Below are 461373 nucleotides of genomic sequence, written 5' to 3' on the forward strand. Positions count from 1 at the left end.
TCGCCACCGATTGGCCGCGCATGCTGTGGCGAGCCCTGTTTCCGCGAAGCAGATCATGAAGCCGACCCGCCAACAGGCCCGCGCCGCCGGCCGTGTTCTCAGCGCCACCACCTGGCCCAGCCGGATTGCCGCCTTGCTGGTGCTGCTTTCCACCTTGTTCGCTGCTTACCATATCGGTCGTGAGGCGCCGAAAGAGTGGCCGGAGCGTTCGGCCGAGTCCGGTCAGGTCAAACGGGGTCAGGTGGTCGAAGGGGAGGTGGTGGGAGTGGCCGATGGCGACACCATCACGGTGGTTGACGCTGACAAGCACCAGTACAAGATCCGTCTGGCCTTTGTCGATGCTCCCGAGAAGACCCAGCCGCATGGGGCGCGCGCCAAGCAGAATCTGTCTGATCTGGTGTATGGCCAGGCGGTCAAGGTCGAGATCGAGGATGTGGATCGCTACCAGCGTGCGGTCGGCCATATCTGGCGCAATGGCCGCGATGTGAACCTGGCCCAGCTCGAGGCGGGTTATGCCTGGCACTACACCCAGTACGCCAAGAAGAAACAGCCCGAGGCCGAATTCGAGCGCTATCGGACGGCCGAATCGCAAGCGCGCCGCAGGCAACAGGGGCTATGGAGCGATGAAAAGCCGACACCACCGTGGGAATACCGCCGCGCCAAACGCGAGAAATAGCCTCCAGATGGCAGCAGGGGGTTTTCAAAGACAAGATTCGTGCCTATAATGCCCGCCTGTATCTGATTCGTCAGTACTAGTGCCGATGTAGCTCAGCTGGTAGAGCAGCGCATTCGTAATGCGAAGGTCGTCAGTTCAAATCCGATCATCGGCACCATTTCTCTCGATTCAGATTTTTGCAAAAGCCGCGTCAAGCGGCTTTTTGCTTTTCCGGCGCCCGGGTGTCCACCAACAGGACACAAAGCCAGGACGTGCGCCACATCGTTCGGCTTACCCCGCCACCGCACATGTTTCAAGCACTTCCACCCGGCCATCGTGATGGACCGTGACCCGGTCACCATCGGCAAGCTGCGCCAGGGCACCGCGTACGCCGAAGACTGCCAGCAGGTCGAATTCCCGCGCCATGATGGCGCCATGGCAGAGCCAGCCGCCGTTCTCGCACAATATGGCCGCGGAGCGCGGCAAGAGCGGAATCCAGGCCGGATCGGCCGTTGCCACCACCAGTATCTCCCCTTGCTGGAAACGGCCCAGCTCCCCGCTGTCGCGTAACACCCGCACACTGCCACTGACGGGGCCAGCGCCCGCAACCCGGGTACCGTGCAAGGAGGTAGGCGCCCTATCACTGCGCTGCGTCGGCAGCAGCGTCAAGCGCTCCAATTGCGCCAGACTGAGTTCAGGCGGCAACTCGACGGCCAGTTGTGCACGGTGTGCCGCTGCCCGTGCTGCCGCTTGCTGACGAAGGGTGGCGTCAGCGGGCAGATATGCCAGTTCCTCTGCTTGAAGGAAAAATATCTGCCCATCTAATGCAAATCTAAGATCAATCTCTAAAAGTAATTTCCTTAAAGATGCCAAGGTACGAACACATTCGTGCTTGGCTTCCTCCTTGAGGGCCAGAAAACGCTGCGCTTGCGCTACCGCCGTGCCGAGCAAACGGCCAGTTGGCCGGGGTGGCAGCGCCGGCTCGGCCAGGGCATCTGGTGAGTCGGCGCGCCAGCGCTGCCATGCTTCGCGCTGTTCGAGATGGCGCGGCTCGGCCAGCTCGAAATCGTGGCCGGCCCGATGACCGAAGTCGGCCAGGAAGGCATCGAGCGCGGCTGGTGACGCAGGACTGGCGCTCAATTGGCGCAACGCCCGGGTCGCCGGCGCCGGGCGGTCGGCAAGCAGATAGCGGGCCGGGTCAAGGCCACGCCTGAGCAGCAGACGGGTCGCCAGCTGGCCATAGAGGTCGGCCGCCAGATTGATGACTTCGGCCTCGACATAGATCGTCTCCACCCATTCCTGCGTCCAGTCACGCCATAAATCAAGCAGCTCCGCCGAACTCAAGCGGCTTAAATCGAGTGCTTCGCGCAGCCGCATGCTGTGGCGGAATGAAGGCAGGAATTCCTCCTGGTAGGCACGCACCAACCGGTCGGCGTGACGCGAGAAGCTCAGTTGGGCCAGCAGGCCCGGCTGGAAGGCGCGTCGTTGCGCTTCAAAGCGGTCGAGCCGGGTGTGGCCGAATACGCTCAGCCATAAGGGCGGCGAGTCGGCCATGACGGGATAGTCGAAGCCAAGCCGTTGCCAGGCGCGATCAGTGGCACCGCCCGGTCCGCGCAGCCGGCTCAGCAATGACAGACTGAGCGCGGTGGCGGTCGGCAGCTCGGCGCAGAGATCGTCAGTGATCAGCCACGGCTGCTGCGGCGCGCGGGCGGCCGGTCCGGCCTGTTGCAGCAGCCGTGCCCGTTCCTGCTCCAGTGGATCGTCGGCACGCCGGCTCAGTGGCCGGGCCTGCAATAGATGGAAACGTCCGGCATGCCAGGCCCACTCGATGTCCTGCGGCTGGCCGGCCAAGGTCTCGATCTGTTGGGCCAACTGAAGAAGCGGCGCGAGGTCGAAAGGCGGCGTGGCGCTATCAAAAGCCAGTCCCGAGCGACGACCGAAACAAAATGCCTGCGGCACCGACTCGCCGCCGACCACGGCGCTGCCAAGGCCCACTTCCAGTTCGACCAGCAGACAGCCGCCATGGGCAGGGTGTTCGGTAAACAGTACCCCGGCGTAGTCGGCGGCAAGCAGGGACTGGACGATAACGCCGCCGGCACGGGGAGAAAGATAAGAGGCAACTACCTGCTCGATGGCCGATTCAAGTTCAGCGGCTTCGATGCCAAGCCGGGTCAGATAGCGTCCGGCCTGGCTTTGCTGCTCGCCGTCCTCGTTGGCGGCCGAGCTGCGTACGGCCACCTGCGCCGAGCCAAGTCGCTCGAAAGCCTCGCGTGCGGCGTTGCGGCCGGCGGGGGTGAGTCTGCCGTCCGAATCAAAGGCTGCGGCAGTCAGCACAAAACCGTCCGGCACCGGTAAACCGGCCTGCACCAGCCGCGCCAACCCACGTGCCTTGCCGCCGACCAGGCGGGTGGAGGCCCAGGCATCGGCCAGTGGCAGGACGAGTCGGGTGGGGCGAGGGGCAGGAGGAGCCAGCCGTGCTGGCTGGCTCCAGCGCCGAATTGCCCATGCCTGCTGTAGCGACAGCAGGCATAGCGAGACCAGCAGGTAGAGGTTGACGGCAGCGGACAGGCTGTCCGTCAGCCCTATAAGCAGCAACCCTGCGACAGCACACACGGGCAGCCGCCAGCGGCCGAGCCTGAGGGTCGGATCGAGCAGATGGTGGGCAAGTGCCAGGCCAAGCAGGGCGGGCAGCAGATGCCATGGATCGGGCTGGGCCCAGTGCGGCAGCCATGAAAAGCCCTGACCGGCCAGTGTGGCCGCCTGGCCAACCGCTGCCAGGCAACCTGCCAAGATCGACCATTGCAGCAGTCCAAGCAGCAGATTGCGGCCAGGGTGGATGCCGGCCTGTCTGAGCTGACGGCGTCGCTCGCTCGCCGAGGCGTTGGCAAGTGGCAGGCTGCGCAGGCGTAGCCGGTCGCGTTCAGCCAGCAGACCAAGCGGCAGCAGCAAAAGCCGCAGCAGCAGCGCAAGCAGCACGATGGGCAGGGCCAGATCGCCGGGGTGGAGGGTCAGTGTTTCGAGCAGACGGGCTGGCGGCCCGGCCAGCATCGCGACCAGCCGGTCCGTTTGCCGCTCCAGATAGCTGGCTACGGGCGAGTCGAGCAGTCGGGCGGGAATGGGGTATTCGTGCGGGACGGTATAGCGCCCGCGGTAATCGAAGCCCTGCCGGCTCAGGCGCAGACCGAGCAGCTTGGCGTAGAAGCAACTGCGGTTGTCGTAACAGGCGGCGATCAGTGGAGCCGGCGGCAGCTTGGCGATCTGGCCTGCCAGTGCGGCGGACGACTGTTCACGCACCGGGATATTGATCGCGCCGGGCAAGGCACCTGTCGCGAAGTCGCGGGGCGGGCGAACATCGAGAAAGCGGGCCTGTTGTTGCTGGACCAGCCGATCCACTTCGCTCGTGTCGAGTAAGGTCGAGGCATGGCGATAAGGCGGCAGGGTCGGCGGCCGGCCCCGGTAGGCGGGTGGCTGGTCCTGCATCGGCCGGCCTTCGGCAATCCAGCGCGCATAGCCGCCCGCAATGAAGTGGCAAGGCAGACCCTGTGCAGCCAGTTGGGTACACAGCTCGCCGCTGCGCAGCCCCGAATCGCATACCAGCACATTGGGTCGATCATGGCGCAGCCAATGCCGGTTGCTGGTCAGCAGATCGGCATAGCGGCTGTGCCGGGCGCCGGGCAGGCGGCCCAGCTCCAGCTCTTCAGGCTCGCGTACATCGATCAGAGTGTAGGGACGCTTGTCCGCCTGCCAGCGGGCAAAGGTGTCGCGGTCGAGCGCAAGGGAGCGGTTGACCGGCTGGGTCGAGGCAGCGGCTGGTGGCCGCAGCAGATTGGTTTGCAGACGCCTTGCGCGTTCGTCTTGCCGCTCGATGTACTGGAACAGATTGCCCGCCAGCGCCAATAGCAGGGCGGCCAGGGTCAGCAAGCCCAGACGGCGCCGGCGCCGTACCGGACCCTTGCGGGCGCCGAACCAGGCGGCACCGAGGCCGGCGGTCAGCATGCCCAGCAATTGGGCACCGCTGCCAAATAGATTGATCACCAGATCGGGCGCAGGAAATGCCCAGGCCGGTTGCGCTAACAAAAGCAGGCATAAACCAGCCCAGCGAAGGCGACCAGACAGGGCTGAAGAGAGCGAAGACGGACGCACAGGTAGCTCGGCGGAGCGGGGTTCGACTATCGGGTGCGGTGGCGGAGCCGGTGGGGCACCGGTGCCGCCGGCTGCACGGCCGGGCTGAGGGCGGTGGCAAAACCACCATTGCCCTGGGTCGTGCAGTCTGTGCCTTGGCAGTACGTCCGTCTAGCGGATTTTTACCCCTGGACTGCCGGGGTTTCGACCCCGATATACCAGGAAATGCCGAAACGGTCAGTCAGGGAGCCAAACAGCGGCGACCAGAAGGTTGGGGCCAGCGGCATGTCGATCCGTCCGCCATTGGACAGCTTGTCGAACAGGCGCCGGACCTGCTCGGCGTCGGAAAATTCCATGGACAGCGAGAAGCCGCTGGGCGGCTGGGCGTTGTCGACGCAATGGCCGTCGGTGGCCATCAGGATGCTTTCGCCAATCTGGAATTCGGCATGCATGACCTTGTCGTTGTATTGCGGCGGCATCATGTCCGGGACCGGGGAATCCTTGTAGTGCTTGAGCAGCAGGATCTTGGCCGACAGGACCTCACGGTAGAAATTGAGGGCTTCTTCACAGCGGCCGTTGAAATCGAGATAAGGCTGGACTTGCATGATGGTTCTCCTCATGGATGAGTTGGTTTTTACAAGTTCGGCTGCGTCGCAGGTCGGTGGGAAGGGACCGGAGGCGACACGGGTTTCAGCATAATCCGGAGATCGATCGTTTACCAGACCGTTCGACAGATATATTTCGCTCGTCGAAGAAAGCCCGCCATCGGGGCGGCTGACGCTAAAATGCCGGGCTGTTATCCCCAGGTTTTTCCGATGCCCACTCTCTCCACCGATCTCGATCAGGCGCTGGCGCTGCTGCGCGCGGGCGAGCTGGTCGGCATTCCGACCGAAACCGTTTACGGTCTGGCTGCCGATGCGGCCAATCCGGCGGCGGTCGCCCGTATCTTCGCTCTCAAGGGCCGGCCGGCCGACCACCCGGTCATCGTCCATATCGCCGGCGCCGAGCAACTGAGCGACTGGGCGCGTGAAGTGCCTGATGCCGCCTGGAAGCTGGCCGAGGCATTCTGGCCGGGCTCGCTGACCCTGATCCTGCCGCGCCAGCCCTGGGTGACCGATGCCGTGACCGGCGGCCAGGACAGCGTCGGCCTGCGTGCGCCGGCCCATCCGCTGACCCATGAGTTGCTGTGCCGTTTCGGCGGCGGACTGGCCGCGCCCTCGGCCAATCAGTTCGGCCATGTCAGTCCGACCACGGCGGCGCATGTGGTGCAGGAATTCGGTGATCGGCTGCCCCTGGTGCTCGATGGCGGCCCGTGCCGGGTCGGGGTGGAGTCGACCATCGTCGGTCTGCTTGGCCCCGTGCCTACCTTGCTGCGGCCAGGCGGTGTCCCGGCCGAGGCCATCGAGGCGGTGCTGGGTTGCCGTCTCCAGCACCACAAAAAGCCCGAGACCGCCAAGCTGCGCGTGTCCGGCCTGCTCGACTCCCACTACGCCCCCCGCACCCCCTTATTGGTTGGCCCGATCGACGCCGTGATCAACGAAGCCTATCGCCGCTTCGAAGCCGGTCAGAAAGTGTGCCTACTACATCGCTCCGCCGCGCCGATTCCGCTGTGCGGCGTCGATCTGCGCCCCATGCCCGATACGGCCGAAGCGTTCGCCCAGCAGCTTTACGCCACGCTGCGCGACTGCGACGGCGGCCGTTACGACGTACTGTTGATGGAACAGGCTCCCGATGACCCCGACTGGCTGGCCGTCAATGACCGGCTCGGACGGGCAGCCAGCGGGCGGGTTTAAGGCCGCAGGGCCCAGGACGGTCCGATCTCCCGCGTCTGACTTGCCGCCACCGTCCCGCCCGATCCGTGGTCACAACGCCGATTCTCCTGAAGGCCGTGAAAATGCCGCGTTCTACCCTGTCTAATGGTCCGGACGGAAGCGGTAGATGACTGCCAAGCCGCTCCACCCGCTGGTTCTGACCACCGGTCGCGCCGGCCTGCTGGTGCTGACGGACGGGGTGATTCTGGGTGTGCCGCTGCTAAGTATGCTGTGGCTGCTGGCGCTGCTGTGCTGGATGCCGTGCCGGGCAGCCTGGCTGCTTTACCGGCGCAAGTCGCTGCCGATGGTTGGGGCGGGATGGTTGATCTGGCTGTGCGCGATCGCGCTGGCAATGGGGCTGTGCTATGGCCAGGCGCGCTATGCCGAGCGGCAGGCCACCCGCGTGGTGCAGGCGCTGGCGCAGTACCGCGCCGCCCGGGGCGTCTATCCCCCTGATCTGCAAGCGCTGGTGCCGACTTATCTGGCCGAGGTGCCGGCCTTAGGCATTGGTCTATTGAGTGGCGGTTTTCATTACCGGCCCGATCGGCAGCCTGATCAGCCGCCACGACTGTTCTATGGGGTGTTGCCGCGCTATGCCTATCATTTCGGGACGCGGCGTTGGCGGGATAGGGATTAGGAAGTCTATATGGCGTGAATAATTCAAATATTGAGTTTATCCGCCACTGGTCTTGCAGAAGTTTTTCCTGAAATTTTACTTTTTGTGTGGTCCGACAACCACGCCGGCCCGGCCGACAGCCAGGCCGGCGTGATCCGATCGCAGCAGCCCTTATGGCTCCTGCAAGCGATAGCCGCGCTGGCTGAGCCCTTCCCGCAGCAGCGCCATGGCCGCAGCAGTCGGTTCCGCCGCCCCGGTCAGGCAGAACTCGATATGCGGTCCGGTCAGTCTGGCGTTGCCATAGCTTGGCAGGCAGGAGAAGTGTACCGCGGGGTACTGTCGGGTCAGTGTTTCCATCAAATCGATCAGATCACCTTCGCGGGCTTCCGGGACCAGGACGCCCAGCCGGGTCGGCCGCGGTCCGGCCGCGGGCAAGCGGTCGAGCACCCAGCGCGCCATCGGCCAGGCCATGTCGGGAAAGCCGGGCAGGAAGTGATGGTTGCCGACGGAAAAGCCGGCGATCTGGTTGATCGGATTGGGTATCAGCGTACAGCCTTCCGGCAGTTGCGCCATGCGGATGCGCTGTGGTCGGGCTGCCTCGCCGAAACGGGCTTCGATCAGTGCAGTGGCCTCGGGATGTTGAATCAGCGGCGCATCGGCGGCCGCCGCCGCGGCTGCGCGGGTATGGTCGTCGGGCGTGGCGCCGATGCCGCCGAAACTGAACACGATGGCTTCGCCTGCCAGCGTTTCACGATAGAGCGCTGTCTGGGCAGCCGGGTCGTCGCCGATATAGCGGGCCCAACAGAGGCTAAAGCCGCGTTCGGCCAGTTCGCCGGCCAGCCAGGCCAGATGCTTGTCCTGACGCCGGCCGCTCAGGATTTCGTCGCCGACGATTACCGCAGCGAAGGTGGGCATGATGGACTCCTTGGTTTGGTGGCTGACGCCCGCTTCGTGTCCGACCCAGGGTTGTAGCGGTGACCACGGCCCCGGATACGCTCAAAGCCTGCTTTCAGTCGGTCGGCCGAAGTGAGCGTCATGACGCCTCCGTTAACGCATTTCCATGTAAATCGGCGTCGCTGCCAAGCCTCGAGGCGCGCTGCACGCCTGCGCCTTGAGGTCCGGACAGGCTGACGCCGAATTGGCTGGAGATGTTCCAGCGGCTCAGGCGAAGCCTGCCTCGACCAGCATTTCGTAAGTCAGCAGGAAGACAAAGCCATCGCCGCCGCTGGTATCGAGCCAGACAAACGACAGCTCGGGATAGGCCGCTTCGAGCGTATGGCGGTTATGACCGATCTCCACCACCAGGACGCCGTGCGGATTGAGATGGCGGCCGGCCTGCTCGATGATCTGGCGGGTGGCATCGAGGCCATCGTCGCCGCTGCCCAGCGCCAGGGCCGGTTCGTGCAGGTATTCGTCGGGCAGGGCCGAGACCGATTCGGCGTCGACATAGGGCGGATTGCTGACGATCAGGTCGTAGCGTTCGCCTGCGACGGCGTTGAACAGATCGGATTCGACCAGTTGTATCCGATCGTTCAGACCATAGTCGTTGATATTGCGCTGGGCGACGGCCAGGGCCTCGGGGCTCAGGTCGATGGCGTCGACTTCGGCATCGGGGTAGTGGTCGGCCAGCAGCACGGCCAGACAGCCCGAACCGGTACACAGATCGAGGGCGCGATGGACCAGCTCGGGGTATTCGATCCAGGGTGCGAGCGCCTCGGGCAGCAGTTCGGCGATAAACGAGCGTGGTACGATCACGCGCTCGTCGATATAGAAGCGATAGTCGCCAAGCCAGGCTTCCTGGAGCAGATAGGCGAGCGGCTTGCGGGTTTCGACCCGCTGTTTGATCAGGGCCAGCACTTCGCTGATCTCGTCGGGCAGCAGATGGGCGTCAAGAAAGGGTTCGAGCCGGTCAAGCGGCAGATCGAGCCGGCGCAGCACCAGATAAACCGCTTCGTCATAGGCCGTGGCGGAGCCGTGGCCGAAGTGGAGCCGGGCGGTGTTGAAGCGCGAGACGGCAAAGCGGATCAGGTCGCGCACAGTGCGCAGATGGGCGAGGGCGTCGTGGTACATGGCGGCTCGGGGAGAAAAGCGGCTATTTTAAGAGCGTCCTGCCCATCGCTGCCGCACAATTTCGCGCCGGCATTGTGACCTCAGGGCCGCAAAAGCGGGAATTGCGTTTTGAATGTGAGGGTTAACGCGGTATAGTTGCGCCTTTTCAATCGTTCTTCCTACCTGCTGGAGTCCAAGCACAGATGTCGTTCGACAGCCTCGGGTTGCATCCCGAGATCATGCGCGCCGTGATCGATGTAGGGTATACCGAACCCACGCCGGTTCAGGCTCGCGCCATTCCAGTGGTGATGTCCGGCCGCGATGTGATGGCTGGTGCCCAGACCGGGACCGGCAAGACCGCCGCCTTCACCCTGCCCGTACTGCATAAGTTGCAGCCCTATGCCAATACCAGCGCTTCGCCGGCCCGTCACCCGGTCCGCGCGCTGATCCTCACCCCCACCCGCGAGCTGTGCGACCAGGTATTCGCCAGCGTCAATGCCTACGGCAAATATCTGCCGCTGCGCGCGACGGCGGTCTTCGGCGGCGTCGATATGGACCCGCAGATCGCTGAATTGCGGCGCGGCGTCGAAATCTTGGTGGCGACGCCAGGCCGCTTGCTCGACCATGTGCAGAGCAAGACGGTCAATCTGAGCCAGGTCGAAATGCTGGTGCTCGATGAAGCTGATCGCATGCTCGATATGGGCTTTATCTACGATATCCGCCGCATCATCGGACTGCTGCCGACTGCACGCCAGACGCTGCTGTTCTCGGCCACCTTCGCGCCCGAGATCAAGCGCCTGTCCGAAGATTTCATGCGCAGCCCCGAACTGATCGAGGTGGCGCGACGCAATGCCACCAACGAATCCGTCACCCAGGTGCTGCATCCGGTCGAAGTGGGTCGCAAGCGGGCGCTGCTGGCGCATCTGATCCGCAGCCACGAGATGAGCCAGGTGATCGTGTTCTGCCGCACCAAGCTCGGTGCCGAGCGGCTGTCGCGTGAACTCAAGCGCGATGGGCTGGAAGTCGAGTCGATCCACGGCGATAAGGCCCAGGCCGCACGGCTGGCCACGCTGGCCGCCTTCAAGGAAGGCAAGGTGCGGGTGCTGGTGGCCACCGATGTGGCGGCCCGCGGCCTCGATATCGAAGAACTGCCCTTCGTGGTCAATTACGAGTTGCCGACCAGTCCCGAAGACTATGTCCACCGTATCGGTCGCACGGGCCGGGCCGGGGCTTTGGGGGTGGCGATCAGTCTGGTGGCCCCGGAAGAGGACAAGCCGCTGGCGCTGATCCGCAAAATGACCGGCAAACCGCTCGAACTGGTACCGGTGCCCGGTTATTCGCCCGGTACGGCACCGCTGCCGCGTGAAGAGTCGCGCAACGGCCGCAGCGAGCGCGAAGGCCGTAGCCGGGAAGTGCAGCGTAGCGACAGCCAGCGCAACGAAGGCCGCCGTCAGGAAGGCCGCGAGCGGGCCGATCGCAGCGACCGCTCCCGCCAGCCGGCGCTCGGTGGTGCGGTGTCCTATGACGATATTCCCGCCATGCCCCTGATTCGTGGCCGCGAGAACAGCAGCCGCGAAGTACCGGCCCTGCTGCTGCCACCGCGCTACCGCGTGGCCCCGCCGCCTTCTTCGGGACGCGGATGAACCGGGACTGGCAGACGCTGTTGACGTCGGCCATCCCGCTGACCCGGGCGCTGGCGCTACGGGTCGACACGGCGGCCGACGGCGCCCTGTGTTTCCAGGCGCCGCTGGCCCCCAATGTCAACGACAAGGGCACGGCCTTCGGCGGCAGCCTTTCTGCTGCCGCCACCGTCGCCGGTTGGTGCGAGGTGCGCCGATTGCTCGATCTGGCCGGTTACGACGACCGGGTCGAGGTGGTGATCCAGACTGGCACCACCGAATATTTGGTCCCCATCCTCAGCGACTTCCGCCTCACGCCGCATTCTCCTGACCCCACTGCCACGGCCGCTTTCCTCAAGCTGCTGCAACGCCGTGGCCTCGGTCGTATCGCGGTGGAAGTCAGCATCGAAACCGCCAGCGGACTCGCTGCCCGCTTTCAGGGCGACTATGTGGCCCGGCAGAGTGATTAGGCCTGCTGCATTTCACTCCAAAAACCGCCGGGCCAAGTCAGAAAGGCGTCCTCGATCCTGAGTCACGGCACGCTGGCCGTGTCCGGACCATACCTGACCCTCCCCAAGGACAGCCTGTCGGCTGTCCGCTGATTCCCCGAGCTAGCGCATTTCCAGTCAATTCGGCGTCAGTGTGTGCGGCCCGCAAAGCGCCGGCTCCTAGCGCTCCACCGACTTGCCGCGACGCTGATTTCAGGGGAAATGCGCTAGCAAGCCGGTTTCCGCGGCTCAAAGCAAACCGACGGACCAGGTCGGCCCGTCGGTCTGGCCGATTCCAGCAAGATCAGGCTGCCAAAGCGCGCCAATCCTCACGCAATAGTCCAAAGATCATGCTGTCGGCGATTTCGCCATTGAAGAAGCTGCACTGCCGCAACAGTCCTTCCTGCTGAAAGCCCAACCGTTTCAGAACGCCGGCCGAGGCCGCGTTGTCGGGGCTGATGCGGGCTTCGATGCGGTTGAGCACGGTGGTATCGAAGGCATGATTGATCAGTACACGCAATGCCTCGTTCATATAGCCATAGCCCCGGGCGCTCTGCTCCAGGGTGTAACCCAATTCGCACGAGCGAGCGGTCGGGTCGATGCGGAACAGCACGCAGGTGCCGATCAAGCGCTGGTCTTCGCGGCGGATCAGCACGCATTGGCGCGCCGTGCCGGCGGCCGTCCGTTCCCGGTTGCGTTCGAGCCAGAGCAGTGCGCTGGCGCGGTCCTGCCACGGGTCGGCGGGGGTGAAGCGTTGGATATCGGGGTCCTGGTAAATATCGAAGACCGTGTCGAGGTCGGTGTCTTCCAGGCTGCGGATCAACAGGCGTGGGGTTTCGAGGTAAACGGGATGGGCAGGTGACATAGAAGTGAACTCGCTGGCCGGATGCGGAGGCATCCGGCGATGGATGGGAAACGTCGGCGCCTAGTGGCTGATCAGCCGCACGCCATAGCCGCCACCCATGGTTTCCAGGGCGAACAGGCGGTCGATATTGGGATGCTTGCCTGGATGCAGATGGGCGTCATCGGCATGCTCGCCATAGAGCCGCTGTCCCAGCCGTGCGGCCTTCGGGGTGATGGCGCCGAAGCGGCGGTGGAGGGCATGGTAAATGGCCAGCGAGCCCTGCTGACCTGGCTTGTTCTCGATTACGCTGTCGAGCCGGCCGTCACGCCACAATTGCAGCGCGGCCAGATGGTCGATGCGCGGCAAGGTGGTCAGGATTTCGGCAAAGCTCAGCCGCGGCTCGGCTTGCAGCAACTGACGGCTGGCTTCGCGGAACGCCGGTGCCTTGGCATCACGCAGCCATTCGAACAGGGCCATTTCGCGGCTGATCACGGTAACGCCAGCCGCTTCGAGCCGAGCGAGCGCCAGCGACTTGTCCTCGCAGCTGCGCGAGTCGATTGCATCGGCGACCACAAACACCTCGCGGCCGGCCGCCAGCAGATCGAGTGCCGTTTGGAGTACGCAGACATGGGCCTCGATCCCGCACAGCACCACCTGGCGCGGCAGATTGGTGCCTTCGAGGCAGCCGGCGGCCACGCAGGAGAAAGCGGTTTTACTGAGCAGCGGACTCTCAGGCGCCATCTGCCGCAGACAGGGCAAGGTACTGCCGAGACCCTGCGGATATTGTTCGGAGAAGAGCACCGGAATGGCGGCCAAGCGTGCCGCCTCCAGCAACCATTTGATATGGGCCACGGTCTGGCTGGCGTCGTTGAGCGCCGGGACCAGTTTTTCCTGAACATCGACCACCAGCAGGAGGGAATCCTGGGCTTGCAGCAACATCGCGAAGTCTCCTTGTTCTCTGTGCGCGAAAGGGCAACCTGGGCAGCGGCCCGCCGCTATCTTAGCCAATCCGCCGCCCGGTCGTGACCGGCTTGTCGGGGTGTTGCGGCGAGGAAAATCGCAGAGAAATAGAGAGGAATTTACTTCTGTCTCCAATGAGCTTCTCACCTAGCATTCCTTGTTCCCAAAATTTTAATTTGTCTAGTGGCTGCGCGAGCCGAGTGCTTGGGAATCGAGTTCCTGCACGGTCAGTCAGTGCGGCGCTGATGGCGGACTGCTGCGGTGTCCATCCTCCTCTGCTGTGCCGACGAGAACAGCAAGGCATTACGCCGCCTTGTCCCTGGCACAATTTCGCACTGGCCGGAGTCAGCGCGTCCGGACGCAGTGCGTCAGGTTCGGGTCGATCAAGCAGTTTTCGTGGCGACGCGGACTGGAGTGGACAGGCTTTAACCCGTCCCGGTGGCGTGGTGAGGGGAGGTTGTCGCGGACTTGCCGAAGAGGGAGACGCTGTGGGTCAATATTGTTTATTTTTTATTAGGAATGGTTACTGTTCTAGCGAACATATTTCCTAATATATTTACTTTGACCCGATTGCTTCTAGAGGCGGTTCCACTGCCACGGCCAGCTCGGCTTCGGCAAGTGGGGTGAGCACGCCCTGGAGCCGGCAGGCAAAACGCTCCCGACCCTCGGCATCACGGCCAAGATGGCGGATGACCACTTCAAGCGGCCCGGGCGGCAGGGCGGCGCTGAGGCTCTGGTAGTGCTCGATCCGCCGCAGTGCCACCTGAGGCGGCTCAGCCTTGGCCTGGCAGGCGAGCCAGGCGGCGATGGCCTGGGTCATATATTCCACCCCGATCCAGCCGCCGACCCGGCCATCGCGCCAGAAAGGCTGGCGTGGATCGACCCGGCCGCTGGCGCGTAGACCATGGCTGTCGAGGTCGAGCAGGCGATCGAGCAGCCGCAGCGGGGCTGCGTGCGGCAGAACGGCGGTCGGGGTGGGCAGGTCGGGAGTCAGCGGGGAATCCATCTAGCGGCCACTTCCGAAGTAGAGCCGGCCGCTGGCATGGCGACCTTGCTCGGAATCGATGGTAAAGCCCAGACAGCCGTCGGCTTCGACAAAGTCGAGCTGTAGCGTGACGGTGGCGCCGGGGCTGATCGGCTGGGGGAACTCCACGGCTTCCATACGCTGAAAATCCGGCGGCAGGGCAAAGAATTCACGGCCGAACAGCTCGGCCCATTCAAGCGGTGCCACGGCAGGCACCACAGGTGGTGCTTCGGGATGGCTGCGCAGATAGGGATGGCGGGCCGAGATGGTCAGCGCCAGCGTGACCGTCTCGCTGGTCCGGGCCACCGGGCGGGCATGTGGGCGGCGCGGGTCGAACAGCGCGCTCAGCATCGCCTGGGTGGTCTTGCCCTGGCTATTGACCGGCATGCTCCAGACGTAGCGCCAGCGACGCGGCAATACCCGCGCTTCGATGCTGTCGATCAGCAGGGCACGCAGCGCCTGGTTAAGGGCACGCTTGCCTTCGCCATGGAATAGCTCCCAGCCCGCTTCACTGGGCACCGCGACGACGGCCAGCGCCGGCCGGCCGCCTTCGAGCATGATCAAGCGGGCATCCTGCAACAGCGGTGAGGCGCTGAGGGTTTTTTCCAGGGCAGTAAGCGAGATGCGCTTGTCGTCGATCTTGACGATACGGTCGGCCCGGCCTTCGAGCACCAGACCGGCACCGTCGATGCGGGCACGGTCGGCGGTGTCGATCCAGACGTTGTCAGGCAGATGGGGCGAGCGCACATAGAGGAGCCGGGTGGCCGGATCGACCCGCAGCGCCACGCCGGGCAGCGGCTGCCACGGCGCGTCGCGGCCCTGCTGGCGGCGTCGGCTGGCGATGCCGCCGGTTTCGGAGCTGCCGTAGACCTCGGTCGGGGCGAGGCCGAGCAGCTTTTCCACATGGGCCGAGGCTTCGGCCGACAGCGGACCGCCCGAGCTGAAGATCGCCCTGAGCTGCGCAGCGGCCTCGGCCCAGCCGGGGTTGTCGGGTAGACGCTTCAGATGGGCCGGACTGGCGATCAGTACCGCCGGACCACGTGCCAGCGCCGTGGCAATCTCTTCGGGAAAGGTCAGGACGCGGGCATTGAAGGCTCGGCCGGCGCACAGTGGCCACAGCACCCGGAACAGAAGGCCGTAGATATGCTGGTGCGACACGGTGCCATGGACCACGGCGTCGCCAAGTGGTGCGCCGAACTGGGCTTCGAGCGATTCGACCTCGCGGGCGAGTTGGGACAGCCGTTTGGGGATCGAGGCAGGCTCGCCGTTGGAGCCCGAGGTAAAGACGATCAGTGCGGCGCGGCGCTCGTCGAGTGCGCCCCAGCTCGGCGCCGGAGCCGGATCGGGCGTTTGCAGCGGCTCGAATTCAGCCGGCAGGTCACCGGCGAAGCCATCGACTTCGAGCGCCAGCCGGCGCAGCGTGGCCGGCTTGGCGTCGCCTGGCAGATAGACGGTTTTGCCGGCATGCCAGGCACCGAACAGAGCGGCTGCGAACTGGGCGCTATCGTCGAGGTAGAGGGCAAAACGCAGCGCCGGTTCGGCGGCGAACAAGGCATACCAGGCAGCAGCCTGGGCGGCGAATTCGGGAAAAGGCAATGGGCGGCCATTGCGCCAGGCGACGGTGTGGGCGTCCAGGCGCGGCTGGGCGAGAAGGCGGGCTAAGGCAATGAAATCAGACATGGATCAACGGAACTCGCTACGACGGCGCCGGGACCGGCAGCCGTGGCCCGCTGCGACAGCCACCAGGCGGGTGGCGCGTGAGCCGGGCAAAACCTGCCAAGGTTAACATCGCGATCGCAGCCTGCAAAGCACCGGGTGCGCAGTAGGTGCCGTTTCCGTTGTGTTGTGGAGTCGTCAGCCACCTTCGGCGTCTTTGCCCCAGAACTCGGTCAGCCGTAACGGCTTATCGAAGATCAGATTGGCCGGATCGACCGGTTCACGCACTTCATGATTAGTGTCGTTGGTCTCGCGCCGCACTGCATGATGGAGCGGACCACGCGGACTTTTGACCGAGTAGACGATGGGCGCGTGCGGGTCGGTGGTATGGCAGGCAACCACGGCCACGTCGCCATTGGCGAGCTTGACCATCGAGCCTGCCGGGTAGAGTCCCAACACCTTGGGCAGCAGCGGCAGCAGCACCGGTGAGAAGGCATGGCGTGCTTCGGCCTGTGACAGCTTGACCACGGTGGGCGGCTGCTGGGCGCTACGGTCGGCACGAGGATTCAAGCGGGCGCAGTACCAGTCGGCCATGGCCAGCAATTGGGCATGTTCGCCGATCGCTTCGCCGGCGAGCTTGGCCGGATAGCCGTCGCCGTCATAGCGTTCATGATGGCGTAGTACGGTATCGAGCCAGAGCCGGTCGGTAACGCCGGCCGCTTCCAGCATGGCGGCCGAGGTTTCGGGATGGGCCTGGACTTCGGCTTTCTGGGCTGCCGACAGCAGACCGCCCACCTTGGCCAGGGCATCCTGGGTTTCAAACTGGCCGAAATTCATGGTCAGCGCTGCGGAGATCAGCGAGCGGCGTTCGGTATTGGGCATATCGCGGCCGCGGGCGAGCAGGGAGACGATCACGGCGCTATCGACCGGATGGCGATGCGAATAGGGGCCTTCGGGTTTCATCGAGATCACGGCGACTGCGACCAGTGGGTTGATCTCGATGGCTTTTTCGACATCCTCGATCAGGCTGTCGATGCGCTGGCCGAAGTCTTCGGTCTTGGCGCGACAGGCAGCGAAGGCGCCTTCAATGGCGCGCCGGGCATCGGCCAGGCAACGGTAGGCGGAGGTGCGTTCGGTTTCGGTGCTGCCGATGCGCAACTGCCGGGTTTCTTCGAGGGCAGCGGCGGCGGCATAGATGCCGCTTTGCAACATGCGATCGAGCTGTTCCTTGCGGACAGTGTTGCCCTGCTTGAGCAACAAAAAGCCCTTTTCATTGAAGACATCCCAAGGTAGCGGTTCACTCGGGTTGAGATCTTCCTGCTCGATGCGGGCGTATTGGCGGGCCACGGTGTCCTCCAGCGCTATGGAGCGGTTCTGATGTCCTCAGCTTAGACTATCAACCCCGGTTGACCATGGTTTCCCGCCAGTCCTTATTCGGCTTCGTCGATCCAGCAGGCCTGAATCGCTTCCAGAATCTTCTCGCCGCAGTGGCCCGGCTCGTCGTCAAAGCCGTCGAGCGCCAGCACCCACTTCATCAGATCGGTGAAACGCACATTCTTGGGGTCGATATCGGGATGGGTTTCGCTCAGGGCGATGGCGATTTCGCGGGAATCGGTCCATTTCATCGGTATTACTCCTGTTTGATGTCAGCGACCCGGCCGCCGGTCAGGCGAACCAGTTGGTCGGGGGTGAGGCGGAAAACGGAATTGGGCGTGCCGGCGGCCGCCCAGACGTGTGGATATTGCAACAGGTCTTGATCGATCAGCAGCAGAGGCGGCTCGATATGGCCGACCGGCGCGACGCCGCCAATGGCAAAACCAGTGCGGCTCCGCACAAACTCGGCGTCGGCCTTGCTCAGATGTTCACCTAGCGTGGCGGCGACCTTCTTTTCGTCCACCCGATTGCTGCCGGAGGTGACGACGACCACCAGCCGGTCGGATTCGACTGCGCGTAAAACAATCGATTTGGCGATCTCGGCCACCTGACAACCGATCGCGGCGGCCGCATCGGCGGCAGTACGGGTGCCGCTTGGGAATTCACGAATATCGGCATCAAGCCCGGCAGCGGCCAGGGCGGCTGCAACACGTTGTTGGCTGGTCAGGTTGTCGGTCATGGCAGGAACGGTAGGGTGCGATAGGGAGGTGGAATTATCGGTGCAGAGGCAGGGGGATGCTACTGCAATTTAATCATTGGAGGCTTTTGAGTTGCGAAAGTTATTGATTAGGTCCGCACATTCAATCCCTTCCTCCGGAATCCGGATATAAGGTTGATGTTCCGGAATAATATATTGGGATCAATTAAGAATTTTTGACTGTTTCTCGGGGTGATGCCAGGCATATATTTGCCAGACATTCTGCCGCCTCCCAAGTTGCTTATTTTTTCTGCTGGGGGACTTGACAAAAATCGCTTCCACTACGCCACTCGGCAACACGTCTTCTTCCTGCCTTGATTGCCATCTCATCTGTCTTATGCCTGTTTCCTTTGCTGTCAGTAATGAGGCAGAAGCGGGGAGAAAGAAGAGTGAAAAATGTAGGATGGGCAATCCCAATCTTCTTTCTTTAGATTTTTTGCTTTTTCGTGTGGAAATCCTCTCATGCCGTATGGAAAATTGAAAACCAAAGGCATCTTCAGCAAAGAAGATGTGTCGGTCCACCAGTTCTTTATAGTATTTTTGCCATAAATCTGATGAATTCCAGGTGGCCAGATCCATTACCCCATCTTTAAGACATGCGGGAAATACATGCAATGCTGATGAAAAGGCCTAAAAAGCCATTCTTGGCTTTTAACAGATCGAGCAGGTCTTTTCCGTGAGAGCCTAGGCGAATTCAAATTTGAAGTGCAATCGGGAAGCAAAGAAAAAAGCAGAGGGAGGCGAAGTGCTATAGGATGAGCTTCCGTTTTCCGCCAAGAAAATAAAAACCCATGAATTCCTACAGGCACTTCAGCCAAGCCGAACGATACCAGATAGAAAAAGGGTTGGGGGAAGGAATTTCACAAAAAGCGATTGCGGAGTTGCTGGGTAGAAGCGCGTCCTCAGTGAGCCGAGAAATCAAGCGAAACGGTGGCCAGCCAGGGTATCGAGCCGTGACAGCTCAAGAACGCAGCAGTCAAGTGAAAAGAACTGGCTCGTACATAAAAGAATCTCTGTGGCAAGACGTTGTGCTCAAGCTAAAAGAAGATTGGAGTCCTGAGCAAATCTCGGCTTCATTAGGCCGGGCCATCAGTCATGAGGCCATTTATCAGTGGATTTATGCCAATCCGGAGAATCAGCTGTGGCGCCATCTACGCCGCCGCCAACCGCGTCGGCGTCCATGGCGACGAGGGGTGAAGCGTTGCATCCTGATGAATCGTCGAGATATTTCGAACCGCCCAGCGGTGGTGGAAAGCCGAGAACGGGTGGGTGACTGGGAAGCCGATACGGTGATTGGGGCGGGTCAAGCAGGGGCGATCTTAACGCTGACCGAGCGTAAAACAGGTTTAATGTTGACCTATCCGCTAGCGAAGAAAACGGCCGAGGCGGTCAAGATAGGCATGATCCATTTATTGACACCGATTCGGGAGTGGGTCAAAACGATTACGAGTGACAATGGGACAGAGTTTGCGCGTCATGAACAAATTGCTGAAGCATTAGAAGCGGATTTCTTTTTTGCCAAGCCGCATTCCCCTTGGCAGAGGGGGAGCAATGAAAACGCGAATGGTCTATTGCGCCAATATTTCCCCAAAGGATCACCCTTGGATAAAGTGCGAGAGGCCGAAGTTCACTTTGCTATGCAGCGCTTAAATACTCGCCCGCGAAAGCGGTTTGGCTATGTGGCGCCCCTGCAACAATTCGAAAAACTGACGGGAATGACGCAAGTCCATCATTTAATTGGAATTGCACTTCGAAATTGAATTCACCCTATCGTTTCTGCAATCCATCCTGGGATGGCTGGCGCTGTTTCCGAGATGGAAGGGCTGGCTATATCGATTATTTGTTTGAAGGACCGGCATTTTTCTTAGCCTTGCTTTCAGATTGAGATGGTCCGCTTATCCATTGGACCATCCTCATCTCTTCCATATGTCAAAAAATCGGTTCTGTAGATGAGACAATAGTTTTGTACTGGATGCTACTGCGTCGGTGCTGTTGTTGGCGTTTTCTTGGTGGGCTATCTGTTATGAAAAATTCCCTATAAAAAGAGCGAGCCAGTCAGTAACTGGCTCGCTCTTTTTGGCTGAATTGCGCTGGGCTAGCCGGCCCAGGGAATTTAGTGGTTTTCCGAGGCGTGGTTGATGGTGTACTTGGGCAGTTCGACCACCAGATTCTCTTCATCGACGATGGCCTGACAGGACAGGCGCGAAACGGAAGTCAGGCCCCAGGCTTTATCGAGCAGGTCGTCTTCGAGTTCATCGGGTTCGTTGAGGCTGCGGTAGCCTTCGCGCACGATCACATGGCAGGTGGTGCAGGCACAGGACTTTTCGCAGGCGTGTTCGATTTCGATGTCGTTGTCGAGCAGGGCGTCGCAGATGCTGACGCCGGCTTCGGCTTCGATCACCGCGCCTTCGGGGCACAGCTCGGGATGGGGAAGCACGATGATTTGCGGCATGGCGGTTTTCCTCGCTCGGTGCCGTCACCCGCGATCGGGAGGGGCGGCGGCGCCGGATTGACAATGGGGCAGGGGCTATTCGAGTTCGCTGAGCTTGTGCCCGGTCAGACCACGGCGGACCGCCGCGTCCATGCGGCGGGCGGCGAATTCGCTGGAAGCCTGATTGAGTGCATCGGTGCGCTGGCGCAGCCGGGGGGCGTCGTCGCCGACCAGGGAGAGGCGCAGTGCCGCCACAGCTGCGTTGAGCCGGTCGCGTTCGTCCGGGCCGAGCAGATCGCCATCGCTGGCAAGGGCGCTCTCGACGGCCTGTAGCAGGCCTTGCGCCTCAACCCGGGCTTCGGCCAGATTGCGGGCACGCATATCGGCTTCGGCATTGCGCAGCGAGTCCTGCAACATCTGGGCGATTTCATCGTCACCCAGACCATAGCTCGGTTTGACTGTGATGCGCGCCTCGATGCCGGTCGATTGCTCAGCGGCGCTCACCGACAGCAAGCCATCGGCATCGACCTGGAAAGTCACCCGAATCCGGGCGGCACCGGCCACCATCGGCGGGATGCCACGCAGCTCGAAGCGGGCAAGACTGCGGCAATCGGCCACCAACTCGCGTTCGCCCTGGACCACATGCAGCGCCATGGCGGTCTGGCCGTCCTGGTAGGTGGTGAATTCCTGGGCGCGGGCGGTCGGAATGGTGGAATTGCGTGGAATGATCTTCTCGACCAGCCCACCCATGGTTTCCAGCCCGAGCGACAGCGGAATCACATCAAGCAGCAGCCATTCGCCGTCGCCTTTATTGCCGGCCAGGGCATTGGCCTGGATGGCGGCGCCAAGCGCCACCACCCGGTCAGGATCGAGATTGGTCAGCGGATCACGGCCGAAGAATTCGGCGACGGTGGCACGCACATGGGGCATCCGGGTCGCGCCGCCGACCAGCACGACGCCGGACACTTCCTCCCGCTCGATCTTGGCGTCGCGCAGGGCGCGTCGTACCGGGTTGAGGGTTTTCTGCACCAGTGGCGAGGTCAGAGTCTGGAAGGTAGCGGCCGACAGTTCGAGATCGAGCGTATTGCCATCATTGAGCACGGCGGTGATCCGGATCTCGGCGTGGTCGGTCAGGGCCTCCTTGGCCTCGCGCGCCCGAGTCAGCAGCAGGCGGGTGTCGTGGTCGTTGAGTTGCGACAGGCCGGCCTGCTCCAGCATCCAGCAGAAGATGCGCTGGTCGAAATCGTCGCCGCCCAGCGCCGAATCGCCCGAGGTGGCCAGGACTTCAAACACCCCACGAGTCAGTTTCAATACCGAGACATCAAAGGTCCCGCCACCCAGGTCGTACACCACATAGGTGCCTTCGGCGCCCTGATCGAGTCCGTAGGCGATGGCGGCGGCGGTGGGTTCGTTGAGTAGACGCAGCACATTGAGTCCGGCCAGTTGAGCGGCATCTTTGGTGGCCTGACGCTGGGCATCGTCGAAATAGGCCGGGACAGTCACGACAGCGCCAACCAGTTCGCCACCGAGGCTTTGTTCGGCCCGATGTCTGAGTTCGCGCAGAATATCGGCCGAGACCTCGACCGGGCTCTTATCGCCAGCCACGGTGCGCAGCTTGAGCATGCCTGGGGTGTCGACAAAGCGGTAAGGGGCGGCTGCGGCGTCGGGCAGATCCTTGACGCCCCGGCCCATGAAGCGTTTGACCGAAACGATGGTATTGCGCGGATCGAGCAACTGCTGCGCCTGCGCTGGGTAGCCGACTTCGACCTGGCCGTCGCCGCCGTAGTGGACCACCGAAGGCAGCAGGGCGTGGCCATGCTGATCGGTCAGAACGGTGGCTACCCCGCTTCTTACCGTGGCCACCAGGGAATTGGTGGTGCCAAGGTCGATACCGACAGCAAGGCGATGCTGGTGCGGTTCGGTACTGAGGCCGGGTTCGGCGATTTGGAAAAGTGCCATGACGGTCGATTTTGTTAATCGTTATAGGAATGGGGTGGACGGTGAATGGGCGCCGTCCAGGTGCAGTCAGTCGAGCGCGGCCTCGATGGCGTCGCCGATTTCCTGGTCGAGACGTTCCATAAAGCGCAGTTTGCGCACAGCGAGCGCGGCACGCACCACATCCTGCTTATCGTCGATCAGACCGGCCAACAGGCTTTCCAGCGCCTGGATCTCGGCGCGCAGCTCGCGGCCCAGTTTCTCCAGCGCGCCGACATGGCGGCTGGCGCGGGCCTCGGCGATCTGCTCGCGCCATTCCATCTGTGCCATCAGAAAGTCGGCCGGCATGGCGGTATTGGTTTCCTCGCCGGTGTCAACACCGCCCAACTGGAGCAGATAACGGGCGCGGGCCAAGGGACGCTTGAGTGCCTGGTAGGCTTCGTTGATCCGGGTGGCAGCTTGAAGATGGTGGCGCTTCTCGGCATCGCCAAGTGCTGCGACCCGGTCGGGATGAAAGCGCGACTGCAACTCGCGGTAGCGGCGCTCCAGTTCGGCCGGGTCGAGCCGGAACTGGCGCGGCAGGCCAAACAGGGCGAAATGGTCGAGGGTGAAATCGAAACTCATGGCGCCGGGCTCAGGTATTGAAGCTCTCGCCGCAGCCACACTCGTTCTTGACATTGGGGTTGTTGAACTTGAAGCCTTCGTTCAGCCCTTCGCGCACGAAATCGAGTTCGGTGCCGTCGATATAGGGCAGGCTCCTGGCGTCGGTAAAGATCTTGACGCCATGGCTTTCGAATACCAGGTCGTCGGCCGCTGCATCATCGACGAATTCGAGCTTGTAGGCCATGCCAGAGCAGCCCGAGGTCCGCACGGCCAGCCGTACACCCACGCCTTTGCCGCGTTTGTTCAGGTAGTTGCTGACATGGCGGGCGGCTTTTTCGGTCAGGGTCAGTGCCATCGATCAAATCTCCTGTTGCAAGGCAGAAGACCGCCGCGCGCGGCGGCGGTCCGGACTCAGGCGGTACCGTGCTTGGCCTTGTAGTCGGCCACGGCAGCCTTGATCGCATCCTCGGCCAGGATCGAACAGTGGATCTTGACCGGCGGCAGCGCCAGTTCCTCGGCTATCTGGTTGTTACGGATCGCCAGCGCCTGATCGAGCGTCTTGCCCTTGACCCATTCCGTTACCAGCGAGCTCGACGCAATGGCCGAACCACAGCCATAGGTCTTGAAACGGGCATCCTCGATCACGCCGTCCTGATTGACCTTGATCTGCAATTTCATCACATCGCCACAGGCCGGGGCACCAACCATACCCGTCCCGACCGACTCGTCACCCTTGTCGAAAGAACCCACATTGCGCGGGTTCTCGTAATGATCGATCACTTTTTCGCTATAAGCCATGATAGGTACTCCTTGCTGCACGGCGGCTCGGGTGCCGCCGTTCCAATCCGACGAATCGGCCGTTTAGTGCGCGGCCCACTGGACGCTGTCGAGGTCGACGCCGTCCTTGTACATTTCCCACAGCGGCGACAGCTCGCGCAGCTTGCCGATCTTGTCGTGGATCAGCCGGATCGCATAGTCGATCTCTTCGACCGTGGTAAAGCGGCCGATGGTGAAGCGGATCGACGAATGCGCCAGCTCGTCGCTGCGGCCGAGCGCGCGCAGCACATAGGAGGGCTCAAGACTGGCCGAGGTGCAGGCCGAGCCTGACGATACCGCCAGATCCTTGAGCGCCATGATCAGCGATTCGCCTTCGACGAAGTTGAAGCTGACATTGAGGTTGTGCGGAACCCGCTGCTCCAGATCGCCGTTGAGGTGGACCTCCTCGATATCGAGCAGACCCTGCCACAGCCGGTCGCGTAGCATGCGGATACGTTCGAGTTCGCTGGCCATTTCCTCGCGGGCGATCCGGTAGGCTTCGCCCATGCCGACGATCTGGTGCGGTGCCAGCGTGCCCGAGCGCATGCCGCGCTCATGGCCGCCGCCGTGCATCTGTGCTTCAAGCCGCACACGCGGCTTGCGGCGGACGTAGAGCGCGCCGATGCCCTTGGGGCCATAGGTCTTGTGGGCCGACAGGCTCATCAGATCGACCTTGAGATTGGCCAGATCGATGGCGACCTTGCCAGTGGCCTGGGCCGCATCGACATGGAACAGGATGCCCCGGGCACGGCACAGCTCGCCAATGGCGGCGATCGGTTGGATCACGCCGATTTCGTTATTGACATACATCACCGAGACCAGAACGGTATCGGGGCGGATGGCCGCTTCGAGCTGGGCCATATCGACCAGGCCATCGGCTCGCGGGTTGAGGTAGGTCACCTCGAAACCTTCGCGTTCGAGTTCCCGCATGGTATCGAGCACGGCCTTGTGCTCGGTCTTCATGGTGATCAGATGCTTGCCACGGTCTTGATAGAAATGGGCCGCGCCCTTGATGGCCAGGTTGTTGGACTCGGTGGCACCCGATGTCCAGACGATCTCTTTGGGATCGCAATTGAGCAGCGCCGCGACCTGTTCGCGCGCTTTCTCGATGGCCGCTTCGGCTTCCCAACCAAAGCTATGGGAGCGGCTGGCCGGATTGCCGAAATGTTCGGTCAGCCAGGGAATCATTTTTTCCGCGACGCGCGGGTCGACCGGCGTGGTCGCCGAGTAGTCGAGGTAGATCGGCAGTTTCATTTCGTCTGCTCCAAGCGGTGCGTATCGTTACCCATTAAAACCGCGCCTCGGGCTCCTGCGCGGATTTTCGTCGGTCGTGCAGAACAGCGGCTTCGCTGTTGCACTTGGCCTGTTGCTTCTCGATCAGCTGCGCCAGCGTGACGCCGGCGAGGTAGTCATAGATCGTGCGATTGAGATCTGCCCATAAATCGTGCGTCATGCAGCGCTTGTCTTCGAGACAGTTTTCTTTGCCCCCGCACTGGGTGGCGTCGAGCGGCTCGTCGACCGCCATGATGATGTGTGCCACCGAGATTTGATCTACCGGTCGGGCTAGGCAGTAACCACCACCGGGTCCGCGCACGCTGTCGACCAGTTGGTTGCGCCGCAGCTTGCCGAATAATTGTTCAAGGTAGGACAGCGAAATACGCTGGCGCTCCGAGATGCCGGCCAGCGTGACCGGACCGGCCGCCTCACGCAATGCCAGGTCCAGCATTGCCGTTACTGCAAAACGGCCTTTGGTGGTCAGGCGCATGGCTTACTTCCTATAACGGCGTATGGCCGCGACAGCGTTGGTACAGAACGGGCCGAAGCATAAAATACCCGATAAAAATAGTCAACCTTTTACCCTACTAATTTAGTCAACAATTTTGTTCAGATAGTTCGGGTCGAATTTATCGGCGGTGGCGCGCTCTTCCGTGCAGTCGACGCCGAGTCGTTCGAGCTGCTTGATGATGATATCGATGCGCTGATCGATATTGGCGCTATGGTCGATCAGGCCGTGGATGGCCTGCACCATCGGGTCGTTCATATCGCTGGAGATGGCATAGGCCGAAAAGCCCATCCGCGAGGCCGACTCCTCGCGCAGGCGGGCGCGGTCGTCGGTGACGATCCGGGCCGGAATGCCAACGGCGGTGGCACCGGGCGGCACATCCTTGACCACCACGGCATTGGAGCCGACCTTGGCGCCGTCGTGGACGGTGATCGGGCCGAGGATCTTGGCGCCGGCGCCGACGATCACGCCACGGCCGAGGGTCGGATGGCGCTTGCCTTTATTCCACGAGGTACCGCCCAGGGTGACGCCATGGTAGAGCGTGCAGTCGTCGCCGATCACGGCGGTTTCGCCGACCACGATGCCCATGCCGTGGTCGATGAAAACCCGGCGGCCGATGGTGGCGCCGGGGTGAATCTCGATGCCGGTCAGCCAACGCGCCAGATGCGAGACAAAGCGCGCCGCCCAGCGCAGATGGTGCCGGTGCAGCCAGAAGGCGAGCTGGTGGAAGGTCAGGGCATGCAGTCCCGGGTAACAGGTCAGGACCTCCCAAGTCGAGCGGGCGGCGGGGTCGCGGTCGAAGACGACGGCGATATTTTCACGTAGGCGCGCGAACATGGAGGACTTTCTGCTGCGGGGAAGCGGAAATAAAGTCGAGCATTTTACTTGGTTATTGCGGCGCGCAAAAGCCGGCGCGCGCGCCGAGGTGGCGCAAAAAAAGCGGGGACGGTCAATGTCCCCGCGCAGGCAACCTACCTCTGGGTGGTTCGGGTTTCGCCCGAACGGGCGAGACGCGAACCGCCATGGTAGACAGGCGTTATTGCCGCTGTCACCTGATTTTTTTATATGAATCGTCCTGCTGCACAGCGCTGCCATGCAAAAACGCCGCCTTCAGCAAAGAATCACTATTTCTAAAGATACGTGCGACCCTGTCTGGCACCAGCTTTGCCGGAATTTTTCCAGGTTTAAGCGGCCGCGCTGCGGGCGTCGGGCTTGCGCCGGATGTACAGAGTCTTGCTGACCCGGGCCACCACCTGATTCTGCTGATCGAGGATATCGATGCCAAAGCGCGGCAGGTATTTCTCGCCGCTGGCGGTCTGCTGGCGGATATCGGCCAGCTGCTCGTCGCTGATCTGAAACCGGGCACGTACCCGGCCACGGCCCGGTGCCAGGAATTCAATCGAGGCTTCTCGATCCCAGACGTAGTAGTCGCGGCCCAGTCGCTGCATCAGCATCAGCATGTACCACGGGTCGGTCATGGCAAACAGGCTGCCGCCGAAGTGGGTACCGACATAATTGCGGTTGTACCAACGCAGATTGAGCACCACCTCGACTTCGCGATAATCGGAGGAAATGCGTTCAGCGCGGATACCCGTAAACAGAAAGGGCGGCCATAGATTGATCAGCCGCCGTAGCGTCGAGGCTTTCATCGTCGAGCCCATTGGGAAGAGATGGCGGCGAATCTGCCAAGCAAGCGCTTGTTTGTCAAATCAGGCGTTCAGGATTCGAAGCGGTACAGATCCATCGCCAAGGCCGATTGCGTCACCCCATCCCATAATCTGCGCGCCCGCAGCGGTTCGGCGGCGGCGCCCAGGGCCACGAACAGCGGCAGCAGATGCTCTTCGGTCGGGTGGGCGCGGGCGGCATCAGGGGCCTGGACGCGATAGTCGAGCAGGGCGTCTAGGTCGCCGTCGCCGAGCTTTTCCGCCATCCAGGCCTGGAATTCGAGCACATAGTCCGGCACCGGGTCGCCTTCCTGTGCCGCCATCGCTTCGTGCAGATTGTGGGTCAGGCTGCCCGAAGCCAGCACCAGGACATTGCGGGCGCCCAGGCCGCGCAGTGCCTGGCCGAGTTGATAGTGGTGGCGGGGGCCGAGCCGCGCTTGCAGGGCGATCTGGATCACCGGTACATCGGCCGCCGGATACATCTCGCGCAAAGGTACCCAGGCGCCATGGTCAAGGCCGCGCGCCGGGTCGATGCCGACCTGGCGCAGGCCGGCGGCCTCGAAACGTTCGGCGACCTCGCGCGCCAGATCGACGGCACCGGGGGGACGGTATTGGATACGGTAAAGCTCGGCCGGAAAGCCGAAGAAATCATGAATGGTGCTGGGACTGGGACTGGCGCTGACTGCCGGGATGCTGATGCTCCAATGCGCCGAGGCGACGACGATGGCGTCCGGTTTGGGCAAGGCATTGGCGGCGGTGCGCCATGCTTCGCCAGTGACGCCGGCATCGAGCGCCAACATGGGAGAACCATGGGAGAGAAAAAGAGTCGGGAGCGGGCGCATCATCAAAATCCTTGCACGAATGTAATTATTCTGAAGCCAGCCCCACGACGGGGATAGCGGAAGATGGTCAACGACTGTTTCAGTTTTTCTGTATATATATTTTTTGCATGAGACGGCCCCGACTTGCCAAGCCCTTGTCATGACCGGTGTGGCGAAAACCGCAAAGTACCAAGAAAGCCGAGGGTAAGGGAAAAGCCAGGGGACAGCAGAAGGCAAGCGAGGGGCGACAACCGGGCAGGAAGCCTTGATGGAAAAAATCAGGAAAAATGGTTGCTAGATCTGGTGCGGAACAAATCAAATAATAAATAAAATATTATTCTCTCTTCGTTAAGGAAGGTAACGCTCCAGCAAGCCGTCCATTTCCTTGTTCTTCAGTCCCGTCTGAATCCCTTCGCTGAGCTCGCGCCAGAACCGTTCGCTGTCGGGCCATTGACGCGACACGATCATATGCAGGCTATTGCCGTTGGAATCGGGCAGTGCCTGGAACAGCAGATCGGGTTCCTTGAGCAGCTTGTTGACGGTCGGTTCGATCAGATAAAGACCGGCGATCACTTCGCGCTTCTCGATAAACAGATCGCAACGGTTCAGATGGAGCTTGGCAATCAGTTGCGAATAGCTGCGCGCGCCGGTATCGACTTCTTCGCTGCGCAGTCCATAGCCTTCATACAGATAGCCTTGCAAGCCGCAGAGCCGGTAGTGCTTGAGGTCGCGCAGCGTGGTGATCCGTGGCGCTTCCTGGCGGCGCCGCTGCGAGTAGAAGTAGAGCGGGTGGGTCTGGTAATAGGCGGGGGTGGACAGATACTCGTTGCGGCTGGCCTGCACACCACCGACATCGAGCGCCACCTGGAAACGGCCGCTATGGATATAAGCGAGGCAGCGCGGCCAGGGCAGCAGTTCGACTTGATAGCGCCAGCCTTGCTTGTGGGCGATCCGCTCGAACAGGTCGACCGTGGCACCGGTGATCTTGCCCGTGGGCGTGCCGTGATGGCGCTCGATAAAGGTAAAGGGTGGCAGTTCGGCTTCGTTGGCGCAGACCTTGATCAGGGGAAAGCTGGCTGCCCAGCCTGCACCGGCGCCGAACAGCAGGGCAAGGTGAAGCAGATGACGCATAGACAACGGTCTCTCCGGAAGGGATGCTCGGCAGTCGGGAGGCGGCGTCTGGGACGCCGGTTCAGTCTCAAGACTAGCCGAGCCTTGCCGGTTTGACCGGGAATGTTCAGACCGCCTGGGCCATTCGGGCGCGGCGGCGGCGCAGGGCACGCACCACATGGAGTCGCCAGCCGTAGTGCACGGCGGCGTAGCCCAGCGCGGCAAGGACCGTGGCGAGCACCGGCAGGCCAATGGCGAGCGGCAGGCCGAGTTGGCTGATCCAGTCGATCCAGCCGCGTGCGGTCTCGCCCAGCGCTCCCCAATGGAATTCGGGCGTGGGCGGCACCACGGTCGGGCCGTGCGCACCGACCAGCAGTCGGCCGATGCCAAAGGCCAGCAAATACAGCGGAACGATAGTCAGGGGATTGGTATAGAAGGTGGTGCAGACCGCCACAGGCAGATTGACCCGTAGCAGCAAGGCCACCAGGGTGGCGGCGACCATTTGCAGCGGTCCGGGTACCAGACCGCAGAACAGCCCTACCGCAAAACCGCCGGCAACCGAGCGGCGGTTCAGATGCCACAGATTGTGATGCCCCAGCCAGGGGGCACAGCGGCGCAAAAACGGATGCCGGGTGAAAGTGTCGCGGTCAGGCAGGCGGCGGCGCAAATACTGGCGTGGCATGGCGAAGTGGGGAAGGCTCAAAACGTTTCAGACTGACGCCGTGGCGGAAAGTGCAGCAGGCGACCGGGTTTCCCGCCGATGATACCAAGCCGCAGCCGGCTCGTGCGCCATCGCGCTGTGCCGTTAATCGCTTCGTGCTCGGCCCCCTGCCTTGGAAGCCGCCGCGTCCGACTCGGTTAGGCAGCGAACACCATGACTCCTGAGTCTTTGCGGCCTTTTCCTGTCCCTCGCTAGCGCATCTCCGTCTAGATCGGCGTCGCTGCCAAGCCTGCTTGAGTGAGACGGCCTGTGCTCTGAGGTCCGGACACACTGACTCCGTGTTGTCTGGAAATGCGCTGGCCAGACAAAACAGACCAGCCCAGCCAAGCTGCGCCGCCCAACCATCCGGGTCTGCTGCCGACTGCTGGAGACGGTATTGCGGAGTCGTGGATCGGGCGACCTGGCCAGAAGAGGCGACGGGGAGGGTGGGTGCTGGAGAGCCGGATTTTCGGCTGGCGCATTGCCGCTTAAATCGGCGTTGCTGGCAGGGCTGGTCGGTCAGTCTGAGGCTGACACGCGGTATCCGGACCCTCTGACGCCGAGCTGCCCCGAGTGCGCTGCGGCTTCTGCCTGCCGACGCTCAACCTGCCCGCAAGGCATCGACGATATTCATCCTGGCTGCGCGCGCAGCAGGCAGGAAACCGCCGATCAAGCCCATAAACAGGGCAAAGCCGAGCGACTTGAGCACGATGGCCGGGGTGAGGCTGAACGTGAAGGCGAGTTCGGAGAAGGTCTGCCAGTTCATGGTCGAGATGCCGAACCACTGCATGGTCGACGCGAGCATCACGCCGGCGATGCCCCCCAACAGGCTCAACAGCAGCGACTCGGCCAGAAAGGCGCCGAGGATGCTGCTGCGGCGAAAACCCAGCGCCCGCAGCGCGCCGATTTCGCCGACCCGGTTGGCCACGGCGGCATACATGGTGATCATCGCGCCGATAATGGCGCCGATCGAGAAAATCCCGCTCAGCACCATGCCAAGGATGGTGATGAATTTGGCCATCACTTCGGATTGGTCGGCATAGAACTGGGTTTCGCGCTTGTATTCGAGCGTCAGGCGCGGGTCGGCCAGGAGCCGCCGGCTGACCGTCTCGAAGCTGCCCGGGTCGGCCAGCTCGAACAGCACCGCCGAGTAGCCGAGCCGGCGGAACGCTTGCAGCATCTGTTCGGCATCGCCCCATATCTCCGAATTGAAACCGGTCTTGCCGCCGTCGAAGATCCCGACCACCTGCCATTCGCGTCGGCCAAAGCGCAGTGTGGCGCCGAGCTGCACCCCGGCAAAGCCCTCGGCAATCGCGCGTCCGACCACAATCTCGGCCCGTCCGGGCCGAAACGGCCGCCCGGCGATCAGGCGGGCTTGCGGCCGCAGCGCCATGCCCATCGCCGAGGTGCCGCGCACCACCACATTGGCTGGTTGGTTGATGGCTTTCTTGGTCAGCGAGATCAGCACCACCGTCTCCTTGCTGAGCCGACGCTGCCCCTGGGCATCGTAGGCCACACCCGGATCGGTCTCGATAATGGCCGCTTCCGGGCGGGAAATGCCGCTCTGCACCTCGGTCTGCGAACCCTTGCGGATCGCCAGCACATTGTGGGGCGAACCGGTGGCCTCGAGCGTCTGGCGCAGGCCGGCGTCGAGCATCAGTACCGTGGCGAACACGAACACCACCAGCGCCATCCCGCCGGCCGTCAGCAGCGTGGTCAGCTTGCGGGTCAGCAGATTGCGCCAGACGTACTGGAACGGAATGCGACTCATCGGTCGCTCCGGGGGGAGGAGGGAGGAAAGAGTAGGTGAGGGTGGTGGGAGAGAAAATTTTTACTTTTCTTATATACATTAGACCCTATCTTGCATTGGTTTTGCTGAAAATTTTCTATTTGTCCCATGACGGCTTCCCCACGCTCAGGCGACCGCCCGCAGGCCATCGACCACCCTGATCCGCATCGCCCGCCAGGCCGGCACGGCGGCGGCCACGAGTCCAATCAGCGCCGCCGCTGCCGTCTGCTGCCATAGGGTGGCGGTGGCGACATCGAACACTGGAAAGATATTGCCAAGCTGCTCGCCGATGGCCCGACAGGCCGGGAAGGTCAGCAAGATGCCCAGGCCGCCGCCCATCGCGCACAGCGCCAGCGATTCGGCCAGCACCAGCCAGCCCACCAGCGCCGGCGCAAAGCCCAGCGCCTTGAGGGTGGCATACTCGGCCGTCCGCTCGCGCGCGGCCATCGCCATGGTGTTGGCCATCACGGCCATGATGATCAGGATCACCACGAAGGACACCAGTTGGATCGCCAGCACAATGGTTTCGGTCTGGGCGACGAAACCCAGCTGGAAGGCTTTTTCCGTCTCGCTCAGCGTTTCTGCCAGCGAATTGCGGAACTGGGCGTCGATCCGCTCGGACACCAGGGCGGCATCGCCGCCGTCGCGCAGACCGACGATAAACACGCCGACGTTGTCGGCCCGGCGCGGCACCACGGCGCGCACCCGTTCGTTGAGGTAGTGCCAGTGGAAGAAGAACTGGTTTTCGTCGGTATTGCGGTCGCGGCCTTGGTAGATGCCGCGGATCACGAAATTCCAGTTACCCGGGAAGATGGTGCCGCGCAGCGTTACGGTATCGCCGATCTTCCAGCCATGGCGCGCGGCAAGTTTGCGCCCGACCAGGGCGCCCTGGCGGTCGCGCAGAAAGGCGCTGCGCTGCTCGTCGGCGATCAGGAATTCAGGGTAGAGCGCCAGATAGCTCGGCGGGTCGACGGCGAAATTGGCAAAGAAATTCTTTTCCTCGATATAGATGCCGCCAAACCAGTTGGCCCACGACACCCGGCTGACCCCCTCGATCGCCCGCAGCCGCTCGCCGTAGGCAATCGGCAGCGAGAACACCAGTGAGGTGGCATTGCGGGTGATCAGCCGCTTGTCCGAGGCGGCGTCCGCGCCCGAATACCAGGCCGCCACCACGGTGCGCAACAGACCGAAAGCCAGGATGGCCACCATCAGGCCCGCCAGCGTCAGCAAGGCACGCAGCCGGTGGCGCAGACAGTTCTTGAAGGCCATCCGCAACACCAGCTCCAGCATGATGGCCGCCCTAGCCCGGTGTCGCGACCGGAGTCGCGCGCGGATTGATCTGCAAGGCCGACAGCTCGCCTTTTTCCAGATGGCGGATCGCATGAGCCCGTTCAGCGGCGCGGGCATCGTGCGTCACCATCACAATGGTCTTGCCCAGCTCGCCGTTGAGCCGGTCGAGCAGATCGAGAATCTCGCCGGCCGACTTGCGGTCAAGGTCGCCGGTCGGTTCATCCGCCACCACCAGTTCCGGATCGGTAACGAGCGCCCGGGCAATCGCCACCCGCTGCTGCTGACCACCCGACAGTTCATTGGGGTAGTGCTCGACCCGGTCGGCCAGGCCGACCATCTCCAGCGCGAGCTGCGCATGTTCGCGTCGCTCGCGGCGGCCGAGCCGGGTCAGCATCAGCGGCAGCTCGACGTTTTCCAGCGCAGTCAGCACCGGCATCAGGTTGTAGAACTGGAAGATGAAACCGATGTGGCTGGCGCGCCAGTCGGCCAATTCGGCCTCGCTGAGTCGGGCAATATCGACACCGTTGACCAGGATGCTGCCCGAGCTGGGCCGGTCGATACCGGCAATCAGATTGAGCAGCGTCGACTTGCCCGAGCCCGACGGCCCCATCAGCGCCAGAAAGTCACCGGCGGCAATGTCGAAATCGATATCGACCAGCACCGGAATATCCTGGTGGCCGCGCCGGTAGTGCTTGCTGACGTGGCGGATGGCGATGGCGGCTTCTGCGCTCATGCCTTCTTCTCCGTCACGGCGGCGCCGTCCTTGAGTTCACCCGGCGACAGCACGATCGCCTGATCGAGCCGCAGACCGCGCCGCACTTCGACCAGATCGCCCAGCTTCGCGCCCAGCTCGACAGGCTGGCGGCGGGCGATGCCGTTTTCGACCACGAAGACGGCGCTGTCCTGCACGGTCTTTGGGTTGATGGCAATACGCGGCCGGCGCTCGTCGGCCTTGAGCGGACGTTCTAGAAAATTGACCTTGGCGCTCATCTGCGGCAGCACGCGTGGATCGCGTTCGCTAAAGCCGATCTTGAAGGTGATGGTGGCCTTGGCCCGGTCCACCGAGGGGACGATGCTGCGGACCTGGCCCAGCAGACGCAGCTCAGGCAGGGCATCGAGCTGGATTTCGCAGGGCTGCTCGAGCCGGGCTTTGAACAGGCTGGTTTCCGAGACATCGGCTTCGACTTCGAGCGTGGCCATATCGGCCAAGGTGATGACGGCACCCTTGGAGTCGGCGCTGGCATTGAAGGGAGAGATCACATCGCCGACGTCGGCATTCTTGGTCAGCACCACACCGGCAAACGGGGCGCGGATGACGGTGTTGTCGAGTGCGACCCGGGCGGCCGTCACCAGGGCCTCGGCCTGGCGTACCGCTGCCTGTTGCGCGGCGATCAGGGCGCGGGCCTGGGCGTCGCGCGAGATGGCATTGTCGTGAGCCGCTGCCGAGAGAAAGCCCTGCGCCAATAATTCACGGCTGCGCCGCAGTGCCCGGCCCGCTTCGATCGCTTCGGCCTCGGCCTGTTTCAGCCGGGCGCGCGCCGCTTCCACATTGGCGACCGCCTGCGCCACCTGGGCCGCCAGATCGGCACTCTCGAGCCGGGCCAGCGTTTCGCCGGCCTTGACGGCCGAGCCTTCCCGCACGCCCAGCCATTCGAGCCGGCCAGTGGCCTTGGAGGCGACGGCGGCTTTTTTCTGCGCCACCACATAGCCGGTGGCGGTCAATTGGCTCAAGCCGGCTGATGGCCAGGCTTGCACCACCCGTACCGTTTCGACCGGGATCGGCCGACCGGTGCGGCCAATCGCGACAACGGCTGCAACGGCAAGCAGGGCCAGCACGATGAATAAAGGTTTCTTGGAACGGCGACGGGGCAGGGCTTGGCGATCGATGGCGAGGCGGTCGAGAGCGGGGCTCATGGGCAGGGTCGTCGGGTATCGCGCCTGGCTGGCGCATCGCTACTTACACTAGTCGGCCCACTGCTCGGGCGCCAAGCGGCCGTGATCTTTCTGCACAAAGCAAGCGCTTGGATGACTGTTTTGCGACAGTGGCAAATCTGCCGGTTAAACGATTGTTTGAAATTGCCGTCTGAGCTGCTAGGATTAGTCGTAGTCCGACGCCCATCCGCTACAAGCCGCGTCGGTGATGGTTCCGAACAAGACGCCGCCAGGCGCCAGACCTCGCCGCTCCAGGGCGGTACCCTCTACCGGAGACGCATCATGGCCAATTACCGCGCCCCCCTGCGCGACATGCAATTCGTGCTGCACGAACTTCTGGATGTCGAAACCACGTTGACCGGTCTGCCCGGTTATCAGGATGCCAATCGTGAACTGATCGATTCCGTGCTGGAGAGCGCCGCCCGCTTCGCCGAAGAAGTGCTGCAACCGCTCAACCGCAGTGGCGACGAGGAAGGCTGCCGGCTCGAAAATGGCCAGGTGATCACGCCGCAGGGCTTCAAGGACGCCTACCAGCGCTTCTGCGCCGACGGTTGGACCGGCCTCGATTGTGATCCCGACTACGGTGGTCAGGGGTTGCCCAAGACCCTGGGTTTTCCGATCTCGGAAATGAATACCTCGGCCAATATGGCCTGGGCCATGTATCCGGGCCTGTCGCATGGCGCGTACGCCGCCATCCACGCCCACGGTTCCGATGAGCAGAAGAACACCTATCTGCCGCACCTGATCAACGGCAACTGGTCGGGCACCATGTGTCTGACCGAACCGCACTGCGGCACCGACCTCGGCCTGCTCAAGACCCGCGCGGAGCCGCAGGCCGACGGCAGCTACCAGATCAGCGGCACCAAGATCTTCATTTCCAGCGGCGACCACGACATGAGCGATAACGTGGTCCATCTGGTGCTGGCCCGCCTGCCTGACGCGCCCAAGGACGTCAAGGGCATCTCGCTGTTCATCGTGCCTAAATTCCTGCCCAACGGCGGCGGGGTGGGCGAGCGTAACGCCGTCAGTGTGGGTTCGCTCGAACACAAGATGGGCATCAAGGGCAATGCCACCTGCGTGATGAACTTCGATGGGGCGACCGGCTTTCTGATCGGCGAAGCCAATCGCGGCATGCAATATATGTTCACCATGATGAACGCTGCCCGGCTGGGCGTCGGCATGCAGGGTCTGGGCATCAATGAAGTGGCCTTCCAAGCTGCACTCGCCTATGCCCGCGACCGTCTGCAGATGCGCGCCATGAATATGCCGGCTGCGCCCGACAAGCCCGCCGACCCGATCATCGTCCACCCCGATGTGCGCCGGATGCTGCTGACCATGAAGGCCTATGCCGAGGGCGGCCGGGCGTTTTCGAGCTGGCTTGCGCTATTGCTCGATGTCGAGGACCGGGCCGAAGACCCGGCCCAGCGCCAGGATGCGGCAGACCTGATGGCGCTGCTGATCCCGGTGGCCAAGGCCTTTATGACCGACAACGGCTTTGAAGCGGCCAACCTGGGTCTGCAAGTGTTCGGTGGCCATGGCTATATCCGCGAATGGGGCATGGAGCAGTTTGTGCGCGATGCCCGTATCGCCCAGATCTACGAAGGCACCAACGGCATCCAGGCGCTCGATCTGATCGGCCGCAAGGTGCTGCTCGACCAGGGCCAGAAACTGCGTAAATTCACCAAGCTGGTGCACAAGTTCTGCGAAGCCCACGAGGGTGACGCCGCCATGGCCGAGTTCATCACGCCGCTGGCTCAGCTCAACAAGGCCATGGGCGAAGTGACGCTCAAGATCGGCATGGCCTCGATGCAGAACCGCGACGAGGCTGGCGCTGCGGCGACCGATTATCTGCGTCTGCTCGGCCATCTGGTATTTGGCTGGTTCTGGGCTCGGATGGCGGCGCTCAGCCTGCCCAAGAGCCACGAGCCGTTCTACGGCGCCAAGCTCGCCACGGCCCGTTTCTACTATGCCAAGCTGCTGCCGGAAACCCAGATGCTGCTGGCGCGACTGGCCAGCGGTGCCAAGCCGTTAATGGCCTTGGAGGACGAGCACTTCCAGTTCTGATGAGCTTTTCCGCCGGCGGTGGCGTAGGCCGTCGCCCTGGCAGTTGCCAGGGTCCAGACGCCGCCGGTTCGACTGGGCGCCCGGATGCGGGTGTGACGATGGCTGGTTTTGCCTACGCTTGGGTACTTGGGCGCCCCGGAGCAATCTGGGGCGCGTTTTTTTGTAGACGACCCCGCGACAGCGGCGGGTTTTTTTGTCGTTGCACTGCGACAAGCCGGCGCAAGCGGGTAAAATCGGCCGGTTTTCCGTAGCGCGGAGAGAACCGCCAATGGCCAAAGCTGCCAAACCCCAGTCGTTCGAAGCGGCCCAGGCTGAACTGGAGGCACTGATCGCCGAGATCGAGCGCGGCGAGCTGTCGCTCGAAGCCTCGCTGGCTGCCTATAAACGTGGCGGTGAGCTGCTCAAGTTCTGCCAGGCACAGCTCGACGCGGCCGAACAACAAATCAAGATGCTCGACGGCGACACCCTGACACCGTTCGAGCGCGACGAGGGCTGACCGATGCAAAGCGCCGATTTCCCGTCCTGGACCCATGCCGTCCAGCAGCGTCTCGAACATACCCTGGCCGAGGTACTGCCGACTGCGGGCCAGCTGCCGCAGAAACTGCACGATGCGATGCGCTATGCGGTGCTCGGTGGCGGTAAGCGGGTGCGGCCGCTGCTGGTATTTGCCGCCGGCGAACTGGTGTCCGCCCCACCTGAGCGCTTGCAGTACGCGGCAGCGGCGGTCGAGCTGATCCATGCCTATTCGCTGGTGCACGACGACCTGCCGTGCATGGACGACGATACCCTGCGCCGTGGCAAGCCGACCGTCCATATCGAATTCGACGAGGCCACTGCCTTGCTGGCCGGTGACGCGCTGCAAACCGCCGCCTTCTCGGTGCTGGCCGCGCAGCCGCTGTGCGTGGAGCCGGCCGACCAGCTGACCATGATCAAGCTGCTGGCCGACGCCTCGGGCAGCTTCGGCATGGCGGGCGGCCAGGCGATCGATCTCGATTCGGTCGGGCGCAGCCTGACCCTGCCCGAACTCGAAACCATGCACATCCTCAAGACCGGTGCGCTGATCCGGGCTTCCACCCTGCTTGGCAGCTACTGCGGCGAGCCGATGGCCGAAGCCGCACGGCAGCGTCTTGATCGTTTCGCCAAGCTGGTCGGGCTCGCTTTCCAGGTGGTCGACGATATTCTCGATGTCGAAGCCGACAGCGCCACCTTGGGCAAGACCGCCGGCAAGGATGCCGCCCACGACAAACCCACCTATGTCTCGCTGCTCGGCCTCAAGGAGGCCAAGCGCCGCGCCGCCGAACTCGAAGCCGAGGCACTCGACTGCCTGAGCGACTTCGGCCAGCGCGCCACCCGTCTGCGTGAGCTGGCGGCGTTTATCGTGCAGCGGACCTTCTGATGCTCCGGGCCGCCGCCCGCCCTGGCGGACGCGGCCTGGCCGCGCCGCCGGCTGCCTACCGTTTTCCGCTTTCCTGAACCGCTTCCCGATGACTACACCGCTTCTTGACCAAGTCAGCCTGCCGGCCGACCTCAAACAGCTCGAACCCGCCCAGCTCAAGCCGCTCGCCGAGTCGCTGCGCGTATTCCTGCTCGACTCGATCAGCCAGACCGGCGGCCATTTCGCCTCCAATCTGGGCACCATCGAGCTGACCATTGCGCTGCATTATGTGTTCGATACCCCGCACGACCGGCTGGTGTGGGATGTGGGTCATCAGACCTATCCGCACAAGGTGCTGACCGGCCGGCGCGACCGTATGCACACCATGCGCAAGGGCGGTGGCCTGGCCGGCTTTCCCAAGCGCGAGGAAAGCGAATACGACACCTTCGGCGTCGGTCACAGCTCGACCAGTATCGGCGCTGCGGCCGGGATGGCCGAAGCCAGCAAGCTCAAAGGCGAGCGGCGCAAATGCGTGGCGATCATCGGCGACGGCGCCATGACCGCCGGGATGGCTTTCGAGGCGCTCAACAACGCCGGCGACAAGGAAACCGATCTGCTGGTGATCCTCAACGACAACGAGATGTCGATCTCGCCCAATGTCGGCGCCTTCAATTCCTATCTGGCCAAGCTGCTGTCGGGTCGCTTCTACCAGGGTTTCCGTTCGACCGGCTCCAAAGTGCTGGGCACGGTGCCACCGATCCATGAGCTGGTGCGCCGTGGCGAAGAGCATTTCAAGGGACTGTTTACCCCGTCCACGCTGTTCGAGGAATTCGGTTTCCACTATGTCGGTCCGATCGACGGCCACGACCTCGACACCCTGGTGCCGACGCTGCAGAACCTCAAGAGCCTGTCGGGTCCGCAATTCCTCCATGTGGTGACCAAGAAGGGCGCCGGCTACAAGCTGGCCGAAGGCGATCCGGTCAAATACCACGCGGTGACGCCGTTTACCCCGGCCGACGGCATGGCAGCCAAGTCGAGCAGCCGGCCCAGCTATACCCAGATCTTCGGCGACTGGCTGTGCGATATGGCGCGGCAGGATTCGCGACTGATCGGCATCACCCCGGCGATGCGCGAAGGCTCGGGCCTGGTGCGTTTCGAGAAGGAGTTCCCCGAGCGCTACTACGATGTCGGGATCGCCGAGCAGCACGCCGTGACCTTCGCCGCCGGGATGGCCTGTGAAGGGCTGAAGCCCGTGGTGGCGATCTATTCGACCTTCTTGCAGCGCGCCTATGACCAGCTGATCCACGATGTGGCGCTACAGAATCTGCCGGTGCTGTTTGCCATCGACCGCGCCGGTCAGGTCGGGGCCGACGGCCCGACCCATGCCGGCAGCTTCGATCTGAGCTTTATGCGCTGCATTCCCAATATGACCATCGCTGCGCCCGCCGACGAGAACGAATGCCGTCAGATGCTCTACACCTGCTTTATGCACGATGGTCCGACAGCGGTGCGCTATCCGCGCGGCAGTGGTCCGGGCGTGAAGGTGGAGCGCGAATTCACCGCCTTGCCGATCGGCTGCGCCGAGGTGCGCCGCGAAGGCCACGGCATCGCCATCCTGGCCTTTGGCACCATGGTGGCGCCCAGTCTGGAGGCTGCCGAGGCATTCGATGCCACGGTGGTCAATATGCGCTGGGTCAAGCCGCTCGATCTTGCGTTGCTGCGTCGCATTGCCGAGACGCACGAGCGACTAGTGACGGTCGAGGAAAACGTGGTGATGGGCGGCGCCGGTTCAGCCGTGACCGAGGCGCTCAACGCCATGGGCGTGCTGCGTCCGGTGCTGCAATTGGGCCTGCCCGACCACTATGTCGATCATGCCGAGCCGGTACGCCAACTGGCCGACTGCGGACTCGACGCGGCTGGCATCACGGCTTCGATCCGACGTGCCTTCGCTGACTGATCCCAGCTTCATGGAAAATTTCCTGTAAAACCTTTGCAAGGGTTATCGCGGGAATTATCGATATATAAATATAACCTGCTGAATATCTCTGGCGAGACAGCCTGGCTGTCCAGGTCCAGGGAGGGACTAGGCTATCGCAATCATGAGAATTACTCATCGCTAGCCGCGCTTGAGATTTTCAGCAACCGCCACCAATTCCCGATTAGTTTACTCGGGTATTTTTGCCCGGTTATAATCGCTGCCAACGTTTCCAGGAATCGCTATTCATGAACGCACCGCAAACCCCGATCGCCGACGTGCAGAACTCGCCCGACAACCGTAATATCGCGATCAATAAAGTCGGCATCAAATCGATCCGCCATCCGATCCGGGTAGCCGACAAGGCCGACGGCAGCCAGCACACCATTGCCACCTTTGACATGTATGTCTACCTGCCCCAGCACTTCAAGGGCACCCACATGTCGCGCTTCGTCGAGATTCTCAATAGTCACGACAAGGAAATCTCGGTCGAATCGTTCGAAACCATCCTGCGCGAAATGGTGCAGCGCCTCGACGCCGAGTCGGGCTATATCGAGATGCGTTTCCCCTATTTCGTCAACAAGACCGCCCCGATCTCGGGCGTGCAGAGCCTGCTCGATTACGACGTCACCCTGATCGGCGCGATCGACCACGGCCGCTTTACCCAGACCCTCAAGGTGCTGGTGCCGGTTACCAGCCTGTGCCCGTGCTCGAAGAAGATTTCCCAATACGGCGCCCACAACCAGCGCTCCCACGTCACCATCACGGCCAGGATCAATAGCCATGTCTGGATCGAAGAGCTGATCCGGGTGGTGGAGGAGCAGGCTTCCTGCGAACTCTATGGCCTGCTGAAGCGCCCCGACGAGAAGTACGTCACCGAGCGCGCCTACGAGAATCCCAAGTTTGTCGAGGATATGGTGCGCGATGTGGCTGCCCGTCTGACGGCCGATACGCGTATCGATGCCTATGTGGTGGAGTCGGAGAATTTCGAGTCGATCCATAACCACTCGGCTTATGCGCTGATCGAATACGAGCGTCCGCAGGCCTGAGTCTGCTGCGCCGATCTAAGCCGCCTGAGGGCGGCTTTTTTATTGGGGGAAGGGGAGGGAAAACAGAGGAAAAGAAATAATATTTTTTATTTTTTCTTAAAAGGCTTGCCCAGTCTGGCGACGTATTGTCGCTATATTTTAAATAGCGCTTATCGACCGATTAGACCCGAGTAAAGCCAAAGCCCCGCGCTGGCGGGGCTTTGCGGGGAAACCGGACGGCGTGGAGTCAGCGGGTAAAGCCGCAGAACACGTCGCGCATCATGCTGACCACTTCAAGGGTCCGGGCATCGCCGACCCGGTAGTAGACGCGGTTGGCGTCTTTGCGGGTCCGCAGCACGCCTTTCTCGCGCATGATGGCCAGATGCTGGGAGATATTGCTCTGCGAAGTGCCGACGGCCTCTACGATATCCTGCACGCTGACTTCGTTCTCGCCGAGCACGCAGAGTATCTTGAGTCGCAGCGGGTGCGACATCGCCTTCATGGCGCGGGAGGCTTGTTCGATTTGTTCGTCGTCCTGGATCAACTGGTAAGACATTGAATGGCGTCCGGTGTGGGCGTGGGGAAACGTCGGGCAGGGGTGGCGAGCCACTTATCCTGTACGGCGACTGCGGTCGTCGATCCGGCCTGAGCTGGGCTTCCGCAGGTATGCCTCTTGTTGCGAGCCATGGGCGGCTCAAATGGTAGAATGGTAAACGTTCGCTGTGCCCCCCGCAACAAGGCGGGACGGCCCGATGGAATCCTGCAACCGTCCAATTTTGAGCGCCGACATGACTGCTGTAACGCCCGTACTGCTGCTGATCCTCGACGGCTTCGGCCATCGCACCGATGGTGAGGACAACGCCATCCTCCATGCCGACAAGCCCAATTGGGACCGTTTGACCGCCCGTTACCCCTACAGCACGATCAATGCATCGGAACAATATGTGGGGCTACCGGCCGGCCAGTTCGGCAATTCCGAGGTCGGCCATCTCAATATCGGGGCCGGTCGGGTGCTGCAACAGGATATCAGCCGGATCGACTGCGATGTCGCCGACGGCACCATCGGCCGCAACCCGGTTTTGGCTCGCGCGATCGAACAGGCGCGTGCCACTGACCGCACGCTCCATCTGCTGGGCCTGATTTCCGACGGTGGCGTGCATAGCCACGAAAACCATATCCATGCGCTGATCCGCGCCGCCCATGCAGCCGGTGTGGCGCGCATTGCCATCCATGCCTTCCTCGACGGCCGCGACACCCCGCCGCGCAGTGCCGCCACCTATCTCGAACGACTCGAAGCGGTATGCCGCGACTGCCCTGGCGCCCAAATCGCCGGCGTCGTCGGCCGTTACTATGCCATGGACCGCGACCAGCGCTGGGAACGGGTCGAGCCGGCCTACCGTCTGCTGGTCGAAGGCGAGGCGCCGTTCGTGGCCGACAATGCACAGGACGCGCTGCAAGCGGCCTACGAGCGTGGCGAAAATGACGAATTCGTCCAGGCCACCTCGATCCGCCCGGCCGGTGCCGCGCCGCTGCGGCTCGAAGACGGCGATGTGGCGGTGTTCATGAATTTCCGCGCCGACCGGGCGCGCGAATTGAGCACGGCGCTCAACGATCCCGAGTTTGCCGGCTTTGCCCGCCAGCGCTGCCCCAAGCTCGGCCTCTACGCCACGCTGACCCGCTATGCCGATGCCTACCCTTATCCGGTGGCCTACGAAAAGGAAAAGGTCAGCCAGAGCTTTGGCGAATATATCGCCGGGCTTGGCCTGCGCCAGCTTCGTATCGCCGAGACCGAGAAATATCCACATGTGACCTATTTCTTCTCGGGCGGCGAAGAACAGCCCTTCCCGGGCGAAGACCGCGTGCTGGTGCCGTCGCCCAAGGTCGCCACCTATGACCTCAAGCCCGAGATGAGCGCGTTCGAAGTCAGCGACCGGATCGTGGAGGCCATCGCCGCCGGCAGCTATCACGCCATCATCTGCAATCTGGCCAATGGCGATATGGTTGGCCACACGGGCAATTTTTCCGCTGCGGTCAAGGCGGTCGAGGCGCTCGATGTCTGCGTCGGCCGTTGCGTCGCAGCCATGCTGGCGGCCGGCGGCGAGGTGCTGATCACCGCCGACCACGGCAATTGCGAAAAGATGTGGGACCAGGGCTCCGCCCAGCCGCATACCCAGCACACCACCGATCTGGTGCCGTTTCTCTATATCGGCCGCCCGGCCCGGCTTGCCCCGCCCGGCAGCGGCTCACTCAAGGATGTGGCGCCGACGCTGCTGGCCATGATGGGATTAGCCCAGCCGCCCGAGATGAGCGGCCACTCATTGATCGAATTCCTCTGATTACGCCCGTGAAGCTGTTGCGAGCAGTGGCCGCTTGGCTGTGGCTCGGTGCCGTGCTGGCGGCCGAGCCGGAGCAGCCTGCCCAGGATTTGCAGGACCTGCGCCATAAGATCGAGGCACTCAAGCAGGAGCTCCAGGCCAATGAAGCGACCCGCCACGAAGCGGCCGACGCCTTGAAGGACTCCGAACGGGCGATCAGCGACGCCAATCGTCTGCTGGAGCAACTCGACCGCGATCAAGCCCAGGCGCGCACCGACCGTGCCCAGACCGAGAAGCGGATCGCCACGCTGCGCGACCGGCTGGCCGGCAGCCGCGCCCAATTGCGCACTTTGCTGCGCGCCCGTTACCGCCATGGCGATCAGCAGATGCTGCAAATCCTGCTCAACCGCCAGGAGCCGGGGCAGCTGGCGCGTGATCTGCATTATTTCCGTTATATCGCCGCCGCCCAGAACGATGTTCGCCAGCAACTGGTCAAGCAGGTGGGAGAACTCGATAGTCTGGCTGCCAGGCTGAAAGCCAAGGAACAGGAACTCGACCAGCTGACCGCCGAGAAAAAGCGCCAGCGTGACCTGCTGCAAGCCGAGCAGAACCAGCGCCAGCGCGTTCTGAGCCAGCTGGCGGCCGAGATCGGCCAGCAGCGGCGCGAGATCGGCCGGCTCGAGCAGGATGAGAAACGGCTGACCCGACTGGTGGAGAGCTTGGACCGGCTGATGCGCCGGCGCGAGGCCAAAGCGGCGCAGGAGCGCGAGCGGCTGGCCAGGCTGGAGCGGCAGAAGGCACGCGAAGCGGCACGGGCCAAGCCGGAGAAATCGACCAATAAACCGGCAGTCGGTCCGGACCGACCGGCTACGCCCGCCACTGAACCGGCCAAGGCCGAGCCAGTCCAACCGGCCGTTACGCCCGAATCGACGCCGACCCCCGAGCGCCCAACGGCCGAGCCGAACTTTGCTGCGCTCAAAGGCAAACTTAAATTGCCGCTGCGCGGTGAGGTGATCGGACGCTTTGGCGCCCAGCGTCAGGAAGGCGCTTCCTGGAAAGGCATTTTTATCCGCGCCAGTGGCGGCCAGCCGGTCAAGGCGGTGGCCAGCGGTCAGGTGGTGTTTGCTGACTGGCTGCGCGGATTCGGTAATATGCTGATCGTGGACCATGGTGGCGGCTATATGAGCCTCTATGGTGCGGCCGAATCGCTCTTGCGTCAGGTCGGCGACAAGGTGCGCGCCGGTGACGAAGTTGCCACAAGTGGCAACAGCGGTGGCGGTGGCGAAACGGGCGTATACTTCGAAATCAGACATCAAAGCCGTCCGGTCGACCCTATGGTGTGGGCCAGATAGGACGGCGTAGCGGCAAAGAGGTAGCTCATGCAGGCAAAATTGCAAAAATTCAGCTGGTTGGTCGCCGGTGCCGGCGTCGGGGCGCTGCTGACCGCCGGGGTCTCGGCGCTGGCCAGCAAGGACACCCTATCGCCGCTGCCACTCAACGAGCTGCGTGCCTTTACCGAAGTCTATGACCGGGTCAAACAGAACTACGTCGAGCCGGTCGAAGACAAGAAACTGATCAATGAGGCGATCAACGGCATGTTGAGCGGACTCGATCCGCATTCCGCCTATCTCGATCCTGAATCCTACAAAGACCTGCGGGTCAGCACTGCCGGTGAATTCGGTGGTCTGGGCCTGGAGGTCAATCTCGAAGACGGCCTGGTCCGGGTAGTCTCGCCGATCGAAGACACTCCCGCCGCCCGTGCCGGCATCAAGCCGGGCGATCTGATCATGAAGATCGACGAAACCCCGGTGCGCGGCCTGTCGCTCAATGAGGCCGTGTCCAAGATGCGCGGCAAGCCCAATACCCAGGTGGTACTCACCGTACTGCGCAAGGGTGAAACCAAGCCGCTGCAATTCACCCTGATGCGCTCGATCATCAAGGTGCAAAGCGTCAAATTCAAAATGCTCGAGCCGGGCTTTGGCTATATCCGCCTGGCCCAGTTCCAGGAACGCTCGACCGAAGACGTCGCCCGTGCGGTAGAGAAGCTCTACAAAGAAAACAAGACCGCCCTCAAGGGCCTGGTCCTCGACCTGCGCAACGACCCGGGCGGCGTGCTCAACGCGGCCGTTGGCGTATCGTCGATCTTCCTGCCCGACGATGCGCTGGTGGTCTATACCGATGGCCGCACGCCCGATTCCAAGGTTCGCCTGACCGCCTCGCGTGAGTTCGTCGGTCGTGACGGCAAGGACAGCTTCAAATCGCTGCCACGCGAAATCAAGAACGTGCCGCTGGTGGTGCTGGTCAATGCAGGCTCGGCCTCGGCCTCCGAGATCGTGGCCGGAGCGCTGCAAGACCATAAGCGTGCGGTGGTGGTCGGTACCCAGACCTTCGGCAAAGGTTCGGTCCAGACCATCCTGCCGGTCGGCAAAGACTCGGCCATCAAGCTCACCACGGCCCGCTATTTCACGCCGGGTGGCCGTTCGATCCAGGCCAAGGGCATCGTCCCCGATATCGAGGTCGAAGAGGCCCCGATCAACGGCGTCAGCCTCGAAGCCTTCCGGATTCGCGAAGCCGACCTCGAGCACCATCTGAACAACCCACAGGGCGAGAACCGGCCGGAGAGCAAACCCGAGACGAGACAGCCCGAACCCAAGTCCGACACCAAGCCGGCGCCGGCCCCCAAAAAGCCGCGCAGCGACAAGGACGAGCGTGACGAGGAACTCAAGCCCGGCGAGATCTCGGTCAAAAAAGATCCGCAGCTGCAACAGGCGCTCAATGTGCTCAAGGTGCAGCAGGTGGTGGGCCGGACCGCAACCGCCAAGTAGCTTTGCCTGTAGGGCTGATGCAGCTATAAAAAGGAAGGGGATTTACCCCTTCCTTTTCCATGATGGGAATGGTTATGGCGCCCGATCGGCTCGACAGTTGCTGCCACGCTATCGTGTTTCACCCCGAACCGCCGCAGCAGGCGTTGCGGGCGGCCGAGTTGCTGGCGGATCTGGCAGATATCGAGGTCCAGCTCGACGCCGAGCACCGTCGGGTCGAGGTCTGCTATCGGCTCGACCGCCATTGTCTGGCCGAGCTTGAGTCCTATCTGGATCAACGCGGTTTCAGGCTGGACGCGAGCCTGCCCGGTCGGTTGCGCCGCGTCTTGGCTCATTACGCCGAATCGCTACAGCAAGACAATCTACGCCTGCCCTCGACTGCCAGCAGATCGCGGGAAGTATTCGTCCGCGTTTATCAGCACCACGCCCATGGCGACGCCGATGAGACGCCGCAGGAGTGGCGACATTATCGCTGACGGTGCCCGCCGGTCTCGACCTTGGAGGTGAGGATGTACGATACCAACCTGCTGATGGGATTGTTCAAGATGCTGTCCGAGCAGAAGCTCGATCGGCCGAAGTTCTATCAGATGCTGGTGCGGGCCGTGGTGCAGGAGATGGCAGTCAGCCGGGCAGCTGTCTGGTTCTACCAGGGTGACCTGCAAGACAGGCTGGTCTGCGAAAGCCTCTATGACCTGAGCGACAACCAGTGGAGCAGCGGGATGGTGCTGGGCGAAGATGACTTCGGCCCCTATTTCGCTGCCATGCGGGACGTCCGCCAAGTCGTCGCCGTCGACGCGCGTAGCGACCCGATCACGGCCTGCTTCAACGATAGCCTGCTCGAACCGCTCAATATCTACTCGGTGCTGAGCCTGCCTATCGAACTCGATGGCCGGCAACTGGGTCTGGTCAGTTGCGAACAGACCAGCCAGCCACGCGATTGGAGTACCCAGGATATCCAGTACCTGAAGCAAGTCGCCGCCATGATCGGCCTGCTTCTGAAGAAACTTGGCTAGCGCCTTGCCATGTGAATCGGAGTCGCCGCTACGCCTGGTTGAGTCTTGAGCGCCTGGACTTTTGCGAGCCGGACCCGCTGACTCCGAATTGGCTGGAAATGCGCCAGACGCGGTCGGCCAGACGCGGTCGGCCTAGACGCGGTCGGCCTAGACGCGGTTGGCCTAGACGCGGTTGGCCCAAATACGGCGCCTGCCGCTTTTCCAATCGGCCATCGTCCGACGATGGCCTTTTCCTTTGCGGTTTTTCATGCAAGACGATCTCGATGATGCAGCGCTGCTGCGCTATAGCCGCCATATCCTGCTCGATGGGGTTGGCATCGAAGGCCAGCGTCGCCTGCGCAGCGCCAGTGCGCTGGTGGTGGGCGTAGGAGGGCTGGGTGCCCCCGCCGCGCTCTATCTGGCCGCTGCCGGCGTCGGTCGCTTGATACTGGTCGATGACGATACGGTCGAGCTGACCAATCTACAGCGCCAGATCATCCATTCAACCGCCATGCTGGGTCAGCCCAAGGTCGAGTCGGCCCGAACCGCCTTGGCGGCGCTCAACCCCGAGGTCGAGGTCGAGACACTGTGCCTGCGTGCCGACGAAGCACAACTGGCTGCGCTGGCGGCTCGGGCCGATGTGATACTCGACTGCTCCGACAATTTCGCGACCCGTCATGCGGTCAACCGGGTGGCGGTGCAGCAGCGGCGGCCCCTGGTGTCCGGAGCGGCGGTGCGCTTCGACGGCCAATTCGCCGTCTTCGATCCACGCCAAGTCTCAAGCCCCTGCTACCGCTGTCTGTTTCCCGAGGAAGGGGAGGCCAGTGACGGCCCATGCGCCACTTTCGGAGTCTTTGCCCCGCTGGTCGGGGTGGTCGGCAGCCTACAGGCGGCCGAAGCGCTGAAATTGCTGCTGGAGATGCCTGGCGTGCCCTTGGGGCGGCTGTTGCTGCTCGATATGCGCGACGGTAGCTGGCGTAATCTGCGGTTTCGGCGCGATCCGGCCTGTCCGGTCTGCGGTGAGCCACGGCAGGATAAATAGAAAATATCCTGCAAAATATCTGCTAGATGTGTGGCTGATTAGAGCGAGAAATAAATATTTATTTTGTCTAGAACGATTGATGGGTCTTGGCCAGTATCTCGACCAGTCGGCGACTGGTCTGACGCAGGCGCAGGCTGATCAGCGCCAGAAGGCGCAGCAGCAGTTGCATGCCAAGCTGCGGATGTTGAGCCAGCACCTCGTTGAGGCTGGCTCGGGTCAGGACGGCGACGATCACATCGGTGCGGGCAATACAGGTGGCAAAACGTGGTTCCCCATCAACCAGCGACATTTCGCCGATCAGCCGTCCCGGGGCAATGGCGGAAATCTGGATCGGCGTGCCATCCTCGTGCGAGGTCAGCACATCGACTTCGCCTTCGAGCAGAAGCAGCAGAAAGTCGCTCTTCTCGCCTTCGCGCAGCAGGAAACCGCCGGCCGGTTGCTGATAGATCTGCATATAACCGGCCAGTACCGCCACCGATTCGGCATCGAGTACCTCGTTCGACCGTTCCTGGCCGAATACCTGAAGCAGTTGCGGCAGAAATTGCGCGGCGTCGCCCAGATATTGGTAATCGATCATCGGGTCGGTGGTACGGAACGGCGGATGGGTCATGGGAATCCTTGAGAGGCGGTGGGGACGAACTAAAAATCCACTATATTCCAACTGCCGTGATTATCCAGCATTCCAGCTCGCCATGACCATCAAACGGACCGACAGCAAACAGCAGAATGGCCGCTTTGCCGCGCGTCGCCTCGGGATGGTCGGATTGGCGCTGCTGCTGGCCGGGCCGTTGCAGGCAGGCGAGGCGCCAACGCTGAATTGGTGCCACGAAGATAATGAAACCTATCCCTGGATACTGCCCGATAAAGGTGGACTATACCAAGTACTGGCCAAGCTAACGGCCAGTCGGCTAGGCATCCGGGTGGTGCTGCACCCATTGCCTTGGCGGCGCTGTCTGCTCGATGTCCGCGCCGGTCGGATGGACGGGGTACTGGGCGCAGGCTTTACCGCCGAGCGCTGCGAAGTCGGCGTCTACCCGCCCGGCCCCGACTGCAAGCCCGATCAAAGCCGCTATCTCTATATCGATCGTTACCCGCTCTACCGCTACCGTGGTTCCCTGCTGCAATGGGATGGCAAACGGCTCTCGGGCTATCGATCGGCCATTGCAGCCCAACCGGGGTTTCTGGCGGCACGGACCCTGAGCCAGCACCGGGTGCCGATCGATGAAAGCGATAAGGAGCCATACCAGATCATGCGCAAGGTGGCAGCCGGCATGGTGGACGCGGCGGTCCTCCAGGCGCCCACCGGTGACAAGCTGCTGCGCGAGGTCAGCGACTTCAGTGCCACAGTCGAACGGATGCCGATTCCCTTCCTCGAATACCCGACCTATCTGCTGGTCTCCCATGCCCGCTATCAGGCCGATCCGCAGCAGGCACGCCAGGTGTGGGACGCCTTGGTCGCTGTCCGTCAGTCAGCCGAATTCAAGGCAGCCAGGATTGCGCTTGGCTATATGGAAGCCGATTGAGACTAAGGCGTCCGCGACCATTTCCCCCTGGCACGATGGTGCCTGAGACGGACGCTCGGTCAACCTCCTCAAAAAAAGGGGTGGATCGATGATCCACCCCGGGTCAGGCGATTGAATCCACCCGACGCTCCACCACGCTTAGTAACCTTCAGCCCGGACAGGGCGTTCCCACACTATTGAGCCCACGTCGGAAGAATTGCAGCGAGAAACGATTGCGCGCTGCATCCTGACACCAGACACTGCTGGGTTGACGGTATTCAGCGATAAACACCGCTTTGCCCTGGGCAATAAAGTTCTGATAGACCCCACATTCGCGGTAGCGATAACAGCTTTCATTGATGGCGAAATCAAACTGGGCAACCAGGTCCGGCGCCAGCGCCACGGCATTCTTCAGACCGATCAACAAGCCTCGCGCATGGGCAGCGTCAGCAAGGAAGCGGTTGTAATCAAGCTGATCGGCAGCACCAAGCGGTAAACCAGTGTCGTTGCTGTAACCATCCACATTGTCCGGATCGACCCCATCGCAACCCTTTTGCTGCGCCAGTCCCAACCGGTCCAGCATGATCTGTCTGACCGTCGGATGACGAATATCGAGCCAACGTTCACCGGGCCAGTCTGCTAGCGGTTTTCCCAGCGCCGCCTCGGGAAAACCCGCGCCGTCAGGACGCCAGTCTTCAAAAGTTCCCGCGCTGAAATAACAGATCACGATGCGACCAGCCGCCCGTAGCGAGGCAATGGTCGCCGCCGGCGTGTCATACAGATCGATGTCGTAGAGCTGACGGTCGGGCATCTTTAAACGCCCATCAAGCTGCAAATGCCAACTCGACCCAATAGCGGGTCCGGCTGCCTCGACCGGATGGCTGTGGAAGCTCAATACGAGGGCGAACAACAAGCTGATCCCTGTAGTGATAAGGCTGGGCATACCGATCAGCTCCTTGACCTGGGCAGTCGAACCTTTTGAATCAATATATTAACGATAGCTAAATTTTTGCCGGAAAAGTGATTGAATCGATAAACGGTTTTGTTAGGAATTTCTTTTTAATCAATCACATAGATGAGCTTGGCCAGCGGTCTGAGTGCTGCGGCCATATGCTGCCGAGTCCCGCTTCGGCGCAGGAGAAGGGCTGGGAGAGGCTGGGAGAGGCTGGGAGAGGAAATATAGAAAATATCCTGCAAATCATCTGCAAGATAAGTGGCGGAACTAAATAAAAATAAACAGTTTCGGGCGATTCTGCTTAATCTTCGATCACTCGGAAGGGGTCTGGATCACGTGCATTGATCCGGTCCAGATAGATCAGCTCGCGACGCTTGATCTGCTCAAGAAACGGTGCGGCATGGCCCATGGCAAGAAAAGCGGCGAAGCCCCGTTCGAGAAAATCCTGCAATTCGCCCAGACCCGCCAGATGGGCTGGCCCGCGCGCCATCCGCAAAGCCAGTTGCACCAGCGGCTTTCTGACTACCCGGTCGAGCTCGCGCCCCAGGACATCGACTTCTTCGATCTGCTCGATCCGCGCCGCCAGATTGTCACAGCGACGATAGGCTTCGCAGTAGCTGGTCAGATCGATCTGCTCGACCCCCATTTCGACAAACAGCATCTGCTCAAGCGCATCGTCGAGCGAGCGGGTCAGACGGTTGAGTTGCAACGCCCGCTCAAGCGGCCGAACCGCACTGGCAGGCAGCATCTTGTGCATGGTGGCGACGATGCGCTCACCCTCGCGATCACGCTTGGAAAAATCGTAGGGACCGTACAGATCTTCAAGGAAGAAACGGGTGGCAGCGGCGTAACGCGGGTCGGCCCGCAGATCGGCATAGCTGGCAGCCAGGCGTTCGGCCTGCCAGTGGGTGAGCTGGTAGCGCCTTGGGCTGAGGCCTGCGCTGGAAGAGTCGGTCATGGCTGTCGCGAAAATGTACTTGGTAAAAATCTTACAGCGTTGCAGCGGCGCTACCGGCGCGAGCCGCACCGGAACACGGCTTGACGCTCAAAACGCGGCAACGGGGCCACGTTGCGTTTCAGACACAGTGTCGTGTACGCGCCGGGCAGCCAAAAAAAGCGCCAGGAAAAAGATGCGTTTGGCAAAACCGCTCCCGATAATGACCAGGCGTCGGACTAAAGCGAACCGATTGTAAACACAGTCGCCGGCAGGGACGAGAGCGACGAGCGGGAGACTGATTTGTACTGACGCCCGCGATTGCAGACGCGGCGTCCGAATGCCTGAATTGAGTTAGTGATCCGTATTTGAACCAAGGAGCCCACCATGGCCAAGACCCTGAAGAAAGCCTCTGAAGAGAAGCAGTACGCACACGTTATCCTCGAATCCGCCAACCAGATCTGGCTGGCCGGTCTTGGTGCCTTCGCCAAGGCCCAAGGCGAGGGCGCCAAGATTTTCGACAACCTGGTCGAAACCGGCAAGCAAGTGGAAGAGAAGAGCCGTAAATCTGCCGAGGAGAAAGTGATGGCGGTGTCGAGCAAGGCAACTGAAACCTGGGATAAGCTGGAACAAGTCTTCCAAGACCGCGTGGCACGCGCTCTCAACGCCCTGGGTGTGCCGAGCAACAAGGATCTGGCTGATCTCAACAAGCGCATCGATGAACTGAACAAGAGCGTCAATGAGCTGCTGAAGAAGCAAAGCAAGCCCGTCGCCGCAGCCGCCAAGGAAGACGCCCGAGCTGAAGCCAAGGTCGAAGCCAAGCCGGCCAAAGCCGAGTAGTATTCGCCCCCTTTGATCTTCAGGAGTCGGTAGTCGATGTCTTTGCCCCAACGCACCCATAGCAAAACCCGCCCTACTATCGGCATCAACCTTGCCGCAGGCGGACCATTGGGTGCCATCTACGAAGTCGGTGCGCTGTGCGCCCTGGCTGAAGCGCTGGAAGGCATCGACTTTACCGAGCTTGACGTCTATGTCGGGGTGAGCGCCGGCGGCTTTATCGCCGCCGGGCTCGCCAATCGCATCTCCCCGCAGGAGATGTACGACATCTTTATCGCCAACAATTCCAGTCAGTACCAGTTCGAACCGGAGATCTTCCTGCGCCCGGCTTACCGCGAATATTTCCGCCGTGCTCTGTCGATTCCCGAACTGATGCTCGACGCCTTGTGGGAATTCATCACCCACCCGCGTGAAGTCGGTTTGCTCGGGGCCTTTATGCAGTTGTCGCATGCCATTCCGACCGGCCTGTTCGACAACGAGGAAATCGACCGCTTCCTTACCCGTATCTTTACCAGCCAGGGCCGTACCAACGACTTCCGGGCGCTGGATAAAAAACTGTATATCGTCGCCACTGACCTCGATACCGGTCGCTCGGTGAAATTCGGCGACCGTCAACACGGTCATGTGCCGATCTCCAAGGCGGTGCAGGCGTCAGCAGCATTGCCGGGACTGTTTCCTCCGGTCGAAATCGACGGCGACCATTATGTTGACGGTGCACTGAAAAAGACCCTGCATGCCTCGATCAGCCTCGACGAGGACGCCGACCTGGTGCTGTGCATCAATCCTATCGTGCCGTTCGATGCCCGACTGTCTCCACATGGCCATCCCAATACCCGTGACCGCTTGATGCGTGGCGGCTTGCCGGTGGTGCTGTCGCAGACCTTCCGCTCGATCATCCATTCGCGTATGCGGGTCGGAATGCAGCACTATGCCCATGCCTATGCGGGCGCCGATGTGGTGCTGTTCGAGCCCGACCACGGCGACGAGGAGCTGTTCTTCTCCAATGTGTTCAGCTATAGCGATCGCGAAAATATGTGCGAGCACGCCTATCAGCACACCCGCGCCGATCTGCGCCGTCGTGCCGACGAGCTTGAACCACTGTTCGCCCGTCATGGCATTCGCCTGTCGCGTAGCGTACTGGAGGAAGACCGTTATCTATCGGCCAAGGCCCGTGACACCTACCAGGTCAAGCAAGAGACCCGCCCACAGCCTGAGACCCCGATTGATCGCCTCTACTACACACTTGATCTGCTCGACCACTGGCTGCACTCCTCGCGCGAGTCATAAGCCTGAGCCAGATAGAAAAAAGCCGGCAATCGCCGGCTTTTTTCGTTGTTGGGTCTCCTCACTCAACGTCGATATTGCGCTCAAAGAAATTCATAAAGCCATCGATGCGGGCGTTGGCCAGTTTGATGACCAGCTCTATATCCCGTCTCTCCATCGCGGCGACCACGTCGAGGCGAGAAGGCACAATGATCTCGCTACGGCGCGGGTGTTTGATGATGGCCGCGTAATATAGCGTGGCCCGTTTGAGGTTGGTCTTGATCGAATCCAGCAGTAGCGGCCGGTTGGCTTGTGCCAATAAGACCTCGAAGAAGGTCAGGATGCGCTGCATGAAGAAGACCGGCTGCGAGGCTTCGGCCGATTCCAGTTCCTGTGCCAGCTTTTTTAGCCGGTCTAATTGATCCTGGGTCAGATCAGGGACGGTCAGTCGATAGGCCAGGGTTTCCAGCGCGGCGCGGATGGTGGCGATATCGGTCGCTTCGCTCTTATTAGCGCTGGCGACTACCGCTCCACGGTAGGGGTAGTAGACCACCAGCCCTTCGACCTGCAAACGTTGCAGGGCTTCTCTTAGCGGAATTGGGCTTACGCCATAGTGGTTGGCGAGTTCTACTTGTTTCAGTTGTTGGGCAGGGGCGAGAACGCCGGCGAATATATCGTCCCGAATCGCGTTCACGATCTTGTCGACGAGGGTAGTCATCTGAGCGGTGCCATGGCGGAATTATTGAAAGAAACTATCGAAACGCCGGTCGCATTCTATCAGGCGCGAGCATTGTTCGCGCGGGAAGCTGCAAGCCTGGTGAAAATGATGTTATGGCGCAAGACACTGACTTCAGCCTCGAAGCGCACAGCGCGTGATGGGAGGGGGACCCTGGCAAAAACATATAAAGTCTGTTGTTTTCTACCCCTTCAGTCAGAAAGGGGTGAGCTAGGAGTGGAAATTTTTTGGAAAAAGGAAAAATTGCCTGCGGTAATCCCTGATTGTTACAAACAGGACCTACATTTATAGGTCTTATGTGCAGTATTTGAGGGGTGTTGCGGCTTATGCCACAGCGGCGCCACTAATGCAATGCACAATGACTAGCGCATAGTCACGCGAACCGGTAAAATTACCCCCTGCTAAAACAGCGGCTTAGGGTTCGGTGTTTTAGTGAGAAACTGCCATGATGTTCGTGAGTCTTAACAAAACCCACCTCTGACGAGAAGGCTTGGCATAAAATCTCAACGTGCCGGCCATGACGTAAAAGTGGGCGTGGGCGGTTTAGTAGGTAAGTAAAGGATCGGCGATGAAATTATTTGAGAAGGTCATCAATCCGCGCGAGGTTCGGCGTAAGTTAGGTCTGAACCAGCAGGAATTCTGGACCAAAATCGGTGTAACGCAGAGCGGTGGCTCGCGTTATGAAAGCGGCCGCAATATGCCCAAGCCGGTACGCGAACTGCTGCGTCTTGTACACGTTGAGCAGATCGACCTGAGCCGGGTGCGCCGCGAGGACTTCGAAATCATCGAATACCTCAAGGAAAACCACCCTGACCTCTATAAGAGCCTGCAAAAAGCAGTCAAGGCTCGCCAAGAGGCCGCCGCTCAGCGCGGCGAAGAAGTCGCGACCGATATGTCGCGCTAAGACTGAAGATACTGCGACGGCGATCGATTATCGCCGTCGTTGTTTATCGTCGTCTTACAGGCTCAGTTTGACCGGCAGGCCCATCGTTTCGATACGTTGGGCCAGGTTCTCCATCCAGTCGCGCGGGGCTGCGCTCAGGCGTGGTGCCTCGGCCTGGGTAGATGGCCGGGCCAGCCCATATAGCAGCACGCCTTGTAGAGGCGCGCCGGCTTGCAGGCATTCCCGTAACAGATCGAGATAAGCCGCAATGGCTGTCTCGTCGGGTAATTGGCCATCGAGTGCGAACATGCAGGTCTGGATCCAGGTCGGACAACGTGTCGCTGCCGCCACGGCATGCCGCACTACCTGGCTATCTCGCAGCGCCACCTGATTGACGAAGGAATAATCGTCAACGGGCGCTCGATCGAGTTTGAACCAGACCTCGCCGTTGAACTCACGCATCTGTTCCAGCGCCTGCTGGACTTCCGGCCTATACATCTGGCTGCCGTTGCTGATCAGCACCAGCTTGACCTCGGCGCCAAGGCCGAATTTCTGTTTGATCCGGCCAATCAGGCCGATCACCTCTGCGAATTGCCGGCTTGACGTCGGTTCGCCATTGCCCGACAGGGCAATATCATTCAGCCGGCGTGCTTCTGCCGGTACCTTCTCCTCCATGAAACTGCCGTTCACGATCGCATCGAGCATCGTGTCCAGCTCACGCTCCAGTTGTTGAAGATCTAGCGGCGGAGCGTTGCCGCGCTGTAGATCGGGTACCTGGCAATAGATGCAGCGCCAGTTGCAGGCATTGTTCGGGTTGAGATTGATGCCGACCGATACCCCACCGGCGCGGCGCGATACGACCGGATAGACATAGGTCATCCCGACAATATCGCGGCTATGGTCGTTGACAGCCAGGGGAATGGCGGCAGACAGCTTGGTTTCGGACATGATGGAACACTCGCGGCGATCAGGGCCGATGGCTGTGCGAAAAGCACGGGGAAGCGAAAGCGCGAGGATACACCGGGCCTACCCGGCGGCGCGACTAGCTGCGCTGGATCGGGAACAGCAATACCGGTACCGGGGTATGGCGCAGCACACCTTCGGCCACACTGCCCAATAACAGATGTTCGAGTCCGGTCCAGCCGTGCGAGCCCATCACGATGATATCGGCCGGCCAGTTGCGGGCATCTTCGTTGATGGCGCTGGCGATCTGGCCGCCCCAGATCTCGATCAGGGCCGACTCGACATCGACGCCATGGCTGCGCATCAATTCGCTGGCGCTATCGAGCACCTTGCGGCCGTTGTCGCGCAGACTGCCCTGCAACTCCCCGACATCGACGAACTCGGCACCGCCCCAGGTGAACTGGGCCAGATCGATCACATGGATCAACCGCGTCTTGCCGCGCTGTTCGCAGCAAAAGCGCATGGTTTCCAGCAGGGCCTGGCGCGAGGTATCGCTGTCGTCGACCGGAACCAGAATGCGCTGATACATGGGTTTCTCCTTGTAGGCATGGGCGGGCTGAACTTCCCCTCCATGCTAGTAAAGCACCGAACATTGCGCAGCCATGGCAGCGCGCTTAAACTCAGCCGGGTCCGACCTAGACAATTGCCCAGATGGCCCGCGTCAAACTTGATCTGCCCCAATCGTTCGCCTTTTCCACGCCGATAGAAATCGGCATCGGCCTGATCAACTACGGCGGCCATCTTGGCAACGATTCGGCGCTGACCCTGGTGCATGAGGCCCGGTTGCGCTTTCTGGCCTCGTTTGGTTTCAATGAGTTGGACATCGAAGGCCGTGGTCTGATCCAGGCCGATGCCGTCCTGGTCTACAAGGCCCAGGTGCATTGGGGCGATGTGCTGATCGCCGAAGTGACGGTCGACGATTTCAATAAATACGGCTGCGATTTCTATTACCGTTTCCGCCAGCGCGACACCGGGCGCGACGTGTTGCACGCCAAGACCGGGCTGGTGTTTTTCGACTATGCGGCACGCCGGACCGTCAGTGTGCCGCCTTCATTTATCGTCGCAATGGGGGCCGTGGCCCCGCAGGGAGAAAACGCATGATGAAAAAATATGCCAACAACAGCCCCGAGGCGATGGCTCGACTGTTGATCATGCTGATGATGGGCGACGGCAATATGGACCCGCGCGAAATCGACAGCCTGGAAAAGCTCCATATCTACGAAACGCTCGATATCAGCCGTCAGCGTTTTATCGAAGTGCTGCATGCCTACTGCAACGACCTGAGCGACGAGGCCGAAGAAGACGGCAGCATCCATCTGATCGACCGGCAGCGGATCGACGATCTGCTCGACACGGTCGATGACCCCAAGAAACGCCTGCTGGTCGCCACCCTGGCACTTGACCTGACCAAGGCCGACAAGACCATCTCCGAGGCTGAACTGGCTATCTATACCCATATGCTCGATCGCTGGCATCTGACGCTCGACGATATCGAAGACGCCTTTGCTAGCTGAGGCCAGGTCGGCTTCCAGTACAATGCGCGGGTTTGATTCGGAGACCCGAGGATGTCCGTCAGCCCCCGCTTTACCGGCACCGACCACTATATTGCCACCCCCGATCTGATGCTGGCGGTCAATGCCGCCATCACCCTGGAGCGTCCGCTCCTGATCAAGGGCGAACCCGGCACAGGCAAAACCCTGCTCGCCGAGGAAATCGCCCGTGCCCTCGATATGCCGCTGATCCAGTGGCATATCAAATCCACCACCAAGGCCCAGCAGGGTCTGTACGAATACGATGCCGTATCGCGTCTGCGCGATTCGCAACTGGGCGACCCGCGTGTCAGCGATATCGCCAACTACATCGTGCGCGGCAAGCTGTGGGAAGCGTTTGAATCGGAACAGCGCGCCGTGCTGCTGATCGACGAGATCGACAAGGCCGATATTGAATTCCCCAACGATCTGCTGCGCGAACTCGACCGAATGGAATTCCACGTCTACGAGACCCGCGAAACCATCCGTGCCCGCCAGCGCCCGGTGATCGTGATCACCAGCAATAACGAGAAGGAGTTGCCCGACGCTTTCCTGCGCCGCTGCTTCTTCCACTACATCCGCTTCCCGGACAAGGAAACGATGGCTCGCATCGTCGATGTCCACTTCCCCCATCTGCAACGTGAACTGCTCAAGGAGGCGCTCGAAGCCTTCTATGCGGTGCGCGACCTGCCCGGCATCAAGAAGAAACCCTCGACTTCGGAACTGGTGGACTGGCTCAAGCTGCTGCTTGCCGAAGGCGTGACGCCCGAGCAGTTGGCCCGTACCGACAGCCTGCCGCCGATGGCCGGTGCCCTGCTGAAGAACGAACAGGACCTCGGTCTGTTCGAGCGGGTGCTGCGCATGGTGCGGTCCCGTCAGGGCTAAGCCGATGGACAGCCTTGTCTCGCTGCGCCGTCAGGCGGTCGCCCGTAGCCTGTTTGCGCCCTTGCCGCTTGCCCAGGCCATCGATCGGCTCGGTTTTGTCCAGGCCGACCCGATCCGGGCGCCGGCCCGTGCCCAGGATCTGATCCTGCGCCAGCGGGTGCGCGGCTACCGCGAGGGCGATCTGGAGCGCCGTTATCCTGCGCTCGAACTCGAAGAGGATGTGCTGCACAACTACGGCTTTCTGCCGCGCCGATTGCAGGCGCTGCTGCATCCGCGCCGCTTCGACGGCCAGACCCGGGCCGAGCGGCACGCCGAGGGATTGGCCGAGGCCGTGCTCGACTTCGTGCGCCGCCACGGCCCGACCCACCCCAAGGCGCTCGAGGCCGAATTGGGTGCCCAGCGCTACGCCAACTACTGGGGCGGCCAGTCCAAGGCCACCACCGGCCTGCTCGACAGCCTGCACTATCGCGGCCAGTTGCGGGTATTGCGGCGTGATAAGGGCATCCGCGTCTATACCCTGGCCGAGCCGGCAGCGGACCGGCTCGATGCCGACGAGCGCTTTGCCAGGCTGGCCCGGCTGATTCTCGATCTCTACGCTCCTTTGCCGACCGCGAGCTTTCGCCAACTGCTGGGGATGCTCGATTACGGCGTGCCGCAACTGAGCGAGCAGATCGGCCGCCGCGCCGAAACCATCGCCCGCTGGGGCGAACAGGGTTGGCTGATCGCGGGGCGGATCGACGGGGAAGAATGGCTCTGGCCCCACGACGAAACCCCGGCCGATGCGGCACCGCGTGGTGTGCGCTTGCTGGCGCCGTTCGATCCGGTGGTATGGGACCGGCGTCGCTTCGAGAAACTGTGGGGCTGGCGCTACCGCTTTGAAGCCTATACCCCGGCGCCTAAGCGCCAGCTCGGCTACTACGCCCTACCGCTGCTGTATGGCGATCAGGTGATAGGCTGGGCCAATCTGAGTGCGACCGAGCGGTTGGAAGCCGAGATCGGGCTGGTGGCGACGCCTCCGGGTGGACGAGGCCGCTTCGAGGCGGCATTGGGGCACGAGCTGGAGAAGATGGCCCAATTCCTCGCTCTTTCCGGAGTCGATTCGATCCGTTGGCGCGAATAGATCAGTCGATGCCAATTTGTTGTCCACTTGCCAGCCAGACGGTGGTGGGAGCGGACGTCAAGGCCGAGAAAGCCGAGCGAGCTTTACCGTGGGCGGGAGTCTCTGAGGAGACGGAGTGTAATTGGAAATATTTCGGCCATATGTCATCAAGACGTATAGCCGGATATATTTGTTTTGGAAGATTATGTGTTGTCACAGCGGGAGGCGACGAAGCACATCGCCTCCCGCCGCTTATCCGACTCAGGAAGTGGCCAGCGCCAAAGCCGGATAGTCGGTATAGCCCCGGGCGCCTTCGCTGTAGAAGGTGCTCGGATCGGCAGGGTTGAGGTCGGCCCCGCTCCGCAGCCGTTCGGGCAGATCGGGGTTGGCGATAAAGTTGACGCCAAAGGCCACCGCATCGGCCCGGCCTTCGCGCAGCGCCAGATTGGCCTGAAGCCCGGTAAAACGTTCATTGGCCACATAGACACCGCCGAAAGCCTGTTTCAGCGTCGGTCCGATCGAATCGTCCCTGATGGCTTCGCGGGCGCACAGAAAGGCCAGCCGGCGCCGGGCCGCTTCATGGGCGACATAGGTGAAGGTGGCGATCCGGTGCGAGTCGCCCATCGAGTGAATATCGCTGCGTGGCGCCAGATGCAGACCGACCCGGTCGGCACCCCAGACCGAAATGGCGGCATCGACCACTTCGAGCATCAGCCGCGCCCGGTTTTCGATGGAGCCACCATAGGCGTCGGTGCGCTGATTGCTGCCGTCTTGCAGAAACTGGTCGAGCAGATAGCCGTTGGCGCCATGGATTTCCACCCCGTCAAAACCGGCCTCCTGGGCGTTTTCCGCCGCCTGGCGGTAGGCTTCAATGATGGCGGGAATCTCATCGAGTTCGAGCGCGCGCGGCGTGGCATACGGCCGCAGCGGCCGCAGCAGGCTGACGTTGCCCTCGGCGGCGATGGCGCTGGGGGCGACCGGTAGCTGGCCGTTCAGCAGCGAAGGGTCGGAAATCCGCCCGACATGCCACAGTTGCAGAAACATTCGGCCGCCAGCCTGATGGACGGCCCGGGTAATCGCTTTCCAGCCTTGAATCTGCTCGGCCGACCAGATGCCCGGGGTGCGTTCATAGCCCACCCCTTGCGGCATCACCGAGGTGGCCTCGCTCAGGATCAGGCCGGCTGAGGCGCGCTGGACGTAATACTCGCGCATCAGATCGGTCGGCACGCGACCATCGGCAGTGGCCCGGGCACGGGTCAGGGGAGCCATAAACACCCGGTTGGGCAGATCAAGATCACCGATACGGATCGGGTCGAATAGCGTGGGCATGGGTTCTTCCTTTCGGGAGCTCTGAGCGCGGGATTTAATTCATAACGACCGTTAGAGGTTTCAGATTGAAGACCTTGTTAGGGTTTGTCAAGAAACTTATACTGACCGTTATTAATTGGGAGCATAGATGGGCAAGAGAGGGCCACGGCCTTGTTTCGACCGCGATGAAGCCTTGCAGCGGGCGCTCGAGGTATTCCAGAACTTTGGCTATGAAGGCGCGACCATGGCACGGCTCAAGGAAGCGATGGGCGGGTTGTGTGCGCCCAGCGTCTACGCGGCCTTCGGTTCGAAGGAAGCGATGTTCCGCGAGGCTGTGGAACGCTACCGCCGCGAAAAGCAGCCGCTATGGGGTGAAGGCCAGCCGACCGCGCGCGAGGCCATTGCGACCTTGCTACGCAATGCGGCCATGCTGTTTTCCAGCCCCGACGGGCCGCGTGGCTGTCTGGTCCATCTGAGCAATGCCTACAGCTCACCCGGCAGCGAAGCAGTGCAGGAATATCTGCGAAGCTGCCGCCAGGAAGACAAGGAGCGGATACTGCAACGCATCCAACGCGGTGTGATCGAGGGCGATCTCGACCCGCAGACCGATATCTGCGCGCTGGCTTCGTTCGTGCTGACCGTATTGCAGGGCCTGTCGCTCCAGGCGGTCGACGGAGCCTCGCAGCGCTGCATGCTCAGCACCGTCGACTGTGCGATGGCCGCTTGGGATGCCTTGGTGGGAAAAGGGGAGCGCTAGCTAATCCGGCTCTCGGGCAAAACAGCGTCCCACTCCACCCACTCACCCAATCGCACGCTGGAGACGCTGCGTAATCTCAGGGGCCGCTCTACCACTGGCACTCAAGGCAAGGAAGGCTGACGGTCTGAGGTCGGATCATTGGGACGCTGGGTTGGATGCGAATCGATCCCTCGGGCCGGACAGGTCACCGCCCTGGAGGCAAACGGGGCGGTGGTGCTGGAGAGGCTGACTGGTCCGGTAGCGCCGACCTTGGGACGGCGTGAGAAACTGCCATGGTTATATTTTTGATATTCTGATTATCTGCAAATCAATGTCTTGCAAAGATTTTGCAGATTAATTTATTTTTCATCTTCTTCCTTGCTCTGGGCAATTCGCGCCGCTCAGAACAGCTCGATGGCCGGCGTCTGGGCAGCCTGGGTCGTCTCGCCATTGGCGCGGGCATGCGTCTCGAACTGGCGCTGCATCACATAGCGCGATTTGACCGACTCGACCTCCTCGGGAACGCTGTCGCAGTTGCAGGCGGTACCACGGCCAAGTGCAGTCAGACGGCTGCTGACCTCATCGATTTCTGCCAGGACGCAATGGAGCTGTTGCCGCACGATGTCCTGGAATTGCAGGGCATCGAGGGTATCCATCATCCGGCCCTGGATCAGTCCGTGCTGCTCGGCCACTTCGTTGGCGGCCAGCTCGGCCAGATGGGTCGCCTGGGCCAGTCCTTCATGGAGGCTGTCCATCTGCTGGCGTGCCTGCTGGAAGTGGCTCATCTCCTCCCCATCGTCAAGCGCCCGAAAGCGTGGAATCAGCTCACCGGTCAGCGCCGTGCCGACCCGGCCGATCTGTTCGCTGACGGTGCGGGCCAGGCCGGCGGTCTGGTTGGCGAGCTTACGCACTTCATCGGCCACCACCGAGAAACCGCGCCCGGCGTCACCGGCGCGGGCGGCTTCGATGGCGGCGTTGAGGGCGATCAGATTGATCTGCTTGGCGACTTCGCTGATTTCCGTCACCACCTGATTCAACCGGTTCACTTCGCCTGCCACATCGGCCGCGATGGCCTGATCGGCCACGATCTGTTTCTTGCGCCGGTCGGCATAGTCCTGGATCAGGCTGATGGTGCTGTGGGTGGCCTGCCGGACCTGCTGATCGTCGCGCCGCATCGCCGACACATCATCCTGCCCCTTGTTGACCACCTGACGCAGGGCCGACGTGGCCTGGCTCAGCCGGCTCATCTGCTCGCCGATCGACAGCGCGGCGGTTTCGGTCTGCTGGCAGACTTCTTCGACATGGGCGCCGGCCAGCCGGCAGCGGTCGCCGAGCCGTTGCAGGTCGGCGCGCAGACAGGCGGCCTGTTGCAGCGCCTCGTCGCGCTCGCGTTCCAGCCCAGCGATGCGGGACAGCGAGCAGCGGCGCCGGTCGGCCAGCCACAGACAGGCCAGCAGCAACAGGCTGGCGCCAGACAGGGTCGCCACCATTGGCAGCGGCGAGCTGTGTTGACTGACGCCACCCAGCATTACCGAGGCAAAGCCACCGATAGGCGCGAGCCAGAGCGAGAGTTGCGGTGCGAAGCTCATGGTCATTTCCTTTGGAGTGCAAGGCGAGCCGGCGGCTCAGGCAGGCAGAACCTGCCGGATCACCTTGAGTAGATCGGGACCGGCAATCGGCTTGACCAGCCAACCCGAGGCGCCTTCACGCTTGGCCTCGTCGCGTTTGCTGGTCTGCGACTCGGTGGTGAGCGCCAGGATCGGCAGAAAGCGGAAACCCGGCAGCGCCCTGGCCGAACGGATAAAGCTGATGCCGTCCATATTGGGCATATTGATGTCGGTGATGATCAGATCGGGCTTGTAGCCACTTTTGAGCTTGCCCATGGCCAGTTGGCCGTCAAGGGCGGTATCGACCTGATAGCCCGACATTTCCAGCGTCTGCCTGACCGACAGCAGCATGGTGGACGAGTCATCGATCAGCAGGATGGATTGCATGGGGGAGTCTCCTCAATCAGGGGGGAATGACCGGCCAACAGCGCGGCCAACCAGGGTTCCTGCGGTGGCACGATCCGCCTCGGCCGGATGGCCAGCAGCGTCTGCAATACCGCGCTGTGTAAATGGCGACATTGGCTCAGGTCCGCCTCGCCCTCTGGATGGCGCAGCGCCCAGTCGAGCAGGGTTTCGGCTTCCTCGATCCGGCAGTGGCCATGCAGGACGGCGCGCGGGCCGTCGGCGTCGATAGGCATCAGAACAACTCCTTGGGGTTGAGGACCATCAGTACCGAGCCGTCACCCATCAAGGCCGTGCCGGCATAGACGGTCAGCCCCGCCAGCACTCCTTCGAACGGCTTCAGGATCAGATCGGCGGCGGCATCGAAGCTGTCCACGATCAGGCCGACCGTCTCGCCGCCCAAGCGCACCAGCAGTACGGCCAGTTCACCGTCTTCATTGGCTTGTGGCGGCTCGGGCAGTTCAAGCAGATCGCTCAGTGCATGCAAGGGCACCAGCCGGTCGCGCAGCACCGCCGCCCGTTCGCCCTTAAAGCCGCGAATCTGCGCCTGCGGCAGGCGGACCGTTTCGACCACGCAATCCATCGGAATACCGAACGGCTGGCCGCTGCTGCGGATCAACATCACATGGCTGACCGCCACCGACAGCGGCACGGCGAGCCGCAGCCGGGTGCCCTCGCCCTGGGCACTATGGATTTCGACCCGGCCGCGCAGCCGCTCGACCGCGCTTTTGACCACATCCATGCCGACGCCGCGACCGGATAGGTCCGATACCGTTTCGGTGGTGGAAAAGCCTGGCAGGAACACCAGCTCGGTCGCCTGCTGCACGGTGAGCGCCGCCGCCTGTTCGGGATCGAGCAGGCCCTGGCGGATCGCCTTGGCCTTGATCCGCTCGGGGTCCATGCCGCGGCCGTCGTCGGCCACTTCGATCACCACGCCTTCGGCCTGCTGAGAGGCCGAGATACGCAGTCGGCCCTCGCTGGGCTTGCCGGCGGCACGGCGCTCGTCGGGCGTCTCGAAACCATGGTCGAGGCTGTTGCGCACCAGGTGGATCAGCGGATCGGCCAGCGCTTCGACAATGGTCTTGTCGGCTTCGGTATCCTCGCCGACCAGTTCGAGCCGGACTTCCTTGTCGAGCTTGCCTGCGAGATCGCGCACCAGGCGCGGAAAGCGTTGCAGCACCGTGCCGATCGGCAGCATGCGGATCTGCATCACGGCGTCTTGCAGGTCTTCGGTGATCCGGTTGAGGGTGGCGTGCTGCAATTTGATCTCGCGCGCCAGCTCCTTGCCGCTGACTCCGCTCTCGGCCTTTTGCAGAAGATAGGGCAGGGCGTTGCGGGCCACGGCCAGCTCGCCGACCAGCTCCATCAGCTTGTCCACCTTGGTCTGCTCGACCCGCAGCAGGCCGCCGCGCACGCCGGTCTCGCCGTTTGATTCAGTACGGCTGCGCATCACCGGCGCGGCTGCCTCGCTGTGCTCGGTCCGCTCAAGCTGTGCCAGCAAGGTATCGGCCAACTGCTGAAGCGGCGCGGGGCCGCTGCCATCGAACTCGGCGACCTCGACCCCGAGCTGACGTGCCACGGCCTGCAAGGCGCCGGCGACTGCCTGCAGATGACCTGGACCGCTCGAATGGGCCAGCGCATCACGTTGGGCGCTGACGATGCCAAGCAGGGTGCGCAGCGAGTCTGATGGCAGGGTCGCCAGGCTGGGGCTGGGGACGGGGGCGATCTGTACCTGTTCCGCCACGCAGCGAAAATGCGTCTGGACCTGATCGAGTGGCGCATCCGACACGGCCAGGCAGTCGAGATTGCAGCGGTAGACATCGAGTTCGGCCAGGGCGGGCCATGGCTCATGCTGGTCGATGCGCTGCCATAGGCGGCCCGGCAGCTCGCGCAGCAGCAACAGCGGGTCTTCGCCCTTATAGAAACAGTCGGGTTCGGGCCGGTAGCGCACCAGCACCCGGGCGGGATCGGCCGGGCCGAGCTGGGCGCTGACGGCGGCCTGGACCGGCGGGGCCAGCTCGCCCAGCAGGGCGGTCAGTGCGGCAGCGTGGTCGGACGACTCATCCGGGCGGGCCGCGACGGCCGCCACGCTGTCGCCACGCAGCTGGGCGGCCAGGGCACGGGCGGCGCGGTCCTGTTCTTCGGCCGGCTGGTCGTGCTGCTCGATGGTGTCGAGCATGCTGTCGAGCAGATCGACCATCTCAAGCAGCCCTTCCACCAGCTCGCAGTCGAGCTGGCGCTGGCCGGCGCGCACGGCGTCGAGCAGGTCCTCGCCGGCATGGACCAGCCGGGTCAGCGCGGCAAAGTCGAACAGCCCGCTGTTGCCTTTGAAGGTATGGATCACCCGGAACAGCTCATCGAGCCCGGCCGGGTCGGCCGGATCACGCTCGAGCGCCAGCAGCAGCGCCGTCATGCGTTCCAGCCCTTCGGCCGATTCGGTCAGAAACTGGCGCAGTACCGGATTCACAGCGGCGCTCCCAACAGCAGCCGGGTATTGAGGGTCAGCTCTTCGGGCCGGACCGGCTTGACCAGATAGAGATTGGCGCCGGCCCGATAGGCGGCCTGGGCATCATGGGTAGCCGACTCGGTGCTGATCATGATGGCCGGCGCCTGCTTCATCTCGGTATGGCCGCGCAGTTCGGCCAGGAAGCGGTAGCCGTCCATGGTCGGCATGTTGACGTCCACCAGATAGAGGTCGTAGGGCATCGACAGCGCCTTTTCCAGCGCTTCGAGTCCGTTGACGGCCTCGTCTAGCAGCAGGTCGGGACTGGTGAGCACTTCGCGGTAATAGAGCCTTACGGTCGAGGCATCGTCGACGATCAGTACACGGTGCATGGCAGTCATCCTTCGATCGGTTTCTGGTAGACGATGGCCTCGGGAAATTTCCTGACCTGGAACAGCGAGGAAATCCGGCTCATCGACTCGGAGTGGCCGAGGCAGATATAGCCGCCCGGGTTGAGCGCATCGAAAAAGGTCTCGGCTGCCTGGCGGCGTGACAGATCGTCGAAATAGATCAACAGATTGCGGCAGAAGATCAGGTCGAAATCGCGGTAGTCGCGGGTATCGGCCGGTTCGTGCAGATTGACCCGGGTGAACTGGACCGATTCGCGCAGCTCGGCGTTGAGCCGGTAGTCGTTGCCGCATGGGGTGAAATAGCGGGCCAGCAGATCGATGGGCAGATATTGCAGCGAGCGGCGCGAGAACACGCCCTGACGCGCCTGGCGCAGCACGGCGGTATCGATGTCGGAGGCGACGAGCTCGACTTCGTAATGTTCGATATCGGGCCAGTATTCGAGCAGATAGATGGCGATCGAATAGGGCTCTTCGCCGGTGGAGCTGGGCATCGACCAGATACGGATACGCTCGCCCGGCTGTCGCCGGCTGATGATATCGGGCAGGATCGAGCGCACCATGCAGCGGAACTGGTATTCCTCGCGCAGGAAGTAGGTCTCGTTGACCGTCATCAGATTGACGAGCTGCTGCATTTCCTCGCCGCTCAGATCGATCCGCAACTGCATGAAGTAGTCGCGGAAACAGTCGGCGCCGCTGCGCTGCATCCGTTCGAGCAGCCGCTTGTCGACAAAGTAGCGCTTGCTGTCTTCAAAGAAGATGCCGGTGCGGCGGTAGAAATACTCGCGGAACTTGAGAAAGTCTTCGAGGCTGATCTGGGGTTGCACGGTCTTGCGCAGATCGGTCGCGGCCATCATGACTGACTCCGGTCGAGGGTGGCGCCGATGCGCCGCAGGGCGGTATCGACGGCGAACTTCATAAACGGGTCGCCGCTGAAACGGCGGGCCACCCGGCGCAGCGGCACGACCGCCGCCTCGCCGCCCAGCTCGCCCAGCAGATCGACTGCCGTGGCGCAGACATTGACGTGCTGGTCGTGTTCGATCACCACCAGCAGCCAGGATTCGACTTCGCGCAGGCGCAGCGACTCGCAGATATTGACCGCGAAGATGCGCCGGTCCGGGTCGGGGTCGGACAGCAGCCGCTGCATATGCGGGGCGATGGCCAGCGGCAGTTGCTTGAGCGCGTCGATGGCACCGTTGCGCAGATTGGCGTCGTCTTCCTCGCCCAGCAGCGGAATCAGCTCTTCGACCGCCGCCGCGTTGCCGATGGCGACCAGACTGTTGAACAGCGCTTCACGCACTGCCGCCTCTTCCTCGCAGCGCAGCCGCAGACCGATCGCGTGGGTGCTGTCGGGGTGGCGGCGCAGGTCGCGGGCGGCGTGGCGCCGGGTGGCGGCGTCATGGTCGTTGAGCGCCCGCAGCAGTTCGCTGCGGCTCTGTTCGATGGGAGCGCCGCTGCTGACGGCGGCGAATCGGGCAAGTCCCATGTCTTCCTCCAGGTTTTAATGCATCAGCCAGTGCAGCAACTGCTCGGCCACCTGCTCGGCCGGATGGACCGCGCTGGCCCCGCCACGGCGGATCAGATCGGCCGGCATGCCGAATACCACCGAGCTGGCTTCGGATTCGGCGATCGTGCGACCGCCGTTGCGATGGAGCACGGTCATTTCCTCGGCCCCGTCGTTGCCCATGCCGGTCAGCATCACGCCGATCAGCTGCTCGGGCGGCAGCAACTGATTGGCTGAGGCCATCAGTCGGCTGACCGAGGGGTGCCAGCAGAACTGTCTGTCTTCGGGGACCGGGCTCACCAGCAGGCGGCCGGCGCGGCGGCTCAGCGTCAGGTCGGCGCCGCCACGGCCGAACCAGACTTCGCCGGGGCGCAGCGGGGTCGGACCACTGACTTCGCGGACCGGCAGCTGGCAGCTCTGATCGAGCCGCTGCGCCAGTGCCGCGGTGAAATTGGCCGGCATGTGCTGGGCAATCAGTACTGCCGCCGGAAAATTGGCCGGCAGCGCCGGCAGGATGGTTTCGAGGGTACGCGGGCCGCCGGTGGACACCCCGATGACCACCAGCGGCATCTCGGCGCTGACGGGCGGCGCGGCAACCGGGACCGCCTCAGCGGGGGGCCGGCGCCGCTCGACGGTGCCGGGGCGGCCGGCCGCGACCGCCAGCCGGGCCTTGGCGGCCTGCCTGACCTTGCTGAGGATCTGCTCGCGCACGCCATCGATACTGAGCGAGATGGTGCCTTCGGGCTTGGCGATGAAATCGACCGCCCCCAGGGCCAGGGCTTCGAGGGTGGCGGTGGCGCCCCGGCTGGTCAGCGAGGACACCATCACCACCGGAGTCGGCCGCTGCACCATGATCAGCGACAGCGCCGACAGCCCGTCCATCTCCGGCATATTGATATCGAGTGTCACCACGTCGGGCTGGTATTCCTCCACCAGCCTGACCGCTTCGCTGCCATTACGGGCCACTTCGACCTCGATATCGGCTTCGCTGCGCAGGATGCCGGCCAGATGCTTGCGCATCAGGGCCGAATCGTCGACGACCAATACCCGCATATCGCCTCCCACTTACGCCGCCTCGGCCAAGGCCTGGGTCTCGCCGTCGTCGAGCAGGCAATCGGGGTCGACCAGCTGGATCAGCCGATTCCGCTTTTCCAGATTGACCACGCGCGGAATCAGCCGCGACTGCGCGCTCGACAACTGCGGCGCCTGCTCGATCAGTCCACGCGGCACCTTGAGCACCTCGGCCACCGAATCGACGATGAAACCGGTACGCACGCCAGCGAGCTGGAACACCATGATGCGCTGGCGGTCGCTGCGCTCGGTGGCGGCGAGGCCGAAGCGGCGGCGCTGGTCAACCACCGGCAGCACTGCGCCGCGCAGATTGATCACGCCTTCGACAAAGGCGGGCGACTTGGGCACATGGGTTAGGGTCTCGGGCACCCGGACGATCTCCTGGACCGAGGCGATCGGCACGGCGTATTCCTCCTGCGCCAGCTTGAACACCACCAGCTGCTCGTCGTCATCGGCCTCGTGGTTGTCGTCCTGCTCGAGGTTTTCCATCTGCTGGGTCTCCTGATTGGCGGCATCGAGTGCCTCGTGGATGCCGCTGTCGCTGAACAGCCGGTCGGGCGCCAGCACCGACACCAGCCGGCGGCCACCGTCGAGTCGGCAGATCGCGTCGATCTCGGCCAGCCGCTGTTGGCGCGACAGCAGCCGTGGCATCGCTTCGGCGGCCGAGCGCGGCACGCGCAGCACTTCATTGACCGCGTCCATCACCACCCCGACTGCCATGGCGCGGCCGTCTTCGCTCAGGCTGAGCACAACGATGCGGTGATGTTCGTCGAGCGTGACGGCCGGCAGGCCGAACAGGCTGCGCAGGCTCACCAGCGGCAGCAGCCGCTCGCGCAGTGCCATCACGCCGATCACATGGCGGGCGCTATTGGGCACGCCGGTGATATGGGCCGGTACCTGGACGATCTCGATCACCTGGTCGATCGGTACGCCGTATTCCTGCTCGGCCACGCTGAAGCTGACCAGTTGCAGCTCGTCGGTCTCAGCCTCCTGCTCAAGCTCCCCGGCCGTATTGCCGTGCTCGATGCTGTTGACGCTGCTTTGGCGCAGGCTGGTCAGTTCACGTGCGATCAGGCGCTCGAAGTCCAGCACCAGGATCATCGGGCGGTCCTGGCCGCGCTTGATCACGCCCGTGACCAGCTCGTTGGCGATGGCGCTATGCAGATCGCGCACCGGCTCGATCGATTCGGGTTCGACGTTCATCACGCTGCTGACCCGGTCGACCACAAAGCCCAGCGGCGTGCCGAGATTGATGACCACTGCCCGGGTGGCGTCGTCGCCGGCGCGTGGTGGCAGGCCGAAGGCGCTGCGCAGGCTCATGATCGGCAGCACCCGGCCGCGCAGATTGGCCAGCCCTTCGAGATGGGCCGGGCCAAGCGGCACGCGCACCACCTCGGGCACCCGGATGATTTCCTGGACCGGCGCCATCGGTACGGCGAAGTACTCGTCGCCGACCATGAAGGTGACGAACTGGCGGTCGTCGCTATGCGGTTCGGACTCGGGCGGCAGGGCCGCCGGGGTCTGGATATCGATGCTCATGCTGGCTCCTTGCTCAGGCGCTTTGCAGTTCGTCGGCCAGCGAGGCGATCTCTTCGATCGCTGCTGCCAGCTCTTCGGCACCCTGGGCCTGCTGGCGCGAAGCGGCGGCGCCCTGGGTGGCCGATTGCTGGGCCTGTTCGGCGGCGGCCGAAATCTGCTCGACCCCGGTCTTGACCTGATCGACGGCGGCGACGATTTCCTGGGCAGCGGCACCGATTTCACGGCTGCCTTGCTCGACATCGCCGATATCCCGTTCCATCAGCACCAGGTTGGCGGTGATGGCCTTGGCCTTTTCGACCTCGGCGTTGGCTGCGGCCATGATTTCCGCCAGATCGCGCCCGACCAGGCTGATCTGGTCCTGCACCGCCTTGACCATATCCTTGATGCGGTCAGCGTTTTCGGCCGAGTCGTGTGCCAGATTGCGGATATCGGTCGCCACCACCACAAAGCCCTTGCCGAACTCGCCGGCCCTGGCCGCTTCGATGGCGCCGTTGACGGCCAACATATTGGTCTGGATCGATACCGAGGTGATCGCATCGACGATCTTGTCGATTCGGCGCGAGACCTGTTCCAGTTCCTTGATCTGGCGCAGGCTGTCGGCCGTGGCGGCGACCGAGCTGCTGATGCCGCTGATCATGGCGTCCACGCCCTGCTTGTTCTCGGCCATGCTGCTGCGCATGGCGTTGGTCTTGCCGAGCGAGGCATTGGCGCGGACTTCGGCCAGCTGCACGCCTTTTTCGATCTGGGTGATGGCGCTGGCCGACTGCTGGGCGGCGGCCGCCTGGGTCTGGGCGCCCCGGCGGATCTGCTCGATGGCGGTCATGATCTGGCTGGCGGCGCGATTGATCTCTTGCACGGCCGACGACAGTTCCTCGGCCGCTGAAGCCACTTCCTCGGCGCTTTTGCTGATGTCGGTGCTGTTCTTGAGGTCTTCGGACAGGTCGGCGAGGCTGTTGGCAGCCTGTTCGCTCAGTTGCAGCGCCTGGGTCTGCTCGTCGACGGTCTTGGTGGCTTCTTCGCAGGCCGAGCTTTGTTCTTCGGCGGCGGCGGCGATGCTTTCCGAGCCTTTGAGGGCGTCGAGTGCGGCGCGGTCGGATTCCTGGGCGGCCAGATAGATTTCCTGGGCGCCCTTGACGATTTCACCGCAGCTGGCGCGGATCACATCGATCTGGGCATTGATGCGGCGGCCTTTTTCGATTTCTTCCTTGACGGTGCTCGCTGACAGATTGATGCCGTCGGAAATCACCTTGACCTCGCGCTGGATCTGGCCGACCAGGTCCTGGATCTCACGGGCGCTCTTTTCCGAGGTCTCGGCCAGCGTGCGGACTTCGTCGGCCACCACGGCAAAGCCCTTGCCGTGCTTGCCGGCACGCGCGGCTTCGATGGCGGCGTTGAGGGCCAGCAGATTGGTCTGGTCGGCGATCCGGGCCACGGCCTTGACGATATCGCCGATATTGGCGGCCTGCTTTTCCAGTTCGCCCACCATGGCGACCGAGTTTTCCTGACGCTGGGCGGCGATGCTGACATTGCTGACCGTACTGCCGACTTCGCTGCCCAGCCGTTCGAGCTGGACCTGCATCGCTTCGACGCGGTTCTGCGCCGTTTCCGAAGCGCTCATCTGGCGGCGGATCGAATTGCCCATCTGCTTGACCGCAGCCAGGCTCTGCTGGGCTGCGCCCGAGGCTTCCTCGGCGCCGGCGGCGATCTGATCGGACGAGCGCTTGAGTTCCTCGGCCGCAGCGCCGGCTTCGCGGATGCCGCTCGAGAGCTGAGCAGTCGCCGCAGCGATCCGTTCGGAAGCTTGTTGTTGCTTGGCTAGGGTGCGCGCCCGCCGACGTTGGGCGTCGGCTTCGCGCTGTACATTGGCGTTGACGACTTTGCTGGAATTGCCGGTGTCAGCTAACTGAAGTTTGCGAACCAGGGCCATTTGCTACTCCTTCTCCGGTGGAGGCGCCTGAGCACGGCGCCGGTCATGAACACCGGCGAATCTTAGAAGTCGCTAATAGCCAGTCACTATCAGGGCATTCCTGAAAAACTATCAGGCAATTCCTTAGGTGTGTTGGCAAGGGAGGGGCTCGGGCCTATAACAAGGAAGCGAATTTTCCCTTATGTCCTGATGAAACCTATCCCACACTTTCCCTTGAGCGTGGTGATTGCCGACGATCATGCCCTGATCAGGGTAGGTATGCGTGTGCTGCTGGAGAATATGGCGGATTTCCGCCTGGTCGCTGAGGCCGAGGATGGCGAAGCCTTGTGTCGGCTGGCTCGGACACACGAACCCGATATCGTGATCACCGACCTCGAGATGCCGCATATGGACGGTCTGGCAGCGCTGATCGAGCTACAGACGCTGCCCAGGCCGCCCCGGGTGATCGTTCTCAGCATGCACGTGACGGCCGAGGCGATCCGGGCGGCCACCGCGCATGGGGCGGTGGCCTTTCTGTCCAAGGATGCGCTGTTGCTCGAGCTGGAGCTGGCCCTGCGCGAAGTGGCACGCGGCGGCCGTTATGTCAGCGCTTCGGTGTCGGACATCCTGCTCAAGGAGCTGTCCCACAGCACTTCGCCGCCCTTGCCACAGGATGCCCCCGATGCGCTGCTGAGTCCGCGCCAGATCGAGGTGCTCAAGCTGCTGGCCGATGGCCGTTCGGTCAAGGAAACCGCTTATGCGCTCGGTCTGAGCCCCAAAACCGTGGAAACCCACCGTGCCCAGATTCTGCATCGGCTTGGTCTGCGTGATACGGCCGGGTTGGTGGCCTATGCCATTCGGCATGGCTTGCGCAGTGTCGAATAGCCGCTACCTGCTCCGCTATTGGCAAGGGATAGCGCCCGCAGTCTAAATGGAAATAAATAGGAAAAACATATGCAAGATTAATGGCGGGTTCTAGAATTTTATGAAAAATATCCTCCAAGCCAATCGTGCCTCCAGCACCCATCGTCTCCCCACTTTCCTACCGTTCAGCCGCTCATGCTGAGCTGTAGTGAGGGCTGGCTATAGTGAGGAAGTCCTGCTGCTGTAGCGCTCTCTGGAGGATTCGACGATGGGCCGCCTGCTGACCTTGTTCTCACTGTTTCTTCCCTTGTCGCTGACGGTGTCGGCCGCCGAGAAGGTGGTGCTCTACGGCGACGATGACTACGCCCCTTATTCCTTTGTCGAAAATGGCCAGTTCCGTGGCATCTATGTCGATCTGCTCAAGCGCATCGCCCCCAAACTTGCGCCCGAGTACGAACTGGAGCTGCGCGCCGTGCCGTGGAAGCGAGGGCTGGCCGAGTTGGAGCGCGGCACCAGCCTGGGGCTGTTTCCGCCTTACCAGCGCAGCGAACGCACCTATATCCAGCCGTATTCGGCGCCACTCTACAAAGAGTCGGTGGTGCTGTTTTGCAATGACGAAGTGATGAAAACGCCCAGAAAGCAGTTCCCGCAGGATTTCAACGGCCTGGTCGTCGGTGTCAACGCCGGTTTCACCTTGACCGACAAACTTCAGGAAGCCGCCAAAGCCGGCAAGATCAAGCTAGAAGAAGCCAAGGGCAACGACGCGAACCTGCTCAAGCTCGCCGCCAAACGGATCGGCTGCTACGCCAACGACGCCGTCTCGGTGCGCTATTCGCTGCGCCGCCTGCGCGAGGCACCGGGCGCCTTGGCAGATATCAAGACGCTGACCCTGCGTGACGCGGTCGAGCTAGCGGGCGAAAACGCCTATGTCGGCTACAGCCGCACCTTCAAAGCCCCTTATAAAGACGACTTTATCCGCCGACTCGACGCGGCCCTGGCCGGATTGGCCCCGGAAGAAGTCAATAAGCTGGTGGCGCGCTATATCAATTAGTTGATTGCTTCACGGCCTTGCTGACTACCCGTTGGAGCGAGACATCAGACGGGTCTGGAGGCGCTGACCGGGGCAGGTTGACCGAAGCGGTATGGCTGGCATCTCAGGGTCCCTTAGGGGAAATCCTGAGGGTAGGTGAGGAGGTGGCTATCGGGATGGATAGGGCGGAGAGAGTGAGTGTAGGAACTATTTAATAAAATATGCATATCTTCTGCTAGAAATAGATGGGGATATGAGGATAAATAAAAATATTATCTCTTCGTGGGCCACAAACTGTCCGTAATGCGATTGAAACGAACTATCGCGCAACTGGTAAACATTCGTTTTCCAGTAGATGATGCGCAGGCACCGTTCCTGTTGCCGGCCCGACCATGCGCAAGATCATCCATATCGATTGCGATTGTTTCTACGCTTCCGTTGAAACCCGGGAGAACCCGAGCTTGCGCGGTCGGCCGATGGCGGTCGGCGGCGATCCGCAGCGGCGTGGGGTGATCGCCACCTGCAACTACGAAGCCCGCCGCTTTGGCGTGCGCTCGGCCATGGCCAGTGGCTATGCCCTCAAACTCTGTCCCGACCTGATCCTGCTGCCACCCCGCTTCGAGCTGTACCGTGCGGTCAGCCACGCCATCCATGCGATCTACCACGACTACAGCGACCTGATCGAACCGCTGTCGCTCGATGAAGCCTTTCTCGACGTTAGCGGCCTCGACCATTGTCGTGGCAGCGCCACCTTGATGGCGGCGGAAATCCGCAGCCGGATCGAACGGGAAATCGGCATTACCGCCTCCGCCGGCATCGCCCCCAATAAATTCGTCGCCAAGATCGCCAGCGACTGGAATAAGCCCAATGGCCAATTCGTCGTCCGCCCCGAAGAACTGGACGCCTTTGTCGCGGCCTTGCCCGTCGAAAAAATCTTTGGCGTGGGCAAGGTGACGGCCGCCAAGCTGCGCCAGTTGGGCGCCGTAACCTGTGCCGATCTGCGCGAGTGGCCATTGACCCGGCTGGTGCGCGAATTCGGCCGCTTCGGTGAACGGCTGTACGAGCTGTGCCGGGGCATCGACGAGCGTCCGGTGGCGCCCGACCGGCCACGCAAATCGCTCAGCGTCGAGAACACCTATGCCTACGATCTGCGTGGACACGCGGTATGCCACGACGAGCTGCTGCGCCTGATCGACGACCTGCGCCGCCGCCTGGAGCGCACGGCCGAAGAAGCGCCTATCCATAAGGCGTTCGTCAAAATCCGCTTTACTGATTTCAGCCAGACCACAGTCGAATGCGTCGATACCCGCCCCGACCGGGCGACCTGGCAACGCCTGCTCGACCAGGGCCTGGCCCGCTCCGATCAGGCTGTACGGCTATTGGGTGTCGGGGTGCGGTTTGAAGAACGCAAGGCGGTGCCAGAGCAGTTGTCGCTGTGGTAACACGGCTGTGGTTGAGGCACCGCTGAACTGTCCGCGCTGGGGTTGTAAGGGAGAGGCAGGGGAGAGGCTGGCGTTTACAATCGCAGCTTAGTTAGCATGATCTATGTGTCGATATGTCAAACCAATGTAAACACTAGCTTTGCATTCGGATAAGAAATCCCCAGGAAATTATTCTTTCTTTCCTACAAATGATCTTTGGCGCTACTGCCCTGTTGCCGACTGCTTTCTGTTGGCAGCGTGAAGTGGAAGACCGTATGGCCAGCTGCGGTGGTCTCATGCCATAGCTGGCCGCCGTGGTCTTCGATAATCGAGCGGCAGATGGCGAGCCCGAGGCCAAGTCCGGTTGGTTTGGTGGTGAAGAAGGGGCGATAGAGCTGATCGTCTGCACCGGCCTCCATGCCCGTCCCGTTGTCCTCGACCGACACGGTCAGCAAGCCATTGCTGTCAGGCAGACCAATGTGCAGGTCGATGCGCCGCTCCTGACCGGCATCGGCCGCGCGGACGGCCTCGAAGGCGTTGCTGATCAGATTGACCATCACCTGTTCGATCTGTAGGCGGTCGCCGTGGACGAGGCAGCTATCGGTGGCCGGCAGATGGGCACGGAGCGCCACCTTCTGCTGACGGGCTTTGTGCTCGAACCAATCGAGCACCTCGCGCACCAGCTCGTTGAGGGCAACGGCGCGATGGGTGCTGATATGGGCGCGCGAGAAGTCACGCATCCGCCAGACAATTTCGCCGGCGCGTCGGACCTGTTTATTGAGTTTGTCCAGATAACCAAGCGCGGCGGTCGGATCATCACGCAGATCCTGCGCACAGGCAGCGCTATAGCCGGAGATGGCGGTAAGCGGCTGATTGATCTCATGCGCCAGCATCGAGGCCATTTCGCCCAGCAGAATCAGGCGGGCACTATGGGCCAGCTGCTCCTGGCGCTGCTGGTCGAGTTCATCGCGGGCGCGCTGGGCGCTGATATCGTCTTTCAGGGTGATGAAGTGGCTGATGGCGCCATGCTGATCGTGCAGCGGAATGATTCGCACACTGGCCCAGTAGGTCGATCCATCGCAGCGGCGGCAGAGTTGCTCACCCTGCCATTCGCGGCCGGCCAGGATGGCTTCCCATTGTTCGCGTTCGAGTTCGGGCGAGGTGGCGGCGTTGACCAGGCGGGCGGGCTGGCTGTGGACCGAGTGTGGCGAGCAGTCGTTGAGTTCACAGAAGCGACGGTTGACGTAGCAGACCTTGCCTTGCAGATCGGTGATCCGCACCGACACCGAAATCTGTTCGATGGCCCGGGAAAGATGGTGCAAGCGGGCCTCGGCGGTAAAACGCTCGGTCAGATCGTGCAGCACCAGCGTCAGCGCCGCCTCCGAGGGGTTGCCGGCCAGCGCCAGCAATTCGAGCGGGAACGGGTCGCGTCCGCTGCGCAGCCCGACCAGGGTGGCCACCTGGCTGAGCCCGGCTGCCGGCGGCGTCGCCAGTTGATGGCGCAGAAAAGGTTGGCTGGGCGGCGTCAGCAGCTCGGCGAAATGACGACCGATGGTTTTTCCGGCCGGCAGATCGAACATCCGCAGCGCTGCCGCATCGCAGCGCACGATACGGCCGGCCGCGTCGAGACAGACCAGCGCGGCCATCTGATCGGGCAAGGTATCGGCTGGCAGCGGCGGCTCGTAGCGTGGGGTGTGGATTTCCTGGAGCAGGCTGACCACCTGCCGTGGCTGGCCCGGGGGCGTCGGCAGCGGACGGCTTTGCTGGCGCAGCCACAGATGGCTGCCGTCGGGGCGGCGGATGCGGTACTCGCTGAGATGGCCTGCCGGCTGGTCCAGCCCGTCGAATGCCAGTGGCGTCGGCGTGATGATCAACTCGCGCCATAAGCCGGGCTGGGCCAGCAGCTCGGTGGCCGTCAGCCCGTACAAGGCCGCGACGGCGCCATGGATCGAGCGGAGCTGACCGCTGTCGTGCTCGGCCACCAGCACCACCATGCCAAGTCCCTGGAGCAGCGCTTCGGGCAGGCTCGCCATCGATTCAACGGTGAGGCTGTCGTGCAGGGCGCTGGACGGGTCACGCCGCATCGGCGGCGGATTGCGCCCGATCGGGGCGGCCGGTACCGGCTGCGGCGTGGCGGCGCGTCCGCTTTTCATTGGGTGATCCGGGTCGAGGCGATTTCGCGGATCAACTCGGGGGTCGAGGTGACATGCATCTTGTGCAGCACCTTGCTGCGGTATTCCTCCACTGTCTTGAGGCTCAAGCCCATCAGGTCGGCGATCTGCTTGCTGCGCCGGCCTTCGAGGATCAGTTCGAACACTTCGCGCTCACGTGGCGTCAGGCAGGCTACCCGGGCTGCGATGGTTTCCCTGCTCATCCGCTCGGCCCGCTGGGCACGGAAACTGGCGATGCAATGCTGTACCCGCTCAAGCAGCTCATGCTCCTGCAAAGGCTTTTGCAGAAAATCGACCGCCCCTTGCCGCATCGCCTCGACCGCCAAAGGCACATCGCCATGGCCCGTGATAAACACAATCGGAATATTGGCGCGCCGCTGATTGAGCCGGCGTTGCAGTTCCAGACCGCTGATATCGGGCAGGCGAATATCGAGCACCAGGCAGGCGCACGGCTGGCTGCAATAGCCGAGCAGGAAATCGACGGCGCTGCCATAGCTCTCGACCGGAATTTTCAGACTGCGCAACATCAGGCACAGGGCCTCGCGCACCGCCGGGTCGTCATCGACCACCACGACATATTCCTCGACTCTTGCCATGACAGCCTCGCGCCAATCACAGGTATCGATGGGGAAGGGGACGGCTTGCCGACGCTGCCGCCAGGCAGCCAGGCGCCAGCAAGCGGATTGCCTTTTCCGGTTTATCGATCAGCGGGCGCCGCTTGACAAGCCTAGATGAGGTTTGGGCCGCCATACGGTCCCTCGGGGCTGAGCCGCCTTTCCCGGGGAAACCCGGGGGTGCCCTAGGAGTTTTCCGGGTAGAGAAAGCGTTGCTCCCGATCCAACAATGGCTACAAGCATTTTCTTATCTTGTTTGAATGGCTTCAAAGCCACAGGAGCTTGCTATGAACCCGTCAGGGCCGCCGCCCCTACAGACTGCCGCCAGTGGTGTGGCGCTGTTTCAGGTTCACTAGGAATCGCCTGTGTCCTTTCCTCTGCATTTCCACTACCCGGGCGCTCCTGATCTGGCGTGGCCCGTTTCCTGTTCGAACGATCAATTGCGTCATATGTTGCTGGTCGATGCGGTCTCTCTGGCGCTGACCGGCAACGGAGTGGTGCTGCTTGACACGGCTGGCCTGGTACTCGACGTCAATCCGGCCGCCGAAGCCATGGTCGGCTGGGAGGCCGACCAACTGCGGGGGCAGCACTGCGAGCTGTTTGTCTGGAATATCGATGGCACATCGCTGCTGCCGGACCTGCTGCCGCATTTGCACGATGAAGGCCGCTGGAGTGGCGAAGCCTATGTCCGTCACCACCACGGCCATACGTTACCGGTGCGACTGCACCTACAGCTTATCGCGCCCGGATATGGTCACGACGGCTGTTGCGTGGCCGTGTTCTGCGATCTGAGCCGCAGCCGGATGGACCAGTCGCTGATTACCCAACTGACCCGCTTTGACACGTTGACCGGCCTGCCCAACTGGGAAGCGGTACAGGAGCGTCTGCAGCAACTGCTGACCACCACGCCGGTGCCATCGGCGGTCGCGGTATTGCTGCTCGACCTTGACCGCTTCAAGGCGATCAACGATGCCATGGGCCAGGTGGTGGGCGACTGCATTATCGAAAGCCTGGCCAGCCGGCTGGTATGGTGCGCCGGCAGCGAGGCGATGGTGGCGCGCCGCAGCGGCGACGAGTTCTGTCTGGTGTTGCCAAGTGCCGATGCCGAGGCAGCCGGCCAACTGGCCGAGAGGGTGCTGGCCCTGGTGGCGCAGCCGATGGAGCTGGCCCACCAGCAATATATTCTGAGCGCCTGTATCGGTATCAGCCTCTATCCCGAACACGGTGAAAGTGCCGCGCAATTGCTCAGCAATGCCGGCAGTGCCCTGCATCTGGCCAAACAGGCCGGCCAGGGCAATATCCGCTTCTTCTCGCACGATCTGACCGAACAGGCACGCCGGCGCCGCACCCTTGAAGAAGGGCTGCATCGGGCACTGGAGCGTGAGGAATTCTTTCTGTGCTATCAGCCGCAGCTCGACCTGCACGGCGGCGCCACGGTCGGGATGGAGGCGCTGATCCGCTGGCGTGGTCCCGACGGGCAGCTGGTCGCCCCGATGGAATTCATTCCGCTGGCCGAGCAGACCGGCCAGATTCTCGCCATCGGCCAGTGGGTACTGCGTCAAGCCTGCCGGCAAGGCCGGGCCTGGCACGATGCTGGGTTCTCGACGCTACAGATGGCCGTCAATCTGTCCCCGTGCCAGTTCTTGCAGGACAACCTGCCGCAGCTGCTCGATCAGGTACTGCTGGAGACGGGCTTTCCGGCCCACTGCCTTGAACTCGAAATCACCGAAGGGGTGCTGATGCACGACCCGGTCCGCGCCGCCCGCATGCTGGCGGTGCTGCGCGAGATGGGGGTGGGCTTTTCGGTCGACGATTTCGGTACTGGTTACTCCTCGCTGGCGTATCTCAAGCGTTTCCAGCTCGACCGACTCAAGATCGACCGCTCGTTTGTGCGCGACTGCTGCCATGACCGTCAGGACGGCGCCATCGTCGATGCGATCATCAGCCTGGCGCGCAATCTGGGGCTCGATGTGATCGCCGAAGGGGTGGAAACCGCCAGTCAGCTCGATTTTCTGCGTGCCCAGGGCTGTGGCCTGGTGCAGGGTTATCTGTTCAGCCCGCCGCTGCCCGCCAGCGAAGTGACGGGCTGGCTGACCAGCTCGATTGCCGCGCGAGGCCCCGTATGAATGCCCTGCTACAGCGACCGACCCTGTCGGAGCACGAATTCGGCCGGCTGCGCGAGTTGATCCGGCGCGAGGCGGCCATCCATTTGCCGGCGCATATGAAACAGTCGGTGTCGTGCCGGCTGGAGCAGCGGCTGCGTCGTCTGGCGCTGCGCGGCTTTGCCGAGTATTTCGACTATATCAGCCACAACCAGAACGTCGCCGAGCTGCAACGGGCGGTGGATCTGCTGACCACCCACGAGACCTATTTCTTCCGTGAACCGGAGCAGTTCGACTATCTGACGCGCTCGCTGCTGCCGCAACTGGGCAGCGGGTCGCTGCGTTTCTGGAGTGCAGCCGCCTCGAGCGGCGAAGAGGCTTACAGCATCGCCATGGTGTTGATGGCGAACTTGGGAGCGGGGAACCGGTGGGAGGTGCTGGGCAGCGATATCAGCGCCGAAGTGCTGGAAAAGGCCAGGGAAGGCGTCTATCGCCACGAGAGGCTGGAATTGATTCCAATCCCCTATCTGCATCGGTTCTGTCTGCGCGGCGTCGGCCGCGCGGCGGGCTCGGTGCAGATCGATCAGACGCTGCGACAACGGGTACGGTTCTGTCGCATGAATCTGGCGTCCCTTCCAGCTGGGCTGGAGCCGTTCGATGTAATTTTTCTGCGCAACGTGCTGTTCTATTTCGATGCCTCCACCCGCCAGCGTGTGCTGGCCGGCGTGGTCAGCCGGCTCAAACCGGGCGGCTGGCTGCTGCTGGGTCATGCCGAATGCCTCAATGCCGCCAGCTTTGGCCTGCGTCGGCAATGTCCTGGCGTATACCGGCAGGTTGGAGAGGCATCGTGAATCGGTGGCTTCCGCTTTCCTTCCACTTGTTTGCCCTGTCCAAGGAGTTCTCATGCTTACCAACCTGAGACTGGCCGCGCGCCTGACCCTGGGTTTCCTGCTGATCGTGCTGTTGACGGTGATCGTGGGGACCATAGGCATCCGCAATATGAACATCCTGAACGATATGAACGATGCCATCTATCAGGAGGACCTGCTCGGGCTGTCCTATATCAAGGAAGCCAATATCAACCTGATCTACATCGGCCGTGGCTGGCGCAGCATGCTGCTGGCCACCACGCCACAGGAGCGTGAGGCGACCAAGAAGTCCCTCCGCGAAGACATTGCCAAGCTCAAAGACAACCTGGCCAAGGGCGGTGCGCTGTTCACCACCGAAAAAGGCCGCGCCACCTTCGCCAAGACCGAGCGTGAGGTCAATGCCTATCTGACCCATGCCAATCAGGTGATCGAGCTGATCGACAAGGAAAAGCTCCAAGAGAGAAGCAGCCGGATGAGCGAGGCACTGGGGCCACTGAGGAGCCAGGGCAATATCGCCGACGATATGTTGACCGAGCTGACCAAGCTCAAGGAAGAACGCGCCCGCGCCTCGTCGGAGGAAAGCACGGCCATTTACCAGTCGAGTTTCAGCCTGATGATCGGTCTGATCCTCGGCGCGGCCGCGCTGGGCGGCGTACTCGGTTACCTGCTGACCCGCAGCATCACCCGGCCGATCAATGAGGCGGTCAAGGTGGCCGACACGCTGGCGCGTGGCGACCTGAGCGTCAAAGCCGAATCGACCGCCCGCGATGAAGCGGGCGACTTATTGCGTGCCATGGGCCGGATGGCCGAGATGCTGCGCGGCCTGGTCACCGAAACCCAGACCGTGGTGGCCGCCGCCGCTCAGGGCGACCTGAGCCGCCGGATCGGGCTGGAAGGCAAGCAAGGCTTTGCCCGCGACCTGGGCCAGAGCGTCAACCAGTTTGCCGAGAGCTGCGCCGCGATCATGGAAGACGTGGGCCAGGTGATGGGAGCAATGGCCGAAGGCGACCTGACCCGCAAGATCGAGCGCAACTACCAGGGCGATTTCGACCAGATCAAGTGTTCGGTCAACGGCAGCATCGAGCAGTTGGCCCAGACCATCCACCAGGTCAACGACGCGGTCCAGGAAATCTCACTCGCGCTCGATCAGGTCAATGCCGCTGCCCAGACCCTGTCGCAAGGTGCAACCGAGCAGGCGGCCAGCCTCGAAGAGACCACGGCCTCGATCGAGGAGATGTCGGCGTCGATCACCCAGAACACCGAGAACGCCGTGGTGACCGACGGCATCGCCAGCAAATCGTCGCAGGACGCCGCCAAGGGCGGTGAGGCGGTCAGCGCCACGGTACGCGCCATGACTTCGATCGCCGACAAGATCCGCATCATCGACGACATCGCCTACCGCACCGATCTGCTGGCGCTCAACGCCGCAATAGAAGCTGCCCGCGCCGGCGAACACGGCAAGGGTTTTGCCGTGGTGGCGGCCGAAGTCAGAAAGCTGGCCGAACGCAGCCAGATTGCCGCGCAGGAGATCGGCGAGCTGGCCAGCAGCAGCGTGCAGACGGCCGAGCAGGCGGGTGAGCTGCTGGTCGAGATGTTGCCGTCGATCCGCAAGACCGCCGATCTGGTGCGCGAGATCACCGCCGCGTCGAACGAGCAGAGCACCGGGGTCAGCCAGATCAATACCGCCATGAACCAGTTGAACCAGACCACCCAACAGACCGCCGCCGCTTCGGAAGAGCTGGCCGCGACTGCCACGACGGTGAGCGATCAGGCAATCCTGCTGCGCCAATTGATGGGCCAGTTCCGCCTTGCCGGCGGTTCGGCCTTGCCGACCGCGGTCAGTCGTACCGGCCATAAGGCCGAGCCGCCGCTCAGCCATCACACGCCGCGCCCGCTCAGCCGCGATGGCTATATCCGTTTTGCTGAAGGCAGTTGAGCCGCATTGGCGGTGCAGATTGGCCTTCTTCTTACCTGGGAGTGTTTATGTTCAGCAATCTGCGACTCGCGGTTCGATTAACCCTTGGATTTCTATCCATCGTGCTGTTGACGGTGGCGATCGGGGTGGTGGGCATCCGTAATATGTACACGATCAATGAGATGAACGGGTCGATGTATCAGCAGGATTTGCTCGGTATTTCCTATATCAAGGAAGCCAACATCAATCTGATCTACGCTGGCCGTGGCTGGCGCAGCATGCTGCTGGCTTCGACACAGGAAGAGCGTGATGCAGCCAAGAAGCGAGTTAGCCAGGACATCATCAACCTCAAGGAAAACCTGGTCAAATCGAAGCCATTGTTCGTAACCGAGAAAGGCAAGGAGATCTTTGCCCAGACCGAGCGTGAAATGGATGCCTATCTGATCCGGGTCAATGAACTGATCCAGGCGATAGACCGAGAGAAGCTGTACGAAAAAGGTCAGCTCAGCCAGGCAATACCACCGGTGACAGCCCAGGCCAATGTGGTGGACGGGCTGATGAGCGATCTGAGCAGATTCAAGGAAGAACGGGCACAGGTGGCAGTCAATGCCACCACTGCCATCTACGAGTCGAGCGTCTATTTGATGGTCAGCCTGATCATCGGGGCAGCCTTGCTCGGTACCTTGCTGGGCTATCTGGTGACGCGCAGCATCACCCGGCCGATCGGCGAGGCGGTCAAGGTAGCCGATGCGCTGGCTGAGGGCGACCTGAATGTCTCGGCCGACTCGACTGCCCGCGACGAGGCGGGCGATCTGCTGCGCGCCATGGGGCGGATGGCTCAGATACTCAAGCGGGTGGTGACGGAGACCCAGAGCGTGGTCGCGGCGGCGGCGCAGGGCGATCTGTCGAAGCGGATCGTGCTCGAGGACAAACAAGGCTTTGCCCGCGACCTGGGGCAGAGCGTCAATCAGTATTCCGAAACCTGCCAGACGCTGATCGGCGATGTGGGTGGCGTGCTCGACGCGATTGCCCAGGGCGATCTGAGCCGGCGGGTGCAGCGCGACTATCAAGGTTCCTTCCATGAAATGAAGGTCGCCACCAATACCACGGCCGATACCTGTGCCGCCGTGATGCAGGAGGTCAGCCAGGTGATGGGGGCAGTGGCCGAAGGCGATCTGACCTTGAGCATCGAGCGGCAATTCCCCGGCGAATTCGACCAGATCAAGCGTGCGGTCAATAGCAGCATCGAGCAGTTGGCCCAGACCATCCACCAGGTCAACGACGCCGTTCAGGAAATCTCGCTGGCACTCGATCAGGTCAATTCGGCGGCGCAGACCCTGTCGCAAGGCGCGACCGAGCAGGCGGCCAGCCTCGAAGAGACCACCGCCTCGATCGAGGAGATGTCCGGTTCGATCACCCAGAACACCGAGAACGCCGTGGTGACCGACGGCATCGCCAGCAAATCGTCGCAGGACGCCGCCAAGGGGGGCGAGGCGGTGCGGGCCACGGTCAAGGCGATGACTTCGATCGCCGACAAGATCCGCATCATTGACGACATCGCCTACCGCACCGATCTGCTGGCGCTCAACGCTGCAATAGAAGCCGCCCGCGCCGGCGAACACGGCAAGGGTTTTGCCGTGGTGGCGGCCGAAGTCAGAAAGCTGGCCGAACGCAGCCAGATTGCCGCGCAGGAAATTGGCGAGCTGGCCGGCAGCAGTGTGCAGACGGCCGAGCAGGCGGGTGAGCTGCTGGTCGAGATGCTGCCGTCGATTCGCAAGACCGCCGATCTGGTGCGCGAGATCACCGCCGCGTCGAACGAGCAGAGCACCGGGGTCAGCCAGATCAATGCGGCCATGAACCAGTTGAACCAGACCACCCAGCAGACCGCCGCCGCTTCGGAAGAGCTGGCCGCGACTGCCACGACGGTAAGCGACCAGGCTACCTTGCTGCGTCGGCTGATGGACCAGTTCCGGCTGGCCGGCAGCTCGGGGCGCCTGCCGGCTTCAGCGAGCCGGACCAGCCATCGTGCCGAGATGGTGCTGGGCCACAGTCACGCCCGGGCGGTAAGCCGCGATATGCGCGACGGCTTTATTCGTTTTGCGGAAGGAGGTTGAAAATGGAAGAGCAAGAACAAAACGTAGCGCCCGCTGACGGCAGCGCAGCGGCGACAGGCGGACTCTATCTGGCTTTTATGCTCGGTACCGAGGCGTTTGCCATCGAGATTCTGCGGGTGCGCGAAATCGTCGAATACGGCGAACCGACCCCGGTGCCGCTGATGCCACCGGCCGTGTGCGGTGTGGTCAATCTGCGCGGTGCGGTGGTGCCGGTACTCGATCTGGCGGTGCGCTTTGGCCGTGAGCCGGCGGTGGTGGGGCGGCGTAGCTGCTTTGTGATCGTCGAGGTCGAATATCGCGGTGCCACCCATGTGCTGGGGCTACTGGTTGACCGGGTGACGGCGGTGATGGAGATCGCCAGCGCCGATATCGGCCCACCGCCGACCTTCGGCACCCGGGTCAATGTCGAGTTTATTTCGGGGATCGCCCGCAGCAATGACCGCTTCCTGATCATCCTGAATCTGGCCCGCGCCTTGTCGATCGAAGAAATGTCGGCAATCGCCCGGGTCAATGAAGAACGTCATCCTAGTCTGGCCGCGGCTTAGCGCCGCTTATGCATTTTATCTGGCAGCCGCGTCGGGTCTGGCGTATGTCTAGGAAAGCGGGAGCCAGGATGGCTGCGCAGGATCGTCGTCCGGGCTGGCTTTGTAGCCGATTCCGTACAAGAGGAGAAATAAGTAACTTTTGTGTATTTTTTGTTGTTTGCCGCAAATGGTCTGGCAGACGAATTGCACAAATATTTATTTCTTCCCTTGTTACAGAATTGACGCGGCGTAGAGAGGAAACCATGCCGAAACTGATCATGATCGTTGACGATTCGCCATCGCTGCGCCAGGTGTTGGCCATCACCCTGCGTTCGGCCGGCTACGAGGTGCTCGAAGCCTGCGATGGGCTCGATGCGCTCAATAAGCTGTCCGGCCAGCCGATCAGCCTGGTGATTTCGGATGTGAACATGCCAAATATGGATGGACTGGCCTTTATCGGTGAACTCAAGAAAAACCCGGCCTATAAATGCGCACCGGTGATCATGTTGACCACCGAGATGGGCGAGGACAAGCGGCGTGCCGGTCAGAGCGCAGGGGCCAAAGCCTGGATGATCAAACCCTTCCAACCGCGGCAGATACTGTCTGCCGTCGAACGATTGGCGATGTAGCTATGTACTGTGAAACCACGATTGATCCGACGACGGGTGTGTTGGCGCTACATGGTGAGCTGGGCATCTATACGGTGCCGACGCTGCGGCATCAATTGCTGGAGCGGTTGGCGGCTGCTGACAGCCTGGAAGTCGATCTGACCGGGGTATCCGATATCGATACCGCCGGTCTACAACTGATGTTGTTGGCCAAGCGCCTGCCGGGCAAGACCGTGCGCTTTAGCCACCACTCGCCGCCGGTGTTGCGGCTGATTGCCCTGGCCAATGTGGCGCAAGTACTGGGCGATCCTTTACCCGATATGGCTGGTCTTGAGGAGGAATAGCGCATGGAACGCAAACATCCGGCTGTCGTCATGGCCTTATCCGAGCACAACTGGGCACTACTGCTGCTGCCACCGGTACCGCGTGATCCACCCGATAACGACGAGACATCCGACCCGGTTTTTCACGGTATCCACACCTACCGCGCCAGCAGCCGGCGACGGCATGACCATCCGGCAATGCTGGTCTGGCCCGAGGAATAACCGCTCCGCCAGCGGGGCCTTCATCGCCTGACAGGCGGTGTGCGCTCGCGTCCGCCTGGGGCGCGAATCGATTATCCAAGGTGCCGCTCAGGTGCCGACTGCAAGAGGCTCAATATGGAATCGAACGACCTGATGAGCGCTGCCCTGGCGGTGTTCCGGGACGAAGCGGCCGACCTGATTGCCCAGATGGAAGCCTTGTTATTGCGCCAGGAAGCTGGACTGTGCAGCGAGGAGGACCTGCACGCGCTGTTCCGCTGCGCCCATACCATCAAAGGCTCGGCCGGCTTGTTCGGGCTCGATGAAGTGGTACGTTTTACCCATGTGGTCGAGAACGTATTGGCCCGGGTGCGCGATGCCACCATCCAGTTTTCCTCTGAACTCGTCAGTGTATTGCTTCAGTGCCAGGACCATATCGCCGGCCTGATCGCCGCCGGACTCGGCGGTGAGATTGCCGATAGCGAGCGCAGCGACCAGTTGATCATCCAACTGATTCCCTGGGCCAGCGCCAGCGAGACGGTGGCACCGGCGGCGGCACCCGGGCTGGCTCAGCCGGCCGGCGGAAGCGATTTCGGGATGTTCGGTTCCGACTGCTGGCACCTGTCGCTGCGCTTTTCACCCGAAGTGTTATGCAACGGTATGGATCCGCTGCGCTTTATCAAATATCTGGCGCATTACGGCCGCATCAGCCATCTCGAAACCATTACCGATCATCTGCCCACGCTCGATCAGGCCGATCCCGAACAGTGCTATCTCGGCTTTGAACTGGCGCTGCAAAGCCAGGCCAGCCTGGAAGAGATCGAGGCGGTGTTCGAGTTCTACGGTGAGACGCTGAAACTGACCTGTATTCCGCCACACAGCCAGGTCGGCACCTATCTCGCGTTGATGAATAGCCTGCCCGAGGATAAGAAACGGCTGGGCGAAATATTGGTGGCCTGCGGTTCACTGACGAGCTGGGAGCTGGAGGAAGCGCTGCGGGAGCCAGCTGGTGAGGAGCCAGTGTCGCGGTTGAGCGAGACGCCGGTCGATCCGGCTGTGGCCCCTGTCAGCGGTGGGACGAGTGCGGCAGCGCCGCAGCGCCGCAGCGATGATGTCAGAGGCAATGAGGCCAAGAGCGTCAAGGTGCCGGCCGACCGGCTCGATGCGCTGATCGACCGGGTGGGTGAGCTGGTGATCGCGGGCGCCAGCACCCATGCCCAGGCCACCCGCAGCCGTCAGCCGGAATTGCAGGAATCGGCCTCGCTGCTGCTGTCGCTGGTCGAGGATATCCGCGATATGGCGCTGCGTCTGCGGATGGTGGCGATTGGCGAGGTGTTTTCGCGCTTTCCACGCGTGGTGCGCGATGTATCGAAGGAGCTGGACAAGCAGATCGATCTGAAGATTTCCGGGGCCGAGACCGAACTCGATAAGTCGATGGTCGACAAGGTGGGCGAGCCGCTGATGCATCTGCTGCGTAATGCGATGGACCACGGCATCGAGCCCGCCGAGGTGCGCCGCGCCCGCGGCAAGCCTGAACATGGCACGGTGTCGCTCAATGCCTATCACGAGTCGGGCGCCATCATGATCGAGGTGGTCGATGACGGTGGCGGGCTCGATCCCGACAAGATCCTGAAAAAGGCCATCGACAAGGGCATCGTGGCCGAAGGGGCCAATCTGTCGCAGCAGGATATTTATCAACTGATCCTGGCGCCCGGTTTTTCCACGGCCGAGCAGGTGACGAATCTGTCGGGCCGCGGGGTCGGGATGGATGTGGTGAAAAGCAATGTCGAGGCATTGCGCGGTACGCTGGACATCCAGTCCGAACTCGGACGCGGCACCACGATGCGGCTGTGTCTGCCGCTGACCCTGGCGATTATCGATGGCTTCCATGTCGGGGTGGGCGATTCGCAGTTTATTGTGCCGCTCGATATGGTGGTCGAATGCGTCGAGCTGCCGCCCGGACTCGATCAGGTCGACTATATGGAACAGCGCGGCGTGGCCCTGCCTTTCGTGCGGCTGCGTGAGCTGTTCGGCGAACGGGGTCGGGCCCATCCTCGGCCACGGGTGGTGATTGTGCGCTTTGCCGGTAAGCGGATCGGCCTGGTGGTCGACCGTATCTACGGCAAGTGTCAGACGGTGATCAAGCCGCTTGGGCCGCTGTTCCAGCATGTACCGTGCGTCTCCGGTTCGACGATTCTGGGCGACGGCGATGTGGCGCTGATTCTCGATATTCTGCAATTGCTCCAGGAAGTGGTGGCCAATGAAGGCCAGGGCGGCCATAAACCGGCCCTGGCATTGTCGGCGTGACCCAGTTCAAACGGCGGATTCGAGTCATCGTGATCGATGACTCGGCCGTAGTAAGGCAGGTGCTCAAGCAGGTGCTGTCGCGCCAGCCCGATATTGAAGTGATCGCCACGGCTTCCGATCCGCTGTTCGCCATTAAGAAGATGGAACAGGAATGGCCCGATGTGGTGCTGCTCGATATCGAGATGCCCCGAATGGACGGCCTGACCTTTCTGCGCAAGCTGATGACCGAGCGGCCGACACCGGTGGTGATCTGCTCGTCATTGGCCGGGCAGGGCACAGAGGTCGGGATGCAGGCGATGCAGGCTGGTGCCGTAGCCATCCTGACCAAGCCCACCAGCGCCGTGGGCGATTTCCTCGAAGAAAACAGTGCTGAAATCGTGGCGGCCGTGCGGGCTGGGGCGGCGGCCAACCTGCGCAATGTGCGGGCGGTACAGCCGGCGTCCGGTGCCAATAAGGGCGTGTCCGCAACGCTGCGCTCGACCGAATGCATCGTGGCGATCGGTACCTCCACCGGCGGCACCGTGGCGCTCGAGGAAGTGCTGACGGCGCTGCCCAGCGACAGCCCTGGTCTGGTGATCGTCCAGCATATGCCGGCCGGTTTTACGGCGGCCTTTGCCAGCCGGCTCAATCAGGTGGCGCGGATCAATGTCGAAGAGGCTCGCGACGGCCAGCGTGTCTTGCCGGGTTCTGCGCTGATTGCGCCCGGTGGTCGTCATCTGACCGTGCTGCGCAACGGCGCCCAATATATGGTCAAAGTCCACGATGGACCGCCTGTGAATTGCCACCGGCCTTCGGTCGATGTGCTGTTCCGTTCGGTGGCCCGGGTCGCGGGCCGTAACGCCATCGGCATCATCATGACCGGCATGGGCGCTGACGGGGCGCGCGGGCTCAAGGAAATGCACGAGGCCGGTGCCTACACCCTGGCTCAGGATGAGGCAAGCTGCGTGGTCTACGGTATGCCCAAGGAGGCCGTCGCGCTGGGCGCAGTCAGCCGCGTGCTGCCACTGCAAGGAATCGCGGCAGCGATCATCCGGGGGCCGTCGGAAGCCGGCGCGCGTTGAAGAGGCCGTCTTCAAGTCAACTCCCCTCAACAAGACAGCAGCCCGCTTTTCAGAGTTGGAAAGCGGGCTGTTCTTTGTGAAGAAAAGATCTATGCGTTTGCGCATAGCGGCTGGGATTGGGAAACAGTCGTGATCAGTTACGTTTGGCCTTCATGGGGAGGCTTGTTCGGTTACTCCATGTATATTTATTTCTTTATTAAATATGGCTATAAGGCTTGCAAACGTTTTTCCTGAAATTTTCTTTTTGGCCTTTAAGAGGTGGGCAGTGGCTTATCGTCTCCGTGCTGATGTTGGAACAGTCTTTTATGCGTCAATGCAAAAATAAGTGCGCCTGGGCATGCTGGCTTAAAGGTTTGGATTCGTTTGAGGATGGAGTGGGAAGGAGTGGATGCTGAGTAGAACTAGCTATGGAGCCAACTTGAAGGCTTATGGCTTGAATGAGGCGAAGAGTGGAGGGTTTGCCTGATTATGCATAAATGCATAAAATGGCGATGCCTAAGCGATAAAAATCAGGCATTCCCACCTATTCCACTCATAGAGGAACCCCATGCACGCTCTTCGCCCCACCTTGCTCGCGCTCAGCCTATGCATGCTGAACATGCCGGCCGCCCTGGCCTATTGTCAGCCACGCGGCAACAGCCTCGATGCCTGGATCGACCGACTCGACGTCAACGACCGCCCGCTGACCAGCGGCAACAACTGGGGCTACTACCAGCACACCAAGTCAGCGCCCTTGTTCGCGCAGGGCAACGCGCTATTGCTGACGCCAGGTTTCAAGGCCAGCGCGACCGATCTGTACTGGCGGGCATGGGTTGACTTCAACCGTGATGGCGGTTTCTCCGACAGCGAAATCATCTTTTCCGGCCGTTCTGCCGGTCCGATCACTGCTCGTTTCGACCTGCCCGCCAATCTCCCGAGCGGTGGCCCGACCAGATTGCGGGTAGGCATGGGACGAACGGCCTATCCCGAACCCTGCGCCGTTACCAGCCAGGGCCGCACCTTGCTCGGCGATTTTGAAGATTTCACCGTCTCATTGCCGGGCGAGCCAGACACCCAGGCACCACAGCCAGTCGCCTACCAGCCCGGCGCGACGCAGCGCTTTGTGCCGGTGGAATCCGAACTGAGCATCCGCTTCGACGAGCCGCTGGCGGAGACTTCGATTGGCAGCGATGCCTTGGTACTGCGCGAGGAGGGGAGTCAGGAAGCTGTCCCCGGCAACCTGCGTTTCGATGCCGCCGAGCGAACGCTGCGTTTCAAGCCACAGCAGCCGCTGCGGCATGGCGGTCGCTATAGCGCAGTAATCAGCAGCGACTTGGCCGATTTATCCGGGATTCCGCTTGGAAAAGAATTGAGCTGGCCTTTTGCTGCGGCGCCCGATCCGCAGCAGAATCCGCTGGCCATGACCTGGACTTTTCCAGGTAACGAGGCGCTGGAAGTCGATCTTCGCAGCGATGTAGCGATAAATTTCTCCCGCGATATCGATCCTGCGACGCTCAGCAACGACAATATCCAGTTACTCGACGGCGATCGTCCCATTCCGCTTAAATTCCAATACGACAATTGGACCCGCCAAGCCCGTTTCGCGCCCTTGAGCGGCAATCCGCTCGATTTTGCCAAACGCTACCGCGTGGTAATCGGCCGCGGCGTACAGGACCGCAATGGCTACTCACTGCCGCAAGAAACGGTCTGGTCATTCAATACCATCCGCTACTGCACCTCCACCGGCCTCGGCAGTCCTTACAGTGCCTGGATCAAAAGGGTGGAAATCGGCATGGATACTTTCTCCAATGCCAATACCTATTCCACTGGTTATTACTACGATGCTGCTTACCGGAGCACTGATCTAGGATGGAGCGGCACGCTAGTCCGCCTGCGCCCAGGGACTCCTCAGGACAATCGACCAGAACGGCAACGACCTAATGTGGTTTGGAAAGCCTGGATCGATTGGAATCAGGACAATATTTTCAGCGAGTCGGAGGCGGTGTTGAGTGCAGTCAGCAATGTGCTGGTTCAATTCAACGTTCCGACACCACCCGATGCGAAACCAGGTGAGACCCGGATGCGGGTTGCGGTGAAAGGTGGGTTTGGTAATCCTCCCTACCCAACTGTCTATCCAGGACCGTGTGACCGTCATTCTGAGGGGGAGGTGAGGGATTTTAAGGTGAGATTGAGTAGGTAAGGTTATTAGCCCTGTGCTGCTTGGGGATCTTGGTAGCGCAGGGCTTGGTGGGCTGCGTCTGCGTGCTGATTTGTTTTTAATTCTCAATGGGTTATTTGGGGAAATTAAATTGTCATTTGTATTTTTTGGTGAGGTGATTGGGTTCTCTTGTTGACATTTCCCTTTTTTTCGGCGACTATCGGGAAATTTTCTTTCTCGCTAATTTCTCTTGCTTTTTGGTTTTATTAAAAGATAGAAATCTTCAAATCTAATTTGCTGTTTGGCTAAAAATCTCCATTATTCTTCTTTGCTTCTTTGTTGTGCTTCAAATTTAAGATCACCTTCGCCGACTTTAGGGAGAAAGGGGGGTGAATTCAATTTTGAAGTGCAATTCCAATTAAATGATGGACTTGCGTCATTCCCGTTAGCTTTTCGAATTGTTGCAGCGGCGCCACATAGCCAAACCGCTTTCGAGGACGAGTATTTAAGCGCTGCATAGCAAAGTGAAGGTCGGCCTCTCGCACTTTATCCAAAGGGGATCCTTTGGGAAAATATTGGCGCAATAGACCATTCGCGTTTTCATTGCTCCCCCTCTGCCAAGGGGAATGCGGCTTGGCAAAAAAGAAATCCGCTTCTAATGCTTCAGCAATTTGTTCATGACGCGCAAACTCTGTCCCATTGTCACTCGTAATCGTTTTGACCCACTCCCGAATCGGTGTCAATAAATGGATCATGCCTATCTTGACCGCCTCGGCCGTTTTCTTCGCTAGCGGATAGGTCAACATTAAACCTGTTTTACGCTCGGTCAGCGTTAAGATCGCCCCTGCTTGACCCGCCCCAATCACCGTATCGGCTTCCCAGTCACCCACCCGTTCTCGGCTTTCCACCACCGCTGGGCGGTTCGAAATATCTCGACGATTCATCAGGATGCAACGCTTCACCCCTCGTCGCCATGGACGCCGACGCGGTTGGCGGCGGCGTAGATGGCGCCACAGCTGATTCTCCGGATTGGCATAAATCCACTGATAAATGGCCTCATGACTGATGGCCCGGCCTAATGAAGCCGAGATTTGCTCAGGACTCCAATCTTCTTTTAGCTTGAGCACAACGTCTTGCCACAGAGATTCTTTTATGTACGAGCCAGTTCTTTTCACTTGACTGCTGCGTTCTTGAGCTGTCACGGCTCGATACCCTGGCTGGCCACCGTTTCGCTTGATTTCTCGGCTCACTGAGGACGCGCTTCTACCCAGCAACTCCGCAATCGCTTTTTGTGAAATTCCTTCCCACAACCCTTTTTCTATCTGGTATCGTTCGGCTTGGCTGAAGTGCCTGTAGGAATTCATGGGTTTTTATTTTCTTGGCGGAAAACGGAAGCTCATCCTATAGCACTTCGCCTCCCTCTGCTTTTTTCTTTGCTTCCCGATTGCACTTCAAATTTGAATTCGCCGGGGTGGTGAATTCAAATTTGAATGGCCATCAATGCCGATACCCAGGAAATTCAAGCGGTTGAGATGACCGACCAGCGTCAGGCCGATGGCCTACAGGTCGAGGAACTATTGTCGCAACTGCCACCCGGGACAGTGCTCGGCAGCGTGGGGGGCGACGGAGCTTATGACAGCCGGCGGGTCTCTCGCGCCGTTCAGGCGTGAGGGGCCGAATTGCTGGTTCCTCCTCGCCGGGATGCCCAGCCTTGGCAGGAGCAGACCGACTGGGCAGCCCACCGCAACGACAAGCTGGCCGTGATCAAGCGCGTGGGGCGAGCGACTGCTGGCCCGACATCCCGAACGGCAGGTCGCCGAAATCCACGTACGCTGTGCGATCTTGAATCGCTTCGTGCTGCTGGGCATGCCCACCACGGTGGTTCACCCCTGAATTCCGTCCGGCAAAGGGGGCACTCGACCTGAGATTGGGTTATGCAACAAAGCCCCTTGAAACCAAAACTGAGCCGCCCGGCTTCGAGTTCGACGCTGTGGTAGGTCTGCTCATCGAGCGAGCGACCACGCGGCAGCTGGGTAAGGCAGAGCCTGGGATAGTGCTCGTTCAGCATGGCCAAGGTCACACAAGGCCCCAGCACATCGAAGGCCAGCAGCTTGACCAACTGCTCGGCCTTGGCGAGCCGTATATCGAGGTTAGCCACGCCTTCGCCGCTGGCGAGCACAAACGGTTCGGCGGTCTGGAAGCTGAAATACGGATTGGCCGATTTTTCGCGCAGCGGCAAGGGAATCGCCTGCTGGACTTCCGCCAGCGGTTGGCCGATGTGCTCGCCGAGTTGTTCGACCAGCTTCCAGAAATCGATCGGGACGGGCATTAGAAGCGTCTCCGGAAATCGTGAGCGGGGCGGCTAGCCGTAGCAGCCGCCGAGGTGGGCACCGATGCCGTCGCCCAGCACCATCTTGTGCTGGCCGTTCTGGTGCTCGAACCCGTAGCTGATGCCTTCTTGTTCGAGAAGGCGGGAGACAAAGGCGAAGTCGGATTCGTTGTACTGCACGCAGTAATTGTGCTTGGGATAGCTGGTCGCCAGCCGCTCGATGAATTGGGCAATCGGGTGTTCGGCAAAGATCTGGCGAACGATTTCGGGCCCCGACAGGTTCTGGCAGTCGGTGGTCCGTTGCAGAAACCAGAACCACGGCTGCAGTTCGGCTTGATAAACGTAGTAGCGGCCGTCACGGCCGATCTGGGCAAAGCGAGCAACGCGGGCGTTGACAAAAAAGCGCGGCCGCGGGGCATGGGTATCGAGCCTGACCGTGACGGTCTGGCCGAGCAGGGCATTGGCCTGAAGATTGGCCTCCCGGCTCAACAGCGCGATCTCGTCCATAAACGGCTGGGAGAGCTGCTCGTTCAGGCGGAGCCGGCGAAACCATAGCGCATCCTCGCCCAAGGGCGAGTGGAAGGTTTCGATTCGCTCCATGGCTTCACCCCAGCAGGCAATCGGGTCATCACAAACGATCAGACTTTTCTTCGGTGTAACAAAGGTTTGCCTGCACAAGGCAGTGATCTGACCATGCAGCCATTGCCACTCCAACTAGTAGAAGCCCTGAGGCAGGGTGTTCACGCCACAAACCGCAATAAGTCCGGACGCGCCGGAAAGGCACGCGGACCGGCCCGTCCGGGACCGTGATAGGAGCGCTACTCAGAAAGCGAGGACGGACAGGCAGGAAAGCTCAGCAGTGTGAGGGGAGGAAGTACGCGGAGTCGTCAGCTCGGGTGTTATCCCGTGGCGCCATCGGGTGGGACTACTCCGTCAGCTGCGCCACAGACCTGGGCCCGGCCGCTTTGTTTGGCACGGTAGAGCTGGGCGTCGGCCTGCTGGATCAGCAGGGCCGCTTCGGCTGAGGAGGGCTGGGGTACCATGGCGCTGACCCCCAGGCTGATGGTGACCACCTTGGCTACATCGGAGCATTGATGGGGCAGGGCCAGCGCGCGTACCGCCTTTTCCATGGTCCAGGCCAGCGCCAGGGCGCCGGGCTGGTCGGTGTCGGGCAGGATGCAGGCGAATTCTTCGCCACCATAGCGGGCGACCAGATCGGCACTCCGGTTGAGGCTGTCTTTCAGGACAGCAGCGACTTTCTGGAGACACTCGTCGCCGGCCTGATGACCGTAGCAGTCGTTGTAGCGTTTGAAGAAATCCACATCGGCCATGATCAAGGCCAGCGGTGACTGGCTGCGGGCACAGCGGCGCCATTCGCTGTCGAGCCGCTCGTCGAAATGGCGCCGGTTGGCCACGCCGGTGAGGCCGTCGATGAATACCATGCGGCGCAGTAGATCCGACTGGAACTTCAGGGTGAGCTGGGTACGTACCCGGGCCCGTACCACGGCCGGGTTGACCGGCTTGCTGATAAAGTCGACTGCCCCCAGATCAAGGCCGCGCGTCTCCTCGGCCGGGTCGTCGTGGGCGGTGACAAAGATCACCGGAATATCGCTGGTGCTGCGATCCTCCTTCAGACGGCGGCATACCTCAAAGCCGTCCATGCCGGGCATCACCAGATCAAGCAGAATCAGATCGGGCGGCGTCGTCTGGCAGAAGGCCAGCGCCTGCTCGCCGCTGGTGGCCATGAATACCTCGTGGTCGGCGGCGAATACCTGATAGAGCAACTGGATATTGGTTGACTGGTCGTCAACCACCAGCAGGCGTGGCCGCAAAGTGCGGATATCGCTGAAGCTGGGTAGGATGTTTTGCAGTATCGACATGATCTTCCTCAGATAGCGAAGAAACGGGCGAGCAGATCCTGACAGGCGGCGTGGGCTGCCCCGAAGTCGAGCCGGACCATCGCCTGATCGAGCGGATATGCCGCTTCACCGAGCAGTGCGCCATAGCGCTGCTGCAACTGACGGTGCAGCTCCAGTGCCCGCATATTGGCGCCGGCCAGCAGGCTGGCCAGGGTGTCGAGCAGGCTGCGCAGTTCGTCGTCGACAGCCACTCCCTCGAGCACCGGCGACAGGTTGACACCGGCGGGTGCCAGTTCGATCAGGCCGGCCGAGGCTTCATCGATGGCTTGGCGGATCGTGGCAACCAGTTGTCGCCGCTCGGCCGGATCGAGCGTGATACCCGACTTGAAACGCGCTTCCTCCATGGCAGCCAGACTGGCCAGCCGGTTGGCCCCGACTGTGGCGGCCAGTCCCTTGAGGGTATGGAGCAGATCAATCGCCGGCCGCCGCTCGGTCTGTTCAAGGGCCTGGGCCAGCTTATCGGGCAGCGAAGCGGTATCGTGGCGGAATGACTCGACCAGCCGGTCATAGAGCGCTGCATCGCCGCCCAGGCGGTTGAGCGCCGCAGCGGTATCGATCACTGCCGGCTGAGTGTCGCCAGACGGCGGCAGCACAGGACCCGGACCCCGACCGATATGGTGCTCGATGGTAGCCAATAGATGGGCCAGATCGATCGGTTTGCCCACATGGTCGTTCATGCCGGCAGCAAGGCAGGCGTCGCGGTCGGACGACATCGCATTGGCAGTCATCGCGATGATCGGCAAAGCCGTGGCATCGAAGCGGCGGCGGATTTCGCGGGTGGCGCTGTAGCCGTCCATATCGGGCATCTGGATATCCATCAATATCAGATCGAACGGCGGCTGTGCCTGTTCCACCGCAGTAATGCCACTGCGGCCGTCACCAGCCACCATCACTTCGGCGCCTTGCTGACTGAGCAACTCCTGGGCGACTTGCTGATTGGTCGGATTGTCCTCGACCACCAGAATACGCAGCCCGGCCAGCCGCTGTAGCCGACCGCCATGGCGCACCGGGGCAGGCGCGGCGCCGCCGGCCATGGCGCTGACCATCATCGAGGCCGTGACCGGCTTGAACAGGAAACCATCGAACAGCGCCGGTGCCTGCTGCTGGTAACGGGCCAGCATATCGCGGCCGTGCGCCGTCACCATGATGATCAGCGGTGCTTCGCCTGACTGGCGGCGCAGGCTGCGGGCGGTTTCCCAGCCATCCGGGCTTGGCATGTCCCAGTCGATGAATACCGCCCGGTAAGGCTGGCCGGCCTCACGGGCTGCGGCCACTTCGGCCAGTCCCTGCTCGCCGTCGGCCACGGCGGTCACTTCCCAGCCCAGCGAAGTGGCCATGGCCGCCAATAGTTCGCGCGCCGTGTCGTTATCGTCGACGATCAGCACCCGGGGCGAGGTCAGTGCGGCCTGCGGCAATGGCTGCGGTGGTGGGGCCTGATGGTCGATCAACAGCGGCAAGGTAAACGAGAACTCGCTGCCTTGCCCCGGCGCGCTGACCAGGGTCAGCTCGCCCCCCATCAGCCGCACCAGCCGCTGACTGATCGCCAGACCGAGGCCGGTGCCGCCGAAGCGGCGGGTGGTGGAGGACTCGGCCTGGGTGAAGCTGTCGAAGATATGGCGTTGCTGCTCCTGATCGATCCCGATGCCCGTATCGCGCACGCTAAAGCGCAGTTGTACCGTCTTGGCATCGTTGCCGACCTGGCGCAGGGACAGCACCACTTCGCCGCGCTCGGTGAACTTGATGGCATTGCCGGCCAGATTGAGCAGCACCTGTTGCAGGCGCAAGGCATCGCCGATCAGCCGACGCGGCAGGTCGGGCGCGACGTCGTAGAGCAGCTCGACCGGCTTATGGCCGATGCCCGGGGTCAGGATCACACCGAGGTCGCACAGCAAGTTGTCGAGATCGAAGGCATAGGTCTCCAGCGTGATCTTGCCGGCCTCGACCTTGGAGAAATCGAGGATATCGTTAAGGATGCCCAACAGGGTCCGGGCTGCCACCTCGGCCTTGTCGGCGTAGTCGCGCTGGCGGACGTCGAGTCCGGTCTGCTGGATCAGTTGCAGCATGCCCAGGATTGCATTCATCGGCGTGCGGATTTCATGGCTCATATTGGCCAGAAACTGGCTCTTGGCCTGGCTGACCTGTTCGGCCTGATGTTTTTCGGCCTGGAGCCAGGCTTCGTATTCCTTGCGGCCGGTCACATCGTGGCCGATGCCCAGGTAGCCGATCAGCTCGTCGTCGGTCGAATGCATGGCGGTGACGATCAGCGAGACGGTGAAGCAGGAGCCGTCGCGGCGGCGATAGGTCCATTCCCGCTGCTCGGCACCCTGGCGCAGCGACTGGGCGATCAGCACCTCGAAACCTTCGACCGGACGGCCGAGTTCGCTCGACAGCTCGCGGCCACGGGCAGCGATTTCTTCGGGCAGATGGAGGACCAGCGGGGTGCAGCAGGCAATCATCTCCTCGGCCTGGTAGCCCAGCAGATGTTCGGCGCCCTGGTTGAACAGGGTGATGGTGCCTTCGAGGTCGGTGGCGATGATCGAGACTTCCGATGCCGAATCGAGCACCGAGCGCAGCAGCGCCGTGGTGCGGCGCAGGCTCTCCTGGGCCAGGCGGCGCGCGGTGACATCCATATGGGTGCCCGACACCCATTCCGGCTCACCGTCAGCGGTCCATGACCAGACCCGGCCACGCCCGAGTGCCCAGACCCAGTGACCATCGCGATGACGCCAGCGGCTTTCGCACTCGCACAGATCACTGTCGCCTGGCCGGTGCTGGGTCAGCATCGCCTGCATATGGTCGAGGTCTTCGGGGTGGGCCAGTTGTTCCCAGGTGGCGATGCTGACCGGTTCGAGCTCTTCGAGCTCATAGCCGACGAGATTGGCCCAGCGGGTATCTAGCCGCAGCTCGCCGGTCTGGATATTCCATTCCCAGGTGCCGACATGGGTGCCTTCGAGGATATTGGCCAGCCGCTGCCGCTCGCGCTGCAACAGGGCCAGCGTCTGCTTCTCCTCCGAGATATCCTGGCTCTGGGCAATGTAGTAAAGCGGCCGGCCCAGCATATCGCGCACGGCCGACACCGACAGCCGGACCCATACCGAATGGCCGGACTTGTGCAGATAGCGCTTCTCCATGTGATAGCTGTCGCGCAGCCCGGCATCGAGTTCGGTCAGCAGCTTCAGATCATCGTCGAGGTCATCGGCATGGGTGATGTCCTGTACGGTCAGCCGGTACAACTCCTCGGCCGAATAGCCGACGATGCCGACCAGGGCGGCATTGACCTGCATGAAGCGGCCATCGATGCCGACCAGGGCCATGCCGATGGCCGCCGATTCGAGTGCCGACCGAAAGCGTTCCTCGGCTTCGCGCAGCGCTGCCTGGGCTTCCTCTTCCTCGGTCACATCCTCGGCCGTACCGATAAAGCGCACCGCCCGGCCTTCCTGGTCACGGATTGCCTGCCCTTTGGTGTGGATGGCGCGGATCCTGCCGTCGCTGCGCCCGATCCGGAAACGCAGATTGAGCAGGCCGTCACTGGCGGCGGCGCTCTGGACCGCCCGGTGGGTCTGCAGCGCTTCCTCGGGCAGGATGGTGTCTAGCCATTCCTGGTAGGTGGAGCGGAAATCGGCCCGTGACTTGCCATAGATGGCCAACATATTGTCGTCCCAGTCGAGCCGGCCGCTGGTGACCTCGTACTCCCATACCCCGACCCCCGCCGCCTCGGTGGCCAGGCGCAGTCGGGTGGCGCTCTGGCGCAGCGCCTGTTCGGCCTGGAGCCGGTCGTGGATATCGCGAAACACCAGCACTACCCCCGAAATATGCCCTTCCTCCCGGGTCGGGGTCAGGGTGAGCGATACCATGGCCTGGCCGCCACCGGCGGTGGGCAGCGGGATTTCCTCGCGGGTCTGTGCCTTGCCGTCTTCGAGTGCCTGGGAGATCAGCTGGGCCAGCGGTGCGGCACGTTGCGCCAGCCAGTCGAGCAGTTCGGGCAACTGCTCCCAGCCGACCAGCCGGCGTGCGGCATGGTTGGTATAGGACAGGCGGCCCTGGCTATCGAGCCCGACCACGCCTTCCCCGGCGCTGTCGAGGATCAGCCGGTGGTCGGCGTTAAGCTGCTCAAGCCGGCGCTGGCGCCGTTGCAGCAGCAATAGGCCGCCCATGGTCAAGGCGGCGACGACGGCATAGATCAGCAACTGATTACGCAAATCCTCGCGCCACGGTTGCAGCGCCTGGTCGAGATCGCGCCCGACCAGCACGATCAACGATTTGTCCATCCGCAACTGGGCAGGCTGCACAGTGCTTTGCGCCACCAGCCGTACCGAACCATCGAGCGGTACGCGCAGCATCTGCACATCGGGCCCGGCCTCAGGCAGGCGCGGCAGGCTTTGCGAGCGCTGCGGCATCAGCAGGAACAGCCGGCCGTCGCTGTGGACCAGCGCACTCCACATATCGCTCGTATAGAGCACCGAAGACAGCAGGGTCTGGAAATAGTTGGTATCGAGACTTGCGATCACCACCCCGGCGAAATGGCCCGATCGATCCTGGATGGTACGCGACAGACTGATGGTATAGGCCCCATCGCGGCGGCTGCGGAACGGCGGCGAGACATAGAGCATGGCCGGGTCACGCTCTCGGGCTGCTTTGCTGAAGGACACCCGCGTCTGGACCTGTAGGCCGATCAGGTCGCGATGGCTGGCTGCCACCACCGTGCCGTCGCGGTTGACGATCACCAGATTGCGCAGCCCCTGCATGGTGTTGAGATGTTCTTCGAGATTGGTGTTGAGATGCGGCAGCAACTGTTGCGCATGGAGCGAGGAGGCACCCTGGCGCAGATGGCGCAGTATCTTGTCGGTCAAGTAGAGCTGGTAGTTGAGGTTGCGCTCGATCACCCGGGCCTGGGTCATCAATTGGGCATGAGCGTCACGCTCGGTATTGCGGTAGGACAGATAGAGATTGCCGCCCTGGCTGAGCGCCAACAGCACCAGAAACAGCACAGCGACCACCCACTGGCTTAAATATTGGTGGTCGCGTAGCAGCCGGGCCGGGGTGGCACGGCGAGCCAATGGCGGATTCATGGCTGATCCGCCACCGGTTCGAACAGGGCACTGGCCGTGGCGAAATCGAGCTGGTCGATGGCCGTGTCGAGCCGGGCGGTACGTTCTGCTCCCCATTGATCAACCAGACCGGGCCTTAATTCCTGGTACAGCCCCACGGCAGCCAGATTCTGTTGATGGAGCAGGATGCGCAGTTGCCTGAGCTGGTCCGGATCGAGCGGCGTCATCGGGTGCTCGGCTTGTGGTGCGGTGCTGGCATGCCACTGCGTCAGCGCTGCCAGGGTCTCGACCAGATCGGCGTAGGCGCGGTCGATCAGCCGATTGACCGCCTCATCGCGCCCTTCGCGCAATGCCTGTTCGACCGCTGCACTCGAGGCCACCAGCCGCTCGGCGCCGATCGAGCCCAGGCTGCCACGCAGGGTATGGAACAGCATCGCCACATCCTCGCGCCGGCCTTCGAGCCAGGCGGCGCGGGCATTGTCGATCGGGGCGGTGCCACGGGCGACGATATTGGCGACCAGCTCACGCAGCCCATTGCCCAGCGGGCTGGTCGGGTCGAACTGGCCCAGCAGCCGCTCCAGACGCAGCACCACGGCTTCATCGGACCTGGGCGGCTCGGGCTCGGGTGGCGCAGCGGTTTTGAGCCGGCTGCCCGGCAGATAGCGCGACAGGGTCAGGAACAACTGCCCGGTATCGATCGGCTTGGCGATAAAGTCATCCATGCCGGCCGCGCTGCAGGCGGCCCGTTCGGTCATCAATACCCCGGCCGACATCGCCACGATGGGCAGCAGCAGACCCAGATCGCGCCGGATCAGCCGGGTAGCCGTAAAGCCATCCATGACCGGCATCTGCACATCCATCAGCACCAGATCGAAACGGGCCGGTTCATGGCGCAGCCGCTCGAGCGCGGCGGCGCCGTCGCCGACCACTTCGACGCTGAGGCCGATCCGGTTGAGCAAGGTGATGGCCACGGTCTGGTTGAGGGCATTGTCTTCCACCAGCAGCACATGGCCGTGGAGTTCGGCTTCGGGCATCGACTGGGCCGGCTCGACCACGCTGCTGCCAAGTCGCAGCTCGTGCAATCGCTCATAGAGTGCGCCGCGCGTCACCGGCTTGACCAGAATGGCGTCGGCGCACGAGCTGTCGGGGCGGTCGCGCTGCGGGTCGGGCGTGGCAAAGCCGTCGATCAGCCACAATACCTGGCAGCCCGCCAGACGCCGGTTGGTGCGCAGGGCACGGGTACGGGCGAACAGATTGAGTCCTTCGACTGCCCCGTCGAGCACGACCACATCGGGCGGCTGCGGCAGCGCTGCCAGGGTGGTGTCGATCCGGTTCGGGTCGGACAGCGCGATGACCGTCCAACCCCAGCTATGCAGGTTGTCGCACAGGCAGGGCAGGCCGCTTTGGGTCGAGATGGCGAGCACGCTGAGGTCTCTGAGTGCCTCGACTGGTTCCGGATAGGTCTGCGCGGCCACTTCCAGCGGCAGATCGAGCCGGAATTCGCTGCCCTGGCCCGGTGTGCTGTCGACCTCGATGCGGCCTTCGAGCATGGCGGCCAGACGCTGGGCGATGGCCAACCCCAGCCCGCTGCCGCCGAAGCGGCGGGTGATCGAGCTGTCGCCTTGCGAAAATGGGGAGAACAGCCGGGCCTGCTGCGCCGGCTCGATGCCGATGCCGCTGTCGCGCACCCTGCAACGCAGCCAGCGACGGCCATCGTGTTCAACGGCCGACAGGCGCAGGACCACGCTGCCCTGTTCGGTGAACTTGATGGCGTTGCTGCATAGATTGGTCAGGATCTGCTGGATACGCAGCGGGTCGCCGAGCAGCCGGCACGGCAGCTCCGGCGCCACTCCCACCGCCAGATCGAGCCGTTTCTCGCCGAGGTTGAGCGCCATCACGGCCGCCAGTGCCTCGACCACTTCATCGATTTCGAACGGTTCGCGCACGACATCGAGCCGACCGGCCTCGATCTTGGAGAAGTCGAGAATATCGTTGAGGATGCCCAGCAGTGACTGTCCCGCCGAGCGCATCATCGCCAGATAGCGCCGCTGCTCGCCGTCGAGCCGGGTGTCGGCAAGCAGCTCGGCCATGCCGAGCACGGCATTCATCGGCGTGCGGATTTCATGGCTCATATTGGCCACGAACTCGCTCTTGGCGCGGCTGGCCGCTTCGGCGGCCTCCTTGGCCTGGGCCAGCGAGGCATTGAGCTGCTGCAGCGCCAGTTCGTCGGTCTTGCGGGTCGAGATATCGTCGAGCTGGATAATCAGCTCAGGCGGGCGGTCGCCGCTATGGTCGAGCAGCGATACCCGCACCTGGCCCCACAGGATCGAGCCGTCACGGCGCACATAACGTCTTTCCTGCTCCAGATAGCGGAGTTCTCGGCCCAGCAGGGCCTGAAGCTGATTGGTCGAGCACGGCGGATCGTCGGGATGGACCAGTTCGGCCGGCGTCTTGCCCAGCAGCTCGGCGGGCGAATAGCCGAGCATCCGGCACAAAGCGTCATTGACTTCGGTCAGCCGGCCGCGCAGATCGGCCAGGGCGAAGCCGGTGGCGGCACAGCGCAGTGCACCCTGAAAGCGCCGTTCGCTGTCACGTCGGGCGCTGTCGCGGTGGCGGCTTTCCTCGCAACTGGCTGCCAGCACCAGCGGCAGCACAACGGTCAGCAGCAGCGGGATATAAAGCTCCAGGATCTGCCAATCGCTGGTAAAGGGCGGCGGGACAAAGCTGCCCAACGCAATCAGGCCGGCGCAGGTCAGCGTGCCGGTGAGTACCACCAGGGCCGTCTCTTCCATCGGCCGCCATGCCGCGACGATGGCCAGCGGCACGATGGTGTAGACCAGCGGGAACGGCAGGTATTGCAGCACCAGAATATCGAGCGCCACGGTAAAGCACAGCAGTGCCACCAGTTCGAGGCTGAAGCGCTGTGATGCATTGGGACGCAGCAGCAATAAGGCCACCGGCAGAAAGGCAACCTGACCGAGCGCCGAGCCGGCGAACCAGGCCGGCCATACCTGAGCGATCGGCGTGCCCTGGAAATTGAGTACCAACGTCCCCAGGGTGGCCGCGAGCGCAGCCGGGACGATGCCGCCCAGCAACAGCAGTTTGATCAGCGCCAGCGGTTGGTGGTCGAACTGCTGCCAGTCGCGGTGGCGCCGGATCAACAGTGCCGAAGCGGTCGATTCGAGCAGCGCTGCCGGCAGACAGGGCAGGGCCTGGAGCAGCGGCGACTGGTTGAACAGATGGGCCAGCAGATTGGCGGTAAGCCCAGCCCCCAGCAAGACCGGCCAGCGTTTCGGAGCGGTATAGACCAGACAGGCGCCAAGCCAGGCATTGGCCAGCCAGAGCGTGGCCAGATTGCCCGGCTGATGCGACAGAAACAGCGCCGCCAGCGCCAGGCCCAGATAGCCGAGGCCGCATAGCAGCGGCGGGACGGCTCTGGCGGGAGTGGCGGTGTAGAGAAGATCAGACGTCATGATTGACCGACAGATAGCGACGCCATTGCGGCAACAGCAAGACCAGGCCGGTGGCGATCAGGCCAAGAGCGAGCAGGGTCGGTCCCCAGGTTTCGCGCCAGGTGCGGTTCTCCGGTGGTGTCGGCAGCCAGCGCAGCAGCAGCGACTGCTTGCGTTCGGGCGGAATGGCCCGCAGCGCCCGCTCCAGCAGACGGCCGAGTTCGGGCCAGTCCTTGCGGTAGGCAAAACTCAGTCGATAGTCGAAACCGACTCGCCGCCCCAGTTGCAGGTCGCTCCAGCCATGGCGCCGTTGCAAAAAGGCAAAGCTGCCTTCGTCGGCCACCATCGCAGCCACTTCGCCACTGCGCACCGCGCGCAGCCCTTCCTCGTCGTTGCTGACCGGCTGCCAGCGGATAGCAGGATAACGCTCGCGCACGAAATGCTCGACGGCATAGCCCCGACCCACGGCAACTCTCTGTCCGCTCAATTGGGCCAGGGCGCCGGGGCCGTCCGAGTTGGCGCGGATGATAACGCTGGCCGGCACCGCGACATAGGCCGAGGTGAAGTCGAGATAGGCGGCCCGCTCCGGGGTCGGGCGCAGGGAAGTCAACAGATCGACCCGACCCTGCCGGGCCAGCTTGAGATTATCGTCAAGCGGCTGGGCCGGCAGGGCTTCAAAGCGCAATGGCACCTGTTCGGCCAGCAGATGGAGCAATTCGATCGACAGCCCAGCCGGCTGACCCTGCGGATCGAGATAGACAAACGGCCCATAATCGCGCTCCGGTGCATAACGAATGATGGGGTGACGAGTGACCCAGCCTGCCTCATCGCCCGTCAGCACCAGTCGTGTCTGTGCCAACGCGCCCAGAAAAATGGACCCGCATGCGAGAACCACCAGGCCGGCAGCCAGCTGGCGCGGGAAAGCAGAAATACGGGGCATCGGGAGCAGGGACGATTGAAAGAGTTTCTACCGTTATAGCTGCTTGGCTTCCAGGCAAGGGACTCGTCCACCAAGCAGTCCGCCAATCGGCGCCAAGGCAGGCTTGGTAATATTTCATAAAGAAATGTGAAAGTCATCTTCAAGTAATAGTGATCTATTAATAAGAATATTAAACATTCATGCTTGACGCGCTGTTGGGTTTTCCAACAGCGTGCAATCGGCACTGTCGTCCATCAACCTCAGTGCAGTTTCTCGGTCTGTCTCCCATCCCCACTCTGAAAGGACCACCCATGGCCTCGCTTCATACCGCCGAAATCCTGTGGCAGCGCGGCGAACAGGATTTTCTCGACAACCGCTATAGCCGACGCCATCTGTGGCGCTTTGACGGTGGCAGCGAAGTGATTGCTTCCTCCTCGCCCTCGGTGGTGCCGTTGCCGATGTCGGAGGCGGCCGCCGTCGATCCCGAGGAGGCTTTCGTGGCCTCGCTGGCGAGCTGCCATATGCTGTGGTTTCTGTCGATTGCCGCCCGGCAGGGCTTTCGGGTCGAGTCTTACCGCGATGCCGCAAGCGGCAAGATGGGCAAGAACGCGGCCGGCCGGCTCTTCGTGGCGACCGTCACGCTCGCCCCCGAGGTCCGATTCTCCGGCCCCCGCCTGCCCAGCTGGGCGCTGGTCGAGCAGATGCATCACCAGGCCCACGAATCCTGCTTTATCGCCAACTCGGTCCATACCGAAGTGCGTTGCGAACCGGTCCGCCACGGACAGTAGGGAAAAGAGGAAAGAGGACGGTAGAACCTCTCCAGCCAATTCGGCCTCAGCGTGTCCGGACCTCAAAGCGCAGGCATACAGCGCTCCATCAGGCTTGGCGGCGACCCCGATTCAAATGGAAATGCGCTAGCTGCCATCCTCTCCCTGTTTGCCTCCCGTACGGCGTCTCATCAACCTGGGCTGCAAAGCGGTCGCTGTGCTGTCTTGGTGACGCGAAGGCGGACTATCGCCTGTGGCTTGAGGGAGGGGTGAAGGTAGACGCCAGTTTCAAGGAGAAGCGCCACGGCCTCTCCCTTGGTTCCGAGTGATGGTGCGGGACAGTTCGCCTGTCTGTCCCTGTTCCTTCGCTGGTGGTTGAGGCGGCTGCATCGGACAGGGCATTTCCACCATCGACCGGTGCTTCTGTGTGTGGCCAACCCACCAATAGAAACAAAAACTTGTAGTGAAGATGGGCCGAAATTTTATTGTCACCCTAAACTGCTGATGGCCTGCTGACGACCTATTGGGTAGAGGGCGACTTGCTCGTCACGCTGCCATCGGGGCGCAATGCCCCTTCGATAGCCGCTTTCATGCCGACCTGATCGGCGACTTATCCCAAGGTGAAACAGCAGTTCTATGCAGTCTGGTGTGTCTCTTTCCTCGTATTGCGTCCGGTATGGGTCTTTGCACGCGGCCGCCGATTCGGCGGCCGGGCGTCCCCTGTTTTCCGCAGCCCCTTTCTGTGTGCCGACTGGCGGCCTACTTGCTGAGGTCTGCCAGTAGTACAGGGAAATTAATTCCTTTTCTCTTGATCAAAGCACCAATCCTTGCAGTCTGATTGCACATTATTTTAGGAATAAAAATATGGTAGCCATTGCTATTGGCCAGGGTACTGGCTTGTTTGAAGGTCATATCGTGGGCGGTCCTGGGGCTGCCCAGCATGGACGCGGACGCGAGCACGTCTACGTCAACGCCGCCAGCGGCAAGCTGGTGGTGCAGCGTCAGGACGAGATCGTCCAGGGCCGCGCCGGCAGCCAGAGCGTGCTGCGCACCTACGACAGCCAGGGAACGCTGGCGGGCGGCTGGTCGCTGGCCGATGAGCGCTTTCTGCGTTTCGGGCCCGACAGGTCGGTCTGGCGTCGCACCGGTGATGGCAGCCGGCAGCGCTTCGAGATCCAGGACGATGGCAGGTATCTGAGCCGCGAGGGGAGCGATGCCGACGACACGCTGCATCATGATGCGGCGCGCGGACAGTGGATCTGGCGCGAAGGCAGCAGCGGGCTGGAAGAGGTGTATGCCGTCGACCCCGATGATGGCTCGGGCCAGCAGTTCCGGTTGATCGAGAGCCGTACCCCGACCGGACAGCGCGTCCACTACCACTACGATGGCCGCCATCTCAGCAAGGTCGAGGCGTACGAGCAGATCGAGGGCGTGGAGCGGCTCGAGTACGGGCTGGACTATCTGTACGACGGCGAGCGGCTCAGCAGCGAGTCGGTGCGCTACTACGATGAGCAAAGCGGCGAGCAGAAGCTGACCCGTACCCATTACCGCTACCAGGATGGCCGGCTCCATCAGGTGCTGGTCGATCTGGACCCGTCCGACCAGATCGTGCCCGAGCCAGGCCAGGCCGGCGTCTATGTGACGACCTACCGGTACGACAGCCTCGATCGGCTTACCCATATCAGCCAGAGCGACGGCAGCGCGCTCACCATCGCCTATCAGGGCCAGACGCGCGAACAGTCGCAGGTCGAGCGGATCACCGATGCGCTGGGTCGGGTGACCCAGTTCATCTATGAGTCGGGCAAGACCGTGATGATCGACCCGCTCGATGCCCGTACCACCTACTGCTACGACGCCGAGCAACGGTTGACCGAGGTGACGGGACCGGCCGTCGATGGCTCGGCGCAGAAGATCGTCTATCAGTACGACGAGCAGGGCCGGCTTAAGTCGATCGATCAGAACGGACTGGTGACGCGCTACCTCTACGACGCCCACGGCAATATCACCGAGCAGTCGGACAGCGCGGGCAACCGGATCGAGCGCAGCTACAGCCAAGACAATCTGCTGCTGCGCGAAACGGTCAGCGGCGGCAAGGTGCTGACCAGCGAAACCACCCGCTATGTCTACGACAGCCAGCGCAATCTGCGCTTTGTGCTCAGCGATGCCGGCCGGGTGACGGAATATCAATACGACCAGGACGGGCTGCGGGTACGGCAGCAGCGTTATGATCAGCAACCGCCTGTCCATCTGCTGGCACCCGACGCGGCACTGACGCTGACGATGCTGGAGCAGTGGGTGGCCGGTGTCCTCGTGGGTCTTCCTCGGCCCAGCCCGCTGACGGTCGAGCAGTACCAGTACGATGTACGCGGCCAATTGAAGCGCAGCGTACGCAGCGGCACCGATCCCGAGGGCAATCCGCTCAGCACCGCCACGCTCTACCACTACGATGCGGCAGGGCAACTGCTCAACAGGACCGACGCCAACGGTGCCCTTACCAGCTATAGCTACGACGGCCTGTGGCGGCTCACTTCGAGCACCGATGCCGAGCAGACCACGACCCAGATCGCGTACGACCTGGCCGGAAACCGGATCGAGCGGCGGATTGCCGGGGTAACGGTCGAGGTCGAAACCTATGACCGGGAAGGTCAGCTGACCGGGCGGGTGCGCGGCGGCAAGCTCGCGGAGATGGTGTTGCCCGATGGCGCCTCGCGTCTTCAGACAGACGGGGCAGATCGGCAGCTCAAGGCGGTCGAGCAAGCCGAACAGGTGCAATACGATGCGGCCGGCCGGGTGGTCTATCGCGAGACCGGCACGGCTGACCAGCGCAGCCGCGTCTTTAGCTTCTACGATGCGGCCGGTCGGCGGATCGGCGAACTCGACGGCAGCGGCGCGCTGACCGAATACCGCTATAACCGGCGCGGCCAGTTGGCGCAGACTATCCGCTACGCCACGCGGGCACCGCTGGCCAGTGTGGAGGCAGCACTCAAGGCAAGTCCGCTCCGTCTGCCGGCGCTCTCGACGATTCGTCCCGCAGCCCATCAGGACGACACCACTACCCACTTGCTCTACGACCGTGCCGGCCGGGTCGGCCATCGTATCGATGCCCTGGGCTATCTGACTTCGCTCTATTACGACGGCGCAGGACGGCTGGTCAGGGAAACCACTTACGAGACCCGGCTGGCGGCAATCCCCGAGCTCGATCTCGACGCGGAAATGCTGAGGCTGCCGAGCACGGGCAGCCAGCGCTTCAGCCGCCGTTTCTATGATGGCGATGGCCTGCTGGTCGGCGAACTCGACCGCGACGGCTATCTGACCCGCTATGAATACGACGGCGCCGGCCGGCTGTGGCATCAGGTCCGCCATGCCAGGCGCTCGGCGCTGGCACTGAGCGACAGCGCCCACTACGCCACGCTGGCGCAACTGACACCGGCCGATGATGCGCAGGACCAGCACACCCATACGGTCTACGACACGCTGGGACGGGTGGTGGCCAAGGTCGATGCGGCACAGTTCGTGACCGAATTCAGCTATGACCTGGCCGGCAACCGGATCCGCGAGATGCGCTACAGCCGTCCGGCAGAACAGCGTCCTGCCTCCTCGGTCGTCCCGCTCGATTCGCTGCGCCGGCTGGGCGATCAGAACCTTGAGACGCGCTATTTCTATAACCGCATCGGTCAGGTGGTGGAGCAGCGTGAGCGCCAGCCGGGCGTCCATGCCTCGCTGGTGACCCGGTACGGTTACGACCGGCTGGGACAGGTGGCACTCAAAGCGACGCTGGTGCAAGACGGCGACAGCGAGTCGGCCGGTGCGCTGGGCGACTGGTCGGATGACACGACCCGGCTGGTGCTGCAACGGCGCGACAGCCTGGGCCGGGTGCTGGCCGAGCTGTCGGGTGAGGCGGTAAAGGCGCTGGCGAAGACGAGCGATGAAGCGGCGCGCGAGGCCATCTGGCGCCGTTCGGGCCGTTTCTTCGAGTACGACTCGGCCGGACGGCAGATCGCCAGCTGGAATATCGATCCGGCCCATCCGGACACTGTCCAGCGCAGCCGCATCTTCTACGACGAAGCCGGCCGGGTGCTGGCTACCGTGGGGCCGGATGGCGCCTTGGCGACCAACCGTTACAACGCCCTGGGCCAGTTGAAGGAAACCCGCAGCTACGCCAAGCCCTTGCCGGCCGCGCTGCTGGACTCGCTGACGGGCAGTGTGCTCGACCCGGCCCTTCTGGCGCCGAACGGGCCGCTTGCTGCCTATCAGCGTCCCGACGACGTGGTGATGCGCTACGACTACAACGCCCGGGGCGAGCGTATCCGACAGGAAGACGGGCGTGGCTTCGTGACCACCTTCGTCTACGACAACGCGTTTGCCGAGCTGACCGAGCAGACGCAGGAAGTGCGTAAGGCCGGTACCGACCCCAGGACCGGCGCGGCAATCACGGCGCTGACCCAGCATATCGAGTTCAAGCGCACGCTGACCGCCGATGGGGTGCGTCAGACCAGCAGCGAAGTGCTGCCGGCGCCCAGGGATTCGGGCGCCGTGCCGGCAAAGCGGCTGGTGGTCAAGGACTACGATGCCTTCGGCCGACTGATCCGTGAAACCCACGGCGAAGGGGAAAGGCCCGACAAGACGCCGATCGCGACCTCGCTGGTCGAGCATCAGTACGATGCGCTGGGCCGCGAAATCCTGACCCGGGTCGGTACCCGGGTGCTCAAGGTCACGGCCGCCGGGCCGGACAATAGGCCGACCGGCCAGGTCGAGCTGAAATTCGAGGATACGGCGTTCCAATACGACGCTTTCTCGCGGCTTGAACAGAAAACCGACCGGCTGGGCAATGTCACCCACTATCAGTACGAAAGCTGGGGCGTGCAGACTGGCCCGGGTTGGGCGCTCAGCATCATATCGCCCGCTGGCGTGAGGTCGCGCAGCGAATTCAATCTGTATGGCGAACAGGTCTTCCACAGCGAAAAAGGCGGCGAGACCTACTATCACTACGATCTCAATGGACGGATGGTGCTGGAGGAAAAGGCCGTTCGCCAGCTTCCCCAGAGCGGCCCGGTCGCGACGGGGGAATTCCTCGACAACTGGGCGGGCGACGAGGCGAATTACCGCTGGCTCGATCAGCAAGACCCCGGTGCCGTGCAAGAAGGGCTTGATCGGCGCAATACCCGCTTCTATTCGGCCCGGCTGCGCCAATACGACGCCCAGGGTCGGCTGACGGCGGAGACCGATACGGTCAGCGCCCGCACCTATAGCCAGCATTTCCTGCTCGATAGCGCCACCCATCCTGAGCTGGCACGCACCACCAGCTACCAGTACGACAGCGGCAATCGTCGCCGCCACAGCACGCTTGCGTTGACTGCGGACAAATCGCGTCAAACCTTCCGCCTCCATGACGGCCTGGGCCGGGTGGTGCGGGAAGTCGGCGCCGACCAGACCGTGACCGAGACCGAATACGACGCCAGCGGCCGGGTGGCTGCGGTGGTGGTCGATCCCGATGGCCTCAAGCTGCGTACCGAATACCGCTATGACGGCATGGGCAACAAGATCCAGGTGATCGAAGGCGCCAACAGCGCAACGCCCCGGGTGAGCAGCTACGAGTTCGACGCCGCTGGCCGGCGTGTGCGCGAACAGGTCGGCGACGGCAAGCAGGAAGTCGTGATCGATATCGAATACCGCTACGACGCCGAACAGCGTGTCGTGGCCAAACTCGTTCATCTGCTGCGCGACAACGCCACCGAGCGCACCCAGTACGTCTATGACGCGCTGGGCCGCAAAACCCATGAGATCAACGGCAATGGCGAAGTCAGCGAGACGGTCTACGACGCCGAAGGCCGGGTGCTGATGACGCGGCGCTATGGGCAGCGGATCGGTGAGCAGCCGATTCTCGATACCGAGCAGGAACGGATCGATTTTCTGGTCAAGCTCTCCCAGCTCAAAGACGACCGCCATGACGCCATCGACCGTTTCGTCTACGACGCCGACGGCAAGCTGATTCTGAGCGTCGATGCCGAAGGCGGCGTGATCGAGCGGGAATACCTGACCATGATGGGCGGTGAAGGCGGCTTGCAGAACCATGGCCTGCTCAACCGCGAAATCCACCGCGTCTGGCGCTATACCGAGTCTTTCAGCGATATCGGCGACGAGTTGCGGCGCAATATCGAGCAGAAACGTGAGTTCGACGACAAGGACAAGGCCATCGGCTATCTGCGCGACCCGCAGGGCCGGGTGATCATGACCGATGTCTACTACGCCAATCAGCCCAATCGCCGTCATTCGACTACCAGCACGCGCTACAACTACTTCGGCGAAGTCGAGGTACGGGCCGATGGCGAAGGCGGGCTGACGCACTATCGCTATGACAAGGCCGGCCGGGAGATCGAGCGGGCCGAGCCAAGCGGCGTCGTTACCGAGACGGTTTACGACGATCTGAGCCGGATCAGCGAGACACGCCAGCGTCCCGCCAGCAAACGCCAGTGGGGCGGCTTTACGGTATTGCTCGGTCCCGACAACACCGTGACGCTCTATGGCCGCCGTGGCGAACGGGTCAGCGTGCAGCGAGCGCGCGATGAATTCGATGGCACCATGACCTATCGGATTCTGGACCCGGGCATGACCGAGCTGGGCGGTCTGCGCCGCTATGCCGATGCGAACGAGCTGTTCCAGACCCTGGTGCGCCGGGTCGGGCCGGCCATGGCCGAGGCCGTCCAGGAAGCCCTTGGTCTGGCCGAGCCCTACCAATACCGGGTGCTGCCGCTGCGTAACGGCACGATCGACGAGGCACAGCAGGTATTGCAGGGCTTGCAGCGCACCTATGCCTCACTGTTCACCAATCTGACCGGCCTGGTCGGCAGCCAGATCAAATGGGTCAGCCCCGATAAGCAGGGCGTGCTGCACGAGCTGTTCACCTTCCGCGTCGACAGCCGCGACACGCTGAGTTTTATCGACCAGACCGGCCGCACCCGGGTGCTCGACCGACATCAGCCGGTGGCAGCGCTGTTGCTGCGGCATACCGAACTGATGATTCCGGTGGCCGAGCAACTCGGTCTGCTGTGCGAGGGAAACCTCGATACCAACTCCGCCGCCTGGCCCGAAGCCCAGAAGGCCTGGCAGGCGCTGCGTCAGCAGTTCGAGGCAGCCAAGGAGGCCGTGGACCTGCCACCGGTGAAACGCGAGTGGCGCCTGGGGAAGGGGGTATTGCGCTTCGAGCGGGCAGGGCGTGGCGACAAGAGCACGCATCGCTATGTCTACCAGCCCGATGGCGACGCCAACAGCTATTCGCTGGGCGACAGCCTGAGGCTTGCCGAGACCTTGGGTGCCCATCGCTTCTGGCGGGAATTCGTCAGCCAGGAATGGGGCGTGGCGCTGGAAGCCTATCTCACGGACGACGACAGCCGGCAGCAGCTGATGGCGTTGGGCGAATCGTGGGAGCAGCAGCTGGTGAGCCTGGACAAGGCAGGCGAGCAGCGTGACATCCGCTTCGAGCTGGACGGCCGCAGCGTGCTGTTCACCACCGTGCGTCGCATCGACGAGCAGACCTGGGTCTGGATCGATGGCGCGGGCAAGGCGCATGAATTCGACCGCTTTGCCTCGCTGGAGCGGATAGCTGGCAATAATATTTCCTTTGCCGATAATTTGTCCGACAGAATTGGCACTCGATTTTCCTATTATTTTCCTAATGGCCGTACCGCCCAACAGCGCTGGCAGGCGCTGCGCGATGAGTTCCATGCCGAGGTGGTCAAGCAGCCGGTCAGCAATGTACGGACCCCGCTGACGTTCTCCTACGGCACCCTGACACTGGAAGCGACCCAGGGCCGAGCCAGCGGTGGCGGTTTCTGGTATGTGCCCGAGTGGGAACAGAGCGAGCTGGTCTATCGCGCCAACAGCGGCGAGGTGGTGCGGCTGCCGATCGATGCCGGACTGGAGGAATTTGCCGCCGCCCATTTCGATCTGCGACGGCTGGTCTACGAAGTCTTCCACCTGAAGTTGCAACCTCGGCTCGACCCGGCGGGAATCGACCCGGAGACCCTGCGCAGCAAGCTCGATGGCGAGCTTGGGAAGTGGTTCACCGCTGACCCGGCCACCGCTGGGCTTGGTTTGACCACGCGCAGTATCTTCGACCGGGCCGGCCGGCTGGTGGCCCAGTTGAGCGGGCAGCGGGAGGCGGTGGAGGCTTTCTATCTGGCCGAGCAATTCCGGCTCGAGGACGAGAACGCCACGGTACTCAGCACCGAGCAGGTCAAGGTCGAGCGATTCGGCTATGGCTCGCTCGGCCAGAAGCTGTGGAGCCGCAACAGCCGCAATGGCCGCAGCGATTTCGAGTACGACAGCGCTGGCCGCCTGACCGTCGAGTTCGCGCCCGAAGAAAAGGCCGTGACCCAGCGGCCGCTGCTCAACCCGCGCGAAGGCGAGGGCGGCTACGGCAGGATGAAAGAGGAGTCGATCCGGGTCCACAAGCGCTACCGCTACGACGGCGCCGGCCATGTGCGCTCGCTGCTCGAAGGTCTGGAGTTGCAGCCGGGCGTGTCGGCGGCGCTCGACCCGTATGCGCGGCTGACCCGCTTCAACTATGACGGTGCAGGCCGCCAGATCGAGGTCCGTCGGGAAGGCAACCGCTATAGCGCCAGCAACGACTATACGGACCGCTTTGCCCAGATCGCCCAAAGCGGCAACCGACTCGAATGGCTGTTCGGTCGCGGCGAGGACGCCGACCCGGTGCGCAGCACGCTGTCGACCATCACCCATTTCGATACTCTGGGCCGCGCGGTGGGGTTCCGCGATCAAGCCGCCAATCTGTCGCAGAAGCTGTATGACCGCCTGGGCCGGGTCCGCTTTGAAATCGACGCAGCCGGCTTTGTGACCGAATACCGCTACGATGCATTCGGCAATCGGACCGAGCAGCATCGCTATGCGGAGCCCCTGGTGGCCGATCCTAAGCCCGTCAACGGTGAAACCCCGCCTTCGGCCACCACGCCCACGCTCGATGCGCTGGTCAACTGGTTCGGCAGTGGCAAACGGGCGGCACGCAGCCTGATCTATACCTATGACCTGTTCGGTCGGGTCGCCACCGTCGCCGAGCCGCGGGTGGTGCAATTCCATCTGCGCGATGGCGAGCCGCGTGGCGTGCTGGAGACGGCCGTCGGCCGGCTGACCACCAATACCTACGACCGTCGTGGCCTGTTGCTGCGGCAGTCGATTTCACTCGATTCGGTGTCGGATGACCGGGGCGAGACGATCCGGACGGCCGATACCCACTATTACTACGACCAGGCCGGTCGCAAGATCGGTCAGGTGGATGCGGAAGGCTATCTCACTGCCTGGTATTACGACGAAAGCGGCCGCTTGCAGAGCGAGGTGCAGTTCGCCGCGCCGCTCGATGGCGGGGTGGCGTCGTGGGACGATCCGCAGAACGGCCTGCAACGACCGGATTTCACCAGCCTGCTGGCCCAGGTGGCCGGCCGGCATGGCGACGGTGGCTCGCCCAGCCGGCGGGTCGACTATGACTTCGACGGCTTCAACCGCCAGATTGCCGAACGCAGTCAGGGCGATGAGCAGATCGGGACTTCCACCGTTCGCCGGCTGTTCGATGCGGCCGATAACGAAATCCTGAGCGTCGACGGCCGGGGCAACCGGACCTTCAAGTATTACGATGCGCTGGGCCGGGTGCGTTACACCCTTCAGGCCAGTGGCGAGTTCGGTGGAGGACGCACCTATACCCTGGCCAGCCACCGCTATGACCCGCATGGCAATCAGGTGGAGACGATCCGCCATAACACGGCCTGGTCTGAGTCGTGGTTGGTCGGCCTGACCGGCAAAGCGACGATCCTCGAGGCCGAGCGGGTGTTGGCGCGGGTGGATATTGCCACGCTCGAACAGCAGCTCGACATCAGCAGACTGGCCTTGAGCACCGACCGCCGGGTCGAGCAGCGCGAATACGACCGCTGGGGCCAGTTGTTCTATAGCGCGGTCACCAATTGGAGCGTGCTCGACGATTCCGGACCTGGCGGTGGACTGGCGGGTGTGCTGGTCGGCACCGATGGCCTGCCCAAGAACCTGAAGTCGGGCCAGGTCGTGCCGACCCAGGTGACGGGCTACACCTACGACGCCATGGGCCGGGTATCGGGCGAGGTGTCGCTGGTCTGGTCGGTCGGTGAAGGCAGCGCCAAGGCCAATCACGCCGTTCGGCTGTTCGAATACGACAAGGTCGGCCGCCGCCTGGCGACCAAGGAACTGGTGATGTCGCCGGTAAGCAAGGCCGTGGAGCCTCAGTCGCCGACGCCTACCCCCATTCCGACACCGACGCCTACGCCAACTCCGACCCCAACACCGACTCCCACGCCGGAGCCGACACCTACTCCGACTCCATCACCGACGCCGACACCGACGCCGATTCAGCCGCCGAAACCGGACGATCCAAACACCGGCATACGTAGCGAGCCGACGGCCGAGTCGACGACAAAGCCTGCGACCTGGCGCGAGGTGGAAAATCGGGTCAGGTACAACGCCTTCGGGGAAATCGTCCTCAAGCAAGTCGGTGAGCGCAAAGAAGGCGAGGCTGCGCTGCAATACACCGAAGTCGGCCGCTACGACTACGACGATGCCGGCCGCTTGTGGCGCCAGTCGGAGAATGGGACCACTCAACTGATGTTCTACAACCGGGCAGGTTGGGAAACTGCCCGGTTGACCGGCACCCGACCTGCTACCGGTCAGATGCCCGATGGCAGTCGTCTGGCTGGCAGCGATCTGGACCGCCTGAGCCAGGGCGATCTGCTGGCGCGCGACCAGGACCGGTTGCGCAATCTGCTGCGCACGCCCGGTGAGGCAAGCCAGGACTATCGCCGCGCCTACGCCCGCTACGACAAGCTGGGCCGCCGCATTGTCGAGACTGGTCCGGCCTTTACCGACCGGGTCGATCCGTTGCTGGTCAAGTCGAGCCATGGCGAGATCGAGTCGGTCAATCTGACGGCATCGTCTACAGCCCCGACCGTGGTGGTGGCGGCAGTATCGACCAATTACCGCAACGAGCCGGGCACAGGCACGCCGCCGACCGGTGGTCGCTCGATCTATGTGAAGCTGGATTTTGGTCTGCCCATCGATGATGTCTCCGGCCGCTATCGGCTGACGGGCAAGTTGATTCTCAAATACGGGCCTAATCACCAGTTGCGCTACGAATTGCCTCTGTCCGAACCCATCGATCGGCCGACGGGCGAGTGGTCACGCACGTTTATCGAGAACTCGACGCGCAAGTTCGACGATGTGCTGCTTGAGGCGATCTTCCTGGGCACCGCTCAGTGGGAAACCGAAGGTCTGCAAATCGTCGAGGCCAATGGCGCCCCTGCCGTGCAGGAGGTCCGTCTCAACTATCCGACGGAACTGGCGGATGGTCGGCAAATCTGGCTGCGCGTGGGGACTCCCGGTAATTGGAAGGTGATCGCTCCACGCGGCGGGCCGCTGGTCAATGGGCAGCGCCATACCTCGCTGAGTCTGGATCAGCTCCAGATCGGCACCACCCCTGTCGAGGTGCAGTTGATCGGCCTGCCGGCCGGCTTTGCGCTGGAGGCTGGGCTGAGCGATGCGCAGATTCAGGCCATCGCAAGTGGCTGGAGCAGTTGGCAGGTGGCGCGCGATGCGGCCGTGCCGGGTGGGGTTCGTGTCACGAGCGTGGACAACGCGATGGTGCGCAACCAGCTCGTGCTGCCGGAGCAGCGGACGCAATACGACCGCTGGGGCAACCGGGTGGCGACCGTGAATGCGCTCAATCAGCGCAGCGAATGGCGCTACAACCGGCTGAGCAAAGTGATGCTGGAGCGCGGGCCGGAAGCGGGCTTTGTCGATGCACAAGGTATCTACCGTCAGCAGGCGGCATTGACCCGCTTTGACTACAACGCCCACGGCGATCTGGTCGCGCAGCGGCGGGACGATCAACCGGTCGTGATCACCCAGTACGACTTCTACGGCCACAAGGAGCGGGAATATGTGGAAGGTCGGGAGAACGAAGTGCGCGAGTGGGACTACGACCTGTTCGGCCGGCTGGTGCGCGAGAAGACCGACAGTGGCATGGCGGAGACGGAGTATGTCTACAACCAGAACGACCAGTTGATCGAGATTCTGCGCGAAGGGCTGGTCAATCAAGCCAGCCTGCCGCCGGGCACCAGTGCGCCACGCACCCGCAGCTTCACCCGTTACACCTACGACACCCAGGGCCGTCGCGTGGTGGAGATGCGTGGCGAGGAGTCGCTGATTTCCAATGCCGCGTCACCTCAAGGGGTGTGGACACTGACCGGCGACACCCAGGCGAGCTACACCTGGTATGACACGCGGGGTCAGGTGGTGCAGAGCCAGCGTCGTCGTGGTCCTTCACTCAAGCCAGATGGATTCTGGGGCAATGAAGTCCCGCTGTTTGGCACCATGCACCAGTACGACTACGACGCGCTGGGCAATAAGGTCGAAGAGCGAACCTTCGAGGTGAAGCGCGACGGTGCGGCGCTCAAGCCCGTCCAGAAGCTCGACAAGGTCAGCGGTATCAACAACCTGCCGGCTGTGGTGACGCAGACCTGGTCCTACTATGCCGGGACGCAGAAGCTCAGGGGGGCCGTGGACCTGGGTGGTCGTCAACATCGTTACGAGTACAACGGTGCGGGCGAGCTGACGCAGCACAGCATTGACCAGCACGGCAAGCCCACGGCGGTGCAGGTCTACCGCTACCACGAAGCGGGCTGGCGGGTCGAAGTGCAGGAGCAGGACGGCAAGCTGCAAAAGACCAGCCGCACCCGCTATGACGCGCTGGGTCGGGCCATCCGTGAACGGCTCGAACAGCGGGACCAGTCGGGCCTGGACGGCAAGCTGGTGCAGGTCCAGTCGGAACAGGCCACGCGCTACGACGCGCTGGGTCGGGTGGAACTGGTCAGCGGTCCGACGATGGCGGTGCAGTATCTGTACGATGCGCGCGCCAACCGCCGGGCCATCTTTGCGATGGAGCGGGAGAACCATGGCTGGACCGGTCAGGCGTCGTGGTACGACTACGACGGTTGGGGCCGTGAGACGGTGGAGGCCGGCACGCTTCGGTCGGTCACGCAGAACGGTGTGAGCCGAACGGTGATCCGGGCGACCGACAAGCGCGACCGCTGGGATGAGCTGGGGCCCGAGATGGCGCTGCGCCGCGTGGCAGGCCAGCAGGTGAGGTTTGACGCCGGTCGGCAGGTGATCGATGGACGAGTGGGCAGCCATGGCATCGGTGTGGCACCCGCCGAGATCACCTACGACGGCAGCGGGATGCGTCGCAAGACGGTCACGGACAGCAGCGGCCAGAAGACGGTCTACCAGTACGATGGTCTGGGCCGGCTGATCGAATCGGGGCTGGAGCGCGGCGAGCGCTCGGTTAACCGACGGCTGTACGACAGCCTGGGCCGGTCCATGCAGGAAGAGACGGTGCAGTACCGTGCCGACGGCAGCGTGGCGCGACGGATGATCGGCTTTAGCTGGTACGACGCCGAGGACCGGGTGGTGTTCCAACTGAACCGTCAGGGCGGGGCGGAGATTCGGTCGGATCGGCCCACGCTCAGCCGTCATGAGGACGGGACCGTCAACCCGGGCTCGATCTATGTAAAGGCTGGGGAGGAGTCTGCGACCCGCTATACCTATGTGCTCGATCGGCTGACGAGCTATCAGGTCGATGGCGGCACCGATGCCTCACGGCAAACCCATACCTTTACCTACCAGGGTTTTGATAGCTGGCGCGAAGCGACCCACGTGGGCAGTACCCTCGGCGGTCCGGCGCAGACCACCACCGAGTACGATGCCTTTGGCAATGTGGTCAGGATCCAGGGTGCCTTGCCCGGGGCCGGGGCGCCGCGCTACTTCATCAACGATGCCGATGGCCGGGTGCTGAGTAAGGAAGAAGGGCTGGCGAAGAGCCAGTATCTCTACGCCGGTGGTGCCCGGGTGGCGGTCTCGGGCAATGCGTTCACGGGCAGCAGTGTCGATCTGCACTACAGCGCCATCCAGGACCCCAGCAGAAACGCGACCACGCAGAGCAGCTATATCGCCCAGCAGGGCGACACGCTGCGGCGCATTGCCCAGATGGTGTGGGGCGATGGCCGCCTGTGGTATCTGATCGGCGAAGAGAACGGCCTGCATGAGGCCGAGGACGCAATCACCGCCGGCACGATGCTGAAGCTGCCTCGGGTATTGAACGCCGCCAACGACGCCTCAGTGTTTACGCCGCACTCGGCCAGCGAAGTGCTGGGCGAGACCAGCCCAGCGCTCCCGGCGCCCCCGCCTCCACCTAAGCCGGCCAAGCCCTGTGGGGGCTATGGTCAGGCGATCATTATGGTGGTGTCGGCGGTGATTGCGGCGTACACCGGGCAATGGGTGGGTGGTCTCTTGCAGAACACCTTCCTCGGGACGACGGGTGCAGCGATCGTCGGGGCGGCAGCAGGTGGGGCGATGGGTTCCATCGTCAACCAGGCCGGCAATATGGCGATCGGTACGCAGGAGCGCTTCTCCTGGCAGGCCGTGGGTCAGGCGGCACTGCGTAAAGCGGTGACGGCTGGGATTGGTCAAGCCGTGGGCGAGAGTGGCTCCATCGGTGCCAAGCTGCTGCCCAATGCGCCGGAGTTCTTCCAGGATGTAGCTACCGGCGCAATTACCGGGGCGGTAACCGATGGCCTGCTGTCGCTGACGGGGCTGGGCCACTTCAGTTGGCGCAATGTCGCAGCCGCGGCCATTGCCGAGCCGATCAACAAGTGGGTCGGGAATAACCTCTTCGGTACCCAGACGACGCCCGGCTCGCTCCTGGCACGAGACCATCATCTCACCGCCAACTTCACCCATCAGCTCGCCAATGGCCTGGTCAACCGCGTGGCCCAGATCGCGACGCATGGGGAAGGGCGGTTGGATTGGGTGTCGTTGGTGGGCAATGCCTTTGGCGAAACGCTGGGCAATGAGGTGGTCGGGAAGAGCCGGGCGTATCAAGTCCCGGCCATGCCTCGCTACGCCTATCGCAGCGAAGCGGAGCTGGACGCTGAAGAAGCCTTGCGAGACAGCTTTATGGCCCAGGCGCTGGGAGCGACGAACCGGACCGTTGGTTTTGTCGAGCTTGACGCCAACACGCGGATTGCGACCAACCCAGGTGCCAGCCGTGCTGACGAGATGCTTCAGGCGATGGTCGGGATGTTGGAAAATCCCGTGGAGCCGGAGCCTGGAGAAAGAATCCTGCTCGCTAACAAAGGTGCGATAGCGCCGGGGTTACTGCGACAGCTCACCACGCGCCGGCCGGGCTTTGAGGTGTCCCGCAATGAGGTGGCGGCACAGCGGTTCAATACGATCGCGGATCTGTGGGATGTTGCGGGGGCTGACGGGTTGGTGGGGATGGCCTTCGTCCCGGGTCTGCATCAGGTAGCGAATGCCGAATATGAGCTGAAGGAAATTGAGCGCCGGCTGGGATATGGAGCGAGAGCGGCGCCAGCAAGAATCAAGACGTGGACTGCTGAGGGGAAGTCGGTAACGGATTATTCGGCTACCCTGGGAGCTTATCAGCAGGCGCTGCGTAAGATGACGCTGGAGCAGGCGCTTATTGCTGAGAGAGGGCTGATTAAGTCTACTTCCCATCAGGTTCCAAACGGAGAAGTTCCAATCCGTGTCTCTGCATCACAAGCAGCTATGCGATCGCGAATCTTGGATAACATTGCTGCGACACGAGTAGGGAACGCATCTAGTAATTTTGCCATTCACTCAACAGTGGAGGAACTACTGATCGAAAGAATTTCCCTTGGGTTTACATCCAACCGAAGAATGCAACAGAATTTTGCGTTTTCTGATTTTCAGATCAATGGCGATACAGGGAAAATATACGCTCTTAGTGGTATGCAATCACCCGAGGGTACAGTTGGAATTCCAGGTGAGCGAATTTTTACCACAAAGGTTATTGACTGGGATAGGGCATTTGACACTGAAGTTAAGTTGTTGGAGACGCTGGCGAATAAGTACAACCCAGAGAGATTGCCGATCGTGACCAATGTTGATGGCAAAATTCGCTTGGGCTCGGAATTGAATGTGTGTTATTCGTGCGCTGGCGTAATTAGCCAGTTTGATCGAATGTTTCCGAATGTAAAAATTATAGTCGAGTCGGGGCCATATCAAAGTAAGCCCAGATTCTAAATGGAGTTGAGTTATGGTTTTTGCTGAGAAAATAATTGCTGCTGGGTTAAATGAAGAGCGTGCCATAGTTGGGCTCTCGAATGAGGAGATATTAGAAGTTGAGAGGGCGCAAGGCGTTAGGCTACCTGCTGCTTATCGCAGTTTTTTAAAAGAATGCGGAAAGAGTGCAGGCTTGTTTGAGCGAGATGCTGATTTTTTCTATCCCGCCATAAAAACATTGAAAGATGAGCTTAATGAAATGCTTGCCGAGGAGAATATGGATTTTCGCATTCCCGAGAATGCGTTTGTCTTCTCAGCATATCAAGGCTACCAGTATTGCTACTTTTTATGTGGTGAAGAAGAAAATCCGCCCGTATATAGGGTGGATGATGGTGAGGGAAATTTCATAATGATTTCTGAATCGTTTACTCAGCATATTGATAAAGCAATAGCCCATTACAAAGGGGCGTTCTTCCAAGAATAAAATGGAGTCAACGCAAATGTTTTCTTAACTGCCAACCACAAGGTTATTAGCCGAGGCTGGGCAGCGGCGAGCGGCTGACCTACGTGGGCGCGACGGTGCGGCGCTCAAGCCCGTCCAGAAGCTCGACAAGGTCAGCGGTATCAACAACCTGCCGACGGTGGTGACGCAGACCTGGTCCTACTACGCCGGGACGCAGAAGCTCAGGGGGGCCGTGGACCTGGGTGGTCGTCAACATCGTTATGAGTACAACGGTGCGGGCGAGCTGACGCAGCACAGCATTGACCAGCACGGCAAGCCCACGGCGGTGCAGGTCTACCGCTACCACGAAGCGGGCTGGCGGGTCGAGGTGCAGGAGCAGGACGGCAAGCTGCAAAAGACCAGCCGCACCCGCTATGACGCGCTGGGTCGGGCCATCCGTGAACGGCTCGAACAGCGGGACCAGTCGGGCCTGGACGGCAAGCTGGTGCAGGTCCAGTCGGAACAGGCCACGCGCTACGACGCGCTGGGTCGGGTGGAACTGGTCAGCGGTCCGACGATGGCGGTGCAGTATCTGTACGATGCGCGCGCCAACCGCCGGGCCATCTTTGCGATGGAGCGGGAGAACCATGGCTGGACCGGTCAGGCGTCGTGGTACGACTACGACGGTTGGGGTCGGGAGACGGTGGAGGCCGGCACGCTTCGGTCGGTCACGCAGAACGGTGTGAGCCGAACGGTGATCCGGGCGACCGACAAGCGCGACCGCTGGGATGAACTGGGACCCGAGATGGCGCTGCGCCGAGCAGCGGGCCAACAGGTGAGGTTTGACACCGGTCGGCAGGTGATCGATGGACGGGTGGGCAGCCATGGCATCGGTGTGACCCCTGCCGAGATCACCTACGACGGCAGCGGGATGCGTCGCAAGACCGTGACGGACAGCAGCGGCCAGAAAACGGTCTACCAGTACGATGGCCTGGGGCGGCTGATCGAATCGGGGCTGGAGCGCGGCGAGCGCTCGGTTAACCGACGGCTGTACGACAGCCTGGGCCGGTCCATGCAGGAAGAGACGGTGCAGTACCGTGCCGACGGCAGCGTGGCGCGACGGATGATCGGCTTTAGCTGGTACGACGCCGAGGACCGGGTGGTGTTCCAACTGAACCGTCAGGGCGGGGCGGAGATTCGGTCGGATCGGCCCACGCTCAGCCGTCATGAGGACGGGACCGTCAACCCGGGCTCGATCTATGTAAAGGCTGGGGAGGAGTCTGCGACCCGCTATACCTATGTGCTCGATCGGCTGACGAGCTATCAGGTCGATGGCGGCACCGATGCCTCACGGCAAACCCATACCTTTACCTACCAAGGTTTTGATAGCTGGCGCGAAGCGACCCACGTGGGCAGTACCCTCGGCGGTCCGGCGCAGACCACCACCGAGTACGATGCCTTTGGCAATGTGGTCAGGATCCAGGGTGCCTTGCCCGGGGCCGGGGCGCCGCGCTACTTCATCAACGATGCCGATGGCCGGGTGCTGAGTAAGGAAGAAGGGCTGGCGAAGAGCCAGTATCTCTACGCCGGTGGTGCCGGGTGGCAGTCTCGGGCAATGCGTTCACGGGCAGCAGTGTCGATCTGCACTACAGCGCCATCCAGGACCCCAGCCGACACGCGACCACGCAGAGCAGCTATATCGCCCAGCAGGGCGACACGCTGCGGCGCATTGCCCAGATGGTGTGGGGCGATGGCCGCCTGTGGTATCTGATCGGCGAAGAGAACGGCCTGCATGAGGCCGAGGACGCAATCACCGCCGGCACGATGCTGAAGCTGCCACGGGTATTGAACGCCGCCAACGACGCCTCAGTGTTTACGCCGCACTCGGCCAGCGAAGTGCTGGGCGAGACCAGCCCAGCGCTCCCGGCGCCCCCGCCTCCACCTAAGCCGGCCAAGCCCTGTGGGGGCTATGGTCAGGCGATCATTATGGTGGTGTCGGCGGTGATTGCGGCGTACACCGGGCAATGGGTGGGTGGTCTCTTGCAGAACACCTTCCTGGGAACGACGGGTGCAGCGATCGTCGGGGCGGCAGCAGGTGGGGCGATGGGTTCCATCGTCAACCAGGCCGGCAATATGGCGATCGGTACGCAGGAGCGCTTCTCCTGGCAGGCCGTGGGTCAGGCGGCCCTGCGTAAAGCGGTGACGGCTGGGATTGGTCAAGCCGTGGGCGAGAGTGGCTCCATCGGTGCCAAGCTGCTGCCCAATGCGCCGGAGTTCTTCCAGGATGTAGCTACCGGCGCAATTACCGGGGCGGTAACCGATGGCCTGCTGTCGCTGACGGGGCTGGGCCACTTCAGTTGGCGCAATGTCGCAGCCGCGGCCATTGCCGAGCCGATCAACAAGTGGGTCGGGAATAACCTCTTCGGTACCCAGACGACGCCCGGCTCGCTCCTGGCACGAGACCATCATCTCACCGCCAACTTCACCCATCAGCTCGCCAATGGCCTGGTCAACCGCGTGGCCCAGATCGCAACGCATGGGGAAGGGCGGTTGGATTGGGTGTCGTTGGTGGGCAATGCCTTTGGCGAGACGCTGGGCAATGAGGTGGCCGGGAAGAGCCGGGCTTATCAAGTGGGAACCCAGGCGCCGGGCGCCGTCAATCCTGAGCTGGCAGCGATTGCTCGGCAACTGAAAGAGATTGAGCAGTCGGGCATTAATCGCGACGCCAGGGTTCACGCGTTAGTCGATGGACTCAATGCCTCACGTATCAATGCCGCTAGCCAGCAAGGCCGTGATCTGGCCCCGACGCAGGCCAATGCATTAATGCTGGGCTTGTATGGGGTAACCGACTACAACGGCAAACCGACCGCCTATAGGCGGGCCGCAGGATGGGGAGCAGGTAACCAATACGAGGACTTTACGTTAGACGGCGTCTCGATCAGCAGTGGAGAGCACGACTATCTTTCCAGGCAGTGGAGTAATGGAACGGTAGGCTATTTTAATGCCCGGGTGGAGATGCCTTATCATTTTGAGGGCAGTATCCGTGCAATGACGCCTTATGAGTCGTTGTTGATGAATCCCAGAGTGAAGGGGGCAGTGGATTTTGGAAGAGGTGCGCTTGAAGCTATCCGGCTACTTGGAACCTGGCGCTCCATGCAGTGGATGGGTATAAATATCTAGCGAAATCTAGCTTGTATTTATATTCGTCGACCGTAAGTGATGCGATTGGGCTTCCCTATCAGGCGCCGGAGCCTAGCCAGCCTTTGTCGAGATATACTCAGGGGATATTGAACGGTGAGGTTTCAGCGACTGAGTTCTATATGGGGCTGTTGCCGCCTGTTCAAGGGCTGGCTCTGGTGTCAGATGTTGGGGCAGGAAACTACAGAGGCATTGGATATGCGGTAGGTGGCGCTGTAACGGGGGGGACAGCCTATAGCGCCATACGTTATTCCTCTGTCGGTAGGGTAGTACCAGACAGTGCAGTAACAAGTGAAATAGCCGCCCTTAATTCGATGGCCACCAAGAATGCGAGCCCGGCGGCACAGCTGTTGCATCAAAGGATAAATCTGCGTGGCGCGGTCGCAGATGAGTATGTTCGACTTACACAAGGGATGAGTAACAATCGAATCAGGAATGAGGTGGGACCTGTTCTGGCTGGCGTAATGGATAGCAAAACCGGCCAAATATACTATGGCCTGAATAAGGGCGTTGGTGAGTTACCGGACAATATGGTTCCTGTATTGGCGGATCGCATGTCAATTGCACAGGAAATTCCCTACATCAAAACGCACGGGGCAGGTACGCATGCAGAAATTCATGCTCTGAATGATGCCTTCTTGGCGCGCCCCAGTGCTGATATTTCGGACTTCCTTCTGTATACAATCAACGCTGGGCAGAGAGGGTCCCCAGCGAAGTGGGGAACACCCGTTCCTCGATGTCCTCATTGTGAGTTTTTAACAGATGGGGTTCAGTACTTCCCTGCATCGCTGAGGTATGGGCAATGATTGAAAAGAGTTGCGAACGAATTCAGGAGGATTTCCTGGAAGCAGATGGTGAATTGGTTATTCACAATGGGAAACCGTTCACTGGTTTTGGATTTGATCCATTCCCCAATGGGCACGGTGTCGAATATGAAACTGAATATAGAAATGGGCTTCCGCATGGCCTGAAAAGGAAGTGGTACGAGAGCGGGCAGTTGGAGTACGAAATTTCCTGCATCAATGGTGTAAAGCATGGTGAGGAGCGGCACTGGTTTGCTTCGGGAGCTATTAAGCTAATAGCCAACTATGAATATGGTGTAAAAATTGAGTCAAAGGCTTGGAGTGATGATGGAGAATTGGTTGGGGAATTTATAATTTCGCCAAGTTCAGCCAATTTCTCCTTGCTTCAGAAAAGAAGGGAGAAGGGTTGGAATGTTTCATCGCTTGAGTAGCGACTTTACCAGTTGATCAGCGTGCCTCGTGGTTTCTGGTAAGCGATATTTGGTGCATAACGCCAGTATCCATGTACAGGCCGTTGGCAAGGAAACTCGGTGGCCTGTTGAAACATAAACCGGTTTGATGCCATCTTGAGTTCGCAGGGCTCGACCGATAATTTCTCTATCATCAATAAGGGGCGCATAGTCGCCCCTTATTGTTCCTACCGTCTCATGGGCTCCCCGCAGCAGAGTCTTGCCGCAGCCAATGGTAGGGACGTCGAACAATATGCCGACATGGCACGCCAAGCCGAAGCGTCTCGGATGAGCGATGCCCTGCCCATCGCAGATGATTAGGTCCGGCTTGCATTTCAATTGACTCAACGCCTTGGCGATTGGCGGCAATTCCCTGAATGAAAATAGCCCCGGAATGTAGGGGAACTGAGCGACGTCCTCCGCAATAGCCTGCTCGATGATGGTAAGCGATGTGGCATTCAGCACGACGGCAGCAGCAACCAGCCGGTTACTTTGCTCGTCGTAGGCTACGTCCACGCCAGCTACCGTATTCACGTAATCGATCCGATCAGTGCGTTCTACACGACCAGCGAATTGACACTGAAGCTCAAGGGCTTCTGCTTCGCTCAGTTTCCAATCGTGGAAAACAACTTGCTCCATATCCTACCACCTCCTGCATTGAAGAATACCACCCGCGCCGGTCTACCCTGTTCTATCTCCGTTTGCGGTCTGTTCTAGGTGCGTTCTACCTCTGTCCTAGTGGTGTGATTTAAAAATACGCATAAACTTTCAGAGTTTTTCCTGATTGCTGATCTTGGGCCTTGTTGCATAACCCCCCGACTCCAGGGTTGAAGCCGGTTGTAAGCTAGCAGCATGAAGCCATCCAAGCCCCGCTACCGCACGACGAATTGGTCCGCCTACAACCGAAGCCTGCAAGCGAGGGGCGATGTCACGATCTGGTTTTCGCCGGACCTTGCCTGGCATAGCAATGAGCGTCCAGGTCAGGCGGGCGCCCCGACGCGCTACCGCGATCAAGCCATTCAAATCATGCTGACGTTGAAGGTGCTGTTCCAGCAGGGACTGCGCCAAGTCCGCGGGCTCACGTGCAGCCTGGTGCGCATGATGAATCTGGCGTGGTCGGTGCCGTGTTACAGCACGGTCAGCCGGCGGCAGGGCAAGCTGGCGGTACAGATTCCGGTGCGACGTCGTGCCGAGCCGCTGCATCTGCTGGTGGACAGCACCGGCATCAAGATTCACGGTGAGGGCGAATGGAAGGTCAAGCAACACGGGCCGGAGTACCGACGCGGCTGGCGCAAAGTGCATCTGGCCGTCAATGCCGATACGCAGGAAATTCAAGCGGTTGAGGTGACCGACCAGCGTCAGGCGGATGGCCCACAGGTTGAGGAGCTCTTGTCGCAACTGTGCCCCGAGACCGTGCTCGCCAGCGTGGGGGGCGACGGGGCTTATGACACCCGTCGGGTCTATCGCGTCGTCCAGGCGTGGGGCGCCGAACTGCTGGTTCCGCCTCGCCGAGATGCTCAGCCTTGGCGGGATCAGACCGACTGGGCAGCTCATCGCAACGACAAGCTGGCCGCGATCAACCGCTTGGGGCGCGCGATCTGGAAGCGCTGGAGCGGCTACCATCGGCGCAGTCTCGTGGAAACCACGATGCATCGCTTCAAGCGGCTTGGCGAGCGACTGCTGGCCAGACTCCCCGAACGGCAGGTCGCCGAAATCCACGTTCGCTGTGCGATCTTGAATCGTTTCGTGCTGCTCGGCATGCCCACCACGGTGGCTCACACCTGAATTCCGTCTGGGAAAGGGGGCTCTCGACCTCAGATTGGGTTATGCAACAAAGCCACAATGCACGTTCCCCGATTGTGTTTGATGCAGAAATAACCAATGAAGCTTTTTCTGGGTATCGAGCATTATCGGCTCAAACTGTTGCATCATATAAGATGCTTGGTCGAAATGCTCCAGATGATGCATTTCCCCTTGCGCCATTACTTGCGAGTCTTAATGATCCCCTATTAAAGGCCGGCGCTTTGATTAAGCCAATCCCTGGTTATACAGATGTAATTGTGCATGGGCAAAAGGATGGCTTTGCATGGCTGCTTGATGCCTCTGCTCCGCAACTTCAAAAAAGTTGGCTTTTTTTGAATCAAAGGACACTCGCGAACTATGTAAAGAGTTCAGGTTATAATGGAGGGTCCATTCGCTTGATTTCTTGCAATACAGGTGCATGTGATGCGGTGGCGGCACAAAATTTCGCTAACAAAATGAATGTCGAGGTTTTGGCGCCTACAGATACTGTATGGATCCACCCAAGTGGAAGATTAAGTGTTGGTGAAACCCAATACTTTAATACTGGCGAATGGGTTTCTTTCTTTCCAAAAAGACCATGGGAGTAAATGCATGGATAAGGTTAAGCTGGTAGGGTATTTTCGTGAATTAAAGCATGGGCTAAGAGATGGTCCCTCGCTGAAGGAGGCCGTTGAGAAAGGAAACTACGCAGCAGAAAAAACAGAGCTGTTGGCCTATCTTAAAGAGGGGGTACTTTATGCGGCTGCGCCTGGTGTCGGAGTTGATGTTTTGGATTCAACAGGAAAGCTTAGTGGGGTGGCGCATGCACTGACAGATGGCAAGTGGATGTGGCCTGCTGATCTTGCATATTATGTTGAATTTTACAATGTTTCTTTGCCTGAGGATTTTTTGGGAGATCTTCGGAAGCGCAAATGGAAAATGCCTAGTGCTGATTCAATAGACTTGTTGGAAATTGAAAGGAGTATTTTCGGGGAAGGTTGACCTTAATCTCGTGTGGCGTTGATGAGGCCGACGTCCTCGTTGCTGAGCCCGTTTTGGCGACCGCGTGGTGGGGATGCGGGGCGAAGAGTCGCTGCTTCCCACTGCGGCGGCTCCTCAAGGGGTCTGGACACTGACTGGTGACACCCAGGCGAGCTACACCTGGTACGACACGCGGGGTCAGGTGGTGCAGAGCCAGCGCCGGCGCGGTCCGTCGCTCAAGCCCGATGGGTTCTGGGGCAATGAAGTCCCGCTGTTTGGCACGATGCACCAGTACGACTACGACGCGCTGGGCAATAAGGTCGAGGAAAGGACCTTCGAGGTAAAGCGTGACGGCGCGGCGCTCAAGCCTGTCCAGAAGCTCGACAAGGTCAGCGGTATCAACAATCTGCCGACGGTGGTGACGCAGACCTGGTCCTACTACGCCGGGACGCAGAAGCTCAAGGGGGCCGTGGACCTGGGCGGCCGCCAACATCGCTACGAGTACAACGGTGCGGGCGAGCTGACGCAGCACAGCATTGACCAGCACGGCAAGCCCACGGCAGTGCAGGTCTACCGCTACCACGAAGCAGGCTGGCGGGTCGAGGTGCAGGAACAGGACGGCAAGCTGCAAAAGACCAGCCGCACCCGCTATGACGCGCTGGGTCGGGCCATCCGTGAACGGCTCGAACAGCGGGACCAGTCGGGCCTGGACGGCAAGCTGGTGCAGGTCCAGTCGGAACAGGCCACGCGCTACGACGCGCTGGGTCGGGTGGAACTGGTCAGCGGTCCGACGATGGCGGTGCAGTATCTGTACGATGCGCGCGCCAACCGCCGGGCCATCTTTGCGATGGAGCGGGAGAACCATGGCTGGACCGGCCAGGCGGCGTGGTACGACTACGACGGCTGGGGTCGGGAGACGGTGGAGGCCGGCACGCTTCGGTCGGTCACGCAGAACGGTGTGAGCCGAACGGTGATCCGGGCGACCGACAAGCGCGACCGCTGGGATGAACTGGGACCCGAGATGGCGCTGCGCCGAGCAGCGGGCCAACAGGTGAGGTTTGACACCGGTCGGCAGGTGATCGATGGACGGGTGGGCAGCCATGGCATCGGTGTGACCCCTGCCGAGATCACCTACGACGGCAGCGGGATGCGTCGCAAGACCGTGACGGACAGCAGCGGCCAGAAAACGGTCTACCAGTACGATGGCCTGGGGCGGCTGATCGAATCGGGGCTGGAGCGCGGCGAGCGCTCGGTTAACCGACGGCTGTACGACAGCCTGGGCCGGTCCATGCAGGAAGAGACGGTGCAGTACCGTGCCGACGGCAGCGTGGCGCGACGGATGATCGGCTTTAGCTGGTACGACGCCGAGGACCGGGTGGTGTTCCAACTGAACCGTCAGGGCGGGGCGGAGATCCGGCCGGATCGGCCCACGCTCAGCCGTCACGAGGACGGGACCGTCAACCCGGGTTCGATCTATGTGAAGGCTGGGGAGGAGTCTGCGACCCGCTATACCTATGTGCTCGATCGGCTGACGAGCTATCAGGTCGATGGCGGCACCGATGCCTCACGGCAAACCCATACCTTTACCTACCAGGGTTTTGATAGCTGGCGTGAAGCGACCCATGTCGGCAGTGCTCTCGGCGGTCCGGCGCAGACCACCACCGAGTACGATGCCTTTGGCAATGTGGTCAGGATCCAGGGTGCCTTGCCCGGGGCCGGGGCGCCGCGCTACTTCATCAACGATGCCGATGGCCGGGTGCTGAGTAAGGAAGAAGGGCTGGCGAAGAGCCAGTATCTCTACGCCGGTGGTGCCCGGGTGGCGGTCTCGGGCAATGCGTTCACGGGCAGCAGTGTCGATCTGCACTACAGCGCCATCCAGGACCCCAGCAGAAACGCGACCACGCAGAGCAGCTATATCGCCCAGCAGGGCGACACACTGCGGCGCATTGCCCAGATGGTGTGGGGCGATGGCCGCCTGTGGTATCTGATCGGCGAAGAGAACGGCTTGCAGGAAGCCGATGACCCGATCACCGCCGGCACGATGCTGAAGCTGCCACGGGTATTGAACGCCGCCAACGACGCCTCGGTGTTTACGCCGCATTCGGCCAGCGAAGTGCTGGGCGAGACCAGCCCAGCGCTCCCGGCGCCCCCGCCTCCACCTAAGCCAGCCAAGCCCTGTGGGGGCTATGGTCAGGCGATCATTATGGTGGTGGCGGCGGTGATTGCGGCGTACACCGGGCAATGGGTGGGTGGTCTCTTACAGAACACCTTCCTGGGAACGACGGGTGCGGCGATCGTCGGGGCGGCAGCAGGTGGGGCGATGGGTTTCATCGTCAACCAGGCCGGCAATATGGCGATCGGTACGCAGGAGCGCTTCTCCTGGCAGGCCGTGGGTCAGGCGGCCTTGCGTAAAGCGGTGACGGCTGGGATTGGTCAAGCCGTGGGCGAGAGTGGCTCCATCGGTGCCAAGCTGCTGCCCAATGCGCCGGAGTTCTTCCAGGATGTGGCTACCGGCGCAATTACCGGGGCGGTAACCGATGGCCTGCTGTCGCTGACGGGGCTGGGTCACTTCAGTTGGCGCAATGTCGCGGCCGCGGCCATTGCCGAGCCGATCAACAAGTGGGTCGGGAATAACCTCTTCGGTACCCAGACGACGCCCGGCTCGATCCTGGCACGAGACCATCACCTTACCGCCAACTTCACCCATCAGCTCGCCAATGGCCTGGTCAACCGCGTGGCCCAGATTGCCACCCATGGGGAAGGGCGGTTGGATTGGGTGTCGTTGGTGGGCAATGCCTTTGGCGAAACCTTGGGCAATGAGGTGGCCGGGAAGAGCCGGGCTTATCAAGTCCCGGCCATGCCTCGCTACGCCTATCGCAGCGAAGCGGAGCTGGACGCTGAAGAAGCCTTGCGCGACAGCTTTATGGCCCAGGCGCTGGGAGCGACGAACCGGACCGCTGGCTTTGTCGAGATCGACGCCCACACGCGGATCGCGACCAACCCAGGCGCCAGCCGCGCTGACGACATGCTTCAGGCGATGGTCGGGATGTTGGAAAATCCCGTGGAGCCGGAGCCTGGAGAAAGAATCCTGCTCGCTAACAAAGGTGCGATAGCGCCGGGGTTATTGCGACAGCTCACCACGCGCCGGCCGGGCTTTGAGGTGTCCCGCAATGAGGGGGCGGCACAGCGGTTCAATACGATCGCGGATCTGTGGGATGTTGCTGGGGCTGACGGGTTGGTGGGGATGGCCTTCGTCCCGGGTCTGCATCAGGTAGCGAATGCCGAATATGAGCTGAAGGAGATTGAGCGCCGGCTGGGATATGGAGCGAGAGCGGCACCAGCAAGAATCAAGACGTGGACTGCTGAGGGGAAGTCGGTAACGGATTATTCGGCTACCCTGGGAGCTTATCAGCAGGCGCTGCGTAAGATGACGCTGGAGCAGGCGCTTATTGCTGAGAGAGGGCTGATTAAGTCTGCATCTGGCCAAGTAAGAGAAGCACACAACGCTGCTTCATTTGAGAAACTGAAGAGGCAGCTTCGAGAAATTGCCAAACCTGACTATTCCCTGGTAAAGAAGCCAGATGGGTCGCTTCGCTATGTTTTTGGGTCAACAAACAAAGGCTATGGCATAGATGCGCAGTTGTCATCGGAGGGAGTCTTGAGCTTTGAAATAAGAGCTACCAATCAAACGATGCGAGCTAAATATGGGACTGGCACGGAGATGTTTGATGACATGATGTCGGCTATTGGGCCAGAGAGAGTTAGTCAGATACGTGGGAATTGGTCTAGGGATTCTGGATTGACAACTAATCTTGATCAATTCAATGATGTGTATCAATACACCAGAGATGAATTTACGGCTGCCTCTGAAACCTGGACAGGAAAAAGAGCAGCAAAGTATGGTTTCGAGCCAGAAGAGGTTATTGTTCGGCGGAACAATGTGTCTGTAATATTTGGAAGTTCCGGGAAGAGATAGGAGGGGGTATGAGCAAGAAAAAATATCGCTGCCACTTTTTAGTGAGTGGGGTTTCTGAGAATGCAGGAAGATTCGATTTTGATGGGACGGCTGCTGTCAGGGTTGATGAAGGTGAGCTTTTAGAAGAAAATTATTTGTATAATAGATTTCGCGGTATGGCCTTAAAGGCTTTTTATGAAATGGCGGTTCCGAAGGAAAATTATGGAGTTCTAAGTGAAATCGTGGTGAGTATTTCCAAGGTGGAGGAGATAAAATAAATTATCGCTGCCGCCGTATAATGAATGGGATCTCTTCGAGTGGGTAATATTTACTCAGGAAGCGATTAATACTTGCGGTCGGCCTTGTTGCATAACCCCCCGACTCCAGGGTTGAAGCCGGTTGTAAGCTGGCAGCATGAAGCCATCCAAGCCCCGCTACCGCACGACGAATTGGTCCGCCTACAACCGAAGCCTGCAAGCGAGGGGCGATGTCACGATCTGGTTTTCGCCGGACCTTGCCTGGCATAGCAATGAGCGTCCAGGTCAGGCGGGCGCCCCGACGCGCTACCGCGATCAAGCCATTCAAATCATGCTGACGTTGAAGGTGCTGTTCCAGCAGGGACTGCGCCAAGTCCGCGGGCTCACGTGCAGCCTGGTGCGCATGATGAATCTGGCGTGGTCGGTGCCGTGTTACAGCACGGTCAGCCGGCGGCAGGGCAAGCTGGCGGTACAGATTCCGGTGCGACGTCGTGCCGAGCCGCTGCATCTGCTGGTGGACAGCACCGGCATCAAGATTCACGGTGAGGGCGAATGGAAGGTCAAGCAACACGGGCCGGAGTACCGACGCGGCTGGCGCAAAGTGCATCTGGCCGTCAATGCCGATACGCAGGAGGGCCGGGTGGAACTGGTCAGCGGCCCGACGATGGCGGTGCAGTATCTGTACGATGCGCGTGCCAACCGCCGGGCCATCTTTGCGATGGAGCGGGAGAACCATGGCTGGACCGGTCAGGCGTCGTGGTACGACTACGACGGTTGGGGCCGTGAGACGGTGGAGGCCGGCACGCTTCGGTCGGTCACGCAGCACGGTGTGAGCCGAACGGTGATCCGGGCCACCGACAAGCGCGACCGCTGGGATGAGCTGGGGCCCGAGATGGCGCTGCGCCGCGTGGCAGGCCAGCAGGTGATGTTTGGCGCCGGTCGGCAGGTGATCGATGGACGAGAGGGCAGCCATGGCATCGGTGTGACCCCTGCCGAGATCACCTACGACGGCAGCGGGATGCGTCGCAAGACGGTCACGGACAGCAGCGGCCAGAAGACGGTCTACCAGTACGATGGTCTGGGCCGGCTGATCGAATCGGGGCTCGAGCGCGGCGAGCGCTCGGTTAACCGACGGCTGTACGACAGCCTGGGCCGGTCCATGCAGGAAGAGACGGTGCAGTACCGTGCCGACGGCAGCGTGGCGCGACGGATGATCGGCTTTAGCTGGTACGACGCCGAGGACCGGGTGGTGTTCCAACTGAACCGTCAGGGCGGGGCGTAGATCCGCTCGGATCGGCCCACGCTCAGCCGTCACGAGGACGGGACCGTCAACCCGGGCTCGATCTATGTAAAGGCTGGGGAGGAGTCTGCGACCCGCTATACTGTTTAGTCCCGGCATTTGATGGTGCAATCTTTTCTCATCACTGGAAGGAAGCACTATGGGCCAGGTTCTACACGGAAGCGCCACAACGACAGAGGCAATCCGTCGAGCAATACAAAATAGTCAAGAGAGTCTGAGAGCACTGTCCAAGCGGTACGGCATCAATCAGAAGACTGTTGCCAAGTGGAAGAAGCGAACCTCAGTCGCTGATCTGCCCACCGGCCCCAAAAAGTCTTGCTCAAGCGTTCTGTCAGCCGAGGAGGAGGCAACCATCATTGCCTTTCGCCAGCACACATTGCTGCCCCTGGATGATTGCCTCTACACCCTACAACCGATGATGCCGCATCTGACGCGCTCATCTCTGCACCGATGTCTTCAGCGCCACGGCATCTCGAGACTGCCTCAAGTCGAGGGTAGCAAGCCGGTCAAGAAGCGGTTCAAAAGCTACCCGATCGGCTACTTCCATATCGACATCGCCGAGATGCAGACGGCCGAGGGTAAGCTCTATCTCTTTGTTGCGATTGATCGCACCTCCAAGTTCACTTTCACCGAACTCCATACCAAAGCCGGAAAAATGATTGCTGCACAGTTCCTGCGCAACTTGATCGAGGCGGTGCCCTACACCATCCATACAGTGCTCACCGATAACGGCATCCAATTCACGAACCGCCATTGTGATCAATACGCTTTCCAGCACATTTTTGATCGCGTCTGCGACGAGCATGCCGTTGATCATCGACTGACCAAGGTCAAACATCCTTGGACCAATGGGCAGGTCGAGCGAATGAACCGGACTATCAAGGACGCCACTGTTAAGCGCTTTCATTACGACGATCATGCGCAACTGCGACGACACCTAATCGATTTCATCAATGCCTATAACTTCGGACGAAGGCTCAAGACTCTCAAAGGGCTGACGCCCTACGAATTCATCTGCAAACAGTGGACTTCTGAGCCACATCGCTTCAGGGTTGATCCGATCCATCAAATGCCGGGACTAAACACCTAGGCTCCGCGTGCCTTTCAGCCAAAGTGCATAACACGCTTTAGGGGGGATTTTTTAGATATCTTTAAATAATGCCGGAAAATTGCGCATGCTCTATGCCTAGAGAATTTAAACAGTAAGTGATGCTTAATTACCTTGGCCTCTCTTTCCCACTCCCCATCTCCCCATACCGTGCCTGCACCTGCTGATAAGCACGGCTTTTCAGTACCTCCTCCGCTTTCTGCTGCAATTGACGAATGGTTTCGTCGCCGACAGCCAAGTTGCAGGCGATATAGCTATCGATCTCATGCAGGCGCAGTGCCACTTTGAGTTGTTTCTGGTTAAGCCGTGCCTCGTGGTGGCCGACGATGTCGTGGGTGGCCCAGAGGTCGATGCTGCCTTGATTGAGCAGTTTGAATAGTGCAGTCGGAGTGGCCTCGACTATCGGGGAGATGCCGCGTCGTTCCAATTCGCTTTGCAGGGCCGAGCCGCGCATGACGCCGATGCGGTAACGCTGTGCCTCGTCCAGATTGGCCAGCAACGGCACCCGATTGGGAACCGCCAGCAGTGTATAAGCACCACGATAAAGGGGGCCTATCCATTTAAACGACTGCTCCCGCTCCGGTGTGCGGCTGGTGGGAACCAGGCAGCTGTTCGGTTCCGCCTTGGTCAGCTCAAGTGCCCGTTTGAACGGGTAAAAGCGCGGGACCATCGGCCAGCCGAGTTGGTGCCAGACCAATTCGGTCAGGTCGAGCATCAGACCACGACGGGTCGGATTGCCGTCGCTGTAGGACAGCGGCGGATACGCCACGCTATTGATCTGCAAAGGCGGCTCGGCACCTGGCAGCAGGGTGCTGGTCAGCAGAAGGCTGGCTGCCAGCAGCCGACGAGACAAACGAAGAGGAGACATCAGGGTGGGCGATGCTCAGCGCAGCACCGGAGCTGGCGTCGGGCTGCTGGTGGCCAGTGCCGGAGTAGCCAGCGCCCGCAGCCGTGGTGCGAACAATTCCTCGATCCAACTGGCGAAGGCCTGAATCCGCCGCGACAGATGGCGCCGGTAGGAATAGCACAGCGACAAAGGCAAGGGCGCCGCTCGCCAGCGCGGCAGGATTTCCACCAACTCGCCGCTGTCGAGATAGTCAGCCACGTCGTGCACCGGTACCTGGATCAGACCCAGTCCCGCCCGGGCACAGTCGATATAGGCATCGATATGGTTGACCGTGACCGGTCCTTGCAGCACCAGCGTGCGACATTCGCCGTTTTCCAGGTATTCCCACTCGCGCACTTTACCGGTCGCCGGCTGGAGATAGCGGACCGCCAGATGCCGACTCAGATCGGCCGGTTCGCGTGGCGTTCCGTAGCGCGACAGATAGCGGGGACTGGCGTAGTTGCCCTGGGCCAGCAGCCCGATCGGCCGGTCCATCAGGCGGTCGTCGCAGGGCGCGCCGATGCGCAGGGCGCAGTCGATGCCGGCGTGGATCAGGTCGAGCGGCCGGTCGAGCATGTCGAGTTCGAGATCGATCTCGGGGTAACGGGTCAGAAATTCGGGGAGTGCCGGCAACAGCACCCGCCGCCCCAAGCGCCCGGGTACCTTGACCCGCAACTGGCCATGCGGTGGCGCATCGGCCTGGCGGAACAGGGTGTCGGCTTCTTCAAGGTCGGAAAGCAGACGCTGGCAGCGTTCGTAATAGGCCAGGCCGTCCGGGGTCAGTTCGACATGGCGGGTGGTGCGGCTGAGCAGCCGGGTACCCAGGCGGTCTTCAAGCTGCTGGATGGTGATCGAGGCCGCCGGCCGCGAAATCCGCATGGCGTCAGCGGCGCGGGTGAAACTGCCGTATTCGCTGACGCGGACAAATAGCTGCATGGCTTGGATGCGATCCATGACGCCCTCCTTCCTCAATTCGGCCAACTACTTAGTAATTAGATTTAATGGATTTTCTCACCACGCCAACACAGTGACGTGCCGGGCGCTGCTTTTATCTAAGCCTCTATAAACCGGTTCAACAAGCCAAAGCGTACGCCAAGCTCAGGATAGGCTGAGGCCGTCTTGCTAACACATTTACTATCCTGGTAAACAAAATAGCAGAAAGGAAGTACATCCTTGCCACCTAAGCAATTTCAAACGAAGGATAAAAAAGAGCCGTCATCACAACGGCTCTTTTCACTTTTCAGTGGCTGACAGTTCAGTGGCTGACAGCTTCAGCAACTCCGAATCGCCGCCGCGCCCACTTCAGGCCGCCGCCGAGGCGGCAGGCCGGACAGCGGCGGCAGTTGCGCATTCTGGTGCAGGGTCTGGGCGATCGGGCAGCGCAGGGTCAGCGGTCGCGCGTCAAAGCCGCGCTCAAGCAGGGCGTACCAGCCGGCACCGGGTGCCGGGGCCAGGCCGGCGAAGACATAGCCGGCCGGTGCCAGTCGTGCCAGGGCTTCGTCAAAGCCTTGATCGAGCCGCAGACGCACATGGATCAGCCAGTTGCCCGGCAACAGCGCAATCTGGGCCAGGCTGGCCGCTTCGACCCGCTCCAGCGTCACTTCGACCCGCTCACCGTGGCGGCGTACCTGCATCGGCGTGTCGAGCGGTGCCGGGGCGGCGCTACCGCTGCCGAAATGGCGGGTCAGCGACTCGGCCCATTGGGCATATTCGGCCGGCCAGTCGAGTGCCGGCAGCGGCCGATGGCCCGGCCGCAGCGTCTGACAGCCCAGCACCACGCTCTCGCGCCAGGCATTGCCATAGGGCGAGCTGACATAGTCAAGCAGCAGGCCGGTGGTCTGGAAACCCAGCGTCCGCGCCAACTGCTGGCTATGGGTATAGGACGAGACCTGCTTGATGGTCAGGGTATCGAGCCCAAGTTCGCGCGCATGGCCGCACAGCAACTGACCGAGCGTGGTGGCGATACCGCGTCCGCGTGCATCGGGATGGACCGCATTGAGCGCCAGCTCGGCGCTGCCCGGGTCTTGCGGATCGCGGCACAGTGCCGAATGGCCGACCACCCGCTCGCCGTCGAGCGCCAGGGCCGAGTACCAGTCGCCCTGGGCATTGTGCTGGCTGATCATCGCCGGCAGGTAAAGGTCGGGGTAGACATAGTGTTCGCCGTAGACGGCCCGGAACAGCTCGCTGACCGAGGCCGCATCGGCGGCGGTGAAATGGCGCCATTGCAGATTCATGCCACCACCTCCTGTGCTGCCATCTGATAGTCGCGCCGGTCCACCACCCGCAACAACTTACCCGAGCGTGGATGCAGCGCGAGTTTTGCGGCCGAGCAGGCTTCGACCGACCAGATCAGCTCACCGCTGGTGCGCAGGGCCTGGAGTTCGGGATAGTGGGTCAGCAGCGCTGCCGACAGCGACTGGGTCAGCGCTTCAGCCGTGGTGCAGCCGTCCGCTTCCCAACGCAGCGTCAGCCGGTCGGCGCTGCCGCTGCGCTCGATCCATAACTGCCAGGGCCGCTCGCCGGCCAGTTCGCGCACCCGCTGGCCGATTTCATCGGGGAACAGCGACAGCGTGCCGACGCGAATCCGGTGGCTCTGACTGGCCCGGCCGCACAGGACAAACTTGCGCCGAGGCGTGCCGGCGACTTCGGTCCAGGCAGCCAGATCGCCGACCGGGTAGCGCAGCAGCGGCATCAGGGTCCGGGTCAGGTTCGTCACCACCAATACGCCGGTTCGGCCACATTCCTCAATCGGCTCACCGCTATGTTCATCGACGATCTCAACCAACGTATCGCCGTCGAACACCCGATGTTCACCGAGCGTGCAGTCAGGCGCACTGGCACCGAGCAGCCCGGCATCGACGCTGGCGTAGCCGATCGAGGCAAAGCGGGCCTTGGGCAGCACGCGCTTCAGTTGCGGCAGTTGCGCGGCAAACAGGCTCTCGCCGCCGTACAGCACCGTGTTGACTTCAGGCAGGGTCAGGCCGTGGCGGTCGAGGTGGTCGGCAAAACGCAGCAATTGGGCCGGGACGCAGGCCAGCACGTTGATCCGGTAGCGGTGTATGGCTTCAGCCAGCGTGGCCGACTCCACTGCACCGGTAAACGGGAATTCGAGTACCGGCAGCGGGGCGTGCGCCAGGGCGCCGTGGATGAACAGAAAGCTGGTGTAGAGGTCCCCGGCAAAAAACAGATTGGCGACGCGGTCACCCGCTTGCAATTGGGCAGCCATGGCTTCACCGAAAGCCGTAACGAAATGGCGCCATTCCGAGCGGCGATACACCGCCAGTTTGCCCTGACCGGTCGAGCCACCGGTCTTGAACACATGGGCGTCGTCAACGGCGCCGCTCAGCACCGGCCAGCCATCGAGCGATTCACTGTCTTGCCAATAGTCGGCCGGGTCGGTCAACGGCAGATCGTGCAGTTGCCAGCCCTGCTCGGGCAGCGCGGCCAGACGGCGGGCGTAATACGGGGAGTGGTGGCGGGCATGGGCCACCAGTTGAGAGAGGGTAAGCATACGGCTAAGTCCGGATTTCACAGGGTGCGCAAGGCCCGGCCCGCTGGATTGTGTCCGAGGGCCGGGGCGCTGCGCGGTCAAGGAGGGGTTTCCTTAAATCGGGGAGCTGTTTTTATTATCCTGCTAAAGATACACAGTCCAATTTACAGCAGCATTCTTGCAGAATGATGATGGATGCAAGATCTGGTGCTGTATATATATATCGATTGACGCATTGGACCATGCAATGTTTAGCAATGTTTCCTTCGATTGAAAAAAAGGTTATTTACGGCACTATTGTGCGGTCCGGCGTCGGTCGATCACCAGCGGCGTCTTGCCGCTGTGGCTGTTGCGCTCGAATCCGCCGCTTGGACAGGGTTCGACGTGCAGATTGATCAGACTGCCACGCAGACCTTCGGCCAGATCGGCATCGTTGGCGAGCCGATCGCGAACCTCGGCCGGGTCGCCCTCGGCCAGGACGCTGATCCGTTCGCAGCCGCTGTCGTCGTGATCGATCACGAATTGCACCGGCACCCCAGCCAGCTCGGCCAGCCGAGCCGGCGCGATAAACAGGCTGCCGACGCGCAGCAGCTGGCCCTGGCGGCCTTGCAGCTCGAAACGCGGGCTCGGCAGTCCGCACGGGCAGGGGCCGTCGAGCCAGCGGCCGGTGTCGCCGACCTCATAGCGCCGCACGGTCTGGCCTTCGCGCGCCAACGAAGTGAACAGCAGCCGACCGCTTTCCCCGGCCGCGACCGGTTCGTCACGCTCGGGATGGACGATCTCCAGCCATTGGGTATCGCTCAGCAGGTGGAACACCGCATCGGGCGAAGCCTTGCAGGCATGGCCGAGCGGGCCGGCATCGACCGAGCCGTAGATGGCCGAGCGGATCGTGCTGATACCGAAACTTTCCAGAAAGCGCCGTTGCGGCGCGCCCAGATGTTCGCCGCCCAGCATCAGCTTGCGCACGCCACCGTAGGCACGCAGCGTGGCTTCTTCGCGGCGGAACAACTGGTGCAGCGTGCTGGGCATGCCGATCAGGGTGTCGATGCGCTGGCTGACGATCAGTTGGGCGATTTCGCTGAAGTCGTCGTCGCTCGGTCCACCCATCGGGTAATGGACCGCGCCCATCTGCTCCAGAATGGTGAAAAAGCTCAGCAACCCGCCGTACAGCTTGCCGGCGTAGAGCAGGTTCATCACCCGATCGCGCGCCGGATCGAGCCCGGCAGCGAACAGTCCATCGGCCGCTGCCCGCATCTGGCGCCGATAGTCGCGGTAGCTGAAGCCGGCGAGCTTCGGTGTGCCGCTGCTGCCGCCGCTGCGGAAGAACAGTTGTGCGCCGGGCTGGAGCGAGCCGTCCTGGAAGGCGGCTTTGTCCATCGGCGGACAGTCGAGTCCGGCCGGGGCTGCGGGCGGCTGATCGAGCGTGATATGGACGCTCAGCGTGCCGGCCGGCACGGTCAGCGAAACACGGCGGGCCAGGCGGGTCAGGGCATAGACGCCGTCATGGGGCGCGCCCGCATAGCCTTGGTGGATTTCCGCGGCCGGGGTCACGCGGGTGACGCCGGCGGCCAGCAGCAACCGGCCCAGTTCGGCCATCTGGCCGGGCGGACAGGCCAGCGCACAGCTTTGCAGATGAGTGCGCCAGGGCAGCAGCGCCTCGACCAGCCTGGCGCGCGGCAGCGGACGCAGCAGTACGGTACGGAACAAGGGGGAAGGTTCGACCGAGCTGCGGTGTTGCCAGACCACACGCCAGCCCTGGCCTTGCCAGATATGGCCAGGTTCGGCGGCGAAGGTCTGGTCGAGGCGGGCAAAGCCGAGGCGGGTGGTGATTTCCGCCGCTTCCTGGGTCGATGGCACGAGCGCGGGCCACGCCGGGGCGCGGCGGGCCATCGCTTCGGCAAGCTGGGCGCCCAGTGCCTGGAGCACCGCCGGGTCGTCGCTGTCGACCAGCAGCAATTGCGGGCTGGAACAGGCTTGCTGGTCGAAGCGGCAGACCTCGTCGGCGAGGGCGTCAAGCGTCTCGGCGCTGGCGGCTTCGGGGCTCAGATAGGCAAAGCTGATCCGATGCCCCCAGTCGATCCAGCGGCAGCCGGCCGGCAACTGACGGCGGATCGATTCGAGCGCGGCATCGCCGCCCCAGGCCGAGACGCCGTCGACATGGCCGAACAGGCGGTCGAGCTGGTGGCTGGCGACCGGCAGCACGGCGATGAAATCGGCCAGCGTGCCACTACGGTCGCAGTCGAGCAGGGCCGAGAGCAGGCGGGCGCTCAGGCCGTTGTCGCTGCTGCTGGGGCGCAGCCAGTTGATATTGCCGACCAGCAGGCTTTCCAGCACCGCAAAGAACGGCAGCAGCGCGGCATTGGCCGGGGTGACGTGCAGCACCACGCCCAGCGGACGCCAGGCTTCAAAATGGGCTTCGCTATAGTCGATCCGCCGCAGCGATTGCGGCGTCTCGCCCAGTTCCCGTTCGAGCTTGGCTGCCAGCGTGTCGCGGCGGCAGAAGCTGGCGAGTTCGGCCTGGCTGTCCGGGTCGAGTCCCAGATCGAGCCGGCCGGCAATCAGGGCGTCGGCAAAGCGTTCCGCACAGTCGAGCACCGCGTCGGCGCTGCAGGGACGGGCCAGTGCCGCCGGCAGTGCCGGCAGCAGGCGGGCCAATGCCCGGTCGAGGTCTAGGGTGGCGTCGAGTTGGCCTTGGAGCAGGTACATATCAGGATCCCCGGATCAGTTCAGAAGCGGCCAGCGCACAACTGCGGCTCTTGGCGGTGCCGGCCCGGCCCAGCAATTCGAACCAGTCGCTGTCGATGCCGCAGCCACAATCGCTCCCTGGCCGCAGCACGGCCAGATCGCTCAGCGCCACGCTATGGGCCGGGCTGGAGGTGATATAGGGCGAGATCAGATGCAGAAAGCCGGGCTCGCCATAGGACTGGAGCGAGAAATCGGCGGTATTGCGCACATAGGCGCGGGCATAGACCGGCACATGGAAGCGGTGCTTCGGGCATTCGATATAGGGCACCGGATGCTCGACCGAGCCGTAGCCGTCGCGGCAACGGATATCCGGAATGCCGAGCTGTTCGCCGAGTCGCTGATACAGCGTGTGCTTGGGGATCTCCTGCGCCGCATGGGTCTTCCAGCCGCCGCCCAGAAAGACCAGTGAGTCGCGATGAAGCTGGAGCGCCGGGTAGCCCATTTCACGCATCCGTTCCAGCGTGAACCACAGAAAGGCCGGGAAACCGAAAATCCGTACCGGCAGTCCTTCGGCTGCGAATTCCTGCAAGGCGCGGATCACGCCGAACGGGTCGAATTCATTGCCCTGGCCGTTATGGCGCAGCGCATAGACCACCCGGTTGACCGGGGCGTATTTGCACAGGAACTGGTCGGTATAGGCGGTGCCCAGCGTGATTGCCCCGGCCGGCTCGTAGCTCAGCAGCAGGTAGTTGCACGCGGTGTCCGGGGTGTGCCAGCCGTAGTGCTCGAAAATCCGGTCAACCATGGCCTGGGCGGCGCTGATGCTGCGATCGTCGTAGCGCATCCGGCTCTTCTGGCCGGTGGTGCCCGACGAAGTCAGCTCCAGGGCATCCTCGCCCGCCGCGCTCAGCAGCAGCCGCTGCTTGAAATAGTTGGCAAAGATCGGCGGCAGCGTGGACCAGTCTTCGATCCGGTCAAGCGCCTGCGGATCGATCTGGTTGGCCAGCAGCCAGTCGCGATAGCCCGGGCTGTGTGCGCTGTGATAGGCGGTCAGCTCGGCCATCGCCTGACTGAACAGCCGTTCGGTGTCGGCGTCGCGCCGATACGGATGGGGCAGCGCGCAAAGCGCTTCGGTATAAGGTAGGGGGACCATGGCGGGTTCCGATAGGGGAGGTTAAGCGTATTGGGCCTGGGCAGACTGCGGGCGCAGGATATGCCGCAGCGGCCATAGCGCGAGCAGCCCGGTGGCGCAGGCGGCGATGGCAAAGTCGGTCAGGCCGTTGCCGGCGCCGCAGGCAGCGAGCACCGAGCCGCCGAGGCCAAGAATGGCCACCGAGATCATGCCGAGCATGGCCGATACCACGCCTTTGCTGGCGTCGCTGGAGAACAGCGTCAGTCGGTACAGGGTGGCGTTGCAGATGCCAAGACCGACGGTATAGAGCGTCAGCCCTGCGACCAGCGCGGGCACGCTCGGCCACAGCCAGGTGGCGGCCGCACCGAGAAGCAGACCCCCGAGCAGCGCCCAGAGCGAGCGGCCGGCAAGGCTTTCCAGGCTGTAGCGTTCGGCCAGATGGTTGAGCAGCAGATTGCCGGTAATCAGGCCGCCGAACACCGGCAGTTGCCACAGGCCGTAGGTCATGGTGCTGAGGCCGGCACCCTTGACCAGCAGCAGCGGAGCCAGGCCAATCCAGGCAATCAGCGGCAGACCGATCAGACCGAGCGCTGCACTGCCGGCCAGAAAGCGCCGGTTGCGCAGAAGCGAGCGGTAGCTTGCCGCGACGCTTGCCAGCGCCAGCGGCTGCTTGTCGAGCCGGCTGCCGTCGCGGCGGGTGACGCCCAGCGTCTCGGGCATATAGCAGTACAGGCTGACCCAGGTTAAGGCGCCGCAGATACCGATCAGCAGAAACAGGGTGCGCCAGGAAATCCACTCAAGCAGCACGCTGCCCAGCAGCGGCCCGAGCAGCGGCGACAGCAGGGCGATATTGGCCAGCATCGCCATCAGCCGCACGGCATCGGTTTCGGCAAAGGCTTCTTGCAGGGCCGGGTAGCTCACCACCACCACAAAGCCCAGGCCGATGCCCTGCAGAAGCCGCAAGCCATTGAACAGATGGATATTGTCGACCCAGTAGCTGGCGATGCAGGTGACGGTGAAGCCGGCACAGCCGATCAGCAGCATGGGACGGCGGCCAAAGCGGTCGGACAGCGGACCGATCAGCCATTGCAGTGCCACACCGCCCAGCAGATAGGCGTTCAGTGCATAGGGGATATGTTGCGGGCCTGCGGCCAGATCGCGGGTGACGTTCAGCATGGCCGGCATCACCACATCGCTGGCGATATAGGTCAGTAGCTCGAACAATGCGAGCAATAGGCAAAAGTACAGCGCCCGCCGAGGCGGAATAGGTAGGAGCGGGGTCAACATGACGATCCAATAGAAGGAAAAAGACAGCGTGCGCCGAAGCTCGGCACGGGCTGGCGATACCGCCGGTCTGGCGGTTCAGGTCGGAAAACAGCAGGGTTCCGCGCCGGCAGGTGCTGGCCGGCACGGGCGCTAAAGCGGAATAACGCCTGTCCGATTGGACGGGCGGCGCAAGCGAAACGGTAACTCAGGGACCGTACTGGTCGCGACGACGCCGGGCGTCATCGGGCGGAAAACCTGGGGATTCACGACAAAGGCCGCTATTTTATCAAGCAAGTCGAACGTAAGCGATAAGACAGAATTTTATATTTTCAGCGAGATCACAATGGGACTTCAGTGTCAATAAAAAATGTTTCTGGCATATGACGTGAATGAAGAGGGGATAAACTGGGCGAGAGAGTAAAAATCAACTTAGCTGCAAAATCAATGCAAGAGAAATTGCTGAATTTATAAACAAATAAAAATATTCACCCGTGCTTTGTCTTCTTTGCTGTGAGGGATTGTTGGACGCTGGAATTACTATGCAGAATAATTAAAACACTGTTGCCATGGTGAAATATCCGGCCTATCCCAAGCCAGCGTTCTTTTTAGTGTTTTTAATCTAGTTGGGGGGTGAATTCGTTCTGGCCTCTCGGCGGAATTCCCGCCGAATCGGACCCGCCGGCAGGCTGAGTCGCCAAATTGAAAAGGCGGATACGGTCAACCGTATCCGCCTTTTCCAATTTGGCGACTGCCGTCCGGACGAGCTGACGCCCGGTTGGGCAGCAATGCGCTCGCTACCGCCCGGCCGCGACGCGCTGGTACAGGCCGATCCGTTTGAGACTGAAGCCCTGGCATGCCTCCGGGGTGTTGAGATCGATCCGCAGGCCGGTCAGCTGACGCAGTGTCAGCCAGCGCGGCGAGGCATCGAGCGGGACGATCAAGGTGCCGTCCTGGGCGGTGAAGCTGACGCTGGCCGCTTCGCTGGCGCCGCCTTGGTCATCGCCCCACCAGAAGATCTGGAAGCGCGGTTCAGCGCGTGCCTCGCGGCACTGGAACTCGAAGCGCAGCAGACCTGCCTCGCGCCCGGCCAATTGCAGCCCGGACAGATCGAACAGCAGTTGCGGGTCGTTGCCCAGCGACTGGTAATCACTGCCTGCTTGCCTGAGCTGGCTCAGCGTCAAGGGCAGCGAGTCGAGCGAATGGACCAGTGTCATCCGCTTGGCGAGCGAGCGTTCGGACCGGCCCCAGGCGACGGGAATCTTGCCCAGCTCAGGCTGGGCAAAGGCCCGGTCGAGCAAGGCCAGCCGGTGGGCGGCAATCTGCTCGGGCGGCAGATCGAGGCTCAGCCCATGCGGAAAGCCGACCTGGGCCGGATCGAGTGGCGGGCCTTCGAGCCATAGCGTGCCGTCGCTCAGATTGACCCGGTTGATCCGGCGCAGCTCGCCATTGTCCAGCCGCACCTCAAGCCCGACCGGCACCGAGGCCAGCCAGTTCGGATGGGCCACCACCAGCGCGGCTTCGCTGCGATGAACGCCGCGATCCCAGGTCGGATCGCTCAGATTGCTCACCTTGGTGGACAGCGTGAGCGGCCGGGTCGGCACGGGCAGGGGGTTCGCATGGCCGATCACGAAGCCGTTTTCGAGTGCCGGGGTGTAGTGCTCAAGGACAAAGCGGTACAGATAGTGGCTACGCAGTGCCGGCCCGCCGCCGTCGTGCACGATATTGTCGGCTTCGAGCAGCGCGATGGACGGCAGATCGCGCGACAGCCTCTCCAGCGCCCGATGCTGCTGCCCCAGCGGCACCAGATTGTAGGGCGCCGTCACCGGCATCTGGCGGGGCAGGCGGTCGAGATAGAAATACTGGGCATTGCGCGAGCTGAGATCGAGATAGCTCTCGCCCGGGCGCAACTTGGCCGCCAGCACTTGCTGTAGTCGGGTGAGCCGCTCCCAGTGCTTATCCTCCACCATGGCCCGGCCAATATTGGGCATGCCGGCGGCGGCGCTGTCACGCAGCGGGCTGACCGGAATCTTGGGAGCAAAGGCCGCGCTGAACATCTCCGACGAAGGCAGGCCGTAGTTCTGGCTCGCGCCCAGTCCGGCCACCACCAGCACGGCCAGCATGACCCGCTGTAGCGGCTGGATCAGCCACCAGACCGCGATCGGCAGCAGCATGGTCCAGATGAACACTCCGACGATCATCGGCCGCGAGCCGCTGCCCGGGTCGATCCGGCCCATCGAATACGGAATCATCAACAGGGAAAACACGAACACCGCCAAGGCCGGCGCAAGCATGGCGCGGCTGATCTCGGGCCGTTGGTAGCTCTGATAGACCATCACGGCACAGAACACCGGGACGATGGTCCATGACATCCGCAGCAACTCGAACACAAAGCCCGAACGCTCGCCAAAGCCCCAGCTCAACTGCCACGGAATGCCATAGGCGACCTGATTGATCGGGCCGTTTTCCAGCACATAGCGGATGGCATTGAACAGCATCGGCAGCAGCGGCGTCAGCAGGGCCACGATCAGCAGCAGCCCCAGCGCCAGGCCGATGGGCCAAGCGCGCTGGAGTGGCCGGTCCTGCTGCAACAGCCGCCACAACATATAGGGCAGCACCAGGCCCGAGGCGGCAGCAGCCAGCAGGCCCTGTGGCGGGACACCGAGAATCAGCAGGGGAGTGCCGATGATCCAGCTTGTCAGCCATAAGGCCGGCCGCTCAAGCAGCCAGGGCGACAGCCACAGACACATAAACAGCGTCAGATAGAGCCAGTTGGGCTGCTCGCCGATAAACAGCACGGCACAGAAGGCCAGCCCCAGGCTGCCGCTGTAGCGGCGCAGCGCCAGAAAGGCGCCCAGGCCCAGCAGCAGCTGGCTCATCCGGCTGGTCTCGGCGGTGGCGGCGGCCGTGCCGTCGTAGAACAGGGAACTGAGCAGGCCCGGCAGATCATCGGCGATCAGGCCATGCGGCGGAATATAGCCAAGATAGGGCACGGTGCCGTGCAGATAGGACCACCAGCCCAGCACCCGCTCGCCGAAGTGATAGTCGTCGGGCAGCACCAGCGGTGCCAGCGTCCAGCCGGCCTTGATCGCCAGCAACAGGCCAAACAGGGCGGGTGGCGACAGCAGGGCATACCAGTCGGCCTCACGAGTGCGCAGATGGACCAGATAGCGGCGCAGACTGTCCAGCATGGTCCAGGCGACCAGCGCGGCGACGAACAGCTTGAGCGCCGGCGTGGTGCTGTACTGGGTCAGCTCGCCCGGTGCCTGCAATCTGGCCGGGTAGAGACAGAGATAGCACAGCGCCAGACCGAATTGCCCCAGTAGCAGCAGATGCGGCAGCAGGCGGGCCAGCAGGTCGGGACGCCAGAGCAGTAGAACCAGATTGAGCATCAGCGCGGCAAATCCGCTCAGCCCCGCAGCGAGCAGCGGCAAGGGGGCGTCGGTCGGACCGTTCAGCCGGCCATGGAGCAGAAACCATTCAAACGGCAACAGCGCCAGCATGACGCTGCCGAGCAAGGCCAGTCCGGCCAGCCGTGGCTCGATCGGCCGCTGCTGCCGCAGCGCAAAACCGGCCAGCCCCAGAAACACCAGCCCGACATTGCTGAGGATCAGCGCAGGCTTATCGGCCGGCAGCTTCGACAGCACCCCGCCCAGAATGGCCAGCACCGGGGCCAGACACCACAGCAATTGCTCGACATAGTGCTGCGCATTTTCCGATTGCGGCCCAAGCCGACGGATCGGGGCACTGAACAGCCATAAACCGGCCAGCAGGGTCAGGATAAAGACCGGACCGGCCAGCAGATCCTGGCTCTTGGTACCGGCATTCCAGGCCAGATGGCCGACGATAAATTCGGCATAGCCGGGCGCCAGGTTCAGCTTCAGACAAGTAAATAAAGCTGCAATAGCGACGGAAGATGCAGCGGCAATTACAGAAAATTTTTCAATGAAAGAGAATTTTTTTTGCATCGCCTCGACCATGGATTAACGTTCAGCCGGGTTGTAGTGGCCGGCACAGGCACGCAATAACACTTCGAGAACGGACAGATTGCCGCGCACGCTGCTGATCTTGGTCGGCACCTCGCCCTTGGGATAGCGACGCACCGTCGGCAACTCGATACAGCGATAGCCAAGTCTGGGAACCCGGTAGGACAGATAAGCCAGCAACTCGTAGGTATTGAACACCTCACGGAACGGCGCAACGCGCGGGTCGAGCAGCATGGTGCGGCTATAGGCACGAAAGCCCTGGGTGGTGTCGGTCCACTTGCAGCCCGAAGCCAGGCTCAGCAGCGGGGCGTGGATAAAGCGGATCGCCAGATCGCGCGAAGCCGGCGTGTTCTCGGCAATGCCACCTTCGATAAAGCGCGACGCTTGCACGAAGTCAACGCCGTCCTCGAGCGCTTTGATAAAACGCGGGATCGCTTCGGGATCGTCCTTGTCGTTGCCATCAATGGTGACGATGCCCTCATAGCCCTCTTCAAGCGCAAAGGCATAGGCACAGCGCAACTGGGCGCTGAGCTTGCCCGGGCCCGTCTTGCGCAACAGCCCACGCACACCATGGCTGCGCAGCCAGTCGTGTTCGAGCGAGCCGTCGGTGCTGCCGCCATCGACGATCAGCACATCCGCCTGCTCGGCAATACGGAGCGCTGCCATTCGACTCAACAGACTGCGGATGCGCGCTCCTTCATTGATCACCGGAATCACGATGCCATAACGCTGCTGGCGTCCGGGCCAGAATTCCACGGTAAAGGCCGGTACCTGCCAACTGGCGCGTAAATCGGGGGCAATGGTCATGGTTGGATGCTTTCGATAAAGACGTGGTTGGCTGGTCGCGGATGGCTACAGCATTTCCATTGAAACCGGCGTCGCCACGATGCCTGGTTGAGTGCTGGGCGTCTCCACGTTGATGTTCGGACACACTGATTCCGAATTGGCTGGAAACGCTCTGGTCACGGACAGTCAGTCACGGACAGTCAGTCGCGGACGGCCGGTAGCGGACGGCCGTCGGCGTCGCAACGCAATCAGCCGACTCGGGCGGTAATCAGCGTCACGCCGGCAATCACCAGCGTGATGCCGGCAGCGGTGGTCCAATGAAAGGGTTCACGGAAGATCAGGGCCGAGAACAGGGCTACCGTCGCCACGGCACCCGAAGTCAGCACCGGATGGGCAACATTGAGCGGCAATTTGGCCAGCGCAGCGGCGTAGAGCAAAAAGGCGGCACCATAAAGGCCAAGCCCGAGCCAGAACGGCCAATTGCTCAGCGCGGCCAGCGGGTCGGCCAACGAGGGAAAACGGCGCGGCGGCGTCATCGCCAGCTTGACCAGCACGCTGGCCGAGGCGTTGGACAGAATGCCCAGGAGCAGAATCAGCCACTTCATGCCGCCAGCTCCTGCCGATAGGCCCGGTCGGCTACCCTCAGCGCACGGCGGATCGAGGCCAGATGCGATTCCTGTCGGGTCGCCAGCATTTCGATGGCAACCGGGTGGTTCGGCAGATGGCGCCTTAACAGGGCCGCCACCGCCATATGCTCGGCATTGCCGTCACCAAGCGGCAGCAGATCGGGCTCGCTGGCGTGGATATGGCCGATCAGCCCGGCATAGGCCGGCAGCACCTCGGCAGCCGTCTCGCCGTTGAGCGCCAGCGCACCGGTATCGAGCTGCATCTGGATCGCCGGATGAGCCACCGCCTGCACCACCTTGGCCGTCTCGGCGCTATCGACCATGAAGTTGGCGCCGTAATGGCGTGGATTGGGTTCAAGACAGACCAGCACACCGTGCTGCCCGGCAATATCGCCAAGCCGGCGCAGGAAAGGCAGGGCGATGTCGAGGACTGTGCCATCGTCGAGTCCACTGCGATCCCGGTTCTTCGGCGAACCGAACACCAGTCGGTTCGCACCCAGGCCGGCGCCGATCCGGCACACGGCGCTCAGATGGTCGAGCATCGCCTGTTGCACCTCGGTCGGGCCGAACAGATTGAGGCCACTCGTGCCAAACAGCAGCGCCTGCATGCCGACAATCTCGACCCCGCGCGCTTCCCACCATTGCCGCACCCGGGCAATCTCGTCGGCGCTGGCCCGGGTCGGGGCGGGAAAATACTTGCCCGGCGCCACATCGATCGCATCGACCGAGAATTCGGCCAGCAGCTCGGCGATCTGCGGGTCTTCTTCGCGCTCCCAGGCGATATTGGAAATCGACAGCCTCATGCGCCGTCTCCTGCCGCACGCCGCGGTTCGGATTGGGCATAGGCCCGCACCGCCTGGAAGGTTTCGCGGGCGCTGTACTGGTAGTCGCCCTGGCCGCCGAACAGCGCGGCATGGCGGCTGCGCATATCGTAGCGGGCCGGGAGGGTGGGTTGGGACTGGTCGAATTCGAGACCAAAGCCCTGGCGGGCAATCTCGGCCACGCTGACCGGTTCGGCGGTCAGATGGACCCGCCGCAGACCGGCATTGAGTGCCGTCACCATGTCGTACCAGAGATTGACCATCGGGTAGAACTGGAACACCCCCCGGCTATCGATGGCAGGCAACTGGTTGGCGTTGAGAAAGTCGTAGATCACGTTCTTACGGAGCCCGGGGCCGACCAGGCCGGGCAGGCGGACGATCAGATGCTCGGGAAAGCGCTGTTCGACAAAGCGCTCAAGCAGCCGGCGATGCAGGCCATAAGGATGCAGACCGGCCTCTTCGACCGGACTGTCCTCATCGACCTCGATCGGGCGCTGGAACACATCCACTGTACTGACCAGCACAAAGCGGCGGCAATCGATGCGGCGCAGGTGTTCGATCAGGCCGTCGATCTTGCGGCGATCGTCTTCGGGTTCGCGGTTGGCGAGCCATTTCTGCGCCGGGGCGCCGGCGCAGACCACGGTGTCGAACGAGCGACCGGCGATCTCGCCGATATTGGTCGAGCGGTAATGCTCGTCAAAGCCGGTCTGCCGCAGCAAGGTGCTGCCGACAAAACCGGAGAAGCCGATCAATGCATTAGCCATAGCGGATTCCTGAGCTGGCGTCGGCCGTAACGTCGAGCAGCGGCTCGTCGTCGAGTTTGGCCAGAACGTCGTAGATATTGTCGATTTTGCCGCCCAGCACAGAGAAACAGCCCGGCAGCGCCGGATGCTTCTCGAACAGGATAGGGCGACCGTCATCGCTTTCGTTTTTGAGCAGTACGGTCTTGACCTCGAACAGCGAGTCGATATGGCGGGCAGCGAGCACCGAGGGCAGATAGCGGCCCACATCGCGCACCATCCGCTCGACCCGGCTGGCGCGGCCGTGCTGCTGTAGCCGCAGATAGGGGTCCAGTCCTGGCTGGTCATGCCAGTGCAGATGCGGGGTATAGCGCACATGGGACAGGGTATGCAGCCCACGCGCCGGAAATGGCATCAGCGAAAAGAACGGCCCGTCCATCACGGTGATGCCGAGTTCATGCAAAGGGGCGGGCACCTCCATCAGTGCCATCTCGGTGATCTCGTGCTTGAGGCCCGTGCCGATGCCGGGAAAATCGCCGCCGAACTGGTTGAGGCCGCTGTAGGTGCAGTTGAAGGCCAGCCGGCTTGCAAGATGGCTGTGGCCGTCCCGGTCGCTCAAGGTGAGCGTCAGGGATCCCTGCGCATTGCGGACGATCTGGCTGACCCGGGTACTCAGCCGGCGCTCCACCCGGGCAGCGTCGAGTGCCTGTTCGGCCCAGGCGGCAAGCCGGGTGGCGTCGAAGGCGTATTCCTCGACCAGGAATACCGCCTCGATCAAGCGAGGCTCGAACAGCGCGCGCAGCGTCGGAGCGGCCGGCTCGATCCGTGCGCCGATCTCGCGGCAGAAGCGCTCGAACTGCCGCGCCGTGACCTTGGAGTTGCGCCGGGCAATTGCGTAGAGCTTGGTGAAGTCGCGCTTGACCGCGTCGGGCCAGTCGGTGACAAAGCGCGGCAGATTGATCCGGCTGCGGTAGGCCGTGGTGAAGCTGCGCGGGTAGTGGTAGCCGTTATGGACCCGGGCCTGGTTATGGTAGGAGGCATGGCGCAGCAGCGCTGCCTCCTGTTCCACCAGCAGAACACGGCGCAGACCACGTTGCCGGGCCAGATAGATGGCAATCGCAGCGCCATAGAAACCGCCGCCGATCACCACGGCATCGAAGACTTGCCCCATCAGGCCATCCGTTCGATCTGCTGACCGGTGGTGGCTGCTTCGATGGCGGCGATTTCCTCGATATTGAGCTTTTCACGCCGGGTCAGCCGGGCGCTGGTGAATTCCTGGCCGACATGGTAGAGCGGCCCTTCATTGGACAGCGTGGCCATATGGAGTATGTATTCCCCGAGCACCAGCAACACCAGGGAAATCAGAAAGAACATGCCCGATTGCTGTAGCGACAGGCTGATCCAGCCCGGCGCCACATTGGTCTTGAACAGGCCGATTGCCACCACATAGCAGGAATACAGCAGATTGGCGACTGCACCGAACAGTGACAGCGAGGTGACCAGACGCATCGGTGTCCGGGTGGTGGAAGCCAGCAGCCGCATCCCACGGTCGATGCTGTCGCCCAGGTGCTTTTTGGACGGCGCGAGGCGAGGCGCGGCGCGGTAGCGCAGATTGACCCGGGCAAATCCGGCGGTGGCCGGCAGATGGCGATAGCTGATCGCCGGCTGGGCGTGTTGCAGGATGAAATTGACCACCTTCTTATTGAGGATGCGGTATTGCGGTGCTTCCTCGGCGAGGTGGATGCCGTTGAACCATTTGTAGATGCCATTGAACGCTGCATAGGCGCCCCGATAGGCCAGGCTTTGCGGTGGTTTGCGCTCATTGGTGGCAAACACCACGTCGGCGCCCAGAGCGGCCTTCTCCAGCATGGTGGGCAGAAAGTGAATATCGTCGCTCAAGGGGTCGATCACGGCGACAAAGTCGCCCAGCGCATTCTCCAGGCCGACCCAGCAGGCAGTATCGGTATCGACTTCCTTGGTGAGCGCATAGACCTGTAGATTGGGCTGACCGTCCTCGCCGGTGAGGCGCTTGAGTACCGCCACGCTGTCGTCTTCGGACGCATTGTCGATGATGATCAGCTCATAGTCCCTGACCAGATTGGCAATCCCTTCGATGGCGTCGGACAGTATGTTTTCGATATGGTCTGCCCGATTGCGCAGTACGAAGACCACGGACAGAAAAACAGGAAAAAATCCCATTCGAGACCCTCTTGAGCGCTAGCCGGGACGCTTGCGCTTTTTATTTTGAAAACTTCCGCAGGACAAATGGTGGTCGATCTGCCTTCACCGCTTGTCACCACAGCGATCCCTTCCCACACCTGCCATACCGGCGACCCGGTTTGGCGTCCTGCCTCTCTCCCATCGGTGGCACAGCCGACAGCATAAGCGGTCAATTGACGCATTCGATAATCTGCATATTTTGAAACCACAGAAGTCGCTTGGCTGTTGCCGGCCGAGCCCCGGGTTTTTATCGCAGACGATCTGGTTGAGGGAACGGTATTTTTTCTGTTTATTAAATAAATGTGAAAAATAACTGCAAGGTAATATGCCATAAATTAAAATTTATAAAAATAATGTGAAATTTAACCTAGCAATTCCGCCAGGATAGGCCTAGGCCGATGACCAAGGGGGCGGGCCTTTGTCCTGCCGACGACGGCACAGATGCAAAAAAGGGAATCGCGGGGGAGTAGAAAACTGACGTGGCCGGGGCAGAGAGGGCAGTGTCCGGTAAGGCGGTGGTTGCAGGGCAAGTGATTGCTATCGTTGCGGCGATCAGGACAGACGGTCCTCGGGCAGAAACAGCCCTTCGGCCGAGGGAGCGACAAACACACAGTCGCGGCCGCTTTGCTTGGCGTGGTAGAGCGCTTCGTCGGCATCGCCCAGCACGCTGTCTAGCGGCTGGCTCGGGTCGGACCAGACGGCCAGGCCGATCGATACAGTGACATGCAGGCTGAGGCTACCAAGGACAATCGTGGTGGCGGCTACCCGGCGCCGCAGCTTTTCCGCCACGGCCCGGGCATTGGCCAGCCGGCCGTTGGGCAGCAGCACCACGAATTCCTCGCCGCCGTAGCGTGCCACCACATCGTCCTGCCGCAGCCCGGCCACCAGGGCGGCGGCGACGGTCTTGAGCGCCATATCGCCGGCAGAATGGCCGTAGCGGTCATTGATCGATTTGAAATGGTCAACATCGACCATCAGTAGCGACAGGGGCACATCGTCGCTGGCCCGCCGCTGCCGTGCCAGGGTGGCCAGTTGATAGAACTTGCGCCGGTTGAAGATGCCCAGCAGCGGATCGAGATCGGCCAGCCGGCTCAGCTCCAGATTGGCGGCGCTGAGCGATTCGGTACGGTTGGCGACCTGCTGTTCCAGATGCTGTTGCGCCAGTCTTCTTTCGGTCACATCGGTGAAAGTGAACACATAGCCGCCACTGGGCAGGGGGCTGCCCGCTATCTCGATATAGGTACCGCAAGCCCGCTTGCGATCGAGCCGATAGGAAGAGCGCTCATGCAGCGGCCTTTGCCGGAACGCCACATGGGCCTCCGGATCACCCGGCCCGTATTCGCCGCGCAGCGCCAGATAGCGATGCAGATCCTCCACCGGACGACCGCGCTCGACCAATTCGGGCGGCAGCGAGAACAGCGCGATAAACCCCGAATTGGCATACAGAATATTGAGCGCATCATCGATCACCAGCAGAGACTGAGTGATCCCTTCGAGCGCTTCCTTGATCAGGGCGAGATCATTTGCAGAGCTTGCGTCAGCCATGCCTTGCCTTCATCCGTGATAGGGCCGCTCCTCTGTCAAGGATGCGAGGTCCGGAAGGGAACCGCGATCTGAACCGCGACATGGTTTTTACAAGGGGAGCTATTTGGGTTTTTAGCAGGCAAGGGACAGGCCCGATAGCTGCACGGACAGCGTGTGCAACCGGAATGCCGCGGTCGAGACGAGGCGCGGCAATTGCTCCGCAACAGTGTGGGGCGACTGGAGAAGCCATCGATTCCGTTGTGCTGGCGTCGCCCCCATGCCGGCGAATGCCAATCCGCTTAGATCAAGCAGCAGTGGGGGATGCTATGTCGACTTACGAAAAAATAAGAGATGGCCTGTTCTCGAAAATGCGAACCAAGCCGCAAAACGACAGCGAAATCCATCTTCGCTGGGTGCGCGAGGCCATCAAGCTGGTCACCGACCGTCTGAGCGATTTGTTGGGCAGCCGCGATATCCTGCTTGGCAGAACCCCCGACCCGTTCCGGGCGCTGGACCTCGATTGGCCACTCGACAACCAGTGGCGACCGGATAGGGACGGCAGGCTGGACTTCTATATCGGAGTCCGCTTTGCCGACACGTCCGGGATTCCGGATGATCCAACTATTCCAAGAAATTTTATGGTATGGCTCCATGGCGTCGTGATCGTCGACCATACACTGCTGAGTTCCGGCGTGGGACCGTATTTCCACCTGGCCGATTCGTCCCAGCGCGAATTCCGCGCTGAAGCCTTCGCTGAAGTGATGCAATCCCGCTTGATCAGGTGGGTCAACAATCTGCCTATCAGCTGGCGACCTGGCAACGACATCATCATTCTTCGCTGAGTTTTTTGAGGGTAAATCAAGTTGGATAAAATTGATGGAAATCAGCGAGACGAAGGCGATCAAGAAAAATTGCTGCGAGTGGCACTCGATAATTGCGAGAGCGACAATATGGATGTTGCGACTCCACAGCTCTTGGCGCTTGCGCAGCAGATGCCATTTTTTTGTAAAACTGAAGATCGGCCGAAAAGCTAGGCTGGGTGCGGCTTCCAGAAAGATTGCATAACACGCTCTAGGTCGGCTGAGCTTGGCTGTTGGCAGGCGAAATAACACTTGACTTTCATGGGGTGATTCTTGTCTGCAAAGCGGTACTTCAACCGCGATCAATGTGATCAATTTTTGAGTTTGCGATGAAAGTAAAAACTAAATCTTCGATCTATCATCAACTGTGTATGGGGTCTAACATCAACGCCATAGGAGAGCCAATTTTGTATGAGAAAAATATATTTGTTATTGTTGATGCTCAAGTCCCGGATGTTTGGGTTTGGCAAGAAAGCAATGGCTCTTATTATATGGACTCACCTGAATCTTCAAGGTCAGGTTTTTATGAGAAATATTTCAATAAAGTGCCAAGCGCTGTGCAGGAATTTGAAGAATATAGATGTAAGCATGGATTGCCTCCTCGGCTGACGATAAGCCAGGCTACTCATTAGAGTCATCAAGCTATGGGTCAAAGACGTAGTTCGATCAATTGATATGGCCTGACAACTCTCTTAAGATTCGCAAAGCTTGAAACTGTGCAAAATATTCTTCTCTGGGAAGTAAATGAAGATGAATCAAGAACAACTGAAAAATATGACGCTTCGTCTCAGCGAAGATGATACAGCGGTAGGGTGCCTTGCTTTCCCTGTTTCGTTTGATAAATCGAGCGGCGTAAAGGCTTGCCATTGTCGCGGGATTTGACCGAACGACAGGGTAAATTGGATAGGGCAGTGTCCTTAACGCGTGGGAGCATAGATTTATGCTTCATAGGGAGATATCCCTCAAGTGCTCCGGGCTGGAGGGGGATGTCAAGCGATGAAGTGGAGATTCTGAGACAACAAAAAACCCCAGAGCACTGATTCCTCTGGGGTTTGCGGCTTCTTGAGATTACCTGAAGCGTTGAATTGGTGGCGGAATACGGAACCGAACCCGCGCCCGCATATGAGGTTCTTTAGAAAAGCACTGATCTTGAGGGTGCTCGCCTCTATCAAATGGCCGTTTTGCATCGTGGGAACCCCCTGTTGGGCCAGCCTGCCGTTGCAATAGTCCCAAAATGGGACTAAACTCCGACCAATGCGAGTGATTGCTGTGTCCACCCTTCGAGCCTTCTGGGAGCGCCATCCCGACGCCGAGCAGCCGCTGAAGGCTTGGTATGAGGAAGCAACGAATGCGACCTGGACTCAGCCCGCAGACATCAAGGCGCTGTACCGCAGCGCCAGCGTGCTGAAGAACCGTCGCGTGGTCTTCAACATCAAAGGCAATGATTACCGGCTGATCGTGGCCGTTGCGTACAAGTTGCAGATCGTCTACGTGAAGTTCGTCGGCACCCACAAGGAGTACGACGCAGTGGACGCAGAAACCGTTGAAATGGCCTGACCGGCCACGGAGGAAAACATGGACATCCGCCCTATCCACACCGAAACAGACTACAAGGCCACGCTTAAAGAGATTTCGGCCTTGATGGAGTCCGACCCTGATCTGGGCACGCCGGAGGGGGATCGCCTGGATATCCTCGCCACGCTGGTGCAAGCCTACGAGGCCAAGCACGTGCCCATCACTGCGCCTGATCCAGTAGAAGCCATCAAATTCCGGATGGATCAAAGCGGTCTGTCCGTTAAAGATCTCGAGCCGATGATTGGCAAAAGCAACCGCGTCTACGAAGTCCTGAGCCGCAAGCGCCCGTTGACGCTGGCCATGATCCGCAGGCTGCACAAGAGCCTGGGCATCCCGGCCGACGTGCTGATTGCGGAGACGGCCGCAGGGTAATCATCGAACACTGAGCTTGGCTTCTACAAGGAACAGCGTTGTCATGGGGGCATCAGTCTTGGAGAAGAAGATGCATTACCCCGTGATGACCGAAAGGCAGCTTGCCGCCCGCTGGAAGATCAGCCTGAAAACCTTGCGACGCTGGCGTTCTGACAACGAAGGGCCCACCTGGCACAAATTGTTCCAGTATGTCCGTTACCACGAAGCCGACATCCTCGGCTTCGAGCGACAGAGCGCGCAGCACTGGTCAGCGATTCTTGGTGACGGTGAACGCGTGCCCAAAGTCGTGACTCGGCCGCAGGAACAGCCTGAAACGGAAGAAGATGCCGGGGCGTTCTACGTCACGGCCCAGGATGTGATTGAGGCGACCGGACTGCCCAAACACTGGTTCACAACCCCGGAATACCGTGCCAGGAAGCAGGTTCCACATCTGGCCTTGGTTGGCAGCATCCGCTTCTCGCTGCAAGCCCTCTGGGAATGGGAGCAAAACCACAGCACTGTCGGTCGGTCGCCGGAGCCCAAAGCACCCCGACAACCAGATACGGAGCCAGAGCCTGCACCGCCATCGCGCGTGCCACTATGGCATGAACTCGCCCGGGAACTGGACAGAGAACAGTTCGATTCCACTTCGTAGTCCGAACAAATGTCCCCGGTTTTGGCCCAAAGTCCACCGTTTCGGCCATTTGTCCCTTGAAGGTGGAACACGGAACCGAACCCGCGTCCGCAATCCGAGGTAGATGGTAACGCCTTGGCCTTGAGGGCGTGGATTGGATGGTTCGGCCTTTTTCATCTTGCCGGAGCGCCTTCCAAGAGTTCATGGCACGCCTGTCAGGCGGCTAGTTGCGGGCACTCCGGTACAGCCTGACCTTCACGCCTGCAGGCAGACCGATTACCAAGTCCAGCCCTTGGCAGCAGGAGCCCTCTGCAAGATTAGCTACCCACCTTGACTATCTCTAAAACTTCCGCCGTCATGCGTAGAAGTGCGTACCAATGCGCACTTCTATAGACAACTGACTAACAGTGCGATATGATGCATCTTGGTCAAAATTCGAGCTGCGAGAACCTCCTTGGACTCCAAACTGAAAAAAGTCACTGTGCTCTTAGATGAGCAGGAGTTCCGGCGTTTCGAGAGTTACTGCGAAGAGCGCGGATTTAAGAAGAGCACACTCGCTGCTCGATTGATCCGGGAGCATCTCGACCGAGAAGCATTCAACACTCAACAGCAGTTGCCTTTGCTTTCGTCATCAAGACAGGAGTAAGCAGATGGAACAACTGGCCGAACAAACGCGGAAGAAAAAATTGAAGGAGCGGACTTGGACCCACGAGGTCTCAGGCCTCTTGGCTGACATTCACCCCCCCCTAATAGAGGGAGGGAGGGTAGGCGACGCTCGCACCCAAGCCCGTCTGGCAGGAAAGGCCGTGGCTACCAAGATAAGTGAATACTGGCGTAAGGCGCGATCAGAAGCTCCAGGCCCGATCATGCTGCTGGATATGTTCAGTGGCTGTGGCGGCATGTCAACAGGATTTCGCGCGGCCAACGCCTTAGGGCCTATTTTCGACATTAGAGGCGCTGTTGATATCGACCCGGTAGCGAATCAGAGCTATGCGACTAACCACGGAGTGGAACCTCTGTGCGAGGATCTAGCTGCCTTGGCTCGCTCACCCAAGAAGTTAAACGACTTCCTGGCCAGAACAGGATTTGGTTCGGCTCAGGCCAACGTCCTTATCGGATGCGCCCCGTGCCAAGGTTTTTCTTCTCATAGAAACGATGAAGGTGAGAGCGACACCAGGAACTCACTCTTCGTCGATTTCGCACGCATCGCTTCAAAGATCGGCCCCGATGCTATCGTGGTTGAGAATGTTCCGGAGTTGTTGACTGAACGCTATTGGCCTTACGTCGCAAAAGCGCGGCAAATATTGGAGAAGGCCGGCTACTACGTTCATGTGAATGTCCATAATATGGCCGAATTTGGGGTGCCGCAGGAGAGATTCAGAGCGCTTATGCTGGCCATGAAACGCCCCTTTGAAGCGCCCCGAGGCTTCCTGTCTCGAACTGAATTCCTGACTGTTCGAAATGCCATCAGTGATTTGCCACCGGTCGGCGCGGGCCAGAAAATTCCAAGCGATGCAATGCATTTCAGTGCGGGGCACAAACAGTCCACCATCGAGACAATACGGGCAGTACCGAAGGACGGCGGGAACCGCCCAGACCATGTCGGCCCGGCGTGCCTCCAGCGTGCCAAGCAAAAAAGCGGGAAGGCCGCTTACGAGGACGTCTATGGCCGCCTAGCTTGGGATAAGCCGGCCATCACAATTACTGCGTATGCCAGGAACCCTGCGAGTGGTCGCTTTGTGCATCCAGAGCAGGACCGTGGCTTGACTGTGCGGGAGGCTGCATTGCTACAGAGCTTCCCACGCGACTATGTAATCGGTGGAGGTCTTGATGAGCGATTCCGGCAAATCGGAAACGCTGTGCCTCCCGCATTCTCTGCGTTTTTGGCGATGCACATTGTGGGTGAGCTCATTGGGCAGCCCTTGTCACCGGAAAAGTTCGATAAAGGAATCGTCGCGCCAGTAGGGGCGTCTTTTTCGCGCATGATCCCATCTCTCAAGAACAAGAAGAAAAAGGAAAGCGAGAGTGATGCAATTTGTGCCTGAATTGATACAGCGCGACAGTGTTGACGCGGATGGCCCCTCTACGGCCGGGGCACTCGCTCATGAACACATTGCAAATGGAAAACCTACGGCGATAGATTTGTTTTCAGGGGCTGGGGGATTCTCGCTAGGCCTTGTATCCGCTGGCTTTGAAGTTCTCGGTGCATTCGATAGCTGGGATGTCGCCGTCAATACATACGCGACAAATTTTGATCACCCCGTGGTCCAATGCGACCTGTCGAAAGTCACGGGGCAGGAGCTGCTTGATCGGGTTGGTTCGACCGTAGACTCTATTGATGTCTTGGTTGGCGGACCTCCATGCCAGGGCTTCTCGGTACAACGAATTGGTTCCGACCACGACGTTCGCAACCACTTAGTCCTTGAGTTCGGCCGGCTCGTTGCCGAACTCAAGCCGCGGTTGTTCCTTATGGAGAATGTCCCGGGTTTGCTCGGTAAACGAGGTAAGGAGCTGGTGGCTGAGTTCACGTCACGTCTTGAAATTTCCGGCTACCGGGTAACGAGCACAATCATTAATGCTGCGGACTACGGGGTCCCCCAACTTAGAAAACGGGTTGTTTTCGCCGGCTGGAAGATAGGGCAGCCGCCTTTCGTGTTTCCCACACCATTCATAGATCCAAAGGCGTACCGGACAGTTGCTGATGCGCTCAAAGGGTTGCCTTCGCCCCCCAAGGACTTGACTCCGCTTCCCGGGGATGCACTTCACCGCCGGACCCGCCTGTCCCCGTTGAATCAGAAACGCATCGAATTGATTCCGCCGGGGGGCGGCATGCAAGACCTCCCGGACGATCTCAAGGTTGACTGCCACAAGATTGGAGCGGACAAAATTGGCCACCGCTACGTCTATGGAAGACTCGCGCCTGATCGCCCGTCTGCAACAATTACGGCGCGTTTCGACAGCTTTACTAGGGGCAAATTTGGCCATCCGATTGAGGCGCGAAATATCACGCTCCGTGAAGGTGCGCGTCTCCAAAGCTTCCCTGATACCTTCAAGCTCATCGGTACGCAGGAGGAGATCGCAGCACAGATCGGAAATGCCGTGCCGCCCCTTGTGGCTGAAACGCTGGCCCAGGCAGCAGTGCGCTACCTTACCGGCAATTCGCGAGCCGACGCTTCCGCACTCGATCAACTACATCTCTTCGCTTGAAGGTGGTCAATGCCCGAGACGACATGGACCGGTTCTCTTCATCAAACGTTTCGCTTGGTCGGCGCGCAGTCGCGGACACTCGTGCCATTTCTTGAATCAGACGGCCTGACGCAAGAGCAAGTTTTGGATCGGCTTCCATACGACGAAGCCAGAGCTCAAGCGCGCGGCGGCGGCAATGGACGACCCGATCCAAAGCGATACAGAGATGCAAAGCAGGTGTACCAGACTGTCGGGCTTCTGTTCGAGCGCGAGGACGGTCGACTGAAGGTTACAGATCTTGGGCGAGCAACCTTGAGATGGACTCGCTTCATCAATGACAAGAACTCAGTCATTCTTGCAAAGCATGCAGCATATGCTCTCTCGGCATGCCAATTGCGAAATCCGTCTGGGGCTGGCCGTAAGTATGGCGATGACATGCTTGTGTTCCCTTTTCAGTTTATCTGGAAGGCGATGCTGGCCCTTGACGGGAAAATCAGCTCCGATGAGCTCAATCGCGCTTTATTTAGAGTCCAAAACGAAGACGATCTACAAGATGCGATATCGAGAATTTCGGAAACACGGCGATCCGGCCAGCTAGCAGACCTCGGTGATGAGGTCATAACTGGCGAGAAGAAGAACGACAGAATCATTCCTTGGATTTCCCTTGCTTCCTTCGGGTGGACCCTCTTCCCAGACAAGCGTGGGGGCGAAGACGGGACCTATTACAGGCTGCCGCGCCCGACGATGGGCATTGTGCGTGAAGCCGCTCAGATTCGGCACAAACACCGAAATTTTGCTTCTGTAGAGAGCTACATCGAATACGTGTCGCGCTCTGCCTGCTTACCAGAGGATCTTCGATGACGACATACGGCACTGCTACAGAAAACAAGATTTCAGAGGTTGTAGCCGCGTGCTCACGTCACGGGTCATCATCGATTGTGGCATTGGCCGGCGTTCCTGGAACTGGCAAATCGTTCGTGGCATCGATTGCGGCTCAGCGCTTTTCAGACGAGCCGTTGCTCGTGCGTGAGATTCAGTTTCATCAGTCATTCTCATATGAAGAATTTATTGAGGGGTTGAGGATCGACGAATCTTCCGGAGTCGCTGTTGTGCCGGGAATATTTCTTGAATGGAATCAGAGAGCTCTGGAGGACCCAGATAATCGGTATGTGCTCTTGATTGAGGAGCTGACACGTGCGAATTTGCCCGCTGTACTCGGCGAATTGATGACCTATCTCGAACACAGGGAACGGCCTTTCTTGACGGTCTACTCCCGGAAGCCTGTTCGAGTAGCTACCAACCTGACGCTGTTGGCTACGTACAATCCGACTGATAGGTCTGCCATCGAACTTGATGCGGCGCTAATTCGGCGGCTTCGCATTATCCGTTGCCCACCGGATGTTGGGCAGCTTGGCGAGATGCTGAGCGGGACCGGCCTCCCGGTGCCTGTGGTGGGCAAATTGAGGGGACTGTTTGAAGCGTGCAAAATCAAATTTCCGGACCAATATGAACACCTGATGCCTTTCGGGCACGGGATCTTCGCTGGAGTTACTCAGGAGCAACCTGATTTGCATCGCCTTTGGGTCGAACGGATCGAGCACCTGCTTCGCCGCCCTCTCGTTGAACCCCATCCGTTCACTGACGTTATCGAAGAGAACTACCCGTGGCGCGATCCGGCATATCAGGTACAGCCCACGGTCTGACGCGCGTCCGCGTCCCGGAACGGGGGTATACAGACATTGACCAGGGTATCTGGTCCGTCCTACAAGCCTCGCAAGACTTCCGGCGCCTTCATGCCCAAGGAGTGGTAGAGGTCGTCTACCGACCACTTGGGAAAGTGCGCCTCAAGGGCACATGTTATGTAGGGCACGCGATCTGCGATGACGTGCTTCTCGAGTTTTGCGAGAAGGTCGACGGTGCCCTTAGTGCGCTGTTGGCGTTTGCGTCGCACAACGCTTTCAGGTTGGCTAGAGCGCAAGCAGCAACATCCGATTTGGGTGACCTGATAGTGCTGCTTGTCGGCCAGTTTCTCAACACTGTCACAACCTACACATCTTCCGGAAGAAAATTCCAGTACGCCACAAGGAAGTCTGTTGGATCGTTGGTGGGTGGCAAGTTGGATATCACAAAGTCAATTCAGCTTAGAGCGAGAGGGCTTGGGCACTTATTGGCATTTGAAAAAAACGTCGCCACCTTTAGCACACCAATCAATAAAATTGTTCTGGTTGCTCTTTCAGAAGTAGAACGTCTCGCTCGTCTGATTAGACTGCCCGAAGATGCTGTCGCCAAGTCCCGAAGCTTATCCATGATTTTCGCGGACTGCCGGGATCACGAAATTTTGTATCGGGAACGGTCGTATTTCGCCACCAAGGCGTTGCGGTTAGCAGAATCGGAACATGACGATTTGGTCAGGGACATGATGTCGCTGGCGAGCGTAATGCTGTCGCATGAGAGCTTCGATTCGGCAACGGGACGGCCCGCAGGATTACCTAGGACGTGGTTCCTCAACCTGGAGGCCTTGTTCGAAACCGCAGTTCGCAATGTCTTGGATGAAATATGCACGCAGGCAACTGTATTCCGCGGTGGAGCCTCGCCCCAGGCAATCTTTGACAAAGAACAGAGCGAGTACCGTGCAAACCCGGATATCGTAGTTTCACCTAATTCTGGCGAGACTGCTGTCGGAGATGTCAAGTACAAGATATTCGATGGTTCTGCCGCCGCTGGCGACGTCTATCAGCTGCTAGCTCATGCAGAGGCATTTGGGGCATCCCGGGCCTTTCTGATTTTCCCCGGTGAATCATATTTTATGAGAAGTCTTGGCTCATCAAGAGGGGGAATTGACACCGCATTCTTCTCTATTCGGCTGCAATACATCAGAGAGGATTTAGCGACGATGGCAGCGCACCTTGGGTTTCACGTACCTGCATTGATCGAGTTCCCAGCAGCCCCTCAAACCGAAAGCGCTGCAAGTGCGACCGCGTAAGACGAAAGCAAGGAAGCTGACGAAATCTGAGCAAATGGCCAGAGTCAGGAGCCAAGGCACGGCTCCGGAGCTAACGCTTCGGCGAGCGCTTTGGCATCAAGGGCTTCGCTATCGGCTGACACCGAAGCTTCCAGGGACACCAGATTTATGCTTTTTTTCCGAACGAATAGCCATTTTCGTTGACGGCTGCTTCTGGCACGGTTGTCCGCAACATTATTCAGCACCGGCCCATAACGCCGAGTTCTGGGCTAACAAGGTCGCAAGAAACATCGCGAGGGATAAGCAAGCAGATGCAGTGCTGGAGGCCGAAGGATGGACAGTTGTCAGGATCTGGGAACACCAGCTGGAATCTGATCTGGCTGGCATTGTGACTCGGATCGAGGCATTGCTAAAGGCCAAGACGCCAAATGTGGATCGCTACCACCTTCCCAGCGGCACCGTGAAGAGCAAATAAAGGACATAACGTATGGCCCGCATCGAAAACCACAAATACAGCATCGAGGAAGCTTTCAGGGAATGCTTCTACATCGTCCCCGACTACCAGCGCGAGTACGTCTGGACGGACAAGGAAGTGCATCAGCTGCTGGAGGACATCGGCGAGCAGATCGATGCGGGCACCACGCGGGAATACTTCATCGGCACCGTGCTGGTGTCGCCGACCGATCAGAAGAACCACTACGAGGTGATCGACGGCCAACAGCGCCTGACCACCTTCTTCCTGCTGCTGTGCGCCCTCAAACATCTGTTCCAAGGTGAACCGCAGCGGCAGATGATTGCCGGGCTGATCTCGACCAGCTACGTGGACAGCGACGGCGAGGTGTGCACCACCCTGAAGTTGGAGCCGCGTTACGAGAGCGCTGGCGAAGTGATGGCCAAGCTGGTGGAGTTAGACGCCGAACCGCTGGCCGTGCGCGCAGGCATTCAGGCTGCAGGGATCGCCAGCTTCGGCTCACTGGAGAATCTGGTCAACGCCTACAGCACGCTGTACCGCTACCTGAAGGACAACTACGACGATGCGTCCAAGCTGAAGAAGTATTGGGGCTACCTGGCCAACAACGTGGTGTTTATCCAGATCTCCACCGACGTGAGCAGTGCGCTGAAGATCTTCGAAACCATCAACGAGCGCGGCGTGGGCCTGAACCCGATGGACTTGCTCAAGAACCTGCTGTTCACGCAGGTCAAGCAAGCGCAGTTCACCCAGCTCAAAGACGAGTGGAAGAAGATCACCAAGCCGCTGGAGAAGGAGAAGGAAAAGCCGCTGCGCTTCCTGCGCTACTTCCTGATGGCCAACTACGTGATCAAGAACGAACGTGGCGACGCAGTGGTGCGCGAGGACGAGATCTACGACTGGTTCATCGCCAAGGGCAACGCGGCGCTGTGCGATTACGAAGGCAAGCCCTTCGAGTTCGTGCGCAAGGTGATCCGCAACGTCGAGCACTACTTGGCTTTTGCCAACGGACTGGGCAATGACGGCAAGCCCAGCCTGGCGATGGACAGCCTCAAGCGGCTGGCGGGTGGTGCATTCAGCTTGCACTACGTCTTGCTGCTGGCAGCGGCCAACTTTCCGAAACCGCTTTTCGATCACTTCGTGGCGCAGCTGGAGAGCTTCCTCTTCTACTACATCTTCACCAAGACGCCGACCAAGGATCTGGAACGCAGCTTCTCGCAATGGGCCGACGAGCTGCGTGCAATAGCCGAGGCCAGCGATCCTGTGAAGCAGAAGGTGCAGCTCAACGCCTTCGTCGCCGACCGCTTCGAAAAGAACATGGCGGGCAAGTCGCAGGAACTGTCCGACGCCCTCAAGCGCTTCACTCTGCATTCGATGCAGCAGTACCGCACACGCTACTTGCTCGCGCGACTGACCCAGCACGTCGAGATGGCGTTCAGTGGGCTGAAAACCCCGGGTAGTCTGGAGCCCTTTACCAAGCTGGAAATCGAGCACATCTTGCCCGACAACCCGAAGGCGGAACTGCGTGCGACGTGGGCGGCAGAGAACCCGAACGCGGCCTACGACGACTACAAGAATCGCCTCGGCAATCTGACTTTGCTGGAGAAGCCGATCAACATCGTCGCGGGGAACGACTTCTACACGGCCAAGCAGGTCGAGTACGGCAAGAGCGGCAACTACCTGACCCGCAGTCTGGTGGCGCTGACCGACGTCGGGCAGAACACATCGATTTCCCGGATCAACGCCAAGCTGGCGGCTTTTCCTGCTTGGAATGCCGCATCCATCGAGAAGCGCCACGGGCTGCTCATCACTCTGGCGCAGGAAGTCTGGAAAACGACGACCATCGACGTCTGATCACGGCGTGGGCGAAGGGGTTTGCTTTGCCGCCCCCATCTCCCTGACCCACCCCTGCAACGCCCTCAGTTGCTCGGCTGTTTCGTGGCAGGTCTGGTAGTTGGCGGCAACGGTTCCGGCGACGGTAGAGAGCGCAATGCCTGCGGCGGCCGCATCAACATCTCGGGCGGGTTCGGGCAGTTCACCGGCGGCGGCAGCGTCGTGCAGGCGCACAAAGCCACGGTTGATAGCGCAAGAAGCATCGGCTTGAACGGGCACATAGACGGGAACCTCCTTGATGATGGTGTCGCCCTTCTCGCGGACGACGCGGATGCGGTCGACGTACTCGGTGACGACCTTGACGGTTGCTTGCGCCTGCCGCTCGCGGACGGCGGCGACCTGCAGGGTTTGTTGCTGTATGGCGGCATCCCATTGCGCTTGAACGTGGCTCGCACCCTTGATCCAGCCGAAGCCGACCAGGGCGACGCCGAGCGCCGCGAGGGCCAGCAGCCGGTACGGCCACGGAATCACGCTCACGATGCCTCCCCGATGCACTGCCGGTATTCGGCTTCTCGCCGTGTAGCCAGCCCACCGCACAGCCGCGCGTTGGTGGGCAGCGCGCAGTCATTTCCCCGGAAGAAGCGCCAGCGCAGCAGTTCGGCGCAAGCTCCCGCGTAGTCCTCGGCGTTGAGTTTCCTGACCAGCGTGGACCGGCAGAACGCGTGGCTGCCGACGTTGTAGGAGAAGCTCACCAGCGCGTCGTACTCGTGCTGGGCCAGAGGCACGGTCACACATTGCTTGAGCGCTCCCTCGAATTGCTGTACGTCGGTGAGCGCCCGAGCCAGCGCCTTTGGCGGCGTGGTGGTGTCGCCCAGCTTCACCCCGGTAGTGGTGCCAAAACCAATGGTCGGCACATCACCCTTGACCGGGATCACCGCGCGGTCGGTGTAGCCCTCGTGCAGCACGATGCCGACCAAGGCGGCGGCGGACAGCGTCAGTCCGGCCACCGTCCTGCGCATCACGGGTGATGGTGGTCGGGTCATCGGTGCATCTCCGGCTGCGCCACGATGCGAGCCACGGTTGCGCCGATGCTGGCGGCAAAGGCCAGCAGCACAAACGCGCCGCGCGGCAGTACGTCCCCGAACAGCGGCACCACCACTTCCGCTGCCGTGAAGGCAGCGGCCAGCAGCGAGAAGCGGATGCTCCAGGCACGTCGCAACACGCGCCGCCAGTCGTCCAGAAGGCAGATCTTCGGCTTGGCAGTCATTGCACGCCTCCCATCAGCTTCAACTTGATGGCGGCCCCCACAAGCAGCGCGGCCAGGATGCCGGTGGTCACGACCTTGATGGTGGTCTGCCACGCCGTTCGGCGGGCATCGCGCCACGCTTCCAGCAGATCGCGCAGTTCGCGGATGTCCTTAGCGGCACTGCCGTTCTCCAGCCCGAGATGGGCAAGGCAACGCTCGGCTCCGCGTTCGGCGGCACGGTCGAGCAGTTCGTCGAAGTCCTCGCGGCGCAGCAGGAGCATGTTTTCCACGAGGGTCGCCGGTGGCTGCTCTTGGTCGCCTGCGATCTCGGTTGCCGGATCCATCTCTTCACCTCCTTATGACCTAGCCTGCCCCGCCGATCAGGGGGTGGCCAGACTGGTTTTGCACATCAACTGCAATTCATGCCGCCTGGACTGCGGCTCGATCACCGACTCGATGTCGTAGAACCGACCGCCCCACACCACCCGCATCTGCGAAGTGACGCCAGTCCGGTAGCGCATCCGGATACGCACGGTGGTTTGCGACTGCAGCGCCTGTGCCGCAAAGAATTCCCGCCCCTGTAAGGGTTCGACCGATGCCCAGACATCGGCCCAATGCGTCCAGGTGTAGATCGGCTGGCCCCAGTCGTCCTGGGTCATTTCGTAGTTCTGGATCTCGATGCGGTGGCGCAGGCGCCCGGCTGGCAGACTCAGCATCGCGGCACGCACCAGGGATCAAGCAAGGCGTCGGCAAATCCGCGCGGCAGCTCCGAAGCGGTGCCTGACACCAGTGCCTCGCGCTGCTCGTACCAAGTGCCAATGCGCAGCAGCATCCACTGCCGGATGGATGACGGAACTGCCTGCGCATTGCCAAACCCGCAGATCACGGTCACCGTGGCCGCTTGCGGCGTGGTCAAGGTCGGCGGCCAGCGCCCATCCAGGGTGTAGGCCGACGCACTGGTGAGGCTCTGGATCGGCAGCAATCCCTCCAGTCCGCCTCGCTCGCCCGCCGCCAATTCCAACTCCCAGGTCTGGGTGATCAGCCTTTGGCCCGTGAGGAACTCGACCTGCTCGCGGGCCGCACTGATGAGCGCCGTGATCAAGGCATCGTCGTCATTCAGATCGACCCGCAGGTGAAGCTTGGCCTCAGCCAGCGTCAGCGGCTCGCCCGCAGGTGGCACCGTCAGAGTCGCTTTCATCACGTCGCCTGCTGCAAGGCCTTGACGGCCCCGCCCACGTCGATCAGATTGCCGTCGTGGCGCGAGAACGCCAGGAAGCCCACCTGTCCTTTCTCGGTGTACTTGGAGTCGGTGAGCCGGAACAGGGACGCGGCCAGCACATCGCGGATCAGGTATTTGGAGAAATCCCCGAATAGCACCGCCTTGGCCTCGGAGGCCAGCACCGGAACGTGCTGGTTGATGGTGTAGGCGTAGCCCAGCACGGTGTCGGGTTCACGCACCGCCACGCCCGGCAGCCACAGCGGACGCTTTTGGTCGTCCTTGAGCTTCTTGATCGCCTTGAGCGTGCTGTCGTGGAACATGAAGCGGCAACGCCCCGCCTGCCGGTAGGCCGGATCGACGCTGTGCTCCAGGTCGATCAGTTCATCGAAGGTGATGGCCGCAGCGTTCGCAGCGGTCGCCCCGACTCCAGCCGCCGTCACGATACCGGTCGGTTGGCCCACGCCGGTGCCCACGGTGAAGTGCCGGTTGGTGATGCGCGCAATGCGCTGGGCCAGGCGCTGGTTGATGTGCGCCTCCAGATCGATCACCGCGTCCTGCAGCAATTCGAAGGGCACCGCCACCGACTTGGAGCTGTACTTGTAGGCCCCGATGGACTTAACACCGAAGGTGAAGTCCTGCGTCGTGACCGACTGGTTCTCGCCCACGATCTCGCCCTCCTCGGCGGTGGCATTGGTGGTCGGGTAGTTGATCGGGTTGCCGCTGGCCGTGGGCAAGGTGGTGGCCACCTCGCGCATGCCGCCAAACGCCGCCATTGCCTCGATCAGCTGCCGCGCCACGTCCGTGGGCACCAGATAGCCACCCTCGGCGGGCACCGTGGTACCCATGCTCGCCTGGATGCTGGCTGCCTTGCGGGCCACCGCTTGCTGCTGCTCGTAGCTCAAGGCGTTGATGCCGCCGCGCAGCCAGGCCACAAAGATGGCCTTCTCCTGCTGCAGCTGGTGGGCGGCTTCGTCGGTCGACACCCTGCGCTCGTCGCTGCGGCGTTCGGTGGCGGCGTGGTTTTGCGCGTCCAGGTCATAGGCCTTTTGCTGGCGCGCAATCTGGGCATCGAGCCGGTCGATGTCGGCGACCAGGCGGTCGTACTGTTGTTGCTGGACGTCCTGCCACTGATCGCCAGGGTGCTGGTCGACGAGGTTGCGCAGGGTCTTGGCATGGTGGGCGCGCTCTTCGCGCAGGGATTGGATGCTCATGGTTTTTCTCCGGAGATGCAGACGTAAAAAAAGCCGCCGGAGAGATCTCGGGCGGCGGGAAGGAACAGGACGGGAAATCGGTAGGTACAGGTCGCTGGCTCAGGCGCAGCGCTCGATCACGGCCAGGCGCCGCCATCGCTCACGCGCGTCACCCACAGGGGAGGCACGCGGCTGCAGGAACGGCGCGTCCGCGTAGGCCGAGAGGTTCCAGCGCTGCTGGGCTGCGGCCTCGGTACTCGCAGTGCTGGAATCGGTCACGCGATCCACCAGGCCCACCGCCAGCGCTTCCTGCGCGGTGAACCAGGTCTCCGCATCCATCCAGCGCTGGACGGTGGCGGGGTCTTGGCCGCTCTTGCGCTGGTAATCGGCGGCGATGCTGGCGTCGATCTTCTCCAACGTGAGGGCCATCTCCAGCAGGTCGTGGCGGTTGCCCAGCACCACGCCCCAGGCGTTGTGGATCATGAGGAAGGCGCCGTCGCTGATTTCGACCTCGTCGGCGGCCAGCGCCACGTAGGACGCGGCCGAGGCGGCCAGACCATCGATGTGGGCGACGATGCGCGCCGGGTGCGCGCGCAAAGCGGTGGCCATCGCGCGGGCGTCGAACACGTCGCCTCCCGGAGAGTTGACGCGCAGATGGATCACCGGCGCTTCAATTGCTGCCACATCCTGGGCGAAGCGCGCCGCATCGACCCCGCCCCAGGCGTCGGCACCGATCACGTCGTACAGCCAAAGGGTGGCATCGCCCTCTTTCTCGTTGGCCTGACAGGCGTAGCGCCGGGGCGTGTGGGCGTTGTCACGCAGCAGTTGCTGTAGTCGGTTCATCGGTTTGCGTCGTGGGTGGGGCATCATGGAAGTCCTTGGGTTGGGCCAGGTGGTCACCACCGGCCAGCGGCGGGAGGTTTTCCAGCTGGCGGATTTCGTTGGGGGTCATCCAGGCGGGGTTTTGCGTGCCGCCCAGCGCCCGGGTGTAGTACTCGGCGCGGGCCTTGGAGTCCCCGCGCAGCAGGCCCTCGACGTTGAACTCGACGAACAGCCGCTCGGTGCGGAAACACTTGCGGTTGATCTCCTGCTCGATGCGGTTGAGGTGCGGCGCCAGCGTGTACTGCACGAAGCCGATGCCTTGCTGCTCGATGCCCGAACCCCAGGAGGTGGACTTATCCGTCTCGCCTACCATGTGCGGCGGCACGCCGAAGGCGCGGGCGATGTCAGCCACCTGGAAGCGCCGCGCTTCGATCAGCTGCGAGTCCTGCGCCGAGAGCGTGACCTCCTTCAAGTCCGTGCCCTCGGTCAGCACGATGGGTAAGCTGGCGTTGTGCGCGCCGCCGTACTTGCTGGCCCAGATGCGCCGCAGGTTGTCGATCTGCTCCTGGGTCATCTTGCCGGGCACCTTGAGCGCCACGTCCGGATGCGCGCCACTGGCGAAGAAGCGTGAGCTGAAGGCTTCGGCCGCCAGCGCCAAGCCAATCGCCTCCCGGGCGGCGTGGCGAATCACGCTCATGCCCCGGGTGCCGTCAAAGCCAAAGCCCGGGATGTGCAGGATGTCGTCTTGGTCGCGCCCCAGCCACTGGCCATCGCGGAAGAACTCGTAACGCAACCGGCCGCTCACGTTGCGGATGCCGACGGCGCGGCTGTCCAGGGGAATGAGCCCTCGGATCGCCCCGCCCCGACCGCGTTCGATCTCGGCCAGGGCGTCGCCCGAGAGCAGCATCTGGGCCAGTAGGTATTCCCAGAACACCGCCGCCGATACCGTGGGGCACGGCTGCTCGTTCAGCAACCACCACAGATCATTGCGCACACGCTCTCGACCGTCATCGGTGCGCCGGTAGACGGCCAGCGGCAGGCTGGCGATGGCCCCGGCGATCAGGCGCACGCAGGCATAGACGGCCGTGACGCGCATCGCCGAGGCTTCGTTGACCGCCACGCCCGAGGCGGCGGGGCTACCGGCGAGCAGCTCGTAGAGCTCGGCGCTGCCCAGGGAAAGAGAATTGTTGACGGCAGGTGTCACGTCGTGGCCGCCCCGCAGGCGTTTGAAGAGGCTGCGAAGATTCATAGCGCCACAAATCCCTGTTCGATGAAGCCGCTGTCGCCGTTGTCCAGCAGCAGCCGGTTGAGCGCCATCAGCACCGCGATCACGCCGTCGATCTTGTTCTCTGGGCGCTCCTTGCGCGGGTAGATGTTGTCCTTGGCGTCGCGGTGGCAGACCACGTTGCTGACCATCCAGGTGAGCACCGGGTCGCCGTCGAACGCCCACTTGCCCTGCAAGACCAGGGCCTCGAGCTGCTTCATCGGCTCGGAGAAGTTCAGCACCGTGGGGCGCACCTCGATCATGGGCAGGCCCTCGGCCAGCATCCGGGTGGAGAACTGCGTGGCCTGGAAGGGATCGAAGGCCACGGCCTTGATCTCGAAACGGGCGGCGGCGTCCAGCAGTTCCGCCTCGATCAGTCCGAAGTCGGTGACGTTGCCCGGCGTGGCCAGCAGACGGCCCGCGTGCATCCAGCCCTGGTACTGGCTGTTGGCGGCGGCGAATACCGTGTCTTCCGGCAGGAAGTGGCGTACGAAGCCCACCACTTGGCCTTCACGCTCGAAGAGCAGCGCCATTGAGGCGATGTCCACCTTGCTGGCCAGATCGATACCGATCCAGCAGGGCCCCCCCTCGAAGTCCTCTGGGCGCACGTGGCTATCAGCGCAGCGCTCCCAGGCGCGGATGTCCATCCAAGCTGTGTCCACGCTCACCCAGTCGTTGCAGTGCTTGGTACGGAAGTTGTTGGTGGCCGAGGGCAGTTGCAGTGCCTTGGCTTGCAACGGCAGGATCACCTCGGGGCGTACCGAGATGCCCCAGTTGGGATTGGCTTTTACCAGCGCATCTTCCGTGCCCCAATCGTCGCCGTCGTCCAAACCATAGATGATGCCGAACTGGCTGTCGTCCTCGACCTGGCCGCCCAGCACGCGCGTCACAAAGGTGCGCGCTTCATAGCAGATGCCCGCCCGGTCCGATCCGGCCGTGGTGATCACCCACAACAGCGAGTTGTCGCGCTTGCCGGTGCCAGTCTCCACCACGTCGTAGACGGTGCGGGTCTTGTGCGCGTGCAATTCGTCGATACAGCCGAAGTGGATGTTCAGACCATCCAGCGTCGAGCCTTCGGCAGATAGGGCTTCGAACTTGGAGGCAGTGTTCAGTACGTGGATGTTGTGCGCTCCCACGGTCACGCCGTAGCGAGCTCTGAACCCCGACGACTTGCGTGCCATCTGCTGGGCGTCGCCGAACACGATGCGGGCTTGGTCGCGCGTGGTGGCCAACGAGTAGCACTCGGCGCCGCCCTCGCCATCGGCGGTGAGCATGTACAGGCCCACGGCGGACGACAGGGTGGATTTCGCATTGCCGCGCGGCACTTCGATGTACGCGCGCCGAAACCGCCGCCTCCCATCGCGCTTGACCCAGCCGAAGATGGTGGTGAGGATGAACATCTGCCAGGGCTCGAGCGTGATGGGCGTGCCGGCCAGCGGCCCCTTGATGTGCGGCAAGAGCTCGACAAAGGCGCACAGGTTGTCGACGGGCCGGTACTGGCGGCCCATGGCATCGGTGAGCACCGGGTTGAACCGGTAAGGCGAGGCGCGCCCCTTGAAGCGCGCCAGGTCATGAAGTTGTCGCTGGCAGGCCAGGCGCACCCACTGGCAGGCGGGGATGTCTCCCGCGACCACGGCTTGGGCGTAGCGCTGGGCCACGGCGGTGTAACTGCGCTGCGCCATCAGCCGCCCCCTGCAATCGCGCCCCAGGGATCATCGGCGGCGCTCGCGTCGCGCTTGACCACCACACGCGAGCGCGAGGCGGGGGTGAAGCCCATTTCGGCGGCAGCCTTGAGCATGATCTGCGCTTGGCGATTGACGATGGCCAGGTACGGGGACTGCATCGGAACGCCCGTGTTTGGTGCTTTGATCAGCATCCCGGTGCGGGCGAGTTTTTCGCTGGCCTCCTGATACAGATCGAAGGCCACTACCCAGACGGCGAATACTGAGGCATCAACGTCCTTGAGCAGGCCCGGCGGTGAGAGTTCGACTACCTCGCGCCAGGTGCCCTGCTGGCGCTCGGTGAGCCACGCAGGCGGCGCAGCCAGGTCGGCACGCGGCTGCGGCTCGTGGGCGTTGAGCGCACGTTTGCCGGGGTTGCCGGCGATCAGTTTCAAAGCAGTGGGTTTGGGCTTTCGGCCTCGCATGGGATATCTCGGTGCTGGGGGGAATCCCCCCTGTCACAAATTCGCGGCGACAAAAATTCGAGGGACCGCGCGGACACGGGCGCGGTGGTTCCAGACTTCGCCTCCCCCCGACCCCGAGGGGTTTCGGAGGTCAGCGGCGCGGATTACCGAAGCCGCCGTCCTCGCGGGCCGTCTTGGACGCGTGGCAGGAGGCGCACAGCGGCTGCAGGTTGCTGCGCTCGTTGTTCATGGCATTGCCGTCGGCGTGGTCAACAACGGTGGCCAGCTGCACCCGGCCTGAGCGTGCGCAATGCACACACAGGGGTTGCTCGCGCAAGACCTCGGCTCGCAGTGCCCGCCAGCGCGCATCTCCGGTGTGCCAGGCCCGTCGGGACTGACGGGCCTTGGCCCGGTCGGTGTTGTCCCACTGGCGCAGATCGTTCCGGTGACGCGGGCAGTAGCCACTGCCGTCCTCCACCAGCGCGGAGCAGCCAGGGTGGCGACAGGGCAAGGGAGCAGATCGGGGCATGGAATCTTTGTTGCGTGAAGGTCGGCAGAACGCTTGGCTTGGAGCGGGAACAGCGCGTTCATCACGTCACCCGATCAACCACTCCCAAGGAGCAGCAAATGACCACCACCCAACTCACCCCGGCCCAGCACGCCATCCTCGCCAAGGCCATCAACACCAGCAACGGCAAGATCGAATGGTTCCCCGACCACATCAAAGGCGGCGCGCGCAAGAAGGTGCTCGACGGCCTGTTCAACCGCGCCCTGATCACGCCCGATGGCGAGGGCTGGTGCGTTGCTGCCGAGGGCTACGACGCCTTGGGCATGCCGCGCCCAAAGCCCACGTCCTTGCCACAGCGTGCGTGTGATGCCGCCGTCTTAACCTCGACCGCATATCCCGAGTTGGAGGCCGACGTGGCCGCGTGTGAGGCCGAATGGGCCAAAAACAAAGCCCAGGGGCAAGTCAAACCACGCACCTGGGACAACAGCAAACAGGCCGAAGTCGTGCGGATGCTGCGACGCCCCGAGGGCGCGACCATCGGCCAGATCTGCACCGCCACCGGCTGGCAGGCACACACCGTGCGCGGTACCTTCGCCGGGGCCTTCAAGAAAAAGCTGGGCCTATCCATCGTCTCGGACAAGCCGCAGGGCGGCGAGCGGGTGTACCGCCTCGCCTGATCAGAAAGATCGAAAAAGAGGCCAAGCGGCGCTTGGCTTCTCAATCGAACAGCGCGTTACTACGGGTGTCGCAACGATCAACCCAAAGGAGCCAGAGATGAACACCACCACGCAAATTACCGCCACCCAGAACGAAGCCTGGGGCTTTTGGGGCACGATGAACGAACACGCCAGCGGCGCGTGGCCCCTGGCGATGAGCGCCATCTCGGACGCCACCGGCCAGCCGCTCGAATCGGTCAGGGTCTTCCTCGACAGCCGCCACGGACGCCACTTTGCAGACGACGTCCAGAACGGGCTTTACGAAGGCAAGGCCCTGGCGGACGCGATCAACGCAGCCACCCAACGCTGGATGGGCTGGACGATTGGCCGCCAGACCAGCAAGCAATACGGCATCCCGCGCGGCCTGCCTTACCTGACGGGCTTTGTGATTCACTGCGAAATCGTCGAGGAATCGCTGGCCGCCTGATCGAACACCGCGCCATCCGCCTCGCGGGTGGCCTGCTTGCCGGTGAAGTCCTCCCACCGGCGCACGATCACATCCACGTACTTCGGGTCGAGTTCGATCAGCCGCGCAGTACGGCCTGACTTTTCGGCGGCGATCAGTGTCGTCCCCGAGCCCCCGAACGGGTCGAGCACCACGTTGCCGGGTCGGCTCGAATTGCGGATCGCGCGTTCGACCAACTCCACCGGCTTCATCGTCGGGTGCAAGTCGTTCTTCTGCGGCTTCTTGATGTTCCAGACGTCGCCCTGGTCCCGGTCGCCACACCAGTGCCGCTGTGCGCCCTCGGGCCATCCGTACAGGATCGGCTCGTACTGGCGCTGGTAGTCGGCACGGCCCAGCGTGAAGGTATTCTTGGCCCAGATGATGAAGGTCGACCACTTGCCACCGGCGGCGCGAAAAGCGGCCTGCAGCACATCCAGTTCGCTGGACGACATCGCCACGTAGATCCCGCCCCGGCAATGCGACACGATGGACGTCAATGCCGCCAGCAAGAAGTCGTAAAACCCGTCGCCCAGGTTGTCGTTCAGGATCGCGCGATCCTTGCCGCGCATCTTGTCTTTGGCGCTGTTGGCGTAGTTGACGTTGTACGGCGGGTCTGTGAAAACCATGTCCGCCTGCTCACCTTGCAGCAAAGCGTCGTAGCTGGCGGCCACGGTGGCGTCGCCGCACAGCAGTCGGTGCGGGCCCATTATCCAGATGTCGCCCGGACGCGAGATGGGTGTCTCGCTGACCTCGGGCACCGTATCCTCATCGGTCTGGCCCTCGTTATCCGGTTCATCGCCCGCGATCAGTTCTGCCAGCGCGTCGGCGTCGAACCCAGTGATATCGAGATCGAAGTCTTCCAGCTGTAAGGCTTCCAGTTCGATGCGCAACATTGCGTCGTCCCAACCCGCGTTCTCGGCGATGCGGTTGTCAGCGATGACCAGGGCGCGGCGCTGCGTTGGCGTCAGGTGATCCAGCACGACCACCGGTACGATCTCCAGTCCGGGTTTCTGGGCGGCGACCAAGCGTCCGTGACCAGCAACGATGACGCCGTCGCTGCCCGCCAGGATCGGATTGATGAATCCGAACTCCGCGATGCTGGCGGCGATCTGCGCCACCTGCTCCTCGGAATGGGTGCGCGCGTTGCGAGCGTAGGGCAGCAGCTTGGCGGTCGGCCACTGTTCGATCTTGTCGGCCAGCCAGTTCATGCCCTCACCTCGGCATCAGAGGTGGCGCCGCGTTCGGCGGCGACCTGTTCGAACGACTGGTCTGTTGCCAGCAGCGTGACCGGCACACCGGGATGGTTCTGCTGGAAGCGCTTGATGGCCACGTCCACGTACTCCGGAGCTATTTCCACACTGCGGCAGATGCGGCCCGTGCGCTCGGCAGCCAGCATCGTTGTGCCGCTACCGCCAAAGGGCTCGAACACGATATCCCCCACGTCCGTGTAGGCCTCGATCACGAACTCCGGCAGCGCCACCGGAAACACGGCGGGGTGGTCAATGTCCTGACCGATCTTGCCCTTGTGGCGCATCACGCGGATCACGCTGTCGGGGATGCGCGTGTCCTGCGTCGGCTGGCCCTTGTGCGTCCACCCGCCGACTTCGCCGTCCTTGCCCCGCATCGCCGTGGACGAGCCATCGGCGCGCAGGTGTGATTCCCGTCCGGCATGCTTGCATGGCACGATTTTGTGGGGTTTGCGGCTCTCCCGATTGAAGTGGAAGATGAATTCGAAGCTCGGCGCGAAGCGGCCTGCCCAGTCGCCGGGCATCCCCGGCCCCTGATCCCAGACGTACCACGCAAAGCGCCGCCAGCCCTGCTGACGCATCCAGCCGAGCCATGTATCCCAGTACGGGATCACCTCATTGTCTCGGTGAATCAGCCCAAGATTGACCAGCACCTGCCCGGTGCTCGCCATTGGCAGGTGCGCGAACACGCCCCGCATCAGGCCGTCCCAATCTGTGATGCCGCCAGAGGTGTAGTCGCGCTGGTTGCCGTAGGGCGGCGATGTGAAGCACAGCCTCGCCGTGCCGCCATCCATCAGCGCAGCGACCACAGCCCGGTCGGTGGCATCGCCACAGATCAGCCGGTGCGACCCGATGGCCCAGATATCGCCGGGACGGGACGCCGCCACGACAGGGACATCCGGTATGTCGTCCGCCGCATCCGGTTCGTCGGCATCAGGCTCCGGGTCGGTACCGGCGTCGGTCACCTCACCCGTGAGCAGCGCCTCAATCTCAGCATCCTCGTATCCGGTCAGAGCGAGGTCGTATCCCGCCTCGGACAGATCAGCCAGTTCCAGGGCGAGCATTTCTTCGTCCCAGCCCGCATCCAGTGCCAACCGGTTGTCGGCGATCACGAGTGCCCGCTTCTGCTCGACGGTTAGATGGGCCAGTTCGATCACCGGCACCTGATCCAGCCCCAGCTTGCGAGCGGCGGCAAGACGCCCGTGCCCTGCGATGATGCCGTTGTCGCCGTCGACCAGGATCGGGTTCGTCCAGCCGTACTCGACGATGCTGGCCGCGATCTTGGCGATCTGGCTTTCGGCGTGCGTGCGCGGATTGCGGGCGTAGGGAATCAGCGCCTCGACCTTGCGGTACTCGACGTTGAGCGTGTTCAAAGTGGGAATCCCAAAAGCAAAACCCGCCGAGCGTTGCCGCCGGGCGGGTTGGTTGAATGAAAATTCTGGTGGGGTGGTAACTGTGCCTGGGGGTGGTAACTGGAGTCGGTAACCTGGCCGACTGGTAACCTTGTCCGCGACCTGACGCTAAAAAAGCGTCGCGCTCGCGCCCCCCGCATGGCATCTTCGGAAGGAAGGACCCCTTTTGCCTCAGGCTGTCTGGGATGCCTGCACCGCTGTCCAGAACGTAGCTGAAATATTAGCGGCGACAGCCTGTTTTGTTGCGGCGTAATCTCGCTCGAAAAGGGACAAGCGCCGCAACCGAAGGACAAACCCGGCAGCCACTACCCGACGTTGCTCACGTTCTTGGAGGGCGGCTACGCATCCTCGCCGTTGAGACGGTCGGTGACGGTCTGAAGAGCCTTCTGCCAGCGCCGCCATGCCGTCGTCCGGTCGCAAGCGAATCGAATCGTAATGTCGCGCCAGCCGTAGCGCTTGGCCCGCATCCACACCAGGTGGCGTTGCTCGACCTCCAGCCACTGGACCCAGCGCATCGTCTCCAGCATCCGGTCCACGGCCTCTGGGCTTGGCGGGAAGGGTCGGTAGACCTTCTCGTCAGCCGCGAACGCCTCCCACTCCTTGCGCACAAAGGCTGGCCAGGTGTTGAAGTAGCCCTGCACGCGCACGGGTGGCAGGCGTCGTCCGGCGGTGGCCGCCTCCTCAAAGCGTGCCGCCACGTCCTCGACGGTCCAGTCAGCCACGGTGCGGCCCTCCCGTTCCGTAGAGCCGTTCGCCGATGCGGCGGACGAACTCCCGTTCGACGAAGTCCAGCCGCTCGTCGGACGCGTTGACCACCAGGATGTGCTGATCACGCCAGCCACGTTCCTTGATGGCGTCCAGATCGGTGGCCTGGGGTTGCAGCCGCCCGAGGGGGCAGCGGTACTGCGGTGTGGGAACTTTCACGTCACACCTCCTGGCCGTCGTCGTGATGCTGGATCGCCCAGTGCAGCAGCGCCAGGGCATCGGCCTCGTTGTCATCGACCGGCGCGTACCCGCGCGCGGTGACAGAAGCGAACACATCGTCCTTGCCGGCGTTGCCCTTGCCGGTCGCGTGCTTCTTGATCGTGCCGACGGGAACGCCCTGGTATGGGATTTGGTGGTGCTCGCACCAAGCGGTGAGCGTGGCAAGAAAGCCGCCATAGGCGTGCGCCGCGTCGGTCGAGACGTGACGACGAACTTCCTCGAAGTACAGCGCGCTGATGACGTCGGCGTGAGACTTGATCTCGGTGAGCCAGCGCTTGAATCGGAGGAAGCGCATGCCGCCGCCTTCGAATCGTTGCGGGCGGAAGCTCTCGCTACCACTTGTGATGTGGCCGTCACTGCTGCGCAGCGCCCAGCCGGTTCGGGTGCCCAGGTCGAGGGCCAGAAGAGTCGGGTTCATGGATGCAGTCCTTGTTTGGGGACTGACACATCGGACAGACCGCATCGAAACCCGCTTGAGGCGCGTGCACGCGCGCCCGCGCGGGAAAACTTACGACGTGGACCGTCAAATCCGTCAGTCCGATCGGTGGTCATGGGGGTCAGTGATCGGCGTAGGGGGTGTAGGCGGGCGCGGGCGGGTGCTTGAGGCCCACGCCTCGGAAGCCGCGCAGCCCCACGGTGTTGCGCCACTTCTCCACGCCACGCGTGAGCAGCAGGTCAGCAAAGCGCTTCTGGGAGCCGGCGAACTCACCGGCGGACTCGGCCCACTGCTTCCAGTCGGCAAAGAGTTCGCTGGTCAGTGACTTGGCATTGGCGTCGAGCACGCAGCGCTCGTCGAGCCAACGGCCCAGCGCGTCCTCGGCTTCGAAGTACTCTTCGGTCGCTTCCACCACCTGTTGCGGCGGATCGAGCCGACCCAGGCGCTGCCAGTCCAGGCAGCCCTGCACCGCCCAGGCCAGGATGCCGTCTCGCTCAGCCAGCAACTTCTGCTGCAAGTGCTTATCCCGGCGCTCGGGCGGCACGGTGATCGTGAACGGGATCAAGTGCAGCCGCCGTTTCATCGCCTCGTCGATGTTGCGGATGGCCGGCTTGTGGTTGCCAGCGACGAAGAGCTTGAACTGCGGAAAGAACTCGAAGAAGTCCTGGCGCATGAAGCGCGCGGAGATCTTGTCGCCGCCCGTGAGGCTCTTGACCTTGGATTCGGCCCACCGCCGCCCTTGCTCCGTCTCGATCGCTGCCACGAAACGCGCGCCGCGTAGGCCAGCCATGTCAGTCGGATGCCGGTCGGTACGGGTCTCCATGAAGGTGTCCATCGGCGCGTTCGACGCGTAGTCGCCCAGGATCGTGGCCAACGTGTTGACGAACACAGATTTGCCATTCGCACCGGTCCCGTAGAGAAAGAACAGCGCGTGCTCCTGCGTTGATCCGGTGAGCGCGTAGCCCGCCATGCGCTGCATGTACGCCTGCAACGCGTCATCGCCGCCAGTCACTTCGGCGATGAACTGCCGCCAGGTCGGGCAGTCGCCGGCCGGCGTGGCAGTGGTGATCTTGGTCATCCGGTCTGCCCGGTCGTGCGGGCGCTGCCGACCCGTCTTGAGATCGACAACACCGCCCGGCGTGTTGAGCAGCCAGGAATCGGCGTCCCATTCGGCCGTGGTTGCGGCATGTCGCCGATCCGCGCGAGCCAGCCGTTCCACGCCGCCAACGGTGCCAGAGGTGGCCAGTTTGGCCGCCACCTTGGGGTTATCGGCCTGGACGGCTGCATGCCGGCAGACGCCGCGGATGAGATCAGTCGCGGCCAGCGTGTCCTCGGTGCGCCAGCGCTGACCATCCCACACCAACCACCGTCCCCACGCGGCAACGTAGCGCCAGTCACGGTGGTAGCGACGAGTGAAGGCCAGCGCCAGTGCGTCTTCGGTACCCCATACCGATTCGTCAGTACCGACCACCGGCTCGCCGGGGTCCGCGATGTCGTGCATCTGCACACGCGGGCCGTGGGCCAGGAAGGCCGCCACGTCGAAGCCTTCGGACATGGCGTCGGCCGCGTCCCAGCCCTCGGCGGCATCCTCGGGTGGGTAGAGGATGTGGCAGGACTTGGCGCCGGCGGACAGGATGGCCTGAGCCGCTTGCACCGCGTACTCCCAGCCCGGCTTGTCGCGGTCGGGCCAGACAAGTACCGCCTTGCCGGCCAGCGGCGACCAGTCAGTCTTGTCCACCGGCGCGTTGGCGCCGTGCATGGCAGTGGTGGCCACGATGCCAGCGTCGATCAGCGCCTGCGCGCACTTCTCGCCTTCGACGAGCACGACCTGCGCTGCCGTCGTCAGACCCAGCTGGTTGTAGAGGGGGCGCGGCTCGGGAGGGGCCATCTTGCGGCGGCGCGCATCCCAGGGACGGAATTCCTTCCTCTGGCCGGGCGGGTCGTAGCGGTAGACGACCGCGATCAGTCGGCCAGCGGCGTCGAGGTAGTCCCACTTGGCGGTGGCCGGACCAAGGTCATCGACCGGAGCCTCCTTCTTCGGCCGACGCGGCGCGACCGGCCGAGCGCGACCGATCAGGTCAGCGGCAACACCGAGCACGCGCGGGAAGTCGGCGTGGACGTCCGTGCCGATATGGCGGGCGATCACGTCGAAGATGTCACCGCCGTCGCCCGTAGCACGGTCGGTCCACAAGCCGGCCTTTTCGCCTTCGAGCACCACTTCAAGGCTGTCGCCGGGGCTGCCCATCACGTCACCGATAAGGAACTTGCCTCGCCGCTTCTTGCCGGCAGGAAACAGGGTGAACAGCACCGATTCGAGCCGGGCCAACAAGGCAGCGCGGATCTGATAGCGCTCGGCATCGAGGCTGCGCTCCGGGGCGGGAGCAACGTCGTTGAAGTCGATCATTCGCCCCCCTCGGCTTTGCTTGGCCGCAAAGCATCACGCCCCTGCGCAGCGGTGCTGTGAGCCGCCCATGCAGACAGTTCTGACAGCCGGTACCGAACGAGCCCGCCCAGGAGGTAGTGCGGAATGCGGTACTTGCTGCGCATCGCCGGGTCGGCGAACCAGTAGTACGGAAGCCGCAGCGACGCGGCCGCTTGCTTGGCGTCGATCATCGGTTCGACGGCCATGACGGCATCGGGCTTGGTGCTCATGCCTGACTCCTCCAGCACCGGTCCTGCCACGGGCACATCCGGCATTCAAAGTGGGTAGATTCGGAGAACGAGCGCGGCAGCAGATCACCGGCCTCAGTCGCGGCGATCACCTTGACCGCGCGGTCCGACATGCGCTGCGCGAGCGCCGCATCGAAGGGCACCAGCTCGGCGTAAATCTCCATCGTGTCTGCGTTGACTGCGGTGAACAGCGCCGGGTGTTCGTGCAGATCAAGGTAGGCCTGGTACAGCGCCACCTGGGCCGCATACACGGGCTTGGCGACAGCGAGCCGGTACTTCTCCAACTCGCGCCATGACTTCGAGCCCAGGCACTTGTTCTCCCACAGCGCCGGATACCCGAAGCCATGACCCAAGTCGGGACCGGCCACGATCACGCCATCGACGTGCCCCTGCAGGCGGCCGTCCAAGGCGGTGAAGCCGAACTGGTCGCCGTTGGCCTTGCGTGTGCGCAGATCGAAGCCCGCCGCACGCAGCCACGTCACCGCGCAGTCCTCCATGACGTGACCGCGCTCGAAGATGCGCAGGATGCGCCCGTCAGTGTCGCGGCCGGCATCGACCGGAGCCGCGGCGTACTCGTACTGCAATGCACGCTCGCACTCGGCCCCGAGGCGCGATGCGCCCAGATAGGTGCGTCGCGGCTGCGCTGCCCGGGCGCGCTGCATCCCGGTATCGATCAACGCGGTCAGAAGGCCAGAGAGACTGGCCGAGGAGTTGAAGTCCATCATGGCTTCTTCCCCTTGGTCTGCTGCCCGGGATGTTCCCAAGGCAGGTCGTCGGCCATGTCGGCGAATGGGCTCGCATCCGCCCTCATGGGGTCGGGCGTTGGCGTCATTCCGCGCACTGGGGGGTACTTGGTCGCCTCATGGTGCTCGACCATCGCCTCCGTGTAGCAGGTGACGATGGCGTCGATAACCTGCAACGCCTCTGCCTCCGCGTACTCACCGAGTGGCTTGGCAAAGCCGATCTCGCCTGCCGCTTCGCCGAAAGCCTTGAGGCACTTGCGCATGGCGGCAAGCTCGACGTCAGACGGATCGATCATGGTGACCTCCGTCTCGTTTCGCGCCCCTTCCTTCACGCGCAGCCAGTTGCCGTAAAGCGCGTGAAACGCCTCCTGGCAGCGACGCGAGCAGAACACCCAGTCGATGGGGTAGCGCCGGGGATCGCCGACACCGTGCCGGTTGTCGGTGTGGCCGAAGCCCCGGGCCTGTCGTTTGCAGACCCAGCATTTCATCCGCCCCCCTCACTGCGCCCAGGCGGGCTTGCCAGGGACGGCAGGGCGGACTGCCTGCATGGGAGCCGCCGGTGCAGATGCAGAACGCGTCACCGCAGCGGGTACAGGCGCCGCGCCCAACGCTTGGGCGTAGTCCGCCTGGTCGGGCTCGACCGCCATCTTCACGACGTTGCGCAGTTCGCCGCGCCCGTCCTTCTCGATGTCAATGCGCGCAACGAACTCCAGGCCATCGAGCTCGTGGAAGCCCTGGATGCGGCGGGCAGCGGCGGCCTGCGGCGAACTGTCCTGAGGTCGGATGTTGCGCGCAGAGTTCAGCGCGGCACGGACGAAGCTCCGCCCCATGTTCCCCCACGCCGGTCCCTTTGGGCTGTGCAGGCCGACATTGCTCCACATCTTGCGGCGGGCGTACTCGCCCTCCAGCACGACGAACTCGCAGGCCAGGTAGACCGAGCCGGTCTCGAAACTCTGCGTGGCGTATCCACCGGTCCAGCCCTGCACCGGGTCGTCGTATCCGCCGGGCTTGATAGTCATCCGGACTCGGGCGACCGTGCCCTTGGGGATCAGGTCGAAGGTCTGCTGCTGTTCGGCGTCGTTGAAGTCGCTCCAAGCGGTCATGGCTTATTCCTTGGTGGTGTTCGGGATGTGGGTGGCGGCGGCGCACTTCTCGATCAGCGCGCGCAGGTCGGGCGGCTCCAGCTGGTCGAGCTGGCCTGAGCGGTCCTTGGCCGGGTAGCCGTAGGGATTCAGGGTGTGGGTGACGAAGGAGCGGTAGGGGCTGCCGTCCTCGGCCTTGATCTCGGCCAGCGTCACGACCTCGTCGACGATCCCCGGCAGCTCGGCCGCCGTCTTGGCGCCCTCGATCTGCGGGACGAACACCTTGCGGTTGAAGTCGTCGACACGCTCGTCGAGGATGGCGACGAAGACGACGTGCTTGCCACGCGCGTGCTGAAGATGCGTAAGCGCGGTCAGCATCTCGGTGCCGAGCAAGCCGTAGGCGCCGCGCGTGTCGGGCTTGCCAGTGCGCTCGGACACAGCCTGCGGCTGGGCCTTGGCCCAGATCAGCGCCAGCCGCGCCAGCACGGTGATGCTGTCGACGAAGTAGGTGTCGTACTTGGCCAGTTGCGCCGGGTCGCCGTAGCGTTCGCAGACGTGGCGGTAATGCGCCTCCGAGAACGGTGCCTCGGGCGGCAGCGCCGGATTCGGACCGGCGAGGAACACCACGAGATCACGGAACTCCGGCCAGGTGGTCGGACGCACACAGTCGCCGCGCCAGTCCTTGACGGCCAAGTCGCCGGCCTCCAGATCGACGAACAGAGTCGAGGCCTCGGGCAGTGTCTTGAGCTGGGTGGTCTTGCCGATGCCGCTCTTGCCCAGCAGCACGAGTTTCACGCCCTGCTTCTCGCGCAGCCGTTGGTCGGCGGTGATGATGGGAAGTGCCATCACGCCACCTCCTTCAGCTGCTCGGCGACGGCGGGGTTCCAGAGAATCTGGTAGCCGCTGTGCCCGTTGCGCGAGTACGGCATCGCTTCGGCCCAAGCCTCGCCGGACTCGGTCAGCTCCCACTCGTCGCGTTCGTTGCGGAACTGCAGGCCGTGCTGGGCCAGACGCTGGTTGGTGGCCTTGGCAGACAGGCCGAGCAGCTTGCCGAGCTGAGTGGCGTTGAGCGAGCAGATCGCCTCGTTCGCGGCCGGCAGAGCGCGCCGCAGGGTCTCGACCGCCAAGCCCGTGTTCTCGTGGATGCAGGTGAGCGTGGCCGCCATCGCGATGCCGGGCTTCACCCCGGGAACCTTGGCGACGGCCTCGCCGATCAGCAGAATCGAGCACACACGGTCTTGGGTCGGGGCAGGCAGTGCCGGTGTTCCAGACAGCGCGTAGCGACCCGTCTTGCGGATGGCCGGCAGCACTTCGTGGGTCACCCAGCGCTTGAAACGCTTGGCCTCGGGCTTGCGGCTCTTGAGGATGGCCGAGTACAGGCCGGATTCGTTGATGACCAGCATCTCCTGATCGCCCGAGGGGGTACGCACAATCTGCGTACCCTTCTCGTCGTCATCGAGCGAGCGGGTCATGTCGCTGGCCATGCGGTAGTCGAGCGACTGGGCGACATCCGCCGCGACGAACCAAGGCTCGCCTTGTGCGTCGGTGACAACACGGACCGGCCGGCCCTCGAAATCGAACGGAATCAGTTCGTTGTTCATGGATCAGTCCTCCGAGGTCAAGGTCAGCCGAAACGTGGGTTTGCCAGGCTTGACCGTGCGCGCGGCCTCGAATTGCGAGCGCAGAGCCGCGGGCCAGTTGTTGAAGCGCGACTCGGAGACGCTGAACTCGACGTCCAGGTAGTCCTCGACCTTCTCGCCGGCCTCGGCGATGCGCCGAGCGGTGGCAGCGAGCTGCGCCTGGTCCCAGGACACGCGCTTCGGGGTGTCGACCGTGACGCGCAGCGGGCCGTCCTGGAGATGGATGACGCCGAAGTCCTTGCCGGCCTCGAAGCGCGCGGCGCGGACCTGTTCGCCATAGGCCGCATCCAGCGCCACGTCGAACTTGGCGCGCGCCTTCTTGAGCCAATCAAGGGCTTCGTCGAGGTTGCGGGAGATCTCGGCCTTCTGGTCAGGCGGAAGCGCTGCCAATTGGCCGACCGACATCGCGGCAATGTCGGCGGGGAATACGGTCAGGTCACTCATGGCCGTCTCCCTCACTGGTACGCCCGAGCAAAGGTCGAGTAGCGCGAGACGCGCCGTTCGAAAGCTTCGACTTCGGAGATCAGGTAGGTGACGCGGGCGCCCAGCTTGCAGAAGACTGGGCCGAGCTGCTCTTGACGCCAGCGGCGTAGGGTCTTAACCGACAGGCCCCAGCGGGCCGCCAGCTCATGCTCGTTGAGGGCGAGGCGGACTTCGCCTGCAGATTGCGTCCAGCGTGCAGATTGGCTGCGCGTCTGAACAGAAGGGACTCGGGTATTCACGAGATGTGCTCCTGTGTAGTGAAAGGGCACGTCTCATTCTTCGAATCGGTCTGTAGGTCGTCCGCTGATGTTTTGTAGGTCGAATGTAGGTGGACGCCAGAAGCAGAACGGGCTGCCCAAGGGCAGCCCGCACGGCGTTGACTCCTCCAGATGTAGAGATCAGAGCAGCAGCATCCAACCCCGGGACTTGTCGGGTGGATGCCCGATGTACTGCTTCCAGGTATCGCCAGTAAAGAGCTGGGCAGGAGACTTGCTGCTCATGCCTTCGAACAGCGCGCCACCGGTCACAACCGGATTACCTGCGCGATGCGCTTGCATCAAGCGCTCGACCACCAGAACTTGTTTGCCCCCGACGAGAGAGAACGGCAGCTTGCCAGGGATGATGAGCGTGGCCGTTTCCTTGCCCGCGATATCGCAGGTGATGCGCAGATCAGGAACGGCCGCTGCGAAGGCTCGCTGGCGACCATCGCGCAGGATCTGCATCAGCCGTGTCTGGTCGACGGTGATTCCAGCTTCGTCCGCTGTCAGGACATCAGCCAGCTGCGCGATGACGTTCGCCCCGAGGAACTCAGGACAAACCCCCGTGGCTGTCAGAACCACACCCCAGCCCGACTGACCGTCGCCGCGCAGACTGCTGTCTACAGAGGCAATGACATCCATTCGGTCAAGGCAGCGAGCCAGGTGCACCGGAACATCGTCGTTTCCGTCGACCAGCGTACCGAGCTTCACGACGGGACCGGTTGACCGCGGCGTGCGCCCCATGCGCATCGCACTGCGCAACCCCTTGATGACACGCTCGGTGAGCCAGTCCCGCTTGACCTCGAATCGCTCCAGCTCGCTGGGATCAACCGCAACCAGGAGTCCGGTCTGCGGGTCGTCAAAGACCAGCCGCCCTTCAATCGAACGCACTGGCGCCTGGAGTACCGTCCCATCGTCGCGAACTCGGGTCACAAATGATGCCCGCGCCTTCGGAACCAGGAAGCCCGCCGACCGCAGCACGGAAACGTCCGCGCCCCAGTTGTGCAGTTCAGCGCGGGACACTTCCGCACAATCCGACTCATACAACCGCAGCATCGCGCTGAACTGCCCGGCCTCGCTCGCGGCATCGAGTGGCGCGACCGATCTGACGATGCCGTAGGCCTCAAGAACCGCATAGCCCAACTCGCGGTCGCGCGGGTCCTGACGGCTTGCTAGGTTGCAACGATTAGGCGCGCTCAGCGTGATCGGCAGGTTCACCTCCTTACCGTTACGTTCGAACCGCAGGTTGATCACGACCCGGCTGATCAGCGTTGCCCGGCTGAAGATGTTGTTGTCGCCGAGCATGGCGCGCGCTGCGGTATCGATGTCGTCGTCCTTGTCGACCTTTACCACCACACGGCGCTTGAGGTTCTGCGGCCGCGCTTCGGCCTCGACCACTCGAACGTCCAACACACCAAGATGTTCCACCTCTGCTTGCGACAGATGAAGCGACCGATAGAAGCGCTCCAGGTTGTACTGGCGAAGCGACATCGGCCTACCTGACAGATCTGATCCCGTCGCGACTTCCGCGAACGCAGCGGCGATCAGCGGACGCTCGGCTGCCTGCTCGGCGAATACCTCGATCCGTTTCTGGGCAGGTTCGAATAGCAGTGTTGCTTCGACCGGAGGCTTGTAGTGGATGGGCTGTAGAGAGAGATCGGGCAAGGTGTCCTGGACGCTGCTGGTCATTCCGGCATGCCGGATCAAGAACATGTGTAGTGAAGGCGAACCCGCACCGTCATCAGACTGGGAGACCTCGAAGTGCTGAATGAGGCAAGGACCGGAGATCTGCAGCTGCTCCTTGATCTTGGTCTCGAACGCGGCCTTGGCGGCTTCGTTCCACTCGAATTGCGCCAGTTGGTCGCAGTCGACCTCGAAGGCTTCATAGAGGCGACCGAAGTTCCGATAGTGCTCGGCGAAGTGGAATCGCTCGGCCTCCTCGAACAGCTGGGGCACCCGAATCAGCAGGAACACCGATCTCCCAAGGTCGTCGGTCTGTGCATCAAAGCCGGCACGTAGTCCGCCTTCCGGATCATCGAATTTGTAGATGTCGCGCTCGACGACTTTGATTGCCGCGGGGCCTTTGCCTTCGGCCAATGCGATAACCCGTCGCGCATCGCCTTCAAGCCTCGACAGGGATTCCGTGGTCAGATGTCGGCAGCCGTCGGCCAGCGCCCGTCGAGCCTGGGCACACGTCTGGGCATCGGCCTCAGGCGTCAGTTGCGCGAGCGCGGACGTAACCCACGGCTGACCTGCCAGGTCGCTGACGCTGTCGCAAAGCGTCCGAATGGCACCAAGGGATGCGGTTTCAACAAACCGATGGAACGAGGCAGTGTTCTTTTTCGCCTGGGTCATTGTTCGTTCTTGTTGTTCAACCTTCCTGTCAGGGGATGATCCCGAGACGGACCTTCACCTTGATCTCATCGAGCCACCGCTGGCGGTAGTGGCGAGCCATTTGGTCGATCTGAACTCGGCCGACGCCGGCTTGCTGGGCCAATTGCTCCAGAGACGTCACCAGATCGAGCCAGTCGAGACGACCGGCGGCGACGATCGCCGCCTTGTCCGCCGTCGATAGCAGCAGCTTGACTGTCCCCATCAATCCTTGGTCATGGAGCCAGGCCAGCAAGTGAAGCTCCCCGGCGTCGAGTCCAGCGCTGGCCGGATGGGCAAGCCCGAACCGGGCGATGGTGCGTTTGTCGACCGGGTGGCGCGCCGACAAACCTGCGACCAGAACGTCGCGATCGACAGCTACGTGGCGCGGATCAGTCGGGTCCCCTGTCAGGGCCTCCTCGACGCACTTCTCGACGGTTTCAATCGAAAAGGTCGTTGCCAGTGATGACCAGCACCCAACGCGGAAGGCTTCGAGGATGACATTGGTGTCGACGAAAACGCGGACCCGGGCGTGAGGAGCGACGACCTGCTGCATTCCGGGCGCACCTCAAAGCTCATAGGGCGCAGCCAAGGAGTGCTCAGCAAACAGGTCGACCAGCTGCGTGAGGCTCATGCCCATCGCCTTAGCTGCCTTACGCGCCGACAGCCTCCCATGGTCGATCGCCCGATGCAGCATCGCAACGAACACAGGCGAGAAACGCTTCGGAGTTGCAGATCGCGAGAGCCGCTGCCGCTCAGACAGGAGCGCCTGGCGCGTCGGCTCCGTGATCCATCGCAGGTTGAACAGCCGCCACGCCAGCGCTGCTGGCGCCACGCGAAGTTGGGCTGCAATCTCCGCTAGGTGGGCTGCGTCGTCGATGCGGCGCCGGTCAATCAGACGGTCCAGCGATGCCGTCGGCATGAGCAGCGCAGCCGCGAAGTTGTTGGCCAGTTGCTCGATGCGCTTGCCCCGGGAGCGGTCCTCAACCGAGTTCGATTCCCGGTGGTCGGGCTGCATCGCGTCCCAAGTCAGCGCATGGAACAGCTCATGCGCGAGGTCGTAGAAGCGCCGCGATTCAGGCTCGTTACGGTTGATAAGGATGACGCCCAGATCCTGCAAGTGGCAGGTCGCGCCTGAAATCGACTCGCCTTCCTCGGTTTGGACGGTATCCACGAACAGCACCGGAATGTCGAGACCGCGCTCCACGCGCTCGATCAGGCGCTCGGCGGGCACATCACCCAACTCCAGCGCCTGTACGAGGCTTTCGGCCCGCGCCTGGGCATCCTCGAACGAGGACTGCGCGGTGAGCCGCAGGCTGTGCTTGAGCGGGCCTTGCTGGTTCTCTGACGCCCTCAGCCATCGCAGGAGCCCGATCCACTGGCCCGCCTTTAGCTCGAACGCGTCCAGGCTCGCCTCGTCGATCTCGGGAGCTGCGCGCCAGTTGAACTGAGCCTCGCCGGTGACAGCGAACGGGTCCAGAAAGAACTCGACGTCGCGGTCGAGCACGTCGGACAGCAGGACCAACTCATCTGGCTTCACCAGCCGCTTGCCCTTCTCGATGTCCGACAGCGTCTGCCGATCGTTGATGCCCATCGCGGCAGTCAACTGTTCTTGCGTCCAGCCCTTGCCCTCGCGTGCAGCTTTCACGCGATAGCCCACCAAGCGAGGGGAAAGACGGTCGAGCATGGCAGTCCTCTGAGGAAAGAACCGCATTTTATTCTTGCGAAACAAGATTCGCAAGATAAAGACGCGTTGCTATGCGTTGCCATCCGTTTCGGACGGCCTCGCGGACCATCACTGACGGTTTCGACTCCCTAGATCCGTCATGAAGAACCTCGAACTTACATCTCCCGCGGAGATGCAGCCCGCCGCCCGTGCTGCTGAGATCACTTGCATCCTTGCGGCAGCCATCGTCCGCGGCACCCCCGCCGAGCCTCCAACAGAGAGTCCGGTTGACCTTGGCTTCTTGCCCGACCAGCGCGTTCATGCAACCCCCTATCCAACGGAGAAGTTGTCATGAACGAGAAGTCAGCGTCCATTGCGGCGCGGATCGCCGACCTGGGTCATCTCCCGATGGCCGAGCTGTGGGTCCTGTGGGACCGGTACTTCGAGCGCCGGCCCGAACATCCGAATCGCACGCACGTCGAGTCCCGCATCGCCTACAAGCTGCAGGAAGAAGCCTTCGGCGGACTCGCACCCGAAACGCGCCAGCGCCTTGAGGCCATCGGCGTCAAGCACTCCAAGATCAAACTGCGCGCGCGCCCGCGCAAGTTCGACTTCGCGCCAGGCACTGTGCTGCTGCGCGAATGGGGCGAGCGCGAGCATCGGGTGACGGTCGACGCCGACGGTCACTTCGAATACGAAGGCCGCCGCTTCAAGAGCCTGACCGCCGTGGCGCGGCACATCACCGGCCAGCATTGGAGCGGCCCGCTGTTCTTCGGCCTGAAGGGAGGTGTCTGATGGCGGAGATCGCATCCTCGAAGCCGCGCAAACGCTGCGCGGTCTACTGCCGGGTGTCGTCGGATGAACGACTCGACCAGGAGTTCAACTCCATCGACGCGCAGAAGGAGGCGGGCCATGCCTTCATCGCCAGCCAACGCGCCGAGGGGTGGATTCCGGTCGTCGACGACTACGACGACCCCGGCTACTCCGGCGGCAACACCGAGCGGCCGGCCCTCAAGCGTCTGCTGGCCGACATCGAGCGCGGGTTGGTCGACATTGTGGTGGTCTACAAGATCGACCGCCTCACGCGCAGCCTGGCCGACTTCTCCAAGATGGTCGAGGTGTTCGAGCGCCAGGGCGTGTCCTTCGTGTCGGTCACGCAGCAGTTCAACACCACCACCTCGATGGGGCGGCTGACGCTGAATATCCTGCTGTCCTTCGCCCAGTTCGAGCGCGAGGTCACCGGCGAGCGTATCCGCGACAAGATCGCCGCCGCCAAGAAGAAGGGAATGTGGATGGGCGGCGTGCCCACCATCGGCTACGACGTGGTCAACCGCCAACTGGTGGTCAACCCAGCCGAGGCGGCGGTGGTGCGGCGGATGTTCGAAGAGATGCTGACCATCGGATCACCCACGCAGATCGCCGCCCGGTTGACTGCCGAGGGCGTCACGACCAAGGCATGGACGACCCAGGACGGCCGCGTGCGTACCGGCACGCGCATCGACAAGAAGTACATCCACAAGGTGCTGCGCAACCGCATCTATCTCGGAGAACTGTCAAATCGCGGCCAGTGGTACCCGGCGCAGCACGAACCGATCATCGAACGCCAGCTGTGGGATCAGGTGCATGCGGTGCTGGCCCGCGACAGCCACGCGCGGTCGGTGGACACCAAGATCCGCTCGCGCAACGACGCGCTGCTGCGGGGGCTGCTGTACGCGCCGACGGGCGAACGCATGTACCCCACGTACTCGCGCAAGAACGGCCGCAAGTACCAGTACTACGTCTCCAAGTCTGAGAGCCGGTTCGGCGCACCCGGCAAGAGCTACGAGCGCCTGCCCGCCGGCGAGATCGAAGCGGCGGTCGTGGCCCAGATCCGGACCGTGCTCACCAGCCCCGAATCCGTCGCCGCCGTCGTGCGCCAGGTCCAGCGCCAGGGCGCGCCCATGGACGAAGCCGCCGTCGTGATGGCGATGGGGCGGCTGAACGACGTGTGGGATCAGCTCTTCCCGGTCGAGCGGCACCGCATTGCCAACCTCATGATCGAGCGCATCGACCTCGTCCACACCGACGAGATGCAGGGGATCAAGGTGAAGTGGCGCGAACTGGGCTGGGACGCTTTGATTGGCGAGTTCGCGCCCAGGAGCATCGGCGCCGAGTTGCTGGAGGTCGAAGCATGATAGACGGAGTTCGCGAAACCTTTGTGCCGCTGACCCTGCGGCGGCGCGGCGTGCGCCGGCTGGTTCAGCACAAGGCCGAGGACCGGGACACGCACGACAGCACGCTCATCGAAGGGATGGCAAGGGCCTTCCACTGGCAGCGGTTGTTGGACAGCGGCGCCATGCCGAGCGGCTCGGCCATTGCGCGTGCCGAAGGGCTGCACCACTCGGTGGTCAACGAACTGCTGCGCCTGACGCTGCTCGCGCCCGACATCGTTGAGCTGCTGATGGCCGGGCGACAGCCGCGCCGGATGAGCCTGATCTGGTTCCAGCGCAATCCGCTGCCGGTGGACTGGGCGGCGCAGCGCGAGATCGTGCGACGCTTCGAGGAGGCCGCGTGAGCACCAAGCACCGCGGACGCTTCGAGGGGGCGCTAATCACCCAGAAACTCCCGGCGCCGGCCGGCGGCGTGAAGCTGGAAACCTTTCTGCCCTGGCGGCTCGTCCAGAGTGGCACCCGGCGCGCGGTGATCCCACCCCCTGGGGTCCGGACGGCCGTCGAGGCGCACTCGACCTGGGCCGCTCCCGTGCGCACCGAGATCCCGGACACCGCACTCCTGCGAGCGCTTGGGCTGGCGCACCACTGGCAGCGGCTGCTCACCGAGGGACGGGTTGCCTCGGCGGCCGAGATCGCCATAGCCGAGGGGATGGACGTCTCGCAGGTCCATCGCCTTATGCGGCTGACCCTGCTGGCCCCCGAGTTAGTGGAGCGCCTCGCCGCCACCCCCGAGCTCCCCGTCGAGCGACTGCTGGGTCGCCCGTGGCCCTATGGCTGGGCCGAGCAGATCCGGGTGCTGGCCTCGATGCCCTGACGGGCCCTGTCATCACATCGCCGCCGCCTTCGGGCGGCCTTTTTGCGGCCTGACGATCTCTCTCGGTCACCGCCGCCGGGCAGTTGCCGACTGCAACCGGCGCCGCTAAGTCCTTGATGGAGCACGTACAGGTCCCCGGAGTCCTCCACGGACACTGAGCGAAAAACAGAGAACAGAGAGGCCGTGAGGGGCGAAGGCGGTCCGAGCTCAAAGGCTGCGTCCGCAAGATCACGCCGTGAACACGCGCCAACACGCGGGGAACGCGCAAGAAAAAAGGCCAACCGATAAGGGTTGGCCTTGGGTAAATGGTGGAGACGGCGGGAATTGAACCCGCGTCCGGAAGCCCTCTACGGTAAGTTCTACATGCGTAGCCAGGTCTATTTAGTTTTAACCGTTGCACCGCCGACTGGCAGGCTGAACAACGGCGAGTCACCTAAGTTTAACACTCAACCAAGTAACCCGATTGAGCGCGATCTCATGTAAAGAGACGCTGCTGCGGTTTGACCCGCCTAACCCATGAGCAGATTAGCGCAGCGTCCGGCTGGATTAAGCAGCCAGAGCGTAAGTTTCGTCGTTGGCGACTATTTAAATTCAGCGTTTTACGGGAGTCTGAGATCCCGGCATGCCCTTAGCCGCTTTGCAACCCCCGTCGAAGCCATGTCGTCCCCGCTGGGTAAAGCGATAAGTTAACGACGATTATACCCTGGCTTTGGGCAGCAGGTCGAGCAGTTCGAGCGGCTTCTCGATGCGCAGATCGGCGCCCCAGGTGTCGGGTTGTTCGCTGGCGTCGATATAGCCGTAGGCCGCCAGCACCGTGGTCATCCCGACGGCTCGGCCGGCGGCGATGTCGCGTTCGGCGTCGCCGACATACCAGCAAGTGGCCGGGTCAACCCCCAGGGCTTCGCAGGCATAGCGCATCGGTCGAGGGTCAGGCTTGGCGAAGCCAACGGTATCGCCTGATACCACCACGCCCGGATCGACCGCCAGCCCCAAGGTCGGAACCAGCCGATCGGTAAAGCGCATCGGCTTGTTGGTGATGATGCCCCAGGCGATACCGCGTGCCGTCAACTGGGCCAACAGATCGTTGACCCCATCGAACAGGCAGGTACTGGCACAGAAATGGTCTTCGTAGTGATCGAGAAAACGCTGGCGCAGTGTTTCGAAATCAGGCGCTTCGCGCTCGATGCCAAAACCCAGCCGAATCAAGCCCCGGGCGCCATGGCTGGCGATCGGGCGGATCAGCGAGTGCTCGACCGGCTGTCGTCCTTCTTCTGCCAGCAGATGGTTAAGCGCGGCGCCCAGATCGAGGGCCGTATCGGCCAGGGTGCCGTCGAGATCGAACAAAATAGCGTGCGGCGACATGGTCAGTCCGGTTTGCGATAGGCCGCCAGATAATTGACGCTGGCGTCGTCGTTAAGGAAATAGCGCTGGCCCAATACCGAATAGCCCATGCCTTTGAGCTCCACCAGTTCCAGCCCGGCAGTGCGCGCCATCCGCGCCAGCTCAGACGGTTTGATAAAGCGAGCATAGTCATGGGTGCCGCGCGGCAGCAGGCCAAGCAGGTACTCGGCTCCCAATACCGCCTGTACATAGGCTTTGGGATTACGGTTGATCGTGGAAAAGAACACCCAGCCCCCAGGCTTGACCAATGTTGCGCAGGCAGCCACCACACTCGCGGGTTCGGGCACATGCTCCAGCATTTCCATGCAGGTCACGACTTCGAAACCGCCCGGATGCTCGGCGGCCAGCGCTTCGACCGCGATGCAGCGGTAATCGACCTTATGGCCCGATTCGTACAGATGGAGCTTGGCCACCTTGAGCGATTTCTCGGCCAGGTCGATCCCGGTCACCTGGGCACCGATCGCGGCCATCGACTCGCTGAGAATGCCACCACCGCAGCCGACATCGACCACCCGCCGGCCGGTCAGGTCGGCATGGCCGTCGATAAAGCCGAGTCGCAGCGGATTGATATCGTGCAGCGGCTTGAATTCGCTTTCGCGGTCCCACCATTTGTGGGCCAGTTCGCCAAACTTGGCCAGTTCGGCGGGATCGACATTGAGTTCGGGTTGCTGGGTCATGCTGATCAGGCTCCGGTGTGGCGGTCGGCCAGCACGCGGTCGCGCCACCAGCCGGCCTTGGCCTTGAGTTGTTGCGGATCGAGCGTGGTATGGCGGCCCTGTTCGAGCACCTGGCGGCCATCCACCCATACATCGCTGACCTGTTCGCGCCCGGCTGCGTAGACCAGATGGGAGATCGGGTCGTAGCAAGGCTGGGTGGCCAGGTCGGATAGATCAACCGCCAACAAATCGGCGCGTTTGCCGACTTCCAGACTGCCGATCTCGGCCGCCATCCCCAGCGCCTCGGCGCCGCCCAGCGTTGCCATGCGCAATGCTTCCGTGGCGGGAATCGCACGCGGGTCGGCCGCCTGCACCTTGGGCAGCAAGGCCGCCAGCCGGGTTTCGGCCAGCATATCGAGTTTGTTGTTACTGGCGGCACCGTCGGTACCGATACCCACGGCCACGCCTGCCTGGCGCAGATCGTGGATACGGGCGAGACCGGAAGCGAGCTTGAGGTTGGAGGACGGATTATGGGCAACGCCGACACGATGGCGCGCCAGCAGCGCGATTTCGGCGTCGTCGAGATGGACGCAATGCGCGGCGATCAAGGGCATGTCGAGCAGGCCCAGACTGGCCAGGCGAGCCAGCGGCCGCACACCGTGTTCCCTGAGGCTGCCTTCGACTTCCTCGCGGGTTTCATGGATATGGCAGTGGATGGCGCAATCAAGCTGTCCTGCCAACTGCACCACCCGCCTGAAGGTGGCATCGGACACGGTATAGGGCGCATGCGGCGCCAGGGTGAAGCGCACCAGTTGCTCGCCTTGGAAACGCGCATGAGCCGCCAGGGCCCGTTCGATATAGGCGTCGGCGTCGGCCGCGTAAGGCGTGGGGAATTCGAGAATCGAGCAGCCCACCACGGTGCGCATCTGCGCCGTCAGGCCGGCACGGGCCACGGCTTCGTGGTGGAAGTACATATCGTTGATGGTGGTGGTGCCGCAGCGCAGCATTTCTGCCATGGCCAGCAGGCTGCCGTCGTAGACGAACTCATCGCTGACATGGCGTTTCTCGGCCGGCCAGATATGGTGGTTCAGCCAGTCCATCAAGGCCAGATCGTCAGCCAGACCACGCAAGAGGGTCATGGCCGAGTGGCCGTGCAGATTGACCAGGCCCGGCAGCAGCACATGCTCGGGCAGGTCACGGTGAGACAGGTGGGCATAGCGGAGACGCGCGTCAGCGCTGGGTAAAACGGCGGCGATACGGCCGTTTTCCACCACCAGGGCATGCTGTTCGAGCACGCCGGCCGGGGCGACTGGGACCAGCCAGCGCGGATGCAGGCAAAAACTCACGGACATAGGCGTCTCTTGTCAGGCAAAGGAGCGATTTTACCCCGGCGCTGCCGCCTGGCGGTGCTTTAGGCTGGGCTTTTTTCTGGCGAACAAGTGATGGAGAACGCAGTGAAGGCGAGCGAATGCTGCGGAGCAACAATCATCGTGCCGAGAGGGTTTGTAAAAAATTCAAAGATTTTATAAAAAATAATGAAAATAAGATGCAAGGTAAAATGGGATGTTAATTATGAAAACGATGTTTTATGACAAAATCGGACAAATGTTTTTCTGGCTGGTCGGCTAGTGGACAGCTTTCGGTATTATTGCCATCTTAAGGGGAATCCCGTATCGTGCCGCCCCGTAAGCACATTGCAATCCCAAAAATAGTTTGTCGATGTCCGCCGCTGTTCGCAGCAGGAAAACAGGACACGTTCAGGACGAGGAATCATGCTGTCTCTCCCCCCGGTCGCTCCGCGCGGCCTTCGTTGCATGCCTGCTGGCGATGATCCGCCGGCTCCCATCCCGTCCTTGCTGACGCAGCGCCGCATTTTGTAATCCGGCCAGTTCCACCTTCACTACCCCGCCATGCCGGCCTGATTGGCCCTGTTTGACCCCGCTGAAGCAGCCGGGGCGCATTGTTGCTGGGGTATATAGGCACATTATTTTCTTAATTCGCTTTATTGGCTATATGCCTTGAGTGGATTAGGCTTTATTTTTGATTTTATCTTCTCCCGACGATTCGCTCCGGCGAGTTGGGCATCGAATTTATACCAATCAAGCTGCCGATCAATTGCTCGTTCTCCGGTCCGCGATGCGCGGGAGAAGACGCCGGAGTCCGCAAGCAAGGCAGCACTCAGGAGGTTCTAGAACCGATGAAAACTTATCGTCCCACGCTGATCGCCCTTTGCGTCGCCTCGCTCGGCGCTGCCTACGCTGCCCCGGCTTCCGATCTGGACCAGGCCAAGGTGCGCGAATTCCTGGAGCAGTTCCACCGCTCCCCCGCTGCTGTGATGGATCAGCAGCCCGCCAAGACCAACCAGGCAGCAGTTGCCCTGTTCTCGGCTGAAGCGATCAAGAGCAAGCAATACATCGAACAAAAGAACGCCCTGCGCAACTGGATGCTCGGCAACGGCCAGGGCCGTGTCGGCGCCCGTTCGGCAATCCAGACCGGTAACGACAACCCGGCCCGTCTGGTCGACAACGGCAACCAGTTGATCTCCAACATCCACACCATGGACGAGCAGAAGCTCACCAGCGCCAAGCTGAGCGAGCAACCCTGGTCCGACACCTACTGGCCGCTGTACAACGGTTCGCTTGGCAACCGTTACGCCGATTCGCGCCAGTGGAATTACCCGACTGCCAACTGGAAGGACTACTGGACCTTTGCCAACCAGACCCTGCCGGTGAAGAACTACATCGACGCCAACCAGATCAACCTGCTGTCGCCGTCGGAAAAGTACGACCTGCTGGTCGGTGACGACAGCTACGGCCTGACCCTGCAAATGTGGAATTCGGGCAAGGGCTACTTCGACCGCAACGGCAGCGTCGAAGCCTGGATGGGTCTGTGCCACGGCTGGGCGCCGGCTGCCTATGTGCTGCCGCGTCCGAAGAAGTCGATCGAAGTGACCGGCGTCAACGGCCACAAGATCACCTTCTACCCGTCCGACATCAAGGCACTGGGCACCCTGCTGTGGGCCAACGCTTCGCCGTCCGTCCGCTTCGTCGGCGGCCGCTGCAATGTGAAGGATCCGGCCAAGGACACCAACGGCCGCATCACCGACCAGAACTGCTTCGACAACAACCCGGGCAGCTGGCACCAGACCGTGATCAACCAGATCGGCGTGAGCAAGCGTAGCTTCGTGTTCGATGCCACCTACGACTACGAAGTGTGGAACCAGCCGGTGCTGGGCTACAGCTACGTCTACTTCAACCCGGAAACCGGTCAGACCTTCAATACCGCCAAGGAAGCCCTGATCGCCAAGGCTGCCTACACCAAGGACAAGTTCAGCAAGTACCGCAACGCCGCTACCCAGAACATCGTCGGCGTGCGCATGCAACTGAGCTACCTGCTGGAGACCTCGCCCAGCCACGCGACCGAAGACAGCCCGAACCGCGACTACGTGACCCAGACCACCTACACCTACGATCTGGAACTGGACGCCAGCGGCAAGATCATCGGTGGCGAGTGGTACGGCAACCGTCATCCGGACTTCGTCTGGACGCCGGCACCGAATGCCCGCGCGCTGTCCTACTACAACCCGTCGCTGACCTGGACTGCCGGTCAGGCGCTGCCGGCTGGTTATAAGCAGGCCGCCCAGTCGAGCTCGCGTTACTCGCAGCCGGTGACCAATGTGGTGGAACAACTGTTCCGCTGGTCCAGCCAGTAAGCAGGATCCCCCCGGGAGTGTGGCACTCCCAGGGCAGGCGAACGGCGGGTGCCCTCGGCACCCGCCGTTTTCTTTTGCGATTTGGACTGTGGGTGGAGGTTAAAATAAAAAATATTGCAAAATAAATGCAAGTTAAGTGAGGGGTAATAAAAAGAAATAAATATTTTACGCTTCCATTGTATAAGCAAGGAAGGCATGTCCCTATGCGCCGTCACAGCGTCCAGCTTCACCCGATGGACCAAGCGAAATCCTGCTTTGCCAGCACAGCCGGTCCGGCGCTGACCCGGACAGCAAGCGAGCGCCCTCAGTCCCCGGTCGGGCAATAAAAAGCCCAGCCTGATCGGCTGGGCTTGAGAGCGAATAGCCTGGTGTGAGGGCTTGCTGTGGTGTGTCCTTAATGCACGAGTCCGAGCCTGGCTGCCAGCATCGCCGCCTGGCGCGCGTTACCGACGCCCAGGGCATGGGCGGCTGCACTGGTGATCCGGTCGACGGCCACATCGGACAGCCCCAGCAGATCGGCGACTTCGCCCGAGTGGTGGCCGTCGAGGGTATAGCCCAGGGCGGCACGCTGCTGGGAGGTCAGTTGGCGTTCGACATCGAGCCGCTCGTCGAGCAGGGCAGTCAGGGTGGCGCTGATCAGGTCGGAGGCAAGGCCAAGCCGGGCGACCTGATTGGGCAGTTCGGTCGGGTTCAGGGCACGGTCGCTGCAAAACGACAGCGCGATACGGCGGCCGTCCGGATACCAGTGCGCCATATCGATGCCCGAATGGAAACCATGAAAGCGGGCGGCTTCGTAAAAGCCGCTCATATTGGCCTGTTCATAGATCCGGTGGTCCCAGGCAAAGGGCAGGGGGCAGGCATGGATGCGGGCCAGCACCGGATCGTTGGCGGCGTCCTCGGGCAGATTGGCCAGCCAGTCGGATGGATAGTTATGAATATGGGTCTCGGCGCGGCCGCCCTGGCTTGGTCGGCTATAGAACACCCCAGCCCGTTCGAAACCGAGGGCGGCGCCGATTCGCAGCAGTGCTTGTTTCAGCTCCGGAATGTCTTTCACTTCGCATAACGAAGTCAAAAGCGTGTACATAGTTCCCCCCACACGCGATGCTTATGTGCCCGGCACCGGCCCGGGTGCCAAATCCTCGATACCGCAATGGGCCTTTTTCGGGACTGGCGGAGGAACGACCGGCTGACCCGTCACCACCTTGTTCGCTGAACAAAGGCCACCTGCCACGTTATCGAGTTGTTCAGCAGTCAGTTCGCGCGGACTGTTTGTTGTCAAGTCGGCTTGCGTCATGGGATTACCTCCAAATGTGAATCGCCCGGGGTGGTCTGCCCGGGCGCAGCGTTCGCGATCGAAACGATCTGGGCCAGCGTCAGCAGCGCGGCCGCTACCGTGCGCGGGCAGCCATAATAGCCCATCGAATAAGCCACCCTTTCCAGCACATGCTGTGGCCGCACCGGCATCAGCGCACTCATCGACACCACCCGTACCGGCCGCCCGATCGCATGGCGGATCGGGGCATCGATCGACAGCGAACTGGCGCTGGCCGGGCCATCGTCGATCAGCAGCACATCGGGCGGATTGCGCCGGCCGGTATCGATGGCGGCACCGATATCGCCGAGGATCTCGGCCGAATAGCCATGCTGCTGGAGCGCCTGGCGCAGCTCGGCTGCCATGGTGGGATCGGGGCTATAGCCCAGGATCTTGATATGCGAGCGTGGCAGGGGCGTCGGCTCGACCAGCTCGATATGGAGCAGACGCAATGGGCGGCCATCCACCTTGTCGAGCAGCCGGGCAGCGATCCAGGTTTCGTCGAGATTGCGCAGCACGAAGCTGTCGCCCAGCATCGGCGGCATGGCGTGGCGATCGGCCACCACCCAGCACGGATAGGCCACGTTCTCCAGGATGATCGCAGCCTTGGTGCAGAACGCGGTGAACGGGATACGCTCGGCACCGATCAGCATGCCCAGCGGCACGCCCAGACCATCGGCGATCCGCTGTAGGGTATTGACGCTGTCAGCGCCATCGCTCAGCAGACCCTGGGCCGTTCCCGGGCTACAGTCGAGCAGCTTGACCAGCATATCGGGCCACTGATCCGAATCGGGTTCGACGCTGGCCAGGGCGACTTCGAGGCGGGATAGTGTTCTAGGGGTATCCATCGCGAGAGAGAAGGTGGAATCGAGCCCGAATCGTGGCAAATATCGTTTTTTCACGTCTAGCTGATAGGCCTATCAGGCCCGGCTGCGCTTGAGGCTGGCGACGTCGATTTATCCTCGCAATGGAGGATTGCGTTTCCTGCTAATAAATAGAAATATTAGGGATAAGTGATTGTATTGTAAGATGCTTCGCACACGTCCCATGCCCAGCCGCCCCAGGCGGTTGGACAGTGGGACGACTGTGCTGCCGTATCAACAATATTCAAATAAAAAGAAAATCTGCCCCAGATAAATCGTCGCCCGGCGCGGAGACGGTAATTTTTACGCTTTATGCTGGTTCGATCCGTCCCATCGCTTGCGCTGGGGTCATGGAGGGTGGCTGGATGGCTTGGTTGCAGGCGTTGATGATGCTGGCGGTGGCGACGCTGGGGCTGGCCCATGCAGCAGGTGGGGCACGCGAGCTGAGTTACCGTTTCCGTTTCCATCCCCAGCAGTCGCGGATCGATGTCGAATTGCGCTTTCAGGGCGACAGCGACGGCCGTACCGTGATCAGTGTGCCGCAGCGCTGGGCCGGCGCAGACGACCTCGACCGGGGCATCGAGCGTTTGCAGGTGGTGGGCACCGAGGCGGCGCTGCTGCCGAGCAGCCATAGCGACGAGCGCGTACTGCGCCACCCTCCTAATGCTCCTATCACCCTGCGCTATAGCCTGCGTCAGATCAATAGCGGGCCCTTGCATGCCCAGCATTTCTATTCGCCACTGCTGCTGGCCGACTATTTCCATTTCGTCGGCCATGCCGGTCTCGTGCTGCCCGACTGGAGCGGCAGCCATCCGATCGATGTCAGCCTCGACTGGCAAGGGATAGGCGGCGAGACGGTGGCCAACAGCTTTGGCGTCGGCAGTGCCAGCCAGCGGGTGCGGGTCCGGCTGGCTGAACTGGCTCATGCAGTCTATCTGGGCGGGGCGGTGCGGCTGCTGCGGCGCGAGGTCGGCGGGCGGCCGGTCTTCGTGGCGCTGCGTGACCGCTGGGACTTCAGCGACGAGACCTTTGCCGACGAAGTCAGCGATATCATCGCCGTCGAACGCGATTTCTGGCGCGATCACGATTTTCCCCACTATCTGGTGTCGGCGCTGCCGCTCGACAGCCCCGGCACCACCATCGGCTTTGGCCTGACCAATGCCTTTACCGTGGCGCTGTCGCGCCAATTCAGCCCAGCACAGGCCGAGGGCTGGCGCCAGGTGCAGCAACTGCTGGCCCATGAACACCAACATAACTGGACGCCTGGCCGGCTCGGCGTCAAACCGGCGCGCGAGCTGCGTTTCTACTGGTTCACCGAAGGGTTTACCGACTACTACACCTGGCTGTTGCTGCTGCGGGCGGGCAAGGTCGATCTCGAAGCCTATGTGGCTGAGGTCAACCGCAATCTGCGCACCTATTACGGCTCGGCCGCGCTTTACGCCGACAACGACCAGGTGGAGCGCGAATTCTTCACCGACTATTCAGTCCAGCGCTTGCCCTACCGCCGTGGCGAGCTGCTGGCGCAGCGCTGGAATGCCGAGATTCGGGCTGCCAGCAAGGGCCAGCAGTCGCTCGACGATGTGATGCATGCCCTGCTGGCGACCCGTGGCGATGGCCGACGCGAGCTTAGTCCGATTCTGGTGGCCAATTTCCTGCGCCGGGCCGGGGTGGCCAACCCCAGTGCCGATATCAACCGCCATATCGAGCTGGGCGAGCCGGTCCTGCCGCGCGGCGACGAGCTGGGGCCATGCGTGCGGGTCGAGTGGGTGCCCCGGGTGCGCTATAGCCTGGGTTTCGACCTGGAAGCAACCAAGGCCAATCAGCGGATGACCGGCGTGGTCGCCGACGGGCCCGCTGGCCGGGCCGGGGTGCGCGAAGGCGAACCCTTGCTCGATGGCAGCTTTGGTGTGTCCGACCCCGAGTGGGAAGTCCATCTGCAACTACTGCGCAACGGCGGCAGCGAAGAAGTGAGCTATCTGCCGCAGATCGAGGAGGCCGAGCAGATGGCGCAATACCGGGTCGATGGCGAAGCACTGGCCCGCTCGCCCGACTCCTGTTACGCCTGGTTCGGCGCCCGTCCGCCACAGCCGGGTGGCACTGAGCGATAATGCCGCTTCCGCACTTTTCCTTTCAGCGACCATGAACAAGGCGTTTACCCGCGAATCCGACCAGGACGAGGACGACGTCCTGCCCGAGCATCTGCAATTACCGAAAAGCACCCGCAACTACCTGACGCCCAAAGGCTGGGAGCGGATGCGTACCGAGCTGCACCAACTGGTGACCAAGGAGCGGCCGGCGCTGACCCAGGTGATCAACTGGGCCGCCAGCAACGGCGACCGGTCCGAGAACGGTGACTATATCTACGGCAAGCGTCGGCTGCGCGAGATCGACCGGCGCATCCGCTTTCTGACCAAACGGCTCGAAATCGCCGAAGTGGTCGATCCGGAAACCCGCGAGCCGACCGATCAGGTGTTTTTCAGCGCGACCGTCACCATCGCCCGCGAGGACGGCAGCGAACAGACCGTCAGTATCGTCGGCGTCGATGAGCTAGACCCCGACAAGGGCTATATCTCGTGGATTTCCCCGCTGGCCCGCACGCTGCTCAAGGCACGCGAAGGCGATACCGTGGTGCTGCGCGGGCCGCGCGGCGACGAGGAGATCGAGATTCTGGCCGTGCGTTATCAGGCGCTGGATTAAGGTGGTGCCGCAACTATAGTGGTGTCGTGGACGGGACCAACCGGTCCGGGGACCAGATATGCGTAAGGGATGGTGGGGACTGCTGCTGGCGCTGGCCTTGCCGGTCGGGGCGGCGCTGACCGAGGTACCGGTGGCCACCGGTGAATGGGCGCCGTTTGTGGTGCAAGGTTCCCCACCAGGCGGTGCGTTCGTCGAAATCGTGCGCGCAACCTTTCGCGAAGCGGGGCTTGAGCCGCGGTTCCAGTTCCTCAGTTGGCCGCTGTGCGAAGCGCTGGTCGAAAAAGGCCAGATTTTCGCGGCATTTCCCTATATCAAGACTCCCGAGCGCTTGCAGCGTTTCGATTACAGCGCGAGTCTGGCCGAGACGCAGAGCGTATTGTTCTACCGCAAATCCACTTTTCCGCAGGGTCTGGAAATTCGCCGGCTGATCGATCTACAGCCCTATCGGGTTGGCGCCGTTCCGGGTGAGTGGTATGTCGAGCCACTGTTAAGGGCCGAGGTGGCGGTTGACTATTCGAGTACCTATGAGCAGGCCGTGGCCAAACTGCTGGCCGGCCGGCTCGATTTTCTGCCGATGAACGAGTTGCGCGGCTGGTACTACATCCATCAGCGCCATGCCGAGCAGGCTGATCTGATCGCCACCTTGCCCAATCCCCTGGGCGATCAGTTGCGCGGCAATCATCTGATCGTATCGCGCCGCTACCCCGAGTCCGACTCCTTGCGCCGCCGTCTCGATGCCGCGCTTGAGCGGCTCAAGCGCTCGGGCGCCATCGAACGGATCTTGACCGATTACGGCCTGCTGCCCAAAGGTGGCCGCCGGAAGCCGGTCCAGCCCGCCATCGTGCCGGGGCCGCTACGGGCCGATTGACAGCCGTCATGGCATGGCCAGTATCGATCACCTAAAATCGCGCCTCTCAACTCGATAGAGAACGTCAATGCGCCTATCTCGTCGTAGTCTGCTGCTGTGCTGTCTGCTGTGGTCGGGTATCGCCACCGCCGCAGAAACCGTCCGGGTGGCTGTCGCGGCCAACTTCCATCCCACTGCCCAGCAACTGGCCCAGCGTTTCGAAGCGGAACAGGGCATCAAGGTCGAACTCAGCAGTGGCTCGACCGGCAAACTCTACGCCCAGATCAAGCAGGGCGCGCCGTTCGAGTTATTGCTGTCGGCCGATGACGAGACGCCGGAGCGGCTGCTGCGCGAGGGCAATGCCGTCAGTGGTTCGGCCCGTGTCTACGCGGTGGGGCGCCTGGTGCTGTGGAGTGCCAAGCCCGGTCTGGTCGATCCGGCCGGCGAGGTCCTCAAGCGTGGCGCCTTCAACAAGCTGGCGATGGCCAATCCCAAGACGGCGCCGTATGGCGCGGCGGCCGAGGCGGTGCTGGCCGGCATGGGACTGCTCGATGGCTTGCGGCCACGGCTGGTGGTCGGCGAGAACGTGGCGCAGACCCAGCAGTTCATCGCCAGTGGGAATGCCGAACTAGGCTTTATCGCCCGCTCCCAGGTGAGCGCGGGAAGCGGCTCGCTCTGGCTGGTGCCGGCCGAGCGGCATACACCGCTGCGCCAGGCTGCGGTGCTGTTGCGGCCGGGACGCGATAAGGCGGCAGCGCGGCGTTTTCTCGATTATCTGGTGCAGGAGCCGGCTCGGCGGCTGATCGCCGCTGCCGGTTATGATCTGCCGTGACGCCAGCCACTGTCGCGGCGCTCTGGCTGACTTTCAAGTTGGCAGCCACCACCACGCTGCTGCTGTTGCTGCTTGGCACGCCCTTGGCGTGGTGGCTGGCCCGCACCCGTTCCCGCTGGCGGGCGCCGCTGGCGGCCATCGTGGCGCTGCCCCTGGTATTGCCGCCGACGGTGCTTGGTTTCTATCTGTTGCTGGCGCTCGGTCCGCACGGTCCGCTCGGGCGGCTGACCGAGACCTTGGGATTGGGTTTGCTGCCTTTCAGCTTTGCCGGTCTGCTGTTCGCTTCGCTGCTCTATTCGGCGCCTTTTGTGGTGCAACCACTTCAGGCAGGTTTCGAAGCGCTCGACGAGGCAGCGCTCGAAGCCGCCGCGACCCTGCGTGCCGGTCCCTGGGATCGTTTCTTCCATGTGGTATTGCCGCTGTCCAGGCCGGCCCTGGCCGCTGCCAGTGTGATGGGCTTTGCCCATACGGTGGGTGAGTTCGGCGTGGTGCTGATGATAGGCGGCAATATCGCTGGTGAGACCCGGGTATTGTCGGTGCTGCTCTACGACCATGTCGAGGCACTGGAATATGGTGAGGCCCACCGGATTGCCGCCGGCCTGCTCGGTTTTTCCTTCGTGAGCCTGTGGGCTTTGCATGCCGCCCGTCGTCGTGGCAAGGGAGGCTGGCTTGGCCAATGAACTGCGTCTGCGCCTGGCGCTGCGGCGTGGCGACTTCAGTCTGTCGGTCGATCTGACCCTGCCCGGCAGCGGCGTCAGTGCGATCTTCGGGCCTTCGGGCTGCGGCAAGACCAGCCTGTTGCGCGCCATCGCCGGCTTGGAACGCGCCGAGGGCATGATCGAGGTGGATGGCGAATGCTGGCAGAACGGCCGCTATCGGTTGCCCACCCACCAGCGTGCGCTGGGAATGGTGTTCCAGCACAGCGCCTTGCTGCCGCATCTCGATGTCGAAGGCAATCTGCGCTTTGGCTGGCGCCGTGCCGGGGGCGATCCTGAGCTGCTGCAACGCTGGATCGACCGGCTCGACCTGGGGCCGCTGCTGCTGCGCCGGGTGCAGAGCCTGTCGGGCGGCGAGCGCCAGCGTGTCGGGCTGGCCCGCGCCCTGGTGACGGCGCCCCGGCTGCTGTTGCTCGATGAGCCACTATCGGCACTCGATGGCCAGCGCCGGGCGGAAATCCTGCCCTATCTGGCCCGTTTGCGTCATGAGGCCGGGATGCCGATTCTGCTGGTCAGCCACGCGGCCGATGAGGTGGCGCGTCTGGCCGACTATCTGGTGCTGCTGCGCGAAGGCCGGGTGGTCGCTGACGGCCCGGCCCTGCAACTGCTGCAACGCGACGATCTGCCGCTGGCGCTCGAAGACGATGCGGCGGCCGTGCTCGAAGGCACCATCCAGGGCCGAGGCCCCGATGGGCTCTACAGCGTGCAGGTCGGCCCGGCCCAATTCCATACCTATGGCGCCTCTGGCCATACGGCAGGGGAGACGGTACGGTTACGCATTCCAGCACGCGAGGTCAGTCTGACCCTGTCCTGCCACCAGGACAGCAGTATTCTCAATATCGTGCCGGTGCGCCTCCAGACCCTGCGTGGTTTGGCTGATCCGGGTCAGGTCCAGGCCACGTTGGCATTGGGTGAACAGACCTTGTTCGCCCGCGTCTCCACCCGCTCGGCCGCCCGGCTCGGCCTGCACGAGGGGATGATGCTGTGGGCGCAGATCAAGGCTGTCGCCGTGCTGGTATAGCGCTTTGCTTAAGGAGAAAACCATGCGTCTGTTGATCGCCCTGCTGTTGCCCTGGCTGCTGTTCTTCACCATCGGCCGGCCGCTGATCGGCGTTATCTGCCTGATCTTGCAGCTCACCTTGCTGGGCTGGCTGCCCGCTGCCATCTGGGCGGTGTACGCGCTGAGCCAATACAACACCGACAAGAAGATCGAACAGGCGCTGGGGCCGCAGCACAAGTCCTGATGGCGTGGTCTGGACGGCCCCTTCCCATCGCCATCCGTCAGGTCCCGCCCAAACCGATCCCGGGTATCCGTTCGCTAGAGCAATTCCAGCCAATTCGGAGTCAGCGTGTCGAGTCCACAAAGCGCAGGCGTGCAGCGCTCAACCAGACTTGCTGCGACTCCGATCTCAGTGGAAATGTTCTGGTTCCCGAGCTGGACCGATTGAGCAGGGACGCGAAAGCCTGTAGGCGGATATTTTTATTATCATTTTCTTATCCGCGACTACTCTGGCAGCCAACTTGCAGAAAAATTTTCATTAAAAGAAAACGGCCGCCGCACCTGTCGAGGGTGCGGCGGCCGTTGTCTTGATGGTGCTTCAGGCCGTGGTTGGTGCGGCCAATCCCTTGGGCAGCGAGAAGACGATGCCTTCGGGCGTGCCTTCCATTTCGCGCACCGACTTGGCGCCATAGGACTGGATGCGCTGGATCACCTCGATCACCAGCACTTCGGGCGCCGAGGCGCCGGCGGTGACACCGATCTGCGATTTGCCGTCGAACCAGGCCGCTTCGAGCTCGTCGGCGTTATCGACCAGATAGGCCGGAATGCCCAGATTCTGGGCCACTTCGCGCAGACGGTTGGAGTTGGAGCTGTTGCGCGAGCCCACCACCACCATCACTTCGGTTTCGCGCGACAACTTTTTGACGGCGTCCTGGCGGTTCTGGGTAGCGTAGCAGATATCGTCCTTCTTCGGCCCGACGATGGTGGGAAAGCGTGCCTTGAGGGCTGCCACGATCACGCCGGCGTCATCGACGCTCAAGGTGGTCTGGGTCACATAGGCGAGCCGCTCGGGGTCGTGGACCTGGAGCTGGGCGACATCGTCAGTGGTCTCGACCAGATACATTCCGCCCTGGCTCTGGCCCATGGTGCCTTCGACCTCGGGATGGCCCTTGTGGCCGATCATCACGATTTCAAAGCCCTGCTCGTGGAGCTTGCGCACCTCGACATGGACCTTGGTCACCAGCGGGCAGGTGGCATCGAACACCTTGAGGCCACGCGCTTCGGCTTCCTGGCGCACCGCCTGCGGCACGCCATGGGCCGAGAAGATCAGCGTGGCGCCGGCCGGCACCTCGTCGAGCTGCTCGATGAAGATGGCGCCTTTCTGCTTGAGGTTTTCCACCACGAACTTGTTGTGCACCACCTCGTGGCGCACATAGATCGGCGCGCCGAACTGTGCCAGCGCCCGCTCGACGATCGAAATGGCCCGATCGACGCCAGCACAGAAACCACGCGGATTGGCCAGGATGATTTGCTTATTCATGGTCGGGTCTCCGCGCCGGCCTTGACCGGCGGTTTGATAAAGCTGTCGAGCACCATCAGCGCCGCACCCAGCACGATGGCCGTATCGGCCAGATTGAAGGCTGGCCAATGATGGGCGCCCAGATAGAAATCGAGGAAATCGATCACATAGCCATACAGGCTGCGGTCGATCACATTGCCCAGTGCCCCGCCGAGAATCAGCGCCAGCGACCAGCAAAGGCGCTTCTCCTGCCAATGGCGCAGCAGCATGCGGGAAATCACGATCGATACCACGATCCCCAGTCCACTGAAGAAATAACGCTGCCAGCCGCCGGCATCGGCCAGAAAGCTGAAGGCCGCCCCGGTGTTGTGGACCAGCACCAGATTGAAGAACGGCAGCAGCGGAATCACCTGGCCGTAGTGGAGTGAATTCACCACCGCGATCTTGCTGGCCTGGTCAAGCAGCAATACCAGTGCCGCGATCACGAACCATTGACGTGCCCCGCTCAACATGGCCGGACTCCTTCAGCCGGACGCAGATCAGGCATGACGACGCTCCTCGCCCTGACCGAACAGATTGGCCACGCAGCGGCCGCACAGCGTCGGATGCTCGCTGTGGCGGCCGACTTCGGCGCGGTAGTGCCAGCAGCGCTCGCACTTGCTGTAGCGCGACGGCTTGACCTCGATCTTGGTGGCGGCGGCTGCGCTGACCTGGACGTCCGACACGATCAGCACGAATTTCAGATCGTCACCGAGCGCTTCGAGCAGCGGCTTGAGCGCGGGTTCGGCCTCGATGCGCAATTCGGCCTGCAGGCTCGAACCGATGGCGCCGCTTTCGCGTACCCGTTCGAGTTCCTTCTTGGCCTGGGCCACCAGTTCACGCAGCACCTGCCAGTCGGCTTCGAGCTGCTCGGCGTCGGCGGCCTGCGGCAGCTCGTGCCAGGTATGGAGCAGCGGATGGTCGTCGTCGCAGCCAAGCAGGGTGCTCCACACCTCATCGGCGGTGAAGCTCAGCACCGGCGCCATCAAGAGGGCCAGGGCGCGGGTGATGTGCCATAGTGCGGTCTGGGCCGAACGGCGGGCCAGGCTGTCGGGCGCGGTGGTATAGAGCCGGTCCTTCAGGATATCGAGGTAGAAGCCGCCCAGATCGTCGGCGCAGAAATGGTGCAGCTGCTGCACGGCGGTATGGAAGCTGTAGACCTGGTATTCGGCCGTCACCGCTTCCTGGAAGCGCCGGGTCATGGCCAGCGCATAGCGGTCCAGCGTCAGCATCTGCCCGACCGGTACGGCATCGCGCTCGATCGAGAAATCGGTCAGATTGGCCAGCAGAAAGCGCAAGGTATTGCGGATGCGCCGGTAGGCATCGCTCACCCGCTTCAGGATGGTTTCCGACAGCGACATCTCGCCCGAATAGTCGGTCGAGGCGATCCACAGGCGCAGGATGTCGGCGCCCAGTTTATCCATGATTTCCTGCGGCTCGATGCCGTTGCCCAGCGACTTCGACATCTTGCGGCCCTGCTCGTCGACGGTGAAGCCATGGGTCAGCAGTTGGCCGTAGGGCGCGTAGCCCAGGGTGGCGCAGCCGGTCAGCAGGCTCGACTGGAACCAGCCGCGATGCTGGTCCGAGCCTTCGAGATAGAGGTCGGCCGGATGGGCCAGCTCGGGCCGGCGCTTCAGCACGGCAAAATGGGTCGAGCCCGAGTCGAACCAGACATCGAGCGTATCGTTGAGCTTGACGTAGTCAGCGGCCTCGTCACCCAGCAGTTCGGCGGCGTCGAGACGGAACCAGGCGTTGATGCCTTCCTGTTCGATCCGCTGCGCCACCTGTTCCAGCAGTTCGAGCGAGCGCGGATGGAGTTCACCGCTGACGCGGTGGACAAAGAAGGTCATCGGCGTGCCCCAGTTGCGCTGGCGCGAGACGCACCAGTCGGGCCGGTTGCCGATCATCGCTTCGAGCCGCTGCCGGCCCCAGTCGGGGAAGAACTGGGTGGCGTCGATCGCCTTCATGGCACGTTGCCGCAGCGTGTCACCGGCATGGCCCGGACGGTCCATGGCGATGAACCACTGTGCCGTGGCGCGGAAGATGATCGGGGTCTTGTGACGCCAGCAATGCGGGTAGCTGTGGTCGAGCCGGGCATTGGCCAGCAGCAGGTCGCGGCCGGTCAGGGTCTCGATCACCACCGGGTTGCCTTCCCACACGGTCATGCCTTCGACGAGATCGACGCCCGGTTTGAAGCGGCCGGCGTTGTCGACCGGGTTTTCGTCGGACAGATGGTAGTGCTGACCGACCAGCCAGTCATCCAGACCGTGGGCCGGGGCGGTATGTACCAGGCCCGTGCCGGCGTCGGTGGTGACATGGGTGCCGAGGATCACCGGCGAGATACGGTCGTAGAGCGGGTGGTCGAGTTGCAGATGTTCCAGCTTGGCCCCGCTGGTCTGGCCGATCACTTCGACCGATTCAAAGCCATAGCGGCGGATGGCGGCTTCGGCCAGATCGCGCGCCAGGATCAGCAGACCGCGCGGGGTCTGGATCAGATCGTAGGTGAGTTCGGGGTGGACGCAGACGGCGCGGTTGGCGGGCAGGGTCCACGGGGTGGTGGTCCAGATCACCGCATAGGCCGGCTCGTCGTCGATGCGCACGCCGCCAAAGGCCGCGGCCAGCGCGGCGTTGTCGCGGACGCGGAAGGCCACGTCGATGGCCGGGCTGGTCTTGTCGTAGTACTCGACCTCGGCTTCGGCGAGCGCCGAGCCGCAGTCCACGCACCAATGCACCGGTTTCTGGCCCTGCACCAGAAAGCCCTGTTGATGGATACGGCCCAGGGTGCGGACGATCTCGGCCTCGGTTTCGAAGGCCATGGTCTTGTACGGGGTTTCCCAGTCGCCCAGCACGCCCAGCCGGATAAAGCCCTTCTTCTGCCGCTCGATCTGCAATTCGGCGAACTCACGGCACAGATCGCGCATGAATTCGGCCGGCAGATGGGTGGCCTTGGGGTCGAGCCCATTGGCCTTGCGGTATTCGACCACCTTGGCGTGCAGCGCCGGCACGGCGGCCACGGCGTTCTTGTCGCCCTTGATCAGTTTCTCGATCTGGTGCTCGATCGGCAGGCCGTGGCAGTCCCAGCCGGGCACATAGGGCGCGTCGAAACCGGCCAGGGTCTTCGATTTGACCACGATGTCCTTGAGGATCTTGTTGACGGCGTGGCCAAGGTGGATATCGCCGTTGGCATAGGGCGGGCCGTCGTGCAGCACGAACTTGGGCCGGCCGGCGCTGGCGGCACGCACGCGCTGATACAGCTTCTGCGCCTGCCAGCGGGCCAGGAAGGCCGGCTCGCGTCGGGCCAGATCACCACGCATCGGGAACGGCGTATCGAGCAGGTTGACGGGGTACTTGGACTGGTCTTTGTTCTGGTCGGACATGATCGTGAGTTTTCCGAAATTTTTCTGCCGGGCTGGTGCTAATACCAGTGCGGTAAGTAATCGATAAGTATGTAAATCGGCCTAAACGGCCCCCCCGCCCGGCTCACGGACGGGGGATGCTAATTCGGGCGTCGAAATAAGCGCGCGCTTGGGCGACATCACGGCCTATCTGGGCGGTGAGGCTGGCGAGATCGGGGTATTTCTCCTCGTCGCGCAGCCGGGCCAGGAAATCGACGCGCAGATGGGCGCCGTAGATCGACTGGTCGAAGTCGAGCAGATGGACTTCGAGCTTCATGGTTCCCGAATCATCGACCGTCGGGCGGGCGCCGAGGCTGGCGGCGCCCGCCAGAGGGCGGCCGAGGCCGTGCACTTCGACCACGAAGATGCCGGTCAGCGGCGGACGGTTGTGTTTGACCTGGATATTGGCAGTGGGAAAGCCGATGGTGCGGCCGAGCTTGGCGCCATGGACCACCCGGCCGGAAATGCTGTAGGGCCGGCCCAGCAGGGCAGCGGCACGGTCGAGCTGGCCGGCGGCCAGCGCCTGGCGCACGGCGGTGCTGGAAATCCGCTCGCCGTCGCAACTGATTTCATGGAGCACTTCGGCGCTGAAGCCGTACTGCTCGCCCAGTTGGGCCAACAGGGCAAAGTCGCCGCTGCGGCCGCGGCCGAAACGGAAATCATCGCCGACCAGCACATGGCGCGCATTGATCTGGCGCGCCAGCACGTCGGCGGCAAAGGCTTCGCTGTCGAGGGCGGCGAAGCGGCGGGTGAAATGGCACAGATAGACCCGGTCTATGCCGGCATCGCGCAGCAGTTCGAGCTTTTCGCGCAGGCTGGTGAGGCGGGTGGGCGCGGCGGCCGGGTTGAACAGCTCGCGCGGGTGCGGTTCGAAAGTGAGGACGGCGGCGGGCAGCCCGCGTTGCGCGGCCTGGTCGCACAGCCTTTGCAGCATGGCGCGGTGGCCACGGTGCAGACCGTCGAAATTGCCGATGGTGAGAGCGCACGGCCCGCTCGGGCGGAACGGGACGCCACGGAATACCTGCATGAAGGAACTCGAAGACTCGACGGGAAGAACGGAGGATTCTAACCGCTGGCGCGGGGAGGGTCCAGGCGGCTGCCGCGGACGAGCTTGTGGAAACCACGCGACAGCGACACGACAGGTCATTGCCCGGCCGGGGCGAAAGCGCCTAGGATCGGCTACCCCACGGCGGCCGAGTACGGCGGCCGCCAATAACTACTATATCGACGCTGCCTCACCGGTTGACGTCGAAGGTTCAGCAGGGGGGAGGACTTTCGGTGCAGTCGCGCCTGTGTTCGGCGCGACGACGGTGCGCGGTGTCGAATCTCCAGGAGGAAGTATCGATGCACCGTCCGCTGATGCGCCTGGGCGCGCTCTGTCTCGCCCTGACTGCTGTGCTGGCTCGGGCTGATCTGGTGATCGGCCAATCGGCGCCGCTGTCCGGGGTGGCGATGGAAACCGGCTACAGCATGTCGCAGGGAGCCAAAGCCTATTTCAGTCATATCAATCTGCAGGGCGGGATTTACGGCGAGCTGATCCGCCATGTGGTCAAGGACGACCGCTATATCCCGGCCGAAACCGTGCGCAACGCACAAAGCCTGATCCGCGAGGAAGGGGCCATCGCCCTGGTGAACTTCTACGGCACCGGCAATATCGTCGAACTCAATCGTCAAAAGATACTGGAGCGTACCGGGGTGCCGCTGGTTGGGGTGTACAGCGGTGCACTGGCGGCGCGCGAGCCGCATACGCCGTGGATCTACCATACCCGCGCCGGCTACCACGACGAAGTCGAGATGATCGTCAATATGCTGGACGATCTGGGCGTGCGCTCGGTTGGGGTGCTGTACCAGAACGATCCATTCGGTCAGGCCGGTTTCGAGGCGGCCAAGCAGTCCCTGGCCAAGCACCGGATGACCATGGCCGGCGTCGGTACCTACGAGCAGAACACCGACAACGTGGCGCAGGTGGCCGAGAAGTTTGCTCGCGAGAATCCGGCCGCCATTCTGATGATCTCGATCACCAAGCCGACTGCGGCCTTTGTCTCCCGTTTCCGTGCCGCCGGCGGCACGGCCCAGCTGTTCAATATCTCGACTGCCAACTACGACCAGGTGGTGTACAACGCGGGCGCGGACAAGGCGCATGGCCTGGGCATCTCGCAGGTATTTCCCTCGCCGTTCGACTACCGCTTGAAGCTGGTGCGCGATTACCAGGACACCCTGAAGAAATACGCGCCTGCCGAGCAACCGGGCTATGCCTCGTTCGAGGGCTATATCAACGCCCGGGTGCTGGTCGAGGCGCTGCGCCGTGCCGGGCGCAACCCCAGCTCCGCCGCGATTGCCAAGGCACTCGATTCGATGCAGGACTTCGACCTCGGCGGCTACCGGATCAGCTTCAGCAGCCAGAACCATATCGGTTCACGCTTTGTCGAGCTGACCATGATCAATCAGCGCGGCGGCCTGTCGCGTTGAGCGGTGGCTCGGCTGACGAACCCGGCGCATGCGGTTTTCTGGCTTATTCGTAACTAAACTACGCCAAATCCGCAGAGAATCCGTTATAGGATAGTACAATAACTACACACCGCCGCCGTCGAAGGCGGCGGTGTCACAGGATTCTGTCACTTCGTCTAGCCATCCCTGTCGCGTCGTCGACCGGGTAGCCATCAAGGAGCGCATCGATGCCACGCTGTACCAAGATTGTCGCGACCCTCGGTCCGGCCACCAACGAGCCGGAAATGCTGGAGCGCCTGATCGCCGCCGGGGTCAACGTGGTCCGGCTCAATTTCTCCCACGGCAAGGCTGCCGACCATATCGCCCGTGCCGGCATGGTGCGGGCCGCTGCCGACAAGTTCGGCCTGCCCGTGGCCATCATGGTCGATCTGCAAGGCCCGAAAATCCGCGTCGGCCGCTTCGAAAACCAAAGCGTACTGCTCGAACCAGGCCAGGATTTCGTCCTCGACGCCGATTGCGAACTGGGCAACGAAACCCGGGTCGGGCTCGATTACAAAGAATTGCCGCGCGATGTCTCGCCCGGCGCCGTGCTGCTGCTCGACGACGGCCGTATCGTGCTGACGGTCGAGCGCGTGCAGGGCAATGAGATCCATACCAAGGTCCGCGTCGGCGGCATGCTCAGCAATAACAAGGGCATCAACCGCCAGGGCGGCGGGCTGTCGGCGCCGGCACTGACGGCCAAGGATATGGAAGACATCAAGGTCGCCGCCCAGCTCGAGGCCGACTATGTGGCCGTGTCCTTCCCCAAGAGCGGGGCCGATATGTATATGGCGCGCACCCTGCTGCAAGCGGCCGGCAGCAAGGCCCAGGTGGTCGCCAAGATCGAGCGGGTCGAGGCCATCAATAATCTGGAAGAGCTGGTCGAGGCATCCGACGCGATCATGGTGGCGCGCGGCGATCTGGCGGTCGAAGTGGGCGACGCGGCGGTGCCGGCGCTGCAAAAGCGGATGATTCGCATCGCCCGCGAGAAGAACAAGCTGACCATCACCGCCACCCAGATGATGGAATCGATGATCTCGAGCCCCGTGCCGACCCGGGCCGAAGTCAGCGATGTGGCCAATGCCGTGCTCGATGGCACTGACGCGGTGATGCTGTCGGCCGAAACTGCCGCCGGCAAATATCCGGTCGAGACGGTGGAAGCGATGTCGCGCGTCTGCCTCGAAGCCGAGAAATCGACCGATTACCAGCTCGACCGTGATTTCCTCTATCGCGAGTTCACCCGGATCGACCAGTCGATTGCCATGGCGACGCTGTTTACCGCGAGCCATCTCAAGGTCAAGGCGATTGCCGCGCTGACCCAGACCGGCGCCACGGCGCTGTGGATGTCGCGGGTCAAATGCGGGGTGCCGATCTATGCGCTGACGCCCGAAATCTCCACTTACCGCCGTCTGAGCCTCTATCGCGATGTGTTCCCGATGCTGCTGCCGCAGGATCACGACCAGAAGCAACTGGTGCTGTCGGTGGAGCGAAAGCTGGTCGAGCGCGGCCTGGTGCAGCTGGGCGACCTGATCGTGATGACCGTGGGCGATACCCTGGGTCAGGTCGGCAGTACCAATACCATGAAGATTCTGCGGGTGATGTAGGCAGGGCTGGCGCACAGCGCCGGCCCCGGGCGGGGGAGTCCGAACGGTCATCGGCCGTTCCGGCTCCTCCGTTTTGCCTTGCAGCGGGATCAGGTTGATCGGATCGCGCCTCGCCAGCCAATTCGGCGTCAACGTGTCCGGACCTCGAAGCACAGCCGTACAGCGCCCCCTCAGACTGGGCAGCGACTCCGCTTCAAATGGAAATGCGCTGGCTCGAGGGAAGATTGAAGCGGATATTGGGTGTGCTCGCATGGCTGCTGCTGCCTGAGCTGGCCATTTGATGAAATCAGCTGGAAGCCTTCAGGCAATGTTTCGCAATAGACAAGCCGGACACGCCCGCAGCAGGCCGTTGAATGTACGCCGTCGTCGCCCACGCCATCGCGCCAAGACGGACGCGCTGCCGCCCGAGCCTATCGTCTCCACTGCCGGGTCGGGTCAGGCAATACGCTACGACTTGCCGTTCGGCCCATCTGGCGATTCGGTCAAGCTGATCTGTCAACCGGCTGAGACGGATAAGCCAGGCAAGGCGAGCAAACCGGACAGTCTAGGTAGGCGCGCTCTGGGGGGTGATCTTGCTGGCAGCCGTGGCCTTGGTTTTTCTACAGTTTGTCTTTGGCGACCAGATCCGGCTTTTCGAAAACGAGAGGCTGAAGAACGGCTTGTTCGCGCTGATAGGCATCGCGGCCACCCTTGGGGCGCCGCGAGGACGATAGTGAAAAATTAAATAAATAGGAAAAATATCTGCAAGACACAGAGACAGATTTATTTAAAAATAAAAATATCAACCGCCTCGTCTCTCCAGGTCCTTGGCGGCGAACCTTCCCGGATCGACCGCTGCCACCAACTCTCTCTCGAGTGGCAACACTTCCCCTTCGATCTGACTTGCCAACAATTCAGCGCCCAGCAGCGCCCAGGTGAGGCCACGGGCGCCAAAGCCGTTGAGCGTATAGAGACCCGGCAGGCGCGGCGCCAGATGGAGGCTGCCGGCGTGTTTGGGGCGCAGCAGTCGGCTGTCGGCGACCGGACCGATCACCGGCAGGCGGTCACGTGTTCCCGGTCGGGCGCAATCACGACCGCCCACAAGCGGCGGCGTCCAACCGGGCACCATGGCGTCCAGCAAAGCCAGATTGCTTGCTGGCGCTGCTTGTCCGACTCGGCTGGAGCCGATGCAGGACAGACCATCGACTGGCGGCGTCAGATAGGCGCTGCGGCAAATCACGCTGCGTGGAGTGGCAAGCGGAGAGGGATTCTGTAGTCCGGCGCCGACCTCGAGCAGGCTGACATGACGCGGATCGCTGGCAAGCGGCAGATTGCCGGCTGGCAGCAGACGGGCGGCGTCGGCGGCGTTGGCGAGTACCAGGACGGGCGCCTGAGCCAGCAGATGGCCTTTGTCGTCAAACAGTTGCCAATGGCCGGCTGCGTCCGCTTCGATCCTTGCCACCGTCACGCCATAGCAGCAGCGCAGCGCCGCACCGGCCTGGTCGAGCAGGGCGCTCACGAGCGAAGGGGGGGTGATCCAGCCCGCCTGTGCAAACCAGAGTCCACCGACAGCCAGCGGCAAACCGGCGAGTTCGCTGGCGCGTTGGGAATCGACGCTCTGGAGATAATCGGTGGGGAAACCTTGCCGGGTGATGGCGGCGAATCGTTCGGCTTCCGCTTCATCACGCGCCAGCTGGAGTGCTCCGCAGCGTCCCCAACGCAGCTGCGGCCAGCCATCGAGCCGATGTTGGGCATGCAGAAACGCTGCACGGGCGAGCCTGGCCTGCAGATTGTCGTCGTTGGAGACCACCGGACGCAGCACGCCGGCGTGATTGCCCGAAGCGGCCCGGGCCGGGCCGGTTTCGCGCTCCAGCAAATCCACCTGCCAGCCACGTGCGGCCAGCCGCTCCGCTGCGGCGGCACCGGCCATACCGGCGCCAAGCACGATACAGCGCCGCTCGGTTGGCGGTAGCGAGGCTTTGCCGCGACCGACGAAACGCCCCGCCAGCATCTGACGCTTGCGACCGAAACCGTCGCGTTTCTCGACGGCAAAACCATGGGCTTCAAGCCCGCGCCGCACGGCGCCGGCCACGGTATAGGTGGCCAGCGTGGCAGCGGGCGCGGCGAGCCGGGCGAATTGGCGAAATAGCTGCTCGTTCCACAGATCGGGATTCTTGGCCGGGGCAAAGCCATCGAGATAGAAGGCATCGATCTGCCCGACCAATTGCGGCAGCAGGGTCAGGGCGTCGCCCAGCAGCAGGGTCAGGCTGACCCGGCCGTGGTCGAGCAGCAGACGGTGGAAACCGGCAAGCGGCAAGGGCCAGGCGGCGCATAGCTCGGCCGACAGGGCGGCAAATTCGGGACCGAGCAGGCGGGCGTGCAGCGTGGCCATATCGGCCGCCACAAACGGGTATTTCTCGACCGAGACGAAATGCAGCCGGGCCGGTCGGGCCGGGTCGGCGCGCCAGGCCTGCCAGGTGGTCAGGAAGTTGAGGCCGAGGCCAAAACCGGTCTCGGCGATGCTGAAGCGTTCTCGCCCGGCCCAGCGCGCCGGCAGGTCGTTGCCGGCCAGAAACACATGGTGGGCCTGGGCCAGTCCGCCATCTCCGGAATGGTAGACATCATCGAAGACGGCGGAGTAGGGAATGCCCTGCTCCTGCCAATCGAGCCGGGCGGTGGTTAGCGGCGTGTAGGCCATCAGTTGGTGGGAGTGGGCTCGTCCATGCTGGGCGTGCGGTCCTCAGCGGTATCCTGTTCGTCCGGCGCCGGTTCCTCTGCAGGCGCGGCCTCTTCTTCAGCGGGCGGCTCCGCCTCATCGACCATCGGATTTTGCAGTGCCGAACCCGTGCCTTCGGGGCAGGTGTTTTCCGGCTTGAAGGTCTGGCCTTCCATCTGGAGGCAGAGCTTGTCCTCGGTGGCCGAGCTGAAGGCGATCAGGGGCGTGTCGGCGAAGTCGTGGTCTTCCTTGAACTGGACCCGGATAACGCCTTCGATCGGGTCATACGACACCGCCTTGATCTCGCTGTCCTCGGTCTTGGTCAAGGTGTAGCCGGTGGCTTCGAGGTCGGCGGGGAAGCTGTCCTGGGTCGAGATATATTCGGCCACGGCACGCACGGCCTGGCGGGCTTCGAACTCGGCAGCCTTGAGCTGGCCTTTCTTCTGGTATTCGACGAACTGCGGAATCGCGATGGCGGCAATGATGCCGATAAACATCACCCCCAATAGCAGCACCCCGGCCACCAGCGCCACGACGGCACCGGTGCCCATGCCCTTCTTGGGCTGGCTCTCGGCGCTCAGGGCATGGGCCACTTTCTGGCCGAATGCCTGCCGCAGCACGACATGGGCAATCGATTCGGGGCAACCCTCGCCCAGCAGGGCATGGTGGATGGCATCGGGACTGCGCTGCTGCTCCTGAAGCGAGACCACATAGCGCTGGCACAGCTCGATATAGAGCTGGAACGGATCGGGCGAGGGCGCGCTCATGCTGAACGGCTCATCACCCTGACCTTGCAGATAGTCGTGGTAGCGGGCCCGCTCTTCGGGATTGCTCAGCGTGGTATAGGCGTTGGCCAGCAGAAAGAAACGTTCCCGTGCCGACTGGTTGGTCAACCCCAGCCGTGCCGGATGCCACTGACCAGCCAGACGGCGATAGGCGGCGGTAATCGCCTCAAGGCCGGCATCGGGCGACAGACCTAGCCATTCATAGAGGGACTGGCGGGTAAGGGTGGCTTCCATGGGCATTCTCTCCCGAGACGGTAAACGTTATCTGACTGGCATACGAGGCGGGCATCGTAACCGTGGCCCTGGATGGCGGCAATCGGGTCCGGCCGTGAATCCTGCCCAGGCGTAAAAACGGCATCCCGCGGGGAAGTCCGCCTGGATGCCGTGGCACCGAGAGCGCGTAGGTGCTCAGTCCTCCGGACGCATCTGCGGGAACAGCAGCACGTCACGGATCGATGGGGCGTCGGTCAGCAGCATCACCAGCCGGTCGATACCAATGCCTTCGCCGGCCGTGGGCGGCAGACCGTATTCGAGCGCGCGGATATAGTCCGCATCGTAGTGCATCGCCTCATCATCGCCTGCGTCTTTCTGTCGCACCTGATCGAGGAAGCGCTCGGCCTGGTCTTCCGGGTCGTTGAGCTCGGAGAAGCCGTTGGCCAGCTCGCGCCCGACCACAAACAGCTCGAAGCGGTCGGTGATCGCCGGGTTGGCGTCATTGCGCCGGGCCAGGGGCGAGACTTCGGCCGGGTAGTCGATGATGAAGGTCGGCTCCCACAGCTGGGCTTCGGCGCACTCTTCGAACAGCGACAGCTGCAGCCCGCCGATGCCGTCGGTCAGCACCGGCTTGCCACCCAGACGCTGGATTTCGGCCTTGAGCCAGGCACGGTCGTGCAACTGGGCGTCTTCGTAGTGCGGGTTGTACTTCTTGATCGCCTCGACGATGGTCAGACGATGGAAGGGCTTGGAGAAATCGACGGTGCGGCCCTGATAGGTCACCACCTGGCTGCCCAGCACGGTTTCGCTGATATAGCGGAACATCCGTTCGGTGAAGTCCATCAGGTAGCGGTAGTCGCGGTATGCCTCGTAGAACTCCATCATGGTGAACTCGGGGTTATGGCGCGTGCTCATCCCCTCGTTGCGGAAGTTGCGGTTGATCTCGAATACCCGCTCCATCCCGCCCACCACCAGCCGCTTGAGGTAGAGCTCGGGCGCAATGCGCAGGTAGAGCGGCATATCGAGCGCATTGTGATGGGTGACGAAGGGCTTGGCCGCCGCACCGCCGGGAATGGGGTGCATCATCGGCGTCTCGACTTCCAGATAACCGGCTTCGACCATGAACTGGCGCATGGCCTGGATTACCTTGGAGCGCACCACGAAGGTCTCGCGGGTCTGGTCGTTGGTGATCAGGTCGAGATGACGCTGGCGGTATTTCTGCTCCTGGTCGCTCATGCCGTGGAACTTGCCTGGCAGCGGACGCAGCGATTTGGTCAGCAGACGGATCTCGCTGGCCAGAATCGACAGCTCGCCGGTCTTGGTCTTCATCAGCGTACCGCGCACACCGAGAATATCGCCGAGGTCCCAATGCTTGAACGCACCATAGGGTGCTTCACCAAGCTGGTCGCGGCTCAGATAGACCTGGATACGGCCCGAGCCGTCTTGCAGCGTCGCAAAGCTCGCTTTACCCATCACCCGTTTCAACATCATCCGGCCGGCCAGCACGACTTCGACCTTGGCAGCTTCCAGCGCTTCGGCGTCCTGGGCGTCGTATTTGGCGTGCAGGTCGGCGGCGTGGTGTTTTCGGTCGAAGTCGTTGGGGAAGGCCACGCCCTGTTTGCGGATCTCGGCAAGTTTGGCGCGGCGTTCGGCGATCAGTTGGTTGTCGTCTTGATGGGTGGTCTGTTGCGAGTTGGCTTCGCTCATTTCAAATTTCCAGGAAACGGATGGTTACGGTCGGATCAGCGCTCGAAGACGCTGAGGTACTGCGCCGGCATATGGTCGACCAGCCATACGCCGTTGTCGGAACGGTAGAACAGAATCCCTGCCTGTGCTGCGGCGGCGCTATCGACCCGAAGGATCACCGGCCGGCCCCGTCGGGCACCGACCTTGCGGGCGGTGTCGAGATCGGCCGACAGATGGACCTGCTGCCGGCTCATCGGCTTGAGGCCGTCCTTGAATACCTGGCCGACCGCGTCGCCGATGGTGCCGTGATAGAGCTCGGGCGGCGGCTCGGCCGGCGGATAGCCCAGCTCGACCTCGACGCTGTGGCCCTGCACGGCGCGGATGCGGCGGAAATCGTCGGAGAAGCTGAAGCGCTTCTTGTCGTTGTCCGCCACGATCTGCTTGAGCAGCGGCAGGCTGATGATGCGACCCGAGCGCGCCGCGCCGGCGAGCAGCATGTCCACGTCGGCCCACCCTTCGGCGTCGAGCGTGAGACCGATGGTTTCGGGCTTGTGGCGCAGTACCATGCTGAGAAAGCGGCTGTACTTGACCAGTTGGTCGGCGTGCTTGGCGTCGCTCATCGAACTTATACCCCTTGCTTCAGGCTGGCCTCGATAAACACATCGAGATCGCCGTCCATCACGCCCTTGACGTTGCCGACTTCGACATTGGTGCGCAGATCCTTGACCCGGCTCTGGTCGAACACATAGGAACGGATCTGATGGCCCCAGCCGATATCGGACTTCGAAGCCTCGAGCTGCTGCTGGGCTTCCATGCGCTTTCTGAGTTCAAGCTCATAGAGGCGGGCGCGCAGCATCTTCATTGCTTCGTCGCGGTTGCGGTGCTGCGAGCGGTCGTTCTGGCACTGCACCACGATATTGGTCGGCAAGTGGGTGATCCGCACGGCCGAGTCGGTCTTGTTGATGTGCTGACCGCCGGCGCCCGAGGCGCGGAAGGTGTCGATACGCAGATCGGCCGGGTTGATATCGACTTCGATCGAGTCATCGACTTCGGGGTAGACGAACACGCTGGCAAACGAGGTATGACGGCGGGCGTTGGAGTCGAACGGGCTGACCCGCACCAGACGGTGTACACCGGTCTCGGTGCGCAGGAAACCATAGGCGTAGTCGCCTTCGAGCTTGAGGGTGCAACTGGAGATACCGGCGACTTCGCCCTCGGACTGTTCCATGATCTCAACCTTGAAACCCTTGCGTTCGGCATAGCGCAGATACATGCGCATCAACATGCCGGTCCAGTCGTTGGCCTCGGTGCCACCGGCACCGGACTGGATATCGATAAAGCAATAGTTGGGGTCCATGGGGTTGGAGAACATCCGCCGGAATTCCATCTCGGCGACTTGCTTCTCCAGGGCAGCGATATCGTCCTCGACCGCTGCGATGGTGTCGAAGTCTTCCTCGGCGCGGGCCATCTCGAACAGGTCACGGCTGTCGATCACGCCTTGGCGTACCTGATCGAGCACCACGACCACCGCTTCGAGGGCCTTGCGTTCGCGACCGATTTCCTGGGCGCGCTTGGGGTCGTTCCACAGCTCGGGGTCTTCGCTCAGGCGGGTGACTTCTTCAAGCCGGTCTTTTTTTCCGGCGTAGTCAAAGATACCTCCGCAGTTCATCGCCACGGGCGGCGATGTCGGCGAGGGAATTTTCGATCTGGTTCAGGCGTTCGGCTTCCATGCTGGGCCTCAATAGTTTTCTGCGGCGAAAACCGGGAAGTATAACGCAAGGCGGCTAGAACGCGGGTCGTCCAGGCTGGGAAGCCGGGTTGCTCCGCCCGCTTGGTCCGGTACCACCGACAGATGGTCAGGGCAGCGGCTGGACACGATGTCGGATATGGATGTGCGGAAGATATTTTAATTACTAGGTAATATACCTTCCACATATTGATCATATTTTGCCGTATTTTTTAACTATCCCTCTTCTACTATGGGGGCTGCGGCGACGCAGCCTTGTCTTGTTCTATCTTGGCGGTTTGCAGGCAGTGGTCCGGCCCTGGTGGGGTGAGCCGGGACGGTGGATGGCATTCCCCTGGCAAACAAGGCAGCACGAAGCTGCCTTGTCCATTTCCCTAAGACCGCAGACGGGCTTGGTGAGCCAGTGCGGGAATAGACTAGAGGCGGTTCAGGGAGAAGATTTCCCAACCTTTGACAACCCCGGCGTCGGTATGCAGCGGCAATCGGTTGGCTGCCTCACCGATGCCGCCGTTATTGACAGCGGTTACGTAGTTGCCGCTGGCAGTCATCAGGGCGATGTTGTTGCCGCTGAGCATAATCAGGCGGAAACGCTCGTTGGGGCCAATCGAGGTGGCGTCGGTGCGGATGGCGATCGGAACGTTGGCAGGACCGGCCATGCCGCCGCCGTTAACGGCAGTAAGGTAGCCATGGCCCGCACGCAGGGAGTAGACGCCTTGAGCGACGGGTTGGACGCAATCCTGCGGCGCGACGTTTGCTGCAGCGAGATCCTGCGCTTGGGCCGCGATGGCGGTACAGGCGAGGGTAGCGCCCACGGCAAGGCGGAGGGCGAGTTTGCTCAAGCTGTTCATAGCGGTTTTTCCTCTTCGTAAGCATTGATTGCCGGGCAGTTTTCCGCGGGAATTGCCCGATTCTTTTTTCTTGTTTTTCGGCAATAAACTTCCTTGTCGCGCCATGATTAAATGGGCGATAAAGTGATTTCTCTGGGTAAGGAAATTATGTGATGGCGCGATGAATATCCCGTTGAGGGAGTAATGCGGACGAAAATTATTATTTTTTCATGTGGAATATATTGCGGGGGTTCTTGTATATCTGTCTTGAGAGGTATTGTGGGTGCTTGAGTGGCTGGATTTCAATCTCTATTGAAATCAATGATTTGTTCTGGTGTTGATGGAGGGGCAAGGGCTTTTGTTCGTCATGGATGAAGTGAGAGGTCGCAAAGTTCTGGCTGATTTATTGTGGCCGGCTTGAGGCGGGAGATATTGCAGCAAACGGAATGTTATTTTCTTGATTGCTGGCGAATTGTCTGGGGGTGTTCTGCATAATTTTTTAATTATTGTGAAGGGTCTCCATCAGGCAAGGCGGTGATTCCACCTTGTCCGTCATCTTTGTGAGCCTCATTTTGATCAAGGCAGTCCGACGATGAATGGGTAATGCCACAGCGGGTGGAAAAGTTTTTCTTTTTTGGTTTTTGCGCGCAACAGATCATGAGAATGATCTGCGCAATTTTTCATGTCAGTATCAAAGCCCATCCGGCGGACAAAGCGCCCACTGCTTCAATGGCCTCCGTCTTGATCGCGGAAGCGGTTGGCGATATTGAGGAATTCATCCTGGATGGCAAGGAAGGCATCGAGCACATCGGGGTCGAAATGGCTGCCGCGGCCGGCACGCATCATCTCGACCGCCTGCTCGTGCGAATAGGCCGGTTTGTAGACCCGTTTCGAGATCAGGGCATCGTAGACATCGGCCACGGCCATCAGGCGGGCCGAGACCGGGATGGCGTCGCCGGCCAGTCCTTCGGGGTAGCCTGAGCCGTCCCATTTCTCCTGGTGGGAATAGGCAATCTCACGGGCAAAGCGCAGAAAGTCGTTACTGGCCCCAAGCTGGCGCTCGACCGACTCGATGGCATCGCGGCCGTAGACCGTATGGAGCTTCATGATTTCGAATTCTTCGGGATCGAGCCGGCCCGGTTTGAGCAGGATGCGGTCAGGGACGCCGACCTTGCCGATATCGTGCAGCGGTGCCGATTTGAACAGCAGCTCGATACTGGCCGAGTCGAGCGCGGCGCGAAAACGCGGGTGATCGGCCAGCCGGCGCGCCAGCGTCGCCACATAGTGCTGGGTGCGGCGGATATGGTTGCCCGTCTCGTTGTCGCGGGTCTCCGCCAGCGAGGCCATGGCAAGGATGGTGGCGTCCTGCATCTGGGCCAGTTGCTGGGTGCGCTCGCTGACCAGATGTTCGAGATAGCGATTCTGATCCTTGAGAAACTGGCGGGCGTTTTTCAGCGACAGCTGGGTTTCGACCCGGGCGCGCACGATGGCCGGGCTGATCGGCTTGCTCAGATAGTCGACGGCGCCGACATGCAGTCCTTCCTCCTCGTCCTCGATCTCGGTCTTGGCCGTCAGAAAGATCACCGGAATGTCCGCTGTCGCCGGATGGGCCTTGAGGCGGCGGCAGGTCTCGTAGCCGTCCATCTCGGGCATCATCACATCGAGCAGGATCAGGTCGGGATGGGGCGAGGTGGTGGCGATCTGTAGCGCCTTGCTGCCGTTGGTGGCGATCTTGGTGCGGTAGCGGTCTTTTAGCAGCGACGACAGCAGGCTGATATTGTCTGGTGTGTCATCGACGATCAGGATGGTGGGCTTGGCAGGCGGCTGCGGTGCCGCTGCCGTACTGCGCTGGCGCGGTGCCGTGGCGGGCAGCGCGGCGCCGGCGAAATAGCGCTCGAGCGCATGGAGCACCCGGTTCAATTCGCGCTCGAGCTGGTTGACCAGCCCGTTTAGTCGGCTATCGCTGCTTTGCTGATCGAGCGCTTGTTCAAGCAGGCTGGCCTGTTCCTGGATGTCACCCGCGCCGATCAGGCCGGCGGTGCTCTTCAAGGTATGGGCAAGCCGGCTGGCCACCGCCAGATCGTGCTCGTTCAAGGCGTTGCGCAGCATCGGCACAGCCTGCTGCTGTTCATGGCGGAAGCGGTCGAGCAGTTGGCGGTACAGCGCCGTATCGCCAAGCGTGCGGGCCAGGCCCGTCACGGTATCGATGCCACCGATGGCCGGCATCGGCTGTACCGTGGCCCGCAGCCGCTCGCCGGCCCATAGCTCGACTGCGCGGTACAGCGATTTCGGGTCGATGGGCTTGGTTAGATGATCGTTCATCCCGACCGCCAGACAGCGCTCGCGCTCCTCCTGCAGGGCATGGGCCGTCATGGCCAGAATCGGCAGCCGCTGGAAGCGCTGGTCGGCGCGGATGCGCCGGGTGGCTTCATAGCCGTCCATTTCGGGCATCTGGATATCCATCAGCACCAGGTCGTAGCTGTCCGCTGGGTTGCCAAACAGGGTCTGGCAGGCTTCGTGGCCATTGTTGGCCAGATCGACCCGGATGCCGGTGGTGCTGAGCAGTTCGCGGGCGATCATCTGGTTGATCTGGTTGTCTTCGACCAGTAGCACCCGCAGGCCGTTGAAATCGGGCGTGGCGGCATTGGCCTGTTCCGCGGCCTTGGCGTCAGCGCCCGGTTCGAGCGTCACGGTGAAATAGAACTGCGAGCCTTGCTCGGGCTGGCTGTCGACCCAGATGGTGCCGTCCATCAATTCGACCAGCCGGCGGGCGATGCTGAGCCCCAGACCGGTGCCGCCAAAGCGCCGGGTGGTCGAGCCGTCGGCCTGGTTGAAGGCTTCGAACAAGGAACGGCTCTGCTCAGGTGACAGGCCGATGCCACTGTCGCTGACCTCGAAGCGCAGCACCGCGCGACCTTCGCGCGGCTCAAGCGGGCGGCAGGCCACCCGCACAAAGCCGCGCTCGGTGAACTTGACCGCATTGTTGACCAGATTGATCAGGATCTGCCCCAGCCGCAGCGGGTCGCCGCGATAACGGCGGGCGAGCCCGGGCGGCAGGTCGAGCTCGTAGGTCAGACCCTTGTCGGCGGCTTTCTGCGCCGTCACGGTGGCGACATGGTCGAATACGTCGTCAAGGTCGAAGTCAACCGCTTCCAGGTCGAGCTTGCCCGCTTCGATCTTCGAGAAGTCGAGGATGTCGTTGATGATGCCCAGCAGCGAGATCCCGGCCAGATGGATCTTTTCCAGATAATCGCGTTGCACCGCATCAAGCCCGGTGCCGAGCGCCAGATGGGCCAGACCGATGATCGCGTTCATCGGGGTGCGGATTTCATGGCTCATATTGGCCAGGAACATCGACTTGGCCCGGGTGGCCTGCTCGGCGTGATGACGGGCCGCCTTGGCCTCGCGCAGTTCGCTTTCGATCCGCAGTACCTGGAGCCGGGTGCGCGAGGCCATGCCCTGGGCGCGGGCGAACAGTTCGTGGAAACGTTGCTGGTACTGGTAGGCGGTCTGCCAGTCGCCCAGTTCGGCATGGAGCTGGGCCAGTTCCTCGCTGGCACGCAGCGGCATAAACACATAGCCCATGCCGCTGGTCTGGGCGATGGCGTATTCGAGGTCGGCGCGGGCGGCATCGCTGCGGCCACGGCGATGGTGCAGATGGCCACGGGTCCAGTAGAAATAGGGCTTGAGCTGCTTTTCCTCGTAGCTGTCGATCAGCGCCTCGGCCTGCTGACACAGCGCCTCGGCTTCGTCGAGCCGGTCGCGGTTGGCCAGGGTGAAGGCCGCTACCGCCAGAAAGAACACCCGGTCGGCCGCCTGCGGCGAGAAATCGCTGTCGTCGAGATAGGGCGCCAATACGGCATAGGCTTCTTCGAATTTGTCGAGCGAGAGCTTGCACAGCGCAAGCACCGTGGCAACGAACTGCGGCAGCCAGCGCTCGCCCGAACCGTGGGCCAGTTGCTGGGCTTCGAGCAGCATCTGCTCGCCGTCCTCGGCATTGCCGCTGACATAGAACACTTCGCCGATATTGGAGGTGATCTGGGCTACCCGGCCGGTCCAGTCGAGCGTGCGGGCCATATCGAGTGCCTGGTAGAAATGGCGCAGCGCCTCCTCGGTATGGCCGCATTCCTGGCTGGCGATGGCCAGGGCATTGAGCGCGAGCACCGCCTCGCGGCTCGGGCTGTCGGGCAGATCGGGCAATAGCCGCTGGCGGCCGTAGTCGTAGGCCTGCCGGGTATGGCCCTGGGCCCGCCACAGTCCGATCAGGGCAAAGCGGGCCAGACACACACCAAGGAGATCGCCGCAATCGTCGAGTGCCCGTTCGAGTTCGAGCAGATGCGGTTCGGCGCTGTCGGGACGATCGTCCCAGATATCGGTCAGGATGCGGCATAACTCGCCGACCAGGCGGGCACGTGGCTCGGACGCGAATTCGGCGATCACGGCGTCGGCGATGGCGCGGGCCTCGGCGGGCTGGTCGCGCATCCGGTCGAGGGCTTCGTAGCAGCGTAAGCGCCAGGGTTCGGGAGCGGGTGGGGCGGGCGTCCGGTTAGGCATGCAGGTCTATCGGCAAGAGGGTCAAGGAAGACTGCTCAGGGCGGCGTCGAAATCGTAGTCGCGCAATGCCCGTTCAAGTGCGCTGTAGCGCTCGCCGAGCAGGACGCGCAAGCGCCCGCCATGCTCACTCAGATAATCGACCGCTTCGCCGTCGGAGGCTTCGAGCAGGGTACGTAGTCCGGCCAGGGTCGCCTGGTTGGCGGCAGCGTCGTGCTCGTTGCTGTCAGTGGGTGGTGGCGTGGGTGCCTGCGGCAGGGCGCTGTCGAGCGCCCCGAGTACAACGGCGAGCGCGTCGGCCAACTCCTGCACCTGGCTCTCCAGCACCACCCGGTCGACCTGGTTGTGGATGCTGTGTTCCACCACCGCGGCGAGTGATTCGATCTTGCTGGCCCCGATATTACCCGATACGCCTTTGAGGGTATGGGCCAGTCGTTCGGCTTCCTGGCGGTCACGCGCGAGTGCCGCCGTCAGCCTGGCGGGAGCATCGGCCTGGGTGCGGCGGTATTGCAACAGTAATTGCTGATATAGCTCGCGGTTGCCGGCGACCCGGCGCAGGCCAGCACTGGTGTCGATCCCCGGAATGGGCGGCAACCCCGCTGTGGCGTTGCTGGTCTCCTCCTCGCGCTCCCCGCGCTTATCGGCCAGCCACCGCGTCAGCAGCTGGTAGAGCGAATCGGGATCGACCGGTTTGGCGATATGGTCGTTCATCCCTTCGGCCAGACAGCGCTCACGTTCCTCGACCAGGGCGTGGGCGGTCATGGCGATGATGGGCAGCCGGTCAAAGCGCGGATCGGCCCGCAGCAGCCGGGTCGCTTCATGGCCATCCATTTCGGGCATCTGTAGGTCCATCAGCACCAGATCGTAATGATTGGGCGCCGCGGCATAGAGCTTATGCACCGCTTCCTGACCGTGCGAGGCCACCTCGACGGTGATGCCGGCGGCCAGCAGCAGCTCGACGGCGATCTGCTGGTTGATTTCATTGTCTTCAGCGAGCAGCACCCGGGCGCCATGGAAGCGCGGCACGCTGCCGGCCACGAGCTGGTCGAGTGCCTGGCGCGAAGTCGGGGCGATCAGCTCGGTCAGGGTATCGACCAATACCGACTGGTTGATCGGCTTTTGCAAGAAGCCGTCCACGCCCATCCGTTCGGCCTGCTGGCGGATATCCTCAAGCCCGAACGCCGTCACCAGCACCACCCGGGGCGGGTGCAGCAGCGGCTGGTCGTCGCGCAGACTGGCGACCAGCCCCAGGCCGTCGAGGCCGGGCATCTTCCAGTCGGTCAGCAGCAGGCGAAACGGGTCGAAGGCATCGGCTTCGCGGATCAATTTGAGTGCCGTGCTGCCGCTTGAGCAGGCATCGACCCGCAGCGGCAGGCTGGACAAGGCTTCGACCAGGATATCGCGCGCGGCCGGGTTATCGTCCACCACCAGCACCCGCAACTCATTGAGCGCGCCGGGCAGCGGCCGATGCACCCGGCGCTCGCTTGATAGCTCGAACCAGGCACTGAAGCTGAAGGTACTGCCCTGGCCCGGCTGGCTCTCGACCCCGATCTCGCCCCCCATCATCTCGACCAGCCGTTTGCAGATCGACAGCCCCAGGCCCGAGCCACCGAATTTGCGGGTGGTCGAGCCATCGGCCTGGGTAAACGGGGCAAACAGCTTGGACGACTGCTCGCTGCTCATGCCGATGCCGGTATCGCGCACCGAGAAGCCGAGCTTGACCCGCTGGCTGTCGCCTTCGAGCCGTCTGGCCGTGACGGCCACTTCGCCACGTTCGGTGAACTTGATCGCGTTATTGACCAGATTGATCAGCACCTGGCCCAGTCTGAGCGGGTCGCCGACCAGAAGGCGCGGGGTGGAGGCCGGGATGTCGAACAGGTATTCGAGCCCTTTCTCATTGGCCTTGTGGCCGGTGACGGTCGAGACATTGAGCAGCACGTCGTCGAGGCTGAAGTCGATCCGCTCGATATCGAGCTTGCCCGCTTCGATCTTGGAGAAGTCGAGGATGTCGTTGATGATGCCCAGCAGCGACAGGCCGGCGCCGTGGATCTTCTCGACATAGTCGCGCTGTTTGGGGTTGAGGTCGGTCTTGAGGGCCAGATGGGCCATGCCGATGATGGCATTCATCGGGGTGCGGATTTCGTGGCTCATATTGGCCAGGAACATCGATTTGGCCTGGGTGGCGCTCTCGGCCGCTTCCTTGGCCCGTTCGAGTTCGGCCTGCATGGCCTTGCGGTCGGTGATATCGGACCAGTAGCCGTTCCAGACGGTGGAGCCGTCGCTGCTGCGGCTTGGAATCGACTCGCCCAGTATCCAGCGGATATTGCCGTTGGCCTGCCGGACCCGGAAATCATAGCGCCAGGCACGCAGCCGCTTGGCCGATTCCTCGAGCGAGGCGAGCAGCCCCGGCAGGTCTTCCTGCAACACGCGCTTGAACAGCAGGCTGACATTCTCGATCGCTTCGGCCGGGGTGATGCCGAGCACTTCGGTCAGCCGGTCGGTGACAAAGGTGAGCTTGATGTCGCCGCTGCTCTGCATATGCCACTGGAACACCACCACCGGCACATTGTTGGTGATATTGCGCAGCGCCAATTCGGCATTCGACAGCGCCTCGGCACGGCGGCGCTCGTCGGTGACATCCATCCAGAAGCCGTTCCAGATGCAGCCGCCGTCCTCCTGCTCGACCACGCTGCTATGGGTGTAGATCCAGCGCTCGCTGCCGTGGATGCGCACCCGGTGGTAGAACTCGGCCGAGCTGCGCCGGGCCAGCGCTTCGGCGACCTGCTGCTGCGCCGCTTCACGGTCGCCATCGATCACATTGCGCCAGCGCAGATTGGGGTCGGCCATCAGTTCGGCGGCGCTGACGCCGAGCAGATCCTTGACCTTTTCGCCGACGAACAGATACTGGCGGCGCTGATTGGGCGCCAGCAGCAGTTGGAACACCGCCAGCGGCAGGGCGTTGCTGAGGTCGAGCAACTGGCGCCGTGCCTCCTCGGCCGCGTCGCGTGCTTCGCGGATACGCTGTTCGGCCTTTTTGCGCTCGCCGATATCGCGCACGAATGCGATCAGATACCAGTCGCCATCCTGGCGATAACCGACCAGTTCGATCTCGACCGGCAGCCGGCGACCGTCGGCGTGGAAAATCTCCGCCTCGGTCACATAACTGCCGCCCTGCGGCGGCGGCCCGTTGCAGCGGTCGATCGGAAATGCCGGAATCAGGCTCTGGATCGGCCGGCCGATCACCTGGGCGGCGCTCCAGCCAAACAGATGTTCGGCGCCGGGGTTCCAGTAGGCCAGATGGCCCTGGGCCTCGACGCTGATAATTCCCTCGGGCGCCGCTTCCATGATGGCGTTGAGCTTGGCTTCACGTTCGGCCAGCGCCTGCTGGTCGGTCAGCGCCGCGAGCTTGGCGGCAAGACCCGGCCGGATCAGCCGCCAATCGACCAGAAAGCTTGCCAGCAGCATCATGGCCGCCGTCAGGCCCCACAACAGCCCGCCATGACGGCCGACCGCCGTCAGCAACTGGTCGATCTCGTCCTGGTCGATTTCATACAGCAGCATCCATGGCGCGTTTTCCAGCCGCTCGACCTGAAACAGCCGGTTGTCCTGCGGCAGCATGGCATTGGTTTCCTCGCGCCAGCGGCCGCGCAGCGGCTCGGGCAGCACCTGGTCGACCTGCTGGACCCGGTCGCTCTGCCGCGCCGTGGTCACGCCGATCAGTTCGCCATTGCCCGACACCAGATAGAAGCGCCCGCCCGCATGCTGGCTCTGGTCGAGCCAGGCCGCGAATGTTTCCAGATAAAGGTCGGTCGCCACAAAGCCGAGTTCTCGCTCGACCTGCTTGACCGGCACAAAGGCACTGATCACCGTGCGGCCAGTGACCGGATCGTGGTGGGGTGACGTCCAGGACACGCCCTGGGCGGAACGGTTGTCGCGCGCGGCGGCAAGCGGCTGGTAGAGCGTCTGCAACATATCGCTCATCCGCACATTCTGGCCGCGACCGAGGATTTCGCGTGCCGACAGAAAGGGCAGATAGGAATGCACCCGCGCGTCATGGCTGGCAAAGTAGCTGCCGACCAGCTCGGGCGAGCCCAGATGGACCACATCCTGGAAATTGACCAGATTGATGGCCAGATCGAACAGCATCCGCTCTTCACTGCGCGCCCGGTCGGGGTCGAACAGAGTATGGACGCTGGCGACCGGATGCTGGCTTTGCAGCGGGCTGACCACCGTCTCGTAGAAGTCGTCGTAGGTGGTGGTGTAGACAAACAAGCCCTGCGGCCGCAGGGTGGCGTCATAGTTGTCGAGGTAGTGTTGCGACCAGTAGCGGGCCCGGTCGATATACTGCACCACCGATTGCACCGCCTGATCGAGCCCATCCTTGCGCAGATGGAACTGTACGGTCAGACGTTGCACCACCTCATGTTTCTGACTGGCATGCTCCTGCCAGAGAAACGCCCCCTGCAAGCTCAGCAGCAAGATCACCACCGCGATCAGAGTCAGACGCTGTATCGAAGCGCTGCGCCGCAACTCGGTCGCCTTGGCGTGAAACAGCTTGTCGACCTTGGGATGGACCACCGCGTCTCCTGTGTGTCGGGGGAGTGATGGGCTGGCGGACTGGTCCGCAAGCCGGAGGGCATGCGTCTCCTATGCGTCGGGTGTGTGAGTCACCGTCAAGCCAGTTTAGAACCTGATAGCGAGGAAGGCTATTTGCGGGAGGAACAGGATAGTGATAGCGGGAGGCGACGGATGAAGAGAGGGGAGGAGGGTGTTGGGTAGTAAGGAAAATATTATGCATAAATAATGCAGTATATAGATTGATATATATCAAAAAAATAAATTTATATGTCTCAATCTCAAGCAGACCCGAAAATCGGACGCCATCGTGTCTCCCTCGCTTGCAGTACCGATCCAGGAGATATCGAGGCCCGGCTGATAGGGGCGGGCGAGTGGAAACCCGGTCCGAGGCTGAGGAAATCGAAGGAATAGTTGGATATCCGCCGTGCCCGTTCAGGCAGATCGGTCAGCAAGGAGCAGCCCGAACTTCGATGCGCGCGATGTTCACAGGTGTCGGCTGCAAGGCTGGCATGGCGGGCCAGCGGGCGGCCCAGGCGGAAAAGCGCTAGAACAGGGCTTCGAAGCCGAGTGCTGGAACAAGGGGAAAGGCAGAGCCGATCATGAAAAAACTCCGCTCGATATAGAGGCGAGACGGCAAAAAACATTCAAAATTATTTATTTGCCGCTACCATAATTGCAGGTGTTTTGCATATTTTTTACAAAAAAGGCGAGACCTTGAAGTCTCGCCTTTTTGCTTGCTACCCGGGCTGAACACGGCGCGGCAGTCGAGCCGCGCCGTTCCAAACGGATCAAGCAGCCAGCCGGTTGCGAATCTCGCGCATGGCAGCCGACAGCATGGCCAGATCGGGGGTGGCCGCGCGCAGTTCCTCGAACATGCGGCCGCAATGTTCGAGCGCCGGGGCGCGGGCGGCCAGCCAGTCGTTGACCCGCTCATCGACGCTGGCGCCGCCTTCCTGGGTCAGGACCCGCTCGGTCAGTGCCGCATGTTCGCGGTACAGCTCGTCGCGGAAGGCCATCCGGGCCAGCGTCTGCCAGCGGTTGTCGCGCGGCAGGCCGTCGATCACCTCACGCAGCCAACCCAGTTGCAGCGCGTCTTCGAGGCGGAAGTGGACCAGTGCCACCTCGTCGACCGGCAACTGGTGCTGGCGGGCCAGACGGGCCACATCGAGCAGCGCCAGGGTGGCGTCCAGATGGACCACCCGGGCCGCCAGTGCCGGCTCGACACCGGCCTGGGCCAGCCGCTCGATCTCGGCGCTGAATTCGCTGCGATCCTTGAGCCAGTCGGCCAGACGCGGCAGCAGGGTCGGCATTTCACCCAGCAGCGTGGCGAGCTGGCTTTCGGCGTCGAGCACCGTCATCTGTAGACGCAGCACCCAGCGGGTGATCCGTTCGAGCTGCTTTCTGACTTCGAGCATCAGCTCGTACTGGAGCGAGCTGTCCACCCGGTTGTCGAGTGCTTCGAGCTGCTGCCACAGCATATCGATCTGCATCATCCGGCTGGCCAGGCTCCAGGCGCGTACCGTATCGGCCTGGCTGGCGTTGGTTTCCTCGGCCACCCGGAACACGAAGGTGATGCCCATCCGGTTGACGATCTCGTTGGTCAGCACCGTGGCCACGATTTCGCTGCGCAGCGGATGGCTGGGCAACTGGGCGCGGAAGCCTTCCTGCATCCGCTGCGGAAAGTAGTTGGCCAGCGTGTCGTCCCACTCGGGCGACTTGGGCAGCGGCGACTCGAGCAGTTGCTCGTACAGCACCATCTTGGAATAGGCCAGCAGCACGGCCAGTTCCGGATTGGTCAGGCCCTGGCCTTCCTTGTGCCGTTCCTGCAACTGCACATCGGAGGGCAGGTACTCGATGCGACGGCTCAGCTTGCCGGCGCGCTCGAGCGTCTGCATCAGCCGGGCATGGACCGACAGCAGCGACTGGGCCTGCCGGCGCTCCAGGCTGACGGCAGCGGTCTGTAGATAGTTGTCGCGCAGCACCAGATCGCCGACGTTGTCGGTCATCTCGGCCAGCAGCAGATTGCGCTGCTTGAGGGTCATATCACCGGCCTGGACCAGCCGGCCCAGCAGAATCTTGATATTGACCTCATGGTCGGAGCAATCGACACCGGCCGAGTTATCGATGGCGTCGGTATAGACATGGCCGCCGTGCATGGCGTATTCGACCCGGCCCAGCTGGGTAAAGCCCAGATTGCCGCCTTCGGCCACCACCTTGGCGCGCAGTTCGCGGCCGTCGATGCGCAGCGCGTCGTTGCCACGGTCGTTGGCTTCGGCCTGGCTCTGGGTGCTGGCCTTGACATAGGTGCCGATGCCGCCGTTGTAGAGCAGATCGACCGGGGCCTTGAGAATCGCCCGGATCAGATCGTTGGGCGCCAGTGCATCCTCCTGGATATCGAGCGCCGCCTTGACTTCGGGCGAGATCGGAATCGACTTGGCCGAGCGCGAGAACACGCCGCCGCCTGCCGAAATGCGGCTGCGGTCGTAGTCCTCCCAGCTGGAGCGCGGCAACGCGAACATCCGTTTGCGCTCCTCGAACGAGCTGGCCGGATCGGGATTGGGGTCAAGGAAGATGTGCAGATGGTTGAATGCCGCCAGCAGCTTGATATGCGGCGAATTGAGCATGCCGTTGCCGAACACGTCGCCCATCAGGTCGCCGATGCCCACGCAGGTGAAGTCCTGGCTCTGGGTATCGTGCCCCATCTCGCGGAAATGGCGCTTGACCGATTCCCAGGCGCCACGGGCGGTGATGCCCATCTTCTTGTGGTCGTAACCGACCGATCCGCCCGAGGCGAAGGCGTCGTCGAGCCAGAAGCCGTATTCCTGCGATACCGAGTTGGCGATATCGGAGAAGGTCGCGGTGCCCTTGTCGGCCGCCACCACCAGATACGGATCGTCGGCGTCACGCCGATGCACCGCAGGCGGCGGTACCACCTTGCCGTCGACCAGATTGTCGGTGAGATCGAGCAGGCCACGGATAAAGGTCTTGTAGCACTCGATCCCTTCGGCCTGATACGCCTCGCGGCCTTCGGGCGCCTGCTTGACCACAAAGCCGCCCTTGGAGCCGACCGGGACAATCACGGTGTTCTTGACCATCTGCGCCTTGACGAGGCCGAGCACCTCGGTGCGGAAATCCTCGCGTCGGTCCGACCAGCGCAGGCCGCCCCGCGCCACCTTGCCGCCGCGCAGGTGGATGCCTTCGACGCGCGGCGAGTAGACGAAGATCTCATACAGCGGCACGGGCTGCGGCATATTGGGGATGCGCGCCGATTCGAACTTGAACGAGATATAGGGCTTGGGCTGACCGTCGGCACCGGGCTGGAAGTAGTTGGTGCGCAGCGTGGCCAGGATGGCGTGGTAGAGGCTCGACAGAATCCGCTCGTCGTCGATGCTGGGCACCTGGGTCAGCGCATCGCGGATCCGGCTCGACAGCGCTTCGTGCTGATCGGCCTGCTGCTGGGCCGGGTCGTGCTGGATCAGGAACAGCATGGCCAGATCGCGTGCGATGTCGCGGAAATGGGCCAGCCGGTCGGCGATATGGTCGAGGCTGTAGTTGAGGCCGATCTGCTTGAGGTATTTGGCGTAGGCACGCAGCAGTGCCACTTCACGCCAGCCAAGGCCGGTCAGCAGGATCAGCTTGTTGAAGCGGTCGTTCTCGGCCTGACCTTCGAAGGTGGCGGCAAAGCCGGCCTGGAAGGCGGCACGGTGGGCTTCGTCGTCAAGCAGGCCCGCCTGCGGCAGCTTGAGCGCGATATCGGTGACCCAGCCCCGGCCGCCGTCGGCAAAGCGCAGCGTATAGGGCTGCTCTTCAAGCACGCGCACACCCATGTTTTCCAGCACGGGCAGGCTGTCGGACAGCGCAATCGGCTGCTCGCGGAAGATCTTGAAGCGGTGCAGCGCCGGGTCGGTCAGATTGGAGCCCAGCAGCTTCATGGCGAGCCGGCCGCTGCTGAGCGCCGTTTCGATCTTGTCGATATCGGATACGGCGGTGCGGGCGTCGTAATCGGCGTAGTAGGCGGCCGGGAAGGCGCGCACATACTTGGCGTACAGTGCCATGCCGCGTTCTTCGCCGGCATGGGTGGTCAGATTGAGTTGCAGATCGTCGGCCCAGCGACGGGTGGCGTGGGCGATCTGGTTTTCGATCTCGCGCGGGTCGTACTCGGGCAGGGTGCTGCCGGGCGAAGTGCGCACGATAAAGTGGATGCGTGCCAGGATCGATTCCGACAGGCTGACGTTGAATTCGGCCGAGCTGCCGCCGAAGGCGTCGGTCAGAATCTGCTGCATCTTGATCCGGACGTCGGTGTTGTAGTTGTCGCGCGGCACATAGACCAGGGCCGAGACATAGCGGCGATAGAGGTCTTCGCGGATAAACACCCGCACCCGGCTGCGTTCTTGCAGATTGACGATGCCCAGCGCAATCTCGCCCAGGGCCGATTCGCTGATTTCGAGCAGCTCGTCGCGCGGGTAGGTCTCCAGCACATTGGCCAGTGTCTTGGCCTTATGGCTGTTGGGCACCAGACGCGAGGCGGCCATCACCTTGGCGATCTTCTGGCGCAGCAGCGGAATCTGTCCCGGCGGGGTGTTGTAGGCCTGGGCGGTGTAGAGGCCGAGGAAGCGACGCTCGCCCACCACATTGCCGTTGTCGTCGTAGCGCTTGATGCCGACGCAGTCGAGATAGGCGGCGCGGTGAATGGTGGCCTTGGAATTGGTCTTGGTCAGCAGCAGCGGCACCGGGTTGCGTGCCAGCGAGCGGACATCGGCCGGCAGTTGGGCAAAGCTCGCCGAATGCGAGCGGCGGCCGTCGCCGCGCAGCAGGCCCAGTCCCGAATCGGGCACGATGGCCAACTGGATGCCGTCGTCGGATTCGGTCAGGTCGTAGTCGCGGTAGCCCAGAAAAACGAAATTGCCTTCACGCAGCCATTCCAGATAAGCGAGATTTTCGCGCCATTCCGCCTCGTCGATCACCGGAGTGCGCGCGTTCAGTTCGTCGCGCACGGCCACCAAGCGCTCGGCCATCGCCGGCCAGTCCTCGACGCAGTCGCGCAGTTGACCCAGCACCTGTTCGAGTTCATGGCGGATCTGCTCGAGCCGGACGCGGTCGCTGACCCGATCGATTTCCAGATGCATCCACGATTCGGCATGACCATCGGGCGAAAAACCGTGCAGCGTGCCCTGCTCGTCGCGCTTGACCCGGAACACCGGATGAACGAGTAGATGGGTCGCATAACCGAGTCGGGTCAACGCCAGGCTGACCGTATCGACCAGGAAAGGCATATCGTCGTTGATCAGCTCGATCGCGGTATGGGTGGTCTGCCAGTGATGGTCGTCAAAGCTCGGGTTATAGACCCGGACCACGGCCTGACCGGGCTTGCGCTGCTGGGCCAGCTTCAGATGGGCCAGGGTGGCGCCGTACCAGTCCTGGGCGTCTTTGCTGGCGAGATCGGTGGCATCGACATCGGCGTAGTAGGCATCGATCAGGTCGGCCAGCCTGGGCGGGCCGTCAGGTCTGAGCTCGGCTTGCCGGGCGATATCGGCCACAAGGCTGGAATGGAAGGATTGCATTCTGGTTTGTCTCCAAAAGTTGCGTGGCGGCGGACCGGTCGATAACCGTCCGCCCTCCGGCGGCAACCGTCGGCGCGGTCGCTCTGGGCCGGATCAGGCCAGCGCGAAGGGCGGATTGTAGCCGCCGCAACCGCCTGTCCCTTCCCATCAAGCGACAGATTGTTATACCCGGCTGCGCGGCGTTGGCTGTCAGCATAGCCAATTCCTTGTGTAGCGCATGTCCGGGCCGTCGCCCGTTGGCGGCCGGAATTGTACGCCTATGGCAGATTTCGTGCTGCCAAGGGAAAGCCCTGACCGTTGTCCTGGCCCGATTGGCGTTGTACAGGGCCGATGCGCTTGGTTACACTGCGCGCCGCCCGGCGCCCCAAGCACATTTTTGCGTTGCAACAAATGCTCCTGTAACAAGATGTCGCATTTAGGAAAGGTGAGCCTTTCGGGGCAGGACTACAATCGTTCGCGCCGGGCGATACGAAGACCGCGCCGTCCTTTTGATAGGGCAGGCACGGCAGCAGGGCACCGCTTTGCGCGGTGTCAGGGGGATGGTTGCCACAATCTCATGCTCTGACAAGGAGTTGCCGCAAATGTCGATCAAAAAGACTGCGCTTCTGGGCGCATTTGTCGCCCTGGCCGTTTCGTCCAGCGCTTTCGCCAAGGAATGGAAAGAAATCCGCATCGGTCTCGAAGCTGCCTACGAGCCGTTCACCTACAAGACCGCTGACGGCAAGCTGACCGGCTTTGACGTCGATATCGCCAACGCCCTGTGCGAGCAGATGAAGGCCAAGTGCAGTTTCGTCGAACAGGACTGGAAGGGCATTATCCCGGCCCTGCGCGCCAACAAGTTCGATGCCATCATTTCCTCGATGTCGATCACCGAAGAGCGCAAGAAGGCGGTCGACTTCTCGGCCAAGTACTACCACACCCCGCAGCGTCTGGTCGGCAAGACCGGAGCCGGCGACGGCAGCCCGGCTTCGCTCAAGGGCAAGCGTGTCGGTATTCTCAAGGCCTCGACCCAGGAGAAATACGCTCAGAAATACTATGCCCCGGCCGGCGCCACCCTGGTGCCGTACGACGCCCAGCAACAGGTCTATCTCGACCTCGCCGCCGGTCGGATCGACTACACCGTGGCCGATGCCGTCGAAGTGGGCGAAGGTTTCCTGAAAAAGCCCGAAGGCAAAGCCTTTGCCTATATCGGTGCCGAACTCAAGGACGACCAGTTGTTCGGTCTGGGCGCCGGTGTGGCCGTGCGCAAGAGCGACACCGATCTGCGTGACCAGTTCACCGCCGCCATCAAGGCCATCCGTGCCAATGGCGTCTACAAGAAAATCAACGACAAGTACTTCAAATTCGACGTCTACGGCAACTAAGCCGGACGCGAGCGCGGCGCGGCCTGTCGGGCCGCGCCCTTCCAGCCATACCTCCTCCGTATCCTGCATGGGCTAAGCTAGAACGGCGCTTTGCGCCGCCGGCCCGCTATTGCCGGGAGCGGGGTAGGGGAGAATCTAGAGATGTTTGACGGATATGTAGGCCATATCCTCGGCGGCGCGGTGCTGACCCTCAAGACCGCCTTTGGGTCGATGCTGATCGCTACCGTGCTGGGGCTGCTGGGGGCGTTGGCCCGGCTGTCGCCACGCTGGATATTCAATAAACCGGCCAGCCTGTACTCGACCGTGGTGCGCGGCATCCCCGATCTGGTACTGATGCTGCTGGTGTTCTACGGCGGCCAGCAGCTCGCCAACGATCTGTTGGCACGGCTGGGCTATCAGGGCCAGTTCGATTTCGACCAGTTCACCGCAGGCGTTCTGACGCTGGGCTTTATCTACGGCGCCTATCTGGTGGAAACCTTCCGTGGTGCCATTCTCGGCGTGCCCAAGGGACAGTGGGAAGCGGGCTACGCCTATGGGATGAGCGCCAGCCGCACCTTCCTGCGTATCGTATTGCCGCAGATGATCCGTCTGGCGATTCCGAGCTACACCAATAACTGGCTGGTGCTGACCAAGGCCACGGCCCTGGTGTCGGTCATCGGCCTGCAGGACATGATGCTGCGCGCCAAGGAGGCCGGCGGTGCGACGCGCGAGCCGTTCACCTATCTGCTGGTGGTCGGGGCGGTCTATCTGGCCATCACTTCGGTGTCGCTGGGCCTGCTCAAGCTGGCCGAGCGGCGCTATTCGGTCGGCGTGCGCCACGGGGAGCTGTAAATGGATTTCGGCATTCTGTTTGAGGCCGACAACTACCGGCTCTATCTGGACGGCCTGTGGGTCACGTTCAAATTGCTGTTGCTGTCGGTATCGGTCGGTCTGGTGCTGTCGATCGGCCTGTCGGTGCTGCGGGTATCGCGCAACCGGCTGGTGGCCGGACCGGTCTGGCTGTTCACCTATGTATTTCGCGGCACGCCCGCCCTGTTGCAGCTCTATCTGATCTACTACGGGCTGTCGCAGTTCGACTGGATCCGGGCCAGCTTTGCCTGGACCTATCTGCAAGATGCCACTTTCTGCGCCTGGCTCGCCTTTGTGCTCAATACGGCTGCCTATACCACCGAGATGCTGGCCGGGGCGATCCGGGCGACGCCGCACGGTGAGATCGAAGCGGCCAAGAGCGTGGGGATGAGCAAATGGCTGATGCTGCGCCGGGTGGTGCTGCCGTCGGCACTGCGCCGCTCGCTGCCGGCCTATTCCAATGAGGTGATCATGATGCTGCACACCACCTCGCTGGCCAGTACCGTGACCCTGCTCGATGTGACGGCGGCGGCCGATCGGCTGTATTCGACCTACTATATGCCGTTCGAGCCGTTTATCGCCGCTGCCGTGATCTATCTGATCCTGACGTTTGCGCTAGTCAGATTGTTCAAGCTGGCGGAGAACCGCTGGCTGGCCTATCTACAGCCGCGTAAGGCCTAAACGAGGTTTTTCATGCGCATCCAACGCCATTCCCTGCTGTCGCCAAGTCTCGGCACCCAACGCGAGGTGGTGAGTTTCCATTACGGGCCGCCCAACGGAGTCGGCAAGGTCTATATGCAGGGCAGCCTGCACGCCGATGAACTGCCTGGCATGCTGACGCTGCACCATCTGCGTCCGCTGTTGCAGCGGGCCGAGGATCAGGGCCTGTTGCGCGGCGAGGTGGTGCTGGTGCCGGTGGCCAATCCGATCGGTCTGGACCAGACCCTGCTGTACGACCATATGGGCCGCTTTGAAGCGGGCAGTGGCGAGAACTTCAACCGCCGCTATCCCGATTTCGCCCCGCTGATCCGCGACCGGCTGGCCAGCCGGCTTGGCGCCGACCCCGAGGAGAACCGCCGGCTGATCCGCGACGCCATGGCCGAGGCACTGCTCGAGGTGCCACCGCTGACCGAACTCGAATCGCTGCGCCAGGTGCTGGTGTCGCTGGCCTATGACGCCGATGTGGTGCTCGACCTGCACTGCGATTTCGAAGCCGTGATGCATCTGTATGTCGAGACGCCGTATTGCGCCCAGGCCGAGCCGCTGATGCGCTATCTGGGCGCCCAGACGGTGCTGCTGGCACGCGGCAGCGGCGGCCATTCGTTCGACGAGGCCCTGAGCGGCGTGTGGTGGCAGCTCGATGAATTCTTCGACGGCCGTTTTCCGATTCCGCTGTCTTGTCTGTCGGCCACCGTCGAATTGCGTGGCAAGGCCGATGTGGATCATGTCAATGCGGCGGAGGACGCCGCCCGGCTATTCGATTTCCTGGTCCATCGCGGCATCGTCGCGGGCGACCCGCCGCCCCTGCCGCCGGCCCGCTGCGAACCCACGCCGCTGGCCGGTTCGCAGACGCTGCGTGCGCCACAGGCCGGGGTGGTGGTGTTTCTGCGCCAGGTCGGCGAGCGAATCGAGGTGGGTGATGTGGTGGCCGAGGTGATCGACCCGATCTCGGGGCTGGCAACTCCGGTCCAGTCCGGGGTCGGCGGCTGTCTGTTTGCCCGTGAGAACCGCCGCTACGCCACCCGTGGCATGGATCTGTGCAAGATCGCCGGCAGTGTGCCGTTCCGTACCGGTTATCTGCTGTCGGCCTGAGTATCGGTTTTTTCCGCATCGAACAGGGTCTGCCCGCAGCGGCGGGCCCGGATGGAGTTTCTTTCGTGACCACCAAACTTCAGGTCGAAGACCTGCATAAGCGCTACGGCACCCATGAGGTGCTCAAGGGCGTTTCCCTGACTGCCCATGCGGGCGATGTGATCAGCATCATCGGCTCGTCGGGTTCGGGCAAAAGCACCTTTTTGCGCTGCATCAATCTGCTGGAGCGGCCGCATGCCGGCCGTATCGTCGTCGCCGGCGAGGAGATGAAGCTGGTCAGTGCCCGCGACGGCATGTTCCGCGCCGCCGACGAGCGTCAGTTGCAGACCCTGCGGGCCAAGCTCGCCATGGTGTTCCAGCATTTCAATCTGTGGGCCCATATGACGGTGCTGGAAAACATCATCGAAGCTCCGGTCCATGTGCTCAAGGTCAGCCGCGACGAGGCGGTGGTGCGGGCGCGCCGCTATCTTGACAAGGTCGGGCTGAAGAATGTCGAGGATAAATACCCGGCCCATATGTCGGGCGGCCAGCAGCAGCGCGTGGCCATCGCCCGGGCGCTGGCGATGGAGCCTGAAGTGATGCTGTTCGACGAGCCCACCTCGGCGCTCGATCCCGAGCTGGTGTCCGAGGTGCTGCGGGTAATGCGCACGCTGGCCGAGGAAGGTCGCACCATGGTGGTCGTCACTCACGAGATGGGCTTTGCCCGTGAGGTATCGAACCATGTGATCTTTCTGCATCAGGGCCGGATCGAGGAGGAAGGCGATCCGAAACAGGTGCTCAATGCGCCGCAGAGCGAGCGGCTGCGGCAATTCCTGTCGGGCAGCCTTAAATAACATGGCCGACGTGGCCGGCTCGGGCGAGTCCAATATTCAGTTTTTATGATGGATTGGGCAAAAGCAGGTTGACTCCTTAGTGCCCAAGGCAATCAAATGCCTCTCTGGGTCTGGAAATTAGATGTTCGAATATACTGATAAACCTGCTACCAGCCTGATCGGGGTTCTGTTATTGCCCGGTTTCTCGCTGACCGAACTGGGCTTGTTGAGCGATTGCGTCACCGAACTCAATACGGTGGCGGCAGCGCCACTGTATGAACTGCGCTGCCTGTCGATGGATGGCCTGGCCGTGCCGTCGCGCCAGGGTCGGGCGCTGCCCGTCGATGGCCGGTTCGACCCTGAGCAGTCGTTCAGCCTGCTGCTGGTGGCCAGCACCCGGCTGCCCCGGCCGCTGGCGGCCAACGATCCGGTGGTAGCCGCCCTGTCGGCCCAGGCGCGCCATAAAGGTGTGCTCGGTGCCGTCCATGCCGGCGCCTTCTGGCTCGCTGCCGCCGGCCTGCTCAACGGCTGCCGCGCCACGGTGCACTGGTCGATGCTCGATACCTTCGCCGAGCGCCATAGCCAGGTCATCGCTTCCAGCAATCTGTTCGAACTCGACCGCGAACGTGCCACCTGCGGCGGTGGGGCGGCGGTCGCCGATCTGCTGCTCCATCTGGCCGCCCGCCAGCACGGCCACGAACTGACCGCCACGGTGGCGGAAAATCTGCTGCTCGACCGGGTGCGCGGCAAGGACGACCGCCAGCGCGTGCCCCTGAAAAACCGGGTCGGCGCCAGCCAGCCCAAGCTGGTGCAGGCGGTATTGCTGATGGAGGCGAATCTCGAAGAGCCGCTGACCACCGACGAGATCGCCGGCCATGTCTGCGTCTCACGCCGCCAGCTGGAGCGGCTGTTCAAGCAGCATCTGGAACGGGTGCCGTCGCAATACTATCTGGAGCTGCGCCTCAACCGCGCCCGCCAGATGCTGCGCCAGACTTCCAAGTCGATTATCCAGATCGGCCTCAGTTGCGGCTTTTCCAGCGGACCGCATTTCTCCAGCGCCTATCGCAATCATTTCGGGATGACACCCAGGGAAGACAGGCAGACCCATGGCAGAAGCGTGCTTGGCGAGGGTAATTAAACAAGTCGCTTTGATCAGGTAGGCCTATCCATAAGCCTCCGCTGCGGTGGAGGAGGAAATATATCTGGGTTTTCAGCGTGCTGGGATTTGTTGGGAATGCCTTGGGGAATAGGGGACAATGATGAAATGCACTGTTGCTAGATATACCGGCGCGATGGCTTTTAAAGTGGTCTCGCCGATGACTTTATCATCGGCGAGAAAGGGCCGATTCGGTCGCGCTTGTAGTTCCATGTGGCAGTCCGGCAATCAGTCGCGCTGGGATACTCGTAGCATCTGTCCATGCTCAGCCGTGCTGCCATGCCGGACTGCTTGAAATTATTTTCATTGGATTGTCTTAAAAGGAGGAGGTGGTCAATAAGTCTTGCTGGATTGTAAGCACAAAAGAGATGTGCTGGGTTCTTTCGGTAATCTGTTTTTAAATTAATTTTTAATTTTCCTGTGCTGCAAAGGATGGGGAAAAAACAAAAGAGCTAATGGAAAAGATTCGGCTGCCTTATATAAATTCTGTTTGGGGTAAGGGGGTTTATGAAAGATGTCAAGAGTACGGTGCTAAAGAATCGTAGGGTAAATTGTCGTTCGGTATTCTTGCGGACGAATGGCCGGAAGTAGTAAAGGTTCTCTTCATCCATACTTGCTTGGGCTTAAGACGCAATATCAGCGGCTTTTCAAAAATCTCTGACATGTCAAGTATACGAAGTGCGAGATTGGGTAGGTTTCATCAAAAATCTCGTCGCCAACCAGTGCCGGGGCCGGAGCTGATCCGGTCCTTCTTGCCAGCTTGCCTCGCCTATAACTCCATGTCGCAATCCGGCAATCATTCGCGCCGGGGCGCCCATAGAATCTGTCCATGCTCAGCCGTGCTGCCATGCCGGCCTACTTGAAAGGATCTCAGCCATGTCTCAAGTGACCCGCGCCGACTTTGACCGCGTGATGGTGCCCAACTACGCGCCTGCCGACTATATTCCCGTCCGGGGCCAGGGATCGCGGGTGTGGGACCAGGAAGGCCGTGAATATATCGACCTGGCCGGCGGCATCGCCGTGAGCTCGCTGGGTCATGTCCACCCGGCCCTGGTCGGGGCGCTGACCGAGCAGGGCAACAAGATCTGGCACGTCTCCAATGGCCTCACCAACGAACCGGCGCTGCGACTGGCTTCCAAGCTGGTGGCAGCTACCTTTGCCGACAAGGTGTTCTTCTGCAATTCGGGCGCCGAAGCCAACGAAGCCGCCTTCAAGCTGGCGCGCAAATACGCCATCGACAACCACGGTCTGGACAAGCATCAACTGATCTCGACCGGCAACTCCTTCCATGGCCGTACCTTCTTTACCGTGACGGTGGGCGGCCAACCCAAGTATTCCGACGGTTTCGGTCCCAAGCCCGCCGGCATCACCCATCTGCCCTACAACGATATCGACGCCCTGACTGCCGCCATGTCGCATGAAACGGCTGCGGTAGTGATCGAGCCGGTGCAGGGCGAAGGCGGCGTCCTGCCGGCCGAGCGTGCCTATCTACAGGCGGCTCGCGAGCTGTGCGACCGCTACGGTGCGCTGTTGATTTTCGATGAGGTGCAGACCGGCGTCGGCCGTACCGGCGCGCTGTATGCCTATATGGAATATGGCGTGATCCCCGACATCCTCACCTCGGCCAAGTCGCTGGGTGGTGGTTTCCCGATCGGTGCCATGCTGACCACCGACCGGATCGCCAAGCATTTCGGCGTCGGCAGCCATGGTTCGACCTATGGCGGCAATCCGCTGGCCTGTGCCGTGGCCGAAGCCGTGATCGATGTGGTGTCGCAGCCGGAAACCCTCGAAGGCGTGCGGCAGCGGCATGACCGGCTGCTGAGCGGTCTGGAGGCGATCAATGCGCGCCATGGCGTGTTCCAGCAGGTCCGTGGCATGGGTCTGCTGCTGGGCGCGGTGCTGGCCGACGGCTATCGTGGCCGCGCCAAGGACTTCATGACCGCTGCCGCCCGCGAAGGGGTGATGGTGCTGCAAGCCGGTCCCGATGTGGTGCGCTTCGCACCCAGCCTAGTGATCCCCGAAACCGATATCGACGAAGGTCTGGCCCGCTTCGAGCGTGCCGTGGCTGCGCTGGCTGCCGTCTGATCCCTTGCGTCGCCAACCCGGGACGGCTGCGGCCGTCCCGCGCCAGGAGGAAACCCTGTGTTCGTATTCCGCCCCAGTCGCCTGTCCGATCTGCCGGCGATCGAAAAGCTGGCGCAGGAAAGCCCGGTCGGCGTCACCTCGCTGCCGCCCGACCGCGATACCCTGTTCCGCAAGATCCAGGCCTCGCTCGATTCCCTGGCCGCCGATGTCAGCTTTCATGGCGAGGAAAGCTATTTCTTCGTCCTTGAACAGGTCGAGCGCAGCGAACTGGTCGGCGTGGCCGGCATCGTCGCCTCGGCCGGCTTCAACGAGCCGTTCTACAGCTACCGCAACGAGACACTGATCCATGCCTCGCCCGGTCTTGCCATCCATAACCGCATCCACGCGCTGTCGCTGTGTCATGACCTGACCGGCAATACGCTGCTGGCCTCGTTTTTTATCCGTAAGCCCTACGCCTTTACCCGCCAGTCCGACCTGCTGTCGCGCTCGCGCTTTCTGTTCATGGCCAACTGGCCCGAACGGTTTGCCGACACCGTGGTGTCGGAAATGCTGGGCGCCACCCGCCTCGATGGCTCGTCGCCGTTCTGGGATTCGGTCGGCCGGGTGTTTTTCGGCATCGACTACCAGACGGCCGAACACTACTGCGGCGTCAACGGCCGCAAATTCATCTCGGAAATGATGCCGCAGCACCCGATCTATGTGCCGCTGCTGAGCGACGAGGCGCAGGAGGCGATGGGGCAGGTCAATCCCGATTCGGCCGTTTCGTTCGATGTGCTGATCCGCGAAGGCTTCGAGGCCGAGAACTATATCGATATCTTTGACGGCGGCCCGACGCTCCATGCCGCGACCCGGGCCATCCGCACCATTGCCCAGAGCCGGCTTGCCACGGTGCGACGCGGCCATGGCGGCGGTCTGCCCTATCTGATCGCTAATCGCAGCGTCGAGGAATTCCGCTGCCTGGTGGTCGAGGCCGAGCCTTTGGGTGACGCCGTCAATCTGTCCGCCGCCGCGCTCGATGCCCTGGGCGTCAGCGACGGCGCGACCGTGCGCATCGCGCCACTGTGAGGAGACACCCCATGCTGGTCCGCGCCATCCGCCGTGACGATCTCGACGCCCTGCTGCTGCTGGCCAGAAGCACCGGCGTCGGCGTCACCACTCTGCCGGCCAACGAGGAGCGGCTGCTGCGCCGCATCGAAGCCTCGCTGGCTGCCCAGGCCGCCGAGCCCAAACCCGAGCATTCGAGCTTTGTCTTCGTGCTCGAAGACACCCGGCAGCAAGGCCGGGTGGTCGGTATCTGCGCCATCGAAGGCGCCGTCGGCCTGACCGAACCCTGGTACAACTATCGCGTCGGCGTCAGCGTGCACGCCTCGCGCGAACTCGGGGTCTATCGCAAGCTCGATACCCTGTTTCTGACCAACGACCTGACCGGCTCGGCCGAGCTGTGTTCCCTGTTCCTCCATCCCGACTGGCGCCATAGCAACAATGGCAGCCTGCTGTCGAAAAGCCGCTTCCTGTTCATGGCCGAATTCCCCGAGCGCTTCGAGCGGCGGGTGATTGCCGAGATGCGTGGGGTATCCGACGCCACCGGCATGTCGCCGTTCTGGGAAGCGCTGGGTCGTCATTTCTTCAAGATGGAATTCTCCGAGGCCGACTATCTGACAGGCATCGGGCAGAAATCCTTTATTGCCGAGCTGATGCCGCAACATCCGGTCTATACCGCCTTTCTGTCCGAAGCAGCCCGCGCAGTGATCGGTCGGGTACACGACAACACCCGGCCCGCGCTCGCCATGCTGGAAGGCGAGGGTTTCCGCTACAACGGCTATGTGGATATTTTCGACGCCGGCCCGACCATCGAATGCGAGCTGGGCGATATCCGCGCCGTGCGCGACAGTCGCCTGTTCACCACCGTCACCGCCAACAGCCCGACCGAGGGCCGGCTGTGGCTGGTGTCGAACCGACGACTGGCCGACTTCCGGGTGGCGCTGACCCATAGCGAACCGATCGACGGCCAGCTGCCGCTGAGCCCGACGGTACTGGCCAATCTGGGCTGCGAGTCGGGCGCCAGCGTGCGTGCCGTGCCCCTGTCGGCGGCGACTGCTATATAGAAAATTTTCTGAAAAACTGGTGCAAGACCCAGTATTTAAGAAATCAAAAATTAACCAAAACATGCCATACGGTGTGTCCGTGCGGAGCTAAAACGATGAGCCAATTTATTGACGGCGTATGGGACGCGGGCGCCGGTGCGCCGTTGAGTTCGCGCAATCCGGTCAGTCAGGCCGAAGTCTGGTCGGGCCATGCGGCAAGTGCTGCCCAGGTGGACAGCGCGGTCAAGGCGGCGCGGCGGGCGTTTCCCGACTGGCGCGACCAGCGCTTCGATGGCCGGCTCGCTGTGGTGCAGCGCTTTGGCGAGTTGCTGAACCAGCACAAGACCGAGCTGGCCGAGGTGATCGGCCTTGAAACCGGCAAGCCGCGCTGGGAAGCATTGACCGAAGTCCAGTCGATGATCGGCAAGATCGAGATTTCGCTGCGCGCCTATCAGGAACGGACCGGCAACCGCGACAGCGCCATGGGCGACGCGCGCGCCGTGCTGCGTCATCGGCCGCATGGCGTGGTGGCGGTGTTCGGTCCGTACAATTTCCCGGGCCATCTGCCCAACGGCCATATCGTGCCGGCGCTGCTGGCGGGCAACTGTGTGCTGTTCAAGCCATCCGAACTCGCGCCGCTGACTGCCCAGCGTACGGTGGAACTGTGGCAACGCGCCGGTCTGCCGGTCGGGGTGCTGCAACTGCTGCAAGGCGCGCGCGAGACGGGCGCGGCGCTGGCGGGCCATCCGGGACTCGACGGTCTGTTCTTCACCGGTTCGTCCGGCACCGGCAACCTGCTCCATCGCCAGTTTGCCGGCCAGCCCGAAAAAATCCTGGCGCTGGAGATGGGGGGCAACAACCCGCTGATCGTCGATTCGATCAGCGACACCGATGCCGCCGTCCACCACACGATCCAATCGGCCTTTATCTCGGCCGGCCAGCGCTGCACCTGCGCCCGGCGGCTGCTGGTGCCGCGCAGTGCGGCAGGGGACGCTTTCCTGGCCCGTCTGGTCGAAGTCAGTGCGCGGCTGCGCGTCGGGCGCTGGGACGATGCCAGCGAGCCGTTTATGGGCGCGGTGATCTCGCTCGATGCCGCGGAGCGGTTGCTCGCCTCGCAAGCAGCGCTGCAAGCGCGCGGGGCGGTGTCGCTGCTGGAAATGCGCCGGCTCGAAGACGGTACGGCGCTGTTGAGTCCGGGTCTGCTCGATGTGAGCGCCGTGACCGATCTGCCGGACGAGGAGGATTTCGGGCCGCTGCTGAAAGTCCAGCGCTACGACAGCTTCGACGAGGCGCTGGCATTGGCCAACGCCACCCGTTATGGCCTGGCAGCGGGCCTCCTGTCCGACCGTTCCGACCTCTATGACCGTTTCTGGCGCGAAGTGCGCGCCGGCATCGTCAACTGGAACAAACCGCTGACCGGGGCGTCGAGCGCGGCGCCGTTCGGCGGGATCGGGGCATCGGGCAATCATCGGCCGAGTGCCTATTACGCGGCGGACTATTGCAGTTATCCGGTGGCCGGGCTCGAAGCCCCGAGCGCGACCTTGCCCGCCACCCTGTCGCCCGGCATGGCCTTCTAGTATGGAAGGGCTCGACCTGCATCTACGGCCATGGCGGGTATCCGATCTCGAAGAAATGGCGCGCTGGCATGTGTCGGGCGCGACCTGGCGGCGTTTCGATGCGCCCTATCTGCCGCCAGCCAGTGCGGCGGCCATGGTGGAGCAGGTAAGGGCCTGGTTGCTGCGCCCGCCTGCTGTCGCTGAATCGCTGGTGGTGGCCGACAGCGACAGTGACCGGCTGCTTGGGCGGGTCTGGCGCTACTGGCAGTGTCGCGACAGCCGCTGGCTCAGCACGGGCGTGGTGCTGTACGACCCGACCTACTGGCATCGCGGTCTGGGCTATCAGGCGCTGGGACTATGGTGCGAGCACCTATTCACCGTGATGACCGATCTGCGGCGGCTCGATCTGCGCACCTGGTCGGGCAACCCGGCCATGATGCGGCTGGCGGCCCGGCTCGGTTTTGTCGAAGAAGGGCGCTTTCGCCGGGCGCGCGAGGTTGACGGGGTCCATTACGATGCCCTGGCCTACGGCGTATTGCGCGAGGAATGGCGCAGCCGCTATCCGGCCGGTTTTGCCCAGGCGCTGACGCGGCGCGTGCCGGACTCGACGGTGCTGGCCGCACCTTGAGCGGCTGCCCGGTCCGATTTTCACCGAAGGAAACGACATGATCGCTTACGAAGCCAATTTCGACGGCCTGGTCGGCCCGACCCACAACTATGCCGGGCTGTCCTACGGCAATGTGGCCTCGACCAGCAACGAGCGGCTGGTCTCCAATCCCAAGCTGGCGGCGCGGCAGGGGCTGGCCAAGATGAAGGCGCTGCACGATCTGGGCTTCAAGCAAGGGGTGCTGGCGCCGCACGAGCGGCCCGATGTGGCGGCGCTGCGCCGGGTCGGTTTCTCGGGCAGCGATGCCGAGGTGCTGCGACAGGCGGGCGAACAGGCGCCGGCCTTGCTGGCGGCCTGCTCCTCGGCCTCGGCGATGTGGACGGCCAACGCCGCGACCGTCAGCCCCTCGGCCGATACGGCCGACCGGCGGGTCCATTTCACCGCAGCCAATCTCAACAATAAATTCCACCGCTCGATCGAGCATCCGACCACCAGCCGGATCCTGGCGGCGATGTTCGCCGATGAGCGACATTTCGCCCACCATCAGGCGCTGCCGGCGCAGATGCATTTCGGCGACGAAGGGGCGGCCAACCATACCCGGTTCTGTCGTGACTACGGCGAGGCCGGGGTCGAGTTCTTCGTGTTCGGCCAGGCAGCGTTCGATCCGCGCTATCCGCGTCCGACGCGCTTTCCGGCGCGCCAGACCCTCGAAGCCTCTCAGGCCGTGGCCCGGCTCCATGGGCTTGATCCGGCGGGCGTGGTATTTGCCCAGCAAGCGCCCGAGACCATCGATCAGGGCGTGTTCCATAACGATGTGATTGCCGTCGGCAACCGCGAAGTGCTGTTTCACCACCAGCGGGCCTTTCTCGACCAGGAGCGGGTACTGGCCGAACTGGGGGACAAGCTGGCCCGGCTCGGCGGTCGTTTTCAGGCGATCGAGGTGCCCGAGGCCGAAGTCACGGTCGAAGAGGCGGTGCGCTCCTATCTGTTCAACAGCCAGCTGCTGAGCCGGGCGGACGGGCGCATGATCATCGTGGTGCCCGAGGAATGTAAGGCCAACGAGCGGGTCTGGCGCTATTTGCAGAGGCTGAGCCAGAGCGGCGGTCCGATCGATCAGGTGCTGGTGTTCGATCTCAAGCAATCGATGCAGAACGGCGGCGGTCCGGCCTGTCTGCGGCTGCGGGTGGCGCTCAACGACGCCGAGCTGGCCGCGGTCAATCCGCGTGTATTGATGTCGGACGAGCTGTTTGCCACGCTCAACGACTGGGTCGATCGTCATTACCGCGACCGGCTGAGTGCGGCTGATCTGGCCGATCCGCTGCTGGTCGAGGAGTGCCGGGTAGCGCTTGACGAGCTGACCCGGATTCTGGGACTGGGCTCGGTCTATCCGTTCCAGCTTTGAGGGGAGACGCGATGCACGCCTATCTGGCCGATCTGCTGGCCGCTCGCGCGCCCGATCTGCCGCCTACCTTGCCCGGCGGTGCCCGGCTCAGCGTGGCTGGCGAGGGTCTGCTGCTGATCGAGCCGGCAGTCCCTGCGCTTGATCTGTTCTTGTCCTGCGGCATCCACGGTAATGAAACGGCGCCGGTCGAGCTGGTCGATCGACTGCTGGCCGATCTGCTCGACGGGCGACTTGGCGCCGGGGCGCGACTGCTGCTGGCGTTTGGCAATCCGCCCGCCTTGCGATGTGGCGAGCGTTATCTCGACGACGACCTGAACCGCCTGTTCGGCAAGCCGGCAGAACAGACCGGCGAGGGCCCGGCCGCTCAGCGCTCACGCGAACTGGAGCGGGCGGCCACGGCCTTTTTCGCCCAGTCGGGCAGCCGGCCACGGCTGCATTACGATCTGCATACCGCGATCCGCGGTTCGGCGATCGAGAAGTTTGCCATCTATCCGTTTCCGCACGAGGCGCCGTTCGATCTGGTCGAGATTGCCCGGCTGGCGGCCTGCGGTATCGAGGCGGTGTTGCTGCAATCCAAGCCGTCGCCGACCTTTTCCTATTTCACCCGCCGCCATGGCGGTGCCCATGGTTTTACCCTGGAACTGGGGCGGGCGCGGCCCTTTGGCGACAACGGCTCGGTCGATCTGAGCGCGCTTGAGGCCGAATTGCGGCGGCTGGTAACGGGGGAGCTGCGGCGTCATCAGGTCGCTCCGCCGCAGTTGTTTACCGTGTCGCGTGAAATCATCAAGACCAGCGAGGACTTCCGCCTTCATCTGGCCGATTCGGTGGAGAATTTCACGGCGCTGCCGCAAGGTTCGCTGCTGGCCGAGGACGGCGAGCAGCGCTGGGTCGTCACCGAGGAAGACGCCCGCATCGTGTTCCCCAATCCCAAGGTCAAGCCTGGGCTGCGGGCCGGGCTGGTGGTAGTGCCGGTGCGGCACTGAGTGTTTTTAGAAACTAATCTGAAAATGGCGTGCTAGAAACGGCGCGCCATTAGACAAGAAATAAATGCTTCTTGAACGGGTCCGCTCAAGCCCATCGAATTCGCGGCACTATCCGTGTCCACCAGCCGGTCCGGCCGTGATGGCGCCTTCGCGGCACGCGCTAGAACGTCCCGTCTCCTCTAAGCAGAGTTCCCCGCCAGATCACCTTGTCAAAGCGTGCCCGCCGCCACAGCAGGCGGCCAAGGATCAGTAACAGTGCCAGGGGCGGATAGATCAGCGGTTGATCGAAAGCCAGACTCAGGGCCAGTGCCAGCGGCAGGACCACCACCGCCAGTGCCAGCAGCCAACGCAATTCCGCCGACGGTTTGAGATGGCCGCCGCAATGCTTGCAATGAAGCTGCCAGCCACGCTGGCGGGTCAGCAGACGGCGCGGCCGGTCGAAGTCGAGAGCAGTCAGGCCAAGGGTTTGGTCACAGTAAGGGCAACGATGTGAGGGAGCGTGCCCGGAGGGGACGGGGTCGTATCGGGCCATGAGCAGTCTCCAGGCGGAGGATCAGGCGGGATTGCGGCCGGCGAGCGCAGTGCCGCTGCGGATGCGGATTTCCTTGCCCTGCACATCGGCGCAGACGCGGGCGCTGTTGGCGGGAGGAATCAGGGTTTGCGAGCGCCCATCGATCACGATTTCGATGCTGAAGCTGTCGGCGGTGCAGATCCGATAGTTCTGCGGCGTGGTGGCCTGGACGATGGTGCTGTGATAGGAATAGGTCTGACAGTTTTCCTCGCATTGGGCCGTAGCGTAGGGATGCGAGGCGGCGAGGGCGGGAAGGGTGCTGAGCGTGGCCAACAGCAGCAAGGGCTTGTTCATCTTGTTCTCTCCGGTCGATGGCGTCGCCCGGCGCCGAGGCCGAGCCCGGGCAGAGTAGCCCGGGCTGCTTGAACGGCAGCTTAACCAAGTGGTTGCTGACGCTGGCGCCAGTAGGCTTCGGCGATAAAGACCAGGGCCAGCCAGGCCAGACCCAGCGACACCGCGGCGATGACGTCGCTGAGGTAATGGGCGCCCAGATAAATCCGACTCAGACCCACCCAGGCCACCAGCAGCGAGGACAGCAGCAACAGCAGACTGCGCCCCAGCCACGACGGGAAGCGGCGCCATAGATAGAAAGTCAGGAAACCGTAGAACAGGGTGGCGCCGATGGTGTGTCCGCTGGGAAAGCTGTAGGTCGTCAGAAACACCAGTGGGTCTTCAAATTCGGGCCGTGGCCGCTGGAACAGATACTTCAGCCCCACATTGAGCAGCTTGCCGCCACCTACGCACAGCAACAGCGTCCACAGCCAGTGCCAGGCCCGCTGCCACATCAACCAGATTGCCAATAAGCCACTTAATGCCATCACCCCAAGGGTGCCGTGCAGGTCGGTGAACACCATCATCCAGCGCGTTACCTCGGGCGTACCGCGCGCCTCGAACCAGCGGGTGAGCTGGAGATCGAGCAGAACCAGCGCGTTCTGCTGGACGACCTGATAGGCAATCACCGCAAAGCTGGTGAGGCCGACCAGCAGTAGCAACAGACCGATGATTTGCTCACGCAGCAAGGGATCGCGAGGCAGCAGTTTGGACATCTAGTAAGCACTCCACAGTAGCAGCGGCTGATACCGGCGAAGCCGATTGGTCGGTTGGGGGAATGGAAAGTTCGGCTCGGCAATAAGAAAAATCAACGTGGGAAATATTGAGTTTGCCAAATTGCCAGCGTGGCATCGGGTGATATTTTATATGAGGAATGTCTCGGTTAACTACATGGAGATAGGATTGTTGGTAGTGGACAGTTAAATGGAGTCGATGGGCATCTGTCTGCTCAATTGTGTCTGTCAGGTGATACGAACTTTTGCTTGCCATGAAACAGATCAAGATCAAATCTTCTGCTTTTCTATATGGGGTGATTTTTCCAACATCAACACTTGAGCTGTGGCCAGCATCCACTCATTGCCTGCCACAGCTTTTGCCAAAAAACTCCAGAAAAATTATCGCAGACAGAAATTGGAATATTGTCTATGTCCCGTGGACGCCTTCAGGCTGCATAGTCCTGATGCTGGCCCTTCAAGCATGGTTCACAGAGGTCAAATGCCGAGGATGGAAATGTACAGACAGGAGGAAAGCTGCTTGTTCAGCCAGGCAAGTAGGTGGTCGATCATCACGATTAGCTGTACCCGGAGCGTTTCATGATTTCTATAAAATTCAATTTCGATTTCTCAAACAGGAATCCAATATTCTGCACATTATCGTGCTGCCCTGACGCCTCCTAGTTCCTCCTTCAAAAAAGAAAGCTGATGCGAGACTTCCTGCCAGACCCTGATCGGGATGCGGCTCTCTCCCCAATGACCATAATCTTTATAGGCGGGCCAGCACTTGACTATGCAGGGCTCAATAAAACCGAAAGCCGTTTCATATGGAAAAATGCTTTCAATTCTTGCATGGTCATCCTCGGGTAGGCCGGGGACTAATTCCATGATCAGGCCGGTGCTGACCTGTTGTCTGTTTCTTATCTGGAAATCAATTTCCATCGGTCTGGACGTTCTTGGATTGGTTGGAATGATAGGAAGTGGGGTGTGGATATAAAAAGCGTCCGATGCAAATACACCGGACGCTGCAGGGGACTACAGTAAGCAGCTCAGCCTGTCTGATAAATATCCTATGAATGAATATCTAACAGTGCTGCTCCTGGTTTTGCTTGGACTGTTACCCAGGCACAGGATCTTATCTACACTACCTCACTGCGCCTTCGCCGCCACCGTCTCCGACCATCCCCCGCCAAGTGCCTGGTAGACATCGACCAGGGCGTTGACCCGGTCGCGCAGGGCGGTGGCGCGGTTGCGTTCGACGCTGAGACGGTCGTTTTCGACGTCGAGCAGGTCGAGCCGGCTGGCAGCGCCCTGGCGCAGGCGCAGATTGGTCAGTTCGCTGACGGCGGCCACGGCCTTGGCAGTGCTTTCTGCGGCGACCAGTTGCTCGCGGGCGGCCCGATGGGCAGCCAGGGCAGCGCGGGTATCGGCATACGCCTGCCGGGCGGTCTGCTGATAGGTCAGCAGGACCTGCTCGCGCACCGCCTGGGCCTGTTCGACCTGACGGCCGACCCGGTACAGGCCGACCAGAGGCTGGGCGATGGCGGCACCGATATTCCAGGTGCGGGTGCTCGATTCAAGCAGATTGGACAGCGACAGACTCTCGCCGCCGAAGAAACCGCTCAGACTGAGACTCGGGAAATAACGCGCCCGTGCCTCATCGACCCCTGCGCTGGCCGCCACGAGCTGTGCCTCTGCCGCGCGCACATCGGGCCGTCTTTGCAGCAGTTCGGCGTGCAGACCTGCCGGGATTTCCGGTGCCTGGGCGAGCTTGGCCAGAACCGGCTCGCGTGGCGGCGCAGCGGCCATGATCTGACGCGGACTGCGGCCCAGCAGCACCGCCAGCGAAGCCTCGGCCCGTTCACGCAATGCCTCGGTCTGGACCAGACTGGCCCGGGTCGAGGCAAGCTGGGCTTCGGCAAGCTGGATATCCTCACGCCGGGCCATGCCGGCGCTCAGCAGCTTGTGGCGCAAGCCCAGTGCCTCCTGTCGGGCCGACAGCGCCTGGGTGGCAAGCGCCTGGTCGGCGTCCAGATGCAGCAGCGTGAAATACGCCTTGGCCACTTGCCCCGCCACACTGGCCGCCGTGCCCTCGCGGGCATAGCGGCTGGCGGCGAGCCTGGCGTCGGCTGCGGTGCGGGCGGCGCGCAGCCGGCCTGACAGGTCGATTTCATACGACAGCGTCAGCCCACCACGGTATTGATTGCCGGTCGGGGTGGGCTGAGCCTGGCGCGGCTGCTGCACATCGCCGCTGGCGCTGCCGCGGCTGCCGCTCAGCGCCAGGCCCACTTCGGGCAGGAAGGCCGAATTGGCGAGCCCGAGTTCGGCGCGCGACTGGGCCAGCCGCTGCTGGGCCGCCAGCACATCGACATTGTTGGCCAAGGCCTCGTCGATCAGGCCGGTCAGGGCAGGGTCCTGGAAACTGGTCCACCAGCGCTCCAGTTCGACCGGTGCGCTCGCGAGCGTCCCTTGTGGCAGTTCGAGCTGCGGCGGTGCCGTCGGGGTGGTCGCGCAACCGGCCAGCAGGCCCGCCAGCGCCAGCGCGGCAATCAGAGGGCGGATTTCAGCCATGGCGGCGATCCTCATCGTAGGCAGCACCGACCACCACGCCTTCGGCGGGCGGCGGTATCAGTTCATCGGATGGCGTCTTCAGGCTGCGGTCGGTGATGATCTTGTAGAACAGCGGCACAAAGAAGATCGCCAGGAAGGTCGCCGCCAACATCCCGCCCATCACGCCCGTCCCCACCGAGGTCCGCGCCCCGGCACCAGCACCGGTACTGATGGCTAGCGGCAGCACACCGAGGATAAAGGCCAGCGAGGTCATGATGATCGGCCGGAAACGCAGCCGTGCCGCCTCGATGGCCGCCGCCGCCGGCGGGTAGCCCTCGTGGTGCTTCATCACCGCGTATTCCACGATCAGGATCGCGTTTTTGGCAGCCAGACCCAGCAGCGTCACCAGACCAATCTGGAAATACACATCGTTGGTATAGCCGCGCAGATATACCGCCAGCAGCGCCCCGAACATGCCAAACGGCATGGCCAGCAGCACCGAGAACGGCAGCGACCACTTCTCGTACTGCGCCGCCAGGATCAGGAACACCATCACGGCAGCCAGCGCCAGCGCGATGATCGAGGCACTGGTGATCCGCTTTTCCTGATAGGCCGAACCGGTCCATTCGTAGCTGATATCGTCGGGCAGCGCCTTCTTGGCGAGCTGCTCGAATTCGGCAATCGCCTGACCCGAGCTGTAGCCCGGCTTGGCGCTACCCATCAGCTTGACGGCCGGCAGGTTGTTGTAGCGGTCGAGCGTATCGGGACCGGCGCTGTATTCGACCTTGGTGAAGGCCGACAGCGGCACCATCTCGCCGCGCATGCTCTTCACATAGAGCCGGCCGATATCCTCGGGGCGCTTGCGATAGGGCGCATCGGCGCTCATCAACACCTGCCAGGCACGACCGTATTTATTGAAGTCGTTGACGTACCAGGTGCCCAGCGTGCCCGACAGCGTATTGAAGGCATCGTTGAGCGGCACGCCGAGCGCCTTGGCGCGGTCGCGGTCCACTTCGACATGGAGCTGCGGCGCACTCGGTTGCCACAGCGACTGCACCCCGGCCAGCACCTGGCTCTGGCTCGCTGCACCCATCATCGCCCCCATGGCCTCGGCGAGCTTCTTCGAGCCACCTTCACCACGGTTCTGTAGATAGACCTCGAAACCCCCCGTATTGCCCAGACCGAAAATCGCCGGAGGGTTGAAGGCCAGGACCATGGCTTCCTTGATCCCGCCGGTCTTCATGAACAGCTCACCCACCAGCTGCTGGGTGCTGATGCCCGGGCGGTCCTTCCAGTGTTTCTGGGTCACGAAGATCGTGGCTGCGCTGTTCTTGAAGCCGCCGCCGATAAAGTCCAGACCCGAGAAGGCGATCACATGCTCGTTGGCCGGGTTGGACTGGATCGCTCCCACCACCTGCTTGACCACTTCGTCGGTGCGTTGCAGCGAGGCGCCATCGGGCAGGAACACGGCCGAGATGTAGTAACCCTGGTCTTCGTCCGGCACCAGCGAGCTGGGCACGATACGGAATAGGCCGAGGGTGGCCGCCACCATGGCAAGGAACAGCACCACACCCAGCAGCGAGCGCTTCATCATGAAGGTCACGCCGCCGACATAATGGCCGGTGATGCGATGGAACACCTCGTTGAACCAGACGAAGAAGCGGGCGGTCTGCTTGTGCTCGCGCTTGAGGATCATCACGCACAGCGCCGGCGTCATGGTCAGCGCCACCACACCCGACAGCACCACGGCAATCGAGATGGTCACGGCAAACTGGCGATACAGCTCGCCGGTCAGGCCGCCCAGGAAGGCGATCGGCACGAATACCGCACACAGCACCAGCACGATGGCGATCACCGGGCCGGTCACTTCCTTCATCGCTTGCAGCGCTGCCTCGCGGGCCGGCAGATGCTGCTCGTGCATGATCCGCTCGACGTTTTCCAGCACCACGATGGCGTCGTCCACCACGATACCGATGGCCAGCACCATGCCGAACAGGGTCAGGGTATTGATCGAGTAACCCAGCATATGCAGACCGGCAAAGGTGCCGATCAGCGACACCGGCACGGCCAGGGTCGGGATCAGGGTGGCGCGCCAGTTTTGCAGGAACAGGAACACCACCAGGAACACCAGCACCATGGCTTCGCCCAGGGTCTTGACCACTTCCTCGATCGACACCTCGACAAAGCGGGTGGTGTCATACGGGATGGCGTACTGCATACCGACCGGGAAGCGCTCGGACAGCTGCTTCAGCGTGGCCTTGACCTCCTCGCCCACATCGAGCGCATTGGCGCCCGGTTGCAGGAAGATCCCCATCAGCACGGCAGGCTTGCCGTTGTAGGTACCGTTGAAGTCGTTGTCCTTGGAGCCCAGTTCGATCCGGGCGATGTCTCTGAGCCGGAGCTGACCGCCATCGCTATTGCTGCGCACGATGATGTTCTCGAACTCTTCGACACTGGCAAGCCGGCCCTGGGTGGTAATGGTGTAGACCAGGTCCTGATTGCCGCCGTTGGGCGACTGGCCGATCTTGCCGACGGCGAACTGGGCGTTCTGCTCGGCGATCGCCGCTCCGACCTCGGGCACCGTCACCTTGAGCTGCGACATCCGGTCGGGCTTGAGCCAGACACGCATGGCGTAGTCCTTGGCACCGAAGATCTGCACATTGGTGGTGCCGGGAATCTTCTTGATGCTGTCAAGAACGTTGAGGGTGATGTAGTTCGAGGTGTAGAGGTCGCCGTAGCGGCCGTCGGGCGAGTAGAAGGCCACCACCTGGAGGAAGGACGAGGAACCTTTCTCGACCGTCACGCCCTGGCGTCGCACTTCCTCGGGCAGCCGGGCATCGGCCTGCTTGACCCGGTTGTTGACGTTGAGCGCTGCCTTGTCGACATCGGTGCCGATCTCGAAAGTGATCGAGATTTCGACGGCACCGTTGGAGGTCGAGGTCGAGGACATATACATCATGCCCTCGATCCCGGTAATGGCGTTTTCCAGCGGCGCTGCCACCGTTTCGGCAATGGTCTCGGCCGAGGCACCCGGGTAGAAGGCACGCACGGCCACCACGGGCGGCGTGATTTCGGGATATTGCGCAATGGGCAAGGCCCGCATCGCCGCCAGACCCGCCAGCACGATAAAGATCGAGATGACGAAGGCGAAGATCGGCCTATCGATAAAGAAGCGGGAGAACATAAGAGGTTGGCTCCTTTATCACGTGGCCGGCTGGAGCTTCGAATCGGCCGGCTGCTGCTTGGGGGCCTTCGCCGCAGCGGCGGCCTGTTCTACGCTCATCGGCTTGACTTCCTGGAACGGATAGAAGATCCACTTGACCCCATCGACAATCACCTTGTCGCCCGCTGCCAGCCCCTGCTTGATGAGCCAGCTGTTGGCTTCGCTGCCTTCGAGCTTGACCCATTCACCCACCACCACCGGCCGCGGTGCGGCGACCGTCTTGCCGTCCTTGTTGCCCACCACATAGACGAACTTGCCGGTCGGTCCATCGAGCACGGCCCGCTGCGGGATGGCCACCACATTGGGGCGGTAGACCCCGCTGAGCGTCACCCGGACAAACTGGCCCGGCGACAGGGTATTGTCGGAGTTGGGGAATTCGGCGCGGCTGGCATAGGCGCCAGTATTGGGATCGGCCTTGTAGTCGTTGAAATCGACCCGGCCCGACGGCTTCAGCGTCTGGCCGGTGCTGGTCTTGAGCCGCACCGTATAGCCGCCCGGTGCCTGCTTGATGGTGCCGGCAGCGAGTTCGGCCTGGAGCTTGTTATGGTCGTTTTCCGGGATCACGAAATTGACGTGGATCGGATCGGTCTGCGCCAGGGTGGCCAGCAGGCTGTCGCCCTGGGCATTGGCAAGGCTGCCTTCGACCTTGGCGGCCCGGCCGATCACACCGGCCATCGGGGCACGCACTTCGGTGTAGCCAAGATCGACCCGGGTCGATTGCAGGCGCGCCTGGGCCGCTTTGACGGCGGCGCGGGCCAGGTCCTGAGCGGAACTCGCGTCGTCGAACTCCTTCTGGCTGACGGCCTTGGCCTCGATCAGGGGCTTGAGCCGCTGGTAATCGCGCTCGGCCTGCTTGAGCCGGGCTTCGGCGGTGGCCAGTTCGGCTTCGGCGGCGTTGGCCTGGGCGGCAAACGGAGCGCTATCCAACAAGAACAGCCGCTGCCCGGCACGGACGCGGCTGCCTTCTTCAAACAGGCGTTTTTCTACGATGCCGCTGACGCGGGCGCGGATTTCCACCTCGCGCGAGCCGGCGGTCTGACCGACATATTCAAACGTCAGCGGTACATCATGGGCCGTGGCCTCTTGGTAGACCACAGTGGGTGTGGGCGGCATTCCGCCGCCACCGTGGGCGTCGGCCGACTCGCCTTTACCGCAGGCGCTGAGCAGCGCTGCGGCCACCAGGGCCGGAACCAGCCGGGTGGCAAAAGGAAGGGCAGGGGATGCGGGCATTGGAGTAATCCTCCGGATAGGGGAAGCGGGAAGTCGGCTCAGGCCGGATGGGCAGTGTTTCCGGTCTATTGTTGTAGATAGGCACTACCCGGCGCCACCTCGTCGAGCCATGACAAGTTGACGGTGCCGGCAATTTTAGATACATACATGAATGTTTGTAAACCGCGTAAGCAGTGTGGTCTTGCTTTACCGCAGATCGTCGGCTGAATGCGCTAAGCTATTTAATCGAGCGCTTGCTAGAAGGCAGGCGTTTTTTCCGCAACAGTCCGTCTTCTTGACCAGACGGGCTTTTCGCCAAGGCTCGGATAGAATGCGCCGCCATCATGGTTAGACGTACCAAGGAACAGGCTATGGAGACCCGTGAACAGCTGCTCGATGCCGCTGAACAGGTCTTTCTCGACAAGGGGGTGGCCCGCGCCACCCTCGACGATATCGCCCGCGCCGCCGGCATGACCCGGGGCGCGATCTACTGGCATTTCAAGAACAAGGCTGAACTGTTTACCGCCATGTGCGAGCGGGTGATGCTGCCGATGCAGAGCGTGCTGGCGGCACTGGCCGACGACCCGGGCGACGACCCGGTCGGCCGGCTCAGCGAATGCGGCGCCAATGTGCTGCGCCAGGTCGCCACCGATGCGCATACCCAGCGGGTATTCGAAATCTTCATGTTCAAGACCGAGTTCAACGAGGAGGTGGCTGCCGTGCTCGAGCGTGAAGCCGAGAACGCGCGCCGTTGCTATAACCAGCTGATCACCATCCTCAGCGCCGCCCAGCGTTGCGGTCAGTTGCCGGCCCACCTCAACTGCGCCGCCGCTGCCTTTCTGTTCAATAGCATGATGACCGGCGTGATCCGCGAATGGCTCGAGTGGCGCAACTTCGATCTGGCCGCCCACGCGCTGTGGCTGTGGCATACCTGCGTGGCCGGTCTGCGCCACGGTCCGCCTTTTCTGGCCAATTCTCAGCAATAAATATTGTTTTTCTTTTCACACACGCTGTGTGCCTTGAAAGCGTTTGTCTGATTATTTTCTATAAAATAAAAACCGGCCGCGAAGCTGCAAGTTCGCGGCCGGTTTCAAGGGCTTCGAGTGTGCGTCAGAGCAATCTGCTGTCGCAGCGGCTCGGGCGGACGCTGCCGCGGTTTCTGGTGCAGAACGTGCGATTAGAAGTCGAAGCGATACTGGATATAGGCGCTGTAATGCCATTTTTCGGCATAGCTATCCGGGTCGCCCACATAGATCTTGAAGTAGTTGCCGACTGCGCCGGACAGCCCATAGGCCTTGCCGATACAGCCATCGCAGACCAGCACGCCGTTGCGGCGGATATCCCAGACCCCGCTGATCTGGTCGAAGCTGGAGCTGCTGATCGAGGCCAGCACGAACTCGTAGTAGTAGCCGTTGGCCTTGGCCGCGACTCGGAAGTAGCCATTGCGGGTGTTGTTGGTCCAGGCGGTGGCGGCGCTGCCCGAGGCGGTACGGCTGCCGTCGATGGTGGGATCGACCAGATAGAGCGATTTGTTGGTCCAGATGCTATGGGTTTGCAGCGGTACGGGCATCGGTGCCGGGCTGGGCTCGGCTGCCTGGGCCAGCGGGCCGAGGCCGACCAGGGTCAAGGCGAGGGCGATGGTAGTGAATCGACGGTTCATGATAAGTCCTCCTTGCAAACAACTTTGTGGTTGAAAACGGCTCTGTGGCCGTCTTGCCGCTCGCTTGAGCGTGGCTTTCCCCGTGCCGTGGAGTGGCCGCCGATGCATTGCGCGTCGCGCTGCGTCGGATGGAAATAGACAGGGGAAATGGGACAGAGAGACTGCTCACAACGCGCTCAAGCGAGCGGCCTGACGGCGTGGAGCCGTATCGACTATACGCCGCTCGCCTGCCTGCCGCAGCGGGCACCGCCGAACGGTCGCTGTGCTATGCTGTGCAGCCTTTGCCGTCCATGCCGCCCGCCACCATGTCCGATTCCTTGCTCCAGTCCCATCGCGATGCCATCGATGCGATCGATGTCGAAATTCTTACCCTGCTCAATCGCCGCGCTGAACATGCGCGCAAGATCGGTGAACTCAAGGGCGGTGGTCTGGTGTATCGGCCCGAGCGCGAAGCTCAGGTGATGGCACGGGTCAAGGCCTTGAATCCCGGTCCTTTATCGGACGAATCGGTCGCCAAGCTGTTTCGCGAAATCATGTCGGCCTGCCTGTCGCTCGAGCGGCCACTGACCATCGCCTATCTTGGCCCCGAAGGCACTTTCAGCCAGGCTGCCGCCGTCAAGCATTTCGGCCATGCCGCCGTGACCTTGCCCTGCGCCAGCATCGACGAGGCTTTCCGGGTGGTCGAGGCGCGCAGCGCCGACTATGTGGTGGCGCCGGTGGAAAACTCGACCGAAGGCGCCGTGGGCCGCACGCTCGACCTGATGGTCGGCTCACCCCTGTCGGTATGCGGTGAAGTGGTCTTGCGTATCCACCATCATCTGCTGCGCAACGGTGCCGATATGGCCGGCATCCGGCGCGTCTACTCGCATGCCCAGTCGCTGGCGCAGTGTCATGAATGGCTGAACCGTCATCTGCCGGCCGAGGTCGAGCGGGTATCGGTTGCCTCGAATGCCGAAGCGGCCCGGCTTGCCAGTCTCGATCCCCAATGTGCCGCGATTGCCGGCGACGCGGCCGCCGAGCGTTTCGGTCTGGTCAAGCTGGCCGAGAATATCGAGGATGAACCGAACAACACCACCCGCTTCCTGGTGCTGGGCTATCACAAGAGCGCGGCTTCCGGTCGCGACAAGACCTCGTTGGTGATGTCGGCCCAGAACAAGCCCGGTGCGGTGCATACCCTGCTGAGCCCGCTGGCCGAATTCGGGGTCAGCATGACCAAGTTCGAATCGCGGCCGTCGCGTACCGGTCTGTGGGAGTACGTCTTCTTCGTCGATATCGAAGGCCATTGCGACGAAGCGACCGTCAACCGGGTGATCGATGCGCTGCGCGCCAAGGCCGCGTTTGTCAAAGTGCTGGGCGCCTATCCGGTGGCGGTGCTGTAACTGGCCCGTCTGGCCCCACCCAATCAGTCAACACACTAAAAACAAAAAACTTCCATTTATGCCGCTAGACACATAGCGGCATAGGGTGGGATATTCATTTTTTGCGAAGTGCGGTAATAGACCGCTGAGGTGTAGTTCCCCATGAAATCGATCTGTGTATTCTGTGGTTCCTCTTTTGGCAGCCGGCCGAGCTATCGTCAGGCCGCCATCGAGTTGGGTCAGTTGATGGCCAAGGAAGATATCGCCCTGGTATGGGGCGGTGGCAAAGTCGGCCTGATGGGTACGGTGGCCGACGCCGTGCTCCAGGCCGGTGGCGAGGCCGTCGGGGTGATTCCGGGCTTTATGGTGGAAAAGGAACTGGCCCATCCGGAAGCCAGCGAAATGATCGAAGTCGATTCGATGCATACCCGCAAGGCGCTGATGGCCGATCGGGCCGAAGGCTTTATCGCCCTGCCGGGTGGCTTCGGCACCTTCGACGAGCTGTTTGAAATCCTGACCTGGGCCCAGCTGCATATCCACGGCAAGCCGGTCGGTCTGCTCAATACCGACGGCTATTACGACCCGCTGCTGGCCATGGTCGAGCATTCGGTACGCGAAGGCTTTGTGCGTCCGGCCAATCGTGACCTGTTCTGCGTGGCCTCAACCCCGGCCGACCTGATCGCCGCGATGCGCGAACACCGCGCTCCGCAAGGCGACTGGACGGTCAAGCTGACCAGTGCCCAAGGCTGATCAAGCCGATTCTCGTTGAGATATGGCGGCCAAGTACCCGGATCTATAAACTGGGTCAACCCTATGGCGGCGTAAGGCCCTATTACCTGAATCCTCACGACAGCTCGTGATGGACCTCAAGGCAACTTAGGGCCTGTCCCTGGCCCAAGCGATGGCCGTCACGGGTCTTGGACGTCATATCCAAAGCGGATCGGTATCCTTTGGCTACTGTCTTTCCCCGGAGAGTCCGCCATGCTCCCCGCTTCGCGCAGTTGTGCCGCCATCGGCACCCTGACTCCCCGACAAACCGAGCCTTCGCCGGCCGAACTGGCCAGACAGCTCGGCATACCTTCTGGACAACTGGTCCAGCTCGCCCGCAACGAAAACCCCCTTGGCTGCTCGCCCCAGGCCCATGGCGCGGTCCTGGCCGGACTGAACCGGCTGCACCGCTATCCCGATACCGCCGGGACAGTCCTCAAGCAGACGCTGGCCACCCGCTTTGGCCTGTCTCCGGCACACATCGTCCTCGGCAACGGTTCCTGCGATCTGCTTGACCGGGTCAGCCGAACCTTTCTCTCCAGCGAGCATTCGGCCGTCTATGCCCAATACGGTCCTGCGGCGTTTCCACGGGCAATCCGCGCCATGGGCGCCACGGCCATCGAAGTCCGCGCCAGCGACTACGGCCATGATCTGATGGCGATGTTGGCCGCCATCCGCTCGGATACCCGGCTGGTGCTGATCGCCAACCCCAATGATCCGACCGGGACGCTATGCCGCCCCGGCGATATCGTCGATTTTCTGGAACGTTGCCCGCCCGAAGTGCTGGTGGTGCTCGATGAAGCCTATGTCGAGTTTGTACCGGCCGAGCGGCGGGTAGACAGTCTTGGCCTGCTGCATCGTTTTCCCAATCTACTGCTGTGCCGCACCCTGTCGCATGCCTATGGGCTGGCCAGTCTGCGGATCGGCTTTGCGCTCTGCTCGCCCGAACTGGCCGAGCAGCTCGACCGGCTGGGCCCACCTTTCCCGCTCAATGGCCTGGCCGAAGCTGCCGCCTTGGCGGCACTCGATGACGCGGAATTTCTGGCGGCCACCCGGCGCAACAACGAGGCTGGACTGGCGCAGATCGGCACTGCATTGCTTGGGCTGGGTCTGCCGTTTATCCCAGGCAATGCCAGCTTTCTCTGTTTTCATGTCGGCGACGGTGCGCTGCTCGACCAGTTCCTGCGTGAACGCGGCGTGCTGGTGCGGCTGCTAACCGATCATGGTCTGCCCGACAGTCTGCGGGTATCGATCGGCCTGCCCGCGGAAAACGCCCGCTTTATCGAAGTGATGAACGAGGCATTGGCGTGAAAGCTGGCGCTGGAGGCGGCAGCGCGGAGTAGGAGGCCGGACAGGGTGTCGTGGACGCGGTAGCAGTCAGGCGGGACTGCCCCTGATTACCTTCTCGGTCGGGTACGTCGATTGCGACCTTGTCGGCAGGAGCGGTTGGCTGTCTGAGAACGACTGGGTCGGAGGCAGGCAGCAGTGGGAGCAGCTATGCTTGGCGGGAGCCGGGGCGGGGCTGCTTATCGAATTTCAGGCTCAATATTTTCCATTTTTTATATTTTTGTTTTTGGTACTTGAAGAGTATTTGCTGAAATTTTTATTTTCGGTGATGATTCGAGGCGGACATGCCTGTGCGGCCGGGTCCGCCGTTTTCCGTGGCAACTTTGCTCAAGCAGCGAAGTGATGCCAGGTTCGATCGGAGGAAAGACGATGAAAAAGATTGCCGTGGTGCTGTCAGGTTGCGGGGTCAACGACGGTTCCGAGATCACCGAAGCGGTGGCGATGCTGGTGAGTCTGAGCCGGGCGGGTCTTGCCTATGACTGCTTTGCGCCCAACCGGTCACAGTCCGATGTGATCGACCATGCCAAGGGTGAGCCGGCCGAGGAGAAGCGCAATATCCTCAGCGAGTCGGCCCGGATCGCCCGTGGGAAAATTACCGCGCTTGACCAGCTCAAGGCCGATGATTACGCCGCGATTGCCTTTCCGGGTGGTTTCGGGGTGGCCAAGAATCTGACCACTTTCGCCAAGGAGCGCGAAAACGCCCGTCTGCACGACGATGTCAAAGCGGCTGTGCTGCCTTTTGCCAAGGCGGGCAAGCCTATCGTGGCGGTGTGCGCGGGTCCGCTGATTCTGGGGCTGGTGGCGCGTGAGCTGGGGATCAAGGGCGCCGAAATGACATTCGGCGAGGGCGGCGACCCGCTGAGCAAGGCGGTGGAAAGCTGGGGACAGTGTCCGGTCACACGGCCGGTTGAGCAGGCTTGCGTTGACCGCCAGCACCGTTTTGTCTCGGCACCCGCCTATATGTATGGCGATGCGCGGCCCGATCAGATTTTCGCTTCGGTCGATGCAGCAATTGCTGCGCTGCGTGAACTTTTGGGTTAGGATGGCCTTCGTCGCGGTGCCGGCTCAGCCGACACCGCCCAATTTCCCCCTCCTTACCGGCCAGAAAACGATGCGACGCTTCAACGCTTATTTTTCGTTTTATTACTACCCGCCTACTTAGCTAAGCGGGCTGGCCGGTTTCGCAGACAGGAAACCAGGAATACCAGAAGGCGGGCCCAAAGTGGCCCGCCTTTTTTTATGCATGTTTTTTACCGTTGTCGCTTTCTACATAAGGAAAAACCACCATGATCATCGTCATGTCCCCCGAAGCCACCGAAGAACAGTTGCAAGCCGTGGTGGCCAAGATCCGCCAGGCCGGTCTGACTGAACACGTCTCGCGCGGCACCGAACGTACCCTGATCGGCGCCATCGGCGACGAGCGCCCGCTGTCGGAGCAGGCGTTCGAGCAGATGGTCGGGGTCGAGCGGGCACTCCATATCGTCAAGCCCTACAAGCTGGTGGCGCGGGAAAACCACCCGACCGGCACCGTGATCGATATCCGTGGCGTCAAGCTGGGCGGCAACCAGATTCAAGTGATCGCCGGTCCCTGCTCGGTCGAGACTCAGGAACAGATGCATCTGGCCGCCGCCGGCGTGCGTGCCGCCGGTTGTCGCATGATGCGTGGCGGCGCCTTCAAGCCGCGTACCAGTCCCTACGCCTTCCAGGGCCTGGGCGTTACCGGTCTCGAATACTTCCAGGCTGCCGCCCGCGAGCAGCATCTGCCCATCGTCACCGAACTGATGGATGTGCGGATGCTCGATACCTTCCTCGAACACGATGTCGATGTGATCCAGATCGGCGCACGCAATATGCAGAACTTCGACCTGCTCAAGGAAGTGGGTCGGGTCAACAAGCCGGTGATTCTGAAGCGCGGCCTGTCGGCCACCATCTCGGAATGGTTGATGGCCGCCGAATACATCGCCGCCGGCGGCAACCACAATATCATTCTGTGCGAACGTGGCATCCGTACCTTCGAGACCGCTTACCGCAATGTGCTCGATATCACGGCCGTGGCGATGCTGAAGAAGGAAACCCATCTGCCCGTGCTGATCGACCCGAGCCATGCCGGCGGCAAGGCCTGGATGGTGCCGGCCCTGGCCCGCGCTGCCATCGCCGCCGGTGCCGACGGTCTGCTGGTCGAGATGCACCCCAATCCGTGCGAAGCCTGGTGCGATGCCGACCAGGCGCTGACCCCGCAGGAACTGAACGAGCTGATGGTCTCGCTGCGCCTGATCGCCACGGCAGTCGGCCGCGAGCTGTAAGCCTCAGGGGGCGGCCGTCCGGGCAAAACTGGCGGCCAGGCCGGTGGCCACTTCGTGGATACGTTCGCTGGTGGTCTGGACATTGCGCTGAAGCTGACGGTCGCTGTGGTTCTTGGCCAGTTCGTCGATGGCCTGCTGGAAGAAGAACCACTGGCTGTCCATCAGGGCGATCTGGTCCTTGAGACGCTGACTGAGCCCTGGCAGAGACTTGAGCTGTTTGCTGATCTGCTCGAACTCTGTCCGGGCGGCGGCCAGATCCTTGGGAAGAAAGCCCTTATTCACCCCGAGTGCCTGTAACAGATAGATCTTGGCCAGCCGTTGCGACAAGGTGGCGGCATCTTCGGCGAGCTGCACCGCCCGGCTGGCACCGCTGCCGCCCTGTTCGGCCAGTTGGGCGCCTTTCTGGGCGATCCAGGCCACTTCCTCGGACAGTTCGGACAGCTTGGCCGCTCCATCGCGGCTCGGGCTGGCGCTGACGAGCCGTTTGTAGTCCTGCCAGAGCTGGTCGAGCAAGGCGTAGTTCTCGTCCAGCGCCGGCTGGGTTTTGCTGGCCAGTCGCAGTTCGGCCAATTGGCGCTCGAAGCGCTGGATGGCGTCGCCAAGCTGGCGGCGGGCGTCCTGGTTGCCCGGGTCGAGCGCCAGGGCGGCATAGGCGCGACCGATACGCTCGGCCAACATACGCTGTGCCGGCGCCTGCGATAGGGCCGGATCGGCCGCATAGACGGCAAGGCTAAGCAACAGGGCAGCAATAGGACGGATCATGCGGGACTCCGGATCGATAAATAGATAAATAACCATGCTTAGTCGTTCTCACTGCACAGCGATGACGGCAGGCAGGATGAAACCATGATAGATAAGCTGGTAGTGGTGGGGGTGGGACTGATCGGCGGCTCGCTGGCGCTCGACCTCAAACATGCAGGATTGGTGCGTCGGGTGGTGGGCATCGGCCGCTCGCCCGAGAATATGGCCCGGGCCTTGCAGTTGCAGGTGATCGACGAGGCGACCAGCGACTATGCCGCCGCCGCTGACGCCGATCTGGTGCTGATCGCCACCCCGGTAGGACAGATGGGCCGGGTAATGGCCGGACTCGCTCCGGTGCTCGGCCCTCATACCATCGTCACCGACGCCGGCAGCACCAAGCGCGATGTGGCGGCCTTGTATCGTCAGCATCTCCCGGACCATCTGCCACGTTGCCTGCCTGCTCATCCGATTGCCGGCTCCGACCTGTCCGGTGCTTCTGCCGCCCGCTACGGTCTCTACCAGGACCGCCATGTCGTCCTCTGTCCCCTGGCTGAAACTGCCCCCGCCACGGTCGAGCTGGTCGGCCGACTCTGGCAGTCCTGCGGGGCTCGGCTGGTGCAGCTCAGTACCGAAGAGCACGACGCCGTGTTCGCGTCCGTGTCCCATCTGCCGCATCTGCTGGCGTTTTCCTACGTCAACGGCGTACTCGACCGGCCCCATGCCGAGGCAAGTTTCGAGCTGGCCTCGACCGGTTTTCGCGACTTCACCCGGATCGCCGGCAGCCATGCCGAAATGTGGCGGGATATTGCGCTGGCCAATCGAGTGCCTTTGCTGGCCGAACTCTCGGCTTTCGAGGCAAGGCTGACAGCGTTGCGTGCAGCGCTGGAGGCTGCGGACGGCGCTGCATTGCACGAGCTGTTCGAGCGCGCCAGTGCGGCGCGGCAGCGCTGGGGGAAGCATTCGGGATTGTAGAGGGGAGGGCGTTCGGGTCGGTTCCGGACTGGACGCGGACCCTCTGAAAAAGCTCGATCTCCGGCTTGTCCACCGCCGTCAGCAAGCCCAGACGATGGCTGGGTTGTCCGGAGTGGAGAATTTTCTAATTCCGCTCTTGGGGGCAATCTGTCTTGTAGATATATTGCTGAATATTTTAATAGAACAGTATGAAGCCATTGCGGCCGCGCAGGGTTCGGCGTCCTGGGCGAGGCCAAACCCTTCGCGGCCGCTGCCACGATCAAGGCCAACTTGCCTTCAACTTGGCGTCCAGCGGGATCGATCACATAGGCCAGTCAGGCCCGAAACTGCTTCTCCTCATCGGTCCTTGGACGAGGGTCAGCCACGACCCGGGCACTATTGCGTTATCCGTCCTGTGGCTGACATCTTCGGTGGACTGGTGATTTCTGGAGCCCATGAGTAAGGAGAAAGGCTCTCTTGCTGACAGATGTTTAGCGCTTGATGAGCTTGCGTTCGCGGGCGATCAATTGGTCGATCAGGGCAAACATCTTCTGCGGGTCGCCCACGGCGCCCGGTGACGTCAGATATTTACCATTGACCACAAAGCTCGGCACGCTCTGGAGTTGATAGTCCTTGCCGAACTTCCGGGCGCGGTCGAGGCGGGCATTCATGTCGAAGGCTTGATAGGCCGCCATGAAACGCCGTTGGTCGATGCCGCGCTGGGCGACCCATTTGGCCAAGGTGTCCTGGTCGCGCAGTTCGAGCTTGTCGCGATGGATGGCATCGAACACGGCGCGATGGTGAGTCGGCAGCAGATTCAGCATCGACAGCGCGTTGAACAGTTTGGCGTGGCCGTCCATATCGCTGCGGCCGGTCCACAAGACGTGTTCACGCCGGAATACCACATCCTTGGGCAGGGTCTTTTCCCAGGCTTCGACGGCCGGTTCGGTGGCGTTACAGGCCGGGCAGCCATACCAGAAGAATTCGATCACTTCGATCTTGCCCGGGGTGGCGACCGGCTGAGGCTTGGTCAGCGTGACGACGGGCTCGTGGCCGTGGCCATCGTCAGCCAGGGCAAAGCGGCCGACGAACAGCAGGCTCAGAATCATCACAAAACGACCAAACAGGGCTGGCAAATGCATGAGCGGATTTTTCCTTGGTGGAGTGGGGAAGCGGGATTACCGGTTTTCCGGTATCCCTCGGGAAGGCGCTTGTTCGGTCTGTCCGTTCAGCAGCGCGCGCAATTCGTCGGAAATCGGCATCGGCATAAACGGATCGACCCGGCTGCCGCCGGTATTGCCAAGCGGCAGACGGCCAAACAGATGGCCCAGTGGCGTCAGCAGCAGGCGCAGCAGTTGACCGCCGATCTCCCGACGGTCGCGCTGCGCCAGTGCTACCCGCAACATGGCGCAATGGACTGCCCAGTGCAGCGATAGTTTGCGCTGTCCCAGCACATGGGCACGCTCCAATAATTGGAAAGCCTCGGGATAACGAGCCGCCGCCAGCTCGACCTGGGCCTCGCTCAGCGCAGCAAGGCAGGCTTGGACGGCGGCAGGGGGAAGCGGGGTCGGCATGGCGGGCACTCCGGCGGCGGCGATGGGCCCGATTAGAAGGTCTGGAGCCGCTACAGGGTCAAGCGGCAGACAAAACAACGGGGGCGGCCCTGTTGGACCGCCCCCGTTTGAGGAAATCTGCTTATTCCTGCTTAGTCCGGCTGGTAGACGTAAGGCTTTTGCGGAACGCTGGCGTCTTTGGCGCGCTGCTGGAATTCGCGATCGATCTGCTTATCCCACAGCAGGTTACGACCTTCGATCTGCCCTTGTGCCACCTCGGGATTCTGTTGCAGGAATTGGCTCATGAAGCTGGTGTATTCCGACACATAAGTCGTGTCTTTTTTCAGAAGGGCCATGGGAAACTCCGGCGGGTACGAGTAGAAACCGGCCATTATACCGTCTGCAGGCGCAGATGGTGGCGGGGTGGCTGGGTGGTAAATAGTCTGCAAAATGGCAGCCAGAGTGGGAGCAGGCCAAGAGCAAAAACACTGGAAATGAACATCTTGACTCTTTGTTCTGCTGTCCAGGACGAGAGCACGCTCCTTATGTCGATCCGCCTTCAACTAGGCGCTCAGCCGACATCGCCCCATGTTCGCGCCGAGCTTTCCCGCACACAGCCGCACACAGGCTCAGGTGCCCGATGAATGCTTTTTCCAGGCTTGGCGAGAGGCTTCGTCTCGCTTGGGCGGAGCCGTCTCCGCTGCCGGTTTGCGCCAGCCATGCCGTGCCAGCATCTTGTAGACCGTCGCCAGCGAGACGCTTCGCCCCAGCAGCGCTTCGATCCTGGGCTTGAGCGGCGGCACGATCACCACACCGTCTTGCTGTGCTTCGGCCAGCACCGTGTCCAGGATCCGCGCTTCCTCGGCCAGCGTGGTATAGGCGCGATTGCGGGTCACCGACTGAGGCTGGGGGAGTTTGCGTTCTCCCTTGAGTTCCTGGCCGTACTGGGTCCTGAGCCGAGATACCGTGCGCGCCGAGATACCCAGGACTTTGGCGGTTTCCTCCAGACTCATCCCATGCTCCAGCGGCAACAGAACCGCCTGGGCCTGCCGGACTTCCTTGGGCGTCTTGGCGTTCTTCAGCAGTGCACGTGCCGCTTCGATCTGTTCCTTGCCTTGCGCTGGACGGGCCATCTGCGTTTCCTCTCTATCGTGTCGGCAGATTATCGCCAAACAGATCGAAAATTGGAATCGCTCGCCTTATCCCGCTGGACGGCCATCAGCCAATAAGGCGGAGACTTATTCTGCTGGGGGTCCGAAACGTTTTGGGTCCGAGCCGGACAACAGGTGGATGCCACGGATTCTGGGTGGTGAGGGGAGCGGATAGGGTAGATATAAATATAACCTGCAAAATGTTTGCAAGTATTGGTGCTGGATACATCCAAAAATAAATAAGGAGGTCCAAGTGGACCTCCTTACTCACTCCCGCCCGCTGACTGGTCAGGCAGCGAGCCCGATCAGACGCGCTCGACACACAGTGCCACACCCATACCGCCGCCGATGCACAGCGTCGCCAGACCTTTCTTGGCGGCGCGGCGTTCCATTTCGTGCAGCAGCGTCACCAGCACACGGCAGCCCGAGGCGCCGATCGGGTGACCCAGGGCGATGGCGCCGCCGTTGACGTTGACCCGGTTCATATCCCACTTGAGTTCGCGGGCAACGCCGAGCGCCTGGGCGGCAAAGGCTTCGTTGGCCTCGATCAGATCGACCTGATCGAGCGTCCAGCCGGCGCGTTGCAGCGCGCGCTGGGTTGCCGGTACCGGACCCATGCCCATGATGCTGGGCTCGACCCCGGACGAGGCGTAGCCGACGATCCGGGCCAGCGGCTTCAGACCAAGCTGGGCGGCGCGCTCGGCGCTCATCAGCATCACGGCGGCGGCACCGTCGTTGATGCCCGAGGCGTTGCCGGCCGTGACCGTGCCTTCCTTGTTGAAGGCGGGCCGCAGCTTGGTCAGTGCCTCCATGGTGGTGCCGACCTTGATGTACTCGTCGTTGGCGAAAGCCAGCGGATCGCCCTTCTTCTGCGGCACCAGCACCGGGGTGATTTCCGCGGCAAAGCGGCCGGCCTTTTGCGCCGCTTCGGCCTTCTGCTGTGAGGCCAGAGCGAATTCGTCCTGTTCCTGGCGGCTGATGCCGTATTTCTGGGCGATATTCTCGGCCGTGACACCCATATGGTATTGGTTGTAGACGTCGGTCAGGCCGTCATAGACCATCGAATCGACCAGCGTGCCATTGCCCATCCGGATGCCGTCGCGCGAGTTCATCAGCAGATGGGGCGCTTGTGACATGTTTTCCTGGCCGCCGGCGATCACGATATCGGCGTCGCCAGCCAGAATGGCCTGCACGGCCAGATGGGTGGCCTTGAGGCCCGAACCGCAGACCTGGTTGATGGTCATGGCCGGGATGCTGACCGGCAGACCGGCCTTGATCAGAGCCTGCCGGGCCGGATTCTGGCCCAGACCGGCGGTGAGCACATTGCCCAGGATGACTTCGCTGATCTGGTCCGGCGTGACACCGGTCTTCTCCAGCAGCGATTTGATCACGACAGCGCCGAGTTCGGGGGCGCTGACCTTGGCCAGCGCGCCACCGAACGAGGCGATGGCGGTGCGCTGGGCTGCGACGATAACGACTTCGCTCATGAGTTTCTCCTGCTTGGGTGAATCCGCCTGAGGCGGTTATAGCGGTCGGTCGCCAGACCGATCCCGATTGTCAGACCGGGCTGACCTTTTCACGCACATAGCGACCCGGCGCGGCTTCGATCGGCTTGTACTGCCGGTTGCCGGCGCTCTTGGGCGCTGCCACCTGCTTGCCTGAGCGCGGGGCCAGCCATTGGTCCCAATCCTGCCACCAGCTGCCGGGCTTCGATTCGGCGCTGTCGAACCAGGCGTCGGCATCGGGCGGCAGCTGGTCGTTGGCCCAGTAGTTACGCTTGTTGAGCGTCACCGGGTTGATCGAACCGGCGATATGGCCCGAGGCGCCCAGGGTGAAGCGGACCGGGCCGCCCAGCAGCTGGCTGCCGCGATAGGCCGATTTCCACGGCACGATATGGTCTTCGCGTGCGGCGAAAATATAGACCGGCAGCTCGATCTGCCGCACATCGATCGGCACTCCGCATACTGTCATGCCGTTGCGCTTGGCCAGGTTGTTCTCCAGGTACATATTGCGCAGGAAGAAGGTATGCATCGGCAGCGGCAGATTGGCCGAGTCGTTGTTCCAGTAAAGCAGGTCGAACGGCGGCGGGGTCTTGCCCTTGAGGTAATTGTTGACGACGTAGTTCCAGATCAGGTCATTGGCACGCAGCATCGAAAATACCCGGGCCAATTCCTTGCCGTTGACCAGACCGCCGTCTTTGAACTTGGCTTCGCGCTGACGGATCATGTCCCAGTCGACGAACATCTTCAGGTCGCCCGGGTCGCTGTGGTCGATCAATGCCGTCATGATGGTGGCACTTTCGATCCAATCAAGTCCTCGCGCCTTGAGCACCAGCAAGGTGGTGGTCAGGATCACCCCGCCGATACAGAAGCCCAGCGTATTGATCTTGTCCTGTTTGCTGATCTCGCGCACCACCCGCGCGGCCTCGATCACCCCGGTTTCGACATAGTCGTCCCAGCCAAGCCGGCCCAGTTCGGGCGGGATATTGCGCCAGGAGATCAGGAACACCGTATAGCCACGCTCGACCAGCCAGCGCACCATCGAGTTCTCGGGTTGCAGATCCATCAGGTAGTACTTGTTGACGGCCGGCGGCACGATCAGCAGCGGTCGCTCGTAGACCTTGTCGGTGGTCGGGGTGTACTGGATCAACTGGATCAAGGCATTTTCAAACACCACCGTACCCGGCGTGACGGCCAGATTGCGACCGATCTCGAACAGCGTCTCGTCGGTCATCGAGATATGGCCCTTCTCGATATCCTCGGCGAGCTTCTTCATCCCCTGGATCAGGCTCTCGCCCTTGGTATCGAGGGCCAGCTTGATCACTTCGGGGTTGGTCAGGGCGAAATTGGCCGGCGAGATGGCGTCGAGATACTGGCGGGTGAAGAAGGCTATCCGCTCGCGCCGCTCGTCATCGACCGGGGCGCCGTCCACCAGTTGCAGCAGCCATTTCGAGGTCAGCAGGTAGTACTGCTTGATGTAGTCGAAGAACGGATATTGCTCCCACTCGGGTGCATTGAAGCGGCGATCGCCGCGCTCAGGCTCGATCTTGGGGCGTTCTGCCACGCCGAGCAGACCCATCCACAGGTCCATCTGACGCTGGTAGTAATGGTTCTGTAGTTCAAATAATTGATTGGCACCGCCCATCATATTGTTCATCAGATGCTGGAGCGGCGGGGTGTCGGGGTGACTGGGCTGAACGCCGTTGACGAAGGTCTCGACCAGCTTGCGGTTGGCCGTGGTCATCGAGGCGAAGAATTCCTGGAGGCGTTCGGTGTCGAGCAGGGCATTGGCGCTGTTACCGCGCTCGGTATGCGATGGATTCAATGCTGTCTCCCGTGCGGGCTTGGCCCGTTCTTGCGCTGGATCGAAAGGGGTGTTGCGACGCAGCAAAGTCAGTCGCGTCAGCATTCTACGCGCGGGCGAAAATCCGGCACAAGCCTAAATTTTATGCATCCGGGCCTGACGGTTTTCCCCTAAATGCCTGGGTTTCCAGTAGGATCAGCGCTGCGTGATCGCAGGGCGCCGCAGCACCGCGGGAGACGGTTGAAGCAAAGCATTAAGTTGCGCCTCTTGTCGATTGATTTGCTTGAGTTTTTGCAGACCGCCATTGCTATACTCCCTGGCAGGTGGAACTCTTTTATACGGAGACGCGTGATGAAATTTGGCTTCTCCGCCTTGTTGGTTGGCCTCGTATCCTGTGCCCTGATCATGGTGCCGATGGAAGCCGAGGCTGGTGGCAAGGTTCGTGCCAAATCGGCCAAAACGGCCAAATCGGCTGGTTCAGCCGTTAAGGGCAAATCTGCCCGCACCCCTTCCAAAAAAGTCCAGGTCAGTTTCAAACGACTGTCGGCCAAGCAGCGGCTGCAAATCAGCCGTAAGAGCCAGCATGGGATGATGCTGGCCAAGCGCGGCCCGGTCGGTGCCCGCGTTACCCGCGTCGCCAGCCTGCCTTCGACGCTGGACAGCGACCTCGCCCTCTATTCGAGCGCAGCGCTGGTGGTCAACGAAGTCAGCGGCGAACGTATCTACGAGAAGAACGCCCAGTCGGTGCAGCCGATCGCGTCGATCACCAAGCTGATGACCGCCATGGTGGTGCTCGATATGCATCTGCCGCTCGATGAGCTGGTGCAGATCACCGACTACGATGTTGATACCCTCAAATACAGCGGTTCGCGTCTGCTGGTCGGTACGACCCTGACGCGCGGCGAGATGCTGCATCTGGCGCTGATGTCGTCGGAAAACCGTGCCGCCCATGCGCTGGCCCGCACGGCGCCGGGCGGACTCGAGACCTTCGTCGCCCGGATGAACCGCACCGCTCAGTCGCTTGGGATGCGCAACACCCATTTCGTCGATCCGACCGGGCTCAACAGCGGCAATGTCTCGACGCCCGAAGACCTGGTGCGGCTGGTGCAGGCGGCCCATCACTACCCCGAGATCCGCAGCTACTCGACCAGTGATGGCTACACCTTCGTCTCCAGCATGAACGGGCGCGAGTACACCTTCCATAACACCAATCCGCTGGTCAAGGCGCAGAACTGGGATATCGGGGTATCGAAGACCGGTTTTATCTCCGAGGCCGGCAAGTGTCTGGTGATGCAGGCGGTGATCAACGACAGCCCGGTGATCATGGTGCTGCTTGCTTCACGCACCAAGACTTCGCGGATCGAAGATGCCCGGGGTATCAAACGCTGGCTGGAAACCAGCCCAGGCGCCAAGTTGCGCGCCGGCTGAGCGGCCATCCCCCGACAAGGCGCCTCAGGGCGCCTTGCTTTTTGGCCAGATGAGGTAAAAGGAAAATTTAATGCAATAAAGCCGCAAGACTCCTTGAGGCTTTATACGAAGAATAAGTACTTCTTCAGTCGGGATAGACCCCGGTAGACAGATAACGATCGCCCCGGTCGCACACAATCGAGACAATGGTGGCATTCTCGACTTCGGCGTCGAGCTTCAGTGCCGCTGCCATCGCCCCGCCCGAGGAGACGCCGCCGAAGATGCCTTCCTCGCTGGCGAGCCGGCGCATCATCGCTTCGGATTCCTGCTGATCGACTTCGATGAGGCGGTCGATACGCGAAAAATCGCAGATTTTCGGCACATACTCGGCCGCCCATTTGCGGATGCCGGGGATCTGCGCGCCGTCGCAGGGCTGTACGCCGATCAGTTGGATATTGGGGTTCTGTTCCTTGAGAAAACGCCCGGTCCCCATGATGGTGCCGGTGGTGCCCATGCTGGAGACGAAATGGGTGACGCGGCCGCCCGTATCGCGCCAGATTTCGGGACCGGTGCCTTCGTAATGGGCCAGCGGATTATCGGGGTTGGCAAACTGATCAAGGATATAGCCCCGACCGTCGGCCTGCATGCTGTCAGCCAGATCGCGCGCGCCTTCCATCCCGACGCTCTGCGGCACCAGGATGATTTCGGCGCCGAATGCTTTCATAGTCTGGCGCCGCTCCACGCTCAGGTGCTCGGGCATGATCAGCACCATCCGGTAGCCGCGCATCGCGGCGGCCATGGCCAGGGCAATGCCGGTATTGCCCGAGGTCGCCTCGATCAGGGTGTCGCCCGGCCGGATATCGCCGCGCTGTTCGGCCCGACGGATCATCGACAGCGCCGGCCGGTCCTTGACCGAGCCCGCCGGGTTATTGCCCTCGAGTTTGGCCAGCACCACATTGCCCCGACCGCGCGGCAAGCGCTTGAGTTTGACCAACGGGGTATTGCCGACGAAATCTTCGAGGGTGGAATACATGGGGCGGCTCCGTGATGGGGCTGCCATTATCCAACAGCCGTTCTGTAAAAACAAAAGCCCCGCCAGGGGCGGGGCGAGGGCACGTCAGAGACGCGCCGATACTCAGGGAGAGCTACAAAACACGAAGAAAACAGGCAATACGACGAGGGGCCGGCAAAAAAGTTCGACAAATTTTTATGCCGCTGCGGCCCAACGGCCCTTCAAGGCTTTTTCTGCTCGGCTTTCCTGGCCGGCGGCGTCACGGGCTTGGCCGCAGCCGAGGGCGTGCCGGTGCTGATCTCGGGCCGGATCTTGTCGAGCGTGGCACGGCCGATGCCGCTGACCTTTTCCAGTTCGTCGACACTTTTGAACGGGCCGTTCTTGCTGCGGTAGTCGATGATGGCGCGGGCCTTGGCCGGGCCGATGCCCTTGAGTCCTTCGAGTTCGGTCTGGGGCGCGCTATTGATATTGACCGTGGCAAGCGTCGCCACCGACAGCAGGGCAGCAAACAGCGCGGGAAACAGTTTTCGCATCGTGGTTCTCCTGGTTGCAAACGGTAAGGAATGTGGCCGGCAGGGTTCGCCTAAGCACACGTCGCCAGCATAGGGTCGCCGCTTGCCATCGCCGCGCTGCAAGGCGAGGTAAATGCTTTCCCTAGATGGGCGTGCTATGTCCTTGATTCGTTTTGAGGTCGCTCGCCGAGCGCTTGGGCACGGTCGATGCTATGATTGCGCAAGTGCTTGATAATGTTTAGGATGCGCGCTTTTGGAGGGTCGATAATGAAGCGCGAGGAAATCCTCAAGGTGATCAACGAGGCCGATTGCCTGCATAGCGACGCCGAGGTCGCGACCGCGCTCGACCGGATGGCGGCGACGATCAGCGAACGTCTGGGCGAAGCCGATCCCCTGGTCTATGTAGTCCTCAACGGCGGCATCATCGCCGCCGGCCAGTTGCTGCCGCGCCTGCGCTTTCCGCTTACCGTCTCCTATCTGCATGCCACCCGCTACGGCGACGCCACCAGCGGCGGCCGGCTCGACTGGAAGGTCAAACCGCAGGACGATCTGCGCGGCCGCACCGTCCTGATCATCGATGACATCCTCGACGAGGGAAACACCCTCGACGCCATCCTCCAGTACTGCCGTGAGCAGGGGGCCAAGGAAGCGCTGTGCGCCGTGGTCATCAACAAGAAGCACAACCGTAAGGCCCGTCCCGATCTCAAGGCCGATTTCGTCGGGATCGAAGTGGAAGACCGCTTCCTGTTCGGCTGCGGCATGGACTACAAGGGCTACTGGCGCAACACCCTGGCGATCTACGCGGTCAAGGGTTTGTAGATTTCCCGCTGTAAAGCATTTACATATGAATAAGACCGATGCGAAAGCGCTTTCGCATCGGTCTTATTCATTTTGTTGCCGATAGCCTTCATGCCGGGCGGCAGTCCGCCCGTGCTAGAATCCGCCATCCTTTCCCAAGCCCCCCGGAAGATTCCGCCTATGTACCAGCCTGTCTCCATCGCCGAATTCGACCCCGATCTGTTCGCCGCCATCGAGGGTGAAGTGCAACGCCAGGAAGATCACATCGAGCTGATCGCTTCTGAAAACTACACCAGCCCCGCCGTGATGGCGGCCCAGGGTTCGCAACTGACCAATAAATACGCCGAAGGTTATCCGGGTAAGCGTTTCTACGGCGGTTGCGAATACGTCGACAAGGTCGAAGAACTGGCGCTGGCCCGGGTCAAGCAACTGTTCGGCGCCGAATACGCCAACGTGCAGCCGCATTCGGGTTCGCAAGCCAACCAGGCGGTGTATTTCTCGGTGCTCAAGCCTGGCGATACGGTGATGGGCATGAACCTCGCCCACGGCGGCCACCTGACCCACGGTTCGCCCGCCAACCTGTCGGGCAAGCTGTTCAAGATCGTGCCGTATGGCTTGAACGAGCAAGAGGAAATCGATTACGACCAGATGGCCGAAATCGCTCGCGAAGCCAAGCCGAAAATGATCATCGGTGGTGCTTCGGCCTATGCGCTGCGTTTCGACTGGGAGCGGATGGCCGCCATCGCCCGCGAAGTCGGTGCCTACTTTATGGTCGATATGGCGCACTATGCCGGTCTGATCGCCGCCGGCGTCTACCCCAACCCGGTGCCGCACGCCGATTTCGTCACCTCCACCACCCACAAGACGTTGCGCGGTCCGCGCGGCGGCCTGATCCTGGCCCGCGCCGAGCATGAAAAGATGCTCAATTCCAATGTGTTCCCGACGCTGCAAGGCGGTCCGCTGATGCATGTGATCGCCGGCAAGGCCGTGGCCTTCAAGGAAGCGCTGACGCCCGAGTTCAAGTCCTACCAGCAGCAGGTGATCAAGAATGCCGCCGCCATGGCCGAAGCGCTGGCCGCCCGTGGCGTGCGCATCGTGTCGGGCCGTACCGAGAGCCATGTGTTCCTGGTCGATCTGCGCCCCAAGGGTCTGACCGGCAAGGCGGCCGATGCCGCGCTGGGTCTGGCACATATCACCGTCAACAAGAACGCCATTCCGAACGACCCGGAAAGCCCGTTCGTGACTTCTGGCATCCGGCTGGGCTCGCCCGCCATCACCACCCGTGGCTTCAAGGAAGCCGAGGCGGTGGCCGTGGCCAATCTGGTGGCTGATGTGCTTGATAATCCCAACGACGAAGCCCATATCGCCAGCGTGCGCGAGCGTGTGCATGCCCTGACCAGCCGTTTCCCGGTCTACGCGCGTTGACCTGTTGTCGTAATGGTGGGAAAAAGGGGCTCCGGCCCCTTTTTCTTCGTCCGTCCATCGGTAGTAGGAAAATATCTGGACAGTATAGTGCAAGGAGGAGAGCGACCAATATGCTATTAAGAAATATTTCTGCAATGCTGTTGCTGATGTGGCTGAGCGGCTGCGCCAGCCTCAGCTATCTGGGTCAGGCAGCGAGCGGTCAGGCCGAGGTGATGGAGCGGGCGCGGCCGATCGATGCGCTGCTGGCCGATCCGACCACCCCGGGCGAGCTGGCCGACAAGCTGCGTTTTGCCCGTGATGTCCGCCGCTTCGCCATCGACGAGCTGGGGCTGCCCGACAACGAGAGCTATACCCGCTACGCCGATCTCGGCCGCCCTTATCCGGTCTGGAATATCGTCGCCACCCAGCCGCTCGACCTGACCCCGGTGCAAAGCTGCTTTCCGGTGGCCGGCTGTCTTGATTACCGCGGCTATTACCGCGAAGAAGAGGCCCGCCGTCATGCCGAGTCGCTGATCGCCAAGGGAATGGACGTGTTCTGGTACGGCGTGCCGGCCTATTCGACCCTGGGCTGGTTTGCCGACCCGCTGCTCAACAGCACCATCCGCTACGGCCGGGCCGATCTGGCCCGACTGATCTTTCACGAACTCGCCCACCAGCAGGTCTACGTCAAGGACGACAGCGCCTTCAACGAAGCCTTCGCCACCGCCGTCGAACTCGAAGGCTTCGAGCGCTGGCTGCGCCGCCACGGCGATGAGGCCATCCGTAACGATTATCAACGCAACGAAGCGCGCCGCGCCGCTTTCCGCGATGCCATGAGCCGTACCCGCCAGCGGCTGCTCGATATCTATCAGGGGCCAGGCAGCGATGCCACCAAGCTGGCCGCCAAACAAAGCGCACTGGAAGCCCTGGCTGCCGAATACGCCCAGCTCAAGGCCCGCTACAAATGGATGGGCTACGACGCCTGGTTCGACCCCTTACCCAACAACGCCCATTTCGCCTCGGTCGCTACCTACCATAGGCTGGTGCCCGCTTTCCGCGCCTTGTTTGCCGAGAAGGAAGGCAACTGGACCGCCTTCTATGAGGCAGTCCGGGCCTTGGCTGCACAGGATAAGGCCAGCCGCCATGCTGCCCTGGAAAGCCGATTGCCCTTGGGCACGCGCGAGGAGACGACTGCCGCTGAGGGGGCGCAGTGAAGAGCAATAGAAAATTTCAGGAAATATCTATTCAAATACCAGAGCGGTTGATAAGAATAAATGTCTGAAATATGTCCAGAGGCATTGCCTGCTGAGAGAGTTGCTTGGTTGCCGTCGGAGGCAGGGAGCGGGCGTAAACTGTTTTCAGTCGCTGTGCCGCTTGACCTTGACACGATGTCAAGCCTGACACTGTCGCCATTCCTGAGGCTTTAGGAGGTGTGAGATGACAAGCGCAGTGCTTCCCCATACGTTGCAGGTTGCCGGGCTTGACGATGCCACGGGCGCGGCCCGGGTGGAACAGGCGCTGGCGGGGCTGGAGCGGGTGCGGGTACTCGGGGTCAATCCGGTCGATGGTTCGGTAACGCTGGAAAGCGATGCGCCGCTTGATCTGAGCGCCGTGCGCGCCGCGCTCGACCGTGCCGGCTATCGACTGGCCGAGACCGAGTTGATGCTCGGTATCGGCGGCATGAGCTGCGCCAGTTGTGCGGCGCGGCTGGAAAAGGTACTGCGCCGCACGCCGGGCGTGCTCGAAGCCGAAGTGACCTTTGCCAATGAAAAGGCGCGGCTGCGGCTGTCGCGGCCGGCTGATCGGACGGCGGCTGAAGAGGCCGTGTTCCGCGCCGGCTTCCAGGTGGTGGCCGAGGTCGACGAGTCCACCACGGAGGCCGAAGCCACGGTGGCTGCGGTCCCCCGAGACTGGATCGTCCCGGCGCTGGCCTTGCTGCTGGCGCTCCCGCTGACTGTGCCGATGTTCACCGAGCCGTTCGGCGTCCACTGGATGTGGCCGGCCTGGCTGCAATGGGCGCTGGCGACGCCGGTGCAATTCGTGTTCGGCGCCCGTTTCTACCGTTCTGCCTGGACGGCGCTGCGTAACGGCAGCGGCAATATGGACCTGCTGGTGGCACTTGGCACCAGTGCGGCCTATGGCTTGAGCCTCTATCTATGGCTGGGTCGTGACGATCCGATGCCCCATCTGTATTTCGAGGCGGCCGCCGTGGTGATTGCCCTGGTGCTGCTGGGCAAATGGCTCGAAGCACGGGCGCGGCGCCGCACGGGCGACGCGCTGCGGGCGCTGCAATCGCTGCGGCCGGCCAGGGCGCGGATCTGGCGCCAGGGTGCTGAGGTGGAAGTGCCGCTGGCGGCGGTGCGGGTGGGCGATCTGGTGATTGTGCGGCCAGGCGAGCGGGTGCCCGTCGATGGCCGGATCGTCGAGGGGATGAGCCAGCTCGACGAGTCGCTGCTGACGGGTGAATCGCTGCCGGTGGCTCGCGGTGTGGGCGAGCGTGTCCCGGGCGGTGCCCTCAATGGAGACGGCCTGCTGCGGCTCGAAACCGTGGCGACCGGGACGGAAACCGTACTGGGTCGCATCGTCCGCCTGGTCGAACACGCCCAGTCGGCCAAAGCGCCGATCCAGCGGCTGGTCGACCGGGTCAGCGCCGTTTTCGTGCCGGTGGTGCTGGCGGTGGCGGTACTGGCTTTCCTGGGCCGCTGGTGGTGGGGCGGTTCGGTCGAGTCGGCCTTGATCGATGCCGTGGCGGTGCTGGTGATTGCCTGCCCCTGTGCGCTTGGTCTGGCTACCCCGACCGCCATCATGGTCGGCACGGGCGTCGGGGCGCGTCATGGCATCTTGATCAAGGATGCGGCCGCGCTGGAGTTGGCCCATCGGGTCCGGATCGTCGCGTTCGACAAGACCGGCACCCTGACCGTAGGCCGGCCCGAAGTGGTGGCACTGCGTCCGACTGCGGCCGGCGAGGGCCGGCTGCTTCAGTTGGCGGCAGCGTTGCAGACCGGCAGCGAGCATCCCTTGGCGCGGGCCGTGCTGGCCCGGGCCGAGGCGGAACAATCGGACATCCCCGCCGTGACGGCCGTGCGTGCGCTGCCTGGACGCGGTATCGAGGGCGAGGTGACGGGTGTGCCTTATCTCCTGGGCTCCAGCCGCCTGATGCAGGAACAAGGCATCGAGCTGGCAGAACTCGCCAGCGAGGCCGAAGCCCTGGCGGCCTCAGGCAACAGCGTGTCCTGGCTTGCGACCCGCAGCGGTCAATTGCTCGGTCTGATCGGTTTTGGCGACCGTCCCAAACCGGGCGCCCGGGAGGCCGTGGCGGTACTGAAGCGGTTGGGCATCCGGACCGTGATGATCACTGGTGACAATCGGGGCAGCGCTGAAGCGGTAGGGCGGCAGCTTGGGCTCGATGAGGTGGTGGCCGAAGTGCTGCCGGCCGACAAGGCGGCCAAGGTGACGGCGCTGAAGGCTGACGGCGCCGTGGTGGCCATGGTGGGCGATGGCGTCAACGACGCGCCGGCGCTGGCGGCGGCCGATGTGGGCATCGCGATGGCCGAAGGCAGCGACCTGGCGCTCCATGCAGCCGGTATCGCCCTGCTGCGGGGCGATCCGACCCTGGTGGCGGCAGCGCTCGATCTGTCGCGGCGATGTTACGGCAAGATCCGGCAGAATCTGTTCTGGGCGCTGATCTATAACGTGATCGGTATCCCGCTGGCTGCGCTGGGCTATCTCAATCCGATGCTGGCCGGTGCTGCGATGGCATTGAGCAGTGTCAGTGTGGTCGGCAATGCATTGCGGCTGCGCCGCTGGCGTGCCCCGACGGCCGGGAGCGAATCATGAATATCGGTAAGGTGGCGCAATGCAGCGGCGTCTCGGCGCGGATGATACGCCACTACGAGGAACTGGGCCTGTTGCCCGCTGCGCGCCGCAGCGAGGCGGGCTACCGGCTCTACGATGAACGCGATCTGCACTGGCTGCGCTTTATCCGTCGCGCCCGCGACCTGGGTTTCCCGCTCGGTCAGGTGCGCCAGCTGCTGTCGCTGTGGCAGGACCGCGAGCGCAGCAGCGCTGAGGTCAAGCGGCTGGCCGAGTCGCAGCTCGAAGCACTCGATGCCCGTATCGCTGAACTCCAGGCCATGCGCCGTACCCTGGCGGTGCTGGTCCATGGCTGCGGCGGCGACGAGCGGCCTGACTGTCCGATTATCGAGGGATTGGCTGAGCCGGGTCTGGTCGAGCCTGATCCCGACTGATAAGCCGAGGCAGTCGTTCTGTCCCTGCTCCGGATTATTACCCAATCATTAATTATTAAAATAATCGGCAAATCTGGCGCAAGACTCTGCTTGTGCTATAAGAAAAAATAATATTTTCTGATCGAAGGAGGAATATATGTACGCCAAAACGGCATTGCCGCAATCGCTTGAAGCCAAAGAAGCCATTGATGAGCTGGTCGCCAAATTCTTTGCCGCCTTTGCAGCTGACCAGAATGGCCGGGTCGATCTCGCTGCGCTTTATCCCTTGTTTATTAACGGGGCATCGATCATCAAGGGATGCGGCGAATCGGCCACGGTATACGATCTGCAAGGTTTTATCGCCCCACGGCAGGCGCTGTTGAATGGTCCTGATCTGTTCGATTTCAATGAACACGAAGTGTTCGAGAGGACTGAAATATTCGGCAATATCGCCCAGCGTTTCAGCCTTTACCATAAATCGGGAATTGCCCACGGTGAGCGATTCGAAGGGCAGGGAATCAAGGCAATGCAATTCAGCAAAACTGCCGAAGGCTGGAAAATCGTCTCATTGATATGGAATGACGAAAGCGAGGCACTGCCGATTTCCTCCGTTTATCGTCATGGTTCCTGGTAGAACTGTCATCGGGGAGAAAAGCCGCTATGGTTGAGTTCATGGCGGCTTTTTTTAATCGGGAAAAATCGGCCTATGCCCTCTTGTCGAGTAGAATGACCGCGATCTTGATACAGCACGGCGGAGTTCCCCGATGAAATGTCCGTTTTGCGGCTCTTCCGATACCCAGGTGGTCGATACCCGTCTGTCCGAGGACGGCGACAGTGTGCGGCGGCGGCGCCGTTGCAGCGGCTGCGACAAACGTTTCACCACCTATGAAACAGCCGAGGTGAGGCTGCCGCAGGTGGTCAAGACCAACGGCGACCGCGCCGAATTCGACCGCGAAAAGATCCGTACCAGCTTTCTGCGTGCTTTGCACAAGCGGCCCGTGCCGACGGCGCTGGTGGACGAGGCCATCGTCCGTATCCTGCAAAAGGTGCTCAGTCTTGGTGAGCGCGAGATCGATTCGCGCCGGATCGGCGAGATGGTGATGACCGAACTCGCCCGGCTAGACAAAGTGGCCTATATCCGCTTTGCTTCGGTCTACCGCAGCTTTCAGGACGTGGAAGATTTCACCGACGCCATCCGCGAAGTCAGCCGCGACAAGCCTGGCTGAGCCGGCGCCGAACCATTCCCTGTTCCGCTGACTCTCAAGATTCCTTGTTCCTCTAGGCGACTATATGAAGATCGGCCGGCAAGACCTCGACGCCGCCGCCCAGGCTGCCGTCATCTCCCCGGAACAGGCCCAGGCCCTGTGGCAGTTCCTCGGTGAGCACCACGCCAATACGCCGCAGTTCCGCTTTGCCCATGTCCTCTACTACCTGGGCGGCATGATCGCCATTGCCGCCATGAGCCTGTTCATGACGGTAGGCTGGGATACCTGGGGGCCGCTGAGCCTGGTGGTGTTCTCGGTCTGTTATGGCTTTGTCGCCTGGCGGCTCGGGGTGTGGCTGCTCGAGCGCAAGCGGCTGCCCATCCCGGCCGGCATCATGCTGGTGCTGGCCATCGTACTGGTGCCGCTGGCCATCTACGGCATACAGGCATGGCTGGATTACTGGCCTGAAAGCGATACCTTCGATAACTACCACCGTTATATCGATTACCGCTGGGTCGTGATGGAGGTTGGAACGCTGCTGGTGGCCAGCGTGATGCTGTGGCGCTATAAGCTGCCGTTCATGGTGATGCCGGTGGCCGTGACCTTGTGGTATCTGGGCATGGATCTGTCCGACGGCATGGTGGTCGATGGCGTGCTGGATAAATGGACCGTGCGGCAGTGGTTCTCGCTCTGGTACGGCCTGGCGATGCTTGTCCTGGCCGTCTATGTCGATCTGCGCAGTGCGGCGCGACGGGCCGATTACGCTTTCTGGCTCTATCTGTTTGGTCTGATGACCTTCTGGGGCGGGCTGACCTCGATGGAATCGGACAGCGAGCTTGGCAAATTCCTCTACGCCATGCTCAATTTCGGTCTGATCATGATCGGCGCCGTGCTGAGCCGGCGCGCCTTTGCCGTATTCGGGGCGTTCGGGGTGGCGCTCTATCTGGGCCATCTAGCCTATACGCTATTCAAGGACAGTCTGCTGTTTGCCTTCTGCCTCAGTCTGATCGGCCTTGGCGTCGTGTTCGCGGGCATGTGGTGGAACAAACATGGCAGCGCCCTCGGGGCGCGCTGGCGACAACAGCTGTCGCCACAACTGGCCCAATTGATCGAGAAGCGTGGTGCTTAAAATGTAGCGTCTGCTTCCACGCGCTTTCCCCGGGCCGCCTCAAGGGCGGCCCGACTTGTTTGTCAGGAAATTTATGGATTTTTCCGCCCAGGACCATCTGTTCATGGCCCAGGCCCTGCGTAAAGCCCAGGGTGGCCGTTATCTCTCTACCCCCAACCCCTTTGTCGGCTGTGTGCTGGTCCGCGATGGCGTGCTGATCGGCGAAGGTCACACCCAGGTCGCCGGCGGCGACCATGCCGAAATCCAGGCGCTGCACGACTGCCGCCGCCGTGGCAACGATCCGCGCGGCGCCACCGCCTATGTCACGCTCGAACCTTGCGCCCACTACGGACGCACTCCGCCTTGTGCGCTGCGGCTGGTGGAGGCGGGGGTGGTGCGGGTGGTGGCGGCGATCAGCGATCCGTTTCCCGAGGTGGCCGGACGCGGGCTGGCCCTGCTGCGCGAAGCAGGCATCACGGCCGAAGTCGGTCTGATGGCCGGCGAGGCGCGGGCTTTGCACCATGGCTTTCTGAGCCGGGTCGAGCGTGGCCGGCCCTGGGTCGTCGCCAAGATCGGCGCCAGCCTCGATGGACGGACGGCGCTTGCAAGTGGCGAGTCGAAATGGATCACCGGCGAAGCGGCCCGCGCCGATGTGCAGCATCTGCGCGCCCGTGCCTGCGCCATTATCACGGGCGTCCAGACGGTGCTGGCCGACGACCCGCTGCTCACCGTGCGCCGGCTCGACGGCGAGCCCTGGACGCTGGTGCGGCAGCCGCTGCGGGTGGTGCTCGATAGCCGTCTGCGCACGCCTCCCACTGTCCAGATGCTCAAGGCGCCCGGCAAGACCCTGTTTGTCTGGAGCGGCGAGAACACCGACGAGCTGAACGCCCGTCAGGCCGCGCTGGAAGCCGAGGGCGCCGAAACATTGTGGCTGGGCGGGGCCGACGGTCGGGTCGATCTGCCGGGTTTATTGAACAAATTGGCTGAGCGCGGCATCAATACCGCCCTGGTCGAGGCAGGCGGGCGGCTCAACGGGGCTTTTCTGATGGCCGGCCTGGTGGACGAGCTGGTGCTGTACCAGGCGCCGGTGCTGCTGGGTGGCTCGGCACGCTCGCTGGCGGAATTCCACCTTGAGCGACTGGCTGATCGGCCGCATGCGCTGGAGACCGAACGGGTGGCCGTGGGTGAGGATTTGCGCTGGACGCTGCGTTATACGCCTTATTGAGAGTCAGTGGGACAGGCTGCCGGATTGGCTTTCAGGAGGGCGTCCGCTTGGCTGGGGCGGAGACTGAAGCCCGTAAGTCGCCATGGTGTCCACCTTCCTGTTCCGTGTGAGTGGCCACCAGGGCGCAGGAAACGGCTTGATGGGTGAGGTGAGGTGCGATTGGGTGGGCTTGGACGCCAGGGTTAAGAAGAACGGCCAGGCGTGGCGGGAGAGCGGGGCTGAGATGGAAATGTTTATTTTTATGGAAATTCCGCTCTGATACTTGCGGATAAATTGCAGGATATTTTCTATCTGCGTCTCCAACCGCCATCCACCTTATTCCCAGCCAATAAAGACGGGAGGTCGGCAGACCTCCCGTTTTCTATCCTGCAGCGCTCAGGCTGGCATGCCCGATCAGATCACCATCAGATCGACGAACTCGTTGACCGGGGTGGCTTCGAGCTTGGCCTGATCGGCGCACAGCGCCAGGATGGCATCGACCTGTTTCTGCGGGAAGCGGCGATGCAGATTGCGCTTGAACTTGGCCTCGAGCACCGGGATGCCTTCGGCGCGGCGGCGGCGATGGCCGATCGGGTATTCGACTTCCACTTCGTCGGTACGGCTGCCGTCCTTGAAGAACACCTGCATGCGGTTGGCGATCGAGCGCTTTTCCGGGTCGAGGTAGTCCTTGGAGTAGCGCGGGTCTTCCACGCACACCATCTTTTCGCGCAGGGCGTCGATGCGCGGGTCGTGGGCGACCTCGTCCTCGTAGTCGCTGGCTTCGAGCTTGCCGAAGATCAGACCGATGGCGGCCATATATTGCAGGCAATGGTCGCGGTCGGCCGGGTTGTTCAGCGGGCCTTGCTTGTCGATGATGCGGATGGCCGATTCATGGGTGGTGATCACCACCTTCTCGATCTCGTCGAGGCGGCTGGCGATCTGCGGATGCAGGGCCAGTGCGCATTCGACGGCGGTCTGGGCGTGGAATTCGGCCGGGAAGGAAATCTTGAACAGCACATGTTCCATCACATAGCTGCCGTAGGGGCGCTGGAAGGAGAATTCCTTGCCCTTGAACAGCACATCGTAGAAGCCCCAGGTCTTGGCGGTCAGCACCGAGGGATAGCCCATCTCGCCCTTGAGCGAGATCAGCGCCAGGCGCACGGCGCGGCTGGTGGCGTCGCCGGCGGCCCAGCTCTTGCGCGAACCGGTGTTCGGGGCGTGACGGTAGGTGCGCAGCGCCTGGCCGTCGAGCCAGGCGTGGCTGACGGCGTTGATGATTTCCTCGCGGCTGCCGCCCAGCAGCTTGGTGACGACGGCAGTGGACGCCACCTTGACCAGCACGACGTGGTCGAGGCCGACGCGGTTGAACGAGTTTTCCAGCGCCAGCACGCCCTGGATTTCATGGGCCTGGATCATGGCGGTCAGCACATCGCGCATGGTCAGCGGTGCCTTGCCCTGGGCGACGCGGGTACGCGACAGCCAGTCGGCCGCCATCAGGATGCCGCCCAGGTTGTCGGACGGATGACCCCACTCGGCGGCGAGCCAGGTGTCGTTGAAGTCGAGCCAGCGGATCATAGCGCCCAGGTTGAAGGCGGCCTGGATCGGGTCGAGCTGGAATTGGGTACCCGGCACCCGGGCGCCGTGGGGAACGATGGTGCCCGGGACGACCGGGCCGAGGAATTTGGTGCAGGCGGGGTATTCGAGCGCTTCGAAACCGCAGCCCAGCGTGTCCATCAGACACAGGCGGGCGGTGTTGTAGGCTTCGGTCGAACCGATCTGGCTGTTGCAGACATAGTCGGCAATATCGACCAGAACCTGGTCGGGAGCGGGACGGACATTCGAGATATGGGCGGACATAAGGCTTCCTTTGGTCTGACCGTCAGACGGTCGTCAGATGTTGTGTTCTAGCAACACCACGATATCGTGCAGCACCAGCTCGGCCCGGACCGGGTTTTTCGCCTTGGCAATGCCTTGGCGCAACTGATCAAGCAGCGGGCGCAGCGCTTCGGGGTGGGTGCATTGTTCGACTTTCCTGGTGAAGAACATGGCCTTGAGGCCCAGGTATTCGCCGGCAGCCTGATTCATCAACTGCTTGGCCTGATGCAGCCGCACCAGCGTGTCTTCGCTGAGCGGCGGCGGCGCGGCTTCGATCAATTCGACTGGCGGGTCGTCCGACTCGCTGTCGGGCACGTCCGCTACGGGAGCGGCCGGTCTGGCGATCAGTCCAAGCGCCAGCAGGCGCTCGATTCCGTCGGCCGGCACGCCCAGCGGTCCGGCCAGCGCGGCCAGCGCCGCGCCGGTCTTCTGGCCGTCGACCTGCAACAGCAGCGTCCGCAGACGCCCGGTCAGTTCGGGGCAGCTATCCCTGTCCCTGACCGCCTGTTGCCCCCTGTCTGTCTTCACCAAGATTGCGTTATGCATGGCTCGAATCCTTCATACCGTCGTAACCGGGTCGCTTCTTGTACGGACGACCTCGGAGCGAAACGGTAGCACAGCCGGACTCAGCTACGCTGATCGATCGGTACGAATTCGAGATCTTCGGGGCCGATGTAGTTGGCGCTGGGGCGGATGATCTTGCCGTCCTGGCGCTGTTCGATCACATGGGCGCTCCAACCGCTGGTACGCGAGATCACGAACAGCGGGGTGAACATGGCAGTTGGCACCTGCATCATGTGGTAGCTCACCGCCGAGAACCAATCGAGATTGGGGAACATCTTCTTGATGTCCCACATCACGGTTTCCAGTCGTTCGGCGATATCGAACATCTTCATGCTGCCGGCGTCCTGGCTCAGCTGGCGCGCCACTTCCTTGATCACCTTGTTGCGCGGGTCGCCGGTGGTATAGACCGGGTGGCCAAAGCCGATGATCACTTCCTTGTTCTCGACCCGGCGGCGGATATCGGCCTCGGCCTGGTCGGCATTCTCGTAACGTTTCTGAATCTCGAACGCCACCTCATTGGCGCCACCGTGCTTGGGACCGCGCAGCGCGCCGATGGCGCCGGTGATGGCGCTGTACATATCCGAGCCGGTGCCGGCGATGACGCGACCGGTAAAGGTCGAGGCGTTGAATTCATGTTCGGCGTACAGCACCAGCGAAGTGTGCATGGCCTTGACCCACAGCTCGGACGGCTTCCTGCCGTGCAGCAGATGCAGGAAATGTCCGCCGATCGAGTCGTCGTCGGTCTCGACCTCGATCCGGCGGCCGTTGTGGCTGAAGTGATACCAGTACAACAGGGCAGAGCCGAGCGAAGCCATCAGCCGGTCGGCGATATCGCGGGCGCCGGCCAGATTGTGGTCGTCCTTCTCGGGCAGCGCGCAGCCAAGCACCGAGACGGCGGTGCGCATCACGTCCATCGGATGGGCCGAAGCCGGCAGTTGCTCCAGCACGGTCTTGAGCGAGGCCGGCAGACCGCGCAGCGACTTGAGCTTGTTGCGGTAGGCAGTGAGTTCTGCCCCGGTGGGCAGCTTGCCGTGGACCAGCAGATAGGCGATTTCTTCGAATTCGCAGCTTTCCGCCACATCGAGAATGTCGTAACCGCGGTAGTGCAGATCGTTGCCGGTACGACCCACGGTACACAGTGCCGTATTGCCGGCTGCGACGCCGGATAGCGCCACCGATTTCTTCGGCTTGGGCAGCAGGTTGTCACTCATCCTTGCTTCTCCTTCGTTGAGGGCGCGCTAGCGGCGCGCCCGGCGTTGAATCCTGACGCGGGCTGCGTCGCCGCTGCGCTGCTTCCAGTCGCGGCGTTTGAGCCGGTACAGTACATGGCGGCGCAGCGGGTGGCCTTCGGGCAGGCTGGGGTGGTCGAAATCGTCGGTTGGGTCGTATTGCATGCCCAGCCGCTCCATCACGGCGCGCGAGGGCCGATTGTCCACGGCGGTCATGGCGACGATATCCATCAACTGACGCTCGGCAAAACCCAGGTCGAGCAGGCGCTGCGCCGCTTCGGTGGCATAGCCCTGGCCCCAGTATTCGGGCAGCAGCCGCCAGCCGATCTCGATGCACGGGGTGAAATGGGTCTGGTAGGGCGGGGGGAACAGCCCGATCACCCCGGCAAATTCGGTGATCTCGGGCAACTCCAGCACCAGGAACCCCCAGCCTTTCTCGGCAAACAGCGCTTGTGCCCGGGCGGCTTCGGCATCGCTTTCTGCCCGCGTCAGCCGAGACGGAAAGAACCGCCGCACCTGCGGGTCGGCATTGAGCCGGGCAAAGGGCACCAGGTCGTCCTGATGCCACTGGCGCAGCACGATGCGCTCGCCGCGCAGCCACAACTGGCGTGTCATGCCTTGTCCTGCTGGGCGAACAGGGCATCGAGCTTCTGTTCGAAATCGTGATAAGCAAGGTGGTCGTACAGGTCCATCCGGGTCTGCATGGTGTCGAGCACGGCCTGCTGACTGCCATCGCGACGGATGGTCCGGTAGACGTTGAGCGCTGCCTGCGACATGGCGCGGAAGGCCGACAGCGGGTAGAGAATCATCGCCACATCGGCCGAAGCCAGTTCATCGCGGGTAAACAGCGGGGTCTTGCCGAATTCGGTGATATTGGCCAGCACCGGCACCTTCACGGCGGCGGCGAACTGGCGGTACATATCGAGGCTTTCCATCGCTTCGGGAAAGATCATGTCGGCACCCGCTTCGACACAGGCCACCGCCCGGTCGATGGCGGCCTGCAAGCCTTCCACGGCCAGTGCATCGGTGCGGGCCATGATCACGAAATCGGGGTCGGTACGGGCATCCACGGCGGCCTTGATCCGGTCGACCATTTCGGTCTGCGACACGATGGCCTTGCCCGGCCGATGGCCGCAGCGCTTGGCCTGGACCTGGTCCTCGATATGGACGGCACCGGCGCCCGCCTTGATCATGCTGCGCACCGTGCGGGCGATATTGAAGGCGCCACCCCAGCCGGTATCGATATCGACCAGCACCGGCAGATCGGTGATATCGGTAATCCGCCGCACATCGATCAACACATCTTCCAGCGTGGTAATGCCGAGATCCGGAATGCCGCAGGAGCTGGCTGCCACCCCACCGCCCGAGACATAAAGCGCCCGGTAGCCGCTGTGCTCTGCCAGACGGGCGGCATAGGCGTTGATTGCACCGACGATCTGCAAGGGCTTTTCGGTCGCGACAGCGTGGCGGAAACGGGCGCCGGCAGAGGCAAGGGCCATGACGGGAACTCCTGGGATCAATGGAAACGGGCAGGGCGATAGCAAAAGTCTTGCCAGCCCGCCAAGCCGCTGGTGGCCGCGTCCAGACCCTTCATAAAAACAAGCTGCTAGCCCTGGTCACTCCTTTATCTCCGCGTCCAGGCCAGACCCGGAAGGCAATGTGCTGTTTCAAATATGAAACCGATGTTTCAAGTCTGAAACTGTGTTCCAATGGCGGGCGCTTTGCATCGGCCTAGGGAGAGTCGGTGGAAAGCGGACAGTGGTTGTGGACTCATCACCGTGGAATTCCCTATGCCTGCCATGCCTTTGCCGCAACTTGCCGTGGTCGCCACCCGGGCGCTGGCCGATCTGGTCCGTGAGCTGGCGCCTTTGCATGGCGGCCGCTTTGAACTGCGGCTGATCGAGAAACCAGTGGAGCAGGCGCTGGAGACGGTGCGCGAGCTGGCGCGTGCCGGCCTCGTCGACGCCGTGGTGGCGGCCGGGCGGGGGGCGGAGCGCTTGCGGGTCGAATCGCCCGTGCCGGTGGCGGCGATCCAGGTCAGTGGCTATGACATCCTCCAGGCCCTGGCGCGGGCGCGGGCCATCGATCCGCGCGCGGTGCTGCTGAGCCGGCGGCGGCTGGCCGACGAATTCGACCGCTTGCGCCCGCTATTGGCCATCGACGTGGTGCAGTTGCTGTACGAGGACGACGACGAGGCGCGCAGCCAGCTTGACCGCCTGCGCCAAGGGGCGCGGCCGGTGGTGGTCGGCTCTAGCCAGGTGGTCAATCTAGCGGGGCAGTTCGGTTTGCCGAGCGTGCTGGTCTATTCGGCCGAAGCGGTGGCGCAGGCTTTCGAGGCGGCGTTGGAGCTGGTGCGGGTGGCGCGTCAGGAGGAAGCCAAGCGTGAGCGGCTCGACCGGATATTGGAAAGCCTTGCCGAGGGGGTGGCGGCCGTCGATCTGGAGGAGCGGGTCCAGGCCATCAACCCGGCCCTGGCGCGGCTGATCGGTGTGGCGCCCGAATGGGCGCTTGGGCGACGGCTGTCCGAGCTTGCGCCTGTGCTGACCTTGCAGGAAGTGCTGAAGAGCGGTGAGCCACGGCGCGATGAGGTGGCCAGCGTAGGCGGCCGGACGCTGGTGACGCAGCGCCTGCCGCTGATCGAAGCGGGCAGCCAGGTCGGCGCCGTGTTGACCTTGCAGGAGTCGGGCGCGATCGAGCGGGCCGATCGTAAGCTGCGCAGCGAGGCGCGCAAGAGCCAGTTCCGCGCCCGTTATCGCTTGACCGATCTGCTGGGCGAATCGCCGGCCATCCGCCATGCCCGCGAACTGGCCCGCTTGTATGCCCAATCGGACGGCTCGGTGCTGATCGGTGGCGCCTCGGGCACCGGCAAGGAGCTGGTGGCCCAGGGCATCCATCAAGCCTCGCGTCGGGCCGGCGGCGCCTTTGTGGCGCTCAATTGCGCGGCTTTGCCGGAAACGCTGCTCGAATCCGAACTGTTCGGATATGAGGAAGGCGCGTTTACCGGTTCCCGCCGCGGCGGCAAGCCGGGTCTGCTGGAGCTGGCCCATCAGGGCACCTTGTTCCTCGACGAGATCGGCGATATGCCGCTGGGGCTGCAAACCCGTCTGTTGCGGGTCTTGCAGGAGCGGGAAGTGTTGCGGCTCGGCGCCTCCGAACCCGTGCCGATCAATGTGCGGGTGATCGCCGCGACCCATGCCGATCTGCGCGCCGGCATCACGGCCGGCTGGTTTCGTGCTGACCTGTATTACCGGCTCGCTATCCTGACCCTGACCCTGCCGCCCTTGGCCGAACGCGGCGGTGATGTGGCCATTCTCACTGATGCCCTGGCGCGCGAGGCGCTGGCCCGGGTCGGTTCGAGCCGACCGGCCCACGATCTGGCCAAGCCGCTGTTGGCCGCAGCGGCCGGTTACGCCTGGCCCGGCAATGTGCGGGAATTGCAGAATCTGGTGGAACGGGCAGCGGTGCTGCTGCAAGCAGGCGCTGCGCTTGATCGGGACGACTGGCGCCGCCTGGCACCCGAGCTTGGCGCCACACCGCTGCCACTCGACGGCGGTCGCCGCGCCCTGGCGCTGGAGATGCTGGCCGCCTGTGGTGGCGATCGGGCGGAGGCGGCACGCCGGCTGGGGATCAGTCGCACGACGCTATGGCGGCTGACTCGGACTGAGTGAGGCGAGGGAAGAGGCTGGCGCGATGGTCGGGGGCGCGAGGAGGCGGCCGTGGGCTCGATCGGTTGGCCGTCCGGCCCGGAAGACTCACTGCGCTGTGGCCGCCTGTGGCGGCTGGGCCGGGGGGCCACGTCTCGGTGGCGGGTCCATGCCGGCTGAAGCGTACACAGGCGGATTCGGAAAATTTCAGGAAATTACTGTGCTAGATTTGATGCGGGATTGAACGAAAAACTAAAAATCCCTGGATCGGCTTTCAAGCGCCGTTGCGATCAAGATGGGGCAGCTTGTTGGTGACGCCGGCCCATTGCTCATGGTCGGGCAGCGGGTCTTTCTTCTCGACGATCACCGTCCACTTGGGGCTGCGGGCCAGTTCGGCGTTGAGGGCAATATAGACTTGCTGGTCGGCCGGCACATCGTCTTCGGCATAGATGGCCTCGACCGGGCACTCGGCCACGCACAGGGTGCAGTCGATGCATTCATCGGGGTCGATGACCAGGAAGTTCGGGCCTTCGCGGAAACAGTCGACCGGACAGACATCGACGCAATCGGTATATTTGCACTTGACGCAGGCGTCGGTAACAACATAGGTCATATTAGTTTTACCTCGGTAATACGCGGTTCGGGAATTGCCCCGAATTGTAACAGAGCGCACTCGCGCGCTCTCGCACGCATGGTTATTTTCAAAGACACTCCTCCCATATTGCCGCCGCGTTATCGCGGCCGTTTTGCACCCAGTCCCAGCGGACCGCTTCATATCGGTTCGCTGCTCGCTGCCATGGCCAGCCGTCTTGAGGCACGCGCCCATGGCGGCGAATGGCTGGTGCGAATCGAAGACCTCGACCCCCCACGCGAACAGCCCGGCGCCAGCGCTGCGATCCTGCGCACCCTCGAAGCGCTGGGCTTTGAATGGGATGGCGAGGTGAGTTATCAAAGCCAGCGCCACGCCTTGTACGAGGCGGCTTTGCAACAGTTGCGCGAAGCCGGTCTTGCCTACCCTTGCGGCTGCACCCGGCGCGAAATTGCCGATTCTTCCTTGCGTGGAATCGATGGACCGGTCTATCCCGGCTATTGCCGCCATGGCCTGGCACCCGGACGCAGCGCACGCGCCTGGCGGTTGCGTGTGGCGCCCGGCGTGGAGATTGCCTATACCGACGCCATACAAGGCCGGCGGGTCCAGGCGCTGGCTAGCGAGGTGGGCGATTTCATACTGCGGCGGGCCGATGGCTATTTTGCCTACCAGTTGGCGGTGGTGGTCGACGATGCCGCGCAGGGGGTCACCGATGTGGTACGCGGCGCCGATCTACTCGACTCTACGCCGCGTCAGGTATACTTATGCCAATGTCTTGGTCTGAAGGCTTTTCGTTATGCCCATTTGCCGGTCCTGGTGAACGAGGCAGGCGAGAAGCTCAGCAAGCAGACGCTGGCGCCCGCCGTCGAGGTGACGGAAGGCGCCGCCTTATTGGTCCGGGTATTACGCTATCTTGGTCAAACGGTGCCGAAGGAGCTGGAAACGGTATCGATCGCCGAGGTCTGGCGCTGGGCCGATGCACACTGGTCGCTCGAAGCCGTGCCCAAACGGTTGGGCATACCGGTGCAGGCAGCGATGGGTGGCATGTAGTAATTGCCAAAGGCGCAAGCCATTGTCATCTATCCCATTGAAAAATAAGCCGCAAAATTTTCTTTTAATTGTGCGGAATGGGTGTACTAAACTCAGATGGCATGTTTGCTTGCGCGCGTAAACCCATGATGTTATTTTACTTGTCCCAAAATGGACGCTAGAAAAAGGGTGGGAGCTGTGCGAATTAAATCGAAATTCAAAGCCTGTGCCTTGGCTGTCTCGCTGGCGGTTTTACCCGCCACGGTCGGCGCGGCTGGCTTGGGAAGGCTGAATGTGCTCTCGGGGCTGGGGCAACCGCTTCGCGCCGAGATCGATTTGGTCTCCGTTCAGCCCGCCGAAGTCGATTCTCTGCGTGCCACCTTGGCGGCGCCCGAAGCGTTCCGGGAAGCGCAGATCGAATATCCGCCCTCATCACTGGGCCTGCGTTTTAATCTGGAAAAACGCGCAAACGGTCAATACTATATTGCCGTCAATTCCAGCCAATCAGTCAGCGAACCTTTCCTTGATTTGCTGGTTGAACTCAAATGGGAAGGCGGCCGAGTTCTGCGTGAATACACCGCTTTGCTCGACCCGCAAGGTTACGTTCCCAACAAACCCACTGAAGCGCCGATCGTCGGAGCCAAGCCAACCCCGACCAAGCCCGCCGTCCGCCCGGCCGACGGCTCGCGCTCGGTCGATACCACCGGTCCGGCCCAGAGCGGCAGCAAAACCACCGCCAAACCTACCCGTCCCGCCGAAGACACCACGGCTGGCGACGGCGAATACACCGTCAAAGCCGGCGATACCCTGGCTGGTATCGCCCGCAGTCATCAAGTCGAAGGCGTCAGCCTCGAACAAATGCTGGTCGGCCTCTATCGCGCCAATATGGACGCGTTCGAAGGCAAGAACATGAACCGCCTCAAGCGCGGCAAGAAGCTCAAGATTCCGACCGCCAGCGAGCTGTCGGAAATCCCGCGTGCCGCGGCCAGCCAGGAAATCCGTATCCAGGCCGAAGACTGGCGTGCCTACCGTGGCAAGCTTGCCGATGCGGCCGGCGCCAGCAGCAGCGGCGACACGGGCGGTACCGGCAAGATCACCGCCAAGGTCGAGGACCGTACCCCCACCGCTTCCTCGGGCAGCCCGGACAAGCTGCGTCTGTCCAAGGGCGACGAGAACAGCAAGAACCTGCAACAGAAGATCCAGGCACTCGAAGAAGAGAACGCCGCCCGTCAAAAGGCTTTGAACGAAGCCCAGCAACGCGTGACCAGCTTGCAGCAGAACATCGAGAAGATGGAGAAGCTGCTGGCCATGCAGAACCAGGCCGGCAACCAGGCGCAGAAAAACGCCGAGCAGGCGCGCGCCCCGCTCGAACCCAAGCCGGTCGAGCCGCCCAAGCCCGCCGGTGCCGAACCGGCCAAACCCGTCGACCCGCCCAAGTCCCCCGAGACGCCGCCTGCGGGCGATGGCGCCAAGCCGGTAGAGCCGCCGCCGTTGCCGCCGCCGCAAGGTGAGACGCCGACTGCTCCGTCGGCCGAAACCACGCCGCCGCCACCGACCGAAACGCCACCGCCGCCGAAGAAACCGAAAGTATTCGTACCGCCTCCGGAGCCGGAGGAGGAGTCGCTGCTCGACAACCCGATGGTGTTGGTCGGTGGGGCTATGGTTGGACTCGGGCTGCTAGGGGGGGGTGTGTTCTTTGCCTTGCGCCGCCGAAAAAAGCCTAGTTTTGAGGACAGCATCATCACCGGATCTGACCTCAAGTCCAACACGGTGGTCGGCAATACCGGCGGTGCAGTCATCAGCACGGGTGTGACCGAAAACTCCTTTCTGACCGATTTCAGCCGCGAGGGCCTCGGTACCATCGATACCGATGAGGTCGATCCGATCGCTGAAGCCGAGGTCTATATGGCCTACGGCCGCGACGCCCAGGCCGAGGAAATCCTCAAGGATGCCCTGGCCCGCGACGGCAGCCGTCAGGAAGTCCGGCTCAAGCTGCTCGAGATCTACAACGCCCGCAAGAATGTGGCGGCGTTCAATCAGTACGCCCAGGAACTGTATACCGGCACCCAGGGCCAAGGTCCGCTGTGGGCGCAGGCGGCTGAGATGGGTCGGCTGCTCGACCCGCAGAATCCGCTGTACCAGCAGGCCAACCCGGTCAATACCAGCGCCATGGATAAAACCATGGTGATGCGGGCCGGTGCCGCAGCCGGCATGATCGATACGGCCAAGCTCAATGCCCCGCTGGTCGAAACCCCGGCAGTGGCGACTTCGGCGACCGATCTCGACTTCCAGCTCGACACCCCGCAAGGCGGCGATCTGGACTTCGACCTCGGCGTGACCCCGACACCCGCTCCGGCCCCGACTCCGCGTGCCGCTGAACCGGCCCCAGCAGTCGATCTGGCCGACGATGGTCTGGACTTCCAGATCGGCGATCTGTCGCCGACGCCTGCGCCGGCACCCGATCCGGCTGATGCGATGCTGTCGCTCGATATTCCGCTCGACCTCGGTGTCACTCCGGCGCCAGCGGCCAAGCCGCTCGACCTGGGCAAGACCCCGGCGCCAACGCTGCCCAAGGAAACGCCGGTGCTCGAAGAGCCCGCATTCAAGGGTGGTGACCTCGATGGCGGCCTCGACTTCAATTTCGACCTCGGCGACACTCCGAGCCCGACGCCCGCTCCGGCGCCGATCGCGGTGCCGGCAGTCGAGACGGTCGATCTGGGCGGTGATGCCGATGTGCTCGACTTTGGCAGCGAACTGGACGATCCGGTCACCACCAAGATCGATCTGGCCCGTGCCTATATCGATATGGGCGATAAGGAAGGTGCTCGCGAAATCCTTCAGGAAGCAGCCGTTGAAGGCAATAGCGAACAGAAAGCGGCAGCCGAGGCGCTGCTGGCCCAGCTCTGATCCTTGCATCCCAGGTCTGTCAATGCCCATAGCTGGCTGATTGCCTGGACCCTGGCGGCGTGCCTGCTCCCCTGCTGGAGCGGCACGCCGCTGTTCGTTCTGACGGCGGTAGCGCTGCCTGCGCTGGTGGCGCTACAAGCTAGGCGCTATTTTCAATACATTTGGCGTCTGAAGTGGATAGGTTCTGCCGTCCTCTTGTCCCAAATTTTGATTGATGGTATATCGCTGCGCTCGCTGCTTGGTGCGGCCGAGCCGCTGGCCCGGCTGGCCTTGCTGCTGGCTGCGCTGGCCGCCCTGACTGGCAGTCAGACACCTGCCCAGTTGCTGGCTGCCCTGTTCCGGCTGTTGCGACCGCTCGACTGGCTGGGTGACATGCGGGTGCGTTGGACCGTCCGTCTATGGCTGGCGCTCCGCTATGGCGAACAGGCGCTGGGCACGGGCGGCAGCCTGAACGAGCGGCTTGCCGTGCTGTCGGAGACGCAGGCGGCAGGCGAAGAAGTATTGGTGCTGGTTCTGCCGCCTCATACGGCGGCGGACTGGGTCTGGTTGGCGCTGGCGGTACTGCCGCTGGCATGGGGAAGCGTTTGGCTCGGATAGTTCTGGCAGTGGAATACGATGGTCGCGCCTTTTGCGGCTGGCAGTCGCAACCGGGCGGCGGGGCAGTGCAAGACGCCTTGGAAGCGGCGATTGCCCAGTTGGCCGGCCATCAGGTGCGGGTCCATGCTGCGGGCCGTACCGATGCCGGCGTCCATGCTGCGCAGCAGATTGTTCATTTCGACTGCGACGTCAATCGTCCTCTGACCGCCTGGGTTCGCGGCGTCAACAGTTTTCTGCCCGAGAGCGTGGCGGTGTTATGGTCGCGCGAGGTCGAGCCCGATTTCCATGCCCGCTTTTCCGCCACGGCACGCCATTACCGCTATTTACTGCTGAACCATCCAGTGCGGCCGGCGCTGCTGAGCGGCCGGGTCGGCTGGCATCATGCGCCACTCGATCTGGAACGGATGCAGGCGGCGGCCGCCTGCCTGATCGGCACCCATGATTTCTCGAGTTTCCGCGCGGCCGAATGCCAGGCCCACTCCCCGGTCAAGCAACTGACCCGGTTCGAACTGCGGGCCGAGGGGCGAATGTTGATCTGCGATGTATCGGCCGGCGGCTTTCTGCATCATATGGTGCGCAATCTGATGGGGGCACTGGTCCATATCGGCCGAGGTGCGGCGCCGGCCGAGTGGATGACCGAATTGTTGGCGGCCCGTGACCGCCGCCTGGCGCCGCCAACTTTTATGGCCGACGGATTATATTTCGCCGGCGTCAGCTATCCGGCCAGCTTTGGCATTGCCAGCGAGCCGACCTTCCGTCACCATCTGGTCTGATTCGATTTCCTGGATGGCCATGGTGATTCCCCGCATCAAGATCTGCGGGCTGCGCGATATCGCTACAGCCCAGGCGGTGGCCCGGCTTGGTGCCGATGCCGTGGGCCTGGTGTTCTACCGGCCCAGTCCGCGCTATGTCGAGATCGAAGCTGCCGCTGCCATCGCCCGGGCCTTACCTGCTTTTGTTAGCTGCGTTGGTCTGTTTGTCGATTGCCCCGAGGCGGAAATGGCCGCCATACTCGAGCGGGTGCCGCTCGATCTGCTGCAATTCCATGGTGACGAGACGCCCGAGCAGTGCCGCCGCTGGCAGCGGCCTTATATCAAGGCGGTACGGGTGAAACCAGGGCTCGATTTGTTAGAATACGCCGGGCGCTATGCCGACGCGCGCGGCCTGCTGTGCGATGCCTATTCGCCCGCTGCGCCCGGCGGCACGGGCGAACGCTTTGACTGGGGCCTGTTGCCGGCACAGCTGCCACTGCCTCTGATCCTGTCGGGCGGTCTCGACCCGGACAATGTGGTAGCCGCCGTCGCTCAGGTGCGCCCATGGGCGGTCGATGTCTCAAGCGGGGTGGAGCGCGCCCGTGGCAGCAAGGATCTCGAACGGGTGGCGCGTTTCATCGCCGCCGCCAAACAAACTTCCTTTTCCGGATAAGCCATGCAAGCTGATGCTCAGCCGAACCTGACCGACTATCAACAGCCTGACGAATCGGGCCATTTCGGCCGCTACGGCGGTGTCTATGTGGCCGAGACCCTGATGGCGGCGCTCGACGAACTCAATGCGGAATACCTGCGCGCCAAGGCCGATCCGGATTTCCTGGCCGAATTCCGCCACGAGCTGCGCCACTATGTCGGCCGGCCCTCGCCGATCTACCACTGCAAACGCTGGTCCGAGCAATTGGGCGGTGCCCAGATCTACCTCAAGCGCGAAGACCTCAACCATACCGGCGCCCATAAGGTCAACAACACCATCGGTCAGGCGCTGCTGGCGCGGCGGATGGGCAAGAAACGGGTGATCGCCGAAACCGGCGCCGGTCAGCATGGCGTTGCGTCCGCCACCGTCGCTGCGCGTTACGGACTTGAATGCGTGGTCTATATGGGTGCCGAGGACGTCAAGCGTCAGGCGCCCAATGTCTACCGTATCAAGCTGCTCGGCGCCACCGTGGTGCCGGTCGAGAGCGGCAGCAAGACCCTCAAGGACGCCATGAACGAAGCCATGCGCGACTGGGTCACCAATATCGACACCACCTACTACATCATCGGCACCGCCGCCGGTCCCCATCCCTATCCGACCCTGGTGCGCGACTTCCAGTGCGTGATCGGCGAAGAATCCAAACAGCAGATGCTGGAACAGGCCGGACGCCAGCCCGATCTGGTGGTGGCCTGCGTGGGCGGCGGTTCCAACGCCATTGGGATGTTCCACCCCTATATCGGCGAGACGGCTGTGCGGCTGATCGGCGTCGAGGCGGGCGGTGAGGGCGTCGAGACCGGCCGTCATGCAGCCCCGCTGTCGGTCGGCACACCCGGCGTACTGCATGGCAATCGCACCTATCTGATGCAGGACGGCCATGGCCAGATCATCGAGACCCACTCGATTTCGGCCGGTCTGGACTACCCGGGCGTCGGCCCTGAGCACAGCTACCTCAAGGATATCGGCCGGGTCGAATACACGGCCGCCACCGATGGCGAGGCGCTGACCGCTTTCCACGATCTGTGCCGTTTCGAGGGCATTATTCCGGCGCTGGAGTCGAGTCATGCGCTGGCCTACGCCCGCCGCGTCGCCCCCACGCTGACGCGCGACCAGATCATTCTCGTCAACCTGTCCGGTCGCGGCGATAAGGACATCCCGTCCGTCGCCCGTCTGTCCGGCATCGAGCTATAAGCGATGAGCCGCATCCAAACCGTATTCGAGCGCCTGCGCGAGCAGGGCAAGCAGGCACTGATCCCGTTCATCACGGCCGGCGACCCGCATCCGGCGGCCACCGTCGGGCTGATGCACGCCCTGGTGGCGGGCGGAGCCGATATCGTCGAGCTGGGCGTGCCGTTTTCCGATCCGATGGCCGATGGCCCGGTGATCCAGCGCGCCTCGGAACGTGCGCTGGCCCATCGGGTCAGTCTGCGTGACGTGCTCGATATCGTGCGCGATTTCCGTCGCAAGGACAGCCATACGCCGGTGGTGCTGATGGGTTATGCCAATCCGATCGAAGCCATGGGTTATCACGCCTTTGCCACTGCCGCGCGCGAAGTCGGCGTCGATGGTGCGCTGACAGTCGATATGCCGCCCGAAGAAGCCGAAGCCCTGGTGGCGGCACTGGTCGAGGCCGGCATCGATCCGATCTTCCTGCTGGCGCCGACCACGCCACCCGCCCGGGTCGATGCCGTGGCGCGGATGGTGCGTGGCTATGCCTATTACGTGTCGCTCAAGGGGGTCACGGGCGCCGGTCACCTTGATCTGGCCGATGTCGAGCAGCGGCTGGGCGAATTGCGCAGCCGGCTGGCCGTGCCGGTCGGGGTGGGCTTCGGTATCCGCGACGCTGCCTCGGCCCAGGCGATTTCCCGCTTGGCCGATGCGGTGGTGATCGGCAGCCGTCTGGTGCAGGAGATCGAGCAGAACGGTGCCGATGCCGCGCCAAGGCTGACAGCCCTGTTGCGGGAGATACGCACCGCCATGGATAATTCCCGCGCCTGATCGTGACGGGGCCGCTGATGCGGCCCTTGTCTTTTCAAGCGCTTGATCGGCCTCTATGGTACAGAGGTCGAGACGACCACCGGCCCGGGAGCCGTTTGTGCCGTCAAGGCAGGAGACAGAGATGAGTTGGTTACAGAAATTATTGCCGCCCAAGATCAAAGCCAAGCCTCAGGGTTCGACCAAGTCGGTGCCCGAAGGCTTGTGGAGCAAGTGTGCGGCCTGCGAGGCGGTGCTCTATCGCACCGATCTCGACAATAATCTCGATGTCTGCCCCAAATGCAGCCATCACAACGCCATCAGCGCGCGCAAGCGGCTCGATTATCTGCTCGACCGCGAAGGCCGCTTCGAGATCGGTGCCGAAGTGCGGCCGGTCGATATTCTCAAGTTCAAGGATTCCAAGCGCTACCCCGAACGGCTCGAAGCCGCCCGTGAGGCTGCCGGCGAAGAAGACGCGCTGGTGGTGATGCAGGGCGCGATCCATAGCGTGCCGGTGGTGGTGGCGGCCTTCGAGTTCAAATTCATCGGCGGTTCGATGGGCTCGGTGGTCGGCGAGCGTTTTGTGCGCGGGGTCAAGACCGCCATCGAAAACGGCTGTCCGTTTATCTGCGTGTCGGCCTCAGGTGGTGCACGGATGCAGGAAGGGCTGATGGCCCTGATGCAGATGGCCAAGACCTCGGCCATCCTGACCCGGCTGGCCGAACATCGGCTGCCGTTTATCTCGGTGCTGACCGACCCGACCATGGGTGGCGTGTCGGCCTCGTTTGCCTTTCTTGGTGATGTGGTGGTGGCCGAGCCGGGTGCCCTGATCGGTTTCGCCGGCCCGCGCGTGATCGCCCAGACGGTGCGCGAAACCTTGCCCGAAGGCTTCCAGCGTGCCGAATTCCTGCTGACCAAAGGCGCACTCGACTTTATCGTCGACCGGCGCGAGATGCGTGCCCGGATCGCGGGCGTGTTGACGCTGCTCCAGCGGCAACCGGCGGTGGCCGCTTGATCGTTGACAGTGTCGATGCCATTGCCCGGCTTGATGTCGCCCGGTGGAATGCCCTGGCCGGCTCGCAGCCGTTCATTGGCCATGGCTTTCTCGCTGCCCTGGAGCAAAGCGGCGCCGTTGGCGGCAAGAGCGGCTGGATGCCCTGTCATCTGGCGCTGCGACAGGACGATCATCTGCTCGGCGCCATGCCGCTCTACCTCAAGTCGCATTCCTACGGCGAATATGTGTTCGACTGGAGCTGGGCCGACGCCTATCAGCGCGCCGGCGGCGCCTACTATCCCAAACTGGTCTGCGCCGTCCCGTTCACCCCGGTACCTGGTCCGCGACTGCTGGCCGACTCGCTCAGCAATGCTGAACGACTGCTCGATGGCGCCGTGGCACTGGCCGAGCGCCAGGCGCTATCGAGCATCCATCTGCTGTTTCCCGAACCGGTCGCCGATGCGGCGCTGCGCGAGCGCGGCTGGTTATGTCGCGAAGGGGTGCAGTTCCACTGGCATAACGCCGGCTACCGCGATTTTGCCGACTTTCTGGCAGCACTGTCGCACGATAAGCGCAAGAAAATCCGGCAGGAACGGCGTCGTCTGGCCGAAGCGGGGGTCGAGGTGGTGCGGCGCCAGGGTGCGGCCATTACGGCCGAGGACTGGGCCTTTTTCTATCGCTGCTATGTCACGACCTATCTGACCCATCGCTCCACCCCCTATCTGTCGCTCGATTTCTTTGAACGTCTTGGGACGACCCTGCCGGAGAGCTGTCTGCTGATCCTGGCTTACCAGAACGGCCGGCCGATTGCGGCGGCACTCGATATCGACGATGGCACGCGGCTCTATGGTCGTTACTGGGGGGCCGAGGTCTATGTGCCCAATCTGCATTTCGAACTGTGCTACTACCAGGGAATCGAACATGCGATAGCACGCGGCTTGGCGGTGTTCGAAGGGGGCGCCCAGGGCGAACACAAGCTGGCGCGCGGTTTTACCCCGGTGCGGACCCGTTCGTTCCATTGGCTGGCCGACCCGGTTTTCCGGCTGGCAGTGGAGCGTTTTTTGCAGCGTGAAGAGCGGGGCGTCACCCATTATTTGTCGGAACTCGATGAGCGGCTACCGTTCCGGCATGAGCCCTTGGAAATATAGAAAATATTCATTTTTCTATTTATCCGTTATTGGTGCTTGCAAAGGGTTTTCCTGTTTTTTTAATATCGCGTGTTTGTCCATTCTGATCGATTCGATTGGCGGCTGAAGGCGCGAGGTCTATGCCGCCCTTGATCCGGTGTCATCGGCAAGGGCGGGACACGATTCCACACAAGGAAGGGGCAATGGTGCAGACGGCGTCGCTGGACGAGGCGGTCGAGCAGGAATCACTGTTTATCGACGTGGATGGGGGGGATCGGCTGCATCTGCGCCGTATCCGGACCGGCAGCGCCGGGCCGGCGCTGCTGCTGATCCATGGCGCCATCTCCAATGGCCGGGTGTTCTACAGCGAGCGCGGGCGCGGCCTGGGCCCCTGGCTGGCGCGGCGCGGCTACGATGTGTTTGTGCTCGATCTGCGGGGTCGCGGCCGCAGTGAGCCGTCGATCGATCGCCGCAGCGCCCATGGCCAGACCGAGGCAATCACGATCGATCTGCCGGCGGCGTTTGGCTTGATCGAGACCTTGCGTCCCGCTGCACCATTGGGCTGTGTGGCCCATTCCTGGGGCGGGGTGTACCTCTCGTCCTGTCTGGCGCGGCGGCCGGAGCTGGCACGTCGCGTAGCGGCCAGTGTCTATCTGGGTAGCAAGCGCAGTATCCGGGTGCGCAACTGGCGCCGTCTGCTCGAGATCGACCTGATCTGGCAACGGGCCGCTTCGTGGATTGTGCGCCGTCATGGCTATCTCGATGCCGCGCGCTATCGGATCGGGATGGAAGCCGAGACGGCCAAGAGCCTGCGGCAGAGCCAGGAGTGGGTTCGGGCCAAGGACTGGCGCGATAGTGACGACGGCTTTGATTACGCCGCAGCACTGAAACAGCAGTGTTTGCCGCCGACCCTGTACCTGGCTGGTCGGGCCGACCCGTGCCGGGGGCATGCCGATGATGTGGCCCGTTTTATTGCTGAGTCGGGTCCGCATCTGCACCGCTTGCAATTGCTCGGCCGCAACGAGGGTTTATCTCGTGATTACGGCCATGTCGATATGCTGACTTCCGAGGCGGCCGAGCGTGAAGTTTATCCGCTGATTGTTCAGTGGTTGGATGACCATCTGGAGCAACTCACAGGAAAATGACTGATGGGTCATATTACTGTTTTAGCTGATAACGCGAAATTTCTGAGGAAAAACAAAGATTTGACGGGCGTTAATGCTGCCGTTTGCCACGAGGTTGACTAGACATAGGCGCAAGCATTATTATGCGCTTATATGCCATTGCACTTGTGGCGGGATACGGTATAAACTGCGCCGGCCCATAGGTGCTGGGCGTGGTTGGGCCTGTCCGGTCTAAGCGGTGTAAGATCGCTGAGGACCGATAGGTGGCATGCCCTGACAACTCGGAGCGAGGACCATGTTCGGACACCCCAAAACTAACGCTGCCGCCCGGCAATCGGCGATCGAGCCCAAGGCAATGAGCAAACCTGAAACGCTGGCCATGCTGTCCTCGTGCCGTGATCTGGCGGCGGATTTGCTATGTCGCTCCTTGTCCTCGATGCTCGACAAGATCGAGGAATCGCTGTTCGAGCTGGCCGAAAAGGCCGGTGATCGCGACACCCAGAATCTCTATCTACAGGCACGCGGCGAATCGCAGGCCAAGCGTGCGGCCATCGAGGCCGAGTTCCGTCGCCAGTTCGTGGCCGGCTTCAACCGGATGACCGCCCCGGGTGCCAAGGGCGAGGCCAAGTCGTTTGACCAGCTCGATTTCGACAATCTCGAACTGTCGCTGGTCGGCCATGACGATTACGAAGAAAACCTGACCGTCAGCAATATCGCCACCCGGCTCAAGAACAGCTGTGGCGAGGAGCTGGTGGCGCTCAACCATCGCATCGGCAGTCTGATGCAGTTGCCCGAATCCGAAGTGGGCGACAATCCGGTCAGTCCCGATGCCATCGTCGATGCCTTCCGTGCCGCCTGCAAGCAGATCGAGAGCGATCTCAATGTGCGGCTGCTGGTGCTCAAGCAATTCGAGCAGGTGGCTGCCGACAATGTCAGCAATGTCTATCAGAACCTCAATCAATTCCTGATCCAGCGCAATATCCTGCCGGTGCTGCCCAAGCAGGGCTATCGCCGGCGCCAGAGCGGCGGCCAGCGCGGCGGTGGCGGGGCGGCGGCCGGGCTGCCCGGTGGTGAGATGGGCAGCCAGATCGCCGCTGCGCCCGAAGTGCCGGCCTATGCTGCCGGTAACGAGCAGGAGCTGATCAATACGCTGCAGCAACTGCTGGCGCTCAACCAGGCCATGCAGGGCAATGTGGCACCGGCAGGTGGCCCGGCGGTGGCGGGGCAACTGCCGATGGGCATGCCGCAGATCCCAGCCGCGATGTTTGCCAGCGGCGTCGGCCAGAGCTTTCTCGATGCGCTCAATTTCTTGCAGCAAGGCGATATCGAACAGGCACTGACCGATCCGGGCGACCTTGACCGGGTGGCCCTGGTGGGCGGCACCGGCAATGTGCTGCACCAGATCAAGACCACCAGCCTGGCCCATTCGCTGGGCCACGTCGATGCGATGACGGTCGATATCGTCGCGATGCTGTTCGACTATATCTTCGACGATAAGAACATCCCACAGCCGATGAAGGCGCTGATCGGGCGCCTCCAGATTCCGGTGCTCAAGGTGGCGATGCTCGACACCAAGTTCTTCGCCCGCAAAACCCATCCCACGCGCAAGCTGCTCGATACGCTGGCCGTGGCGGCGCTGGGCTGGGACGAGTCCGATGGCACTGACGATCGCCTGTACCAGAAGATTGCCGGTGCGGTCGAGAATATCGTCACCAACTTCGATGAAAACCTCGGCATCTTCCAGGAAACCCTGACCGATCTGGAACAATTCCTGATCGAGGAAGAGCAGCGCGCCACGGCTGCCGCCGAAGAAGCGGCCCAGTCGCTGGTCGAAGCGGAAAAGCGCGAGCTGGCCGAGATTCTGGCCGACGAGAGCGTGGCGCAGCGTGTGCTGACGCCCGAATTGCCCGAACTGATCAAGGATTTCCTGCTGCGGCAATGGCAGCCGGTACTCAAACATATCGCACTGGTGCAAAGCGAGCAGAGCGATAACTGGCGCCTGGCTTTGCAGGCGATGGACGATCTGGTCTGGAGCGTCGCGCCCAAGGTCGGTGTCGAAGAGCGGCTCAAGCTGGTCAATATGCTGCCGCGCCTGCTCAAGCAGCTCGAACGCGGCACTGAGGCCGTCGGTATCGAGCGCGGCATGCGTGAAGCCTTCTTTGCCGAACTGGTGCGCTGTCACGCCAATGCCATCAAGTCGGGCCTCAAGAGTGCCGATCCGGCCGCTCAAGCCGTGGCCGCTCCGGCGCCCATCGGTGCCCAGACAACGATCGCGACGCCGGTTCCTGCAGCCGCGTTGGCCAGCACCGCAGCCGAACCGCCGATTCCACGCGTCGTGGCCGCGGCCGCCGTGCTGGCGCCGGTGGCTGCCAATGTGGCCGAGTCGCCGCTGGGCGATGCGGGCGGGCTGAGCGCCTTTGAAGTCAATAATCCGAATTGGGATGCCGGGCTCGACAAATACCAGGACTACGACGATGTGGTCGCCAACCAGCTCAAACGCGGCACCTGGATCGAGTTCATCCAGCCTAACGGCGAAGCATCGCGGGTCAAGCTGACCTGGGTCAGCCCGCGCAAGAGCCGCTTTCTGTTTACCAACCGCCAAGGCCAGAATGGTCTGGAATTCACTCTGGTCGATCTGGTCGGCATGTTCAAGCGCGGCGAAGCCCGTCTGCTCGAAGGTGGCCCGCTGGTCGAGCGTGCGGTCAGCGATATGATCGATATGCTGCAACCGGGGAATGCGTAACCGTTTCCATCAGCGCGTCTGCCGGTGCATCTATACTGAATTTTCTGTCGAGTGACTATGCCCGCTGCCCAGCGGGCGTTTTTTATGGCGAAGGCTGGAGAATTCAGCAAATTAAATTTTTATGAAAACTGATTGCTAGACCTGTGGTGAATATAAAAGAAATAGAAAATATTCTCCACCATCGCCAGAAGTCCTGACTTAACTTCCCCCTTCTTCGGCCCTACGGTGTGCCCATTGCGGACCCTGAGCAATCAGCTCCGCCCAACTTGTCCACGCCTCAAACCTGGCCATCCACTGCCTGTCCGCGACCCTCTGCAAAACAAAACGCGCCGTTTCCTGAGGGAAACGACGCGCTTGAGAAAGAGCGCCCTCACGGTGTTTTGTTGCGACCGGGAAACGGTGGTCGACGACGCTGTCTGCAGGGCAGACAACGAATGGCGGTGGAGTAGACGTAGCCCTTGGCTGTCTCGTACCACCACTGTTGCTGGGCCGCGCGCCAGACCTGGTGGCTACCGCAGTCGCGGCAGGTAAAGGCTTGATCCTCGTAGTAGCCGCGTCGGAGGAATTCCGGTTCGTCGTAGCTGTTGAACGGCGCCAACAGGTTCCGGTTGACGCGAAGGCAGTGTTTGGGCCGTGGCCCTGGCAGGCCGGGGGTGAGCTTGGCGAGCTGCTCGCGTTGTTGTCGATGTTTGCGCCGCAGTTTGATGGCGGCGCGTTTCTGTTTTCCGCTCTGCACTGCGGGGCGCTTGGCGGAAGCAAGGGCGCCAGTCCTGACGCTGGTGAAATGCCGGTTCATGTCTTGATCTTCACCAATCCATCGAGCAACTGATCGAGGCCACCGAATACCGAAATCTTGTCGATCCGCTCGGCGAGTTTTTCCAGGGTTTCCAGCTCCTTCAGCCGCAATGCGGTCGGGTTGTCTTCCATCACCTTGGCGGTGTTGAGCAGCGAGCGGGTGGCATTGGTCTCTTCGCGGCGGCGGATCACATTGGCCTGGGCCGCTTTCTCGGCTTCCACCACCTGGGCCAGCAACTGCTTCATTTCGCCCGGCAGCACGATGTCCTTGACGCCGATCCCCTCGACGCTGAGGCCGAAACCTTCGAGCTGGCTGGTCATATGCTGGCTGACCACTTCGTCGATCAGTCGTTTGTTTTCCAGCAATTCATCGAGCGTCCGGGTACCGACGGCTGCGCGCAGGCCAAGCTGCAATTCGCGGTACAGGTGCTCGGCCGGTTTGGCCAGCCGCGAGCAGGCCAGTTCGACATCGTCGTAGCGCCAGTTGGCACTGAGATTGATGCGCAGGCTAACCTTGTCGCGGGTCAGGATTTCCTGGCCACTGACTTCCAGGGTCTGCAAGCGGGTATCGATCAGTTCGATGCTCAGTTCGCGGTTGAAGCGCCAGTAGGCAGCGCGTCCCGGCGGCAGCAGGGCGGCGATCTGGCCGTCGACGCGCAGGATGCCCAGATGGAAGGCCGGCACCTGCTGATTGAGCACTGCGCTCAATCCCTCGATCGGCCGGCTGCGCAGCGGGGCCTGGGTCAGTCGGGCCAGCAGGGCGTCCGGTACGCGATAGTCGTGGCGCAGGTCGATGCGTTCAAGTCGTTGTGCCACGGCAGCTTTCCAGTACAGGGTGCGCGAGCCGGGCGGCAGGATCTCCACCAGGATATCGTCCTCAAACCGCAGACCGGCTTCTTCGTCGCCCAGATCGAACTGGTGGAAATGTTCCGCGACCAGGGCCGCTTCATTGCGGCGCAGATAATCGGCCAGCGGATGGGTAAACCGCGCCTGCTCAAGCGGCCAGGCGCAGAGGCTGTAGCGTTTGCGCGGATCGAACAGTCTGTATTGGCCCGGCGTCAGCAGACCTTGAAAGTCGCCATCGCGCAGCAGCAGGCCGCGCTCGTTTTTGCGGATCAGAAAACGTTGCCACATGGTATGTCACTCCTATTCAAAGAACCGGCGGGCGCCGATCCACTCGGAGCGAGGGGTGATCAGTCGGGGAGCGCTGTCGGCGTCCAGCACGGTCTGTCACGCGACGCTTTGCGTCGATCGCTCAGTCCCGTCCAGTCGCTGACGGCGTTGCCCGGCCGGCCTTGCCGCGCCCGGAGCGGATCGGCGGCGACCTTGCCGTCGCGCCGGGTAATGCCAATTGCTTGAGAGGTTTTACCAGTTAGGGCGACCGGACGGGATTCGAACCCGTCAAGCAGCCGCACGGCTGCTGCCACCCTCGATACTGCAACGATGAACCCTTTCATCGGACCGACCGGCGACGACGCGGTACACGCATCCACGACAAGCCTGACTTGGCGATGCGCACCGGCACGGCTTGGGAACCGTTGACCTCGGCGGCGTCACTTGAGCGGTCGGGACGAAGGATTGCGAGAGTCGTGCCAGAGACGGGAAGTTGTCTTGTGCAATGCTTAAGCGTTTGATCTGTCGGAGAGTTGTGCCGGGCAGGGCGAGGTGGGAGGGGTGCAGGCAAGGCGAATTCTGATTGATTCAGATAGTGATTTATCTGATTGGATAAATTCCAGTGCCGCCAGCCACGCCGACCAAGCGCTTTGGCGGCATAATCGGCGCGGTCGTCAGACCAATCAGCTCGGAAAGGGAGTGAAATGGAGAGTCGCAGCGAAGACAAATTGCAGAAGCCCTACCAGCCGCGCGTCGCATTCGAGCCCGTGTCGTGCCAGTTGGGGGGGCTGCGTTACGCCGTCAAGCGCTGGGGTGCCGCGGCCGGGCGGCCCGTATGGCTGCTCCATGGCTGGATGGATTGTGCTGCCACCTTTCAGTTTCTGGTCGATGCCCTGCCTGCCGACTGGCTGGCCGAACATAGCCTGTTTGCGCCGGACTGGCGCGGCTTCGGCGACAGTCAGTGGAATGCCGAGGGCTATTACTTTCCTGACTATCTTGCTGATCTCGAGCTGTTGCTCGACCATTTTTCCCCGGCTGGGCCGGTAGCGCTGGTCGGTCACAGCATGGGCGGCATGGTGGCTGGGCTGTATGCCGGCATCCGACCCGAACGGGTGTCACGGCTGGTATCGCTCGAAGGCTTTGGGCTGCCTGCCACTCAGCCCGAGCAAGCCGTCGAGCGTTATGGCCGCTGGCTGACCCAGCGGCGCGAAGCGCTGACGACGCGGCCTTTCGCCTCACTCGACGAAGTGGCCGAGCGGCTGCGCCGTAACAACTCGATGCTCGATCAGGCGCGTGCCCTCTGGCTGGCGCCCTTTCTGGCCGCCGAGACGGAACCGGGACACTGGGTCTATCGGGCCGACCCCAAACATCGCTGGGTCAATCCGGTGCTGTACCGGCTTGAAGAAGCCATGGCCTGCTGGCGCGCCTGCCGGGCTGCGACGCTATGGCTGGCTGGCGACGAAGCTAAGCTGCTGAGCTGGCTCAAGCTCACCCCCGAGCAGTTCGCCGAGCGGCAGGCGGCGTTCAGTGGGCTGCGTTATCAGGTGCTGCCGGGCTGCGGTCACAATCTGCACCATGACAACCCGGCTGCCGTGGCAACGGCCCTGGTCGAATTCTGGCGTGAGACGACGGCGGATTGAGGGAAGCGATCGGCCTCACTGGATCTGCAGAAAAATGAAGATCTGCCTTTGACTTGGCGTCCAGCTGGATCAGTGGTGTCGGCTGGGACAGGACACAGATCGTCAACTGCCATGAGCCTCTCTGCAAATCTGGAGATAGGGACGGGGCTGTTATGCCGGTTTATGACTGGTACAGCCTGTCCGTTGGGGGGCTGGGCGCCAATTTCAATGAAAATTGGCGTGCCGGGTCCAAGCGGGGTGTTGGGGAAGTGGAGTCGCTGCCTTGTCCGGGGTAGCTGGAGACGCGGTGTTTACCCTATCGCTGCCGCGTCCTCGAGATATTGCCAGCTACTGGCCGATCAGCTCACGCAACACGCTGGTATCGAGCTGGAGCTGGACCTTGTCGGCGGCGTCGGGCGCGTCGGCCAGGAAATGGAAGAACTCGCGCGCCAACCCAACGAAGACATGCCAATGTTCCTGGTTCGGGATCATGGCCAGCACCTTGTCGACGCCGCCGCGATAGCTCTCGGTGTTCTGCGGTGCGTCGCGGATGGTGAACAGCAGCAGCTTGATCAGCCGCATCCGCAACAGGGAGTTTTTCTCGTCGAGCCCGAGCTTGCGCAGCGCTTCACCATAGCGATGCAGGCTGCGGAACTGCAAAAGCTGCCGCTCGAGACCTGCCACGGTGGCCTTGGCCCACGGGTCGATTTCCATCCTTTGCAGACTGTCGGCCAGGCCGCTGCCCAGGCTCGGTGATGGTGGGCTAAGCCGGGTGACCGTCACTGGCGGGTTGGCCGCCGCGGCCGGTGTCGCAGGGCTGGGAGGTGTTGCGCTCGACGGCTCGGCGCTTGGGCGCGGCGGGGGTTCGCCCGCCCAGTAGGGGAAGAATTCGCGTACCGCATCGAGGAATTCGCGCTGTGGGAAGATACGGGCGACTTCCTCGGTGGCGCGGCGGTAGCCGTGCCGGTCGGGCGTCTCTTCCTTCAAGGCGGTCAATAGATGGCGCAGGTAATGGCGCGCCATGGTGAGCTGCTTGGTCGGTACGCCTTTCTGGCGGGCATCTTGCAGATAACGTTCAAGCGCCTCGTCGGGGCCGAGTCGTGTCTTGGTGTTCATCGTGGCTCAAAAAGCTGGCCGGAGGCAGGTTTCAGGCGCTCGGGGCCCGGTCGAGCGGGGTCTGGCTGTGAAACCCGTTCCAGTAATAGAAAAATTCACGGGCAACATCGATAAACGCCCGCCGCGTGTCCTCCTTGGAAAAGAGCGTCAGCATGGCATCGACACCGGCGCGGTAGGCAGTGGGCATCGGCATGGCGTCGCGGATCACGAACAGCAGCAGCTTGAGCAGCCGCTCGCGTAGATCGATCACTGCGTCGTCGGCACCGCGCGCCGACAGTTCGACCAGATAGTGCTGTAGGCACTCCGGCTCTTGCTGGGACCAGGGGTGGCGGTCCATGCGCTCGAACATATCGATCAGACTGCCGCTGATATCGAGTGGCACCGGGTCGAGCGTCAGCGCCTCGGCGCTGTTGAGGCGGGCGATGGTTTTCAGGTCGCCCAGCCAGAACGGGTGGAATTCCCGCGCTGCGCTGATGATCTCGATTTGTTGCTCGTTGGGAAAATTGTTCTGGATTTGATCGACGGCACGGCGGTAGCCCGCGTCGTCATCGTCGATAAAGCGTCCGGCCTGGGCTTCAAGCGCCGATAGCAGATGTCGCAAGATATGCTTGCGTTGATTGATCAGGCTGGTTGCCGCGCCCTTGGTTTTCAGCAGATTCAGGTAGGCGGCCAGCGAAGTTTCGGCGTGCTGCGATTCGTACGTCGGCATGACCGTTGGGCGCTCGGAAGAACTTGTTTTTGGATTCTAGTTGATTTGTTCTACCTTGCCAGAACGCGGCAAGTCCCGTCCGTCTGGTAAAATCCGGCAATGATTCGTCTAGCCTCGCTCAGTTTGCGACGCGGTCAGAAGCAGTTGCTCGACCGGGTCGATCTCGTCCTCCATCGTGGTCAGCGTGTCGGCGTCGTCGGCGCCAACGGTGCAGGGAAATCCAGTCTGTTTGCCCTCTTGCGCGGCGAGCTGCTGCCCGATGGCGGCGATTACGACCGCCCGCCCGGGCTGGTGATCGCCTCGGTGCGGCAGGAAACCCCGGCGCTCGATACCTCGGCGCTCGATTATGTGCTCGATGGCGACGCCGAGTTGCGTATGGTGCAGCGCATGCTCGTTGCCAGCGAAGGCGACGGCGTGGTCCATGCCGAATGGCTTGGCCGCTTTGAAGCGGTTGACGGCTATTCGGCCGAGGCACGGGCGGGCAAGCTGCTCTATGGCCTGGGCTTTTCTGCCGAGCAATTGCGTCAGCCCGTGGCCGGTTTCTCGGGCGGCTGGCGGATGCGCCTCAATCTGGCCCAGGCGCTGATGTGCCGCTCCGACCTGCTGCTGCTCGACGAACCCACCAACCACCTCGATCTCGAAGCCGTCCTATGGCTCGAAGGCTGGCTGACCAGCTATCCAGGCACCTTATTGCTGATCTCGCACGACCGTGATTTCCTCGACGCCACGGTCAACCATATCGCCCATCTGCAACAGGGGCGCATTGAGCTCTATACCGGCAACTACGCTGATTTCGAAGAACAGAAAGCCACCCGGCTGGCCCAGCAACAGGCAGCGTTCGACAAGCAGCAGCGCGAAATCGCCCATCTGCAATCGTTCGTCGATCGTTTCCGTGCCAAGGCCACCAAGGCCCGGCAGGCGCAATCGCGCATCAAGGCGCTCGAGCGCATGGAGCGCATTGCCGCGGCCCATGTCGATTCCCCGTTCGAATTCTCGTTCCGTGACGCCGAAGCCAGCCCCAATCCGCTGCTGCGCATCGAGGCCGGCCGCGTCGGTTACAGCGAGCGTCCGGTGCTCGATCGGCTGAATTTCAGCATCGAAGCCGGTGCCCGCATCGCCTTGCTTGGCCGCAATGGCGCCGGCAAATCCACCCTGATCAAGCTGTTGGCGGGCGAGTTGTCGCTCGCCACCGGTGAGCGCCACGAAGGCCGTGGGCTCAAGATCGGCTATTTCGCCCAGCACCAGCTCGAACATCTGCGGCTCGATCAGAGCCCGCTGTGGCATCTGCAAAAACTCGATCCGACCGCGCGCGAGCAGGAGCTGCGCGATTTCCTGGGCGGCTTCGATTTCCGGGGCGAGATGGCGTCTGCGGCGGTGGCGCCGTTCTCGGGCGGAGAAAAGGCCCGGCTGGCGCTGGCAATGATCGTGTGGCAGCGGCCCAATCTGCTGCTGCTCGACGAGCCGACCAACCACCTCGATCTGGAAATGCGTCATGCGCTGACGCTGGCCTTGCAGGACTATCAGGGCGCCATGATCGTGGTCTCGCACGATCGCCATCTGCTGCGCGCCACCGCCGACCGTTTCTGGCTGGTCGAGAACGGCGGCCTGCAACCGTTCGATGGCGACCTGGACGATTACAAACGCTATCGCGACAGCGGGGGCGGCTTGCCCTCGGCCGCCATGGTGGCCGGCACTGAGGCCAGCGAAGTCGACCGCAAGACCCAGAAACGGCTCGAAGCCGAGGCGCGGCAGCGTCTGGCGGCAGCGCGCAAGCCGCTTGAGCGCGAATTGGCCAAGGTCGAGACCGAGATGGCCAGGCTGTCGGAAGAACACAGCCAGCTTGCCGCCGAACTGGCCGCAGACAGCCTCTACGCCCCCGAAGCCCGCGACAGACTCAAGGAAGCGCTGCGGCGTCAGGGCGAGGTCGGTGCCCGCCTGGGCGAGGTCGAAGCGCGCTGGCTTGAATTGCAGGAACAACTCGAAACCCTGGCCGCTGCGGCCGATTGATCCCATGACTGTCGAACTCACCCTCGTCGGCGCCAGCCGGCAACGGAGCCGCACTGTCGCGCTGTGTTTTCTGTTTGTGCTGCTTGGCGTGATCTACGCCAGCTGGTCGTCGCGGATTCCCGCCGTGCGCGACGCACTGCGGCTCGATGCCGCCACGCTTGGCACGGTATTGCTGGGCGGCGGGATCGGTGCGGTGGTCGCGTTTCCGTTCGCGTCCTGGCTGGTCGGCCATTATGGTGCCCGCAATGCTTCGCTGTTCTCGGGACTGTGGCTGGTGGGCTGTCTGCCGCTGCTGGCCTGGATGCCGAACAGCCTGGCCTTGATGCTCGGCATGCTGGCGCTTGGCATGGGAGTGAGCTGCTTTGATGTGGCGATCAATGCCCTGGGTGCCGAGGTCGAGCGGGCCTCGGAGCGCTCGATGATGTCGCTGCTGCATGCCTGGTTCTGCGTCGGCTCGTTCGGCGGCGCCCTGCTGGGCAGTGGGGCTGCCGCGATTGGGCTGGCGCCATGGCTTCATTTCCTGCTGGCAAGCACGCTGCTGCTGCCGGCGCTGCTGTGGGCCTGCTCGGCGCTGCCCTGCGACCGGCCCGAGCCACAACCCGGCCGCAAGCATTTCGCCCTGCCGCATGGAGCCTTGGTCTGGCTCGGAGCGATTGCCTTTCTTGGCGCGATTACCGAGGGTTCGCTGGGTAGCTGGACCACGCTTTATCTACGCGACCATCTGCATGCCAGCGAAGCCCTGGCGCCGCTTGGCTATGCCTTCTTCTCCGGCGCGATGCTGGTGGCGCGGCTGCTGGGCGACCGGCTCAAGGATCGCTTCGGTGCGCGCGCCGTGGTGGCATGGGGAAGTCTGTTGGCAGGCGGCGGACTGGGGCTGGCCGTGATGGCGACTTCCGTGCCGGTCGCTATCGTCGGTTTTGTCGCGACGGGTCTGGGCGTCGCCGGCGTCTTCCCGTTTGTCTTCAGTGCTGCCGGGCGCGAAGGCTCGTCAGCGCTCGCCGCTGTCGCCACGATGGGTTATAGCGGCAGCCTGATCGGTCCGCCGGTGATCGGCTATATCGTCCACGGCTTCGGCCTGCCGGCCGGCATTGCTTTTCTGGCCCTGGCCAGTGTCGTGGCCGGGGTGGCGGCCTGGCAGGCCAGTCTGCTGCGACAGGCTTGATGCCTGTCCGCTTCGCCATGGCGTCCGCCTCCAGCTCGTCGTGCTGTCGGACGCCATGCCGGAGAGAAATGCGCTAAGGCGTGTCATCCATCAAGTCAGACAATGGCGGCGACCGGCTGGATGGCAGAGAGGAAGTTGGCAGCGGTTTTGCTATGGCGAGTGGTGATGGCGCGGTATGGCTTTCGTTGTGCACACGACGAACAACTAGCTGTCCATGCCGCTCGCCGAAGGAATACTTCGCTTATTTCATCGCTGCGGCGGCGGCTTAACACAGCGTTAGGGTCTTGCATGAAGCTCGCAACGATCAGGTTCTTTCAAGGGTTCTACAAGCTCGTCATGGCTGCCAACATTCTTTCTTTTGTCTGGCTCGGGCTTCAGTCGCTTATTTCGCCCCAGATCCCGGTCAGTGTTCCCTTGCTGAGTGCCCTGGCCACCTTCTTTTTGATCGGCGTCTGTGTTGCGGTGCTGGGTTCTGCAAAATGCCCGGCCTGCAAGAAGCCCTTCGTTGGGTCTACCGCCGAAGATGGGGAGCCTGTGGCGTCGTTTTGCACCGCCTGTTGTGCTTACTGTGGGTTTCCTACCAGCAGCGAACTCACGAGGTCTGTCGATTTGTCGCACCCTCAGTGAGTCATCGCGGACGGCAAGGCCATTCATCTCCATTGAAGTTTTATTTTTTCGTCTTTCCGGCAACATTACTTGCGGACGTTTTGCTGATTATTTGTATTGAGGCCGCTAGGACGCCATCGGTGTTGAGGCGGCGGCCTGTCGGCGCCATGGTGGCAGATAGGCAACGGTAATGGCCCGTAGCAGCCATTCCAGCGGTCCGTACTGATGGTGACGCAGCCACCAGGCGCTCAGCGGCAGTTGCAGCACAAACACGCCAAGACCGAGCAGGAAGGTCGGCAAAGGCGCCAACTGGCCTTGCAGCTTCAGGCCATAGCCGGTGAACAGCAAGGCGCCGATCAACGATTGCAGCAGATAGTTCGACAAGGCCATCCGCCCGGCCGGCGCCAGCGCTCGCAGCAGCAGCGGACCGACGCGACTGCGGAAGGCACCCAGCAGCAAGACCAGATAGGCGGCACTGAGCAGCGGGGCAGTCAACAGGCCCACTCCCAGACCCAGCAGCGCGGTGCTGGCATAGTCGGGCGATTGCGAAGTCAGGGTATAGACCAGCGCGCCCGACAGGCCACCCAGCAGCAGATAGGGCAGACGCGGCCGCAAGGTCTGCCAGACGATTTCCGGCGTGGCCAGCCATTGGTGCCGTCCCGCCAGCAGACCCAGCAGAAACATCGCCAGCGCGCACGGACCCTGCAACAGCAGCAACACGGCCCAGATTTCGGTGCGCAAGGCATGCCAGTTCTGCGCCAGCACCGCTGCAACGTCCCCGCGATAGGCCGCTTCGGTGCGCATTGCATACTCGACCATCGCGGCCCGGTCGGGCGCGCCTTCAGGTGGACCGAGCAGCAGCAAGGCACCCAGCCCCCCCCATAACAGCGCCTGGGCGACGATCAAGCCGATTGCCCCGCGTAGCAGATAGCGATCTTCCAATTCCCGCAAGCCCAGCAACAACACGCCCATCAGGGCATAGGTGCCGAGGATGTCGCCCGGAAACAGCAGCAGCGCATGCGCCAGCCCGATCACGGCAAGCCCGAGCAAGCGCCGGCCGAACCGTGGCACAAAGGCCGCTCCGGACCGTTCTGCCGCTTCGATCTGCAAGGTAAAGCTGTAGCCGAACAGAAACGAGAACAAGAGATAGAACTTGGCCTCGAAGAACAGGGAAATCCATACCCGAACCGCTTGATCGAGCGGCCCGGCATAACGCGGGTCGGTCATGCCGCTGCTGAAATAGGGTGAGGCAAAGGCGGTCAGGTTGACGGTCAGAATCCCGAATAACGCAAAACCACGCAGGGAATCGAGTTCGACCAGACGGTCATTGAGGGAGGTGGACACGGGTCTTGGAGACGATTGATCTGATCAGCCGCTATTGTGCGCTTCATCCGACGGGCGGATGGCTTCTTTCGAGGCAAGGCTGGTCGAGCGGGGCGTTGGGCGGCTGGACAGTCCTTACCCCTGAAGAAGCGGAGGCGGCGAGGGCGCGCTCCTGTTGCTGGGCAGACGGGAGAGGTCGATAAAAAACGCCGCATGGCAGTGACCATGCGGCGTTCGGATCTCAGTACGCCCGGCAGGACAGCGCGTGATGCGCGGCGGCCGCTGAAGGGTTGGTGCCCTGACGCCGGCTGGCGATTCTCGGGCCGACCTTGCGCCACAGAAAATAAATCAGCGAGAGCGACAGGTTCATGATGGCGACTCCTATGACTCGACGGCTGGCAGCGCTCAGTTGAGCGGGCGGCCGATCATGACTTCGGGCAGGTCGTCGGGGGCGTAGTTATATACCCGACGGTTGACTTCTTTCATCCAGAAACGCACCGGGACGCCTCCGGGGGTTTTATCGTGCCAACCGGCATCCGGATTCAAGGGGTCGTCACCACACGGACGGCCTTTGGCAGGATCGATATTCGGGTTGGGACTGGACATGGCATGACTCCTCGACGGATGACCAGTAATGGTCTGTTTGCGTTGAGGAAATTCTCTCGCAGCGGTCCGGGGCGGACAATTTGCGTTCGCCCGATTTTGCTGTCGGAACAAGGCGCAAGACTTTGTAGGCAAATCCCTACAAGCGATCCTGACCCTGTTTTGGGAAAGTTTTCTGCCTAAGCTGAGCTAGAACTGCGGTCAGATTGCGTAAAAAATAAAAATGATCGGGTCCACCTCTCCCATCCCCTCCTCAATGTCCTACCACCAGCGGATGGTTGCCATCGCTCACGATGATATGGCAGCCCTGGCCGCACTTGTCGTAGAGCTGCTTGCGCGCCTTGATGTCTTCGAGCCGGATGAACTGGTCGGGATTGAGTCCCAGCTCATTGCGATAGGCATTATCGGCCGCCGCCCGCGCCCGTTCGGCCTCGCGGCGCTGGTCCTCGGCCTGGCGGGCCGCTTCCATGGTCTTGCTGCGCTGTTTCTGGCGGCCGGTTTCGTTGATCTCATCGAGGATCTTCTGGTCGGGCAGCACCTTACCCAGATTGACATCGAGCACGGTGACCGGCAGGCCGTTGTCCTTGACCAGCTTGCGGGTGGTATCGAGGATGGCGACTTCGAGTTGCTGGACCGACTGGTTGTCCGACAGCAGTTGGTTGAGGGTGTACTGCTTGGCCAGATTGCGCACGATGGTGCGGTACTGTTCCTTGAGATTGTTGTCGTACCAGGCCACGCCGTACTTCTGGATGATCACGACCGGGTCTTTGATCTGGAGCTGTAGAAAGGAATTGAAATCGACCGGGATATTGTCGCCGGCGGTGATCAGATCGTCGAAACGCTCATCGATCTTGATCGGCACCACGGGCACATCGATTCCGCTGGTAGACCACCATTGCCATGATGAACCGGGCTTCTGGCTTTCCTCGCGGACCCCGCCGTGGCCGACAAAGAAGGGTTTGTCGACCAGGACGGTTTCGGTACCGGGTTCGGTGCTGATCCGTGAACAGGCGCTGAGCAGAAGGGCCAGGCAGAGCAGGGGAAGTCGCGGCATGGTGGAATCCTTGGCGGTAGTGTTAGTTATATTCCGTCTTGGCCGATCATGCTGGCCGGACGGGAAGGGCCCGTCCGGCCATGGCCTGCTTACTTGGCTGCCGCCGTGGCGGTCTGGGCACCCTTGAGATGGGTTTCAAAGAAGCGCAGGGTGTGGCCGATGCTGAGCACGCGGTTGGAGCGCTTGCTGAAGCCGTGGCCTTCGTCGGCAAACAGGATCAGCTCGGAATCGAGCCCCTTGTTCTTGGCCGCTTCGTGCATCTGCACCGCTTCGCCCACCGGCACACGCGGATCGGTGGCGCCCTGGATGATCAACAGCGGGGCCTTGAGCTTGTCGAGATGGTTGATCGGCGACAGTGCGATCAGGGCATCGCGATCCTTGACCGGGTCGCCGTATTCGGCAATCCGGATGGCGCGGCGGTAAGGCGCGGTGTTTTCCAGGAAGGTCAGCAGATTGGACGGTGCCACGGCCGCGACCCCGGCGTCGTAGCTGCCGGCGAACATGGTCATCCCGGCGAGTGTGGCGTAGCCGCCATAGCTGCCGCCCGTGATGCCGATCTTGGGCGCTTTGCCGTTGGCGCCCCAATTGGCACGGATAAAGCGGGCAGCGTCTTCGATATCGCTGACCACCTGGAGCCGCTTGGCACCGTTGTCGGCGTCGAGCCAGGTTTTGCCATAGCCGCTCGAACCGCGCACATTGGGCTCGACATGGATAAAGCCGGCATCGACGAACAACTGGTTATAGGCCGAGAAACCGGCGGTCGATTGACCTTCGGGGCCGCCGTGGAAATCGACGATCACCGGGCAGGGCGCCGGATCGCACTTGGCCGGGCGCCGCACGAACATCGGAATCTTGGTGCCGTCACGCGCCGGATAGTATTCGAGCGAGGCCACGGCAAAGCGGCTGGTATCGACTTCGGGGCTGGAGCTGAGGCGCCACTGGATCAGCTTGCCGGTCTTCCAGTCGAGCATATAGGTGGTGGACGGACTGGTGGCCGTGTCGATGCCGACATTGGCGTAGCGGCCGCTGCGATCGGCCGGCGACAGCGAGATATGGTCGGCCTGCGGCAGCTTGGGCAGGGCGAGCGGCTGACCGCTCTTGGCATCGAGCACATAGGACTTGGTATAGCCGCCCTCGTTGACCGCGTAGTAGAGCCGCTTGCGTTGCTTGTCGAGGCTGAAGCCGTCGATATCCCACTTGAGTTCGGGGCTGAGCGGCGTGAACTTGCCGTCACGGTAGCGGTAGAGCCGCTGGAATTCGCCGAACTTGTTGGTCTGCACGATCAGTTCGCCCGCAGTGGGACCGTAGGCGACCGAATAATCGACCTGTTCGTTCTGACCGAGCAGCGGGGTCAGCTGATTGGTCTTGGGGTCCCATTCGTAATGCTCGGAGATGCTGTTGGACAGCGATTTGGTCAGCAGCAGCGTGCCGTCGGGCTGATGGTCGGAAATCGACCAGTGGCCTTTTTGCGAGAACAGCTTTTCCTTGCTGCGGCTGTTGAGGTCGTAGCGATAGACCGTGTAGCTGTCAGGCGTCTCGTCGTTGGCCGTGTAATAGATAAAGCGGCTGTCGTCGGTGCTGAACTGGTAGCTGGTCTGGACCTTGGGCTTATGCTGGATCTCGACCAGCGGGCCGCCCAGGGCCGGTTGCAGATAAAGGCCGGGGTTCTCTTCGCCGTTGCGGTCGCGCAGGATCACCAGCCATTTGCCGTCGGCCGTGATGCCGGCCAGATGGGTACGGTCCTCGCCACCGGTCATCTGGATCGGATAGCCCATCGGCTGGTCCATGCGCCAGACCTGCGGCGTGCCGGTCAGCGTACTGGTGTAGTAGAGACGCTTGCCGTCCGGGCTCAGCATGCCGCCGCCGGCGCCGCGCACGTCGAGCATGAACTGGATGCGCCGGCTCAGCGCCGAGTCGATCGGCTGCGGGCGGTAGCGGCTCAGGGTCTCCTGGCTGACGCTCTCGGTGCCAAGACCGGTGTAGCCGCCAGCGGCCATGGCGCTGGCGCCCAGGCCGGCCAGCAGGACGGCGATCAGGGTTTTCTGCATGGTGTTTCTTCTCTCTCGCTAGTGAATGGCCGCGCTACCGGCGGCCTGTAACATCAGGGCGCTTTTTCAACCTCAATAGGGCGAAAACGTTACTTTCTAAAGGATATTAGCTACAGATCTTGTGTCTGTTTTGCCGAAAAGTTTCTTTTCTGCTTCTGAACAGCTTTCCGCCTCGCTTGGCGTCCCTCTCCACCCCAGCGCAGGGTGCGTTAGCCACAAAGCGGCGTAACGCACCCTCTGCCTCCGGTTTGAGCGCTGTCGGACTCGAACGCCCGGTGACCGCGATGCCGAGAGATCGGGGTCGGACCCCTAAGTCGGCATCACTCGTAGCGCAAGGCTTCGATCGGATCGAGCTTGGCGGCTTTCGAGGCCGGCATGATACCGAACACCACCCCGACCACGGCGCAGAACAGCGCCGCTCCGACCGCGACCCACAATGGTGCTGCCGCCGGTGGGAAGTTGGGGATCATGCCGGCCACCAGATGGCCCAGTCCGAAGCCCAGCGCAATGCCGACCAGACCGCCGATCAGCGACAGCAGCGAGGCTTCGAGCAGGAACTGGATCAGAATATCGCGCCGGGTGGCACCGATCGCTTTGAGAATGCCGATTTCGCGCGTGCGCTCGGTCACGCTGACCAGCATCACCGTCATGATGCCTATGCCGCCGACCAGCAGCGAAATACCGACGATGCCGCCCAGCACCAGGGTACTGACGCTGGTGAATTTCTCCATCATCTTGCTGACCTGATCGACCGAGGACAGCTCGAAATCATCGGGCTTGTCGCCGAGCTTGTGCGCCAGCCGCAACTGTCGCTTGACCCGCTCGCGCACGGGGCCGGCGGCGGCATCGGGAGCAAGTGTGAACATCAGCTCGAAATACGGGTCGTTGTCGTAGCCTTGCAGGGCACGGCCGGCTTCGAACGGGATATAGATCAGGCTGTCGCGGTTAAAGCCGAGAAACGCGCCGCGCGATTCGAGCACACCGACCACCTTGAACCACTCGCTGCCGATCTGGATGAACTGGCCGACCGCCTCGCGCGGCAGTTGCAGATCTTCCTGCACCTTGCTGCCGATCACCGCCACCTTGCGCCGGCTCCGGTTGTCATCGTCCACCAGAAAGCGGCCCTGGCTGGTAAAGCGCCGCTCGATGAATGCGTACTCGGCCGTGGTGGCGCGAATCTGCGGCGAGCTGGAGCGGCCACGGTAGCTGGCGCGGCCGGCCTGGACTTGCATCATCGGTGCCAGTTGGCCGATGCCCTCGACCCGGTAGCGCAATACATCGATATCGCTGAGCGGCAGCAGATTCCATTCGCCGCTGGCCCAGTTGTCGGAATTGTTCTTGGGCTGCACGGTAATCGCCGTGCCGCCGATATCGGCGAATTGCTCGCGTACCGAATCGGCCAAACCCTGCATCAGCGATACCACCGCCACCACGCTGGCCGTACCGATCAGGATGCCAAGCGTGGTCAGGAAGCTGCGCAGCCGGTGCGCCAGGATGCTGGTCAGCGCTGCCCGCATCGACTCCAGCAAGATATAGATCATGCTGTCTCCCTGGCGCTGTCATGGGCGATGCGGCCGTCGTTGACGCGCACGCTGCGATGGCAATAGGCGGCGATATCGGGCTCGTGCGTCACCAGCACTACGGTCTGGCCGTCGCGGTGCAGCTCGTCGAACAGGGCCATGATTTCTTCGGAAGTCCGCGAATCGAGGTTGCCGGTCGGCTCGTCGGCCAGCAGCAGCGACGGCCGCCCGACCAGGGCGCGTGCCACTGCCACCCGCTGGCGCTGACCGCCCGAGAGCTGGTTGGGCCGATGGCGCAGCTTATCACCCAGCCCCACGCGCTCGAGCGACTGCTGCGCCAGCCTCTCGCGCTCGCTGCGGCCGATGCCGCGATAGACCAGCGGCTGGGCCACATTGTCGAGCACGCTCATGCGCGGCAGCAGATGAAAGCTCTGGAACACAAAGCCGATCTCGCGATTGCGTACCCGCGCGAGCTCGTCGTCATTCATGGTGGAGACATCGCGGCCGTTGAGCAGATAGCGGCCCGAAGTGGGGCTGTCGAGGCAGCCCAGCAGATTCATCAGGGTGGATTTGCCCGAGCCCGACGGGCCAAGCAGGGCGACATATTCATTGCGCCCGATGGTGAGATCGACCGAGTCCAGTGCCAGAAACTCGGTTTCCCCCATCCGGTAGCGTTTGCTGACGGCGTGGAGTTCGATCATGCGAGCGAGGCTCCCGGCGCGTTGCGGCTGATGACCAGTTCCTCTTCCTCGTGTACTGGCGTGCTCTGCGGCTTGATCGGGTCGCCGGTCTTGAGCTTTTGCAGGCTGCGGCCCGGGCCGATGATCAGCCTGTCGCCGGCTTTGAGCCCCTGGGAAACCTCCTGCCAGCGATCGTCGGCAATCCCGAGCGTGATGTCGACGCGGGTCGCCCGACCATTGCGCTCGACCACCACATAGCGCTTGCGCGGCTGTTTCGGGTTGGTCGCCTCTTCGCTCAGGACCGCTTCGACCGGCACGGCGAGCTTCTTCTGCCCATCGCTGAGGAAGACCTCGGCCCGGCAGCTCATGCCCGAGCGCAGATTCAGCCCCGGACCCGGTTGCAGATCGACCGTGACCTTGTAGGCCCGGGCGCTGTTGCTGACCGTGGGCGTCAGGGCGAGCTTGGTGACGCGGCCTGGGATGGCCTGCTCGGGGTAGGCGGCGGCAAATACCTCGACCTTCTGACCCACCGCGATCCGGGCAATATCGGCCTCATCGACCTTGAGTTCGGCTTGCAGGCCGTTGACATCGGCAATCGTCATCAATTGGGCGCCGGCCTGGCTGGCGACCGAGGGGATGGCGGTTTCGCCGGCCTTGATCGGCAAGGCCACCACCCGGCCCGAGATCGGCGAGCGGATTTCGGTTTTGCCAAGCTGCTCGCGTGCCTCGCGCAGCACGGCGTCGGCCCGCTTCTGCGCTTCTTCGCTCGAGCGCAGCGCCACTTCGGCCAGACGGAGCTGATTGCGGGCGTCGTCGAATTTGGAGCCGTCGATCATCTTGGCTTCGAACAGCTTTTGCGTGCGCTCGAACTGCTTGCGCTGCAATTCGAGCGAGGCCCGTTCGCGCTCGATGGTCAGCCGGCTTTGCTTGAGCGCCGCCTCTTCGCGGTCGATGGCATTGCGGTAGGACTCAGGGTCGAGCTTGAGCAGCACCTGGCCCTTGCTGACCGTATCGCCCTCGACCACCAGCACTTGCTGCACCCGGGCCGTCAGTTCCGAGCGCAATTCGACCTCGGCCCGATAGGCCAGGGTGCCCGAAGCCAGAATGGTCGGGCGGATATCGCGCTGCGTCACCGCTTCGACCTGGACTGCCAGGGCGCTGTCGCCGCTCTTGGAACCAAGTGCCAGCGGCACTGCGACCACACCCAGCGCGATCGCCAGCACCAGCCATTTACGTTTGAAGGGGAATCTCATGGGCATCCTCTCTCTGTGCAGCGGCCCTGGGCGGGCCGGTGCCGGTCGGGACGCTGACCGCTGTAGGCGGGCGATCAGCGTGGTCCAGGCCTATATATTTAGAAATTGATTATTATCCGCTAACAGTCTTGCACCGATTTTTCCTGATTTTTTCTATCGGTAAGATGTCTCCTTGCCATCGGGTACAACACCCGGCGGCATTGCCGCCGGGTCAGGGCGCTTGGTCGCCAGTCATGGCGGAAGGTTCCGTCCGGCCTCAGGAGGCCTGCTGCGCCACGGTCTCCTGCGGGGCCAGCTTGCGCTTGACCCATTCGCCGAAACTGTCGAGGTAGGTAAAGACCACCGGTACCACGATCAGGGTCAGCAGGGTGGACGTGACGATACCGCCGATGATCGCATGGGCCATCGGTGCCCGCTGCTCGGCGCCTTCACCCATGGCAAGCGCCAGCGGCAGCATGCCGAAGATCATGGCAAAGGTGGTCATCAGGATCGGCCGCAGCCGTACCCGGCCCGCTTCGACAATGGCGGCTGCCCGCTCCATGCCTTCGCGGCGCAGATGGTTGACGAAATCGACCAGCAGAATGGCGTTCTTCGTCACCAGGCCCATCAGCATGATCACGCCGATAATCGAGAACAGATTGAGAGTCGAGCGCCACATCAGCAAGGCCAGGAACACCCCGATCAGGCTGAGCGGCAGCGCCGTCATGATGGCGAACGGTTGCAGGAAGCTGCGGAACTGCGAGGCCAGCACCATATAGATAAAGATCACCCCCAGGGCCAGGGCCATCATGGCGTAGCCGAACGACTCCTCCATATCCTTCTGGGCGCCTTCCTGTTCGAAGCGGTAGCCGCTGGGCAGCTGGATGCTGTCGAGCACCTTCTTCACATCGGCCGAGGCTTCGTTGACCGGGCGGCCCGCCACGTCGGCATAGATATCGACGGTGCGGAACAGCGAGCTGCGCTTGATCAGCGTGGCCGTGCCCGATTCGCGCAGCGTCGCCACCTGCGACAGCGGAATCATGGTGGGCAGGCCGGTTGCCGGATCGGTATCGTTGCTGGCGATCGGCAGCCGGCTCAGGTCGGCGGCCACCCGGCGCAGATCGGCCGGCAGCCGCACCACCACATCGTAGTTTTCGCCATCGGGCGCTTTCCAGGTGGTGGCGACGTCGCCGGCGATCAGCGGGCGCAGGGCACTGCCGACCTGACCGACAGACAGGCCGACGGCGGCGGCCATTGCGCGATCGACTTCGACATCGACCGAGGGCTTGTTGGCCCGCAGCGAAGTCTGCACATCGACCACACCGGGGATACGGCCAAAGCGCTCGGCCACGTTCTCGGCGATCCGCTTGAGTTCGTTCAGGTCCTTGCCCTGCACCGTGACAAAGATCGGCGAGCCGCCACCGCCGCCATCGGGGCCGCGCACGCTGCGGATCTCAAGGCCGGCGATCTTCTGGAGCCGCTCGCGCAGCCGCGGAATCAGCACATCCTGACCAACCCGTTCGTTGCGGTCCTTGAGCTTCAGGGTGGTGCGCCCGATATGCTTGCCGCCCGAGTCGCCCGTATTGACCGTGGTGTAGATCTCGATGATCTCGGGGAATTCGCGCAGCGCCGCTTCGACCTGCTGGGCCTTGGCCGAGGTGTAGTCGAGCGTGGTGCCGATCGGGGTGCGGAAGTCGATATAGAGCCGGCCGACGTCGGCCTTGGGCAGGAATTCGCCACCGATCAGCGGTACCAGCATAAAGGCACCGGCGAGGCTCGCCGCCGCCATGGCCAGGGTGGTCTTGCGATGACCCAGCGCCCAGGCGATCACCCGGCCGTAGAAATCGGCCACTTTTTCCATGGTGCTGTCGAACCAGTCGAGAATCCGGCCAAACGGGCCGCCATGGCGCATGCCATGGGCGTGTGGGTCGCGCCAGACCGAGCTCAGCATCGGGTCGAGGGTGAACGAGACAAACATCGAGATCAGCACGGCGGCACAGACCGCGATACCGAACTGGTAGAAGAAGCGACCGATGATCCCGCCCATGAAACCGACCGGCAGGAATACCGCCACGATGGTAAGGGTGGTGGCCAATACGGCCAGGCCGATCTCCTGGGTGCCGTCGAGTGCGGCCTGATAGTGCGATTTGCCCATCTCGGCATGCCGCACGATGTTCTCGCGCACCACGATGGCATCGTCGATCAGCAGACCCACGCATAGCGACAGCGCCAGCATGGTCATCACATTGATCGAGAAGCCGAACAGATAAAGGAAGAAGAAGGTACCGACCAGTGCCACCGGCAAGGTCAAGCCGGTGATCACGGTGGAGCGCCACGAGCCAAGGAACAGCCACACGATCACCACGGTGAGCGCCGCCCCTTCAAGCAGGGTCTTCTGCACGTCCTTGAGCGAGTTGCGGATGCCGGTCGATTGGTCACCCAGCACCGACAGGCTGATGCCCTCGTTCTTGAGTTCCTGATTGAGCCGCTCGACCGTGGCGTGGATATCGTCGGCCACCTGCACGGTATTGGCACCATCGACCTTGCGAATATCGAGCGACAGCGCGCGCTTGCCGTTGACCAGGGCCAGCGAGTCCTGCTCCTGTTCGCCATCGATCACCTGGGCGACCTGCTCCAGGGTGATCGGGCTGCCGGCGCGGCGGGCGATCACCAGCCGCTTGAAGTCGGCGGCATCGACCAGCCGGCCTTTGACCTGGACCACCCGCTCGGTCTTGTCGAACTCGATATTGCCCAGCGGAATTTCCTGGTTTTCGCTCTTGAGCGCCTGCATCAATTGGTCGACGCCGATGCCCAGGGCCTGCAAGCGGGTCGGGTCGATCTCGACCCGGACCTGGCGCTTGATGCCGCCCACCAGGCTGACGCTACCGACGCCACGCACCATCTGGAACTGGTTGACCAGATACTGGTCGGCCCGGGTGGTGAGCTGGCGCAGCGGCATCTTGTCGGTACTGACCGCCACTGAAATGATGGGCTCCTGGGTCGGATCGTAGCGGCCGATGATCGGCTCTTCGATTTCGCGCCGAAAGCCCGGGCGCACCATCGCGACCTTTTCCCGGACATCCTGCAAGGCTTTCTCGGGATCGACGCTCAGTTCGAACTCGGCCACCACTTCGGTGCGGCCGTTGAACGAGGATGAGGAGACCTTCTTCAGGCCGGCGAGCGTGGTGAGCTGCTGTTCGAGCGGCTTGGCGATCTCGGATTCGACGATCTCGGGCGAGGCGCCGGGATAGCCGACCGAGACGAATACCACCGGGAATTTGACGTCGGGAAACTCCTCGACCGGCAGACGTTTATAGGCAAACAAACCCAGCACCATCAATGACAGCATCATCATGGTGGCAAAGACCGGGTTCTGGATACTGATGCGGGTAAACCACATGGTCGGGCCTCTTGGTTTGGCCCAGCCCGTCCGCATCAGGCGAGACGGGCGGGCTGGGTGGCTCAGGCGGTTTTGGCGGGAGTGACGGGTGTGGCCGAGGGCAGCTTGACTGCCTGGCCTGGCTTGAGGTTTTCCAGCTTGGTGATCAGTACCGTATCACCGGGCTTGACCCCCTCCGTGATCGCCACCTGTTTGCTCAGTTCATTGAGCAGGCCCAGACGGACCGGCCGGCGCTGCACCCGGCCCTGTTCGACGGTCAGCACATAGGGCGCGCTGTCCAGATCGCGGATGGCCGAGACGGGCAGCAGCGCCGCATCGTCGGCACGCGCCAGCGTCAGCTCGCCCTGGACGAACATCCCGCCGCGCAGCGCGCCATCGCCGTTTTGCACCCGTACGAACAGCGGAATCAGTCGCGAACCGCTTTGCGCCACCGGGGCGATCCGCTCGACCCGGCCGCTGAAGCGGCGCTCACCGAAGCCTTCGACCTTGAAGCCCACTTCCTGGCCGACCTGGACGGCGGCGATCCGGCTGGTCGGGGCACCAGCTTCGAATTCGAGCTCGGACAGGTCGACAATGCCAAACAGCTTCTGGTTGATGCCGACCCGGGCACCCGGCTCGATATGGCGCTCCGACACGATGCCGCCGAACGGAGCACGCACCACGGCGTCGCCGACCGACTTCTGCGCCAGCGCCACCTGGGCTTCGTCGGCCTTGTACTGGGCCTGCGCCACGGCGTAGCTGTTTTCGGCCGCGTCGTGGCTGTTTGGGGAGATGAAGTTCTGCTTCAGCAGATTGGCGCTGCGCTCGCGGTTCTTCTCGGCCAGCCTGAGTTCGGCGCGGGCACGTTCGAGATTGGCCTGGCGTGCCAGCAACTGGTTGCGGCTTTCGCTGGTGTCGAGCCGGGCCAGCACCTGACCTGGCTTGACCGGCTGGCCGGGGCGCACCAGCACCTCGGCCACCACGCCTTCGACCTCGGCACCGACCAGGGTCTGGCGCACCGGGCTCAAGGTACCCGACAGCGGCAGCGGCAGCGCGAGCGAGCCCCGCTGTACCGTCAGCAGGTCGGAGCTGGACAGTTCGAGCACGGCGGCGACTTTTTCCGGCGCCGCTTTGCTCGGGGCGGCGTTGCCGCGCTGGACGCTCAGCAGGGGGCCGAGGCCGACCACGGCTACCAGCGCGAGTGCCCAGGCGATGGGCTTGCGGGCAAAGCGGCGGGGCTGGGCTTGCAACATTGCATGACTCCTTGTGTTCAGGATTCGGCGGGCCGCACGCCGCGCCACAGTAGGTCAACGATGCGCGGCATCAAGGCTTTGAGATCGATCTTGTCGGGGTTGATCAGCCAGGCGAGGATCAGACCGTCCATCAGCGAACTCCAGAAGATCGCCATCAATTCGGGATCATCGGGACTGCCTTGGCCGTGGTCTTGATGTTGTCTGGCAATCAACTGCGCCGACATGCGATAGGAGCTGAGATAGGCGTCGCCGAGGCGGCGGCGGATTTCCGGCTCGCGCGCCTGGCCCATGAATTCGAGGAACAGGCGCGGCCAGTCCGGGTCCTGCTCCACCCGGCCCAGCACCTCGCACAGCAATTCGAGCAAGGCGGCCTTGGGGTCGGGGTTGGCCTGCTGCGCTTCGAGCGCGGCGGGCAGATGCTGTTCGTATTCGGTCTTGAAACGCGAATCGAGCAAGGCGAAGAACAGCTCGTTCTTGCTGCTGAAATGCCAGTACACGGCGCCCTTGGTCAGGCCCGCGTCGGCAGCGACCTCGTCGAGCGAGGCGCACAGATAGCCCTTGCGGGCAAATACCCGGGCGGCGCTGTCGAGGATGCGGGTACGGGTATCGGCCGGTACCGGCGCGCTATTGTCGAGCCAGGCGGCAAACTGCTCGCGCGGGCCCAGCATGCGCTTGACCGTCTGCCAGGGCAGGCCGGCTTCGGCGGCAATGTCGCCGTAGTTGATCTCGGCAATGGGCTTGTGGCTGACCACCTGTTTCAGCGCGGCCAGCGCGCGTTCGCGGGTTTCGCTCGGGTCTTGACGATCTGCGGTGGCGGGTCGGTTCAAAACGGAAGGCTCCGGATTTGGCATACTGGTCAGTATTTTATTGAGATACTACCGGGTATGTAAACCCCGACCGTCGGACGTCATAGGGGCGCGCTATAGTGACAAGATCTCCGATATCCCATATTCCAATGCCTGCTCCACTTCGGGCCGCCACGCTGCGGCGTTTCTGCTTTGTGCTGCTGCCTTTGCTGGCGCTGGTCTGGTGCCTGACGGCCTGGTATTACCATGGCAGCCGCAGCCGCAGTCTGGCGGCACTCGATGAAACGACCAGGCTGCGGCTCGATATGGCCGAGCGCGAGGTACGTCATGTGATGCGTGACGGCGCCACCGATGTGATGCTGATGTCGCGTCAGCGCGAGCTGATGATGCAGGCCGACCGGCCGCCCGAGCAGTGGGGGACGGTGGCTGAGCATTTCATGACCTGGCTGGCCAATAAGCCGGTCTATGACCAGATGCGTCTGCTCGATAACCAGGGCCGTGAGCAGCTGCGGGTCGATCTGGCATCGGGTGTTCCCTCGATCGCTTCGCCCGAACAATTGCTCGATCGGCGTCAGCTCGGCTATTTCCAGCGTGGGCGCGAACTGGGTGCAGGCCGGGTTTATGTATCCCCGCTCGGCCTTGGTGCCGAACGCGGTCTGCCCGATTACCCGCCCAAACCGGTCTTACGCTTCGCTGCGCCGCTATTTGGCGACAGCGGTCAGCGGCGTGGGGTATTGGTATTCAGTTATCTGGCGCGTCATCTGTTCGAGCGGCTGGCCGAGGTACGGCCGCCCGGCACCGAACTGGCGCTGCTCGACGGCCGGGGACTGTGGCTGGCCGGTGGTCGGCTCGATGAGCTGTTCGCCTTGCAGCAGATGACCGGTCGCACCCTGCCTGAGCGCGATGCCGAACTATGGAGTCGGTTGCTGCAAGATGAGCGCGGCCTGATCGAGCGGCCGGAAGGTACCTGGATGTTCAGCTGGATTCGTCCGCTGGCGCTACAGAACTATGAAGCCTATGTGGCAGGCGTGACCCGGCAGGGCGACGATGATTACCGCTGGCTATTGTTATTACGGCTCGACGACAGCACCCGAACCGCCCGGCTGGCCCAGTCGGGCCGCGATGCCCTGATCTTCGGTGGCGTGCTGAGCCTGGCGGCACTGTTGTTGGCTGGCTGGACGGTCCGACGGTTGGGCCGGGTCGAGGACGAGACGCTAGACCATTACCGCAGTTTCGATGAAGTGCCCTTGGCCGTCGCGGTATTCAATGACGAGCGTCGGCTGCTCTATCGCAACCCGGTCTGGGCGCAGTTTGCCGCGGGCGGCGAGGATTGGCGCAGCATCTTTGCCACCGTCGATGTGCCGACGATCGAAGCCTTGCTGACTGCACCATGGCAACCCGACGAGATACGCCAGGCCGAAGTGCGTTGTCGGGACGGGGCCGGTGAGTTGGGCTGGTACCAGTTGGCGGTGGCGCAGCGAGGTGAGGGCGAAAACCGGCATCTGCTAGTGACACTGAACGAAGTCGATGCAATCCACCGCCAGTGTTCCCAGGCCGGGCGCCGGCTCGGCCTGCTCGATAGCGTGATCGCCGCCTGTGCCGATCCGCTGCTGGCGATCGACCAGGGCTTTCGGGTCACCGTGGCCAATCCGGCGCTACGTCAGCTGTTTCAGCGCCTTTATGGCAGCAGTCCCGTGCCCGGCGACGGCCTGGTCGAATGGCTGGACCGCCATGTCCCCGACCGCGGCGGACTGCTGCTGCATTTCAGTGCCGCCTTGCGTGGCGAGCCGGCGACGGTGCGGCTGACGCTGGGGGAAGAGAAACGCCTGTTCGATATTGCCTTTGCCGTCCTGCCCGAAGACGAGGACCGGCTGGGCGGGGCCGTGATGTATGCGCGCGATGTGACCGAGGCGGCCCGCCTGCAGGCCAATCTGGCGCGCAAGGAAGAGCTGTTTCGCGCGGTGTTCGACGGCAATCTGGAAGCGGTGCTGGTATTTGAATCGATCAAGGACGAGTCGGGCAGCGTCACCGATTTCCGCCTGGCCGAGGTCAACGCCACGGCCCTGCGCCGCAGCGGCCAAAGCCGCGAGCAGTTGCTGGGCCAGCGGCTCGATGCCCTGGCCGGACTATGCGACCCGCGGCTGCGGCCACGGCTGATCGAGGCGGTGCGCCAAGGGCAGGGCTTTAGCGAAGAATGCCGGCTCGACGACGGTGAAAGCGATCCGATGTGGCGGGAAATCCAGGTGGCCCCGATGGGTTGGGGACTGGCCATGACCTGTACCGATATCGGCAAGCGCAAATCGATCGAGTCGGCGCTTGAAAAGAGTGAGCGCCTGCAAAGAGCGATTCTCGATTCGGCGCCTTATTGCATCCTGTCGGTCGATCTCGACGGCATCCTGACCCGCTTTAACCGGGCGGCCGAGCTGATGCTGGGCTATCGAGCCGAGGAACTGGTCGGTCGCTCGACCCCGGGTTTGTTCTATGACGCCGAGGAGCTGGCGGCCGTGGTCGAATCGGCGCGGCGGCGCGAAGGGTCGGAATCGCTGTCGATCAGCGAGGTCATCGCCGCTGCCTGCCGCGACAACACGGGCCAGGAATGGACCTTTGTCCATCGCGATGGCCACCATTTTCCGGTGATGCTCAATGTATCGGAGTTGCACGATGCCGACGGTGCCGTGGTGGGGCATATGGCGATTGCCTACGATATCAGCCGGCAGAAAGCGGCCGAGCGCGAACGCGACCGGCTCCATGCGGTGGTGGAAAGCATGCCCGATATGGTCGGCATGGCCACCCCCGATGGCCAGTGGTTCTACCTCAACCCGGCCGGCCGCCGTCTGCGCGGCATCGCGGCCGATGCGCCGCTTGACCGTCTGCCGCTCTATAGCGGTTATCCCGACTGGGCTTATCAACTGGTCAGCCGGATCGGCATCCCCCAGGCCCTGAGCGGCCAGCCCTGGGAAGGCGAGACACAGTGCCTCAATGCCGAAGGCCGGGTGATCGATGTGCGTCAGTTGATCGTCGCGCCCAGCACCGGGCGCAACCGTGCCGATTTCATCGCCATCTTCAGCCACGATCTGACCGAGGTCAGGGCGATGGAAACCAAGATGATCGAGAGCGAGGCCATGCTCAATTCGGTGCTCGAAAGCGTCAGCGACGCGATTGTCACCGTCGATGAGGACGGCCTGGTACAGATGCTCAACCCGGCGGTGCGCGATATCTTCGGCTACAGCCTGCACAAGGTGATGAGCCGCGAACTCGGTATGTTGCTGGCGCCGGGCTCGCCGGGCGGCGGTTCGTTCCCGCGTCTGCTGGAACAATGCGGCGGCTGTGCCGACAAGCCGGGTCTGCAACTGGAGGTCCAAGGGCTGCGCAGCAACGGCGAGCGTTTTCCGCTGGCCTTGTCGATCAGCGAAATCCGGCTCGGCAACCGCCATCTGTTCACTGCCGTGATGCGCGATATCTCGGCCCACAAGGCTGTCGAGGCCAAACTGGTCGAGAATATCGAGGAGCTGGAATTCGTCCAGGCCGCGCTCAATCGCGCCAATGAAGAACTGATCTCGGCCAACCGGGAATTCAACCGGATGGCCCATCAGGACGGCCTGACCGGGGTGGCCAACCGGCGCCAGTTCGACCGGTTGCTCCATGAAGCCTGGCAGCACGCGGTGCAGCGGCAACGGCCGTTGGCACTGCTGCTGGTCGATGTCGATCATTTCAAGCGTTACAACGACGCCTATGGCCATCAAATCGGCGATGAATGTCTGGTGCGGGTGGCCCGGGTATTGGTGGCGGCGCTTGATCGGCCCGAAGATGTGGTGGCCCGGTATGGCGGCGAGGAGTTCGCCTTGCTGCTGGCCGATGCCGACCGGACTGTTGCCATTGCGGTGGCGGCACGGATACGCCGCTTGTTGGCAGAAGAAGCGATTCCGCATCAGGATTCCCCAACCGCCGCCTGTATCACGATCAGCCTGGGAATTGCCATTCATCTGCCGGGCGAGGAGGGAACGCCCGAGCATCTGGTCGCCAGCGCCGACCAGGCACTTTATGCCGCCAAGGCCAACGGCCGCGATCAGGCCCGGATCGCGGGTGAGTAGGACGATGTTCAATCCCAACCGTTTCGGCCGGACGATGCTGCGCTATGAGCGCCTGTTCTGGTGGTCGATGGTGGTGGCGCTGTGTCTGCCTTGCGTGGCCGCCATGATCTACTTCAGCTACTTCCGTCCTGACCGCGAAGCCGTACTGCGCGCTTTCGGCATCTGCGCCATGTTCTTGCTGATCCTGGGCCTGCTATGGGCGCAGCGGCGACGCCATCGGCTCGAATTGGAAGCGATCGACGGGTTTTACTTCGAGTGGAACCGCCATCAGTTGCGCGCCTTCGTCGATGCCAATGAGACGCTGTGGCTGTGTCTGGAAGATATCGGCCAGTCGCTGGGCCGCTCGCCGCGCGAAATCCGCCTGATGCGACTCGATCTCGACCATAGCTGTCTGTGCATCGGACCGACCGGGCTGCATCTGATCAACCACGCCGGCGCCAAACGCCTGCTCGAGCGGCGCAGCGGCCGCGAAATGGCCCGGCTTGCCCGTTATCTGCTGCACGATGTGTTCGAGGTGTACGAGAAACGCCGCGAAATGCGTACAGGCAGCCTCACTTCCCGCTCAGGCTCGTCAGGCAGATAGTGACGAGAACGGGGAAATAAAAAATAGAAAATAAACTGCAAAACATCTGCAATATATAGTGCGACAAAAAACAGTTTTTGAAAGTAATATGTGTTTTTTGATGGAAGACATTGTTGGGGAATCCAGGTTTCTCCTCTCGCCGATCTGCTTCTCTCCTCCTTCCCCTCCTTACTGCGACCCCTGGCGCAGCCTCGGCTATTTACTTGGCTCGATAGGCGGACAGAGGGACGGACAAGGTGGAAAGAAGTTGGGCAGGGCTGACGATGCCAGGGTTTTGCGGCCGTTGAGTACAGGAAAGAGACGGTTAAGTCGGACAGGCTGAAAAGCCTGTCCAGGCTGTCTGGTTTTGCGGGCCTGACTGAAGAGCGGGCGGCGGCGATAGGAGAGGCTGGCTTTGCTCGGACGCCAAGTGAGAGCACGGAAGAGCATGCTTGTCAGCGCCATCCGTTTTGGTCTGGGTCGGACTTTGAAGCGGGAGCGCTACAAGCCATCAGGGTTTGGTCTGGCTTGTCCGGCGTAAAGGACGAAAAGGGTCGATCAGAGAGATGACGGGATACGTCGTTAAATGGAACTCGTGTTCAGTTGCTCGACTTGTTAATGATAATACTTATCATTAGAATAAGCTGCTTCGGTTTGTCGGGTGAGTCGGATGGCGATTGATATGCGACGCGGCACAGTGCTGGCAGGAGTCGCGGCGGGGCATGTGGGCCTGTTGTGGTGGCTGGCGCAGTCGCACCTCAGTACGCCCATTACGCCACCGGTGCCGCTACTGGTGGCAAGTCTGGTTGCGCCGGCACCTGAGCCGACACCGGTTGAGGCCGCCCCGACCTCAACGCCCCCCGAGCCGTCCAAACCCGTTCCGTTGGAAAAACGGTCCAAGCCGATGCCGCCGTCGCCCAAACCGGTGCCGACGGCCCAGCCGCTCACTGCCGTCTCGTCGGCACCATCACCGATCGTCGCCGCCAGCCCGGCAGTGGAAACGGCACCGGCTGCGCCACCGGCGCCACAACCGAGTCCGGCCCCTGCGCCGGCTCCGGTCGAGGCACCACTGGTGCTGCCGCGTAGCGATGCGGCCTATCTCAACAATCCCAAGCCGCCGTATCCGCCGCTGTCGCGCAAGCTCGAGGAAGAAGGCCAGGTGGTGCTGAGCGTGCATATCCTGCCCGACGGCACGGCAGGCGAAGTGAAACTCAAGCGTAGCAGCGGCTATGCACGCCTTGACCAATCGGCGCTCGAGGTCGTGAAGAAGTGGCGTTTCGTCCCGGCCAAACGTGGCAATGAGCCGGTTGCGTATACCTACGATCTGCCCATCACCTTCTCGCTGCGCGACTGAACTCGTCAGCAAGCCGTGGTGGCGGCAGGGCAAACCGCTGAATCATCCCGCCGGCGCTGTCGGCGGCACCGGTAACACAAGGAGAGTTTTGAGATGGAGCAGAATCCTTACGGCATCATGGCCGTGTGGCAGCAGGGCGATCTGGTGATCAAAGGGGTAGCGCTGGTGCTGCTGCTGATGTCGATCGCCTCCTGGTACGTGATCATCACCCGGGCCATGCGCCAGATGCGGCAACGCCGTCTGGCCCGTACCACCCACGATTTCTGGCACGCCCAGTCGTTCGACTCGGCGCTCGAACTGCTCGAAGGCAACCGTATCGACAACCCCTTTCGCCATCTGGCCGAAGAAGGCCGCGATGCGGTGGTACATCACCGTGATAACCAATCGGATCTGCATGGCCAGCTGTCGCTGTCGGACTGGTTGACCAGTTGTCTCAAGCGCGCCATCGACGAATCGTCGGAGCGGATGCAGTCGGGCTTGTCGATTCTGGCATCGGTTGGCAGTACGGCGCCGTTCATTGGCCTGTTCGGCACGGTATGGGGTATCTACCATGCCCTGATCAGTATCGGTGTCAGTGGCCAGGCCAGTATCGACAAGGTGGCAGGCCCGGTGGGCGAGGCACTGATCATGACGGCCTTCGGTCTGCTGGTGGCGATTCCGGCCGTGCTGGGCTACAACGCCCTGACCCGTGGCAACCGGGCCGTGCTGGGGCAACTGAGCCGCTTTGCCCACGACCTGCATGCCTTCTTCGTAACCGGCGCTCCGGTGGCCAAGACCGATGGCGCCCACAAGATGAAGCTGGCCAATGTGGTCGCGATCGGGAGGCATTGAGATGGCTTTCGGTGGCGGATTCGACGATGACGGTCAGGTCATGAGCGAAATCAATATGACGCCGCTGGTCGACGTCATGTTGGTGTTGCTGATCATCTTTATGCTGACGGTGCCGGTACTGACCCATTCGGTCAAACTCGACCTGCCGCAGGCAAGCAATCAGCCCAGCCAGGTCAAGCCCGATACCGTCAATCTGTCGGTAACGGCCGATGGCAAGCTGCACTGGAACGAAACGGCCGTCGATGAGGCCGAATTCGCCCGCCGTCTGGCTGCCGCTGCCGCGACCAAACCGCAACCCGAGTTCCAGCTGCGCGGCGACCGCGTGGTCGAGTACCAGCATGTGGTCAAGGCAATGGCCGCGATCCAGCGTGCCGGCATCCAGAAACTGGGCTTTGTCACTGAACCGGAGGGCTAAACCATGTGGGCAGTGCTGACTGTGCTGATCGGTGTACCCATCGGAGTCGGCTGCCTGTATTGGTCTGTTCCGCCTTGCCTGCGTTGCGCTCGACGTCGTGATTGCGAGCGTGCTTGCGCAAAGGCTGAGTCTGCCAAAGCCATCGTGCTCAATCCCCATCGTCCGGGTTCGCTCTGAACCGTTCGCTGGAAATTTCCCCTGCAGAGCCGCCGCTTCTTCGGCGGCTTTGTTGCCTCTGGAGGTCTGGTTGTTGCGGTTTGCGGCAAGTAGCCCATTTCCGGGCAATCTGGCGTCAGCGTGTTCAAACCTCAAAGCGCAGCCGTGCAGCCTTCCTCCAGGTTTAGCGGCGACGCCGATTTAAATCGAAAGTCTTTAGCCGGTCTGCCGGTTTTTGACCTGGACGCTCGCGCCTTGCCCAAAAGCTTGGCGTCAGTGGGTCCGGCCACAGCACCCCCGGTCCAGGTCGATCAGTCTGCGTGGCGGGAGAGAGTCCGGTTAAAACGGCGCCGGCATCGAAGACCATGATTTAGTGCATTGCCGAACAGCTCGGAGTCAGCGGGTCCGGGCATCAAGCGTCAGTTCAGGCCGAGCAAGCCACCTTACTCGTGACGCCGATTTACAGGCCAGTGTTTTGAATCAGCGCCCTGGCTGTTCGCCCATTCCATCTTTAAGCCGCCAATGCCATCGCAGCCATCGCCAGGCTGGCGCGTGGTGCCGGCTGCCGGCGTGGATGCAGTTGCGGCCGGGTCAGGGGGATATGGGCGGTGCCTTGGGCTACCGCACCACGGCCACGGCGCACGCAGACCTTGAGTCCGCCATGGGCCGGCTCGACTTCAAGCCGCAGCGGAAACGACGAGCCTGCCCCTGCCATCCGACCCTGCCGCAGCAGGAAACAGAGCACAGAACTCGAAGCCACCAGTCGTTGCAGGGCATCGGTCAATTGTTCGCTTAACGGCCCATGGCACCAGCCGACCACCGCGCCGCAGTCGGGGGCAGCCAGGGCTTGCGCCACTTGATGGAGGAATTCGCTTTCGTGCAGGGCTTCTTGCCAGTCGAGCTTGTCTTGATCGATGCCGGCGGCTTGCCAGGCGGGGAGATAGGGCAGGTGGGGGGGGTTGATAAGGAGAGTGCGGCGGCCATTGCGGCTGAGTTCGGCTAGACGTGGCATCAGGAGTTTGAGTTCGCCGCAGCCGGCCCGGCTGCTGACGATCTCGGTGATGTTGCCGCTGGGCCAGCCACCACCGGGCAAGGTGGCGTCGAGTTCGAGATGGCCGCTCGATTGATGGGCGGCAACAACACGGTGGGCGGGGCGGAGCGGCATTGTCTATCCTCTTCAGAGAACGTTGGTTTACCCGCATATTGGTGAACGATCGTTCTTGCGTCAAGATGGCCCTGAGGGAAGTCGACGAACGGTTGAGGTGGTCGCCATCCCCCCTTATCCTGCTGCCTCCCGGCCGTCTGCACGGCTCCTCACTTTCCTCACGCCTATGCCGATCTCTTCCCTCCTGCGTCCGATCGACCAGCAACTCTTCGATCAACTGACCACCGCTGCCGCCGCCTCGCCACGTCGGCGACTCAACCACAATTTTCATGCGACGCCGACCGATCCATGCCAGCGCTTTCTCAATGCCTTGCTGCCCGACAGCTATGTACGGCCCCATCGCCATCTTGAGTGCGAAGAGACGCTGCTGGTGCTGCGTGGAGCGATTGGGGTGCTGCTATTCGATGAGGCGGGCGGCCTGACGGCAACGGTCCGGCTCGAAGCGGGAGGACAGGTCGGCATGGCCCTGGCGGCCAATGTGTTTCATTCGCTGGTGGTACTGGGTGCGCCGGCGGTGATTTTCGAGTGTAAGGATGGACCGTATCGGCCACTGGTCACCGAGGAATGGGCAGCTTGGGCGCCACAGGAAGGGAGGGCGGCTGCCGTCGACTATCTGGCGTGGATGCGGGGGCAGTTCGCGGAAGTTATCTAAAGTTCAAAATAAGTGCATATTCTCTGCAAGGCAGAGATTCGCATTTAAACAAAAATAGTGATTTCATGCGGTCGGATAGCGGACCATCTGTTGCAGCCCGGTAGACTCCGCCTCGCTGGCATCGACCGACTCCACCCGCGCCAGCTCAGGGCCGCGCCTGGCCCAGGCAAGCAGTTGGGCGATGGCCTCGGCCTCTCCCTCGATATGGGCTTCGACGCTGCCATCGAGCCGGTTTCTGACCCAACCGTTGACGCCAAGACGCTTGGCTTCCTGCTCGAAGCCATAGCGGTAGCTGACGCCTTGCACGAGGCCGCAAATCCGCAGATGACGGGCAATCGGATCCATAAGGCACACTCCTGGACAGACAAAGAAGGCCACACGATGGGCAGTGTCGTTGCATTGCTGACCATGTCGAGCGAGGCCGGTCAGCGCTCCCGGAGAAAGGGCGATTCACCATATTCAGGAAGAAAATCTGTATTTTCCTCAAGACTGGCTAAACGTCTTGCAGAGATTTTTCCTAAAATTTTCCAGTTTATTCATACCAGACAACAGGTACGCTGCCACACCGCTTCGCGCAGCAAGCTGTGCGCCTGGCCGAGACTGCCGACGATTCGATGGCCCAGGGCGCGCAGGGCGGTGCTGGGCGGCTTGATGTCGGGGATCTGGATCGGCGTCATGCCGGCTGCCAGAGCGGCCTGCACGCCCGGTTCGGAATCCTCCAGCACGATGCAATGGGCCGGCGCCACGCCAAGCAGGTCGGCGGCCTTGAGATAGATGTCGGGCGCCGGCTTGGGCTGTTCGATCTCGTCACCGCAGACGCTGACCGGAAAGCGCGGCAGCAGGCCGCTGCTGCGCAGATTGCCCTGGGCACGCTGGCGGGTCGACGAGGTGGCGACCGCCTTGGGCAGGCGAACCGCATCGAGCCAGTCGAGCAGCTCGGTCAGACCGGGCTTGAGCGGGATGCCGGCTTCGATCCGCCCCAGATAAAGCGCTTCGGTGCGGGCAAAGATCGCATCGATGGGCAAGTCGGGGCCAAAGCGTTCCAGCAGCATGGCGCGACACAGCCGGTCGTGTAGACCGACCATCGCATGGAGCACGCTGTCGTCGAAATCGTGACCATGTTCGCGGGCGGCCTGGCGCCAGGCACGCAGCACGGCGCGTTCGCTGTCCAGCATCAGACCGTCCATATCGAACAGAACGGCGGCAATCGGAAAATCGAGTTTCATCGTTGAAGAGCGCGCCAGTCGCGCTGAAGAAGGGAATAACAAGCAAGATCGTGATAGGCGTTGGCCCAGAAGGCCTGCTCGCGATGCACGCCTTCGAGCGCAAAGCCCAGCTTCTCCACCAGTCGGATCGACGGCAGGTTGTCGGGGTGGATTTCGGCCTGGATACGGTTTACCTGCATCACCTCGAAACCGTACTCGAGCACCGCACGCATGGCTTCGGTCATCAGACCTTGACCCCAGGCAGCACGCCCGAGTTCATAGCCGACTACACAATTGCGCCAGTTGGGATTCCAGCGAAACAGACCACAGGTGCCGACCAGCAACTGATCTTCGCGCCGCACCAGGGCCCAGCGCGTACCCGGTGCCGGGGCGCGCCGCCATTCGGCGAAGATTTCGATCAGTCGGAATGCCTGCTGCGGCTGGGTCAGCGGGTCGCTGCCAAACCAGCGCATGGCTTCGTGATCGGAGTGGATGGCATAGAGCGGTTCGGCATCGGCAGGCGTCAGCTCGCGCAACAGCAGGCGCTCGGTGTGCAGAACCGGGAAGGGGGGAGGAGTCGGGGTCTTCATGGCGGAAAAACGGGCGGCCGCAGCCGCCCGCCTCGATAGGCTCAGCGCACGCGCATACCCGGTTGGGCGCCACTGTCAGGCGACAGGATGAACAGGCCGGGCGCCATATCGCCGCTGGCGGCCAGCACCATGCCTTCCGACAGGCCGAACTTCATCTTGCGCGGGGCCAGATTGGCCACCATCACGGTCAGCCGGCCGATCAGGTCTTCGGGCCGATAGGCCGACTTGATGCCGGCAAATACATTGCGCGTCTCGCTGCCGATATCGAGCGTGAGTTGCAGCAGCTTCTCGGCGCCTTCGACATGGCGCGCGTCGACGATACGGGCGATGCGCAGGTCGATCTTGCCGAAATCGTCGATCGAGATGGTGTCGGCGATCGGTTCGAATTGCGGGGCAGCGGCCGGCTGGTCGGCGTTGAGGTTCTGGCGATTGGCTTCCACCAGGGCGTCGAGCTGTTTCGGGTCGATACGAGTCATCAGATGCTGGTAAGGCTGGATAGGATGGTCAAGCAACAGCGTCTCGGCATCGCTCCAGGTGAGCGGTGCGATCGCCAGGAAAGTCTCCACCTCGGCCGTCAGGCGCGGCAGGATCGGCTTGAGATACAGGGTCAGCAGGCGGAAGGCATTGATCAACAGGCTGCACGACTGGTGCAGCGCGGTTTCCTGGTCTTGCTGGCGCGCCAGCTCCCACGGCTTGACCTGGTCCACATACTGGTTGACCTCGTCGGCCAGGGCCATGATCTCGCGCACGGCGCGGCCGTATTCGCGGTTCTCGTAGGCTTCAGCCAGCGCCGGGGCGGCCCGTTGCAGCCGGGCCAGCAGGTCGGTATCGGGCAGGCCGGCGGCCAGACGGCCGTTGAAACGCTTGGTCAGGAAGCCGGCCGCGCGGCTGGCGATATTGATGTACTTGCCCACCAGGTCGGCGTTGACCCGCAGAGCGAAGTCCTCCATCGACAGGTCTGCGTCCTCGATCCGGCTATTGAGCTTGGCGGCGTAGTAGTAGCGCAGCCACTCGGGGTTGAGGCCGAGTTCGAGGTAGCTGCGGGCGGTGATAAAGGTGCCGCGCGACTTGGACATCTTTTCGCCGTTGACCGTCAGCATGCCATGGGCGTGCACCGCCGTCGGGGTGCGGTAGCCCGAGAAATGCAGCATGGCCGGCCAGAACAGCGCATGGAAGTACAGGATGTCCTTGCCGATGAAATGGTACAGCTCGGCATCGCTGCCGGCCTTCCACCAGGCGTCGAAGTCGATGCCCAGCCGGTCGAACAGATTCTTGCACGAGCCCATATAGCCGATCGGGGCATCAAGCCAGACATAGAAGTACTTGCCCGGTGCATCGGGAATTTCGAAACCGAAATAGGGGGCGTCGCGGCTGATATCCCAGTCTTGCAGACCGGCCTCGAACCATTCGGCCATCTTGTTGGCCGCCTCGGGTTGCAGACGGCCGGCTTCACGGGTCCAGTTGGCCAGGAAATCGGTGCAGTCGCCGAGCTTGAAGAAATAATGCTCGGAATCGCGCAGTTCGGGCTTGGCACCCGAGACTGCCGAATAGGGGTTTTTCAGTTCGGTCGGGCCATAGGTGGCGCCGCAGCGTTCGCAGTTGTCACCGTACTGGTCGGCGCTGCCACATTTGGGGCATTCGCCTTTGACGAAACGGTCGGGCAGGAACATGCCTTTTTCCGGATCGTAGAGCTGGCTGATGCTGCGGCGGACGATCTTGCCGTCTTCCTTCAGGCGACGGTAGACGGTATAGGCCAACTCGCGCGTCTCTTCGGAGTTGGTGCTGTGGTAGTTGTCAAAGCCGATCTGAAAGCCCTGGAAATCGGCCAACTGCTCGCCGTGCATCCGCGCCACCAGCGCCTCGGGCGTGACGCCCTGTTTTTCGGCGTTGATCATGATCGGCGTGCCGTGGGTGTCGGACGCGCAGATGTAGTAGCACTCGTGGCCGCGCATCTTCTGGAACCGGGCCCAGATATCGGTCTGGACGTATTCGACCAGATGGCCCAGATGGATCGGGCCATTGGCATAGGGCAGGGCGGAGGTGACGAGTATCTTGCGGGACTTCAAGGCATTGTCCTTCCTGTTGGGCGAGGGCGGGCAGAAATGCACGATTATAGCCGCAACCGCGCCGACCGTTGCGGCCGGCACGGCCTGGCCGTACCGGCTGAGTGCGGGGCATGGCAATGCGTGGGTGGTCTCTGGCGCAGATCAAGTAGGGAATTGGAACGAAAGTAAAAATATATGCAAATCTTGTGCAAGAACCTATGAAATATAGATAAGAAATGTACTAAAAACTGACATTCCTTTGAGGGGTCGCGGAGCTTCGGGTCGCAGACACTGTGGCTGATTTTTCGCCGGATCTTCCCGCCTTGTCACGGCGGCCGCCGTGCGGCGGCTGCGGTCGGGGCGCCTTGCTGTTAAAATCATGCCCCCGCCGAAAAGGCGCTATTTTTCTGCCCGAGGAAACCGAATTGAACGTCTTGACCGTCGATTACCGCGCCCCTGACGCCGCTGCCCGTTTTACCGAATCGCTCCGCACCACGGGCTTTGGTGTGCTCAAGAACCATCCGATTCCGCAGGAGCTGGTCGAATCGATCTATAGCGAGTGGCTGGGCTTTTTCGACGGCGAAGACAAGCATCAATATGCCTTCGACCCGGCCAAGCAGGACGGTTTCTTCTCCACCGCCATCTCCGAAACCGCCAAGGGCCATACGGTCAAGGACATCAAGGAATACTTCCATATCTACCCCTGGGGCCGGATTCCGCCCGCCCTGTCCGAGCGTGCGCTGCGCTATTACGAACTGGCCAATGCGCTGGCCGCCGAACTGCTGGGCTGGGTCGAGGCGCACAGCCCGGCTGAAGTGAAGCAGCGCTTCAGCGAGCCGCTGTCGGGGATGATTGCGAAGAGCCCATGCACCTTGCTGCGGGTGCTGCGCTATCCGCCCCTGTCGGGCAACGAACCCGAAGGCGCGCTGCGGGCGGCGGCGCATGAGGACATCAATCTGCTGACGGTGCTGCCGGCTGCCAACGAGCCGGGTCTGCAAGTCAAGGGCAGCGATGGTGCCTGGCATGATGTGCCGTGCGATTTCGGCACGCTGGTCATCAATATCGGCGATATGCTGCAAGAGGCGTCGGGCGGCTACTACCCATCGACCTCGCACCGGGTGGTCAACCCGACTGGCGAGGGCCGCTTCAAGTCGCGCATCTCGCTGCCACTGTTCCTGCATCCGCGCGACGAAGTGGTCTTGTCGGAACGCTATACCGCCCGCAGCTATCTCGATGAGCGCCTGCGTGAACTGGGCGTGAAGATGTAAAGGTCGATGTTTCCCTTGTTTCGACGGAGTCGTGCCATGGTCAGCGAAGCCCAACTGCTGGACTTACTGAAAACCTGTATCGATGCCGACAGCGGCCGCGACTATGTGACGCTGAAATCGGTACGAGAGCTCAATGTGGATGGCAGTCGGGTGCAGCTCGATATCGTGCTGCCCTATCCGGCGCAGAGCCGCTACGCCGCCATCAAGGCCGAGCTGGCGGCGGCGCTGGCTGCCGTGCCGGGCGTAGCCGAGGTCGAGGTGACGGTCAGTCACCAGATCGATGCCCATACCGTACAGCGCGGCCTGACGCCGCTGCCCGGGGTCAAGAACGTCATTGCCGTGGCAAGCGGCAAGGGCGGGGTCGGCAAATCGACCACCGCCGTCAATCTGGCGCTGGCCTTGGCCGCCGAAGGCGCCATGGTGGGGCTGCTGGACGCCGACATCTATGGTCCGTCGCAGCCGATGATGCTGGGTCTGCAAGGCGCGCGACCCGAGTCGCCTGATGACCGGACCATCGTGCCGCTGCGTGCCCATGGCTTGCAGACCATGAGCATCGGTTTCCTGATCGATGCCGAGCAGCCGATGGTCTGGCGCGGGCCGATGGTGACCCAGGCCCTGATGCAGCTGCTGACCGATACCCGCTGGGAGTCGCTCGACTATCTGGTGATCGATCTGCCGCCCGGTACCGGTGATATTCAGCTGACGCTGTCGCAGCGCGTACCGTTGACCGGAGCGCTGATCGTCACCACGCCGCAGGATATTGCGCTGCTCGATGCGCGTAAGGGCCTGAGAATGTTCGAGAAGGTCGGGGTGCCGGTGGCCGGGATCGTCGAGAATATGGCCATCCATATCTGCTCGCAGTGCGGTCATGCCGAGCCGATCTTTGGCGAGGGCGGCGGTGCCAGGATGGCTGCCGAGTATGGCGTGGAGCTGCTGGGTCAGTTGCCGCTTGACTTGAGCATCCGTCAATCGACCGACGAGGGCCGACCTTCGGTGGTGGCCGATCCAACCGGCCAGGTAGCGCAGTTGTACCGGACTATCGCCCGCCGGGTGGCTGTGAAGATCGGCGAGAAGGCCAAGGATTTTTCGGCGCGGATGCCGAAGATCGTGATCCAAAATACCTGACGATGGCAGGCGACCCGAAGGTCGCCGCGACCACGGAGTTTTCTATGAGCATCAAATCCGACCGCTGGATACGCCGCATGGCAGCCGATCACGGCATGATCGAGCCGTTCGAGCCGGGCCAGGTACGCAGCGTTGATGGCCAGCGAATCGTGTCCTACGGCACGTCGAGCTATGGCTACGATATCCGCTGCGCTGACGAATTCAAGGTCTTCACCAATCTGAATTCCACCATCGTCGATCCGAAGAATTTCGACGAACAGAGCTTTGTCAATGTATCGGGCAAGGGCTATTGCATCATTCCGCCCAATTCATTTGCCCTGGCGCGCACGGTGGAATACTTCCGCATTCCGCGCAATGTCCTGACGATCTGCCTGGGCAAATCGACCTATGCCCGCTGCGGCATCATCGTCAACGTCACCCCGTTCGAACCCGAGTGGGAAGGCTATGTGACGCTGGAGTTCTCCAATACCACGCCGCTGCCGGCCAAGATCTATGCCGGTGAAGGCTGCGCCCAGGTGCTGTTCTTCGAGGCCGATGCCGATGATGTGTGCGAGGTGTCCTACCGCGATCGTGGCGGCAAGTATCAAGGACAGGTTGGCGTGACTCTGCCCAAGGCTTGATAGAAAATAAACTGCCAATCTTTCGCAAGATTTGCAGCCTTATCGAGCAAAAAAATAAAAAAGCCCGCTTAGTAAGCGGGCTTTTTTGCCAGAAGCGGTCTTAGTTGACGCGGCTGGCGGATTTGACGGCGTCGCTGGTGGCGGTGGTCGCAGCCTTGACGCTGGCGTCGGCAAATTCGGCCACTTGCTTGGCGGCCTTGGTCATGCTGTCGACGGCGGCTGCGGTGGCGGCGACGGTCGATTTGACGCTCGACACCATCACATCCGTACCGGCAGGCGCGGAGCGGGCGGCACGGTCCATGGCGGAGACGACGCTGCGATTAAAGGTATTGAGGCGTTCTTCGAACAGTTGCGACAGCTCGGTTTGGGTCTGGGAGTACAGTTCGTACAGATTGCGCGACAGGCCGAGCGAGGATTCGACGATCTGCTGGGTCAATTCGGCGCGCAGCGCCAGGGTCGATTGCAGATCACGGGGTTCATTGAGGCGGGAAGTGGTTTGGGCCAGTTGTTCGATGGTCTGTTTGGCGGTATCGATTTGCAGCCTGGCGAGGCGTTCGCTGCTGTCCAGACCGATCTTGGAGACCCGCAAAACGGTCTCCAACTGCTGGTTGAGGAATTCGGTGTATGCTTGGGTGTTCTGTGCGACCATGGCTAATCTCCTTTGACTTGTGCTGTAGCAAGACGGACACTGCGCGGACGGTCGTTTCTGGTATAGTAATGTTGCTCCGCACAATCCGAAATCGATTCTAGAAACGCTGCTGTGGACTGTCAACGAATTTCTTGTGCAGCGCAGCAAAAACTATGGCGCAAGCGGGGCGGCAGGCTATTAAGTCGTTGATTTGAAAAATGGATGGGGAGATCGATGAGCGAAGAAAAGCGCATCATCAAGAAATATCCGAACCGGCGCCTCTACGATACCGCGACGAGTTGCTATATCACGCTCGAAGACGTGAAGCAGTTGGTCCTGGAGAATGTCGACATCTTGGTCGAGGACGCCAAGACCCACGAAGACATCACCCGCAGCGTGCTGTTGCAGATCATCCTGGAAGAGGAAAACGGCGGCGCGCCGATGTTCAGCTATGACATGCTGACCCAGATCATCCGCTTCTACGGTCACGCCATGCAGGGCCTGATGGGTAACTACCTGGAAAAGAACCTGCAACTCTTCGCCCAGATGCAGCAACGGTTGCAGGATCAATCGAAGTCCGTCTACGGCGGCGATAATCCGATGGCGGCCAATGCCAACCTATGGGGCGAATTCATGAAGTTCCAAGGGCCGGCGATGCAGAACATGATGACCAGCTATCTGGAACAGAGCACCAATATGTTCGTCGAGATGCAGCAACAGTTGCAGGATCGCGCCAAGAACCTCTGGAGTGGTTTCGGTTTCCAGGGCTTTCCGCCGCCGACCGGTGATAAGCCTAACAACGAGGGCAAGAAATAGCACGGCGCTGCCGTTCTCTCGCTTGCCAGAGCGGGCGGGCATGTCAGATGACATGCCCGCCTTGTTTTAATGTTTCTCCCTGTACCACCGTGAGAACCGGCTGCCTATACCAATCGTCGGCCGGAGCGATAGTGATTGCACCTAGATATCCTGCATCACTATGGTCTTGTCCTATATTGGGGAAGCATAGGGGCTGGCGGCCGCGGCCAAGGCAACAGGCCGCGCCATCTGCCAGCCCGGTCCGATTGTCTAACCAACGGCTGCCGCCATGACACTGACCGAACTGAAATATATCGTCGCCGTCGCCCGGGAACGTCATTTTGGCCGGGCGGCGGCGGCTTGCTTTGTCAGCCAGCCGACCTTGTCGGTGGCCGTGAAAAAACTCGAAGACGAACTGGGTGTCACCCTGTTCGAGCGCTCAGCCGGCGATGTGTCGGTGACGCCGATCGGCGAGCGCATCGTATCCGAAGCCCAGCGGGTGCTGGAGCAGGTCCAGACCATCAAGCAACTGGCCGAACAGGGCAAGGATCCGCTTTCCGGCCCTCTGCGGCTCGGCGCCATCTACACCATCAGTCCCTATCTGCTGCCTTATCTGATTCCGGTGTTACGCCAGCGGGCGCCGCAGATGCAGCTTCTGCTCGAAGAAAACTACACGGTCCGGCTCGCCGAAATGCTGAAGCAAGGCGAGATCGATGTGGCGGTCCTGTCCGAGCCGTTCCGGGAAAGCGGTATCGCCACCCAGGCGATCTACGACGAGCCTTTTGTGGTGGCCACTCCCCTCAATCACCCGTGGGAGGCCCAGGAGCGGATCGATGCCGCTCAGCTCGAAGCGGAAAACGTCCTGCTGCTGTCGCCCGGAAACTGTTTCCGCGACCAGATCCTGCAAACCTGCCCTGAACTCAACCGCGAGGCCCTGCCGACCGGCAGCAGCCTGCAACGCACCTTGCAGGGCAGTTCGCTCACTACCATTCGCCATATGGTGGCCGGCGGTATTGGGGTGACGGTGCTGCCGGCCACCTCGGTCACGGCTGGCGACGGGCAATTGCTGTCGATCCGCCCGTTTGCCGAACCGGTGCCGATGCGTCGGGTGGTGCTGGCGTGGCGGCGTAATTTCCCGCGCCGCGAAGCGATCGAGGCGGTACGTCGAGCCATTCTCGACTGCGGTCTGCCCACGGTGGTGATGTTGCCCGATGCGCCCGTCGAGTAAGCGCTGGCCCGATTTCCGACGCCATCTCACCAAGCCCGGCACTTCGCCGGGCTTTTTCATTGGCCCGCTGTAAATGATGTACCAGCGATCGCTGCCGTGCGCTGACAGCCTGTCCGGCGGCAAGTGGCTGTTAAGATGACTTCCACTGGTACCATCGCGCCAGTCACCAGAAAAAAGAATATCGGTCACGCGCCTCGTACCGATCGGCTCCGAGCGCAGCCTTCCAGGACTTGCGAGCTGCCGACCCGTGTGCCCCTGGCCGTGACCTGGCTCGATCCGCCTGAGCGGGCTGCCATGATTTTGCTATTTCCTCAAGGAGACTTTATGTCCGCCGCCATCACCATCATCGGCACCGGCCTGGCCGGTTATACCGTTGCCCGCGAATTGCGCAAGCTGGCCCCTGAGGTGCCGCTGCGCCTGATCACCAGCGACGACGGCACATTCTATTCCAAGCCGATGCTGTCCAATGCCTTTGCTTCCGGCAAGGCCCCCGAGCAATTGGCGATGAAAAGCGCACCCAAGATGGCGGAAGAGTTGCGGGCCGATATCCGCACTGCCAGCCGGGTCGAATCGATCGATCGGGCGGCACACGTGATCGAAGTGGGCGGCGAGAGGTTGGCCTATCGGAAGCTGGTGCTGGCCTTGGGGGCCGATCCCTTTACGCCAGGGTTGAGTGGGGAGGGTGCCAAGGATGTGCTCCACGTCAACGATCTCACCGACTACAGCCTGTTTCGTGCCGCCAGCGCCGGCCGGCGCCGTTTGGCCATTCTGGGCGCCGGATTGATCGGCTGTGAATTCGCCAACGATCTGGCCGGCGCCGGCTTTGAAGTGACATTGCTCGATCCGGCTGCCTGGCCGCTGTCGCGTCTGCTGCCCGAAGTGGCCGGCCGTTTCATGCGCGAGCGGCTCGAAGCGCTGGGCGTAGCTTTCCGGTTCGGCACCAGCGCAACCGAGGTAAGCCCCAACGGTCAGGGTTATCTGCTGCAACTATCGGACGGCTCGACACTGGAAGCCGATCTGGTGCTGTCGGCCATCGGGCTGCGGCCACGGCTGGGTCTGGCGCAGGCGGCTGGGCTGCTGGTCAGTCGCGGCATCGTGGTGGACCGTTTCCTGCAAACCAGCGACCCGGATATCTATGCCCTGGGCGACTGCGCCGAAGTGGCCGGTTGGGTGCTGCCCTTCGTGATGCCGATCATGCAGGCAGCCCGTGCACTTGGTCCGACGCTGGCCGGTCAGCCGACGGCATTGCGTTATCCGGCGATGCCGGTGCTGGTGAAGACCCCGGCCTGTCCCACTGTGGTCGCGCCGCCCGCGCCTGGCATGGGCGGGCAGTGGCAGGTCGAGACAAGCACAGACGGAGTCAAGGCGCTGTTTGTGGCAGAAGGCGGGACACTGCTGGGATTTGCCCTGCTCGGCACGGCAACGGCCGAGCGGCAGAGCTTGGCCGCGCAATTGCCTTCATGGCTGGAATAGTCCCTATCGGCTTGTAGAGCACTGCCGTCTGAATCGGCGTCGCTGATCGGGCTTATTGATCGGTCCGAAGCTGTCGTTCGGTGTCCGGACGATTGAACGCCGGTTTGTTCGGAAAAGCGCTGAGCATGGCGTCCAAGATCACCAGCATCGTAGCGAGGGCAGACCGCAGGATACCTGCGGCCATTGCCTCCATCACAAGCAGCAATGTGGGGGAAGGTGTGGGACGTTATCTACCGGTTGGCAGGCTTGGATGCCAGGTGTAAGGGGGTAAGACCGGAAAATGATATTTCTGTACAATAGTATTGCTGGGTGTGGCAGATATTTGGCAGAAATATTGTCCGAGGACACCTTTTCGGGCGTCCTCGCCATCGATCAACTTGCGTCGGCAGGTGGCCGCTGCGCCGATTTGGGGCGGAATGCGGCGACCACGTCGCGGTGGGTTTCGATATAGGGAGCGCCGATCAGATCGAGGCAATAGGGCACGGCAGCGAAGATACCGGGGACGATGACCGTGCCGTTTTCGTCCTTGAGCCCTTCGAGCGTCTCGCGGATCGATTTGGGCTGGCCCGGCAGATTAAGGATCAGCGCCTGGCCGCGGATCACGCCGACCTGGCGTGACAGCAGAGCGGTGGGCACGAAGCGCAAGCCGATCTGGCGCATCTGCTCACCAAACCCCGGGATTTCCCGATCGGCCACGGCCAGCGTGGCTTCCGGGGTGACATCGCGCGGGGCCGGGCCGGTGCCGCCGGTGGTCAGAACCAGATCGCATGCCAGATCATCGACCAGATGCATCAAGGTGGCTTCGATCTCGGGCCGCTGATCGGGGATCAGACGCTCCACTGTGCTGAAAGGCGTAGCCAGGGCGGCGCTGAGCCAGTCGCGCAGCGCCGGCAGGCCACGATCTTCGTAGATGCCTTGGCTGGCGCGGTCGCTGATCGATACCAGACCGATCTTCAGCGCTTTATCGCTCATCATCCTCTTCCTCGTCGTCCTCGGCGGCTGTGCCGCCTAGTGGTGGCTCCGGATACAGCGTCTTGAGCAACTGGAACAAGGCGCGATAGGCCTTGGGCGGTTTGGGGTTCGGAGTGGACTGGCTGGCGCGCTCGCTGCGGGCGTTGCGGACCAGTTGGCGCAGATGCTGGATATCGAGGTCAGGATGTTCCTCGATCAGGGCGGCGACCCGGTGTTCCTCGGCCAACAGCAGATCGCGCTGGCGTTCGAGATGGTGAAGCCAGGCAGTGTGCTCGTCGTTTTCGCCCTTGAGGGTGCTGAGCAGCGCCTGGATCGGGGCGGGATCGACATCGCGCATCAGGCGACCGATATATTGGCGTTGCCGTTTGAGCGCACCGAAATGCGTGATGCGCTTGGCTTCGAGAATGGCATTGAACAGCCTCTCCGGCAGATCGAGCTTGAGCAATTGATCGCGGCCAAGCCCGATCAGTTGCTCGCCCAGTTCCTGGAGCGCCTGCATATCGCGTTTAAGCTGACTTTTGCTGACGCGGCCGTCTTCTTCGTAATCGTCGTGTTCTTCGTGGTGCATGGTGTGCCGGGCACGGGTGTTCGTTCAGCCTGCTATCATACCGGAACCATGCACCGGCCCGAACGGTGTGCATCCAGAATAACGAGGCTACCCAGTGTCCGAAAACTCCGCATCCGGCTTTTCCTATTCAGAAGCACAACTGATCGATCTGGTTGAACAGACCTTGCAGATCGCCAAGCAGAACGGGGCCACGGCGGCCGAAGCCGAAGTATCGGAAGGGGTGGGGCAGGGCGTCACTGTCCGCCTGGATGAAGTCGAAACCATCGAATACAACCGCGACAAGGGCATCACCGTCACGGTCTATCAAGGCCAGCGCAAAGGCCACGCCAGCACTTCCGATTTCTCGCCGCAGGCGCTGCGCGACACCGTCGAAGCTGCGCTGGCGATTGCCCGCCATACCGCTGAGGATGACTGCGCGGGCCTGGCTGACCCCGACCGGCTGGCACGGGAGTTTCCCGACCTCGATGTATTCCACCCCTGGGCCTTGTCGACCGATGAAGCGGTCGAGCTGGCACGTCGCGCCGAACGTGCCGCGCGCGCTGTCGATGGCCGGATCAGCAATACCGAAGCCGCTACCGTGTCGTCCCAGGCCGGCCTGTCGGTCTACGGCAACAGCCATGGCTTTATCGGGCCGTCGGCCACCACCCGTCATTCAGTGTCCTGCGTGGTGATCGCCCAGCAAGGCGACGCCATGCAGCGTGACTACTGGTACACCACGGCGCGTTCCCCACAGGACCTGGAAGCCGCCGAATCCGTCGGTCGCCGCGCCGGCGAACGCGCCCTGGCACGGCTGGGAGCGCGTCGGCTCAAGACCGGCACTTATCCGGTACTGTTCGACCCGTCGATGTCCGCAGGTCTGCTGACCCATCTGGTGTCGGCGATCAGCGGCGGTTCGCTGTTCCGCAAAGCCACCTTCTTGCTCGATTCGCTGGGCACCCGGGTGTTTTCGCCGCTGGTCAATATCGTCGAAGACCCGTTTATTCCGCGTGCACTGGCCAGCTCGGCGTTCGATGGCGAAGGCGTGGCGACCCAGCGGCGTCAGTTGGTGGAAAACGGCGTGATCAACGGCTATTTCCTGGCCAGCTATTCGGCCCGCAAGCTCGGCATGGTCTCCACCGGCAATAGCGGCGGCTGCCATAACCTGCTGGTGCAGCCAACTGCCGGTGATGGCGCCGATATGCGCAAGCGGCTCGGCACCGGTCTGCTGGTGACGGAGCTGCTCGGCCAGGGCGTCAATGGTGTGACGGGCGATTATTCGCGCGGAGCTGCCGGCTTCTGGGTCGAGAATGGCGAGATCGCCTACCCGGTCGAGGAAATCACCATCGCCGGCAATCTGCGCGAGATGTACCAGCATATCGTGGCCATCGGCAGCGATATCGAAATGCGCGGCAGCAAGCGGGTCGGTTCGGTACTGATCGAGAGAATGACCGTGGCGGGAGATTAAGCCCAGACGCAGTAAATAGAATAAATTCTGCAAAATAAGCGCCAGATCTACTGGCGCTTACCTTATGAAACATTGATTTCAGGCCAAGATCAGGATGATGCCTCCTCGGCCGCCCGCTTATGTCGTACCGAGTCGAACAGGCAAATCCACGCGCTTAGCCGCCGAGTGTCTCGTCCCGTCGTGGCTTATTGGCTGATCCCATACTCCACCGTCACCACCACCCGCGCCAGTTTATCGATGGTGGTTTTATCGTAGGCACCGCCATATTCATCGTCGCTGCCGCCGCCCTGCGCCGGCAGGATATAGAAAGCCCCCTGATTGGCCGATTTCATCGCACCGACCTGGGCGTCGCCGGTCTTGGCAAATTCACTGGCGCGCTCGCGGGCGTTGCGGGTGGCGCTGGCGATCAGCGACATCTTGACCTGTTCCAGTCCGCTGACCAGATATTCCGGATTCTGCACGCTGATCGGCACGCCGCTTTCTTCCAGGCTGACGATCCGTCCGGCCGCCTTGTCCACCGCCGCCACATCGCTGCTGGTCAGCAGCAGTTCCTGCGAGGCGGTATAGCTCTCGATCTCGCGCAATTCACGGCCGTCCTGGTCAACTTTATGGACTGGCTGGTAAGTCTCGCGTCCCGGCGTGACCTGTTCGGGCTTGAAACCCTGTTCGACAAAGAAGCTGCGCAGTTTGGGCTGATTGGCGCGCAGCGCGGCAAAGGCGTCAGCGAGTACCGGGGCGTGGCCATGCACCACGATGCGCCAGCGCGCCTGATCGGCCCGGACCGACTTCTCGGCCAGTCCCTTCACGGTAATCGATTGCTTGTTGCTGGCCATTCGGTCGAGGGTATAGCTGACGATGGCGGAAGAGGCGATCAGTCCGACGGCAATGCTCAGGCCAAGGCCCAATAGCGAGGGACGGGAGGAATTTTCCATAGCGGCTTTTTTATGAGGGGAAAGGCCGCAGTGTACGCAGCAAAGGCAAGCCTTGGGCGGTGCTTTTTACCGGCAGACTAACCTTCGACTCCCAGCCGCATGCCGTCGTAGCCCACTTCGATGCCAGCAGGTAGCCGGGCGCTCAGGGCGTGGTATTCGAGTTCGTGGGTCATATGGATCAGCACGGTACGGCGCGCCTTGATCCGGGCGGCAGCAGCGAGTGCCTCTTCCACGCCGAAATGGGTGAAGTGGGCCTGTTCGCGCAGGCAGTCGAGCAGCAGCAGATCGAGACCTTCGAGCAATGCCAGACTGCTCTCGGGGATCTCCGACACATCGGTCAGATAGGCAACCCGACCGATCCGATAGCCATAGATCGGCCATTTGCCGTGCAGCAGCGGAATCGGCACCACCTCGACGCCTCGATGGCAGAACGGGCCCTGGACTGGCGTGGTCTGGAGCGCCGGCCGGTCCCACCATGGGCCTGGCGGCAGGGTGGTGTAGTGAAAGCGGGTTTCGATGTCATGCATCATATAGTCGTTGCCGAACACCGGAATCGGTGCCTTGGCGACGTAGCAGAAGGCGCGCAGATCGTCGATGCCATTGAGGTGGTCGGCATGCGGATGGGTATAGAGCACCGCATCGACCCGGGTAAAACCTTCGCGCAGCGTCTGTTGCCGCAGATCGGGGCCGGTATCGATCAACCAGTTAAGCCCGCCCGCCGTCAGCAGGGCCGAGGCGCGGGTGCGGCGGTTGCGCGGATCGGTCGAGCGGCAGGTCGGGCAGTCACAGCCAATGGCCGGAGTGCCGCCACTCGATCCCACGCCGAGCAAGGTGACATCGACCTTCATGTAAGGCGGCCTTCGAGCTTGAACAGTCGGGCGAAGTTGGCGGTGGTGGCTTCAGCAATGGTGGCAAGCGGCAGGCCGCGCAGTTCGGCGATATGTTCGGCCACATGGCGCACCAGCGCCGGATGGTTGGTCTTGCCCCGGAACGGCACTGGCGCCAGATAGGGCGAATCGGTCTCGATCAGCATCGATTCGAGTGGAATGGTCCGGGCCACTTCCTTGAGCTGTACGGCATTTTTAAAGGTGACGATGCCGGAAAACGAAATCAGGAAATTCATGGCGATCGCCGCATCGGCCACTTGCTGGGTTTCGGTAAAACAGTGCATCACGCCACCGACTTCGGCCGCGCCTTCTTCTTCCATGATGCGCAACGTATCTTCGGAAGCGCTGCGGGTATGGATGATCAGCGGCAGCCCGGTCGCACGGGCGGCGCGGATATGGACACGAAAGCGTTCACGCTGCCATTCCAGGTCGCCTTCGAGCCGGTAGTAGTCAAGCCCGGTTTCACCGATGGCGATCACTTTGGGATGGGCTGCCAGCTCCACCAGCCGCTCGACGGTCGGCTCTTCGGTATCTTCATAGTCGGGATGGACGCCGACCGAGGCATAGATCTCGGGAAAGCGCTCCGCCAGCGCGATCACCCCGGGCCATTGCGGCAGATTGACCGAGACGCATAGCGCATGGCTGACCTGATTGTCACGCATCGCGCTGCGCAGGCGGTCGATGTCCTGGGCGAGTTCGGGGAAGTCGATATGGCAGTGGGAATCGATAAACATAGGCAAGTGGGGAAACGGCGGGCAAGCCGGCATTCTAATCCGGTTTGGTCGTGGCCGGCGCGTATCGCCATGCTGCTGGGTAGCAGGCGAGGCTTGCGAGGGGGCTATTGAATTAATGCGTTCTTCCTGGAGAGAAGGCCATATATCGTGTCGAGCAGCAAGTTTTCGATTTTTCCGTTCTTTGCAAGGGCTGTACTGGCTGCTAGCCAGGCGGCATAGAGACTGAGAGTCCGAGGAGACCACGTCATGCATATCGCCATTCTGACTTTCGATGCTTTCAACGAACTCGACTCGCTGATTGCGCTGGGCATTCTCAGCCGCGTCAAACAGCCCGACTGGCGCGTGTCGATTGCCAGTCCGACCGCTCGGGTCCGTTCGATGAATGGTGTGACGATCGATGCACAAGCATCGCTGCAAGAGGCGTGCGAAGCCGATGCGGTGTTGGTCGGCAGCGGCGCAAAGACCAGGGAAGTGGTGGCCGATTCCGCCTTGATGGCACAGTTGCGGCTGGACCCGTCGCGGCAGTTGTTGGCGGCCCAGTGTTCCGGAGCGCTGGTGCTGGCAAAGCTGGGGCTGCTGGACGGTGTGCCGGCGTGTACCGATCTGACGACCCGGCCGTGGGTGGAGGCGGGGGGTATCGAGGTATTGGATCAGCCTTTCTATGCCCGGGAAAACGTCGCAACCGCTGGAGGCTGCATGGCCTCACCTTATCTGGCTGCCTGGATCATCGCCCGGCTGCAAGGCGTCGCAGCGGCCGAGAGCGCCTTGCACTACGTCGCACCAGTTGGCGAAAAGGCAGATTACGTGGAGCGGGCCATGCGCCATATCGGGCCGTATCTTTGTCCTGTAGCGACAGAAGTCTGACTTGTCCGTGCTTTCCATACGGCGCCGATAGCTCGACGAAAGCGCGAAGCTCAAAGGTCTCTACAGAAAATAACCATTAATAGAGACAGAGCTTTTTAAAAGGCTCATGACAGCTAAGCAGAGCTTGGTGGCCCGGTAGTAAGCCTCCAATGCCAAATAGGGCAGGCATTGAAATTAAATATGCAGAAAGAGACTCGTAGCAACAAATCTGATCCATACAAAAAAACCGTCGATTCATTCGACGGTTTTTTTGTATGAATGATTGCCTGGCAGGGCAATCAACTGCCGGGATTTGGCACGGTGGGGGTAAAGCGCAGGCTGTGAACCGTGGGCCCGGGCAGGAAAGGGGTAGGTTGGCCGCGTACCCAGGCGTCGTGGCCGGCCAGGAAATACGGGCTGAGCGGGTGGCCGCTCTGGCCACCCGGCATATGGAAGATGCCGCGTTCCTCGTGGCCGGGGGCCACCACCATCCGTTCCGAGGCGCCAAAGCCTGGGCCCTGGACCCGGGGCATATTGCCGTCGCCGGGCAGCGGATCGGTCGGGGCGCGCAGGAAGTCGCCGAACCAGGGCAGGAAACGGGCCAGCGGATGGGCGATATTGGCGCGGTTGCGCTCGCCCCAGCTTGCCTTGGCCAGCGGTCGGTTGTCGGGCGTCAGGTCGTTGAGAGCGGCGTCGAGCTGGGCCAACTGAAAGGCGCGCCAGTCGGCATGGCCGACCGGCAGCCAGGCGTCGGGTGCGGCATCGAGCAGGCGGTTGGCCACCACTTCCCAGCGCGAGTTGGCGTCGCGGTATTCCACATCGGGCAGGCTGCGTCGCAATTCGCGATCAAGACTGCCAAACAGGCCGTGATAGACCCGGTCGCGGAATACCCGGGCGATCCGGTAACCGACCGCATCGGCTGCGGCCCGGCCGCTCCAGTGCTCAAGCAGGGCCCGGGCCTCGCGGCGGCGCGGTGACTCCGACAGGGCCTGGGTGTCGAGCAGCTTGAGCAGGCGTTGGCGCCAGACATCGATCAACAGGGCACGGTCGTCGAGTTGGATGGCCAGCATATCCTCTTCGTCGGCCTGGCCCAGCTTGCTCAGCCGGTCGCGTATCTGGGTGGCCCGGGCACCCAGGTCGGCGCCGCCGTCGCCGATCTTGAGGTAATCGAGTCCGCCTAGTTGGCGGTTATTGGCGCTCCAGAGCTGGCCGGCCGTCGGATCGACCCGTTGTGGATAGTCGACCGGGGCGTAATAGGTGGTCCAGGCGGCATGTGGATCGGTGCCGTTGAGCGGGAAGCTGTTGCGTTCACCGGGCCAGGGTCGCTTGGGCAGCAGGCCGGCGATGGTCCAGCCGATATGGCCGCTGCTGTCGCCGACGATCAGATTCTGGGCCGGAATGCCGCAAACCTGGCCCACGGCAAGTGCCCCGGCCACATCGTCGGCCGCTTCCATCCGCAGCAGATTGAGGTTGACGGCGTTGCGTGCATCGTGGGCGACCCAGCGTACCGCGTAGTCGACACCGCCGACCCGCCATAGCGGACCCCAATGGGTTTCCTGCACCGTCAGCCGGGCTGGGCGGTCGTGGCTGACTTCGATGGTCTCGTCGATTGTCTGTAGCGGCAGCCAGCCATCGGCCGAGCGGTAGCGGCTGTGGTCGTGATCGACCTCGGTGGCGACCAGATCGAGCCAGTCGCCGTAGCTGTTGCTGAAACCCCAGGCGACCCGGCCGTTGCTGCCGACCACCATCACCGGTGTGCCCGGCAAGGTCACGCCGACCACCCGGCGCGGGCCGTTGCGGTCGGGATATTGCCAGGCGGCCCGATACCAGGTGTTGGGCAGGCGCAGGCCCAGATGCATATCGTCGGCCACCAGCGCCGCGCCGCGTACCGAACGGTTACCAGCCAGCGCCCAGTTATTGCTGCCGCTTGCACTGGCATCGGGGCGCGCGGGGGCCATGGCCGAAGTAAGCTGGCCTCGCCACCACGACGGGGCGCTGCGTGGCAGGGCCGGTTCCCGCAGTGGCGGGGCGTCGCGGTCGAGCAGGGCGTCCCAGTTGCTCTGCTCGGGCAGCAGAAAGGCCAGCTGCGCCGCATTGACCCGCTCGGCCAGCCAGCCCCGGGCGAATTCGCGCCTGACTTGACTTCCCTGCAAATCGAAATACATGGCGTAGACGACCAGCAGGCTATCGGCCGGTTGCCAGGACTGTGGCTGCTGGCGCAGCAGCAGATATTCGAACGGCCGGGCATCGAGCGAGCCCAGGCCCGCGTTGACGCCGTCGCTGTAGCGTTGCAGAAGCTGGCGGTCGGCAGCCGGCAGGGCGGCTACCGCGGTTTCGGCGCGCTGGCGGAAACGATGGAGCCGGTTGGCCCGGTCCATCGGCAGCGCTGCCGCCCCGACCAGTGCAGCCACTTCGCCGGCGGCGCTGCGGCGCATCAGGTCCATCTGGAAAAAGCGGTCCTGGGCGTGCAGAAAGCCCAGGGCGTAGGCAATATCGCCGCGTGCGGCCGCCCGGATCGTGGGGACGCCCAGGGCATCGCGTTCGATATCGACCGGCGCACTCAGGCCCGCTACCTCGCGCTCGCCGTCGAGCTGGGGCAGGCTGGCACGCAGCGCCCCCCAGCCCGCCGTGGCCAGCAGCGCTGTGGTGGCAACGCAGCCAAGCGCAGCCAGACGCAACAGACGCCATGGCCGGCGGGTCGGGGTGGTGGGGGTCAAGGCGGGTCCGCCTTACATGGTGTGGGTGGTACGGCTCGATTGCAGTGCGCCGCCGAGCAGACCTTCGATTTTATTGCGGGCCTGTACCCCGGCTTCATTGGACGAGAATTGCACGCCGATACCCTGGGTACGGTTGCCGTGCGAGCCGGGCGGGGTGATCCAGACCACATGACCGGAAACGGCGATCTTGGCCGACTCTTCCATCAGTTGCAGCAGCATGAACACTTCGTCGCCGATGTTGTAGGCCTTGGGGGTGGGGATGAAAATGCCGCCGCCTTTGACAAAAGGCATATAGGCCGCGAACAGGGCGGCCTTTTCCTTGATGCTGAGCGACAAAACACCGCCGGGACGCGGTCCGGCGGCGGGCTTGGGAGCTTCTGCCATCTGGCTTCTTCCGTCGAGTTGCGTGAAACGGGGCGGCCCGCTTGGTCAGCTGCGTCCGCCGCGCAGCGCCTGCTGATAGCCGAATAACAACTGCTCGAACACCAGGCGCGGATTGAGTGGATGCAGGGCGAGCCGCCGAGCTTCCAGTACATCGTCATGATAACGCATAAGCCTTTGTACGTCTGCTGCATCAGCCAGCGCGGCCAGTCGGGCGGTTTCGGCCGGGAAGTAGCGGGTCGAGCCGCTCAGGCGCAGGCGGACCAGATCGTGTATCCAGCGTAGCAGCCAATCGACCGCCTGCACGACTTCGACATGCTGCCGATCGAGCTTTTCCGCCAGTTTCAGCACATCGAGCCTGCGCGGGTCGGCCAACTGGTCGAGCAGCTCACGACGCTGTTGGGCCAGGCCCGCTTCGGCGCGCTCAAGCGCCAACAGCGGTGCGCCGCCTGCTTCGTCGAGATGACGCTCGGCTTCGCTGAGACCCTGGCTGCTCAGCCATTCGAGCGCCGGTCCGCGTGATGGCAGCGGCAGCGGCAGGCGACGGCAGCGGCTGCGCAGCGTAGGCAGCAGCCGGCGCCATTGCTGGCTGACCAGGATAAAGATCGCTCCTTCGGGCGGCTCTTCCAGGGTTTTCAGCAGGGCATTGGCGGCGGCCAGATTGAGTGCATCGGCCGGCTGGATCAGCGTGACACGCCGACCGCCACGATGGGCGCTCAGATTGACGAAATCGTTGAGTTCGCGCACCTGATCGATGGTGATCTGGGTCGAAGGCTTTTTCTTGGTGCCTTCCTCTTCGTCGCTGTCGCTGCCAAGCGGGGCGAGTTCACGATAGTCCGGATGGTTGCCGAGTTCAAACCAGCGGCAGCCGTCGCAATGACCGCACGGCGCCGTGGCGGCTTCGTTCTCGCAGAGCAGTGACTGGGCCAGATGACGGCCGAACGCCAGCTTGCCGATGCCCGCTTCGCCGCACAGCAGCAAGGCGTGGGGCAGGCGGGCCGTCTGCTGGCGCAGTTCGTGCCAGGCCGCTTGATGCCAGGGGTAGAGCATGGAGGGTTCCGTTTCTAGACGATGCCGCATTCGGCCAGTAGCGCCGCCAGGCGCTGCTGGATGACGGCAATGGTCTGGGAGGCATCGATCAGTCGCACGCGCTCCGGATCGAGTCTGGCCCGTTCGAGATAGGCGGCGCGGACACGCTCGAAGAAGGCATCGTGCTCGCGCTCGAAGCGGTCGAGGTCGCGGCTGCCGGCGAGGCGGGCGCGGCTGACTTCGAGCGGGATATCGAAGATCAGGGTCAGATCGGGCTGAAGCAGACTGCCGTCGGCACGGCTCAGTGCCCAGCGCTCCAACTCGGCCACCCGCGCAAAGCCCAGATTGCGGCCACCGCCTTGATAGGCGTAGCTGGCGTCGGTAAAGCGGTCGCTGACCACCGAGCGGCCGGCGGCCAGCGTCGGCTCGATGACCTGAGCCACATGCTCGCGTCGGGCGGCGAACATCAGCAGCGCCTCAGTATCGACATGCATCGGCTCGCTGAGCAGCAGGCTGCGCAGCTTTTCGCCCAGCGGCGTGCCGCCGGGCTCGCGGCTGACCAGATGGTCGATCTTATGTTCCGTCAGATAACGGGTAAGCCAATCGAGATGGGTGCTTTTGCCAGCACCGTCCAGGCCTTCGAGGGAGATAAAGCGGGGTTTTGGCATAGTGGCGAGATTATAAGCGGATTTGCAAGCGCCATACCCCGGGAGGGTAGCGAGCCTGCCTGCCCTTCTGGATTCTGTGCCCGATCGCTTAGTGGGGCTTATTGCCGGTTGCGGACGAGCCAGCGATCATGCTTTCTCCATGCGTCCGAGGCTGCCTCTGTCGATGCTCGGGTTCCGGCTCGGACGCTGACTCATTTCAACGCTGTGAGGGGAATGAATTGCCGGGTAATGCGTTGCCAGGGTGGAGGGCTTGTGTGACGCCGGACGGTTTGAGCGAAGGCGGTTATCAACTTCTTCCGGGCCAGCTCGACGCCGAGCAGTGCGACTACCTCAAAACCGTGCTGTCCCGCATTCCTCCCGAACGCGCTGGCCGCCGCAATATTCTCGAGTCCTGCCCCGAAATCTGGCCTTTGGTGGAAGCCGGAAACCTCTACGCCCCGGTTCGTGCGCGGCTTGGCCCCCAGGCCCGACTGGTGCGCGCGCTCTATTTCGACAAGACCGCCGCGCGCAACTGGCAGGTTGGCTGGCATCAGGATTTGAGCATTGCAGTCTCCGAAGCCGCTGAGCTGCCCGGTTTCTCTGCCTGGTCGTCAAAGGCGGGCGTGGTGCATGTCCAGCCCCCCGACGCGCTGTTGGCGCGGATGTTGACGGTCAGACTGCATCTCGACCCGGCTGACCGTGACAATGGGGCACTGTGGGTATTGCCCGGCAGCCATCGGCAAGGTCGGCTTGCCGAGGAGGGGATAGACGCGGCGACGGCATTGGGCGAACCGGTGTTGATCGCTGCAGCAGCCGGCGATGTGCTGCTGATGCGGCCGCTGTTGCTGCATGCCTCGCGTAAGGCGCTTACAGCGGCGCGACGGCGGGTTTTGCATCTGGAGTACAGTGCCGATGAACTCCCGGCGCCTTTGCGCTGGGCGCTACAGATTGAAAAGTAGAAAATATACTTTTTTACATAAATGGCTTTATTTCTTGCAGGAGATTTGCGCAAAATTTTCATTTTGCGCAGTTTGTTAGCCAGCTTCTGATTCCAGCCCGACTTCCACCGTTTCTCCTGGCCACGCTGGCGACAGGATTTCCTGCCCGGGCACGCTGCCTGCCTTGCCGATTCAGCTCAGGAATGCCGGTTTTCGCTGTTGCAGTGCAGCAAGAAATCTGGCCTCGACATACAATCGCGTATCTTCGTTCTGAAAAGGAAAACGTCATGGAGACGGACAGAAGACGGCCTCGCATCGTGATCGTCGGTGGCGGGGCTGGTGGCCTGGAGCTGGCGACCCGACTCGGCGATCGGCTCGGGCGGCGCAACAAGGCGGAGGTGGTGCTGATCGACAGTCAGCGCACCCATATCTGGAAACCGCTCTTGCACCAACTGGCCGCCGGCAGCTACGACAGCCACGCCGAGGAAATCGAATATATCGCCCAGGCGCGTTGGCATCACTTCCAGTTCCGTCAGGGACGCTTTGCCGGTCTAGACCGCAGCCGCCGCGAAATTCTGCTCGCTCCGCTTCTCGCCTCCGACGGCGAGGAGATTCTTCCCTCACAACGACTTTCCTACGACTATCTGGTACTGGCCATCGGTAGCCAGACCAACGACTTCGGCACCCCCGGTGCCAATGAATACGCCATCCATCTCGATAGTCCCGCCGCTGCCCGCGAATTCCACGAACGGCTGATCGACGCCTGTCTGCGCGCGCAAAGCCTGCCTGACGAGGACGGCAGCCGGCGCATGACGGTCAGCATTATCGGCGCCGGCGCCACCGGGGTGGAGCTGGCTGCCGAACTGCATGCGGCGGCCCAGGTGCTGGTGAGTTTCGGCCTGGAGCGGCTTGACCCCGACAAGGGCTTCAAGATCGTGCTGGTGGAAGGCAACGAACGCATTCTGGCCGCCTTGCCGGTACGGCTGGCCGCGGCGGCGACGCGCGAGCTGCATAAGCTCGATATTGAGATCCATACCGGTGAGCGGGTGGTCGAGGTCAGCGAGCGCGGCGTCAAGCTCAAAAGCGGGAAATTCATTCCCAGCAATCTCACGGTATGGGCCGCCGGCATCAAAGCAGCAGACTTCCTTCATGAAATCGATGGCCTTGAAACCAACAAGATCAATCAGTTGGTGGTGGAGCCAACCCTGCGCACCACGCGCGACCCCTTGATCTTCGCTTTTGGCGACTGCGCCGCCTGTCCCAACGGTCCCGACAGCTGGGCGCCGGCCCGGGCCCAGGTGGCGCATCAGCAAGCCGAGCTGCTGGCCGGTAATCTGGTCCGCGCGCTGGAGAATCGGCCGCTCAAGCCGTTCAGGTTCCAGGATTACGGCTCCCTGGTATCGCTTGGCAGCTATTCCTCGGTCGGCAGCCTGATGGGCAGCCTGTCGCGCGGCAGCCTGTTTGTCGAAGGGCAGCTGGCCAAGCTGATGTACTGGGGACTGCATAAACAGCACCAGATGGCCTTGTCGGGCTGGATACGCACCATACTGATCACCCTGTCGGAATGGCTTGATCGGGTGCATAGACCGCGGATCAAGCTCCATTGAGGGGGCGGTCGTGGACAGTCCGAGACTAAATAATTCCTGAAATTATATTTTCTATTTAAAAGGCCCTTGCTGCCTTGTGCAGCTGGGGCCATTTATTTTCCAGTGGGAGGCTCTTGCTTAGAGTGCCGCCCCGGCAAAGCCATGCTGGCGCCAGGCTTCGAACACCGTGACGGCCACCGCATTGGAGAGGTTGAGACTGCGGTTGTCAGGCCGCATCGGCAGCTTGATACGCCGCTCGGGCGGAAAGCCGTCACGCACCGCCTCGGGCAGGCCGGCGCTTTCCCGGCCGAACAGGAAGACATCACCTGGCTGATAGCTCGCGCTGTCGTAACGGGTGCTGCCCTTGGTGGTCATGGCGAAGATGCGTCGGCCCGCGAAGGCGGCGAGGCAGCTCTCCCAGTCGTCGTGGACCTGCATCGCAGCGTATTCATGGTAATCGAGCCCGGCGCGGCGCATCCGGGCGTCGTCGAGCGGAAAGCCGAGCGGCCGCACCAGATGCAGTTCGCAGCCGGTATTGGCGCAGAGGCGGATGACATTGCCGGTATTGGGCGGGATTTCAGGCTGGAACAGGATAACGGCGAACATGGTGCTGGCAGGCAGAAACGGAACGGACGGCAGTGTAGCGCAATTGGCCGCCGCTACAGACGGTCGGCCCGTGCCACCACCCAGCCATCGACCCGGCGCGCCCCGGCTGCTTTGAGGGCGCGGGCGGCGGCGTCGAGGCTGGCGCCGCTGGTCATCACATCGTCCACGACCACCACATGCAGACCGTCGAGCCGTCGCCTTGCCGTAAACGCATTACGCATGGCGCGCCGACGTTCGGCACGTGACTGCGAGGCCTGGGGCGGGGTGGGGCGCTGTCGGAGCAAGACGCGTCGATCGAGCGGCAGACCCAGTCGGGCACCGACCAGCCGAGCCAGCAGCAGCGACTGGTTGAAGCCGCGCTGCCGCTGTCTTTGCGGATGAAGCGGCAGCGCCAGCAGCAGATCGGGCCGCTCGGCCTGAGCCACCCGTTCGGCCAGCAAGCTCGCCAGCGGTCGGGCCAGACTCAGATCGCCGCCGTATTTGAAGGCCGGAATCAGCGCATCGAGCGGCCAGTCGTAACGGCAGGCCGCGAGACAATGGTCGAAACCCGGGGCGTGGTGCAGGCAGTCGCCGCAACAGTCGCCGCTGCCCAGCGCCACCGCACACAAGCGACAGCGCGGACCGTCGGCGCGCGGAAGGTCGTGCCGGCAACCTGGGCAGAGTCCGTGGCGATCGGCGGCACTTCCGCACAGCACGCATTGCGCCGGCAACAGCAGGTCGAATGCACGTTGCGCAATATTTAAGCAGTGGTTGAATATCAGGCTGGGGAAATTTGACAAGGGCAGGGTCCAACGGAACAATCGCGCTACCTTAAAACAATCGACGTCGTGGAAGAGACCCGCATGAACCAGCCTGTCACGGCGCAAGCCATTACCCTGCAGCGTAAGCCCGAACCCCATGCCAGCACCGAACGCTGGCCGCTCGATCAGGTGCTGGCCCTGTTCTCGCTGCCGTTCAACGATCTGCTGTTTCAAGCCCAGACTGTCCATCGCCAGCATTTCGACCCGAACAAGGTGCAACTGTCGACACTGCTGTCGATCAAGACCGGCGGCTGTCCCGAGGATTGCGGTTACTGCCCGCAGTCGGTGCGCTATCAGACCGGCGTCACCAACCAGGAAATGCTGCCGATCGAAGACGTGCTGGCCGCCGCCCGCGCCGCCCGCGATGCCGGCGCCTCGCGTTTCTGTATGGGCGCTGCCTGGCGCGGCCCCAAGCAACGCGATCTGGAACAGGTCAAGCAGATGATTGCCGAGGTCAAGTCGCTCGGTCTGCAAACCTGCGCCACACTCGGGATGCTCAAGCCCGGCATGGCCGACCAGCTGCGCGACGCCGGGCTCGATTACTACAACCACAACCTCGATACCGCGCCGGAAAAGTACGGCGACATCATTTCCACCCGCGATTACGACGACCGCCTCGATACCCTGCGTCAGGTGCGTGACGCTGGCCTCAACGTCTGCTGCGGCGGCATCGTCGGCATGGGCGAAACCCGTGAGCAGCGCGCCGGCCTGCTGCGCGAACTGGCCAATCTCGATCCGCAGCCAGAATCGGTGCCGATCAATAATCTGGTCCAGGTCGAAGGCACCCCGCTTGCCGGCAGCGATCGGCTCGACTGGAGTGAATTCGTCCGCACCATCGCCGTGGCCCGCATCATGCTGCCGACTTCGTTTGTGCGGCTGTCGGCCGGTCGCCAGGAAATGCCCGAATCGGTCCAGGCACTGTGCTTCCTCGCCGGCGCCAATTCGATCTTCTATGGCGACAAGCTGCTGACTACCGGCAATCCCGAGGTCGAACGCGACCGCCAATTGTTCGCCAAGCTCGACTTGGAGGCTTTGCAGCTGTAAAGGGTTTACCTGGCGGGTGGTTTGGCTTTTTGGAAAAAGTTCTGCAAAACAAATGCTAGAGCTGTTTTGCATTGAATAGGAATACTAAAAATATTTGTCCAGGCATCCGAGCCAACCATCAGCCGCTGTCGTCACAAGAAATAAGGGTCGGCAAAAGCCGGCCCTTATTTTTGCAGAAGGAGGATGGGTGAGTGCTCGGTGCGTGCTGACGCGCCGCAGCGAGGCAATCGCGGATGAGGGCGTCCCGATCGGTCTTGGCGAGTTGGTGCGTCTGGATACCCAATTGCGGCCGAGCTGAGGTAAAGGGTTTTCGGCAAACAGGGCAATCAGGCAGACCGGCGTGAGCCGGCCTGAGATCGCGGTCAGGGCCGCATCGGCATGCCGTCGCGGAAGATCAGCAATTCACCAGGGGCCATGGGGGTCCAGACCTCATTGTCGGTCAGCGGCTGGGTGGCGATGACCGATACCAGATCGCGCTGGGTGGTGTACTCGCTGAAGTCGACCGTGATGTCGTTATCGACCAGATGGGCACAGCCAAACGGCGCTTGGCGCACGATGTAGTGAAGCCGGGTCGAGCAATGGGCGGCCAGCCACTGGCCGTTCGACAGCATGAAATTGACCACGCCACGCTGGGCCAGATCGGCCGCCAGCTCGCGCAGCACGGCGAACAGCTCGGCCTCGGCCGGGAAATCGACAAAGCGCTCGGCAAGACGCTCCAGCAGCCAGCAGAACATATGTTCGCTATCGGTGTTGCCGACCGGGCGGAAACGATGGCCGTCGAGCCGGGGCGGGTCCTTGACGTCGCCGTTATGGGCGAACACCCAGTAGCGGCCCCATAGTTCGCGGCGGAACGGATGGGTATTGGCCAGCGACACCTCGCCCACGGTCGCCTTGCGGATATGGGCGATCACATTGGTCGATTTGATCGGGTAATTGCGCACCAGCTCGGCAATCGGGGAGATGGCAGAAGGCTGGTAATCGAGGAACAGCCGACAACCGCGATCCTCGAAGAAGCCGATGCCCCAGCCGTCGCGGTGGTGATCGGTGTCGCCGCCACGGCGGCGGAAACCTTCGAAAGAAAAACAGATATCGGTCGGTACATTGCAGTTCATGCCCAAGAGCTGGCACATGGGTTTTTCTCGCCAATCGAAGCTGTGTTTATGATGCTAGCATCTGTGATCGGGGGTGCCTACTCGATTGCTAAAATCCTTGGCTACCCCAATAAAATCAAGCGTATAGTGTTGTGTTACCAGTCGGCCCCGCCTCTGCTGGAAGAGGCGTCCGGTGGTGCCGCAGGAGGTCATCATGATCATCGATAATCTGCGCAGCGCCAGCAGTCACCTCGCTATCGGCCGCATGGGTCTCGATGCTTTATTGCGCTGGCGTCCTGGCGAGACCTCCACCACTTCCGACATTCTTCGCCTTCCCAGTTCCACCAATGTCCTGCTGAGCGACGACGGTCGCCGCCAGTCGATCCTGGCCGAGCTTGGGCGTAATGTGGCTGGGCTGGTCGATGCCGACGCGGTGGCACCGTTTGCCGGCCGGCCGGCCGATACCGGTGTGCTCGCTTCCGCCAGCAATAGCGGCGGGGTGGCGCGCACGGTCGATGTCGATGTGCGCCAGATCGCCACGGCCCAGACCCTGCAAAGCGCCCGTTTTGCCGACGAAGACCGCACGATCATCGGCACGGGCAGCCTGACTTTCCGTTTCGGCAGCATCAACCCGGGCGTCAACAGCTTTCTGCCCGACCAACGGGCCCCGGCCACGGTGGTGATCCGGATCGATGACGGTACCCTGGGCGGCATCGCCAATGCCATCAACCGGGCCGGCACCGGGGTGCTGGCTTCCACCGTCGATGATGCCGGCGGCTCGCGCCTGCAAATCCGGGGCCGCGACACCGGCCGCGATCAGGCTTTCCAGATCGATGTGGCCGACGACGACGGCAATAGCATCGACGATGTCCGGGGCCTGTCACGGCTGGCTTTCCAGCCAGTCGAACCGGTCGGCTATGGCCGCAATCTGTTGCAGATCCAGGCGGCTGCCGACACCGAACTGCATATCGGCGAGCGCAGCCTCAGCAGCGCCAGCAGCCGGGTACGCGATAACCAGGGACTGGCCGACTTCGAGGTGGCCGCGCCGGGCCAATCTAGCGTCGATTTCGGCCGTGAGGCCGACACGGCCGTCAAATCGGCCCGCACCCTGGTAGACAGCTTCAACCGTGCCCGCCAACAACTGGCGCCGCTCGATCAGTCGGGCGAGGGCGGCGTGCTCGATCAACTCGATCTGGCCGCCGCGTCGGCCAGCGATCGCAGCGCCGCCCGCTATCTCACCGGCAGCGGCGTCGAACGTCTGGCCGACGGCCGGCTCAGCCTCGATGAGGGCGCCTTGCGCAAAGCCTTTGTCGAGAGCGCCGACAGCGTGTCCGAGGTGCTTGGCAATTTCGGCCAGCGGCTGGCGGCACTGTCGGAGGGCAATAACGCCAACGCGACTTCGCTGAGCTGGCAGCAGCAGTTGCAGTCGCTGTTTGGCACGCAGCCGACCTTGCTGGCCTATTCGCCCACCACCCGCAGCGTCTACGGCTTGGCGCAGTACCTCACAGTAGCGCGGCTCTGAGCGGGCCGACCAATAGCCAACCGAGACATCGATAGCACTATTCATCCTAAGATGACCGCTAGGGTGGCACGGTAACGGCACAATATTTTCTTGGCAAGATGGCACGTCAGTCTTGCCGTGATGCAGCAAAAAACCTCGTAGTCGGGTCTGGTTGAATTACCTGGTCGTACCTTACTGCCTGAGCAGAACAAGCCGGCGCTTCCCACTGCGGTTGCGCGGCAAACCCACTGTCCGAAATCCCCTGACCAACCTCAGCCGCGCTACCGTCCAGGCGACAGCGTGAGTTGGCTAAGCGAATGACAAAAAAGCAGATTTTCCGATGATGCTTGTGCTGCTGTGCCATCTCTCCTCAAGGCTGATTGCCAAAAACCTTTTTCCAGCCCGGCCGGCCGTCCGGCATCGCAATTGACGCTCTGGAGTCCCCATGGCGACATGGATTGTCGCAGTGGCAAATCCAAGTAGTTCATGCCTGATGGCTACGGTTTTTCTATTGCGGCGCACAAAATAATTGCCCGAACGCGGGCGCGACAACAATTGGAGTGGACGATGAAACTCGACCTTGCACGGCCGGGCACGCGCTGGCGTGCCGTGGGCGCAGTGCTGTGCCTGACGCTGGCGCTGGCCGCTTGTTCCGAAGAAGACCTGACCGAGCAGGGGCCGCCGCTCAGTGCCCTGCCCGATACCGTGGTGCGCATCCATTACGGCCGCGCCGACGCCGATTATCGAGGCTGGGGCCTGCATCTGTGGGACGAGGGCCAGGCGCTCAATCTGCCGCGGGTGGTGGAATGGGGTTCACCTTGGGAAGCCAGCGGGCGCGACGATTTCGGCGCGGTCTACGATGTGCCGGTCAAACCGGGTGCGATCAGCTTCAATCTGATCCTGCATCAGGGCGACAACAAGAATTGCCCCAACGACCAGAAGGTCGATCTGGCCCAATCAGGCCGCGAACTGTGGCTGTTGCAGGGCGACTGTACTTTCTATACCAAGCAGCCGCAGATCAAGGTCGGCAATCCGGCCCAGGCCAAAGCCTATTGGCTCACGCCCGATACGCTGGCCTGGCCCGGTGCGGCCGCGGGCGACCGTTACCGGCTCTACCATGCGGCAACGGGCGGGATCAGCACTGGTGTAGGCGGCGTCAGCGGTGGCGAGCCGGTCGAACTCGGTGTCGAGACGGCCGGGCTGGCGGCCAGCGTGCGCGAGCGTTTTCCGCATCTGGCCGGGGCGACGGCCCTGCGCCTGCCTGCCAAGACCGATGCCCGCTCGCTGCTGCGCCGGCAACTGGTGCTGGCCCGCTTTGACGGCAATGGCCGGCTGCTCGATGCCACGGCGCTCCAGACTGCGGGCGTGCTCGATGCGCTCTATGCCGAGGCGGCGGCGGAAGTGCCGCTCGGGGTGACCTTGGAAAAGGGCCATCCGACCTTCCGGCTATGGGCGCCGACGGCGCAGCAGGTGAGCTTGCTGCTGTCGGACCGGCCCGATGGCCCCGAAACGGCCCGGGCGCTTGAGTACGACCCCGACAGCGGCATCTGGTCGGTACGCGGCGAGCCTGCCTGGATGGGGCGCAAGCACTATCGCTATCAGGTCGAGGTGTTTGTACGCAGCAGCGGCCGGGTCGAGACCAATCGGGTGACTGATCCGTACTCGGTGGCCCTGTCGGCCGATAGCACCCGCAGTCTGCTGGTCGATCTGGACAGCGCGGCGACCAAACCGGCGGGTTGGGACAGCCACCCGATACCGACCTTGGCGGCGCCTGAGGATATTTCGCTGTACGAGATGCATCTGCGCGACTTCTCGATCAACGACCCGACGGTGCCGGCGGCCGATCGCGGCAAATACGCGGCTTTCGACCATCTAGGCTCGCATGGCATGCGTCATCTGCAAGCCTTGCAGCAAGCGGGGTTGACCCATCTGCATCTATTGCCGCTGAACGATATCTCGACCATTCCCGAGCGCGCGGCGCAGCGTCAAGAGCCGGTGATCGACCCCAATGCCGCCGGCGATGCCGAGCAACAGCAGGCGGCGGTGACGGCCGTACAGGAGCGCGACGGCTTTAACTGGGGTTATGACCCGCTGCACTACAACGTGCCCGAAGGCAGCTATGCCAGCGACCCGGACGGTATTGCCCGGATCGTGGAATTCCGTCGCATGGTGCAGAACCTGCACCGTATCGGCCTGCGCGTAGCGCTCGATGTGGTCTACAACCACACCCCGGCCTCGGGCCAGGATGCGAAATCGGTGCTCGACCGTATCGTGCCGGGTTATTACCAGCGGCTCGACGAACAGGGCAATGTGGCCAACTCGACCTGCTGCGCCAATACCGCGACCGAAAACGCCATGATGGCCAAGTTGATGATCGACTCGGCCAAGCTGTGGGCGCGTCATTATCAGATCGATGCTTTCCGCTTCGATCTGATGGGCCACCAGCCGCTGGCGGCCATGCGCCGGCTCAAGCAGGAAGTCGATGCCATCGCCGGGCGCGATATCTATCTGTACGGCGAAGGCTGGAATTTCGGCGAAGTGCAGAACGATGCGCGTTTTCGTCAGGCGACCCAGCTCAATCTGGCGGGCAGCGGAATCGGCAGCTTCTCGGATCGCCTGCGCGATGCAGTACGCGGCGGCGGGCCGTTTGATGGTGGCGAAGATCTGTTGCGGCGGCAGGGCTTCGGCAACGGTCTGTGCTACGACAACCGCGACGGCAGTGCTTGCGCCGACTGGCAGCGCGAGGCCTTGCTGCGTGCGCAGGACATGATACGGCTGGGCCTGGCGGGCAATCTGCGCGACTACCTGCTGACCGACTATCGCGGCGAGCAACGCCGTGGCGAGCAGTTCGACTACAACGGTCAGCCGGCCGGCTATACCGCCGACCCGCAGGAGCTGATCAGCTATGTCGGCAAGCACGATAACCAGACACTGTTCGATATTGGCCAATACCGTCTGCCATCGGCGACCTCGGCCATGGCGCGGGCCCGGGCGCAGATCGTGTCGCTGAGCCTGGTGGCCTTGGGGCAGGGGGTGCCGTTCTTCCATGCCGGCGACGATCTGCTGCGCTCCAAGTCGCTGGACCGTGATTCCTATAATTCGGGCGACTGGTTCAACCGGATCGACTGGGGCTACCAGCACAATAACTGGGCAGTCGGCCTGCCGCCGCGTGAGAAGAACGGCGACAATTGGGCGGTGATGAAGCCATTGCTGGCCGATCCGGCGCTACAGGTGGGGCCGGGCGCGATCGCCTTTACCCGCGATGCCTTCCGCGATCTGCTGCGGCTGCGCCAGAGCACGCCGCTGTTCCGGCTGCGTAGCGCCGAGGCGATCAAGTCGCGGCTGTCCTTTCCCGCCGCCGGGCCGGGGCAGGCGCCCGGGTTGATCGCGATGCGGCTCGATGGCAGTGGCTGGACCGAGGCCGTTTATCGTGGCGTGCTGGTGCTGTTCAATGCGGACAAGGTGGCGCGGACGCTCGATCTGCCCGCCGAAGCTGCGGCGCACTGGCGCTTGCATCCGGTCCAGGCCAGCGGTAGCGATCCGGTGGTGAGGGAGGCGGGCTTCGCTGCCGGTCGCTTCACGATTCCGGCGCGGACCACGGCCGTATTCGTGTTGCCGTAAGCCAGATGGCCGGTCTGCCCGGCAGGGCGGACCGGCCGCTTACGCCGCTTGTATCTTCCACAGCATGGACTGTCCTGCTTGCTTATAGTGAGCGCGTATGGCTGGAGGTCGCTTGACTGATAAAGGGGTGGAATATGTATCCGGGTCGGGAAGAAATAGGCGGGGTAATGTTTGGAGTGATGGTAGCCATGCTGCTGGGGTTGTTGGTGGCGATGATCTTTCATGCCTTGACACTCCATCGCACCATGGATGCAGTCAGCGAGATCAACCGGCCCTGTCCCGGGGCGCTGGTCTGGTTGACCTTCTTTCCGCTTCTCGGGGCGCTGTGGTACCTGGCTTACATCATTCTGCTGTCGACGGCGATCCAGAAGGACATGGCCCTGCGCGGTGTGCAGGATAATGGCCAACTGCCGCTGGCTATCGCTCTGGTGGTCTGCTGGGTGCTGAGCCTGGTGCCATTCATCAATGCGGTGTCCTGGATGGCGCTGTTGGTGATCTGGATCATCTACTGGGTCAAGATGGCCGAATACCGCCGTCGTCTGGCCGGCTAAACCGCTCCGGCGCGCCTCACCACGGGGCGCTCTCCCTCTCATGAAGCAGTTTTTTCTGTAACGGAATACTGCCGTCTCACCTCACTGTTTTGTTGTTTATATTTAATACAATTCTCGATTTGCTTCGATCATCTGATTGATTTTTATCGATTTCTATAAGGTGTGCCGCAGTGTTGCCCGATGTCGATTCTCGCGCGCTGGTCGCTTTCGTCTTGCAGAACCTCGAAGTTCTCCTCAATGTCCTGATCGTTTTGCTGCTGCTGGGCAAAGCCCTCGCCCTGATCTGTCATGCGCTGGTGCTACAGCGGGCGATGGATGTATTGAGCCCGGATAACCGGCCCTTTCCCGGCCTGACCATCTGGATCAGCTTTATCCCACTGCTCGGCTGCCTCTGGTACGTGGTCTATATCCTCAAACTGTCTGCCGCCATCGAACGTGAGCTGGCAAGGCGCTGTCGGATTGCCGACACCGGCCAAACGCCGACTGCCCTGGTACTGATTGCCTGTCTGGTGCTATGCCTGATCCCCGATCTGAGGCTGATCGTGGTGCCGCTGGCAGTGGTGATGTGGCTGGTCTATTCGATCAAGATGCTGCAATACCGGCGCATGCTGGAAGCAGCAGGCTGGGTGGGTGGCCGCAGTCACGGGGGCGAGACCGCGGCTTGTCGGATGGGGGCGCGGACTGTGCCGAATTTTATATTAAGACGTTAAATGTTGCTCCAAATCTAGCAGTATATTTGCAGAAAAGTTTCCTGTTGGCATTTTCTGCCTCCCGGCCAGCCTGGCATCCTCTGTGGTCAACCTTAAGCTACGCACTGGCAATCGGATTTTCCGGTGCGTCGCTCGGACGCTCAGTGAGCGAGCGGTCTGCCTGATGGACGCAGTGGCTGGCCAGGATAGGTCTGGCCTTGGGCTATGACTCCCGAGCCGATTTATCTCTCCACGCCAAGCTGAGTCAGCGCAAAGGCGTAATCGAGCGCCGTATCGTGCAGTCGGTCATAGCGGCCGCTGCGTCCGCCGTGGCCGGCCTCCATTTCGGTCAGCAGCAGCAGCGGCTGCTGATCGGTCTTGAGCCGGCGCAGCCGTGCCACATATTTGGCGGCTTCCCAATACATCACCTGACTGTCGTGCAAACCGGCGCGTACCAGCATGGCAGGGTAGTCCTGCGCCTTGATATTGTCGTAGGGCGAATAGGCGCGCATCCAACCGTATTGCTCGGCCAGGCGCGGGTTGCCCCATTCCTCGTATTCACCGACGGTCAGCGGCAGCAGCGGGTCTTGCATGGTGGTCAGCACATCGACAAACGGCACCTCGCACAGCACCACCGCAAACAGATCGGGCCGCATATTGCCGACGCCGGCGACCAACAGGCCTCCTGCGCTGCCGCCTTCGATCAGCAGGCGGTCGGGGGCGGTGTGGCCGCTGTCAACCAGGGCCTGGGCCACGGCGATAAAGTCGGTGAAGCTGTTGATCTTGGCGGCCATCTTGCCGGCGTCGTGCCAGGACGGCCCAAGGTCGCCGCCGCCACGGATATGGGCCACGGCATAGATCACACCCCGATCGAGCAGCGACAGCCGTGTGCTGGCGAAATAGACATCGTTGGCAATGCCGTAGGCGCCATAGCCATCGAGCCAGAGCGGTGCCGGGCCATGGGCCAGGGCGTCGTGGCGGTAGGCCAGCGAGACGGGAATGGCGGTGCCGTCGGCGGCGCGGACTTCCATCCGGCGGCAAACATAGCGCGACGGGTCGAAGTCGCCCTTGACCGGCCGGGTCTTGAGCACTTGCCGCTCGCGGCTGGCCATATCGTATTCGTACAGGGTGTCGGGCCGGGTCAGCGACTCGATGCCGAAGCGGAACTGCCGGGTATTCCATTCCGGATTGACATCCCCGTAGGCGCTATAGCTTTCCAGCTCGATCTCGATCCGGTGGCTGTCGCCGCTTGCCAGTTCGGTGATGGTGAAGTGCGGCAGTCCCGCTTCGCGTTCATACAGCACCCGATAGTCGCGGAAGCAATCGAAGCCTTCGAGCACCACGTCGGGCCGATGCGGCACCACCTCCTGCCAGTGTTCGCGGGCCGGGTTGGCGATCGGGACGGCAACCAGACGGAAGTTGCGGCCCTGGTCATTGATGCGCAGATAGAAATGCTCGCCGTGATGGTCCACCTCGTATTCGACTTCGGCACGGCGGCGGGCCAGCAGGCGCCAGCGGCCGTTTGGCCGGTCGGCCGGCAGAAAGCGGGTTTCGCTGCTGGTCAGGCTGTTGCTGTCAACGAACAGATAGCGCTGGCTGCGCGATAGATGGACTTCCAGTTCGAAGCGTTCATCGGTTTCCTGCCGCAGCAGGCAATCGGTCTCGTCCCCGAGCCGGTGACGCCAGAGCTGGTCGGAGCGCTTGGTGGTCGGGTCTTCGCTGGTAAAGAACAGGGTGCGGTTATCGAGCGCCCAGGCGACCGAGGTGATCCGGTTACGGCGCAGCGGCAGCAGCTTGCCGCTGTCGAGGTCTTTGACGCGCAACTGGTAGCGGCGGTCGCCCCGGCTGTCGATGCTGAAGGCGAGCAGTCGCCCATCGGGACTCGGCTCGAAATGTTCCACGCTGAAGAAGGCTTTGCCGCGTGCCATGGCGTTGAGGTCAAGCAAGACCGTCTCTGCGCCACCGGCGGCCGGGCGGCGGCACAGCAGCGGGTACTGGCGGCCCGCCTCGGTACGTGAATAGTAGAGCCAGGCGCCAAGCCGCCACGGGACCGACTGGTCGGTTTCTTCGATCCGGCCGAGCATCTCGTGGTAGAGCGACTCGGCCAGCGGTGCGAGCGGAGCCAGGGCGGCGTTGGCGTAGTCGTTTTCGGCCTGGAGATAGGCCAGCGTGGCCGGATCATCGCGTTCGCGCAGCCAATAGTAGGGATCGCTGCGGCGCTCGCCGTGACGGCTCAGGGTTTTGGGCCGCTCGGGAGCGAGCGGAGCGGGGAGGGATAAGTCGAGCGGCATGGCTGGGTCGGGTGAAGAGTCAGATGATTTGCCGCAGCGGCTTACCGGCGGCAAAGGCATCGATATTGTCGATCAACTGGTCGGCCATCCGGCTCATGGCGGCATGGCTGGCCCAGGCGATATGCGGTGTGATCAGCAGATTGGGTAGGGCGGCCCGCAGCAGCGGGTGGTTCTCGGGCGGTGGCTCCTCGGGCAGCACATCAAGGCCGGCTCCGCCCAGATGGCCGCTTTGCAGCGCCGCAAGCAGTGCGTCGGAATCGACCAGCCCACCTCGGGCCGTATTGATCAGCAGCGCGCCCGGGCGCATCCGGGCCAGTTCGGTGGCGCCGATCAGATTGGCCGTGGCCGGCGTCAATGGACAGTGCAGGCTGACCACATCGGCTTCGGCCAGTGCGGCGTGAAAGGCGGTATAGCCGGGGCGCACGACGCTGGCGTCACGCCGCTCGGCGTGGATCACCCGCATCCGCAGCGCCGTGGCGATCTCGCCGGTGCGCCGGCCCAGGGCGCCGCTGCCGACCAGGCACAGGGTACGGCCGGCCAGCTCGATGATCGGTGCGCCGAAATGGCAGAAACTGGCCGAGCGCGCCCATTGCAGCCGGGCGTCCTGCTGGTAGGCCGGCAATTGCTTGGCCAGCGCCAGCATCAGCATGATGGCGTGTTCGGCCACGCTGTCGTCGGCATAGCCCTGGATATTGCACACCACCACTGCGCGCTCGCGCGCAGCCGCAAGGTCGATATGGTTGGTGCCGGTGGCGGCGACCGCGATCAGCCGCAGTCGCGGCAGACGGGCCAGGGTGGCGGCGTCGAGCGGCACCTTGTTGGTGATGATCACTTCGGCTTCGCTGGCGCGCTCGACGATGCGGCTGGGGTCGGTGGCGTCGAAGTCGCGCCATTGGTGCGGCGTGACCAGGCTGGGCAGCGCCACCGGCAGGCTGGCGCGGTCGAGAAAGACGATGCTGAGCATGAAGGGGGTCCACGGGCTGGATAAGAAAAAGTCGGAGTCCAGGCTGGCAATGCCAATGCCTGGACTGACATCGACCGAGCCAGAAGGCCGGACCCCAAACCGATGGCGCCGTGGCGGGCACGGCGCCGCGATTCTACCGCGTCCCGGCCTATTCGATCAGTGCCCGGTAGGCATGCCAGGTGGCATGGCCTACCAAGGGGCCGGTCAGGATCAATCCGAGCGAATAGCTGAAAAAGCCTATCGCCACCAATAGAGCGATCAATAATGCCCAGGTCGCCATGCACAGCGGATTTGCCAATACCACCCGCACACTGGCGAAGATGGCGCCGAAGGTATCGACGTCACGGTCGAGCATCAAGGGGATCGATACCACCGAAATGGCAAAGGTCAGCCCGGCAAAGGCAAGTCCGGTGCCCAGATAGACCAGCACGAACGGCAGATTGTCGTTGAGCAGGAATTCAGGCGACAGGATCAGTTCGAGCGAGGGCAGGTTGTCGGTAAAGAACAGGGCGAATATCACCACCGAGACCCGCATCCAGCCCGCTACCAGCAAGGCGAGCACGATGGAAAACAGACCGATGCCGGCCGGATTGGCCCGCCAGGCGGTCAGTGTGGGCAGAAAGCGCACCTTCTCTATGGTTTCGCTACGCCGGCTGATTTCGTAGAGACCGATGGCGATAAACGGACCGGCAAGCAGGAAAGCCGTTACCAGGGTCAGGATATGGTGGGGGGCGTAATCGAACAGCGCATGAATCGTATAGCTCATCGCTGCAAAACACAGCCCGTAGAACAGACTGCCATGCGGCAGCCGGGCGATGTCGGCGATCCCGTGGCGCAGCCAGGCAAACGGCGTATACCAGGGCAGGTCACGGACCTTGGGGTTGAGAGAGGGGGGAGCAGCGTGCTCCAGAATTTCCGCCATGTTTGACTCCTCCTTGTTATGGCCGCGAAGGGCGAGTTCGCAGCTTGCAAGAAAGAATCTAGGCGTCGCGGGCCGCCACAGCAAGCGGCCCGCGCAAGGCCGATCGCCTTATTCGACGTCGAGCAGTTCGACCTCAAACACCAGCGTGGCATTGGGCGGAATTACGCCACCAGCACCACGGGCGCCATAGCCCATGTGCGGCGGAATGGTCAGTTTCCGGACACCACCCACCTTCATGCCGGTCACACCTTCGTCCCAGCCCTTGATCACACGGCCGGCGCCCAGCGCAAAACCGAACGGCATGCCACGGTCCTTGCTCGAATCGAACTTGCGGCCATCGGTCAGCCAGCCGGTGTAATGCACGGTGACTTCCATGCCGGCACGGGCTTCCGGGCCATCGCCCACAGTGAGGTCTTCGATTTGCAGGCTGTTTTCCTGGTTGTCGCTCATGGCAAACGCTCCATTGAGGCACCCGTCCGGGCACCGATTAGAAAGCGGCGGATGATACGCGAGAGGTCCGACCCGGACCAGAAGCGGGACAGTCCGCCCGGCCGGGGGGAAGTGGCGGGTGGGGTGGTTTCATTGCTTGGAGGAGGCGGAGAAGTCATTGGCAATAGAAGTGGGAGATTTATTTTTTATTTTTTTGGAGCAAGGATTGGGCCTTGAAGTCATTTGGCAAATAAATTTCTATTTGCCGTCTCCGTCTCCGTCTCCGTCTCCGTCTCCGTCTCCGTCTCCGTCTCCGTCTCCGTCTCCGTCTCCGTCGTCCTCCGGACCCGCCAGCGAGTGATCGAGCTTTCCCTACACCACAAAGCGCTGAATCTGTCCGGCCAGGGTCTGGGCCAGTTGATTGAGATAGCGCGACACATCGGTGGCGGAGGCGACCGAGGCGTGGTTTTCCTCGCTCATCTGGGCGACCCGTTCGATATTGCTGGCGATGCTGTCAGCGGCGATGCCTTGTTCCCGCAGGGCGGTGCTGACTTCATTGAGACGGCTGGCGGTGTTGTTGCTGGTGGCGCGGATCGCGCTCAGGGCGACGGCCACTTCGCGGGTGGCTTCGACACCGCGTTCGATCATGGTCCGGGTCTCGCTCATGCTGCGGAAGGCTTCGCGCGTATCGCGCTGGACTGCCTCGATCTTGGTGGAAATATCGGTGGTGGCCAGCGTGGTGCGTTCGGCCAGCTTGCGCACTTCATCGGCCACCACGGCGAAGCCGCGTCCCGACTCACCGGCGCGGGCAGCCTCGATGGCGGCGTTGAGGGCCAGCAGATTGGTCTGATCGGCGATTTCCTTGATGGCCCGCACGATGCCGTCGATTTCGCCCGAGCGGGCATTGAGCGAATCGATCACGGTCGTGGCATGGTCGAGGGTTTCGGCGATCCGGCTGATTTCGTCGGTGGCGCCGTTGGCGAGCTGGCTGCCTTGGGCGGCGTTGCGATCGGTCTGTTCGGCCGAGGCACGGACGGCGTCGGTGTTTTCCGAGACCACCTGAAGGCTGCTGGTAAGTTCCTGGATCGCGGCGGCCGTGGCGGAGGCCGCTTCGGACTGGCGCGAGGAGGCGGTCGAGACCTGGTCGGCGATATCGGCCAGGCTGTTGGCCGACTCGGCCACCAGCGAGGCGTCCTGACGGGCCGACAGGATCAGTTGCTGCATCGAATCGAGCATGGTGCGGAAAGCCTGCAAGGTGCTTCCTACCTCATTGCGGCCGCAATCGGGCAGCTTGGTGGTCAGGTCGTTGTGGCGGGCGATCCGTTCGGCGGCTTTCTGGGCTTCGGTCAGTGGACGGCGGATCGAGACGGCCACCTGCCAGGCGATCACAATGCCGATCAATAGCGCCAGTCCCGCGAGCCATAGCAGCCGTTCTATGGTGGCGGCCCGTACCTGGGCTACCTGGGCGCGGGCCTGTTTGGCGGCGGCTTCGGTCTGCTTGTGCAGTTCAGTCAGGCTGCCTTCCATGGCTCGGATATGGTTGCGGAAAGCATCACTGCCCTGGTAGGCCGCAGCGATATCGGGGAATTTGCCGGCAGCGAGTTCGGTATGGAAGGCCTGATAGCCCTCGCCATAGCGCTGCATCTGCTGCTGCAAGGTGGCGATGGCGCTGCGGGTCTGCGGCGGAATATCGAGCTGATGGGCGCTGTCGAGATAGGCGACTGCCTGGACGTGGCTTTCCTTCCATTTCTTCAGATATTCCTCGAGTTTGGCGGTATTGCCATTGTTGAGGATGCTGTCCTTTTCATAGCGGCGCAGATTGCCGGCCAGGTGGCGGACGCCGTTGATATCGAGGTTGAGCGCAATATCGGTGGCGATCAGTCGATCGACCGTGGCTGCCTGGCTGCTGACCCCCCAGTAACCCACACTGCACAGGCCGATCATCAGCAGTAGCAGCAGGCCGAAACCCAAGCTGATCCGGGTGGCGAAATTCAGGTTTTGCATGACGGTAGTCCCCGACGAAAACGTCCAGACACGAGCGCCAACTGGGCCGGTACTTTGCCTAGCCTTGGCGGCCAATACTGCATGATAGCACTCGCTGGTTTTCAGTCTAGACAATTCGCGACGTCCGTCGCTGCTGTTTCCCCATGAACGATTTCGTGCAAACCACCACCCCTTATCAACTGCTGGGCGGCGAGACGGCCGTGCGCCGTCTGGTCGAATGCTTCTATCAGATCATGGACAGCGACCCGGTCGCCGCCGGGGTGCGTGCCCTGCACCGGGAGGATCTGAGCGAGCCACGTGAGCGGCTGTTCATGTTTCTGTCGGGCTGGTTGGGTGGACCGCAACTATTTGTCGAGCGCTTCGGCCATCCCAAGCTGCGGGCCCGCCATCTGCCGTTTGCCATCGACGAGCGGGCGCGCGATGAATGGCTGTACTGTATGTACAAGGCCATGGATGAACTCGAAGTTTCCGGGGAAATCCAGCTTAACCAGGATATGCGCGACCATCTGGAGCAGGCGTTCTGGCGAACCGCCGACTTTATGCGTAACCGGGAAGGTTGAGTGAAATTGGGTGGCGTAGGCAGATTTTTTTCCTTTGGTAAAAACTCGCCAATATGTCTTGCGTTGTAATTTCCTGAAATTTCAATTTTTAGGTGCCGCTGACTCCGGACGGTCCGGATTCCCCGCTCAGGCGTAGACGTGCAGAGTGTTCGACGTCGTCTCGCCAGTCTGACGATAGGCGCGGCCGACATGGTCAGGGTCGCTGGCTGAGCGGGTCTGGGCGCGTTCCAGCGCCAGCTGGGCGCGGGCTTCGATGGCCATTTGCTGGGCCTGGGCGGCAATCGCACGGTCGGCGCCCGATGGGTCGTGCGGGGCGAGGGCGGCGCGCTGGAGCTGTTCGGCGCGACGGAGGGTTTCTTCGGGCGTGGCGCCTGGGGAAGTGTCGATGCTGACTTCACCGCCAATGGCGTAATTGACCCCATCCGGCCCACGCTGATAGACATAGCTGGCCCCGGATAGGGCCAGCCCACCTGCGGCGGCCAGGTGGGCCATTTCATGCTGGCGCACTTCCTGATCGCGCGCCTTGAGTTTCTCGACCTGTTGGCGTTCTTCTTCGCTGAGTTCCTGACTGCCTTGCGCCTGGGCACCGGACTTGCTCGTTTCCGCTTCAGCTTCCGTGGCACGGCTGGTTCTACCGTCGCGTGGCGTGCTGGGGTAGAGGGAAAACGATGAGTTTAAGGCTGAGACGTTCATGATACGGCGCTGGAGAAGGGGGGCTGTCGTCTATTCTAGTGCGACGGAAACGGCCTGATCCGAACTTTGATTGACAAGGCAAGGTTTTGTTTCGTAAGTGATTTCATCATAGTCGCTTCGGCGGCGGCTGCTGCCGCCGGGGCCGTGTCCACGGACCTTGGCTGCCGATCTGGTAAACTCGGCGCCGGCTCTCTGCTCAAACGGCGCATGCTGGTAAAAAATTACAAACTCATCCTGCTGTCCTGCCTGTTTGCCAACTCGGTCTGGGCTGCCGGCATCGAATATCGCGTCGATGTCGAGGCGGCCGAACCGATCCGCAAACTTCTGTCCGAAAACCTCGATATCGTGCGCTGGCGTGACAGCGGCATGGTCGATCGCGAACAGCTCGACCGGCTGCATGCCGCCGCACCACGCGAAATCGCCGAGCTGCTGGCCACCCAGGGCTATTTCTCGCCCAAGATCGAAGCCAAGCTGCGACCCGAAGGGAATGGCTGGCAAGCCATCTATCAGGTCGAACCGGGTCCGCTGACCGAAATCGGCGATGTGACCTTGCGGCTTAACGGACCGATCCGTGACGAACCCGACTATCGGCCGCGACTGGCCGAAGTGATCGAGGTCTGGCCCCTGCCCACCGGTGCGATCTTTACCCAGCAAGGCTGGGACAATGCCAAGCGACGCGGTTTGCAGGCGTTGTTGATCGACCGCTTCCCGGCCGCTCGGATCGCCAACAGCCGCGCCCAGGTTGACCCGGCCGTGCAGCAGGCCGAACTGGAGGTCGAATACGATTCCGGCCCGCGCTTTACCTTGGGCGAGCTGCGCATCAGCGGCCTGTCGCGCTATCCGGCCGCGATTGTCGAGCGCGCTGCCCGTTTCCGCCCGGGTGACCCCTATACCCAACAAGCGCTGCTCGATCTGCAGCGCGAACTGCGCAATCTGCCGTATTTCTCATCGGTCCTGGTCGAAGCCGAAATCGACCCGGCCCGGCCCGACCGGGTGCCGGTACGGGTCGATGTGACCGAGGCCCCGCGTCAGGCGGTCAGCTTCGGTATCGGTTACGGCAGCGACAAGGGCGAGCGCGGCTCGCTCGATTACCGTCATCACAATCTGTTCAAGCGCGGCTGGCTCGGTTCGGTGCTGATCGATGTGGAAAAGCGCGAACAGACCGCCGGCGCCGGTATCCAGTGGCCGCCCGTGGGACAGGAATTCCGCTACAGCCTCAACTACAAGTACACCCATTCCGACGTCGCCGAACTCGAAGAAAGCGAAAACCGGCTGACCCTGCAACGGGCGCGCGAACGCAACGGCATTACGGTCGAGCAATCGCTGACCTATGTGACCGACCGCTCGCGCTTTCAGGAGGAAGACTGGCTCAAGCGCCGTGCCCTGGTGCTGAGCCAGAGCTGGACCCGCAAGCGGCTCGACGACGAGGTTGACCCGCGCCGTGGCTCGGTGCTGTCGTGGCAACTCAGCGGAGCACTCAAGGGTCTGTTGACCGACACCAACTTCATGCGTGCCTATAGCCGCGCCCAGTTGTACTTCGGCGTGGGCGAACGCGGCCGGGCCATTGTGCGCGGCGAAATCGGTCAGGTGCTGGCCGACAAGACCAGCGATGTGCCGAGCGACTGGCTGTTCCGCGCCGGCGGCGCCGGTTCGGTGCGCGGCTACGACTACCAGCGGCTCGGTATCGAAGACGGCCGCGGCGGGGTCTTGCCCGGTCGGGTGATGAGCACCGTTTCTCTGGAATACCAACATCCCGTGGTCGAGCGCTGGCGTGCCGCCGTGTTTGTCGACCGGGGCGGTGCCGCCGACCGGTGGGAGACCTTCAAGGCCCAGACCGGCGTCGGGGTCGGGGTGCGCTGGATCAGCCCGGTCGGCCCGCTGGCCTTTGACGTGGCTCAGGGCCGCGGCAGTCGCAATGAAGCCGGTGAGCGTCGCACCCAGTGGCGCTGGCACTTCTCGCTGGGAGCGACATTTTGAGCGCCGAAGCCCAAGTCCAGACCCCGGCACCGACCCCACGGCGCCGCCGCTTCCTCGCCGGCTGGGGTGGCCTGTTGCTGGGCTTGCTGTTTATTTCCGTGCTGGCGGGCCTGCTGCTCGCCACGGCCAGCGAAACCGGCACCCGCGCCTTGTTCCGGCTCGCCGGCTGGCTCAGCGCCGATTCCCTCCGGGTCGAGCAGGTCCATGGCAGCCTGTGGGGCGAACTGCGGCTCGAAGGGCTGGTGCTGCGCAGCCAGGACAGCACGGTCACGCTCGACCGGGCCGTGCTGCGCTGGCAACCGCGCCGTCTGGCAGCCGGTGAGCTGTGGATCGACCAGTTGGCGCTGGGCCAGCTCAGCGTCACCAGCAAGCCCTCGACCGAGCCGACCCGATTGCCCCAACGGCTGACCTGGCCGATTGCCATCCAACTGCGCGACGCCCGTCTCGACAGTCTGCTGGTGGACGGCAAGCCGGTACTGGGTCCAGCCCGGGCCCGGGCCGATAGCGATGGCAATATCCACCGGCTCGAATTGCATCAGCTCACGACGCCCTGGTTTGGGGTGGCAGGCCGGCTGATGCTCGATGGACAGCATCGACTGGCCTTGGGGGGGGAAGTGCGTCTGTTGGCGGAGGAGTGGACGGTAAACAGTGTGGTCGCCGGCCGGCTCGATTCGCTGGAGCTGCGCGGCCAGGGCAGTGGCGGACCGTTCTCGGGACATTTCGATGCCTTGATCCATCCATTTGCCGAAACCAGCCAGACCATGCTGAGTTATGCCCGGATCGACAGCACCGGCTTCGATCTGGCGACCCTGGGGGCCCGACTGCCACGCAGTGCGCTCGATCTGCGGCTCTATGCCTTGCCGGCGGCCGGCATGGTCAAAGGCACGCTCGATCTGAAAAACCGGCTGGCCGGCGACAGCCGCGCCGGCCGTCTGCCGCTCAAATCGCTCGCTGCCGATTTCCGGCTCGATCAGAGCGGCGTGCTGCTCGACCGGCTCGATGCCGATCTGGCGGGCGGCCGTCTGCTGATGCACGGGAAGGGGTCGGCACAACGGGTCGATCTGGAAGCTGAATTGAGCCGGATAGACCCGGCGGCATTCGGCGGTCCGGCACTCCCAATAGACGGCCGACTGACGCTGATCGGGCCATTGGAGCAACCACTGATCGAGGCCGATGTGGAACTGGCCGGCTGGCGGTTGCTGACCCGGGCAGAATGGCTGCGGGCTGCCAATTCGTTTGAATTTCCGTCGCTGATCCTGAGCCGCGAACAGGCCAAATTGAGCCTGATCGGCAGTCTGGCGCTGGGCGAGCAGGCCGGGGTCGAATTCGAGGGTGATCTTGACCATGTTGACCCGGCCAGTCTTGGCCCGCTGTTGCAGGTCAAGGGTCTGCCGTCAGGCGACATCAATGCCCGGCTGCGCAGCGAAGTGCGTTGGGCCAGGCAGCTCGATGCCCTGGTCGATCTGGTATTGCGGCCAAGCCAGCTCAACGGTCAGCCGGTGGGGGGCAAGGCCAAGGGACGTTGGCGGGCGCAGCGCCTGTCTGATGTCGTGCTCGATCTGAATGTAGGGCGCAATACCTTGCAGGCCGAAGGCGCCTTCGGTCAGGCTCAGGACCGGCTGCTGGCCCATTTCGCGCTACCGGCACTCGCTGATCTGGGCAAGGATTTCGGCGGTCAGGCCCAGGGGCAGTTGACGCTGGCCGGCAGCTTCCGGCAGCCGCGCCTGAGTGGCGAGGCGCTGATCGAAGCCTTGCGGTTGCCCGGCGGCGTCAGGGTCGAGCGGGCTGAACTCAAGGCCGATCTCGACGCCAGCCCGCAGCAGCCGCTCGATAGCCCGATGAATATCTCGCTGGGCGCGCGTGGGGTGGCACTGGCCGATCTGACGCTTGGCCGGGCCGATCTACAGATCAAAGGTCGGCGCGGTGCCCATCGTGCCGAACTGAGCGCCGAGGGCAATTGGCAAAACCAGCGCTTCGAGCTGCGTACGGCAGCGGCAGGCGGTCTGGTGGACGAAGTCTGGCGCGGCACGCTCGAGCGGCTCGATGCCGGCGGTGACTGGCCGGTCAGGCTCGCTGCGCCCGTGCGGCTGCAACTGGCGCAGAACGGCCAGAGCGGCCGGATCGAATCCTTGCAGGCCAGTGTGCTGGGCAGCGAGCTGCAACTGGCCGAAGCCGAATGGCGGCCCGAGCTGCTGCGGCTGCGCGGCGACTGGCGTGGCGTGGCGGTCGATCGCTTCATGCGCCGCTTTATTGCGGAACCGCAGAATTTCCGCACCGATCTGGTGGTCGCCGCCGCCGTCGATGTACGGCTCGACCACAGCCTGAACGGTCAGATTCGCCTGCAGCGCCAATCGGGCGATCTGGTGCTCAATAGCCCAGGCAATGGCGCCGGCAGCCGCTCGATTGCCTTGCAGCTGAGCCGGGCCGAGGCAGTGCTCAATCTGAGCGGCGACCGGGCAGCGCTGGAGGCGCAGTTGCGCAGCCAGTCGTTTGGTTCGCTCGATCTGCGTGGCGCCACCCGGCTTAGCCAGGGTGAGGCCGGCTGGCACTGGAGTGCCGATGCGCCCGTCGAAGGGGCGCTCAATGCCAGCATGCCTTCGCTGGCCTGGGCCGGACCGCTGCTTGGACCGACCGTTTCGCTCGAAGGCCGCTTCGAGGCGGCGGTCAGCGTCAGCGGTCGCCGCTCCGACCCGCAATGGCGTGGCGAACTGCGCGGCGATCAGATGGCCGCCCGATTGGTCGAGCTGGGCGGCAACTGGCACGACGGCACGCTGCGCGCCACGCTAGAAGGTGATGTGGTACGCCTTGACCAACTGACCCTGCGCGGCGGCGACGGCACGGCCAGTGCATCAGGCGTGCTGAGCCTGGGTGGCCGGCGACCCGATGCCAAGGCAAGCGTCCGTTTCGAGCGTTTCGGCGTGCTGACCCGGCCAGATCGGCGACTGACGGTCAGCGGCAATGGCGAGCTGGCCTTTGCCGACGAGGCACTGACCCTGACCGGCCAGTTGCGCGCCGATGGCGGCCATATCGAATTGCCGCGCGCCGATGTGCCAGCCTTGGGCGACGATGTGGTGATCATCGGTCGGCCGCGTGAAACCAAGCCAAGCGGCCGGGCGCCGCCGATGACGCTGGCGCTCGATATCGATCTGGGCGATAAGCTGCTGTTCCGTGGGCAGGGGCTCGAAGCCCGACTGGGTGGGCAGTTGCGCTTGCGGGCCAGTCCGACCCAGACGCTGGCCGCCAGCGGCAATCTGACCGTTTCCGATGGCCGTTATGCAGCCTATGGCCAGAATCTGGTGATCGACCGGGGCGTGGTGTCCTTTGTCGGGCCGATCGACAACCCGGCGCTCGATGTGCGGGCGATCCGGCCCAATCTGCCGGTGGTGGTGGGGGTGCAGGTCGAAGGTACGGCGCTGGCGCCTCGGGTGCGGTTGGTGTCGGAAGAACCGATGCCCGACAACGAAAAACTGTCCTGGCTGGTGCTGGGCCGGCCCAACCCCGACAAGGCCGATGCCAGCGTCCTGTTGACCGCGGCCGAAGCCCTGTTCTCCGACCGCGATTCGGTCAGCATGCGCCAGCAGCTGGCCGACCGACTGGGGCTGGACGATATCAGCATCACCCGCAGCGACGCCTATACCAAGGAAGGCGAACGCGAAACGGCGCTGTCGGGTCGCGTGGTGAGTCTGGGCAAGCGTCTGTCCGACCGGGCCTATATCAGCTACGAACAAAGCCTGAGCGGCATCGGTTATGCGGTCAAGCTGGCCTATACCCTGTCGCGGCGCTGGTCGATCAAGCTGAGCGCCGGCGAGACCACATCGGTCGATTTGCTCTATACCCTGTTGTTCGATTGATTGGCGATACCTTTATCCATGTCCTTACTGTTTTCCCAGCCTTTTGTCTTTGTCGATCTGGAAACCACCGGCGCCAACGCCAGCCGGGACCGCATCACCGAAATCGGGGTGGTCGAATGGCGTGACGGTCAGGTCGAGGAATGGAGCACCCTGGTCAACCCCGGGGTGCCGATCCCGCCCTTTATCTCGCGTCTGACCGGCATCAGCGATGAGATGGTGATCGATGCCCCGAGCTTTACCTCGATTGCCGAGGCCGTGCACGAGCGACTGGCCGGTCGGGTGTTCGTGGCCCATAACGCCCGTTTCGATTACGGTTTTCTGAAAAACGAGTTCAAGCGGGTCGGCCTGCCTTTCCGGGCCCGGGTGATCTGCACGGTCAAGCTGTCGCGACGCCTGTTCCCCGAAGAGTACAAACACAATCTCGACGCCGTGGTGGCCCGCCACCAGCTCGAAGCGGCCGGCGACCGCCACCGCGCGCTGACCGACGCCCGCCTGATCGAGCGCTTCATGGCGCAGTTGCGTGAGCGGCTGGGCGACGATGCGCTCAACGCCGTCCTCGAAGAACTGAGCCGCCAGCCTACCTTGCCGCCAGGACTCGACCCCGAGGTGATCGACGATCTGCCCGATGGTCATGGCGTCTATCTGTTCTATGGTCAGAACGATGTGCCGCTCTATGTGGGCAAGAGCAATCATCTGCGCAAGCGGGTACTGGCGCATTTCGCGGCCGATCATCGCGCCGACAAGGAAATGCGGATGGCCCAGCAAGTCACCCGTATCGATTGGGTCGAAACCGCCGGCGAGTTGGGCGCGCTGCTGACCGAGGCGAAGTTGGTCAAGTCGCTGCAACCGGCCCATAACCATCAGTTGCGCCGCCAGCAGGACCTGTGTGCCTGGCGTTTCGAGCCCAATGCCGAGGGCGACGCCAAGCCCGAACTGGTATTTGCGCGCGATATCGATTTCGGCCGCACGGCTGGGTTGCATGGCCTCTATACCAGTCAGCGCGAAGCCACCAATTCGCTGCGCAAGCTCGCCGAGGTCAATAAGCTGTGCCCGATCATGCTGGGGCTGGAAAAACCGTCGCGGCGCGGCAACGGGCCATGTTTTGCCTATCAGGTAGGCAAATGCCGTGGTGCCTGCGTCGGCAAGGAAGCCGCAACGGTTCATCAGGCACGGGTGGGGGCGATGCTGGCCAAGTTCCGCCTGAGCAACTGGCCTTACCCGGGCCTCATCGCGATCCGCGAACGGGCCAGTTCAGGCGAGGCGGCCGATCTGCATCTGGTCGATCATTGGCATTATCTCGGCACCGTCAGCGATGAGTCGGCACTGCATGAGCTGCTGGACCAGCGGCCGTCCGGGACTTTCGAACTCGACGATTACAAGATTCTCAGCAAATTCCTGAAAAGCACCGCCAATGCGGAAGTGGTGCTGCTCGACCCATAATGCAGTGCCGTTGGAGGCCGAATGGTCGCTCAAGCGTCGCTTGAGTTGGCGAGCGGGTAGAGAATCGATGCGGCCATGCATCCGTTGAGCGTGGTGGTCGGGTTGCTGAATGGCGGACTCCTGCTTTAGGGGGGGCAAGTTAAATATTTATGCGTCTGATGTGCTAGATGTATGGCTGGAATGAGAAATAAATAAAATAATTCTGTGATAGAGATGGCTTGACCGTGAGGCACCTCTAGGTGCATATCCAGAAAAAGCGTGCAACAGGCGCTAGCGCATTTCCAGCCAATTCGGCGTCAGTGGGTCCGGACCTCAGCGCGCTATCAGGCTTGGCGGCGATACCGATTCACATGGAAATGCTCTCGTTCCCATCGAGACAGGAGGCGATGTGCAGCAGCCCGAACTTCCATCTGCCGTGATGCGCTGGGTCAGGCGCGGTGAAATCGATCTGATCGAGATCGACCATCCCGTCGGTCGTGGCCTGGTGTCCCGCCAGGGCGCACAACTGCTCGATTGGCAGGCGACCGACCAGCCGCCGCTGATCTGGCTGTCGCCCGCCACCCGTTTCGAGGCGGGCCGGCCCTTGCGCGGCGGCATTCCGCTCTGCTGGCCCTGGTTCGGCCCTCGTCCGGGCTTGCCGGCGCATGGCCTGGTGCGACAGCGCAATTGGCGGCTCGAAGCCGCCAGCCACGATCCGGAAGGCTGCACGCTGCGCTGGCGACTCGATAGCGACCCCGAACAGCGCGCACTCTGGCCACATGATTTCGAACTGGTGCTGACCATGCGACTGGGGCTGAGCATCAAACTGTCACTGGCCATGCGTGTCCCGAACGATATCGACGAGCCGGTCTCGTTTGCTTTCCACAGCTATCTGGCACTACCCGATGTTAGAACGGCAACGGTCGATGGCCTGTCCGGCAGTATCCGGCACGACAAGCTCAGCAATGGGGCGCCCACGGCGCAGTGCGGAATATTCCAGCCCGGCAAGCAGTGCGACAGCGTATTCACCGACGCTTCAGGCAGGTATGTGCTGCAACGCGCGCCGTGGCCGGCGCTACGGATCGAAGCGGAAAACTGCCCCAGCGCCATCGTCTGGACCCCAGGCGAGCAGGGCGCGGCGGCGATGGCAGATATGGCTGACTGGTCGGGCATGCTATGCGTCGAAACCGGCGCCGCGCTTGCTGATGGTCTTCGTCTGCAAGCCGGCCAATGGCATCGGGTGGTGACGCGGATAGGGGTGGTGGAGGCTTGAGTGGAAGGAAAAAGGACCGAGGAAAATCGGTCCTTTTCTTTTGAGCAAACGTATCCGATCCTGCTGCGGTTCTCCGTGAACAACCAGATCGGTCTGTCTGGACATGACCTTATACGGCAGATACTCGAAAATAAAATAACAGGAAAAAGAGTTTGCTAGGCTGCAAGCGCTATCTACTTAAAAATAAAAACTTGCAGCCATACTGGCTTTAGGCAAACAAAGCCAGCACACCATCAAGCCCGATATGGTTGAAGGCGTAAGCAGCCTGGGCCTGGACCACAGGTTTGGCGTGGTAGGCGATGCCGTAATCGGCGGCTGCCAGCATCCGCAGATCATTGGCGCCGTCACCGAGGGCGACGACCCGTCCGGGTCCAAGGCCGAGGTGGCGGCGGGTGGATTCGAGTTCGACGGCCTTGGTTTCGGCGTCGACCATCGGGCCGACCAGCCGGCCCGTCAACTTGCCTGCCGACGTTTCCAGCACATTGGCAACCGCGCGGCTCAGGCCCAGCCGCTGGCGCAGGCGTTCGGTAAAGAAGGTGAAGCCGCCTGAGATCAACAGGCTCTGGGCGCCGGCTGCGTGCAGTGTCCGCAGCATCAATTCGGCACCCGGGTTCAGGCGCAGCTTTTCCGTATAGACCCGCTCCAGCACAGCTTCTTCCAGCCCCGCCAGCAGCGCCACCCGTTCAGTGAGACTCTGCCGGAAGTCGATCTCGCCGCGCATCGAACGCTCGGTGATCGCGGCGACCTGCGGCTTCAACCCCAGACCGTCGGCAATCTCGTCGATGCACTCGATATTGATCAGGGTCGAATCCATATCCATCACCACCAGCCCGACGTCGGCCAGTTGAGTGTCAGCCGGCATAAAGGCGTAGTCGATGGCCTGCGCTGCGCAATGCGCCGCCACGGCCTCGTGGCTGGCCGGATCGGCATCGACCAGCCGGAACGCCTGATGGCCAAGCCCCGCCACCTGCACCGCCTCGATGGCACGGGCATGGCTGAGGCGGGCCAGTTGCTTCAGGTCGCCGGTGGCAATATCGGGAGCTTGCAGGATCAGCTTATGCGTCATGGCTGGGCACAAAGGTCTGGAGCCGACCATCGGCGATGGTCAGCAGGGTGCCGGCACGGGCGGCCAGCTCGGGGTCGTGGGTGACGATCACCAGTGCTGTGCCGAGCCGCTCGTTCAGGCGCAGCATCAGGTCGAACACGACGTCGGCGGTGCGGCGGTCGAGATTGCCGGTGGGCTCGTCGGCCAGCAGGCATTTGGGCTCCGTCACCAGACCACGCGCAATCGCCACCCGCTGGCGCTCGCCGCCCGACAGTTCGCCGGGCTTATGTTGGATGCGATGAGCCAGCCCCACCTGCTCGAGCATCGCCGCTGCGCGCGACTCGGCCTCGCGGCGCGGCAGGCGGCGGATCAGCAGCGGCATGGCGACATTTTCCAGTGCACTGAATTCGGCCAGCAGATGGTGGAATTGGTAGACAAAGCCCAGGGAGCGGTTGCGCAAGGCGCTGCGCGCCGCTTCACCCAGGGAAAACGGGTCGGTGCCGGTGATCCGTAGCGTCCCGGCACTGGGCCGGTCGAGCGCGCCCAGCAGGTGAAGCAGGGTGCTTTTCCCCGAGCCCGAGGCACCGACGATGGCCAGACGCTGGCCGGCGCTGACCGTCAGATCGATCGCTTCGAGCACGCTGACCTTGAGGGCGCCATCTTCGTAGCGCTTGGTCAGACCGTGCGCTTCGAGAATCGTCTCGGCGGCAGGCGCCGCGGATGCAGGCGTCAAACCCGCGTCGGGCAGATCGATGCCGGGAGCGTTGATATAGAGCTTGGTGGCGTCATTCATAGCGCAGCGCCTCGGCCGGGTTGACCCGGGATGCGCGCCAGCTCGGGTAGAGCGTGGCGATAAAGGACAGCAGCAGCGACACGATGGCAATCGTCACCACATCTTCGCTTTGAATCTCGGATGGCAGCTTGGTGATCATATAGACCGAGGCCGACAGGAACTGCACCCCGAAGAGCCGTTCCAGAAATGCCACGATATCGCCCACGTTATAGGCCACCAATACCCCGAACAGTACGCCGCACAGCGTACCGAAAATACCGGAGCTGGCCCCCTGGATCATGAAGATCCGCATGATGCTGCCAGGCGAGGCACCGAGTGTGCGCAGGATGGCGATATCCGCCTGCTTGTCGGTGACTGCCATCACCAGCGTGGAGACCAGGTTAAACGCGGCCACTGCCACGATCAGGGTCAGGATCAGCGTCAACATGCGCTTTTCCATCTGGACGGCGCGGAAGTAATCGACGTTTTCCAGCGTCCAGTCACGCACCAGCAGCGATTGGTCAATCTGGCGCTCCAGCGCCAGGCGCAGCGCCGGCGCGCCCATCGGGTCGCTCAGCTTGTAGCGTAGGCCCGATACCTGCTCGCCCATGCGGAATAATTTCTGGGCATCGGAAAGATGGATCAGGGCGAGGGTGGCGTCGTACAGATGGATATCCATGCTGACAATGCCGACGACGGTGAAGCGGCGCAGACGCGGCACCACACCGGCCGGGGTGACATTGCCTTGGGTGGTATAGACAGTTAGCTTGTCACCGACGGAAACCCCCAGGCTGCGGGCCAGTACCGAGCCGAGTACGATACCGAAGCCATCGGGTTTCAAGGCTTCGAGCCGGCCGGCCGCCATGCGGGCGGCAAAGCCCGTTACCCGGTTTTCCAGCTCGGGTTCGATGCCGCGCACGATGGTGCCCTGGGAGGCCCCGTCGTAGTAGAGCAGGCTCTGGCCTTCGACGAAGGGCGCGCTGGCGAGCAGGCCGGGCTGGCCGTTGAGGCTTTGCGCCACGCTGCGCCAGTCGTTGAGCCGGCCGTCGTAACCGGTGATCTGCAAATGGGAAGTCACCTCGAAGGTACGGTTGCGAATATCGCGCTGGAAGCCGTTCATCACCGACAGCACGATGATCAACGTCGCCACTCCAAGCGCGATGCCCAGGACCGAGACCAGGGAGATAAAGGAGATAAAGCCGTTTCGGCGCTTGGCCCGCGTATAGCGCAGACCGATCAGCCATTCGAACGAAGCCACGGCGCTAGATGTCGAAAAAAGAGCCGCAGTGTGCCACAAGCGGGGCGCCGCGCCAAACCGGGGCGGCTGCTTCGGGTAGAATCCGCTTGATGCGGCATCCACTTGAAGTCCGTTTCATAAACGGGGGCAACCTAGATGATCGAAAAACTGATGCGCCTGTTCGGGCGCGAGTCCCGCGAAGATCAAGCGGTGGCGATCGTTGCCAGCGCCTTGCCGCTGGCGCCGGTGCAGGCCATGCAGTCGATCAGCGACTGGTTGGCGCAAGAGGCGCCGCGCTTTGCCGCGCGCAAGGACGGCCTGCAAATCCTGCGCCGCATCGACCCCGATCTGCGCACGGTGGCCGAGAGCGCCATCAACGGCATGGTCGATGCCCATGCCAACCATGCCCGTTCGACCCTGCTGCTCCAGACCACCGTCCCCTACTGTGACACCATCCTGCGCACTTATACCGAAGCGCTCAAACGTGAAGTCGAGATGCTGGCCAAGAAGCCGCAGTATATCGGCCTGGTCCAGGCCAGCGTGTCGAGCTGGCTCTACTGGATCGGCCGCGAGCATGTGGTGCGCTTTGTGCGCGAACCCCGGATGGACCGTCTGCCCTGGCATGAGATCCGTCCCCTGGTCGAATTCGCCCTGGGCCTGGGCGGCACCCTGGCCGCCCGACTGGCCCGGCCTGAAGGCGAAAGCGGCCGGCTGCAAAAGCAACTGGCCCATCTGGTGCTGCTGTCGCGTACCCTGTCGCCCGATCTGCAAGGCCGCCAGCTGCTGATTGCCGATCGCATCGCCGATACGCTGGCGAGCTTTATCCATGTCAGCCAGCAACATTCCGATTCCACCCCGTTTGGCCAGGTCAGCGATGACGATAATCCGCCCACCATGCTGACCCAGGTGCCGACCAAGCTACAGGGCCGTGGTCTTTACTACGGTCTGGAAAAGACCCTGCTCGAATTGATCGCCCTGGAAAACCTGATCAGCACCCAACACAAGCTGCCGCAGAAACTCGACCCGGCCGGCGAACTGCAAGTGGCCGAGACGCTGACCGTCATCAAACACCTCAAGAACCGCTGGAGCGGCCGCGAAGCCAAGCGGCTGGCCGAGCGGCGCGCCATTTCGGGCACGCTGTCGGTGGCCTATGAATTCGCCGCGCTGCGCCGCCTGGTGTCGGCGGCGCTGGCACCGCCCAAGACCCAGACGGTCGAGCGTTGCGAGGTCGAGGACGTGAGCGCAACGGGCCTTGGTCTCAAGCTCAGCCGCCATAAGGGCTGGGCCAAGATCGGGCTGGTGGTCGGCATCAAGACCGATAAGGACAATAACTGGCGCATCGGTGTGCTCCGTCGTGTGCTCGTGCGCGGCCAGGGCGAGGTGTTTGCCGGCGTGCAGATGTGGTCACGCGACCCCGAATCGGTGCGGCTGACCGTCAAGGCCAAGGTGTCGCAGTGGGAAATGGTCAGTCAGGTCCAGTCCTACGACAATCTGCTTGCCCTCTATCTGCGCCCCGACAATGGCACGGCCCAGCAACATCTGCTACTGACCGCCAAGCCGGAACTGCAAGTGGGCCAGCTCTACGCCGCGCCGGCGACCCGCGATGGCGACCTGTCGTTCCGGGTATTGTCGCAACAGGAAATCTGCGTCGACTGCGTCGTCTACCGCTGCGAGCTGCTGACGCTGGCACCGCCGCCTGTCGATACCGTTGCCAGTGATCGCGGAGAGGTGCAATGAGTTTGACGGTAGTGATCCCGGCCGCCCGTTTTTCGGCCGCCCAAGGCGTCGATCCGACACTCGACCTTGATCTGCCCGGTTTACGGGCGCTGCTGGGGCGGGCCGATCTGGCCGAGACGGCCGGCTCAAGCCCCGAGGCGCTGCTGCGCGGCTGGTTTGGCGCAGAAGCGGTGGGCGCGGCACAACTGGGCCTGCGCCTCGACTGGCCCGATGCACCGCCAGGCTTCTGGCTCAGGGCCGATCCGGTTCATCTGCGCGCCGACCGCGATGCCGTGCTGCTGCTGGGCCATGGCGGCCTTGGCATCGACCCATCCGAGGCCGAAGCCCTGACCGGCGCGCTCAACCGGCTGTTCGGTGCCGACGGCCTGCATTTCTACGCCCCCCATCCCGATCGTTGGTATCTGCGGCTCGACCAGGACCCCGGTCTCACCACCACGGCTCCGGTCGAGGTGCTGGGCAGCGATATCCATCCGCATCTGCCACGTGGCGAAGCCGCCCTGCGCTGGCACGCGCTCATCAATGAAATGCAGATGCTGCTCTATACCCATTCGGTCAACGATGCGCGCGAGCTGGCCGGCAAACCGGCCGTCAATTCGCTGTGGCTGTGGGGCGAGGGTCCGGCGCCGGCCGATCTGCGGCGGCCGTTTGCTCGGGTCTGCGGTGACGATGCCACCTTGGCCGCGCTGGCCGTGGCGGCCGATGTGCCGCAGCGGCCGCTGCCGCCCACGCTCGATGGCGAGGTCAGCGGGTCCGACACGCTGCTCTGGCTCGATGCACTGAGCGGGCCTGGCCGACTGGGCGACCTGATGGCCTGGCGCGAAGCCTTGCAGGCGCTTGACCACGTTTGGCTGCAAACCCTGTTGGCTGCCTGGAAAAGCGGTGCAATTCCCCATTTGCGTCTGGTCTTTCCCGACAGTGGGGGAAATCTCACTGCCGAATTGAAGCCGGCGACGCGCTGGAAATTCTGGCGCGGTGCCGCACCTGTGCGCCGTCTGGCCCTGGCCTGAACGCTTCCCTGGATATTTCATGCAATTACTGACCCGTGTCGTTCCCCACGACGCCGAGCGAGCCTTGCTCGACGCCGGCCTGCATCCGATCGAGGCGCGCGTATTTGCCGCGCGCGGTGTGACGGACCCGGCCGAACTGGAAATCGATCTGAAACGCCTGTTGCCCTACCAGGGCCTGCGCAATATCGCCGCCGCCGCTGCCCGGCTGGCCGATGCCGTCGAGCGGCGCGAGCGGGTGCTGATCGTGGCCGACTATGACGCCGACGGCGCCACCGCTTGTGCCGTGGGCCTGCGTGGTCTCGGGCTGTTGGGCGCAACGGTCGATTTTCTGGTGCCCAACCGCTTTGAATACGGCTATGGCCTGACGCCTGAAATCGTCGATCTGGCCGCCCAGCAGCGGCCCGAGCTGATCGTCACGGTCGATAACGGCGTGGCCAGCGTGGCGGGCGTGGCCCGGGCGCGTGCCCTGGGGATCGATGTGCTGGTCACCGATCACCATCTGGCCGGCGAGGAGTTGCCCGAAGCGCTGATCGTCAACCCCAACCAGCCCGGTTGCGACTTTGCCAGCAAAAGCCTGGCCGGTTGCGGGGTGATGTTCTATGTGCTGATGGCGCTGCGGGCCGAGCTGCGCCAGCGCGGCGCCTTTGCCGAGCGTCCCGAGCCCAATCTGGCCGATCTGCTCGATCTGGTGGCGCTGGGCACGGTGGCCGATGTGGTCAGGCTCGATGTCAATAACCGGATTCTGGTCGAACAGGGCTTGCGCCGGATGCGCGCCGGCCGTGCCCAGCCGGGCGTCCTGGCGCTGTTTCAGGCGGCCGGCCGGGCGGTCCATCGGGCGTCGGCGTTTGATCTGGGCTTTATGCTGGGCCCGCGTCTCAACGCCGCGGGCCGGCTCGACGATATGTCGCTGGGCATTGCCTGTCTGACCGCCAGCGACCCGGGTGCCGCGCTCGATATGGCACGCGAACTCGACCGACTCAACCGCGAGCGGCGGGTGATCGAGGCCGAGATGCAGGATATCGCCCAGCATCGGCTCGACGCCGTGGTGGTGGACGACCGCTACAGCCTCACCGTGTTCGACGACGACTTCCACCAGGGCGTGGTCGGTCTGGTCGCCAGCCGGCTCAAGGACCGCCACCATCGCCCTACCGTGGTGTTTGCGCGCGGGATGGAAGGCGAGATCAAGGGTTCGGGCCGCTCGATTCCTGGTCTGCATCTGCGTGATGCGCTCGATCTGGTGGCCAAGCGCGAGAGCGGGCTGATCGACCGCTTCGGCGGTCATGCGGCTGCGGCGGGCCTCACGCTCACCGGCGATCAGGTAGAACGCTTTCGCGATGCATTTGAGGCGGTGTGCCGCGAACTGCTGTCTCCTGCCGAGCTGACCCGCACCGTTGAAGTCGATGGCGAACTGCGCGGGGCCGAGATGACGCTGGAGCTTGCTGAACGGCTCGATTCGCGCGTCTGGGGCCAGGGCTTTCCGCCGCCGCGTTTCGTCGGGCATTTCCGCGTGGTCAGCCAGCGCGTGGTCGGTGAGCGCCACCTCAAGCTGCGGCTGGAGAGTGAACGTGGGACGCAGTTCGAGGCGATGCGTTTCCAGCATCCCGAGCCGCTGGCCGAGCGTATCGATGCGGTCTATCAGCTGAGCGTCAATGAATACCAGGGCGTGCGCAGCCTGCAATTGATGGTCGAGCAGGTGCTGTAGCCTATTTGGAAAATTTCAGGAAATTGATGTGCTAGAAAGTGAGCGCCCTACAATTTAAAATTAAAATAGGACGCCGATATGTAGAAAAGGCCGACTCCCGTGGGAGCCGGCCTTTTCGTTTAGAAGTAGCGGTTGTGCTGGAGCCAGTAGTTGGCGGCAATTCCCAGGAAGATCACGCCGCCTATCCAGTTATTGTCGAGAAAGGCCCGGAAACAGCGGTTGCGGTCACGGTCGCGGATCATCCGGTATTGCAGCAGCGCCAGCACGCCGGCAATGAACAGGCCGAGGTAATAGAAGACGCCCATATTGAGGTAGAAACCGATGCCGGCCATATTCAGCAGGAACAGCATCTGGCAGATCATCACCGCCGCGACATCGAAGCGGCCGAAGGTGATGGCCGAGGTCTTGATGCCGATTTTGAGGTCGTCGGGTTTGTCGACCATGGCGTATTCGGTGTCGTAGGCCACGGTCCACAGCAGATTGGCCCCAAGCAGCCACCAGGCGAACCACGGCACCTCGTTGAGGCTGGCGGCGAACGCCATCGGGATGCCAAAGCCGAAGGCGATGCCCAGATAGGCTTGCGGCAGGGCAAAGAAGCGCTTGGTGAACGGGTAGCTCGCCGCCAGCAGGACGGCCGGCACGCTCAGATACATGGTCAGCCGGTTGAGCGGCAGCAGCAGGCAGAAGGCCGCGATGGCCAGGGTGCCGGCCAGCACCAGCGCCTCGGTGGTGCTGATCCGGCCCGCCGTCAGCGGGCGATCGCGGGTGCGTTCGACATGGCGGTCGATATCGCGGTCGGCATAGTCATTGATCACGCAGCCGGCCGAGCGCATCAGCACGGTGCCAAGGATAAAGATCCAGAGCAGCAGATAGTTGGAGGGAAGGCCGCTGTTGGCAATCCATAGTCCCCAGAGGGTCGGCCACAGCAGCAGCAGGATGCCGATCGGCTTGTCGAGCCGCATCAGCTTTTCGTATTGGTCGATCCGGTCCTTGATCCTGGCCCAGTTCATATTTTTCTACTCCTTCAGGATGGCCGGCAGGAACACCTCGGTGATCAACAGCTCGGCATGGCCCAGGGTGAAGCGCGAGCGGCGCGCCCAGAGCTGCGGCGGCAAGCCGGCCACGGCGGCAGCGGCCGCCCGCCACAAGGGGTGGCGCCGATCGAGCCGCCGCCAGGCCAGCGGACTGCGCTGCACCCGCGGATTGGCGAACAAGGTGGCACCAAGCGGTTTTACCCCCTGGTGCCGCAACAGACCGAAGCCATAACGCAAAGACTGATAGGTCATCACCGAGTGGGCGAACACCAGCGGGGTGTCGCCACTCAACAGCAGAATCTCGCGTACCACGGAACGGCAGGGCCGCGGCTGGCCAAGCGGCGCCAGTTCGTCGCGTAGCGGCTGCCCCGGTCCTTGCCGCAGCAGCCTGACTCGCACGGCCGGGAAATGCGCCCGCAGCCGCGCCGTCAGTGAGCCGCGCTCGGTCAGCCAGGGTTGCAAGCGACGCGGCGCCCGGCTGGCCGGATGGCCCCATCGGTGGCTGGCTAGGTCTGGCATGGTCTACCCGCAGAAAAAGCGCGATTATGCCAGACCCCTTGTTGTGGCCCGGTGCCAGCCGTCGCTTTTTTTGACAGGGACGAGGCTGACTCAAGCGGGCGTCATTATCTGCAAAGCATGATGGGCTGACAATGCATGACGTTGTGCTGGTCGGTAAGCGGTATCCCAGGCCCGACAGGCGGAAAATCTGCACGAATGTGCATTCGGCATTGACGCCTGTTGCGGCGGAAAACCCTTGCTGTCCAGCCTTGCTTCAGCCTGTCCCGACCGTTTCGCTTGGCAAGCCGTCGGCCTCGGATCTCTCATTCCAAGGCCGTTTGGCGTCGCAGCAGGGGAACGGAGTCGAAGTGGAAAGCGGTTTTGCTTTACCTCGCGCAGTGGAACTGGCGTATTGCCTCTTTAGAAGTGCGGTGATCGCCCCTATTTATGGCATGTTTGCAAGGTATCGATACGTCGCGGCGGTGGGCTGGCGGCGGCTATGGTTGGCTGCCCGGTCTGCCAAGCGAATCGTCAAGTTGTATATATTTATTTTTTCTTAAGAATAGTCCCGTGTCTGGCACGGATCGGGCTGATAATTTTACTGACGATTCTGCTTTCCCGGCTGCCCAGCCAGGCGGCCAGCCCGTGAGGTGCGCGCCATGATTATCGACCCCCAGGAATTCCCCGAAAACACCCAGCAATTGCTGGCCGAAAAGGGCTCGTTGCTGGTGCGCGCCGGCGCCGGTACCGGCAAATCGACCTTTCTGGCCCACGCGGCGCTGCGTCGGGTCCGCGAAGGCATTGCACCACACAAGATCGTGGTGCTGACCTATAGCCAGGCTGGCCGCCGCGCCATTGGCCAGTATCTGGAAGCGCTGGCCAAGGCTTACCGGATCGAACTGCCACAACCGCAGACCTTTGCCGCGTTCGCCGGCCGGCTGGCCCATACGCTGGTCCAGGCCGGCTTTGGCCCCGAGCGGCTGCGGATCTGCTGGGATTCGAGCGAAGCGCTGGTGGTCGATACCATGCGCGAAGCGATCCATCTTGCAGCCGAGCGGCGGCCCGATTTCCACTATCCGATGGCCACCCCGGCTAGCCATGAAGAACTGATCCGCCGCTTTGCCCAGCTCAAAGGCAGCCAGTCCTTGCAGGCGCTGGTCGAGGATGACGAGCATTTCCTCGACCAGGCCGAGCGCTGCGATATCGAGCCGGCCTTGCTGGAAATCTTCCATCAGTTCGAGAAACTGCGGCTGCAACGCGGCTTCTATCTGCATCAGGACGTGATCGAGCTGCCCGCCAGCGTGGTGGCGCGCGAGCCCGAAGCCAGACGGCTGTTTGCCAATCGCTACGACCATATCCTGATCGACGAAGCCTATGACCTGAATATCAACCATCTCAATCTGCTGCATGCCATCAGCCATCCACGCACCGTGGTGGTGGCGGTGGGCGACGAGCGCCAGTGCATCTATCGCGATCAGGGCGCCAGCTCGCAGGTGATGAATTCGCGCTTTTCCGAGCTGTTCCCGGGCGTGCGGCAGGTCGATCTGCCGCTGTCCTACCGGTGCGGCGACAAGGTGGCGCGGCAGATGCAGGCGCTGTTTGGCAATCCGGCCCGTTTCCCGCTGCAATCGGCTGGCCTGTTCAATACCGAAGTCCGCTTTCGCGCCTCCAGCGACGAGGCCGACGATGTGACCGAGCGGGTGCAGCAGTGGCTGAACCACGATGACTTCGATACCCGCTGCGCCATTCTGGTGCACGATCTGCACGACGCGCTGGAAATCGAAGAGGCACTGATCCGCAAGAATATTCCCTATCGGGTGCAGAACGCCCAGATGCTGATCCAGCGCGAAGAGATCCTCGGTCTGATCGCGCTGCTGGCCATGGGTGGCGAACGGATGGGGCTGATCAAACCCGGCCGGCGGCATCTGTTGATCGGTGGTCTGGCACGGCTGTTTTTCCCCGAATTCCACGGCCCGGCCTTTGACGAGGCGATGAAGGAGCTGCAACGGCTCGCCGAATCGCGACCACGGGGCGGTGGCGGGGATGATGTCGCGTCGTGCCAGAACCTGCTCGCCAATGTGGCGATGGCGGCGTTTCTCGATTCGCTGCCATCGAACGCCGACCGGGAAGGGCGTAAGGCGCTGCGCCACAGCGTGCTCGATGCCTGGGTGGAAATCTGCGCCATTCCCGACCAGATGCCGGCAGCCGAAGCGCTGGTGCGGCTGATCGAGGCGACTGCGCTGGAGCGGGTGCTCGAGGATTCGATCCTCAGCCGCTCGCTGCTGGCCACCCGGCGCGCCACCATCGCCCGCTTTATTGCCCTGGCCCGTCATCATGACTGGACCGTCAAACAGGCACTGCAAGCCTTCGAGCAGATGGGTCACGCCAACCGCTGGCAGGTCGGCGAACGGGTGCGGGTGACGCTATCGACCTGCGCCAATGCCAAGGGCCATGAATGGGACAATGTGGCGATCTGCGGCCTGGTCGAGGGGCGGTTTCCCCGTCTGCCACGTCATAGTGCGGCGTTTGCCGCCGACGATTTCGAGGTCGAGCGGCGGCTGTTCTATGTCGGCTGCACCCGGGCGCGCAAACGGCTGTGGCTGTTCGGGCCGGCCGACGCGGCGATTTCGCGGCGCGGCGAAACCGGCAATGGTCCGCGACTGAGCCGTTTCGTGCGCGAGATGCGCGGAATGGAAGGGGATTACGTCCATTCCCCCCAGACGACCCCCGCTACCCAACAGCGGCGCAGCCGTGTGCCGCCTGGCTGGAAGGAGGCGATGCTGCGACGGGTCAAGGGGGTTGATGATGATGAGACCGAGTCTTCCAACGAAGCAAGTGGTGGATAAACTAAACACCAATAGTTACGAAGGGGAAAAACAAGAAGGCTGAATATTGCCTGCTCAGGCAGCTCTCGATTTTCCACTGTCAACACAACTCCACAATTGGCAGATAGATATATCCATCAAATGGACATCACAGCGCTGCCGATGCTTATATCAATAACAACCTCTGTTTCAAGTAAAGGATATTAAAAGTAAAACTTCCTCTCCCTTGCTTTATCCTCTCACTGCCTTTCCTTCCGCCGTCTCTCTGCTCAGGAGTCCGCTATGTCCGATTCTCCCGCCGCCCCGCGCCGACTGGAACTCTGGCGCGGCGCGCGCGATTCTCTGCCGATGCTGATTGGTGCTGCGCCTTTCGGGGTGATCTTTGGCACCTTGGCGGCGCCGTCCGACCTGTCGGCCTGGGGTGCGCTGGCAATGTCGCTGCTGGTGTATGCGGGTTCGGCCCAATTCGTGGCCTTGTCGCTATTCAAGGAGCACGCCGGCTTGGCGGTGATCGTGATGACCACGCTGGTGATCAATCTGCGCCATGCGCTCTATTCGGCGACCCTGCTGCCGCAGGTGTCCCATCTGCCGCAGCGCTGGCGGATTCCGCTGGCCTTCGGTCTGACCGACGAGAGTTTTGCCGTGGTCCAGCAAAGGCAGTTGCGCCAGAACGGGGTGGCGGCGAGTCATTGGTATTTCCTGGGTTCGGTACTGGCGATGTATCTGAACTGGCAGCTCTGGACCGTGGTCGGGGTGGCGCTGGGGCGCAGTGTCGAGGGCCTGGATAAGCTGGGCCTCGATTTCGCCATGGTGGCGACCTTTGTCGGCATCGTGGTGCCGCTATTGAAGACCCGGCCGATGCTGGCTGCGGCGCTGTGTGCGTCGGCGGTGGCGCTGGCGGGGCAATCGTTGCCCTATCGTCTGGGTCTGGTGCTGGCTGCGCTGACCGGGGTGGTGATGGGGCTGCTGCTGGAGAAAAGGACGGACCATGAGTCGTGAGGAGGCTTTGATTATCGCCGGCATGGCGGCGGTGACGTTCTTGATCCGCTACAGCTTTTTTGCGGTGGGGGAGCGGCTGGTGTTTCCGCCGCTGGTCAAGCGGGCGCTGCGTTATGTGCCGGTGGCAGTATTGAGCGCGATCGTGGCGCCCGCGGTGCTGCTGCCCGATGGCGTGGCGGGCGGGTGGCGGCTCGATTGGCGCAATGCCTATCTGATCGCCGCGATCGCCACGGCAGTGCTGGCCTGGCGCGGCGATAGACTATTGCTGGCGATCGGTGGCGGGCTGGCGGTGTTCTTCGCCTGGCGCGGCTTGGTAGGGTGGTCGGGGTGAGGAGGCGATAGGAAAATTTCAGGAAAAGCATCTGCAAGATAAGTGTCAGTAAGTAGGCTTAAAAAAGTTACCTGCATATGGTCTTGTTGGGGGCGGATGGACACCGCGTAGAGGCTGACATGAAAAAAGGGCCGCTTTTTCAAGCGGCCCATCAATCTCAGGGTTCCAGAAACGTGATGCTGGGAAAACTTACCAGCTCAGTTTCAGACTGTACTTGCCGTTGGTGGCGCCGGTGCCGCCCGAGTAGTACACCACGCGGACATAGCGGGTGAAGGCGGTGCCACTGTTGTTGGTCACGGAGACGCTGTCGAGGCGACCCACGCTGTTTTCGCTCGAACCGATCAGAGCGCCGTTGCTGTTGTAGACATACAGGTCGTAGTCCGAGTTGGCGTTCGGGGCCATCATCGCGCTCAGGGTCGCGCCCGGGGGCAGCGTCACCTTGAACAGGTCGATATCGCTGGCCGAGCCCATGGTCGCTGCCAGGGTGGTGCCACGGGTGGTGACATTCTGGGCAGTGGCGAAGCTGTTGTTCGGCTCGACTTCGCTGTTCGGGCTGGGGGTCGGCGTCGGCGTGGGAGTCGGCGTCGGGGTCGGTGTGGGGGTAGGCGTCGGGGTGGGCGACAGGCCGGCCAGGGCACGCGAGGCATCGACGATACCGCTACCGCAACCCGAGCAGCTGGCCGGGAACGGACGCGAAGTCGACTTCAGACGTGCTTCGACCTGATCCGGGGTCAGCGACGGGTCCTTCGCCAGCATCAGGGCAACCACACCAGCGACGTGCGGGGTGGCCATCGAGGTGCCTTGGTAGTAGGCGTAGGTGTCGCCGACCGGCGCGCCCTTGCCGCTGTCGAGCGTCGACAGGATACCGTTGGCCTGACCGGTGCTCATATCGCCGCCAGGAGCAGCCACATCGACCACGTTGCCGTAGTTGGAGTAGGAAGCACGACCACCCGAACGACCGGTTGCCGCCACGGTGATCACACCTTGGCAGTTGGCCGGGTTGGAGTAGGAGGCGTTCATGTTCTCGTTGCCGGCGGCCACCACGACCACAGCGCCACGGCTGCGGGCGGTATTGATGGCGTTCTGGGTGGTGCGATCGCAAGCACCTTCGCCGCCCAGCGACATATTGATCACGCGGGCCGGGTTGGTGTTGGTCGGCACGCCGGAGATGCTGCCGCCAGCAGCCCAGATGATGCCGTCGGCGATATCGGAGGTGTAACCGCCGCACTTGCCGAGCACACGGACCGGCACGACCTTGGAATTGAAGGCCACGCCAGCCACGCCCTTGCCGTTGTTGGTCACGGCGGCGATGGTGCCGGCAACGTGGGTGCCGTGCCACGAGCTGTTTTCATTGGTACGCGGATAGCCGTTGCCGCATTCGCCGGCACGGACGGCGTCGCCTGGATCGCTGGCGTCGCTGTCGCGACCGCCGCCATCGTTACCCATGAAGGTGTCGGAGATGAAGTCGTAGCCACCGACCAGATTGGCGGCCAGGTCTTCGTGCGGACGATAGCCGGTATCGAGCACGGCAACCTTGACGCCGCTACCGGTCGAGATATCCCAGGCGGCCGGCAGGTTCATGCCGGAGACCGGATCGGTCAGATCCCACTGCTGGTTGAAATAGCTGTCGTTGGGAACGTACATCGGACGCATGATGCGGTCCGGTTCGGCATATTCGACGTTGTCATCGCTGGCAGCCAGTTCGCTGGCCAGACGCGCTGCTTCATTCACGCTGATCTGGCGGTCGAGTTCGACTACTTGTGCGCCGGTGGCGGTGGTGCGGACGGCCTGGAGCGACATGCCCATACGGCCGACGACGGCTTGCGCAGCGCTCAGGGGTTGAGCGGCTTCAGCAAAGCTGTTGCCTTTGTATTTCACGATCAGGCGGTTGGTGGTACCGCTGGCAACCTGGTCGGCGTGGGCCAGACCCATCGAAGCCAAAGCGCCGACGATAGCGGCAGCAGTCACGGTACGACGCAAGAAAACGGTCTTAACCGTCATATCTAGTCACTCCTGAAAAACCTGGTTCGAAAACCGCCCATCCGGGTTCTCCCCGGTGCTCTCGGCTGCTGCCGAAACCCCCCTTAGGCGGTGCGCTCGCCAGCCATCTGGGCTATGCGATTGACATATAGTGAACGCATTTCGTGTTGGAATGCAATTGTCATTTGTGTTTGCGCGGAAACTTTGTAACTAAATCACAACGTCAACTACATTGGCATTTTCTGATGCGTCAGGGAAAAAGCAATTGGATCAATTGTTTAAAAACAACGTACAAATGTTCAGTGTTGTTGATGTGCACAAAAAAATTTTTCACGGAGGCGACAAAAATTTGACGAATTTTGCCGTCCTGCGCAAGGTTTTGACCTTTTGGGGCAAACAAACTGACGAAAATGGGCGCTTGGAATGCTATGACCGGAGCATCAATGCGCTGTGGCCAGCGTCTCCGGTTGACAAGAAGGACGATATCAGGATCGCCTCATATAGCGAGGGGCCAGCCCTGCATATAGACAGCCATGCCGGCTGGCACGGCCAGAACAGGGGGAACAGTTTAGCGTCAGTCGAGCGCAAAAACCGGCCAAGTCGGTTCTTTGCTTATGACGAAAAAGCAGGAAGAGAAGTCGAGCCTGTAGGAATGGCTGGCCCGGACAGTGCCGTGGTTAACAATCTGACTGTCCGGGCCGGGGCTTACTCGCTTGCCGAGTTCGGGCTGTCGCTGCGCTGGAAATCCTCGGTACGCGGCAGCGCATCGAACACGGCCAGCAATTCCGGCGGCGGTGAGGCCAGCCGGCGATGCTTGAGATCCAGCCAAGCCCCATGAACCTCATGCCGCGCCGCCAGAACCTGATCGGACTTATATAGATGCTGTCGGATACACCAGCGCCGCCCATCGGCGCTGATCGCCGCCAGCGTGACATCGATATCGAGTCGTTCACCCAAGGTCACCTCGCGGAAATATTCGGTCTGCTCCTTGAACAGCACTGGGCCGATCGCGTGGGCTGCAAAGTCAGCAAAGGTGAATCCGTTCTCCGCCAGCCATTCGATCCGCGCATGGGTGCAAAGATCGGCATAGACCGAGTGGCGCATATGCTGGTTTGCGTCGATATCGGCCCAGCGAACCTCGACCGATTTACAGAAATTGTTCATCGTGGCGATTCCCTCTCGTGGCGTGAACCCTAAAAATAGGACAGAAAGGTGACATTGTCCCTTGAGTTGATGAGCTAATGAGGACGGGGCGGTGAGGCGGCGGCGCGACGGGGAGAGGCGGATGGGGAGTTTTTAGAAAAAATCAGGAAAAACAGATGCTATACATACAGACTGTTATTTTCAGAAAGTATAAAAATCTCCAATTCATCGGTTCATGTCACTCTCTGCGGTGGCCACTACCTTGTAATTCATAGGTATTTTTTTTGGCAAGGTATCTTGTGACGCAAGATACCTTGCACTACACTTTGCCCTGTGAAATGCACAACGAAGCAAGATCGTTCCGGCAAGGGAGTCAGATGAAAACCCAACTGAAAAAAGGTGTGCTGGAAATGTGTGTGCTAGCGCTGCTCTCGCGCCATGACAGCTATGCCTATGAAATTGTCTCCTCGCTGGCAGATGGCGTGGAAATGAGCGAAGGCACGATTTATCCGCTGATGCGGCGGTTGCAGAACGACGGTCTGGTTTCGACCTATCTGGTCGAATCCGATTCAGGACCGCCGCGCAAGTACTACCGGCTCGACGATAAGGGCCGCGAGACGCTTGCACAGATGAAGCAGGAATGGGCCAGTTTTCTCGATGAAGTGAACAAGATACTCGGGGTATGACAATGAACCGCGACCAATTTATCGCTACCTTGCGGCATGAATTGAACGGCCTGCCACCGGCCGAGCTGGCTGAGATCGTGGCCGACTACGAGGAGTATTTCCGCGATGCCGTCGCCGCCGGGCGCAGTGAGAGCGAGGTGGTCCAGGGCCTGGGCCAGCCTCGCCAATTGGCTCGCGAGCTGAAGGCCGAGTCACGGATCAAGCGTTGGGAGGATCGTCGCTCCCCCGTCAATTTCGCCCGGATGTTCTTTGCCGTGGCCGGGCTTGGGGTCATCAATCTGCTGCTGCTATTGCCGCTGTTCGTGGTGGGCTGCGTGATGGTGATCTTCTTTGTGATCGCGCTGTCGCTGCTGATCGGCGGAGCCGGGGTGCTGCTGTCGTCCCTGCCTGGCATCGATGTGGTGGGAGTGCTGCCGCTGATCGAGATCGAAGGCGTGGAAGTGGGTGAGGGCGCCGCCGGTCTGGTGCTGTTGATCATCGGCGGTGCCTGGCTGTGGCTCAATCTGTGGGTCAGCAAGTGGATGGGCGTAGGACTGATCCACTATGCCCGCCTCAACTACCGCTTGATTCGCGGCGAGCGCTGAAGCGGCTTACTTATACCGGAGAAATCATCATGTTCGGATTGTTCGCATTGGGTGCACCCCGACTGACGCCGCCGCCGGCTCCGTCTACCACGCCGACCCCGACCCCTCAGCTCGTCGGCGCTGCCTGCAACTCGCCCCAGCCGCTTGCCGGTCGGTCGCATGCCCATCGCAGCTCGACCGTGGTCGCGGCAGGATAAGACACAGCGAATCAGCTGGCAGGTCAACTGTGGAAAAGGAGCAAGCCATGTATCGATCCGACGAACGCGCAATGAGCCGGTCCGCCCAATACGCCAGCGGAGTATTGCTGGCCGGCGTGCTGTTTCTGGGCCTGACGGCTGCTGTGCACAGCCTGATGCGTCCGCTGAGCGAGGGCATGGATCGCTATATCGCCCTGCACCAGACCGTTCCCACCCAGCAGATCAGCACCGCCGCCGCCGAAACGGCCGGCCAGCCGCAGCGCAACGGTTGAAGCATGATGTAACCGCGATGCGGCTGGCGCGGGGGAACCGCCCAGCCCATCCGGTCCTTTAGCTCCTTTCGGCTTGAATCGGCGTCTTGGCCTGGTTGAGGTTCGGACACGCCGACTCCACGTGGGCTGAAGGGCGCTCGATTTCCACCTCCAAGAGCAAGCGCATTCGCTCAAGGCCCTGACCAAAAGCATGCGCAGGCGCGTCCGATACTGCAATCGGCATCGGAGCGGACGCCAAGTTAGCGCCCACTGACTGCCGATTCTCTCCCGCTCAGCGCCGCCGTTTCCCCTTGCGTGCCGGTTTGCTCCGCTTGCTGTTTTCTGCCTTGCGTCGGGCTGCCGGCTCGGGCGGCACCAGGCTGGGGTCGAGATAGGCCGCACGGATCGCCCCGGCCATTTCGTGTACCGCCATTGCATACAGGGTGCTGCGGTTGTAGCGGGTCAGGGTGTAGAAATTCTGTAGTCCAAGCCAGTAGTGAGTAATGCCCGGCGCGGTTTCTAGCGGTGCCAGGACCGCCAGCGGATCGTTGGCGGGCGGCTCGACGGCATGGACGCCAAAGCCGGCCAGTTCCGACACCCGATAGTGCAGATTGAATTTGTCGTCGACCAGGGGCAGGAAAGCATCGCCCTGGACCTCGGCCAGCAGCACCAGAGGCGCGCCGCGATGCCAGCCATGGGCGCGGAAGTAGTTGGCTACGCTCGCCAATGTGTCGCCAGGATTGCTCCAGATATCGTGCCGCCGGTCGCCATCCCAGTCAGCGGCATAGGCGCGAAAGCTCGACGGCATGAACTGCGGCATGCCCATCGCACCGGCGTAGGAGCCCTTGAGGCTAAGCGGGTTGATCCCGTCTTCGCGCGCCAACAGTAGAAATTCACGCAATTCCTTGCGGAAATACTCGGCCCGGCGCGGATAGTCGAAAGCAATGGTGGAGAGCGCATCGAGCACCCGAAAGCTGCCAGTATTACGGCCCCACATGGTTTCCGCGCCCAGCACTGCCACCAGATATTCCGGGTCGATCTGATAGCGGTCGGCCACGGCCGCAAGCAGCTCGCTATGCTCGCGCCAGAACTGCACCCCCAGACGAATCCGGGTGGCATTGACGAAATCGGGGCGGAACTCGTAATAGGGCCGGCTGGTGGAGGGGCGATCGAGAATGGCCAGAATCTGCGGCCGGGGTACGACCTGATCGAACAGGTCGAGCAGTTGCTGCCGCTCGAAGCCGTAATCGCGGCTTAATTCTTCGATAAATGCCTGCACATCGGGACGATCGACATAACGGCTGCTTTGCTCGATCGGCTGGGCAGCCACCAGCTCCTCTGCAACAGCCGGGCAGCACAACAACAAGGCGGCGAGGCCGCCGCACACTACGGAGGGGAAACGCATCGAATGGACCAATTAGGAAGTTTGGTGCGATAGCGCCGACGATAACAGCTTGGCGGTGATATCGACGATGGGAATGATGCGCTCATAGGCCATCCGGGTCGGGCCGATCACCCCAAGCGTGCCGACGATATCGCCGTTGACCTGGTAGGGCGCAGTGACGACCGAGCATTCATCGAGCGGCGACAGACCGGCTTCCTGGCCGATAAAGATCTGTACGCCGGCGGCCGAGTGGCCGATGTCGAGCAGTTGCAGCAGGGCGGTTTTTTCTTCGAATACCCGAAATAGCCGGCGCAGCCGTTCCACATTGGAAGACAGATCGTCGACCCGCAGCAGATTGCTTTCGCCGCTGATCACTACGGCATTGCTTTGATCCTCGAGCGCCCGGTCGCCAGCCTGGACGGCGGCATTCATCAGCTCGGCGATATCGCCCTGCAAGGTCTTGATGTCTTCGTAGACGGCCCCGCGCAGTTCTTCGAGCGTCTTGCCGGCGCAGTGTTCATTGAGGAAATTGGTGGCCTTGATCAGTTCGCTGGCGCTGTAGTCGCGTTCGGTCAGCAGGATGCGGTTCTGTACATCGCCATTGGCGCTAACCAGGATCAGCAGCAGACGCCGCTCGGACAGGCGCAGGAATTCGATCTGACGCAGCGGAATGGCCCGGCGCTTGGGCGTCAGCACCACCCCGGCGAATTCGCTCAGTTGCGACAGCAGGGTAGAGGCCGCGGTAACGGCCCGGGTGGGGCTGTCGAATAGCAGTTGTTCTTCGAGTTCGTGGATTTCAAGCTGTTCGAGCGGCTGGATGGTCAACAGCGAGTCGACAAAGAAACGGTAGCCTCGTGCCGTCGGCACCCGCCCGGCCGAAGTATGCGGGCTGGCGATGAAACCCAGCTCTTCGAGGTCGGCCATGATATTACGGATCGAGGCTGGCGACAGCTCCAGACCGGAGAATTTCGACAGAGTCCGCGAGCCGACCGGTTGTCCGTCGGCGATATAGCGTTCGACCAAGGTCTTGAGGAGGATTTGCGCGCGTTCGCTCAGCATGGTAAATCGATTGTACCGTTTCCAGCTCCGGCGGCAACCCGCCCAGGCCAGTCACGGTCGTCTGTTTTGGCTGTCCCGTGGCATTATAGATAAGTGATGCCTAATGGATAGGTCCAGTCCGGCAGACGCACAATGAGGAGAACTAGCAAGTGAAACGTGTTTTGACCGCCCTGGTGGCTTGTTTCCCACTGTGGGCCGCAGCAGCCGATGAAATTCGCATTTCGATGGAAGGGAAAGATCCGCCGTTTGAGGAGATCGATGAAAAAGGCCAGCTCAAGGGCTTCAACGTCGATATTGCCAACGCCCTATGCGCGCAGATGAAGGCCAAATGCCGCTTTGTGGTCTTTCCGTGGGACGATCAGATTCCTAATCTATTAGCCAAAAAGTCCGATGCCATTCTGGCGTCGATGTCGATCACCGAGGAGCGCAAAAAGCTGGTGGCCTTCAGCGACCGCTATATGCGTACCCCCAACTTCTTTGTGGCGCGCAGAAAGACCATTCCTTACGTCTATATCACGCCCAAACGACTGGTCGGCAAGAAGATCGGCGTCCAAGCCGACACTACCCAGGATGCCTACCTGACTGCCGTCTACGCCGGTCACTCGACGATCAAGCGTTATACCTCCAACCCCGATGTGTACGACGCCCTGGTCAAGGGCGAAGTCGATCTGGGAATGTTCGATGCCGCCGCGGTGCATTTCGCCTTTCTCAATACGCCGCGCGGCAAGGACTTCGAACTGGTGGGCTCGGCCATGACCGATACCAAATACCTGGGCGAGGGCGCGGGCATCGCTTTCCGCAAGGAGGACCGCGAATTGCGCGAGCGCTTCAACAAGGCGCTCCATGAAATCCTGGAAAACGGCGTCTACCAGGAGACCCAGCGCAAGTACTTCATCTTCAACGTCTATTAAGCCGCCGTCCGGCCCGCTGCCGCTTGGCCGGCGCCGGGCCGGCTATCTAGGCTCGGCGCGCTTATGGTTAAATGCCGGGATGACCATGCTGTTCAAAAATATTGCCCTGGTGGCGCGCCATAACAGCCCGCATATCGGTGATCCGCTGCGCCGCCTGGTGACGCTGCTGCGGCATGAATGTTCGTCGGTATTGATGGACGCCGATACGGCTCAGGAACACCCCATCGCCGATGTACTGGTGGTCGAGCGCGATGCCATCGGCAAGGTGGCCGATCTGGTGATCGTGCTGGGCGGCGACGGCACCATGCTGTCGATTGCCCGTATCGTCGCTCCCTACCGGATTCCACTGGTCGGTATCAACCAAGGCCGGCTCGGCTTTATGACCGATATTGCGGTTGACGATATCGAAACCACGGTCCCGCGCATTCTTGGCGGCGATTTCGTGCCCGAAGAGCGCATCCTGCTGCAAGCCAAGATTCTGCGCGGCGATCGCGAGATCCATGCATCGCTCGCCTTTAACGATATCGTGGTGCGCAGTGGCGGCACCGGCACCATGATCGACTTCGAAGTCTTCATCGACGATCAGTTCGTCTATAGCCAACGCTCCGACGGCCTGATCGTCACCACGCCCACCGGCTCGACCGCCTATGCCCTGGCTTCGGGCGGTCCCATTCTCCATCCCACCGTCCCGGCCATCGCCCTGGTACCGATCTGCCCGCAGACCATGAGCAGCCGGCCGATTGCCGTCAACGACGCCTCGGCGGTCGATTTCATGCTGACGCGCGGCCACGATGTCCGGGTGCATTTCGATGGCCAGTCGCATTTCGATCTGCATGAGATGGACCGGGTCACGATCAAGCGCTACCGCAATTCGCTGCGTATTCTCCATCCGCTCGGCTACAACTACTACGATATGCTGCGGCATAAGCTTCATTGGGGCGAACGTCTGTTTTGATCTGACGTATTCTGTTTATTTTTCGCTATTATCTGCGCCAGATCTTGCAAGAATTTTGCGAAAAATTTGATTTTCGTCTCATTGTTCTCCATCCCCCGTCCATTTCCGCCTGCGTGACTGTCGCGGCAGCGACACAACCCCGCGCCGAGGCTGCGCAGGGCTTGAATGCGGGCTGGGCGGCCTGCCGGCGTGGTGCCGGGCGTCTGTGCGGGTATCGCGTGGCGGGGGGAATACGGTAAAGTTGCCCGGTGATCGATCGTTTCCCCAATCATCGCTATGCTGCTGACGCTGCAAATTCGAGATTTCGTCATCGTCGACCGGCTTGACCTGGCCTTCGAGCGCGGTTTTACCGTGCTGACCGGCGAGACTGGCGCGGGCAAATCCATTCTGATCGATGCGCTGGGCTTGCTGCTCGGCGATCGGGCCGACGCCGGTATGGTGCGTGGCCAGGCCGAGCGGGCCGATCTAAGCGCTGAATTCGATATTTCCTCCCTGCCCGAACTGAATCTGCTGTTGCGCGACTATGCGCTCGACGGCGACGAGGGTATCTGCCTGCTGCGACGCACGGTCGATCGCAGCGGCCGCACCCGCAGCTATGTCAATGGCCGACCGGCCACTGCAGCCCAACTGAAGGAGATCGGCGAGTTCCTGGTCGATATCCACGGCCAGCACGCCCATCAATCGCTGCTGCGCGGCGAGGCCCAGCGCGCGCTGCTCGATGCCTTTGCCGGCCAGACGGAACTGGCGCGCTCGGTACGCCAAGCGTTCCAGGCCTGGAAGAAGGCCGAGGAGGCGCTGCTGTCCGCGACCCAGGATGCCGATCGCTTTGCCGTCGAACGCGAACGGCTGGCCTGGCAGATCGAGGAATTGGGCCAGCTCAACCCCGATCCCGACGAATGGCCGAAGCTCCAGGCCGAACATAGCCGGCTCAGCCATGCCGCCAGCCTGATCGAGGGAGGGCGCGCCGCGCTCGATACGCTGGCTGACGGCGAACTCAATGCCCAGGCACTGTTGTCGACCGTCGCTGCCCGGATGCACGATCTGGCCAGACTCGACCCGGTGCTGGCCGAAACGGTCGAGCTGCTGGTGGCGGCAGAGGCCAATCTGGACGAGGCAGTCCATGCGCTGCGCCGCTATAGCGACCGGGTGGAGCTAGACCCTGAGCGGCTGGCCGAAGTCGAGGCGCGGATGGACGCGCTCTATCGGATGGGCCGTAAATACCGGGTCGAGCCGGAACGGCTGGCCGAATTGCTCAACGAATGGCGTGAGCGCTTTGCCGCGCTGGGTGCGGTCACCGATGTCGAGGCGCTGGAAGCCGCCGTGCGGACGGCCGAGACCGCCTATCGTGAGCCGGCGGCCCGTCTGTCGGCTACGCGGGTGGCGGCGGCCGTCGAGCTGGGACGGGCGGTCAGCACCGAGATGCAAAGAATGGCCATGGCCGGCAGCCGTTTCGAGGTGGCACTGTTGCCTGGCGAGGCGCCACAGCCGTTCGGGCTTGAACAGGTCGAATTCCAGGTCGCCCCGCATGCCAGTGCGCCGGCCCGCTCGATCGCCAAGGTCGCCTCAGGCGGCGAGTTGTCGCGTATCAGCCTGGCGCTCCAGGTGGTCACCAGCCGGATCGCCCAGGTTCCCACCTTGATCTTTGATGAAGTGGACGTCGGCATCGGCGGCCGGGTGGCCGAGATTGTCGGTCAGTTGCTGCGCCAGCTGGGGGAGCGTCATCAGGTGCTGTGCATTACCCATCTGCCTCAGGTGGCAGCTTGCGGCAACCAGCAGTTCCGCGTGGCCAAGGCGCTGATCGAAGGTGAGGTGCGCAGCGGCATCAGCGTGCTCGACCAGGCTGGCCGTGTCGAGGAGATCGCCCGGATGCTCGGTGGGGTCGATATCACCCCGACCACCCGCCGCCATGCCGAGGAAATGCTGGGGCTTGCCTAGATGTCTATATAAGAACTTCCAAATTTGCCGATTCGGGTTTAGACTGAGCTCACAGTCTGGATGCCGGTTTTCCCTGCCGGAACAGGCACTTGTCGTGTGTTTGACCAGGAGCCGACCATGGAACCGATCTTTGCTTGCCTGCGGGTATTGCTGGTGTTGATCTGCGCAGCCGGAGTACTTGCTAAGCCTATACGGGTTGGTTATCTGCCCGATATCGGCTTTGCCCCGCTCAATGTGGCCGACGTAAAGGGCTACTGGCGCGAGCAGGGAGTGCAGGTCCAGCTGGTGCCGTTCGACGACAGCCAGAGCCAGATGAAGGCGCTGGCCAATGGCGAGATCGATGTGGCGGGTGATCTGCTGGCCAACGCCATCGGTTGGCAGATCGCCGGGGCGCCGATCCGGCTGGCGGCCGAGACGCATTGGTCCAACGGCAGCGTCAAGCTGCTGCTCAAGTCAGGCCAGGATATCCGCCAGCTCAAAGGCCAGGTTGCCGGGCTTGCCGATAAGCAGATGGGCCAGATGTTCCTGCTGTCGCGCTATCTCAACGCCAACGGGCTGCGGCTGGCCGATTTCAAGCTCCAGGAAGCCAATGCCGAGCGGGTGGCGGCCGGCTTCACCCGGGGTCAGATCCAGGTGGCGCTGCTGGCCGATCCGTATGCGGCCGAAACCCAGCGGGTCGGGAGTGGGGTGGTGGCGGTAGACAGTGCGACTTACCAGGGATTGCTGCCGGCCGGTTTTGCGATCAACAGCCATAACGAAGCCGGCATCGGCGCCGAGCAATGGACCCGCTTCTATAAAGGCTGGCTCAAGGCCGTGCTGTGGGTGCGCGGCCCCGATTTCAAATGGGGCGAGTTCCGCGATCTGCTCAATGCCCGCACTTTCCGCAATTTCTCGGCCCAGAGCGATGCCGGGATGATGGATATGTACAGCGGCATCAAATTCCACGGTATCTACGACGCCATCAAGCGCCACGGCGAGCTGGGCGGTATGGAATATTACGTGCGCGACGTACTGCGCTTTATGAAGGAAAACGGCATCAGCCGCACCGATCCGCAGCCGCGTACCCTGATTGCCTCGGCACCGTTCGAAGAAGCACTGAAGGCGTTCAAGTGATCCTGGCGCCAGGGCCGCATTTCGGTTAAGGTCGCGCCTTTTTCGCATGGCTACCGATCAAGACTGGATGCGGCTGGCACTGCAACAGGCCGAGCTGGCGCGACAAGCGGGCGAGGTGCCGGTGGGGGCAGTGCTGGTCAGAAACGGTGAGTTGCTCGGCGTCGGCAGCAATGCCCCGATCGGGCTGGCCGATCCTTCGGCCCATGCCGAGATGCTGGCGCTGCGTGCTGCCGCCAAGCTGCTTGGCAATTACCGTCTGCCTGGCTGCGAGCTGTACATTACCCTTGAGCCCTGTGCCATGTGTGCCGGGGCAATTCTTCATGCCCGGCTGGCCCGGGTGGTCTATGCCGCGACCGATCCCAAGACCGGTGCTGCCGGCAGTGTGCTCGATCTGTTCGCCGAACCACGGCTCAACCACCATACTGTGGTGGAGGCCGGTGTGCTGGCCGATGAAGCGGCGCAACAACTGCGAGCCTTCTTCGCCGAGCGGCGCGAAGCCGCTCGGGCAGCCCGCCGTCAGGCCCAGGCCTCTGTTCCGGAGTCTTCCCGATGATCTATTCCCGCCTGCTGGTCGATCTGGCCAGCCAGACCCTGACTGCCCATGATGCGCACGGTCGGGTCCTCAAGAGCTATCCGGTGTCGACCGCCGCCAATGGACCGGGCGAGCGACGCGGCAGCTTCTGTACGCCGCGCGGCCGTCATCGTATCCGTGCCGCCATCGGCGCCGGTCTGCCGGCCGATGCAGTATTCGTCGGCCGTCGCCCGACCGGCGAACATTACAGCGAAGCACTGGCAGCCGAAGCGCCGGGGCGTGACTGGATACTGGCGCGCATCCTCTGGCTGTGCGGCACCCAGCCGCGCTACAACCGCTTCGGCGAAGTCGACAGCATGCGTCGCTATATCTATCTGCACGGCTGCCCCGATTCGGTACCGCTTGGCCGGCCCGGCTCGCATGGTTGCATCCGGATGCGCAACGCCGACCTGATCGAATTGTTCGACCGGCTGCAAGCGGGTTGCGAAGTGGTGGTGCTGGAAAATGCGGCAGCGCCGCTTTCGGCCGACGAGATGGTGATCCGGGCGCTGCCCTGGCGCTTGGCGACGGATGCGGCAGCGGTGCGTGAGCAGGTATTCATCAGGGAAATGGGGGTGCCGGCCGAGGTCGAGCGCGATGCGGCCGATGCGACGGCGCTGCATCTGGTGGCCTGGGACCGCTTCGGTCGTGCCGTCGGCTGCGCCCGCTTGTTGCCCGACGGCTGGGTCGGCCGGATGGCCGTGGTATCGGATTGGCGCGGCCGGGGTGTCGGTGCCCGCTTGCTGACCACGGCTTTGGAGCTGGCCAGCGGACAGGGCTGGCCGCTCCTGCGGCTCAATGCCCAGGCCGATGTATGCGGCTTCTATGCCCGCTATGGCTTTGTGCCCGATGGCGAGCCGTTTATGGCGGCAGGTATCCTGCATCAACGGATGCGCCGCTCCTTGGTGGACAACAGCGCAATCGGTGAGGCTTAATAAAATTTTATGAAAAAACACTGCTATATCCGGAGCGGAGATTTTCCATTTTTTATGGAAATGTGACTAAGCTTTGCTTATATCTCCGCCCACTCCCTCCCATTATTCCCTACCGTTCGGCTTCCCACCTTGGAGCGTCTGGTACCCCTGTCTAGACTTCAGCCCAAGGGCTTGGTGTTGTGGTGGTGGATTTCAAGGGGGCTATCATGGCGGTGTCTTTTTCTCTTCTGCGTAATTTCTTGACCGGCTCGGCGTTGGTGCTGATCGCCGGAGCCGTCGAGGCCCGTAGTTACAGCGCCATTCCCGAGGGTATCCTGAGCTGGCCCAGTCTGCGTGCTTCCAACAGCGTCTATTACGTCAAGGTGACCGGACGGACCGACGGTAGCGTCTGGGGCAGCAACCCCTATACCGACGATTCCAACCTGGCCGCCGCCGCCGTCCATGCCGGTCTGGTCAAGGCCGGCGAGAGCGCCATTGTCAAGGTGATGTCCACCGCCGGCCTGAGTGCCTATACCGGCAGTTCGGCCAATGGGGTCACGAGCCAGAGCTACAGCGGCTTTCCCGGCAGCCTGACGCTGCAGGCCGACGATGGCGGCGACAATCCCATCCTGCCCACCCCCTCCAATATGGTTGCCTACCGCTCGATGGTCGGCGGTGTCTATCGCTTCAAGCTCGATGGCACCTACAGCGGCTCGTTGTGGGGCACCAATATCTATACCGACGATTCCTCCTTGAGTTCTGCCGCCATCCACTCAGGTGCCATGACCGCTTCAGGCGGGGTGGTCAGGGTGGTGATGGGGCCGGCCCATCAAGTCTTCATCGGTAGCACGCAGAACGGGGTCCATAGCATCAACTTCGGTGAATACGGCGGCACCTATTCCGTCTATCCCGAAACCGGCACCCTCACCCCGAAACCGTTGCCAGGCACCTCGGCTTATCCGCTGACCGGCGTCAACAGTACCAGCGGCTATGAAGGCAAGAACGGGCTCGTGCTCTATGTCAGTTTGACCGGCACCACTTCAGGCAGCGTCTGGGGCAGCGGCGTCTATACCAGCGATTCTTCAATGGCGGCGGCAGCGGTCCATAGCGGGCTGCTGAGCCCGGGTGTCACCGATACCATCAAGGTGGAAGTGATGCCGGGTCAGACCAAGTATTTCGGCTCGCAATCGAACGGCGTGCTCAGCAAGGATTACGGTTCCTGGTCCAGCAGCTACAAGCTCAGCCCGGCCAATGGTCTTGAAGGCGGCAATAACCCGATGATCACCTCGGGACGTGCCACGGCCCAGGTTGGTCAGTCGTTCAGCTACCAGATCTACGCGACCAACAGTCCGTCGCGCTATGCCGCGGGCGGCCTGCCCGAAGGGTTGAGCCTGAATGCCCAGACCGGCGCCATCAGCGGCACCCCCAAGGTCACGGGCAACTTCCTGGTCCATCTCGAAGCCACCAATGCCGTGGCAACGCGGCAGGGCACGCTCCAGCTTGAGATCACGGGCGGCACGGTGACGCTGCCCGATGCCGACCGGGTGTTCAACTGGGCGGAATACAAATACCCGCAGCTCTTCCCCTCGCATGCACAGTCGGTGAGCTTCCCGCCGTTCTATTTCCGCTATTACCCGGCCAACGGCACCTATCTGGCGCAGCACAACAGCAATCTGATGTATTTCGGGCTGCTGAGCGGCTATTCCATTCTCGACCTCGGCCCGATGTCCGAATGGCTGACCCGGGCGGCGCGCGACGGATATTGAGCCGGTCCCGTGTCCAGACCAGAGCAAGTCGGCGGGTCCGGACACAAAGCGTCAGGTTCAGGCCGATCAAGCCGCCTTCCTGGCGACGCCGATGCGCTGGCCACCAAGTAGGGACGCGCTGTCTGTCTGCTGGCGGATGCTGGCTGGTCGAGGATGTAGAGGTGGGGATGGAGACGCAAATTTTTATAAATGGCAAATTTAAGCCTACTTACATTGAAGTCAATTTGCAGAATATTTGTTTATAATAAAAACGCCCCGGAAACGGGGCGTTTTGCTTTCCTCAGGGTCTGCTTTCCTGTCCGGGTGGGGGCGCCTCACGCGGCCACACCAGCCAGACCTGGCCTTGCTGCTTCATCTTGCCGGCCAACATCCCGGCCTCATGGCCGAATCCCCAGAAGAAATCGACTCGGATCGGTCCACGAATGGCGCCGCCGGTGTCCTGGGCATACATCAGGCGGCGCAGCGCCCGGCTGTCGTTGGGCCAGGTGGTCGATAGATAAAGCGGGGTGCCGAGCGGGATATGACGCGGATCGACCGCCACACTGGCCCCATCGGTCAGCGGTACCCCCAATGCACCGATCGGGCCGCCTTGGGCGTCGGGCAGGATGCGGAAGAACACATAACTCGGATTGCTGTGCAGCAATTCGGGAATCCGCGCCGGATTGGCCCGTGCCCAGGCTTGGATGCCTTGCATCGAGGCTTCTTCGGGCTTGAGTTCACCCTTGTCGATCAGCCACTTGCCGATCGAGCGGTAAGGGTGGCCGTTCTGATCGGCATAGCCAACCCGCAGCAGGCTGCCGTCTTCGAGGCGGACCCGGCCTGAACCCTGGACCTGAAGGAAGAAGGCTTCGATCGGATCATCGACCCAGGCCAGTTCCTTGCCGGTCAGCGGCGCCATGCCGGCGGTGATCTCGGCGTGACTCCAGTACGGCAGCACCTTGGTGCCCGACAGCCGGCCGCGTAGCCGCAGTCCCTTGAGTTCGGGGTAGAGGCTGCCCAGTTCGATGGTCAGCAGATCGTCAGGGACACCGTGGATCGGGTAGTAGCCGCTGCGTGGCTGACGGCTGCCACGCAGCAGTGGTTCGTAATAGCCCGTCACCAGCCCGCTGTCGCGGCCCTCGGTCGATTCGACGCGGTAGGGTTGGAAATGGGTCTCCAGATAGCGCCTGACTGCGCTGTCATCGCGTGGAGCCAGGGTCTGGGCGCTACGGCAGACATCGCGCCAGGCGGGCTTGTTGGCCAGGCGCTTACATGATTGCAGCCAGGCGGGCCAGCCTGCCAGCAGATTGTCGCTGGGCCAGCCGGGGAGCTGCGACCAGCTGGCCGACACAAAGCGGGCTTGCGGCACGGGCTTGTCGGGAGGGGTGGTCGGCGTGACGGTCGGGCTGACCGGCGGCGTGGTGGTACAGGCGGCCAGCAAGGTGGCCAGCAGGCAAAGGCTGATTCGGCGCATCGGATCTCGAAGGATAGACAGCAACGCCGCCGGCACCAGGCCGGCGGCGGGGAGCGGAAAACCGCTTAGAAGTTGTGGTTGATGCCGACCTGCAAGCTGGTCGGATCAGAACCGCGTGGCGTGTACTGGCTGCTCTGGATCGCCCCGTCGGCCTGGACTGCGCCATTGACGTAGAAGTTATAGGCGGCGTTGGCCTCGTTCTCGACCCGGGCTACGGTGGCAAACAGATTGGTGCGGCGTGACAGGTTGTAGATGCCGGTCAGTTGCAGATACTTGGCACCCGAATCGCGGTCGCGGATGCCATGGATTTCGGCATCGAGTGCCTGACCATAGGTGGCAAACGCTTCGAGCTGATCGTTGAAGCGATGGCTGGCTGCCACGACCCAGGTATCGCGCTTGTTGTCGTCGAAACCGAGCGAATGGTGGTAGCGGTTGGTCTGGCGCTCAAACACCACGCCGGCGCGGGTCTGGCGGCTGAAGTACATGCCGTAGGACGCCTTGATACCCAGCGCACCGGTCAACACACCGCCCATCGGGTAGGGGTCGTGGTCGTACATGGCCGCGAGGCTGGCGAACATGCCCTTATTGAGGTAATGCAGGGTCAGCTCGACGCCGTAAGGATTGAGCTTGCGGCGGGCATTGGGGTTGAGCAGTTGCGGATCGAGGCCGTATTCGACGCCCTCGATGCCCTTGTCCTCATTGGCCTTGACCCCGATCAGCGCGGTAAAGCCCTTGTAGGACGGGGTGCGGTACTGCACCACATTGTTTTCGCGGTGACCGACGTTATAGAAGGCGTATTGCAGGGTATAGGCACGCGCGACCTGGGTCAGACGCTGTTTGAGTTCGTTGCTGCCCGGAGCGAAGATCTGGTTGGCGGCGCTGGTGAGGCCGGCGGCCAGCCGGACCGAATATTCCTGCAACTGGCCCGGAGTCAGGCCCAGGGCCGACAGATTGGCAACCGTAGCCTGCTGTGCGGCAAGCTGGGCCTTGGGCAGGATATCGAGTGGGGCGGTGCCTTTGGCGAATTCCTCGCCCACCACGGCTGCCACGGCAGTGGCTACCGCTTCGGTGCCGGCATTGGAGCGGCCACCGGCGGCATTGCTGACGATGGGCAGCAGTTCGAGCCGGAAGGCGGTGCGATAGACATTGGTGTCGCTCAAGCCTGCCGCATTACTGAGCTGGTTGGTGCCAAGCACGGCCAGGGCGGTGGAGCTGAGGCCGGTGCGCAGCAGGTGCATTTCATTGGGGACATGCTTGTCGTAGTACATGTCCATGCGGCCAAGCTGGATCTGCCCCCAGTTGCCGCGCAGGCCGACGAAGCTCGGCCGGTTGGCCAGATTGACGCCGCCCGTATGCGGCGAGGTGTAACGACCATAGCGATCGTCGAACGGCAGGCCCAGGCCGGAAATCTGACCCTGGGTGGAACAGCCGGCAAAGCCGCAACTGTCGTCGGGCTTGATCTGGGTCTCGATTTGATAGTAAGCGACCAGGTCGTCGTTGATCTCTTCCTGGCCACGGAAGCCGATGGTTGAGAAACCGTCGGTGACGCGCATCCGCCGCTCGATAGTCTGGTTGGGCAGCGTAGCGCCTTTGGCCGATACGCTTTCGACGCCCATCGTCATCTTGCCGTAGATGACGATACCGTCGTCGGCCTGGGCGGGCGCGGCCAGCGCGGCGGTTACGGCGGCGGCGAGCAGGGTTCGGTTCATGCGAGTCTCCATCTTGTTCTGGTCACGTCGGGGGACGGGGTACCGGCGCGGCATTGTGCCAATTCGAGCGCTCGACTGACAAGCCTGGCGACCGCCCACCTTGTAGGGTAGCAAAAAAGGCGCGGAAACCACGCTGTGGCGGCTTTGGGTGGCAAAACGACAACGGGCGCCCAAGGCGCCCGTTGTGGCAAAACCGCGTTACCGATCAGAACAGATGGATCACACCCAGAGTGAAGAAGCGGGTGTCAGGCACGCCACCGCTATTGTCGTCACCGGCGAACTCGACATAGGCGCCGGTCCGCTTGGACAGATTGTATTTGGCGCCCAGTGCGTAGCGGACATAGTCGCTGTCGTTGATCTTGCTGCCGTTGATCCGCTTGTCGAGGCCCACGATGGCGCCGGCTTCGAGGGTGACCTGGCTGACGTCGACGGCCACATTGGCCAGGATGGCGTCACGGCGATCCTTGCTGACACCGGCGGCCGGGTTGCGCTTCTGGCCACGCTGCCAGGCGGCGCCCAGGGTCACGGTGTCGATCTTGAACGTACCGCCCAGCAAGAAGGCTTCGTTCTTGCGGTTGTTGGCACCGAGGTTTCTTTCCTGGTTGTAGGCCGTGCCCACCATCACCGGACCTTGGCTGAACTTGAGGCTGCCCGAGAACTTGTCGCTCGACTTGACGCCGGCTGCCTTGTTCTCGCCGAAGCTGTACATCAGCGCACCGCTGACGCCGCCCATGGTCGGGGTGTCGTAACGGACCGAGTTATGGAAACGCGAAGTGGTCAGCCGGTCGTAGGCGGGCAGGGACAGACCGTTCGAGCCGTCGAAGATATCGAAGATATCGGCCAGGTTGGTGTACGGAGTCTTGCCGCGACCCAGGCCGAACTTACCGAAATCGCCCTGCAGGCCAACCCAGCCTTCGCGGGTGGCGAAACCCGACTGGGAAGCGTCATCGACGGCGATATGTTGTTCGATCTGGAAGAAGGCCTTGGTCGAGCCACCCAGGTCTTCGGTGCCTTTGAAGCCGATCCGCGAACCGGTGTAGAGGCTGTCGATCTTGTGCTGCTTGGTGGTGCCGTTGTCACTCCAGACATAACCGACATTGAGCAGGCCATAGAGCGTGACATTGTCAGCGGCCAGCGCCGGCGTAGCGCCAGCCAGGGCAAGCAGACTGGCGAGCAGGGTTTTCTTCATTCCAAATACTCCTTGAGCGGTTTGACTAAGTAATCGGACGGTGGCGGCACGCCGATTTCCAGCTTGGATCGGGCACGGGGTTTTCGCCTACCGGTCGGTGCTGAATCGGCCGGCAGTCTGAGTCCAGTGTAGTAGAGCCGCAACTAGGGAATGGCCCGATTTAGGCTGTTTTTGATTGTTTTGTTGTCAATAAACAACTTACATCAGTGCAAGACATAAAAGCGTCTATGCTGCCCGCTTTATACGATTGTCCGGTGAAGGCCATATGACAAAGGGCCTGGATCGACCAGGCCCCAGGCATCCTGCGGCTCGATGAGGCGGACAGTTCTGCGCCAAGTGCTTAGTTGAACAGGCGCTCAAGCGCTTCACCGGGCGAGGGCTCGCGCATAAAGGCTTCGCCGACCAGGAAGCCATGGACGCCATGGCCGCGCATCAGGGCCACATCGTCACGGCTGACGATGCCCGATTCGGTGATCACCAGCCGGTCGGACGGAATTTCACGCAACAAGCCTAAAGTGGTATCGAGAGACACCTCGAAGCTGCGCAGATTGCGGTTATTGATGCCGATCAGCGGCGTGGTCAGTTCAAGCGCCCGCTCAAGCTCCCAGGCATCGTGCGATTCAACCAGCACCGCCATGCCAAGCTCATGGGCTTGCGCCTCGAATTCACGCATCTGACCGAGGTCGAGTGCGGCCACGATCAGCAAAATGCAATCGGCGCCCATGGCGCGGGCTTCATAGATCTGATAGGGATCGACCATAAAGTCCTTGCGCAGCACCGGCAGTTCGCAGGCGGCGCGGGCGGCGACCAGATAGTCGGGGTGGCCCTGGAAATAGTCGATATCGGTCAGTACCGACAGGCAGGCTGCACCATGGGTGGTGTAATCGGCGGCGATGGCGGCCGGGTCGAAATCAGGGCGGATCACCCCTTTGGACGGACTGGCTTTCTTGATTTCGGCGATCACGCTGGCCTGGCCGGCGTTGATTCGTTGCCGTAAGGCGGCGGTGAAGTCGCGCTGGTCGGCACGCGCTTCGGCGTCGGCGCGTAGCGAGGTCAGCGGTCGATGGCGGCGGGCCGTGGTCACTTCTTCGGCCTTGGTGGCCAGGATTTTTTGCAGAATATCGCTCATGAATCGGCTCTTGGCATGGCGGCGGCGCCGCCCGGCGCGGGTCAAAAGTCCCGAGCTTAGTGCCTTAGCCGGGCCGCGCCAAGTCGCGTCTGGCTGGCCAGTGTGCCAGTCGGCCGGTAAATTGCCCGGGCCATCCCGCTGTGGAATGGCGACTTTTTATCTAAATGATGGCAGCAGACCGGGTTTGCTGCCTGGCGGAGGAGATAGGCGATGAAGCATTCCCGCAAACCCGCACTGTCGGTGCTGGCCGCAGCGATCGCCCTGCTGGCCGTGCCCGCCCAGGCCGCTTCCTACTATGTGGCAAGTGACGGCTCGGACAGCAATTCAGGCAGCGAACAGGCACCGTTTGCCACGCTGGGGCATGTGCTGCCCCGGCTGGTGGCCGGTGACAGTCTCACCATTCTTGGCGAATACACGCTGACTGCACCGATCAGCCTGCCAGTCAGCGGCACGGCCATCGCCCCGATCACCCTGAGGGGCCAATCCAAACAGCTGGCCACGGGCGGGACGCAGGCTTCCGACGTCAAGTGCCTGGGGCTGGACGCTTGTATCGCGCTGATCGGCCGCGATCATGTCCGGATCAGCGGTTTCAAGCTGACCGGTGGTATCCGGGCGCCTATCTGGATACAGAACGGCAAGCACCTGGAGATCAGCGACAACCAATTGTTCTCGCCGCCCAATGTCTCGGGAAGCGACCTGTACGGCATCTATCTGATGCCGAATTCCGGTGACGGCACGGCGACCAGTCGGCGCCATCAGTTCGTCACCATCAGCGGCAATACCCTCAGCACCACCAATTCCGCCATGTATCTGCGCAGTGTGGCCGATCTCAAGGTGGTCAATAACACGGTATACAACGTGCCCAAGGGCGACGGCATCGTGCTGGCACGTACCAACAGGGCGACGGTGGAAGGCAACCGGGTCAGTGGCCTGCGCCGGAGCTGGCGGGCCGATTGCAAAATCCACGCCTTTGCCGCCGGGATCAAGGTGCGCGAGTCGGAATACGTCAGCATCGTCAGCAACTCGCTCAGCGATATCACCGGCCCGGGCATCCAGGTGCGGCGCATGGATGAGTCGGTCAAGGATCGGCGCTCCAGGCACATCACCATCAGCGATAACGTGGTAACGGATACGGTCAAGGTCAATATGCCGCCACCGGGCAGTCCGCTGCCGCCGACCCAGCATTGCGGCCTGGGCTGGCCCAGTGCGGTGGTGGTCTCGCGCGCCGATGTGATCCGGATCGAGAACAATCTGGTCGGCCGCAACTGGGGCGAGGGGATTGCCCTCAACAGCTCCACCTCGGCTGTGATCGAGGGCAATACCGCCTTCGACAACTTCGGTGTCAACATCTACCTCAACAATGCCAGCGACAGCGAGGTGGTGCGTAATTTCGTCTCGTACAGCAAGGAGCCGCACGGTTATCCGTATTACCGCAAGGGTTTCCCGGCCAGCGGCATCACGATGGCCAACGAGAAGTCCGACGAGGCGATGGAGCTGGATAACAGGGTGCCGCTGCGCAATCTGGTGGTCGCCAACAATATCGTGCGCGGCGGCCGGGCCGGGATCAGCTATTTCTGGGCCGAGAAGTCCGACGGCCAGGAATATCACAGCGGTGGCCTGCAATTCGTGCGGATCTTCCATAACACGGTATACGGCAGCAAGGAAAACGCGCTGATCGATATCACAGAATCCGGTCCGGGTACCGAGCAGCACCGCGATATCCACCTCAATTCCAATATCTTTATCCAGCCCAATGGCGGCATTTACCTGCGCAATATCCGCCCGGGCCCGCATGCGGTGACTTCCTATGCCGCCAACTTCTGGTGTCGCACGTCGGCTCTGCCGGGCAGCGTCTGCATGCTTGGCACGGCCGGCCATCCGGCCCAGACGCCCAAGCTCGACCAGGAACGCGATCCGATGCTGGCCCTGAGCCCGCCGGGTAACGATTCACCGAAGGACTACGGCTTGCAGGACAGCTCGCCCGCCCGCTTTGCCGCGCTGCGTACCTTCGGCGAGAAAGACTACGTCGGCATGGTCGATTTCTTCGGTACCGAACGGCGCTGGGATCGCAGCGATGTCGGCGCGCATGAAGTGAGGGAAACGCTGGAGATTCCGGTCCGCTAAGCCTGACGGTCGCGGCAGCAGTAAGCTGCCGCGACCTGTTTTCAGAGGCAACCGACGGATGGCAGGGTTGTTGGCTGCATTTTGCCGAGCTGGTTTGAAGCGGGGTTTATATATTCTAAATACCCTTCTCACCGAGGCATTGCCATGAAACGTTTCTCTTTGCTGGCGGCACTGTGCTGCCTGCTGACCGTTGCAGTCCAGGCCGAAACCCGCATCGTTGCCGGCGACATCATTCCGTTTGCCTACGTCGAGAACGGCGCCTCGAAAGGGGTGGCTTACGACCTGATCAAAGAGATGGCCAAACATACCGGTCACTCGGGCAAGATCGAAGTGATGCCGCTCGCGCGCGCGCTCGACATTGCGATGAAAGAGCCCAATGTCCTGGTCATCCCTCCTGCCAAGACCCCGGCCCGCGAGCCGCACTACACCTGGATCACCGATCTGATGGACGAGAAGTTCATCCTGCTGGCCAAGAAGGATTCCAAGGTGGACATCTCCTCGGTCGAAGCGGCCAAGGGCCTGTCGGTCGGGGTGATGCGTGCCTCCGCCGGCGCCAAGCTGGCCGAGGGCACGGGCTTTAGCAAGATCGAGGATGTGGTCAACGAGGAACTCAACGCCAAGAAACTGTTGGGCGGCCGACTCGATAGCTGGCTGGTATCGCTCAACGCCGGCATGTTCGCGCTGCGCAAGATCGGTATGGGTCCGGATGCAGTCAAGCGCGGCGCCGTGGTACAGGCATTCAAGCTCTATCTGGCCGCCTCGCCCAATTTCGACAAGGCCGAAGCGGCCAAATGGGTGGCTGCGCTGGAAACCATCAAGCAAAACGGCAGCTACGAGAAGATTCTGCGCAATTATCAGTATGAACGCTGAGGCAGGCAATACTGGGAAGCTGGACGAGAAAATTAAAGTTTTAGGAAAAATATCTGCAAGGTGACTTGCGGGTAATTTTTAAAAAGTAAATTTTCAGGTGATTGATGTGCTGTGGATGCGGTTGCGCGGGTTTTCCGGGCGGTCCGCAACGCAACAGGGCAATCGAACGACGGCAAAGTTGGGCGGAGTCAGCAGAGACTCCGCCTTTTTATTTGGATGGGGGAAGTGAGGAGGGTTGTTGTGGACGCCCTGTCGAGAGCAGACGGTTCGGCTGGCTTGGAGGGAAGAGGAGAATAAAATTTCAGGAAAAATGCATGCAAGTCTTGTAGGTTTTCTTTTATGAAATAAAAAATTTTCAGCTATCTGTCGATGACTGGGTTGAATCGGCTGTTCCGATGCAGGACAGTCTGACGCGGCAATCGATCTGCCAATCCGCCCGGTCCGGCTCAAGCCAGCGCATAACGGTCACGCCCCTGGCGCTTGGCGTGGTAGAGCGCCTCGTCGGCGCGCTTGAGACAACTGTCTAGGCTGTCGGCGCCGTAGGCGACCGTGACGCCGATGCTGACCGTGACGGTCAGATCGCGGGCATTCCAGCGCAGGGCGCGTACCTCGTCGAGTATCTGCTGGGCTACCGCCTCGGTGCCGTCGCGTGGGGTATCAGGCAGCAGCAGCAGCAGTTCTTCGCCGCCCCAGCGGGCAGCATGGTCATACGTGCGCAGCCGTTGCTGCAGCAATTTGGCTAGCGCGACCAGCACCTCGTCGCCGAGCTGGTGGCCATAGTGGTCGTTGATCCGTTTGAAGTGGTCGATATCGAGCATCAAGACGCCCAGCGTGGTCGAGCTGCGGCTCAGTCGGCTGAGTTCGGTCTCGAATCGCTCGATCAGGCCGCGCCGGTTGAGCAGGCCAGTCAGCGGATCGGTGCGCGACACCACCTGGAGATAGCGGTTGAGTTCCATCAGCTCGGTCTGCTGGCGGTCGCTGATCAGGCTGATCTTGCGTACCCGGCGGCGCAGCTTGCAGTAAGCGGAGGCCAGCCAGCGCACGTCTTCGAGCAGGGAGTTGTCGGCATTGGCAGGGTTGCTCAGCAGGTCATCGACCCGTTGGTCGAATTCCTCGTCGTTGCCGGATAGATCGGTATCTTCGCCGGTCACGGGCGGCTTTCTGGCAAGGGGACGATATCGAAGGGCAGGCTCAGGTCTTCGCCGAAGTCCTCGGCCATTTCGAGCGCCCGGTGATTGTCGGCGTCGTAGAACCAGGTGACCTTGACCTGACGGCCATTACGGTGGGCATCGTCGAGTTGGTCGAGAATATCCATCAGGCATTTGATGCTGCCGGTGTTGAGATAGGACAGCGACAGTTCCAGCTGGATACCGGTTTCGTCTTCGCGCAGAAAACGACGCAGCCAATCGAAGATCGGTCGGTAGAAGGCGAAGGCGTTTTCAGGGTAAGACTCGCCGCTCAGGCGCATACGGCCAGTGTCCGGTTCCAGCGCAACCTGGGGCGAGGAGTTGGTGGCGGCGATGCTGAGTGTTTCCATGCTGTCTTGTCTCCGGCGGGCGCGGGCTCACAAGGTCACGGCGAGGCTGAAGAATGCCTCATCGGGGCCGAGCGGGTGGACTCGGTAGGACAGCGGCGCCGTCGCTTTGCGCGCCATGTCGATCAGGCCGAGTCCGGCCGATTCGGGATGGTCCGGATCGCGCGGGCGGCGGCGTTGTTCGCGGTAGAGCGCCCGCAGTTGCTCGCGGTCGAGCTGGCGCAGGGTTTCAATCCGACTGGCCAGGGCTTCGGCATCCTGGCGCTGCACCACATTGCCCGAGGTTATCAGATAACGGCCCTCACTTTCGGCGATCACCACGATGGCCGAACTGTAGTGGCGCTGAGCTTCGTTCGAGCTGGCCCGGCTGGTGCCATAGTTGCGGATATTCTGGGTCTGTTCGACGAATACCGAGAAAACATCGATCAGGGTCGATTTCTCCTCGGCATGGCTTTCCATATGCGAGCGGATTGCCACGGCCAGCTCCTCGATCACGCTCTGCGACAGCGGACCGTTGAAGCAGAGCTGGATATGGTGGGTTTGGAACTGGTGACGGAGAGAGAGTAGGTCCAGATCGTTCATGATGCACGGTCCTTGATCTGCTGCGGTCGAAAGCCGAGGGCGGTGATGTCGTCGCGCTGGTCGCGGCTGCCCTGCCATTCACGCAGGGCGGCAGTCAACTGCTCGCCTTGTTGTGCTAGGGGCTGGCTGGCGATTTCTGCCAGCAGCGCCGTCAATCTGGTCTTGCCGAAGGCGTAGCCGCTCGGGCCGCCGCCCTGGTCGAACAGACCGTCGCTGCACAGATAGTAGACCTGCTGCGGCGACCAGCTCAGCGCCTGTTCCGTGGCATGCTGACCGCCACGGCCGCTGACGGCGGATTTGTATTCGCGGATTTCACCGTCCTGAGCCACGAAGAGCGAAATCCCGAGACCGGCAAAGCGCGCGGTGGGGCTGCCTTCATCCCAGCATAGCAAACCGATGTCAAAACCCGTGCTTAGCGCCGCTTCGCGTGATTCGCTACGGCGCAAAACATTGGAAAAACTGTTGCTGGCATAGATGATCACCGCCGACGGACCATATTCGCCCACGGCCGCGATCGCCTGTTCGATCACCGCTGCCGCCGTCATGGTCAGGAAGGCCGCTGCGACGCCGTGGCCGGTGCAGTCGACCATGCCGACATAGTGGCGCTCGCCGTGGCGGTGCAGGCAGTAGAAGTCGCCACCGACTTCGGCTCGCGGCCGTTGCAGCACGAAATGGTCGGCAAACTCGGCGCTCAGTCGCTCTGTTGGCGGCAAGAGTGATGCCTGGATCAGGCTGGCATAGCGCAGACTTTCCACCAGTTTGTCGTTGGCCGTTTGCAGCGCCTGGGTACGTTCGGCCACCTTGCGTTCCAGATTGTCGGTGTAATCGTGCACGGTGGCGGCCATCTCGTTGAAGGTGGCACTCAGGCGGCCCAGCTCGTCATCGTGATCGACCGGCAGTCTCACCTGGTAGTGCCCGGCCGCCACTTCGGCCACCGAGTTATTGAGCCGGGCCAGCCGGTGCAGCACCAGCCGATTCATCAGCCAGCCCAGCGACAGGGCCACCACCAGCATGCCCAATAGCGATACTTCGAGCGCCGGGGTGAAGCGCTCCAGGCCCAATACCAGATCGAGATCGACCGCTACTACTGCATACCAGTCGATGGCCGGCAGATAGCTCAGGCCAAGCAGCTGGCGGCGGCCGTCGAGCTGGGCAAATAGCGTCGCCACATCGCGCTGGCCGCGTTTGAGTTCGGCCATCGCGTCTTTGAGGGCGGCGGCGCTTTCCTCGTTGAGCAGACGGAAAAAGGTCGAGCGGGCATCGTTGCGCTTGCCCACGCTATTGAGGTCGATCAGCGAGCGTTCGCGGTGGGCTTTGATGGCGCCGGCGGCGTCGATCAGCGACACTTCGACGCCGCGTTGGCGGTCGGCGACGAAGGTTTCCAGGAAACGCGACAGATCGAGTCCGGAGCCGGCAATGCCGAGCTTGCGGCCGCCTTCCTTGACGATCACGTTGATCCAGACTTTGGTGGTGCGGGAAACGGCGTTGTAGTCTACGTTCAGCGCGTAATCCTCGACCGTGTTGAGGGTGCTGAAGTACCAGCTATCGGCCGGCTGTTCGCGCTGCATGGTCTGCAGAATGGGATTGGTTCGGTAGCGCGTGCTGCCGTCGTCAAAATAATAATGGCCGCTTTGCGCGACCACGAAAAAGTAGCTGCCGTCGGCAAACCAGCGCCGATAGCTCGCCAGCTCTGCCAGAGCCTGACGAGTCAACTGGGGATCTTCTTCGCGGGCGGCCCAGCTCTTGAGCAGCGGACTATCGGCCAATTTACGCGCCAGACCGAGTTCGCGGCTGATCGGTTCGAGTACCCGGGCCTTGCCATGCAGCGCCAGCCGCTCGGCATAGGCCGAACCCAACGATTCGGCCAGGCTTTCTGCCACCCAGCGGTAGGCGATAAAGGTCAGGGTGACCGTCAACGAGTAGATCAGTAGAACCGCTAGTGCAAAGCGGGTCTTTAAGCGTTTGGAGAAGGCAATCGGCGGCACGGCGGCTCCTGCACATCGCTGGTTTGGACTATAGCAGCGGAGAAGAAATATGCGCGTCGTGTTGGCACCCGACTCATTCAAGAACTGTCTGGAAGCGGCTCAAGTGGCCGAAGCGCTCGCCATCGGCCTTCGCCGGGTCTGGCCCGGTGCGACGTTGCTGCATCATCCGCTGGCCGATGGCGGCGAAGGCACGCTGGCTGCGCTGGCTGCTGCCGTGGCGGCCGACTGGCGAGAGGCCGAGGTGCCCGATCTGGAAGGCCATGTGCGTCGCGTGCGCTGGCTCCATTGTCCCGATGCGACCGTCGTGCTCGAATCGGCCGAGATGCTGGGTCTGGGGCTGTCCGGCAGCCGCCCTGTCGCTGCACGCGACAGCGGTGGGCTGGGTCTGCTGCTGCGTCAGGCACTCGACGCGGGCGCGCGCCGGATCGCCATCGGGCTCGGTGGCACAGGCAGCAACGACGGCGGAATTGGTTTACTGCGCGAATTGGGGGCAAGGCCACGCGATGCACAAGGCGCGTCAGTGGCGCCGGGTCTTGCCGGGCTGGCCGATCTGGCGCAACTCGATCTTGCCGGGCTTGACCCCCGACTGGCCCAGGTCGAACTGATCGCGCTGGCGGATGTGGCCAGTCCGCTGTGCGGTCCTGACGGTGCAACGGCTGTCTTCGGTCCGCAAAAAGGAGTAAGGCCCGCAGAAATCGAGCGCTTCGATGGTTGGCTGGCTCGACTGGGGCAGCTTGGCGATGCGGCTTGCGGACAAAACTATTCCACTATGCCGGGAAGCGGCGCGGCGGGCGGCCTGGGTTGGGCCTTGCGCCTGCTTGGCGCCAGAATCGAAGCCGGGGCCGAATGGATCGCCGATCGGCAGGGATTGGATGCCAGTCTCGCTGGTGCTGACTGGGTGCTGACCGGAGAGGGGCGCTCCGACCGGCAGACCACCCTCGGCAAGGCCCCCTGGCGACTGGCTGCACGGGCCGCCCGGCTGGGGGTGCCGGTCAGTCTGCTGTCGGGTAGCGTCGATCCGTGCGCCTTGCCTGAACTATCCAGGCGCTTCGCCGGTTGCTTTTCGCTCTGTCCCGGCCCCGTCGGCCTCGACGAGGCTCGTACCCAGGCGACCGACTGGCTGGCTGATCGGGCTGAAACGATGGCGAGATTGTGGCAGGCGGCAAGGTCGGGGCAGGGGATACTGGGTGCGGAGTCGTGGAGCCGGACCCTCAACTAGACTTCCTGTCCGCCTCCGCCGACACATCCATCCCAAACGTAAACACTTTCCGTGGCTGTCGCTTGCCGATATACCGCACTGGCGGGCGCATCGGCTGGTGCTAACATCGGTCGATCCAAAGAGAGAGACCCACCATGCACCAACGCCATTGGGCCGCCGAGGCCATTCGCAAGATCGAGGCCGATTTCACCCGTTCGGCCGATACCCATCTGATTCCGCTCGATCTGCCGGGCTATTGCGGCATCGATATCTATTTCAAGGACGAATCGTCCCATCCCACCGGCAGCCTCAAGCATCGCCTGGCGCGCTCGCTGTTTCTCTATGCGCTGTGTAATGGCTGGCTGCATGCCGGCAGTACGGTCATCGAGGCATCGAGCGGCTCGACGGCGATCTCGGAAGCCTATTTCGCCCGTCTGCTTGGTTTGCCATTTATGGCGGTGATGCCGGCGACGACGTCGCCGGAAAAGATTGCGGCGATCGAGTTTTACGGCGGTCGTTGCCATCTGGTGACGGATCCGGCGGCGATCTACACCGAATCGGCCCGCTTGGCTCGGGAAACCGGCGGGCATTTTATGGATCAGTTCACCTACGCCGAACGCGCGACCGACTGGCGGGCCAATAACAATATCGCCGAAGCCATCTTCCATCAGATGGCCAATGAAACCCATCCTGTGCCGCATTGGATCGTCGCCAGCGCCGGTACTGGCGGCACCAGCGCCACCTTGGGGCGCTATGTGCAGTACCGGCGCCATCCGACCCGAATTCTGTGCGTCGATCCGGAAAATTCGGTATTCCACGATTACTACGAAAGCGTGCGAACCGGCCAGCCGCAGCCTGGTCTGACGCTGCCTTGCGGCTCGCGAATCGAGGGCATTGGCCGGCCGCGCGTGGAGGCGTCGTTTGTGCCGGGCTGCCTTGACGCCATGCTCAAGGTGCCGGACCCGCTGTCGTTTGCCGCGATGCGTTATCTGAGCAATCGCTTCGGTCGGCGGGTGGGCGGCTCCACCGGTACCAATTTCGTCGGGGTGCTGGCCGCCGCGCAGCAGATGCGGGCGGCCGGGGTGACGGGCTCGATCGTCACGATCCTGTGCGACAGCGGCGAGCGCTATGCCGGGACTTATTACAACGAGGAGTGGTATCAGCGCCAAGGTATCGACACTGCCGCCGCCGACACCATTCTGGCGGCTGCGGTGGCCGGTGAGCCGTTGCCGGCGTTGGTGGGGGACTTATAAGAGAGGAATGGGTTTGGCAAGCTGTTGATTTGTTGTCAAATACACATTTTTGTTTGTATGGGAATCGTTGTCTTGCAATGATTTTGCAGAATATTTGATATTCGGTTGTCGGCCTCGTTTTCCACTCCTGCTGTTAAATGAAATGTCTGGATGGGTCGATGAAGAAATATCTATGGGTAATGGCGGCGCTGTTGAGTCAGCTGCCAGCATACGCCAAGAGCGAAATGCCCCGTCTGCAAGACGGTGATCTGATCTTTCATCAATCGACTTCGGCGCAAAGCCTGGCCATTCAACGCGCTACCGGTTCGCCCTACAGCCATATGGGCATCGTGTTGTGGCGTGACGGTAAGCCTTATGTATTCGAAGCGGTGGCGACCGTGCGCTATACACCGCTGGAACGTTGGATCGGTCGTGGTGCTGGCAGGCGCTTCGTGGTCAAACGACTGCGCGACGCCGACAAGCAGCTGACGCCGGCAGCATTGGCCCGGCTGCGGCACGAGGCGAGTCGTCTGCGTGGCAAGCCCTACGATCTGACGTTTGAATGGTCCGACCGGCGGATTTACTGCTCCGAGCTGGTCTGGAAGATGTACCAGCGGGCCTTGGGGCTGGAAATCGGCCGCTTGCAGCGCATCCGCGATTTCTCGCTCGAAGACCCGGCCGTCCGCCGCAAGCTGCGGGAGCGCTATGGGCGGCAGGTGCCGCTTGATGAGCCGGTGGTGTCACCGCGTGCCATGTTGGAGTCGGCGCTGTTGGAGACAGTGGTGGCGCGTTGAGGAACGAGGGGGCGTGTGTGGATGAGGAGGGTCTGTGCGGAAGGGAGTCGTTGAGTGAGGGAACTGGAAACTTTCATGCAAGTACATTGCAAGGTGAGTAGCAAAGAAAATTAATAAATAAATATTTCAGACAACTGTACCGCTCACTCAAAGCTACGCAATTTCCCCTGCATCCTCTCCAGCGCCTGCTCAAGCGTGACACGTGGACAGGCAAAATTAAGCCGGGCAAAACCGGGCAGGCCGAATTCGCTGCCGTCGGACAGACCCACGCCAGCCTCCTCGAACAGCTCGCGTGGGTGGGGATGGGGCAGGGCGCGGCAGTCCAGCCAGCTCAGATAAGTGGCTTGTGGCCGGTTGACCCGCAGACCGGCCACCCCATCGAGTGCGGCGTGAACCCGGTCGCGGTTGCCGCGTAGATAATCCAGCAGCGCAGCAAGCCAGGGCGCGCCGCCACGAAGCGCCGCTTCGGTCGCCGTCAGGCCCAAGGGGTTGGGCGGCGGAAGCAGACCGTAGCCGGTCCGCAGCAGGGTTTCCTTGAGTGCCGGGTTGCTGATGATGGCAAAAGCGCATTGCAGACCGGCCAGATTGTAGGTTTTGGAGGCCGACATCAGCGTGATGGTGCGTTGCGCCATGCCGGGCAAGGTGGCGAATGGTCGATGCCGGGCGCCGGCATCGAGTTGCAGTTCGCAGTGGACTTCGTCGCTGACCACGGTCAGATCGTATTGCTCGACCAACCGGGCAAGCGCCGTCAGGGTGGGCAGATCCCAGCGCCGGCCGACCGGGTTATGCGGGTGGCACAGCAGTAACAGACGAGTGTCTGCGGTGATGGCGCTGCGCAGGGCGTCGAGATCCCAGTCCCAGTCGGGCTCGCGCAGCGGTAGGCCGATCAGTCGGCAACCGGCGCTTGGTGGGGCGCTCAGTAGATGTGGGTAGACGGGAGTGGCAGTCAGAATGCCCTGACCTGGTTGGGCGAAGGCGCGGCAGGCCAGGTAGAGGGCCGGGACCAGACCGGGCAGCCACAGCAGCTGGGTGCGGTCGATCTGCCAGTCATGGCGCGCGGCCAGATGATCGACCACGGCCTGTTCCACCGGGGCGGTGGCTTCGCCATAGCCCAAGATGCCATGTTCAAGTCGTTTTGCCAGCGCGGCCTCGATGACCGGGGCGGTGCGGAAATCCATATCGGCCTGCCACAGCGCCAGAATGTCGCGGCCGCGATAACGGCCCCATTTCATGCTGTCGCTGTCGTGGCGGGGAATGGGGCGGTCGAAATCGAATTCCATCGGTTTTCCGGCCAGGGCGGGCGTCCTGGTTGCGCAGTCATCGATTGAGAGGGGCGGGGACAACAGGTAAAATACCGAATTACCACTGCGCCAGACAGCTATGACCAAGTTTATCTTCGTTACCGGCGGCGTTGTCTCCTCCCTTGGGAAAGGCATCGCCGCCGCGTCGCTTGCGGCTATCCTAGAGTCGCGCGGCCTCAAAGTCACCATGATGAAGCTCGATCCGTATATCAACGTCGATCCGGGCACCATGAGTCCGTTCCAGCATGGCGAAGTCTTCGTCACCGAAGACGGCGCCGAAACCGACCTCGATCTGGGCCACTACGAGCGCTTCATCCACGCCAAGATGAGCCGCCGTAACAACTTCACCACCGGCCAGATTTACGAATCGGTCATCAAGAAAGAGCGACGCGGTGATTATCTGGGCAAGACCGTGCAGGTCATCCCGCATATCACCGACGAGATCAAGCTGTTCCTCAATCAGGGCGCGGGTGATGCCGAACTCGCCGTGGTCGAGATCGGCGGCACGGTGGGTGATATCGAATCGCTGCCCTTCCTCGAATCGATCCGCCAGATGGGCGTGGAACTCGGGCGCGAGAATACCTGCTTCGTCCACCTGTCCTATGTGCCCTATATCGCCGCCGCCGGCGAAATCAAGACCAAGCCGACCCAGCACTCGGTCAAGGAACTCCGTGAAATCGGCATTCAGCCCGACGTGCTGATCTGCCGCGCCGACCGCATTGTTCCCGACGAAGAAAAGAAGAAGATCGCGCTGTTCACCAATGTCAGCGAGCGTGCCGTGGTGTCGTGTCCCGATATGGACTCGATCTACAAAATCCCGCGCGTCCTGTCGGAACAGCATATCGACGACATCATCTGCCAACAGCTCCGGCTCGACCTGCCGCCGGCCAATCTCAAGCTGTGGGACGATATCGTCGAAGCGATCGAGAACCCGAGCCAGACCGTCAATATCGCCATGGTCGGCAAATACGTCGACCTGACCGAGTCGTACAAGTCGCTGATCGAAGCGCTGAAGCACGCCGGTATCCATACCCGCAGCGACGTCAAAATCCACTATATCGACTCCGAAGAGCTGGAAACCGGCCACCTCGAACAGCTCGACCGCATGGATGCCATCCTGGTGCCGGGCGGCTTCGGCAAGCGTGGTGTCGAAGGCAAGATCCGCGCGGTGCGCTATGCGCGTGAGCACGATATCCCCTACCTCGGCATCTGCCTCGGTATGCAGCTCGCCCTGATCGAATACGCCCGCGACAAGGCCGATATGGCCGGCGCCAATTCGACCGAATTCGACCCCGAAACCCCGTACCCGGTGGTGGCCCTGATCGACGAGTGGATCAACCAGGACGGTCGCATCGAAGTCCGCGACGAGAATTCCAACCTGGGCGGCACCATGCGTCTGGGCAGCCAGGATTGCGATCTGGTACCGGGCAGCCTGGCCGCCAGCATCTACGGCAGCGAGCGTATCGTCGAGCGCCATCGTCACCGCTATGAAGTCAACAACCACTACCTGCCCCGGCTCGAAGCGGCCGGCCTCAAGGTCAGCGGTCGTTCGACCGACCCCAACCATCTGTGCGAGACGGTGGAACTGCCGGGCCATCGCTGGTTCTTCGGTTGCCAGTTCCATCCGGAATTCACCTCGACCCCGCGTGACGGCCACCCGCTGTTCCGCGCCTATATCGAGGCGGCCATCGCCTACGCCCGCGACCACGGTCGCAGCGGCCTGGCCTGCTGATTGACGGACCAGCGGCGAACGGGAACATCCCGTTTCGCCCCCGGTCCGAGCCGCGACCCCTATCCATTTGAGGACATATCCATGAAGCTGTGCGGCTTTGATGTCGGTCTCGACCGACCGCTGTTTCTGATCGCCGGTCCCTGTGTGATCGAAGGCGAGCAGTTCGCCCTCGACACAGCCGGTCTGCTGAAGGAAGTCGCGGCCGAAGTCGGCATTCCGTTTATCTATAAGTCGAGCTTCGACAAGGCCAACCGCTCGAGCGACAAGTCGTTCCGGGGCGTCGGCATGGACAAGGGTCTGGCCATCCTGGCCAAGGTCCGCGAGCAGATCGGCGTGCCGGTGCTGACCGATGTGCACGATAGCGAGCAGGTCGAACCGGTCGCGGCCGTGGTCGATGTCTTGCAGACCCCGGCCTTTCTGTGTCGCCAGACCGACTTTATCCGCGCCTGTGCCCAGAGCGGCCGACCGGTCAATATCAAGAAGGGCCAGTTCCTCGCGCCCGGCGACATGAAGAACGTGATGGACAAGGCCCGCGAAGCGGCCCGTGCCGTCGGCCTGCCCGAAGACAACTTCATGGCCTGCGAGCGCGGCGCCAGTTTCGGCTACAACAATCTGGTATCCGATATGCGCAGCCTCGCCATCATGCGCAATACCGGCTGCCCGGTGGTGTTCGACGCCACCCATTCGGTGCAGTTGCCCGGCGGGATGGGCGAATCCTCGGGCGGTCAGCGCGAATTCGTGCCGGTGCTGGCGCGGGCGGCGGTAGCGACCGGGGTGGCCGGTCTGTTTATGGAAACCCATCCCGACCCGGCCCTGGCCCCGTGCGACGGCCCCAATGCCTGGCCACTGCCGCGCATGAAGGAATTGCTGTTCGTGCTGAAGGAACTCGACAGCCTGGTCAAACGCCAGCCGCTGCACGAAAACACGCTGTAACCAGCGGCGGGCCGCCAGCCCGCCGGACGGACCGAATTTTTCCTCACAGGAACCGACCCGATGAGCGTAATCGTAGAAGTCATCGCCCGCGAAATCCTCGACTCGCGTGGCAACCCGACCGTCGAAGCCGACGTGCTGCTGGAAAGCGGCATCATGGGCCGTGCTGCCGTACCGAGCGGCGCCTCGACCGGCGCCAAGGAAGCGCTGGAGATGCGCGACGGCGACGCCGGCCGCTATCTGGGCCGTGGGGTGCTCAAGGCGGTTGAGCATGTCAATACCGAAATCTGCGATGCGATTATCGGGCTCGACGCGGCCGAGCAGTCGTTTATCGACAAGACCCTGATCGAACTCGACGGCACCGACAGCAAGTCGCGCCTGGGCGCCAACGCCATCCTGGCGGTGTCGGTTGCCGTGGCCAAGGCCGCAGCCGAAGAAGCCGGTCTGCCGCTGTATCGCTATCTGGGCGGTGCCGGCCCGATGAGCCTGCCCGTGCCGATGATGAATGTGATCAACGGTGGCGCCCATGCCAACAACAGCCTGGATATCCAGGAATTCATGATCATGCCGGTCGGCTTCGACCGTTATCGCGAAGCGCTGCGCTGCGGCGCCGAGATCTTCCACGCGCTGAAGAAGCTGTGCGCCGAGAAGGGCTTCTCGACCGCCGTGGGCGACGAAGGTGGCTTTGCGCCCAATCTGAAGAGCAATGAAGAAGCACTCGGCCTGATCGCCGCCGCCTGCGAGAAAGCCGGCTACACCCCGGGTGAGCAGGTACTGTTTGCGCTCGACTGCGCCAGTTCCGAGTTCTACAAGAACGGCGACTATGTGCTCGAAGCCGAAGGTCTGCGCCTGACGTCCGAGCAGTTCGCCGACTACCTGGCCACGCTGGCCGGCAAATACCCGATCATCTCGATCGAGGACGGGATGAGCGAGCACGACTGGAAGGGCTGGAAGATCCTGACCGACAAGCTGGCCCGCAGCGTGCAGCTGGTCGGCGACGATGTGTTCGTCACCAACCCGAAAATCCTCGGCGAAGGCATCAAGGCCGGGATCGCCAATGCGCTGCTGGTCAAGATCAACCAGATCGGCACGCTGAGCGAGACGCTGCAAGCGGTCGAACTGGCCAAGCGTTCGGGCTACGCTTCGGTGATGTCGCACCGTTCGGGTGAAACCGAAGATTCCACCATCGCCGACCTGGCCGTGGCCACCAACTGCATGCAGATCAAGACCGGTTCACTGAGCCGTTCCGACCGGATGGCCAAGTACAACCAGCTGTTGCGGATCGAGGAAGAACTCGGCGACGCTGCCTACTACCCGGGCCGCAATGCCTTCTACCAACTGCGCTGAGCCTGCGCAGACCCAGCCCGGCGCTCCGCGCCGGGTTGTCCGGCGGACGATGGCGACATCGTCCGCCGTCCCATTTTTTCGCGCTGACGCGCGCTGTGCCTGATTGCGAAGCCGACCATGCGCCTGCTCTCTCTGCTGCTTGCCACCTTGATCGTCCTGACCCAATGGCCCTTATGGATAGGCAAGGGCAGTTGGCTCAAGGTATGGCAGATTGAGGCGCAGGTGGCGCAGCAGAAACTCCAGAACGAACAGCTCCAGGCACGCAATGCTGCGCTCGACGCCGAAGTGAAGGATTTGAAGAACGGCACCGCCGCCATCGAGGAGCGCGCCCGCAGCGAACTCGGCATGGTGCGCGACGATGAGGTGTTCTTCCAGTTGCTTGATGTGGGCTCGCGTCCGGCCAGCTCTCTGCCGGTCCCCGCGCCCGTGCCGGTGCGTCCGGCCACCCCGCCAGCCCCGCCCAAGGCCGAAGCGCCAGCCGATGCCGAGTCCGAAGCCGCCACCGCGCCAGCGGTACCGAATCCCTCGCCCGACCACTGAGCCTGGAACGGTTGGGGCTAGAGCATTTCTATTGAGATCGGAATCGCCGTTGAGGTGGCCTCTTCGCACAAACCTGAGCCTTTAGGCCAAGACGCACTGACTCCGAGTTTGCTGGAAATGCGTTATGGAACCGTCCAGACCGAGCAGGCAATCCCTTGGGGTCATTGCTGATGAATACCGCTAGCCTCTATCTGTGGGCGGCCTGTCTGATGGGAGCCTGGACCACGCTGATCTATTTGCTGCTTTGGCGCTGTGAAGGCCGTTTCCGCTCCAATTCAGGCGTTCTGCGTGTTTCTTCAGGCTTGTCTGTGCTCTGGCTGGGCTATTCGCTTTATGTCTTGTTCCATCCTGTGCCCGCCTACCCGGGCTGGCTGCCTGCGATCGTGCTGGCCGATGTCTTGCTGGTCTGGATCGGTGAGCAGATTTCCCCGGCCTTCCGCTTCACCCTGCCGCCACCGGGGCGGCAATTGTCGAATGATGAGCTGTCGCACTATCTGAAGCGGCTATGGCGCGAGCTATGGGTCGATGGGGTCGATGCCCGGCTCGCCCCGTGGCAGCTGGCGCTCTACCTGGCCAATACCCTGCTCTGGTGGGGCGTGGCCTGCTTCTTTTTGCTCAAGGATTAAGCGCTGCCGGGGCTTGGGCGGCGCAGTAAGGTGGATCGATGAGGGTTTGAGGGATTTTTTATTTATTGGCTATAATGCTCTGCATGTCTTGCAAAAATTTAGCCTAAATTTTTCCTTTTACCTTTCCTTGCACCAATGAAGCCGGTGCCTGAAGGCTCGCGCTAGAATAGCGTCCATGTCCGCCTTCGATCCCAAACCCATTCTCAATAGCCTGCCCAATCTGCCGGGTGTCTACCGTTTTCTGGCTGGCAACGGCGATGTGCTGTATGTCGGCAAGGCGGTGGATCTGAAGCGGCGGGTCAGTTCCTATTTCCGTGGCAGTGGTCTGTCGCCGCGCATCCAGCTGATGGTCGGGCAGATCGCCGATATCCAGACCACCGTGGTGCGTTCCGAAGCCGAAGCGCTGATTCTTGAAAACAATCTGATCAAGGCGCTCGGCCCGCGCTACAACATCCTGTTTCGCGACGACAAGTCCTACCCTTATCTGGAAATCAGCGGCCACGCCGCGCCGCGCCTGGCTTATCACCGTGGTGTGCTTGACCGGCGCAACCAGTATTTCGGGCCGTTTCCCAACGGCTATGCGGTGCGCGAAAGCGTCCATCTGCTGCAACGGGTGTTTATGCTGCGCACCTGCGAGGACACGGTATTCGAAAACCGCGCCCGGCCTTGTCTGCTGTACCAGATCAAGCGTTGCAGCGGCCCCTGTGTCGATGCGATCAAACCGGAGGATTACCGGCGCGATGTACAGCAGGCGGTACGTTTTCTCGAGGGTCGGGCCAATGATCTGATCGACGAGTTGGACGCCAAGATGCAGGCGGCGTCGGCCGCCTGGGACTTCGAAGCGGCGGCGCGCTATCGCGACCGCATCCAGGCGCTGGCCCGGGTGCAGGAAAAGCAGTTTGTGGTCAGCAGTTCGACCGAGCTTGACGCCGATGTGGTCGGCTGTGTGGCCGAGTCGGGCATGGTGTGCGTCAATCTGGTGATGATCCGGGGCGGCCGCCATGTCGGCGATAAAAGCCTGTTTCCGAGCCATGGCGACGGCTACGAGGTCGAAGCGGCGCTTGAAGCCTTCCTGGCCCAGCATTATCTCGACCGTGCCATTCCGCCTTTGATCATCTGCAATGCGCCCGACAGCCAGGAGATGCTGGCCGAGCTGTTGAGCGAGCAGGCCGAGCGGCGGGTGCATATCGTCAGCAATCCGATTGGTGAGCGGCGCGTGTGGCTTGATATGGCCTTGAAGAACGCGGCGCTGGCGATCAGCCAGCGGCTGTCACTCGAATCGACCCAGCTGGCGCGCTTGCAGGCCTTGCAGGAAGCCTTGCGCCTGCCCGATTCGGCGCAGCGGATCGAATGCTTCGATATCAGCCATACCATGGGCGAGGCGACGGTTGCCTCGTGCGTGGTGTATGACCGGCTGGCCATGCAGCCCAGGGAATACCGTCACTACAATATCGAGGGCATTACCCCGGGCGACGATTACGCCGCGATGCGCCAGGTGCTGACCCGCCGCTATGGCAAGGTGGCACAGGGCGAGGGGGCGGTGCCTGATCTGATCCTGATCGACGGTGGCAAGGGGCAGATCGGTGTGGCGGTCGAGGTGATTGCCGAAGTCGGCCTGACCGAGTCGCTATTGGTCGGCGTGGCAAAAGGCGAATCGCGCAAGCCCGGGCTTGAACAGTTGATTGTTCCGTCGCGTGGCGAAACGGTACAATTGCCGCGCGATTCGGTCGCCCTGCACCTGATCCAGGCCATTCGCGACGAAGCGCACCGCTTTGCCATTACCGGCCACCGCGCCCGGCGCGGCAAGGCGCGGGTCTCGTCCAGTCTGGAACAGATCGATGGCATCGGCACCAAACGCCGCCAGCGCCTGCTGACCCGTTTCGGCGGTCTGCAAGGGGTCAAGGCGGCCAGTATCGAGGATCTCTGCCAAGTCGAGGGCATCAGCCGGGCCTTGGCGGAGAAGATTTACAACGCGCTGCACTGACCAGCCCGGCCATGCCTTTGAATCTGCCTACGTTGCTTACCTGGGCGCGGATCGTCATGATCCCGCTGATCCTTGGCGTCTTTTATTTCCCCGACCATTGGCTCCATTCCGAAGGCCGCAATCTGGCCGGTGCCCTGCTGTTTGCCCTGGCCGGCATCACCGACTGGTTCGACGGCTATCTGGCGCGCAAGTGGAACCAGACCTCGGCCTTCGGTGCCTTTCTCGACCCGGTGGCCGACAAGCTGATGGTGGCAGCGGCCCTGATCCTGCTGGTCCAGCTCGGCCGTGCCGACGCCTGGCTTGCTGCGATCATCATCGGCCGCGAAATCACCATCTCGGCACTGCGCGAATGGATGGCCCAGCTAGGCGCCACCCGCAGCGTGGCCGTGTCCTATGTCGGCAAGGTCAAGACTGCCGCCCAGATGGCGGCCATCTTTATGCTGCTCTGGCATGAGCCGCTGATCCCCGGCCTCGATACCCAATATATCGGGACGATCTGCCTCTTTGTCGCCGCCTTGCTGACCCTCTGGTCGATGGGGTACTACCTGCGCATGGCCTGGCCGCAGCTGACCCGGCGCGACAACGCCGGCGTTGACTTCGACTAGGTGCTCCCGCGCAGCGGTTGGCGCCAGTAAAGAAAATATTCTGTAAAGCGCTTGCTAGGTTCCCCGCACTTTTGTGCGGGAATATCTGTTTTTCTGCACAACAGCAGCGCGATCTGTCGAGTTGGGGTGGACAGGTGTCTCGGGCCCGCTTGTGCGGCGCCGCAATCCGCCTTGCTGGGCGGCGGGCGGCCGTGATAAGTTCAGGCTCTTCCCGACATATCCCGGCCGCAATCCCATGGCGCAGACCCTCTACGACAAGCTCTGGCACAGTCATCTGGTACACCAGGAAGCCGACGGTACGGCGCTGCTGTATATCGACCGTCATCTGATTCACGAAGTCACCAGCCCGCAGGCGTTCGAAGGGCTGAAGCTCGCTGGCCGCAAGCCGTGGCGGATCTCCAGCATCGTCGCCACCGCCGACCACAATACCCCCACCACCGACTGGGATCGCGGCATCCAGGACCCGATCTCACGTCAGCAGGTCGAGACGCTCGACAGCAATATCCGCGAAGTCGGTGCGCTGGCCTATTTCCCTTTCCGTGACGCGCGCCAAGGCATCGTCCATGTGGTCGGCCCGGAAAACGGCGCCACCCTGCCCGGGATGACCGTGGTGTGTGGCGACTCCCATACCTCCACCCATGGCGCATTTGCCTGTCTGGCCCATGGCATCGGCACCTCCGAAGTCGAGCATGTGCTGGCGACCCAGACCCTGGTGGCCAAGAAGTCGCGCACCATGCTGGTCAAGGTAGACGGCGAACTCGGCCGTGGCGTCACAGCCAAGGATATCGCCCTGGCCGTGATCGGCCGCATCGGCACGGCCGGCGGCACCGGCTATGCGATCGAATTCGGCGGCTCGGCCATCCGGGCGCTGTCGATGGAAGGGCGGATGACGCTGTGCAATATGGCCATCGAAGCCGGCGCCCGTGCCGGTATGGTGGCGGTCGACCAGCACACCATCGATTACCTCAAGGACCGGCCGTTCTCGCCCAAGGGCGAGCAATGGGACACAGCGGTCAGCTATTGGCGCACCCTGGTGTCCGACCCCGAGGCAAGTTTCGATCAGCTGATCGAACTCGACGCCAGCCAGATCGCCCCGCAAGTCACCTGGGGCACCAGTCCCGAGATGGTGGTGACGGTGGCCGACCGGGTGCCCGACCCGACCCGGGAAACCGACCCGGTGCGACGCAGCGGGATGGAGCGCGCGCTCAGCTATATGGGTCTGGCTGCCAATACCCCGATTACCGAGATTGCCGTGGACAAGGTGTTCATCGGCTCCTGCACCAACTCGCGCATCGAAGACCTGCGGGCGGCGGCGGCCGTGGTGCGAGGCCGGCGCAAGGCCGACGTGGTCAAGCAGGTACTGGTGGTGCCCGGGTCTGGACTGGTCAAGGCCCAGGCCGAGGCCGAGGGACTGGACCGTATCTTTGTCGAGGCAGGCTTTGAATGGCGGGAGCCGGGCTGCTCGATGTGTCTGGCGATGAATGCCGATCGGCTCGAGCCCGGCGAGCGTTGCGCCTCGACCTCCAACCGCAATTTCGAAGGTCGCCAGGGGCCTGGTGGACGTACTCATCTGGTCAGCCCGGAAATGGCCGCTGCGGCCGCCATCGCCGGCCATTTCGTGGACGTGCGGAATTTCTGAGCACCATGGACTGGACCAAGCGCTGCCGACTGCTTCTGATCGCACTGGCGCTTTGTGCGACCGGTTGCAATACCCTGCGGGGCATCGGCCAGGATATCAAGAAGGGCGGCGAAGCCATCGAAAACGCCGCCCGCCGGGGCTAGCCCGGCCTGCCACAGGAACGACCATGCAAGCCTTCACCCATCTCGACGGGCTCGTCTGCCCGCTTGACCGCGCCAATGTCGATACCGACGCGATCATTCCCAAGCAATTCCTCAAATCGATCAAACGCTCGGGTTTCGGTCCCAATCTGTTCGATGAATGGCGCTATCTCGATCATGGCGAGCCCGGCATGGATAACAGCCGCCGCCCGCTCAACCCCGATTTCGTGCTGAACCAGCCACGCTACCAGGGCGCCCAGATCCTGCTGGCGCGCGAAAACTTCGGCTGCGGCAGCTCGCGCGAACATGCGCCGTGGGCACTCGAAGATTACGGCTTCCGGGTAATCATCGCCCCGTCGTTTGCCGACATCTTCTTCAATAACTGCTACAAGAACGGCCTGCTGCCGATCGTGCTGGCTCCCGAGGTCGTCGATGCGCTGTTCCAGGAAACTGCCATCAAGGAAGGCTACCGCTTGCAGATCGATCTGCCGTCGCAGAGCGTCACCACGCCCGCAGGCCTTGCTTTTGGCTTTGAGATCACTGCCCACCGCAAGCATTGCCTGTTGAACGGTCTCGATGAGATCGGTCTGACGCTGGCGCATGCCGACAAGATTCGTGATTTCGAGGCGCGGCGGCGGGCCGAGCAGCCCTGGTTGTTCTGATGCGCCTGCGGCTGCTTGGCTGGCTGCAACGCCATCTGCTCGCCACCTTTGGCCTGATGGGAGCGCTGTTTCTGGCGTTTGCCGTCGCGACAGTCAATCTGGCGGTGCTGCTCAAGGCCAATCTGGAACTGCTGCTCGAATATGGCTTGATGGCCGCCGCCGACGGCGGCCTGCGCCAGTTGAGCGAGCTGGTGCTGTCGGGCTATCTGGCCTTGTTGGCCTGGCTTGGCTTCAAATGCTGTGAAAAGCTGCTGGTGGATCGGCTGACCCGGCCGGAAGCCTGAATCGGCCGCTTAAGGGAAAATTTTCTGCAAAATAGTTGCAAGGTATACTGTGCAATTCAGTTTAATTTGAAAAGAATATGATCTCTGCTTACTTGTGTTGTCCCGCCGCTGTCGCGGCGTGTCGCCATCGCCGTTTCAATGCCGCGCCCGGCCGGGTGACGGCCAGACAAGGAATTGCCCAACCATGAAAATCGCCATTCTTCCCGGCGACGGCATCGGCCCCGAAATCGTGGCCCAGGCCGTGCGCGTGCTGGAGCGCCTGCGCGCCGACGGTCTGCCCATCGAAACCGACACCGCACCGCTGGGCGGCGCGGCCTATGACCAGTATGGCGACCCTTATCCCGAAGCGACCCAGAAGCTGGTGCGCGCCGCCGATGCGGTGCTGCTGGGCGCGGTCGGCGGGCCGCAGTACGACACGCTGCCGCGCGATATGCGTCCCGAGCGCGGTCTGCTGCGGATTCGCAAGGATCTCAATCTGTTCGCCAATCTGCGCCCGGCCGTGCTCTATCCCGAACTCGCCGGGGCTTCGACCCTGAAGCCGGAAGTGGTGGCGGGGCTCGACATCATGATCGTGCGCGAGCTGACCGGTGATATCTACTTCGGCCAGCCGCGCGGCGTCCATATCAATGCCGCGGGCGAGCGTGAAGGTTTCAATACCATGCGCTACAGCGAGTCGGAAATCCGCCGCATTGCCCGGGTGGCCTTTGGCATCGCCCAGAAACGCAATCGCCGGCTGTGTTCGGTCGATAAGGCCAATGTGCTCGAATGCACCGAGTTCTGGAAGGAAATCGTCAGCGACGAGGCGCGTCACTTCCCCGATGTCGAGCTGAGCCATATGTATGTGGACAACGCGGCCATGCAGCTGGTGCGCAATCCCAAGCAGTTCGATGTGATCGTCACCGGCAATATCTTTGGCGACATCCTGTCGGACGAGGCCTCGATGCTGACCGGTTCGATCGGCATGCTGCCGTCGGCCTCGCTCGATGAGCGCAACAAGGGCCTCTACGAGCCGTGTCACGGCTCGGCGCCCGATATTGCCGGGCGCAATGTGGCCAATCCGCTGGCGACCATCCTGTCGCTGGCGATGATGATGCGTTACACCTTTGGCCGCGAAGACCTGGCACGGCGGATCGAAAGTGCCGTGCAGGCCGTGTTGGCACGCGGTGTGCGCACTGCGGATATCTATGAACCGGGCAGCGACAAGGTGTCGTGCTCGGGGATGGGCGACGCCGTGATGGCAGCCCTGTGATCAGACGTCGCGCGCTCTTACTGGCTTTGGCCGCCATGCTGCTCCTGAGCGGCTGCGGCCAAGCAGTGCCGGCCGAGCGTGCGGCCTATGTCGGCGATTGGCGCAGCAGCGGTGGTGCCTGGCAGGGCCAGGGCGACGGCATGCGGCTACAGATTGCCGCCGATGGCCGGGTCGAATATCAGCGGCGGGAAGGCAAGCAACTCACCACCATCTCGGCACCGTTGCAGGGTTTTTCCGGCAACGGCTTCGAGGTCGGGATATGGGGCTGGACCACCACTTTCGTGGTGAGTGAAGCGCCGCATCGCGTCGGGCCACACTGGACCATGGTGGTCGATGGCATGCGCCTTGACCGTGCCGCCGAATAAAGGCCCGTTTCACTTTACTTGCAAGGATTTCCCCATGTTGAAAGTCGGTTTTGTCGGTTGGCGCGGAATGGTCGGTTCCGTGCTGATGCAGCGGATGCGCGAAGAGCATGATTTCGATCTGATCTCGCCGCATTTCTTCACCACATCGAATGTCGGCGGTCAGGCGCCCGATATCGGGCGCGTCGATCTGGCCCCACTGGCCGATGCCCGCTCGATCGAAGCGCTCCAGGCGATGGATGTGATCCTGACCTGCCAGGGCGGTGACTACACCAACGAAATCCATCCGAAACTGCGTGCCGCCGGCTGGAAAGGCTACTGGATCGACGCCGCCTCGGCGCTGCGGATGGCCGACGACGCCGTGATCGTGCTCGACCCGGTCAACCGCGAGATGATCGACCAGGCGCTGGCGGCCGGAACGCGCGACTTTATCGGCAGCAACTGCACCACCGCCATTATGTTGATGGGTCTGGGCGGGCTGTTCCGCGCCGGTCTGATCGAGTGGGTCAGCACGATGACCTATCAGGCCGCGTCTGGCGGCGGCGCCCAGCATATGCGCGAGCTGCTGACCCAGATGGGTCGCATCCATGCCGGCGTGTCCCAGCTTCTGGACGACCCGGCCTCCTCGATCATCGATATCGACCGTCGCGTGGCCGTCACGCTGCGCAGCGATACGCTGCCGACCGAACATTTCGGCGCCCCGCTCGCCGGCAGCCTGCTGCCCTGGATTGACCGTCAGCTCGACAACGGCCAGTCGAAGGAAGAGTGGAAGAGCCAGGCCGAAACCAACAAGATTCTCGGCACCAGCAGCACCATCCCGGTCGATGGTCTGTGCGTGCGGATCGGTGCCATGCGCTGCCATAGCCATGCGCTCACCATCAAGCTCAAGCGCGATGTGCCGCTCGATGAGGTGGAACAACTGATCCGTGGCGCCAATGAATGGGTCAAGTGGGTGCCCAACGAGCGCAGCGAAACCCTGCAGGCGCTGACCCCGGCGGCCGTTACCGGCCGGCTCGATATTGCCGTGGGCCGGGTGCGTAAGCTCAATATGGGGCCGGACTATCTGGGCGCCTTCGTTTGCGGCGACCAGTTGCTGTGGGGCGCGGCTGAGCCGCTGCGCCGGATGTTGCGTATCCTGCTGGCCAGATAAGGCCGGCTTTCGTCAGACAGGGCGTCATCGGCTGTCCGCCCGACTGCGTGTCCGGACTAGGTGTCGCGGACAGCGTGTCGCGGACAGCGTGTCGCGGACAGCGTGTCCCGGACAGCGTGTCCCGGACAGCGTGTCCCGGTCGATACCAAGGTGAGTTGCGGTTTTTGACCTGACTCAGCGGCCGGCCCGCTTGGACGCCCTGGCAAAGTCGAATCGCACTCGATCTCTACAAGGCCGACCGGCTGTGGCCGGTCGTGCTATCCGCCGTTTTCCGTTTTTCTTCGTTTCACGACCATGCTCGCACCGATCGAACACCGTATCGCCGTCGAAATCGACGCCCGTCCTGCCCAGGTCGCCGCTGCCGTCCAGTTGCTCGACGAAGGCGCCACCGTGCCGTTTATCGCCCGTTACCGCAAGGAGGCGACCGGGGGGCTCGATGATGGCCAATTGCGCCATCTGGAAGAGCGGTTGCGCTATCTACGCGAACTTGAGGCCCGCCGCGAGGCGGTGATCGAGTCGGTGCGCGAGCAGGGCAAGTTGACGGCCGAACTGGAAGTCGAGCTGCGCCGCGCCGACAACAAGCAGCGGCTCGAAGACCTGTATCTGCCCTATAAGCAGAAACGCCGCACCAAGGCCCAGATCGCGCGGGAAGCAGGTCTTGCGCCCTTGGCCGAATTGCTGCTGAGCGAGCCTGATCGCCAGCCGGAGGCAGAGGCCGCACCGTTTGTCGATGCCGGGCGCGGCGTCGAGGATGTACGCGCGGCGCTCGACGGCGCTCGCCATATCCTGATCGAGCGTTTTGCCGAGGATGCGGCGCTATTGGGCGAATTGCGCGAGTTGTTATGGAGCCGCAGCGAGATTGTGGCCAAGCTCGCCGATGAGGCAAAGCGCGAGGAAGGGGCCAAGTTCGCCGATTATTTCGACCATCGTGAACCCTTGCAGCGCGTGCCTTCGCACCGGACATTGGCGCTGCTGCGCGGTCGCAATGAAGGTGTGCTCGACTTTACCCTGGCGCTGCCCGAAGACGCTGAGCTGGCGCCGGGTCGGCCGTCGGCGGGCGAGCGCCATATCGCTGCCCGTTTTGGCATCGCCGACCGGGGCCGGCCGGCCGATAAATGGCTGGCCGATACGGTGCGGCTGGCCTGGCGCGCCAAGATTTTCCTGTCGCTCGAAGTCGAGCTGGTCGGTCGGGTGCGCGAACAGGCCGAAGCCGAGGCGATCAAGGTGTTCGGCGCCAATCTCAAGGATCTGCTGCTCGCCGCCCCGGCCGGCCCGCGTGCCACCATGGGGCTTGACCCAGGGCTGCGTACCGGGGTCAAGGTGGCGGTGGTCGATAGTACCGGCAAGCTGGTCGATACGGCGACCATCTACCCGCACGAGCCACGCCGTCAGTGGGACGCCTCGCTGGCCACGCTGGCGGCGCTGGTCGAGCGGCACAAGGTCGAGCTGATTGCCATCGGCAACGGCACGGCCAGCCGTGAAACCGACCGGTTGGCGGCCGACCTGATCAAGCAATGCAGTGACGCGCGGTTGAGCAAGGTGGTGGTGTCGGAGGCCGGCGCCTCGGTCTATTCGGCTTCGGAACTCGCCGCGCGCGAATTCCCCGATCTCGATGTCAGCCTGCGTGGCGCCGTCTCGATTGCCCGTCGCCTGCAAGACCCGCTGGCCGAACTGGTCAAGATCGACCCCAAGGCGATCGGGGTGGGCCAGTACCAGCACGATGTCAACCAGACCGAAATGGCGCGCCAGCTCGATGCCGTGGTCGAAGACTGCGTCAACGCCGTCGGTGTCGATGTCAACACGGCCTCCGCCGCGCTGCTGGCCCGGGTATCGGGCCTGTCCGCCACCCTTGCCGGCAATATCGTGTCCTACCGCGATGCCCACGGGGCGTTCCGCAGCCGCAGCCAACTGCGCGATGTGCCTCGGCTGGGCGAGAAGACCTTCGAGCAGGCAGCGGGCTTTTTGCGGGTGATGAATGGCGACAATCCGCTCGATGCCTCGGCGGTTCACCCGGAAGCCTATCCGGTGGTCGAAAAAATCCTGGCCAAGATCGGCCGGCCGGTCAAAAACCTGATCGGTGACAGCGCTTTCCTGCGTCAGCTCGATCCGCAGCAGTTCACCGACGAGCGCTTCGGTCTGCCGACCGTGCGCGACATCCTGGCCGAACTCGACAAACCGGGCCGTGACCCGCGTCCCGAGTTCAAGACGGCAGCCTTCCGCGAAGGAGTGGAAGACCTGGCCGATCTGCAAGCAGGCATGCTGTTGGAAGGGGTGGTCACCAACGTCACCAATTTTGGCGCTTTCGTCGATATCGGCGTGCATCAGGATGGGCTGGTCCATATCTCGGCCCTGTCGAGCAAGTTTGTCAAAGACCCGCGCGAAGTGGTCAAGGCTGGCGATGTGGTCCGGGCCAAGGTGCTCGAAGTCGATGTGAAGCGGCGCCGGATCGCCCTGACGCTGCGGCTCGACGATCCGCTGCCCGGCGCAGAAACCATGGCCCAGGCCCGGCCGGCCCGCGACGGCCAGCGCGACAAAGGCCGCCGGCCGAACAACGAAGCACCGACTGCCACAGCCATGGCCAGCGCCTTTGCGGCTTTGAAAGGAATCAAGCGCTGAAGCCTGCTTGGGAGAATCCGGCGGCCGAACAACCT

393 protein-coding genes, 1 tRNA gene and 1 other RNA gene (1 of these 395 running past the window's edge) are annotated in these 461373 nt (G+C 62.4%); 195 read left to right on the top strand and 200 right to left on the bottom strand.

Features of this window, described 5'->3' with window-relative positions; translation table 11 throughout:
* From hpnC to ACFOW7_RS00480, 3 genes are all read left to right on the top strand, one after another.
* A protein-coding gene (gene hpnC, locus ACFOW7_RS00470) for a squalene synthase HpnC (protein WP_378159857.1) crosses the window boundary here: on the top strand, window positions 1-59 show its 3' portion. The gene continues 778 nt to the left of window position 1, outside the view; 59 of the gene's 837 nt are visible here — the last part of the coding sequence; the start codon falls outside the window, past its left edge; the stop codon is at window positions 57-59.
* The gene (locus ACFOW7_RS00475; protein ID WP_378159859.1) at window positions 56-676 is read left to right on the top strand and encodes a thermonuclease family protein; all 621 of its coding nucleotides are present in this window, start codon (window positions 56-58) and stop codon (window positions 674-676) included. Before hpnC ends, ACFOW7_RS00475 begins: the two co-directional genes overlap by 4 nt.
* Window positions 677-757: 81 nt before the next feature.
* A tRNA-Thr gene (locus ACFOW7_RS00480) sits at window positions 758-833 on the top strand.
* A gap of 113 nt (window positions 834-946) precedes the next feature.
* Here ACFOW7_RS00480 and ACFOW7_RS00485 read toward each other — a convergent pair.
* Window positions 947-4732, bottom strand: coding sequence for a PEP/pyruvate-binding domain-containing protein (locus ACFOW7_RS00485; protein WP_378159861.1), 3786 nt, complete (start codon window positions 4730-4732; stop codon window positions 947-949).
* 227 nt (window positions 4733-4959) lie between these two features.
* The gene (locus ACFOW7_RS00490; RefSeq protein ID WP_378159863.1) at window positions 4960-5382 is read right to left on the bottom strand and encodes a VOC family protein; all 423 of its coding nucleotides are present in this window, start codon (window positions 5380-5382) and stop codon (window positions 4960-4962) included.
* Window positions 5383-5592: 210 nt separating this feature from the next.
* Here ACFOW7_RS00490 and ACFOW7_RS00495 point away from each other — a divergent pair, with 210 nt between their 5' ends.
* Window positions 5593-6570: an L-threonylcarbamoyladenylate synthase gene (locus tag ACFOW7_RS00495; RefSeq protein ID WP_378159866.1), complete on the top strand. Its 978-nt coding sequence runs from the start codon at window positions 5593-5595 to the stop codon at window positions 6568-6570.
* A 145-nt stretch (window positions 6571-6715) separates the two neighbouring features.
* Window positions 6716-7225, top strand: a complete 510-nt coding sequence (locus tag ACFOW7_RS00500; RefSeq protein WP_378159868.1) for a hypothetical protein — start codon at window positions 6716-6718, stop codon at window positions 7223-7225.
* 150 nt (window positions 7226-7375) lie between these two features.
* On the opposite strand, the gene ACFOW7_RS00505 is transcribed toward ACFOW7_RS00500, so the two are convergent.
* Entirely contained in the window at window positions 7376-8119 is a 744-nt protein-coding gene (locus ACFOW7_RS00505) for a competence/damage-inducible protein A (protein WP_378159870.1), read from the bottom strand.
* A 246-nt stretch (window positions 8120-8365) separates the two neighbouring features.
* Window positions 8366-9274 carry a 50S ribosomal protein L3 N(5)-glutamine methyltransferase gene (gene prmB, locus ACFOW7_RS00510; RefSeq protein WP_378159872.1) on the bottom strand — a complete coding sequence of 303 codons (909 nt, stop codon included), beginning with the start codon at window positions 9272-9274 and terminating at the stop codon, window positions 8366-8368.
* 182 nt (window positions 9275-9456) lie between these two features.
* Between prmB and ACFOW7_RS00515 the strand changes: the two genes are divergently transcribed.
* Both ACFOW7_RS00515 and ACFOW7_RS00520 read left to right on the top strand, forming a co-directional pair.
* Window positions 9457-10896: a DEAD/DEAH box helicase gene (locus ACFOW7_RS00515; RefSeq protein ID WP_378159875.1), complete on the top strand. Its 1440-nt coding sequence runs from the start codon at window positions 9457-9459 to the stop codon at window positions 10894-10896.
* Window positions 10893-11342 carry a YiiD C-terminal domain-containing protein gene (locus tag ACFOW7_RS00520; RefSeq protein ID WP_378159877.1) on the top strand — a complete coding sequence of 150 codons (450 nt, stop codon included), beginning with the start codon at window positions 10893-10895 and terminating at the stop codon, window positions 11340-11342. Before ACFOW7_RS00515 ends, ACFOW7_RS00520 begins: the two co-directional genes overlap by 4 nt.
* 322 nt (window positions 11343-11664) lie before the next feature.
* Here the strand turns inward: ACFOW7_RS00520 and ACFOW7_RS00525 are convergent, their stop codons facing one another.
* From ACFOW7_RS00525 to ACFOW7_RS00560, 8 genes are all read right to left on the bottom strand, one after another.
* Window positions 11665-12225 (bottom strand): GNAT family N-acetyltransferase, encoded by a 561-nt coding sequence (locus tag ACFOW7_RS00525; RefSeq protein WP_378159880.1) that lies wholly within the window; start codon window positions 12223-12225, stop codon window positions 11665-11667.
* 60 nt (window positions 12226-12285) lie between these two features.
* Window positions 12286-13143, bottom strand: coding sequence for an isochorismatase family protein (locus tag ACFOW7_RS00530; RefSeq protein WP_378159882.1), 858 nt, complete (start codon window positions 13141-13143; stop codon window positions 12286-12288).
* Between the two features lie 577 nt (window positions 13144-13720).
* The gene (locus ACFOW7_RS00535; RefSeq protein WP_378159884.1) at window positions 13721-14170 is read right to left on the bottom strand and encodes a hypothetical protein; all 450 of its coding nucleotides are present in this window, start codon (window positions 14168-14170) and stop codon (window positions 13721-13723) included.
* A complete protein-coding gene (locus ACFOW7_RS00540) occupies window positions 14171-15868 on the bottom strand; it encodes an AMP-binding protein (protein ID WP_378159886.1) in 1698 nt (565 codons plus the stop codon).
* Between the two features lie 174 nt (window positions 15869-16042).
* Window positions 16043-17191, bottom strand: coding sequence for an HD-GYP domain-containing protein (locus ACFOW7_RS00545; RefSeq protein ID WP_378159888.1), 1149 nt, complete (start codon window positions 17189-17191; stop codon window positions 16043-16045).
* A gap of 83 nt (window positions 17192-17274) precedes the next feature.
* On the bottom strand, window positions 17275-17469 hold the full coding sequence (gene iscX, locus ACFOW7_RS00550; protein WP_378159890.1) for a Fe-S cluster assembly protein IscX: 195 nt from the start codon (window positions 17467-17469) through the stop codon (window positions 17275-17277).
* Window positions 17470-17474: 5 nt separating this feature from the next.
* Window positions 17475-17957 (bottom strand): YbaK/EbsC family protein, encoded by a 483-nt coding sequence (locus tag ACFOW7_RS00555; protein WP_378159892.1) that lies wholly within the window; start codon window positions 17955-17957, stop codon window positions 17475-17477.
* 180 nt (window positions 17958-18137) lie between these two features.
* Window positions 18138-18554 carry a hypothetical protein gene (locus tag ACFOW7_RS00560; RefSeq protein ID WP_378159894.1) on the bottom strand — a complete coding sequence of 139 codons (417 nt, stop codon included), beginning with the start codon at window positions 18552-18554 and terminating at the stop codon, window positions 18138-18140.
* A gap of 212 nt (window positions 18555-18766) precedes the next feature.
* On the opposite strand from ACFOW7_RS00560, the gene ACFOW7_RS00565 reads away from it, so the two are divergent.
* On the top strand, window positions 18767-19735 hold the full coding sequence (locus ACFOW7_RS00565; RefSeq protein ID WP_378159896.1) for an IS30 family transposase: 969 nt from the start codon (window positions 18767-18769) through the stop codon (window positions 19733-19735).
* Between the two features lie 353 nt (window positions 19736-20088).
* Here the strand turns inward: ACFOW7_RS00565 and fdx are convergent, their stop codons facing one another.
* The 16 genes from fdx to ACFOW7_RS00645 all read right to left on the bottom strand — a co-directional run bounded on the left by fdx (window position 20089) and on the right by ACFOW7_RS00645 (window position 34831).
* Complete coding sequence (fdx, locus tag ACFOW7_RS00570) at window positions 20089-20427, bottom strand: ISC system 2Fe-2S type ferredoxin (protein WP_378159898.1); 339 nt, start codon at window positions 20425-20427, stop codon at window positions 20089-20091.
* Window positions 20428-20502: 75 nt separating this feature from the next.
* A complete protein-coding gene (gene hscA / locus ACFOW7_RS00575) occupies window positions 20503-22365 on the bottom strand; it encodes a Fe-S protein assembly chaperone HscA (protein ID WP_378159900.1) in 1863 nt (620 codons plus the stop codon).
* Between the two features lie 66 nt (window positions 22366-22431).
* Window positions 22432-22965 carry a Fe-S protein assembly co-chaperone HscB gene (hscB, locus tag ACFOW7_RS00580; protein WP_378159902.1) on the bottom strand — a complete coding sequence of 178 codons (534 nt, stop codon included), beginning with the start codon at window positions 22963-22965 and terminating at the stop codon, window positions 22432-22434.
* 10 nt (window positions 22966-22975) lie between these two features.
* Window positions 22976-23299, bottom strand: coding sequence for an iron-sulfur cluster assembly protein IscA (gene iscA, locus ACFOW7_RS00585; RefSeq protein WP_378159904.1), 324 nt, complete (start codon window positions 23297-23299; stop codon window positions 22976-22978).
* A gap of 56 nt (window positions 23300-23355) precedes the next feature.
* Window positions 23356-23742 carry a Fe-S cluster assembly scaffold IscU gene (iscU, locus tag ACFOW7_RS00590; protein WP_378159906.1) on the bottom strand — a complete coding sequence of 129 codons (387 nt, stop codon included), beginning with the start codon at window positions 23740-23742 and terminating at the stop codon, window positions 23356-23358.
* Window positions 23743-23805: 63 nt separating this feature from the next.
* Window positions 23806-25014 carry an IscS subfamily cysteine desulfurase gene (locus ACFOW7_RS00595; RefSeq protein WP_378159908.1) on the bottom strand — a complete coding sequence of 403 codons (1209 nt, stop codon included), beginning with the start codon at window positions 25012-25014 and terminating at the stop codon, window positions 23806-23808.
* A 34-nt stretch (window positions 25015-25048) separates the two neighbouring features.
* On the bottom strand, window positions 25049-25525 hold the full coding sequence (gene iscR, locus ACFOW7_RS00600) for a Fe-S cluster assembly transcriptional regulator IscR (RefSeq protein WP_378159910.1): 477 nt from the start codon (window positions 25523-25525) through the stop codon (window positions 25049-25051).
* Window positions 25526-25627: 102 nt separating this feature from the next.
* Window positions 25628-26380: a serine O-acetyltransferase gene (gene cysE, locus ACFOW7_RS00605; RefSeq protein WP_378159912.1), complete on the bottom strand. Its 753-nt coding sequence runs from the start codon at window positions 26378-26380 to the stop codon at window positions 25628-25630.
* Between the two features lie 347 nt (window positions 26381-26727).
* Window positions 26728-27192, bottom strand: coding sequence for a DUF4442 domain-containing protein (locus ACFOW7_RS00610; protein WP_378159914.1), 465 nt, complete (start codon window positions 27190-27192; stop codon window positions 26728-26730).
* A gap of 68 nt (window positions 27193-27260) precedes the next feature.
* On the bottom strand, window positions 27261-28052 hold the full coding sequence (locus ACFOW7_RS00615; RefSeq protein WP_378159917.1) for a dioxygenase family protein: 792 nt from the start codon (window positions 28050-28052) through the stop codon (window positions 27261-27263).
* 324 nt (window positions 28053-28376) lie between these two features.
* Window positions 28377-29159 (bottom strand): substrate-binding periplasmic protein, encoded by a 783-nt coding sequence (locus tag ACFOW7_RS00620; RefSeq protein ID WP_378159919.1) that lies wholly within the window; start codon window positions 29157-29159, stop codon window positions 28377-28379.
* A 106-nt stretch (window positions 29160-29265) separates the two neighbouring features.
* Complete coding sequence (locus tag ACFOW7_RS00625) at window positions 29266-29841, bottom strand: DUF2062 domain-containing protein (RefSeq protein ID WP_378159922.1); 576 nt, start codon at window positions 29839-29841, stop codon at window positions 29266-29268.
* A 598-nt stretch (window positions 29842-30439) separates the two neighbouring features.
* On the bottom strand, window positions 30440-31609 hold the full coding sequence (locus ACFOW7_RS00630) for an ABC transporter permease (RefSeq protein WP_378159924.1): 1170 nt from the start codon (window positions 31607-31609) through the stop codon (window positions 30440-30442).
* Window positions 31610-31753: 144 nt separating this feature from the next.
* The gene (locus ACFOW7_RS00635; protein ID WP_378159926.1) at window positions 31754-32917 is read right to left on the bottom strand and encodes an ABC transporter permease; all 1164 of its coding nucleotides are present in this window, start codon (window positions 32915-32917) and stop codon (window positions 31754-31756) included.
* Between the two features lie 10 nt (window positions 32918-32927).
* On the bottom strand, window positions 32928-33650 hold the full coding sequence (locus ACFOW7_RS00640; protein ID WP_378159928.1) for an ABC transporter ATP-binding protein: 723 nt from the start codon (window positions 33648-33650) through the stop codon (window positions 32928-32930).
* The gene (locus ACFOW7_RS00645) at window positions 33647-34831 is read right to left on the bottom strand and encodes an efflux RND transporter periplasmic adaptor subunit (protein WP_378159930.1); all 1185 of its coding nucleotides are present in this window, start codon (window positions 34829-34831) and stop codon (window positions 33647-33649) included. The genes ACFOW7_RS00640 and ACFOW7_RS00645 overlap by 4 nt, the downstream gene beginning before the upstream one ends.
* A gap of 300 nt (window positions 34832-35131) precedes the next feature.
* On the opposite strand from ACFOW7_RS00645, the gene ACFOW7_RS00650 reads away from it, so the two are divergent.
* From ACFOW7_RS00650 to folE2, 5 genes are all read left to right on the top strand, one after another.
* Window positions 35132-36913, top strand: coding sequence for an acyl-CoA dehydrogenase C-terminal domain-containing protein (locus tag ACFOW7_RS00650; protein WP_378159932.1), 1782 nt, complete (start codon window positions 35132-35134; stop codon window positions 36911-36913).
* A gap of 268 nt (window positions 36914-37181) precedes the next feature.
* Complete coding sequence (locus ACFOW7_RS00655; RefSeq protein WP_378159934.1) at window positions 37182-37409, top strand: exodeoxyribonuclease VII small subunit; 228 nt, start codon at window positions 37182-37184, stop codon at window positions 37407-37409.
* Window positions 37410-37412: 3 nt separating this feature from the next.
* Window positions 37413-38309, top strand: coding sequence for a polyprenyl synthetase family protein (locus ACFOW7_RS00660; protein ID WP_378159936.1), 897 nt, complete (start codon window positions 37413-37415; stop codon window positions 38307-38309).
* A gap of 88 nt (window positions 38310-38397) precedes the next feature.
* Window positions 38398-40245 (top strand): 1-deoxy-D-xylulose-5-phosphate synthase, encoded by a 1848-nt coding sequence (gene dxs / locus ACFOW7_RS00665; protein WP_378159938.1) that lies wholly within the window; start codon window positions 38398-38400, stop codon window positions 40243-40245.
* A gap of 266 nt (window positions 40246-40511) precedes the next feature.
* On the top strand, window positions 40512-41312 hold the full coding sequence (gene folE2, locus ACFOW7_RS00670) for a GTP cyclohydrolase FolE2 (RefSeq protein ID WP_378159941.1): 801 nt from the start codon (window positions 40512-40514) through the stop codon (window positions 41310-41312).
* A 226-nt stretch (window positions 41313-41538) separates the two neighbouring features.
* Here folE2 and ACFOW7_RS00675 read toward each other — a convergent pair whose 3' ends face one another.
* Entirely contained in the window at window positions 41539-41847 is a 309-nt protein-coding gene (locus ACFOW7_RS00675; protein ID WP_378159943.1) for an ArsR/SmtB family transcription factor, read from the bottom strand.
* Window positions 41848-42079: 232 nt separating this feature from the next.
* On the opposite strand from ACFOW7_RS00675, the gene gpmI reads away from it, so the two are divergent.
* The 6 genes from gpmI to ACFOW7_RS00705 all read left to right on the top strand — a co-directional run bounded on the left by gpmI (window position 42080) and on the right by ACFOW7_RS00705 (window position 48462).
* The gene (gpmI, locus tag ACFOW7_RS00680; protein WP_378159945.1) at window positions 42080-43627 is read left to right on the top strand and encodes a 2,3-bisphosphoglycerate-independent phosphoglycerate mutase; all 1548 of its coding nucleotides are present in this window, start codon (window positions 42080-42082) and stop codon (window positions 43625-43627) included.
* A gap of 8 nt (window positions 43628-43635) precedes the next feature.
* Window positions 43636-44958 carry a murein hydrolase activator EnvC family protein gene (locus ACFOW7_RS00685; protein WP_378159947.1) on the top strand — a complete coding sequence of 441 codons (1323 nt, stop codon included), beginning with the start codon at window positions 43636-43638 and terminating at the stop codon, window positions 44956-44958.
* Between the two features lie 27 nt (window positions 44959-44985).
* Window positions 44986-46431: a S41 family peptidase gene (locus ACFOW7_RS00690; RefSeq protein ID WP_378159949.1), complete on the top strand. Its 1446-nt coding sequence runs from the start codon at window positions 44986-44988 to the stop codon at window positions 46429-46431.
* A 74-nt stretch (window positions 46432-46505) separates the two neighbouring features.
* Window positions 46506-46904, top strand: coding sequence for a hypothetical protein (locus ACFOW7_RS00695; RefSeq protein WP_378159951.1), 399 nt, complete (start codon window positions 46506-46508; stop codon window positions 46902-46904).
* A gap of 33 nt (window positions 46905-46937) precedes the next feature.
* The gene (locus ACFOW7_RS00700; RefSeq protein ID WP_378159953.1) at window positions 46938-47441 is read left to right on the top strand and encodes a GAF domain-containing protein; all 504 of its coding nucleotides are present in this window, start codon (window positions 46938-46940) and stop codon (window positions 47439-47441) included.
* A gap of 247 nt (window positions 47442-47688) precedes the next feature.
* Entirely contained in the window at window positions 47689-48462 is a 774-nt protein-coding gene (locus ACFOW7_RS00705) for a HesA/MoeB/ThiF family protein (RefSeq protein ID WP_378159955.1), read from the top strand.
* Window positions 48463-48529: 67 nt separating this feature from the next.
* On the opposite strand, the gene ACFOW7_RS00710 is transcribed toward ACFOW7_RS00705, so the two are convergent.
* Entirely contained in the window at window positions 48530-49072 is a 543-nt protein-coding gene (locus ACFOW7_RS00710) for a cyclic nucleotide-binding domain-containing protein (RefSeq protein WP_378159957.1), read from the bottom strand.
* 82 nt (window positions 49073-49154) lie between these two features.
* Here ACFOW7_RS00710 and ACFOW7_RS00715 point away from each other — a divergent pair, with 82 nt between their 5' ends.
* Entirely contained in the window at window positions 49155-49985 is an 831-nt protein-coding gene (locus ACFOW7_RS00715; protein ID WP_378159959.1) for a substrate-binding periplasmic protein, read from the top strand.
* A gap of 148 nt (window positions 49986-50133) precedes the next feature.
* Here ACFOW7_RS00715 and ACFOW7_RS00720 read toward each other — a convergent pair whose 3' ends face one another.
* Both ACFOW7_RS00720 and ACFOW7_RS00725 read right to left on the bottom strand, forming a co-directional pair.
* Window positions 50134-50907 carry an endo alpha-1,4 polygalactosaminidase gene (locus ACFOW7_RS00720; protein WP_378159961.1) on the bottom strand — a complete coding sequence of 258 codons (774 nt, stop codon included), beginning with the start codon at window positions 50905-50907 and terminating at the stop codon, window positions 50134-50136.
* Between the two features lie 313 nt (window positions 50908-51220).
* Window positions 51221-51877 (bottom strand): FFLEELY motif protein, encoded by a 657-nt coding sequence (locus ACFOW7_RS00725; RefSeq protein ID WP_378159963.1) that lies wholly within the window; start codon window positions 51875-51877, stop codon window positions 51221-51223.
* Between the two features lie 363 nt (window positions 51878-52240).
* On the opposite strand from ACFOW7_RS00725, the gene ACFOW7_RS00730 reads away from it, so the two are divergent.
* Both ACFOW7_RS00730 and ACFOW7_RS00735 read left to right on the top strand, forming a co-directional pair.
* Window positions 52241-52693, top strand: a complete 453-nt coding sequence (locus tag ACFOW7_RS00730) for a phasin family protein (RefSeq protein WP_378159965.1) — start codon at window positions 52241-52243, stop codon at window positions 52691-52693.
* 36 nt (window positions 52694-52729) lie between these two features.
* Window positions 52730-53977: a patatin-like phospholipase family protein gene (locus tag ACFOW7_RS00735; protein ID WP_378159967.1), complete on the top strand. Its 1248-nt coding sequence runs from the start codon at window positions 52730-52732 to the stop codon at window positions 53975-53977.
* 58 nt (window positions 53978-54035) lie between these two features.
* Here ACFOW7_RS00735 and ACFOW7_RS00740 read toward each other — a convergent pair whose 3' ends face one another.
* Window positions 54036-54671 (bottom strand): GntR family transcriptional regulator, encoded by a 636-nt coding sequence (locus ACFOW7_RS00740; protein ID WP_378159970.1) that lies wholly within the window; start codon window positions 54669-54671, stop codon window positions 54036-54038.
* 586 nt (window positions 54672-55257) lie between these two features.
* Between ACFOW7_RS00740 and ACFOW7_RS00745 the strand changes: the two genes are divergently transcribed.
* The gene (locus ACFOW7_RS00745) at window positions 55258-55593 is read left to right on the top strand and encodes a helix-turn-helix domain-containing protein (RefSeq protein ID WP_378159972.1); all 336 of its coding nucleotides are present in this window, start codon (window positions 55258-55260) and stop codon (window positions 55591-55593) included.
* Window positions 55594-55647: 54 nt separating this feature from the next.
* On the opposite strand, the gene ACFOW7_RS00750 is transcribed toward ACFOW7_RS00745, so the two are convergent.
* Window positions 55648-56520 (bottom strand): radical SAM protein, encoded by an 873-nt coding sequence (locus tag ACFOW7_RS00750; protein WP_378159974.1) that lies wholly within the window; start codon window positions 56518-56520, stop codon window positions 55648-55650.
* Window positions 56521-56614: 94 nt separating this feature from the next.
* Window positions 56615-57064, bottom strand: coding sequence for a universal stress protein (locus ACFOW7_RS00755; protein WP_378159976.1), 450 nt, complete (start codon window positions 57062-57064; stop codon window positions 56615-56617).
* A gap of 122 nt (window positions 57065-57186) precedes the next feature.
* On the opposite strand from ACFOW7_RS00755, the gene ACFOW7_RS00760 reads away from it, so the two are divergent.
* Genes ACFOW7_RS00760 through ACFOW7_RS00775 form a run of 4 tightly spaced genes read left to right on the top strand, consistent with a single transcriptional unit; the run spans window position 57187 to window position 60069 of the window.
* Window positions 57187-57636, top strand: coding sequence for an acyl-CoA thioesterase (locus ACFOW7_RS00760; RefSeq protein WP_378159978.1), 450 nt, complete (start codon window positions 57187-57189; stop codon window positions 57634-57636).
* Window positions 57633-58049 carry a hypothetical protein gene (locus ACFOW7_RS00765; RefSeq protein ID WP_378159980.1) on the top strand — a complete coding sequence of 139 codons (417 nt, stop codon included), beginning with the start codon at window positions 57633-57635 and terminating at the stop codon, window positions 58047-58049. The genes ACFOW7_RS00760 and ACFOW7_RS00765 overlap by 4 nt, the downstream gene beginning before the upstream one ends.
* 51 nt (window positions 58050-58100) lie before the next feature.
* Window positions 58101-58949, top strand: a complete 849-nt coding sequence (locus ACFOW7_RS00770) for an AAA family ATPase (protein ID WP_378159982.1) — start codon at window positions 58101-58103, stop codon at window positions 58947-58949.
* A 4-nt stretch (window positions 58950-58953) separates the two neighbouring features.
* Window positions 58954-60069: a DNA glycosylase AlkZ-like family protein gene (locus ACFOW7_RS00775; RefSeq protein ID WP_378159984.1), complete on the top strand. Its 1116-nt coding sequence runs from the start codon at window positions 58954-58956 to the stop codon at window positions 60067-60069.
* Window positions 60070-60309: 240 nt separating this feature from the next.
* Here the strand turns inward: ACFOW7_RS00775 and ACFOW7_RS00780 are convergent, their stop codons facing one another.
* Window positions 60310-61377, bottom strand: coding sequence for an alkene reductase (locus tag ACFOW7_RS00780; RefSeq protein ID WP_378159986.1), 1068 nt, complete (start codon window positions 61375-61377; stop codon window positions 60310-60312).
* 127 nt (window positions 61378-61504) lie between these two features.
* On the opposite strand from ACFOW7_RS00780, the gene ACFOW7_RS00785 reads away from it, so the two are divergent.
* Window positions 61505-62113 carry a TetR/AcrR family transcriptional regulator gene (locus ACFOW7_RS00785; RefSeq protein ID WP_378159988.1) on the top strand — a complete coding sequence of 203 codons (609 nt, stop codon included), beginning with the start codon at window positions 61505-61507 and terminating at the stop codon, window positions 62111-62113.
* 380 nt (window positions 62114-62493) lie between these two features.
* Here the strand turns inward: ACFOW7_RS00785 and ACFOW7_RS00790 are convergent, their stop codons facing one another.
* From ACFOW7_RS00790 to ACFOW7_RS00835, 10 genes are read right to left on the bottom strand one after another with little or no spacing between them, the layout of a single operon-like run.
* Window positions 62494-63681, bottom strand: a complete 1188-nt coding sequence (locus ACFOW7_RS00790) for a methyl-accepting chemotaxis protein (protein ID WP_378159990.1) — start codon at window positions 63679-63681, stop codon at window positions 62494-62496.
* 36 nt (window positions 63682-63717) lie between these two features.
* The gene (locus tag ACFOW7_RS00795) at window positions 63718-64086 is read right to left on the bottom strand and encodes a response regulator (protein WP_378159992.1); all 369 of its coding nucleotides are present in this window, start codon (window positions 64084-64086) and stop codon (window positions 63718-63720) included.
* The gene (locus tag ACFOW7_RS00800) at window positions 64068-64337 is read right to left on the bottom strand and encodes a hypothetical protein (protein WP_378159995.1); all 270 of its coding nucleotides are present in this window, start codon (window positions 64335-64337) and stop codon (window positions 64068-64070) included. Before ACFOW7_RS00800 ends, ACFOW7_RS00795 begins: the two co-directional genes overlap by 19 nt.
* A complete protein-coding gene (locus tag ACFOW7_RS00805; RefSeq protein ID WP_378159997.1) occupies window positions 64337-66568 on the bottom strand; it encodes a chemotaxis protein CheA in 2232 nt (743 codons plus the stop codon). The genes ACFOW7_RS00800 and ACFOW7_RS00805 overlap by 1 nt, the downstream gene beginning before the upstream one ends.
* Window positions 66565-66936, bottom strand: coding sequence for a response regulator (locus tag ACFOW7_RS00810; protein ID WP_378159999.1), 372 nt, complete (start codon window positions 66934-66936; stop codon window positions 66565-66567). Before ACFOW7_RS00810 ends, ACFOW7_RS00805 begins: the two co-directional genes overlap by 4 nt.
* A gap of 5 nt (window positions 66937-66941) precedes the next feature.
* A complete protein-coding gene (locus ACFOW7_RS00815; RefSeq protein WP_378160001.1) occupies window positions 66942-67808 on the bottom strand; it encodes a CheR family methyltransferase in 867 nt (288 codons plus the stop codon).
* Window positions 67805-68437, bottom strand: coding sequence for a HEAT repeat domain-containing protein (locus ACFOW7_RS00820; RefSeq protein WP_378160003.1), 633 nt, complete (start codon window positions 68435-68437; stop codon window positions 67805-67807). The genes ACFOW7_RS00815 and ACFOW7_RS00820 overlap by 4 nt, the downstream gene beginning before the upstream one ends.
* 15 nt (window positions 68438-68452) lie before the next feature.
* Window positions 68453-69508 (bottom strand): chemotaxis-specific protein-glutamate methyltransferase CheB, encoded by a 1056-nt coding sequence (cheB, locus tag ACFOW7_RS00825; RefSeq protein ID WP_378160006.1) that lies wholly within the window; start codon window positions 69506-69508, stop codon window positions 68453-68455.
* A gap of 12 nt (window positions 69509-69520) precedes the next feature.
* Entirely contained in the window at window positions 69521-71065 is a 1545-nt protein-coding gene (locus ACFOW7_RS00830; protein WP_378160010.1) for a chemotaxis protein CheW, read from the bottom strand.
* A gap of 13 nt (window positions 71066-71078) precedes the next feature.
* On the bottom strand, window positions 71079-72992 hold the full coding sequence (locus tag ACFOW7_RS00835) for a methyl-accepting chemotaxis protein (RefSeq protein WP_378160012.1): 1914 nt from the start codon (window positions 72990-72992) through the stop codon (window positions 71079-71081).
* Between the two features lie 189 nt (window positions 72993-73181).
* On the opposite strand from ACFOW7_RS00835, the gene ACFOW7_RS00840 reads away from it, so the two are divergent.
* The 3 genes from ACFOW7_RS00840 to dinB all read left to right on the top strand — a co-directional run bounded on the left by ACFOW7_RS00840 (window position 73182) and on the right by dinB (window position 76307).
* The gene (locus ACFOW7_RS00840) at window positions 73182-73856 is read left to right on the top strand and encodes a response regulator (protein ID WP_378160014.1); all 675 of its coding nucleotides are present in this window, start codon (window positions 73182-73184) and stop codon (window positions 73854-73856) included.
* A gap of 247 nt (window positions 73857-74103) precedes the next feature.
* Window positions 74104-74886 carry a substrate-binding periplasmic protein gene (locus ACFOW7_RS00845; protein WP_378160016.1) on the top strand — a complete coding sequence of 261 codons (783 nt, stop codon included), beginning with the start codon at window positions 74104-74106 and terminating at the stop codon, window positions 74884-74886.
* Between the two features lie 371 nt (window positions 74887-75257).
* Complete coding sequence (gene dinB, locus ACFOW7_RS00850; protein WP_378160018.1) at window positions 75258-76307, top strand: DNA polymerase IV; 1050 nt, start codon at window positions 75258-75260, stop codon at window positions 76305-76307.
* 182 nt (window positions 76308-76489) lie between these two features.
* Here the strand turns inward: dinB and ACFOW7_RS00855 are convergent, their stop codons facing one another.
* Both ACFOW7_RS00855 and ACFOW7_RS00860 read right to left on the bottom strand, forming a co-directional pair.
* Window positions 76490-78439, bottom strand: a complete 1950-nt coding sequence (locus ACFOW7_RS00855) for an ATP-binding protein (protein ID WP_378160021.1) — start codon at window positions 78437-78439, stop codon at window positions 76490-76492.
* Window positions 78436-79053, bottom strand: a complete 618-nt coding sequence (locus ACFOW7_RS00860) for a response regulator transcription factor (RefSeq protein ID WP_378160023.1) — start codon at window positions 79051-79053, stop codon at window positions 78436-78438. Before ACFOW7_RS00860 ends, ACFOW7_RS00855 begins: the two co-directional genes overlap by 4 nt.
* Window positions 79054-79436: 383 nt before the next feature.
* Between ACFOW7_RS00860 and ACFOW7_RS00865 the strand changes: the two genes are divergently transcribed.
* From ACFOW7_RS00865 to ACFOW7_RS00915, 11 genes are all read left to right on the top strand, one after another.
* A complete protein-coding gene (locus ACFOW7_RS00865) occupies window positions 79437-81197 on the top strand; it encodes a putative bifunctional diguanylate cyclase/phosphodiesterase (RefSeq protein WP_378160025.1) in 1761 nt (586 codons plus the stop codon).
* A complete protein-coding gene (locus tag ACFOW7_RS00870) occupies window positions 81194-82024 on the top strand; it encodes a CheR family methyltransferase (protein ID WP_378160027.1) in 831 nt (276 codons plus the stop codon). Before ACFOW7_RS00865 ends, ACFOW7_RS00870 begins: the two co-directional genes overlap by 4 nt.
* A gap of 52 nt (window positions 82025-82076) precedes the next feature.
* Window positions 82077-83978, top strand: a complete 1902-nt coding sequence (locus tag ACFOW7_RS00875) for a HAMP domain-containing methyl-accepting chemotaxis protein (RefSeq protein ID WP_378160029.1) — start codon at window positions 82077-82079, stop codon at window positions 83976-83978.
* Window positions 83979-84025: 47 nt separating this feature from the next.
* Window positions 84026-86071, top strand: a complete 2046-nt coding sequence (locus ACFOW7_RS00880) for a HAMP domain-containing methyl-accepting chemotaxis protein (RefSeq protein ID WP_378160031.1) — start codon at window positions 84026-84028, stop codon at window positions 86069-86071.
* Between the two features lie 2 nt (window positions 86072-86073).
* Window positions 86074-86616, top strand: a complete 543-nt coding sequence (locus tag ACFOW7_RS00885) for a chemotaxis protein CheW (protein WP_378160033.1) — start codon at window positions 86074-86076, stop codon at window positions 86614-86616.
* A gap of 242 nt (window positions 86617-86858) precedes the next feature.
* Complete coding sequence (locus tag ACFOW7_RS00890; protein ID WP_378160035.1) at window positions 86859-87224, top strand: response regulator; 366 nt, start codon at window positions 86859-86861, stop codon at window positions 87222-87224.
* A 2-nt stretch (window positions 87225-87226) separates the two neighbouring features.
* Window positions 87227-87547 carry an STAS domain-containing protein gene (locus ACFOW7_RS00895; protein ID WP_378160037.1) on the top strand — a complete coding sequence of 107 codons (321 nt, stop codon included), beginning with the start codon at window positions 87227-87229 and terminating at the stop codon, window positions 87545-87547.
* Window positions 87548-87550: 3 nt separating this feature from the next.
* Window positions 87551-87748 (top strand): hypothetical protein, encoded by a 198-nt coding sequence (locus ACFOW7_RS00900; protein ID WP_378160040.1) that lies wholly within the window; start codon window positions 87551-87553, stop codon window positions 87746-87748.
* Between the two features lie 114 nt (window positions 87749-87862).
* The gene (locus ACFOW7_RS00905; RefSeq protein WP_378160042.1) at window positions 87863-90031 is read left to right on the top strand and encodes a chemotaxis protein CheA; all 2169 of its coding nucleotides are present in this window, start codon (window positions 87863-87865) and stop codon (window positions 90029-90031) included.
* The gene (locus ACFOW7_RS00910) at window positions 90028-91092 is read left to right on the top strand and encodes a protein-glutamate methylesterase/protein-glutamine glutaminase (RefSeq protein WP_378160044.1); all 1065 of its coding nucleotides are present in this window, start codon (window positions 90028-90030) and stop codon (window positions 91090-91092) included. Before ACFOW7_RS00905 ends, ACFOW7_RS00910 begins: the two co-directional genes overlap by 4 nt.
* Before the next feature lie 547 nt (window positions 91093-91639).
* Window positions 91640-93271, top strand: a complete 1632-nt coding sequence (locus ACFOW7_RS00915; protein WP_378160046.1) for an Ig-like domain-containing protein — start codon at window positions 91640-91642, stop codon at window positions 93269-93271.
* 353 nt (window positions 93272-93624) lie between these two features.
* Here the strand turns inward: ACFOW7_RS00915 and ACFOW7_RS00920 are convergent, their stop codons facing one another.
* Window positions 93625-94593 (bottom strand): IS30 family transposase, encoded by a 969-nt coding sequence (locus ACFOW7_RS00920; protein WP_378160048.1) that lies wholly within the window; start codon window positions 94591-94593, stop codon window positions 93625-93627.
* Window positions 94594-94719: 126 nt separating this feature from the next.
* Here ACFOW7_RS00920 and ACFOW7_RS00925 point away from each other — a divergent pair, with 126 nt between their 5' ends.
* Window positions 94720-94899 carry a hypothetical protein gene (locus ACFOW7_RS00925; protein WP_378160050.1) on the top strand — a complete coding sequence of 60 codons (180 nt, stop codon included), beginning with the start codon at window positions 94720-94722 and terminating at the stop codon, window positions 94897-94899.
* Here the strand turns inward: ACFOW7_RS00925 and ACFOW7_RS00930 are convergent.
* The 6 genes from ACFOW7_RS00930 to ACFOW7_RS00955 all read right to left on the bottom strand — a co-directional run bounded on the left by ACFOW7_RS00930 (window position 94890) and on the right by ACFOW7_RS00955 (window position 106836).
* Window positions 94890-95558: a hypothetical protein gene (locus ACFOW7_RS00930; protein ID WP_378160052.1), complete on the bottom strand. Its 669-nt coding sequence runs from the start codon at window positions 95556-95558 to the stop codon at window positions 94890-94892. The two genes, ACFOW7_RS00925 and ACFOW7_RS00930, sit on opposite strands and share 10 nt — an antisense overlap.
* A gap of 33 nt (window positions 95559-95591) precedes the next feature.
* Window positions 95592-96158 (bottom strand): type VI secretion system Vgr family protein, encoded by a 567-nt coding sequence (locus ACFOW7_RS00935; RefSeq protein WP_378160055.1) that lies wholly within the window; start codon window positions 96156-96158, stop codon window positions 95592-95594.
* Window positions 96159-96457: 299 nt separating this feature from the next.
* On the bottom strand, window positions 96458-97438 hold the full coding sequence (locus ACFOW7_RS00940) for a diguanylate cyclase (RefSeq protein WP_378160057.1): 981 nt from the start codon (window positions 97436-97438) through the stop codon (window positions 96458-96460).
* 8 nt (window positions 97439-97446) lie between these two features.
* On the bottom strand, window positions 97447-102546 hold the full coding sequence (locus ACFOW7_RS00945) for a PAS domain S-box protein (RefSeq protein ID WP_378160059.1): 5100 nt from the start codon (window positions 102544-102546) through the stop codon (window positions 97447-97449).
* On the bottom strand, window positions 102543-105998 hold the full coding sequence (locus ACFOW7_RS00950) for an ATP-binding protein (RefSeq protein ID WP_378160061.1): 3456 nt from the start codon (window positions 105996-105998) through the stop codon (window positions 102543-102545). The genes ACFOW7_RS00945 and ACFOW7_RS00950 overlap by 4 nt, the downstream gene beginning before the upstream one ends.
* Window positions 105988-106836, bottom strand: coding sequence for a transporter substrate-binding domain-containing protein (locus ACFOW7_RS00955; RefSeq protein WP_378160063.1), 849 nt, complete (start codon window positions 106834-106836; stop codon window positions 105988-105990). The genes ACFOW7_RS00950 and ACFOW7_RS00955 overlap by 11 nt, the downstream gene beginning before the upstream one ends.
* A gap of 371 nt (window positions 106837-107207) precedes the next feature.
* Here ACFOW7_RS00955 and ACFOW7_RS00960 point away from each other — a divergent pair, with 371 nt between their 5' ends.
* From ACFOW7_RS00960 to ACFOW7_RS00985, 6 genes are all read left to right on the top strand, one after another.
* Window positions 107208-107684 carry an OsmC family protein gene (locus tag ACFOW7_RS00960; protein ID WP_378160065.1) on the top strand — a complete coding sequence of 159 codons (477 nt, stop codon included), beginning with the start codon at window positions 107208-107210 and terminating at the stop codon, window positions 107682-107684.
* An 843-nt stretch (window positions 107685-108527) separates the two neighbouring features.
* Window positions 108528-123815, top strand: a complete 15288-nt coding sequence (locus tag ACFOW7_RS00965; protein ID WP_378160069.1) for a deaminase domain-containing protein — start codon at window positions 108528-108530, stop codon at window positions 123813-123815.
* Window positions 123816-123828: 13 nt separating this feature from the next.
* The gene (locus ACFOW7_RS00970) at window positions 123829-124278 is read left to right on the top strand and encodes an SMI1/KNR4 family protein (protein ID WP_378160072.1); all 450 of its coding nucleotides are present in this window, start codon (window positions 123829-123831) and stop codon (window positions 124276-124278) included.
* A gap of 1557 nt (window positions 124279-125835) precedes the next feature.
* The gene (locus ACFOW7_RS22020) at window positions 125836-127416 is read left to right on the top strand and encodes a hypothetical protein (protein ID WP_449252208.1); all 1581 of its coding nucleotides are present in this window, start codon (window positions 125836-125838) and stop codon (window positions 127414-127416) included.
* Window positions 127417-127556: 140 nt separating this feature from the next.
* Complete coding sequence (locus tag ACFOW7_RS00980) at window positions 127557-128240, top strand: YwqJ-related putative deaminase (protein WP_378160077.1); 684 nt, start codon at window positions 127557-127559, stop codon at window positions 128238-128240.
* Window positions 128237-128668: a toxin-antitoxin system YwqK family antitoxin gene (locus ACFOW7_RS00985; protein WP_378160079.1), complete on the top strand. Its 432-nt coding sequence runs from the start codon at window positions 128237-128239 to the stop codon at window positions 128666-128668. Before ACFOW7_RS00980 ends, ACFOW7_RS00985 begins: the two co-directional genes overlap by 4 nt.
* Here ACFOW7_RS00985 and nfi read toward each other — a convergent pair.
* Window positions 128654-129325 (bottom strand): deoxyribonuclease V, encoded by a 672-nt coding sequence (nfi, locus tag ACFOW7_RS00990; protein WP_378160081.1) that lies wholly within the window; start codon window positions 129323-129325, stop codon window positions 128654-128656. The two genes, ACFOW7_RS00985 and nfi, sit on opposite strands and share 15 nt — an antisense overlap.
* 213 nt (window positions 129326-129538) lie before the next feature.
* Between nfi and ACFOW7_RS00995 the strand changes: the two genes are divergently transcribed.
* The 7 genes from ACFOW7_RS00995 (at window position 129539) to ACFOW7_RS01025 (ending at window position 138051) form a co-directional block, all read left to right on the top strand.
* The gene (locus ACFOW7_RS00995) at window positions 129539-130471 is read left to right on the top strand and encodes an IS5 family transposase (RefSeq protein ID WP_378160083.1); all 933 of its coding nucleotides are present in this window, start codon (window positions 129539-129541) and stop codon (window positions 130469-130471) included.
* Between the two features lie 41 nt (window positions 130472-130512).
* Window positions 130513-131076: a hypothetical protein gene (locus ACFOW7_RS01000; RefSeq protein ID WP_378160085.1), complete on the top strand. Its 564-nt coding sequence runs from the start codon at window positions 130513-130515 to the stop codon at window positions 131074-131076.
* Between the two features lie 4 nt (window positions 131077-131080).
* Complete coding sequence (locus tag ACFOW7_RS01005; RefSeq protein WP_378160087.1) at window positions 131081-131470, top strand: hypothetical protein; 390 nt, start codon at window positions 131081-131083, stop codon at window positions 131468-131470.
* Between the two features lie 64 nt (window positions 131471-131534).
* Window positions 131535-135425, top strand: coding sequence for a hypothetical protein (locus tag ACFOW7_RS01010; RefSeq protein WP_449252209.1), 3891 nt, complete (start codon window positions 131535-131537; stop codon window positions 135423-135425).
* Window positions 135426-135433: 8 nt separating this feature from the next.
* On the top strand, window positions 135434-135682 hold the full coding sequence (locus ACFOW7_RS01015) for a hypothetical protein (RefSeq protein WP_378160089.1): 249 nt from the start codon (window positions 135434-135436) through the stop codon (window positions 135680-135682).
* A 136-nt stretch (window positions 135683-135818) separates the two neighbouring features.
* Entirely contained in the window at window positions 135819-136943 is a 1125-nt protein-coding gene (locus ACFOW7_RS01020) for an IS5 family transposase (RefSeq protein ID WP_378160091.1), read from the top strand.
* A gap of 157 nt (window positions 136944-137100) precedes the next feature.
* On the top strand, window positions 137101-138051 hold the full coding sequence (locus ACFOW7_RS01025; RefSeq protein WP_378160093.1) for an IS481 family transposase: 951 nt from the start codon (window positions 137101-137103) through the stop codon (window positions 138049-138051).
* 127 nt (window positions 138052-138178) lie between these two features.
* Here the strand turns inward: ACFOW7_RS01025 and ACFOW7_RS01030 are convergent, their stop codons facing one another.
* From ACFOW7_RS01030 to ACFOW7_RS01100, 15 genes are all read right to left on the bottom strand, one after another.
* Entirely contained in the window at window positions 138179-138937 is a 759-nt protein-coding gene (locus tag ACFOW7_RS01030; RefSeq protein ID WP_378160095.1) for a substrate-binding periplasmic protein, read from the bottom strand.
* A 15-nt stretch (window positions 138938-138952) separates the two neighbouring features.
* Window positions 138953-139909 (bottom strand): LysR family transcriptional regulator, encoded by a 957-nt coding sequence (locus ACFOW7_RS01035; RefSeq protein WP_378160097.1) that lies wholly within the window; start codon window positions 139907-139909, stop codon window positions 138953-138955.
* Window positions 139910-140226: 317 nt separating this feature from the next.
* The gene (locus tag ACFOW7_RS01040) at window positions 140227-141189 is read right to left on the bottom strand and encodes a GNAT family N-acetyltransferase (RefSeq protein WP_378160099.1); all 963 of its coding nucleotides are present in this window, start codon (window positions 141187-141189) and stop codon (window positions 140227-140229) included.
* Window positions 141186-142466 carry a phenylacetate--CoA ligase family protein gene (locus tag ACFOW7_RS01045; protein ID WP_378160101.1) on the bottom strand — a complete coding sequence of 427 codons (1281 nt, stop codon included), beginning with the start codon at window positions 142464-142466 and terminating at the stop codon, window positions 141186-141188. Before ACFOW7_RS01045 ends, ACFOW7_RS01040 begins: the two co-directional genes overlap by 4 nt.
* A gap of 273 nt (window positions 142467-142739) precedes the next feature.
* Window positions 142740-145151: an acyl-CoA reductase gene (locus ACFOW7_RS01050; RefSeq protein ID WP_378160103.1), complete on the bottom strand. Its 2412-nt coding sequence runs from the start codon at window positions 145149-145151 to the stop codon at window positions 142740-142742.
* Window position 145152: 1 nt separating this feature from the next.
* Complete coding sequence (locus ACFOW7_RS01055) at window positions 145153-146283, bottom strand: LuxE/PaaK family acyltransferase (protein WP_378160105.1); 1131 nt, start codon at window positions 146281-146283, stop codon at window positions 145153-145155.
* Window positions 146284-146304: 21 nt separating this feature from the next.
* A complete protein-coding gene (locus ACFOW7_RS01060) occupies window positions 146305-147549 on the bottom strand; it encodes an MFS transporter (RefSeq protein WP_378160107.1) in 1245 nt (414 codons plus the stop codon).
* 773 nt (window positions 147550-148322) lie between these two features.
* Window positions 148323-151493, bottom strand: coding sequence for a hypothetical protein (locus ACFOW7_RS01065; RefSeq protein ID WP_378160108.1), 3171 nt, complete (start codon window positions 151491-151493; stop codon window positions 148323-148325).
* Window positions 151494-151508: 15 nt separating this feature from the next.
* Window positions 151509-152318 carry a glycosyltransferase family 2 protein gene (locus ACFOW7_RS01070; protein WP_378160110.1) on the bottom strand — a complete coding sequence of 270 codons (810 nt, stop codon included), beginning with the start codon at window positions 152316-152318 and terminating at the stop codon, window positions 151509-151511.
* Window positions 152319-152545: 227 nt separating this feature from the next.
* The gene (locus ACFOW7_RS01075; RefSeq protein ID WP_378160112.1) at window positions 152546-152902 is read right to left on the bottom strand and encodes an SMR family transporter; all 357 of its coding nucleotides are present in this window, start codon (window positions 152900-152902) and stop codon (window positions 152546-152548) included.
* Window positions 152899-153726, bottom strand: coding sequence for a sugar phosphate isomerase/epimerase family protein (locus ACFOW7_RS01080; protein ID WP_378160114.1), 828 nt, complete (start codon window positions 153724-153726; stop codon window positions 152899-152901). Before ACFOW7_RS01080 ends, ACFOW7_RS01075 begins: the two co-directional genes overlap by 4 nt.
* Window positions 153723-154508, bottom strand: coding sequence for a pyridine nucleotide transhydrogenase (locus tag ACFOW7_RS01085; protein ID WP_378160116.1), 786 nt, complete (start codon window positions 154506-154508; stop codon window positions 153723-153725). Before ACFOW7_RS01085 ends, ACFOW7_RS01080 begins: the two co-directional genes overlap by 4 nt.
* Entirely contained in the window at window positions 154501-155655 is a 1155-nt protein-coding gene (locus ACFOW7_RS01090; protein WP_378160118.1) for an FAD-dependent oxidoreductase, read from the bottom strand. The genes ACFOW7_RS01085 and ACFOW7_RS01090 overlap by 8 nt, the downstream gene beginning before the upstream one ends.
* Window positions 155655-156683, bottom strand: coding sequence for a glycosyltransferase family 2 protein (locus ACFOW7_RS01095; RefSeq protein ID WP_378160121.1), 1029 nt, complete (start codon window positions 156681-156683; stop codon window positions 155655-155657). The genes ACFOW7_RS01090 and ACFOW7_RS01095 overlap by 1 nt, the downstream gene beginning before the upstream one ends.
* Before the next feature lie 573 nt (window positions 156684-157256).
* Window positions 157257-158249 (bottom strand): sensor domain-containing diguanylate cyclase, encoded by a 993-nt coding sequence (locus ACFOW7_RS01100; RefSeq protein WP_378160124.1) that lies wholly within the window; start codon window positions 158247-158249, stop codon window positions 157257-157259.
* A 305-nt stretch (window positions 158250-158554) separates the two neighbouring features.
* Here ACFOW7_RS01100 and ACFOW7_RS01105 point away from each other — a divergent pair, with 305 nt between their 5' ends.
* The 12 genes from ACFOW7_RS01105 (at window position 158555) to ACFOW7_RS01160 (ending at window position 170119) form a co-directional block, all read left to right on the top strand.
* On the top strand, window positions 158555-159070 hold the full coding sequence (locus tag ACFOW7_RS01105; RefSeq protein ID WP_378160127.1) for a hypothetical protein: 516 nt from the start codon (window positions 158555-158557) through the stop codon (window positions 159068-159070).
* 347 nt (window positions 159071-159417) lie between these two features.
* Window positions 159418-159720, top strand: a complete 303-nt coding sequence (locus tag ACFOW7_RS01110; protein WP_378160129.1) for a hypothetical protein — start codon at window positions 159418-159420, stop codon at window positions 159718-159720.
* Between the two features lie 637 nt (window positions 159721-160357).
* Window positions 160358-160645 carry a type II toxin-antitoxin system HigB family toxin gene (locus ACFOW7_RS01115; protein ID WP_236749336.1) on the top strand — a complete coding sequence of 96 codons (288 nt, stop codon included), beginning with the start codon at window positions 160358-160360 and terminating at the stop codon, window positions 160643-160645.
* A gap of 18 nt (window positions 160646-160663) precedes the next feature.
* Window positions 160664-161035 (top strand): helix-turn-helix domain-containing protein, encoded by a 372-nt coding sequence (locus ACFOW7_RS01120; RefSeq protein ID WP_066690583.1) that lies wholly within the window; start codon window positions 160664-160666, stop codon window positions 161033-161035.
* 70 nt (window positions 161036-161105) lie between these two features.
* Window positions 161106-161669, top strand: a complete 564-nt coding sequence (locus ACFOW7_RS01125) for a hypothetical protein (RefSeq protein ID WP_378160132.1) — start codon at window positions 161106-161108, stop codon at window positions 161667-161669.
* 629 nt (window positions 161670-162298) lie between these two features.
* Window positions 162299-163693 carry a DNA cytosine methyltransferase gene (locus ACFOW7_RS01130; protein ID WP_378160134.1) on the top strand — a complete coding sequence of 465 codons (1395 nt, stop codon included), beginning with the start codon at window positions 162299-162301 and terminating at the stop codon, window positions 163691-163693.
* Window positions 163677-164855, top strand: coding sequence for a DNA cytosine methyltransferase (locus tag ACFOW7_RS01135; RefSeq protein ID WP_378167964.1), 1179 nt, complete (start codon window positions 163677-163679; stop codon window positions 164853-164855). The genes ACFOW7_RS01130 and ACFOW7_RS01135 overlap by 17 nt, the downstream gene beginning before the upstream one ends.
* Before the next feature lie 9 nt (window positions 164856-164864).
* The gene (locus ACFOW7_RS01140) at window positions 164865-165695 is read left to right on the top strand and encodes a hypothetical protein (protein ID WP_378160136.1); all 831 of its coding nucleotides are present in this window, start codon (window positions 164865-164867) and stop codon (window positions 165693-165695) included.
* On the top strand, window positions 165692-166537 hold the full coding sequence (locus tag ACFOW7_RS01145) for an AAA family ATPase (protein ID WP_378160138.1): 846 nt from the start codon (window positions 165692-165694) through the stop codon (window positions 166535-166537). The genes ACFOW7_RS01140 and ACFOW7_RS01145 overlap by 4 nt, the downstream gene beginning before the upstream one ends.
* A 101-nt stretch (window positions 166538-166638) precedes the next feature.
* Window positions 166639-167817, top strand: coding sequence for a 5-methylcytosine restriction system specificity protein McrC (locus ACFOW7_RS01150; RefSeq protein ID WP_378160140.1), 1179 nt, complete (start codon window positions 166639-166641; stop codon window positions 167815-167817).
* Entirely contained in the window at window positions 167804-168271 is a 468-nt protein-coding gene (locus ACFOW7_RS01155; protein ID WP_378160142.1) for a very short patch repair endonuclease, read from the top strand. The genes ACFOW7_RS01150 and ACFOW7_RS01155 overlap by 14 nt, the downstream gene beginning before the upstream one ends.
* Before the next feature lie 12 nt (window positions 168272-168283).
* Window positions 168284-170119: a DUF262 domain-containing protein gene (locus ACFOW7_RS01160; protein ID WP_378160144.1), complete on the top strand. Its 1836-nt coding sequence runs from the start codon at window positions 168284-168286 to the stop codon at window positions 170117-170119.
* Here the strand turns inward: ACFOW7_RS01160 and ACFOW7_RS01165 are convergent, their stop codons facing one another.
* The 12 genes from ACFOW7_RS01165 to ACFOW7_RS01220 all read right to left on the bottom strand — a co-directional run bounded on the left by ACFOW7_RS01165 (window position 170120) and on the right by ACFOW7_RS01220 (window position 178301).
* Window positions 170120-170635, bottom strand: coding sequence for a hypothetical protein (locus tag ACFOW7_RS01165; protein ID WP_378160145.1), 516 nt, complete (start codon window positions 170633-170635; stop codon window positions 170120-170122).
* Window positions 170632-171141 (bottom strand): lysozyme, encoded by a 510-nt coding sequence (locus ACFOW7_RS01170; RefSeq protein ID WP_378160146.1) that lies wholly within the window; start codon window positions 171139-171141, stop codon window positions 170632-170634. Before ACFOW7_RS01170 ends, ACFOW7_RS01165 begins: the two co-directional genes overlap by 4 nt.
* Complete coding sequence (locus ACFOW7_RS01175; RefSeq protein ID WP_045667467.1) at window positions 171138-171365, bottom strand: DUF7940 domain-containing protein; 228 nt, start codon at window positions 171363-171365, stop codon at window positions 171138-171140. The genes ACFOW7_RS01170 and ACFOW7_RS01175 overlap by 4 nt, the downstream gene beginning before the upstream one ends.
* Window positions 171362-171625 (bottom strand): DUF6127 family protein, encoded by a 264-nt coding sequence (locus ACFOW7_RS01180; protein ID WP_378167965.1) that lies wholly within the window; start codon window positions 171623-171625, stop codon window positions 171362-171364. Before ACFOW7_RS01180 ends, ACFOW7_RS01175 begins: the two co-directional genes overlap by 4 nt.
* Window positions 171626-171724: 99 nt before the next feature.
* Window positions 171725-172060, bottom strand: coding sequence for a phage head closure protein (locus tag ACFOW7_RS01185; RefSeq protein WP_350330024.1), 336 nt, complete (start codon window positions 172058-172060; stop codon window positions 171725-171727).
* A complete protein-coding gene (locus ACFOW7_RS01190; protein ID WP_378160148.1) occupies window positions 172054-172542 on the bottom strand; it encodes a head-tail connector protein in 489 nt (162 codons plus the stop codon). Before ACFOW7_RS01190 ends, ACFOW7_RS01185 begins: the two co-directional genes overlap by 7 nt.
* Window positions 172542-173774 carry a phage major capsid protein gene (locus ACFOW7_RS01195; protein WP_378160150.1) on the bottom strand — a complete coding sequence of 411 codons (1233 nt, stop codon included), beginning with the start codon at window positions 173772-173774 and terminating at the stop codon, window positions 172542-172544. The genes ACFOW7_RS01190 and ACFOW7_RS01195 overlap by 1 nt, the downstream gene beginning before the upstream one ends.
* A gap of 99 nt (window positions 173775-173873) precedes the next feature.
* Complete coding sequence (locus tag ACFOW7_RS01200; protein ID WP_378160152.1) at window positions 173874-174596, bottom strand: head maturation protease, ClpP-related; 723 nt, start codon at window positions 174594-174596, stop codon at window positions 173874-173876.
* Complete coding sequence (locus tag ACFOW7_RS01205; RefSeq protein ID WP_324567257.1) at window positions 174568-175824, bottom strand: phage portal protein; 1257 nt, start codon at window positions 175822-175824, stop codon at window positions 174568-174570. The genes ACFOW7_RS01200 and ACFOW7_RS01205 overlap by 29 nt, the downstream gene beginning before the upstream one ends.
* Window positions 175821-177521: a terminase large subunit gene (locus ACFOW7_RS01210; RefSeq protein ID WP_378160154.1), complete on the bottom strand. Its 1701-nt coding sequence runs from the start codon at window positions 177519-177521 to the stop codon at window positions 175821-175823. The genes ACFOW7_RS01205 and ACFOW7_RS01210 overlap by 4 nt, the downstream gene beginning before the upstream one ends.
* Complete coding sequence (locus tag ACFOW7_RS01215) at window positions 177521-177955, bottom strand: phage terminase small subunit P27 family (protein WP_378160156.1); 435 nt, start codon at window positions 177953-177955, stop codon at window positions 177521-177523. The genes ACFOW7_RS01210 and ACFOW7_RS01215 overlap by 1 nt, the downstream gene beginning before the upstream one ends.
* Before the next feature lie 160 nt (window positions 177956-178115).
* Window positions 178116-178301, bottom strand: coding sequence for an HNH endonuclease (locus tag ACFOW7_RS01220; RefSeq protein WP_378160158.1), 186 nt, complete (start codon window positions 178299-178301; stop codon window positions 178116-178118).
* A gap of 290 nt (window positions 178302-178591) precedes the next feature.
* Between ACFOW7_RS01220 and ACFOW7_RS01225 the strand changes: the two genes are divergently transcribed.
* Window positions 178592-179149 carry a DUF3489 domain-containing protein gene (locus tag ACFOW7_RS01225; protein ID WP_378160160.1) on the top strand — a complete coding sequence of 186 codons (558 nt, stop codon included), beginning with the start codon at window positions 178592-178594 and terminating at the stop codon, window positions 179147-179149.
* A gap of 97 nt (window positions 179150-179246) precedes the next feature.
* Window positions 179247-179615: a hypothetical protein gene (locus tag ACFOW7_RS01230; protein WP_378160163.1), complete on the top strand. Its 369-nt coding sequence runs from the start codon at window positions 179247-179249 to the stop codon at window positions 179613-179615.
* On the opposite strand, the gene ACFOW7_RS01235 is transcribed toward ACFOW7_RS01230, so the two are convergent.
* The 17 genes from ACFOW7_RS01235 to ACFOW7_RS01315 all read right to left on the bottom strand — a co-directional run bounded on the left by ACFOW7_RS01235 (window position 179579) and on the right by ACFOW7_RS01315 (window position 194644).
* Window positions 179579-180841 carry a site-specific DNA-methyltransferase gene (locus tag ACFOW7_RS01235; RefSeq protein ID WP_378160165.1) on the bottom strand — a complete coding sequence of 421 codons (1263 nt, stop codon included), beginning with the start codon at window positions 180839-180841 and terminating at the stop codon, window positions 179579-179581. The two genes, ACFOW7_RS01230 and ACFOW7_RS01235, sit on opposite strands and share 37 nt — an antisense overlap.
* Window positions 180838-182253 (bottom strand): site-specific DNA-methyltransferase, encoded by a 1416-nt coding sequence (locus ACFOW7_RS01240; RefSeq protein ID WP_378160167.1) that lies wholly within the window; start codon window positions 182251-182253, stop codon window positions 180838-180840. Before ACFOW7_RS01240 ends, ACFOW7_RS01235 begins: the two co-directional genes overlap by 4 nt.
* A gap of 377 nt (window positions 182254-182630) precedes the next feature.
* A complete protein-coding gene (locus ACFOW7_RS01245) occupies window positions 182631-183014 on the bottom strand; it encodes a DUF6362 family protein (protein ID WP_378160169.1) in 384 nt (127 codons plus the stop codon).
* On the bottom strand, window positions 183007-183216 hold the full coding sequence (locus ACFOW7_RS01250; RefSeq protein WP_378160171.1) for a hypothetical protein: 210 nt from the start codon (window positions 183214-183216) through the stop codon (window positions 183007-183009). Before ACFOW7_RS01250 ends, ACFOW7_RS01245 begins: the two co-directional genes overlap by 8 nt.
* 1 nt (window position 183217) lies before the next feature.
* Window positions 183218-183694, bottom strand: a complete 477-nt coding sequence (locus ACFOW7_RS01255; protein WP_378160173.1) for a crossover junction endodeoxyribonuclease RuvC — start codon at window positions 183692-183694, stop codon at window positions 183218-183220.
* Between the two features lie 139 nt (window positions 183695-183833).
* Window positions 183834-186116 (bottom strand): phage/plasmid primase, P4 family, encoded by a 2283-nt coding sequence (locus tag ACFOW7_RS01260; RefSeq protein ID WP_378160175.1) that lies wholly within the window; start codon window positions 186114-186116, stop codon window positions 183834-183836.
* Window positions 186113-186364: a hypothetical protein gene (locus ACFOW7_RS01265; RefSeq protein WP_287497597.1), complete on the bottom strand. Its 252-nt coding sequence runs from the start codon at window positions 186362-186364 to the stop codon at window positions 186113-186115. The genes ACFOW7_RS01260 and ACFOW7_RS01265 overlap by 4 nt, the downstream gene beginning before the upstream one ends.
* On the bottom strand, window positions 186361-187107 hold the full coding sequence (locus tag ACFOW7_RS01270; RefSeq protein ID WP_378160178.1) for a hypothetical protein: 747 nt from the start codon (window positions 187105-187107) through the stop codon (window positions 186361-186363). Before ACFOW7_RS01270 ends, ACFOW7_RS01265 begins: the two co-directional genes overlap by 4 nt.
* Window positions 187104-187613 (bottom strand): DUF6511 domain-containing protein, encoded by a 510-nt coding sequence (locus tag ACFOW7_RS01275; RefSeq protein WP_378160180.1) that lies wholly within the window; start codon window positions 187611-187613, stop codon window positions 187104-187106. The genes ACFOW7_RS01270 and ACFOW7_RS01275 overlap by 4 nt, the downstream gene beginning before the upstream one ends.
* A gap of 9 nt (window positions 187614-187622) precedes the next feature.
* Window positions 187623-188228: a hypothetical protein gene (locus ACFOW7_RS01280; RefSeq protein WP_378160183.1), complete on the bottom strand. Its 606-nt coding sequence runs from the start codon at window positions 188226-188228 to the stop codon at window positions 187623-187625.
* Window positions 188229-188231: 3 nt separating this feature from the next.
* The gene (locus ACFOW7_RS01285; RefSeq protein ID WP_378160185.1) at window positions 188232-189053 is read right to left on the bottom strand and encodes an ATP-binding protein; all 822 of its coding nucleotides are present in this window, start codon (window positions 189051-189053) and stop codon (window positions 188232-188234) included.
* Window positions 189053-189808, bottom strand: a complete 756-nt coding sequence (locus ACFOW7_RS01290; protein ID WP_287497602.1) for a BRO-N domain-containing protein — start codon at window positions 189806-189808, stop codon at window positions 189053-189055. Before ACFOW7_RS01290 ends, ACFOW7_RS01285 begins: the two co-directional genes overlap by 1 nt.
* 3 nt (window positions 189809-189811) lie before the next feature.
* On the bottom strand, window positions 189812-190291 hold the full coding sequence (locus ACFOW7_RS01295) for a hypothetical protein (RefSeq protein ID WP_287497603.1): 480 nt from the start codon (window positions 190289-190291) through the stop codon (window positions 189812-189814).
* An 11-nt stretch (window positions 190292-190302) separates the two neighbouring features.
* Entirely contained in the window at window positions 190303-190569 is a 267-nt protein-coding gene (locus ACFOW7_RS01300) for a helix-turn-helix transcriptional regulator (RefSeq protein ID WP_378160188.1), read from the bottom strand.
* Window positions 190570-190728: 159 nt separating this feature from the next.
* Window positions 190729-192942 (bottom strand): hypothetical protein, encoded by a 2214-nt coding sequence (locus ACFOW7_RS01305; RefSeq protein WP_378160190.1) that lies wholly within the window; start codon window positions 192940-192942, stop codon window positions 190729-190731.
* Window positions 192943-192970: 28 nt separating this feature from the next.
* Complete coding sequence (locus ACFOW7_RS01310; RefSeq protein ID WP_378160192.1) at window positions 192971-193513, bottom strand: hypothetical protein; 543 nt, start codon at window positions 193511-193513, stop codon at window positions 192971-192973.
* Window positions 193514-193525: 12 nt separating this feature from the next.
* The gene (locus tag ACFOW7_RS01315) at window positions 193526-194644 is read right to left on the bottom strand and encodes a helix-turn-helix domain-containing protein (protein ID WP_378160193.1); all 1119 of its coding nucleotides are present in this window, start codon (window positions 194642-194644) and stop codon (window positions 193526-193528) included.
* Window positions 194645-194974: 330 nt separating this feature from the next.
* On the opposite strand from ACFOW7_RS01315, the gene ACFOW7_RS01320 reads away from it, so the two are divergent.
* Genes ACFOW7_RS01320 through ACFOW7_RS01335 form a run of 4 tightly spaced genes read left to right on the top strand, consistent with a single transcriptional unit; the run spans window position 194975 to window position 197647 of the window.
* Window positions 194975-195418, top strand: a complete 444-nt coding sequence (locus tag ACFOW7_RS01320; protein WP_105761265.1) for a DUF2924 domain-containing protein — start codon at window positions 194975-194977, stop codon at window positions 195416-195418.
* Complete coding sequence (locus ACFOW7_RS01325) at window positions 195418-196797, top strand: recombinase family protein (RefSeq protein WP_378160195.1); 1380 nt, start codon at window positions 195418-195420, stop codon at window positions 196795-196797. The genes ACFOW7_RS01320 and ACFOW7_RS01325 overlap by 1 nt, the downstream gene beginning before the upstream one ends.
* A complete protein-coding gene (locus ACFOW7_RS01330) occupies window positions 196794-197177 on the top strand; it encodes a site-specific recombinase resolvase (RefSeq protein ID WP_287497611.1) in 384 nt (127 codons plus the stop codon). Before ACFOW7_RS01325 ends, ACFOW7_RS01330 begins: the two co-directional genes overlap by 4 nt.
* Window positions 197174-197647 (top strand): hypothetical protein, encoded by a 474-nt coding sequence (locus tag ACFOW7_RS01335; protein WP_378160197.1) that lies wholly within the window; start codon window positions 197174-197176, stop codon window positions 197645-197647. The genes ACFOW7_RS01330 and ACFOW7_RS01335 overlap by 4 nt, the downstream gene beginning before the upstream one ends.
* Window positions 197648-197953: 306 nt before the next feature.
* On the opposite strand, the gene ssrA is transcribed toward ACFOW7_RS01335, so the two are convergent.
* The 4 genes from ssrA to ACFOW7_RS01355 all read right to left on the bottom strand — a co-directional run bounded on the left by ssrA (window position 197954) and on the right by ACFOW7_RS01355 (window position 201056).
* Window positions 197954-198315, bottom strand: a transfer-messenger RNA (tmRNA) gene (gene ssrA, locus ACFOW7_RS01340).
* Window positions 198316-198343: 28 nt separating this feature from the next.
* Complete coding sequence (locus ACFOW7_RS01345; RefSeq protein WP_378160199.1) at window positions 198344-199009, bottom strand: HAD family hydrolase; 666 nt, start codon at window positions 199007-199009, stop codon at window positions 198344-198346.
* 2 nt (window positions 199010-199011) lie between these two features.
* The gene (gene ubiG / locus ACFOW7_RS01350; protein WP_378160201.1) at window positions 199012-199725 is read right to left on the bottom strand and encodes a bifunctional 2-polyprenyl-6-hydroxyphenol methylase/3-demethylubiquinol 3-O-methyltransferase UbiG; all 714 of its coding nucleotides are present in this window, start codon (window positions 199723-199725) and stop codon (window positions 199012-199014) included.
* A 5-nt stretch (window positions 199726-199730) separates the two neighbouring features.
* On the bottom strand, window positions 199731-201056 hold the full coding sequence (locus ACFOW7_RS01355; RefSeq protein WP_378160203.1) for a TRZ/ATZ family hydrolase: 1326 nt from the start codon (window positions 201054-201056) through the stop codon (window positions 199731-199733).
* Between the two features lie 845 nt (window positions 201057-201901).
* Here ACFOW7_RS01355 and ACFOW7_RS01360 point away from each other — a divergent pair.
* On the top strand, window positions 201902-203416 hold the full coding sequence (locus ACFOW7_RS01360) for a hypothetical protein (protein WP_378160205.1): 1515 nt from the start codon (window positions 201902-201904) through the stop codon (window positions 203414-203416).
* A gap of 394 nt (window positions 203417-203810) precedes the next feature.
* Here the strand turns inward: ACFOW7_RS01360 and ACFOW7_RS01365 are convergent, their stop codons facing one another.
* From ACFOW7_RS01365 to ACFOW7_RS01375, 3 genes are read right to left on the bottom strand one after another with little or no spacing between them, the layout of a single operon-like run.
* The gene (locus ACFOW7_RS01365) at window positions 203811-204500 is read right to left on the bottom strand and encodes an autoinducer binding domain-containing protein (protein WP_378160207.1); all 690 of its coding nucleotides are present in this window, start codon (window positions 204498-204500) and stop codon (window positions 203811-203813) included.
* A 21-nt stretch (window positions 204501-204521) separates the two neighbouring features.
* Window positions 204522-204710: a hypothetical protein gene (locus tag ACFOW7_RS01370; protein ID WP_378160209.1), complete on the bottom strand. Its 189-nt coding sequence runs from the start codon at window positions 204708-204710 to the stop codon at window positions 204522-204524.
* Window positions 204707-205576, bottom strand: coding sequence for a hypothetical protein (locus ACFOW7_RS01375; RefSeq protein WP_378160211.1), 870 nt, complete (start codon window positions 205574-205576; stop codon window positions 204707-204709). The genes ACFOW7_RS01370 and ACFOW7_RS01375 overlap by 4 nt, the downstream gene beginning before the upstream one ends.
* A 380-nt stretch (window positions 205577-205956) precedes the next feature.
* On the opposite strand from ACFOW7_RS01375, the gene ACFOW7_RS01380 reads away from it, so the two are divergent.
* From ACFOW7_RS01380 to ACFOW7_RS01410, 7 genes are all read left to right on the top strand, one after another.
* Window positions 205957-207699, top strand: coding sequence for a M61 family metallopeptidase (locus ACFOW7_RS01380; RefSeq protein WP_378160213.1), 1743 nt, complete (start codon window positions 205957-205959; stop codon window positions 207697-207699).
* A 31-nt stretch (window positions 207700-207730) separates the two neighbouring features.
* Window positions 207731-208288 carry a transcription elongation factor GreB gene (greB, locus tag ACFOW7_RS01385; protein ID WP_378160215.1) on the top strand — a complete coding sequence of 186 codons (558 nt, stop codon included), beginning with the start codon at window positions 207731-207733 and terminating at the stop codon, window positions 208286-208288.
* A 58-nt stretch (window positions 208289-208346) separates the two neighbouring features.
* Window positions 208347-209156: a substrate-binding periplasmic protein gene (locus ACFOW7_RS01390; RefSeq protein ID WP_378160217.1), complete on the top strand. Its 810-nt coding sequence runs from the start codon at window positions 208347-208349 to the stop codon at window positions 209154-209156.
* 67 nt (window positions 209157-209223) lie between these two features.
* Window positions 209224-209967 carry a molybdate ABC transporter substrate-binding protein gene (gene modA / locus ACFOW7_RS01395; RefSeq protein WP_378160219.1) on the top strand — a complete coding sequence of 248 codons (744 nt, stop codon included), beginning with the start codon at window positions 209224-209226 and terminating at the stop codon, window positions 209965-209967.
* On the top strand, window positions 209964-210647 hold the full coding sequence (modB, locus tag ACFOW7_RS01400) for a molybdate ABC transporter permease subunit (protein WP_378160221.1): 684 nt from the start codon (window positions 209964-209966) through the stop codon (window positions 210645-210647). Before modA ends, modB begins: the two co-directional genes overlap by 4 nt.
* Window positions 210637-211704 carry a molybdenum ABC transporter ATP-binding protein gene (modC, locus tag ACFOW7_RS01405; RefSeq protein WP_378160224.1) on the top strand — a complete coding sequence of 356 codons (1068 nt, stop codon included), beginning with the start codon at window positions 210637-210639 and terminating at the stop codon, window positions 211702-211704. Before modB ends, modC begins: the two co-directional genes overlap by 11 nt.
* A 22-nt stretch (window positions 211705-211726) precedes the next feature.
* Window positions 211727-211927 (top strand): YqaE/Pmp3 family membrane protein, encoded by a 201-nt coding sequence (locus ACFOW7_RS01410; protein ID WP_378160227.1) that lies wholly within the window; start codon window positions 211727-211729, stop codon window positions 211925-211927.
* Window positions 211928-212281: 354 nt separating this feature from the next.
* Here the strand turns inward: ACFOW7_RS01410 and ispH are convergent, their stop codons facing one another.
* The 4 genes from ispH to ACFOW7_RS01430 form a co-directional block, all read right to left on the bottom strand.
* Window positions 212282-213223 carry a 4-hydroxy-3-methylbut-2-enyl diphosphate reductase gene (gene ispH, locus ACFOW7_RS01415; RefSeq protein WP_378160229.1) on the bottom strand — a complete coding sequence of 314 codons (942 nt, stop codon included), beginning with the start codon at window positions 213221-213223 and terminating at the stop codon, window positions 212282-212284.
* Window positions 213220-213714, bottom strand: a complete 495-nt coding sequence (gene lspA / locus ACFOW7_RS01420; RefSeq protein WP_378160231.1) for a signal peptidase II — start codon at window positions 213712-213714, stop codon at window positions 213220-213222. Before lspA ends, ispH begins: the two co-directional genes overlap by 4 nt.
* Before the next feature lie 27 nt (window positions 213715-213741).
* Entirely contained in the window at window positions 213742-216618 is a 2877-nt protein-coding gene (gene ileS / locus ACFOW7_RS01425; RefSeq protein ID WP_378160234.1) for an isoleucine--tRNA ligase, read from the bottom strand.
* Between the two features lie 103 nt (window positions 216619-216721).
* Complete coding sequence (locus tag ACFOW7_RS01430; RefSeq protein ID WP_378160236.1) at window positions 216722-217663, bottom strand: bifunctional riboflavin kinase/FAD synthetase; 942 nt, start codon at window positions 217661-217663, stop codon at window positions 216722-216724.
* A gap of 317 nt (window positions 217664-217980) precedes the next feature.
* Between ACFOW7_RS01430 and ACFOW7_RS01435 the strand changes: the two genes are divergently transcribed.
* Window positions 217981-219105, top strand: a complete 1125-nt coding sequence (locus tag ACFOW7_RS01435) for an ABC transporter substrate-binding protein (protein ID WP_378160238.1) — start codon at window positions 217981-217983, stop codon at window positions 219103-219105.
* 206 nt (window positions 219106-219311) lie between these two features.
* Window positions 219312-220727, top strand: a complete 1416-nt coding sequence (pyk, locus tag ACFOW7_RS01440) for a pyruvate kinase (RefSeq protein WP_378160240.1) — start codon at window positions 219312-219314, stop codon at window positions 220725-220727.
* A gap of 781 nt (window positions 220728-221508) precedes the next feature.
* Here pyk and mnmC read toward each other — a convergent pair.
* The 9 genes from mnmC to ACFOW7_RS01485 form a co-directional block, all read right to left on the bottom strand.
* On the bottom strand, window positions 221509-223404 hold the full coding sequence (gene mnmC / locus ACFOW7_RS01445; protein WP_378160242.1) for a bifunctional tRNA (5-methylaminomethyl-2-thiouridine)(34)-methyltransferase MnmD/FAD-dependent 5-carboxymethylaminomethyl-2-thiouridine(34) oxidoreductase MnmC: 1896 nt from the start codon (window positions 223402-223404) through the stop codon (window positions 221509-221511).
* Window positions 223404-224441 (bottom strand): J domain-containing protein, encoded by a 1038-nt coding sequence (locus tag ACFOW7_RS01450; protein WP_378160244.1) that lies wholly within the window; start codon window positions 224439-224441, stop codon window positions 223404-223406. The genes mnmC and ACFOW7_RS01450 overlap by 1 nt, the downstream gene beginning before the upstream one ends.
* A 174-nt stretch (window positions 224442-224615) precedes the next feature.
* Complete coding sequence (gene lysS / locus ACFOW7_RS01455) at window positions 224616-226127, bottom strand: lysine--tRNA ligase (protein WP_378160246.1); 1512 nt, start codon at window positions 226125-226127, stop codon at window positions 224616-224618.
* 35 nt (window positions 226128-226162) lie between these two features.
* On the bottom strand, window positions 226163-226726 hold the full coding sequence (locus ACFOW7_RS01460; RefSeq protein ID WP_378160248.1) for an RNA 2'-phosphotransferase: 564 nt from the start codon (window positions 226724-226726) through the stop codon (window positions 226163-226165).
* A gap of 5 nt (window positions 226727-226731) precedes the next feature.
* Window positions 226732-227836 (bottom strand): peptide chain release factor 2 gene (gene prfB, locus ACFOW7_RS01465; protein WP_378160250.1). Its coding sequence is split into 2 segments (ribosomal slippage): window positions 226732-227754 and window positions 227756-227836, totalling 1104 coding nucleotides; the frame shifts between segments, so codons are not numbered across the junction.
* Between the two features lie 433 nt (window positions 227837-228269).
* A complete protein-coding gene (locus ACFOW7_RS01470; protein WP_378160252.1) occupies window positions 228270-228806 on the bottom strand; it encodes a fascin domain-containing protein in 537 nt (178 codons plus the stop codon).
* A 600-nt stretch (window positions 228807-229406) separates the two neighbouring features.
* On the bottom strand, window positions 229407-233234 hold the full coding sequence (locus ACFOW7_RS01475; protein WP_378160254.1) for a response regulator: 3828 nt from the start codon (window positions 233232-233234) through the stop codon (window positions 229407-229409).
* 21 nt (window positions 233235-233255) lie between these two features.
* Entirely contained in the window at window positions 233256-237809 is a 4554-nt protein-coding gene (locus ACFOW7_RS01480) for a response regulator (protein WP_378160256.1), read from the bottom strand.
* 788 nt (window positions 237810-238597) lie between these two features.
* On the bottom strand, window positions 238598-243370 hold the full coding sequence (locus ACFOW7_RS01485; protein WP_378160258.1) for an NAD-glutamate dehydrogenase: 4773 nt from the start codon (window positions 243368-243370) through the stop codon (window positions 238598-238600).
* A 581-nt stretch (window positions 243371-243951) separates the two neighbouring features.
* On the opposite strand from ACFOW7_RS01485, the gene ACFOW7_RS01490 reads away from it, so the two are divergent.
* The 13 genes from ACFOW7_RS01490 to astE all read left to right on the top strand — a co-directional run bounded on the left by ACFOW7_RS01490 (window position 243952) and on the right by astE (window position 258080).
* Window positions 243952-244734, top strand: coding sequence for an ABC transporter substrate-binding protein (locus tag ACFOW7_RS01490; RefSeq protein ID WP_449252210.1), 783 nt, complete (start codon window positions 243952-243954; stop codon window positions 244732-244734).
* Between the two features lie 141 nt (window positions 244735-244875).
* Window positions 244876-245565, top strand: coding sequence for an ABC transporter permease (locus ACFOW7_RS01495; protein ID WP_378160260.1), 690 nt, complete (start codon window positions 244876-244878; stop codon window positions 245563-245565).
* On the top strand, window positions 245566-246264 hold the full coding sequence (locus ACFOW7_RS01500; RefSeq protein ID WP_378160262.1) for an ABC transporter permease: 699 nt from the start codon (window positions 245566-245568) through the stop codon (window positions 246262-246264).
* 12 nt (window positions 246265-246276) lie between these two features.
* Window positions 246277-247395 carry a M14 family metallopeptidase gene (locus ACFOW7_RS01505; RefSeq protein ID WP_378160264.1) on the top strand — a complete coding sequence of 373 codons (1119 nt, stop codon included), beginning with the start codon at window positions 246277-246279 and terminating at the stop codon, window positions 247393-247395.
* A gap of 65 nt (window positions 247396-247460) precedes the next feature.
* Complete coding sequence (locus tag ACFOW7_RS01510; protein WP_378160266.1) at window positions 247461-248228, top strand: ABC transporter ATP-binding protein; 768 nt, start codon at window positions 247461-247463, stop codon at window positions 248226-248228.
* Between the two features lie 121 nt (window positions 248229-248349).
* Window positions 248350-249345, top strand: a complete 996-nt coding sequence (locus tag ACFOW7_RS01515; protein ID WP_378160268.1) for a GlxA family transcriptional regulator — start codon at window positions 248350-248352, stop codon at window positions 249343-249345.
* 894 nt (window positions 249346-250239) lie between these two features.
* A complete protein-coding gene (locus ACFOW7_RS01520) occupies window positions 250240-251448 on the top strand; it encodes an aspartate aminotransferase family protein (protein ID WP_378160270.1) in 1209 nt (402 codons plus the stop codon).
* Between the two features lie 57 nt (window positions 251449-251505).
* Window positions 251506-252513 (top strand): arginine N-succinyltransferase, encoded by a 1008-nt coding sequence (locus ACFOW7_RS01525; RefSeq protein ID WP_378160273.1) that lies wholly within the window; start codon window positions 251506-251508, stop codon window positions 252511-252513.
* Between the two features lie 11 nt (window positions 252514-252524).
* Entirely contained in the window at window positions 252525-253553 is a 1029-nt protein-coding gene (gene astA / locus ACFOW7_RS01530; protein ID WP_378160276.1) for an arginine N-succinyltransferase, read from the top strand.
* A 95-nt stretch (window positions 253554-253648) separates the two neighbouring features.
* Window positions 253649-255109 carry a succinylglutamate-semialdehyde dehydrogenase gene (astD, locus tag ACFOW7_RS01535; RefSeq protein WP_378160278.1) on the top strand — a complete coding sequence of 487 codons (1461 nt, stop codon included), beginning with the start codon at window positions 253649-253651 and terminating at the stop codon, window positions 255107-255109.
* Window position 255110: 1 nt separating this feature from the next.
* Window positions 255111-255716, top strand: a complete 606-nt coding sequence (locus ACFOW7_RS01540) for a GNAT family N-acetyltransferase (RefSeq protein WP_378160280.1) — start codon at window positions 255111-255113, stop codon at window positions 255714-255716.
* 37 nt (window positions 255717-255753) lie between these two features.
* Window positions 255754-257097 carry an N-succinylarginine dihydrolase gene (gene astB / locus ACFOW7_RS01545; RefSeq protein ID WP_378160282.1) on the top strand — a complete coding sequence of 448 codons (1344 nt, stop codon included), beginning with the start codon at window positions 255754-255756 and terminating at the stop codon, window positions 257095-257097.
* 11 nt (window positions 257098-257108) lie between these two features.
* Window positions 257109-258080: a succinylglutamate desuccinylase gene (astE, locus tag ACFOW7_RS01550; RefSeq protein WP_378160284.1), complete on the top strand. Its 972-nt coding sequence runs from the start codon at window positions 257109-257111 to the stop codon at window positions 258078-258080.
* A 160-nt stretch (window positions 258081-258240) separates the two neighbouring features.
* Here astE and ACFOW7_RS01555 read toward each other — a convergent pair whose 3' ends face one another.
* From ACFOW7_RS01555 to ACFOW7_RS01565, 3 genes are all read right to left on the bottom strand, one after another.
* Window positions 258241-258612, bottom strand: a complete 372-nt coding sequence (locus ACFOW7_RS01555) for a hypothetical protein (protein ID WP_378160286.1) — start codon at window positions 258610-258612, stop codon at window positions 258241-258243.
* A gap of 21 nt (window positions 258613-258633) precedes the next feature.
* Entirely contained in the window at window positions 258634-258945 is a 312-nt protein-coding gene (locus tag ACFOW7_RS01560; RefSeq protein WP_378160288.1) for a hypothetical protein, read from the bottom strand.
* Window positions 258946-259025: 80 nt separating this feature from the next.
* Entirely contained in the window at window positions 259026-259697 is a 672-nt protein-coding gene (locus tag ACFOW7_RS01565) for a phosphatase PAP2 family protein (RefSeq protein WP_378160290.1), read from the bottom strand.
* Between the two features lie 272 nt (window positions 259698-259969).
* Between ACFOW7_RS01565 and ACFOW7_RS01570 the strand changes: the two genes are divergently transcribed.
* Entirely contained in the window at window positions 259970-260368 is a 399-nt protein-coding gene (locus tag ACFOW7_RS01570) for a hypothetical protein (protein WP_378160292.1), read from the top strand.
* Here ACFOW7_RS01570 and ACFOW7_RS01575 read toward each other — a convergent pair.
* The 4 genes from ACFOW7_RS01575 to ACFOW7_RS01590 all read right to left on the bottom strand — a co-directional run bounded on the left by ACFOW7_RS01575 (window position 260352) and on the right by ACFOW7_RS01590 (window position 266697).
* Window positions 260352-260636 (bottom strand): hypothetical protein, encoded by a 285-nt coding sequence (locus ACFOW7_RS01575; protein ID WP_378160294.1) that lies wholly within the window; start codon window positions 260634-260636, stop codon window positions 260352-260354. The two genes, ACFOW7_RS01570 and ACFOW7_RS01575, sit on opposite strands and share 17 nt — an antisense overlap.
* 207 nt (window positions 260637-260843) lie before the next feature.
* A complete protein-coding gene (locus ACFOW7_RS01580; protein ID WP_378160296.1) occupies window positions 260844-262265 on the bottom strand; it encodes an efflux transporter outer membrane subunit in 1422 nt (473 codons plus the stop codon).
* Complete coding sequence (locus ACFOW7_RS01585) at window positions 262258-265428, bottom strand: efflux RND transporter permease subunit (RefSeq protein WP_378160298.1); 3171 nt, start codon at window positions 265426-265428, stop codon at window positions 262258-262260. The genes ACFOW7_RS01580 and ACFOW7_RS01585 overlap by 8 nt, the downstream gene beginning before the upstream one ends.
* Window positions 265429-265446: 18 nt before the next feature.
* Window positions 265447-266697, bottom strand: coding sequence for an efflux RND transporter periplasmic adaptor subunit (locus ACFOW7_RS01590; RefSeq protein WP_378160300.1), 1251 nt, complete (start codon window positions 266695-266697; stop codon window positions 265447-265449).
* A gap of 350 nt (window positions 266698-267047) precedes the next feature.
* Here ACFOW7_RS01590 and ACFOW7_RS01595 point away from each other — a divergent pair, with 350 nt between their 5' ends.
* On the top strand, window positions 267048-267662 hold the full coding sequence (locus ACFOW7_RS01595) for a TetR family transcriptional regulator (RefSeq protein WP_378160302.1): 615 nt from the start codon (window positions 267048-267050) through the stop codon (window positions 267660-267662).
* A 191-nt stretch (window positions 267663-267853) separates the two neighbouring features.
* On the opposite strand, the gene ACFOW7_RS01600 is transcribed toward ACFOW7_RS01595, so the two are convergent.
* The gene (locus ACFOW7_RS01600; RefSeq protein WP_378160304.1) at window positions 267854-268336 is read right to left on the bottom strand and encodes a hypothetical protein; all 483 of its coding nucleotides are present in this window, start codon (window positions 268334-268336) and stop codon (window positions 267854-267856) included.
* 305 nt (window positions 268337-268641) lie between these two features.
* Here ACFOW7_RS01600 and pheA point away from each other — a divergent pair, with 305 nt between their 5' ends.
* From pheA to aroF, 5 genes are all read left to right on the top strand, one after another.
* Entirely contained in the window at window positions 268642-269715 is a 1074-nt protein-coding gene (gene pheA, locus ACFOW7_RS01605; RefSeq protein WP_378160306.1) for a prephenate dehydratase, read from the top strand.
* A gap of 141 nt (window positions 269716-269856) precedes the next feature.
* Entirely contained in the window at window positions 269857-270444 is a 588-nt protein-coding gene (locus tag ACFOW7_RS01610; RefSeq protein ID WP_378160308.1) for an LOG family protein, read from the top strand.
* 231 nt (window positions 270445-270675) lie between these two features.
* Window positions 270676-271773: a pyridoxal phosphate-dependent aminotransferase gene (locus ACFOW7_RS01615; protein ID WP_378160311.1), complete on the top strand. Its 1098-nt coding sequence runs from the start codon at window positions 270676-270678 to the stop codon at window positions 271771-271773.
* 405 nt (window positions 271774-272178) lie between these two features.
* Window positions 272179-272850, top strand: coding sequence for an isoprenoid biosynthesis glyoxalase ElbB (elbB, locus tag ACFOW7_RS01620; RefSeq protein ID WP_378160314.1), 672 nt, complete (start codon window positions 272179-272181; stop codon window positions 272848-272850).
* Window positions 272851-273095: 245 nt separating this feature from the next.
* The gene (aroF, locus tag ACFOW7_RS01625) at window positions 273096-274112 is read left to right on the top strand and encodes a 3-deoxy-7-phosphoheptulonate synthase (protein ID WP_378160316.1); all 1017 of its coding nucleotides are present in this window, start codon (window positions 273096-273098) and stop codon (window positions 274110-274112) included.
* Between the two features lie 3 nt (window positions 274113-274115).
* Here the strand turns inward: aroF and ACFOW7_RS01630 are convergent, their stop codons facing one another.
* Window positions 274116-274874, bottom strand: a complete 759-nt coding sequence (locus ACFOW7_RS01630) for a type IV pili methyl-accepting chemotaxis transducer N-terminal domain-containing protein (protein WP_378160318.1) — start codon at window positions 274872-274874, stop codon at window positions 274116-274118.
* Between the two features lie 84 nt (window positions 274875-274958).
* On the opposite strand from ACFOW7_RS01630, the gene ACFOW7_RS01635 reads away from it, so the two are divergent.
* Window positions 274959-275825, top strand: coding sequence for a prephenate dehydrogenase (locus ACFOW7_RS01635; RefSeq protein WP_378160320.1), 867 nt, complete (start codon window positions 274959-274961; stop codon window positions 275823-275825).
* Between the two features lie 470 nt (window positions 275826-276295).
* Here the strand turns inward: ACFOW7_RS01635 and ACFOW7_RS01640 are convergent, their stop codons facing one another.
* The 6 genes from ACFOW7_RS01640 to ACFOW7_RS01665 all read right to left on the bottom strand — a co-directional run bounded on the left by ACFOW7_RS01640 (window position 276296) and on the right by ACFOW7_RS01665 (window position 281832).
* Window positions 276296-276946, bottom strand: coding sequence for a thiol:disulfide interchange protein DsbA/DsbL (locus ACFOW7_RS01640; protein WP_378160322.1), 651 nt, complete (start codon window positions 276944-276946; stop codon window positions 276296-276298).
* Between the two features lie 36 nt (window positions 276947-276982).
* Window positions 276983-277378 (bottom strand): DUF3703 domain-containing protein, encoded by a 396-nt coding sequence (locus ACFOW7_RS01645; protein WP_378160324.1) that lies wholly within the window; start codon window positions 277376-277378, stop codon window positions 276983-276985.
* A 131-nt stretch (window positions 277379-277509) separates the two neighbouring features.
* A complete protein-coding gene (locus ACFOW7_RS01650; protein ID WP_378160326.1) occupies window positions 277510-277713 on the bottom strand; it encodes a DUF3460 family protein in 204 nt (67 codons plus the stop codon).
* Window positions 277714-277986: 273 nt separating this feature from the next.
* Complete coding sequence (locus ACFOW7_RS01655; RefSeq protein WP_378160327.1) at window positions 277987-278490, bottom strand: helix-turn-helix domain-containing protein; 504 nt, start codon at window positions 278488-278490, stop codon at window positions 277987-277989.
* Between the two features lie 323 nt (window positions 278491-278813).
* Complete coding sequence (locus tag ACFOW7_RS01660) at window positions 278814-279995, bottom strand: acetyl-CoA C-acetyltransferase (protein WP_378160328.1); 1182 nt, start codon at window positions 279993-279995, stop codon at window positions 278814-278816.
* A gap of 70 nt (window positions 279996-280065) precedes the next feature.
* Complete coding sequence (locus ACFOW7_RS01665; RefSeq protein ID WP_378160330.1) at window positions 280066-281832, bottom strand: PHA/PHB synthase family protein; 1767 nt, start codon at window positions 281830-281832, stop codon at window positions 280066-280068.
* 330 nt (window positions 281833-282162) lie between these two features.
* Here ACFOW7_RS01665 and ACFOW7_RS01670 point away from each other — a divergent pair, with 330 nt between their 5' ends.
* Window positions 282163-283239 (top strand): D-alanyl-D-alanine carboxypeptidase family protein, encoded by a 1077-nt coding sequence (locus tag ACFOW7_RS01670; RefSeq protein ID WP_378160332.1) that lies wholly within the window; start codon window positions 282163-282165, stop codon window positions 283237-283239.
* Window positions 283240-283363: 124 nt separating this feature from the next.
* Here ACFOW7_RS01670 and cysM read toward each other — a convergent pair whose 3' ends face one another.
* Window positions 283364-284251 (bottom strand): cysteine synthase CysM, encoded by an 888-nt coding sequence (gene cysM, locus ACFOW7_RS01675; RefSeq protein WP_378160334.1) that lies wholly within the window; start codon window positions 284249-284251, stop codon window positions 283364-283366.
* A 200-nt stretch (window positions 284252-284451) separates the two neighbouring features.
* Window positions 284452-284763, bottom strand: coding sequence for a ComEA family DNA-binding protein (locus ACFOW7_RS01680; protein ID WP_378160336.1), 312 nt, complete (start codon window positions 284761-284763; stop codon window positions 284452-284454).
* Between the two features lie 246 nt (window positions 284764-285009).
* Here ACFOW7_RS01680 and ACFOW7_RS01685 point away from each other — a divergent pair, with 246 nt between their 5' ends.
* The 10 genes from ACFOW7_RS01685 (at window position 285010) to ACFOW7_RS01730 (ending at window position 294967) form a co-directional block, all read left to right on the top strand.
* Window positions 285010-285561 carry a hypoxanthine-guanine phosphoribosyltransferase gene (locus tag ACFOW7_RS01685; RefSeq protein WP_378160338.1) on the top strand — a complete coding sequence of 184 codons (552 nt, stop codon included), beginning with the start codon at window positions 285010-285012 and terminating at the stop codon, window positions 285559-285561.
* A 159-nt stretch (window positions 285562-285720) separates the two neighbouring features.
* Window positions 285721-286965 (top strand): serine hydroxymethyltransferase, encoded by a 1245-nt coding sequence (gene glyA, locus ACFOW7_RS01690; RefSeq protein WP_378160340.1) that lies wholly within the window; start codon window positions 285721-285723, stop codon window positions 286963-286965.
* Window positions 286966-287099: 134 nt separating this feature from the next.
* Entirely contained in the window at window positions 287100-288158 is a 1059-nt protein-coding gene (locus tag ACFOW7_RS01695) for an aminopeptidase (RefSeq protein WP_378160342.1), read from the top strand.
* A gap of 223 nt (window positions 288159-288381) precedes the next feature.
* The gene (locus ACFOW7_RS01700; RefSeq protein WP_378160344.1) at window positions 288382-290781 is read left to right on the top strand and encodes a heavy metal translocating P-type ATPase; all 2400 of its coding nucleotides are present in this window, start codon (window positions 288382-288384) and stop codon (window positions 290779-290781) included.
* A complete protein-coding gene (gene cueR / locus ACFOW7_RS01705) occupies window positions 290778-291191 on the top strand; it encodes a Cu(I)-responsive transcriptional regulator (RefSeq protein ID WP_378160346.1) in 414 nt (137 codons plus the stop codon). Before ACFOW7_RS01700 ends, cueR begins: the two co-directional genes overlap by 4 nt.
* A gap of 136 nt (window positions 291192-291327) precedes the next feature.
* On the top strand, window positions 291328-291804 hold the full coding sequence (locus ACFOW7_RS01710) for a hypothetical protein (RefSeq protein WP_378160348.1): 477 nt from the start codon (window positions 291328-291330) through the stop codon (window positions 291802-291804).
* A gap of 130 nt (window positions 291805-291934) precedes the next feature.
* Window positions 291935-292396 carry a transcriptional regulator NrdR gene (gene nrdR / locus ACFOW7_RS01715; protein ID WP_378160350.1) on the top strand — a complete coding sequence of 154 codons (462 nt, stop codon included), beginning with the start codon at window positions 291935-291937 and terminating at the stop codon, window positions 292394-292396.
* 64 nt (window positions 292397-292460) lie between these two features.
* On the top strand, window positions 292461-293504 hold the full coding sequence (locus ACFOW7_RS01720) for a DUF2157 domain-containing protein (protein WP_378160352.1): 1044 nt from the start codon (window positions 292461-292463) through the stop codon (window positions 293502-293504).
* A gap of 73 nt (window positions 293505-293577) precedes the next feature.
* Entirely contained in the window at window positions 293578-294708 is a 1131-nt protein-coding gene (ribD, locus tag ACFOW7_RS01725; RefSeq protein WP_378160354.1) for a bifunctional diaminohydroxyphosphoribosylaminopyrimidine deaminase/5-amino-6-(5-phosphoribosylamino)uracil reductase RibD, read from the top strand.
* 82 nt (window positions 294709-294790) lie between these two features.
* Window positions 294791-294967 carry a hypothetical protein gene (locus ACFOW7_RS01730; RefSeq protein ID WP_378160356.1) on the top strand — a complete coding sequence of 59 codons (177 nt, stop codon included), beginning with the start codon at window positions 294791-294793 and terminating at the stop codon, window positions 294965-294967.
* A gap of 134 nt (window positions 294968-295101) precedes the next feature.
* Here ACFOW7_RS01730 and ACFOW7_RS01735 read toward each other — a convergent pair whose 3' ends face one another.
* The 5 genes from ACFOW7_RS01735 to prpB form a co-directional block, all read right to left on the bottom strand.
* Entirely contained in the window at window positions 295102-296544 is a 1443-nt protein-coding gene (locus ACFOW7_RS01735) for a bifunctional 2-methylcitrate dehydratase/aconitate hydratase (RefSeq protein ID WP_378160358.1), read from the bottom strand.
* A 33-nt stretch (window positions 296545-296577) separates the two neighbouring features.
* Window positions 296578-297108 (bottom strand): hypothetical protein, encoded by a 531-nt coding sequence (locus ACFOW7_RS01740; protein WP_378160360.1) that lies wholly within the window; start codon window positions 297106-297108, stop codon window positions 296578-296580.
* A gap of 80 nt (window positions 297109-297188) precedes the next feature.
* Entirely contained in the window at window positions 297189-298337 is a 1149-nt protein-coding gene (prpC, locus tag ACFOW7_RS01745) for a bifunctional 2-methylcitrate synthase/citrate synthase (RefSeq protein ID WP_378160362.1), read from the bottom strand.
* Between the two features lie 27 nt (window positions 298338-298364).
* Window positions 298365-298970, bottom strand: a complete 606-nt coding sequence (locus ACFOW7_RS01750; RefSeq protein ID WP_378160364.1) for a GNAT family N-acetyltransferase — start codon at window positions 298968-298970, stop codon at window positions 298365-298367.
* Entirely contained in the window at window positions 298967-299854 is an 888-nt protein-coding gene (gene prpB, locus ACFOW7_RS01755; protein ID WP_378160367.1) for a methylisocitrate lyase, read from the bottom strand. Before prpB ends, ACFOW7_RS01750 begins: the two co-directional genes overlap by 4 nt.
* 291 nt (window positions 299855-300145) lie before the next feature.
* Between prpB and ACFOW7_RS01760 the strand changes: the two genes are divergently transcribed.
* A complete protein-coding gene (locus tag ACFOW7_RS01760) occupies window positions 300146-302023 on the top strand; it encodes a sigma 54-interacting transcriptional regulator (RefSeq protein WP_378160369.1) in 1878 nt (625 codons plus the stop codon).
* Window positions 302024-302273: 250 nt separating this feature from the next.
* On the opposite strand, the gene fdxA is transcribed toward ACFOW7_RS01760, so the two are convergent.
* Entirely contained in the window at window positions 302274-302612 is a 339-nt protein-coding gene (fdxA, locus tag ACFOW7_RS01765) for a ferredoxin FdxA (RefSeq protein ID WP_378160371.1), read from the bottom strand.
* A 78-nt stretch (window positions 302613-302690) separates the two neighbouring features.
* Between fdxA and gluQRS the strand changes: the two genes are divergently transcribed.
* From gluQRS to ACFOW7_RS01820, 11 genes are all read left to right on the top strand, one after another.
* A complete protein-coding gene (gluQRS, locus tag ACFOW7_RS01770) occupies window positions 302691-303638 on the top strand; it encodes a tRNA glutamyl-Q(34) synthetase GluQRS (RefSeq protein ID WP_378160373.1) in 948 nt (315 codons plus the stop codon).
* Window positions 303639-303788: 150 nt separating this feature from the next.
* Window positions 303789-306524 (top strand): FimV/HubP family polar landmark protein, encoded by a 2736-nt coding sequence (locus ACFOW7_RS01775; RefSeq protein ID WP_449252211.1) that lies wholly within the window; start codon window positions 303789-303791, stop codon window positions 306522-306524.
* 195 nt (window positions 306525-306719) lie between these two features.
* Entirely contained in the window at window positions 306720-307121 is a 402-nt protein-coding gene (locus tag ACFOW7_RS01780; protein ID WP_378160377.1) for a hypothetical protein, read from the top strand.
* Window positions 307097-307894: a tRNA pseudouridine(38-40) synthase TruA gene (truA, locus tag ACFOW7_RS01785; RefSeq protein ID WP_378160378.1), complete on the top strand. Its 798-nt coding sequence runs from the start codon at window positions 307097-307099 to the stop codon at window positions 307892-307894. The genes ACFOW7_RS01780 and truA overlap by 25 nt, the downstream gene beginning before the upstream one ends.
* Window positions 307895-307913: 19 nt before the next feature.
* Complete coding sequence (locus tag ACFOW7_RS01790) at window positions 307914-308546, top strand: phosphoribosylanthranilate isomerase (RefSeq protein WP_378160379.1); 633 nt, start codon at window positions 307914-307916, stop codon at window positions 308544-308546.
* Between the two features lie 3 nt (window positions 308547-308549).
* Window positions 308550-309773, top strand: coding sequence for a tryptophan synthase subunit beta (trpB, locus tag ACFOW7_RS01795; protein WP_378160381.1), 1224 nt, complete (start codon window positions 308550-308552; stop codon window positions 309771-309773).
* A 3-nt stretch (window positions 309774-309776) separates the two neighbouring features.
* Window positions 309777-310580: a tryptophan synthase subunit alpha gene (gene trpA, locus ACFOW7_RS01800; RefSeq protein WP_378160383.1), complete on the top strand. Its 804-nt coding sequence runs from the start codon at window positions 309777-309779 to the stop codon at window positions 310578-310580.
* 121 nt (window positions 310581-310701) lie between these two features.
* Window positions 310702-311571 carry an acetyl-CoA carboxylase, carboxyltransferase subunit beta gene (accD, locus tag ACFOW7_RS01805; protein ID WP_378160385.1) on the top strand — a complete coding sequence of 290 codons (870 nt, stop codon included), beginning with the start codon at window positions 310702-310704 and terminating at the stop codon, window positions 311569-311571.
* Window positions 311568-312698, top strand: coding sequence for a GNAT family N-acetyltransferase (locus ACFOW7_RS01810; protein WP_378160387.1), 1131 nt, complete (start codon window positions 311568-311570; stop codon window positions 312696-312698). Before accD ends, ACFOW7_RS01810 begins: the two co-directional genes overlap by 4 nt.
* A 182-nt stretch (window positions 312699-312880) precedes the next feature.
* Window positions 312881-313822, top strand: coding sequence for an alpha/beta fold hydrolase (locus ACFOW7_RS01815; protein ID WP_378160389.1), 942 nt, complete (start codon window positions 312881-312883; stop codon window positions 313820-313822).
* 334 nt (window positions 313823-314156) lie between these two features.
* Window positions 314157-316544, top strand: a complete 2388-nt coding sequence (locus ACFOW7_RS01820) for a DUF1631 domain-containing protein (RefSeq protein ID WP_378160391.1) — start codon at window positions 314157-314159, stop codon at window positions 316542-316544.
* Between the two features lie 370 nt (window positions 316545-316914).
* Here ACFOW7_RS01820 and ACFOW7_RS01825 read toward each other — a convergent pair whose 3' ends face one another.
* Both ACFOW7_RS01825 and ACFOW7_RS01830 read right to left on the bottom strand, forming a co-directional pair.
* The gene (locus ACFOW7_RS01825; RefSeq protein ID WP_378160393.1) at window positions 316915-317340 is read right to left on the bottom strand and encodes a zinc-ribbon domain containing protein; all 426 of its coding nucleotides are present in this window, start codon (window positions 317338-317340) and stop codon (window positions 316915-316917) included.
* On the bottom strand, window positions 317337-318473 hold the full coding sequence (locus tag ACFOW7_RS01830) for a slipin family protein (RefSeq protein ID WP_378160395.1): 1137 nt from the start codon (window positions 318471-318473) through the stop codon (window positions 317337-317339). The genes ACFOW7_RS01825 and ACFOW7_RS01830 overlap by 4 nt, the downstream gene beginning before the upstream one ends.
* A gap of 683 nt (window positions 318474-319156) precedes the next feature.
* Here ACFOW7_RS01830 and ACFOW7_RS01835 point away from each other — a divergent pair.
* Window positions 319157-320092, top strand: a complete 936-nt coding sequence (locus ACFOW7_RS01835; RefSeq protein WP_378160398.1) for an alpha/beta fold hydrolase — start codon at window positions 319157-319159, stop codon at window positions 320090-320092.
* A gap of 327 nt (window positions 320093-320419) precedes the next feature.
* Here ACFOW7_RS01835 and ACFOW7_RS01840 read toward each other — a convergent pair whose 3' ends face one another.
* Both ACFOW7_RS01840 and ACFOW7_RS01845 read right to left on the bottom strand, forming a co-directional pair.
* Complete coding sequence (locus ACFOW7_RS01840) at window positions 320420-321187, bottom strand: hypothetical protein (protein WP_378160400.1); 768 nt, start codon at window positions 321185-321187, stop codon at window positions 320420-320422.
* A gap of 31 nt (window positions 321188-321218) precedes the next feature.
* Window positions 321219-321896: a hypothetical protein gene (locus tag ACFOW7_RS01845; protein ID WP_378160402.1), complete on the bottom strand. Its 678-nt coding sequence runs from the start codon at window positions 321894-321896 to the stop codon at window positions 321219-321221.
* A 99-nt stretch (window positions 321897-321995) separates the two neighbouring features.
* On the opposite strand from ACFOW7_RS01845, the gene ACFOW7_RS01850 reads away from it, so the two are divergent.
* The 3 genes from ACFOW7_RS01850 to ACFOW7_RS01860 all read left to right on the top strand — a co-directional run bounded on the left by ACFOW7_RS01850 (window position 321996) and on the right by ACFOW7_RS01860 (window position 325692).
* Window positions 321996-323903: an ATP-binding cassette domain-containing protein gene (locus tag ACFOW7_RS01850; protein ID WP_378160404.1), complete on the top strand. Its 1908-nt coding sequence runs from the start codon at window positions 321996-321998 to the stop codon at window positions 323901-323903.
* A gap of 4 nt (window positions 323904-323907) precedes the next feature.
* Window positions 323908-325065: an MFS transporter gene (locus tag ACFOW7_RS01855; protein WP_378160407.1), complete on the top strand. Its 1158-nt coding sequence runs from the start codon at window positions 323908-323910 to the stop codon at window positions 325063-325065.
* Window positions 325066-325353: 288 nt separating this feature from the next.
* Entirely contained in the window at window positions 325354-325692 is a 339-nt protein-coding gene (locus ACFOW7_RS01860) for a hypothetical protein (protein ID WP_378160409.1), read from the top strand.
* Window positions 325693-325797: 105 nt separating this feature from the next.
* Here ACFOW7_RS01860 and ACFOW7_RS01865 read toward each other — a convergent pair whose 3' ends face one another.
* The 11 genes from ACFOW7_RS01865 to ACFOW7_RS01915 all read right to left on the bottom strand — a co-directional run bounded on the left by ACFOW7_RS01865 (window position 325798) and on the right by ACFOW7_RS01915 (window position 339590).
* The gene (locus tag ACFOW7_RS01865; RefSeq protein ID WP_378160411.1) at window positions 325798-327015 is read right to left on the bottom strand and encodes a DUF418 domain-containing protein; all 1218 of its coding nucleotides are present in this window, start codon (window positions 327013-327015) and stop codon (window positions 325798-325800) included.
* A gap of 220 nt (window positions 327016-327235) precedes the next feature.
* Window positions 327236-327364 carry a hypothetical protein gene (locus ACFOW7_RS01870; protein WP_378160413.1) on the bottom strand — a complete coding sequence of 43 codons (129 nt, stop codon included), beginning with the start codon at window positions 327362-327364 and terminating at the stop codon, window positions 327236-327238.
* Window positions 327365-327399: 35 nt separating this feature from the next.
* Window positions 327400-327600 (bottom strand): hypothetical protein, encoded by a 201-nt coding sequence (locus ACFOW7_RS01875; RefSeq protein WP_378160415.1) that lies wholly within the window; start codon window positions 327598-327600, stop codon window positions 327400-327402.
* Window positions 327601-327850: 250 nt separating this feature from the next.
* Window positions 327851-328651, bottom strand: coding sequence for an SPFH domain-containing protein (locus ACFOW7_RS01880; RefSeq protein ID WP_378160417.1), 801 nt, complete (start codon window positions 328649-328651; stop codon window positions 327851-327853).
* Between the two features lie 89 nt (window positions 328652-328740).
* Window positions 328741-330699, bottom strand: coding sequence for a S9 family peptidase (locus ACFOW7_RS01885; protein ID WP_378160419.1), 1959 nt, complete (start codon window positions 330697-330699; stop codon window positions 328741-328743).
* A 320-nt stretch (window positions 330700-331019) separates the two neighbouring features.
* Entirely contained in the window at window positions 331020-332240 is a 1221-nt protein-coding gene (locus tag ACFOW7_RS01890) for an ABC transporter permease (protein ID WP_378160421.1), read from the bottom strand.
* The gene (locus ACFOW7_RS01895) at window positions 332237-332920 is read right to left on the bottom strand and encodes an ABC transporter ATP-binding protein (RefSeq protein ID WP_378160423.1); all 684 of its coding nucleotides are present in this window, start codon (window positions 332918-332920) and stop codon (window positions 332237-332239) included. Before ACFOW7_RS01895 ends, ACFOW7_RS01890 begins: the two co-directional genes overlap by 4 nt.
* Window positions 332917-334152, bottom strand: a complete 1236-nt coding sequence (locus tag ACFOW7_RS01900) for an efflux RND transporter periplasmic adaptor subunit (RefSeq protein ID WP_378160424.1) — start codon at window positions 334150-334152, stop codon at window positions 332917-332919. Before ACFOW7_RS01900 ends, ACFOW7_RS01895 begins: the two co-directional genes overlap by 4 nt.
* A gap of 256 nt (window positions 334153-334408) precedes the next feature.
* Window positions 334409-337531, bottom strand: coding sequence for an efflux RND transporter permease subunit (locus ACFOW7_RS01905; protein ID WP_378160425.1), 3123 nt, complete (start codon window positions 337529-337531; stop codon window positions 334409-334411).
* 62 nt (window positions 337532-337593) lie between these two features.
* On the bottom strand, window positions 337594-338763 hold the full coding sequence (locus ACFOW7_RS01910; protein ID WP_378160427.1) for an efflux RND transporter periplasmic adaptor subunit: 1170 nt from the start codon (window positions 338761-338763) through the stop codon (window positions 337594-337596).
* Window positions 338764-338780: 17 nt separating this feature from the next.
* Window positions 338781-339590, bottom strand: a complete 810-nt coding sequence (locus tag ACFOW7_RS01915; RefSeq protein ID WP_378160428.1) for a TetR/AcrR family transcriptional regulator — start codon at window positions 339588-339590, stop codon at window positions 338781-338783.
* A 128-nt stretch (window positions 339591-339718) separates the two neighbouring features.
* Here ACFOW7_RS01915 and ACFOW7_RS01920 point away from each other — a divergent pair, with 128 nt between their 5' ends.
* From ACFOW7_RS01920 to ACFOW7_RS01940, 5 genes are all read left to right on the top strand, one after another.
* The gene (locus ACFOW7_RS01920; protein ID WP_378160430.1) at window positions 339719-343660 is read left to right on the top strand and encodes a diguanylate cyclase domain-containing protein; all 3942 of its coding nucleotides are present in this window, start codon (window positions 339719-339721) and stop codon (window positions 343658-343660) included.
* A gap of 4 nt (window positions 343661-343664) precedes the next feature.
* A complete protein-coding gene (locus ACFOW7_RS01925) occupies window positions 343665-344243 on the top strand; it encodes a hypothetical protein (protein ID WP_378160432.1) in 579 nt (192 codons plus the stop codon).
* A gap of 661 nt (window positions 344244-344904) precedes the next feature.
* Complete coding sequence (locus ACFOW7_RS01930; RefSeq protein WP_378160434.1) at window positions 344905-345576, top strand: energy transducer TonB; 672 nt, start codon at window positions 344905-344907, stop codon at window positions 345574-345576.
* Between the two features lie 93 nt (window positions 345577-345669).
* Entirely contained in the window at window positions 345670-346407 is a 738-nt protein-coding gene (locus ACFOW7_RS01935; RefSeq protein WP_378160436.1) for a MotA/TolQ/ExbB proton channel family protein, read from the top strand.
* 1 nt (window position 346408) lies between these two features.
* Window positions 346409-346822 carry an ExbD/TolR family protein gene (locus ACFOW7_RS01940; protein WP_378160438.1) on the top strand — a complete coding sequence of 138 codons (414 nt, stop codon included), beginning with the start codon at window positions 346409-346411 and terminating at the stop codon, window positions 346820-346822.
* Between the two features lie 667 nt (window positions 346823-347489).
* Here the strand turns inward: ACFOW7_RS01940 and ACFOW7_RS01945 are convergent.
* The gene (locus ACFOW7_RS01945; protein ID WP_378160440.1) at window positions 347490-348143 is read right to left on the bottom strand and encodes a hypothetical protein; all 654 of its coding nucleotides are present in this window, start codon (window positions 348141-348143) and stop codon (window positions 347490-347492) included.
* A 166-nt stretch (window positions 348144-348309) separates the two neighbouring features.
* On the opposite strand from ACFOW7_RS01945, the gene ACFOW7_RS01950 reads away from it, so the two are divergent.
* Entirely contained in the window at window positions 348310-348795 is a 486-nt protein-coding gene (locus tag ACFOW7_RS01950) for a WbuC family cupin fold metalloprotein (protein ID WP_378160442.1), read from the top strand.
* Between the two features lie 63 nt (window positions 348796-348858).
* Here ACFOW7_RS01950 and ACFOW7_RS01955 read toward each other — a convergent pair whose 3' ends face one another.
* From ACFOW7_RS01955 to metG, 4 genes are all read right to left on the bottom strand, one after another.
* Window positions 348859-349140 (bottom strand): acylphosphatase, encoded by a 282-nt coding sequence (locus ACFOW7_RS01955; protein ID WP_378160444.1) that lies wholly within the window; start codon window positions 349138-349140, stop codon window positions 348859-348861.
* A 191-nt stretch (window positions 349141-349331) separates the two neighbouring features.
* Window positions 349332-350021: an HAD family hydrolase gene (locus ACFOW7_RS01960; protein ID WP_378160447.1), complete on the bottom strand. Its 690-nt coding sequence runs from the start codon at window positions 350019-350021 to the stop codon at window positions 349332-349334.
* Window positions 350018-350590: a GNAT family N-acetyltransferase gene (locus ACFOW7_RS01965; RefSeq protein ID WP_378160449.1), complete on the bottom strand. Its 573-nt coding sequence runs from the start codon at window positions 350588-350590 to the stop codon at window positions 350018-350020. The genes ACFOW7_RS01960 and ACFOW7_RS01965 overlap by 4 nt, the downstream gene beginning before the upstream one ends.
* A 41-nt stretch (window positions 350591-350631) precedes the next feature.
* Entirely contained in the window at window positions 350632-352656 is a 2025-nt protein-coding gene (metG, locus tag ACFOW7_RS01970) for a methionine--tRNA ligase (RefSeq protein WP_378160451.1), read from the bottom strand.
* A gap of 404 nt (window positions 352657-353060) precedes the next feature.
* Between metG and ACFOW7_RS01975 the strand changes: the two genes are divergently transcribed.
* Genes ACFOW7_RS01975 through dcd form a run of 3 tightly spaced genes read left to right on the top strand, consistent with a single transcriptional unit; the run spans window position 353061 to window position 355648 of the window.
* Window positions 353061-353903 carry a 2OG-Fe(II) oxygenase family protein gene (locus ACFOW7_RS01975; RefSeq protein WP_378160453.1) on the top strand — a complete coding sequence of 281 codons (843 nt, stop codon included), beginning with the start codon at window positions 353061-353063 and terminating at the stop codon, window positions 353901-353903.
* Window positions 353904-353939: 36 nt separating this feature from the next.
* Entirely contained in the window at window positions 353940-355028 is a 1089-nt protein-coding gene (apbC, locus tag ACFOW7_RS01980) for an iron-sulfur cluster carrier protein ApbC (RefSeq protein ID WP_378160455.1), read from the top strand.
* A 44-nt stretch (window positions 355029-355072) separates the two neighbouring features.
* Window positions 355073-355648, top strand: a complete 576-nt coding sequence (gene dcd, locus ACFOW7_RS01985; protein ID WP_378160457.1) for a dCTP deaminase — start codon at window positions 355073-355075, stop codon at window positions 355646-355648.
* Window positions 355649-355748: 100 nt separating this feature from the next.
* Here dcd and ACFOW7_RS01990 read toward each other — a convergent pair whose 3' ends face one another.
* The gene (locus ACFOW7_RS01990; RefSeq protein ID WP_378160459.1) at window positions 355749-356297 is read right to left on the bottom strand and encodes a phasin family protein; all 549 of its coding nucleotides are present in this window, start codon (window positions 356295-356297) and stop codon (window positions 355749-355751) included.
* Between the two features lie 213 nt (window positions 356298-356510).
* On the opposite strand from ACFOW7_RS01990, the gene phaR reads away from it, so the two are divergent.
* The 3 genes from phaR to ACFOW7_RS02005 all read left to right on the top strand — a co-directional run bounded on the left by phaR (window position 356511) and on the right by ACFOW7_RS02005 (window position 359772).
* Window positions 356511-357092, top strand: a complete 582-nt coding sequence (gene phaR / locus ACFOW7_RS01995; RefSeq protein WP_378160461.1) for a polyhydroxyalkanoate synthesis repressor PhaR — start codon at window positions 356511-356513, stop codon at window positions 357090-357092.
* 268 nt (window positions 357093-357360) lie between these two features.
* Window positions 357361-358299: a hydrogen peroxide-inducible genes activator gene (locus ACFOW7_RS02000; RefSeq protein ID WP_378160463.1), complete on the top strand. Its 939-nt coding sequence runs from the start codon at window positions 357361-357363 to the stop codon at window positions 358297-358299.
* 324 nt (window positions 358300-358623) lie between these two features.
* Window positions 358624-359772 (top strand): NAD(P)/FAD-dependent oxidoreductase, encoded by a 1149-nt coding sequence (locus ACFOW7_RS02005; RefSeq protein ID WP_378160465.1) that lies wholly within the window; start codon window positions 358624-358626, stop codon window positions 359770-359772.
* Window positions 359773-360144: 372 nt separating this feature from the next.
* Here the strand turns inward: ACFOW7_RS02005 and mog are convergent, their stop codons facing one another.
* Both mog and yjgA read right to left on the bottom strand, forming a co-directional pair.
* Entirely contained in the window at window positions 360145-360747 is a 603-nt protein-coding gene (mog, locus tag ACFOW7_RS02010) for a molybdopterin adenylyltransferase (RefSeq protein WP_378160467.1), read from the bottom strand.
* Window positions 360734-361312: a ribosome biogenesis factor YjgA gene (gene yjgA / locus ACFOW7_RS02015; protein ID WP_378160469.1), complete on the bottom strand. Its 579-nt coding sequence runs from the start codon at window positions 361310-361312 to the stop codon at window positions 360734-360736. The genes mog and yjgA overlap by 14 nt, the downstream gene beginning before the upstream one ends.
* Before the next feature lie 94 nt (window positions 361313-361406).
* Here yjgA and pmbA point away from each other — a divergent pair, with 94 nt between their 5' ends.
* Window positions 361407-362756: a metalloprotease PmbA gene (gene pmbA / locus ACFOW7_RS02020; RefSeq protein WP_378160471.1), complete on the top strand. Its 1350-nt coding sequence runs from the start codon at window positions 361407-361409 to the stop codon at window positions 362754-362756.
* A 185-nt stretch (window positions 362757-362941) separates the two neighbouring features.
* Here the strand turns inward: pmbA and ACFOW7_RS02025 are convergent, their stop codons facing one another.
* The 3 genes from ACFOW7_RS02025 to ACFOW7_RS02035 all read right to left on the bottom strand — a co-directional run bounded on the left by ACFOW7_RS02025 (window position 362942) and on the right by ACFOW7_RS02035 (window position 365309).
* On the bottom strand, window positions 362942-363688 hold the full coding sequence (locus ACFOW7_RS02025) for an SIMPL domain-containing protein (protein WP_378160473.1): 747 nt from the start codon (window positions 363686-363688) through the stop codon (window positions 362942-362944).
* Window positions 363689-363765: 77 nt separating this feature from the next.
* Window positions 363766-364536: an MBL fold metallo-hydrolase gene (locus ACFOW7_RS02030; RefSeq protein ID WP_378160477.1), complete on the bottom strand. Its 771-nt coding sequence runs from the start codon at window positions 364534-364536 to the stop codon at window positions 363766-363768.
* Window positions 364533-365309 (bottom strand): TatD family hydrolase, encoded by a 777-nt coding sequence (locus tag ACFOW7_RS02035; RefSeq protein WP_378160479.1) that lies wholly within the window; start codon window positions 365307-365309, stop codon window positions 364533-364535. Before ACFOW7_RS02035 ends, ACFOW7_RS02030 begins: the two co-directional genes overlap by 4 nt.
* Window positions 365310-365555: 246 nt before the next feature.
* Between ACFOW7_RS02035 and ACFOW7_RS02040 the strand changes: the two genes are divergently transcribed.
* Entirely contained in the window at window positions 365556-366173 is a 618-nt protein-coding gene (locus ACFOW7_RS02040; protein WP_378160481.1) for a DJ-1/PfpI family protein, read from the top strand.
* A gap of 278 nt (window positions 366174-366451) precedes the next feature.
* On the opposite strand, the gene ACFOW7_RS02045 is transcribed toward ACFOW7_RS02040, so the two are convergent.
* Genes ACFOW7_RS02045 through tmk form a run of 4 tightly spaced genes read right to left on the bottom strand, consistent with a single transcriptional unit; the run spans window position 366452 to window position 370947 of the window.
* Window positions 366452-368869, bottom strand: a complete 2418-nt coding sequence (locus ACFOW7_RS02045; protein WP_378160483.1) for a penicillin acylase family protein — start codon at window positions 368867-368869, stop codon at window positions 366452-366454.
* Window positions 368870-368881: 12 nt separating this feature from the next.
* A complete protein-coding gene (locus ACFOW7_RS02050) occupies window positions 368882-369253 on the bottom strand; it encodes a PilZ domain-containing protein (RefSeq protein WP_378160485.1) in 372 nt (123 codons plus the stop codon).
* 45 nt (window positions 369254-369298) lie between these two features.
* On the bottom strand, window positions 369299-370300 hold the full coding sequence (gene holB, locus ACFOW7_RS02055) for a DNA polymerase III subunit delta' (RefSeq protein WP_378160487.1): 1002 nt from the start codon (window positions 370298-370300) through the stop codon (window positions 369299-369301).
* 14 nt (window positions 370301-370314) lie between these two features.
* Window positions 370315-370947, bottom strand: coding sequence for a dTMP kinase (gene tmk, locus ACFOW7_RS02060; protein WP_378160489.1), 633 nt, complete (start codon window positions 370945-370947; stop codon window positions 370315-370317).
* Window positions 370948-371201: 254 nt separating this feature from the next.
* On the opposite strand from tmk, the gene ACFOW7_RS02065 reads away from it, so the two are divergent.
* Both ACFOW7_RS02065 and ACFOW7_RS02070 read left to right on the top strand, forming a co-directional pair.
* The gene (locus ACFOW7_RS02065) at window positions 371202-371885 is read left to right on the top strand and encodes a phytanoyl-CoA dioxygenase family protein (RefSeq protein WP_378160491.1); all 684 of its coding nucleotides are present in this window, start codon (window positions 371202-371204) and stop codon (window positions 371883-371885) included.
* Window positions 371886-372151: 266 nt separating this feature from the next.
* Window positions 372152-373471 (top strand): NAD(P)/FAD-dependent oxidoreductase, encoded by a 1320-nt coding sequence (locus tag ACFOW7_RS02070; RefSeq protein ID WP_378160493.1) that lies wholly within the window; start codon window positions 372152-372154, stop codon window positions 373469-373471.
* Between the two features lie 117 nt (window positions 373472-373588).
* Here the strand turns inward: ACFOW7_RS02070 and ACFOW7_RS02075 are convergent, their stop codons facing one another.
* Both ACFOW7_RS02075 and ACFOW7_RS02080 read right to left on the bottom strand, forming a co-directional pair.
* On the bottom strand, window positions 373589-374056 hold the full coding sequence (locus ACFOW7_RS02075; protein WP_378160495.1) for a tRNA (cytidine(34)-2'-O)-methyltransferase: 468 nt from the start codon (window positions 374054-374056) through the stop codon (window positions 373589-373591).
* Between the two features lie 53 nt (window positions 374057-374109).
* A complete protein-coding gene (locus ACFOW7_RS02080) occupies window positions 374110-374955 on the bottom strand; it encodes a ComF family protein (RefSeq protein WP_378160497.1) in 846 nt (281 codons plus the stop codon).
* Here ACFOW7_RS02080 and bioB point away from each other — a divergent pair.
* Complete coding sequence (gene bioB / locus ACFOW7_RS02085; RefSeq protein WP_378160499.1) at window positions 374899-375900, top strand: biotin synthase BioB; 1002 nt, start codon at window positions 374899-374901, stop codon at window positions 375898-375900. The genes ACFOW7_RS02080 and bioB overlap by 57 nt on opposite strands.
* Before the next feature lie 362 nt (window positions 375901-376262).
* On the opposite strand, the gene ACFOW7_RS02090 is transcribed toward bioB, so the two are convergent.
* Window positions 376263-377030, bottom strand: a complete 768-nt coding sequence (locus ACFOW7_RS02090) for a class II glutamine amidotransferase (RefSeq protein WP_378160501.1) — start codon at window positions 377028-377030, stop codon at window positions 376263-376265.
* Window positions 377031-377205: 175 nt separating this feature from the next.
* Here ACFOW7_RS02090 and ACFOW7_RS02095 point away from each other — a divergent pair, with 175 nt between their 5' ends.
* The 4 genes from ACFOW7_RS02095 to ACFOW7_RS02110 all read left to right on the top strand — a co-directional run bounded on the left by ACFOW7_RS02095 (window position 377206) and on the right by ACFOW7_RS02110 (window position 383374).
* Window positions 377206-378513: a hypothetical protein gene (locus ACFOW7_RS02095; RefSeq protein WP_378160503.1), complete on the top strand. Its 1308-nt coding sequence runs from the start codon at window positions 377206-377208 to the stop codon at window positions 378511-378513.
* Between the two features lie 546 nt (window positions 378514-379059).
* Entirely contained in the window at window positions 379060-382113 is a 3054-nt protein-coding gene (pulA, locus tag ACFOW7_RS02100) for a pullulanase-type alpha-1,6-glucosidase (protein ID WP_378160505.1), read from the top strand.
* Between the two features lie 179 nt (window positions 382114-382292).
* Window positions 382293-382664, top strand: coding sequence for a hypothetical protein (locus ACFOW7_RS02105; RefSeq protein ID WP_378160507.1), 372 nt, complete (start codon window positions 382293-382295; stop codon window positions 382662-382664).
* A gap of 170 nt (window positions 382665-382834) precedes the next feature.
* Entirely contained in the window at window positions 382835-383374 is a 540-nt protein-coding gene (locus ACFOW7_RS02110; protein WP_378160509.1) for a hypothetical protein, read from the top strand.
* Between the two features lie 221 nt (window positions 383375-383595).
* Here the strand turns inward: ACFOW7_RS02110 and ACFOW7_RS02115 are convergent, their stop codons facing one another.
* The 5 genes from ACFOW7_RS02115 to ACFOW7_RS02135 form a co-directional block, all read right to left on the bottom strand.
* Window positions 383596-385644, bottom strand: a complete 2049-nt coding sequence (locus tag ACFOW7_RS02115; protein WP_378160511.1) for a S9 family peptidase — start codon at window positions 385642-385644, stop codon at window positions 383596-383598.
* A 19-nt stretch (window positions 385645-385663) separates the two neighbouring features.
* Complete coding sequence (locus tag ACFOW7_RS02120; RefSeq protein WP_378160513.1) at window positions 385664-386608, bottom strand: D-2-hydroxyacid dehydrogenase; 945 nt, start codon at window positions 386606-386608, stop codon at window positions 385664-385666.
* 148 nt (window positions 386609-386756) lie between these two features.
* The gene (locus tag ACFOW7_RS02125) at window positions 386757-387530 is read right to left on the bottom strand and encodes a DUF2189 domain-containing protein (RefSeq protein WP_378160515.1); all 774 of its coding nucleotides are present in this window, start codon (window positions 387528-387530) and stop codon (window positions 386757-386759) included.
* A 108-nt stretch (window positions 387531-387638) separates the two neighbouring features.
* Window positions 387639-387980 carry an FKBP-type peptidyl-prolyl cis-trans isomerase gene (locus tag ACFOW7_RS02130; RefSeq protein ID WP_378160517.1) on the bottom strand — a complete coding sequence of 114 codons (342 nt, stop codon included), beginning with the start codon at window positions 387978-387980 and terminating at the stop codon, window positions 387639-387641.
* 351 nt (window positions 387981-388331) lie between these two features.
* Window positions 388332-389963 carry a methyl-accepting chemotaxis protein gene (locus ACFOW7_RS02135; RefSeq protein WP_378160519.1) on the bottom strand — a complete coding sequence of 544 codons (1632 nt, stop codon included), beginning with the start codon at window positions 389961-389963 and terminating at the stop codon, window positions 388332-388334.
* Window positions 389964-390106: 143 nt separating this feature from the next.
* Between ACFOW7_RS02135 and ACFOW7_RS02140 the strand changes: the two genes are divergently transcribed.
* Entirely contained in the window at window positions 390107-390523 is a 417-nt protein-coding gene (locus tag ACFOW7_RS02140) for a group II truncated hemoglobin (protein ID WP_378160521.1), read from the top strand.
* A 126-nt stretch (window positions 390524-390649) separates the two neighbouring features.
* On the opposite strand, the gene ACFOW7_RS02145 is transcribed toward ACFOW7_RS02140, so the two are convergent.
* Entirely contained in the window at window positions 390650-391216 is a 567-nt protein-coding gene (locus ACFOW7_RS02145; RefSeq protein ID WP_378160523.1) for a putative metalloprotease CJM1_0395 family protein, read from the bottom strand.
* Window positions 391217-391423: 207 nt separating this feature from the next.
* Here ACFOW7_RS02145 and ACFOW7_RS02150 point away from each other — a divergent pair, with 207 nt between their 5' ends.
* From ACFOW7_RS02150 to ACFOW7_RS02165, 4 genes are all read left to right on the top strand, one after another.
* A complete protein-coding gene (locus ACFOW7_RS02150) occupies window positions 391424-393193 on the top strand; it encodes an autotransporter assembly complex protein TamA (RefSeq protein WP_378160526.1) in 1770 nt (589 codons plus the stop codon).
* Window positions 393190-397044, top strand: a complete 3855-nt coding sequence (locus ACFOW7_RS02155; RefSeq protein ID WP_378160528.1) for a translocation/assembly module TamB domain-containing protein — start codon at window positions 393190-393192, stop codon at window positions 397042-397044. The genes ACFOW7_RS02150 and ACFOW7_RS02155 overlap by 4 nt, the downstream gene beginning before the upstream one ends.
* 18 nt (window positions 397045-397062) lie before the next feature.
* The gene (locus ACFOW7_RS02160) at window positions 397063-398484 is read left to right on the top strand and encodes a 3'-5' exonuclease family protein (RefSeq protein ID WP_378160530.1); all 1422 of its coding nucleotides are present in this window, start codon (window positions 397063-397065) and stop codon (window positions 398482-398484) included.
* Between the two features lie 388 nt (window positions 398485-398872).
* Window positions 398873-399736 carry a D-hexose-6-phosphate mutarotase gene (locus ACFOW7_RS02165; RefSeq protein WP_378160532.1) on the top strand — a complete coding sequence of 288 codons (864 nt, stop codon included), beginning with the start codon at window positions 398873-398875 and terminating at the stop codon, window positions 399734-399736.
* Window positions 399737-399944: 208 nt separating this feature from the next.
* Here the strand turns inward: ACFOW7_RS02165 and serB are convergent, their stop codons facing one another.
* From serB to ACFOW7_RS02180, 3 genes are read right to left on the bottom strand one after another with little or no spacing between them, the layout of a single operon-like run.
* Window positions 399945-400802, bottom strand: a complete 858-nt coding sequence (gene serB, locus ACFOW7_RS02170) for a phosphoserine phosphatase SerB (protein ID WP_378160534.1) — start codon at window positions 400800-400802, stop codon at window positions 399945-399947.
* The gene (gene lolD, locus ACFOW7_RS02175) at window positions 400792-401574 is read right to left on the bottom strand and encodes a lipoprotein-releasing ABC transporter ATP-binding protein LolD (RefSeq protein ID WP_378160536.1); all 783 of its coding nucleotides are present in this window, start codon (window positions 401572-401574) and stop codon (window positions 400792-400794) included. The genes serB and lolD overlap by 11 nt, the downstream gene beginning before the upstream one ends.
* Window positions 401567-402811 (bottom strand): lipoprotein-releasing ABC transporter permease subunit, encoded by a 1245-nt coding sequence (locus tag ACFOW7_RS02180; RefSeq protein ID WP_378160538.1) that lies wholly within the window; start codon window positions 402809-402811, stop codon window positions 401567-401569. The genes lolD and ACFOW7_RS02180 overlap by 8 nt, the downstream gene beginning before the upstream one ends.
* Before the next feature lie 135 nt (window positions 402812-402946).
* On the opposite strand from ACFOW7_RS02180, the gene ACFOW7_RS02185 reads away from it, so the two are divergent.
* The 3 genes from ACFOW7_RS02185 to recJ are packed head-to-tail and all read left to right on the top strand — an operon-like array spanning window position 402947 to window position 407236.
* Window positions 402947-404527 (top strand): hypothetical protein, encoded by a 1581-nt coding sequence (locus ACFOW7_RS02185; protein WP_378160541.1) that lies wholly within the window; start codon window positions 402947-402949, stop codon window positions 404525-404527.
* On the top strand, window positions 404524-405534 hold the full coding sequence (locus tag ACFOW7_RS02190; RefSeq protein WP_378160543.1) for a hypothetical protein: 1011 nt from the start codon (window positions 404524-404526) through the stop codon (window positions 405532-405534). Before ACFOW7_RS02185 ends, ACFOW7_RS02190 begins: the two co-directional genes overlap by 4 nt.
* 19 nt (window positions 405535-405553) lie before the next feature.
* Window positions 405554-407236 carry a single-stranded-DNA-specific exonuclease RecJ gene (gene recJ / locus ACFOW7_RS02195; protein WP_378160545.1) on the top strand — a complete coding sequence of 561 codons (1683 nt, stop codon included), beginning with the start codon at window positions 405554-405556 and terminating at the stop codon, window positions 407234-407236.
* Window positions 407237-407355: 119 nt separating this feature from the next.
* Here recJ and ubiA read toward each other — a convergent pair whose 3' ends face one another.
* Both ubiA and ACFOW7_RS02205 read right to left on the bottom strand, forming a co-directional pair.
* On the bottom strand, window positions 407356-408246 hold the full coding sequence (ubiA, locus tag ACFOW7_RS02200) for a 4-hydroxybenzoate octaprenyltransferase (RefSeq protein ID WP_378160546.1): 891 nt from the start codon (window positions 408244-408246) through the stop codon (window positions 407356-407358).
* Window positions 408247-408252: 6 nt separating this feature from the next.
* Entirely contained in the window at window positions 408253-408789 is a 537-nt protein-coding gene (locus tag ACFOW7_RS02205; RefSeq protein ID WP_378160548.1) for a chorismate--pyruvate lyase family protein, read from the bottom strand.
* Between the two features lie 638 nt (window positions 408790-409427).
* Between ACFOW7_RS02205 and ACFOW7_RS02210 the strand changes: the two genes are divergently transcribed.
* From ACFOW7_RS02210 to ACFOW7_RS02220, 3 genes are all read left to right on the top strand, one after another.
* Window positions 409428-411614, top strand: coding sequence for a 3'-5' exonuclease (locus ACFOW7_RS02210; protein WP_378160550.1), 2187 nt, complete (start codon window positions 409428-409430; stop codon window positions 411612-411614).
* 261 nt (window positions 411615-411875) lie between these two features.
* Complete coding sequence (locus ACFOW7_RS02215) at window positions 411876-412592, top strand: AzlC family ABC transporter permease (protein WP_378160552.1); 717 nt, start codon at window positions 411876-411878, stop codon at window positions 412590-412592.
* Complete coding sequence (locus tag ACFOW7_RS02220) at window positions 412582-412923, top strand: AzlD domain-containing protein (RefSeq protein WP_378160554.1); 342 nt, start codon at window positions 412582-412584, stop codon at window positions 412921-412923. The genes ACFOW7_RS02215 and ACFOW7_RS02220 overlap by 11 nt, the downstream gene beginning before the upstream one ends.
* Before the next feature lie 189 nt (window positions 412924-413112).
* Here ACFOW7_RS02220 and ACFOW7_RS02225 read toward each other — a convergent pair whose 3' ends face one another.
* Window positions 413113-414924 carry a S8 family peptidase gene (locus ACFOW7_RS02225; protein ID WP_378160556.1) on the bottom strand — a complete coding sequence of 604 codons (1812 nt, stop codon included), beginning with the start codon at window positions 414922-414924 and terminating at the stop codon, window positions 413113-413115.
* 684 nt (window positions 414925-415608) lie between these two features.
* Window positions 415609-416067 (bottom strand): acyl-CoA thioesterase, encoded by a 459-nt coding sequence (locus ACFOW7_RS02230; protein WP_378160558.1) that lies wholly within the window; start codon window positions 416065-416067, stop codon window positions 415609-415611.
* Window positions 416068-416423: 356 nt separating this feature from the next.
* On the opposite strand from ACFOW7_RS02230, the gene ACFOW7_RS02235 reads away from it, so the two are divergent.
* The 4 genes from ACFOW7_RS02235 to ACFOW7_RS02250 are packed head-to-tail and all read left to right on the top strand — an operon-like array spanning window position 416424 to window position 417785.
* Complete coding sequence (locus tag ACFOW7_RS02235) at window positions 416424-416732, top strand: PadR family transcriptional regulator (protein ID WP_378160560.1); 309 nt, start codon at window positions 416424-416426, stop codon at window positions 416730-416732.
* Window positions 416733-416734: 2 nt separating this feature from the next.
* Window positions 416735-417316, top strand: coding sequence for a DUF1700 domain-containing protein (locus tag ACFOW7_RS02240; protein WP_378160562.1), 582 nt, complete (start codon window positions 416735-416737; stop codon window positions 417314-417316).
* Between the two features lie 29 nt (window positions 417317-417345).
* The gene (locus ACFOW7_RS02245; RefSeq protein WP_378160564.1) at window positions 417346-417513 is read left to right on the top strand and encodes a hypothetical protein; all 168 of its coding nucleotides are present in this window, start codon (window positions 417346-417348) and stop codon (window positions 417511-417513) included.
* A gap of 47 nt (window positions 417514-417560) precedes the next feature.
* Window positions 417561-417785 (top strand): hypothetical protein, encoded by a 225-nt coding sequence (locus ACFOW7_RS02250; RefSeq protein WP_378160566.1) that lies wholly within the window; start codon window positions 417561-417563, stop codon window positions 417783-417785.
* 271 nt (window positions 417786-418056) lie between these two features.
* On the opposite strand, the gene mltB is transcribed toward ACFOW7_RS02250, so the two are convergent.
* Window positions 418057-419169: a lytic murein transglycosylase B gene (gene mltB, locus ACFOW7_RS02255; RefSeq protein ID WP_378160568.1), complete on the bottom strand. Its 1113-nt coding sequence runs from the start codon at window positions 419167-419169 to the stop codon at window positions 418057-418059.
* 12 nt (window positions 419170-419181) lie between these two features.
* On the bottom strand, window positions 419182-420207 hold the full coding sequence (hrcA, locus tag ACFOW7_RS02260) for a heat-inducible transcriptional repressor HrcA (protein WP_378160570.1): 1026 nt from the start codon (window positions 420205-420207) through the stop codon (window positions 419182-419184).
* A gap of 149 nt (window positions 420208-420356) precedes the next feature.
* Between hrcA and ACFOW7_RS02265 the strand changes: the two genes are divergently transcribed.
* The 7 genes from ACFOW7_RS02265 to ACFOW7_RS02295 all read left to right on the top strand — a co-directional run bounded on the left by ACFOW7_RS02265 (window position 420357) and on the right by ACFOW7_RS02295 (window position 428372).
* The gene (locus ACFOW7_RS02265) at window positions 420357-421118 is read left to right on the top strand and encodes a transporter substrate-binding domain-containing protein (RefSeq protein ID WP_378160572.1); all 762 of its coding nucleotides are present in this window, start codon (window positions 420357-420359) and stop codon (window positions 421116-421118) included.
* A 79-nt stretch (window positions 421119-421197) separates the two neighbouring features.
* Window positions 421198-422073, top strand: coding sequence for an NAD kinase (locus tag ACFOW7_RS02270; protein ID WP_378160575.1), 876 nt, complete (start codon window positions 421198-421200; stop codon window positions 422071-422073).
* A gap of 276 nt (window positions 422074-422349) precedes the next feature.
* Window positions 422350-424008 (top strand): DNA repair protein RecN, encoded by a 1659-nt coding sequence (recN, locus tag ACFOW7_RS02275; protein ID WP_378160576.1) that lies wholly within the window; start codon window positions 422350-422352, stop codon window positions 424006-424008.
* A 117-nt stretch (window positions 424009-424125) separates the two neighbouring features.
* A complete protein-coding gene (locus tag ACFOW7_RS02280) occupies window positions 424126-425121 on the top strand; it encodes an ABC transporter substrate-binding protein (RefSeq protein ID WP_378160577.1) in 996 nt (331 codons plus the stop codon).
* A 46-nt stretch (window positions 425122-425167) separates the two neighbouring features.
* Window positions 425168-425674, top strand: coding sequence for a tRNA adenosine(34) deaminase TadA (gene tadA / locus ACFOW7_RS02285; protein ID WP_378160579.1), 507 nt, complete (start codon window positions 425168-425170; stop codon window positions 425672-425674).
* The gene (locus ACFOW7_RS02290; RefSeq protein WP_378160581.1) at window positions 425671-426627 is read left to right on the top strand and encodes a GNAT family N-acetyltransferase; all 957 of its coding nucleotides are present in this window, start codon (window positions 425671-425673) and stop codon (window positions 426625-426627) included. The genes tadA and ACFOW7_RS02290 overlap by 4 nt, the downstream gene beginning before the upstream one ends.
* Window positions 426628-426833: 206 nt before the next feature.
* The gene (locus ACFOW7_RS02295; RefSeq protein ID WP_378160583.1) at window positions 426834-428372 is read left to right on the top strand and encodes an LCCL domain-containing protein; all 1539 of its coding nucleotides are present in this window, start codon (window positions 426834-426836) and stop codon (window positions 428370-428372) included.
* 280 nt (window positions 428373-428652) lie between these two features.
* Here the strand turns inward: ACFOW7_RS02295 and mltA are convergent, their stop codons facing one another.
* From mltA to trpC, 4 genes are all read right to left on the bottom strand, one after another.
* Window positions 428653-429825, bottom strand: a complete 1173-nt coding sequence (gene mltA / locus ACFOW7_RS02300) for a murein transglycosylase A (protein ID WP_378160585.1) — start codon at window positions 429823-429825, stop codon at window positions 428653-428655.
* 65 nt (window positions 429826-429890) lie between these two features.
* Window positions 429891-431534: a porin gene (locus ACFOW7_RS02305; RefSeq protein ID WP_378160587.1), complete on the bottom strand. Its 1644-nt coding sequence runs from the start codon at window positions 431532-431534 to the stop codon at window positions 429891-429893.
* A 205-nt stretch (window positions 431535-431739) separates the two neighbouring features.
* Window positions 431740-432723, bottom strand: coding sequence for a porin (locus ACFOW7_RS02310; protein ID WP_378160589.1), 984 nt, complete (start codon window positions 432721-432723; stop codon window positions 431740-431742).
* A gap of 340 nt (window positions 432724-433063) precedes the next feature.
* Window positions 433064-433852, bottom strand: a complete 789-nt coding sequence (trpC, locus tag ACFOW7_RS02315) for an indole-3-glycerol phosphate synthase TrpC (protein ID WP_378160591.1) — start codon at window positions 433850-433852, stop codon at window positions 433064-433066.
* A gap of 210 nt (window positions 433853-434062) precedes the next feature.
* Here trpC and ACFOW7_RS02320 point away from each other — a divergent pair, with 210 nt between their 5' ends.
* Together ACFOW7_RS02320 and ACFOW7_RS02325 are read left to right on the top strand one after the other, a co-directional pair.
* Complete coding sequence (locus ACFOW7_RS02320; protein WP_378160593.1) at window positions 434063-435976, top strand: right-handed parallel beta-helix repeat-containing protein; 1914 nt, start codon at window positions 434063-434065, stop codon at window positions 435974-435976.
* Window positions 435977-436120: 144 nt separating this feature from the next.
* Window positions 436121-436846, top strand: a complete 726-nt coding sequence (locus ACFOW7_RS02325; RefSeq protein ID WP_378160594.1) for a substrate-binding periplasmic protein — start codon at window positions 436121-436123, stop codon at window positions 436844-436846.
* A 446-nt stretch (window positions 436847-437292) separates the two neighbouring features.
* Here ACFOW7_RS02325 and ACFOW7_RS02330 read toward each other — a convergent pair whose 3' ends face one another.
* From ACFOW7_RS02330 to ACFOW7_RS02345, 4 genes are read right to left on the bottom strand one after another with little or no spacing between them, the layout of a single operon-like run.
* The gene (locus ACFOW7_RS02330; RefSeq protein ID WP_378160595.1) at window positions 437293-437997 is read right to left on the bottom strand and encodes a GGDEF domain-containing protein; all 705 of its coding nucleotides are present in this window, start codon (window positions 437995-437997) and stop codon (window positions 437293-437295) included.
* Window positions 437994-438383, bottom strand: coding sequence for a biofilm regulation phosphoprotein SiaC (gene siaC / locus ACFOW7_RS02335; protein ID WP_378160596.1), 390 nt, complete (start codon window positions 438381-438383; stop codon window positions 437994-437996). The genes ACFOW7_RS02330 and siaC overlap by 4 nt, the downstream gene beginning before the upstream one ends.
* 27 nt (window positions 438384-438410) lie before the next feature.
* Window positions 438411-438962, bottom strand: coding sequence for a SiaB family protein kinase (locus ACFOW7_RS02340; protein ID WP_378160598.1), 552 nt, complete (start codon window positions 438960-438962; stop codon window positions 438411-438413).
* Window positions 438959-440947 (bottom strand): SpoIIE family protein phosphatase, encoded by a 1989-nt coding sequence (locus ACFOW7_RS02345; protein WP_378160600.1) that lies wholly within the window; start codon window positions 440945-440947, stop codon window positions 438959-438961. Before ACFOW7_RS02345 ends, ACFOW7_RS02340 begins: the two co-directional genes overlap by 4 nt.
* Window positions 440948-440996: 49 nt before the next feature.
* Between ACFOW7_RS02345 and ACFOW7_RS02350 the strand changes: the two genes are divergently transcribed.
* From ACFOW7_RS02350 to ACFOW7_RS02360, 3 genes are all read left to right on the top strand, one after another.
* Window positions 440997-442166 carry a glycerate kinase gene (locus ACFOW7_RS02350; RefSeq protein ID WP_378160602.1) on the top strand — a complete coding sequence of 390 codons (1170 nt, stop codon included), beginning with the start codon at window positions 440997-440999 and terminating at the stop codon, window positions 442164-442166.
* A 134-nt stretch (window positions 442167-442300) separates the two neighbouring features.
* Window positions 442301-443398, top strand: a complete 1098-nt coding sequence (locus tag ACFOW7_RS02355; RefSeq protein ID WP_378160604.1) for a PLP-dependent cysteine synthase family protein — start codon at window positions 442301-442303, stop codon at window positions 443396-443398.
* A 158-nt stretch (window positions 443399-443556) separates the two neighbouring features.
* Window positions 443557-444171 carry a YiiX family permuted papain-like enzyme gene (locus ACFOW7_RS02360; RefSeq protein WP_378160606.1) on the top strand — a complete coding sequence of 205 codons (615 nt, stop codon included), beginning with the start codon at window positions 443557-443559 and terminating at the stop codon, window positions 444169-444171.
* Window positions 444172-444314: 143 nt separating this feature from the next.
* Here the strand turns inward: ACFOW7_RS02360 and ACFOW7_RS02365 are convergent, their stop codons facing one another.
* Window positions 444315-445451, bottom strand: coding sequence for a MalY/PatB family protein (locus tag ACFOW7_RS02365; protein WP_378160608.1), 1137 nt, complete (start codon window positions 445449-445451; stop codon window positions 444315-444317).
* A gap of 100 nt (window positions 445452-445551) precedes the next feature.
* Here ACFOW7_RS02365 and ACFOW7_RS02370 point away from each other — a divergent pair, with 100 nt between their 5' ends.
* From ACFOW7_RS02370 to ACFOW7_RS02440, 15 genes are all read left to right on the top strand, one after another.
* Window positions 445552-447204 carry a CTP synthase gene (locus ACFOW7_RS02370; protein WP_378160610.1) on the top strand — a complete coding sequence of 551 codons (1653 nt, stop codon included), beginning with the start codon at window positions 445552-445554 and terminating at the stop codon, window positions 447202-447204.
* Window positions 447205-447285: 81 nt separating this feature from the next.
* Window positions 447286-448137 carry a 3-deoxy-8-phosphooctulonate synthase gene (gene kdsA / locus ACFOW7_RS02375; protein WP_378160613.1) on the top strand — a complete coding sequence of 284 codons (852 nt, stop codon included), beginning with the start codon at window positions 447286-447288 and terminating at the stop codon, window positions 448135-448137.
* Between the two features lie 60 nt (window positions 448138-448197).
* Entirely contained in the window at window positions 448198-449481 is a 1284-nt protein-coding gene (eno, locus tag ACFOW7_RS02380) for a phosphopyruvate hydratase (protein ID WP_378160615.1), read from the top strand.
* A 117-nt stretch (window positions 449482-449598) separates the two neighbouring features.
* Entirely contained in the window at window positions 449599-450021 is a 423-nt protein-coding gene (gene ftsB / locus ACFOW7_RS02385) for a cell division protein FtsB (RefSeq protein WP_378160617.1), read from the top strand.
* Window positions 450022-450191: 170 nt separating this feature from the next.
* A complete protein-coding gene (locus ACFOW7_RS02390) occupies window positions 450192-450647 on the top strand; it encodes a hypothetical protein (RefSeq protein ID WP_378160619.1) in 456 nt (151 codons plus the stop codon).
* Window positions 450648-450822: 175 nt separating this feature from the next.
* Window positions 450823-452631 carry an excinuclease ABC subunit UvrC gene (gene uvrC, locus ACFOW7_RS02395; RefSeq protein ID WP_378160622.1) on the top strand — a complete coding sequence of 603 codons (1809 nt, stop codon included), beginning with the start codon at window positions 450823-450825 and terminating at the stop codon, window positions 452629-452631.
* 11 nt (window positions 452632-452642) lie between these two features.
* Window positions 452643-453236: a CDP-diacylglycerol--glycerol-3-phosphate 3-phosphatidyltransferase gene (gene pgsA, locus ACFOW7_RS02400; RefSeq protein ID WP_378160624.1), complete on the top strand. Its 594-nt coding sequence runs from the start codon at window positions 452643-452645 to the stop codon at window positions 453234-453236.
* 235 nt (window positions 453237-453471) lie between these two features.
* Entirely contained in the window at window positions 453472-454875 is a 1404-nt protein-coding gene (gene leuC, locus ACFOW7_RS02405) for a 3-isopropylmalate dehydratase large subunit (RefSeq protein ID WP_378160626.1), read from the top strand.
* A 5-nt stretch (window positions 454876-454880) separates the two neighbouring features.
* Window positions 454881-455018, top strand: a complete 138-nt coding sequence (locus ACFOW7_RS02410) for an entericidin A/B family lipoprotein (RefSeq protein ID WP_378160628.1) — start codon at window positions 454881-454883, stop codon at window positions 455016-455018.
* Window positions 455019-455041: 23 nt separating this feature from the next.
* Window positions 455042-455677 (top strand): 3-isopropylmalate dehydratase small subunit, encoded by a 636-nt coding sequence (gene leuD, locus ACFOW7_RS02415; RefSeq protein WP_378160630.1) that lies wholly within the window; start codon window positions 455042-455044, stop codon window positions 455675-455677.
* A complete protein-coding gene (locus ACFOW7_RS02420) occupies window positions 455677-455961 on the top strand; it encodes a hypothetical protein (protein WP_378160632.1) in 285 nt (94 codons plus the stop codon). The genes leuD and ACFOW7_RS02420 overlap by 1 nt, the downstream gene beginning before the upstream one ends.
* Before the next feature lie 184 nt (window positions 455962-456145).
* Complete coding sequence (gene leuB, locus ACFOW7_RS02425; RefSeq protein ID WP_378160634.1) at window positions 456146-457210, top strand: 3-isopropylmalate dehydrogenase; 1065 nt, start codon at window positions 456146-456148, stop codon at window positions 457208-457210.
* A gap of 35 nt (window positions 457211-457245) precedes the next feature.
* The gene (locus ACFOW7_RS02430) at window positions 457246-457575 is read left to right on the top strand and encodes a hypothetical protein (protein ID WP_378160636.1); all 330 of its coding nucleotides are present in this window, start codon (window positions 457246-457248) and stop codon (window positions 457573-457575) included.
* A gap of 37 nt (window positions 457576-457612) precedes the next feature.
* On the top strand, window positions 457613-458722 hold the full coding sequence (gene asd, locus ACFOW7_RS02435) for an aspartate-semialdehyde dehydrogenase (protein ID WP_378167969.1): 1110 nt from the start codon (window positions 457613-457615) through the stop codon (window positions 458720-458722).
* Window positions 458723-459016: 294 nt separating this feature from the next.
* Complete coding sequence (locus ACFOW7_RS02440; protein ID WP_378160638.1) at window positions 459017-461338, top strand: Tex family protein; 2322 nt, start codon at window positions 459017-459019, stop codon at window positions 461336-461338.
* Window positions 461339-461373: the final 35 nt, after the last annotated feature.

Source organism: Chitinimonas lacunae, assembly GCF_042650885.1.
GTDB lineage: Bacteria > Pseudomonadota > Gammaproteobacteria > Burkholderiales > Chitinimonadaceae > Chitinimonas_A > Chitinimonas_A lacunae.

Coding starts and splice junctions, on each gene's coding strand:
- ACFOW7_RS00475 (WP_378159859.1), top strand. CDS start 56: ATGAAGCCGACCCGCCAACAGGCCCGCGCCGCCGGCCGTGTTCTCAGC.
- ACFOW7_RS00490 (WP_378159863.1), bottom strand. CDS start 5,382: ATGCAAGTCCAGCCTTATCTCGATTTCAACGGCCGCTGTGAAGAAGCC.
- ACFOW7_RS00495 (WP_378159866.1), top strand. CDS start 5,593: ATGCCCACTCTCTCCACCGATCTCGATCAGGCGCTGGCGCTGCTGCGC.
- ACFOW7_RS00500 (WP_378159868.1), top strand. CDS start 6,716: ATGACTGCCAAGCCGCTCCACCCGCTGGTTCTGACCACCGGTCGCGCC.
- ACFOW7_RS00505 (WP_378159870.1), bottom strand. CDS start 8,119: ATGCCCACCTTCGCTGCGGTAATCGTCGGCGACGAAATCCTGAGCGGC.
- prmB (WP_378159872.1), bottom strand. CDS start 9,274: ATGTACCACGACGCCCTCGCCCATCTGCGCACTGTGCGCGACCTGATC.
- ACFOW7_RS00515 (WP_378159875.1), top strand. CDS start 9,457: ATGTCGTTCGACAGCCTCGGGTTGCATCCCGAGATCATGCGCGCCGTG.
- ACFOW7_RS00520 (WP_378159877.1), top strand. CDS start 10,893: ATGAACCGGGACTGGCAGACGCTGTTGACGTCGGCCATCCCGCTGACC.
- ACFOW7_RS00525 (WP_378159880.1), bottom strand. CDS start 12,225: ATGTCACCTGCCCATCCCGTTTACCTCGAAACCCCACGCCTGTTGATC.
- ACFOW7_RS00530 (WP_378159882.1), bottom strand. CDS start 13,143: ATGTTGCTGCAAGCCCAGGATTCCCTCCTGCTGGTGGTCGATGTTCAG.
- ACFOW7_RS00535 (WP_378159884.1), bottom strand. CDS start 14,170: ATGGATTCCCCGCTGACTCCCGACCTGCCCACCCCGACCGCCGTTCTG.
- ACFOW7_RS00540 (WP_378159886.1), bottom strand. CDS start 15,868: ATGTCTGATTTCATTGCCTTAGCCCGCCTTCTCGCCCAGCCGCGCCTG.
- iscX (WP_378159890.1), bottom strand. CDS start 17,469: ATGAAATGGACCGATTCCCGCGAAATCGCCATCGCCCTGAGCGAAACC.
- ACFOW7_RS00555 (WP_378159892.1), bottom strand. CDS start 17,957: ATGACCGACAACCTGACCAGCCAACAACGTGTTGCAGCCGCCCTGGCC.
- ACFOW7_RS00560 (WP_378159894.1), bottom strand. CDS start 18,554: ATGGATCTGGCCACCTGGAATTCATCAGATTTATGGCAAAAATACTAT.
- ACFOW7_RS00565 (WP_378159896.1), top strand. CDS start 18,767: ATGAATTCCTACAGGCACTTCAGCCAAGCCGAACGATACCAGATAGAA.
- fdx (WP_378159898.1), bottom strand. CDS start 20,427: ATGCCGCAAATCATCGTGCTTCCCCATCCCGAGCTGTGCCCCGAAGGC.
- hscA (WP_378159900.1), bottom strand. CDS start 22,365: ATGGCACTTTTCCAAATCGCCGAACCCGGCCTCAGTACCGAACCGCAC.
- hscB (WP_378159902.1), bottom strand. CDS start 22,965: ATGAGTTTCGATTTCACCCTCGACCATTTCGCCCTGTTTGGCCTGCCG.
- iscA (WP_378159904.1), bottom strand. CDS start 23,299: ATGGCACTGACCCTGACCGAAAAAGCCGCCCGCCATGTCAGCAACTAC.
- iscU (WP_378159906.1), bottom strand. CDS start 23,742: ATGGCTTATAGCGAAAAAGTGATCGATCATTACGAGAACCCGCGCAAT.
- ACFOW7_RS00595 (WP_378159908.1), bottom strand. CDS start 25,014: ATGAAACTGCCGATCTACCTCGACTACTCGGCGACCACGCCGGTCGAC.
- iscR (WP_378159910.1), bottom strand. CDS start 25,525: ATGCGCCTGACCACCAAAGGCCGTTTTGCAGTAACGGCAATGCTGGAC.
- cysE (WP_378159912.1), bottom strand. CDS start 26,380: ATGTTCGCGCGCCTACGTGAAAATATCGCCGTCGTCTTCGACCGCGAC.
- ACFOW7_RS00610 (WP_378159914.1), bottom strand. CDS start 27,192: ATGAAAGCCTCGACGCTACGGCGGCTGATCAATCTATGGCCGCCCTTT.
- ACFOW7_RS00615 (WP_378159917.1), bottom strand. CDS start 28,052: ATGATGCGCCCGCTCCCGACTCTTTTTCTCTCCCATGGTTCTCCCATG.
- ACFOW7_RS00620 (WP_378159919.1), bottom strand. CDS start 29,159: ATGCGTCATCTGCTTCACCTTGCCCTGCTGTTCGGCGCCGGTGCAGGC.
- ACFOW7_RS00630 (WP_378159924.1), bottom strand. CDS start 31,609: ATGAGTCGCATTCCGTTCCAGTACGTCTGGCGCAATCTGCTGACCCGC.
- ACFOW7_RS00635 (WP_378159926.1), bottom strand. CDS start 32,917: ATGCTGGAGCTGGTGTTGCGGATGGCCTTCAAGAACTGTCTGCGCCAC.
- ACFOW7_RS00640 (WP_378159928.1), bottom strand. CDS start 33,650: ATGAGCGCAGAAGCCGCCATCGCCATCCGCCACGTCAGCAAGCACTAC.
- ACFOW7_RS00645 (WP_378159930.1), bottom strand. CDS start 34,831: ATGAGCCCCGCTCTCGACCGCCTCGCCATCGATCGCCAAGCCCTGCCC.
- ACFOW7_RS00650 (WP_378159932.1), top strand. CDS start 35,132: ATGGCCAATTACCGCGCCCCCCTGCGCGACATGCAATTCGTGCTGCAC.
- ACFOW7_RS00655 (WP_378159934.1), top strand. CDS start 37,182: ATGGCCAAAGCTGCCAAACCCCAGTCGTTCGAAGCGGCCCAGGCTGAA.
- ACFOW7_RS00660 (WP_378159936.1), top strand. CDS start 37,413: ATGCAAAGCGCCGATTTCCCGTCCTGGACCCATGCCGTCCAGCAGCGT.
- dxs (WP_378159938.1), top strand. CDS start 38,398: ATGACTACACCGCTTCTTGACCAAGTCAGCCTGCCGGCCGACCTCAAA.
- folE2 (WP_378159941.1), top strand. CDS start 40,512: ATGAACGCACCGCAAACCCCGATCGCCGACGTGCAGAACTCGCCCGAC.
- ACFOW7_RS00675 (WP_378159943.1), bottom strand. CDS start 41,847: ATGTCTTACCAGTTGATCCAGGACGACGAACAAATCGAACAAGCCTCC.
- gpmI (WP_378159945.1), top strand. CDS start 42,080: ATGACTGCTGTAACGCCCGTACTGCTGCTGATCCTCGACGGCTTCGGC.
- ACFOW7_RS00690 (WP_378159949.1), top strand. CDS start 44,986: ATGCAGGCAAAATTGCAAAAATTCAGCTGGTTGGTCGCCGGTGCCGGC.
- ACFOW7_RS00695 (WP_378159951.1), top strand. CDS start 46,506: ATGGCGCCCGATCGGCTCGACAGTTGCTGCCACGCTATCGTGTTTCAC.
- ACFOW7_RS00700 (WP_378159953.1), top strand. CDS start 46,938: ATGTACGATACCAACCTGCTGATGGGATTGTTCAAGATGCTGTCCGAG.
- ACFOW7_RS00705 (WP_378159955.1), top strand. CDS start 47,689: ATGCAAGACGATCTCGATGATGCAGCGCTGCTGCGCTATAGCCGCCAT.
- ACFOW7_RS00710 (WP_378159957.1), bottom strand. CDS start 49,072: ATGACCCATCCGCCGTTCCGTACCACCGACCCGATGATCGATTACCAA.
- ACFOW7_RS00715 (WP_378159959.1), top strand. CDS start 49,155: ATGACCATCAAACGGACCGACAGCAAACAGCAGAATGGCCGCTTTGCC.
- ACFOW7_RS00720 (WP_378159961.1), bottom strand. CDS start 50,907: ATGCCCAGCCTTATCACTACAGGGATCAGCTTGTTGTTCGCCCTCGTA.
- ACFOW7_RS00725 (WP_378159963.1), bottom strand. CDS start 51,877: ATGACCGACTCTTCCAGCGCAGGCCTCAGCCCAAGGCGCTACCAGCTC.
- ACFOW7_RS00730 (WP_378159965.1), top strand. CDS start 52,241: ATGGCCAAGACCCTGAAGAAAGCCTCTGAAGAGAAGCAGTACGCACAC.
- ACFOW7_RS00735 (WP_378159967.1), top strand. CDS start 52,730: ATGTCTTTGCCCCAACGCACCCATAGCAAAACCCGCCCTACTATCGGC.
- ACFOW7_RS00740 (WP_378159970.1), bottom strand. CDS start 54,671: ATGACTACCCTCGTCGACAAGATCGTGAACGCGATTCGGGACGATATA.
- ACFOW7_RS00745 (WP_378159972.1), top strand. CDS start 55,258: ATGAAATTATTTGAGAAGGTCATCAATCCGCGCGAGGTTCGGCGTAAG.
- ACFOW7_RS00750 (WP_378159974.1), bottom strand. CDS start 56,520: ATGTCCGAAACCAAGCTGTCTGCCGCCATTCCCCTGGCTGTCAACGAC.
- ACFOW7_RS00755 (WP_378159976.1), bottom strand. CDS start 57,064: ATGTATCAGCGCATTCTGGTTCCGGTCGACGACAGCGATACCTCGCGC.
- ACFOW7_RS00760 (WP_378159978.1), top strand. CDS start 57,187: ATGGCCCGCGTCAAACTTGATCTGCCCCAATCGTTCGCCTTTTCCACG.
- ACFOW7_RS00765 (WP_378159980.1), top strand. CDS start 57,633: ATGATGAAAAAATATGCCAACAACAGCCCCGAGGCGATGGCTCGACTG.
- ACFOW7_RS00770 (WP_378159982.1), top strand. CDS start 58,101: ATGTCCGTCAGCCCCCGCTTTACCGGCACCGACCACTATATTGCCACC.
- ACFOW7_RS00775 (WP_378159984.1), top strand. CDS start 58,954: ATGGACAGCCTTGTCTCGCTGCGCCGTCAGGCGGTCGCCCGTAGCCTG.
- ACFOW7_RS00780 (WP_378159986.1), bottom strand. CDS start 61,377: ATGCCCACGCTATTCGACCCGATCCGTATCGGTGATCTTGATCTGCCC.
- ACFOW7_RS00785 (WP_378159988.1), top strand. CDS start 61,505: ATGGGCAAGAGAGGGCCACGGCCTTGTTTCGACCGCGATGAAGCCTTG.
- ACFOW7_RS00790 (WP_378159990.1), bottom strand. CDS start 63,681: ATGAGCTTCGCACCGCAACTCTCGCTCTGGCTCGCGCCTATCGGTGGC.
- ACFOW7_RS00795 (WP_378159992.1), bottom strand. CDS start 64,086: ATGCAATCCATCCTGCTGATCGATGACTCGTCCACCATGCTGCTGTCG.
- ACFOW7_RS00800 (WP_378159995.1), bottom strand. CDS start 64,337: ATGCCTATCGACGCCGACGGCCCGCGCGCCGTCCTGCATGGCCACTGC.
- ACFOW7_RS00810 (WP_378159999.1), bottom strand. CDS start 66,936: ATGCACCGTGTACTGATCGTCGACGATGCCTCGACCGTAAGGCTCTAT.
- ACFOW7_RS00815 (WP_378160001.1), bottom strand. CDS start 67,808: ATGATGGCCGCGACCGATCTGCGCAAGACCGTGCAACCCCAGATCAGC.
- ACFOW7_RS00820 (WP_378160003.1), bottom strand. CDS start 68,437: ATGGGACTTGCCCGATTCGCCGCCGTCAGCAGCGGCGCTCCCATCGAA.
- cheB (WP_378160006.1), bottom strand. CDS start 69,508: ATGCGGGTATTGGTCGTCGACGATTCGGCCCTGATGCGCAAGCATCTG.
- ACFOW7_RS00830 (WP_378160010.1), bottom strand. CDS start 71,065: ATGAGCATCGATATCCAGACCCCGGCGGCCCTGCCGCCCGAGTCCGAA.
- ACFOW7_RS00835 (WP_378160012.1), bottom strand. CDS start 72,992: ATGGCCCTGGTTCGCAAACTTCAGTTAGCTGACACCGGCAATTCCAGC.
- ACFOW7_RS00840 (WP_378160014.1), top strand. CDS start 73,182: ATGAAACCTATCCCACACTTTCCCTTGAGCGTGGTGATTGCCGACGAT.
- ACFOW7_RS00845 (WP_378160016.1), top strand. CDS start 74,104: ATGGGCCGCCTGCTGACCTTGTTCTCACTGTTTCTTCCCTTGTCGCTG.
- dinB (WP_378160018.1), top strand. CDS start 75,258: ATGCGCAAGATCATCCATATCGATTGCGATTGTTTCTACGCTTCCGTT.
- ACFOW7_RS00855 (WP_378160021.1), bottom strand. CDS start 78,439: ATGAAAAGCGGACGCGCCGCCACGCCGCAGCCGGTACCGGCCGCCCCG.
- ACFOW7_RS00860 (WP_378160023.1), bottom strand. CDS start 79,053: ATGGCAAGAGTCGAGGAATATGTCGTGGTGGTCGATGACGACCCGGCG.
- ACFOW7_RS00870 (WP_378160027.1), top strand. CDS start 81,194: ATGAATGCCCTGCTACAGCGACCGACCCTGTCGGAGCACGAATTCGGC.
- ACFOW7_RS00875 (WP_378160029.1), top strand. CDS start 82,077: ATGCTTACCAACCTGAGACTGGCCGCGCGCCTGACCCTGGGTTTCCTG.
- ACFOW7_RS00880 (WP_378160031.1), top strand. CDS start 84,026: ATGTTCAGCAATCTGCGACTCGCGGTTCGATTAACCCTTGGATTTCTA.
- ACFOW7_RS00885 (WP_378160033.1), top strand. CDS start 86,074: ATGGAAGAGCAAGAACAAAACGTAGCGCCCGCTGACGGCAGCGCAGCG.
- ACFOW7_RS00890 (WP_378160035.1), top strand. CDS start 86,859: ATGCCGAAACTGATCATGATCGTTGACGATTCGCCATCGCTGCGCCAG.
- ACFOW7_RS00895 (WP_378160037.1), top strand. CDS start 87,227: ATGTACTGTGAAACCACGATTGATCCGACGACGGGTGTGTTGGCGCTA.
- ACFOW7_RS00900 (WP_378160040.1), top strand. CDS start 87,551: ATGGAACGCAAACATCCGGCTGTCGTCATGGCCTTATCCGAGCACAAC.
- ACFOW7_RS00905 (WP_378160042.1), top strand. CDS start 87,863: ATGGAATCGAACGACCTGATGAGCGCTGCCCTGGCGGTGTTCCGGGAC.
- ACFOW7_RS00915 (WP_378160046.1), top strand. CDS start 91,640: ATGCACGCTCTTCGCCCCACCTTGCTCGCGCTCAGCCTATGCATGCTG.
- ACFOW7_RS00920 (WP_378160048.1), bottom strand. CDS start 94,593: ATGAATTCCTACAGGCACTTCAGCCAAGCCGAACGATACCAGATAGAA.
- ACFOW7_RS00925 (WP_378160050.1), top strand. CDS start 94,720: ATGGCCATCAATGCCGATACCCAGGAAATTCAAGCGGTTGAGATGACC.
- ACFOW7_RS00930 (WP_378160052.1), bottom strand. CDS start 95,558: ATGCCCGTCCCGATCGATTTCTGGAAGCTGGTCGAACAACTCGGCGAG.
- ACFOW7_RS00935 (WP_378160055.1), bottom strand. CDS start 96,158: ATGGAGCGAATCGAAACCTTCCACTCGCCCTTGGGCGAGGATGCGCTA.
- ACFOW7_RS00940 (WP_378160057.1), bottom strand. CDS start 97,438: ATGTCGATACTGCAAAACATCCTACCCAGCTTCAGCGATATCCGCACT.
- ACFOW7_RS00945 (WP_378160059.1), bottom strand. CDS start 102,546: ATGAATCCGCCATTGGCTCGCCGTGCCACCCCGGCCCGGCTGCTACGC.
- ACFOW7_RS00950 (WP_378160061.1), bottom strand. CDS start 105,998: ATGACGTCTGATCTTCTCTACACCGCCACTCCCGCCAGAGCCGTCCCG.
- ACFOW7_RS00960 (WP_378160065.1), top strand. CDS start 107,208: ATGGCCTCGCTTCATACCGCCGAAATCCTGTGGCAGCGCGGCGAACAG.
- ACFOW7_RS00965 (WP_378160069.1), top strand. CDS start 108,528: ATGGTAGCCATTGCTATTGGCCAGGGTACTGGCTTGTTTGAAGGTCAT.
- ACFOW7_RS00970 (WP_378160072.1), top strand. CDS start 123,829: ATGGTTTTTGCTGAGAAAATAATTGCTGCTGGGTTAAATGAAGAGCGT.
- ACFOW7_RS00980 (WP_378160077.1), top strand. CDS start 127,557: ATGGGGCTGTTGCCGCCTGTTCAAGGGCTGGCTCTGGTGTCAGATGTT.
- ACFOW7_RS00985 (WP_378160079.1), top strand. CDS start 128,237: ATGATTGAAAAGAGTTGCGAACGAATTCAGGAGGATTTCCTGGAAGCA.
- nfi (WP_378160081.1), bottom strand. CDS start 129,325: ATGGAGCAAGTTGTTTTCCACGATTGGAAACTGAGCGAAGCAGAAGCC.
- ACFOW7_RS00995 (WP_378160083.1), top strand. CDS start 129,539: ATGAAGCCATCCAAGCCCCGCTACCGCACGACGAATTGGTCCGCCTAC.
- ACFOW7_RS01000 (WP_378160085.1), top strand. CDS start 130,513: ATGCAACAAAGCCACAATGCACGTTCCCCGATTGTGTTTGATGCAGAA.
- ACFOW7_RS01005 (WP_378160087.1), top strand. CDS start 131,081: ATGGATAAGGTTAAGCTGGTAGGGTATTTTCGTGAATTAAAGCATGGG.
- ACFOW7_RS01015 (WP_378160089.1), top strand. CDS start 135,434: ATGAGCAAGAAAAAATATCGCTGCCACTTTTTAGTGAGTGGGGTTTCT.
- ACFOW7_RS01020 (WP_378160091.1), top strand. CDS start 135,819: ATGAAGCCATCCAAGCCCCGCTACCGCACGACGAATTGGTCCGCCTAC.
- ACFOW7_RS01025 (WP_378160093.1), top strand. CDS start 137,101: ATGGGCCAGGTTCTACACGGAAGCGCCACAACGACAGAGGCAATCCGT.
- ACFOW7_RS01030 (WP_378160095.1), bottom strand. CDS start 138,937: ATGTCTCCTCTTCGTTTGTCTCGTCGGCTGCTGGCAGCCAGCCTTCTG.
- ACFOW7_RS01035 (WP_378160097.1), bottom strand. CDS start 139,909: ATGGATCGCATCCAAGCCATGCAGCTATTTGTCCGCGTCAGCGAATAC.
- ACFOW7_RS01040 (WP_378160099.1), bottom strand. CDS start 141,189: ATGAATCTGCAATGGCGCCATTTCACCGCCGCCGATGCGGCCTCGGTC.
- ACFOW7_RS01045 (WP_378160101.1), bottom strand. CDS start 142,466: ATGCTTACCCTCTCTCAACTGGTGGCCCATGCCCGCCACCACTCCCCG.
- ACFOW7_RS01050 (WP_378160103.1), bottom strand. CDS start 145,151: ATGTACCTGCTCCAAGGCCAACTCGACGCCACCCTAGACCTCGACCGG.
- ACFOW7_RS01055 (WP_378160105.1), bottom strand. CDS start 146,283: ATGGTCCCCCTACCTTATACCGAAGCGCTTTGCGCGCTGCCCCATCCG.
- ACFOW7_RS01060 (WP_378160107.1), bottom strand. CDS start 147,549: ATGTTGACCCCGCTCCTACCTATTCCGCCTCGGCGGGCGCTGTACTTT.
- ACFOW7_RS01065 (WP_378160108.1), bottom strand. CDS start 151,493: ATGCAAAAAAAATTCTCTTTCATTGAAAAATTTTCTGTAATTGCCGCT.
- ACFOW7_RS01070 (WP_378160110.1), bottom strand. CDS start 152,318: ATGACCATTGCCCCCGATTTACGCGCCAGTTGGCAGGTACCGGCCTTT.
- ACFOW7_RS01075 (WP_378160112.1), bottom strand. CDS start 152,902: ATGAAGTGGCTGATTCTGCTCCTGGGCATTCTGTCCAACGCCTCGGCC.
- ACFOW7_RS01080 (WP_378160114.1), bottom strand. CDS start 153,726: ATGAGGCTGTCGATTTCCAATATCGCCTGGGAGCGCGAAGAAGACCCG.
- ACFOW7_RS01085 (WP_378160116.1), bottom strand. CDS start 154,508: ATGGCTAATGCATTGATCGGCTTCTCCGGTTTTGTCGGCAGCACCTTG.
- ACFOW7_RS01090 (WP_378160118.1), bottom strand. CDS start 155,655: ATGGGGCAAGTCTTCGATGCCGTGGTGATCGGCGGCGGTTTCTATGGC.
- ACFOW7_RS01095 (WP_378160121.1), bottom strand. CDS start 156,683: ATGGGATTTTTTCCTGTTTTTCTGTCCGTGGTCTTCGTACTGCGCAAT.
- ACFOW7_RS01100 (WP_378160124.1), bottom strand. CDS start 158,249: ATGGCTGACGCAAGCTCTGCAAATGATCTCGCCCTGATCAAGGAAGCG.
- ACFOW7_RS01105 (WP_378160127.1), top strand. CDS start 158,555: ATGTCGACTTACGAAAAAATAAGAGATGGCCTGTTCTCGAAAATGCGA.
- ACFOW7_RS01110 (WP_378160129.1), top strand. CDS start 159,418: ATGAAAGTAAAAACTAAATCTTCGATCTATCATCAACTGTGTATGGGG.
- ACFOW7_RS01120 (WP_066690583.1), top strand. CDS start 160,664: ATGGACATCCGCCCTATCCACACCGAAACAGACTACAAGGCCACGCTT.
- ACFOW7_RS01125 (WP_378160132.1), top strand. CDS start 161,106: ATGCATTACCCCGTGATGACCGAAAGGCAGCTTGCCGCCCGCTGGAAG.
- ACFOW7_RS01130 (WP_378160134.1), top strand. CDS start 162,299: ATGGAACAACTGGCCGAACAAACGCGGAAGAAAAAATTGAAGGAGCGG.
- ACFOW7_RS01135 (WP_378167964.1), top strand. CDS start 163,677: ATGCAATTTGTGCCTGAATTGATACAGCGCGACAGTGTTGACGCGGAT.
- ACFOW7_RS01140 (WP_378160136.1), top strand. CDS start 164,865: ATGCCCGAGACGACATGGACCGGTTCTCTTCATCAAACGTTTCGCTTG.
- ACFOW7_RS01145 (WP_378160138.1), top strand. CDS start 165,692: ATGACGACATACGGCACTGCTACAGAAAACAAGATTTCAGAGGTTGTA.
- ACFOW7_RS01160 (WP_378160144.1), top strand. CDS start 168,284: ATGGCCCGCATCGAAAACCACAAATACAGCATCGAGGAAGCTTTCAGG.
- ACFOW7_RS01170 (WP_378160146.1), bottom strand. CDS start 171,141: ATGACCCGACCACCATCACCCGTGATGCGCAGGACGGTGGCCGGACTG.
- ACFOW7_RS01175 (WP_045667467.1), bottom strand. CDS start 171,365: ATGACTGCCAAGCCGAAGATCTGCCTTCTGGACGACTGGCGGCGCGTG.
- ACFOW7_RS01180 (WP_378167965.1), bottom strand. CDS start 171,625: ATGCTCCTGCTGCGCCGCGAGGACTTCGACGAACTGCTCGACCGTGCC.
- ACFOW7_RS01185 (WP_350330024.1), bottom strand. CDS start 172,060: ATGCTGAGTCTGCCAGCCGGGCGCCTGCGCCACCGCATCGAGATCCAG.
- ACFOW7_RS01190 (WP_378160148.1), bottom strand. CDS start 172,542: ATGAAAGCGACTCTGACGGTGCCACCTGCGGGCGAGCCGCTGACGCTG.
- ACFOW7_RS01195 (WP_378160150.1), bottom strand. CDS start 173,774: ATGAGCATCCAATCCCTGCGCGAAGAGCGCGCCCACCATGCCAAGACC.
- ACFOW7_RS01200 (WP_378160152.1), bottom strand. CDS start 174,596: ATGAACCGACTACAGCAACTGCTGCGTGACAACGCCCACACGCCCCGG.
- ACFOW7_RS01205 (WP_324567257.1), bottom strand. CDS start 175,824: ATGAATCTTCGCAGCCTCTTCAAACGCCTGCGGGGCGGCCACGACGTG.
- ACFOW7_RS01210 (WP_378160154.1), bottom strand. CDS start 177,521: ATGGCGCAGCGCAGTTACACCGCCGTGGCCCAGCGCTACGCCCAAGCC.
- ACFOW7_RS01225 (WP_378160160.1), top strand. CDS start 178,592: ATGACCACCACCCAACTCACCCCGGCCCAGCACGCCATCCTCGCCAAG.
- ACFOW7_RS01230 (WP_378160163.1), top strand. CDS start 179,247: ATGAACACCACCACGCAAATTACCGCCACCCAGAACGAAGCCTGGGGC.
- ACFOW7_RS01235 (WP_378160165.1), bottom strand. CDS start 180,841: ATGAACTGGCTGGCCGACAAGATCGAACAGTGGCCGACCGCCAAGCTG.
- ACFOW7_RS01255 (WP_378160173.1), bottom strand. CDS start 183,694: ATGAACCCGACTCTTCTGGCCCTCGACCTGGGCACCCGAACCGGCTGG.
- ACFOW7_RS01260 (WP_378160175.1), bottom strand. CDS start 186,116: ATGATCGACTTCAACGACGTTGCTCCCGCCCCGGAGCGCAGCCTCGAT.
- ACFOW7_RS01265 (WP_287497597.1), bottom strand. CDS start 186,364: ATGAGCACCAAGCCCGATGCCGTCATGGCCGTCGAACCGATGATCGAC.
- ACFOW7_RS01270 (WP_378160178.1), bottom strand. CDS start 187,107: ATGATGGACTTCAACTCCTCGGCCAGTCTCTCTGGCCTTCTGACCGCG.
- ACFOW7_RS01275 (WP_378160180.1), bottom strand. CDS start 187,613: ATGAAATGCTGGGTCTGCAAACGACAGGCCCGGGGCTTCGGCCACACC.
- ACFOW7_RS01280 (WP_378160183.1), bottom strand. CDS start 188,228: ATGACCGCTTGGAGCGACTTCAACGACGCCGAACAGCAGCAGACCTTC.
- ACFOW7_RS01285 (WP_378160185.1), bottom strand. CDS start 189,053: ATGGCACTTCCCATCATCACCGCCGACCAACGGCTGCGCGAGAAGCAG.
- ACFOW7_RS01290 (WP_287497602.1), bottom strand. CDS start 189,808: ATGAACAACGAACTGATTCCGTTCGATTTCGAGGGCCGGCCGGTCCGT.
- ACFOW7_RS01295 (WP_287497603.1), bottom strand. CDS start 190,291: ATGAGTGACCTGACCGTATTCCCCGCCGACATTGCCGCGATGTCGGTC.
- ACFOW7_RS01305 (WP_378160190.1), bottom strand. CDS start 192,942: ATGACCCAGGCGAAAAAGAACACTGCCTCGTTCCATCGGTTTGTTGAA.
- ACFOW7_RS01310 (WP_378160192.1), bottom strand. CDS start 193,513: ATGCAGCAGGTCGTCGCTCCTCACGCCCGGGTCCGCGTTTTCGTCGAC.
- ACFOW7_RS01315 (WP_378160193.1), bottom strand. CDS start 194,644: ATGCTCGACCGTCTTTCCCCTCGCTTGGTGGGCTATCGCGTGAAAGCT.
- ACFOW7_RS01320 (WP_105761265.1), top strand. CDS start 194,975: ATGAACGAGAAGTCAGCGTCCATTGCGGCGCGGATCGCCGACCTGGGT.
- ACFOW7_RS01325 (WP_378160195.1), top strand. CDS start 195,418: ATGGCGGAGATCGCATCCTCGAAGCCGCGCAAACGCTGCGCGGTCTAC.
- ACFOW7_RS01330 (WP_287497611.1), top strand. CDS start 196,794: ATGATAGACGGAGTTCGCGAAACCTTTGTGCCGCTGACCCTGCGGCGG.
- ACFOW7_RS01345 (WP_378160199.1), bottom strand. CDS start 199,009: ATGTCGCCGCACGCTATTTTGTTCGATCTCGACGGCACCCTGGCCGAT.
- ubiG (WP_378160201.1), bottom strand. CDS start 199,725: ATGACCCAGCAACCCGAACTCAATGTCGATCCCGCCGAACTGGCCAAG.
- ACFOW7_RS01355 (WP_378160203.1), bottom strand. CDS start 201,056: ATGTCCGTGAGTTTTTGCCTGCATCCGCGCTGGCTGGTCCCAGTCGCC.
- ACFOW7_RS01360 (WP_378160205.1), top strand. CDS start 201,902: ATGAAAACTTATCGTCCCACGCTGATCGCCCTTTGCGTCGCCTCGCTC.
- ACFOW7_RS01365 (WP_378160207.1), bottom strand. CDS start 204,500: ATGTACACGCTTTTGACTTCGTTATGCGAAGTGAAAGACATTCCGGAG.
- ACFOW7_RS01370 (WP_378160209.1), bottom strand. CDS start 204,710: ATGACGCAAGCCGACTTGACAACAAACAGTCCGCGCGAACTGACTGCT.
- ACFOW7_RS01375 (WP_378160211.1), bottom strand. CDS start 205,576: ATGGATACCCCTAGAACACTATCCCGCCTCGAAGTCGCCCTGGCCAGC.
- ACFOW7_RS01380 (WP_378160213.1), top strand. CDS start 205,957: ATGGCTTGGTTGCAGGCGTTGATGATGCTGGCGGTGGCGACGCTGGGG.
- greB (WP_378160215.1), top strand. CDS start 207,731: ATGAACAAGGCGTTTACCCGCGAATCCGACCAGGACGAGGACGACGTC.
- ACFOW7_RS01390 (WP_378160217.1), top strand. CDS start 208,347: ATGCGTAAGGGATGGTGGGGACTGCTGCTGGCGCTGGCCTTGCCGGTC.
- modA (WP_378160219.1), top strand. CDS start 209,224: ATGCGCCTATCTCGTCGTAGTCTGCTGCTGTGCTGTCTGCTGTGGTCG.
- ACFOW7_RS01410 (WP_378160227.1), top strand. CDS start 211,727: ATGCGTCTGTTGATCGCCCTGCTGTTGCCCTGGCTGCTGTTCTTCACC.
- ispH (WP_378160229.1), bottom strand. CDS start 213,223: ATGAATAAGCAAATCATCCTGGCCAATCCGCGTGGTTTCTGTGCTGGC.
- lspA (WP_378160231.1), bottom strand. CDS start 213,714: ATGTTGAGCGGGGCACGTCAATGGTTCGTGATCGCGGCACTGGTATTG.
- ileS (WP_378160234.1), bottom strand. CDS start 216,618: ATGTCCGACCAGAACAAAGACCAGTCCAAGTACCCCGTCAACCTGCTC.
- ACFOW7_RS01430 (WP_378160236.1), bottom strand. CDS start 217,663: ATGCAGGTATTCCGTGGCGTCCCGTTCCGCCCGAGCGGGCCGTGCGCT.
- ACFOW7_RS01435 (WP_378160238.1), top strand. CDS start 217,981: ATGCACCGTCCGCTGATGCGCCTGGGCGCGCTCTGTCTCGCCCTGACT.
- pyk (WP_378160240.1), top strand. CDS start 219,312: ATGCCACGCTGTACCAAGATTGTCGCGACCCTCGGTCCGGCCACCAAC.
- mnmC (WP_378160242.1), bottom strand. CDS start 223,404: ATGGCCTACACGCCGCTAACCACCGCCCGGCTCGATTGGCAGGAGCAG.
- ACFOW7_RS01450 (WP_378160244.1), bottom strand. CDS start 224,441: ATGGAAGCCACCCTTACCCGCCAGTCCCTCTATGAATGGCTAGGTCTG.
- lysS (WP_378160246.1), bottom strand. CDS start 226,127: ATGAGCGAAGCCAACTCGCAACAGACCACCCATCAAGACGACAACCAA.
- ACFOW7_RS01460 (WP_378160248.1), bottom strand. CDS start 226,726: ATGAGCGACGCCAAGCACGCCGACCAACTGGTCAAGTACAGCCGCTTT.
- ACFOW7_RS01470 (WP_378160252.1), bottom strand. CDS start 228,806: ATGGCGCGACAAGGAAGTTTATTGCCGAAAAACAAGAAAAAAGAATCG.
- ACFOW7_RS01475 (WP_378160254.1), bottom strand. CDS start 233,234: ATGCCTAACCGGACGCCCGCCCCACCCGCTCCCGAACCCTGGCGCTTA.
- ACFOW7_RS01485 (WP_378160258.1), bottom strand. CDS start 243,370: ATGCAATCCTTCCATTCCAGCCTTGTGGCCGATATCGCCCGGCAAGCC.
- ACFOW7_RS01490 (WP_449252210.1), top strand. CDS start 243,952: ATGTCGATCAAAAAGACTGCGCTTCTGGGCGCATTTGTCGCCCTGGCC.
- ACFOW7_RS01495 (WP_378160260.1), top strand. CDS start 244,876: ATGTTTGACGGATATGTAGGCCATATCCTCGGCGGCGCGGTGCTGACC.
- ACFOW7_RS01500 (WP_378160262.1), top strand. CDS start 245,566: ATGGATTTCGGCATTCTGTTTGAGGCCGACAACTACCGGCTCTATCTG.
- ACFOW7_RS01505 (WP_378160264.1), top strand. CDS start 246,277: ATGCGCATCCAACGCCATTCCCTGCTGTCGCCAAGTCTCGGCACCCAA.
- ACFOW7_RS01515 (WP_378160268.1), top strand. CDS start 248,350: ATGTTCGAATATACTGATAAACCTGCTACCAGCCTGATCGGGGTTCTG.
- ACFOW7_RS01520 (WP_378160270.1), top strand. CDS start 250,240: ATGTCTCAAGTGACCCGCGCCGACTTTGACCGCGTGATGGTGCCCAAC.
- astA (WP_378160276.1), top strand. CDS start 252,525: ATGCTGGTCCGCGCCATCCGCCGTGACGATCTCGACGCCCTGCTGCTG.
- astD (WP_378160278.1), top strand. CDS start 253,649: ATGAGCCAATTTATTGACGGCGTATGGGACGCGGGCGCCGGTGCGCCG.
- ACFOW7_RS01540 (WP_378160280.1), top strand. CDS start 255,111: ATGGAAGGGCTCGACCTGCATCTACGGCCATGGCGGGTATCCGATCTC.
- astB (WP_378160282.1), top strand. CDS start 255,754: ATGATCGCTTACGAAGCCAATTTCGACGGCCTGGTCGGCCCGACCCAC.
- astE (WP_378160284.1), top strand. CDS start 257,109: ATGCACGCCTATCTGGCCGATCTGCTGGCCGCTCGCGCGCCCGATCTG.
- ACFOW7_RS01555 (WP_378160286.1), bottom strand. CDS start 258,612: ATGGCCCGATACGACCCCGTCCCCTCCGGGCACGCTCCCTCACATCGT.
- ACFOW7_RS01560 (WP_378160288.1), bottom strand. CDS start 258,945: ATGAACAAGCCCTTGCTGCTGTTGGCCACGCTCAGCACCCTTCCCGCC.
- ACFOW7_RS01565 (WP_378160290.1), bottom strand. CDS start 259,697: ATGTCCAAACTGCTGCCTCGCGATCCCTTGCTGCGTGAGCAAATCATC.
- ACFOW7_RS01570 (WP_378160292.1), top strand. CDS start 259,970: ATGAAACAGATCAAGATCAAATCTTCTGCTTTTCTATATGGGGTGATT.
- ACFOW7_RS01575 (WP_378160294.1), bottom strand. CDS start 260,636: ATGGAAATTGATTTCCAGATAAGAAACAGACAACAGGTCAGCACCGGC.
- ACFOW7_RS01580 (WP_378160296.1), bottom strand. CDS start 262,265: ATGGCTGAAATCCGCCCTCTGATTGCCGCGCTGGCGCTGGCGGGCCTG.
- ACFOW7_RS01585 (WP_378160298.1), bottom strand. CDS start 265,428: ATGTTCTCCCGCTTCTTTATCGATAGGCCGATCTTCGCCTTCGTCATC.
- ACFOW7_RS01590 (WP_378160300.1), bottom strand. CDS start 266,697: ATGCCCGCATCCCCTGCCCTTCCTTTTGCCACCCGGCTGGTTCCGGCC.
- ACFOW7_RS01595 (WP_378160302.1), top strand. CDS start 267,048: ATGGAGACCCGTGAACAGCTGCTCGATGCCGCTGAACAGGTCTTTCTC.
- ACFOW7_RS01600 (WP_378160304.1), bottom strand. CDS start 268,336: ATGAACCGTCGATTCACTACCATCGCCCTCGCCTTGACCCTGGTCGGC.
- pheA (WP_378160306.1), top strand. CDS start 268,642: ATGTCCGATTCCTTGCTCCAGTCCCATCGCGATGCCATCGATGCGATC.
- ACFOW7_RS01610 (WP_378160308.1), top strand. CDS start 269,857: ATGAAATCGATCTGTGTATTCTGTGGTTCCTCTTTTGGCAGCCGGCCG.
- ACFOW7_RS01615 (WP_378160311.1), top strand. CDS start 270,676: ATGCTCCCCGCTTCGCGCAGTTGTGCCGCCATCGGCACCCTGACTCCC.
- elbB (WP_378160314.1), top strand. CDS start 272,179: ATGAAAAAGATTGCCGTGGTGCTGTCAGGTTGCGGGGTCAACGACGGT.
- aroF (WP_378160316.1), top strand. CDS start 273,096: ATGATCATCGTCATGTCCCCCGAAGCCACCGAAGAACAGTTGCAAGCC.
- ACFOW7_RS01630 (WP_378160318.1), bottom strand. CDS start 274,874: ATGATCCGTCCTATTGCTGCCCTGTTGCTTAGCCTTGCCGTCTATGCG.
- ACFOW7_RS01635 (WP_378160320.1), top strand. CDS start 274,959: ATGATAGATAAGCTGGTAGTGGTGGGGGTGGGACTGATCGGCGGCTCG.
- ACFOW7_RS01640 (WP_378160322.1), bottom strand. CDS start 276,946: ATGCATTTGCCAGCCCTGTTTGGTCGTTTTGTGATGATTCTGAGCCTG.
- ACFOW7_RS01645 (WP_378160324.1), bottom strand. CDS start 277,378: ATGCCGACCCCGCTTCCCCCTGCCGCCGTCCAAGCCTGCCTTGCTGCG.
- ACFOW7_RS01650 (WP_378160326.1), bottom strand. CDS start 277,713: ATGGCCCTTCTGAAAAAAGACACGACTTATGTGTCGGAATACACCAGC.
- ACFOW7_RS01655 (WP_378160327.1), bottom strand. CDS start 278,490: ATGGCCCGTCCAGCGCAAGGCAAGGAACAGATCGAAGCGGCACGTGCA.
- ACFOW7_RS01660 (WP_378160328.1), bottom strand. CDS start 279,995: ATGAGCGAAGTCGTTATCGTCGCAGCCCAGCGCACCGCCATCGCCTCG.
- ACFOW7_RS01670 (WP_378160332.1), top strand. CDS start 282,163: ATGAAATTTGGCTTCTCCGCCTTGTTGGTTGGCCTCGTATCCTGTGCC.
- cysM (WP_378160334.1), bottom strand. CDS start 284,251: ATGTATTCCACCCTCGAAGATTTCGTCGGCAATACCCCGTTGGTCAAA.
- ACFOW7_RS01680 (WP_378160336.1), bottom strand. CDS start 284,763: ATGCGAAAACTGTTTCCCGCGCTGTTTGCTGCCCTGCTGTCGGTGGCG.
- ACFOW7_RS01685 (WP_378160338.1), top strand. CDS start 285,010: ATGAAGCGCGAGGAAATCCTCAAGGTGATCAACGAGGCCGATTGCCTG.
- glyA (WP_378160340.1), top strand. CDS start 285,721: ATGTACCAGCCTGTCTCCATCGCCGAATTCGACCCCGATCTGTTCGCC.
- ACFOW7_RS01695 (WP_378160342.1), top strand. CDS start 287,100: ATGCTGTTGCTGATGTGGCTGAGCGGCTGCGCCAGCCTCAGCTATCTG.
- ACFOW7_RS01700 (WP_378160344.1), top strand. CDS start 288,382: ATGACAAGCGCAGTGCTTCCCCATACGTTGCAGGTTGCCGGGCTTGAC.
- cueR (WP_378160346.1), top strand. CDS start 290,778: ATGAATATCGGTAAGGTGGCGCAATGCAGCGGCGTCTCGGCGCGGATG.
- ACFOW7_RS01710 (WP_378160348.1), top strand. CDS start 291,328: ATGTACGCCAAAACGGCATTGCCGCAATCGCTTGAAGCCAAAGAAGCC.
- nrdR (WP_378160350.1), top strand. CDS start 291,935: ATGAAATGTCCGTTTTGCGGCTCTTCCGATACCCAGGTGGTCGATACC.
- ACFOW7_RS01720 (WP_378160352.1), top strand. CDS start 292,461: ATGAAGATCGGCCGGCAAGACCTCGACGCCGCCGCCCAGGCTGCCGTC.
- ribD (WP_378160354.1), top strand. CDS start 293,578: ATGGATTTTTCCGCCCAGGACCATCTGTTCATGGCCCAGGCCCTGCGT.
- ACFOW7_RS01730 (WP_378160356.1), top strand. CDS start 294,791: ATGGTGTCCACCTTCCTGTTCCGTGTGAGTGGCCACCAGGGCGCAGGA.
- ACFOW7_RS01735 (WP_378160358.1), bottom strand. CDS start 296,544: ATGTCCGCCCATATCTCGAATGTCCGTCCCGCTCCCGACCAGGTTCTG.
- ACFOW7_RS01740 (WP_378160360.1), bottom strand. CDS start 297,108: ATGCATAACGCAATCTTGGTGAAGACAGACAGGGGGCAACAGGCGGTC.
- prpC (WP_378160362.1), bottom strand. CDS start 298,337: ATGAGTGACAACCTGCTGCCCAAGCCGAAGAAATCGGTGGCGCTATCC.
- ACFOW7_RS01750 (WP_378160364.1), bottom strand. CDS start 298,970: ATGACACGCCAGTTGTGGCTGCGCGGCGAGCGCATCGTGCTGCGCCAG.
- prpB (WP_378160367.1), bottom strand. CDS start 299,854: ATGGCCCTTGCCTCTGCCGGCGCCCGTTTCCGCCACGCTGTCGCGACC.
- ACFOW7_RS01760 (WP_378160369.1), top strand. CDS start 300,146: ATGCCTGCCATGCCTTTGCCGCAACTTGCCGTGGTCGCCACCCGGGCG.
- fdxA (WP_378160371.1), bottom strand. CDS start 302,612: ATGACCTATGTTGTTACCGACGCCTGCGTCAAGTGCAAATATACCGAT.
- gluQRS (WP_378160373.1), top strand. CDS start 302,691: ATGGTTATTTTCAAAGACACTCCTCCCATATTGCCGCCGCGTTATCGC.
- ACFOW7_RS01775 (WP_449252211.1), top strand. CDS start 303,789: ATGGACGCTAGAAAAAGGGTGGGAGCTGTGCGAATTAAATCGAAATTC.
- truA (WP_378160378.1), top strand. CDS start 307,097: ATGGGGAAGCGTTTGGCTCGGATAGTTCTGGCAGTGGAATACGATGGT.
- ACFOW7_RS01790 (WP_378160379.1), top strand. CDS start 307,914: ATGGTGATTCCCCGCATCAAGATCTGCGGGCTGCGCGATATCGCTACA.
- trpB (WP_378160381.1), top strand. CDS start 308,550: ATGCAAGCTGATGCTCAGCCGAACCTGACCGACTATCAACAGCCTGAC.
- trpA (WP_378160383.1), top strand. CDS start 309,777: ATGAGCCGCATCCAAACCGTATTCGAGCGCCTGCGCGAGCAGGGCAAG.
- accD (WP_378160385.1), top strand. CDS start 310,702: ATGAGTTGGTTACAGAAATTATTGCCGCCCAAGATCAAAGCCAAGCCT.
- ACFOW7_RS01815 (WP_378160389.1), top strand. CDS start 312,881: ATGGTGCAGACGGCGTCGCTGGACGAGGCGGTCGAGCAGGAATCACTG.
- ACFOW7_RS01820 (WP_378160391.1), top strand. CDS start 314,157: ATGAGCAAACCTGAAACGCTGGCCATGCTGTCCTCGTGCCGTGATCTG.
- ACFOW7_RS01825 (WP_378160393.1), bottom strand. CDS start 317,340: ATGAACCGGCATTTCACCAGCGTCAGGACTGGCGCCCTTGCTTCCGCC.
- ACFOW7_RS01830 (WP_378160395.1), bottom strand. CDS start 318,473: ATGTGGCAACGTTTTCTGATCCGCAAAAACGAGCGCGGCCTGCTGCTG.
- ACFOW7_RS01835 (WP_378160398.1), top strand. CDS start 319,157: ATGGAGAGTCGCAGCGAAGACAAATTGCAGAAGCCCTACCAGCCGCGC.
- ACFOW7_RS01840 (WP_378160400.1), bottom strand. CDS start 321,187: ATGAACACCAAGACACGACTCGGCCCCGACGAGGCGCTTGAACGTTAT.
- ACFOW7_RS01845 (WP_378160402.1), bottom strand. CDS start 321,896: ATGCCGACGTACGAATCGCAGCACGCCGAAACTTCGCTGGCCGCCTAC.
- ACFOW7_RS01850 (WP_378160404.1), top strand. CDS start 321,996: ATGATTCGTCTAGCCTCGCTCAGTTTGCGACGCGGTCAGAAGCAGTTG.
- ACFOW7_RS01855 (WP_378160407.1), top strand. CDS start 323,908: ATGACTGTCGAACTCACCCTCGTCGGCGCCAGCCGGCAACGGAGCCGC.
- ACFOW7_RS01860 (WP_378160409.1), top strand. CDS start 325,354: ATGAAGCTCGCAACGATCAGGTTCTTTCAAGGGTTCTACAAGCTCGTC.
- ACFOW7_RS01870 (WP_378160413.1), bottom strand. CDS start 327,364: ATGAACCTGTCGCTCTCGCTGATTTATTTTCTGTGGCGCAAGGTCGGC.
- ACFOW7_RS01875 (WP_378160415.1), bottom strand. CDS start 327,600: ATGTCCAGTCCCAACCCGAATATCGATCCTGCCAAAGGCCGTCCGTGT.
- ACFOW7_RS01880 (WP_378160417.1), bottom strand. CDS start 328,651: ATGCCGCGACTTCCCCTGCTCTGCCTGGCCCTTCTGCTCAGCGCCTGT.
- ACFOW7_RS01885 (WP_378160419.1), bottom strand. CDS start 330,699: ATGCAGAAAACCCTGATCGCCGTCCTGCTGGCCGGCCTGGGCGCCAGC.
- ACFOW7_RS01890 (WP_378160421.1), bottom strand. CDS start 332,240: ATGATCTATATCTTGCTGGAGTCGATGCGGGCAGCGCTGACCAGCATC.
- ACFOW7_RS01895 (WP_378160423.1), bottom strand. CDS start 332,920: ATGATCGAACTCCACGCCGTCAGCAAACGCTACCGGATGGGGGAAACC.
- ACFOW7_RS01900 (WP_378160424.1), bottom strand. CDS start 334,152: ATGAGATTCCCCTTCAAACGTAAATGGCTGGTGCTGGCGATCGCGCTG.
- ACFOW7_RS01905 (WP_378160425.1), bottom strand. CDS start 337,531: ATGTGGTTTACCCGCATCAGTATCCAGAACCCGGTCTTTGCCACCATG.
- ACFOW7_RS01910 (WP_378160427.1), bottom strand. CDS start 338,763: ATGTTGCAAGCCCAGCCCCGCCGCTTTGCCCGCAAGCCCATCGCCTGG.
- ACFOW7_RS01920 (WP_378160430.1), top strand. CDS start 339,719: ATGCCTGCTCCACTTCGGGCCGCCACGCTGCGGCGTTTCTGCTTTGTG.
- ACFOW7_RS01925 (WP_378160432.1), top strand. CDS start 343,665: ATGTTCAATCCCAACCGTTTCGGCCGGACGATGCTGCGCTATGAGCGC.
- ACFOW7_RS01930 (WP_378160434.1), top strand. CDS start 344,905: ATGCGACGCGGCACAGTGCTGGCAGGAGTCGCGGCGGGGCATGTGGGC.
- ACFOW7_RS01935 (WP_378160436.1), top strand. CDS start 345,670: ATGGAGCAGAATCCTTACGGCATCATGGCCGTGTGGCAGCAGGGCGAT.
- ACFOW7_RS01940 (WP_378160438.1), top strand. CDS start 346,409: ATGGCTTTCGGTGGCGGATTCGACGATGACGGTCAGGTCATGAGCGAA.
- ACFOW7_RS01945 (WP_378160440.1), bottom strand. CDS start 348,143: ATGCCGCTCCGCCCCGCCCACCGTGTTGTTGCCGCCCATCAATCGAGC.
- ACFOW7_RS01950 (WP_378160442.1), top strand. CDS start 348,310: ATGCCGATCTCTTCCCTCCTGCGTCCGATCGACCAGCAACTCTTCGAT.
- ACFOW7_RS01955 (WP_378160444.1), bottom strand. CDS start 349,140: ATGGATCCGATTGCCCGTCATCTGCGGATTTGCGGCCTCGTGCAAGGC.
- ACFOW7_RS01960 (WP_378160447.1), bottom strand. CDS start 350,021: ATGAAACTCGATTTTCCGATTGCCGCCGTTCTGTTCGATATGGACGGT.
- ACFOW7_RS01965 (WP_378160449.1), bottom strand. CDS start 350,590: ATGAAGACCCCGACTCCTCCCCCCTTCCCGGTTCTGCACACCGAGCGC.
- apbC (WP_378160455.1), top strand. CDS start 353,940: ATGGTCAGCGAAGCCCAACTGCTGGACTTACTGAAAACCTGTATCGAT.
- dcd (WP_378160457.1), top strand. CDS start 355,073: ATGAGCATCAAATCCGACCGCTGGATACGCCGCATGGCAGCCGATCAC.
- ACFOW7_RS01990 (WP_378160459.1), bottom strand. CDS start 356,297: ATGGTCGCACAGAACACCCAAGCATACACCGAATTCCTCAACCAGCAG.
- phaR (WP_378160461.1), top strand. CDS start 356,511: ATGAGCGAAGAAAAGCGCATCATCAAGAAATATCCGAACCGGCGCCTC.
- ACFOW7_RS02000 (WP_378160463.1), top strand. CDS start 357,361: ATGACACTGACCGAACTGAAATATATCGTCGCCGTCGCCCGGGAACGT.
- ACFOW7_RS02005 (WP_378160465.1), top strand. CDS start 358,624: ATGTCCGCCGCCATCACCATCATCGGCACCGGCCTGGCCGGTTATACC.
- mog (WP_378160467.1), bottom strand. CDS start 360,747: ATGATGAGCGATAAAGCGCTGAAGATCGGTCTGGTATCGATCAGCGAC.
- yjgA (WP_378160469.1), bottom strand. CDS start 361,312: ATGCACCACGAAGAACACGACGATTACGAAGAAGACGGCCGCGTCAGC.
- ACFOW7_RS02025 (WP_378160473.1), bottom strand. CDS start 363,688: ATGGAAAATTCCTCCCGTCCCTCGCTATTGGGCCTTGGCCTGAGCATT.
- ACFOW7_RS02030 (WP_378160477.1), bottom strand. CDS start 364,536: ATGAAGGTCGATGTCACCTTGCTCGGCGTGGGATCGAGTGGCGGCACT.
- ACFOW7_RS02035 (WP_378160479.1), bottom strand. CDS start 365,309: ATGTTTATCGATTCCCACTGCCATATCGACTTCCCCGAACTCGCCCAG.
- ACFOW7_RS02040 (WP_378160481.1), top strand. CDS start 365,556: ATGCATATCGCCATTCTGACTTTCGATGCTTTCAACGAACTCGACTCG.
- ACFOW7_RS02050 (WP_378160485.1), bottom strand. CDS start 369,253: ATGGCAGAAGCTCCCAAGCCCGCCGCCGGACCGCGTCCCGGCGGTGTT.
- holB (WP_378160487.1), bottom strand. CDS start 370,300: ATGCTCTACCCCTGGCATCAAGCGGCCTGGCACGAACTGCGCCAGCAG.
- tmk (WP_378160489.1), bottom strand. CDS start 370,947: ATGCCAAAACCCCGCTTTATCTCCCTCGAAGGCCTGGACGGTGCTGGC.
- ACFOW7_RS02070 (WP_378160493.1), top strand. CDS start 372,152: ATGGAGACGGACAGAAGACGGCCTCGCATCGTGATCGTCGGTGGCGGG.
- ACFOW7_RS02075 (WP_378160495.1), bottom strand. CDS start 374,056: ATGTTCGCCGTTATCCTGTTCCAGCCTGAAATCCCGCCCAATACCGGC.
- bioB (WP_378160499.1), top strand. CDS start 374,899: ATGAACCAGCCTGTCACGGCGCAAGCCATTACCCTGCAGCGTAAGCCC.
- ACFOW7_RS02080 (WP_378160497.1), bottom strand. CDS start 374,955: ATGGGGTTCGGGCTTACGCTGCAGGGTAATGGCTTGCGCCGTGACAGG.
- ACFOW7_RS02090 (WP_378160501.1), bottom strand. CDS start 377,030: ATGTGCCAGCTCTTGGGCATGAACTGCAATGTACCGACCGATATCTGT.
- ACFOW7_RS02095 (WP_378160503.1), top strand. CDS start 377,206: ATGATCATCGATAATCTGCGCAGCGCCAGCAGTCACCTCGCTATCGGC.
- pulA (WP_378160505.1), top strand. CDS start 379,060: ATGAAACTCGACCTTGCACGGCCGGGCACGCGCTGGCGTGCCGTGGGC.
- ACFOW7_RS02105 (WP_378160507.1), top strand. CDS start 382,293: ATGGTAGCCATGCTGCTGGGGTTGTTGGTGGCGATGATCTTTCATGCC.
- ACFOW7_RS02115 (WP_378160511.1), bottom strand. CDS start 385,644: ATGCCGCTCGACTTATCCCTCCCCGCTCCGCTCGCTCCCGAGCGGCCC.
- ACFOW7_RS02120 (WP_378160513.1), bottom strand. CDS start 386,608: ATGCTCAGCATCGTCTTTCTCGACCGCGCCAGCCTGCCGGTGGCGCTG.
- ACFOW7_RS02125 (WP_378160515.1), bottom strand. CDS start 387,530: ATGGCGGAAATTCTGGAGCACGCTGCTCCCCCCTCTCTCAACCCCAAG.
- ACFOW7_RS02130 (WP_378160517.1), bottom strand. CDS start 387,980: ATGAGCGACAACCAGGAAAACAGCCTGCAAATCGAAGACCTCACTGTG.
- ACFOW7_RS02135 (WP_378160519.1), bottom strand. CDS start 389,963: ATGCAAAACCTGAATTTCGCCACCCGGATCAGCTTGGGTTTCGGCCTG.
- ACFOW7_RS02140 (WP_378160521.1), top strand. CDS start 390,107: ATGAACGATTTCGTGCAAACCACCACCCCTTATCAACTGCTGGGCGGC.
- ACFOW7_RS02145 (WP_378160523.1), bottom strand. CDS start 391,216: ATGAACGTCTCAGCCTTAAACTCATCGTTTTCCCTCTACCCCAGCACG.
- ACFOW7_RS02150 (WP_378160526.1), top strand. CDS start 391,424: ATGCTGGTAAAAAATTACAAACTCATCCTGCTGTCCTGCCTGTTTGCC.
- ACFOW7_RS02160 (WP_378160530.1), top strand. CDS start 397,063: ATGTCCTTACTGTTTTCCCAGCCTTTTGTCTTTGTCGATCTGGAAACC.
- serB (WP_378160534.1), bottom strand. CDS start 400,802: ATGACGCATAAGCTGATCCTGCAAGCTCCCGATATTGCCACCGGCGAC.
- lolD (WP_378160536.1), bottom strand. CDS start 401,574: ATGAATGACGCCACCAAGCTCTATATCAACGCTCCCGGCATCGATCTG.
- ACFOW7_RS02185 (WP_378160541.1), top strand. CDS start 402,947: ATGATCGAAAAACTGATGCGCCTGTTCGGGCGCGAGTCCCGCGAAGAT.
- ACFOW7_RS02190 (WP_378160543.1), top strand. CDS start 404,524: ATGAGTTTGACGGTAGTGATCCCGGCCGCCCGTTTTTCGGCCGCCCAA.
- recJ (WP_378160545.1), top strand. CDS start 405,554: ATGCAATTACTGACCCGTGTCGTTCCCCACGACGCCGAGCGAGCCTTG.
- ubiA (WP_378160546.1), bottom strand. CDS start 408,246: ATGAACTGGGCCAGGATCAAGGACCGGATCGACCAATACGAAAAGCTG.
- ACFOW7_RS02205 (WP_378160548.1), bottom strand. CDS start 408,789: ATGCCAGACCTAGCCAGCCACCGATGGGGCCATCCGGCCAGCCGGGCG.
- ACFOW7_RS02210 (WP_378160550.1), top strand. CDS start 409,428: ATGATTATCGACCCCCAGGAATTCCCCGAAAACACCCAGCAATTGCTG.
- ACFOW7_RS02215 (WP_378160552.1), top strand. CDS start 411,876: ATGTCCGATTCTCCCGCCGCCCCGCGCCGACTGGAACTCTGGCGCGGC.
- ACFOW7_RS02220 (WP_378160554.1), top strand. CDS start 412,582: ATGAGTCGTGAGGAGGCTTTGATTATCGCCGGCATGGCGGCGGTGACG.
- ACFOW7_RS02225 (WP_378160556.1), bottom strand. CDS start 414,924: ATGACGGTTAAGACCGTTTTCTTGCGTCGTACCGTGACTGCTGCCGCT.
- ACFOW7_RS02230 (WP_378160558.1), bottom strand. CDS start 416,067: ATGAACAATTTCTGTAAATCGGTCGAGGTTCGCTGGGCCGATATCGAC.
- ACFOW7_RS02235 (WP_378160560.1), top strand. CDS start 416,424: ATGAAAACCCAACTGAAAAAAGGTGTGCTGGAAATGTGTGTGCTAGCG.
- ACFOW7_RS02240 (WP_378160562.1), top strand. CDS start 416,735: ATGAACCGCGACCAATTTATCGCTACCTTGCGGCATGAATTGAACGGC.
- ACFOW7_RS02245 (WP_378160564.1), top strand. CDS start 417,346: ATGTTCGGATTGTTCGCATTGGGTGCACCCCGACTGACGCCGCCGCCG.
- ACFOW7_RS02250 (WP_378160566.1), top strand. CDS start 417,561: ATGTATCGATCCGACGAACGCGCAATGAGCCGGTCCGCCCAATACGCC.
- mltB (WP_378160568.1), bottom strand. CDS start 419,169: ATGCGTTTCCCCTCCGTAGTGTGCGGCGGCCTCGCCGCCTTGTTGTTG.
- hrcA (WP_378160570.1), bottom strand. CDS start 420,207: ATGCTGAGCGAACGCGCGCAAATCCTCCTCAAGACCTTGGTCGAACGC.
- ACFOW7_RS02270 (WP_378160575.1), top strand. CDS start 421,198: ATGACCATGCTGTTCAAAAATATTGCCCTGGTGGCGCGCCATAACAGC.
- recN (WP_378160576.1), top strand. CDS start 422,350: ATGCTGCTGACGCTGCAAATTCGAGATTTCGTCATCGTCGACCGGCTT.
- ACFOW7_RS02280 (WP_378160577.1), top strand. CDS start 424,126: ATGGAACCGATCTTTGCTTGCCTGCGGGTATTGCTGGTGTTGATCTGC.
- tadA (WP_378160579.1), top strand. CDS start 425,168: ATGGCTACCGATCAAGACTGGATGCGGCTGGCACTGCAACAGGCCGAG.
- ACFOW7_RS02290 (WP_378160581.1), top strand. CDS start 425,671: ATGATCTATTCCCGCCTGCTGGTCGATCTGGCCAGCCAGACCCTGACT.
- ACFOW7_RS02295 (WP_378160583.1), top strand. CDS start 426,834: ATGGCGGTGTCTTTTTCTCTTCTGCGTAATTTCTTGACCGGCTCGGCG.
- mltA (WP_378160585.1), bottom strand. CDS start 429,825: ATGCGCCGAATCAGCCTTTGCCTGCTGGCCACCTTGCTGGCCGCCTGT.
- ACFOW7_RS02305 (WP_378160587.1), bottom strand. CDS start 431,534: ATGAACCGAACCCTGCTCGCCGCCGCCGTAACCGCCGCGCTGGCCGCG.
- ACFOW7_RS02310 (WP_378160589.1), bottom strand. CDS start 432,723: ATGAAGAAAACCCTGCTCGCCAGTCTGCTTGCCCTGGCTGGCGCTACG.
- trpC (WP_378160591.1), bottom strand. CDS start 433,852: ATGAGCGATATTCTGCAAAAAATCCTGGCCACCAAGGCCGAAGAAGTG.
- ACFOW7_RS02320 (WP_378160593.1), top strand. CDS start 434,063: ATGAAGCATTCCCGCAAACCCGCACTGTCGGTGCTGGCCGCAGCGATC.
- ACFOW7_RS02325 (WP_378160594.1), top strand. CDS start 436,121: ATGAAACGTTTCTCTTTGCTGGCGGCACTGTGCTGCCTGCTGACCGTT.
- siaC (WP_378160596.1), bottom strand. CDS start 438,383: ATGGAAACACTCAGCATCGCCGCCACCAACTCCTCGCCCCAGGTTGCG.
- ACFOW7_RS02340 (WP_378160598.1), bottom strand. CDS start 438,962: ATGAACGATCTGGACCTACTCTCTCTCCGTCACCAGTTCCAAACCCAC.
- ACFOW7_RS02350 (WP_378160602.1), top strand. CDS start 440,997: ATGCGCGTCGTGTTGGCACCCGACTCATTCAAGAACTGTCTGGAAGCG.
- ACFOW7_RS02355 (WP_378160604.1), top strand. CDS start 442,301: ATGCACCAACGCCATTGGGCCGCCGAGGCCATTCGCAAGATCGAGGCC.
- ACFOW7_RS02360 (WP_378160606.1), top strand. CDS start 443,557: ATGAAGAAATATCTATGGGTAATGGCGGCGCTGTTGAGTCAGCTGCCA.
- ACFOW7_RS02365 (WP_378160608.1), bottom strand. CDS start 445,451: ATGGAATTCGATTTCGACCGCCCCATTCCCCGCCACGACAGCGACAGC.
- ACFOW7_RS02370 (WP_378160610.1), top strand. CDS start 445,552: ATGACCAAGTTTATCTTCGTTACCGGCGGCGTTGTCTCCTCCCTTGGG.
- kdsA (WP_378160613.1), top strand. CDS start 447,286: ATGAAGCTGTGCGGCTTTGATGTCGGTCTCGACCGACCGCTGTTTCTG.
- eno (WP_378160615.1), top strand. CDS start 448,198: ATGAGCGTAATCGTAGAAGTCATCGCCCGCGAAATCCTCGACTCGCGT.
- ftsB (WP_378160617.1), top strand. CDS start 449,599: ATGCGCCTGCTCTCTCTGCTGCTTGCCACCTTGATCGTCCTGACCCAA.
- ACFOW7_RS02390 (WP_378160619.1), top strand. CDS start 450,192: ATGAATACCGCTAGCCTCTATCTGTGGGCGGCCTGTCTGATGGGAGCC.
- uvrC (WP_378160622.1), top strand. CDS start 450,823: ATGTCCGCCTTCGATCCCAAACCCATTCTCAATAGCCTGCCCAATCTG.
- pgsA (WP_378160624.1), top strand. CDS start 452,643: ATGCCTTTGAATCTGCCTACGTTGCTTACCTGGGCGCGGATCGTCATG.
- leuC (WP_378160626.1), top strand. CDS start 453,472: ATGGCGCAGACCCTCTACGACAAGCTCTGGCACAGTCATCTGGTACAC.
- ACFOW7_RS02410 (WP_378160628.1), top strand. CDS start 454,881: ATGGACTGGACCAAGCGCTGCCGACTGCTTCTGATCGCACTGGCGCTT.
- leuD (WP_378160630.1), top strand. CDS start 455,042: ATGCAAGCCTTCACCCATCTCGACGGGCTCGTCTGCCCGCTTGACCGC.
- ACFOW7_RS02420 (WP_378160632.1), top strand. CDS start 455,677: ATGCGCCTGCGGCTGCTTGGCTGGCTGCAACGCCATCTGCTCGCCACC.
- leuB (WP_378160634.1), top strand. CDS start 456,146: ATGAAAATCGCCATTCTTCCCGGCGACGGCATCGGCCCCGAAATCGTG.
- ACFOW7_RS02430 (WP_378160636.1), top strand. CDS start 457,246: ATGCTGCTCCTGAGCGGCTGCGGCCAAGCAGTGCCGGCCGAGCGTGCG.
- ACFOW7_RS02440 (WP_378160638.1), top strand. CDS start 459,017: ATGCTCGCACCGATCGAACACCGTATCGCCGTCGAAATCGACGCCCGT.